Genomic DNA, 459,870 nt, shown 5'->3' with positions numbered 1-459,870 from the left:
GTCGATCGCGGTGACGATGATCAGGCTCACCGGCAACCGCGCCGTCTCGAAGCGCGTCTCGATCGCGCCCGACAGCGCGCGGATCGCCAGCATCAGCGCAAGGCCCAGCACGAAGCCGACGACGACCGGAAACAGCGCATGTGTGCGGTCCTGCGGCAGCAGTTCGAGCGCGGCGGCCGCGAATACGATGCCGCCGGTGAAATGCTGGATCACGCTCGACGTTTTCGGGCCAGGCGCGCGCCACGCGGCCGCGAGGGCGCCGAAACAGGCCGCCAGCACGGGCGGTAACGTGAGCAGCGCGAGCTTCGCGGTCGGTGTCATGAGGCCTCTCGGCGGTTGGCGTGGCGCAGCGGGCGCTGCGTCGCACGATCGTACACACCGGGCATCGCCCCGGCATCAACCGGGGATTGAACACCTTGAAGCCGCTCCAGAGTCAAGCGGTTTGATGCGGACGCACTGGCAAGCGGCCGGCGCGCCCGTTGCGGTCAAAGCTGCGCGAGCGCCTGGTCGAGATCGGCGAGCAGGTCGTCGATATGCTCGATGCCGATCGACAGCCGCACCGTTTCCTCCTTCACGCCGGCCTTCGCGAGTTCGGCCGGCGACAACTGACGATGCGTGGTCGAGGCCGGGTGCGTCGCGAGCGACTTCGTATCGCCGATGTTGACGAGCCGCGTGAACAGCTTCAGCGCATCCTGGAACTTCGCGCCGCCGTCGCGGCCGCCCTTCACGCCGAACGTCAGGATGCCCGGCGCGCGACCCGACAGGTAGCGCGCGACGAGCGGATGATCGGGATGATCGGGCAAGCCCGCATAGTTCACCCATTCGACGTGCTCGTGGCGCGCGAGATGCTGCGCGATCTTCAGCGCGTTGTCGCTGATGCGTTCGATACGCAACGCGAGCGTCTCGATTCCCTGCAGGATCTGGAACGCGTTGAACGGCGAGATCGCCGCGCCCATGTTGCGCAGCGGCACCACGCGGGCGCGGCCGATATACGCGGCCGGCCCGAACGCTTCGGTATAGACGACGCCGTGATAGCTGACGTCCGGCTCGTTCAGCCGCTTGAAGCGGTCCGCGTGGTCGGCCCACGGGAACTTGCCCGAATCGACGATCGCGCCGCCGAGGCTCGTGCCGTGCCCGCCGAGATACTTCGTCAGCGAGTGCACGACGATGTCCGCGCCGTGCTCGAACGGTCGCAGCAGGTACGGCGACGGCACCGTGTTGTCGACGATCAGCGGGATGCCGTGGCGATGCGCGACTGCCGCGAGCGCGGCGATGTCGGTGACGTTGCCGAGCGGGTTGCCGACCGATTCCGCGAAGATCGCCTTCGTGCGTGCGTCGATCAGCGGTTCGAACGACGCGGGGTCGCGCGGGTCGGCGAAACGCGTGGCGATCCCGTATTGCGGCAGCGTGTGCGCGAACAGGTTGTAGGTGCCGCCATACAGCGAACTCGCGGACACGATGTTGTCGCCGGCTTCGGCGATCGTCTGGATCGCGTACGTGACGGCGGCTTGCCCCGACGCGAGCGCGAGCGCGCCGATGCCGCCCTCGAGCGCGGCGATCCGCTGCTCGAGCACGTCCGTCGTCGGGTTCATGATCCGCGTGTAGATGTTGCCCTGGACCTTCAGGTCGAACAGGTCGGCGCCGTGCTGCGTGTCGTCGAATGCGTACGCAACGGTCTGGTAGATCGGGACGGCGACCGCACGCGTGGTCGGGTCGGGACGATAACCGCCGTGCACGGCGATGGTTTCGAGGCGCCAGTTCGGCTTGGCCTGATCGGTCATGGGTGCTCCGTTTGTTGTTGTGAAGGTCGAGGGGTCCTGCCGTCCGGCGATTATAGGAGCACGTGCGCGGCTGCCCTTAGAACGAATGGTGGGTTGCTTATGGAGGCGCGGCGCATAGAATGCCCTTTTCCGCAGACGAAAGGTGCGCGATGGATCAGGATCGGTGGAACCAGGTGGATGCGTATTTCTCGGCGACGCTCGTGCCGTCCGACGCCGTACTCGACGCCGCGCTGGCGGCGAGCGACGCGGCCGGGCTGCCGGCTATCAACGTCGCGCCGAACCAGGGCAAGCTGTTGCAGCTGCTCGCGACGATCCGCGGCGCGCGGCGGATTCTCGAGGTCGGCACGCTCGGCGGCTACAGCACGATCTGGCTGGCGCGCGCGTTGCCGCCGGGCGGCGCGCTCGTGACGCTCGAGCTGAACCCCGCACACGCGAAGGTCGCGACGCAGAACATCGCGCGCGCCGGATTCGCGCAGGTCGTGTCGGTGGTGGTCGGCAGCGCGAAGGACAGTCTTGCGCGGCTCATCGACACGGGCGAGGCGCCGTTCGACTTCATCTTCATCGATGCGGACAAGGACAACAACGCCGTCTATCTCGATGCGGCGCTGAAGCTGTCGCGGCCCGGCACGGTGATCGTCGTCGACAACGTCGTGCGCAACGGGCGCGTGGCCGATCCGGACAATCGCGAGCCGGACGTGGCCGGCGTGCGCGCCGGGTTCGCCCGGCTCGCGGCCGAGCCGGCGCTCATGACGACCGCCGTGCAGACGGTCGGGCAGAAGGGCTGGGACGGGTTCTCGATCTCGATCGTGGGCGCCGCGTGAAGTGACGCCGGTGCGCCCTTGCGGGCGCGCCGCACACTAGTTCTCGTCGGGATTCGAGTCGCTGCACTGGTCGGGATCGTCGCGCAACAGGATGCGGCGGATGCGGCCGTTGTCGTAGAACGGCACGTCCGGGCAGAACTTCATGCCGGCGCGCGTCGACGTCCGTTTCCAGGCGACCCTTTCGGTACGCACGAGCGTCGGGGCGCCACCCGGCGCGCCCGGTTTCCAGATGTCGATATACACCCGCGACATCTGAGGCGAATCGCCTGCCTCGCAGTCCTTCAGCGCGCCCAGCGTCGAGCGCAGCCCGGTATCGGTCTGCTCGATGCGTTGCGGATACTCGATATGGCCGTTGCCGTAGCCGGGCACGATGTAGCAATAGCGACGCGTGTTTCCGTCGAGCACGGGCAGCAAGTAGCTGCTCGCCGAGTCGACCTCCTTCACGTCGTTGCCCTGCCAGCGGTAGGTCGTCACGCCGTGCTCGCAGCAGCTCGCGCGCCAGCTCGTCCAGACGATCCGGTGCACCGGGTCGAAATCCGGCGACGTGATGTCTTGCAGTCCCTGCGGCGCATCGGCGAAGCGCCGCGTTGTCGGGTTGAAGATCCACGTCTGGTACGGGATGTTCGGACCGGCCCCCATCGATTGCGCGAGCATCAAGTCGGGCCAGCCATCGAAGTTCACGTCGGCGAAATCCGGCGTGAACAGGTTGCAGGTGCCCCGCGAATCGGTCTTTAGCGTCTGGACGAGGCGGCCGTGGTCGTACAGGCGGATTGCGGTGACTTCAGGCGCGTCGGTGCACGAACCGCCGTCGTCCGGCAGATGGTCGGCGACGAGGCGGATGTCGTAGGGAAACGCTCTGCCGTCGTGCTTCTGCGCGAGCGAGACAGGGAAGGTGCGCTTGCCGTCCGGTGCGGTCCATGTGCCGGTTACCGCATCGTCGAGAGAAGCGACGCGCCACTTGCCCGTTACGCGATCGGCGTCGGCTTTCGCGCCGCTATCCCGTTCCGACAGCGTCGCACCGTGCGCGTCGAGCATTCCCTTCAATGCGAGCCGATAGCGTTTGTCGGACGTGCATGGCGCGTAGCAGTACCAGCCCGATACCGTGTCGCCGACGCGCGACAACGAGACTTCGACGTGCCGGTTGCCGATCGTGCCGGCCCAGTCACGCGACCAGAACGGGATCTCGACCGACTCGTCGGCGTTTGCCGCGCGCACCGGCGTCGACGCGAATGCGGTGATGGCGATCAGCGCAAACGCAAGCGCGCTGAGCCGCTCGCGCGTACGCCGCGTCGCGGCTGTGTGGCGCGACGCGGCGATGAACGGGTGATGCATGGTTCGGCCCCTCGGTTTGTTATGGGTTATGTCTGCCGGCGTGTTTCGGTGCGATACGTGCGTCAGCGGCTTCCGCTCGCATCGGCCCGTCGATACAGGCGTGGCCACTGATCGTCGAACAAGCCGTTGCAAGTGCCGTGCGTGGCGATATCGCTGAGCACGAAGTGCCGGCCGTCGAAGATCCACGATGCGGTCGAGCCGCAATCGCCGGCACTGCGCAGTCTGACCTTGCTCGACAGCGTCGCGCTGGCGGGATCGTAGCCGGCGTCGGTCAGTTCGTTTGCGAACGACGCCGAATCGAGTCCCGCGTTCGCGTTCTCGCCGAAATTCATCGCCGTCGGCGAGTAGGGCGCGGTTCGCCGCACGCGATACCACAGGTCGGTGTGGTTATACAGGCTGCTGGTCTGGCACGGTATCGCGACCAGCGCTTCGTCGGCGGAGACCGCCACGGCAGTCGACGCCTTCCTGCGATCGTTCGCCGGCATTTCGTCTTCGACATCGGTCGCACATTGCTTCACGTCGCCGCCGAACTTCGCGAGCACCGCATCGACGAGCGGCCGTTGCTCCGCGGCCGACAGGTTTGCGACGGCCGGGGCCGGCGTGACGGCGGGGGGGAGTGCCGGTGCGACGGGCACCGCCGACGCCGGCCGGGTGCCCGGGCGCAGCAACGCCGTGACGGTGCCGACACGGCCCTGCGTGTCGTCGATCAACAGCAGCGCCGCACTCAATCCCGTCAACGGCGTGCGGGCGGTTTGGGCCGACGCCGGATCGCCGAAGCTCAGCAGTTGCGCATTGCGCGACGCGGTGAGCCATGCGGCGACCGTTGCCGGATCGTTGGTCCGGATCCGGAACGGGTGCGCGTCGTCATCGGCCGGTTTGCCGCCGAACGCATGCCATCGGGCCGCCATTGCATCGAACGGACGACCATCCACGCGTGCGCTGCGCAGGTCCAGCGGCGCCGACGCATAGATGTCGAGCGAGGCTGGCGCGTCCGGGCCGGCATCGCGCGTCACGCGCAGGATGAGGCGGGTGCGTGCATCATCGATATCGTCCGCGTGGCTTTCGGCAATGCAGCGGTTGCCGTTGTCGCAAACGACCGACCAGTTCTTGAAGTCGCGTTCGACCGGCGGCCGCGCGAGCGGGCGGGCCTCGGCAACGAACGGGGAAACGGCGAGGAGGGCGGCGATGGCGAGCGAAAGGCGGTGCGACATGACGGTTCGTATCGACTGTGGGTGGACGGGCGGAAGATGCCGGATTGCAAGCGCATCGTCAGCAGGCGGGGCAGGTCGAAGGCTGCGGCGCATGCGGCGGCGCGCTGTGCCGAACGGCATCGAGTATACCGCCGCGCTGGGCTGCGATCGTTGCGACGACACGTCGTACGCGGGCACGATCGTTGCTCGCCTGCATCGATCGGACGAGCGCGGATGCAAAAATGGCGCGATCCCCGCAGGCATCGCGCCGTTCACTTTTCATCGGCCGTCGACCACGTCGCGCAGGAACGCGTCGAGCATCGCCACGTCGCCCCACGGCCGCTTGTATTCGCGATCGTGTTCGGCATCGGCGAGCATCGTCTCGACCAGCGCGTGGATCGCCGGCCGGCGCGGCCCGTATTCGCCTTCGTTCGCGCTCATCTTCAGCGCGAGCAGCGCATCGAGCTCCGCGCGCACCGTCGGCTCGTGCACGGTCCCGTCGACGAGATCGGCGAAGCGCATCGGCGGCATGCCGAGCCCCATGTCGATCCAGCGCACCGCGAGCAGCGGACGCAGTACGTACAGGTACTTCTTGTAACGCACCGTGTCGCCTTGCAGATAGCCGCGAAAATTTTTCTTCGCCGTCGCGAGGTAGTGATGACGCCCGCGTACCGGCGAGAAGAACGCCGATGCCAGCGACCTGAGCCGCGGCGCCCAGCGCGCATCTTCGCGATACACGACGGGCGAGTCGAGCCATTCGAGCAGCGTCGGATTCGAGCGTCGCAGCAGTTGCAACGCCTTGCGCAATTCCCAGCCGCTGACGTCGAGCTCGTCGTCGAGCGGCCGCTCGATCACGTCGCGTTGCGGTTCGACGCTCAAGTACCAGTCGCGCCGGTGCGCGTACACGAAGCGTACGTCGTAATCGCTGTCCGGCGAAGCGAAGCCCCAGCCGCGGCTGCCCGATTCGCACGCGAACAGCACGCATACATCATGGCGGCGTTCGACTTCCGCGAGCTCCGCCATCACGCGTGCCCGCACCGCCGGGTCGATCGGATGCGCGCTGCGCACGGCCGTCATTGCGTTGTCGGTTTTCATCGTTGTCGTTTTCCTTTCGTTGTGCGCGGCCGCTGGCCCTCGGCCGCACACCGCGCTATCCCTTCACGCACACCACCTGGCGCAGCGTATGCACCACTTCGACGAGGCTGCGCTGGGCCGCCATCACCGCGTCGATGTCCTTGTAGGCCATCGGGATTTCGTCGACGACGCCCGCGTCCTTCCGGCATTCGACGCCCTGCGTCGCCTTCGCCTGATCGTCGGCCGTGAAGCGGCGCTTCGCTTCGGTGCGGCTCATCGTCCGGCCCGCGCCGTGGCTGCACGAGCAGAAGCTTTCCGGGTTGCCGAGCCCGCGCACGATGAAGCTCTTCGCGCCCATCGAACCCGGAATGATCCCGAGTTGCCCCTTCTGCGCGGACACCGCGCCCTTGCGCGTGACGAGCACGTCTTCGCCGAAGTGGCGTTCGCGCTGCACGTAGTTGTGGTGGCAGTTCACCGCATGCTCGTCGACCGAGAACGGTGTGCCGATCACGCCGCGCGCCGCGCCGATCACCGCGTCCATCATCGCCTGCCGGTTGCGCCGCGCGTAGTCCTGCGCCCAGCCGACCGCCTCGACGTAATCGTCGAAGTGCTGGCTGCCTTCGGTGAAGTACGCGAGATTACGGTCGGGCAGGTTCGCAATGTGTTGTCGCATGTCGGCCTGCGCGAGTTCGATGAACAGGCTGCCGATCGCATTGCCGACGCCGCGTGAGCCGCTGTGCAGCATGAACCACACGCGGTCCGCCTCGTCGATGCACACTTCGATGAAGTGGTTGCCGGTGCCGAGCGTGCCGAGATGCGCGTAGTGGTTCGTCTTTGCCAGCTTCGGATACTTGTCGACGATGCGCTGAAAGCCCGGCTGCAGCGATTTCCACGCGTCGGTCACGGCGGCCGGCGTGCGATCGCCCCATGCGCCCGGGTCGCGCCGGCCCGGCGCGCGGCCGTGCGGCACCGCGCGTTCGATCGCGCTGCGCAGCCCGCCAAGCGAATCGGGCAGGTCGGCCGCCGTCAGCGTCGTGCGCGCGGCCATCATTCCGCAGCCGATGTCGACGCCGACCGCGGCCGGGATGATCGCGCCCTTCGTCGGAATCACGCTGCCGATCGTCGAGCCCTTGCCGAGGTGCACGTCCGGCATCACCGCGACGTGGCCGAAGATGAACGGCATCTGCGCGGTGTTGCGCAGTTGCGCGCGCGCTTCGTCCTCGACGGCGACGCCTTGCGTCCACATCTTCACCGGCTTGCCGTTCGCCAGTTCCATCACCTGATAATCCATGTCCATGTCGGTCATTTGCTTCACCTGATTCATTTCGGGACCGGCGCGACACATCTGCATCGCGCCGGAACCTGCATTACGTGCCCTTGATGCTGACGAGCCCGTTCAGCACCTGGTCGAGACCGCCGAACACCGAGATGCGGTCGACCCGTTCCGCGACGCGCTCGAGCGTTTCCAGCTCCTTGAGCCGCAGTGCGGTCGGGTTTTCTTCCATCACCTTCGCGGTGTTCAGCAGCGAACGCGTGGCCGCCGTTTCCTCGCGGCGGCGAATCACGTTCGCCTGCGCGGATTTCTCCGCTTCGACCACCTGCGCGAGGATCGTCTTCATGTCGCCCGGCAGCACGATATCCTTCACGCCGACGCTGCGCACGTCCACGCCCGAACCGTCGAGACGGGCGCGCACCTGCGCGATCACGACCTCGTCGAGCGACTGCTTGTCCTCCAGCAGCTCGTCGAGCGAGCGCGTGCCGACCGCCGAACGCAGCGCGAACTGCAACTCGCGGTACAGGTGTTCGACCGGCTTCTGCAACTGGCCGAACGCATGCAGCACGTCCGCATAGCGCCACGTCGCCGACAGGTTCAGCCGCAGCGCGACCTTGTCGCGCGTCAGGATTTCCTGCCCGCCGACCTCGATCGCCTGCAAGCGCAGGTCGACCAGCTCGACCGCGACGTCGCGGTTGAAGCGCCAGAACGCCGACGCACCCGCGTCCAGCAGCCGCTCGATCTTGCCGTCGACCTTCAGCACGCCGACGTGGTACGCCGGCACCTGCGCCAGGAGCACGCCCGTCAGCCCCGCCACGCCGCGCGCACGCAGCGACGGTTGCGCGATGCGCTTCACCAGCGCCGCAGGCAGCATGCTGTCCTGCGCGAGGTCGATGCGCTCCAGCCGATGCGCGGTCAGGCCGCGCCAGTACAGCCGGCGCGTGCCGGGCGCCAGAATCTCGACGAGCACGTCGTCTTCGTAGCGCAGGCCGGCTTCGTCGTCGGCGAGATCCATCGCGACGAAATACCGCGCGAGTACGTCCGGTGCGTCGTGACGCAGGTAGTCGGCCAGCGCGTCGTCGGCGAGCGGCGCGTCGAGACGCGCGGTCTGCACCGACAGGCGCTTGAACGGATCGAAGGCCTTGAACACGCCCGGTTCCAGCACCTTCACGAAATCGCCCTCGCTCATCAGCAGCGCGCGTTCGTTCTTTTTCACCACATGACGCTTCCACATATTTTTGTCCTTTTCTTCAATGGCCGCCGGGTAACGCGCATCGTGCGGATCGCGGGGCGACGCAATCGGGCGGGCGGCGCGCCGGCCAGCGTCGAAACGCATGGCGACGCCTGCTGCATTGCGTCGTCGTGCGCCTTCGCGCGGGCCGTGCGGCCGCCCGGCCGATCGCGCGGAACCGCAACCGGTCCGACGCGCGGCGGGCCTGTCGGCCCGCACCGGCGGGTACTGCTTTTCATACGAGACCGTCCTTGCGGACAGCGTTCGAGCGGGATTTGAACCCGCCACCGGCCGGCTTTCGCCGGCTGCTCCACCTGGCTGAGCTTTCGAACAATGGGCGCCCCGGGATTCGAACCCGGGCGAAGCATCCTGGCGCGCGCCCCGTTGCCTTCGTCTGTCCATGGCGGCATGCGCTACCGCGACGAACGAGGTTCGGCGGCGGCGCACCAGCAGGGCTTGTCGAACCCTTGCTCGTGGGCCAGCGGGACATCCGGCGTCTTTTATTCAGCGAGGAGCGTGCCAGGGAGCGGCCGGTGCTTCTGGAAATCTCGCAACATATTGAAGTTAAAAGGGAATTATCTGATTTGCAGGGTCCGGCATCGACGCTGTCGGTACCTCGCGGCCATGAATATCCGATACAATCGGATCGCTTCTTATCCCATGAGATAAACATGCGCAAAACCGTCGCGATCGGTTTTCTCGGCACGGTGCTCGACCAAGGCGGCCGCGCGCCGCGCCGTTACCGCAAATGGCGGCCGACGATTTCGCTGTGCGAGCAGCCCGACCTGCCGATCGACCGGCTCGAACTGCTGCATTCGCTGGACTACACGCGTCTCGCCAACCAGGTGCGGGACGATCTCGCGCGCGTGTCGCCGCACACCGATGTGCGGCTCACGCCGGTCACGCTCCACGATCCGTGGGATTTCGAGGAGGTCTATGCGACGCTGCACGATTACGCACGCGCGTATCCGTTCGACCTCGAACACGAGGATTATCTGATCCACATCACGACCGGCACGCACGTCGCGCAGATCTGCTGGTTCCTGCTCGCGGAAGCGCGCTACCTGCCCGCGCGCCTCGTGCAGACGGGGCCGCCGCAGCGAACCGACGAAGGGCCGAGCGGGCCGGGCACGATCTCGGTGATCGATCTCGACCTGTCGCGCTACAACCGGATCGCGCAGCGCTTCACGCGCGAGCGCGACGAAACGGTGTCGTTCCTGAAGGCCGGCATCGCGACGCGCAACGCGCGCTTCAATGCGCTGATCGAGCAACTCGAGCGCGTGGCGGTGCGTTCGCGCGCGCCGATGCTGCTGGTCGGGCCGACGGGGGCCGGCAAGTCGTTTCTCGCGAAGCGCGTGTACGAGCTGAAGCGCGGCCGGCATCGGCTCGCGGGGCCGTTCATCGAGATCAACTGCGCGACGCTGCGCGGCGACGCGGCGATGTCGACGCTGTTCGGTCACGTGAAGGGCGCGTTCACAGGGGCGCAGTCGGCGCGCGCGGGGCTGCTGCGCGCGGCGGACGGCGGGCTGCTGTTTCTCGACGAGATCGGCGAACTCGGGCTCGACGAACAGGCGATGCTGCTGAAGGCGATCGAGGAGAAGCGCTTCCTGCCGGTCGGCGCGGACGTCGAGGCGATCAGCGATTTCGAACTGATCGCGGGCACGCACCGCGATCTGCGGCAGATGGTGGCGGCCGGCACGTTCCGCGAGGACCTCTATGCGCGGATCAACCTCTGGACCTATGAATTGCCGGGGCTGGCCGAGCGCCGCGAGGACATCGAGCCGAACCTCGAATTCGAGCTCGACCGGTTCGGTCGCGAGCAGGGCGAGCAGGTGCGGTTCAACGTCGAGGCGAAGCGGTGCTATCTCGCGTTCGCGGCCTCGCCGCGCGCGACGTGGGCCGGCAACTTCCGCGAGTTGTCGGCGTCGGTCACCCGGATGGCGACGCTGGCCGATGCGGGGCGCATTACCGAGGCGCTCGCCGAGCAGGAAGTCGAGCGGCTGACGCGCACGTGGTCGCCGCCGGGGGGCACGGGGGCATCCGATGCGTGCGTCGACGCGGTGTTCGGTGCGCGCGCGGCGGAACTCGACCTGTTCGACCGTGCGCAGCTCGAACGCGTGCTCGACGTGTGCCGCACGTCGGCGAGCCTGTCGGAAGCCGGGCGCACGCTGTTCGCGGTATCGCGGCAGAGCAAGAAGCAGCCGAACGACGCGGACCGGCTGCGCAAGTATCTCGCGCGGTTCGGGCTCGATTGGGACGGTGTGCGGCGTGCGCTCGACGGTGTGTGAGGGCGAGCGCGGCGCATGCTGTCCGCGCTGCGGAGAGTGTTCGCGCGTGTCGTATCGTATGCGGTAACTTCAGGAGCATTTTCGTGATCGAGATTCCGTTGACGGTCAGGCCGCTGTTTGTCGCGGCCGGGTGGCGCGGCCCTGCCGACGGCCGTCTATCGGCCCGCGACGGCGAACATCCGGGCGATATGATCCTGCGCGAATTCGGCATGTTGATCGTGGGGGCGGAGCCGGCCCGGCGCAGCGGGGAGACCTGCGCGCCGATGGGCATCGCGTTTCGCGCACTGGAGCGTCAGGATGAACAGATTGCCGCGTGGGAGCGGGCGCTCGACACGACGATGATCGGAATCGCCGAGGACGATCTCGGCTACGTCGAGTTTTATGTCGATGCGCAGGGCCGCGTATTCACGACGAATTGCGTGATGGACGGCGTCTATCTGGCGGGATTCACGTTCGGCGACGCGATCGAACGCGCGCTGCTCGGGCGGGTCGCGATTCCGCTGTTGCTCGACGAGCAGGCGTCGATCGCCTATTACGGCGCGCATCTGACGGGCGACGATCCGCGCGTCATGACCGCCGCGCAGTTGCTGGCCGGCAATGAGGGATCGCGCGCGGCGCCGTGATGCAGCGGGGCGTCAGTCGATGGCCGACGCGGCCGCCTGCTCGAACGGCGCCAGGAATGCCCAATCCGGATGCGCCGCCGCGACGTCCGCGAGCCCGCGCGCGAACGCGTGCGCCGGCAGCCACGGATACCCGAACGCCGCCTGCAGCCGCGCGAGTTTCAACGACTGAGGATCGTCGATCGTATCCATCCGCGCGATATGAATGTGCAGCGCGGCAACCCGCGCAACGTCGTCGTTGTCGCCGTCGACGGCGAACTGCCAGCGGTACGTGCCATGTCCGATCCGCAGCGCGCCGTTGTCCTTCTGTCGCATCACGACGAGCCACGGCATGCGGCTGACGCCGTGCCCGTCGACGGGCGGCTGCGCGCAGATGTAGTAGGTCCGGCACTGCTCGAACCGCTCGCCGAATGCCTCGACCAGCGTATGCGCAATGGCCGTCACACCGGTCACGCGCGGCGGAAAATCGATGTCGTTGCTGGCGAGCGAAAAGCTCAGCTCGGCATGGGCCGCGAAGCAGTCGGCGATCAGCGCGGCCTGGTTCAGGTCCTTCGCGCGCAGATAGCATTCGAGCAGCGCGCGAACCGTGGCGGGATGAAGCGGGAAGGGCATGCGCGAACCTCCTGATAGGGGAAATCGGGCCGCATGCGGGCGGCCGGGCTGGCCGAGGCCGCAGGTGCCTTTGCCGTATAATTTCGTTTCAAAGCTAAATTCGCATGACCGCACGGAGCGTCGACGTCATGGCCAAGCAGCAAGAGGAGTCCGTTCTGACCATTACCAACCCGGCCTGCCTGATCGACGGCACGGACACGGAATTCCGCCACCTGATCAACGGGCTGCTGCCGTTCGCGGCGCGCCTGCTGTCGGTGCGCGACGGTTTCGGCTCGTTGATCGGCCTCACCGGCATCCAGTATTCATTGCTCGTGTCGGTCGCCCATCTGTCGCACGACGACGTCGTGACCGTCAACCGCCTCGCCGATCATCTGCACCTGAGCGGCGCGTTCGTCACGATCGAGACCGGCAAGCTGAAGAAGCTCGGCCTGATCGACAAACGCGCGGACCCCGACGACAAGCGCAAGATGCGGCTCACGGTCACGCCGGCCGGCTCGAAGCTGCTGAAAGCGCTCGCCGATACGCAGCAACGCATCAACAACGTGCTGTTCGAAGGCGTGACGAAAACCGAGTTCAAGGCGCTTTGCTCGGTGATCGACCGCCTCGTCACCAACGGCGATCGCGCGACGCTCGATCTCGCGCACATGATCGCGCGCCAGGAAAAAGGCTGACGCGCGCCGGCCGCCACGCTCAGTGCGCGGCCCACTCGATCGTATCCAGGTCGACCCCTTCGAGATGCATGTCCCACAGCGGGCTCAATTCGCGCAGCTTGCCGACCGTGTCGCGCACCTGCGCGATCACGCTGTCGACCTCGGCTTCGGTCGTGAAGCGGCCGAGCGTGAAGCGGATCGAGCTGTGCGCGAGCTCGTCGCTGCGGCCGAGCGCGCGCAGCACATACGACGGCTCCAGCGACGCCGACGTGCACGCGGAGCCTGACGACACCGCGACGCCCTTGATCCCCATGATCAGCGATTCGCCTTCGACGAAATTGAAGCTGACGTTCAGGTTGTGCGGAATCCGGCGCGCGAGGTCGCCGTTCACGTAAACCTCGTCGAGCGTCGACAGGCCGGCCAGCAGCCGGTCGCGCAACGCGCCGACGCGGCGGCTTTCGTCCGCCATTTCTTCCTTCGCCAGCCGGAACGCTTCGCCCATCCCGACGATCTGGTGGGTCGGCAGCGTGCCGGAACGCATCCCGCGTTCGTGGCCGCCGCCGTGCATCTGCGCTTCGATGCGCACGCGCGGCTTGCGGCGCACGTACAGCGCGCCGATCCCCTTCGGGCCGTACACCTTGTGCGCGGTCACCGTCAGCAGGTCGACGTTCAACGCATTCACGTCCACCGGAATCTTGCCGGCCGCCTGCACCGCATCGCAATGAAACACGATGCCGCGCGCGCGGCACAGCGCACCGATGTCGGCCACCGGCTGGATCACGCCCGTTTCGTTGTTCGCGAGCATCACCGACACCAGGATCGTGTCGGCGCGCAGCGCCTGCTGCAACGCATCGAGGTCGAGCAGGCCGTCTTCGCGCACGTCGAGGTACGTGACGTCGAAACCCTGGCGTTCGAGTTCACGACACGTATCGAGCACGGCCTTGTGCTCGGTCTTCACCGTCACGAGATGCTTGCCCTTGCCTTGATAGAAGTGCGCGGCGCCCTTGATCGCGAGGTTGTTGCCTTCGGTCGCGCCGGACGTCCACACGATTTCGCGCGGATCGGCGCCGAGCAGCGCGGCGACGTGCGCGCGCGCTTCCTCGACGGTGTGCTCGGCATCCCAGCCGTAGGCGTGGCTGCGTGAGGCGGGGTTGCCGAACTGCTCGTGCAGGAACGGCACCATCTTGGCGACCACGCGCGGATCGACCGGCGTCGTCGCGCTGTAGTCCATGTAGATCGGACGGGATTGCATCGAAAGGGGCTCCGGAAGGCGGCGTCTCGCATGGGTCGCGAGCGCCGGGGAATACGGTTGACGCAGTGTACGTGGACATTCGTGCGCGCCGTGCAACATCCATCCCACGAGTAGGGTTGTCTTTCAAACAAAGCTTTCAAGATCAGGGTTTACGACATCTTGAACCGGGGTTTGTGTTTACATTTAATAAAAGCTAAATAACAAAGCTAATTAACGGTGCTTTGTTGATGCGGATTCCTCGGCGGAATCCGGCAATGCAACCCATGGAGGACGAGATGAGCGAGAACCATGCCGGAACCGGCGCGGATGCCGACGAGCAGCGGCGCTTCCGGGCCGCACTGTCGATGTTCGCGACGGGCGTCGCGGTGATTACCGCCCCGCGCAAGGAGGGGATGCCGATCGGTATCACGGTCGCGTCGTTCAATTCGGTGTCGCTGGACCCGCCGCTGATCCTGTTTTCGGTCGACCGTCGCAGCCTGAGCCTCGGCGAGCTGGCCGGCGCGGATGGCTACGCGGTCAACGTGCTCGACGAGACGCAGCAGCACCTGTCGAACTGCTTCGCGAAAGCGAACGGCGACAAGTGGGGCTGGCGCGGCGGCGCGGCCGGCGACGGTGGCGGCGGCGTGCTGCTACCCGATGCACTCGCGACGTTCGAATGCGAACCGTATGCGCAATACGACGGCGGCGACCACGTGATCTTCGTCGGCCGCGTGATGCGGCACCGCGCGCGCCCGGACGGGCGTCCGCTGATCTTCTTCGGCGGACGCTACCGCGCGCTCGACGGCGCGTACGCGCCGGCCATGTGAACGCAACCCACGATTCATTCCACCCAGGAGGGCATCATGATCAAGAACGGCACTCAGCACATCGCGTCGCTGCGCGACGGGCGGCAGGTCTACCTGAACGGCCAGCCGGTCGGCGACGTGACCGCGCACGCGGCATTCCGCAATTCGATCCGCAGCTACGCGAGCCTGTACGACTATCAGGCGGAGAACGAAAACGTCGAGAAGATGACGTTCGTGTCGCCCGACTCCGGCAATCGCGTCAGCCGGATCTGGCAACTGCCGACGTCCTATGACGAACTCGTCGAGCGCCGTGCCGCGCTGGAAGCGTGGTCGGAGCTGCATTACGGCTTCATGGGGCGCTCGCCCGACCACGTCGCGTCGTGCCTCTCCGGCATGTACATGGGCGCCGACGTGTTCGAGCAATACGACCCGGCGCGCGCCGGCGCGCTGCGCGACTACTACCGTTATGCACGCGACAACGACCTGTTCCTGACCTACGTGATCGTGAATCCGCAGGCGAACCAGTCGAAGACCGCGCACGAGCAGGAGGACAAGTACCTCGCGGTCGGCATCGTCGATCAGGATGCCGAAGGCATCACGGTGCGCGGCGCGAAGATGCTCGCGACCAGCGGGATCATGGCGAACGAGGTGTTCTGCAGCTGCATCCAGCCGCTGCGCGAAGGCGACGAGATGTATGCGCTGTCGTTCGCGGTGCCGATGAACGCGAAGGGCATGAAGATCATGTCGCGCAAGTCGTACGAGGAGCATGCGACGTCGGTGTTCGACAACCCGCTGTCGAGCCGCTTCGACGAGAACGACGCGGTGCTGTATTTCGACGACGTGAAGGTGCCGTGGGAGCGGATCTTCGTCGCCGGCAATACCGCGATGTGCGCGAAGCAGTTCCACGCGACACCCGCGCACGTGTACCAGAACTATCAATGCCAGGTGCGCCTGATGACGAAGCTGCGTTTTCTCGTCGGGCTCGGCCTGAAGATCTCCGAGGTCAACGGCACGAACGCGTTCCCGCAGGTGCGCGAGACGCTGGGCCAGCTCGCGGCCGAAGCATCGATGGTCGAGGCGTGGGTCTACGGAATGGAAGCGAAGGGCACGGTCGTCAACGGCTTCTACGTGCCCGACCGCAACATGCTGTACGGCTCGCAGGTCGTCACGCAGCAACTCTATTCGAAGGTGCTCAACACGCTGCGCGAGCTCGCCGGCGGCGGAATGATCATGCTGCCGTCCAGCGTGCGCGATTTCGAGAACCCCGACCTGCTGCGCATCATCGAGAAGACGCAGAAGTCGCCGGTGTGCTCGTCCGAGGATCGCGTGAAGTTCTTCAAGCTCGCGTGGGACGCGGTCGGGTCCGAATTCGCGTCGCGCCACAACCAGTACGAACTGTTCTATGCCGGCGCGTCGTTCGTCACGAAGGGCCATGCGTATCGCACGTACGACTGGCAGCGCGCGTCGCATCTGGTCGATTCGATGCTCGGCAGCTATTCGTTGAACCAGGAACTGTCGACGCCGCGTGCCGCTTGACTAGCCGCATCGCAACTCCTTTCACCCGCTATCGCAATCAGGAGAGAAAGATGGCCATCAACAAGCTTCACGACGAATTCCACACGCTGGACATGCAGCGCGACTGGCGGCTGCCGGAGGGCTATGACCCGGCGTCCGGCGCGCAGGAGCTGACCCTGTCCGGCGCGCTCGACACCGAGCGCAAGCGCGGCAGCCGCACGCGCCTGCTGCGCCTGCCGGCGGGGCTGCATACGCAGCAGCCGTTCGTGCACGACTACTGGGAAGAGGTGTTTCTGGTCGAAGGCGATTTGACCGTCGGCAACGACGAGCACGGCAACGGCGGCACGCCGTTCGAGGGCTACACGTATGCGGTGCGCCCGCCCGGCGCATGGCACGGCCCGTTCAAGTCGAACGGCGGCTGCGTGCTGCTGGAGATCCACTATTACGATCCGGCGTGAGCCCGGTCGATCAATGACAGACAGCGGGCCCGCGGGATCGCGCGGCCCGCGACGAGGAGCATTCGATGAAAACCATCACGTTCGCGATCGACGGTCGCGACGGCCGCACCGAGCGCGCGATCGCGATCGACACGCTCGTGATCGCAGGCTGGACCGGCCGCGATACGGTCGCCATGGAAAAGCATATCCGCGAGCTGGAAGCACTCGGCGTCAAGCGCCCGGCGACGACGCCGGTGTTCTACCGCGTTGCCGCCGATCGCCTCGATCCGTCGCCGGCGATCCAGGTCGCGGGCGGGCAGAGCAGCGGCGAAGCGGAATTCGTGCTGGTGCGCGACGGCGGCGAGACCTTCGTCGGCATCGCGTCCGATCACACCGATCGCGAGGTCGAGACGTACGGCATCACCGTGTCGAAGCAGATGTGCGGCAAGCCGTGCGCGAACACGCTGTGGAAGCTCGACGACGTGGCCGGTCACTGGGACCGACTGGTGTTGCGCGCGTACGCGACGATCGACGGCGAGCGCGTGCTGTATCAGGAAGGCAACGTGACCGCGATGCGCGCGCCGGACGATCTGCTCGCGCAATTCGCGCGTCATGGCGGCCGCTTCGAGGACGGCACCGCGATGCTGTGCGGCACGCTCGCGGCGATCGGCGGCATCCGGCCGGCCGAGCGGTTCGAGGTCGAGCTGGAAGACCCGGTGCTGGGCCGCACGATCCGGCATGCGTACGCGGTGGACACGCTGCCCGTGGCGGGCTGACGCGGCGGCGGAACGCGCGCGCGCTCACGCGCGGCAGATCGCGATGATCTCCGCGCTGGTCGCTTCGTCGAACGGAGCGGGGTCCCAGTCGCCGCACCAGTCGGCCGCCGGGAATCCGGCTGCGATCACGCGCGCCTGCAGTTCAGGTTGCGCGATGAAACGCAGCCGGCTCGTATTCGTCAGCAGCGTGTGGTCGCGGCGGAAGCGGTAGTGCGTGTCGAACGTCACGATCGCGCCGTCGATCGCCCGCACCGCGTGATGGAGATCGACGATGCCGAGTTCGCGCGACTCGATGCGGCGCGCCGACTGCGCGGGCGTCCATGCTCGCCACGGTTCGGTGCGCGGGTTGCGGGTGTCGAACAGGAAGCGGCCGCCGTCGGCGAGCACGCGTCGCACGCCGCGCAGCGTCGCGTCGATGTCGTCGTCGGTCAGCAGGCACTGGAACGCGTGACCGGTCATCACGACCGCATCGAACGGCGTGCCCGGCGGCAGGCCGTCGAGCGCGCACGCGAACCAGCGTACGGCGTCGGCGCCCGGCTGGCGTCGCGCGTAAGCGATCATCGCCGGCGCGGGATCGATCGCGACGACGTCGTGCCCGGCCGCCGCGAGCCGTCGCGCGAACGTGCCGGTGCCGCAGCCGAGATCGAGGACGCGTCGCCGGGTGGCGCCGATCGCGGCGGCGTAGAACGCGAAGTCCCGATCGCCGGCGTTGAACAGGTCGTACACCGCGACGAGCCGCGGGTCGGTATAGAGCAGGTCCGCGCCGGCGGGCGTCATACGCTCATGCGCATCAGCGCTGCTGCACGGCCACGCGCAGCCCGAGCGCGATGAAGATCGAGCCGATGATCTTGCCCTGCCAGCGCGTGAGCCACGTGAGCCGCTTCACGATGCGGCCGAGCGGGCGGATCGAGCACGCGATCAGCGTCGTGTAGAGCGAGCTGAGCACGACGAAGATCAGCCCGAGCACCGCGAACTGCACGAACGTCGAGCCGCGTTCCGGATGCACGAACTGCGGCATGAACGCGAGAAAGAACAGCGCGGTTTTCGGATTCAGCACTTCGGCGGGAATCGCCTGCAGGTACGCCTTGAGCGGCGTGACGGGCGACACCTGCGGCAGCGACGGATCGGACGGTTTCTCCAGCAGCGCGCGCACGCCGAGATAGATCAGGTACGCGGCGCCGACCAGCTTCACGACGTTGAACGCGAGCGCCGACGTCATCAGCAGCGCGGACAGCCCGACGGCCGCGAACAGCGTATGCACGAAGTCGCCGCTCGCGACGCCCAGGCCGGTCAGGATGCCGGTCTTGCGGCCGCCCTGCACGGTGCGGCTCAGCACGAGCAGCACGGCGGGGCCGGGGATCAGGAACAGGCCCAGAACGACGGCCGTGAAGGTGGTCAGCGTGGTCAGGTCGAACATGGCGGCTCCGGCAGGTTCGCGCAGCGGCGGGGGATCGGCGCATTGTATTCGGTTCGGCGCGCGGGTGCAGGCGCCCTCGAACGGTACGGCTGCGGCCGCGCCTTTCTGGTATAAGCACGACAGGACGCGCCGGCGTCCGGCCTTTTTTCACGACCCGTCGTTCCATGCGCGACCTTCCACCGACCACCGATCCCGCCGCGGACGCCGACGTCTATCACGTGCCGCGTCCGCTCGTCGTGTTCGGCGGCTCGGTCGTCGAGCCCGAATGGCGGCTGGAGCGGCACAGCCATCGCCAGGCGCAGCTGCTCTACACGCTGACGGGCGTCGTCTATTGCGAGATCGACGGCGGCGTGTGGACCGCGCCGCCGCAATGCACGGTCTGGATTCCCGGCGATGTCCCGCACGCGGCGCGCGGCTCGGCCGGCGCGACCTTCTACGCGGTGCTGGTCGAACCCGACGCGGCGCTCGACCTGCCCACGCGCTGCTGCACGCTGGGCGTGTCGCCGCTGCTGCGCGAACTGCTGCTGAAGGCGGCCAGCTTCCCGAATCTGTACGACGTCGACGGGCCGCAAGGGCGGCTGGTGGCGACGCTGCTCGACGAACTCGTCGCGGCGCCGGTCGAGGACCTGTACCTGCCGATGCCGGCCGACCGCCGGCTGCGCAAGCTGATCGACCATCTGCTCGACGACCCGGCCGACAAGTCGCCGCTGCCCGAGCTCGCGCGGCGCGCGGGCATCAGCGAGCGCAGCCTGACGCGGCTCGCGACGAGGGAGCTCGGCATGAGCCTGGGCGACTGGCGCCGGCGGCTGCACGTCGCGCTGTCGCTGCGGATGCTGACGACCGGCCGCCGCGTGCACCAGATCGCGATCGATCTCGGCTACGAAAGCGCGAGCAGCTTCGTCACGATGTTCCGCAAGGCGACCGGCAAGCCGCCGACGCAATTCCTGACCGACCGGCAACGCTGAACCGCCGGGCTGCGCGCCCGCGCACGGTTGGCCGGATTGAAAAAGCAGTTGGCCGGGATGAGAAATGACGCATCAGGTCTCGATCCATAAAATGAGAATCGTTCTCATCTGGAGGCCAACATGCAAATCGTCACGACTGAATTCCCGTTTGTCTGGCTGCGTTACAGCGGCTCGACCCACACCGATCCCGCCCGCCTGCTTGCCGAACTCGACGCGCTGCTGGCGCGCCGCGAACGCTTCGTTCTTCTGACCGACGACGCGCCGTCCGGCGACGATCGGGCCGACAACGATCACGAGATGCGCAAGCAGCTCGCGAAGTGGAGCAAGGCCAACCGCGCGCTGTCGCGCGAATGGATTCCCGGGATGATCGCGATCGAGCCCAATGCGGCGCGGCGCGTGGCGCTCAATGCCTTTTCGGGTGCCTTCGAGAAGGTCTGGGGGTATCCGCTGAACGCGGCGGCGAGCCGCGACGACGCGCTGGCGCTCGCGCAACGGCTGCTCGCCGAACCGGCGCCCGGCGTCGCGGCGGCGAACGCCTGACCCGACGGCCGCGCCGGTCGCGCGGCTTGCGTCGACATCGACACGCACGCACGGTGCGCGAACGCGCGCCGCGGCAGAGTGCAACCATGCAGAGGTGTCCGGTGGACAATCCGATCCGCGCGATGCGCATCTTCACGCGCATCGTCGAAATGAACAGTTTTACGCGCGCGGCGCAGGCGCTCGGCATTTCGCGCGCCACCGCCACGCGCACCGTGCAGGAGCTCGAAGCGGCGCTCGGCATGCCGCTGCTGGTGCGCACGACGCGCGCGTTGCGGCCGACGCCCGAAGGCGACGCGTATTACCGGCGCTGCGTCAGCATCACGGCGGACGTCGACGAGCTCGAAGCGAGCATCCGCGGCGCCGCGCTGCATCCGAGCGGGCCGCTGCGCGTCGAATTGCCGGCGTCGGTGGCGGGCGCGATCGTGTTGCCGGCGCTCGGCGAATTTCATGCCCGGCATCCCGATCTGGAGCTGATGCTCGCCGTGGCCGGGCGCGCGGGCGACCGCATCGGCGACGCGATCGATTGCAGCGTCCGGCTCGGTGCGCTGCCCGATTCGTCGCTCGTCGCGCGCCGGCTCGGCGCGCTCGAGCGCGTGACCTGCGCGAGCCCCGCGTATCTCGACCGCTTCGGCGTGCCGCGTACACCCGACGATCTGGGCGCGCATCGTGCGATTTGCGGATCGCACGTGTTCGGCCAGCGTCCGGCGGAGCTCGAGTTCATGGTGGACGACGCGGTGCGCAAGGTGCGGCTCGACGGCATCGTCAGCGTGGACGACGAGCAGGCGTATCTCGCCTGCGGCGTGCACGGCCTCGGACTGATCCAGCCGACGCGCGTCGCCGCGCAGCCGCTGATCGAGGCGGGACGGCTGCGGGAGGTGCTGCCGTGTTGGCAACCCGATGCGCTCGCCGTGTCGGTCGTCTACGTGAAGCGCCCGCATGTGTCGCCCGGCGTGCGCGCGTTCGTCGACTGGATCGCGGAGCGTTTCGTGCAGGCCGGGAAGGAACACACAGGGCTGGCGGCGGCGGGGGCGGTAGGGTGGCGGCCGGCGCAGGATGCCGCCGCTACCTGCGACCGCTACAGCGGACTGGTCGCGGCAGCCTGACGGCGGGATGCCGACGGCAAGTCCTCAAATGGTTGCGAGGCGTAACGCGCGGGCCATCCGGTACGTATCGGATGATGTCGATCGTTGGGCGACGCAGCACGAAACTCGCCGGAATATGGCCCACGTAGGCCAGGTGAACATCCGTGCAGCGATACGCCGCGACCCGAAACCGTACGCTGCCATGGGTAGGGAACCGCCGCCCTAGATCGCCGTCAGCCGTCCCAATTCTTCCGCCAGAAAATCGACGAACGCGCGAATCCGCGTGGACATCTGGTGCCGCTGCGCATACACCGCATAGATGTCGGCGCTCGGCGTTTCATGATCCGGCAGCACGACGACCAGCCGCCCGTCGGCGAGATAGTCGCGCAGATCCCATTCCGCGCGCATCAGGATGCCGTGCCCGTCGAGTGCCCACTTCACCGCGATCTCGCCGTCGTTCGTCGTCAGGTTACCGTTGATCCGCACGGCTTCCGTGTGGCGGGCCGCGCCGCGTCCGCTCGTCAGGCGCCACACGCCGTAACCTTCGTCGCCTTGCCGGATGCCGATGCAGTTGTGCCGCGTCAGGTCGTGCGGCGTGCCGGGCGTCCCGTGCCGCGCGAGATACGCGGGCGCCGCGCACAGCAGCCGGCGGTTCGGCGCGAGCCGCCGCGCGACGACGCGCGTGTCGGGCGGTTCGCCGAAGCGGATGCACACGTCGAACGCGTCGTCGGTGAGCGGTGGCGGCATCACCGACAGCTGCAACTGCACCGACACTTCCGGATAGCGCGCGACGAAGCGCGAGATCGCCGGGCCGACGTGGCTGCGCCCGAACCCGAGCGTCGCATTCACGCGCAGCAGGCCTTTCGGTCGCTGTTTCGCGCTGCCGAGCAGTTCGCCGAGTTCGTCCATCTGGTCGAGGATCCGGCGTGCGTATTCGAGGTACACGTCGCCTTCGGGCGTCAGCATCATTCGCCGCGTCGTGCGATTGACGAGCGTCACGCCCGCGCGCCGCTCCATCTGCGTGAGCCGCTTGCTGACGGCCGCCGCGGTCAGCCCGAGTTCGCGCGCGGCCGCGCTCAGGCTGCCCGACGCGGCCAGCGTCGAGAAGAAGCCGAGATCGGCCGGCTGGACGGTATCCGCCATGACGGGATTCGTGAATTTAAGTTAAAGATGCTTTGAGTATAGCCCCGGTTTCTACACTCCCGGTTCGGTAAAGTGCGTTCACGCTCACGATCAATCGAGGATGTCCGCATGAAGACCTACCGTATCGCAACGATTCCCGGCGACGGCATCGGCAAGGAAGTGGTGCCGGCTGGCAAGCAGGTGCTGGAGGCGCTGGCCCGCGGCAGCGACCGCTTCGCGTTCGAGTTCGAGGATTTCGACTGGGGCGCCGATTACTACCGCCGGCATGGCGCGATGATGCCGGCCGACGGTCTCGACGCGCTGCGCGGCAAGGACGCGATCCTGTTCGGCTCCGCGGGCGACCCGGACGTGCCGGACCACGTGACGCTGTGGGGGCTGCGCCTGAAGATCTGCCAGGGCTTCGACCAGTACGCGAACGTGCGTCCGACGCGCATCCTGCCGGGCATCGACGCGCCGCTGAAGCGCTGCGGGCCGGACGACCTGAACTGGGTGATCGTGCGCGAGAACTCGGAAGGCGAATACGCGGGCGTCGGCGGCCGCGTGCACCAGGGCCATCCGATCGAGGCCGCGACCGATGTGTCGATCCTCACGCGCGCCGGCGTCGAACGCATCATGCGTTTCGCATTCCGGCTCGCGCAGTCGCGCCCACGCAAGCTGCTGACCGTCATCACGAAGAGCAATGCGCAGCGGCATGCGATGGTGATGTGGGACGAGATCGCGAAGCAGATCGCACCGGAGTTTCCCGACGTGACGTGGGACAAGGAACTCGTCGATGCGGCAACCGCGCGCATGGTCAACCGCCCGGCGTCGCTCGACACGATCGTCGCGACCAACCTGCACGCGGACATCCTCAGCGATCTTGCCGCCGCGCTCGCGGGCAGCCTCGGCATCGCGCCGACCGGCAACATCGATCCCGAGCGCCGCTATCCGTCGATGTTCGAGCCAATCCACGGCTCCGCATTCGACATCATGGGCAAGGGGCTCGCGAATCCGGTCGGCACGTTCTGGTCGGTCGTGATGCTGCTCGAGCATCTCGGCGAGACGGAAGCGGCCGCGCGTGTGATGCAGGCGATCGAGGCCGTGACGGCCGACCCGTCGCTGCATACGCGCGACCTCGGCGGCCGCGCGACGACCGCGCAGGTGACGGCGGCCGTCTGCGAGCGCGTCGCGAACGCGGCGGTGGCGGCCTGACGGCGGCGCGGCCGGCGCGCGCATGTGCGCATGCCAGCCGCGCGCCGCCCGTTCGCTTCACTCGGCATTTTTTCTGCCCGCGACTCGCGCATCCGACGCGAGCCGGGCGCCGGCCGGCGCTCGCGGTCGATCGACCGACGGCGCACGGTCCGACCTCGAAGGAGGAGACACATGCAAGCGGATCTGGAAACCCGCGTCGCGCGGAAACTGATGTGGCGCATCATTCCGTTCGTGATGCTGCTTTACTTCGTCAGCTTTCTCGATCGCGTCAACGTCGGCTTTGCCGCGATGACGATGAACCAGGCGATCGGCCTGTCGCCGACCGCGTTCGGGTTCGGCGGCGGCCTGTTCTTCATCGGCTACTTCCTGTTCGAAGTGCCGTCCAACCTGATTCTCCACCGCGTCGGCGCGCGTATCTGGATCGCGCGCGTGATGATCACGTGGGGCATCGTGTCGGCCGTGTCCGCGTTCGCGGCCGGCCCGACCAGCTTCTACGTGCTGCGTTTCCTGCTCGGCATGGCCGAAGCCGGTTTCTTCCCCGGCATCATCCTGTACCTGAGCCTGTGGTTCCCCGCGAAGCAGCGCGCGGTGGCCGCCGCGTGGTTCATGGCGGCCGCGCCGATCTCGACCGCGATCGGCTCGCCGCTGTCGGGCGCGATCATGCAGATGCCGCCGATGCTCGGCCTCGCCGACTGGCAGATGCTGTACATCGTCGAAGCGCTGCCGGCGGTCGTGCTCGGCTTCGTCGTGCTGAAGCGCCTGACCGATGCGCCGTCGCAGGCCGCGTGGCTGCGCGCCGACGAGCGCGACTGGCTGATCGCGAAGCTGAAAGCGGAAGCGGACGCGCGCCACACGCACGTCGGGCACACGGCCGGTGCGTGGCAGGCCCTGCGCGATCCGCGCGTGCTCGCGCTCGCGCTGATCTACTTCGGCACGTCGGCGGGACTCTATACGCTCGGGCTGTGGGCGCCGCTGATGGTCAAGCAGTTCGGCTTCACCGCGTTGCAGACGGGCCTGCTGACCGGTATCCCCAGCATTGCCGCCGTGGTCGCGATGATCGTGTGGGCGCGACATTCGGATCGCACCGGCGAGCGCACCTGGCACGTCGTGATTCCGTGTGTGCTGGCGTGCATCGGGTTCGTGTTCGCGGCGCAGGCGAGTACGGCGCTGCTGACCGTGCTCGCGCTGGTCGTCGTCAACATCGGGATCAGTGCGGCGAAGGCGCCGCTGTGGGCGATGCCCAGTGCGTTCCTGTCGGGGGCCGGCGCGGCCGCGGGGATCGCGATGATCAATTCGATCGGCAATCTCGGCGGGTTCGTCGGGCCGTTCGCGATCGGTTGGCTCAAGCATGCGACGGGCGGATATGCGGCGGGGTTGTACGTGGTGGCCGGCACGCTCGCGGTGTCGGCGGTCGTCACGCTGATGCTGAGCCGCAAAGGGGCGCGGGAAGCGGCCGTGCCGGGCGTGCGGCATCACTCGTGAGCGTCGCAATGTGCGCGCGGCAGGGCAGCCGGACAGGCGCGTGACGTATCCGTCCGGCTTCGTGCGCGGTGGCGCGCGATCGGCCCGCGGGAACGTCAGCGTCAGCGCATGTTCGCGTGCGGGCCGGAAGGCGCATGCGGACGCAGTCGCTACGAGGCCGTCGCCGCGACCTGCCGAGCGATGCGCGCCGCACACGCGTCGGGCGTCGCCGCGGACGTATCGAGCACCATCTCGCTGAACGGCCGCGCCGCATAGCCCTCGCGATACATCTCCGCGATCCGGTTGCGCTCCCAGTCGGTCAACGCGCGCGCGCCGCGATTCGACGCCGCGACCGCTTCGGGCGGCGCGAGCGTGACGACGAACAGGCGCGCATCACGCGCCTCGCAGGCCGCGCGCAGCCGTTCGAATTCCGCTTCGCCGATCGGATAGGCGATGACCAGATGGCGTTCGCGCGCGTTCGCGATCCGCGTGACGAGACGTTCGAGCGCAATCGCCCACTGCACGTCGAACGGTGCGTCTTCGGGCGCATCGTGATCGTCGCCGTCGATGAAGCGCGCGTCGGGCAGCACGCGTGCGAGCGCGAGGCCGATCGTCGTCTTGCCGCTGTTGATCGGGCCGTTCAGGTGGATGACGGTAAGGGGGGCCATGAGTCGACGCAGAAAATCGGACGACTCGCAGCTTGCCATGACTGGCGCGGCGGCGCAGTGCCGTTGGTGCGTCACGCGGCGGGATGCGAATACGAAGGGAAAGCGGACAGGCGGGGAGCGGGGAAGCGGCAGGCTGCGTGCGCAACGATGCGCCACACGGCAGCCTGCCCGACCGTGCCGCATGCAAGCGATGCGGCACGGCGTCGAACGCAGCGACTTACTTGTCGCCGTCGCCCTTGATCTGCGGCAGCGCCGACGCTTCGCCCGGCGTCAGCAGCCCGACTTGCGAATACACGCGCAGCTTGTCGCGCGTATCGGTGATGTCGAGGTTGCGCATCGTCAGCTGGCCGATCCGGTCGCGCGGCGAGAACGTCGACGCCACCTTCTCCATCGACAGCCGTTCCGGCTGGTACGTGAGGTTCGGCGACTTCGTGCTCAGGATCGAGTAGTCGTTGCCGCGGCGCAGTTCGATCTTCACTTCGCCGGTGATCGCGCGGGCGACCCAGCGTTGCGCGGTTTCCCGCAGCATGATCGCCTGCGGGTCGAACCAGCGGCCCTGGTACAGCAGGCGGCCGAGGCGGCGGCCGTTCTCGCGGTACTGCTCGATCGTGTCCTCGTTGTGGATGCCGGTGACGAGACGCTCGTACGCGATGTACAGCAGCGCGAGGCCCGGAGCTTCGTAGATGCCGCGGCTCTTCGCCTCGATGATCCGATTCTCGATCTGGTCGCTCATGCCGAGGCCGTGACGGCCGCCGATGCGGTTCGCTTCGAGCAGCAGCTCGACCTGATCCTTGAACTCGACGCCGTTCAGCGCGACCGGCTGGCCGGCTTCGAAGCGCACCGTGACTTCCTCGGCGGCGATCTTCACGTCGTCGCGCCAGAACGCGACGCCCATGATCGGGTTCACGATCTTGATGCCGCTTTCGAGGCTTTCCAGATCCTTCGCCTCGTGCGTCGCGCCGAGCAGGTTCGAGTCGGTCGAATACGCCTTCTCGGCCGACATCTTGTACGCGAAGCCGGCCTGGTTCATGAATTCGGACATTTCGGCGCGGCCGCCGAGTTCGTCGATGAACGTCTGGTCGAGCCACGGCTTGTAGATCTTCAGATCCGGGTTCACGAGCAGGCCGTAGCGGTAGAAGCGCTCGATGTCGTTGCCCTTGTACGTGCTGCCGTCGCCCCAGATGTTGACGCCGTCTTCCTTCATCGCGGCGACGAGCATCGTGCCCGTCACGGCGCGGCCGATCGGCGTCGTGTTGAAGTACGTGACGCCGGCGGTCGTGATGTGGAACGCGCCGCTTTGCAGCGCCGCGATGCCTTCGGCGACGAGCTGCGCGCGGCAGTCGATCAGGCGGGCGCCGGCTGCGCCGTATTCGATCGCGCGTTTCGGGATCGCGTCGTAATCGTCTTCGTCGGGCTGGCCGAGGTTCGCCGTGTATGCGTACGGGACGGCGCCCTTCAGTTTCATCCAGTGCAGCGCGGCGCTGGTGTCCAGGCCGCCGGAGAAGGCGATACCGACCTTCTGGCCGGTCGGGAGGCTTTCGAGAATCGTGCTCATAGGAATTACCGTGGATTGAAGCCGGTGGGATCGTATTTCGCGGAATATGCGAGTATCGGCTGTCCGGGAAGTTGGGGCAAGGGTTGATTTTGGTGCGGAACCGGCGTCGCGCCTGTCGCGGCGGGCCTGACGGGCGGTTAACCGGGTGGAGAACGCCGTGCGGGGCGGCGTTGCATCGCCGCCGAAAACGCGCGGACGAACCGGCCGCGGGCCGGATTTCCGGGGCCGGATCGGTGGCCGGCCGTGCCCAGCGTCGCCGGCGCGCCGCGTCGATGTGCCGAAAGGCATATGAAAGGAAGGCGCGTGAAGCGGGCGCCTCAGATATTCCACGACCGCGCGGTATCGAGCAGCCGCTCGCGCAACTGGTCGACTTCTCCGGCCAGCTTGGCCGTGATCGACACGTAGCCGGACAACGGCGGCGGCGGCGCGTCGTGCGGCGGGTCGGCCGGCCGGCGGCGCGGCGCCAGCCGGCTCGGCGTGCCGAACTTGAGCGCGCGGCTCGCCCCGACCAGCGTGTCGCGGATGCGCCGGTTCACGCCCTTCATCTCGACGCGCATGTATTCGCGGGCCGCCACGTCGTCGCGCGCCGGCAGCGCGCTCGACAGGATCTCCAGATAACCGATGCACAGGCGCAGGCTGCGCTGGATCGCCTCGAGCTGCGCCATCGACGTCTCGCACTCCTTCGACACCGACGGCATCAGCGAGCGCAACTGCACGAGCAGCGCGCTCAGCGCGGCCATTTCCTTCAGGTGTGCGTCGTCGCTCACGTGGCGGTCGCCCGCGAGCCGCGCATGCACGGCCGCGCACGCGCGCAGCGCGTCGGCCAGCTTGTAGCGCCACGAGTAGGTCGCATAGAGCGGCAGCGCGAACGAGAACGCCAGCGCGATCGCGATGCCGACCAGCACGTTCACCGCGCGCCACAGGCCGTCGACGATCTCGTTGTCGCCGTGCCCGGCGACGATCACCATCGTGATCGCCGACAGCAGCGCGATGTAGCCGGCCTTGCCGATCGCGTGATACGCGCAGATACCGCACCCCACGGCCATCAGCAGGTAGATCGCGAACGGCGCGTGCAGGAACGAGTAGAGGAGGATCAGCCCGAGCCCCGCCAGTGCGCCGATCGACGTGCCGAGCGCGCGCTCGGCCGCCTTCTTGCGGATGTTGCCGTGATGTTGCAGCCCGCCGACGACGATCAGCACGGTGATCGTCGACCATTCGCCGTGCGGCACGCGCAGGCCGGTGGACAGCGCGATCGACACGAGAATCGCGAGCGCGACGCGCGCCGCATGGATTAGCTTCGCGTGCCGGTAGCGGCGGTACGGGTCGAGCAGCGGGCGGAGCGCGTGGCGCACGAGCGGCGGCAGTCGGGTCGGGAGCGGGGCGGTCATGACGGAGTCGAGGGAGCCGGGACGCGCACGGCGGCCCGCGCGGGCCGGCGCCGCGCCGCCTGCGCAGCTGACGTAACGCTAGCCGAACGCGCGCGGGCTGTCCACGGCGGCGCCGACGGGCCGGGCGGCCGGCGGCCGCGTCAGGCCACGGCGCACCTCGCGTCACGCGTCGGCCGCGCTCGACAGTGCGTCCAGCACGCGGTTGCGGCCGCCGGACTTCGCGCGGTACAGCGCCTCGTCGGCGCGCCGCAGCAGCGTCGCGGCGTTCATCCGGCCGTCGGCGGCGGTGGCCGTGCCGATGCTGGCCGTCACGCGCCCGTACGGGCTTTTCACGTGTTCGATCCCGAGCCCCGCGATCGCGCGCCGGATGCCCTCGGCGACGGTTGCCGCGCCCGGCGCGTCGGTGTCGGGCAGCGTGACGACGAATTCCTCGCCGCCGTAGCGCGCGACGTGATCGCTGTCGCGGCGCAGGCAGCGCGACAGCGATTGCGCGACCTGGCGCAGCACGTCGTCGCCGGCCGGGTGGCCGTAGTAGTCGTTGAACGCCTTGAAGTGATCGACGTCGACGAACAGCACGGACAACGGGCGGCCGCTGCGCGACGCGCGCTGGGCTTCCTTCGCGAGCACCGCATCGAACGTGCCGCGGTTGTCGAGGCCCGTCAGCGAATCGGTGTGCGCGAGCCGGTACAGCTTCGATTCCGCGTCCTGCCGGCGCTTCAGCTCGCGCGACAGCGCGAGCGAGCCCCACGCGATGAACGCCGTAAACAGGCTCATCAGCACGACGGTCCACACCGCGCGGTGCTGCCACGACGCATAGATGTCGATCTCGGCGGGCGCGACGTCGACGATCAGCGGCAGCCCGGCGAGATGCTTGTAAACATAGACGCGCCGCACGCCGTCGATGGCGCCGACCCCGCTCAGCTCGCCGTCGCGGCTGCGCTGCGCGTCGACGAACAGCGGCGAGTCGTGCAGGTCGAGGCCCACCACCCGCGTGTCGTACGGCAGGCGCGACACGAGCGTGCCGTTGTCCTCGACGATCGCCGCGCTGCCGTGCCGGCCGACCGCGAGGCCGTCGAGCAGCGCGCGGAAGTAGTCGATGCTGAGCGTGCCGACGACGATCCCGGCGAACGTGCCGTCGGGCCGGTTGATCCGGCGGCTCAGCGCGATCGTCAGCGCGCCGCCGCGCAGCCGCGACGCGTACGGCCGGCTGATGTAGAGGCCGGGGACGAGCCGGTCGCGGTGCACGGCGAAATAGTCGCGGTCGGCGAAATTGCCTTGCCGCGCGGGCGATGCGCTCGAATCGATCGCGATATTGCCGTGCGCATCCATCACGAAAATGGAGCCGAGATAGGCGCCGGTGGCCGCGCGGTCGAACAGCAGCCGGTGGCGCTGGCGCGGCGGCAATGTCATCAGTTCCGGATCGGCCACGCCGTCGACGACGTTTTGTAATGACAAATCGTAGAGTTCGATATTGCGCGCGATATCGCGTTCGATCAGCAGCATCAGATTGCGCGCATTTTCGACCGCATGGTCATACGCGTCGCGGCGCGCCTCGATTAATAGCGACGTGGAAAGTCCCCAACTGAACATCAGCAGGACGATGCCCGCCACGAGTACGCCGCGGGGCGACAGAATGCGTGCCACGACCGACGCGGTATGGCGGCGCAGCGTGGCGGGCAGCGGGAATGACTTCATCCTCGGGGGTGGCGGGTGGCGGCTGGTCGCGTCGTTGCGGTTCCGCGCGCGGATTATTTCGAATTAAGCGTCATTATCCCGCGAATTCCTGAATTTCGCGTGCGCATGCAAAACATGCATGCGGATACGGCGATTCGAAACGGTTACGCATCATTACCGCATGGCGCGCGGGCGATTTGATTTGAATCAATGACCAGTGTCGGGCTTTTTGTCTGATTAATGGTGTATTGATCGGTCGATTTTGCGTATTGCCGCGGTATTTGGCGGATCGGGACAGGATTAGGTCGTGACCGGGAAAAACGAATATCGAATGACCCGTTCGTAATCGGGGTCTTTGCAACGACGTGCGACCGTGGCCGCGCCGACGCGGCCAACCCGTTGATTCCGCGAAATCTCCGGCGGGGCGGCGGGCGGGGCCACCTCAGCTGTCCCCGTATCGAATCAGGTAGAATCCGCGCTTCGCCGCAGGCGCCCGCCGCGCAACGCGTATCGGGGCCGCATCGAATGCATCGCAGGACGCGCGCCGCGCTCCGATTCCGCATGCGCCGGCTACGGATGCCGGCCCGCTCAACGTTCGTCTCGTTTATGTCCGCAATTCCGAATTCCGACCAACCCGGTTCGCCCGCGAACCCACCCAAGCTTCATCGCGCGCTGAAGGCGCGCCACCTGACGATGATCGCCATCGGCGGCTCGATCGGCACGGGCCTGTTCGTCGCGTCCGGCGCGTCGATCTCGCAGGCCGGCCCCGGCGGCGCGATGGTCGCGTACATGCTGATCGGCCTGATGGTCTACTTCCTGATGACGAGCCTCGGCGAGATGGCCGCGTTCATGCCGGTGTCGGGCTCGTTCGCGACCTACGGCGCGAAATACGTCGATGAAGGCTTCGGCTTCGCGCTCGGCTGGAACTACTGGTACAACTGGGCGGTGACGATCGCGGTCGAGCTCGTCGCCGCGCAGCTCGTGATGCACTACTGGTTTCCGGACGTGCCGGGCGTGTGGTGGAGCGCGGCGTTCCTCGGCGTGATGTTCCTGCTCAATGCGCTCACCGTGCGCGGTTTCGGCGAAGCCGAATACTGGTTCGCGCTGATCAAGGTCGTCACCGTGGTCGCGTTCATCGGCGTCGGGCTGCTGATGATCTTCGGCATTCTGAAGGGCGCGCCGGCCAACGGCTGGGGCAACCTGACGATCGGCGACGCACCGTTCGCGGGCGGCCTGCCGGCGCTGATGGGCGTCGCGATGATCGCGGGCTTCTCGTTCCAGGGCACCGAGCTGATCGGCGTCGCGGCCGGCGAATCGGAAAACCCGCGTACGACGATCCCGCGCGCGGTGCGCCAGGTGTTCTGGCGCATCCTGCTGTTCTACGTGTTCGCGATCTTCGTGATCGGCGTGCTGATTCCGTATACCGACCCGAACCTGCTGAAGACGGACGTGACCGACATCGGCGTGAGCCCGTTCACGCTCGTGTTCCGTCACGCGGGCCTGGCCTTCGCGGCCGGCGTGATGAACGCGGTGATCCTGACGGCCGTGCTGTCGGCCGGCAACTCGGGCATGTACGCGTCGACGCGGATGCTCTACAACCTCGCGACCGAAGGCCGCGCGCCGAAGGTGTTCGCGAAGCTGTCGCCGGGCGGCGTGCCGCGCAACGCGCTGTACGCGACCACCGCCGTCGGCGCGCTGTGCTTCTTCACGTCGCTGTACGGCGACAAGACCGTGTACCTGTGGCTGCTGAACACGTCCGGGATGACGGGCTTCATCGCGTGGCTCGGCATCGCGGTCAGCCACTACCGGTTCCGCAAGGGCTACGTGAAGCAGGGGTATGCGCTCGACCAGTTGCCGTACCAGTCGAAGTGGTTCCCGTTCGGCCCGCTGTTCGCGTTCGTGCTGTGCCTCGTGATCGCGCTCGGCCAGGATTACCAGGCGTTCCTCGCGAACCGGATCGACTGGGCCGGCGTGGCCGCGACCTATGTCGGCATTCCGCTGTTCGTCGTCGTGTGGCTCGGCTTCCGGTTCCTGAAGAAGAGCCGGTTCGTGCGCTACGAGGACATGGAGATCGCGCCGTGGATCGCCGCGAATCGCGGCGCGCAGCGGCAGCCGGTGGCGAACCGCGAAACCGCGGGCTGAGGCCGGCGCGGCAGGCGGCCGCGCGACGGTCGACGAAACGGGAAGCCGCGCGCTTCCCGTTTTTTTTGCCCGGCTTTTGCCTGCACGGGGTCAAAGCCGGTTATATTGCCCGACCCTACCGGGCCACGGCCCGGCCGGCGCGACAGGCGCGGCGCGGATCGGCATCCGGCGCGCGCCGCGCGGCGGCCGGCGAGCGGCCCGGCGTTTTCATCGCTCCCGCCGGGCCGGCACGGCCCGCGGAGCGCGCAACCCAGAGGAATCCATGAGCGCATCACCCGCCGAGCGGAAGGCCGGACCCGTTTCCATCGTGCGAATCGAAGCCGCGATCAACGCGTGGCGCGAAGTGTACCCGCCGGCGCCGGACGGCGAGGACGGCTACGCGCTCGACGCCGGCAGCAACTGCCTGGCCGAGCTGTACGGCACGATGATCTGCTATCAGTTGCCGGACGTGCCGCTCGACTCGCTGAGCCACGAGCAGCGCGATGCGCTGTACGCGACCGAGGTGTGATGCGGTCGACACGATGCCGCCGCGCGGCGTCGGTGAACGAACGGGAAGCCTCGCGGCTTCCCGTTTTGCTTTGCGCAGCCCCGCGCGTCGTCGCCAGCACGACGCTGCTTGCGCCGGGACCGGCGCCGGCTGAGGTATCGTGACGGGATCGGGAAGCAGGCGATCGAGGAGGCCGGTACGGATAGCCGGCGAGGGTGAGCGGTGCGGGCGCTATTCGCGCGGCGCCGGGTGAGCGTCCGTTGCCTGTCCCGGGAGGATTCGAACATGGAGTTGAGACATCTCCGCTACTTCGTCGCGGTGGCCGAAGAGCGGAATTTCACGCGGGCGGCGGAACGGCTGCATATCGCGCAACCGCCGCTGAGCCGGCAGATCCAGCAGCTCGAGGAGGCGCTCGGCGTGCCGCTGTTCGAGCGCAACGCGCGGCCGCTGAAGCTGACCGATGCCGGACGCTTCTTCTATTCGCACGCGGTGCAACTGCTCGCGCAGACGACCGAACTCGAATCGATGACGAAGCGGGTCGGCAAGATCGAGCGCAGCATGTCGGTCGGTTTCGTCGGCTCGACGCTGTACGGGATGCTGCCGAAGATCATCCGGCGCTTTCGCAGCGAATATCCGGCCGTCGAGCTGAGCCTGCACGAGATGTCGACGATGGACCAGATCAAGGCGCTCAAGGAAGGGCGCATCGACGTCGGGTTCGGACGCATCCGCCACGAGGACCCGAGCGTGCGGCGCGTCGTGCTGCGCGAGGAGCGGATGATCGTCGCGCTGCCGGTCGGCCATGTGCTCGACAGCGCCAAACCGGTGCTGTCGCTGCACGATCTCGTCAACGACACGCTGATCATCTTTCCGAAGGCGCCGCGCCCGAGCTACGCGGACCAGGTGCTCGCGGCCTTTCACGATCGGGCGCTGCAACCGCGCCGGATCTACGAGACGCGCGAGTTGCAGATCGCGCTCGGCCTCGTCGCGATGGGCGAGGGCGTGTCGGTCGTGCCGCACAGCGTGTACGGGCTCAAGCGCGACGACATCAGCTACAAGCCGCTCGACGATCCGAACCTCGTGTCGCCGATCATCATGAGCATGCGCGCGCTCGACGAATCGGAGGACATCCGCGCGATGCAGGCGCTGATCTACCGGCTGTACGACGAGGCGCGGATGGAATATCTGCCGCCGCAGCCCGAATGAGCGCGCGGGCCGTAGGGGCTTGCTTGACGCTGCGCGCGCCGGCGGGCCACCATGCGCGGATTCGATGCGGCCGCCGACGCGCGGCCGCTCTCATGCAGACGATCGACACATGACCGATATCCTGACCGAGGAGACGACCGTCGAGACGCCGCAAGGGCGTCTCTTTGCGAAACGCTGGCGTGCGGGGCCGGCGCAGCCCGCGGCGGCGCCTGGGCCGGCCGCGCCGATCGTGCTGCTGCACGATTCGCTCGGCTGCGTCGACCTGTGGCGCGACTTCCCCGCGCAGCTCGCTCGCGCGACGCAGCGCGACGTGATCGCGTACGACCGTCTCGGTTTCGGCCGTTCCGATCGGCATCCGGGCATGCTCGGCACGACGTTCGTGCGCGACGAAGCCGACCGTGCGTTCGCCGCGGTACTCGAACAGCTCGGCGTCGACGCGTTCGTCGCGTTCGGGCACAGCGTCGGCGGCGGGATGGCGGTCGGCTGTGCGGCCGCGTACCCTGAGCGGTGTCGTGCGCTCGTGACCGTCGCCGCGCAGGCGTTCGTCGAGGATCGCACGCTGGCCGGCATTCGCGACGCGGGGCGGCAGTTCGATGAGCCGGGTCAACTCGACCGGCTCGCGCGCTATCACGGCGACAAGGCCGAATGGGTGCTGCGCGCGTGGGTCGACACGTGGCTGTCGCCGGCGTTTCGCGACTGGAATCTCGACGACGACCTGCCGCGCGTGCAGTGCGCGACGCTCGCGATTCACGGCGAAGACGACGAATACGGGTCTGACGTGCATCCGAAGCGGATCGCCGCGCGCGTCGCGGGGCCGTCGTCGTTCCTGTTGCTTGCGCGCTGCGGACACCTGCCGCACCGCGAGCGGACCGACGACGTGCTGGCCGCCGTCGCGACGTGCCTGCGCGACGCGCTCGTCTGAGCGCGCTCGCCTTCGCCGGCGGGCGCCTGCCCGCCGGTGGTCAGAACGAAAGCTGGATCGCGAGATCGATCGCCAGCAGTACGATCGAAAGCCCGATGCCGAGAATCACGTTCGGCAAGCGGTGCTCGAAATCGCGATGATCCTTGCGCATCGCGGCGCCGAGCAGGAAGATCGCCTCGACGACGATCTGCAGCCCGACGAACAGCAGCATCAGCAGATACTCGTAGCCCATCTGCTTGAACGCGACGAATTGCATCCCGTGATCGCGGATCCACTGGCCGACGCGCAGCAGTTCGTAGACGAACAGCAACGCAGGGAACAGGTAACTGATGAAGTAGGTCGGCGCGGTGGCGTGCCGTAGTTCGAGGTGGAAGTGCTGATGCGTGGTAGCCATCACAACCCTCCTTGCAACGCATGATTGCGGTCGCGACGGCGGCGCGTGTCGCGTGCGAACGACGGGATTACCCGATGCGCAGTGCGCAGCCGTACGACATCAGCATACTGCCGCGCGGGAAATTTGGCATGCGAAGTGTGGGTTCGTTGTAACAATGTGTGTGCCACGCGACGCGTTGGCTGCGTCACCGTTTCGCTTCCGCGCCTTCGATGAACAGCTTCGCGACCGACTGAAACTCCCGTTTCAGCGACAGCCCCGGCACGGTCAGCCAGCGCAGCATCGCCGCGAGATACAGGTGATGGAACCAGGTCGCGAGCTGATCGGCCCGCAGCGCGGCGTTCAGTTCGCCGGCCTGCTGCCCGGCGGCGATCAGTTGCTGCCACACCCATGCGATGTCGCTGCCGTTCTCTCCCGCACGCGCCGGTTCGGCTGCGCCGATGCTCAGGAAGCGGTGCCGCAGGTACGCGAGCAGGTACGCCGGATGGTGCTCGCACCAGGCGGCCGACGCGTCGAGCACGCAGCCGATGCGCGACGCAAAGGTCTTGCGCCGCGCGACGTCGTGTTGCAGATGCGCGAGATCGCGCGCGAGTTCGCCTTCGAGCCAGTGCGCGAGCACGGCTTCCTTCGTCGGAAAGTGGTTGTACAGCGTGCGTTTCGCGACATCGGCCTGCGCGGCGATCTGCTCCATCGTGACGGCATCGTAGCCGTGCGCATCGAACAGGCGCGCGCCGGTCGCGGCGAGATGCGCGAGCATCTGGATGCGTTTGCGCGCGCGGCGGCCCGGATCGTCGGTCGGAGTCGTCATGGCAGGGGATTGACTGAAAGTGTGCGGATTGCATTAGTATACGACGTGCACGTTTTTGAATCCAACCTTTTCCGCCGTGCACGAGGAGCCCCGCATGAAACTCGTCATCGCCACCTACGGCACCGAAGGCGACACGCGTCCGCTCGCGGCGCTCGGTCGCGCGCTGCTGGATGCCGGCCACGACGTCCGGCTGCTGGCCGACGCGGCGACGCTCGGCTCGGCCGCCGCGCTCGGCGTGCCGTCGGCGCCGCTGTCCGGCGATATCCGTCGCGCGATCGCGCCGGAAGGCGCGCTGGCCGATGCGGTGCGCGGGAGGGGCGGCTTCAACGATACGTCGAAGGCGCTCGCGGCGATCGCGAATGCGAACACGGCCGCATGGATGCAAGAAGTCGCGGACGCGTCGGCCGGGTGCGATGCGCTGCTCGTGTCGGGCCTCGCGTCGTTCGTCGGGCTGTCGGTCGCCGAGTATCGCCGCATACCGGCGATCGGCACCGGCATGATCCCGATCACGCCGACCGCCGAATTCGCGTCGCCGTTCCTGCCGCCGGGGAAGCTGCCGCGCTGGCTGAATCGCGCGAGCCATCGGCTCGTGAATGCGTTGCTGTGGCACGCGTTCAGGAAGTCGACCAACGCGGCGCGCGCCAGCGTCTGCGGATTGCCGCCGCGCAAGCACGTGTGGACCGATCATCCGATGCTGTATGGCGTGTCGCCGGCGCTGCTGTCCGGTCCGGCCGACTGGCCGGCGAACGTGCACGCCTGCGGCCAGTGGCGGGTCGACGCGCGTGCGTGGACGCCGCCGCCCGAACTGTCGGCGTTTCTCGACGCGGGCGAGCCGCCCGTGTACATCGGGTTCGGCAGCATGGCCGGCTTCGATCGGGCGGCGCTGGCCGCCGCGCTGACGCAGGCGCTGGCCGGCCGGCGCGCGCTGTTCTATCCGGGCTGGAGCGGCATCGATGCGTCGCTGCTGCCGGCGCACGTTCGCGTGATCGGCGACACGCCGCACGACTGGCTGTTCCCGCGCGTCGCGATGGCGATGCATCACGGCGGGTCGGGCACCACGCATTCGGCGGCGCGGGCCGGCATTCCGTCGGTGGTCGTGCCGTTCGCGGGCGATCAGTTCTTCTGGGCGAACCGGCTGCAACGGCTCGGTGTCGCGGATGCGCCGGTCGCGGGGCGGCGCGTGGAGGCGGCCGCGCTGGCACGGGCGATCGCGTTTGCCGAACGCGGCGAGACGAAGGCGCGTGCGGCGGCGCTCGGCACGCGCATCGCGCAGGAGGAGGGATTGCAGCGGGCCGTCAGTGCGATCGAACGATGGGCGCGACCGCGCGCGAGGTAAGCGCGCGCCGCGGCATCAGAAATGCCCGGTGAAACGGTAGCGGCTGCCCGGGTGCCACAGATTCGCGATCGACGCGACCAGCCCCTGCGACCACGTGCGCCGATGCAGCAGCAGGCACGGCTCGCGATCGTCCATCGTCAGGTGGCGGCGCGTTTCGGCATCGGGCATCGCGGCCTCGATCCGGTATTCGACGCGCTGCAGCGGCGCGACGCGCGTCAGGTACTGGTTCGGCGTCGTCGTCGTGAAGTCCTGCAACGCGTATTCGGGCGCGCAGGCCGGATTGACCCAGCGTTCCTCGAGTTGCACGGGCGTGTCGTTCTCGAAATGCAGCACGCGCGAATGGAAGATCGGGCTGCCGGTGTCGAGCCGCAGTTCGTCGGCGAGCTTCGCATCGGCGACGGCCGCGCCGACCTGCAGCACCTGCGCGCGATAGCCGTGGCCGCGCGCGGCGACTTCGTCGGAGATGCTGCGGATCGCGACCAGCGTCGATTCGTATTTCGGTGACGCGACATACGTGCCGGAGCCGCGCGTGCGCGTGAGCACCTGTTCGGCCGTCAGCTCGCGCAGCGCGCGGTTGACGGTCATCCGCGCGACGTTGAATTCGCGTGCGAGCTCGTTCTCCGACGGCACCTGGTCGCCTTCCGCCCATTCGCCGGCATGAATGCGCGCGAGGATGAAGTCCTTGATTTCCTGATAGATCGGTGTGGTCATGGGATCACGATTTCTGGGTCGGCGGCGGGCCGCCGCCGAATGCCGATCCGGCGCGCGCCCGGCGCCGAGTGTACCGGTTTCGCGGGCGCGCCGGCCCGGATTCCCCGAATGATCCCTGTTCGGCCGGCGCGCGTCCATGCGGGATTGCACAGAGCGGCCGGCCTGCGACGGCTCGCTTGCGGTCAGAACCGATGCCGGATGCCGACCGTCGCGACCACCTGCGTGCGGGTCGACGAAGCCGCGACGCCCGTGACGTTCGCGAACCCGAGCGTCGCGCCCGTCGGCACGCCGAACTGGTGCTGATACACGGTTTCCGCATACACGTCGGTGCGCTTGCTCAGCGCGTAGTCGGCCATCAGCGTCACCTGGTGCCACTTCGGCCGGTGGCTGCCGGTTGCGTCGTCGTAACGGCCGTCGGTGAACGTATAGGCACCGGCGAACGAAACCGCCGGCGTCAGCGCATAGCGCGCGTTGATCTCGTAGTTGTCGAAGCGCAGCGCGTTCAGCGCGCCCGGCAGCGACGACGCGGCCGTTTCGTCGAACATCGCGTGCGTCCACACCGCGCCGATCGTCAGCCGGTCGAACGCGTAGCTGCCGCCGGCGCCCATCACGCGCTGCCGGACGGCCGGGAAGTTCGGCGCGTCGTTGGTCGACAGTGCGCCGCCGGCCGTCAGGCCGCCGCGATTGAGCTGCAGGTACGCGGCGCCGACGCTGACCGACCCGTTCGCATACGACACGCCCGCGCTGTATGCACGGTTGTTCGCGAAGCCGCCGGCCGCGTTGCCGAACCCGTACAGGCCGCCGAACTGCCAGCCCGCGAGTGTCGGGCTCGTGTATTTCACCGCGTTGTCGATGTAGAACGAATCGTCGAGGTTGTCGTTGTCGAACGGATGCGACGCGAGGTTGTTGCCGTCGCCGTTGTTCGCCATCGCGAGCGGGCCGAGATAGTCGACCACGGCGTCGTACTGGCGGCCGAGCGTCAGCGCGCCGTATCGATCGCTCTGCAGGCCGACGTACGCGCGGCGACCGAACAGCGTGTTTCGATAGGACTGCGTGCCGTTGTTCAGGTTGAAGCCGCTTTCGAGCCGGAACAGCGCATGCAGGCCGCCGCCGAGATCCTCGTTGCCGCTCAGCCCGAAGACCGTATTCGACAGCAGGCCGCTGCCTTGCTGCCACGCGCTTTTGCCCGACTGGTTGTTCGTATAGGCGATACCGGCATCCAGCATCCCGTAGAGCGTGACGCTGCTTTGCGCATGCGCGACGACGCCGAAGCATGCGAGCGAGAGGGTACCGACGACTGCTTTTTTCATTGCGTGTGTTTCCTGGAAAGGCCCGTTGCGACGGGAACGGCGATCCGCCGCGCGGATCCGTGCGGACCCGTGCGTGCGAATCGATGAAAAAGAGGGCGTGCGTGACGCGTGTCACGCGCGGCGGGGACGAACGCCGCTAGTGCTGCAACAGGCGGATCGCGCCGAACTCGGCGGCCGGCAGCAGGCGCAGGATCGACAGGATCGCGGGCGACGCCTGTGACCGTGCGACTTCGAGTTCGATGCACGCGCGCCCGGTGCGGCGGTCGAGCGCGGCCGTGTAGCAGTTCAGTGCGGCGCCGACGGCCTGATGCAAGCGACGCCGCACGACCGCGAGGTTGTCCGATTCGACGCGGATCGACAGCAGCACGAGTGTGTCCGCGGGAGCGCGACGCCGCGAGCGAGCGGGCGGCAGATGGCGTGAAGCAGTGGATTCGGTTCTGGTCGGTTTCATGGGCTCATCCCCGGTCGCGGCGCGCGCTGCACGGCGGAGATCTCGTTCTCGACATGGCGCCCATTCTAGAAATCGCCGCGGCGAGACGGTGTATAGACTCGCCGCGCGTCTGCAAAGGATGCGTAAACGCGCTGCGCTGGCGACCGAAGGCGGAAAGGGCAGGATGAGCCGGCGGCGGCCACGCCGTCGTTGGACGAACGTCAGGCCGGTTCGGAAAACACGGTGCGGCGGCCGACAAAGTCTAGACAGGTGCCGGGCCCTGCCCGGCTGCCGCCGTACGCCGCAAGAAAGCCTCCATTCAGCCCCGCGTAATCCATAATTAATTGAAAATTAAGGAAAATCCTGTCGACGCTCCTAATCCGCCGACAATTAGAGATAAACACGGATTGCTGACCCTATCCTGGAAAAGGCAAAGTTGTATGTACAACTTGGAACATCGCCGGAACACGCGATTACCCGGTTGGAAGGATTCACGGCGGGCAGCCCGACCGGAATCCGCCCCAGTCCGCCTCTGACAGGAACGCCATGAAGAAACTCGCGCTCAGTATTGCCCTCGCCTGCCTCGCGGTCGGTGCCCACGCCAAGGATTGGTCGACGATCCGTTTCGGCGTCGACGCCAGCTACCCGCCGTTCGAATCGAAGGACGCAAGCGGCAAGGTCGTCGGCTTCGACGTCGACCTCGGCAACGAGATCTGCGCCCGCCTGAAGGCGAAATGCGTGTGGATCGAGAACGACTTCGACGGGATGATCCCGGCGCTGAAGGCGAAGAAGTTCGACGGCGTGCTGTCGTCGATGTCGATGACGCCGGCGCGCGCCGAGCAGATCGCGTTCTCCGACAAGCTGTTCAACACGCCGACGCGCCTCGTCGCGAAGAAGGGCGCGAACCTGCAGCCGACGGCCGAATCGCTGAAGGGCAAGTCGGTCGGCGTCGAGCAGGGCACCATCCAGGAAACCTACGCGAAGGCGTACTGGGCGCCGAAGGGCGTGCAGGTCGTGCCTTACCAGAACCAGGACGGCGTGTACCAGGACCTGATGTCGGGCCGCCTCGACGCGGCGCTGCAGGACGCGGTGCAGGCCGACATCGGCTTCCTGAAGACGCCGCGCGGTGCGAACTTCCAGTTCGCCGGCGGCGACATCGACGATCCGAAGACGCTCGGCAACGGCGCCGGCATCGGCCTGCGCAAGGACGACGCCGACCTGAAGGCGAAGATCGACCACGCGATCGCCGACATCATCAAGGACGGCACCTACAAGAAGCTCGAGAAGAAGTACTTCGCGTTCGACGTCTACGGCGGCTGACCGCGCGGGCGGCGCGCATCGATGGCGGCGCGCCGCCTGCGTTGCCGGATGCCGCCCCGTGCGCGGGCCGCGTCCGGCTTGATGAGCAGGCTGCATCACGTCGTGCGCAGAACTCGTTTGCTGCGCGCTTAATGGCTATTGACAATCCAGCCACCTCGTTCTGGGTTCCTCATATGATCTTCCAAGGATTTGGCCCGCTGCTGTGGGCCGGCACGGTCGAGACCGTGAAGCTCGCGGTGCTGTCGCTCGCCGCGTCGCTGATACTGGGCCTCGCGGGCGCGGCCGCGAAACTGTCGGCCAACCGCGTGCTCAAGTCGGTCGGCACGTTCTATACGACGCTGATCCGCGCGGTGCCCGATCTCGTGCTGATGCTGCTGCTGTTCTACGGGATCCAGATCCTGCTGAACGACGTGACCGACCTGCTCGGCTGGGATCAGATCGACATCGACCCGTTCGTGGCCGGCGTCGTGACGCTCGGCTTCATCTACGGCGCGTACTTCACCGAGACGTTCCGCGGCGCGTTCCTCGCGGTGCCGCGCGGCCAGCTCGAAGCCGGCTTCGCGTACGGGATGAGCGGCTGGCGCGTGTTTCACCGCATCCTGTTCCCGCAGATGATGCGCTTCGCGCTGCCGGGCATCGGCAACAACTGGCAGGTGCTCGTGAAGGCCACCGCGCTCGTGTCGATCATCGGCCTCGCCGACGTCGTGAAGGCGTCGCAGGACGCCGGCAAGAGCACGCTCGATTTCTTCTTCTTCACGCTGGCTGCGGGCGCGATCTACCTCGCGATCACGACGGTGTCGAACGTCGTGCTGCATCACCTCGAGAAGCGTTATTCCGTCGGTGTCCGGAGGCTCGCACTGTGATCGAACTCGTCAGCCAGTACTGGCAAAACTATCTCTATTCCGACGGCTACCGCTTCAGCGGCCTCGCGATCACGCTGTGGCTGCTGGTCGTGTCGATCGCGTTCGGTTTCGCGCTCGCCGTGCCGCTCGCGATCGCGCGGGCGTCGTCGAACCGCTGGATCTCGGGCCCCGTGTGGCTCTATACGTACGTGTTCCGCGGCACGCCGCTCTACGTGCAGCTGCTGATGTGCTACACGGGCATCTACAGCCTGCAGGTCGTGCACGACCACGTGCTGCTCGACACGTTCTTCCGCAACGCGATGAACTGTACGCTGCTCGCGTTCGTGCTGAACGAATGCGCGTATGCGACGGAGATCTTCGCGGGCGCGATCAAGGCGACGTCGTCCGGCGAGATCGAAGCCGGGATGGCCTATGGGATGTCGCGCTTCAAGCTCTATACGCGCATCATCCTGCCGTCCGCGCTGCGCCGCTCGCTGCCGAGCTACAGCAACGAAGTGATCCTGATGCTGCATGCGACGACGCTCGCGTTCACCGCGACCGTGCCCGACATCCTGAAGGTCACGCGCGACGTCAATTCGGCGACCTACATGTCGTTCCAGGCCTACGGCATCGCAGCCGTGCTGTACGCCGTCGTCGTGTTCGCGCTCATCTGGGCGTTCCGCAAGCTCGAGACGCGCTGGCTCGCGTATCTCGCGCCGCGCAGCCATTAACGCATCCGCAAGATCCGCAACGAAGGACCCAGCATGTACAAGCTTACCGTTGACAACCTGCACAAGAAATTCGGCGACAACGAGGTGTTGAAGGGCGTGTCGATGAAGGCGAAGGCCGGCGACGTGATCAGCATCATCGGCTCGAGCGGCTCCGGCAAGAGCACGTTCCTGCGCTGCATCAACTTCCTCGAACAGCCGTGCTCGGGGCAGATCACGATCGGCAGCGAGCCGATCCAGACCACGCGCGACCGCAACGGGTCGCTGCGCGTGGCCGACCAGAAGCAGTTGCAGCGGATGCGCACGAAGCTGTCGATGGTGTTCCAGCACTTCAACCTGTGGGCGCACATGACGGTGCTCGAGAACGTGATCGAGGCGCCGATGGCCGTGCTCGGGGTCGGCAAGGACGAAGCGATCGCGCGGGCGCGCAAGTATCTGGAGAAAGTCGGCCTCGCGCCGCGCGTCGAGGGCATGTATCCGTCGCATCTGTCGGGCGGCCAGCAGCAGCGCGTCGCGATCGCGCGCGCACTCGCGATGGAGCCGGAAGTGATGCTGTTCGACGAGCCGACGTCGGCGCTCGATCCGGAACTGGTGGGCGAAGTGCTGAAGGTGATGCAGAAGCTCGCCGAGGAAGGGCGCACGATGGTCGTCGTCACGCACGAGATGGGCTTCGCGCGCAACGTGTCGAACCACGTGATCTTCCTGCATCAGGGGAAGATCGAGGAGGAGGGCGATCCGCAGCAGATCCTCGTGAATCCGAAGAGCGAGCGGCTCGGGCAGTTTCTGTCGGGGCGGTTGAAGTAATAAACGCGTCTGCCGGTTGCATCGCAACGCCCGTGAAGCCGCGCAGGCTTCACGGGCGTTCACGCGAGTAACGCCAACTATTGCGCGAGCGCGTCCGTCAACGGCCGCTGCGCGACCTGTACGAGATTATCGCGGCCCGCACTCGGGCTCGACCATTGCAGATGCATGCTGGCCGGCCCGCTCGCATGCACGTACTCGACGCGGATCGGCACGTTCCGCTTCTGCGACAGGTGGATGCGGCCCTTCGCGGTCGCGAGTCCCGGCTGCTCCTTGTCGATCACCTTGCGGCCGTCGATCCACACGCGCGCGACGTTGTCGCTCGTCACGCTGAACGTGTAGTTGTCGGCCTTCGGAATGTCGAGCGCGCCGGTCCAGCGGATCGCATAGTTCGTCGCATTCATCCCCTTCGACGCATCGGGCGAATCGGTGCCGCGCTCGGTGTTCAGGTCGAAATCGACCAGCGGCGTGATCGACGAGAACACCGGCGTCGTGAACGTCGTGTCGTTGTAGTACGTCGCGTTCAGCACGCGCAGCCGCGAGCTGAACGCGCTCGCGAGCGCCTGCACCTCGGCCGTGCTCCACGGGTGACCGTCGGGGTAGAGCGTGCCCTGGAACGGCGTCGCCGGCTCGACGGTCGCCGGGGCGGACGCCGTCTGCCCCCAGTGGAAGCGCGTATTCGTGCGGCCGATCATCAACTCCCACACGAGGAAGCCCGTCTTGCCGCCGTAGGTGGATGCGATGCCGGCCATCGTCTGGCCTGCCTGGCCGCCCGGCCAGCCGCGCTGCAGCGTTTCCGAATTCAGGCTGTCGAGCAGGCTCGGCGGCAGCGAGTAGTCGGGCGTCGTCGCGTTGAGCGCGTACGGGTGGAACGCATGGAAGTCGGAGAAGTAATCGCCTTCCGGCTCCTGCACGTTCGGCGAATTGATCGGCTGCGTCGCGCCCGCGTTCAGGATCGCGATGCGCGCGTCGTTCATCATCAGCGCGCGCGTCGGCTGCAGCGCGCCGTTGCCGCTGCAGCCGGGCTCGTTCATCGGCTCCCAGTACAGGATGCGCGGGTCGTTGCGGTGCGCGGACACGAAATCGGCGATGTAGTGCTGCAGGTCCTGCTTGTAGGTGGTCGACGCGCCGGCCGCGATCGGCTGCAGGTACTGCTGCTCGACCGACTGCCCGGGCGACTGCACCCAGCGGCTGTTGTGCACGCCGAAGATCGGCGCGGGCTGCGGGCCGTACGCGGGATCGACGTGCCAGCAATCGTCGTAGAAGATCGGCGCGACCTTCAGCCCGTGGCGCGCGGCGATCTCGAGCAGGCTGTCGAACTTCGCGAGGAACGCGTCGCGATCGTTGACCCAGTTCAGGTAGTGCAGGTACACGGTGATCGTGTTCATCCCGTACGTCTGCGCGTAGTCGAGCTCGCGGTCGACGATCGCCGGATCGTAGTGCTGCCAGAAATCGATCGCGTTGACGGCATTCCACGGGTTGTACACGGCGCCCACCACGCGCGAGAAGTCGTAGGTTTTCGGCGCGACGTCCGGATGGCGGCTCACGGTCACGTTGCTGAACGCGACGCTCGCGCCGAAGCGGCGCAGCCCGAACGCGCCCGCGCGCAGCGCGGTCGTCAGGCCGCTCGTCGCGTCGTTGATGCTGATCACCTGCGCGCCGTCGACATACACGTCGATCGCGTTGTTGCGCGTGACGACCTTCAGGTGATGCGTGCTGCCCGGCACGACCGCGGGCGCCGGGTAGTCGATGAAGTCGGTCCAGTTGTTCTGCTCGCGGCCGACCTGCACCACGTGGCGCACCGCGTCGAGCCCGATGTAGTAGCCCGTCAGCGCATCGGTGCCGACCGACGGGTTCGTCACGTGCACGATGAAGCCCGCATTCGCGGTATTCGCGCCGGGCGCGGGCGCGCCGATCGTCACGTCCGCTTCGTACGACGCGTGGCCGTACGCCGGATGCTGCGCGTTGGTGACGAGCTTCGCGCCGTCCGTGCTCGTGCCGTCGATCCGGATCGTGTTCGTGCCGCCGCTCGTCCACGCCGGACCGTACGTATCGAAATCGGCGAGCGTCAGCGTTTGCGTGTCGGTCGCGACGGGCGGTGGCGGCGGCGCATACGGCGGCACGCCGCGCGACGACACGCGCAGCGCGGGCGTCGGCCCCGGCAGGCCGAGCGTGACCAGCTGGTTCGGGAAATGCGACGGGCCGCCGTGACCCATGTTCATGAAATCGCTGGATGCGGCGGCGTTGGCCGTGGCCGCACCGTCGCTGGACGCGGCATCGACGGACGCATGCGCGGCAAGCGCGGATGCCGACGGCGCGGACGAATCATCGCCGCCGCACGAGGCGAGCAAGACGAAGACCGCGAGCGCGGCGGGCTTGAGACGAGACGTGATAGTCATTCTGGACTCCGGATCAATGGGGAGAAGCGGACGACTGGTGACTCGATGCGGCTGAAGCGGTGCCTCGACGGCAAGCGTCGCGGCACGATGCGCGTGTGATGCGCGGACGGCACGGAGCGGGCCGCGCGGCGGGTTCGCGCGCAGTCGCTTCCGGTCACCGTCTCGTCGTGTTGTTCTGTCGTGGCCCGGGGTTCTGCCCGATGCCGACGCAAGTATAGAAATGCCGGGAAAATATTACTAATAATTTAGTGATGGTGTTTACCCTCGAATGGGCGGCAACCGAGGGCAAGCAGGGGGCCGACAGGGTGTGCAAGCACGCACGGGCGGCGAATGTGCCGCCCGCGTCGCAGGGGGGTGTCGGAAGGAGGAAGGGGCGCGCCTACGCGCTCGCCGATTGCGCGGCCGTCTCGACGGTCCGCACCGACCCGCGCTCGACGAGCGGCCCGTCGAGCTTGATCGCGCGGCGGCGCACGGGCATGCCGACCGCACGGTTCTGTTCTTCCTGCAGCAGGATCTCGACCGCCCAACGGCCCAGCTCGTAGTTCGGCAGCACGATCGTCGACAGCGGCGGGTGCGTATGCCGCGCGATTTCCTGGTCGTCGTAGCCGAGCACCGAGATGTCGTCGGGCACGCGCATGCCGAGATGCTTGACGGCCTCGATCGCGCCGATCGCCATCAGGTCGTTCGCGCAGAAGATCGCGGTGGGCGGGTTCGGCTCGCGCAGCAGCGACAGCGTCTGCTCGAAGCCGGTGTCGGAGCCCCAGTCGCCGTCGCGCACGAGTTCCGGCGCGAACGGGATGTCGGCCGTGGCCAGCGCGGTGCGATAGCCCTTCAGCCGGTCCTTCGCGGCGTCCTGCCACGGTTCGCCGTTGACGTAGCCGATGCGCCGGTGGCCCGCGCGCAGCAGGTATTCGGTCGCCGCATGGCCGCCCGCGACTTCGGCCGGCACGATCGACGACAGCCCGCTGTCCGTCGTGTAGCAGTTGAGCAGCACGGCCGGCACGCGCAGCAGCTCGGCCGGCAGCGCGACCTTGCGCGTATAGACGGTCGCATAGACGACGCCGAGCAGGTTCGGCATCGCGAGCACCGATTCGAGCACCTGGCGCTCGATGTCGACGTTGCCGTGCGTCGAGTACACGGCGAGCAGCTTGCCGTTGGCATACGCCGCGTCGCGCGCGCCGTCGATGTTGACGACCGGGTGCGGGCTCGTCGAGATTTCGTCGGCCAGATAGACGATCAGGTCGCGCTCGCCGCCGTGCGTCATCGTCACTTCGCGCGGCAGGAACCGGTAGCCGAGCTCGTGCGCGATCTTCAGCACTTTTTCGCGCGTGGCGTCCGAGAACTTGGTGCCCGCCGCGTTGTTCAGCACGAGGGAGACGGTGGATTGCGACACGCCGGCAAGCTTGGCGATGTCGGTCATCGTGGGGCGACGTTGAGTAGAGCGTTTCACGGTAGGAGCGCGGTCCGGCCTCGGCAGGATGGGCAAATAAAGTCGGTGATGAACAGCGGGTCGGATCAATCTGACCCGACGGTAACATCGGCCATTCGGGCCGGCAATCAAGCTTTACGCGTGTTCCGCCGGATGCGTGGATGTCCGGATAATAATATCAACAAATATTATTGACCACGCGGGCGGCGCCGTGCCATCCTTGGCCGCACATGCCCGCGGCCGGATGCTGCATGCCGGCGACGGGGTCGTCAGCTTCATCCCGGGATGATCGATGCCGATGGGAATGCCCCGCCACACCGACCTGATCGAACTCGCCAGCGGGTCGACCCGCGTCTGCGTCGCGCCGCTGGCCGGCGGCTCGATCGCCGCGTACTACGACGAAGCGCCGGACGGCCCGCAGCACTGGTTTCGCCCGACCACCGACGCGGCGCTCGCGAGCGGCGATCCGCTGCGCTTCGCGAGCTTCCCGCTGTTTCCGTACTGCAACCGCATCCGCGACGCGAAGTTCGAATTCGACGGCCGCACGATCGACCTGTCCGGCCCGGACGATGCGTATCGTCACGCGCTGCACGGGCACGGCTGGCTGCGTCCGTGGCAGGTCGAGCGGCGCGACGAGATGCAGGTCGACCTGCGCTTCGAACATCGCCCCGATACAAGCCGCGCGGGCGACTGGCCGTTCCATTACGAGGCGCGCCAGTCGATCCGGCTCGACGGCCCCGTGCTGTCGATCACGCTGTCCGCGCGCAACCTCGGTGCACAGCCGATGCCGTTCGGCATGGGCCATCACCCGTATTACCTGCGCACGCCGCACACCGTCGTGAAGGCGCACGTCGACGCGATGTGGCATGCCGATGCGGACGTGCTGCCTACCCACGTCGGCGATCACCCGGCCGTCGCCGCGCTGCGCGGCGGGATGCCGGTCGATGCATTCGAGCTCGACAACAATTTCGTCGGCTGGTCGCGCGAGGCGGCGGTGATCTGGCCGGAGCGCGGCCGGCAACTGGTGCTGCAGGCCGAGCAGCCGTTCGACCAGCTCGTCGTGTACGCGCCGTCGGGCGCCGACGCGCTGTGCGTCGAGCCCGTCACGAACACGACGGACAGCTTCAATGCAACGGAACCCGCGTCGCTCGTCGGCGGCTGCGTGCTGGCGCCGGGCGAGTCGCTGCAGGCGACGTTGCGGTGGACGCCGGGCCCCGCCTGACGGGTTCGGCGATACGGGATTATCCTGAGTCGGGCAGGCGATAATATCGAGTAATAATATTAATTCGTGACGCCGATGCCGTCCGCAGGCGACGGGGCGCGGGCCGATCACGCCATCACAACATTTGGAGACGATGATGCCGAGCCGTGCAAAGCTGCAACGTATCGTGGTGACGATGGGTGTGACGCTCGGATGCGTCGCGATCGCGCATGCGCAGGACAATGCGCAGAAGGTCGGCGCGAGTTCCGCGCAGACCTGCACGAATCCGAAGCCGGGCGGCGTGAAGCTGACCGATCTCGTCGTCGGCTTCTCGCAGTCCGAGAACGAACAGAACCCGTTCCGCGCGACCGAAACCGCGTCGGTGCGTGCCGCCGCGAAGGCGGCCGGCGTCAAGCGGCTGCTGTATACGAATGCGAACGCGAACCAGGCGAAGCAGGTCGCGGATATCGAAAGCATGATCAACCAGGGCGCACAGGCGCTGATCGTCGCGCCGAACGATTCGACCGGCCTGCAGCCCGCGCTCGCGCAGGCGCGCGCGAAGGGCATTCCGGTCGTCACGATCGACCGCCAGACGGCCGGCACGCCGTGCCAGGATTTCATCACGTTCCTCGGCTCCGACTTCTTCCGGCAAGGGCAGCGCGCCGCGCAGGCGCTCGCCGATGCGACGGGCGGCAAAGCCGTGATCGCCGAGATCCAGGGCGGCTACGGCAATACCGTCGAGAGCCAGCGCACCGACGGCTTCGCCGACGGCCTGAAGAAATTCCCGAACATGAAGATCGTCGCGTCGCAAACCGCGAACTGGTCGGCCACCGAAGCGCAGAAGGTGATGGAGCAGGTATTGCTCGCGCATCCGGACGTGAACGCCGTCTACGCGCAGGCCGACACGATGGCGCTCGGCGCGATGACCGCGTTGCGGCAGGCCGGCAAGCAGCGCGGCGTGACGGTCGTGTCGATCGACGGCACCAAGGACTTCGTCACCGCGATCGCGAACGGTTCGGCCGCGGCGAGCGTCGAGACGAACCCGCGCTTCGGCCCGCTCGCGTTCAAGTCGCTCGAAGCATGGTTCGCCGGCAAGCCGGTCGCGCAGAAGCAGATCATGGATGACGCGCTGTACGACAAGGCGAACGCGAAGCATTCGCTCGAAGCGAACCTCGTCTACTGACCGGCTGGCAAACGCTCGGCAATCGCTCAATCGCTGCTCAACCGCTCAACCGCGAACGCGAGGCGCGCGATGGACGCAACGCTTCCCGCCGGACCCGGCGCCGACTCGGGCGCCCACGGCCAACCCGTCGTGCTCGAAACGCACGGCGTCGGCAAGACGTTCGGCGTCGTGCGCGCGCTGAACGGCGTGTCGCTGTCGCTGCGCGCGGGCGAGGTGCACGGGCTGATGGGCGAGAACGGCGCCGGCAAGTCGACGCTGATCAAGATCCTCACCGGCTTTCACCAGCCCGATGCGGGCGAGATCCGCGTCGACGGCGTGCCCGTGTCGTTCGACAGCCCGCGTGCCGCGCAGCGCGCGGGCATCTGCGCGGTCTACCAGGAAATCAACCTGATTCCCGAACGCAGCGTGGCCGAGAACATCTTCCTCGGTCACGAGCCGCGTCGCTTCGGCCCGTGGATCGACCGCCGCGCGATGCGGGCGCGCACCCGCGAGATCGTCGAGCGTTACGGACTCGACGTCGATCCGGCCGACAAGGTCGGCTCGCTCGGGCTCGGCCAGCAGCAGATGGTGTCGATCGCACGCGGCGTGTCGCTCGGCGCGCGCGTGCTGATTCTCGACGAGCCGACTTCCGCGTTGAGCGGTGCGGAAGTCGAGGTGCTGTTCGGCGTCGTCGAGCAGTTGCGCGCGACCGGCATCGCGATCGTGCTGGTGAGCCATCGGCTGTCGGAGTGCTACCGGATGTGCGACCGGCTCACCGTGCTGCGCGACGGCGCGGTGGTGCGCAGCGAGTCGCCGGACCGGCTGCCGCGCATGGCGCTGATTGCGGCGATGCTCGGCCGCGAAGTCGGTGCGCACGGCCCGCGCGAACAGGCGGAGACGGTGGCCGCCGACACGACGCGGGAGCCCGCGCTCGCCGTCGACGGGCTGCGCTGGGGCACGCGTTTGCGCGACGTGTCGTTCCGCGTCGCGCCGAAGGAGATCGTCGGGCTCGCCGGTTTGCTCGGCGCGGGCCGCACCGAAACGTTCAAGGCCGTATTCGGCGCGCAGCAGCCGGACGGCGGCGCGGTGCGCGTCGGCGGCAGGGCGCTCGACGGCGCCGACCCGGCGCGCGCGATTCGCGCGGGGCTCGCGTTCCTGTCCGAGGATCGCCGCTCGGAAGGCATTTTCTCGAAGCTGTCGGTGCGCGAGAACATCGTCGTGTGCGTGCTGCCGCGCATCGCCCGGTTCGGCTTCATCTCCGTGCGCAAGCAGGAGGCGCTCGTCGAGCGCTACATCCGCGAGCTGGGCATCAAGACGTCGCATGCGGGCGCGCCGATCTCGACGCTGTCCGGCGGCAACCAGCAGAAGGCGCTGATCGCGCGCTGCCTGTCGACCGAGCCGTCGGTGCTGCTGCTCGACGACCCGACGCGCGGCATCGACGTCGGCGCGAAGGCCGAGGTGCACGATCTCGTCAAACGGCTCGCCGACGACGGGCTCGCGGTGGTCGCGACGTCGTCGGAGATGGAAGAACTGCTCGAGCTGGCCGACCGGCTCGTGATCCTGCATGAAGGCGCGACGAGCGGCGAACTGCCGACGCGCGGCGCGAGCCCCGACGACGTGACCGCGCTGCTCGCGAACCAGACCTGACGCCCCGCACATCGACCCGAGGACGAGGACAGCGTGAATCTTGCCAACCTGATGAGCGAACCCGATGAAGCCCGCCGCCCGTCGCGCCGCTCGCTGTTCGCGCAGGCGCGCGACCACAGCGTGTATCTCGCGTTCGTCGCGCTCGCCGTCTTCAACCTGATCGTCACGCCCGGCTTCTCGAATCCGCTCGCCGCGCGCAGCCTGCTGTTCCAGGCCGCGCCGATCGTGCTGATCGCGCTCGGGCAGAACCTCGCGATCGCCACGCGCGGGATCGACCTGTCCGTCGGCTCGGTGATGGCGCTGTCCAGCGCAATCATCGCGGTGTGCCTGCCGTACGGGACCGGCGCGGCGTTCGCGGCGGCCATCGCGATCGGGCTCGCGGTCGGCCTGTTCAACGGCGGGCTCGTCGCGCGGCTCGGCATCGATCCGCTGATTTCCGGGCTCGCGTTGCTGGTCGCCGCGCGCGGGCTGGCGCAGGCGTTGCTCGGCGGCTCGCGCGTGAGCCTGCCGCCGTCCGATGCGTTCGACTTCGTCGGCATCGGCACGTGGTTCGGTCTGCCGGTCGTGATGCTGATCGCGCTCGTGTGCGCGGCCGTCGTGTTCTTCGTCGTGCGCAACACGACGTTCGGGCGCTACACGATTCTCGTCGGCGCGAGCCGCGATGCCGCGCATCTCGCCGGCGTGCCGGTGCGGCGCACGCTGCTGGCGGTCTATGCGGCGAGCGGGGCGCTGGCCGGGCTGGCCGGCCTGTTCGCCACCGCGCGGCTCGGCGCAGGCGATCCGAACTATGTCGGCGTGAACTTCGAACTCGATGCGATCGCCGCGTCGGTGATCGGCGGCACGCCGCTGTCCGGCGGGCGCGTGTCGATCGTCGGCACCGTGTTCGGCGTGCTGCTCCTGCAACTGCTCGATGCCAGCTTCATCATGAACAACATCAGCTACACGTATGCGCAGATCCTGAAGGCCGCGTTCATCCTCGGCGCGCTGTATCTGCAACGCTCGGGAGCCTGACATGTCGACCGCGCCGATGACTCCGCACACCGCGCAGGATGCCGGCCGCGCGCGCCGCGCGCAGTTCGTCCGGCTCGTGCAGGCGCGCGGCGCGATCGCGATCCTCGTGCTCGTCTGCCTGATCGCCGGCCGCGTGTTTCCGCATTTCCTGAGCGCGCCGAACCTGCTCGATATCGTCGCGGCCGCCGCGTTCGTCGCGCTGATCACGATCGGGCAGAGCTTCGTGATCATCCTCGGCGGGTTCGACCTGTCGGTCGGCTCGCTCGTCGGGCTCGGCACCGTGATCGCCGCGTATGCGGCGCCGTACGGCTGGGGCGCCGCGCTGGCCGCGCCGGTGTGCGTCGGGCTGATCGTCGGGCTCATGAACGGCTGGCTGATCGCCCGCGCGCGGATGGCGCCGTTCATCGTCACGCTCGCCGCATTGCTCGGCTTGAAAGGGCTGTCGCTCGTGCTCGCGAGCCAGGACATGCTGATCGCGAACCCCGGCTTCTTCGCGACGATCGCGAACGGCTCGCTGTTCGGCGTCGGCCATCTCGTGTGGATCGTGCTCGTCGCGTATCTCGTCGCCGCGTTCGTGCTGAATCACACGCGCTACGGCGCGGGCGTGTTCGCGATCGGCGGCAACGAGGAGGCGGCGCGCATGCTCGGCGTGAACGTCGAGGGGCTCAAGGTCGTCACGTACGGACTGAGCGGGGCGCTGGCGGGGCTGGCCGGCGCGCTGCTCGCGTCGCGGCTCGATTCGGGGCTGCCGGGCGCCGGCAACAGCTACGAGCTGCAATCGATCGCGGCGGCGGTGATCGGCGGCGTGCTGCTGACGGGCGGCGTCGGCACGCTGTTCGGCCCGCTCGCGGGCGTGCTGCTGCTCGGCGTGATCGAGAACGTGATCAACCAGGTCGGCACGTTGAGCCCGTACTACCAGAACCTCGCGAGCGGCGCGTTCCTGCTGCTCGCGGTGATCGTGCAGACGCTGCTGACCGGCAAGCGGCGCAAGCGCTGACGCGCACGGTGCCGTGCCGCCGCAAACTGGAACGCTTAATGCTTGTCTCGCGTGATCCTTTCGATGAAGGAGCACCGCGATGAGCACGCCGATCACCACCGCTTTTTCTCACGTGAAGCCGCAGGACACCGCCTTTCAAGGCGAGGGCCTGCGCGACTTCTTCCTGTACCGCGATCTCGGCATCGCCGCCGCGACGAACGGCAAGGTCGTCGCGCAACTCGTCAGGGCCAATCATGCACCGGAGGCGGGCACCGGCTGGCACCGTCACGAGGCCGAGTTCCATATCGTGATCATGCTGAAGGGCTGGGCGCGCTTCATGTACGGCGAACAGGAAACGCTGGTGGCGGCGGGTGACTGCGTGCACCAGGCGCCGGGGATCGTCCACTACCTGTTCGATTACTCGCCGGACATGGAGTACCTGGAGATCGTCGGGCCTGCCGACTTCAAATCGATCGATGTCGACGGGCCGTGCGCGGTGCCGGAGCCGACGCCGTGGGGCGAGGTCGGTGCGTAGCCTGTCGAGTGGGTGTGCGTTCTAGACGAACCGCCTGCATTCAGGCGGTTTTTTATTGGTCGGCGCGATTTACGCGCACTGCTTTTCGCTTCGACACATTCCTTCGAATTCCAAACGATCGAGAAGCTGAAGAACCAGAAAGAAAAGAAAGACATTCGTCAGCTTCGATCGTCGACAGGCGATGCGATGTCAAAGATCGTCAATTGCCCGCAGGGGCGGTGCACGGCGTGTCGACGCCCGGCGTTAAGGAGGTACCAGCCGGATCACCGGCTGACTATCCGGGAGAGTTTCACCATGAACCGCATCGCGAAGATCCTGACGGCCACCGCACTGGCTTGCGCCGTGCTCGTGCCGGCACTGGCCGAAGCGCATTCGCACCGCGTGTGCCACTTCGATCATCACCATCATCGCGTGTGCCGCTGGGTGCGGTAACCGTCGCTGTCGCCGGGAATGTCCCGGACGCTTTCGTCATTCAGGCAAATCAGGAGAGGATCATGAAAAAAACGATGTTGATCGCCGCGCTGGTCGCCGGCATGGGTGTGTCGATCGGTGCGTTCGCGCAGGTTCCGGCCAGCGCGCCGGCCGGCACGACCGGGCTGTGCAAGGACGGCTCGTTCTACTCGGGCGCGTCGAAGAAGGGCGCATGTGCGGGCCACAAGGGCGTGAAGACGTGGTACGGCGCATCGGGCGCTGCCGCGGCGAGCGCACCGGCCGCGGCCCCGGCTACGGCGGCTTCCGCCGCGCCGGCATCGGGCGCCGCAGGCGCGAAGAGCGCCGCCGCGACGGCCGCGGCGCCGGGCGGCGGCGCGGGCAAGGTGTGGGCGAACGACAGCACGAAGGTCTATCACTGCTCGACCGACAAGTACTACGGCAAGACGAAGCACGGCAGCTACATGTCGGAAGCCGACGCGAAGGCGAAGGGCTACCACGCGTCGCACGGCAAGGCCTGCTCGTAACGAGCCGGCCCGGCGCGCGAGCGGTTTCGCTCGCGCGTCGTCCGAATGCTGCAGCACACATCGCCCCGCTTCTCCGCCGGGGCGATTCACTGTTTGGCTAGCCGCGTTCAGTGCGCGTGCGCCGATTGCGTTTCGGTCGCCGCATCGATCCCTGATGCCCGTGCATCGAGCAGCGCGCGCAGCGTGACGTAGTGCGCGCCGTGCGTGTCGCCTTGCGCGTCCGCGGTGCGATCGTACGGCTCGTTGTCGTGGATCGTCGCCCGCACGATCGGATAGATCTGCGTTTCCCACCGGCTGCCGTTGAACACGCCGTAGTGCCCGACGCCCGTCTGTACATGGTGCGTCTTCAGGTACGACGGCAATCCCGAACACAGTTCCTGCGCGGCCACCGTCTGGCCTACCGCGCAGATATCGTCCTTCTCGCCTTCGATCGTCAACAGCGCGGTGCGATGAATCGCCGCCGGTTCGACCAGCGTGTCGCCCACCGCCAGCTCGCCGCGCGCGAGCGCGTACTGCTGGAACACCTTCTCGACCGTTTCCAGATAGAACTCCGCGGTGAGGTCGGCCGTCGCGAAATATTCGTCGTAGAAGTGCCGCAACGTGTCGGCTTTCGCGGGGTCGCCTTTCGCGCGCTCGTAGTACAGATCGGCGAACGACGCCGCATGGCGGTCCGGGTTCATCGACATGAACGCGCCGACCTGCACGAAACCCGGATACACGCACCGCTGCGCGCCGACGAAACCCGTCGGCACCACGCTGATCAGGTTGCGCGCGAACCATTCGATCGGCTGGCTCGTCGCGAGTTCGTTGACCTTCGTCGGATTCACGCGGCAGTCGATCGGGCCGGCCATCAACGTGAGGCTCGCGGGCTGCGCGGGATCGCCGCCGGCCGCCATCAGCGAGACGGCCGCCAGCGACGCGACGGTCGGCTGGCAGATCGCCAGCACGTGCGCGTCCGGGCCGATGTGGCGGATGAAGTCGATCACGTGCGTGACGTACTCGTCGAAGCCGAAGCGTCCGGCCGCCAGCGGGATGTCGCGCGGGTTGTGCCAGTCGGTGATGTACACGTCGTGGTCGGCCAGCATCGTGCGCACCGTGCCGCGCAGCAGCGTCGCGAAGTGCCCGGACATCGGCGCGACGATCAGCACGCGCGGCTGGCGCGCGACCGGCCGCGCCTTGCGGAAATGCAGCAATGTCGCGAACGGCGTGACCGCCGCCGCTTCCTCGACGATCGGCACCGTGTCGCCGTCGACGACGACCGACGCGATTCCGAACGGCGGCCGCCGATGCGAGAACGCGCAGCATTCGAGCAGTTCGCACAGCGCGTCGACCATGCGGCCGGTCGGCGTCGATGTCGCCGGCGGCCACAGCGACATCGTCGCGCGGGTGGCGGCGGCCCATGCACGCGCCGGGCGCAGGCATTCCGCAGACCATTGATAAAACGGATAGGCAAGCAGGTTCATGACCGTCGCTCGTGACGCCGCATTGCAAGGAACGAGGCAAGCCGTATGCCAGCGTGAGGCTGGCACGCGCGTTGCAGCGGTTCGGGAGCGCGGCGGCACGCGCGGGACGTGATGACGCAGGGGCGAAGGCGACGCGTTGCCTTCCCGGTCGGGCGTGCGACACGTGCCGCGCGGCCGTGCGACGTTGCGCCAGTTCGGCGAACGGACCGCACAGACGTGGTGCGGCCGTTCATGCGGCGCGTCCGTTTACGGTGCAGGGGCACGAACGACATTCAGCAGGGGAGCGACATGGAATCCAACGCACGGACGACGCTGACCATCAGCAGCCGCAATTACTCGTCGTGGTCGATGCGCGGCTGGCTGCTCGCGAAGCTGAGCGGGCTCGCGTTCGAGACGATCAGCGTGCCGATCGATGCGACGTCGCGCGCGGAGCTGCTGCTGCTGTCGCCGTCGATCCTCGTGCCGTGCCTGACGCACGACGGCAACGCGGTGTGGGATACGCTCGCGATCGCCGAATACCTGAACGAGATCCGCCCGCAGGCGCGGCTGCTGCCCGACGACCGGCATGCGCGCGCGCATTGCCGGTCGATCTGCGGCGAGATGCATTCCGGCTTCAGCGCGTTGCGATCCGCGCTGCCGATGAACCTGCGCGGCCATTTCCCCGGCTTCCGGATCTGGTCGCGCGCGCAGCACGACATCGAGCGGATCGTGACGATCTGGCGCGAGTGCCTGGCCGAGTACGGCGGCCCCTGGCTGTTCGGTGCCGAGATCGGCATCGCCGACGCGATGTATGCGCCGGTCGTCACGCGCTTCCTGACCTACGACGTGAAGCTCGAACCGGACGTCGCCGAGTATTGCATGCGCGTCCTCGCGCATCCGTTCGTCGCCGAGTGGATCGACGCGGCGAAGGCCGAGCACGAAGACATCGACGAACTCGACATGGAGTTCTGACCGGACGCATGTGGTCGCGGTGGGCTTTCAATTTCACTACATGCGCAAACGGCGAAACGAACGATCGATGCGCCCGCGCAATCCGCAAACGTTTTACCTTGATTTCGGTTCGAAACGAGCACGAATGCCCTAAAGGATGTTGCGCGCGATGACGTAAACGAGTCACGGGGACGACTCGCGATCGCATGCTTCAGACGTGCGACGCGCAGTCCGCAATAACCAGCGCAGCAGGGGAATCGACTTGAATCGTCAGCAATCGTGGACGCGCACCGCGGCGCCCGGAGAAATCATCTACTCGGAGGGCTTCGCGGGCGAGCCCGTCATCTTTCTGATTACCGACGGCAAGGTCGAGCTGTCCACGCGCTGCGAAGACAAGCGCGTGATCGTCGCGACGCTCGGCCGCGGCGAATTCTTCGGCGAATCGGCGCTGCTCGCCGCCGAACCGCGCACGCATACCGCGAAGGCGCTTTCGTTCTGTCAGCTCACCGTCGTGCCGGCCGGCATGCTCGATGAAGAAATCGAGCGCGTGTCCGCGCTGCTGCGTCATATCGTGCGAACGATGATCCGCCGCGTGAAGCGCAAGGACGACCAACTGGCGACCTATACGCATGCCGATTTCATGCCGGGCGTGCTGTCGTATGCGCACGTGCTGTCGCTGATGGCCGGCGCCGACGCGCGCGAATCCGGCGACACGTGGGCACGCCGGCCGATGCAGGCGCACGCGGCCGAAACCTCGGTGCCGCTTGCCGAAGTGATTCGCAAATGCCGCGCGATTGCCGGCCATTCGCGGCCGCACGTGCTCGCGATGCTGCGGCGCATGGAGAAGCTCAACCTCGTCACGATCGAAGCCGCGCAGGGCGACGGCACCGGCGGCGCAAGCGATTACGCGGCTTCGTCGGATGCGCGCCAGGTCGTCACGTTCGACGCCGCCCGCGTGATCGACCGCGCGCAACAGGTGGCCGATCACGATCTCGACGTATCGATCAACAGTGAACTCGAACTCATCGAACTGGCCGATCTCGAATCGCTGATCGGCGTCGACAAGACGCTGCTGCTCAACAAGCTGTCGAACGGCGAGATCGCGGAAGAAGTGTTCGCGTTCCGCAAATCGAAGGTGCTGAACTACGTCGAACAAAAGGGTGTTGCGTACTTCTCGCGCCGCAACGCGCGCCGCGGCGGCGACGTGCGCGCGCTCGAGGATCTCGTCTGGATCGACCAGCGCACGCTGTTCGACGTGATCAGCGCGTTCGATACCTATGACCTCGCGAAGCTGATCGCGAACCTCGACGATCGCGCGGTGGCCGACAAGCTGTTTTCCGTGATGACCGAGGCGCGGCGCAACGAGGTGTCGTGGGTGATGCGCCGCGAACTCAAGCTCGATCCGGTCGAGATCGACGAGATCGAACAGCGCGTGCTGGAGGCCGTACGCGCGGCGAAGGCGCCTGCGGCGGGCGCAACGGCCGTTGCGTCGACTTCGGCGTCGGATGCGTGATACGGAGGCGCGTATGGATCTGTTGACCCTGGTCGGGGTGGTGCTGGGCGGCGCGGCGATCGTGTTCGGGTTCGCGCTGGAAGGCGGGCATTTCTCGATGCTGTTCCAGTTCGAGGCGCTCGTGATCGTGCTCGGCGGCACGCTCGGCGCGGTGATGATCCAGAACACGTGGGCGCGCTTCTTCGACGCGGTGAAGCAGTTGCGGCTCGCGTTCGTGCGGGCGCGCGAAGTCGATCGCAAGAACCTGTCCGACCTGCTCGAATGGGGCGATCGCGCGAAGCTCGACGGGCTGCTCGCGTTCGAATCGATGGACGTGAGCGGCATTCATCCGTTTGCGCGGCGCGGGCTCGAACTGCTGGCGAACGGCGTGTCGACCGCGGTGCTCGAAGATGCGTTGCAGCGCGAACTCGATGCGTACGAACGTAGCCGCCTCGCCGCCGTGCGCGTGTGGCAGCAGGCCGGCGGCTATGCGCCGACGTTCGGCATTCTCGGCTCGGTGCTCGGGCTCGTGCAGGTGACGAGCCATATTCTGGAGCCGGCGCAGCTCGGGCCGGGCATCGCGGTGGCGTTCGTCGCGACGCTGTACGGGCTCGCGTTCGCGAACCTCGTGTTCCTGCCGCTGTACGGCAAGCTGCGCGCGCAGATCGACAGCGAGATGCGCTTTCGCAAGCTGTATCTCGACGGCTTGCTCGCGATCTCGCGCAAGGAGTCGCCGCATACGATCGAAACGCGATTGACCGGCGATGTGCGCGGGCGGGCGGCGGAATCGCTCGCGTGATGTCCGTGTGCTTCGTGCTTGCGCGTGGGCCTGTATCTGTACCGTATGACGAACCCGGATTCCCGACGGCATGACTGCTCGAACTGACGGCGCATCCGCTGCCGATCGCGACGATGACGAACTCGAAGGCGCGCAGTCCGGACGCTGGCTGATTTCGTACGCGGATCTCATCACGACGCTGATGGTGCTCTTTCTCGCGCTGTATGTGCTGCAGCTCGCGAAATACAACGCGCTCGATGCGCGGTATCAGACGCTTGCGCGGCAGGCCGGGGGCGCGGCGACTGCCGCCGTCGATACCGCGGAGTCCGACCCTGCGCCGCCGTGGCTCGCGTTGCTCGATTCGTTGAAGTCGAATGGACGCATTTCGCTGGTGAAGGCGCCGCATGGCGTCGAGATCGGTATCGACGCGAAGATTCTGTTCAACGTCGGCGATGCGCGGTTGCTGCCCGATTCGTCGCCGGTGCTGAACCAGATTGCGCAGGCATTGAGCGCGCATGCAACCGGCGACATCCTCGTCGAAGGCCACACCGACAGCGTGCCGATCGCGAACGCGAAATACGAATCGAACTGGGAGCTTTCGTCGGCGCGGGCGGGGAGTGTGGTGCGTTATCTGACCGAGCGCGGTGTCGCGCCGCATCGGCTGGCGGCGATCGGGCGGGCGGATACGCAGCCGCTTGTCGCGGGGGACGATGCGGCATCAAGAGCGCGAAACCGGCGCGTCACGATCTTCGTTGCGTATTGATCCGCGCGTTGTATTTGCATGGTTCTCGTACATATAGGCGGCTGCATATGCCCGCCCATCAACAACATAACGAATCTCGAATGATCGACATTTGAAATCAACGATGTGGTTCTGCGCGTGCATGCCGATAACCCAAACTGGCTCAGACCGAGCGGTTATCGAGGGTTCCCCATGCATTTCTGGCGCAAGCTTTCCATTCAGAACAAGCTGATTCTCAGCATGACGAGTTGCCTGCTCGTGTTCGTCGCGATTTCGAGCGGGCTCAGCGTTCGTCTGATCGGCAACGCGGTGCGAGAGCGCGTCGTCCGCGAAGAGCTGCCGACCGCCGTCAACGGCATCCGCGCCGACGTGCAGCGCCAGATGGCCGGCCCGATCGCCGCGTCGCGCATTCTCGCGCGCGATGCGTTCCTGCTGCAATGGGAAGCCGACGGCGAACCCGATGCCGGCACGCGCAACTGGATCCAGCTCGCGAAGAACGTGAAGGACGAGCAGAAGGCCGCGTCCGTGCAGTGGGTGTCGGTGAAGAGCGGCAACTACTACAACGAAGCCGGCCTGCAGCGGAAGGTGACCGACAAGGATCAGTGGCTGACCAGCTTCCTGTCGTCGGGCAAGGCGTACGACGTGAACATGGATCGCGAGGTGACCGTCGGCGGCTACATGATGTTCATCAACAGCCGCGTGGAACTCGACGGCGTGCCGATCGGCGCGGCGTGCATGAGCCTGTCCGTCGATGCGCTCGCGAAGGGTATCTCGGCTTACCGGATCGGTGACACCGGGTTTGCGTATCTCGTGCGCCCCGACGGCGCGATCATGATGCATCGCGATACGTCGCTGATCGACGGCAAGCATTTTCTGAAGGATGAACCGGGGCTGCCGGGGGATGCGTCGTCGACGTTGCTTGCGGGTAAGCCGTATGCGTATCTGAGCTACGAGGGTGATGGCGGCGCGCGGTTCATCGCGACGTCGTTTATTCCTGAGTTGAATGCGTATGTGGTCGTTCAGGTACCGCAGGCCGAACTGCTCGGGCCGGTGACGCGTGCGATCCGTAGTGCGGCGCTGGTCGCGGCGGTGGTGGGGCTTGGGGTTGCGTTGATCGTGATCTGGCTGGTGGGGCGTGCGATTGCCGCGCCGATTCGTCGGGCGGCTACGCTGCTGTCGGAGATTGCCAGCGGTCAGGGCGATTTGACGCGCCGGATGACGGTTGAGAGCGAGGACGAGATCGGGCAGTTGTCGGATGCGTTCAACCGGTTCGTGTCGTCGCTGTCGACGCTCGTTCATCGGATTCGTGCGGCTTCGGCTTCGATTGCGACCGGATCGGCGCAGATTGCTTCAGGGAATGCGGATCTGAGCGAACGCACCGAAGGGCAGTCGAGCAACCTGGAGCGAACGGCTTCGTCGATGGAAGAGATCACGGCCGTGGTGCGCAACAACACCGAGACGGCGACGACGGCCGCGAAGATGATCAATGGCGCGGCGGATACGGCGGCGCGGGGCGGGCAGGTGGTGGGCGAGGTCGTGACGACGATGGAGCAGATCAGTGACGCTTCGCAACGGATTTCCGAGATCATCGTGATGATCGACAGTATCTCGTTTCAGACGAATATTCTGGCGCTGAATGCAGCGGTGGAGGCGGCGCGGGCGGGGAGCAGGGGCGCGGGTTTGCTGTTGTTGCTTCGGAGGTGCGGAATCTGGCGCAGCGTAGTGCGCAGGCGGCGAAGGAGATTAAATCGCTGATCGAGCATAGCGCGGGAACGGTGGGTGCCGGGTCGCGGCTCGTTAGTGAGGCGGGGAAGGTGATGAGTGATGTTGTCTCGCAGGTTCAGGGCGTTAGCGCGATGATGAGCGAGATTGCGGAGGCTAGCCTGGAGCAGAGTGCCGGGATTGATCAGATCGGGGACGCGGTGCAGTCGCTCGATCAGATGACGCAGCAGAATGCGGCTTTGGTCGAGGAAAGTGCGGCGGCAGCGGAGAGTTTGAAGCAGCAGGCGGCGGAATTGACGAAGCTGGTTTCGGCTTTTAAGGTGGATGAGTAAGGGCTGATTTGCGGTTTGGAGCTGGGGTGTTCTGACGGCGGCTGCCGTGGGGTCACGGCAGCCGTTTTTGCTTGTAGGCGCGGGATTGATGACATTTATATAAATGAAACGCATTTCCAGCTTTAGGATTGCGGCGGCGCGAACGTGGTCTAGGTGAATGACTGGTTAAGCTCGTCGGGACGGTCAAGGGGAGGGGGGTTGCACAGCGGGCGAATGGCATGCAAAGCGTCGTTCCCGATGACAACTGGTTGTGCATTATTGGATCATATGGATCCTCTGAGATGCTAAACAACAGTCTTGAAGAATGTGGTTTTTTGAATGGGCGTCTTGAAGCGATTTTCCAAATTCTCCATCAGATTTTTGGGAATATGAAGCCAGTCCTTTGCGAATAGGGCCATTAAAACATCACTAATATATTCGTCAACTGATTTCGCGATTTCTGCTAACTCGTCCCCGGTCTTTCTATTGCGAACGACTTCGGCCAAATTGTTTGCGACCGGGAGTGTTATTGCGCTTTGTGAATGAATGTGTGCAGAAAGAAATCTGTATGTGTCAATTTCTTTTCTGGTTGCGGTATTTTTTAGAATTCCATAGCGCTCTCCAAATCCGTCAAAGTATCGCGTGAAATATTCAAACATTTCCTTCTTTAGTTTGAATCCATCGCCTGTTGCATTCACGTTTTCCCATTCAATTCGATGATCTTTGAAATAAAGCCATGTTAACATAACATCGATCTCGGTTCGCATTGAAAACAGTGCCGGTCTTACTAGGCCAAGTGCCGCACAGGCGGCGGCCTCGACAAGCGATGACGCAACGCCAGAGATCAATTCGTCGGCAACGCCAGTCTTTAAGCGGTCCAAATATGGTAGCCACTGAAGAACGAGTGCAGAGTTGGCGTCGATTAAAGAAGCAACCGCGACTCCGTCAGTAGTGGCGAAAGAGTTGACTCGCTCTCGAAGCGCGTCAACCTGTGCTTGAGCGCTCATTATCGATTACCTCGATGTAACCAGTCGTCTTTTTCTGCCGATCCGTGTACTCGCTCATTTCGAAGGCGTGTGACAACATGAAGAATCTCAGACGCAGAAAACTCTTTAAGCAAGTTCCTGATCCAATTCGCAAAACCCGCCTTTGTATTTACCGGGGGTACTGTACGTCCAGGAAACGAGGCTTTCAAATATCTTGGTAGTAAATTGTAGGCCTCGGTTTTTGTAAGATCCATCTCGTGTAGCAAGTCAGTGACGCGATTAGTCATGCTATCGTCAGGTTGTTCCAATAAGTCCGTCTCTCGTTCGACTTCACTACTTTGCAAGCGTCGGAGTGCAATCTCATATTCCTGCAATATTTGCCTTGGACTTGCTTTTGAGATTTCGTCGATAATCTCATGAACCTGTCTACGGTCAAAATTCGCAGCGGCGAGCAGAGTGCAGAAGTGTCGGATTGTGGTCTTCATGATTACCATCCTAGCGGGGTCTTGAGGTCGTCGACGATCCGCGAGAAACGTTGTTTTAACGCATTCATATGAGCAACTCTCCGTTCCGTCGCAAACCCCGTTTGCCCTTCCTTCGCAGAGAGCAGGCCAGAGAATTTTAATGTAGTCGGCAGCGTGATGGGGCCTAGTTTCGGGTCTGCGCGAAGGGTATTCTCAACGTTTACGTCATGCTTGGCAGCAGTTCCGTTAACGAGTACGATCTGCTTCGGCTTGCTGGTTAATACCGGGACATGATCGATGAATTCATTTAGTAATTCGAGCCCCAATATTGAATATCGATCTGGTCTAACCGGAACGAGCAGGTGAGTCGAGGCAAGTAGGGCGCATACAGTCATAAATGAGCTGCTCGGATTGCAGTCAATGCATACTAAATCGTATTGTTGTCTTGCATTGTTTATAAAATCGAGAAAGCGATTTCGTACCGGTTGAAGTGCCTTTTGGTCGTCAACAAGAGTGTATTTCGTCATTCGAAAGTCGCCGGCTAATAGGCTTATGGCCGGCTTCTTGGTTTGAGTCCATACTCGCAAAGGAACAACGACAGATTCAACGGATGGCGGCGGCCCCATTCCGCTGGTTATCTTGAAAAGCGAGGGCTCCGGATCAGGTTCCATAACCGAAAATATTGTTTTATTTGCGAGCTTGGTCTTCTCAAATGTGGATCGACTCATTAGGGTTTGGGTCAAATTGAATTGAGGGTCGAAATCAATTAGAAGAACGGATTTGCCTAGCTTTTCCGCTAAATGTCTAAATAAATGTGCACTTATGGTTGTCTTTCCAACTCCGCCTTTCATGTTTAATACGGAGATGGTTGGTGCAAGTGAGGCTTGATTTCCCATTTATTTTTCCTCTATTTATATCGTTATTTCTGTGTTTCTGGTGCGCTGCTTCGAGCGCCGAATGCACAAAATGCTGGTCTCCAATGTGTGTGCACGAGGCCGTTCGATTCTACCTTGAGTTTGGATTGATTGTGTACAGCACAACGGGCTTTGTTCTGCATAGGTTCATCAACATGGAGAGCTATCGGCCAGGACAAGGTGGGCCGCGTAGAGCTTCTTTGATGTGCTATATCGTATTGCTCCGTCGACGGAGCCTCAGACGTATACTCGTGAATGGCAGTTTACGAGAGCGTAACGATTGACTGCAGTCCCTCTGGGGACTGGTTTTAGCGATTCGGTGAACGTTCACCGAATCGCAGCATCCGTCTTGTGTTGAGCGTATCTCTATACCTAATGGCCAATCCCCCTCATTTCCCCATTTCTGAGATGCCAGCCCGACTACACTGGTCATGAAGCATTGCTTCTCGCCATCGGAAGTTGACCGCAGTCCCCTCCGCCCCGATGGTCGAAAGAAAGCCGTCTTGCCCAACAAGACCCAGCGAAGAGGGGAGAAAGAAGGGGAAACCCGAGGGACCAAAGAAGCGCGGGCCGCATGGGCGGCAACCCATACGACCCGCTGACCACCGCCAACTCACCCAAGGAGTCGGAAATGGCTGACGCCAATACTAAGCCACGTCGTAGAAAGAGCAAACCCGTCAACATGCAGAAGAGGTTTGAGCTGGTCCTGCGCAACTACCCGGACCTTCCTAAACGAGGCTGGCCGTACCTGCCGTGGATGCAGGCGATCGACATTGATTTCAAGATCTTCGGATTCAAGCCGGGCGACCGCATATATCTGAACGCCAACTACGTGACCCGGCAGATCACGATCACGCCGGACTACGGCCAGTTGGCGCTGCGAGAGCAGCCGTACCACGATCCTGATTGGGTGCCGCCGCCGCTGTAACCTCTGCGAGGGCCGCTTGATGCGGCGCTAGCGAGTGGAACGCAGGCATTTCCCGAATGCGATTGACCGCCGGGGCGACACCGCCCCGGCCATTGCCGCAAAGGCGCTATTCATACCGATAGCCACCGTCAACAACTGTCACGACCGCAAGGCCCGTGAGGCAGCACCGTGCCTGCGGAAATAGCCGAATGGCTTCACACATCACCGTCCGCCGACACCCCGCTTCACAACCGCCCCCCGCTGCAACACATACTCGACCCGCGTGCCTTCATCGGCCACCACCCCAATATCCTCAAGCGGATTCCCATCCAGTACGACGAGGTCGGCGATCGCCCCCACCGCAACCACCCCAAGTTGCCCCGTCATATTGACGATCTCGGCCGCCACCGTCGTCGCCGACCTAAGCGCTTCCAGATTCCCCAGCACCTCCGCCCGAATCCGAAACTCACCGGACTGAAACGCATGCATCTCGCCGAGCAGGTCCGACCCGAACCCCATCTTCACGCCGGCCTTTGCATAGATCTCAAGCGACTCGCGTCCTTTCTGCTGCACGGAAGCCACCTTCGCGATGGAGTCAGCCGGCATCCCGAACTCCGCCCCATGCTTAGCCAGCGCGTCATACGTCACCAGCGTCGGCACCACAAACGCCCCACGCTCACGCATGAGCATCGCAGCCGCTTCATCCACGAGATTCCCATGCTCGATCGTCCGCACGCCGCACCTCACAGCCCGCGCAATCGCCCGCCCCGTATACGCATGCGCCATTACATAAGTATTCGCGGCTTCGGCCTCATCGACGATCGCCCGAATCTCGTCCTCCGAATACTGCGTGTTCGCGATCGGATCGGTCGGCGAAGCCACGCCGCCTGACGCCATGATCTTGATCTGCGTCGCGCCTTTCTGAATTTCCTCACGCACGGCGAGCCGCACGCCTTCGACGCCATCGACGACGCGCGCAATCGCCCCCGTCCTGAAGCAGCAGGAGCAGGGCTCCAGCACATCGCCACGCGGCCGAAAATCCCCATGCCCGCCGGTCTGCGACAGCGCCTTCCCCGACGGAAAAATCCGCGGCCCCGGAATCAGCCCTGTCTCAACGGCCTGCATCAAACTCCAATCCGCGCCCCCCGCATCCCGCACACTGGTAAACCCCCGCGACAACATCGCATCGAGAATCGGCAGCGACCGAATCGCCGCGAGAATATTCGGCTGCGTTGCATTCGCGCCGAGGTTCGCATTCGACGCCAGCACATGCACATGGCAATCGATGAACCCGGGCATCACGGTCTTGCCGCGCACGTCGATCACCTGCGCATTCGGCAAATCCACCGGCCGATCGGTGACTTCGACGATCCGCTCGCCTTCGATCACGACATGATGATGTTCGAGCAACACGCCTCGTTCGAGGTCGAGCACGTTGCCGCCTTGAAGCACGGTAATGGTCATGAGCAAAAATCCTTATCGAGTCGTTGCGGCCGCACGCTTCGCATCCTTCACGAAGCGCGTGCCGACGAAACTGACGGCCGCCGCGAGCATCACGTAGAACGCGGGCGCCATGTTGCTGCCGGTGCGGGCGATGAGCCACGTGATCAGGAACGGCGCGAACCCGCCGAAGATCGTCACCGCGAAGTTGTACGCGACGGACAACCCGGTCGACAGCACCTTGGTCGGAAACAGCTCCGCGAACGCCGCGAGGATCGGCCCCGTATAGGCCGCGATCAGCACGCCGAACACGGCCTGGAACACGATCAGCGACGCGAACCCGGGCGCATGGTTGATCCACGAGAACATCGGCCACGCGAGCACGAGGATCGCGAGCGCCGAGCCGGACAGGAACACGCGGCGTCCCCACGCGTCGGCGAGTCGCCCGACGATCGGCGAGCAGCACATGATCATCAGCCCGCCGACCATGCCGGCCGTGAAGCCGGTCGATTGCGGCAGATGCAGCGTGCGCACGGAATAGGTCGGCATGTAGAACAGCAGCACGTAGGTGCAGACGGTCCACAGGATGACCATCGAGAAACTCGCGAACGTCTCGCGCGGATACGTGTGCAGCACTTCCTTCAGCGGCGAGCTTTCCTTCGCCTGCGATTCGACGGCGCTGAATGCGGGCGTCTCGTCGATATGGCTGCGAATGAAGTAGCCGACCGGCCCGACGATGATCCCGAGCAGGAACGGCAGCCGCCAGCCCCAGCTATGCAGCGCCTGCGTGTCGAGCGACGTCGTGACGAACGTGCCGGTCGCCGCACCGAGCAGCACCGCGAAGCCGATGCTCGACTGTATCCAGCTCGAGTAATACGCGCGCTTCTCCGGCGGCGCGTATTCGGTGAGGAACGCGGTGGCGCCGCCCATCTCGCCGCCGGCCGAGAAGCCTTGCAACAGCCGCGCGACGACGATCAGGAGCGGCGCGGCGATGCCGGCCTGTTCGTAGGTCGGCGCGATCCCGATCAGCGCGGTGCCGGCCGCCATCAGCAGGATCGTGAGCGACAGCGCGGCCTTGCGTCCGACCTTGTCGGCATAGACGCCGAGCACGATGCCGCCCACCGGCCGCATGAAGAAGCCCACGCCGAACGTCGCGACGGTGAGCAGCACGGACGTCAGTTCGTTGCCGGTCGGGAAGAACAGCTTCGCGATGATCACCGCGAAGAAGCTGTAGACGGTGAAGTCGAACCATTCGAGACCGTTGCCGATCACGGTCGCGACGATGGCGCGGCGGCGCTGTTGCACCGCTGCATCGACGGCAGGCGCGGCGCGCGGGGAAAGCGTTCCTTGCATGGTCTCTTCCTTGGTCAGAAGACGGGGCGGCTGCCCCGCGTGAATCCCATGCTAAGGACAGCCGCAATTTTTTCTGAAACGAAAGATTCGCATGCCTGCATGCGCTGCACGCATGGATCGGGCGCGTGGTATTCAGGCCCCGGTTTGCTGCTCCGCCTGTTCGAACAGCCAGCGGGTGAACAGGCGGGCGGCCTGGTTCTGCGCGCGGTCGTTCGGCGAGATCACGTAATAGCCGCCGCCGTGGCTCGCGGACGCTTCCGTCACGCGCACGAGCAGGCCGGCTTCGATGCAGGCGTCGATCATGTAGCGCCAGCCGAGCGACACGCCCTGACCGAGTATCGTCATCTGCACGATCTGCGGATAGGAGTTGATCGTGATGTCCTGCGGCTGCGCCTTCTGCCGGTCGACGTCGTTCAGGTCGAACCATTCGGACCACGACATCCATTGGCGCTGGCCGTCTTCGAGGCGCAGCAGCGTTTCGTTCGCGAGATCGGCCGCGTCGAGCGTGCGGCCGGCCAGATAGCCGGGCGCGCAGACGGGGAACACTTCCTCGTCGAACAGCCGGCGCGCGGTGTATTCGGCCGGCGCCTGCTGGCGCACGTAGTAGACGCCGACGTCGAATTCCGCGGGCGACATCGACGCAAGGCCGTCGCGCACGATCAGGCGCAGCTTGATGTTGGGATAGGTGGCGCGAAAGTCCGGCAGCCGCGGCGTGAGCCACAGCAGCGCGACGCCGGACGAGCACGCGATCGTCAGTTCGAGATCGCCGTACGGTTTCATGACGTCGTGCGTGGCTTCCGCGCATTGCACGAGCAGACGGTGGACTTGCGCCGCGTATTGCTCGCCGGCGATCGTCAGCCGCAGCGAACGGTGTTCGCGCACGAACAGAGAGCGGCCGAGGAATTCCTCGAGCTGCTGGATCTGGCGGCTGATCGCGCTTTGGGTCAGGTGCAGTTCGGCGGCGGCTTTCGTGAAACTCGCGTGCCGCACGGCGGCTTCGAACGCGATGAGGCACTGAAGGGGCGGCAGGGGCGTGATGCGCATGGCGGGCAGGGGAATCAGGGGAGGCGCTGTCTCCATGATACGGGCGGTCCTGACGAAAATCGCCACTCGTGACGGGGCTGTGGATTCGCCCTATTCGTGCGAAGATTGCGCGAAACAACACCAACACCGACACGTACCCGAGAACGACGTGACCCTATTGAACCCTGAGAGCAAAGTGAAAGCCGTCCACCCACCCTGGATGCCCGTCGCGCTGGCCGAACTCGGCATCCGCCGCCACCCGCCGGGCAGCATCAACCCGCGCATCGTCGAATACAACAACCAGACGAACCTGGTCGGCTACGACGACAAGATTTCTTGGTGTTCGTCCTTCGTGAACTGGTGCATGGCGCACGCCGGATTCCGCGGCACCGGCTCCGCGCTCGCGCGCTCGTGGCTCGAATGGGGCAAACCGCTGGAGCGCCCGGTCTACGGCTGCATCGCGATCCTGACGCGCGATGATCCGACGAGCTGGAAAGGGCATGTTGGTTTCTACCTGCGGCACGACGCCGAACACGTTCACCTGTTTGGCGGCAACCAGCTGGAAGAGGTCCGGGAACTTGCGTATCCGTTGCATGAGGTGATCGGATACCGTTGGCCGGCTACCGAATGACCGTGCAGCGGTAACACACAACAATCCAGAACAAGGAGCCCGCAGTGCAAACCGGCAATCTCCGCCTCTACGCGGATGCGCAATACAAGAGCCATTATGCGATGTCGGTCTTCGTCGCGCTCGAGGTTGCAATGCTCCATAAAATTTGGCCGGCCTGTTATTTCTAACAGATCTTTCCTCTCAGTGGAAACGTTTATCTACAAAATCGAGTAACTCAACACGGTTGCTCGGAGACCGATTTAGCGTGCATTTTGTAGAATTGCACATGCTCCTGAAGAAGGCGAAGCGATCGGGCGTTTCAATCCTGGATAGTGAGGGAGTCGGTCCGCTGCTTGTTTCGGCGTTAATTACTGTAAAAAATGCCCTTGTTGTCGATGCGAAAGATTAGAAAGCATTGAAACATAAAATGACGTCGGTTGTCGGGAGACTGTTTTTACGTTTGTTATCAAAGCGGATAGGTCGTTGTGGCAAAATCTCTTTCGACCTTTCGCGCTGCCTCCGATTTACGTTCATTTTTTCGTCCAGAGGAGATATTCGAGATGGGTAGGTTGCCCAATTCGTTGATGCTTGACGCGGGTATCGAGCAGACGAACCGAACGCTCGTCCTGGAAACGCCCCTCGGGGCGAAGGTACTGTTGCCCCAACGCGCCATGGGCGAATCGCGCGTGGGCCGGGATTTCGAGCTCACAGTGGACGTCGTGACCCGGGAGCGCGCGCTTCATTTGAAGAAGCTGATGGCGCAACCTGTCACATTATGGGTGCGTCAAGCCGACGAGTCGTACCTGCCTTGGCATGGCTACGTCCATGCAACGCGACGCCTCGGAGCGGACGGGGGACTCGCTTACTATCAGCTTTCGTTTTCGTCGTGGATGCGCTTTCTGCAGTACCGCAAGGACGCGCGCATTTTCCAGGACCTAACGACCGCCGACATCCTGACTAAAGTGTTCAGCGGCCATTCGCAGGCGCGCGGTCATTTCCGGCTCGATGTGAAAGACCCGGGCGCGGTTCGCTCGTACTGTACTCAGTACGAAACCGACCACAATTTCGTCCATCGGTTGATGGAGTCGGAGGGATGGTTCACGTATGTCGAGCATGCAGAGGACGGTAAGTCGCATACGATTGTCGTGACCGACGACCTCTTCAATTGCAAAGCGCTCGCTACCCAGCGAGTACCGTTCTATCGCGGCGACCGAGACGGCCAGGCTGGCACACTCGTCGAATGGAGCGGCGAGCGTACGACGCAAAGCGTCGGATATGCGTTCAGCACGGCGGATTACAAACGTCCGGCACGCACGTTGCAGCGGGCGGACCGGTCCACGGTTGACCAAGGCGATATCCCGCAGGAGTTGGAAGTCTACGAATACGCGGGCCACTATAGCTTTCCAGTCACCGGCGAGTCATACGACCGTGGCGAGCGCGCTATGCGAATTCGGCTGGAAGAGATGGCCTCGCGCAGCAAACGGTTTTTCGGGGTGGGCAGTGTTCCGTGCATGGACGCCGGTCGATGGTTCACGCTCGAAGACCATCCCGAGCACGACGCAGACAAGCCTGAGGACCGCGAGTTCGCGATTCTTGGCGTGCGTTGGGCTATCCAGAACAATCTGCCGTTGGGCAACAGCCGCCCCTTTCCGGGTAGCCTGCAGCGACGCCTGTCGCGTCTGCGTGCCGAATACAAGGACCGGCAGGCCGCATTCGTATCGAAGGACCCGTTAGGCAATGAAAGTTTCGTGCTGGCCGAAATCGAGGTCCAGCGCCGCTCGGTGCCATTCCGCAGCCCGTTCGAGCACAGAAAGCCGGTCATGCATATGCAGACCGCCACTATCGTGGGACCGGCGGGTGAGGAGGTGTACACGGACGAGTTGAACCGGGTGAAGGCTCAGATGCACTGGGACCGTCTGGGGAGCAATAACGAGACGTCATCGTGCTGGATGCGGGTAATACTGCCGCACGCCGGCAAGGGATTCGGCGGTGTGTTCGTCCCTCGAATCGGGCAGGAAGTGGCCGTCAATTACCTCGACGGGGATTGCGACCGGCCGGTCGTCAGTGGAGTGCTCTTTCACTCTGTCAACACGCCACATTGGCATTCGAACGGCCTGCTGTCCGGTTTCAAGTCGCAGGAGTACAGCGGTCAGGGTTTCAATCAACTCGTCTTCGACGACTCCACGTCGCAGAACCGGGCGCAGCTTTTCAGCTCGACGGCGAATTCATATCTTCACATCGGCTATCTCATCGACCACAGCGGCAATACGCGCGGCAACTACCTTGGCACTGGCTTCGAACTGAAGACCGAGGCGTCAGGCGCCCTGCGGGCCGGACGCGGGCTCTACGTATCGACCTACGCCCGCGGCGGCACGTCGAGTCAGCCGCTGGATGTGAAGGAAGCCACGCAACACCTTATCGATTCGAGCGGCGTGATTCAGCATCGCTCACTCGCTGCTGCTGACGGCCAGGCCGAGACCCTGGACGATGCACAGGACGCCATCAAGGACTTCGCTGCGACGACGCAGAGCGATGCACAGGGTTCTATGGCGGGCGGCAGGACAGCGGGTGGCGGCACCGGAAGCGCCAATGCGTTTTCGCAACCCGTCATGTTGCTTGCGAGCCCGGCTGACATGGGCCTGTCGACACAGAAGTCGCTCCACGCAGCAGCTACCCAGCACGTCAATTTGGTTAGCGGAGAGAGCACCTACGTTTCGGTGGCGAGGTCGTGGATTGCCAGTATTGGCGAGAAATTAAGCTTCTTCGTGCAGAATGCCGGTATCAAGCTGTTTGCCGGCAAAGGCAAGGTCGAAGTGCAGGCGCAGTCGGACAACATCGAACTTACGGCAGACAAGACTGTAAAGGTCGTGTCCACTTCCGATTCGGTGAACGTTACAGCCCAGAAGGAAATCACCCTTACCGCCGGCGGCGCATCGATTCGCATCGCCGAAGGTAAGATCTTCATCCATGCGCCGGGGCTGGTCGAGGTCAAGGGCAGTCCGCTCATCTTCGATGGCCCGGCGGGCGATAGCGCGTCGGCGCAGCTTGCGCCTTCAAAGTCGTGCGCCCAGCAGTTCGCAGCCGCGGCCCAGGCCGGCTCGGCACTCGTGTAGGGCGGTCGGTATGGTTCACTACGTTATCGTCGAAGTCGTGAACGGGAAGCCCGAGTTGCCTGGTGTGCCGCCGGTCTATGAAGTCGGTGAGTTGGTTCCCGCGGCGCGTCCCGAACTCGAGGGTGTGGCTCCCGTGCTTTACTGTGCCGAGCATCCCGAGCTGCAATTGCCAGCGTTGAGAGAGCGCGCCGAATCGGACCTGGAGAATGGCTTGCCGCCGGTCGTTTGCGCCATTGTCGAATGCGGCAAGGCGACGGGCCGGCTGCAGCAACATCTGTCGAACCGATTGTTACTACAGGCGCCGACTTCGGGTGATGCGGTCTTCCGCTACTACGACCCGCGCGTGTTTCCGCACTTGGGTCGCATCTTGAAGGCCGAGCAGATGGATGCGCTTCTGGGGCCGGTTGCAACGTGGACGTACCTCGACCCCGTGAGCGGCTGGACGGTGGTCAACGGCGCGGCCGAACCGGAAGCCGCCTTCGCGGTTACTGCGGACCAGCACGCACGAATTGCGCGCATCGAGTTGGTTCAACGCGGGCTTGACCTACTCCGTTGCAATGGTACGGCGCCTCGTCCCGATATGTCGGCGCTGCTCGACGCGCAACTTGCAAAAGGAGAGGCTCACGGGCTCGCCGGTGGGGACCTGCTTGCTTTTGCACTTCACGGCACACTCGTTTCCCCCTGCTTTGACCGTCACCCGCGTGTTCGGGCCATTCTGCAGGCGCCGCGGAAAGGCCCGTATGCTGAAGCGGTAGCGAACTGGAGCGCGGCAGACTGGGAAGCGATTGCTCGCGAGAGCCTCCAATATCAATGAGCCCGGGTGGCGGCACGAGAGAGATAAAGAATGGCACTCGACACGAATTTTGCGAGTATTTCGCAGCTCACGCAGTCCGCGATGCAGACCAGTTCGCGTGCGCCGAATTCATGCAGCATGTGCAAGAAGAAGGGATTGCCGATTCTGCCTGTCCGCTACGGGGTCGTGGCCAACTCCAAGGCTCACAGCTCTGCTGGCGCGATGTCGCTCATGGGCGGAAAGTTTGGCGACGGCGTCGTCGGTATCGCGCTCAAAAAGGCAAAGTACACGCTGCGCACCCTGCGCTACGGCTATGTGTATATCTTCTATCCAAAGACACAGCGATGGCAGATATACGCGGTTACGGCGGAAGGATACTTGTACGACTATCCGGTCGGCATCAAGCTCGACCGTAGTTTTGAGAAACCGTTCAGTTGCCACCAACCTGGGCATGCGCAACTGGCTCAATGCATCACCGTTGAAGACGCCGAACATGCCGGAACCGTGTATCTGGCGTTCAGCGATGAGCTTTGGACACAGAAAGTCCGAGACACCTACGCGAAGAACTTCATGGGTTGTCGTGACAAGCGGATGCAGAAGTTCGATGCAACCGCCTGGTATAACGGCAGCATGAACCAGCCGCACGCGGATAGCCTGGACCATCTCGAGGGGCTACTGAGCGAATACAAGGGCGGTCGTCCCGATGCGCTCGTTACCGGTTGCTTTCCGTACCATGACCGTGCCGGGCAGCAGCCGGCCCTGAAAAAGGCGATGGATTCCATACTACCGGACAAGGGGCTGTTCTTCGCGTTGTGGGACCCGGTTGGCATCACGCAGGAACTCAATTTTGAGCAGCGCGTTGCTTTCGGCGCAGCGCTTGCGCCGTATGAACACGGAATATGGGCCTCCAGCGCAATCGACGCGCTGCAAAAGGCGGTCGTGGTTTCGGCGAAAGAGGACGTGGAACGTGCCGCCGGCATGCTGGAAGCCAATACTTATGAGGGCATGGGCCTCGGGGCTCTGTTCGATGGTGGCAAGGCGCTCGAGAAGCGGCTCAAAAGCATTGAGGCGCAGAAGGAATCTGAACTTGCAACAGCCGGACCGGAGGCATGGAAGCCCTACACAACCCACTATCGGCAGCAGGCTATCGTCGACTTTCGGCAACAGATGGCGAACGCGATGAAGTCGGAGCAGGCGAGCACGCTTATACCGCTGTCGCAAGACCATCAGGCGTGGCTGTCCAGTTCCGCATTGTTGAACGTTTTCGAGTCGGATTACGAGCCGGGAAGTTGGCGATGCGGGCTGAACTATACCAACACATTTACACGGTGCATCGAAGGCTCGGCTGACCGCAAGAATGCCGTCGATGTGCTCGTCAAATGGGCTAAAGGCAACGTATCCGATACCCGTAATCCGCTGTTGCGGGCGTTCGTCCTAAACAGCCCGGTGCTGGCTGAGAAGGTCAAGGAGGCGTCCGGCTATCCGTACATGGAACTGAGGGAGTTCGTCGCGAAGCTCATAGAGTCGTACAGCAAGATAGAGGGCGTGGAAGAGTCGAAGGATAAGGGCGTCAAAGTTGCTGTTGCGAAGGCGTTAGCATGGCTTCTCCATGAGACAGGTGGGCCCGTGGCCGAAGCTATCAGCGCGAGTGTAGATACGGCTGCAACCAAAGTGCTGTATGCGACTCTGTGCATGCGAACGAAACAGCTGTTCGAGTTTAAGGTCGTATACGGTTCGGTAAACCAATGGGTGAACTACATCGCCCGTCAGATGCAGGAAGTGATGCCGGGCCGGCAGAAAATCAGTGTCCAGGACCTGAAAAAGCAGCTTCAGGACAAGGCCTCCGTAGGCGGAGGCGTAGACGCGGAGATCAAGGCGAAGCAGTTCGTGCCAGTCGAAAGCCCGGCGACAGAGGCCGCTGCCCTGGCTGGCGTCAAAGCCAAACCCGGCTTCGAGAAATTGGCCAGTGCGACGTTGACACCCGACGTGGTCGAGACGATTTACATGCCGAAATTTAGGCTCATGACGAAGGGGGAGCCTGGGTTTGCGGGCATCGGGGCGATATTCAGTGCTATCAATCTTCGCTTTGCTCGGGAAGAATTGAAGAAGGCGAATCGGTTCAATCAATCGGAGGCCGGCATCAAGTTCAACAACGCCATTGGTGGACTCGTGGCGAGTGTTGCGCAATATGGTTCGGCTGCAATTGACACCGTCGGAAAGGCTGGGGCTCAGTTGGGTACAGGCTGGCTTCGACTAGAACGTTTCCTCAACGTCGCGGGGAGGTACGGCGGCGCGGTGGTTGGGCTCGTGTCTGCTGCGATTGACATCTATCATGCCGTGCAGGATTTCAAGGAAGGTAATGTGACGATGTTTATACTGGATGCCGCATCAGCGGTTGTCGGTCTTGCCCTCGCTTACTCTGTCATATTCCTTTCGGCATCCGCTGCAGCGGTCGTGGCCCTGCCGCTTCTGCTTATCGCTGCCCTTATTGGTATCCTCATCAACTACTTCAAGGGTAAGGAAGTGGATGAGTGGCTTGAGCGATGTTTTTTTGGTCTGAAAGAGGCCAAAGAGCGGTTCCCCACTCTGGCCGAAGACCAAAAGGCATTTACGGCAATGCTTTCGTGATGGAGAAAAAAGATGGCATTTGACGGACTCTCGTGGTACCGCCTGAACCGGCCGGTCAGCGAGGAGGAGCAGGCTGCCCGCCTCGCAATCGGACAGCCTGCGTCTGACACGGCTAAGGATGAGCGTTCAGTATTCTCGATGAGCGATACTTGCCTAGAGGTCCGAGACGGAAACTATTCGGAGAAGGGCTGGGGGGTCTTTGCGTTTATGTTACCGGGGCTCGGTTCGTTGGCATTCACGGCGGCCCTTCTTTGGATGATGACTCATGTACCTCCTATCTACGAGCAGCGGGGACAACTGGGGCTCATTTATGGAGTGCTTTCGTTTTTCTTGTTTGTCGCGCTCGGTTTCTCGGGAATTGGCATTTGGGCATTGACACGCGACTGTTTCAATTACACCTGCAAGCCCGTCCGGTTTAACCGGCGTGACCGGATGATTTACGCGTTCAAGCACAATGGCCCTGGCGGGGTTGTATCGGTACCCTGGGATAGCGCCTTCCTGTACGTCGAACGCAAACCCAGAAGCGGCCCCACGCGCACGGCGCCGCGCGTGGTTCGTTGCCTGGTTCTTGACGACAAGGGGATGGTCAAGGATACATTCTCGATGGGAACGCGAGTTGTCCTGTCGTCCGATGAGGGAAGCGTCGGGGGACAGGAGGTCATGAAAGTCCTCTACCAGGACTTTGAGTTCTACCGGCGATTTATGGAAGAAGGCCCCGCTTCGCTGCCCCCGGTGACCGAGTTCCTGCCGAAGGGAGCCTCCCTGCGCAATTCGCTGAGGTTGAATTTCGACGGAACCTCGGGCCTACTTAAGTCGGGCAATCCGATAGTGTGGCTGGTGGTGGCGGTCGGGGCACTTCCCGCATTCTCTCAATCCCTATTGCATTGGCTCGCCCAACTGACTTGCCGCGAACCGGTATGGCCGGACGATATCGAGCGGGCGTGCAATGCTGCGACGCCGTCCAACGGCCTTACAGCATGAGCCGCCGGTTCATTCGTCAGGGCGATAAGACTGACCGCAACGGGGTTGTGGTTGAGGGTATCGCAGGCACCTCGTTGCAAGGCCAACCTTTCGCTTATCTGGGCGCCCCGGTTCAATGTCCCGCCTGTGGCACGACGGGTGTCATCATAAGCGACGGCTCGCCACGTGCGATGACGATGATGGGTAAGCAGGTCGCATTAGAGAACGATTTGTGCCAATGTAAATGTGAGCCACTGCCAAAGCTGATTTCGTCCCAGGCTCTCGGTTCAATAAAGACATGACGGCGCGTCGCTGCCTGTTGCAGGGCAACGGGCGCGGTTGTTGAAACGTATCAGCCACGGGCTCGTTGCCGCTCGCGATGAGTTGTACGGTCATTTCCTATCATGATGCGGACGATTGCAGGGGTGGCGTGCGCAAGATGTTTGATCCGCTTGATAGCCATATAGCCGATGGCGTGCCAAGGCGACGGCGCATGACCGTGAATGGCCACCTTCGCAGTGGATTACCATCGGTACGATTTCTATCGGTAGGGCTTCGACAAAGGAGTGAATCGCCTGAGCCTGCTCTGCGGTGAACGTGCGGGCGAGTTTGTCCCGCGGCCTCTTCGATAGATTCGGGTTCAGGAAATCGGTGTCCGCAAAGCTCAGTCGCCGCAGATGGCCCTGAATCAAGCGTACGCTCATGCCGCGCGCATACATGCTGATGACGTGATCATCGAAGCCGGGCAGCCGGCATTGATACTTGCCGGCCAATTGCCGTTCGAACGTTGCCTGCCGGTCATGCGGAATATCCAGCTTCAGTTCGCCGTTGGGGCGTGAGGAACGTCTTGGTGCGGGTGCCATTGCGGTTGCCGGCCTTGCCTTGCTCGGTCCCGGCTTCCGGATGGTGGCTCATCTCGGCCGCGAGCATGCGCTCGGCCAACCGCTTCCCGAGCTGGCCGGCCAAGCCCCGATTCGCCCCAGGATCGACTCGGCGTTCTTGCCCTGAACCTGGGCAAGCAACTGATCGTCAGTTCGTCGGGAAACACCTTCGGCGCCTTCGGATTCTTGCTTTTCTTGATCACTGTTGCATCGGTCATAGGACGTTAGTTCCGTTATCGTTTCATGACCTCGGCACACTAAAAGTCTGACAGGCTCCCGCATCGTGATCCCACCTAGTTCTTTGCCACAGCTTCGGTTTCCGCCCGCGGTCCACCCGCCGCCTCATTCCTGCTCCACCCACCCCCAAGTGACCGATACAACGCCACCGCCGCGAGCGCATGTTCGCGCTTGACCTGATTGAGCGAATCCGAATCCCGCAAATAAACCTCCTGCGCCGACAGCACATCCAGAAAATCCGTCGCGCCGCCCTTATAGAGCTGATTCGCCAGCCCGAGCGCTTTATCGGAAGCCGCCAATGCGCTACCCAGCCTTCGCGTCGCCTCATCGGAACTGACGAGATTCGCACGCGCATCCTCGACTTCCCGCAGTGCTTGCAGCATCGTCTGCCGTAACCCGAGTTCCGACTCGCGCATTCGGCTTTCGCTCTGCGAGATATCGGCGGCAATCCGCCCCGCGTTGAAGATCGGGCTCGTCGCGCTCAGTGCCGCGCTGAACAGGTTATCGGTCAACGTCGGCAGCCCGAGATAGGAAGCCGCCAGAATCCCGTCCGTCAGGTTCAACGAAAACTTCGGATACCGCTCGGCCTTCGCCACGCCCACTTGCGCCGCACGCCGCTCGACCTGCGCATAGGCAGTCAGCACATCCGGCCGCCGCAACAACGCCTGCGAAGGCAACGTCCCAGGCGCGCCAATCGGCGGCGCGGGAATCTCCCCGGCCTGCGCCAACACGAGCCGATCGACCGATTCCGGCGTCCGCCCCGAATACACGGCGATCAGATTGAGCTGATGCGAAATCTGCGCCTGCGTCGGCGGAATCCGCGCCTCGAGCGCGTCGAGCTGGTTCTGCGCACGCGTCACGTCGAGTTCCGTCGACAGCCCGAACGCCTGCCGCTTGCGTGTGAGTTCGAGCGCATGCTGCCGGATCTTCGCGTTGTCCTGCAGGATCTTCAGTTCCTGCTGCGCCCAGCGCAGATCGACATACGCGGATGCCGCGTCGGCCGCGAGAGCGAGGCGCATCGCATCTTCCGCGTGCTTTTGCCCGACCAACTCCGCTTGAGCGGCCAGCAAATCGAGCCGTTCACCGCCGAACACATCGGGCGACCAGCTCAGTGCGAGGCCCGCGCCGGCCTGCCGCACATAACCGAGCGGCGGCGGCGTGTTCTGCCGCGCGTCGGCTGCATGCGCGGTCGCGTCGAGTTCGGGCAGCAGCACCGCGCGTTTCTGCACGGTCAGCGCCTGCGCCTGCTTCACGCGTTCGGCGGCGGCTTGCAGATCGAGGTTCCCGTCGAGCACGGTCGCGATCAGCCGGTCGAGCACGGGGTCGTGGAACTGCGCCCACCAGGCAGCCGCATCGATGTCCGCGCGCGGCACGTCGGTATCCCACGCGGTGGGCGCGAGCGTCTGAACGGATTCGTTCAGCGCCGGATGCTGCGCGGGCTGCACCGCACACCCTGCGGCGAATGCGCTGACGGCCAGCGCGACGAGTAGCTTCTTCATGATGATGATCCCTGGGCCTCAGTGCGCGTCCGGCGGCGGCGCGTTCAACGTAATGGGTTTGGAAAACACGACGGCAAGCAGCGCGACGACGAAGCACAGCGACAGCGCGTAGTACGCATCCGCATAGGTGAGCGTCAGCGCTTCGCGATAGATCAGCCGATGCAGGTTCGCGAGCCCGGCCTGAGCGGTGTTCAGCGTATTGCCGGCCACCGATCCCCAGTACGCGGCCTGGCGATCGAGCAGCGACGCGACCTGCGGCTCGCCGGCGCTCACGTGTTCGTTCAGCCGCAGGTAATGAAAATTCAGCCGGTCGTTGAGCATCGTCGCGCTCACCGCGATGCCGATCGCGCCACCGAGGTTGCGCATCAGGTTGAACAATCCGCTCGCCGATTTCAGGCGCGACTGCGGCAGCGAACCAAGCGCCATCGTCACGATCGGCGGCACGCTGAACTGCTGGCCGATGCCGCGCAGCGCCTGCGGCAGCAGCAATTCCTGCCAGCCCCAGTCGTGCGTGATCGGCGTGTACAGGTAGCAGCCGAGGCCGAAGCAGATGAGCCCGAACACGAGCAGCGCACGCATGCTGACGTAGCGCGCGGCAAACGCATACGCGCACAGCGCGATCAACTGGAACGCGCCGACCGACAGCAGCGTGATACCGATCTGCAGCGAGCTGAACGCACGCACCTGCGCGAGAAACAGCGGCGTCAGGAACACGGTCACGAAGATCCCGATGCCGGTCACGAACGACAGCAGGCTGCCGATCCCGAAGTTGCGCACGGCGAGCGCGCGCAGGTCGACGATCGGATCTTTCGCGGTCAGCGCATGCACGATGAACAGGAAGCCGCAGATGCCGGAGAGCCACGCGCAGATCACGATCGCATCGTCGCCGAACCAGTTCTTGCGTGGGCCTTCCTCGAGCACGTATTCGAGGCAGCCGAGGAAGCCCGACATCAGCAGGATGCCGAGATAGTCGCCGCGCTTGATCAGGCTGAGATCGGGCGCGTCGATATGCACGTAGCGCGGCACCAGCGCGGCGACCGCGATGCCCGGCACGAGGTTCAGGTAGAACAGCCAGTGCCACGACCATTGATCGGTGATCCAGCCGCCGATCACGGGGCCGATCGCCGGCGCGAGCGATGCGAGCGCGCCGATGGTCGTCGACGCGATCAGCCGCTGCCTGCCGGGGAACAGCACGAACGCGGTCGTGAACACAGTCGGGATCATCGCGGCGCCGAGCGCGCCCTGCAGCCCGCGAAACAGGATCATCGAGTTGATGTCCCACGCGAGCCCGCACAGCATGCTGGTGATCGTGAAGCCGACGGCCGACGCGGCGAACAGCCAGCGCGTCGACATCACCTTCGACAGCCAGCCCGACATCGGGATCACGATGATCTCGGCGATCAGGTACGCGGTCTGCACCCACGACAGTTCGTCCTGGCTCGCGGACAGCCCGCCGCCGATGTCGCGCAGCGACGACGCGACGATCTGGATGTCGAGCGTCGCCATGAAGAAGCCGACGCACATCAGCGCGAACGCGAACACGCGCTGTCTGGTCGGTTGCGACGCGGGGTCGCCGGAAAACGCGGTGGTCATCGTCGGCTCCCGCTCAGTGCTGGTGGTCGGTATGCACGGTCACGACCGCGGACAGGCCGGGGCGCAGCACCTGCTCGATACCGGGCTGCGGATCGAGATGCACGCGCACCGGCACGCGCTGGACGATCTTCGTGAAGTTGCCGGTCGCGTTCTCGGGCGGCAGCACGCTGAAGGTGGCGCCGGTCGCGGGCGCCAGGCTGTCGACGCGGCCGTGCAGCCGCGTGCTCGACGCATCGAGCGCGACGTCGACGCGGTCTCCCGCGCGCATCTTGCGCAGCTGGTCTTCCTTGAAGTTCGCGTCGATCCACAGGCCGGAGGCCGGCACGACCGTCAGCAGCGGCACGCCGACGTTCGCGAGCATCCCGACGCGCCCCGTGCGGTTGCCGACGTAGCCGTCGACCGGCGAGCGGATCGTCGTGTATTCGACGTTGAGCGCCGCGACGCGCTGCGCGGCGAGCGCGGTGTTCACGCGGGCCCGCGCATCGGCGAGCTGCGCGCCGAGCACGTCGAGCTGCCGCTTCGATGCGAGCAGCGCGGCGTCGCTGCGTTCGACGGCCGCGCCGGCCTTCGAGTAATCGGCGTCCGCGCGCTCGACGATCTGGTTGGATACGGCGTCCGACTTCACCAATTCGCGGTAGCGCACGCGGTCCGACGCAGCGCGCGTCAGCTCGGCCGACGACGCGTTCTTGTCGGCCGCGTGCTGGCCGATCACCGCGTATTGCAGTTGCTGCTTCGCTTCGAGTTCGGTCACGGCGGAGCGCGCGCTGTCGACTTCGGCGCTGGCCTGCGCGAGCTTCGCGTCGTAGTCGCGCGCATCGAGTTGCACGAGCACGTCGCCGGCCTTCACGCGCTGGTTGTCGGTCACGAGGATCTTGTCGACGAAGCCGTTGACCTTCGGCGCGAGCACGGTCACGTCGCCACCGACGTACGCGTCGTCGGTGCTTTCCTGGAAGCGCAGCACGAACAGCCAGTCGAGCGCGGCGGCCGCGACCACGACGACGACGGCGCCCACCGCGATGCGCATCCACGGTACGCGGCGTTGCTGCTTGGCGGGCCGCTCGGTTGTGGCTGCTTCGCGTGACGAGGCAGCGTCTTGGGTCGTATCCATCGATTCACCTATGTATATGCACTTATTAAAACGATCGACGGCACGACGTCGATCGGGGAAAGGGTTAGCGTTCCGGCAGGTTGTGCGTGATGCGGAACAATTCGTCTCTCAGTCGGGCCGCCTGCACCGACCCGAAGCACCGCTCGAACGCTTCCTGCGCGGCGAGCCAGTGCACGTGCGCATCGGCCACCTTCGTTTCGCCGTGCGCGGTCAGCGCGAAGGTCTGACCGCGGCACGGCGGCTCGATCCGCCCCGTCACCAGCGCCGCGCCGACGAGCGGCTTGAGCGCGCGCAACAGCGCGGTGCGTTCGATCACCAGCACGTTCGACAGCGTCGCCATCGTCAGGCCGGGCCGCTCGCGCAGCAGCGCGAGGATGCTGTACTGCGACGGTGTGACGCCCGCCCGCGACAGGTAGCGCTCGTAGAACTGCGAGATCCGCCGGGCGGCTTGCCGGACCGCGAAGCAATCGTCATCGGTGAGCGTGGTCTTGTGCATGTGCACATGTTAGGTGGCGACGCGGCGCGAAGCGAGGGGCGCGGTGGGATCAGATTGGTGTCGTGGCTGTATCAATCGGCGTCGGAAACGCGCATTCGCGCGCCCGGCGTCACGCCGCTGCCGGAACGATCCAGCCTTCGCGGTCGCAGTACGCGGCCGTGTAGTCGATGAACGCCTTCACCTTCGCGGGCAGCAGCGCGCGGTTCGCGTACGCGAGCTTGATTTCGACGAACGCGTCGACGAGATCGGCTTCTTCCAGCAACTGCACGAGCGCGCCCGATGCGAGTTCGGCCTGGACGAGCGTCTTCGGGACGACGCCGATGCCGAAGTCGTGCATCACCATTTCGCGGTTGAACACGGGGCTGTTCGACGAGATGTCGAAACGGAACGGCACGGTGAGCATGTCGCCGTCGACCCGGAACGACAGCGCCGGGCGGCGCAGCGACGGCGAGATCGGCACGAACGCGTGATCGGCGAGGTCGGCCGGCGTCTCGGGGCGCGCATGCGTCTGCAGATACGCAGGCGTCGCGACGATCACGACCGGAATGCGCTCGACCAGCCGCACGACGGTCGATTCGCTCGTCAGCATGTACGGCACGACGATGCCGATGTCGTAGCCTTCGCCGACCAGATCGACCGGGCGCTCGGTCAGCGTGACGTCGAGGCGCACGTTCGGATGCGCGCGCTTGAAGCCGGCGATCAGCGGCACGAGCCGGTTCAGCGCGGCCGTCGTATGCGCGACGAGGCGCAGCAGGCCTTCGGGCTCGCGCGTGTGCGTCTGCGCTTCCACTTCCAGCGCGTCGAGTTCGTCGAGCACGGCCGCGCAACGCTCGTAGATGCGTTCGGCCGTTTCGGTCAGCGATACCTGGCGGGTCGTCCGGTGCAGCAGCCGGCTGCCGAAACGCGCCTCCAGATCCGCGACCGCACGCGATACGACCGGCCGCGCGAGGCCGTGCATGTCGGCGGCGCGCGTGAAGCTGCGCATCTCCACCACCGACCGGAAGATGCGCAGCTTGTCGATGTAGTCCATGTCGGTCTCCTTGACGCGATGGCCGGCCGCCGGCCGCTGTTACGGCGGAGTGTACATTGACTTTATGCATATGCACATATAAATTGCCGAACATGAACGACACCTCGATTGCCCAGGCATGCAACTGTCTCGCGCTGCGTCAGGCGGCGCGCTTCGTCACGCAGCTGTACGAACGCCATCTGGCCCCGGTCGGCGTCACGCCCGCCCAGTTCTCGATCATGGCGAACCTCACGCGCCACCCGGGCCTCCTGATGAGCGAACTTGCCGACATGCTCGTGATGGACCGCACGACCTTGCTGCGTGCGCTGAAGCCGTTGCAGCGCGACGGTTTCGTCTCGACGGCGGCGTCCGAGCACGATGCACGCGCGCATGCGCTGCACCTCACGAAGCTCGGCGAGCGTACGTTCGCGCAGGCAAAAGTCGCGTGGCAGGCCGCGCAGGACGAATTCGACACGCAGTTCGGCCGCGAGCGCGCGAAGGCGTTGCGCAATGAATTGTTCAGCCTGACGGCGGAACGGTAGGCGGGGCTGGCGTGGCGGTGTGGCGATCAACTGGCGCGAAATTCAGGCCATTGGTCGGCTTGGAAGTAGTCGATTGCTGGAATTGGTTTTGATGATGTCCGGTTTGATGGCGATCTGGACAGTTTTTATTTCCAGTTGTAGAGTCCTCTGACTGATTTCACGAACCGGCGCCGCCGCCGGTACGCGTCACGAGGAGCAACCGATGCTGCAGTTGAGTGACCGCGACGACGCCATGTTGCGCGGGGATTTCGGCGACGGCGTCGCCCGCGCGATGCGGATCGTCGCGCGCACCGCGCAGGTGATGTCCGCGCCGCACCTGATCGACATTACGTCCGCCCATATCGACGGCTGTCTGTATCACGGCCAGACGAGCCTCGACTTCGTCGACTATTTCGTCGACACGGGCGCGAAGGTCGCGGTGCCGACCACCTTGAACGTCGGGTCGCTCGACCTGATCCATCCCGAGCTGTACCACGGCGACCGCACGATCCAGCGCGATGCGCAGCGCCTGATGGACGCGCATCTGCAACTCGGCTGCGAATCGAGCTTCACGTGCGCGCCGTATCAGCTGAAGAATCGTCCGGCGAAGGGCGAGCAGATCGCGTGGGCCGAATCGAATGCGATCGTGTTCGCGAACTCGGTGCTCGGCGCGCGCACGAGCCGCTACGGCGATTTTCTCGATCTGGCCGCCGCGATCACCGGGCGCGCGCCGTATGCGGGGCTGCATGTCGACGCGAACCGCGCCGCGCGGATCGTGTTCAATGCGCCCGATTTCAGCCGCTTGCCGTCGCGCGACATCTATTTCGCCGCGCTCGGTTTGGCGGTCGGCAAGGTCGCGGGCGCGGTCGTGCCGGCGATCGTCGGGTTGCCGGCGGACACCACCGAGGACGAACTCAAGGCGCTCGGCGCGGCCGCCGCGTCGAGCGGGGCCGTCGCGCTGTTCCATGCGGTCGGCGTGACGCCCGAGGCGCCGACGCTCGACGCCGCGTTGCACGGCCGCGCCGCGCAGCACACGGTCGATATCGCGATGGCCGATCTCGACGAGATTCGCCGCACGCTGAATCACGGTGCGGCCGGCGACGCGCTCGTCGCGGTCGCGCTCGGCACGCCGCATTTTTCGCTGGCCGAATTCCGCACGCTCGACACGTTGCTCGACGCGTTCGACGGCAAGCCGGCGTGCGACTTCTACGTGAACACGAGCCGCTTCATTCTGTGGGAACTGGAGCAAGCCGGCCTCGCGGAGAAATTCGCCGCGCGCGGCATCCAGATCGTCGTCGATACCTGCACGTACATCACGCCGGTGATGAAGCAACTGTCGGGGCTGGTGATGACCAACTCGGGGAAATGGGCGTCGTATGCGCCCGCGAACATCGGCGTGACGGTCGCGTACGGCAGCATGCGCGAATGCGTGCGCTCCGCGTACGAAGGCAAGGTGCGATTCGATGACTGAAACGACGGGCACATTCTTGACGGGCGACACGCTCGTGCCGGGCAGCGCGTGCGCGCGCCCGTTCATCCTCGACAAGCCGCTGAGCTTCTGGGGCGGCTACGACTCGGGCGTGGGCCGGATCGTCGATCGCGGGCATCCGCAGGCCGGCGCGAGCCTCGCCGGCAAGGTGATGGTGATGCCGCACGCGAAGGGTTCGAGCTCGAGCAGCAGCGTGCTCGCGGAAGCGGTGCGCAATGGCACGGGGCCGGTCGGGATCGTGTTGAAGGAGCGCGATTTGATTATCTCGATCGGCGCGATCGTGGCCGCCGAGCTGTATGCGATCGCGGTGCCGGTGGTGTGCGTGAGCGACGATGTGTACGACGCGATCGTCGCCGCAACGGGCGATGTGCGGATCGAAGCGGGCGAGGGGGACGGCGGCGCGCGGATTTATCTGGGCACTGATGCGCGTTCGGGCCGATTCGGTTCGACCTGAACGAGCGGCGCGAACTGACGGCGAGTCAGGTGGTGGCCGCGGCGATGCGATCCGGAGCGAGCAGCGTCGTTCGCCGCGCGGTAGCCGCACCTGTCCCGGTCAGATGAAGCGCACGTGTCGGGTTTCTTCCTGCGTGAGCGACAGCGCTTGAGCTGCCGCGTTCATTTCACGTTTGCCGCCCGGCTGCGCCAGTCTTCTGATTTCGGGCCATACGATCACGCCGAACAGGATGCGCAGGATCGCACTCAGCACGCACAAGCCGATTACGCTCGCGCTGATCAGCGCAAACACGTCGAACGTCGATTCCATGCTGAGCGTCACCGCGGATACGATTCCGCTGACGACGGCCGCGCCGATCACGCAAATGAGCATGACGAAAAGGTCGGTTCGGGCGCCGGCGACTTTGGCGGGGCGCAGCAGATAAGCCGAACCGTCGGTCATGTTGCGAATGCCGTAGATGAACTGGCGATCCTGGTCGCCGGCATAGGCGACATTCAATCGATCGCCATCGGCGATGAACAGGCGCGTCGTCCCGTTGGTCCTGAACACGAGGGGGGACGCGAGCGAATCGAGTTTGAGCGTGATTTCCTCGATACTTTGCGTCGTCGTGCCCAGGTTGTTGCTCCAGACCTTCGTCTCGATCGATTGCTGACTGATTGCCGTCACGCGGCCGGATACGATATGCATGTCGTGGTTCGTCATGGGCTACTCCGCTCCGCGCTGAAACCGGACGGTTCGCCTAGCCAGCAATCCTGGGCTTCGCGTCGCTGCGGCTGGAAGATCAGGTCGGACAAGCCGCCGATGGCGACCAGGTTGCCCACCAGACCGACGATGGCCACGACGGTGGCCAGTGCCGAGGTGAACGCCCAGCCCGAATGGAGTGCCGCGGCAGCGGTACCCAGACTCAGCACGACCAGGCACGACGCCCAGGCGAGCAGCGACAGGTTCCGTCGCTTTTGCGCGCGCACGTCGTACGGCGCGATGGCAAGGCTGCCGCTCCTGATCCACGCGATTCGGCGACGGCCGCGATGCTCGAACGTGCAGGCACGCACCGACATGCCGGGCCTCAGTTTCTCGATCTGCTTGAATGCTTCTTCGTCGACGTCGTTGGCCGTGACGAAGTAGCAGATGTTCTGCATCGTCAAACGGTATGGCGGGTGCTTCCTGACATCGGCCTTGACTCGGATGAGGTTGGTATCGACACGGTCGATCGTGGCCTCGATCAGGGTGGTGCGATTGGGCATGGGTCGGAGAGGGCGCGGGTCCGCGCGACGTCGTTTTGATGTGGCGCCCATCATACGCCACAGCTTTCGGCCCACCGTCCGGCATTGTCGGACGACGGGTTGGCTGGCGCGTGGCACTGCGATCCGCGCGCGGCCGCACCCGCCTCCTCCCGCCGGCGGTTCGGCGTTATTCGCGCCGGTGCCCGGGTCGCCGCTGACGCGATCACCTCGCAGCCGCTTCCCGAAACGCGCTCGGCGTCTGCCCGGCCCAGCGCCGGAACGCGCGCGTGAAGTTCGCCGGGTCGGTGAATTGCAGCCGCTCGGCGATCGTTTTCAGATCGAGATCCGACGCGGCGAGCAACTGCTTCGCGTCGCGAAACCGCACTTCATCGAGCAATTGCCGATAGCTCGATCCGGCTTCCTCCAGCCGGCGCCGCAGCGTGCGCGTCGACACGAGCAGCGCATCGGCGAGCGTGTCCGGCCCCGGATAATCGCCGGCGGCGCGCGCCAGCTCCGCGCGCACGCGCTCGACCAGATCGCCTTCCTCCTGCCGCACCTGCGCATATTCGCGCTCGACCTGCACGAGCGCCTGCCGGTGCGCGACCTCGTCGGCGAGCGGTAGCGGCCAGTCGAGCGCATCGCGCGCGATCCACAGCGCGTTGGCCGCGCAGCCGAATGCCACCGGCGGCAACTGGTCGCGATAGCGCGCGAAATACGCGGGTTCCGGCCATGCGAATTGCAGCGTGATCGGCGGCGACGCGCGGCCCGACCATTGGGAGATGTTCTGTGCGAGCCCGGTCAGCACGAATTCGAACATCACGTGATGCTGGAGGACGGGATTCGCCTGCACGCCGTGCAACTCGAGCGTCGCGCCGCGTTCGTCTTCCGCATAGGTCAGCCGGTACTGGCGATTGCGCATCCGGAAGTAGCGCTGCGTGACCGACAGCGCTTCACGGATGTCCCGCGCGGTCAACGTCGCATAGCCGAGAAAGCCGTGCACGGTCGGCTTCAGCAGCAGCCCGAACGCGAGCCCGATGCCCGGATCGCCGCCGATTTCGATCGCGTTGAGCACGAGCCGCCCCCATTGCGACGGCGCGACGCGCGCGTCCGGTTCGGCCAGCACCGCGTCGCGCAGGCCCGTGCCGGCGCGCACGGCGGCCAGGTCGACGCCGCGCGCGGCCAGCGCCTGCAGCAGCAGGCGCGTATAGGCGACCGGAATCGTCGGCCGGCGTAGCCCGAGGCGATCCTTGCGAGACGGGGAAGTCATGTCGATTTGGCCGGAAATGACAAGCATTATGGCTGTTTGCCCCCTCACGTTCAAGGCAGCGCGCGCCTACGATGGCAGCCATCGCTTATTGGCCGACTCATCATGACGACACCCTTTCCGCACCTGCTCGCCCCGCTCGATCTCGGCTTCACGACGCTGAAGAATCGCGTGCTGATGGGCTCGATGCATACCGGCCTCGAGGACAGCCGCAAGACGCTGCCGCGCCTCGCCGAATATTTCGCCGAACGCGCGCGCGGCGGGGTCGGCCTGATCGTGACGGGCGGCTTCGCGCCGAACGTGGCCGGCTGGACCAAGCCGTTCGGCGGCACGCTGATGACGTCGGCCGCCGCGCGCCGGCATCGCGAGATCACCGGCGCCGTGCACGCGGAGGACGGCAAGATCGCGCTGCAGATCCTGCATACGGGCCGCTACGGTTATCACCCGTTCGCGGTCGCGCCGTCGAAGATCAAGTCGCCGATCTCGCCGTTCGCGCCGCACGAACTGAGCGCGCGCGGCGTCGAGCGGCAGATCCGCGCGTTCGTGCGCTGCGCGAAGCTGGCCCGCGAAGCCGGTTACGACGGCGTCGAGATCATGGGCTCCGAGGGCTACCTGATCAACCAGTTCATCTCGATGCATACGAACAAGCGCAGCGACCAGTGGGGCGGTGCGTACGAGAACCGCATCCGCCTGCCGATCGAGATCGTCGAGCGCACGCGCGAAGCGGTCGGCCGCGATTTCATCCTGATCTACCGGCTGTCGATGCTCGACCTGATTCCGGACGGCAGCGACTGGCGCGAAACCGTGCAGCTCGCGAAGGCGGTCGAGCGCGCGGGCGCGACGATCATCAACACCGGGATCGGCTGGCACGAGGCGCGCGTGCCGACGATCGCGACGTCGGTCCCGCGCGGCGCGTTCGCGTGGGTGACGAAGAAGATGAAGGGCGAAGTGGGCATCCCGCTCGTGACGACCAACCGGATCAACCGGCCCGAAGTGGCCGAGCAGATTCTCGCGGACGGCTGCGCGGACATGGTGTCGATGGCGCGGCCGCTGCTCGCGGATGCCGAGTTCGTCGTCAAGGCCGCGCAGGGCCGGGCCGACGAGATCAATACCTGCATCGGCTGCAACCAGGCGTGCCTCGATCATGCGTTCAAGAACAAGATTGCGTCGTGCCTGCTGAATCCGCGTGCATGCCACGAGACCGAGCTGAAATACACGCCTGCGTCGCAGCCGAAGCGTATCGCGGTGGTCGGCGCGGGGCCGGCCGGGCTCGCGTGCTCGACGGTGCTCGCGCAGCGCGGCCATCAGGTCGACCTGTTCGACGGCGCGGCCGAGATCGGCGGCCAGTTCAACATGGCGAAGCGGATTCCGGGCAAGGAAGAGTTTCACGAAGCGCTGAATTACTTCGGTCGGCAAGTCGAGCTGACCGGCGTGAAGCTGCACCTGAACCGCCGCGTCGACGCGAGCGACCTGATCGCGGGCGGCTACGACGAGATCGTGCTCGCGACCGGCGTCGCGCCGCGCGACCCGAAGATTCCGGGGCAGGACGGGCCGAACGTGCTCAGCTATATCGACGTGCTCGCGGGCAAGCAGCCGGTCGGCCGGCGGGTCGCGGTGGTGGGCGCGGGCGGGATCGGCTTCGATGTCGCCGAATATCTGGTGCAGGACGGCGAGTCGCCGGCGCTCGATCTGGACGAATGGAAGGCCGAGTGGGGCGTGACCGACCCGGCCGCGACGCGCGGCGGCGTGACGCGGGCGCAGGTGTCGGCGCCCGCGCGGGAAGTGACGTTGCTGCAGCGCAAGGCCGCGCCGCTCGGCAAGGGGCTCGGCAAGACGACCGGCTGGATTCACCGCGCGACGCTGAAGATGAAACAGGTGAAGATGATCGGCGGCGTGAACTACGAACGGATCGACGCGCGCGGGCTGCATGTGTCGTACGGCGAGCAGCGCACCGATCACGAACTGATCGAAGCCGATACGATCGTGCTCTGCACGGGGCAGGAGCCGCAGCGCGCGTTGCTGGCGCCGCTGCAGGCGGCCGGGCGCTCGGTGCACCTGATCGGCGGCGCGGAGCTGGCCGCCGAACTCGATGCGAAGCGTGCGATCGATCAGGGTGCGCGGCTGGCGGCGCGGTTGTAACGGGCGGCCGTTGCGGTGGCCGATTCGGATGATCGTCGCGTGGCGATGATCAGTGTGCGCGACGGTTGGCGGACTGATGCGCCCATTCGCGGGCGCGGCAACCATGACGAACCGCGGCGCCGATGGCGCCACCACGCAACGTGGCGGCGCGCACCCGCAGACCGTGCCCGCGACCGACCGGCGCGACTCAGGCCGCTTCGGCCCGCTCTTCCGCTTCCGCTTCGAGCATCGCCTTGACGATCAGGTAGACGGCCGGCAGATCGTCGTCGTCGCGGTGCCAGTCGACCGGTTCCTCGACGTCCGCGGCGACCAGCCGGCTGTCGCGCAGCCGGATGAACGCGTCGACGACGGTCGGATCGTTGCGGTTCAGGAACCCGGCATTCGAAAACGCCAGCTCCTCGACGTTCAGCAGCGCCTGCCAGCTCATCGTGCGCACGGCCGCCGGATGGGTGCGGCGGCGCAGGCCCAGCGCCCGCTGCGCGGGGCCGCCGACGACACGCTGCAGATCGACGACCGCCCGCTGCGCGGCGCGCTCGAAGTGGACGGGATTGAAGCCGGGTTGCTCGGGATCGAATGCGGAAGCCTGGAACATGGTCGCCTCACAAAAGTCCGTTCGTCTGTGGATGACGGAATTCGGGTCAAATGGTGCAAAAGCACTGTAAATATATACAGTGTTCGACGCGGTTTCAAGCCCCGAATGCAGGATTTCGTGCATCGGCGATCGATGCGGGCGATCGCGTCGATCAGACGGACGATCTACACCGCCGCCGCGATCGTCTCCCGCAGCCACCGATGCGCCGGATCGCGATGCACGCGCTCGTGCCACAGCATCGACATTTCATAGCCGGGCACCTCGACCGGTGCGTCCACCACGCGCAGCGCCGGCACGTCGCGCACCAGCCGCTCGGGCAGCATCGCGACGAGATCGGTGCTCGCGACGGCCGACATCACGAACAGGAAGTGCGGCACCGACAGCACGACGCGCCGCGTGGCCCCGACCTTCGCGAGCGCTTCGTCCGTCACGCCGAAGAAGCCGCCGCCGTCGGGCGACACGATCACGTGCTCGAGCGTGCCGAACTGCGCGAGCGTGGGGCGCCGCTTCAGCTTCGGGTGGCCGGCGCGGCCGATCAGCACGTAGCGCTCGACGAACAGCGGCAGGCGCCGCATGCCCGGTGGCGACCCTTCGGTCGTATGAAAGGCCAGGTCGATGCCGTTTCGTTCGGCATCCTGCTCGATGCGTGGCGGCACCAATTCGACGACGGCCAGCCGCGTGCCGGGCGCGGCCGAACGCAGCGTGTGCAGCGCGGGCAGCACGATCGTCGATTCGCCGTAGTCGGTCGCGGCCACGCGCCACGTGTTCGTTGCGGTCGCGGGATCGAACGGCGTGGCCGGAATCACCGCGCGCTCGACCGCTTCGAGCGCATCGCGCAACGGCTCGCGCAGCGCTTCCGCGCGTGCGGTCGGCCGCATTCCGCGCGGCCCGGGCAGCAGCAGCGGATCGCCGAACACGTCGCGCAGTTTCTGCAGCTGCACGCTGACCGACGGCTGCGACATGTTCAGCTTCTCGGCCGCGCGCGTGACGTTGTGCTCGGCGAGCAGCACGTCCAGCGTGACGAGCAGGTTCAGATCGAGCCTTCTGAGATTATTCATGGCTATATCTGGAATATCAGGAATTCATTTCAAATATACCGTCGGAGGCCGCATCCTGCAGTCATTCAATCCACGGAGTGACGAAGATGAATGTGCTGATCGTGTATGCCCATCCCGAACCGCGTTCGCTGAACGGCGCGCTGCGCGATTTCGCCGTCGCGCATCTCGAAGCGGCCGGCCACGCGGTGCAGGTGAGCGACCTGTATGCGATGAACTGGAAGGCGGTGCTGGACGCGAACGACGTGACCGATCGCGCGCCCGACGCGCGGTTCGATCCGTCGCTCGATTCGCGGCGCGCGTTCGCGGCGGGTACGCAAAGCGACGACATCGCGCGCGAGCAGGACAAGCTGAAGTGGGCCGACGCGGTGATCCTGCAGTTTCCGCTGTGGTGGTTCTCGATGCCGGCGATCATGAAGGGCTGGTTCGAGCGCGTGTACGCGTACGGTTTTGCGTACGGCGTCGGCGAGCATTCCGATACGCACTGGGGCGATCGCTACGGCGAAGGTTCGCTGGCCGGCAAACGCGCGATGATCGTCGTCACGACGGGCGGGTGGGAGTCGCACTACAGCCCGCGCGGCATCAACGGGCCGATCGACGACTTGCTGTTTCCGATCCAGCACGGCGTGCTGTATTACCCGGGATTCGACGTGCTGCCGCCGTTCGTGATCTATCAGACGGGCAAGATGAACGCCGCGCGCTTCGACAAAACCTGTACGGCGCTCGGCCAGCGTCTCGACGCTCTGTGGACCACGCCGCCGATTCCGTTTCGCCGACAGAACGCGGGCGATTACGAGATTCCGGCGCTGACGTTGAAGGAGGACATCGCGCCGGGGAAGGTGGGGTTCGCCGCACACGTGACCGCCTGACGGTTACTGCACACCCCGACGCGGGGCGGCACGGACAGCCGCCGCCATACGCAAGATGCCGGACGCAGAATGCAAACGACCCGGGCGGCCTGCGTGACATCGCCGGCCGCCCGGGTCGTGCTTCTCGTGGCATCTCGTGCCATTTCGCGGCCGTGGGGCACGGCCGCGATTCACCCCGTTGCTTACCGATCGTCGTCCCGCACCGAAGACGGATGCCGGCACAGCGCCCGCACCTCCATCTCCATATACGGAAACAGCGGCAGCTGGCTCAGCACGTCATGCAACTGCTGCACGCTTTCGACGTCGAAAATACTGACGTTCGCATACTGCCCGGCGATCCGCCACAGATGGCGCCACGTGCCTTCGTTCATCAGCCGCTGGCACATCGCCTTTTCTTCGGCCTTCAGCGTGGCCGCCTTGACCGGATCCATGTCCGCCGGCAGGCGAACGGTCATTTCCACATGAAACAGCATCCTGCACTCCTTGCGTTGTCGATTCGTCGAACGGGAAGGGCGCTCACGCCTGCGCGCGGGCCCGCTCGACTTCGCTGCCCGGCACGTCCTGCTTGTCCTTGAGCAGCGTGAAGTCGAAGTCGATCAGCGCGAACTGCCCGTCGACGCCATACGGCTTGCCTTCCGCGCCCTCCGCCTGCTTGACCGGCGGGATCAGCCCGTCGCGCGTCGCGAACGCGAAGTCGTCCCACAGGTGCGGATCGCCGTCGATGTTGATCTGCGTCGTCAGCTTACGATAACCGTCCGCCGAAACGAAGAAGTGAATGTGCGCCGGACGATGGCCGTGGCGGCCGAGCTGGTCGAGCAATTGCTCGGTCTTGCTGCCCGGCGGCACGCTGTAGCCGACCGGCAGCACGCTGCGGAAGCTGTAGCGGCCTTCGGCATCGGTGCGGATCGAGCGGCGCAGGTTGAACGCGGGCTGCGACGCGTCGAAGTACGAGTAATTGCCCAGATGGTTCGCGTGCCACACCTCGACCAGCGCGTTCGCGAGCGGCGCGCCGTCCTGGCCGAGCACGCGGCCGCGCATGATCAGCGTCTGGCCCGGATCGGTGCCGTCGTCGAGACGCGCGTGGCCGACCGATTCCGGCGCGCCGGCGACGTACAGCGGCCCTTCGATCGTGCGCGGCGTGCCGCCCTGGATGCCGGCCTTGGCCTCGGCTTCGTCCATCCGCACGTCGAGGAAGCGTTCGAGGCCGAGGCCCGCGGCGATCAGCCCGAATTCGCGGCCGGCTTCGTTCAGGTAGTTCAGGGCCGTCCAGAATTCGCTCGGCTGCACGTCGAAGTCCTCGATCGTGTAGCAGATGTCCTTCACGATCCGGTTGACGATCGCGCGCACGCGCGGGTTGCCGGGCTTTTCCGCGGCGTCGTCGAAGGTCTTCAGCAGGGCGTCGATGGCTTGCTTGTTCATCTGTGTCTCCGGTGTCGGTTGTCGTGTGGGGATCAGCGGGCGTCGCGTCGCATCCGTTCGATGCGGGCCCAGTCGAAGGTGATGCCGAGGCCGGGCGTCGCCGGCAGATGCAGCTTGAAATCCTGGTAGCGCAGCGGCTCGACGAGGATCTCCTCGGTGAGCAGCAGCGGGCCGAACAGTTCGGTGCCCCATTTCAGCGAGTCGAACGTGCTGAACAGTTGCGCGGACGCCATCGTGCCGGCCGCGCCTTCGAGCATCGTGCCGCCGTACAGTTCGATGCCGGCCGCCGCCGCGATCGACGCGACGCTCGCCGCGCCCTGCAGGCCGCCCGACTGCGCGATCTTCACCGCGAACACGTCGGCCGCGCGATCCTGCGCGAGCGCGAACGCATCGACGGGGCCGTGCAGCGCCTCGTCGGCCATGATCGGCACCTGCGCGAGCTGCGTGAGGCGTTTGAGCCCCGCGCGGTTGGTCGCGGCGATCGGCTGCTCGACGAGGCTCACGCCGGCGTCGGCCAGCCGCGCGCCGGCCCAGATCGCATCGGTTTCGCTCCAGGCCTGGTTCACGTCGACCCGCACGTCGCCGCGCTCGCCGAGCGCGCGCTTGATCGCGACCACGTGGGCCACGTCGTCGGCGACCGCGTTCGAGCCGATCTTCAGCTTGAACGCGCGATGGCGGCGGGCGTCGAGCATCGCTTCGGCTTCCGCGATGTCGCGTTGGGTATCACCGCTCGCGAGCGTCCACGCGACATCGACCGCATCGGTCCGCCGGCCGCCGAACAGCTCGGACAGCGGTACGCCCAGGCGCCGCGCCTGCGCGTCGAACAGCGCGGTCTCGATCGCGCATTTCGCGAAACGGTTGCCCTGGAACAGCTTGCGCGCCCGCGCGATCGCGGCGCCCGGGCGCGTCGCGTCCATGCCTTGCAGCAGCGGCGCGAAGTAGGTGTCGATGTTGACCTTGATGCTTTCGGGGCTCTCCTCGCCATACGCGAGACCGCCGATGGTCGTCGCCTCGCCGACGCCTTCGATACCGTCCGTGCATCGAACGCGGACCAGCACGAGGGTCTGGCAATTCATCGTCGCGACCGACAATTTGTGGGGCCGGATCGTCGGCACGTCGACCAGCAGCGTGTCGATGCGTTCGATGGTGGCGGCAGTTGCTATCATGCGATTCCTCCTGTTGGTGCACATGGTAGGAATTCCCGCCCCGCGTCGTCCAACACTCTTTCCGACTACTTCCATACCTTTGAGGCATGAAATGGAATTGCGTCAGCTCCGTTACTTCATCGCCGTCGCCGAGGAAATGAACATCACGCGGGCCGCGGAGCGGCTGCACATGACGCAGCCGCCGCTGAGCCGCCAGCTTCAGGCGATCGAGGAGGAGATCGGGTTGCCGCTGTTCGAACGAGGCGCGCGGCCGCTGAAACTGACCGATGCCGGGCGCGTGTTCCATGCGCAGGCGAAGCGTCTGGTCGACCAGGCCGACGAACTGGGGCCGCTGACGCGGCGGCTCGCGCAACTGTCGGAGCGGATCGTGATCGGCTTCGTGCCGTCGACGCTGTACGGCGCGCTGCCGGACGTGATCCGCGCGTTTCGCGAGGCGCAGCCGGACGTCGAGCTGTCGCTGATCGAAATGTTCACGCTCGAACAGCTCGGCGCGCTGAAGGGCGGGCGGATCGACGTGGGGTTCGGCCGCCTGCGCTTCGACGACGACCAACTGGTGCGCGAGGCGCTAATCGAGGAAAAGCTGATCGCGGCGCTGCCGGTCGGGCATCGGCTCGCCGATCCGGCACGGCCGCTGACGCTCGCGGATCTCGCCGACGAGACGATGATCGTCTACCCGAGCACGCCGCGGCCGAGCTTCGCCGATCAGCAGTTGTCCGCGCTGCGCGACGGCGCGGTCGTGCCGGCGGCCGTGCACGAGGTGCGCGAGCTGCAGACCGCGCTCGGGCTCGTCGCCGCGCAGGTCGGCGTGTCGCTGGTGCCCGAGAGCGTGGAGGGCGTACGCGTGAAGGGCGTGGTCTACCGGCGGCTGCCGGAGCCGGGCGCGACGTCGCCGATCATCATGAGCCGCCGGCTGCACGGCGAAAGCGCCGCGACGGCGGCGTTCTGCGCGATTGCGCGGGAGATGATCGTGCCGTCGGCGTGATGGCTGACGGCCGACACAAAACGATCGCCGCATGCCGATTATTGCCGCACATGGTTTTTTCTATCCTGCCGGCAGCCGATAAATCGGCCATGTCGCTCTCCGTAAACAGGGTTGGACGCGGGGTTTCCCGTTCCGCATCGCCCTGGAACAGTGGAGGAGAGCAGCGTGAGCCGATTGGGGAAAAGCATCAAGTTCAGGATCTTTTTCGCGCTTGCCGCGTGTGTCGCGCTCATGGCCGCCATCGGCGTGTTCGGCCTGTTCGGTCTGTCGAGACTGAATTCGAACGTCCATGATGCTTATACGGACAACACCTTGCCGATCAGCGAATTGTCGGAAATTCGCGCCGCGACCTTCGAGACGCAGCTTCGGATGCGCGGGGTGTTGTCCGAGCGCGATCCCGCGCGGGTTCGCAGCGGGATCGACGAGACGCGTGCCGGGCAACGCCGTCTCGACACGATATGGAACCGCTATTACGGCCAATCGATCACGAGCGACAAGGAGCGCCGCATCGCGGCCCGGATTCGCGACGTGCTGCCGCGGTTCCGGGCCGGCGTGGACGCGGCACTCGCGGCGGTGGGCGGCGGGGACCGCGACGCGGCCGCCGCGGCGATCGACCGGCTGGCGCCCGCCGCCGGCGCGCTCAAGCAGGCGCTCGACGACGACATCGCACTGAACATCGATCAGGCGAAGTCGTTCGTCGACGACAGCGCGTCGACCTTCGTCATGATCCTGTGGATCGCGATCGGCCTGATCGGCATCGGCGTGCTGGTCGCGGCGTGGGTATCCGCGCACCTGATGCGGCACATCTCGACGCCGCTCGGCAAGGCCGTGCGCGTGGCCGACGAAATCGCCGGCGGGTCGCTGGACAACCGGATCGACGTCGACTCGCACGACGAATTCGGCCGGTTGCTCGGTGCGTTGGCGACGATGGATCGGCAACTCGGTGCGACGGTGCGCGGCATCAAGCGCAGCGCGGAAGCGGTGGGGGTTGCGTCGCGCCAGATCGCGAGCGGCAATGCCGATCTGTCGGCCCGCACGGAAGAGCAGGCCGCGTCGCTCGAGGAAACCGCGTCGAGCATGACGCAACTGACCGAGACCGTGAAGCAGAACGCCGACAACGCGCAGCAGGCCAATACGCTGGCGACGCGCGCGACCGGCATGGCCGATGCCGGCAACGATGCCGTGCAGAGCATGGTCGCGACGATCGGGCAGATCAGCAGCAGTTCCAGCCAGGTTGCCGACATCACGGGCGTCATCGAGAGCATCGCGTTCCAGACCAACATCCTCGCGCTCAACGCCGCGGTGGAGGCCGCGCGCGCCGGCGAGCAGGGGCGCGGCTTCGCGGTGGTCGCGAGCGAGGTGCGCAGCCTCGCGCAGCGCTCGGCGGCGGCTGCGAAGGAGATCAAGGAACTGATCGGCGCGTCGGTGTCGATGATCCGCGACAGCGCGCGGCAGGCCACGGGCGTCGGCGTGACGATGGAGCAGGTGAAGCTCGCGATCAAGCAGGTGTCCGATATCGTCGCCGAAATCGCGGCCGCGTCGCGGGAGCAGAGCCAGGGGATCGGGCAGGTCAATCTGGCGATCGAGCAGATGGACCAGGTGACGCAGCAGAACGCGGCGCTCGTCGAGCAGGCGGCCGCGGCGGCGCATTCGCTCGAGGAGCAGGCCGGCCGCCTGCAGGCGGCGATGGCGGCGTTCAAGCTCGCGCCGAATGGCGACGATGCGCCGGTCATGGCGTCGTCGGCGCCTGCATCCGCGCTCGCCGTCGCGCCGACAAAACCGCTGGCGGCGGGGCTGAGCGCCCCTGTCGCGGGCGGCGCCGTCGACTGGAAGGCGTTTTGATCGGGATAACGGTTCGCAGCCTGCTGCGACGGGAGTATCGGCCCTTGAATGGCGCGACGCGTTCTGCTCACGTGGTACTCACGCTCGATGCGCTCGTCGACGCATGCGTGCGTTTCGATCCGTTGGACCGGGATCAGCGGCTGATCGTCCGGACGCTGGTCGTGCCGATGCTCGCGCGGCGGCTGAAGTGGCTGGGGCTGTTGCTGCGCGCGAGCCCGCGCAGCGAGGCCACGCGCGCGATGCTCGAACGGATCGAAGGGGCGCTGGCGTGCGCGGCGGCACGGCTCGACCCTGCGCGCCGGCCATCCGCGGATGCGGCGAGCAACGCCGTGCCGCGGCGCGGGCCGCCGGCGTAGATCGCGACGCGAGGTCGTCGCGCGAGTGCGACCGGCCGTCGATTGGGGCGACCTCGCTCACGCGCGGAAGGCGCGAAGGGTGGGAACGGCGATCGGCAGGACGGCGCGCGAAATGCAGCCTACGGCCGTGCGGCAGTGCGTGTGCGGACGGCTGCTTCAGCGCCTGGCGTCGAGCGTTTCCGACGGCGATTCGCCGAACTTCTCCCGATACGCGATCGCGAACCGGCCCAGGTGGGTAAACCCGCAATCGAGCGCGATATCGGCGATCCGTCGCTCGGATGTCGACCCACGCAGCAACTCCCTCGCATGGTCGAGCCGCGTCGCGCGCAGATATTGCATCGGGCTCATCCCGCGGAATTGCAGGAACGCGTCGCGCAGCGTCCGTTCGGGCACGTTGGCGGCCTGGACGATATCGGCGAGCTGCAGCGGCTGCGCGTAGTGCGCATCGACGAACTCCTGCGCGCGCCGCACGAAGCCCGGCGCCGGGTCGCGATGCGACGCCTGCGGCATGGACGGCGGATGGCCTTCGATCAGCAGGTCGATCAGCAGATGCTCGAGCTGCGACGCGACCCGCGGGTTCGCGTTCGCGCGTTCGAGCAGCTCGGGCGACCGCGCGACGAGCATCAGTTGCTGACGCCACGCGGCGAGCGCGGCGTCGCTGACGTGCAGCACCGGGTCGAGCGTCGCGCGCGGGTCGCCGGTCAGCGAGCCGACGGTCGCCGCGTCGATGCGCAGCACGAACTGCTCGCAATCGGCCGACAGCACCGCGTCGAAGCGCTCGCCGGGCGCGCACAGCACGCCGGTCTGGCCGTCGACGCCGAGCCGCCGCCCCATCGCGCGCACTTCGGCCTGGCCGGACAGGCAGAACATCAGCAGGTAGTAGCCGTCGACGGCATCGACCTGCACGCGCATCGCGTCGCCGAACGCGATCGTGCCGATCCCGAGCCCGCCCAGCTTGACGAAATCCATGTGCGACGCGCCCTGCACGCGGCCGCTCGGCAGCAGCGCGTGCGGCTGCATCACGCGCGAGATCCGCTCGCGCGTCTCGTCGAGATCGCGGGATTCGAACAGCCGGTGCGCGCGTAGCGCGAGCGGCTCGAACGACGTTGGGGACATGGGCCTCAGCCTTGGTAGGGCGACGCGCGCTTCGATCCGACGAATGGGTCGCGATCGTGCGACGGGTCGCGTGTGCCGTCATGCTAGCGCAGAAATCCGCCGAAAGTGGATATTGCACCGCCGCAATCGCACTTTCCGGATAGACGCTGAATATTAGCTTTTCAAAAATCGGCTCCATGCATTCAACGCAACGGATCGACAAGGAGTCCGACATGGAGCAGACAGAATCGCCCGTCGTTTTCGCGGAGCGCGGCGACGCATCCGACGTGACCTTTCCGCACGACGACGGCTCGCGCGTGCCGTACAAGGTGTTCAGCTCGCGGGCGGTCTACGATCGCGAGCAGGAACGCATCTTCCGCGGGCCGACGTGGAACTTCGTCGCGCTCGAAGCGGAGATCCCGAACGTCGGCGATTTCAAGAGCACGTTCGTCGGCGACACGCCGGTGGTCGTCACGCGCGCCGAGGACGGCACGCTGTCCGCGTGGGTGAACCGCTGCGCGCACCGCGGCGCGCAGGTGTGCCGCAAGTCGCGCGGCAACGCGAGTTCGCACACGTGCGTCTATCACCAGTGGAGCTTCGACAACCAGGGCAACCTGCTCGGCGTGCCGTTCCGGCGCGGCCAGAAGGGGATGACCGGGATGCCGGCCGATTTCGATCCGAAGCAGCACGGGCTGCGCAAGCTGCGCGTCGACAGCTATCGCGGGCTCGTGTTCGCGACCTTCAGCGACGCGGTCGCGCCGCTGCCCGAGTATCTGGGCGAGCAGATGCGTCCGTGGATCGACCGGATCTTCCACAAGCCGATCGAGTATCTCGGCTGCACGCGCCAGTATTCGAAGTCGAACTGGAAGCTGTACATGGAGAACGTGAAGGACCCGTATCACGCGAGCATGCTGCACCTGTTCCATACGACCTTCAACATCTTCCGCGTCGGCATGAAGGCGCGCTCGATTCCGGATGCGAATCACGGGCTGCACAGCATCATCACGGTGACGAAGACGAATGACGACACGTCGGCCGCATACAAGCAGCAGAACATCCGTTCGTTCGACGAGGGCTTCCATCTGGAAGACGAATCGATCCTCGATCTCGTATCGGAATACGACGAGGATTGCACCAACCATATCCAGCCGATCTTCCCGCAGCTCGTGATCCAGCAGATCCACAACACGCTGGTCGCGCGGCAGATCCTGCCGAAAGGGCCCGACAACTTCGAGCTGATCTTCCACTTCTTCGGCTATGCGGACGACACGCCCGAGCTGCGCGCGCTGCGCATCAAGCAGGCGAACCTCGTCGGGCCGGCCGGCTACATCTCGATGGAAGATACCGAAGCGACCGAGCTCGTGCAGCGCGGCACGGTGCGCGACGCCGATGCGACGTCGGTGATCGAGATGTCGCGCGGCAATCCGGACCAGCAGGACACGGTGATCACCGAGAGCCTGATCCGCAAGTTCTGGGTCGGCTACCAGAAGCTGATGGGCTATTGACGCGGGAGCAGGAAAATGACGGAAGACATGAAGACGTGGTTCGAGATTTACATGCTCCAGAACCGCTACATCGGGCACCTCGACAACGATCGGCTCGAACACTGGCCGGACATGTTCACCGAGGACTGCACGTACGAAATCGTGCCGAAGGAGAACGCCGATCTCGGGCTGCCGGTCGGGATCGTCCACTGCACGAACCAGCGGATGCTGCGCGACCGCGTGGTGTCGCTGCGGCACGCGAACATCTACGAGGAGCACACGTACCGGCACATGACGTCGGGCCTGACGATCGTCGCCGAGCGCGACGGCGAAATCGATACCGAGAGCAACTACGTGGTCGTGCAGACGCGCAGCAACGGCGAATCGAACGTGTATCAGGCCGGCAAGTACTACGACACGGTCGTGCGCACGCCCGACGGCCTGCGCTACAAGACCAAGCGCGTGATCTACGACACGTCGCGCGTGCAGACGCTGCTCGCGACGCCGATCTGACCGCTCTGATCGATCTGACGAAGCAAGGAATCGACATGACTGAAGCAACGCTCGCCCAATGGCATCCGCTGGGCGCTTTCGACGAATTCTCCGAAGCCGAACCGGCGGCGCGCGTCGCCGGCCAGAAGCCGATCGCGGTGTTCCGGATCGGCGACGAACTGTTCGCGATGCATGACCTCTGCACGCACGGCCATGCGCGGCTGTCCGAAGGCTATGTGGAGGATGGCTGCGTCGAGTGCCCGCTGCATCAGGGGCTGATCGACATTCGCACCGGCGCGCCGAAATGCGCGCCGATCACCGAGCCGGTGCAGACCTATCCGATCCGGATCGTCGACGGGCAGGTGGAAGTCAATGTCGGCTGATCCGTTCGTGATCGTCGGCGCCGGCCACGCGGCGCGGCGTACGGCCGAAGCGCTGCGCGCACGCGATGCGGCGGCGCGCATCGTGATGATCGGCGCGGAGCGCGAGCTGCCGTATGACCGGCCGGCGCTGTCGAAGGATGCGCTGCTGACGGACGGCGGCGAACAGCGCGCGTTCATCCGTGATGCCGCGTGGTACGACACGCAGCGGATCGCGTTGCGGCTCGGCACCCGCGTCGACGCGATCGAGCGCGATGTGCAGCGCGTGCGGCTCGACGACGGGGCGACGTTGCCGTACGGCAAGCTCGTGCTCGCGACGGGTTCGCGTGTGCGCACGTTCGGCGGGGCGATCGACGACGGTGTCGCGGTGCATTACGTGCGCACGGTCGACGATGCGCGTGCGTTGCGGGCGCAACTGGCGCCCGGGCGCCGCGTGGCGGTGCTCGGCGGCGGCTTCATCGGCCTCGAGGTCGCGGCGGCCGCGCGCCAGCTCGGCTGCGACGTGACGGTGATCGATCCGGCGCCGCGGTTGCTGCAGCGCGCGCTGCCGGAAGTCGTCGGCGCATATGCGCGGCAATTGCACGATGCGCGCGGCGTGCTGTTCCGGATGGCGACGCTGCCGCGCGCGATCCGGCGCGCGCCGGGCGGCGGCGCGGTCGTCGAGACCGATCAGGGCGGCGTGCCGGCCGACGTCGTCGTGGTCGGCATCGGCGTGGTGCCGAATGTCGAGCTGGCGCAGGCGGCCGGGCTCGACGTCGACAACGGGATACGCGTCGACGCGGGCTGCCGCACGGCCGATGCCGCGATCTTCGCGGCGGGCGAGGTGACGATGCACTTCAACCCGCTGCTCGGGCGGCATGTGCGGATCGAATCGTGGCAGGTGGCCGAAAACCAGCCGGCCGTCGCGGCCGCGAACCTGCTCGGTGCCGACGAGACCTATGCCGAGCTGCCGTGGCTGTGGTCGGATCAGTACGACTGCAACCTGCAGATGCTCGGGCTGTTCGGCAGCGAGCGCACGATCGTCGTGCGCGGCGAGCCGGCGAGCGGGCCGTTCACGGTGTTCGCGCTCGGCGACGACGGCAGGATCGTCGCAGTGGCCGCGGCGAACCTCGGACGCGACATCGGCGCGTCGCGCCGGCTGATCGCGGCAGGGGCGGTGCCCGATCCGGTGAAGCTGGCCGATCCGGCCGTCAACCTGAAGACGTTCATGTAGCAGCGGTGCGCGCGGTGCGTGCTCGCGCGGGCCGCGGGTTTGTCGGCTGCGGCGAAATCGGGGATATTAGCGGCATCGCCGATCCGCTCGTCCTCCATGACGCCAGACAAAGCCCTCGAACTGAAACGAAGCAAGCGCCGTGCGCTGTGGCTGCTGCTCGCGGCCGTCGCGGTGTTCGTCACCACCATCGTGCTGCCGCGCGGCCCGTGGGTCGACGGTTTCAAGGCCGTCGCGGAAGCCGCGATGGTCGGCGCGCTCGCCGACTGGTTCGCGGTCGTCGCGCTGTTCCGCCGCGTGCCGATCCCGTTCGTGTCGCGCCACACCGAGATCATCCCGAAGAACAAGGACAAGATCGCCGACAACCTCGCGGTGTTCGTGCGCGAGAAATTCCTCGGCCCCGACGCGCTCGCCGCGCAGATCCGCCAGCACGATCCCGCGCAGAAGCTCGGCGCATGGCTCGGCGAGCCGGCGAACACCGACGCGCTCGGCGGCTACGTGACGAAGCTGATGAGCTTCGCGCTCGACATGACCGACGACGCGCGGATCCAGTCGTTCGTCCACGATGCGTTCCGCGCGGTGATCGACCGGGTCGACCTGTCGCAATCGGCCGGCGCGATCCTCGATACGCTGACGAAGGACGGCCGCCACCAGGCGCTGCTCGACGACGCGATCGAACAGGTGGTCGACGTGCTCGACAAGGAAGAGAACCGCGAGGTGATCGCGGGCTTCATCGTCGAATGGCTGAAGACGCAATACCCGAAGGTCGAGAAGATCATGCCGACGCAGTGGTTCGGCGAGAACGGCGCGCGGATGCTCGCCAGCGCGGTGAGCCGCGTGCTCGAAGGCGTCGCGGCCGACCCCGAGCACGAGCTGCGGCAACGCTTCGACCGGACGGTCGTGCGGCTGACCGAGCGGCTGAAGCACGACCCCGCGTTCCTCGCGAAGGGCGACGAGATCAAGCGCTATATTCGCGACGGCGACGCGTTCAACGAGTACGTGCGCGACTTGTGGGACCAGTTGCGTGCGTGGCTGAAGGCCGATCTCGCGCGCCCCGATTCGGCGCTGCACCGGCAGGCCGCGACGCTCGGCGGCTGGCTCGGCGCGCGGCTCGTCGAGAGCCCGGCGCTGCGCGCGTCGCTCAACGAGCATGTGGAGCGGGCCGTGCACGAGATGGCGCCCGATTTTGCCGATTTCCTGATGCGTCACATTCGCGACACGGTGCGCAACTGGGACGCGCGCGAGATGTCGCGACAGATCGAGCTGAACATCGGCAAGGATCTGCAGTACATCCGCATCAACGGCACGCTGGTCGGCGGCCTGATCGGGCTCGGCTTGTATCTCGTGTCGCTGGTGCCGCGCTGGGCGGCCGGGTGGCTGCACTGACACGGGCACGGACGTTGCGCACGTGGCGCGACGCCGTGCGCCGCCGGATCACGCGGCAGCCTTGGCGCCGTGCAATTGCAGGCCGAGCGCCTTGATGACTTTCAGGATCGTGCCGAAGCTCGGATTGCCGTCGTGCGACAGCGCCTTGTACAGCCCTTCGCGCGACAGGCCCGCATCGCGTGCGACCTGCGACATGCCGCGTGCACGGGCGATCACGCCGAGCGCATGCGCGATGAAGGCCGGATCGTCGCCGGCCTCCTGCAGGCATGCGTCGAAGTAGTCGGCCATGTCGTCTTCGGTTTTCAGGTGTTCGGCCGAATCCCACGGCCGCGTCTTGATCTTGTCCATCGATCACTCCATGTCGAGGTGCGCGAGCATTGCGTGCGCGGCGCGGATGTCGGCCTGTTGCGTCGATTGATCGCCGCCGCACAGCAGGATGACCCATATCGTTCCGCGCCTCACGTAATAGACGCGATAGCCCGGGCCGTGGTCGATACGCATTTCGACGACGGGGGAGCCGGCGGATTTCCAGTCGCCCGGATTGCCCATCGGCAGGCGGTCGATGCGCGCCTGGATGCGGCGTTTGGCGAGGCGATCGGGCAGGCCGGCAAACCAGGCGTCGAAGACGTCGATGGTCCGGATGCTGAATGCAGGAGGACTGTAGGGCGTGCATTGCAATGTGTCAACCATGGTTCACATGTCTGTTGAATGGAACATCGTTGCCATGACAGCCCGCCGGTCGCGTCACCGGGTGTCGACTGGCCGTCAGGCCGATCTTTCCGCTGCCGGAGCCGGCCATCCGGTCGAAGCCGGAGTTGCGCGAATCCGTCTACAATCAAAAACGTCTTTGCCGCCTGCGCGTGCTTGCCGCGTGCGGGCGGGTCCGTCCGTCCTCCGGTGTTCGGGGGCGTCGCCGCGCATCACGCATCGCGTCGTGCGCGGCGGGCAGTGCCGTGGTCAGTGTCCAGTAGGTAAGGCGTCCGCGTGCCGTAGGCCGGTGCGCGTCATGAACGCCGCGTGTCCGTAGGCCGGGCAGGCGGCATAACCGAGAGTCCCCATGAAAGCATCGGATCTGTTCGTGAAGGCGCTGGAAGCCGAAGGCGTCGAGTACGTGTTCGGCATTCCAGGAGAAGAAAACCTCGATCTGCTCGAATCGCTGCGGCGATCGAAGATCAAGCTCGTGCTGACCCGGCACGAGCAGGCGGCCGGGTTCATGGCCGCCACCTACGGCCGTCTCACGGGCCGCACCGGCGTGTGTCTCGCGACGCTCGGGCCGGGCGCGACGAACTTCGTGACGGCCGCCGCGTATGCGCAGCTCGGCGGGATGCCGATGCTGATGATCACCGGGCAGAAGCCGATCAAGTCCAGCAAGCAGGGCCACTTCCAGATCGTCGACGTGGTCGACATGATGCAGCCGCTCACGAAGTTCACGCGGCAGATCGTGTCGATCGGCAACATCCCGTCGGCCGTGCGCGAGGCGTTCCGCCGTGCGGAGGAGGAGCGCCCGGGCGCCGCGCACCTCGAACTGCCCGAAGACATCGCGCACGAGGAGGGCGACGGCAAGCCGATCCCGCGCAGCTACAGCCGGCGGCCGGTGGCCGAGGAGAAGGCGGTCGCGCATGCGGTCGACGCGATCCAGGCCGCGCGCCATCCGCTCTTGATGATCGGCGCGGGCGGCAACCGCAAGACCACCTGCAAGATGCTGCTCGAATTCGTCGACAAGACGGGCATTCCGTTCTTCACGACGCAGATGGGCAAGGGCGTGATCGACGAGACGCACCCGCTGTGGCTCGGCAACGCGACGCTGTCCGACGGCGATTTCGTGCATCGCGCGATCGAGCACGCGGATTGCATCATCAACGTCGGCCACGACGTGATCGAGAAGCCGCCGTTCTTCATGCGCACCGACGACAAGACCGTGATCCACGTGAACTTCCTCGGCGCGCAGGTCGACCCCGTCTATTTCCCGCAGATCGAGGTGGTCGGCGACATCGCGAACGCGGTGTGGCAGATGAAGGAGGCGTTGACGCCGCAATCGCACTGGGATTTCGAGCGCTTCAAGATGATCAAGGCGCATTTCGACGCGCACCTGGAAAAGGGCCAGCACGATCCGCGGTTCCCGATGTACCCGGTGCGGATCGTCAACGACCTGTACAACGCGTTGCCGGTGGACGGCATCGTCTGTCTCGACAACGGGATGTACAAGATCTGGTTCGCACGCTACTGGCGTGCGCACGAGCCGAACTCGCTGCTGCTCGACAACGCGCTCGCGTCGATGGGCGCGGGCCTGCCGTCGGCGATCGCGACCAAGATCGTGCATCCGCAGCGCAAGGTGATCGCCGTATGCGGCGACGGCGGCTTCATGATGAATTCTCAGGAGCTCGAAACGGCGGTGCGGCTGAAGCTCGACATCGTCGTGATGATCCTGCGCGACGACGCGTTCGGGATGATCCGCTGGAAGCAGGAGAACATGAATTTCCCCGATTTCGCGATGACGCTGCAGAACCCCGATTTCGTGTCGTACGCGCAAAGCTACGGCGCGCACGGGCATCGCGTCGAGTCGGCCGACGATCTCGAGCCGCTGCTGCGCGAGTGCTTCTCGTCGCCGGGCGTGCACGTGATCGACGTGCCGATCGACTACTCGGACAACGAGCGCGTGCTGAACCGCGAGATCAAGCGCCTGTCGGCGCAACTCTGAATACCCGTTCACAGGAAGGAGTCGTTCCATGTTGAAGGAAACCTACCCGTACTACCTCGCCAACGAAGCCGTCTACGCGAACACCGATCTGGAGGTGACCGACAAGTTCAGCGGCAAGGTCGCCACGCGCGTCGCGCTGGCCGACGCGAAGGCGATCGATGCGGCGATCGCCGCGGCCGTCGACGCCACGAAGCCGATGCGCGAGATGCCGGCCTACCGGCGGCAGGCCGTGCTCGATCATTGCGTCGCGCGCTTTCGCGAACGGTTCGACGAGCTGGCCGAGGCGTTGTGCATCGAGGCCGGCAAGCCGATCAACGATTCGAAGGGCGAAGTCACGCGGCTGATCGACACGTTCCGCGTCGCGTCCGAGGAATCAGTGCGCATCGACGGCGAGATCGTCAACCTCGAGATCTCCGCGCGTGCGCAGGGCTATACGGGCTACACGAAGCGCGTGCCGGTCGGCCCGTGCTCGTTCATCTCGCCGTTCAACTTCCCGCTGAACCTCGCCGCGCACAAGGTCGCGCCCGCGCTCGCGGCCGGCTGTCCGTTCGTGCTGAAGCCGGCGAGCCGCACGCCGATCGGCGCGCTGATCATCGGCGAGGTGCTCGCGGAGACCGACCTGCCGAAGGGCGCGTTCTCGGTGCTGCCCGCGCATCGCGACGGCGCCGACCTGTTCACGACCGACGAGCGCTTCAAGCTGCTGTCGTTCACCGGCTCGCCGGCCGTCGGCTGGGCGCTGAAGGAGAAGGCCGGCAAGAAGAAAGTCGTGCTGGAGCTCGGCGGCAACGCGGCCGCGATCGTCGATGCCGACCAGCGCGACCGGCTCGACTACGTGGTCGAGCGGCTCGCGTTCGGCGCGTACTACCAGTCGGGCCAGAGCTGCATCGGCGTGCAGCGGATCCTCGTGCATGCCGATCTTTACGACGCGCTGCGCGAGAAGCTGATCGCGAAGACGCGTTCGCTGAAGATGGGCGATCCGAAGGATCCGTCGACGTTCGTCGGCCCGATGATCTCGGAATCCGAGTCGCGCCGGCTGTCGGGCTGGATGGATGCAGCCGTCGCGGCAGGCGCGAAGATCGTCGCGGGCGGCAAGGTCGACGGCGCGATGTTCGAGGCGACGCTGCTGGAGAACGTCGGGCGCGAGCAGGACCTGTACCGCAAGGAGGCGTTCGGCCCGGTCGCGATCCTCGAGAAGTTCGACCGCTTCGACGACGCGCTCGCGCGCGTGAACGACAGCGACTTCGGGCTGCAGGCCGGTGTGTTCACCGATTCGCTCGCGCATGCGCACCGCGCATGGGACGAACTGGAGGTCGGCGGCGTCGTGATCAACGACGTGCCGTCGTTCCGCGTCGACAACATGCCGTACGGTGGCGTGAAGGATTCGGGCCTCGGCCGGGAAGGGATCCGCTACGCGATCGAGGACATGACCGAGCCGCGGCTGATGGTGGTGCGGCGCCGGTAACGCGCGGCAGGCAGCGCGGCGCCGCGACGGCACGCGGGCGGGCGATCGGGCCGGCCTGCGTGCCGTTTTGCATGGCGGCGCGTGGAGCGGCACGGTGCCGCACATGTGCCCTGCATGTGCCGCGCCGCGGGCCGCCTGAAACAGGCTCGACTGCGGGCCTCGCCTCGTGATGTAATCGCGCGAAACTGCCGACCGGGGTACGACGCCGGAACGCGCGAATTCATTCTTCACGAGGTCGATTCATGTCCCCCGTCTCGGCATTCAAGCTGGTTCTGTTGTCATTCCTCGCGATCGTTGCGCTCGAATGCATCGCCAAGCGGCTGCGGTTGCCGCCCGCGGCCGCGCTGCTGATCGGCGGCATCGGCATCGCGTTCATTCCCGGCCTGCCGCCGATCAACCTCGATCCCGAGCTGGTGCTGCTGGTGTTCCTGCCGCCACTGCTGATGGACGGCGCGTACTTCTCCGTGTGGGAAGAGTTCAAGCGCAACGTCGGCGGCATCCTGATGCTGGCGATCGGCGCGGTCGTGTTCACGACGTTCGCGGTCGGCTTCGCCGTGCACTGGGTGGTGCCGGCGCTGCCGTGGGCCGCGTGTTTCGCGCTCGGCGCGATCGTGTCGCCGCCCGATGCGGTCGCGGCGAAAGCCGTGCTCGAACGCGTCGCGCTGCCGCGCCGGCTGATGGTGCTGCTCGAAGGCGAGAGCCTGCTGAACGACGCGGCCGGCCTCGTGCTGTTCCGCTTCGCGGTCGCGGCCGCGCTCACCGGGGCGTTCAGCCTCGAGCACGCGGTCGTGCGCTTTGCGGAGCTCGGGCTCGGCGGCGTGGTGGTCGGCTTCGTGGTCGGCAAGCTCGTCGTGTGGTTCCTGAAGCTGCTCGACGACGACTATCTCGTGATCACCGTCGCGGTGATCGCCGGCTGGATTTCGTACATCGCGGGCGAAATGGTCGAGGTGTCGGGCGTGATCGCGACCGTCACGACCGGCATGATCGTCGGCTGGCATCAGCACGAGGTGTTCTCGGCGGCCGTGCGCACGCGTGGCACCGCGTTCTGGCAGGTCATCGTGTTCCTGCTCGAGGCGATGGTGTTCGTGCTGATCGGGCTGTCGCTGCGCGGTGCGATCCATCGGCTCGGCGGTTTCGAACAGGTGCTGGGCACGATGGTGCCGCCGGTGCTCGCGGTGCTGGCGGCGGTGATCGTGTCGCGCTTCGTGTGGATCTACGCGGTCGAGGCGCTGAAGTGGCCGGTGCGCGGCGTCGTACGGCGCGGCGAGGCGCCCGACTGGAAGGCCGCGACGATCATGAGCTGGGCCGGCATGCGCGGCGTGGTGACGCTGGCGATCGCGCTGTCGCTGCCCGAGGCGCTGCCTGGCCGCGACGTGATCCTGGTCGCGTCGTTCGCGGTCATCCTCGTCACCGTGCTGCTGCAGGGCACGACGATCGGGCCGCTGATTCGGCTGCTGCGCCTGCCGCAGCGCGACGAGCGGGCCGCGCACCATCTGACCGAGCCGCAGACGTGGGCGTACGTCGAGGCCGCGCAGCTCGCGGCGATCCAGCCGCTCGTGCGCGACGAGAACGGCGTCGTGATCCATCCGCGCCTGCTCGAGCAATACACGTATCGCGCCGAGCTGACCGAACGCTCGAAGAACGAGCCCGCGTATCCGGCGGAAGTGCGCATGGCGCACTACGACGTGGTGCTGGCCGCGATCCGGGCCGGGCGTGCCGAACTGTTGCGCCTGCACCGGTCGGGGCGCATCCACGACGAGATGCTGCACGCGCTCGAACGCGACCTGGACCTGCAGGAAGTATCCGCGCAGCACGCGCGCGGCTAGGGCGCCCGGCTCGCGAATCGCACGGGCCGGCGCCCTGCCGGCCCTGACCCGCGCGCGGGGCGAGCCACCCCGTCGCGCGATTTTCCCCTCCCGCCAGCCGATTCGGAGTATCTGAATCCGGCCCTCAATATGACCGACCCCGAGCCTTGCAGCGCATGCAAACCTCGTGGCGCCGGTCTCGCAAACGTTATCGTCTCTCGAATCCGGAAATGATCTGATTTAACTGTTTCCGTCTCTTTCTGCATATTTGGCAAAACTAAACCGGAAGGAGATAGATGCTGTGTTCTAATTTCATTTAGAATCAGCCGGTTATGTTTATTGAGAGAAAGAATGCGGAGGTAATGCGGTCGTCGACGGGGGAACAAGCGGCGTCCAAAGCCCCGCAAGGCAGTGCCGACAGGCCAAATCGGCGGAATCAGGCGGGTTTTTCAACTGCCAATATAAGATAGCGTCCAAGTCGGATAAACAACTCCTATGAAAGAATCGATTGGAGATTCGGCGTTTGAAACTGTATTTATGAAAGAATCGAGCAGTGATAATGCCTCGGATTACCTCGAATCGGGGTTATCGGTCCTCCTGGTCGACGACCAGCCGTTCGTCGGCGAGGTGATCCGCCGCGCGTTGCGCAGCGAGCACGACATCGACCTGCACGTGTGCACCGACGCACACCGGGCGATGGCGGTCGCGCGCGACGTGAAGCCGACGGTCATCCTGCAGGATCTCGTGATGCCGGAGATCGACGGCCTCGATCTCGTGCGAGCGTGGCGCGCGGACGCCGGCACCGCCCGCGTGCCGATCATCGTGCTGTCCGCGAAGGAGGAGCCGATCGTCAAGCGCGAGGCGTTCATCGCCGGCGCGAACGACTATCTGGTGAAGCTCCCCGACGCGATGGAGCTGACCGCGCGCATCCGCTATCACTCGAATTCTTACCTGATGTCGCGGCAGCGCGACGAGGCGCTCGATTTCCTGTCGCACGACATGCGTTCGCCGCAGACGTCGATCCTCGCGCTGCTCGACGTCTACCGGACCGAACACGGCGACATGCCGGCGATCATGGAGCGCATCGCCGGCCATGCGCGGCGCGCGCTCGCGCTCGCCGACGGTTTCATCCACCTGACCCGCGCGCAGTCGGAGCGCCGCGCGCACGAGGTCGTGAGTCTCAACGAGATCGTGCTCGACGCCGTCGACCAGCTGTGGGAGAAGGCGGCCGGGCTCGGCTGCCGGGTGATCGCGCACGTGCCCGATACCGAGTGCGTGACGATGGGCGACCGCATGATGCTGACGCGCGCGGTCGCGAACCTGGTCGACAACGGGCTGAAATACGGGCCGGCCGGGATGGACGTACATTGCACGCTGGGCGGCGAGGACGGCGCCTGGCTGATCGGCGTCGAGGACGCCGGCGCGGGCATCGCGCCGGAACAGCGCACGGCCGCGACCGAGTCGTTCGTGCAGCTCGAATCCGCGCACGGCGCGGCGCGCGGCGGCTTCGGCCTCGGCCTCGCGTTCGTCCGCGCGACGGCGGCGCGGCATCGCGGCCAGATCCTGATGCGCAATACGGCGCGCGGCTTCATGGTCGCGCTTCGGCTGCCGGCGCAAGCGGAGCGGTGATTTCGCGGCGCGGCCTGCCGGCGCCGCGCCGCTCGCGAGACCCCGATGCGCTCGTGGCGCGCCACCCGGCGCGCATGCGGACGCGGATTTTTTCAACGCTGAATTTAGAAAGCCCATAACGAACATGGCCACCGTGACGCCCCGCGCGACCAATGAAAGCCTGCATCCGACCATCGGCGCTGGCCGGCTGACGCTCGGCAATCGCATCCTGCTCAGCTTCGGCGTGCTGTTCGTGCTGATGCTGGTGACCGCCGGCGTGTCGTACGAGCGACTGCGCGCGATCAACGCCGAAGCCATCAGCATCGAGCGCGACTCGCTGCCCGGCGTCTACCTCGCGTCGACGCTGCGCGGCTCGGTCAACGAATCGTTCACGCTGCTGCAGCAGGCGACCTTCGTCGATACCGAACCCGAAACCGTGCAGCGCGATCTCGCGAAGATCCCCGATGTGCTGAAGGACATCGAGTCGCTGTCGGTGGACTACCAGAACACGACGTTCCGCGACGACGACCGGCAGCGCTTCGTGGCGTTCCGCGGCGCCTACGATCATTACGCGCCGCTGCTGAACGAAGCGGTGCAGAAGGGCCGCGTGTCGCACGAGGAAGCGGTCGCCGCGTACGCGAAAGTGCTGCCCGCGTGGACCGAGGTCGTGCGCAACGCGAACGTGCTGGTGCAGGAGAACCGCAAGTTCGCCGAGCAATCCGCGAAGCTGATCCGCGAATCGGTGCAGGACACCGAGATCGTGCTCGCGACCGCGCTGGCGTTCGTGCTGCTGTCCGCGCTCGGGCTCGGGTACGTGCTGTACCGTTCGGTCACCGTGCCGATGGCGCGGCTCGTCGAGGTGCACGACGTGATGCGTACCGGCAACCTGACGCGTCGCCTCGATCTGCGCCGTCGCGACGAATTCGGCACGCTCGAGACGGGCTTCAACCGGATGGCCGACGAGCTGACCGAGCTGGTCTCGCGCGCGCAGCAGTCGTCGCTGCAGGTGACGACGTCGGTGGCCGAGATCGCCGCGACGTCGCGCGAGCAGCAGGCGACCGCGAACGAGACCGCGGCGACGACGACCGAGATCGGCGCGACCTCGCGCGAGATCTTCGCGACGTCGCGCGACCTGCTGCGCACGATGAACGAGGTGGCCGGCGTGGCCGAGCAGTCGGCGACGCTCGCGGGCGTGAGCCAGAGCGGGCTCACGCGGATGGGCGAGACGATGCGCAGCGTGATGGATGCGGCCGGCTCGGTGAACGCGAAGCTCGCGATCCTCAACGAGAAGGCGCTGAACATCAACCAGGTGGTCGCGACCATCACCAAGGTGGCCGACCAGACCAACCTGCTGTCGCTGAACGCGGCGATCGAGGCCGAGAAGGCCGGCGAGTACGGCCGCGGCTTCGCGGTCGTCGCGACCGAGATCCGCCGCCTGGCCGACCAGACGGCCGTCGCGACCTACGACATCGAGCAGACGGTCAAGGAAATCCAGTCGGCCGTGTCGGCGGGCGTGATGGGGATGGACAAGTTCTCCGAGGAAGTGCGCCGCGGGATGCTCGACGTGCAGCAGGTCGGCGGGCAGCTGTCGCAGATCATCGCCGAGGTGCAGACGCTCGCGCCGCGCTTCCAGATGGTCAACGAAGGGATGCAGACGCAGGCGAACGGCGCCGAGCAGATCACGCAGGCGCTGTCGCAACTGTCGGAGGCCGCGCAGCAGACCGCCGAATCGCTGCGCCAGTCGTCGCAGGCGATCGACGACCTGACGCTCGTCGCGAACCAGCTGCGCACCAGCGTGTCGCGCTTCAAGGTCGACGCGTGACGCGCGCCGATCCGCAGAACGGCGTCCACGCGCTGTTCCTGATGTTCGAGCTCGACGGCGAGCGCTATGCGCTCGACGCGGCCGGCATCGACGAGGTGCTGCCGCTCGCCGTCATGAAGGCGGTGCCCGGCGCGCCGGGCTGGATCGCCGGGCTGCTGATGCGCGGCGGGCAGCCGGTGCCGGTGATCGACCTGCCGATGCTGGCGCTCGGGCGGCGCGCGCAGGCGCTGCGCTCGACGCGGCTCGTGATGGTCCGCTGTCGCGCGAGTCACGCCGGCCACGCCGACGGCGAACGCACGATCGGCCTGATCGTCGAGCGCGCGACGCAGACGATGCGGATCGACCGCGCGGCGTTCCGCGTGAGCGGCATCGCGACCGCGCGCACGCGCTGGCTCGGGCGGGTCGCGAACACGCCCGACGGCGTCGTGCAGCAGGTGTCGGTGTCCGACCTGATCGACGACGTCGCACGCCTGTCTCTGTTCGACGGCCTGCCGGGCCACGGGGAGGAGTCCGCATGAACGTGTCCGAATCGCGATTTCGCGGCTGGTTGCTGCGCGAGACCGGCATCGACCCCGATTCGCTCGGCAACGATTTCCTGATGCGCGCGCTGACCGATCGCATCCATGCGTGGCAGGCGGACGGCGAGCGCGTGCCGTCGGCCGCGCGGCCGCCCGTGACGCCGGAAGCGCTCGACGCGTACTGGCAGCAGCTCAACGCGTCGGCCGACGAACGGCGCGCGCTGATCGAGCTGTTCGTCGTCCCGGAAACGTGGTTCTTCCGCGACCGCGAGGCGTTCGCGACGCTTGCGCGGCTGGCCGCCGAACGGCTCGCCGCGATGCCTGGCCGCGTGATCCGCGTGCTGAGCGCGCCGTGCTCGACGGGCGAGGAGCCGTATTCGGCGGCGATGGCGCTGCTGGATGCGGGGCTCGAACCGGCCAGCTTCGCGATCGACGCGATCGACCTCAGCCCGCGCGCGATCGAGCAGGCGCGGCTCGGCTGTTACGGGCGCAATGCGTTCCGCGGGACGGCGACGGAGTTTCGTACGCGCTACTTCACGCCGACCCGCGACGGCTGGCTGCTCGACGAGCGCGTGCGCGCGTGCGTGCAGTTCAGTCACGCGAACCTCGTCGAACCGCTGGCCGATACCGGCATTCGCTACGACTTCGTGTTCTGCCGCAACGTGCTGATCTATTTCGACCGCGACGCGCAGGATCGCGTGATCCGCTCGCTCGACGAGCGTCTTGCCGACGACGGCGTGCTGTTCGTCGGGCCGGCGGAGACGGGTGTCGCGATGCGGCACGGAATGCGCTCGGCGCGGGTGCCGCTGGCGTTCGCGTTTCATCGCGAGCCGGCCGGCGCGGCGGCCGAGGCTGGCGCGGCGCGACCGGTCGCGCCGCTGTCCGCGGCGGCGCCGTATCGGGGCGCGGAGCGCTTCACGATCGCACCGCTCGCCGCGCCGCGCCCGGTGGTGGCCGTCGCGCCGCCCGCCTGGCTCGGCGACGTGCGTCAGCCGTTCGCGGCGGTGCCGCCGCCGGTCGTGCCGGCGGCCGCGATCGACGCCCGGGCCGACCTCGCGCTGGCAACCGCCGGGACGGCCGCCCCGGCCAACGACGGCATCGCGGCGGCGCTCGACGATGCTCCGACGCTGGAGGATGCGCAGGCGCTGGCGAACGCGGGCGCGTTCGACGAGGCCGAGCGTGTGCTCGCGCAGTTCTCGGCGCGCGTCGGCCCGCATGCCGATGCGTTTTATCTGAACGGACTGATCGCGGATGCGCGCGGGCGCGCCGCGGAAGCCGGCGACTTCTACCGCAAGGCGCTGTACCTGCGCCCCACGCATCACGAGGCGCTGACGCATCTCGCGACGCTGCTCGACGTCGGCGGCGATCGTGCGGGCGCGCAATGGCTGCTCGAACGCGCCCGGCGTTCGGCCGGCTGACACGATGACGGAAACGGGATCGACACCGCGATGACCAGAGGAATTCATGAACCGCGACGCCGCTGCCACTGACGACGCGACGCTCGACGTCGACGATTGCTGGAACCGGATCGGCACGCGCGGCGACCGCTCGTGCGAGCGGCTGAACGACTGCCTGCGCTGCCTGAACTGCCCGGTCTACGCGTCGCACGCGGCGAAGCTGCTCGAGCGTCCGCTCGACGTGGCCGAGATGACCGACGTCACGCGCCGGATGAGCGCGTTCGGCACCGCGCAAGCGGGCGACGACGACGGCGATACGCGCCATGCGGCGCTCGCGTTCCGGGTGGCCGACGAATGGCTCGCGCTGCCGATCGGCGTGCTGCGCGAGATCGCCGGCACGCGCCCGATCCATTCCTTGCCGCATCGCCGCAATTCGGCCGTGCGCGGGGTGGTCAACATCCGCGGCACGCTGCGCATCGCGATCTCGATCGGCGCGCTGCTCGGCCTCGATGCCGGCAAGGCGGGCAGCGGCAGCGACGACGGCCGGTTCACGCGGCTGCTGGTGGCCGCGCACCAGGGCGAACCGGTCGTGTTTCCGGTCGACGAAGTCGAGGGCGTGCTGCGCTTCGGCGCGTCCGACTGGGTGCCGGTGCCCGCGACGGTCGGGCGCGCGAGCGCCGGCCTGTCGCGCGGCGTGCTGGCGTGGCGCGGCAAGTCGGTGGGGCTGCTCGACGACGATCGTCTGTTCGACGCCGTGACACGGAGCATGCGATGAGCGGCGATGAGGACCTGAGCCACCTGTCGCTACTCGAGCTGTATCGCGAGGAGACGCGCACGCAGACCCAGGCGCTGTCGGAGCGGCTGCTCGCGCTCGAATCGGGCGAGCCCGATTCCGTCGCGCTGGAAGCATGCATGCGCGCCGCGCATTCGCTGAAGGGCGCCGCGCGGATCGTCGGCGTGCCGCTCGGCGTCGACATCGCCGGGCGGATGGAAGAATGCTTCGTCGCCGCGCAGGCCGGCACGATCGCGCTGACGGCCACGCACGTCGACGTGCTGCTGGCCGGCGTCGACTTGCTGGTGCGCGTCGGCGATCCGCAAGGGCCGCCCGTATCGCAGACCGAGATCGACGTGTTCGCGGCGGCGCTGACGGGCGCCGACGGCGCGCAGACGATGCAGGCGCAGGCCGCCGTGCCGCCGCCGATACCGCCGTCGGTCGTGCCGTATCGCGATCACGACGGTGCCGCCAACGAGCCGGTCGGCGCGAGTGCCGCTGTGCCGCCGCTCGCCGTGTCGGGCACGGTGCCCGATCCGGCCCAGGCCGGCCGCGTGGCGGGTGCCGGCGCGATGCGCCGCGTGCGCGCCGATACGCTGAACCGGCTGCTGAGCCTGTCCGGCGAATCGCTGGTCGAATCGCGCTGGCTGAAGCCGTTCGCCGAATCGATGCTGCGCGTGAAGCGTGCGCAGCGCGACGCGGCCCGTTCGCTCGACCTGATGTACGAGCAGTTCGCCGACGATCTCGACGCCGGCATGCTCGCGTCGATGAACGAAGTGCGGCACATGCTCAACGACCTGCAGCGCTCGCTCGCCGAGCGCATGGACGAATTCGACCGCTTCGAGCGGCGCAGCACGCATATCGCCGAGCAGCTGTACGACGAGGCGCTGCAGTGCCGGATGCGCCCGTTCGGCGACGCGACCCGCGCGTATCCGCGCATCGTGCGCGATCTCGCGCGCTCGCTCGGCAAGCAGGTGCGTTTCTCGATCGTCGGCGAAGGCACGCAGGTCGATCGCGACATCCTCGACCTGCTCGACGCGCCGCTCGGCCATCTGCTGCGCAACGCGATCGACCACGGCGTCGATTCGCCCGACGCGCGCCACGCGCGCGGCAAGCCGGCCGAGGCGAGCGTCACGCTCGAGGCGCGTCACAGCGCCGGCTCGCTGCTCGTCAGCGTGATCGACGACGGGCCGGGCGTCGACATGGACGCGCTGCGCGCGGCCGTCGTGCGCCAGCGCCTGACCGACGACGAGACGGCCGCGCGGCTGTCCGATCCCGAACTGCTCGAATTCCTGCTGCTGCCGGGCTTCTCGATGCGCGATGCGGTGACCGACGTGTCGGGGCGCGGCGTCGGCCTCGACGCGGTACAGGAGATGGTGCGCGGCGTGCGCGGCGCGGTGCGGATCTTCAACGAGCCGGGTGCCGGCATGCGCTTCGTGCTGCAGTTGCCGCTCACGCTGTCGGTGATCCGCAGCCTGCTCGTCGAGGTCGGCGGCGAGCCGTATGCGTTTCCGCTCGCGCACGTGCGCCGCACGCTCGAACTCGCGCACGACGACATCGACGTGCTCGAAGGGCAGCCGCATTTTCCGTTCGACGGCCGGCGCGCGGGCCTCGTCGCCGCGCACCAGCTGCTCGACGCGGGCGAGCCCGACGTGGCGCGCGCCAGCACGGCGGTCGTGGTCGTCGGCGGCGAACCCGAGCTGTACGGCGTCGCGGTCGACCGCTTCCTCGGCGAGCGGATGCTCGTCGTGCAGCCGCTCGACAGCCGCCTGCACAAGATCCAGAACATCGCGGCCGGCGCGTTGCTCGAGAACGGCGACCCGGTGCTGATCGTCGACGTCGAGGACCTGATCCGCTCGGTCGACAAGCTCGTGCGCGGCGGCCAGCTCGCGCGGCTCACGCGCGATCCGCAACTCGCGCTCGCCGACCGGCGCCGTCGCGTGCTCGTCGTCGACGATTCGCTGACGGTGCGCGAGCTCGAACGCAAGCTGCTGGAAAAGCGCGGCTACGACGTGACGGTCGCGGTTGACGGGATGGAAGGCTGGAACGCGGTGCGCAGCGATGCGTTCGATCTCGTCGTGACCGACGTCGACATGCCGCGCATGGACGGCATCGAACTCGTCACGCTGATCAAGAGCGACCCGATGCTCAAGCGCGTGCCGGTGATGATCGTGTCGTACAAGGATCGCGACGAGGATCGCCGGCGCGGGCTCGATGCCGGCGCCGATTACTACCTCGCGAAGAGCAGCTTCCACGACGAGGCGCTGCTCGATGCCGTGCACGACCTGATCGGAGATGCGCGCGGATGAACATCGGCATCGTCAACGACCTGCCGCTGGCCGTGGAGGCGCTGCGCCGCGTGATCGCGCTGCGTGCGGACCATCGCGTGCTGTGGGTCGCGACCGATGGCGACGAGGCGGTGGATTTCTGCGTCGCGCATCCGCCCGACGTCGTGCTGATGGATCTCGTGATGCCGAAAGTCGACGGCGTCGCCGCGACGCGCCGGATCATGGCGCGCGCGCCGTGCGCGATCCTGATCGTGACGGCGAGCGTCAGCGCGAACACGTCGTCGGTGTACGAGGCGATGGGCGCCGGCGCGCTCGATGCGGTCGACACGCCGACGCTCGCGCTCGGGCTGTCGACCGACGCATCGCCGCAGGCGCTGCTCGCGAAGATCGACCAGATCGGCCGGCTGCTCGAAAGCCGCTCCGTGGCGCTCGTGCCGCCGGGGCCGGCGCCCACGCGCGGACAGCCGACGCTCGTCGCGATCGGTGCGTCGGCGGGCGGGCCGACCGCGCTCACCGCGCTGCTGCGCGCGTTGCCGGCCGATTTCCCGGCCGCGATCGTGATCGTCCAGCACGTCGATCAGGCATTCGCGTACGGCATGGCCGAATGGCTCGACGGCTATACGCGGCTGCCGGTGCGCGTCGCGCGGCAGGGCAGCGTGCCCGAGGCCGGCGCGGTGCTGCTCGCGGCGACCAACGACCATCTGACGCTATCGCCGCGCGGCGTGCTCGGCTATACGCGGCATCCGGCCGAAACGCCGTACCGGCCGTCGATCGACGTGTTCTTCAACAGCGTCGCGGACGGCTGGCAGAGCGAGGCGCTCGGCGTGCTGCTGACCGGCATGGGGCGCGACGGCGCGCTCGGCCTGAAGGCGATGCGGGCGAAGGGCTGCTACACGATCGCGCAGGACGAAGCGACCAGCGCCGTGTACGGGATGCCGAAGGCGGCGGCGGCGATCGGCGCGGCGTCGGCGATCCTGCCGCTCGAACAGATCGCGCCCCAGTTGATCGCGCGGATCGCGCTCGCGCCGCGCGACTGACCGCGCGCCGGGCACGCGCTGTCGCTGCGTGGCGGCGCGGCGCCTGCATTGCGTGCGTGGCGCGGCGTCGCGTACAATGGCGGCCTGCGGAGATGGCATGCCTCCCTGCGGTCGTTGCCGGCGCGTAGCGTGCGGTGCGGCCCTCAACCGCCGGTTTGCCCGGCTGATGATGCCTGCGTGTTCCTGGGTCGTCAGGAGGTCGCAGGCCGTCCACGCGGTATTCTGCCGCCCAGGTTTTGATGTTCCGTCGAATCTGGAAATCATGTTTTTCACGACTTCTGCCGATCTGTTCGCGACCGTGCGCTATGTGTGCCGCTGGCTCGCGCTTTCAGCCCTGCTCGGCGCGCTGGCCGGCACGGCTTCCGCGCTGTTCCTGATCGCGCTCGACTGGGCGACCGGTACGCGCGTCGCGCATCCCTGGCTGCTGTGGGGGCTGCCGGCCGCCGGTTTCGCCACCGGCTGGGTCTACCATCGATTCGGCCAGTCGGTCGCGCGCGGCAACAACCTGCTGATCGACGAGATTCACGACCCGAAGGCGCTCGTGCCGAAGCGGATGGCGCCGCTCGTGCTGGTCGCGACCGTCGTCACGCACCTGTTCGGCGGCTCGGCCGGCCGCGAGGGCACGGCCGTGCAGATGGGCGGCGCGCTCGCCGATCGCGTCACGCACGTGTTCCGTCTCGATCGCGAACATCGCCGCGTGCTGCTGATGGGCGGCATCGCGGCCGGTTTCGCGTCGGTGTTCGGCACGCCGCTCGCGGGCGCGGTATTCGGGCTCGAGGTGCTCGCGATCGGGCGCGTGCGGTACGACGCGCTGCTGACCTGCGTCGCGTCGGCGATCGTCGCGGACGTCGTGTGCCGCGCGTGGGGCGTCCATCACACGGCCTATGCGATTCCGTTCGTGCCGGCCGTATCGGCGACCGGACTGACCGTGACGGTCGTCGCGGGCATCGCGTTCGGCGTGGTCGGGCGGCTGTTCGCGTTTGCGACGCATGCGCTGACCGCGTGGTTTCGCCGCGTGATCCGCTATGCGCCGCTGCAGCCCGTGCTCGGCGGCCTGATGGTCGCCGTGGCCGCGACCGTGTTGAACGTGCCGCAGTATCTCGGTCTCGGCATCCCGACGATCGAGGCCGCGTTCCACGGCCCGCTGCCGCTTTACGATTTCGCGGGCAAGTTCGCGTTCACCGTCGTCACGCTCGCGTCGGGGTTCAAGGGCGGCGAGGTGACGCCGCTGTTCTACATCGGCGCGACGCTCGGCAATGCGCTCGGCCAGGTGCTGGCGCTGCCGGCGCCCGTGCTCGCGGGGCTCGGCTTCGTCGCGGTGTTCGCGGGTGCGGCGAACACGCCGATCGCGTCGACGATCATGGCGATCGAACTGTTCGGCGCGGATATCGGCGTGTATGCGATCGTCGCCTGTGTCGTCGCGTATCTGTTTTCGGGACACGCGGGGATTTATCGCGCACAGCGTGTGGCGGTGGGGAAGGGAGCGCAGGTGGAGGCGGAGTGACGCAGGGTGGCAGCCGTGGTGCGAAGTCGTTCGAGCGCGGCGGCCCCGTGCGATATCCGGAGTACAAGAATCGACTGACGGACGCTCAATGACACTGGAAGACTTTCTGACCGACGCGAAGCGCCTCGCCAGGCCGTGCCACGCGTACCGCTTCGCGGCCGGCGGCGAACCCGTCACCGGCTACTGGCATGGGATCGACGCCGGCGCGTCGTGCATCTCTGTGGAGCGCGACGGCGCCTGGCTGAACGTGTATCTCGACGAAAGCGGTACGGGCGGCCGCGTGGAGACTTCCACGCAACCTGTCCGCTCGGATCACCCGCTGTGCCGATCCGGTGCAACGTCGCTTCCGCCCGTCGATGCGGTGTTCCGCTTCGGCTCGGCCGCGATCGGCGCGTACCTCGACGCACACGGCTGGCAGCGCGACTGGGGATTCAACGACAACTTCAAGGGCGCGGCCGCGCACGACTACGCGCGCGAATGGATGGCGCAATGCCCGCTCTACACGGGCGGGGTGGTGGCCGTCACGGGCGGATGGAACATGCCGTGGCCCGACGACGACTGGCATGAACTGACGGACCTCGACCTCGTCCTCTGGACATTCGAGGAGTCGGAGCCGTGGATCGAGGTGTTTTCCGACGGCACCCGGTTCTCGGTGATCCAGCGGATCACCTAGCACGATGGAAATTCGCCGTTACTGCTTCGGCAGCCGCGCGACGTTGCGCGCCAGCAATTCCTCGATATCGATGCCTTTTTCCGCCAGCAGCGCGGTGACGACGCCGTTCAATTCGCCGAGCGTCTCCTTGACCGATTCCCGGATCGTATCCACGACGACCTGGGTGCTGCGTTCGATCTCGATGTTGACCTTGTCGTTGACGCCCTTCGCATCGAACGTGGTCGCGCGGCGCGTTTCGGGAATCAGCCAGACCTCGAACCAGCCTTCGTCGCGATTGACGTCCGACACGGTGAGGCTGCAGCCGTTGATCGCGATGTAGCCCTTCGCGAACACATAGCGCTTGAACTCGGCCGGCACGCCGATGCGGATCATCCGGTTGTGCTCGGACGATGCGATGTGCACGATGGTCCCCGTGAAATCGACGTGACCGGACAGCGGATGCCCGCCGATCTCCGCGCCGTCCTTCGCGGCCCGCTCGACGTTGACGCGCGCGCCGGTCGTGAGGTCGGCCAGCGTGGTGATCCGCAGGCTCGGCAGCATCACGTCGAAGTCGATCAGCACCGGCGAATGGATGGTCGTCACCGTCAGGCACACGCCGTCGACCGACACGCTCGCACCGATCTCGATATCGTCGGTGAACCGCTCGGGGAATGCGATGCTGAACGTCCTCAGCTCGCCGTGATCCTTGATGGCGGTGATGGTGCCAACACCCTGAACAATGCCTGTAAACATGGTCTGCCTTTCGTCGCGAATTGCCTGGCCGACATGATAAGTGATCCGGGCGGACGCGGTCCGCTCCCGCTTCCATGGCGCGCAGCTCACGCCGGCGATGCGTATCAGCTCGACGTATGCGTCAATTGGAAGGTCATCGAGTAGCTGAAGCGGCTGGCCGGGTGAATGCCCGACGTCACCTCGATCATCGTGTCCCGAGCGTAGTAGCTCCGGACGATTCGCAGCCCCGCCGAGTGGTCAGGCACCCGTAACGCGACCGCCTGTTCGCCGGCGAGCAACAGTCCATGGATCTGCTGTTCGACGCGAGTTGCCTTGATGCCGAACTGTTGCTCGAGCATCGTATGGATCGGCGTGTCGAGCGTTTTCCCGACGCCTTTCAACCCGCTGTAGCGTTCCGCGACATAAACGTCGACGAGCGCGATGGGCGCGTCAGCACCGGATACCTCGTGGCGGATGCCCTCGATATGCAGCCACTTGTCGCCAGGCGCACAGTGAAGCAGGTGCGCTTCTTCGTCGCTTGCGGGCCGCACGCTGCGCGACAGGACATCGAGTCGCGTGCCCTGCGCGTAGCGGGCAAGATCGGACAACGAATCCATCGACTGCACGTAGCGCGTGTGCGGGCGAGTCGCGATCACGCGCGTGCCGATCCCTGCCTGACGGCTGATCAGACCGAGTTCGCAGAGCTTCAGGATGGCCTGGCGCACGGCATAGCGGCTGAGGTTCCACTGCGCGCATAGCTCGGCTTCCGTCGGCAGCATGTCGCCGATCCGGTAGCGGCCGCTGCCGATGTCCTGCATCAGCGTGCGTGCCAGATCGACGTGCCGAGGCTGGGGCGACTCGAGCGACACGGTGTCGGGCGCTTGGGGGGTGGCGTTCATTGAGGGCGACGCGTAATTGAGCGGCTTTCAGTATAGCGGGCGGTTGCGTCGCTTTGTTCGAATGTTCGTCGCAAGCAGCTTTTCCCGTCGTGCCGTCCTCGGGCGACAAGGCCGTATCGTCGGCTTCGGGTATATCCGAATGTTCGAACATTTGAACAATTCATAAAGTTCAGCCACGTACCGACGGCGCTCGAGTCGGGCAGCCTTTGAATCCGGAGTCCCTTTCATGTATCCAATCGACTATTTGTGGCGTGCCGTGCAGCGGCATCCCGACCGCCTCGCGGTGATCAGCCCGGAGCGCAACCTGACGTTTTCCGCGCTGGCGGAAATCGTGCTCGACCGTGCGGCTGCGCTCGATCGCATCGATCCGCTACCGCGAAGCCGTGTTTGTGTGGGGGCCGCGAACTCGGTCGACCATCTCGTGGCGATTCTCGCGATCCTCGCGGCCGGCAAGGTCTGGGTGCCGTTGAATCCGCGCAACGGCGATCCCGAACTGCGCCGCATCGTCGATTTCGTCAAGCCGTCGCTGGTGCTCGCCGATACGGCGATGCTCGAACGTCTCGCGCGGATCGATGCGCCGTTGCAGCCGCTCGAGGTGCTGGCAAGCCGGACCGGCAATCGCGATGCGCTGGCGATGGGGCCGCGGTCGCGCGCGGGGATTTCCGTCGACGACGCGCAGGCAATCAAGTTCACGGGCGGCACGACGGGATTCCCGAAAGGGGTCATCCAGCCGCTGCGGGCATGGACGACCAATATCGCGACCCAGATTCACGAACTCGCGTTGCAGCCGGGCGACCGCTATCTCGTCGCGGCGCCGATCACGCACGGCACGTCGACGTACATGCTGCCGGTCCTCGGCGCCGGCGGAGCACTGGTGTTTCCCGACGCCGCGAAGCCGGGCGCGTTGCTCGATACCGCGAGCGCACATGATGTGACGCTGTTCTTTGCCCCGCCGACGCTGATCCAGGCGCTGGCGGACGAGCAGCGCAGCGCGCCGCGGGCGCTGGGCGCGCTGCGCTATCTGGTGTATGGCGGCGCGCCGATGCGGCCCGAGCAGATTCGTGACGCGCAGGCCGTGTTCGGACCGGTCGTCTGTACGTCGTTCGGCCAGACCGAGGCACCGCAAATCATCACGTTCATGCCGCCGGCCGAGATGACCGGCGAGCACCTCGCGTCGGTCGGCCGGCCGACGCTGCTCACCCAGGTGGCGATCGTCGACGGGGACGGCATGCCGTTGCCGCCGGGCGAGGAGGGCGAGATCGCGGTGCGCGGCGGCCTCGTCATGAGCGGCTACCTGAATGCGGAAGAGGAAACGCGCAAGACGCTCGTCGACGGCTGGCTGCGTACGGGCGATGCGGGCGTGTTCGACGAGCGCGGCTTTCTGTTTTTGCGTGACCGCATTCGCGACGTGATCATCACCGGCGGCTTCAATGTCTATCCGGGCGACGTCGAGGTGGTCCTGTCGGGGCACCCGGCCGTCGCGGACTGTTCGGTCGTCGGTATTCCGGACGACAAGTGGGGCGAAGCGGTGCATGCCGCGGTGCAACTGCGCGTGGGCGCAAGCGTGCACACGGACGAACTGATCGCGTTCGTCAAACATGAGCTGGGTTCGGTCAAGACGCCGAAGGCCGTTCATTTTTTCGAAGAATTGCCGCGTAGCGCGGTTGGCAAGGTGCTCAAGCCGGCCGTGCGGGATGCAATCCTCGGAACGAGGGGACAGTGATGGCGAACCAGGCCGAGGCGCCGGCTAGCCGGCTCTGTCGTTACACCACGGACGCGGTGTACTACGGCGACAGCAACCTCGTCGATGACCTGATCGGCAACGCTGGTTTCATCGACGTATTCATGCAGCAGGCGTTCGGTATCGCGCTTGAACGAAATCAGCGACGCGTCGTCGATGCGATTCTCGTGACGCTGATGGAACACGGCATGACGCCCAGCGCGATTGCGACCCGGATGGTCTACTCGAGCTCGCCCGAGAATCTGCAGGCCGGGGTGGCCGCGGGCCTGCTGGCGGTGGCCAGCCGCTTCGTCGGCACGATGGAGCCGGCCGCCGAGTTGCTCGCGAGAATCATCGCAGCGCAGCCGGACGCGCAGCGTGAGGCTGCAGCGGTTGCACGCGAGTACCGGGCGCGGCACGAGCCGGTTCCGGGCTTTGGCCATCATCTGCACCGGCCGGACGATCCGCGTGCGATCGCATTGCTGGCGCTCGCGCGTGATGCGGGTACGCATGGCGCGCATTGCGACGCGCTCGGCTTGCTGGCTGCGGAAATCGATGCGGCCGCCGGCAAGCACATCACGATCAACGCAACCGGTGCGATCGCGGCACTGCTGGGCGATCTCGGTATTCCACCTTCGTTGATGCGCGGCTTCGCCGTGCTCAGCCGTGCGGCCGGGCTGATTGCACACATCGCAGAGGAGCAGGCGCGTCCGTCGGGGCGTTTCATCTGGCAACTCGTCGACGGCGCGATGACCGGTTAGCGCGTCGACAGGCGCCCGTGCACCGCGTATCCCTATCGCATTCGATTCCATGAAGGAGACAAACATGACCCAGATCAACCAGGCGATCATGCGCCACCATCACATCACGCTGTGCGTCGGCACCGCTCAGCAGGACTACGACTTCCATACGAAGGTGTTGTCGCTGAAAAGCGTGAAGAAGACGCTCATCTACGATGGCATGGCGCCGTTCTATCACCTGTACTACGGCAACGATCTCGGCGAGGAAAGCACGCTGATCACCTGTTTCCCCGTCGCGCATTTCGGGCGCAAGGGCCATCGCGGGTCTGGGCAGATCGGCGGGCTGGCGCTGTCGGTGCCCGAGTCGGCGATCCCGTTCTGGGAACGGCGGCTCGCCGCGCATGGATTCGACGTGCGCCGGTCGGAACGCTTCGGCGAGCAGGTCCTGTCGTTCGCGCATCCGTGCGGCATCCCGTACGAGCTGATCGGCATCGCCGACGACGAACGCAAGCCCTATTCGAACGGCGAAGTGCCGGCCGAACTCGCGATCCGCGGCCTGCATACGATCGGCGTGAACGTGCGGGACATGGAAGCGTCACAGGAATTCATGCAGCAGGGCTGGTCGGCGCACGAGGTCGACAAGGACGGCAAGTTCTCGCGCTACGCGTTTGGCGACGGCGGCTCCGGCAAGTTCGTCGACTACGCGCTGGAGCCGGACATGCCGCAGGCGAGCTGGACCTACGGCGAGGGCATCGTGCATCACTGCGCATTCCAGGTTGCCGACCGCTCGGTGCAGGATCGCGTCAAGGCCAATCTCGAAGGCCTTGGCTTTACCGACACGTCGGAACGCAAGGATCGCGGCTACTTCGAATCGATCTACGTGCGTACCCCGAGCGGCGCGATGTTCGAGGCGACCGTATCGAAGCCGGACGCGTTCCTGATCGACGAACCGTACGAGAAGATGGGGCAGACGGTGCAACTCGCGCCGCAGTTCGAAAGTCAGCGCGCGGTAATCCTCGAATCGCTCGAAGCGCTCAATTACTGAAAAGCAAGCAGGCCGGGTGGCGTGCGTGGCCCCCGCCGTGATGGTCTGGAGCGGTCGATCTCATGACGAATGCACATCTTGAACAGCCGGTGGCCGACTATGGCGCGCCGATCGATCACGCGGATACCGCGGTGATTCTCGTGCACGGCCGCGGCCAGTCGCCGGACTGGATGCACGACCACGTCGTGCACCGTTTCGGGCGTCCGGACCTCGCGTGGCTCGCGCCGTCGGCGGACGGTGCGTCCTGGTATCCGGAACGTTACCTGGTTCCCGTCGAGCTGAACGAACCGCGTCTTTCCGACGCGCTCGCGTGTCTGGAGGCGCTTTCGGAACGGCTGCGGCTGCAGGGCATCCGTTACGCATCGCAGGTGCTGATGGGCTTTTCGCAAGGTGCCTGCCTGTGCAGCGAGTTCGTGTGGCGCAGCGGCCGGCCGTACCGCGCGCTGGTGTCGTTCACCGGTGCGTTGATCGGACCGCCTGACCTGCAGCGTGCGCCGGACGCACGCGACTTTTCCGGCATGCCGGTGCTGTTTTCGACGTGGGAGCACGATCCGCATGTTCCCGTGGACGACGTTCGGCGGTCGGCGGCCCTGTTCGCAGCGGCCGGCGCGTCCGTCGCGCTGCACGTCGATCCCGCGACCGGGCATGGCATACGCGACGCTGAAATCGAGTATGCGAAACGCGTGCTCGGCGCCTGATCCGGCCGAGTACCGCACATCATCCTGAGCAGGAATCACATCATGCAATCGTTTAACCATGAAAGCCAGGCAGCGCGCGTCATATTCGGCCCGGGCAGCCTGGAGGGCCTTCCCGCGGTTCTCGATTCGCTGGGCGCCGCACGGGCACTGCTGATCACGACGCCGGAACAGGCGGAGCTCGGACATCGAATCGATCGTGTGCTCGGAACGCGCAGTGCGGGTGTGCTGGCCAAGGCGGTCATGCATGTCCCGGTGGAAGTGGCGCGCGATGCCGTGCGCGCGATGCGGGAGTCGGGCGCCGATGCGTGCATCGCGGCAGGCGGCGGATCGACGATCGGTCTTGCCAAGGCCATTGCGCTGGAAGCCGATCTGCCGATCGTCGCGTTGCCGACGACCTATGCCGGCTCCGAGATGACGCCGCTCTATGGCTTGACCGAAGCGGGTGTGAAGAAAACCGGCAAGGACTGGCGCGTGTTGCCGCGGTGCGTCGTCTATGACCCGCTGCTGACGCTCACGTTGCCGGTAAAGCTCAGCGTCGCGAGCGGCATGAACGCCATCGCGCACGCCGTCGAGGGGCTGTATGCCCACGATGGCAGCCCGGTCTACAGCCTGATGGCGGAAGAGGGCATACGCGCGCTCGCGAGTGCGCTGCCTCGCCTGTATGCGTCACCTGCCGACGTCGATGCGCGCAGCGACGCGCTCTACGGTGCATGGCTCTGCGGGACCGTGCTCGGGAATGTGCAGATGGGCGTTCATCACAAGATATGCCATACGCTCGGTGGGGCATTCAATCTTCCTCATGCCGACGTCCACACCGTCGTCCTCCCGTATGCGCTCGGCTACAACGCTGCCCATGCCCCGAATGCGCTCGCGCGTGTGGCGCGCGCGATCGGTGCCACGGACGCGATCGCCGGGCTGCGCGGCTTGATCGACTCGCTCGATGCGTGTCGCTCGTTGCGCGAGATCGGGATGCCGCGGGACGGCATCGACCGCGCGGCCGACCTGATCGTCGAAAAGACCTATCCGAATCCGCGCCCGATCGAGCGACAGGCGATCCGGGCGCTGCTGGAACGCGCTTATGACGGCGCCGATCCCCTGTAACGTGACGGCGACCGTCATTGCCGTGAAGTGGAGAGTCCGATGCTGATCGAGCGCCGTACCTATACGTTGCAGCCCGGCACGCTGAACGACTTCTGGGACGCGCAGCAGGTCCGTGCCGACGGACTCGACCCGATCCTGCAGCGTCTGATTGGCGCATTCGCACCCGTGTCGGGTGTGCCGGATTCGGTTGTCTGTCTGTATCGCTACGACGACTTCGCGGACTGGCAAACGCGACTGGGCGGCCTGGCCGACGAGTCGAGGCTTGCCGGCTACTTCGCACGCGTCCGCTCGATGATTCTGCGCCAGGAAAACGAATTCCTTCTGCCGGCCGGCCCGGATCGGGCGACGCCGATATGGGGCAACGGCAACGACTGGTTACCGAAGCACGGTGCATTGATATCGGTGCCCGCGCACCGCGTGGTCGTCGGCGAAACGACCTTGACCTTCCGCTCGGGTGGCGTGCCGCGATTCTGGCAAGCCTTCGCGGAATTTCGTCTGGCCGACGACGCATCGTTTGCCGACGGTTTGCTCGGCGCGTTCAATGTGATGGTGGGCCCGCTGAATCGCGTGCGGGTCTACACACATCCGGCAAGCATGGAGGGCTGGCTCGCCCGACAGGCGTCGCGATCGCTGCCGGGTGCATGGAATACGCTGTTGAATCAACTCGCGCCGGTGTTGCTGGACGTTACGGAAGTGCTGCTCGCTCCGTCGCCGGTGACCGACATGTCGCCGATGTTCATCCAACCATGAGCGTTGCAGGGTCCGGTGGCGGACGCGCATTCGCTGACACGGATCCGGTCTGTCGCGATGCACCATCGTCGGCACATGAAATGACGGAGATACTTTCCGGATGAGGAATCGTACCGACGAAACGGCTCGTTCCTGTAAATCAGGAATCCGTATTTATCTATGGGGCAACAAATTTTTCATGGAAAGGAGCAGAGGATGGAGATCAGGACCATGAGTGACGAGCAACGCAAGGCAATCGCGCTCGAGTATTTCAGGAGGCTGGACCATGGCGGAAACCTGTTGGAGCTGTTCGACGATCACGCGCAGATGTATTTCCCGAAATGGGGCGTCGCACGCGGCAAGGAGGAGATCGGTCAGCTGTTCAGCGACCTCATGATGATTCTGGCCGGTGTGTCGCATGAGACGTCCTGTCTGAACCTCATCCAGCACGGCGATCTCGTCTGCGTCGAGGGTCTGTCGAGCGGCAGATTGAAGAACGGGGCGGCCTGGCAGGCGGGGGCCACGCATGCCGGTCGCTGGTGCGATGTGTTCGAGATTCGCGACTTCAGGATCCAGCGGTGTCATGTCTATCTGGATCCCGATTATGCAGGCAGCGATACGGATCGCTACCCGTGGCTCGAGACGAATCCGATCCGCCGCTACTGACCCGACGCTCGCAGCGCTGGATGGTCGACTGAGCTTTCCGGATCGATCCGGACGATACGAACGAGTGCTTCGAGCGCGAAGTTGCACCGGGATCGAGACCGTTTCATAAATTAAGGATGACAAAATATTGCCGTGTGGTCTGCGGCCAGGCATGGAGATGCTGATGTCAGCGAGAAAGCAGGTTTCGCGGGGAGTGGCCGGCTGTCTGATGGCGGGTATCGCGTGCGCGACTGCGCACGCTCAGAGCAGTGTCACGCTATTCGGCGTGGTGGACGTGGCAATGCTGTATACGAACAAGACCCGCAATCCCGTCACGGGGCTCAACGATGGATGGCAAGTGTCGATGATCGATGGCGGCCGATACTATTCGCAGTTCGGTTTGCAGGGCGTCGAAGATCTCGGCGGCGGGTTGAAGGCCAAGTTCCGCCTCCAGAGCGGTATCAGCGCGACGAACGGCAGTCTGTTCCACTGCAACGGGAACCTTTTCGGCTGCGAATCGTGGATCGCGTTGTCGGGGCCGGCCGGCGAACTGAAGATGGGACTGCAGTTTTCCCCGTTCTTTCAGGCGGTCTACGACGCGGATCCGCGTGATCTTTCACTGTTCGGTAGCGAGGCCACCATTTACGTCGGTACCGTGCTGGGGACCAGCATTTTCAATCCCAATGCAGTGACGTATACGAGCCCGACCTTTGCCGGCTTGACCGTCAGCACCCTGTTCGCATTCGGTGGAAAGCCGGGCGATTTCCGTGCCGGCAGGCAATATGCTGCGCGCGTCCGTTACCAGCGTGGCGGATTGACGGTCAACGCCGCGCTCTACAGCGGCGATGCGGGCGGTGCGCAGAGCACACCCGTGCCGACCAATGTCGAGTTCGCTGGCCGGATGATCGGTGTCGGGTATCAATTCGGCTCGCTCACTGCAAAGGCATCGTTTGTCAACTTCAAGGTGGCCGGCTCTTTCGACAGCGACGTGTTCGGCGGCGGCATCAACTGGTTCGCATCGCCGGCGCTGGGTATCAATGGTGGCGTGTGGCTGACGAGCGATCGAAATCATACGACCAATCATTCCGTGATGACGGCCATCGGCGCCGATTATTTCCTGTCGAAGAGCACGACGCTCTACGCGCAATGCGGGGTGGTCAACAACCACGGGACCATGAATACCGGCCTGTCGATGATCGGGGCGTTATATGGCGCCGCGGGGACGACGTTCGGCGGTACGGTCGGTATCCGAAAGTTTTTCTAACCATTCGATCGTGGTCCGGCACCGGGCTCACCGGAACCGGACCGCGGAAACAGGAACGCCAGACATGAAAACCCATTACGTGTTGTCGTCGCTCTGCGCGGCCATCGCATTGTCCATTGCCGCGAATGCTTGCGCTCAGGCGGATCCGGCCGGGTCCGGCATCGCGGCGTCCGCGATCACGCCGGGCAAGAAGGAAATCAGGGCCGCGAATCGGCGGCTCCAGAAGGCCGTCATCCGCGCGCTCGGCAGCGCCAAGGGACTGAATGCGGCCAATATCGGCGTCGTCGCGCGCGACGGTGCCGTCGTGTTGCGCGGCTCGGTGACGGATAGCGCCCAGTCCCAAATCGCCGCCGCGGTTGCGAGCTCGGTGAGCGGTGTCACGGCAGTCAGGAACGACTTGCTGATTCGGCCGGAATGAATGCCGGGCGATGCCGTCGCATTCGGGACGGCCGATGCATCGGGAGATCGAACGGAGCCGGCGCGGGACTGCTGACCGGCCCCGTCGAACGGGTTACGGGCGTTCCGAGTCGAGCGGCTCGTTACTCGTCACGACCGCCTGGGCCTTCAGGTAGCTTTCGATGAGCAGCCGGTACGGCGGGAAAATCATCCCGTAGACCTCGGCCCATTGCTGTGCGTCGGGGCGATGCCACGTCTGCTGCAGTTCGGAGGCCACTGCGGCGGTGTCGATCGGCACCACACCGGCCTGAACCACGCGAGCGAGCGTGATTTCCTGCGCCATTTTCGAATAAGTGCCCGACGCGTCGACCACGGCGAAGACCTTGTAGCCGTCGTGAACAGCCGAGATGGCCGGAAATGCCATGCAGACGCTCGTGATGGTGCCCGCGATGATCAGCGTGCCGCGGCCGGTCGCCTTGACCGCCTCGACGAAGTCGGGATTGTCCCACGCGTTGATCTGGCCTTTGCGCGCGACGTAGGTGGCATGCGGTGCGCTTTCGTGAATCTCGGGGATCAACGGGCCGTTCGGTCCTTGCGGAACCGACGCCGTCGTGATGACCGGCATCTTGCAGAGCGTGGCGATCTTGGCCAGCGCAATCGCGTGATTGCGCAGGACCGTCATTTCCATGTCCTTCACGGTCTGGAACAGGCCGCTCTGATGGTCGATCAACAGCATCGCCGTATCGTTCGGGTCGATGACGGGGCGCTGACCGTTGAAGTTGGCAGGTGCGCTCATGGCAATACTCCTGGTAGGGCGGGCCCCGACGGGCGTCGGATAGACCCGGGGTTGGCGCGACGGCGCGGATGGCGCCGTTCGATCGCATGACGGAAGCGTAGAGGAACCGGTCTGGTGCGGGTAGACGGCGCGCGTTATCCTCAGCGTCTCATTTATGGAACGATCGAGCGCGCCTATGCAGGACCTCAACGATCTCTATTTTTTTGCTCAGGTGGTCGACCACAAGGGTTTCGCGCCGGCCAGCCGCGTGCTCGGCGTGCCGAAATCCACATTGAGCCGCCGGATCGCGACGCTCGAGGAGCATCTCGGCGTGCGGCTCGTGCAGCGTTCCTCTCGCCGGTTTTCGGTCACGGAGATCGGCCAGCATTACTACAACCACTGCAAGGCGATGCTGGTCGAGGCGGAGGCGGCACAGGACGCGATCGAGCAGATGCGCGCGGAACCGCAGGGCGTGGTTCGGCTGACCTGCCCGGTCGCGATGCTCCATGCCCGAATCGGTGCGATATTGGGGGAGTTCATGGCGCTCAACCCGCGCGTCATCGTCCATCTCGAGGCAACCAATCGGATCGTCGACGTGATCGGTGAAGGGATCGACGTCGCGATTCGCGTTCGCCCGCCCCCGCTGCAAGACAGCGATCTCGTGATGCGGGTGCTTGGCGAGCGAACCTGGGGTCTCGTTGCGAGCCCGGCCATCGCGCAGCAGCATGCCATTGCCGTACCCGCCGATCTGGCCGGGTGTCCCAGTCTCGATTTCGGGCCGCCGCAACCGCAGCATGTCTGGCACCTCGAACGCCCGGATGCCGAGCCGGTGACGGTCCGGCACACGCCTCGGTTCGTGACGGACGACATGATTTCGTTGCGACAGGCGGCGGTGGCGGGCGCGGGAGTGGTTCCGCTGCCGCTGATGATGGTGAGCGACGAACTGCGTCGCGGTGAACTGGTCCGGGTATTGCCCGGCTGGTTGCCGAAAGGCGGGATTGTCCATGCGGTATTTCCGTCCCGCCGAGGGCTGCTGCCTTCGGTGCGCGCGCTGCTGGACCATCTGGCGGACGCCTTCGCGCGCATCGACGAATCCTGAACCGGCTGCCGGCCGCTTGCGTGCCCCGGCGATCGCAAGCATCTCACCGGGACGCGCCGCAGCCCTGCATCAAACCTCCGCCGGCTCTCCCAACGGCCCGGCATCGCGATCGGCCACGCGCCGCGGCGAATCGGCGAGCCCTTTCGCCAGCTCCAGCGCCTGCCGCTCGAACAGCCGGCGGTAGATGCCGCCGTCGATGCGGATCAGCGCGTCGTGATTGCCTTCCTCGATCACCTTGCCGCGATCGAGCACCAGCAGCCGGTCGAGCGAGCGCACTGTCGACAGCCGGTGCGCGACGACGAGCGTCGTGCGGCCGACCATCAGCCGCTCCATCGCCTGCTGGATCAGCAGCTCGCTTTCGCTGTCGAGGCTCGATGTCGCTTCGTCGAGGATCAGGATCGGCGCATCGGCGAGGAATGCACGCGCGATCGCGACGCGCTGGCGTTCGCCGCCCGACAGCTTGATCCCGCGTTCGCCGACCAGCGTGTCATAGCCGTCCGGCAGCGCGACGATGAAGTCGTGCGCACTGGCCAGGCGCGCGGCGCGCTCGATGTCCGCGCGGCTCGCATCGGGGCGTGCATACGCGATGTTCTCCGCGAGCGTGCGGTGAAACAGCACGGGCTCCTGCTGGACGATCGCGATCTGGCTGCGCAGCGAATCCTGCCGCACCTGCGCGATGTCCTGGCCGTCGATCGTGATGCGGCCGCCCGACACGTCGTACAGGCGCTGGATCAGCTTGATGAACGTCGTCTTGCCCGACCCCGAATGGCCGACGAGGCCCACGCGTTCGCCGGGCGCGATCCGCATCGAGAAATCGTCGTACAGCGGCACCGGATGGTTGCCGTAGCGGAACGTCACGTGCTCGAAGCGGATCTCGCCTTGGCCGATCCGGATCGCCGGCGCGCCGGGGCGATCGTCGATGCCGAGCGGCTGGCGTTCGAGCGCGACGAGTTCTTCCATGTCGTTTACCGAGCGCTGCAGGTTGCGGATGTGCATGCCGACGTCGCGCAAATAGCCCTGCAGCATGAAGAACATCGTCAGCGCGAATGCAATGTCGCCGACGCTCGCTTCGTTGTTCACCCACAGCCGCAGCGCGACGCCGATCATCGCGGCCTGCATCGCGACGAGCATCGCACCCTGCAGCCCGCCGTTGAACGTGCCGCGCACCCACGTGCGGCGCGTGCGCTGCCGCCACTTGCCGATCACGCGCGCGAGCCGCGCTTCCTCGCGCGTTTCCGCGCCGAACGCCTTGACGACCGCGTTGCAGCTGACCGCGTCGGCGAGCGCGCCGCCCATCCGCGTATCCCACAGGTTGCCGAGCCGGGCGGCCGGCGCGACGATGCCGAGCGAGACCGCGACCGTCACCGCGATGTACAGCAGCGAACCGGCGCCGACGACGAGCCCCATCACGGGCCAGTGCGTGCCAAGCAGCACGGTCGCGCCGACCAGCATCGTGACCGACGGCAGCAGCGCGATCAGCACGGTGTCGTTGAGCAGGTCGAGCGCCCAGATCCCGCGGGTGATCTTGCGCACGGTCGAACCCGCGAAGCTGTTCGCGTGCCAGTCGGTCGAGAAGCGCTGCACACGGTGGAACGACGCGGCGGCGATCTCGCTCATCATCTTCAGCGTGAGCGTGATGATGTTCAGGTAGACGCCCTGGCGCAGCACGGTCGCGCCGATGCCGAGCGCGGCGAGCGTGCCGAACGCGGCCAGGGCCGAATGCCACGCGGCGGCGCGGTCGGTCAGGCCGGTCGACAGCGCGTCGACGAGGCGGCCGGCGAACAACGGCGTCAGGACGTCGGCGAGCGCGGCGAGCAGCGCGAGGCTCGCGACCGCGGCGATGCGCGCCGGCTGCTTGCGCCAGTAACGAATGGTGAAGCCGAAGACGGCCTGGAATGCATGGCCGCCCAGATGGGAGGTTTTTCTGGTCATGTATCGTTGCCCGGCGCATCGCGCGACGGGGCTTTCCGGTTCGGAGAACGTCGAAAACGCAACAGCCGGGCCGCGCGAAACACGCGGGCGGAACGAAACGGGCTGTCGGGAAAAGCGCGGCTGACGGGTCAGCGGAAAACTCGGGAGCCGGCGCGGACGGCGGGCTGGATCAGCTGCGCCGTGGGACCACGTTCGGGAAGGTGGCTGGCATTCGGAACATCTGCACCTCCCTGAAGTGAACGGTTGAAAGGACGCCGAAAAGACGTGCAAGGATTCTATCAGGACAGCCGCGCACGCTGCAACGTCTGACGAATGCGGCGTTGCAGCGTCGATACGGTTAGTATTCGGGGTTTTGGCCCCTTTTCGCGGACGTTGTGCGCTGGCAGACCGGGGCCGGCGCGCGCATCGATTACACTTGCGCGTCCGCGGCGCGCGACGAGGCGGCCCGTACAGATTCACTTCGAACCATTCCCGAGGAAACGATGAGCGACGTTCAGCAAGGCATCCTGGCTCCGATCGATACGGCAGCGCGATACCTCACTTTCACGATGTCGAACGACGGCAATGTCGCGGCGGCGCTGGCCGCGCTGCGCGAGATCGTCGACGGACGCGACACGGTCGTCGGTCTCGGGCACGCGCTGGCTGCATACCTCGGCCATCCGGTGCCGGGCCTGACCGACTACCCGGCGTTCGCGGTGAACGACCGCACGCTGCCGATGACGCCGGCCGACGTTTGGGTCTGGCTGCGCTCGGACGATCGCGGCGAGATCGTGCTGCGCGCGCGGGCGATCGAGCGCGCATTGGCGCCGGCGTTCGTGCTGCAGGAGGCCGTCGACGGCTTCCGCTATTCGAACGATCGCGACCTGTCCGGCTACGAGGACGGTACCGAGAACCCGGAAGGCGACGACGCGGTGGCCGCGGCGATCGTGACGGGGCAGGGCGCGGGGCTCGACGGCGCGAGCTTCGTCGCGGTGCAGCAGTGGCTGCACGACTTCGACCAGATGGAGCGCATTGCGTCGGGCGACATGGACCACATCATCGGGCGCCGCCGGTCGGACAACGAGGAACTCGACGACGCACCCGAATTCGCGCACGTGAAGCGCACCGCGCAGGAAAGCTTCGAGCCCGAGGCGTTCATGCTGCGCCGTTCGTCGCCGTGGTCGGACGCGCGTCGCGCGGGCCTCTACTTCGTCGCGTTCGGCTGCTCGTTCCGCGCGTTCGACGTGCAGATGCGCCGGATGAGCGGCGCGGAAGACGGGATCGTCGACGGCCTGTTCCGCTTCACGCGGCCGCTGACGGGCGCGTATTTCTGGTGCCCGCCGATGAAGGACGGCAAGCTGGACCTGTCCGCGCTCGGACTGTAAGCGCCGGGCGGGATCGATGAACGGGCGGGGCGCGCACGGATGCGCGCCCCGCCCGTTTCGTTTGTCAGGCGGCAGACCGGACGGCCCGCCGCGTGCGTCAGTTCAGCGTCGTTTCGATCCGCGTGCCGCGCTTGATGAACTGCGTCACCGGGGTTTTCTCGCAGATTTCCGCGAGACGCTGGCGTTGCGCATCGTCGAGCGGGCCGTCGAGCGTGACGACGCGGCGCACGTATTGCACACCTTCGCGATCGGCATGCAGCTCGGTGCGCACGGCGATGCGCGCGGCCGGCCACGTCTTGCGCTGCATGTACATGCGCAGCGTCGCGGCCGTGCATTGCGCGAGCCCGGCCAGCACGAATTCGTACGGCGCCGGCCCGCGATCCTGGCCGCCTTCGCGCGGCGCTTCGTCACCGGTCAGCGCATGCGTGCCGGCCTGCAACTGGACGACGTAGTCGGGCGCGTCGGCATCGAGGACGGCGGCGGCGTGGATGAGCGACATGGCAAGTCTCCGGTAAGCGGATCAAGGAAAGCGGGCGCCGCATGGCGGCGTGCAGCCGTCAGCATACCGTCCCGTTCGCGCGGGCGCCTGCTGCGCTGCTACGCGTCGGCGATGCCGGCGCTGCTGCGCACGAGCGCGGCGATGCGTTCGCGCACCCACTGATGCGCGCGATCGGTGTCGCGCGATTCGTGCCAGTACGCGAGCAGCGGAAACGGCTTGAGCCGCAGCGGCAGCGGTCGCACGACGATCGGCAGCAGCGCGGCCATGCGCAGCGCATAGGTGTGCGGCAGCGTGACGAGCAGGTCGCCGGCCGCGGCGATCTGGCAGGCGGCGAAATAGTGCTGGCACGTGAGCCGGATGTCGCGGAAGCGTCCGTCGTTGCCGAGCAGGACGTCGAGCGATTGCGGCTCGCCGAGCGACGACACGGCGATATGCTGCGCCGCGAAATAGTCGCTGCGTCGCAGCGCGTCGCGCGCGAGCGGATGATCGCGGCGCAGCGCGACGACGAGCGAATCGTCGAGCAGGTGTTCGGTGGCGATGCGCGGGCCGGTCTGTACGCGCCGGTCGACGACGAGGTCGAGATTGCCCGAAGCGAGCTCGCGCTCGATGTCGGATACCGCGATGCGCCGGCTGACGAGCCGCAGGCCCGGCGCTTCGTCGGCGAACGCGGCGACGATGCGCGGCAATGCGATGGATTCGAGCACGTCGCGAATGCCGACCGCGATGCTCAGGTCGAGCGTCGCGGGATCGAAGGCGGCCGGATCGCGCGCGGTGCCTTGCAAGCCTTTCAAATGCAGCTGCACGTCCGCGATGATCGACCGCGTGCGTTCGGTCGGCACCACACGGTTGCCCTGGCGCACGAACAGCGGATCGTCGAAATGCGCGCGCAGCCGGTTGAGCGCATGCGTGACGGCCGGCTGCGTGAGATGCAGCGCGCGGGCGGCCGCGCCGATGCCGCCGTGCACGTAGACGGCGTCGAGCACGCGAAACAGGTTCAGGTCGAGACGGTGAGCGGCGGGCACGGAGCGCGGGCGGCGTGGTGAAGGACGATCGATTCTAAAGGATGTGCAGGCAACGGATGCGCCGGTTGACATGCGCGGCGATCGCGCGCGTTCGATGCGTGTCGATGCCGTTCGGGCCGATACGCGAACGTCTGTTTTGCCGATGGACATCGCTCTCGAATACGCCTGTCATTACACCCGTCATTGCGCATGACGGCCGCAATAATCGACCGCATCGCATACGCGATTCTGTGCCGGCATACCAGCGGCGGGCAGCAGCCTGTAGTAATCCGCCATCATGCTGTCCCCGTCGGCCATTTCGCGCCAAAGGCGCTACCCGTTCGGCTAAGATGCCGTCGCTTCATATTTCGGGATAGCCGTCCTGTCGCACGCATTCAAACCAAATATAAGCCTGACAGTTCGACGGTATTAGAAGAAGTCGAACAAGTCGGGGGCTTGGCCAGTGAATGCAGCAGATCAGCGGTGGGTCGTTATCTATTTGAGTACGGGGTTTTCGTTGGCCCAGGCCGCGCGCCTCGGCGAAGCTTTCAATCTGGCGAATCGCCTGCATGCGTACAGCGCGGATTACCAGCTGAAGTACGTCTCCGAAAGCGGGGGACTGTTGCAGTCGTCGTCCGGCGTGCGCATCGCGGCCGATCCGCTCGGCGACGAACACAGCCGCCGGGCGCTCGCGTTCTTTCATCTTCATGGCGAGCGCGCGGCCGTCAACTGGGACGACGCCTTGCAGCGGCGCCTGACCGACATTCGCCGGCATGCGCGCTGGATCGTCGACGCGATGGATCTGCCCGCGCTCGCCGCCACGCGACGGCCGTCGTCGGCGATCGACGTGCGGCCGGGCAGGGCCGCGCGCCGCGCCACCACGACGATCGAATTGCAGGCCGGCGAGACCGACGTGTTCGCCGCCGCGCTCGACATGTTCCGCGTCGACCTCGGCGACAGTGCCGCGCAGGAGATCGCCAGCAACATGATGCGGCCGGTCGAGCAGCGCTATGCGCAGTCGATGTGGGCGTTCCGCGAACTGAGTGCGAGCCCGTCGATCCGGATGTCCGCGCAACGGCTGCGCGCGCAGAGCGTGAACCGCATCTCGATTGCGAGCGCCGCGCAGGCGGCCGCGATGAGCGAGCGCAATTTCCTGCGGCGCTTCAAGAAGGAAATCGGCGTGACGCCGACCGAGTTCGTCCAGCACGTGCGGCTCGAACGGGCGTGCCACATGCTGATCCATACGACGCTGCCGGCCGACAAGGTCGCGCGGCGCACCGGCTTCGGCAGCGGCGAGCGGCTCGCGAAGCTGTTTCGGCAGCGGCTGCTGATGTCGCCGACCGAGTTTCGCGTCGCCGAGCGGGAAAAGATCCTCGCGCAGGGCGCGGCGTCGCCCGTTCCGGACGAAGGGCGAGCCGCCGCATGTTGCGACGGCGACGGCGACGGCGACGTTGACGGAGCGGGGTGCGACGCGTGCGTGGTCGCGCACGATAAAACGGGACGGATACCCGTAAAATCGACGGATCGCGATCTCGATTCCCGGTTTCCATGCCCTTCCTCCCCACTACCGCCACCGCCCCTTTCTGCCCGTCGGAAGTAAAGGGCAGCATCACGATCGACGCCGCCGCGCCGCGCTGGCAGAAGCTCAGGCGTTTCTTCGGCCCCGGCCTGCTGGTCGCGATCGGCTACATGGACCCCGGCAACTGGGCGACCGATATCCAGGCCGGCTCGCAGTTCGGCTATTCGCTGCTGTGGGTCGTCGCGTTCTCGAGCCTCGCGGCGATCTTCCTGCAGATGCTCGCGGCGCGGCTCGGTCTCGTCGCGGGCAAGGATCTCGCGCAGGCCAGCTACGACCGCTACGGCCGGTTCGGCCGCGTCGTGCAGTGGATCACCGCCGAAGTGTCGATCATCGCGTGCGACATCGCGGAAGTGCTCGGCTGCGCGCTCGCGTTCAAGCTGCTGCTCGGCGTGCCGCTCGCGTGGGGCGTCGTGCTCACCGCGCTCGACACGGTGATCGTGCTCGGCCTGCAGGGCAAGGGTTTCCGGCAGATCGAGGCGATCGTGCTCGGGCTGATCGCGACGATGGCGTTCTGCTTCGTCGCGCAGGTGGCGATCACGCCGCCCGACTGGCATGCGGTGGTGAGCGGCCTCGTGCCGGGCGACCCGGGCCACGACCGCAAGGATGCGATCGTGCTCGCGCTCGGCATCGTCGGCGCGACGATCATGCCGCATAACCTGTATCTGCATTCGTCGGTCGTGCAGACGCGGCACGTCGTCGGCGGTGCGCGCGGCGTGATCCGCGACACGCTGGCGCTGGTGCGCATCGATACCTGCGTGTCGCTGTTCGTCGCGATGCTCGTCAACGCGGCGATCCTCGTCGTCGCGGGCGCGGCATTCCATGCGACGGGCCAGCACAACGTGACCGACATCGAGCAGGCGTACCGGCTGATCACGCCGATCGCGGGCGGTGCGGCCGCACTGTTGTTCGGCATCGCGCTGCTCGCGTCGGGTCAAAGCTCGACGCTGACCGGCACGATCGCCGGCCAGGTCATCATGGACGGTTTCCTGCATACGAAGATCCCGTGTTACCAGCGCCGGCTGATCACGCGCGGGCTCGCGCTCGTGCCGGCGCTGATCGGCGTGCTGTGGCTCGGCGACGGCTCGGTCGGGCAACTGCTCGTGTGGAGCCAGGTGCTGCTGAGCCTGCAATTGCCGTTCGCGATGTGGCCGCTGATCCGCTCGGTCAGCGATCGCCGCACGATGGGCGAGCACGCGATCGGGCGCGGGATGCAGGTGGCCGCGTGGACGCTGTTCGCCGTGATCACCGGCACGAACCTGCTGTTGATTACCGGTGTCGCCGGTTGATACAGCCTGTCACAGGCTGACACAGGCACGCTGCGTGCCTGCGGTAAACTGCGGTCTTTCGATCGTCTCCGAAGTCCATCATGTGGAGTGAAATCAGCAACATCGGCGATGCCGCGCTGACCCTGCCGATCGCGTTGACCTGCGCGGCATGGCTCGCGCTGACCGACTGGCGCCTCGCCGCCCGCTGGGGCGTGCTGCTGGCCGCCGGGATGGGCGTCGTCGGCGCCACGAAGATCCTGTATGCCGGCTGCGGCATCGAGCTTGCGCAGTTCGATTTCCGCGTGATCAGCGGCCATACGATGCTGTCGACGTCCGTATGGACGGTCGCGCTGTCGATGCTGTGGCAGGCGTTCCGGCACGGCAAGGCGCCTGGCATCGCGGCCGGGCTGGCCATCGGCGCGATCACGGCCGTTGCCCGCGTATTCGATCACTCGCACAGCGTGCCGGAAGTCGTCGTCGGCTGGGTGCTCGGCGCGCTGGTCGCGCTGGTGTTTCTGCGCGGCTACGACGGCGTGCGGCAGCGCGCGTTCTCGCCGCGCGTCGCGGCGGTCTGCCTGTTGCTCGTGTCGGGTATCGCGTACGGGCACCGTGCGCCGTTCCAGCAGATGATCGACACGCATTCGCCGCAACTCTGCGCGTTCGTGCGCGCGCCGTCGGGCGACGGCTTCTGACGGTTGCCGATGGCGGGCGCTGCGGCCCGCTTTCCTGCCGCCGGCGTTCGTCCGGCGCTTTCCGGCGAGGTGCAGGATTCGACGCCGGATCATCTTCTCGATGGCTTCCTCGCCCACGCGGAACGCAACGCCCGTTATCCCGATAGTCGACGAGCCGACGCAGCCCATCCGACCGGTCGCGCCGTGCTGTTCGCGGATGGGCGCCGGTACGTTCGGCTCATGAACGGTACCTATGACCGGGCATAACGAATATTCATTTCATCGATCGGCGGCATTCGCGTACGCTGGCTGTCGTTCGAGCGCGGGCACGCCGCCCGGCCGGTCCGGCGCGCGCCGCGTTCATCTCGATATACTCCCGGAATCCGTGCGGCGCGCCGTCATGTCGGCGCAGCGGCGACCGGCGCACGTCGGTTGGAAGCGACACGGAAACCCCGTCGCGGCAGCGTTCCGCGACGACGATTCACGACAGGAGCAGGTCACATGACAATCGTTTCTCCGCGCCTCGCTGGCAAGTGCGCATACATCACGGGCGCCGCCGGCGGCCTCGGCCGTGCGATCGCGCGCCGGATGGTCGAGCAGGGCGCGCGCGTGTTCCTGACCGACATCGCGGAAGCGGCGGTGCTCGACGCGTTCGCGCAGGAACTCAACGCGGGCCACGCGACGCCGGTCGCGTTCGCCGCGACCCAGGACGTGCGCGACGAAGCGCGCTGGCAGGCGCTGCTCGCGCAGGCGACCGATGCGATGGGCGCTCTGTCGGTGCTCGTCAACAATGCGGGCGTCGGCTCGATCGGCTCGCCCGCGCAAATCGAGCTGGACGAATGGCGGCGCGTGATGGCGATCAACGTCGAGAGCATCGTGCTCGGCTGCAAGCACGCGCTGTCGTATCTGGCCGAGAGCCATCCCGCGTCGATCATCAACATCTCGTCGGTCGCCGCGTTCAAGGTCGAGCCGGATTTCACCGCGTACAACGCATCGAAGGCGGCGGTCGCGTCGCTGACGAAGTCGATCGCGATCGACTGCGCGCGGCGCGAGATCGACGTGCGCTGCAATTCGATTCACCCGGCGTTCATTCGCACGGGAATCGTCGAGCCGCTGTTCCAGTCGCTCGGCGAACGCGACGCGACGCGCAAGCTCGCGCGCGGCATTCCGCTGCGCCGGCTCGGCGAGCCGGACGACGTCGCGCATGCGGCCGTGTATCTCGCGTCCGACGAGAGCCGTTTCGTGACGGCCGCCGAACTCGTGATCGACGGCGGCATGTGCGCGGTCTGACGCGCATCCCGAACTACAACGATTGGAGGAGAACATCATGTCGACACCCGTGAACCGCCAGCTGCTGCTGAAGACGCGCCCGGAAGGGCGGGTCGGCCGCGACCATTTTTCGCTCGTCGAGACGCCGGTGCCGGCGCTCGCCGACGGCGAGGTGCTCGTGCGCGTGCTGTACCTGTCGATGGACCCGACCAACCGCGTGTGGATGAGCGACGTGCCGCAGTACCTGCCGCCCGTCGCGATCGGCGAGGTGATGCGCGCGCTCGGGATCGGCCGCGTGGTCGCGTCGCGCCATGCGGGTTTCGCGGAAGGCGATCTCGTGCAGGGGCTGGTCGGCTGGCAGGACTACGCGGTCGTGCCGGCCGAGCAGGCCGCGCAACTCGTGAAGCTGCCCGCGCAGTCGGGGCTGCCGCTGCCGACCCTGCTCGGCGCGTGCGGGATGAGCGGGCTGACCGCGTACTACGGGCTGACCGATATCGCGCCGGTGCAACCGGGCGAAACGCTCGTCGTGTCGGCGGCGGCCGGCTCGGTCGGCTCGATCGCCGGGCAGATCGGCAAGATCCACGGCGCGCGGGTGGTCGGCATCGCGGGCGGCGCGGACAAGTGCCGTTACCTGACCGACACGCTCGGCTTCGATGCGGCCGTCGACTACAAGGCCGACGATTTCCGCCAGCAACTGAAGGCGGCGACGCCGGACGGCGTGCACGTGAACTTCGAGAACGTCGGCGGCGAGGTGATGCGGGCGGTGCTGTCGCGGATGGTGATCGGCGGGCGCGTCGCGCTGTGCGGCGTGATCTCGAACTACAACAGCGGCCGCGCGGCGGACGACGTCGGCGTGCTGATCTCGAAGCGATTGACGATGCGCGGCTTTCTGATCCTCGACTACCGCAAGAGCCGCGAAGCCGTGCAGACGCTCGCGGGCTGGCTGCGCGACGGCCGGCTCAAGGCCGAGGAAACCGTGGCCGACGGTCTCGAAAACGCCCCTGACGTGCTGAACCGCCTGTTCGACGGCGACCATCGCGGCAAGCTCGTGCTGCGCGTCGATCCGCACGCGTGACGGGCGTGCGACCTTGGTCGCATCGGGCAGCGGGACGGTGTCGGTCGCGTTGAGTTCGATCAATTCGGCTGCAGTTTAGGACTTGTCCCATATATTGTCCGGGCCGCTCTCCCTACAGTGATTGCCAGCACACAGGCGGCGTGACCGACGCGTCACGCCGCCTGTTTTTCTGGTGACGCGGTAGAGGGGAGGAACCATGCGGAACAACGCGAAGCGGTTGGCAACGGCAACGGCAGGAGGCGCCGGCGTCGTGCGGAAGATGCTGTTCGGGCTCGGTGTCGTACTCGCGATGTCGGCTGCCGCGTCGAACGCGATGGCGGCTGGGCAGCCCGCGTCGGATGGCGTCGTCCGGTTCACCGGCTCGCTCGTCGATCTCTACGACGTGACGCTCGATGCCCCGGCGGGTGTGCCCGTCGACGCGGAGCAGGCGGTCGACGGCAGAGCAACGGCCACGGTCCGGTTCGATGCGCATGGCCGGCGTTTGGCCGGTGCGCAGGTGGCGCTGGTCGGGCCCGACGGCGCGCCGTTCGCGCCCGAGAGCGGCACGGCGGTACGTGCCACGTGGCGCGATGCGCATACCGGGCAAAGCGTGCTGCTGGCGCCGGGCCGGGTGCAGCGCGTCGGCCCGTATGGCGGCGTGATGACGGTCGCGGCGGATGAAGCAACGGGCGCCGTGGCGCCCGTCCTGATCCATATCCGTCATCCTTGACCGGCGCTTTCCGCAGGCGTGCGAAGCGCCGGCGGCCGGACGTGCGTCATTCGCCCTGTTCGGAGCGTGCGTAGATGTCCCAACTGGCCATGAACAGCGCGGCGACGAGCGGCCCGATCACGAAGCCGTTGATGCCGAACAGCGCCATTCCGCCGAGGGTCGAGATCAGCACGACCCAGTCGGGCATCTTCGTGTCCTTGCCGACGAGGATCGGGCGCAGCAGGTTGTCGACGAGGCCGATCACGCCGACGCAGAACGCGACGAGGATCACGCATTTCCAGACCGCGCCGATCATCAGGAAGTAGAGCGCGGCCGGCACCCACACGAGGCTCGCGCCGATCGCGGGCAGCAGCGACAGGAACGCCATCAGCGCGCCCCACAGCACGACGCCCTCGATCCCGAGGATCCAGAAGATCAGGCCGCCCAGCGCGCCCTGGACGAGCGCGACCGCGATGTTGCCCTTCACGGTGGCGCGCACGACGGTCGTGAATTTCGCGAGCAGCAGGTTCTTGTGTTCTTCGTCGAGCGGCAGCGCGCGGCGCACGCGACGGCCGATCTCGCCGCCGTCGCGCAGCAGGAAGAACACCATGTACAGCATCACGCCGAAGCTCACGACGAACTGGAACGTGTTCTGGCCGATGCTGAGCGCCTGGGCGGCTGCGAACTGGCTGATCTGCGCGGCGCCGTCGGTCAGCTTCTTCTGGATGCCCGGGATGTTGGTCAGCCCGTACTTCTGCAGCAGGTTCTGGATCGACGTCGGCAGCGCGTGAATGATGTCATGGAAGTACTGCGAATAATTCGGCTGCGCGTCCTTGAGCTCCTGATACACGTACGCGATTTCCTGCACGAGCGTCGCCGTGACGAACACGAGCGGCAGGATCACGATCAGGATGATCAGCGACATCGTGACGAGCGCGGCCAGGTTGCGCCGCTTGCCGAAGCGCGCGGCGAGCCAGCGTTGCACGGGCTGGAACAGGATCGCGAGTATGGTGCCCCAGAACACGGCGCCGGAGAACGGCGCGAGGATCCAGCACAGTCCGACGGTGACCGCGAACAGCAGGAAGTAGAAGAATTTTTGGTGGTCGTGTCCGCTATCCATGGGTGACATTCGCGCAGATTGATGCGTGGTTTGATTGAATCTCGTTGTCCCGTGCGCGATCGGTTCGCGAACGTCACGGGTTCGCGGCGCAATGCGCCGCCGGGCGGCCCATGCGGAGTATGCCCGCAAAGGTGCCGCCATCATAGCCGCTGCGTGAGACACATGCGAAAACGCCGCGGCCGGGGCCGCGGCGCTGCCGGGAAGCGAACGCGGCGCGAGGCCGCGTACCGCGTCGTCAGATGTTGAGCTTGGTGACCTTCGTGCCGTTCACCGACAGGTCGCCCATCAGGCCCGCGTTGGTCAGGACCAGCACTTCCACCGGTGCGGTAGCCGTGTTGGAGTCGACCGCGCCGTTCGCGCCGACCTTCACGACCGCGACCGATGCGTCGGCGCCGGCCGACCAGCCGTCCGACTTGCGGAACGAGTCGAGCGCATCCTGCGTCATGAACAGGAACACGACCGCCTTCGACTGCGCGCCGGCCTGCAGGCCGACCGACAGCGACGACGTGTTGTAGTAGCCGACGGTGCTGCCGCCGACCCGCAGCGCGCCGTTGCCGGACTGGGCGCCGACGATGAAGCCGGCCTGCAGCACGTTCGGGAACACGAGGACGCCGCGTGCTTTCGAGACCAGGTCGCGCGAACCCGGCACCGTCGAATACAGGCGCGACAACGTGGCGTTCACGCTGGCGTCGATCGACTGACGCTTCGACGCGCTGGCCGTGGCGCTATCGGGTTTGCCGGACGTGGTCGTGCAGCCGGCGAGGGCGAGGCTGCCCAGCATCACGGCGGCGGCGGCTTTCATGGCGAGGGACTTCTGCATGGCGGTTCTCCTTCGTTGTCAGATGGATGACGGGCGGGGCGGGCGGCGTTGCACGCGGCCCCGTTCAACGGCGGGAAAGGAGCAGGCCCGCAACGAACGCGAGGCCCGCGACGACGCCGGCGGTTTGCCAGGGGTTGTCGTGCACGGCCTGCGATACGCGTTCGGCCGAATCGCGCAGCCGGGCGGCCGCGCTGCCCGACGCGTAGTCGAGCGCGCTGCGCGCTTCATCGAGCCGCGATTGCACGCGCTTGCGCAGGGCGGCGATATCGCCATCGCCATCGTTCTTCAGCAGATCTTCCAGTTCGTCGACCAGCCCGCGCAGATCGTCGGTCACGTCGGCATGCAGGTCGCGGGCCGCCGAGCGCGTCGTGCGGCCCACGCGCCGGCCGGTGCGACGGATGTCGGACAGGCCGCGGTCCAGCTTGTGTTCGATCGAGTCGGTAAGCGCCATGGTGTTTATCCTCCTTTGATTCCAGGCAATTTGAAGATAAGACGAATCGCAGCAACTGATGTGATTCACTTGATCCGATTGAGTTTCGAGACAAATTTTCAATGCGTCGGCAGGATCGCCGGGGAGCCCCGTCGCGCGGGGCCGCGCAGCGGTTGAAAAAATTTCGCGTGTCGGGGCGGTACAGCGTGTCGAGCAGCGGGGCGCAGTGAAGGTCCGGTAAATATGGCGTCGCCAGGGGCATCAGGTAAATAGTGCCGTTGCAGGTTGGTTGTTGATGCAAATGCACTACTCGACGCGTCATCGATGCGCACGATTTGTGCCCGGTGCCGGTTGCGCGGCGGCGTCGTCCAGCGCGACGTCGATGACGACGGGATCGTGGTCCGACGAGCGGTAGGCGTCGGGTGCGTAATAAGTCGACCGGCGCGCGGACGTTTTGTAATCGGGCACGGGTTGCAGAACGAGCGGTTCGTCGGCGTTGATGTGCCAGAACCGCACGGCTTTCACGCGCGCGGCGAGCGGCGGCGTGGCCAGCGCATGGTCGAGATTGCCGGCTTCGCCGCGAAATACGTAGCTGTACGCAGCATCGCCGACGAAGCGCGCCACCAGGTTCGCATAGCCGCGCGCCTCGAGCGCGCGAACCGGGTCTTCCTTCGCATAACTGTTCAGATCGCCGATCAGCAGCACGCCGCCGGCGGCGACGCCCGTCGGCGAGGTGGCGAGCCAGTCGGCGACGCGCGCGGCGGCCCGCGTGCGCGCCGCATTCCAGCAGCCCTGGCCGTCGGATTGGTCGAGATTGGCGCCGCTCGCGTGCGGGCAATTCTTCGACTTCAGGTGATTGACCGCGACGGTGAAAGCGTGCGTGCCGCCGATGCGCCGGAACGTCTGCGCGAGCGGCGGGCGATGGCGGCCGCCGAGGGCGACGGTGGCGGCGCGCCCGACCGGCTCGACCGTGCGGCTGTCGTATAGCAGTGCGACCGCGATCGCGTCGCGACCCAGCCGCGCGGTGCCGGGGTCGACCGTGCGCCAGCCGTCGCCGAGCTGCGCGGCGAGCCGTCGGATGGCGCTCGCGTCGCCGTGGCCGTTGTTCGCGATTTCCATCAGCCCGATCACGTCGGCGCGCAGCGCGCGCAACGCCGCGACGATCTTCGCTTCCTGCCGCGCGAACGCGGCGGGCGTTTTCGCGCCGCGGTTGCCCGGCGCGTCGAATCCGCCGCCATGGCCGTCGCCGTTGAAATAATTGAAGACGTTGAACGACACGACGCGCACGTCGGCATCGGGATGCCGGGCCGGTGCCGCGCGACGCGGGTTCGCGGCGGGATCGAAGACGGGCGCCGCGCCGGCCACCGGCTGCAGCCGCCAGGTGCCGTAGCGCCATTCGAGCACGCCTTCGACGCCGCGTACCGTGTAGCCCGCGCGCAGCGTGTTGGCGGCGCTCAGCGCGGGCGGCGGATAGCGGACGGTCGCCGGGTCGCGCCGGTTCGACCCATCGTCGAGCACGATGCGGTTCAGTGCGTTGGCCGCGGCGTGCGCGGCGGCGTCGGCCGGCGGCGCGACCTGGGTCGGCGTGCGCAGCCGGCCGTTGCTCAGCACGATGCTGCCGTAGCGGCCGAGTTCGTGGGTATCGCTGACCGTCAGCGTTTGCGGCAGGCGTACGCGCATCGCTTCGTGCGCGGCCAGGACGGCCGGCGACGCGACCGGCAGCGTGAGCGTCGTCGGCGTGACCGTCTGCCCGCGCGCGCAGACGGCCATGCCGCCCGTCAGCGTGAATTGCGTGCGGCCGTATTGCTCGTCGACCTTGCCCGTCAGATGCACGAGATCGCCGGGCGCCGCGCGCGCGTTCGGTGCGTAGACGAACAGGCCTTCCGGGATACCCGGCCGGCGCCGCCGCTGCGCGTCGGCCTGCTGGACGAAGAAGCCGCCCAGGCCGTCGGCGCCACCGAACGCCGCGGTGACGACCGCTTCGATCGACGTCGTTTGCCCGGCGAGCGGCGACGGGCCGCCGGCGCGACGGATCTCGGCGATCGCCGTGGCCGCGCCGCCGCAGCCGCTGCTGACCGGCAGCGCGGCGGCGGGCCAGGCACAGAGGGCCACGGACAGCCCGACGGACGACGCCACGAACGGCGCAACGGCAAACAGGGGAAGCGGGCGTGACATGAGACGGTCCACAGGATCAAAATCCGACAGTTCGGGACCGCATCTTGAAGGCAAAATGTCAGGCTGCGGCCGAAATGGCCGTCCGGCCAGTACCGATTGGCCAACGATGCGGCAAGCCGCCTCGCGGCTGTTACGCTTTCGCACCGGGCGCCGTGTGCCGCTCGCCCGGCGCATGCCGCCGCGCCCCGTCCCCACAGGAGAAATCCATGTCTTACATGCTGTTGATTGTCGAACCGACCGAACAGCGCGCCGAGCGCACCCTCGACGAAGGTCAGGCGCTCTATGCGCGGATGGTCGATTTCGCCGAGTCGCTGAAGGCCCGCGGCGTGCTGCGCGGCGTCGAGTCGCTCGAGCGGTCCGAGCGCGGCACGCGCGTGCAGGTGCGCGACGGCGAGACGCGCCTGCTCGACGGCCCGTTCGCCGAGGCGAAGGAGATGGTCGGCGGCTTCTTCCTCGTCGACGTCGACACGCGTGAGGAAGCGATCGAAATCGCGCGCCAGTGCCCGGCCGCGCAATGGTGCACGGTCGAGGTGCGCGCGGTCGGCCCGTGCTTCCTGTGAACGTCGCGACTCGGTATTTACCCTGATTTGTCGTGGCGCATGTCGATCCGGCCGTGTTCCGCCCGTCGTCCGGATAAGGCGCCGCGGAACGGGCGCCGCCTTCCACCGACGACAAGGAGTAAACGATGCGATTCATGATCATGATCCGGGCGAACGCCGTCAGCGAATCCGACGCGTTGCCGGACAACCGGCTGGTCGAGGCCATGACGGTCTATCACGAGGAGCTGGCGAAAGCCGGCGTGCTGCTCGACGCCAACGGCCTGCGGTCGAGCGCCCACGGCTGGCGCGTGCGCTACACGGGCGGCAAGGGCACGGTGATCGACGGCCCGTTCGCCGAAACGAAGGAACTGATCGCCGGCTATACGCTGATCCAGGTGCGCTCGCGCGACGAGGCGCTCGAATGGACGCGCCGGTTCCCCGCGCCGTTCGGCGCCGAACTCGACTGCGAGATCGAGGTGCGGCCGCTGTTCGAGCTCGACGACCTCACGCCGAGCGACGCGGTCGAGCGGTTCCGCGATCTCCACGTCGGCCGCAGCCACGCCTGAATCTCACCTCACCGGAGTATCCGTCATGCACAAGATGGTTTTCATCAACCTGCCGGTAGCCGACCTGCCGCGCGCGAAGACGTTCTACCAGGCGCTCGGCTTCGAGGTCGTGCCGGCCTATACCAACGAGCAGGCCGCCTGCATCAAGATCAGCGACACGATCTTCGCGATGCTGCTGGTGCGGCCGTTTTTCCAGACCTTCACCGACAAGACGATCATCGATCCGGCCACGCATATCCAGGTGTTGTCGTGCCTGTCGTGCGACAGCCGTGCCGAAGTCGACGGGCTCGTCGCGAAGGCGCTGGCGGCCGGCGGGGCCGCGCCGCAGCCGCCGCGCGAGTATCCGAACATGTACGGCCACGGGTTCACCGATCCGGACGGTCATACGTGGGAGCTGATGGCCATGCCGCTGGATGCGTCCGCCCAGGGGCAGGCGTCGTGACGCATGAGGCCACGCATCGTGCGATCGAGGCAGTCTGGCGAATCGAGGCGCCGAAGATCATCGCGCGCGCCGCGCGCGTGGTGCGCGACGTCGGCGTGGCCGAGGAACTGGCGCAGGACACGCTCGTCGCGGCGCTCGAGCACTGGCCCGTCGACGGCGTGCCCGACAACCCGGCCGCCTGGCTGATGACGGCCGTGAAGCGCCGCGCGCTCGACCGGGTCCGGCAGGAGTCGCTTCATGCGGCGAAGCGCGACCAGCTCGGTCACGAGATGGACGCGCTCGAAGCGCACGTCGTCCCCGACATCGCGGACGCGCTCGCCGACGCGAGCGACGACGACATCGGCGACGACCTGCTGCGGCTGATCTTCACGTCGTGCCACCCGGTGCTGTCGACCGACGCGCGCGTCGCGCTGACGCTGCGGCTGCTCGGCGGGCTGACGACGGGCGAGATCGCCCGGGCGTTCCTGACGCCCGAGCCGACGATCGCGCAGCGGATCGTGCGCGCGAAACGCACGCTCGCGGCGGCGCACGTGCCGTTCGAGGTGCCGGCCGCCGATGCGCGGCCGGCGCGGCTCGCGTCGGTGCTCGAAGTGATCTACCTCGTGTTCAACGAGGGCCATGCGGCGACGGCGGGCGACGACTGGATGCGTCCGGCGCTCTGCGACGAGGCGTTGCGGCTCGGCCGCGTGCTGGCCGGGCTCGCGCCGGATGAAAGCGAAGTGCTCGGGCTCGTCGCGCTGATGGAGCTACAGGCGTCGCGCATGCATGCACGCGTCGATGCACAGGGCCGGCCCGTGCTGCTGCTCGACCAGGACCGCAGCCGCTGGGATCCGTTGCTGATCCGGCGCGGCCTCGCGGCGCTGGAGCGGGCGACGAAGCTCGGCGGCGTGCGCGGGCCGTATGCGCTGCAGGCCGCGCTCGCGGCTTGCCACGCGCGGGCGCGGCAGGCGGCGGACACCGACTGGGCGCAGATCGTCGCGCTGTATGACGCGCTCGCCGAAGTCGCGCCGTCGCCGGTCGTCGAACTGAATCGCGCGGTGGCGGTGGGCATGGCGTTCGGTCCGGCCGCGGCGCTCGAACTCGTCGACGTGCTGCGTGACGATCCGGCGCTCGCGCGCTATCACTGGCTGCCGAGCGTGCGCGGCGATCTGCTCGCGAAGCTCGGCCGCGCCGACGAGGCCAAGCTGGAGTTCCGCCGCGCGGCGGATTTGACGCGCAACGAGCGTGAGCGCGAATTGCTGCTCAAGCGCGCGATGGATGCGTGACGCGCTGCCGTATGACGCGTGACGCATGACGCGCGCGCTCCGTCTTCCCGACCGTCCGCCTCGCACCCCGCACCCGACACTATCGTCCGCATTGAAAAAGCCTATTGGGTGATGCGAACGCGAGCGCCTAGATTGAAGAGCACGATGCGCGCCCGGCGCACGCATCGTTCCCCACATATCTGATCGGCCCGGCGTCGCACGCGGCCGCGCCGACTCGAACGGAGGCGCAAATGGCTCAACTCAAGGGCAGCAAAACCGAAGAGAACCTGAAGGCCGCATTCGCGGGCGAATCGCAGGCGAATCGACGCTATCTGTATTTCGCTTCGAAGGCCGACGTCGAGGGGCAGAACGACGTCGCCGCGCTGTTCCGCTCGACCGCCGAAGGCGAAACCGGCCATGCGCACGGCCATCTCGAATACCTGGAAGCCGTCGGCGATCCGGCCACGGGCTTGCCGTTCGGTTCGTCGCGCCTGAATCTCGAATCGGCGATCGCGGGCGAAACGCACGAATACACCGACATGTATCCGGGCATGGCGAAGACCGCGCGCGACGAAGGTTTCGACGAAATCGCGAACTGGTTCGAGACACTCGCGAAAGCCGAACGCAGCCACGCGAACCGCTACACGAAGGCGCTGGACAGTCTCGTCGACTGACGAGCCGCCGCGGGCCGCACGGCGTCGCCGTGCGACCGGCCCGCAGCCGGCCGTTCGTTCCGTCGCCGCCCGCAGCGCGCGGGCGGTGCGCTTGCGCACATGCGCGCCACGCGGGAGCGTCCCATGCCCCACAAGGAAGGCAGTCTCGAAGCGCCGACCCGGCATCCGCTCGACTGGCAGTCCGAAGCGTTCTACGACCAGGCCGCGATCGATGCGGAAATGACGCGCGTATTCGACATCTGCGCCGGCTGCCGGCGCTGCGTGTCGCTGTGCGGCGCGTTTCCGGCGCTGTTCGACCTGGTCGACGACACGCCGACGGGCGACATCGAGGAAGTGCCGAAGGCCGCGTTCGGCAAGGTCGTCGACCAGTGCTATCTGTGCGACCTCTGCTACATGACGAAATGCCCGTACGTGCCGCCGCACGCATGGAACGTCGATTTCCCGCACCTGATGCTGCGCGGCAAGGCCGCGCGTTACAAACGCGGCGAAGCGACGTTGCGCGACAAGGTGCTGTCGAATACCGATGCGCTCGGCCATTTCGCGGGCATTCCTGTCGTCACGCAGGCGGTCAACGCGGTGAACCGCACGCCGCCCGCGCGCCACGCGCTCGAAGCGGCGCTCGGCGTCGATCGTCATGCGTGGCTGCCGGAATTCGCGCCGCGCAAGTTCCGGCGCGCCGCCAGACGTTCGGACAACCCGCCCGTGCGCGACGGCGAACGCACGCCCGGCAAGGTCGCGATCTATGCGACCTGCTACGTGAACTTCAACGAGCCGGGAATCGGCCACGACCTGCTCGCGATCCTCGCGCACAACGAGATCCCGTACGAACTCGTCGCGCGCGAAGCGTGCTGCGGGATGCCGCTGCTCGAGCAGGGCAATCTCGACGGCGTCGCCGCGAAGCAGGCCGTCAACATCCCGGTGCTCGAACGCTACGCGCGCGACGGCTATGCGCTGATCGGCGCGATTCCGAGCTGCGTGCTGATGTACAAGAGCGAGCTGCCGCTGATGTTCCCTGATGACGCAGCCGTGCGCGCGGTGGCCGACGCGTTCTGGGACCCGTTCGAATACGTGATCGCGCGGCATCGCGACGGGCTGCTGAAGACCGATTTCAAGACCGGCCTCGGCACCGTGTCGTATCACGTGCCGTGCCATGCGCGCGTGCAGAACATCGGCCGCAAGACGGCCGATGCGCTGTCGCTCGTGCCCGATACGCGCGTGAACGTGGTCGAGCGTTGCTCGGGCCACGCGGGCACGTTCGGCGTGAAGAAGGCATTTCATGCGGATGCGATGCGGATCGGCGCGCCGGTGTTCAAGGCGATGGCCGAGCCGCAGCCGGACGTCGTGTCGTCAGACTGCGCGCTCGCCGGCCATCACATCGTGCAGGGCATCGACGAAAAGGGGCTGCCGCACGCGCCGCTCGCGCATCCGCTGACGCTGCTGCGCCGCGCGTACGGCATCTGAGCCGCTGCCGGCCATCCACGAGGACATCCATGACGCTGACCCGCGACTCCCTGCTGACGCTCGAAGCGTACGCGAAGATCCGCAAGGCCGAACACGCGCGGCTCGTCGCGTACAAGCGCCGCCGCGCGGTGGCGCTCGGCAACCACCTGCGTTTCCTGTTCGAGGACGAGACGACGATCCGCTATCAGATCCAGGAGATGCTGCACATCGAGAAGATCTTCGACGAGGCCGGCATCGAAGGGGAACTCGACGCGTATCTGCCGCTGGTGCCCGACGGCACCAACCTGAAGGCGACGATGCAGATCGAGTACGAGCATGAAATCGAACGGCGCGCGGCGCTCGCGCGGCTGATCGGCGTGGAGGATCGCGTGTACCTGCGGGTCGACGGGCACGCGAGCGTCTACGCGATCGCGGACGAGGATCTCGAGCGCGACAACGCGGAGAAGACGTCGGCCGTGCACTTCGTGCGCTTCGAGTTCGATGCGCCGATGCGCGCGGCGCTCAAGGGCGGCGCGGCGCTGTCGATCGGCTGCGATCACCCGGCCTACATGATGCCGCCGCAGCGGGTGGACGCGGACGTGACCGCGTCGCTGGCCGGCGATCTGCGCTAGCGCCACGGCCTCCCCGCGCTGCGTGCCACGCACGCGGGCTTGCGCTTTTCCGTTCCGACCCGAGGAAACCCGCGCCCCGCGCCGTCCGGCGCGGCCGTGCGGTGCTCGCCGCGAAGATGTAACAAGCGTGACGGATTTGCATGCGGGGACACATTGGGCGCGCGGCGTCAGCGTGTTTTCATCACTCGCAGAGAAACAATAAAGAGATTGTGCATGAAGATAATTTGATTCAGCGCAATTTGAATGATTTACCGATTCATGAATATCTTGTTACGAATTTTCCCCTGATTTACCGATTTTCGGAGGCTATTCCGGGCGGTGTTGCCGACAGGGGTCGGAGCAGCCCGAAACCGCCTGTTTCAGCGCATTCTTCAGACGCTGCGGAGCCCCGCCGGACGGGCCTTTGCAGCCATCGGCATAAAGATCTCGCAAAAAAATTCAAGCGTAAATGGATTGCCCGCCCATGGCAGGTTGTTTCAGTGCGTAACATTAAGTCATTGTCATATTGAGATAAACCCTAGGGATGGTATGCTTCGTGCACAAAAATTCCCACATTGGAGTGAGACCGCGATTTGTGCGCCATTGCCGGGAATCGCGGCACCGTGAAAGTGCGGTGTCGCCCGGTATGCACAACGCCGGATAACCATAATGTGCAACCTGGCCGCCCCGCGACGCGATGTGTCGCGACGGCGCCGCCAATCGCAGCCCCGGCCTGGCTGCGTGGAGAGATCGACTATGTTCTTCGATGAGCTTAACGATGAAGAGTGGTTTCGCCTTTCAGCGCTGATCGCCGATGAACCCATCCGGCTGAACCGTCGCGGGCGTCCACGCGCCGAACCGCGTGTCGTCGCCAACGCGGTGCTGTGGATCCTGACGACCGGGGAAGCCTGGTCCAAGCTGCCCGGTCGCTATCCGTCCGGGCCGACGTGCCGTCGTCGCTACGAGGAGTGGCTCGCGAACGGCACGCTGCTGCAGATGATCGACGTGCTGACCCAGTTCAGCGGGCGCACGTTCGCGTATATTCCGCCGCCGCCGGAGGCCGTCGTGCCGGCTCGCCGCGCGGAGCCGGTGCCCGACAACGATCGTCTGCGTGGCGTGTTCTGGCAAAACCCCGAGTCGTGGCAGTTGCCGGTTGCGCAGGCAAACGTTTGGGAGGGCGAGGGTGCGTCGTTGAGCACGATGTCGGCCGACCAGGTGGACGGCCGCGCCGACGTGTCGTTCTCGGTGCCCGGCGCGCCGGCCACGGAACTGCGCCATGCGCGGGCGTCGTCCGCGAGCTTCTCGTCGGCCGAGCCGCAGATCGACGAGTATCGCGGCTATACGATCAGCGGCACCGCGCAGCCCGTGCAGAACCTGATGTATCGCGCGTGGGCCGAGATCTCGCAGGACGACCGGCGCGTCGAACGCTCGGGCCTGATCGGCCCGCGCTTCACCGATGCCGAGGAAGCCGAGCAGTATGCGCTCGACTGGGCGCGTCAGTGGATCGATCGCCACGGTGCGAGCGACGCGCCGGCGCGCGAGCCGCAAGGCGAAGTGCTGGCCGGTTTGTCGGCGCTGGCGCGTGCGGAATCGGACATCAAGCGCTTCATCGCCGAGCGTCGCGCGGGTGCGTTGTCGGAAAGCCGCAACGATCCCGTGCAGTCGGAGCGTCGCGAATACGCGTATCGCGTCGGTTGATCGTCGTCCCCGCGCGACGCGCGGGCCGTCGTGTGCCACGATGCCCGCGCCGCGCGCCCGTCCGGTTTTTCCATCATGTCCGTATTGCCCGGGCGCCGCCGTCGAAGCGGCGCCCGTGGGTGCATGACGCGTTACTGCCGGCCGTAGGTATCGTCGAAGCGGACGATGTCGTCCTCGCCGAGATACGCACCCGACTGCACTTCGATCAGTTCGAGCGGCATCTTGCCCGGGTTCTCCAGGCGGTGCGATACGCCGAGCGGAATGTACGTCGATTCGTTTTCGGACAGCAGGAACGTTTCGTCGCCGCGCGTGATGCGCGCGGTGCCGCGCACGACGATCCAGTGTTCGGCGCGGTGGTGGTGCATCTGCAGCGACAGTTGCGCGCCCGGCTTCACGACGATGCGTTTCACCTGGAAGCGCTCGCCGGTGTCGACCGAGTCGTAGTGGCCCCACGGACGATGGACCTTGCGGTGATCGGTCGCTTCGGTGCCTTGTCGCGCCTTGATGTGCCCGACGATCTTCTTCACGTCCTGCACGCGCGATTTGTCCGCGACGAGTACGGCGTCGGGCGTTTCGACGACGACCAGGTTCTGCGTGCCGACGCACGCGACGAGGCGGCTTTCCGAATGCGCGAACGTCGATTCGGCGCCTTCGAACAGCACGTGGCCGCGGCCGACGTTGCCGGTCTCGTCCTTCGCCGAGATCTGCCAGATCGCGTCCCACGAACCGACGTCCGACCAGCCCGCGTCGAGCGGCACGACCACGCTCTCGCACAGTTGCGGCTGGCTCGCGAGCGGCTCCATCACCGCATAGTCGATCGAGTTCGACGGCGACGCGGCGAACGCGTCGCGATCGACGCGGAAGAAATCGCCATCGTCCCGGCCCTGGGCGACGGCCTGTTCGCAGGCTGCGTAGATCGCGGGTTCCAGCTGCCGGATCACCTTCAGCCAGACCGACGCGCGCACGATGAAGATGCCGCTGTTCCACCAGTATTCGCCCGACGCGACGTACTGCTGCGCGAGTTCGAGGTGCGGCTTCTCGACGAAACGGTCGAGGCGGCGCACGTCGAGGGTGCCGGTCCCGGCGTCGCCGAGCGGCGCGCCGACGCGGATGTAGCCGTAGCCGGTCTCCGCGTGCTTGGGCACGATGCCCATGGTCGCGATCTTGCCTTGCGCGGCGCAGTGCACGCCGGCCGCGACGGCCGCGTGAAAGCGCGGCAGGTCGGCGACCGCATGGTCGGCCGGCATCACGGTCATCACCGCATCGTTGCCGTCGGCGACGAGCCGCAGCGCGGCGAGCGTCAGCGCGGGCGCGGTGTCGCGGCCGAGCGGCTCGAGCATGATGGTCGCGCGCTTGGCCGTCAGGCGCAGCTGTTCGGCGGTCGTGAAGCGATGATCCTCGCCGCATACGATCAGCACGTCGTCGTTCAGCGGGTGATCGGCCGTCAGGCCGTCGAGGCGCAGCGCGGTCGACTGCAGCAGCGAATGATCGCCGAGCAGGCCGATCAGCTGTTTCGGGAAACGCTCGCGCGACATCGGCCACAGGCGCGTGCCGGAACCGCCGGCAAGAATCACGGGCTGCACGGCGAGACGCATACCGGCTGCGGGCATACCGGCGCCGGGCGTGCCGACGGCGGTTGCGGCGGAAGAAGAATGGCGCGTTTCGGCGGCCACTGCCGGAGCATTCATGATGACACTCTCCACGGTTGAAGTCAGTGCCTGTCGTTGTAGCATGAAGTAAATCGACAATAAAACCGGACCCAATGCCGAATATCCGCCACGCATTCATCCGGAAGAATTTTCCTCGATGGCATCGGCTGGAAATAAAAAAATAAAAAATAATTCCGGTCGCCGGCCGGACGTGCCCGCCCGCAAAGGGTGCACGGCAAGCGTAACGACTCTGAAAAAATCCCTGTTTCCGCCCGATTCGGGAAAACCTGCCGATTTAATTAAAAAAGATCGCGGCAAGAATTTCCGATTATTTTTCGAAATACTTGTGCGCTTGAGGGGGAATTTTCTTGTCGCTTCAATAGCGTCATGCAACGTTTGAATCGAAGGTGCGGCACGGGTCGCACGAGGAGCTGTTCGGCAAACGCCTGTTCAAGGAAGAGGAAACGGACATGTTGAGCGTGCTGGCGAGAGTCATCGATATCGCGATGGTCGTGACGGGCGCGCTGATCGCGGCCGCGCTGCACGACGGCAGCATCGGGCTCAGCGACCTGCAGCGCACGACGGTGCTGTTCGACTGCCTGCTGGTCGTCGTGTTCTTTCCGGCCGTCGGCATCTACCAGTCGTGGCGCGGCAAGCGTCTCGTCGGGCTGATGGGGCGCGTCGCGTTCGCGTGGCTCGCGGTCGAGCTCGCGGGCATCCTGATGAGCTTCAGCTTTCACCAGTCGGGCGACCTGTCGCGGCTGTGGCTGGGTTACTGGGCGCTGGTGACGATGGCGCTGCTCGCCGGCTCGAAGGCCTGCGTGCACGTCGTGCTGCGGCAGTTGCGCCGCGGCGGCTACAACCTGAAGGCGGTCGCGATCGTCGGCGGCACGCCGGCGGCGCGGCGGCTGATCGCGCAGATGCGGGCGCGGCCGGAGGCCGGCTTCAACCCGGTGTGCGTGTACGACGAAAGCGAGGCGCCGGGCGAAGTCGCGCTCGACGACGTGCGCATCGAGCGGCAGTTCGAATCGCTGGTGTGGCTGGTGCGCAGCCGCGCGATCAGCGAGCTGTGGCTCACGCTGCCGATCACGGAGGAGCGCCGGATTCACCAGATCGTGACGGTGTTCCGCCACGACTTCGTGAACATCCGCTTCATTCCGGACGTGCGCACGCTGTCGTTCTTCAACCAGGAAGTGGTCGAGGTGCTCGGCGTGCCGGCGATCAACCTCGCGGCGTCGCCGATCACCGACGTGCGGATCCTGCCGAAGTTCGTGTTCGACCGGCTGTTCGCGCTGGCGGCGCTCACGGCGCTCGCGCCGGTGATGGTGCTGATCGCGGCGCTGATCAAGCTGACCTCGCGCGGGCCGGTGTTCTTTCGGCAGAAGCGCAAGGGCATCGACGGGCACGAGTTCGAGATCTACAAGTTTCGCTCGATGAAGGTGCATCAGGAAGTGGCCGGGCAGGTCACGCAGGCAACCAAGAACGACTCGCGCGTGACGCCGGTCGGCCGGTTCCTGCGCCGCACGAGCCTCGACGAGCTGCCGCAGTTCATCAACGTGCTGAAGGGCGAGATGTCGGTGGTGGGGCCGCGCCCGCATGCGCTCGCGCACGACGACATCTACAAGGATCTGGTCAAGGGCTACATGTTCCGCTACCGGATCAAGCCCGGCATCACCGGGTGGGCGCAGATCAACGGCTTTCGCGGCGAAACCGACCAGATCGAGAAGATGATGGGCCGCGTGAAGCTCGACCTGTACTACATGCAGAACTGGTCGTTCTGGCTCGACATCAAGATCGTCGTGCTGACGCTGTGGAAAGGGTTCACCGGCAGCAACGCGTACTGACACCGACGCGCTGCGTCACGCAGGCATTCCGGTTTTACGAATTTCGAATCATTGGTCAAGGGGTCCGACACATCATGAATCTGACTATCATCGGCAGCGGTTACGTAGGGCTTGTCACCGGCGCCTGTCTCGCCGACATCGGGCACGACGTGTTCTGTCTCGACGTCGACCAGGCGAAGATCGACATCCTGAACGACGGCGGCGTGCCGATCCACGAGCCGGGCCTGAAGGAAGTGATCGCGCGCAACCGTTCGGCCGGCCGCCTGCGCTTCTCGACCGACATCGAGGCCGCGGTCGCGCACGGCGACGTGCAGTTCATCGCGGTCGGCACGCCGCCCGACGAGGACGGTTCGGCCGACCTGCAGTACGTGCTCGCGGCGGCGCGCAACATCGGCCGCTACATGACCGGCTTCAAGGTGATCGTCGACAAGTCGACGGTGCCGGTCGGCACGGCCGAGCGCGTGCGCGCGGCGGTCGCCGAGGAGCTCGCGAAGCGCGGCGGCGACCAGATGTTCTCGGTCGTGTCGAATCCGGAATTCCTGAAGGAAGGCGCGGCCGTCGACGATTTCACGCGGCCGGACCGCATCGTGATCGGCTGCGACGACGACGTGCCGGGCGAGCGCGCCCGCGAGCTGATGAAGAAGCTCTACGCGCCGTTCAACCGCAATCACGAGCGCACGCTGTACATGGACGTGCGCTCGGCCGAGTTCACGAAGTACGCGGCGAATGCGATGCTCGCGACGCGCATCTCGTTCATGAACGAGCTGGCGAACCTCGCCGACCGTTTCGGCGCGGACATCGAGGCCGTGCGCCGCGGCATCGGCTCCGATCCGCGCATCGGCTACCACTTCCTGTACGCCGGCTGCGGCTACGGCGGCTCGTGCTTCCCGAAGGACGTCGAGGCGCTGATCCGAACGGCCGACGAGCACGGCCAGTCGCTGCAGATCCTGAAGGCCGTGTCGTCGGTCAACGCGACGCAAAAGCGCGTGCTCGCCGACAAGATCGTCGCGCGCTTCGGCGAGGACCTGAGCGGCCGCACGTTCGCGCTGTGGGGCCTCGCGTTCAAGCCGAACACCGACGACATGCGCGAGGCGCCGAGCCGCGAGCTGATCGCCGAGCTGCTGTCGCGCGGCGCGCGCGTCGCCGCGTACGACCCGGTCGCGCAGCAGGAAGCGCGCCGCGTGATCGCGCTCGATCTGGCCGATCACCCGAGCTGGCTCGAACGCCTCACCTTCGTCGACGACGAGGCGCAGGCCGCGCGCGACGCCGACGCGCTCGTGATCGTCACCGAATGGAAGGCGTTCAAGAGCCCCGACTTCGTCGCGCTCGGCCGCCTGTGGAAGACGCCGGTGATCTTCGACGGCCGCAACCTGTACGAGCCGGAGACGATGAGCGAGCAGGGCATCGAGTATCACCCGATCGGGCGGCCGGGCTCGCGCCAGGCGGTCGCCGCCCGCGTGCCGGGCGCCGCGCGCGCCAGCGCGTAACCCGTTTTCCGTCACTCGTTACGAGACGCCATGTTCCGGAACATCCTGATCGTCTGCCACGCGAACGTCTGCCGCAGCCCGGCGGCGGAAATGCTGTTCAAGTCGCACGCCGCGTCGCGCGGCGGCCCGCGTCCGACGTTCCACTCGGCCGGCGTGCACGCGAACGACGGCGACGGCATCGATCCGGTGATGCGGCAACTGCTGGCCGAGCGCGGCGTCGATGCGACGACCCACCGCTCGCGGCGGCTGTCGCGCCGGATCGTGCGCGACGCCGACCTGATTCTCGTCAGCGAGCGCCGACAGATCGCGGCCGTCGAAGCGGTCGATCCATTCGCGCGCGGCAAGGTTCACCTGCTCGGCAAGTGGGAAGGGGCCGAGATTGCGGACCCGCACGGCGGCCCGGAGGCCGACTACCGCGAGAGCTACTCACTGATCGAACGTCTGGTTCAAGGATGGCTACAGAAACTATGCTGAAACGCCCGATGCGCCCGGTGGCGCTTGCCGTCGCGCTGACGACTTTCCTGTCAGCCTGTGCAACCGCGCCCGGCAACTACCTCGACTCGTCGAACCTGAAGGACGAAGGCCGGCAGGAAGCGGCCGAAACCTATCCGGTTCATTACATCGACGCCAAAGTGGTGATGGACCAGCTGCAGAAAGCGCAGGTCGATCACCCGCTGCCGCCGGGACGTTACACCGATCCGTCGCAGTACACGTATCGCGTCGGCCCGCAGGACATCCTCGGCGTCACCGTGTGGGATCACCCGGAGCTGACGACGCCGCAGGGCCAGTCGTTCTCGAGCGGCGGCAACACGACGCAATCGGTCGCGGGCGCGCTGCAGCAGCCGTATACGACCGCGCTGCCGGGCCAGGCCGATCCGTACGGCCAGACGGTCGCCGCCGACGGCACGATCTTCTTTCCGTTCGTCGGCCGCATCCGCGTGGCGGGCAAGACGGTCGCGCAGATCCGCGACGAGATGGCGTCCAGCCTCGCGCGCTACGTGAAGAATCCGCAGCTCGACGTGCGCGTGCTGTCGTTCCGCAGCCAGAAGGTGCAGGTGACGGGCGAGGTCAAGCAGCCGGGCCCGCTCGCGGTGAGCGACGTGCCGCTCACGCTCGTCGACGCGATCTCGCGCTCGGGCGGCTCGACCGCCGAGGCCGACCTGCAGCGCGTGCGCCTGACGCGCGACGGCAAGCTGTACACGCTCGACGCGAACGGCGTGCTCGATCGCGGCGAAGTGAAGCAGAACGTGATGCTGCAGCCGGGCGACATCGTCAACGTGCCGGACCGCAGCGACAGCCGCGTGTTCATCATGGGCGAGGTCAAGACGCCGGTCACGGTGCCGATGCTCAAGGGCCGGCTGACCATCGCCGATGCGCTGACCGCGGGCGGCGGGATTCTCGACACCGATGCGAACCCGCGCAAGATCTACGTGATGCGCGGGATGCGCGACAACCCGACGAAGCCTGAAGTGTTCCGTCTCGACATGACGCAGCCCGACGCGCTGATGCTGTCGAGTCGCTTCCCGCTTCAACCGCTCGACGTCGTCTACGTCAGCACGGCCAGCTCGGTGCAGTTCAACCGCGTGCTGCAGCAGGTGCTGCCGACGATCCAGACGATCTTCTACATGCGGCAAATCACGCGCTGATAGCCCGCCGGGGTGGCGTCCGCCCCCCGGCACCACTCAAGCGGGAACGAATGGTGAACACGCAAGCGAAACACTCCTACGCGGACCTGACCGCGAAGACCGAGGAAGAGGACGTCGTCCTCGGCCAGTTGCTCCAGGTCATCATGGACGACATCTGGCTGCTGCTCGGCATCGCGGTGACGGTCGTCGCGCTCGCCGGCCTCTACTGCTTCATCGCGAAGCCGGTCTACCAGGCGGACGTGCACGTGCGGGTCGAGGGCAACGACAATACGTCGCAGGCGCTCACGCAGACGCAGACGGGCGCGTCGATCAACAGCGGCCCGCAGCAGGCGCCGACCGACGCGGAAATCGAGATCATCAAGAGTCGCGGCGTCGTCGCGCCGGTCGTCGACCAGTTCAAGCTGAACTTCACGGTCGCGCCGAAGACGCTGCCGGTGATCGGCAGCCTCGCCGCGCGCCTCGCGACGCCGGGCACGCCGTCGCGGCCGTGGCTCGGCCTGAAATCGTATGCGTGGGGCGGCGAAGTCGCCGACATCGACACGATCAACGTCGTGCCGGCGCTCGAAGGCAAGAAGCTGACGCTGACGGCCGGCCCGAACGGCACCTATTCGCTGGTCGACGAGAACGGCACGCGGCTGCTGGCGGGCCGCGTCGGCGAATCGGCGCAGGGCGGCGGCGTGACGCTGCTCGTGCAGAAGCTCGTCGCGCGCCCCGGCACGCAATTCACGGTGGTTCGCTACAACGATCTCGACGCGATCAGCGGGTTCCAGGCCGGCATCCAGGTGAGCGAGCAGGGCAAGCAGACCGGCGTCGTGCAGATCTCGCTCGAAGGCAAGGACCCGGACCAGACCGCCGCGATCGCGAACGCGCTCGCGCAGTCGTACCTGAACCAGCACGTGGTCGCGAAGCAGGCCGAAGCGACCAAGATGCTCGACTTCCTGAAGGGCGAGGAGCCGCGCCTGAAGGCCGACCTCGAACGCGCGGAGGCCGCGCTCACGCAATACCAGCGCACGTCGGGCTCGATCAACGCGAGCGACGAGGCGAAGGTCTACCTCGAAGGCAGCGTGCAGTACGAGCAGCAGATCGCCGCGCAACGCCTGCAGCTCGCGTCGCTCGCGCAGCGCTTCACCGATTCGCACCCGATGGTGATCGCCGCGAAGCAGCAGCTCGCGGAGCTGCAGGGCGAAAAGGACAAGTTCAGCAACCGCTTCCGCAGCCTGCCGGCGACCGAGGTGAAGGCCGTCCAGCTCCAGCGCGACGCGAAGGTCGCCGAGGACATCTACGTGCTGCTGCTGAACCGCGTGCAGGAACTGTCGGTGCAGAAGGCCGGCACGGGCGGCAACATCCACCTGATCGATTCGGCGCTGCGTCCGGGCGCGCCGGTCAAGCCGAAGAAGGTGCTGATCCTGTCGGCCGCCGTGTTCCTCGGGCTGATCCTTGGCACCGGCGTCGTGTTCCTGCGTCGCAACCTGTTCCAGGGCATCGAGGATCCGGACCGCATCGAGCGCGCGTTCAACCTGCCGCTGTACGGGCTGGTGCCGCAAAGCGCCGAGCAGGTGAAGCTCGACGCAGCGGCGGAGAAGGGCGGCAGCCGTGCGCGGCCGATTCTCGCGAGCCTGCGGCCGAAGGACCTGAGCGTCGAGAGCATGCGCAGCCTGCGCACCGCGATGCAGTTCGCGATGATGGACGCGAAGAACCGCGTGATCGTGCTGACCGGCCCGACGCCGGGCATCGGCAAGAGCTTCCTGACGGTCAACCTCGCGGTGCTGCTCGCGCATTCGGGCAAGCGCGTGCTGCTGATCGACGCCGACATGCGGCGCGGGATGCTCGACCGCTACTTCGGCCTCACCGTGCAGCCGGGCCTGTCGGAGCTGCTGAGCGATCAATCGGCGCTCGAGGATGCCGTGCGCGAGACGCCGGTGCAGGGCCTGTCGTTCATCTCGGCCGGCACGCGCCCGCCGAACCCGTCGGAGCTGCTGATGTCGACGCGCCTGCCGCAATACCTCGAAGGGCTCGGCAAACGCTACGACGTCGTGCTGATCGATTCGCCGCCGGTGCTGGCGGTGACCGACGCGACCATCATCGGCCGCATGGCCGGCTCGACCTTCCTCGTGCTGCGCTCGGGCATGCATACCGAGGGCGAGATCGCCGATGCGATCAAGCGCCTGCGCACCGCGGGCGTCGATCTGGAAGGCGGGATCTTCAATGGCGTGCCGCCGAAGGCGCGCGGCTACGGCCGCGGCTATGCGGCCGTGCACGAATACCTGAGCGCGTGACCGGGTCGCGCGAAACCGGGCCGGCGCCACGCGCGCCGACCCGGCCGACTGGAGAACCTCGAATGAAAATTTCCGTGCTCGTTCCGACCTATCGGCGTCCCGCCGACCTCGCGCGCTGCCTGCTGGCGCTGCAGCGGCAGCAGCGGCTGCCCGACGAGGTGATCGTCGTCGCGCGCCCGGAGGACGACGCCACGCACGAACGGCTCGCCGATCCGGCGGTCGGCGGCGCGCTGCCGCTGCGCCTCGTGCCGGTCGACGTGCCGGGGCAGGTCGCCGCGCTGAACAAGGGGCTCGACTCGGCGAACGGCGACATCGTCGCGATCACCGACGACGATGCGGCGCCGCGTCCCGACTGGCTCGCGCGCATCGAAGCCGCGTTCCTGTCCGATCCGCGCGTGGGCGCGGTCGGCGGACGCGACTGGGTGCACGAGAAAGGCCGCGTGCTCGACGAATCGAGAGAGCTCGTCGGCCAGCTCACGGTGTCCGGCAAGATAGTCGGCAATCATCACCTCGGCGTCGGCGGCGCGCGCGAAGTCGACATGCTCAAGGGCGCGAACATGAGCTACCGGCGCGCGGCGATCGAACGGCTGCGCTTCGACACGCGGCTGCGCGGCGCCGGCGCGCAGGTGCACAACGACATGGGCTTCAGCATGCACGTGCAGCGCGAAGGCTGGAAGCTCGTCTACGACCCGTCGATCGCGGTCGATCACTTCCCGGCCGAGCGCTTCGACGACGACCGGCGCGATGCCGCGTCGCTGAACGCGATCAGCAACGGCGCGTACAACCTGCATCTGATCCTGCGCGAGCATCTGCCGCCGCTGCGGCGCGAGATCGCGTGGTGGTGGTGGACGCTGGTCGGTACGCGCGTCTATCCCGGCTTCGCGCACGTGCTGCTGTCGCTGCCTGGCGCCCGGCGCGAGCGTGTGCTCGCGCACTGGCGCGCGGTGCGCCGCGGCGCGCGCGATGCGCGCCGCACGAATCTCGCCCCCCACCGTGCGGCGATGCCGCCGGTGACGTCTTGAACGGCCCGCGCGCACCGCGCGCGGCCCCCTCTGGAGGGCTCGCATGACCACGAAGGCTGCAACGAAAGTCCACGTCCATCTGTTCCACGGCGCCGATCCGCGTACCTACCGGAAAGGCGACGACATCGGCTGCCTGTACGGCTATCACCACGCCGAATCCGACGAATTCCGGCTGACCTATTCGCAGGACGGCGCCGAAAACCGCGTCGTGAGCGTCGCGCGCCGCGCGCTGAAGGCGGCGCTCGGCTTCGACGTCGTGCATGCGTGGCGCAATCGCGCGGCGTTGCTCGATACCGACGTGATCTGGACGCATACCGAGCAGGAGCATCTGGCTGCCGCGTTGATCCTGAAGCTCGCCGGTGAGCAGGGCAAGCGCCCGCTGCTGCTTGCGCAGAGCGTGTGGCTGTTCGACAAGTGGGGCAGCTTCGGCGGCCCGCGCCGCTGGCTGTACCGCAAGCTGATCGCGCGCGCCGACGCGCTGACCACGCTCGCCCGCGACAACGCCGACCTGTGCCGCCGCTATCTCGGACGCGACGCCGAGTTCGTCTACTACGGGCTGAACACGCAGGATTTCCCGCCGGTCGAGCCGCAGCAATGGACGCCGAACCGGCCGTTGCGGATCGCGGCGATCGGTAACGACCGCGACCGCGACTGGCGCACGTTCCTCGCCGCGTTCGGCGGCGACGCGCGCTACGACGTGCGGCTCGCGACGCGCCGCCGCGTGCCGCGCGAATGGCACGCGCCGAACGTGAAGATCGGCCCCGCGTCGGGGCTCGCGAAGCAGCATGAACTGTACGCGTGGGCCGACGTGATCGTCGTGCCGCTGCGGCCGAATTTCCACGCGTCCGGCATCACGGTGATGCTCGAGGCGGCAGCCGTCGGCAAGCCGATGATCGTGTCCGACGTGGGCGGCCTGAGCGACTACTTCCCGCACGATACGGCCGCCTACGTGCCGGCGTTCGACGCGCAGGCGATGCGCCAGGCCGCCGATCGCTTCGTCGCCGATCCGGTGGCGGCGCTCGACTGCGCGCGGGCGGCCGCCGCGTGCCTGCGCGAGCGCGACCTGACCACGCAGGCGTTCGCCGAGCAGCACGTGCGGATCACGCGCGACATGCTGCGCCGGCGCCGCACGCCCGCGGCGGCCGGCGTCGCGATGCCGCTCGCGGATTCGCGTCCGTCGTCGCGCTGAGAGCGGATCGATGAGTACGATTGCCGCCGAACGTGCGCCGTCGCGCGCCCGCAGCTGGTTCGCCGAGCCGAAGCACTGGGCCGGCCAGGCCGGGCTGTGGACGTTTACCGCCGCGCTGATCGCCATCCACCAGGGCAAGGTGCTGACGCTCGCGTTCCCGGTGCTGGCCATCGCGGTCGGCATCTGGCTGTATTTCAAGAGCCCGGCGCGCTATGTCGGCTTCATGTGGTGGGTGTGGTTCCTGAGCCCGGAGGTGCGTCGCCTGGCCGACTGGTCGAAGGGCGCGTTCACGCCGACGAGCCTGATCCAGGTCGCGCCGCTCGCGGTGACGATGATCACCGGCCTGGGGCTGCTCAGGCATTACCGCGTGCTCGCGCAGCGGCGCGGCATCCCGGTGCTGCTGATGCTGTTCGGGCTCGCGTATGCGTACCTCGTCGGGATCGTGTCGAGCGGCGTGATGGCCGCGACCTACGATCTCGCGAACTGGGTGTACCCGGTGCTGATCGGCTTCCACATCATGGTCAACGCGCGCGACTATCCCGAGTATCGCGACGTGCTGCTGTCCACGTTCATGTGGGGCATGCTCGTGATGGGCCTGTACGGCATCGTGCAGTACTTCGTGATGCCGCAGTGGGACGTGCTGTGGATGATCGGCTCGGACATGGGCTCGCAGGGCGAGCCGGTGCCGTACGGCGTGCGCGTGTTCAGCACGATGAACTCGTCCGGCCCGTTCGCGTTCGCGATCATGGGCGCGCTGGTGTTCGTGTTCGCGGCGCCGCAGAAGATCCGCTGGTTCGCCGGGGCGGCCGGCTTCGTGTCGTTCGCGCTGTGTCTCGTGCGCTCGACGTGGGGCGGCTGGGTGATCGCGCTCGCGATCCAGCTCGTGCAATCGAGCAACCGCGTGCGGATGCGGATCCTGATCAGCGGCGTCGTGCTGGTCGGGCTGTGCGTGCCGCTGCTGACCGTCGGGCCGGTGGCCGACCGGCTCGGCGCGCGCCTGCAGTCGATCACGAACCTGAAGGACGACCGCAGCTACGACGACCGCAACAAGTTCTACGCGACCTTCGCGCAGACGGCGTTCACCGACGTCGCCGGCGAAGGGATGGGCGCGACCGGCGCGTCCACGAAGCTGTCGAGCGACAGCGGCGAACTCGGCAAATACGGCAGCTTCGACAGCGGCGTGATGAACGTGCCGTTCGTGCTCGGCTGGCCCGGCACGCTGCTGTATCTCGCCGGCGTCGTGATGCTGTTCGGCCGCACGCTGCGCGCGGCGTTCAAGTTGCGCCAGGACAAATTCGTCGCGGCATGCCTGAGCCTGTGCCTGTCGACCTTCGCGATGCTCGTGTTCACGAACTCGCTGATCGGCACCGGCGGCCTGCTGATGTTCACAGCCATTTTTTCGATACTTGCCGCGGCGCACTGGCAGAAGGCGCAACGCCTGCTGGCCGCCGCGCGTTCACGGGGAGGCGACCATTGAGAATCGCGATCGTCACGCACGTCGTGCGACATAACGACGGGCAGGGCCGCGTCAATTACGAAATCGCGCGCGCGGCGCTGGCCGAAAACTACGAGGTCACGCTGGTCGCGTCGCACGTCGCGCCCGAGCTGCTGGCCGACCCGCGCGTGCGCTGGGTGCCGGTGAAGGTCGGCGGCTTCTGGCCGTCGAATCTCGTCAAGCAGCAGGTGTTCGCGCTGAAAAGCGCGGCGTGGCTGCGCGCGCACCGCGGCGAATACGACGTGCTGCACGTGAACGGCTTCATCTCGTGGATCAAGGCCGACGTGAATACCGCGCACTTCGTGCACGGCGGCTGGTTCAAGAGTCCGTACTATCCGTTCGGGCCCACCAAGGGGCTGTGGTCGGCTTACCAGTACGTCTATACGCGCGTGAATACCGTGCTCGAGCGCTGGGCGTACAAGCGTTCGCGCGCGATCACCGCGGTATCGCAGAAGGTGGCCGACGAGATTGCCGGGCTCGGCATCGACAGCCGCAAGATCAGCGTGATCTACAACGGCGTCGACGGCAGCGCGTTCGCGGGCGCGCAGGCCGACCGCGCGGCATTCAAGCTGCCGGACGACGCGTTCCTGCTGCTGTTCGTCGGCGACCTGCGCACGCCGCGCAAGAACCTCGGCACCGTGCTGAAGGCGCTGACGAAGCTGCCCGCGAACGTGCATCTCGCGGTGGCCGGCTATCTGCCCGGCAGCCCGTATCCGGAAGAAGCGCGCGCGCTCGGCATCGATTCGCGCGTGCATTTCCTCGGTCTCGTGAAGAACATGCCGACGCTGATGCGCTCGGTCGACGCGTATGTGTTTCCGTCGCGCTACGAAGCGATGAGCCTGTCGCTGCTGGAGGCGATGGCGGCCGGGCTGCCGGTCGTCACCGCGCGCACGGCGGGCGGCGCGGAAATCATCACGCGCGAATGCGGGATCGTGCTGGAGGACCCGGACGATCCCGCCGCGCTCGCGCAGGCGATCGGCGCGCTCGCGGCATCGCGCGACACCTGTCGCGCGATGGGCGACGCGGCCCGCGAACTGATGACCCGTTTCGGCTGGGCGCACATGGGCGCCCAGTACGTCGCGCTTTACCGGCGCATCGGCCAACCCACGCAGCCGTCCGCCTTCGAGCGGGTCGAGCATGCAATCACGCAGGAGCAACCGTGATGTCCCAATCTTCCCGGCCGATCAAATCGTTGCAGATCGGCATGCACTGGTTCCCCGAACGCGCGGGCGGCCTCGACCGGATGTACTACTCGCTCGTCGGCGCGCTGCCCGGCGCGGGCGTCGAGGTGCGCGGGCTCGTCGCCGGCTCGCCGAAGGTCGCCGACGACACGGGCGGGGCGATCCAGGGTTTCGGTCCCGCGTCGGAGCCGCTCGCGCGCCGGATGCTCGCCGCGCGGCGCGCGCTGCGCGACGAGATCCGCAGCGCGCGGCCGGACGTGATTTCGTCGCACTTCGCGCTGTACACGTTCCCGGGGCTCGACGTGACGCGCGGGATTCCGCAGGTGTCGCACTTCCAGGGGCCGTGGGCCGACGAAAGCCAGGTCGAGGGCGCCGCGTCGCTCGGACAGCGCGCGAAGCGCTATCTCGAACAGGCCGTCTATACGCGCTCGTCGCGGCTGATCGTGCTGTCGCAGGCATTCGGCCAGATCCTGACGAACCGCTACGGGATCGATCCGTCGCGCGTGCGTGTGATCCCGGGCTGCGTCGATACCGCGCAGTTCGACACGCCGCTCACGCCCGCCGAGGCGCGGCACAAGCTGCAACTGCCGCAGGACCGGCCGATCGTGCTGGCCGTGCGCCGGCTCGTGCGGCGCATGGGGCTGGAGGACCTGATCGATGCGATCGGCCTCGTCAAGCGCCGTCACCCGGACGTGCTGCTGCTGATCGCCGGCAAGGGCAAGATCGGCGAGGAACTGCAGCAGCGCATCGACGAAGCGGGGCTGCAGGACAACGTGAAGCTGCTCGGTTTCGTGCCCGATCATCATCTCGCGGCGTTGTACCGCGCGGCGACGGTCAGCGTCGTGCCGACGGTCGCGCTCGAGGGCTTCGGCTTGATCACCGTCGAATCGCTGGCGTCCGGCACGCCGGTGCTGGTCACGCCGGTCGGCGGGCTGCCGGAGGCGGTCGCCGGGTTGTCGAACGATCTGGTGTTGCCGTCGACGGGTGCCGATGCGATCGCGGAAGGGCTCGGCGGTGCGCTGTCGGGCGCGATCGCGCTGCCCGACGAGGCCGCGTGCAAGCGCTATGCACGCGATCATTTCGACAATGCGGTGATCGCGCGCCGCGTGGCCGGCGTGTACGAGGAGGCGATTCAGGCAGCCGGCTGAACGCCCGCGGCGCGCCGCCGAACCGCAGCGGAACCGACGCGGAACCGCAGCGGAACCGACATGCGCCGCGACGTTGCCGGCGCGCCAGCTTCTCCGCCGCGGGGATGCCCCAAGCCGAACCGAAGCGGAATCGCAGCGGAACCGAAAGCCCCACCGGCGCGCGTGCGCGGCCGGTTCGCGTGCCGGCCGCCCGCCGAGGGCGGACCGGCGTTTCCCGTTCGATCAGCATGGCCGTCGCGCCTCATGCGCGCCGCAGCGTCGCGGCCCACACCCCCAACGCGGCCACGCTCGCCCCCACGCAGAGCACGCAGACGCTCGATCAGCATGGCCGTCGCGCCTCATGCACGCCGCAGCGTCGCGGCCCACACGCCGAGCGCGGCCACGCTCACTGCCGCACCGAGCACGCAGACGCCGGTCCAGCCGGCGCGCGCGTACATCATCGTCGCCGCAATCGCGCCGAGCCCGCTGCCGGCCGAATAGAACAGCATGTAGCAGCCGACGAGGCGCGCATGCGCGTCGGGCCGCGCGCCGAGAATCATGCTCTGGTTGACGACGTGCACGGCCTGTCCGCCGACGTCGAGCAGCACGATGCCGACGATCAGCAGCGCGATCGACGTATTGCCGAACGCGAGCGGCAGCCACGCGCATGCGAGCAGCGCGAGTGCGGCGCCGGTCGTCGCTTCGCCGCGCCCGCGATCCGCGAGCCGGCCCGCGCGGGCGGCGGCCGCTGCCCCGAGTGCGCCGACGAGGCCGAATGCACCGATCTGCGTGTGCGACATCGCGTGCGGCGGCGCGCTCAGCGGCAGCACGAGCGCGCTCCAGAAGATGCTGAACGCCGCGAACATCAGCAGCGCGATCGCGCCGCGCACGCGCAACACACGTTCGTCGCGCAGCAGCGCGACCATCGACCGCAGCAGCGCCGCGTAACCGATGCGTTCACGCGGTTCGCGCATAGCGGGCAGCAGCCGCGACAGCACGACCAGCATCGCGATCGCGAGGGCGCCCGATACGAGATAGACGGCCCGCCACCCCGCGATGTCGGTGACGACACCCGCCAGCGAGCGCGCGGCCAGCAGGCCGACCACGACGCCGCCCTGCGCGGCGCCCACCACGCGCCCGCGTTCGCCCGCGCCGGCGAGGGCGGCCGAGCACGCGATCAGTCCTTGCGTCATCGCGGTGCCGAGCAATCCGACCGCGACCATTCCCGCCAGCAGCGCGACGCGTGTCGATGCGGCGGCCACGCCGATACAGGCCGCGGTCAGCAGCAGAAGCTGCACGGCGATCAGGCGCTTGCGGTTCAGCAGGTCGCCAAGCGGCACGACGAACAGCAGCGCGAGCGCGCAGCCCAGCTGCGTCGCGGTGACGACGCCGCCGACGGCGGCCAGCGATACGCCGAAATCCCGCGCGATCGAATCGAGCAGCGGCTGCGCGTAGTAGACGTTCGCGACGCTCGCCGCGCAGCAGACGGCCAGCAGCACGACACGTGCCGACGACAGGCGGGCGCCCTCAGCCGGATGGATCGCGCCGGTTGGCGCGTTCGATGCAACGGTGCCGGAATGGCAGGACGATTCCATGGGTTGCCTCACGCAATGTAGTTGCAATTTGAAACTTGTTTGGAGTGTAGGGAAAGTAGTTTTAAAATGCAACCTGTTGGGTGACGGGCCAGCGGCCCGTGCCCGGATGGCCGGCATGCCTGCGAAGGCGGCCGGCGTGATTGCGGAGAGCAACATGGCCAGGCAGAAAAGTCTTGCGGATTCGCCGTGCCCGGTGGCGCGCGCGACCGATATCGTCGGCGATCGCTGGGCGTTGCTGATCGTGCGCGATGCGTTCGACGGCGTGCGCCGCTTCGGCGATTTCCGCGCGAGCCTCGGCGTCGCGAGCAACATCCTGTCCGACCGGCTGAAGATGCTGGTGGACGCGGGCGTGTTCGCCGTCGTGCCGGCGTCCGACGGCACCGCGTATCAGGAGTACGTGCTGACCAAAAAGGGCGAGGGGCTGTTTCCGGTCATCGTGATGCTGCGGCAGTGGGGCGAGGCCAACCTGTTCGCGCGCGGCGAGCGGCATTCGGTGCTGATCGATCGCGGCACCGGGCGCGCGATCCGCAAGCTCGCGCTGCGGCACGACGACGGCCGGCCTTTGAAGGCGGCCGATACGGTCGTGAAGAAGATCGATGACGAAGCGGGCGCGGCGCGTCGGTGAGCGTCATGCGCGAGGGTCGTGCCGTCGGATGGCATTCGGTGCGACAGCACGAGCGCGGCACTGCCGGCTACGCGAGTCGATTCACGCAGACCTTCTTTCGTCGGCGTTACCTGATCCAGCCTCACCTCGGTGACGCGTGACCGCACGCGTGCGATCGACCGGTGGCGTCGCCCGAGGCGCGGGAGAGGCACCGCGATCCGCATCGGTCCGCACACGGGTCGCGAGCAGTGCGGCCGCGACCAGCAGCGCGACCGACACGGCGGTTTCGATCCGCAACCCGCTGACGACCTGCGCTGCACCGCCGTCGCCGGCGAGCGCACCGAATGCCGCGACGCCGATTGCACCGCCGGCCTGCCGTGCGGTATTCAGCACGGCCGACGCGATGCCGGCCCGGTCGGGCGCGACCGACGCGAGCACGGCCGTCGTCATTGCGGGCACCACGAACCCCATGCCCAACGGAATCAGCAAGAACGGCACGAGCAGCGCGCCGAGCGGCGTCGCGGCATCGACGACATGCAGCGACCCGTAGCCGAGCGCGGCGACGAGCGCGCCGGCCACCATCGGCATGCGCGGGCCGTGGCGGGCGACGACGCGTCCGCTCGCGAGATTCGACAGCAGGAACCCGCCGGTGAGCGGCAGGAACGCGAGCCCGGCCTGCAACGCCGACTGGCCGCGTGTGCGTTGCAGGTACAGCGCGAGCATGAATACGGTGCCGTAATACGTGAGGTTTACGCAGATCCCGAACAGCACGGCCGCGCTGAACGTGCGGTGGCGGAACAGCGATAGCGGCAGCATCGGCGTGGCCGTGCACGATTCGATCGCGACGAACGCGAGCGCGGCCAGCGCCGCCAGCGTGAAGCCGCCGGTCACGACCAGGTGCGTGAAGCCGAGCGGCCGCCATTCGATCACGGCGCCGGTCAGCGCGGTCAGCATCGCGATCGCGACGAACTGGCCGCGCGGATCGAGCGAACGGGCCGAGCGTGCCGGGGCAGCCTGCTCGCGGCGCGTGGGCACCCACGCGAACGTAGCGGCGAGCCCCGCCGCGCACAGCGGCAGGTTCACGAGGAAGATGCCGCGCCAGCCCCACGCGGCGATCAGCAGGCCGCCGACGACCGGGCCGGCCGCGATCGCGATGGACCCGGCCGCCGTCCACCCGCCGACCGCGCGGGCGCGCAGGCGCGGGTCGTGCCGGCACGCGTCGTTGAGCAGCGCGAGCGAATTCGGCAGCATGGCCGCGGCGCCGACGCCTTGCAGCGCGCGGGCCGCAATCAGCATCGCGGGCGCGACGGCGGCGCCGCATGCAAGCGACGCGAGCGCGAACAGCAGGAGGCCGGCGACGTACAGGCGGCGCGCGCCGAAGCGGTCGCCGAGCGCACCGGCCGACAGCATCAGCACCGCGAACGCGAGCGTGTACGCATCGACGACCCATTGCAGGCCGGCGACCGGCAGGTGCAGGTCGGCGGCGAGATGCGCGAGCGCGATATTGACGATCGTCACGTCGAGCTGCGTGACGACGAAACCGATGCTGACGGTGGCGACGACGCGCGCGAGCGCGGGCGGGAAAGCGGGGGACGGTGTGGTCGTATCCATGCGTCCATCGTAGGCGGCGACGGACAGGCGATGTTTCAGCGGGACGCGAAGCGTCGATACGGATGCCGACGCGAATGCGTGCCGCTGGCTACGTGCGTCGATGCGTATTCAGCGAGGCCGATGCGTTCAATGCCGTTCGCCGCGCCAGCGTCCCGGCGCCACGCCGAAGCGCTTCGTGAACGCATGCGTGAACGTGCTCTGGTCCGCGAAGCCGACGCTGCCCGCGATGTCGACCAGCGCATGCCGGCCGTCGGCGAGCAGCACGATCGCGGCGTCGAGCCGCAGCCGCTGCAGGTAGCGATGGGGCGTTTCGCCGAATGCATCGACGAACAGTTGATGAAAGCGCCGCATCCCGTAGCCGCAGTGCGCGGCGAGATCGGCGATGCGCAGCGGTTCGGCGAGCCGCGCGCGCAGCCAGCGGTCGATGCGCGCGAAATCGAGGCCCGACGCGGGCGCGGCGATGCCCGCATCGTCGAGCAGCGCGTCGCACAGGCGCGCCGCGGCCTGCCACTGAAAGCGGTGCGCGGCGGCCTGCCGTGCGTCGCCGTCCGGCGCATCGTGTTGCGCGGCGGCCGCCGCGACCTGCGCGACGAGCGACGTGAGCGCCGGGTCGATCGACACGGCCCGCGCATGGTCGAACAGCCGCTGCGGTACCGCGAGCGACGCGGCGGGCAGGTCGATCACGAGCTGGCGATTGTCGCCGAGGCCCGCGTAGTCGTGACGCGCGCCGGCCGGAATCAGCCAGGCCGCGTGCCGGTCGATGCGCTGGCCGATTCCGTCCACCGCCATCACCATCGCGCCATCGACGCCGAGCACGACCTGGTGGAAGTCGTGCACGTCCGACGCTTCGCACGTGGCGTAGCGGCGCAGCGCGATGGCGGGGGAGGCGATGCGTTCCATCGGGAAGAAAACGACCGGGTGCAGGGTCAGACGTCGAGCAGTTCGACTTCGAACACGAGCGTCGCGTTCGGCGGAATCACGCCGCCTGCGCCGCGCGGGCCGTAGCCGAGTTGCGGCGGGATCGTCAGGCGACGCACGCCGCCGACCTTCATGCCCTGCACGCCTTCGTCCCAGCCCTTGATGACCATGCCGCCGCCGAGCACGAACGCGAACGGGTCGTTGCGATCCTTGCTCGAATCGAATTTCTGACCGTCGGTCAGCCAGCCCGTGTAGTGGACGCTGACGGTCTTGCCGGCTTGCGCTTCCGCGCCGGTGCCTTCGGTCAGGTCTTCGTACTTGAGGCCCGATTCGGTCGTGATGACGGACATGATTTCTCCTGAAAGAGGTTGCGTGAAACCGCTATTGTAGGCGAGCGCGCAGCGGGCCGGCGCGCGTGGATTTCGCGCCGTTTCACGCTGAGCGGCGCAGCGTGGCGGGGCGTGCCGGCGTGAGCGCCCGGAACGCAATTGGAACGCGCGTTTGAATTTTTCGCGCGCCGCGGGGGCGAGGGTGCACCGCGACGGTGCGCGGCGCGTATGAATCGATGCGAACGGCTCACGTGACAGCCTGCTGCACGAGCGTTGCCCGATCCCGCGAAAGGGCCGCCACACGGGGCCTGCGGGCCGATAGCGGGGCACCGCGCCGCATCCGGCGCCTCGTCCCGACGCGCGCGCCCGCGTTCGAATCGCGGCCCGGCCGAATGTCGTTCGAGCGCCGTTTTTTCCGTCTTTCCGACCGTGCCCTGTTTGGAAGCGCGCATCTACCGCGCGGCTTGCATGCGCCGGCGCGCGCGGCCTATCGTTACATCTGTCGATGTCAGGATTTTGGCGGCGCGCGATGCGCCGCCCGGGCTTGCGCCGGCCGCGTCGGACGATGCGCCGGACGGCTCCGCAACAGGAGAACGATGAACATGAAGTCAGCCGCTTCCGCCACCGCAGCCGGGATCATGCCGGTGCGCCGCGACCTGCGCTTCGACCTGCCGGTCGAACGCGCGAAGGACTGGCATGGCCTCGGGTCGCACGTGACCCATTTCTTCAACGCGCTGTCGCTGCTGTTTCCGGCCGGCGAGCGCTTCTTCATGGATTCGGTGCGCAACTATCGCGACCGGATCGACGATCCCGTGCTGAAGCAGCAGGTGCTCGGCTTCATCGGCCAGGAAGCGATGCATACGCGCGAGCACATCGAATACAACGAGCTGATGCAGGCGAACCGGCTACCCGCGCGCAAGCTGGACCAGCGCGTGTGGACGGTGCTCGGCTACATGAAGCGCAAGCTGCCGCATTCGGTGCAGCTCGCGCATACGGTGGCGGCCGAGCATTACACGGCGATGCTCGCCGACTGGCTGCTGCGCGACCCGACGCGCCTCGACGGTTCGGTCGAAGGCTACCGGCAGATGTGGATCTGGCACGCGCTGGAGGAAACCGAGCACAAGGCCGTGTCGTTCGACGTGTGGAATGCCGCGATGAAGCCGGGGCTGCGTCGCTACCTGATCCGCATCGGCGTGTATCTGCTGACGACGCTGACGTTCTGGCCGACCGTGTTCCTGATGCATGCGACGCTGCTGTGGCGCGATCGCGGCGCCGGCCATCACGTGCGCGGCATGCTGCGGATGATCGCGTTCCTGTACGGGCCGCGTCGCGGGCTGTTCCCGCGCATCGCCGGCGAATGGCTGAGCTTTTTCCGGCCGGGCTTCCACCCGTGGGATCACGACAATCGCCACCATCTCGCGCGGGTCGATGCACTGGCCGCCACCTATGGCGAACACGGCGGCGCGCCGGCCGGCCGCGGCCGCGCGAACACGCCCGCGCCGCTCGCGTCGGGCCGCTGACCCCTCACCCCGCCGCACGGCGGGGCGCCGCGCATGTTGCGTTCGTGCATCAGCCGGCTTCTTCCGACGATTGACGAAAATCAACCGGAACCGGTTGCCCGGGCGTCCGCCTGCCCGGCGGACCGGTTGCGCGCGCATGGGCCGGCGCACGAATCGGGCGTGCGCCGCGTCCTCCACGATCGCCGTGCGCCAGCACCGGCGCGGCTTTGCGCGGTCGGGGCCGGGCCTTTCCGGTCGCGCGCGGCGCCCGCCACCGGGATAACACCCATCTAGCCGCGGGCCGGCCGCATCGATATACCGTTCATGACAACGTCGACCTCCGGCGCGATTCATGCGCAGGGGGATTTTATTCGGACGGAAATACGGCCAATATGTCGGTTCGATCGTGTCCGTCGTACGCGGCGGCGAGCCGGCGCGCGATACCAACGCCAAGCGGGGAACAACGATGGTTGCAAGGTCACCCGACGCAAACGGGCAGGCGGCGCCCGAGATGACGGACGTGTCCGTCACCGCCCCCGAGGCCGGACGCAAGCTGTTCGTGATCATGCGCACGCCCGACGAGCCGTTGCTGGCACAACTGCGCGGGCTCGGCTGGGAGATCGCGGTCGCGAAGACGGCCGGCGCCGCGCAGAACATGACCTCCGGCGTGAGCGTGGCCGCGGGGCTCGTCGATTTCACCGGCTTCACGTCGCGCGACTATCCCGCGCTGAAGATGTGTCTGAGCCAGCCGGCGATCGGCTGGATTTCCATCGCGCAGGCCGGCATCACGATCGGCCCCGCCGTGCGCGAACTGATCCGCAGCTATTGTTTCGATTACGTCACGCTGCCGCTGCCGTACGAATGGATTTCGCACGTGCTCGGCCATGCGCGCGGGATGGCCGCGCTCGATCGCGTCGACGGCGCCGCCTACGCGGCGTCGATCGGCGAACACGGGATGATCGGCAACTGCGAAGCGATGCAGCAGCTGTTCAGCACGATCCGCAAGGTCGCGAAGACCGACGCGAGCGTGTTCATCTCGGGCGAGTCGGGCACCGGCAAGGAGCTGACGGCGCTCGCGATTCACGAGCGCTCCGGGCGCGGCAAGGGGCCGTTCGTCGCGATCAACTGCGGCGCGATTCCGCATCACCTGCTGCAGTCGGAGCTGTTCGGCTATGAGCGCGGCGCGTTCACCGGCGCGAACCAGCGGCGCGCGGGCCGGATCGAATCGGCGAACGGCGGCACGCTGTTTCTCGACGAGATCGGCGACATGCCGGTCGAAAGCCAGGCAAGCCTGCTGCGCTTCCTGCAAGAGGGCAAGATCGAGCGGCTCGGCGGGCAGGAATCGATCGCGGTGGACGTGCGGATCATCTCGGCCACGCACGTCGATCTCGACGGCGCGGTCGAGGCCGGGCGCTTCCGCGCGGATCTCTATCACCGCCTGTGCGTGCTGCGCATCCACGAGCCGCCGCTGCGCGCGCGCGGCAAGGACATCGACATCCTCGCGCACTACGTGCTGCAGAAATTCAAGGCTGACAGCGGCCGCAAGATCAGCGGCTTCACGTCGGCCGCGCTCGACGCGATGCGGCGCTACGAGTGGCCCGGCAATGTACGCGAACTGATCAACCGCGTGCGGCGCGCGATCGTGATGGCCGAGAGCCGGCTGCTGACGCCGCACGATCTCGGGCTCGACACGCCCGGCGAAACCGAACCGGTGACGCTCGAACAGGCGCGGGCGCTGGCCGAACGCACCGCGATCGAGAATGCGCTGCTGCGCAACGACCACCGGATCAACAAGGCCGCCGCCGAACTCGGCATTTCACGCGTGACGCTCTACCGGATGATGATCGAGCACGGGCTGAACGATCACGACAACAACGGCGGCAGCGGCGGGAATGGCGACAGCGGCGGGCACGACGGCGCGCCGTCGGGCGACGCGGGGCATCAGCGGGTCGGCTGAGCGGCGGGCGCGATGCGTGCGGGCCGGCTCAGCGATAGGTCCACAGCCGGTGCAGCACGAACGTGACGGGCGGCACGCACAGCACGACGGCGACGATGCTCCACGCGCGGGCGAGCCCGAGTGCGTCGGTGCCGTGCGCCAGCAGCATCGTCACGGCGAGGCCGGCCATCGCGACCGCGAGAAAGCGCATGAAGTTGCCCCACGTCACCGGCGACGAAAAACTCCACAGCGTATTGGCGAGATACGAGAACGCCGTCGAGCAGACGAACGCGCTCGCGTTCGCGACGACGGGCGTCGCGTCGCACAGCGCGAACATCGCGGCGGCGATCAGCGCATGCAGCGCGGTCGAGCCCAGGCCCGACACGCCGAAGCGGATCAGTCTGGCACGTTCGGCGGCGAAGGTACGGAGCATCGTGGGCAGTGGTCGGCGTGAAGTCGCGTGAAGCGGAGTCGCAGTATAGCCATGCGATCGGCCGCCGCGTCCAGCGCGATGGACGGTACGCGTCGCCGGCGCCGGCGCCGGCATGTAAAGCGCATGAAACATTTCGCGTCGGCCGCCGGAGGAATTGCCGCGCCGAACCGGTCCGGTCGGCCGGTCCGTCGCCGGTAAAAATTCCGCGCTCCATTGTTCAGCCTTATTCCGCAAGGCCCCGCCGTTGCCGGGCCGGCGCGCGCCGCGGCCCCGATGTTTCAGTTTCGTAACTTCCCGTATGCCACACCCGTGCCGGCCGTCAGCCGGCCTGACCATCGCCTTGTCCGGCCGGGCTCGCGCAGCGCTGGCCCGGTCCTTGCGAAGAGGGACATGCGAGAGTCGACGACGCGAGGTCCGTCCGGTCAGGCGGCGCAAGCCTTCGGTACCGGCCAGGACGCAGTCCGCGGGGATGCGGCGGCCGCGCGCGGGGCAGCAGCCGCGTCGCGGCGAGCACGGGACGTCGTCGCCTGATCGCCGGGGCATCGGCATCGTCCGGTTGCCGGAACAAACATCAGACAGCAAACGGGGTAGAAAAATGATCGATCATCACACGCCGCGGTCCGCTGGCCGCGATCGCAGTGATTCGGGACATCGCCGCTCGAACGTCGCGCTTGCGGCCGACCGGCATGCCTCGACAGGCCATCTCTCCGCGCCCGGTGCGAGGCGGATCCGGCTGGTTGCCGGTCATCCGCGCCGGGTCGGCACTTTCCTGCACGCGAACCCGGTCCGCATGGGCATGTGCACACGGGCGCCGGTACCGCGACGCCCGATCTTCGCCTATTGACCAGAACGGCACGACATCCATTCGCATGGCGTGTCGTTGTCTCAGGGAGTCGATCTGCAGTCCAAACAATAATGCAGGGTCCTGCCGTGTGCCGCATACGACGCAAGACGACCTGCATTCGATGCAACGGCGAACCGCTCGATGCCGTTGCCATCCGGTTGCAAGGGGAGGGGCGGTCGGACGCGCGCGACGGAAGCTGTATCCGTACGCGCGCGACGCCGTTTTCAACTGCCGTAGATGTCGAAGTCGAAGTACTTTGACGCGAGCCGCTTGTAGGTGCCGTCCTTGACCATGTCGAGGATCGCGCGATCGATCTTCGCCTTCAGGTCGGTATCTTCCTGGCGCAAGCCGATGCCCGCGCCGATGCCGAGCACCTTTTCGTCGACGAGCTCGGGCCCGACGAACGTGTAGTTCGCGCCGCGCGGCGATTTCAGGAACCCGATCGCGGCCTGCACTTCATCCTGCAGCGCCGCGTCGAGGCGGCCGGCGATCAGGTCGGCATACACGCCGTCCTGGTTCTGGTACGACACGACGTTCGCGCCTTGCTTGCCCCAGTACGCCTTCGCATACGTCTCCTGCGTCGTGCCCTGTTCGACGCCGATCGATTTGCCCTTCAGCGATTCGGCGGTCGGCAGCAGCGGCGAGCCCTTCTTCACGACGAGCCGCGTCGGCTGGTTGTAGATCTTCGTCGTGAAGCCGATCTGCTGCGCGCGTTGCGGCGTGATCGACATCGACGACAGCACCGCGTCGAACTTCTTCGCCTTCAGCGCCGGAATCATCCCGTCGAAATCGTTCTCGAGCCACACGCATTTCGCCTTCAGGCGCGCGCAGATCTCGTTGCCGAGCTCGATGTCGAAGCCGACGAGCTTGCCGTCGGGCGCCTTCGACTCGAACGGCGCGTAGCTGGCATCGGTGCCGAAGCGGATCGTGGTCCAGTCCTTCGCGACGGCGGGGCCTGCGGATACCGCGAGCAGGGCGATCGAAACAGCGGCAATCAGTCTCTTCATGGTGCGTTCCTTGGCGTGGTGCATCCGGTTTCTGTGCGACACGGTCTCCACGGACACGACCCGCGCCGTGACGCGGGGTCCGCACGGCCATTAACGCAGAAAATAAAATCAGAGTCCAGAATGGACAAAAAATATCGATTTGTCGGAATGGACGTGCGCGATCGCTGGGTGCGACCCTTGCAAAAATACGAGAATGGACTAATCTTGTTAGTAGATTCGTTTCGAGACTAACCGTCATGTCACAGCCCGCCTACGATTCGCATTCCGCCTTGCCGCACGCTTCGGTCGCGCAGATGTCGGCGGCCGGCCTGCGCGCGTTTTTCAACATCGCGCGCGACTGGGAACTGACGATCGACGAGCAGATCGTGCTGCTCGGGTCGCCCGGCCGCTCGACGTTCTTCAAGTGGAAGGCCGCGCCGGAATCGGCGCGCCTGCCGCGCGATACGCTCGAGCGCCTGTCGCTGCTGCTCGGCATCTACAAGGGGTTGCAGATCCTGTTGCCGCAGCCCGCCGCGGCCGATGCGTGGGTCAAGCGGCCCAACGATGCGGCGCCGTTCGGCGGCAAGCGCGCACTCGACCGGATGCTGGCCGGCAACGTCGGCGATCTGGTGGCCGTTCGCCAATATCTCGATGCGATGCGGGGTGGCTGGGCGTGACGATACCGACCGACGTCACCCGGTGGCCCACGACCACCGTCGACTGGGCACCGGCCTATCGCGTGATTCCCACCCGTTTTCCTGCCATCAACCTGTTCGACCGCGTCGCGTCCGCGGAGGATTTCGACGCGCTCTATGCACTCGAATCGCTGACCAACGACCGCATCCGCAACGAAGTCGGCACGCTCGAGCTCGTGCCGCCCGCCGAGCGCCGCTACGGGCAGGGCTGGGGGCCGATCATGGCCGCGTTCACGCACCTGAATCCGCTGGGCAGCCGGTTTTCGGACGGCAGCTACGGCGTGTTCTACTGCACCCGCTCGCGCGACACGGCGATCGCCGAAACGCGCTATCACAGCGGGTTGTTCCTCGCCGCGACGAAGGAGCCGCCGATGCGCCAGCAGATGCGGCTCTATACCGTGTTCGCGCACGGCGACGTCGCCGACGTGCGCACGTGGCCGCAGCGCGATCCTGCGCTGCTGGACCCGGTCGACTACCGCGCGGGGCAGGCCTTCGGTCGCGCGGTGCGCAACGCGGGTGGCGCGGGAATCGTCTATCCGTCGGTGCGCGATCCGCGCGGCGAGTGTCTCGCCGCGTTCCGCACGACGCTGCTGCGCGACTGCCAGCATGCGGCCTATCTCGAATACAACTGGAACGGCTCGGCCGTCGATGCGGTGTTCGAACTGAATCAGGTCGGCTAGGGTTCGCGTGGGGACGCAGGCGCCGGCCGGCGCGTCAGGGTAGCGGCCAGTCGCCCGCGTGGCGCTCGCGCGCTTCGGTCTGCGTCATCGACCATGTGCGGCCGGTGCGCGGCTCAGCGAGCGTGAGCCGCCCGGCCGGCGCGAACGCACCCGTGTCGATGAACCATTGCGCGCCGATCCGTTGCGGCTCACGCACCGGTGTGTGCCCGGTGCACGTCAGCGACAGTCCGGCCTGCCGCGCCGGATCGGCGAGCCCCTGGACCAGATCGCGGCCCCAGATCAGCCGCTCGCGCACGTCGTGCGGATAGCTGCCGGTATCGAGCTCCGCGTCCGAGCCGAAGAATTCCGCGTGCAGCACGTTGAAGCGCGTCGGGCCGTCGCCGATCACCCGCACGAGCGGCAGCGCGTCGACGCGCGCCGCATGCGCGCGCAGCCGTTCCGGCGGCAGGTCGGCGCCCCAGTCGCCGCCGATCCTGCGCCACGCGTCGGGCGGCAGCTTGCCGCGCGCGACGAGGCTCAGCACTTCCTCGTGATTGCCGCGCACGACGTGACACCACGGCCGGTCGAGCAGGTCGAGCGCGGTGTCGGAGGCCGGGCCGCGGTCGACGAGATCGCCGACCGAGAACAGCCGGTCGCGCGCCGGATCGAAGCGGACGTCGTGCAGCAGCGCGCGCAGCACGTCCACGCAGCCGTGCAGGTCGCCGACGACGAAGTCGCGGCCGGCCGGGTTCGCGGGATGGCGGCAGAGCAGGGCGGGGGCAGTCATCCCCTTATCTTAGGCGCTCGCGCCCATCGCCACGTCACGACGGAATGGCGATAATCGGGGCGCGTTACCCGCCGGCGCGGCGGCTTTCCCGCGCACCGGCCGAATCCTTTCCATCCGCTTTCGGAATCACACGATGACGCTTTATCCGCAGGTATTACGCAACCGGCCGCGCATGGTCGCGGCATTCGTCGCCGGCGTGCTGTGCGCGGTCCTGCTGCCGTTTCCGCTGCGCCCGACCGCGCGCGCACTGATTGGCTGGGACTGCGCGGTCTGGCTGTATCTCGTGCTGATGTGGGTGCGCATGGTCACCGCGCATCATCACAAGGTGCGCGAAGTCGCGATCCGCGAGGATGAAAACGCGACGACCGTGCTGACCGTCGTGTGCCTCGCGACCGTCGCGAGCGTGGCGGCGATCGCGATCGAGCTCGCGACCGCGAAGAGCGTCGGCTTCAGCGCGGGGCTCAGCCACTACGCGATCACGGGCGCGACGCTGTTCGGCGCGTGGTTCCTGATCCCGACCATCTTCACGCTGCACTACGCGCGGCTCTATTACGGCTCGCCGAGCAGCGATCGCGCGCTCCGCTTTCCGGACCAACACCCGGAGCCCGATTACTGGGATTTCCTGTATTTCGCGTTCACGCTCGCGGTCGCGTCGCAGACGGCCGACGTGTCGCTCGCGAACCGCTCCGCGCGGCGCTCGGTGCTCGCGCAGTCGATCCTGTCGTTCTACTTCAACATGGCCGTGCTCGGCTTGTCGATCAACGTCGCGGCGGGGCTGCTGAGCTGACGCCGGTTACTTGAGCAGGTCGTACCGGCCGCCGCGCTTCAGCGCCCGCTGGTACGCCGGCCGCGCATGGATCGTGTCGAGAAAGCGCGCGATCGCCGGATACCGGCTGCCGCCGCCGCGCGCGGTCGCGGCTTCGAGCGGAAAGCTCATCTGGATGTCGGCCGCGCTGAAGCCGTCGCCGACGAACCAGCCGCTGCGTGCGAGCGCGCCGTCGACATGGCCGAGATGCAGATCGATCTGCGGATCGACGAAACCCGATTGCAGCGTCGCGGCGATCTTGCGCGCGATCGGCCGCGCGAAGAACGGCATCGGCGCATGCGCGATCCGCAGCGCGACGAGCTTGAGCAGCAGCGGCGGCATCGCCGACCCTTCCGCGTAGTGCAGCCAGTACGTGTAGTCGTGCCGCTCGGGCGAGCCGGGCGGCGGCGCGAGGCGCCCGTTGCCGTAGCGTTCGACCAGGTATTCGATGATCGCGCCCGATTCGGCGAACGTGCGGCCGTCGTCGGTCACGACGGGCGACTTGCCGAGCGGATGGATCGCGCGCAATTCGGCCGGCGCGAGCATCGTTTTCGGATCGCGTGCGTAGCGCACGATCTCGTATGGCACATCCAGTTCTTCGAGCAGCCAGAGCACGCGCTGCGAACGCGAGTTGTTCAGGTGATGGACGGTGAGCATGTCGAGGCCGGAAGGGGGCGGGAACGACATCATACCGAGTGCCTGCGGCGCGTTCGCGAATCGCGTGGGGCGGGCCATCGCGGGCCGCATCGAACCGTCACGCGCGTCGCACCGCGATCCACGCGCCCCAGAACAGGCTCGCGAAAAAGCGCAGCGGCGCGTCGAAGCCCGCGTCGCGCAGCAGCGCGAACACGGCTTCCTCGGATGCGGGCGGATCGGCGCCCTGCAGGATTTTCGCGAGTTGCGCGCGCACCGCGTCGGGCGTGGCACCCTTCATGCGCCAGCGCTGCTGCCACGCATCGAGCAGGCGCGGATGGTCCGCGTAGCGGCGATGGTTGCCGGCGAGCACGAGCGGCGCGCCGGGCTTCAGGCGTCGCGCGATTGCGTGCAGCAGCGCGACTTTCGCGTCGTCGCCCGGCACGTGATGCAGCACGCCGATCAGCGTCGCGCCGTCGAACGCGGGCGCGTCGGGCAATGCGTCGACGCCGTCCTCGACGAACGCGGTACGCGCGCCGAAACCCGCTGCTTCGACGTTCGAGCGCGCGAGCGCGAGCATCGGCGCGGACGGGTCGACGGCCGTGAACCGCCAGCCCGGTTCGAGCGCGGCCGTGACGCAGATTTCCTGCCCCGTACCGCCCGCGCCCGCGACGAGAATCCGGGCATCGGCCGCCCCGATCGCCGACGCGAGCATGCACGCGGCGAGTTCGTGGCAGGCATCGTAGCCGGCCAGCGCGATGCGCGATTGCTCGGCGTATTCGTGGGCGCGTGACGGATCGAATTTCGCGGCGCTGGCGGGAAGCGACATGGCGGAGTCCTCGGGTCGGTGCGCGGACGACGTGTCCGCGAGCATCACGCAGAGCGTAGGGGCGCGCGGCCGGCGCAACAAGGCGAGCGGTCATTCCGGTATGCCGACTACCCGACTCGCCGGCGCGTGACGGTCGCCCGTTTCCACGGGTGGTTGGCCGGGGTCGATTCGCATTTAAAAATGTCTGACCACGGTGCATCGCGGTGGCGAATCCGGCGCATACTCGTTTCTCTCCCCAGCCTGGCCGTCGCATGCCGGGCCCCGATGCGCTGCGCCAGTGGCGCGGCCATGCCGCTCGGTACGCACGAGGAGCGCATGATGTCCGATTGTCCGCACGATCCGTACGCGCAGCACTACATCCATTGCTTGCCGTTTGGCGCGCAGCCCTGCGGCGCGCTCAGCCCGACGCCGCGCACGCATTTCCGCGTGTGGGCGCCGGGCAGCACCCACGTCCAGCTCGAACTCGATATCGGCAACGGCCCGACGCTCGTGCCGATGACGAGCGCCGGCCCGAACTGGTTCGAAGTCTTCGTCGACTGCGGCGCGGGTGCGCGTTACCGCTATCGGCTCGACGATACCGTGTCGATTCCCGATCCCGCGTCGCGCTCGCAACCCGAAGGGCTCAACGGCCCCAGCGAGGTCGTCGATCCGCGCGCGTTCACGTGGCGCAATACGTTCTGGCACGGGCGCGCGTGGGAAGACATCGCGCTCTACGCGATTCGCCCGCACGCGGTGGGCGGCTTCGACGCCGTGCGCCGTCGCCTGCCGCAGCTCGCGCGCCTCGGCGTGACCGCGCTGGAGCTGCTCGCGTCGCCGCACGACAGCCTGCCGTTCGCGCCGCTCGCGGCCGAAGGCGGCCCCGACGCGTTGAAGGCGCTGATCGACGCCGCGCATGGCTACGGTCTCGCGGTGCTGCTGGAGCTCGACTACGCGCGCTTCGGCAGCGGCACCGATGCGCTGCGCCACTACGCAGGGCCGTTCTTCCATACGCGCGACGATCCGCTGCAGGCCGCGCCGCTCGCGCTCGATCATCCGGAAGTGTGCGATTTCTTCTGCGACAACGCGCTGTACTGGATCGACGAATACCGTTGCGACGGGCTGCGCCTGCGCGAAGCCGACCGGATCGGCGTGTCGTGGCTGCGCGAGATCGCGGACCGCGTGCGCGCGGCCGTGCCGGCCGACCGGCTGATCCATCTCGTGCTCGGCAGCGAGCGGCACCCCGCGCATCTGGCCGATACCCATTTCGACGCGCAGTGGAACGGCTGCGGCGAACGCGCGCTGCACCGGCTCACGGGGCGCGACACGTCGGCCCACGAGGGCATTTCCACGCACCAGTCGATTCACACGCTCGCCCGCGCGCTGACCGCGGCGGGCGCGGCGTACCAGCCGGCCGCGTCGGCGGACGGCATGGCCGCCGATGGCGGACTGGCGCTGACGTCGCTCGTGCTGTCCGATGGCGCATGGCGCGACAGCGGCCACGGCGATCACGGACAGGCGGCCGGACTGGCCGCGCTCGCGCTGTCGTTGCTCACGCCGCAGATCCCGCTGGTCTTCGACGAAACCGCGCGCGACGTCGATCGTGCGCATTTCGTGCAGTCGGCGCTCGCGGTGCGCGCGAAGCTGATCGCGCCAAGGCTGTCCGATTGCCGGCCGCAGGACGCACGCGCGCTGAAGGCGGACGGCGACGGCGATGCCGACGCGCTGTGCGCATCGTGGCGGCTCGCCGACGACGAAACCTTGACGATCGCGTTGAACCTGTCGCCGGACGCGGTGCCGTTCGACGCACCGGGCGGGCGGGTGGTGTTCGAGACGCCGGCGCGCGCGCGCGACCGGGTCGATGAAGGCGAGTTGCCGCCGTATTCGCTCGTCGCGTGGCTGACGGGCGACGTCAATCGCTACGCGTTGACGCACGACGTGCGTCGCATCGACGACGGTTCGTGGCGCGGGATGCGTGCGAACCTGAATGCATGAGCCGATGAAGTTGTGACGCGGCGGGACCGCGCGCAGTCGCGCCCGGAAGGCCCCGAATTACCAGAACCCGCGAATCCCCGCGATGCCGTACGCGCCATGACGGCGCGCGTCGTCGAGATGAGCGCGCGTCATGCCGCCGAGCGCGAACACGGGCATCGCGGCCTGGGCGGCCAGCGTGTCGAATCGCGCCCAGCCGAGCGTCGGCGCGCCGGGGTGGCTGAGCGTCGGCAGCACCGGCGACAGCGTGACGAAATCCGCGCCGGCCTGTGCGGCCAGCAGCAGGTCGTCTTGCGAGTGGCACGCGGCGGATACCCACCGGTCGGCCGGCAGCGGCCGCTGCATGACGCCGCGCAAGGCGGCGCCGTCGAGATGCCAGCCGGCGCCGTCGAGCCGCATCACGCCGGCTGCGTCGATCGGGCCGTTCAGCATCAGGTGCGCACCGGCGGCGTCGCAGCGCGCGAGCGCCGCGGCGGCCAGCGCCGCGAACGCGGCCGCGTCGAGCGATTTCACGCGCAGTTGCACGAGCGTTTCGCCGCGCGCGAACACGGCCGACAGCCGGTCGAGAAACGCGGCCCGATCGGCCGCCGACGCGGACGCCGGTTCCGGCGTGATCACGCAGCAGCGCGGCAGCGGCGCGTTCATCGTGCGCCGCAACGCGCGGCCGTCATTCGTCGGCCTCTTTCGCGATCTTCGGATAGACGCGCACGAGCACGATGCGCGGCCCGTTCATCTTCTTCACGACGACGTCGAAGCGGTCGAACGACACGCGCTGCCCTTCGGTCGGCAGGTCGCTCAACGCCTGGATCACGAGGCCGCCGACCGATTCCGCGCGGCCTTCGTCGATGTCGATGCCGAGCGCCTGCTCGAGCGACACGACGGGCAGGCTGCCCTTGCCCATCAGCGTGCCGTCGTCGAGGCGGCTCCAGTCCGCATCGCCCTGGCGGAACTCGTCGTGGATCTGGCCGACCAGCGCGCCGAGCAGGTTGTCGAGCGTCAGGAAGCCGATCGGCTTCTCGCCCTTGTTGCCGACCAGCGCGAAGTGCGGGGCGCCCTTGCGGAAGCGGCGGAACAGCTCCAGCGCTGGCGTGTCGGGCTTCACGTACTGAACCGGGCGCACGTAGTCGGACAGATCGTCGAGCGCGGCGCCCGCGTGACGCGCGAGCAGCAGGTCCTTCAGGTGGATCAGCCCGCTCACCTGTTCGCGCGACGCATCCTCGAACAGCGGATAGCGGCTGAAACGGTGCCGCGCGACGATCTCCATGTTGTCGGGCAGCGGCAGGTCGCGCCGCAGGCCGATCATTTCATGGGCCGGCCGCATCAGGTCCGACACGTTCATCGACGAAAAATCGAGCGAATGCGCGAGCGTGTTCCATTCGTCGTTGCTGTACGTGCCGCGCGCCGGCTGGGCCGCATTGCCGGCCGCGTTGCGGCGGCTGCGCAGGATCAGCTTCAGCTCGTCGGTCGAATAGTGCGCGTCGCCGCCGTGGTCGGCCGACAGCCCCGCGAGCCGCAGCACCGCGTTGGCGCTGGTATTGAGCACCCAGATCGCCGGATACATCGCCCAGTAGAACGCGTAGAGCGGCAGCGCGACCCACAGGCCGACCTTCTCCGACTGGCGGATCGCCATCGATTTCGGCGCCAGTTCGCCGACGACGATGTGCAGGAACGAGATCAGCGAGAACGCGAACACCAGCGAGATCAGATGCACGACGCGTTCGGACTGCACGCCGATCAGGTCGAGCAGCGGGCCGATCAGTTGCGCGAACGCCGGTTCGCCGACCCAGCCGAGGCCGAGCGACGCGAGCGTGATGCCGAGCTGGCATGCGGAGAGATACGCATCGAGCCGGCCGTGGACGACGGCGAGGATGCGCCCGCGCAGGCCGTGCTTGCGGGCGAGGGTCTTGACGCGCGTCGCGCGGAGTTTGACGAGGCCGAATTCGGCCGCAACGAAGAACCCGTTCAGGGCCACCAGGAACAACGCGCCGATGAGCGCGAAGATCTGTAACAAAGAATCGCTCCGGTTATGACAGGCTCATCAGTATAGAGCCAGAAAGGAATTCGTAATGTATCGGGCGACCGCTTGCTTACACCGGCGCCTCGCAGGGAATCGAGAAGGTGATCGTGGCGGTCGCGCCGTCGGCGAACACGTCGTGCGTGAACGTGCCGCCGTGCGCCAGGGCGACGCGCTGGCACAGCGCGAGTGTCCACGCGCTGCGTTTCGCGTCGCGCTCGCGCAGCATTTCGCGCCGCGCGAACGATTCGAACGCGTGCGGTTGTTCCGGGTCGACGAGTACGTCGGCGTTCACCGTGCAGGTGGCGCGCGCGGTGAACTGCGCGCCGTCGCGCGTGCACGCGAACGCGACGCGGCTGCCCGCGGCGCTGGCCTCGACGGCCGTCGTCAGCAGGGTCCACAGCGCCTGCGCGACGCGTTCGCGGTCGACCGTGAGCGACGGCTCGCCGTCCGGCAGCGTCGCGTCGAGCGCGACCTGGCGTGCGTCGGCGAGCGCGACACGCACGAGCGCGATCGTGTCGTCGAGCAGCGCACGCAGCGCGAACGGCCGCGGCGCGAGCGCGAGCGTGCGCGTTTCCGCGCGCGGCGCGTCGAGCACGCCGTCGATCAGCGCGACCTGCTGGTCGATGCCGGTGCGGATGCCCGCGAGCGCGCGCTGCAGGTTCGGATCGGCATTGGCGAGCTGGCGCTCGAGCACGTAGGCCCAGCTGTGCATCGCATTCAGCGGGCTGCGCAGGTCGTGCGACGCGGTGGAGAGCGCCTGGTCGCGCAGGAACAGCGCCGCCTGGGCGGCGTAGTGCGCTGCGCGTTCGCGCAGCAGGTCGGCGGCGGGATCGACGGAAGTGGACGTCACGGAGCAGGCCTGTCGGAAGCGGTTGGCGTGAAAGTCACGCGAATCGCCATTATAGGGACGGCGGGCGTCACGCCGGCAGCGCGTCCTCGTCCTTTTTCCGTGCGTCGCCGTTCGGCAGCAACTGGCACGCGAGCAGGCCGGCGAGCATCAGTGCGCAGCCGACCAGCGCGCGCAGCGTCAGCGTTTCGCCGAGCGCGGCCCAACCGGCGATCGCCGCGAACAGGCCTTCCATGCTGAAGATCACGGCCGCGTGCGCGGGCGCCGCGTCGCGTTGCGCGACGACCTGCAGCGTATAGCCGACCCCGACCGACAGCAGCCCGCCGTACAGCAGCGTCGGCAGCGCGCCACGCAGCATCGCGACGCTGACCGGTTCGACGGCCAGCCCGACCGCGAGACACGCGACGCCGCACACGACGAACTGCAGGAACGCGAGCACGAGGGGATCGTGACGTTTCGCGAGATGGCCGACCGCCATCACGTGCGCGGCGATGATGACGGCGCCCGCGAGCTGGAACCAGTCGCCGTAGAGCACCGAGAAGTGCTCGTCGATGCTGAGGAAATACAGGCCGATCGCGGCCAGCAACGCGCCGAACCACGTGCCCGCGCCGATCCGGTGGCGCGCGAACACGCCCATCAGCGGCACGATCACGACGTACAGCGAGCTGATGAAGCCGGCGTTGGCGATCCGCGTGTATTGCAGGCCGAACTGCTGCAGCGAGATCGACACCGCGAGCAGCCCGCCGAGCGCGACACCCGGCAGCAGCAAAGCCGGTTCGCGCCGGATCGCCGCGAGCTGCGCGCGCGACGCGGTATTGACCGTCAGCAGCGGCACCAGCACGAGCGCGCCGAGCAGGAACCGCAGCCCCGTGAACAGGAACGGCCCGATCACGTCGAGGCTCAGGCGTTGCGCGACGAAAGCGGAACCCCAGATCGCGGCGGCGCCGAGCATCAGCAGGTTGGCGCGGAGGTGCTTGCGGGCTTCGAGCTTCATCGGAATTCGTCTGGAGATTGCGGCGGAGCCCGCTAGTTTACGCCGAGATTGCAAGACTGTCGGCGAACCTGCGCAACGCGGCGGCGGCGCGGGCGTCGCGTACGCGCGAATACAGCACGACCTGCGATTGCGGCAGCGGCGGCAGCCCGAATTTCGCGCCGACGTCGACCAGCGTGCGCGGCGCGACGCGGCGCGCGAGCGGGCACACGGCCAGCCCTGCCGCGGCGGCGGCCGTGACCGCCGCGACCCCGCCGCCCGTGAAGCGCTCGCGCCACGGCAGCCCCGCGCGGTCCAGCGCGCGCAGCGCGGCGGCCCGCACGCCGCACGGGCCGGCCAGCACCGCGAGCGGCAGCGGCTCGCCGGCGCGCGGCGCCCAGTCGGGCGCGGCGAGCCAGGTCAGCGGCTCGGTGAACAGCAGCGTGCCGTCGTCGCGCGGCGGATCTTCGCCGGGCTCGTGGCGGACGATCACCGCGTCGAACCGCCGTTCGTCGTATTGCGGCAGCAGGCTCGTCGACGCCCCGAGATGCATTTCCAGCGACAGGCCCGGATCCTGCCGGTGCAGGCTCGTGAGCACGGCCGGCAGGTCGGGCACCGCGACGTGCTCGCTGACGCCGAGCGACAGGCGCACCGTGCCGGTCGAGATCGCGCCGAGCGCATGTTCGTGCGCGTCGAGCAGCGCGCGGGCGGCCGGCAGGAAATTCTCACCGTCGGCGGCCAGCTTGACGACGCGCGGCGTGCGCGCCAGCAGCGGCTTGCCGAGATGCGCCTCCAGCCGCTTCAGCTTCAGGCTGACGGCCGATTGGGTGGTGCCGAGCGCATCGGCGGCGCGCGTGAAGCTGGCGAGGTCGGCGACCAGCACGAACGCGCGGACGGCATCGAGATCGAGTACTTTCATTTCAAATGAAAATGAATGAAATATTCATCAATGACTGTTCATTATAAGTTGGCGCGCCTAACCTGACGCTGTGTTTTCGTTCTTCAACGTCACTCACCGACAGGAGCAGCACCATGCCATTCACCCGTATCGCCGTACGCGAAGGCAAACCGGCCGCCTACCGCAGGGCCCTCGTCGACGGCGTGCACCGCGCGCTGATGCACACGTTCAACGTGCCGGAGGACGACATCTTCATGGTCGTGACCGAGCATGCGGCCGAGAACTTCGTGTTCGGCCGTCACTACTACGATATCGAGCGCAGCGACGACCTCGTGATGATCCAGATCACCGCGAACAACACGCGCACGCTCGAGCAGAAGCGGGCGCTGTACCGGACGATCGCCCAGAACCTCGCGCAGCAGCCCGGCGTGCGGCAGGAAGACGTATTCATCAGTCTGGTCGAAGTGCTGAAGGAGGACTGGTCGTTCGGCAACGGCATCGCGCAATACGCGGTCTGACGTGCCGGCTTGACCTGCCACAGGGCGGCGGGGCTGGATCGACGCCTGCGCGTTTGGGCGGCGTGTACTATGGAAGCTGCTTCACGAGCGACGCCGGCGCGGTCGATGCGCCGGCGGTCCTTCATGTGCAGGAGCCTCCATGTCGCGTGTGCTGGAAATCGTGTTGTCGCTGTCGCTGGAAGGGTGGCCGGTCAAGGGCGCGAGCCGCGCCCGGGGCGCGCAGCGCGAGTTCGGCGCCGAACTCGTGCGCGCGTGGCGGATCTGCCCGCAGGTCCGGATGCGGCGCGGCCACGAGCGCGTGACGATCGAGCCGTGCCAGATCGAGGAGGCCGAGCGGAGTCCCGGCGCGAACTGGTGGACCTGGGTCGAATCGAACGCGCACGGCACGCGGGTCGTCGCCTCGCGCACGCAGACGTTCGCTCCCGGCGTCACGCAGCGTGAACTGTTCGACGCGGAGCACGCGGGGATCGTCGTCGCGACGCCGCTGCCGATACCCGCGACACGTACCGCAGCTGATGCCGAGGCCGATGCGGCGGCCGCCGAAACCGGCGGCGTTGCACCGGACACCGACGAAGCGCGCGCCCAGGCGGCGGCGCTGCGCATCGTCAGCGAGCGGCGGCGCGGGCGCTGGGCCGACGACAGCGGCGTCGTGGTCGAGATGACGCTCGACGACATCACGCTGCATGGCGGCGGCGAGCCGCCGCGCCGCTACGTCGAGCTGCGCCTGGCCGCGCCCGACTGGGAAACCGTCGCCGCGCGCACGGCCGCGCTGCATGCGCTGTTTGCCGCGGCGCGCGAACTGAGCGGCGCGTGGCCCGCCTTCGTGCAACTGACGAGCGTGATCGACCGCGCCTGTGCGGGCGGACCGGTGGCCGCCGTGCTGGTCAAGGCGCAGTCCGTCGACCTGACCGGCATCCGCACGCAGCGCGCCGCGTTGTTCGCGCTGTCCGGCGACATCACCGCGCAATGGCTCGGCAACGAATGCGGCGTGCTCGAGCGCGACGATCCCGAATTCGTGCACCAGATGCGCGTCGCGCTGCGCCGCCTGCGCACGCTGATGCGCTTCTTCCCGCGCTTTACCGACGATCAATGGAAGGACACGCTCGGCGTCGACCTGCGCTGGCTCGCCGCGCTGCTCGGCACGGTGCGCGATTGGGACGTGTTCGCGACCGAGAGCCTGCCCGCGCTGATCGCGGCCGACGGCGGCGGCGGCGACTGGGACGGCACGCTCGACGCCGCCCGCGCGCAGTCGATGGCCGCGCGCGTCGAGCTGCGCCAGGCGCTGCATTCGGCCCGCTATGCGCGGCTGACGCTCGGCTGGCTCGAATGGCTGAGCGCGCTCGCGCTGCCGGCGGCCGACGGCGACGACGCACCGTCGCTGCGGCGTCACGCGACCAAGCGCGTGCGGCGGCTGTTCGGTCATCTCTATGGATCGCCGTCGCTCACGTCGCTCGATACGGCGGCACGCCATCAGGTGCGGATCGACGCGAAGCGGCTGCGCTACGCGCTCGAATTCTTCGCGTCGCTCGCGTCGCGCCGCACGCGCAACGAGACGGTCAAGACGCTCACGCGCGTGCAGAGCGTGCTCGGCGAAGCGAACGACGCGATGGTTGCGCTGCACCATCTCGAGCAACTCGCGGCGCCGCCGTATCAGCTCGGTTTCGTGCGCGGCTACGGCGCCGCGCTCGAACAGCGCGCGGCGCGCGACGCCGAGACGCTGCTGGCCAGCCTGCGGCCGCCGAAGCTCGACGGCAAGCCGGGCTGAGCGCCGCGCGCCGACCCTATAATGGCCGCCCGTTTCCCGCACGCATGCCGATGATGACCGACGCTCCGCATTCCTCCTCGTCCGCCGAACCGCTCGAACTGGGCGGCGAGCTGTGGCTGCGCGCCGGCGACCAGACGCTCGGCGGCGCGACGCGCATCGCGTTGCTCGCGGCGATCGGCGACACCGGTTCGATCACGCGCGCGGCGAAGGCCGTCGGCCTCAGCTACAAGGCCGCGTGGGATGCGGTCGACACGATGAACAATCTCGCCGGCGAACCGCTCGTCGCGCGTTCGACGGGCGGCAAGGGCGGTGGCGGCACGACGCTGACGCCGCGCGCGACGTCGCTGATCGCCGCATTCCGCACGATCGAGCGCGAGCATCGCCGCTTCATCGAGGCCGCGAGCGCGGCCGTGGCCGGCTTCGACGTCGACTGGGCGCTGATCGGCCGGATCGGGATGAAGACCAGCGCGCGCAACCAGTTGTTCGGCAAGGTCGCGTCGATCGTGCGCGGCACCGTCAACGACGAGGTGACGCTTGCGTTGCCCGGCGGACAGTCGGTCGTCGCCGTGCTGACGCACGAAAGCGCCGACGCGCTGGGGCTGCGGGAAGGGGCGGACGCGTGCGCGCTGGTGAAGGCGTCGTGGGTCGTGCTCGCGGTCGACGATGGCGGGCCCGATCTGAAAGTGTCCGCGCGCAACCGGCTGCACGGCAGCGTCGACGCCGTCGCGGCGGGCGCGGTGAACAGCGAGGTGACGCTCGCGCTCGACGGCGGCGGGACGCTGACGGCCGTCGTGACCAACGACAGCGTCGATGCGTTGCAGCTCGACGCCGGCCGGCGGGCGATCGCGCTGTTCAAGGCATCGAGCGTGATCCTGGCGGTGACGGGCTGACCCGGCCGCCCGCGCGGCTCCCGTGGCCGGCGTGCGGTGACGGCGCGAAGCCGGTGCCGCGTTCGTCCGCATCGCACCGGCTTCGTGTCCGCTTTCAGCATGTGCCGCGCTGCGGCTTCTCTCAGGCTCCAACGTGGCGACCGGCGCCACGCTCACGACCACGGCGTCGCGCGTTCAGGTGACGCGCGTCGGCCACTCGGCGTGCGGCGGGTTCGCCTGCACGCGTCCTTCGCTCAACTGCACGACCTGGTCGCCGAACGCGGCGACGTCGTCGGGGTCGTGCGAGATCAGCACCATCGGGATGTCGAGCCGCGCCTGCAGTTCGGCGAGCTCGTGGCGCATGCGCTGGCGCATCGCGCCGTCGAGCGCCGCGAACGGTTCGTCGAGCAGCAGGATGCGCGGCTGCGCGACCAGCGCACGCGCGAGCGCCACGCGCTGCCTCTGCCCGCCCGACAACTGCGACGGATATTGCCCCGCGAGCGCTTCGAGGTCGAACGCGCGCAGCCAGTACGCGACCTCCGGCGGCACCGCCTTCGCGCGCGGGTTGCGCAGCCCGGACGTGAGCCCGAACGCGATGTTCTGCCGCACGTTCAGATGCGGGAACAGCGCGTAGTCCTGGAACAGGTACGCGACCCGGCGTTCGCGGGTCGGCACGTCGATGCGGCGCGCGGCGTCGAACAACGGCTCGCCGTTCAGCGTGATCGTGCCCGCGTCGGGCGTCAGCAGCCCGGCGATCGCCTGCAGCGTCATGCTCTTGCCCGCGCCCGACGGTCCGAACAGCACGACGCGCTGCGTCGTCGCGGTGAACGACATGTCGAGCGTGAAGCGCCGCTCGGCGTTCGCGTAGGTCTTGCGGATGTCGACGACGAGGCTCATGCGGGCCTCCGCCGGCGATACGGATGGAACAGGTGCTTCATGTCAGCTGGCTCCGCCGGGCGCGCGACGGCACGAGCCAGCCGGTCGCGAGCAGCACGAGCACGCAGGTGATCGACGTCACCAGCACGAGGAAATTGGCCGTGTTGTCGTCGCCGGCCTGCACGGCCGCGTAGATCGCGACCGACAGCGTCTGCGTGCGGCCGGGCAGGTTGCCCGCGATCATCAGCGTCGCGCCGAATTCGCCGAGCGCGCGCGCGAACGCGAGCAGCGCGCCCGCGAGAATCCCGCGCGTGGCGAGCGGCAGCGTCACGCGGAAGAACACCGCGACTTCGCCGAGCCCGAGCGTGCGCGCGGCGCGCTCGAGATGCGGGTCGACGCCTTCGAACGCCGCGCGCGCCGATTTCAGGATCAGCGGAAACGCGACGACCATCGACGCGATCACCGCACCTTGCCACGTGAACACCAGCTCGATGCCGAGCGTGTCGAGCCACGCGCCGAACACGCCGCGCCGGCCGAGCAGCACGAGCAGGTAATAGCCCAGCACCGTCGGCGGCAGCACGAGCGGCAGCGTCAGCACGGAGTCGACGACGTCGCGCAACGGCGAGCGCCAGCGCGCGAGCACGAACGCGGCCGCGACGCCGAGCACGATGTCGAGCGCGGTCGCCCAGCCGGCGACCTTCAGCGACAGCAGCAGCGGGACCCAGGCGTCTTGCATCGCGAGTCGCTCACTTGGCGGGCTTGAAGCCGAACGTCGACAGCACGGCCTGGCCCTGGGACGACGCGACGAAATCGATGAACGACTGCGCCTGCGCGGCGTGGCGGCTGTCCTTGACCACGGCGATCGGGTAGGTGATGGCCGTCCGGGTCGGCACCGTCAGCGCGACCTTCACGCGGCCCGGCATGATCGCGGCGTCGGTGCCGAACACGAAGCCCGCGTCGACCTCGCCGCGGGCGACGTAGTCGAGGCTCTGGCGCACGTTGGCGGCCAGCACGCCCTTCGCGCTGACCGCATCCCACACGCCGGCCGCGCGCAGCGCGCCCTCGGTGTAGCGGCCGACCGGCACCGAGGCCGGGTCGCCGTACGCGATGCGTTTCACGCCGGGCGCGGTCAGGTCGTTCAGCGACGTCGGCGCGGCCGCGTGGCTGTCCGCCGGCACGATCAGCACCAGCGAGTTCGCCGCGAAATCGCGGCGCGTGCCGGCCACGATCACCTTTTCGTTCACCGCGCGATCCATCGCCTTCTGGTCGGCCGACGCGAACACGTCGGCCGGCGCGCCCTTGGCGATCTGCTGCATCAGCACGTCCGATGCGCCGAAGTTGAACAGCACCTTGGTGTCCGGGTGCTGCTTCTCGTACGCGTCGCCGACGGCCTTGAATGCGTTCGTCAGGCTGGCGGCGGCCGACACGACCAGTTCGTCGGCGGCGGAAGCGGGCGCGCTGAACGCGAACCCGGCGGCAAGCGTGGCGATCGGCAGCAGGCGAAGCAGGGTGCGGCGAAGCGGACGGACGGTTGAGCGCATGGTGGATTCGTTTCGAATGGGTGGAAACCGTAATCGTAATATAGGGCGGGTTATAACGCTCGACATACTGTTCATGCGACGGTGCGCATGAAATGGTCAGACGTGAAAAGGGGCGGGCGTGACGGCCGGGCTGCCGGTCACGTGTGAAGCGTGCGCGGCGCCGATTCGGTGCGCTGCAGCGACGACGGCTGCGACGCGGGATGGTAGTTCGGGTTGGCCTTCCAGCGCGCGCGGACGAACGGGCGCTCGTGGCCCGACAGTTGCAGCGCGACCTTCGTGACCCAGCGATGCGACGGCACCGTGATGCCGTGCAGCGCCACGGTGACGAGCGCGAGGCTCGCGACGACCGCGGGCACCGACCAGCGGTGCGGCACCGCGCGCCACGAGCCGGCGATGAACGCGAGCGCGGCGATCGCGCCGACGATGCAGCCGGTGATCGATTCGGACGGCGAATGCGCGTCGAGCGCGACGCGCGACACGCCCACCGCGATGCCGGCCGCCAGGCCGAGCGCGATGCCGGCGATCCGCACCGGCGTGCGCGTGCGGATCAGCGCGAGGAAAATCGCGACCGGATACACCGACGTCGACAGCATCGCATGGCCGCTGAACCCGGTGAAATCCCACGCGCGAATGCCGATGCCCCAGCCGAGGAACGCGATCTTGGTGAGCGCCACCACGCCGATCGCGGCCGCGAGCACGCCGAGCCATGCGGCCGCGCGCTGCCACGAGTAGCCGAGCGCGAGCCAGACGGCAATCGTGATCGCGAGCGGCAAGGTCAGGCCGGCGCCGCCGAACGCGGTGATCATGATCCACAGGTGAGAGGACAGGTCGAACATCGGAAGGGGACGAACGAAGGCGGGGAGGATGCTTAAATCAACGCGCGAGCCGGGAAGAACGACTACAACGGATACAAGCGGCGAAACCCCAGTATAGCGCCGCGTCCGCATGAGGCCCGTTTTTTGCGCCGCCGGGAACTATCGGCGCGCAGGAAAAATCCCAGAAACAATGTTATGGTGCATTGCACAAAGTCGAACGATGCACCCGTTGTGGTGCCTTCATGGCGCCCCTATTTTTCCTGACTGCGAGCCCGATCGATGACCAAAAGTCTGACCAAGGTATGGCTGGGCGGCATGAAACGCATGCTGTCTCCGGCCGCCAAGCGCGCGGCGCGCGATGCGCAGCGCATCACACGCGACGCACTCGAGGCCGCCACCTCTTCCGCCGTATCCGATCTGTCCCCGCCACGCGAATCGCGCGTGCGGCCGCGCGCGGCCGCGTGGGCCGCGGGCGAATGGACGCGCGGCGAGCATCCGATGGCGCCCGCGCTCGGCCGCCTCGTCCAGAATCTCGCGTACGGGCTCTACGTGCCGCCCGGCCGCCGACGCGGCGCGATGCCGCTCGTCGTGATGCTGCACGGTTGCCAGCAGTCGGTAGACGAATTCGCGCAGGGCACGCGGATGAACCTGCTGGCCGACAAGCACGGCTTCGCGGTGCTGTATCCGGAACAGTCGCTGCGCGCGCACGCGCACGGCTGCTGGCACTGGTATGAGGACACCGACCGCGCGGGGCGCGGCGAGGCGAATGCGGTGGTGTCGCTGGTCGACGCGCTGGTCGACGAACACGGCTTCGACGCGTCGCGCGTCTACGTGGCGGGGCTGTCGGCCGGCGCCGGTCTGGCGTCGCTTCTTGCACTGCACCATCCGGACCGTTTCGCGGCGGTCGCATTGCACTCGGGGCCGGCGCTGGGCGAGGCGAATTCCGGCATCACCGCGATGGACGTGATGCGGCGCGGCCTGCGGCAGAACCCGGCCGCGGCGGTCGATGCGCTGGTCGAGGGCGGCGCGTATCCGGGCATGCCCGCGCTGATCGTCCAGGGCGACGGCGATCATGTCGTCGCGCCAAAGAATGCCGATCAACTGACCGTACAGTTCATGCGTCTGAACGGGCTCGCCGACAGCCGCGGCGCGCTGCGCGGCGGCGAACGGGTCGAGACGCGCGAAACGGGCGCCCAGATCACCGATGTGTGCCGCGACGGCGAGCCGGTGGTGCGGCTGTGCCATGTGAAAGGGCTCGATCACGCATGGGCCGGCGGCGACGAAGCCGTGCCGTTTCATGCGGCAGTCGGCCCCGACGCAAGCGCGATGATCTGGGCCTTTTTCGAAGCCAATCAGCGCACTGTGGCGACCGAACGACGCATCGTTTGATCGACGCTGGTCAAAGACTAGGGTTTTCCCTATAATTCGGGAAAACCCTAGTCCAGAACCTTTGAATAGCGAGATCGAACATGTACCTGCTGAGCCACCTCTTCCTGATGCTGACCAAGAACGCTGAAAAGGCCGCGAAAGAGCGCACCGACGCGTACCTGGCCGAAGCCACCGACATCTACGACCTCGAATTCCGCATGCGCAAGATCGATCGCGACGCGGCGCTGAACCGCCCGTATTCGATCGGCGCGCGCTAAGCGGCGCACGCGGGCCTGGCGGCCCGCCATTTCGACGAATCGCGCAAAAGGGCGCGTGCGGCATGTGCCGCACGCGCCCTTTTTGTATTTTTCCTGGCCCTGCGTCGCGTCAGACGACCGCCAGGCGCACCGGCACGTTGTTGCGCGTGGCGTTCGAGTACGGGCACACGTGGTGCGCCTTGTCGACCAGCGCCTGCGCGTCGGCCTTGTCGAGCCCCGGCAGCGACACGCGCAGTTCGATGTCGAGCCCGAAGCCGCCAGCGTCGTTCGGGCCGATGCCCACTTCCGCCGTGACCTGCGTATCGGCCGGCAGTGTCTGCTTGTTCTGGCCCGCGACGAATTTCATCGCACTCAGGAAACAGGCCGAGTAACCTGCGGCAAACAGTTGCTCCGGATTCGTGCCTTCCGCGCCCGTGCCGCCGAGTTCGCGCGGCGCGGCCAGCTTCACTTCCAGCTTGTGGTCGGCGGATACCGCGCGGCCGTCGCGGCCGCCCGTGCTCGTGGCGCTGGTCTTGTACAGAATGTTCATCGTGCAGCTCCTGTCGGGAAGAGGGAGAAAAGCGGTCCGGTCAGACGGGTGTCGCCGGCCACGAGTGAAATATAGAGCACAAATCATTAGTGTGCAAATGAAATTTTGAAGAAAAACCCGGCAGCGCCGGGCGAGGTCGTCTGCGCTTGGCGCGTCAGCGTTCGTTGGCCGCCGACAATGCGTCGCGCAACTGCTGGAGATCGGCGCGCAGCCGGATCAGGAATTCGGGCGTTTGCTGCATCGCGCAAAAGAGCTCGGCGGGCACCGAGCGCGCGCGATCCTTCAGCGCACGGCCGGCCGACGTCACACGCACGTTGACGACGCGTTCGTCAGCCGCGCTGCGCACGCGCTCGACGTAGCCGAGCGCTTCCAGCCGCTTCAGCAGCGGCGTGACCGTGGCGGGATCGAGGTCGAGCCGCGCGGCGATGTCCTTCACGGCCATGTCGTCGCGCTCCCACAGCACGAGCATCGCGAGATATTGGGGATAGGTTAGCGACAGCTTGTCGAGCAGCGGCTTGTACGCCTTCGTCATCGCGTGCGAAGTCGCGTAAAGCGCGAAGCACAATTGCTCGTCGAGCGTCTGGGGCAGCGGGGGCAGGCGATCCATGGTTCGGGAAGCGCGGCGGATGCGCGAACGATTTGTACGCAAATTATTTTGCGCGCAAAAGATTCGATTGAACAGGGGTGGCCGGAGGAAGGCGAGACGCGAAAAGGGATCAGAAGAAGCGCGCCGGGCGACGACCCGGCGCGAAACAGTGCGACGGCGGCCGACATGCGCCGGCCGAAAGAGCGGGTTCAGCGGCCGGACATCGTCGTCGGCGCGCCCGGCTCCTGCACGCCGAAGCAGCCGCGATAGGTCGCGTAGAACGAGCAGTACAGCATCGTGACGATGATGATCGTCACCGGCATCATGATCGTCAGCGCATACGCGCCGGCGCCGAGCGCCTGCAGCAGCAGCGACAGCGCGAGCGACGTGCCGAGCGCGACGGCGAACCACAGCACGCCGTATACGACGAACGCGCCGCGATTGCGCCAGCAGCTGACGACGCTGAAGAACAGCGCCTTCGCGGGCGGGACGTCATGCCATGCGACCAGCACCGGCGCGAACCAGAACAGCATCGCGACCGGCAGATAGAGCAGCGTCGCGAAGAACAGCGCGCCGAGCGTGCCTTGCGCGGCGAGCGTCTCGGGCGTCGTGTTCGCTTCGTCGGCCGCGCCCATCATCACGTGGAACAGCGCGCCGCCGTCCACGAACGACGAAGCGGCGAACACCAGCACCATCGACGCGACGTAGATCACGCCGAGCGCGAGCAGCCGCTGGGTCGCGACGGTGCCGTACGAGCGAAAGCCGTCGACGAGGATCGTCGGCATCACGGTCTTGCCGGCCACGGTGTCGCGGCACGCGGCCATGAAGCCGACCGCGATGCCGGGAATGAACAACAGCGGCAGCGCGGAGCCGATCACCGGCACCATCGACACGAGCGTGATGGCGAGCAGGTACGTGAAGAACAGCGTGATGAACGCGAGCGGATTCCGGCGGAACAGCCAGATGCCTTGACGGAACCAGACATAGCCCGTTTTCGCGGGCACTTCGATCAGTTGCATGCGGTTTGGATCTCGGGAAGCGCGGGCGTATGCGCGATACGCTCGCGCAGGATGCGTTCGAAATGGCCGGGGTCGTGCGGCTTGAGCATCTCGGCCGCGCGCGGCAGGTAGAAATCGTACAGGCGCGACACCCAGAAGCGGTACGCACCGGCGCGCAGCATGTCGCTCCAGTGGCGACGTTCCTCGGCCGTGAACGGCCGGACGGTCTGGTACGCGCGCAGCAGCGCATCGGCGCGCGCGACGTCGAGTACGCCGGTCGCGAGGTCGACGCACCAGTCGTTGACGGTTACCGCGACGTCGAACAGCCACTTGTCGCAGCCCGCGAAGTAGAAGTCGAAGAAGCCGCCGAGGCGTACGTCGTGACCGGTGCCGGGCGCCGCGTGCGCGAACAGCACGTTGTCGCGGAACAGGTCGCAATGGCATGGCCCGGCCGGCAGCGCCGCATAGTCGTCCGACGCGAAGAAGCCGGCCTGGTGCGCGAGCTCGCCTTCGAGCAGCGTGCGTTGCGCGTCCGTGATGAACGGCACGATGGCCGGTACGTTCTCCTGCCACCACGGCAGGCTGCGCAGGTTCGGCTGGCTGCGCGGATAGTCGCGGCCCGCGAGGTGCAGGCGCGCGAGCATCTGTCCGACCTCGATGCAGTGTTCGACCCCCGGCGCGAGTTCGGCCGCGCCGTCGAGCTTCGTGACGATCGCGGCCGGCTTGCCGTGCAGTTCGCCGAACAGCGCGCCGTCGTCACGCGGGATCGGGTCCGGGACCGGCACGCCGTGGGCGGCCAGATGGCGCATCAGGTCGAGGTAGAACGGCAGCTGCTGCGCCGTCAGCTTTTCGAAGATCGTGAGGACGTATTCGCCGCGCGTCGTCGTCAGGAAGAAATTGCTGTTTTCGATACCGGACGGAATGCCGCGGAACGCAAGCACGTCGCCCAGTTCGTAGTGGCGCATCCATTGCGCGAGATCGGAGTCGGAAACAGCGGTGAAAACGGCCATGCGGGATGCGTCAGGTCAGGGTGTCGGCACGCGGGCGGCGTGCATCGCGACAGCAGGTGAAGGGGCGGCGCGGCGCCCGGTGCGCCACGCCACGGAATCAGTAGCGCAGGTTCAGCGACGGCAGGCGCGTGATCGGGATGCCCGCGTCGTGCGGCTTCGGCGACGTGTCGGGCGTCGAGCTCATCTGGTAGCGCGTGCCGAAGTTCGATTTCACGTCGATCTCGACCGGCTTGCCGCGGTCGCGGTACTCGGTGACTTCGGTGCCGTTCTTGCTCTTTTCGTGGAAGCTCGGCGTGCGGCGGATGTCGGCGAAGTCCACTTTCGACGTGACTTCGGCGCCCGGCCGGTTGATCTTGCGGAGATCGGGCAGGCCGGCGGCTTCGTTGGCCTCGGCCCGGGCCTGCGCGTCGGCGTCAGGCGTGCCGCCGGCGGCGTGAGCGACGCCGGCGGCGGCAAACGCGACGGCAGCGGCGACGAAAATGAGCGGCTTCATGATGAGTCTCCAGTGAACCTACCGATTTTAGCAAATACTGCGCGCCATCCGGCCCCTGCGTGCGCAGGGGCGGCCATAAGGGCGACCGGGTTCCGTGGTAATGTCGTCGGATCTGACGAGGTGATGAAAATGAAAAACGATTTGAGCCGCCGGCACCGTGTGCTGTCGCCCGAAAGCCCGTCGGTCGAGGCTTTCGACGATCCGGTCGCCGCCGTCGCGCGGCTGTCCGCCATTTACGACACGAATACGGGCTTCCTGCGCGATGCGTTCGCGCGCTATCGCCGCCACGAAGCGATTACCGAGCACGTGCGCGCGTGCTACCCGTTCGTGCGGATCCGGACCGACGTCAACACGCACGTCGATTCGCGCCGCTCGTACGGCTTCGTCGCGGGTCCCGGCGTATTCGAGACGACCGTCACGCGCCCCGATCTCTTCGCGAACTACTACCGCGAGCAACTGCGTCTGCTGTCGAAGAACCACCATGTCAAGATCGAGATCGGCGTGTCGTCGCAGCCGATTCCGATCCATTTCGCGTTTCCGGAAGGCATCCATCTCGAGGGCGAACTCGATCGCGACCGCCTGCTCGCGATGCGCGACATCTTCGACACGCCCGACCTGTCGTATCTCGATGACCGCATCGTCAACGGCACGTTCGAGCCGGCGCCGGGCGAGCCGCATCCGCTCGCGCTGTTCACGGCGGCCCGCGTCGACTTCTCGCTGCACCGGCTGCGTCACTACACGGCGACGTCGCCCACGCATTTCCAGAACTACGTGCTCTACACGAACTACCAGTTCTACATCGACGAGTTCGTGAAGCTCGGCCGCACGCTGATGACCGAAAGCGACGATCCCGAGGTGCGCGCGTACCGCAGCGAGTACAGCGCGTTCGTCGAGCCGGGCGACGTCGTCACGTACAACGCGAACCTCGGCAGCGAGCCGGCCGAGGGCACCGCGCCGCCGCGCCTGCCGCAGATGCCCGCGTATCACCTGAAGCGCGCGGACGGCAGCGGGATCACGATGGTCAACATCGGCGTCGGCCCGTCGAACGCGAAGACGATCACCGATCACATCGCGGTGCTGCGTCCGCACGCTTGGGTGATGCTCGGTCACTGCGCGGGGCTGCGCAACACGCAGCGCCTCGGCGACTACGTGCTCGCGCACGGTTACGTGCGGGAAGATCACGTGCTCGACGCCGACCTGCCGCTGTGGGTGCCGATTCCGGCGCTGGCCGAAGTGCAGCTCGCGCTCGAGCGCGGCGTGGCCGAGGTCACGCGGCTGGAGGGCGCGGAACTGAAGCGGGTGATGCGTACGGGCACGGTCGCGAGCGTCGACAACCGCAACTGGGAACTGCGCGACCATCGCGAGCCCGTGCAGCGGCTGTCGCAGAGCCGCGCGATCGCGCTCGACATGGAAAGCGCGACGATCGCAGCCAACGGCTTCCGCTTCCGGGTGCCGTACGGCACGTTGCTGTGCGTATCGGACAAGCCGCTGCACGGCGAGCTGAAACTGCCGGGCATGGCCGACACGTTCTATCGCGGGCAGGTCGACCAGCATCTGCAGATCGGCGTGAAGGCGATGGAGATCCTGCGCACGAACGGGCTCGACAAGCTGCATAGCCGCAAGCTGCGGAGCTTTGCGGAAGTGGCGTTTCAGTAACGCCACCGCGCAGCGGCATGCGCAACGACAAAGGCCGCACGCGAACCTTCGTTCGCGTGCGGCCTTCGTTTTTCTGCTTCCGCGTGCGGGCCTGACGGGCCTTCGCTCGGGCGCTCAGCACTCGCCCTTTTTCGCATGTCCCGGCGGGCAGTGATAGCCGCCACGACCGCGATAGCGCTGGTGATCCTCCCACTCGCGGCGCTCCCAGTAGCGGCGGCCGTCCCAGTAGCGGTCGCCATGCCAGCCGACGATGATCGCCGGCGCCGGGGCGACCACGACGGGCGCGGGGGCGACGACGACCGGCGCGGGCGTGCCGATGTTGACGTCGACGTTGACGGCGTGAGCGAGGCCGGACAGCGAAAGGCCGAGGCCGGCAAAGGCGAGGGCGATCAGCGAGCGTTGCATGTTCTTTTCCGTGGTGTCGTGATGAATAGGCCGGCGCGACGCGATGGAAGCGAGGGGGACCGTTCCACCGGGGGAACGCCGCGCCGACACAATGCAGTGTGCTGCGGCACGACGGAAAAGGCGAGTCGTGATTATTACGGAGGATTGGCGGCGCGCAGGCACGCGATGGGCCCGCCGTTTGACATTGGCGGCCGGCTGGTGCGGCCGATCCCGCCGCATGGTGCCGCGCCGACTGCGGAGATTTGACATTCGACCGCGCGCGGCGGTGAACGGGTATTAACAGCGCGTTACAAAGTCACGCCCGGCGAGCCGCCGGAGCGCACTTCCGTCGCATGAAAAGCACGACAGCCGGCGCTCGGCCGGCTGTCGTCACCGACCGGTTACAGATAGAACATCCGGTCTTCTTCCGGGCGCGGCGGATGATCCTCCTCGTCCGAACCTTCTTCCTCGCCGCTGTCCTCGTAGAACGCGAGCACCGCGTCGAGCACCTGGTCGGGGTCGTCGATCACCTGCATCAGATCCATGTCTTCCGGATTGATCAGGCCCATCGGAATCAGTTGATCGCGGAACCACTGCAGCAGCCCCTGCCAGAATTCGCTGCCGACGAGGATGATCGGCACGAGGCGCGATTTTTTCGTCTGGATCAGCGTGAGCACTTCGGACAGTTCGTCGAGCGTGCCGAAACCGCCCGGCATCACGATCACCGCATCCGAGTTCTTCACGAACGTGACCTTGCGCGTGAAGAAGTGGCGGAAGCGCAGCGAGATGTCCTGATAGTGGTTGCCGGCCTGCTCGTGCGGCAGCTCGATGTTCAGGCCGACCGACGGCGCCTTGCCGGCGTGCGCGCCCTTGTTCGCGGCTTCCATGATGCCGGGGCCGCCGCCGGAGATCACCGCGAAGCCGGCGTCCGACAGCTTGCGCGCGATCTGCGCGGCGAGCTTGTAGTGCGGGGTATCGGGTTTGAGGCGGGCAGAACCGTAGATGCTGACAGCCGGGCGGATCTCCGACAGGTACTCGGTCGCCTCGATAAACTCTGCCATAATCGTGAACATCTGCCACGATGCGCGCGCCTTCTTGGCCGTCGCGCGTTCTTGATCTGCGAGCGAACGCAGACTCGGAATCACTTTTCTCTTGTTCATAATGCCTGAAGAACGAAATCTGGAAGGTAAGACCCTGCTATTGGTTGACGGTTCGAGCTATCTGTATCGGGCTTACCATGCGATGCCTGATTTGCGTGGCCCTGGCGGGGAGCCGACCGGAGCGCTCTACGGAATCATCAACATGCTGCGCCGTATGCGCAAGGAAGTCAGTGCAGAGTATAGCGCTTGCGTGTTCGATGCAAAGGGCAAGACGTTCCGCGACGACCTTTATGCCGACTATAAGGCAAACCGTCCGTCGATGCCGCCCGATCTCGCATTGCAGGTCGAGCCGATCCACGGCGCCGTGCGCGCGCTCGGCTGGCCGCTGCTGATGGTCGAAGGCGTGGAGGCCGACGACGTGATCGGCACGCTCGCGCGCGAAGCCGAACGGCACGGGATGAACGTGATCGTGTCGACCGGCGACAAGGATCTCGCGCAGCTCGTGACCGAGCGCGTCACGCTCGTCAACACGATGACCAACGAGACGCTCGACCGCGATGGCGTGCTCGCGAAGTTCGGCGTGCCGCCCGAGCGCATCATCGACTATCTCGCGCTGATCGGCGACACCGTCGACAACGTGCCGGGCGTCGAGAAGTGCGGGCCGAAGACGGCCGTGAAGTGGCTGTCGCAATACGAAAGCCTCGACGGCGTCATCGCGCACGCGGCCGACATCAAGGGCGTGGTCGGCGACAACCTGCGCCGCGCGCTCGATTTCCTGCCGCTCGGCCGCAAGCTCGTGACCGTCGACACGTCATGCGATCTCGCGCCGCATCTCGAATCGATCGAAGCGTCGCTGAAGACCGACGGCGAGGCGCGCGAGCTGTTGCGCGACATCTTCGCGCGCTACGGCTTCAAGACCTGGCTGCGCGAAGTCGAGAACGCACCCGCGGAAGGCGGTGGCGCCGATGCGCCGGAAGGCGAGCCGGCCCCGGTGATCGCGACCGACGTCGTGCGCGAATACGACACGATCCAGACCTGGGAACAGTTCGACGCGTGGTTCGCGAAGATCGACGCGGCCGCGCTGACCGCGTTCGACACCGAGACGACCGCGCTCGATCCGATGCTCGCGCGGCTCGTCGGCCTGTCGTTCTCGGTCGAGCCGGGCAAGGCGGCCTACCTGCCGGTCGCGCACCGCGGGCCCGACATGCCCGAGCAGCTTCCGCTCGACGAAGTGCTCGCGCGCCTGAAGCCGTGGCTCGAATCGGCCGATCGCAAGAAGGTCGGCCAGCACCTGAAGTACGACGCACAGGTGCTCGCGAACTACGACATCGAACTGAACGGCATCGAGCACGACACGCTGCTCGAATCGTACGTGGTCGAATCGCACCGCACGCACGACATGGACAGCCTCGCGCTGCGTCATCTGGGCGTCAAGACGATCAAGTACGAAGACGTGGCCGGCAAGGGCGCGAAGCAGATCGGTTTCGACGAAGTGGCGCTCGCGCAGGCCGCCGAATACGCAGCCGAAGATGCGGACATCACGCTGCAGCTCCATCACGCGCTGTATCCGCAAGTCGCCCGCGAGCCGGGCCTCGAGCGCGTGTACCGCGAGATCGAGATGCCGGTATCGCTCGTGCTGCGCAAGATGGAGCGCACGGGCGTGCTGATCGACGATGCGCGCCTGCACGCGCAGAGCACCGAAATCGCGACGCGCCTGATCGAACTCGAGGGGCAGGCGTACGAACTGGCGGGCGGCGAATTCAATCTCGGCTCGCCGAAGCAGATCGGGCAGATCTTCTTCGAGAAGCTGCAGTTGCCGGTCGTGAAAAAGACGCCGAGCGGCGCGCCGTCGACCGACGAGGAAGTGCTGCAGAAGCTGGCCGAGGACTACCCGCTGCCGAAGCTGCTGCTCGAGCATCGCGGGCTGTCGAAGCTGAAGTCGACCTATACCGACAAGCTCCCGCGCATGGTGAATCCCACCACCGGCCGCGTGCATACGAACTATGCGCAGGCCGTCGCGGTCACCGGCCGCCTGGCGTCGAACGATCCCAATCTTCAGAACATTCCGGTGCGCACGGCCGAAGGCCGGCGCATCCGCGAGGCGTTCATTGCATCGCCGGGCCACCGGATCGTATCGGCCGACTATTCGCAGATCGAACTGCGGATCATGGCGCACATCTCCGGCGACGCGTCGCTGTTGCGCGCGTTCTCGCAGGGCGAGGACATTCACCGCGCGACGGCCGCCGAGGTGTTCGGCGTGACGCCGCTGGAGGTCAATTCCGACCAGCGCCGGATCGCGAAGGTGATCAACTTCGGGCTCATCTACGGGATGAGCGCGTTCGGGCTCGCATCGAACCTCGGCATCACGCGCGACGCGGCGAAGCTCTATATCGACCGCTATTTCGCCCGCTATCCGGGCGTCGCGCAGTACATGGAAGACACGCGCGCAACCGCGAAGGAGAAGGGCTACGTCGAAACCGTTTTCGGTCGCCGCCTGTGGCTGCCCGAGATCAACGGCGGCAATGGCCCGCGCCGTCAGGCGGCCGAGCGCGCGGCCATCAATGCACCGATGCAGGGCACGGCGGCCGACCTGATCAAGCTGTCGATGATCGCGGTGGACGACTGGCTCACGCGCGACGGGCTTGCATCGCGGATGATCATGCAGGTGCACGACGAACTGGTGCTCGAGGTGCCGGAAGGCGAGCTGTCGCTCGTGCGCGAGAAACTGCCGGAAATGATGTGCGGCGTCGCGAAGCTGAAGGTGCCGCTCGTCGCCGAAGTGGGTGCCGGCGCGAACTGGGAAGAGGCACACTGACGCACCCCCGAGCGATTCCCGTTTCCCGCGGCATATTGTTGCAGGGATGCTGAATATCGAGATGGTTTGCTTGTGGTCAACGCGCAAGCTCCCGGACAATGCATGTCAGTCATGTCATTGACGCGGGGCGGCGCGCCCCGCGTTCCGGATCGGATGCATCGAAGTGCTTCGAACTGCACATCGATGATGTCCGAACCGGTTAATCCACCGGGCGGCGCGAGTGCACGGCGTTTGCTTCATCCGGCGGCAGCAGTTTCGAATCGCAAAGGGGGAATCGGATGCATCGGATCATCATCGTAGGCGGAGGTGCCGGCGGCCTGGAACTGGCGACGCGGCTCGGCGACCGTTACGGCGCGCGCGGCAATCGTCCCGCGCGTGCGCTCGTCACGCTCGTCGACCGCAATCCGACGCACATCTGGAAACCGCTGCTGCACGAAGTCGCGGCCGGCAGCATGGACCCGTTCACGCAGGAGCTCGAATATGCGGCGCAGGCGCGCTGGCACGGCTTCGAGTTCCAGCAGGGCGAGCTGACCGGGCTCGACCGCGCGGCGAAGCGCGTCACGCTGTCGCCGATCAACGACAGCGACGGCGCGGAACTGTTGCCGGCACGCGAGCTGGAATACGACACGCTCGTGATCGCGATCGGCAGCACGACCCACTTCTTCGGCGTGCAGGGCGCACCGGAAAACGCGATCGCGCTCGACACGGTCGGGGAGGCCGAACGCTTCCGCAAGCGGCTGATCGCGGCATGCATGCGCGCTGAGCACCAGGCGCCGGCGCCGACCGCGCCGGGCGAGTCGGCCGAGCCGCGTATCCAGGTCGTGATCGTCGGCGGCGGCGCGACGGGCGTCGAGCTGTCCGCGGAACTGCGCAATACCGCGCAGGTGTTGTCGGCCTACGGGTTGCACAAACTCGATCCACGGCACGACGTCGGCATCGTGCTGATCGAATCGGGGCCGCGGATCCTCCCGGCGCTGCCGGAGCGCGTCTCGTCGGCGACGGCTGAATTGCTCGGAAAGATCGGCGTGCGGCTGATGCTCGCCGAGCGCGTGACGGAGGTGGCGCCCGGGGCCGTCCACACGGCGAGCGGCAAGGTCGTGCGTGCCGACCTGACGGTCTGGGCTGCCGGCATCAAGGCGCCGTCGGTGCTCGCGAATCTCGATGGGCTCCAGGTCAACAAGCTGGGCCAGCTCGACGTGCGCCGCACGCTGCAAACCTTCACCGACGACAACATATTCGCGCTCGGCGATTGCGCGGCATGCGCATGGCCTGGTAACGAGCGCAACGTGCCGCCGCGCGCGCAGGCCGCGCACCAGCAGGCGAGCTTCCTGCTGAAGGCGATCGGCTGTCGGCTGGAAGGGCGTCCGCTGCCCGAATTCACGTATCGCGACCTGGGCTCGCTCGTGTCGCTCGGCCATTTCAGCGCGGTCGGCAATCTGATGGGCGGGTTGATCGGCGGCAACATGCTGATCGAAGGGCTGTTCGCACGCTTCATGTACATGTCGCTGTACCGGATGCACATTGCCGCGCTGCACGGTTATCCGCGGATGATGCTCGACACGATTGCGCACTGGCTGCGACGCACGACGCTGCCGCGCGTCAAGCTGCACTGATCGCGCTCGTGTGCGGAGCGGGCGGGGAATGCGCAATGTCCTGCGTATTCCCCGCCCGTTTTTCTTTTCGATTCGCAAGGATTTGGTCGCGCGGCGATCGTCGCTACGCGCCGCCGCACGGTGATTCGGCAGGCCGTCGCCAGGCTACCGCGCGATGATCGATGCGATCGCCGCACCGCGTCGTAATCGAGTCTTACACATCTGACAGTTGACGCGACAACGGATTATTGGGCATCTTGTCCGGGTTTTCGTTTGCGGCGGGGTGCCAACCGCCGCAACATCCGCGCCGCGCGCCGGTGCGATGCCCCGTCATGCCGTCTCCGCGATCGTGACGGCGGCGCCCAATCGAGGAGTGCATTCATGTTGAAACCCGAAGTCGACAGCCTGGTCCCCCATGTCCCGTTCTCGCGCCGCAAGTTCATGCAGGCTGCGCTCGGCGGCACCTTCGCGGCGGCCGTGCTGCCCGTGTCGGCGCAGACGGTCACGACCGACAGTGCCGGCCTGGACGTCGACACCATCGAAATCCGCTCGGGCGATGCGAGCGTGCCGGCTTATCGCGCGCAGCCGGTCGACAAGACGAACCTGCCGGTCGTCATCGTGATTCACGAGATCTTCGGCGTGCACGCGCATATCGCCGACGTCTGCCGGCGCTTCGCGAAGCTCGGCTATCTGGCGATCGCGCCGGACCTGTTTGCGCGACAGGGCAACGCGGCGAAATATCCGACGATCCAGGCGCTGGTCGACAACATCGTCAGCAAGGTGCCGGACCGGCAGGTGACGGAGGATCTCGATGCGACGGTCGCGTGGGCCGGCAAGAACGGCGGCGACCTGACGCGCCTCGGCGTGACCGGGTTCTGCTGGGGCGGTCGCCAGGCGTGGCTGTATGCGGAACACAATCCGCACGTGCGGGCCGCGGTGGCGTGGTACGGGTTCGTCGAAGGCAAGACCGACGAGATGACGCCGTTCAACCCGGTCGATCACGCGTCGTTGCTGAAAGTGCCGGTGCTCGGCCTGTACGGCGAGAAGGATCAGAACATCACGCAGGCGTCGCTCGCGAACATGCGCAAGGCGATCCAGGCGAGCGATTCGAAGCTCGCGCGCGAATCGGAGATCGTCGTGTATCCGGATGCCGGCCATGCGTTCTTCGCCGACTACCGGCCGAGCTACGTGAAGGCCGATGCCGAGGATGGCTGGAAACGCGCGATCGAGTGGTTCCACAAGTTCGGCGTGATGTAAACGGCAAGCGGCGGCCGAGGCCGCCGCTGCGTGACTGCCGCGCCGTACGCGCGCTTACGGCGTCGGGCCGGTCGCGATCGGTCGCGACGGATCGGCGCTCCATTCGCTCCACGAACCCGGGTACAGCGACGCGCCGTGCAGGCCCGCCACTTCCAGCGCCAGCGCGTTGTGGCAGGCGGTGACGCCGGAGCCGCATTGCAGGATCACGCGGTTTGGCTCGGTGCCGGCCAGCACGGTGGCGAACGCCTCGCGCAATTCATGGCCGGTCTTGAAGCGGCCGTCGGCGGCCAGGTTGTCCTTGAAGAAGCGGTTGCGCGCACCGGGAATGTGGCCGCCCACCCGATCGATCGTTTCATTTTCGCCGCGATAGCGGTCCGGTGCGCGTGCATCGATCACCACGCGCGCGGCCGACGACACGTTCGCGAGCACGGCTGCTGCATCGACCGTCGATTCGAGCGGCGTTGCGGCGCGGAAGTTGCCGGTGGCCGGTTGCGGCACGTCGGTCGTCAGCGGCTGGCCGGCCGCTTCCCACGCCTGCAGGCCGCCGTCGAGCACCGCGACCGAATCGTGGCCGAGCCAGCGCAGCAGCCACCACAGGCGCGCCGCATAGGCGCCGCCTTGCGCGTCGTACGCGACGACCTGCTGGCCCTGCTTGAGGCCGCGGCTGGCGAGCAGCGTGGCGAGCGCGTCGCGGGTCGGCAGCGGATGGCGGCCGTTGGTGCCCGTCTTGCGGCCCGACAGGTCGCGGTCGAGATGAAGGTATTGCGCGCCGGGAAGGTGGCCGGCCGCGTAGGCGGCTTCGCCGGCGCCGGGATCGGCGAGATCGAAGCGGCAGTCGAACAGCGCCACGCTGCCGGGCGCCGCGGCCAGGCGCTCGGCGAGATTGGCGGCGGAGATGAGCGTGGTGTAATGAGTGTGTGGCATGACGGCTCCCTGGAGTGCAAATGGCCTGACACTCCAAGTCTAAACAAAAAAAGACGGGCCGAAGCCCGTCTTTTCGTTTGCCGGCGGCCGGGCGGCGGCAACGCGCCGCCTCCGCTGTCAGAGGTCGCCGAGGTGGCGGCGCAGGAACTCGTGGAAGTGCTGCATCCCGTCTTCCATCGGGCTCTGGTACGGGCCGACCTGCGACTCGCCACGCGCCATCAGCGCACGGCGGCCAGCGTCCATCCGCATCGCGATCTCGTCGTCCTCGACGGCCGTCTCCATGTAGGCGGCGCGCTCGGCCTCGACGAATTCGCGTTCGAACAGCGCGATTTCCTCGGGGTAATAGAACTCGACGATGTTGGTCGTCTTCTGCGGCCCGCGCGGGATCAGCCACGACACGACCAGCACGTGCGGATACCACTCGATCATCAGGCCCGGGTAGTAGACCATCCAGATCGCGCCGAACTCCGGCGGCACGCCGTTGCGAAACTTCAGCACCTGCTCGTGCCATTTCTGGTAAGTCGCGCTGCCCGGTTTCGCGAGGGCGTTGTGCACGCCGACCGTCTGCACGCTGTACCAGTCGCCGAACTCCCATTTGAGATCGTCGCACGACACGAAGCTGCCGAGGCCCGGGTGGAACGGGACGACGTGATAATCCTCGAGGTAGACCTCGATGAACGTCTTCCAGTTGTAATCGCACTCGTGCACTTCGACGTGATCGAACTGGTACTCGGAGAAGTCGAAGTGATGCTTCGTGCCGAGGTTGGCGAGATCGCGCGCGACGTTGCGGCCCTCGGCCTCGAACAGCAGCCCCTGCCAGTTCTGCAGCGGGCTCTTGCCGAGGTTCAGGCACGGCTTGTCGGGGAAGTGCGGTGCGCCGAGCAGCTCGCCTTCGAGGTCGTACGTCCAGCGGTGCAGCGGGCACACGATGTTCTGCGTGTGGCCGCGCCCGTTGAGCATGATCGCCTGCCGGTGGCGGCACACGTTCGACAGCAGTTCGATCTGGTTCGTCTGGTTGCGGACCAGCACGCGGCCTTCCTTCTCGGACGGCAGCGCAAAATAATCCCCCGCCTCGGGCACCATCAACTCGTGCCCGACGTAACGAGGTCCTTTCTTGAAGAGGGTTTCGATCTCGCGCTCGAGTAGCGCCTCATCGAAATATGCAGTGACTGGAAGCTGGCTGTGGGCCGACTTCAACTGAAGCGCATCGCTCAGATTGGACATTCCCACTCCCGGTGTTAGCGTGAAAGCAGTGAACAACCCAACCATCGAAAAATCGATTTAGGGAAACGGAGAATTATACCCGGTTCGCCTCGCAAGGCTAGGATTAAGTGCCTGATTTGTGTCAATTTTTTGTCGGGCGGCCGTCGAAAGGCGCACACTGTGCATCGAAGATGGGGCCGGGATTGTGCGCGGGCGCCCAAGACGGCAGGTCGGAAAATTCTCTTTTGCCGTAGAATGTCCGACTTGTTTTGAAATTTGACACCCTCGTCCATGGCGAAAACCGCATCCCCAGGCGCCACGCCGCCCGGCAATGGCACCGAACCGTTGCCGGACAATTACGAGATGGCGCTCGCGGAACTCGAGACGCTGGTTGCCCGGATGGAAGGCGGCGCGCTGAGCCTCGAGGATTCACTGGCGGCGTATCGCCGCGGTGCGACCCTCGTTGCGTTTTGCCAACAGCAGCTCGAGAAAGTGGAGCAGCAGGTTCGCGTGCTCGACGGCGCGACGCTGAAGCCGCTTTCGTCCGGAACGGCCGCCACGGACGGCGAAGACGACGATCTATGACATTCGAACAATGGATGCGGTCCGTGCTTGACCGTGTCGAGGACGCACTCGGCCACTATCTGCCGGCTGAAACCGCGATGCCCGCGAAACTTCACGAGGCGATGCGCTACGCGGTCCTCGGTGGCGGCAAACGCGTTCGCCCGCTGCTGTGCCATGCAGCAGGCGAGCTGACCGGTGCGACGGAGGCGGCACGCAACGCGGCGGCGGCGGCGCTGGAGATGATCCACGTCTACTCGCTCGTGCACGACGACATGCCGTGCATGGACGACGACGCGCTGCGTCGCGGCAAGCCGACCGTGCACGTGCAGTACGACGAGCCGACGGCGCTGCTGGTCGGCGATGCGCTGCAATCGCAGGCGTTCGTCGCGCTGACCGACGCCGACGCGCTGTCGCCGGTGCAGCAGGCGGCGCTCGTGCGCGAGCTGGCGCTCGCGAGCGGCTCGATCGGCATGGCCGGCGGGCAGGCGATCGACCTGGCGAGCGTCGGCCTGAAGCTGACGCGCGAACAGCTCGAGACGATGCACCGGATGAAGACGGGCGCCTTGCTGCGCGCGGCCGTGCGGATGGGTGCGCTGGCCGGCGAGACGCCTTCGACGGAAACGATGGCTGCGCTGGACGTGTACGCGGGGGCCGTGGGTCTGGCCTTCCAGGTTGTCGACGACATTCTCGACGTCACGACCGATTCGGCGACGCTTGGCAAGACGGCCGGCAAGGACGCGGCGAACGACAAGCCGACCTATGTATCGATCCTCGGTCTCGAGGCGTCGCGCGAGCTGGCAGCGCAGCTGCGCGCCGAAGCGCACGATGCGCTGAAACCGTTCGGCGCACGCGCACAGCGTCTGGCCGAACTTGCCGACCTGGTAGTGAACCGGGTCAGCTGACGCGAAAGCCCGCCGCCGCGCACACGCTACGGTGCGTGCAAAAGAATGCGGGCGCGTTTGATTTCCTACAATGGAACGACGATGTACGACTTGCTGAAAACCATCGACGACCCGGCGGATTTGCGCCGCCTCGATCGTCGCCAACTGCAACCGCTCGCGGATGAACTGCGCGCGTTCGTGCTCGACAGCGTGTCGAAGACGGGCGGCCATTTGTCGTCCAACCTCGGGACGGTCGAGCTGACGATCGCGTTGCACTACGTGTTCAACACGCCGAACGATCGCATCGTCTGGGACGTGGGTCACCAGACCTACCCGCACAAGATCCTGACGGGCCGCCGCGACCAGATGCATTCGCTGCGTCAGTACGACGGCATCTCGGGCTTCCCGCGTCGCAGCGAATCCGAATACGACACGTTCGGCACCGCGCACTCGAGCACGTCGATCTCGGCGGCGCTCGGCATGGCGATCGGCAGCCAACTGAACGGCGACGACCGCTTCTCGATCGCCGTGATCGGCGACGGCGCGATGACGGCCGGCATGGCGTTCGAGGCGATGAACAACGCGGGCGTGTCGGAAGATGCGAAGCTGCTCGTGATCCTCAACGACAACGACATGTCGATCTCGCCGCCGGTCGGCGCGCTGAATCGCCATCTCGCCCGCCTGATGTCGGGCCGCTTCTATGCGGCTGCGCGCGCGGGCGTCGAGCGCGTGCTGAGCGTCGCGCCGCCGGTGCTCGAACTCGCGCGCAAGCTCGAGGAGCACGCGAAGGGCATGGTCGTGCCGGCCACGCTGTTCGAGGAGTTCGGCTTCAACTACATCGGCCCGATCGACGGTCACGATCTCGATTCGCTGATCCCGACGCTGCAGAACATCCGTGAACTGCGCGGCCCGCAGTTCCTGCACGTCGTGACGAAGAAAGGCCAGGGCTACAAGCTCGCCGAAGCGGATCCCGTGCTCTATCACGGCCCCGGCAAGTTCAACCCGGCCGAAGGCATCAAGCCGTCGACGACGCCCGCGAAGAAGACGTACACGCAGGTATTCGGCGAGTGGCTGTGCGATGAAGCCGAGCGCGATACGCGCGTGGTCGGCATCACGCCCGCGATGCGCGAAGGCTCGGGCATGGTCGAGTTCGAGAAGCGCTTCAAGGATCGCTACTACGACGTCGGCATCGCCGAGCAGCATGCGGTGACGTTTGCGGGCGGTCTCGCGACCGAAGGGCTGAAGCCCGTCGTCGCGATCTACTCGACGTTCCTGCAGCGTGCGTACGACCAGCTGATCCACGACGTCGCGCTGCAGAACCTGCCGGTCGTGTTCGCGATCGACCGCGCGGGCCTCGTCGGCGCGGACGGCGCGACGCATGCGGGCGCGTACGATCTCGCGTTCATGCGCTGCATCCCGAACATGACGATCATGGCCGCATCCGACGAGAACGAATGCCGCCAGATGCTGCACACGGCGCTGCAGCAGCCGAACCCGACCGCGGTGCGCTATCCGCGCGGCGCGGGTACGGGTGTGGCGACGGTGAAGGAATTCACCGAGATCCCGCTCGGCAAGGGTGAAGTGCGTCGCCGCACGTCGCAGCCGGAAGGCAAGCGCGTCGCGATCCTCGCGTTCGGCACGATGGTCGCACCGTCGCTCGCCGCGGCCGAGGAACTCGACGCAACGGTCGCGAACATGCGCTTCGTGAAGCCGGTCGACGCAGCGCTCGTGCGCGAGCTCGCCGAAACGCACGACTACGTCGTGACGGTCGAGGAAGGCTGCGTGATGGGCGGCGCGGGCTCGGCCTGCGTGGAAGCCCTGATGGAGAGTGGGGTTATCCGACCCGTACTACAATTGGGCCTCCCTGACCTGTTCATCGATCACGGCGACCCCGCGAAGCTGCTGTCGCAATGCGGCCTCGACGGCGCGGGTATCGCGAAATCGATTCGCGAACGCTTTCTGAATCCGGCGGCCGATGTCGCCGGTCAGGCGAAGCGCGTCGCGTAAGCTGGCGCCGCCCGCGGGCGGCGTCGGTGCGACTGGCGCAACCGGTCTTCATTGATGCGGAAAACATGGGCCTGCGGGCCCATGTTGCTTTTCCGGCTGCCGCATGATGCGGCATGCGCGTCGTCGGACGCGCGGCTTACAAGGATTGAACAAGATGAACCAGATGAATCCCGCCTTCGTGATGCCCGACGTGCAGAGCACGGTGGATACCCGTCAGATCCCGATTCAGCGCGTCGGCGTGAAGGCGGTCCGGCATCCGTTGACGGTGTGCACCGAAAGCGGCGACGTGCAACCGACCGTCGGTGTCTGGAACCTCGACGTCCGTCTGCCGGCCGACCAGAAAGGCACGCACATGTCGCGCTTCGTCGCGCTGCTCGAAGAGAATCGCGCGCCGCTGACGGTCGAGCGCTTCCGCGCGATGCTCGCGTCGATGCTCGAGAAGCTCGAGGCCGAGGCCGGCCGCATCGAAGTCACGTTCCCGTATTTCGTGAACAAGACGGCGCCGGTGTCCGGCGTGCAAAGCCTGCTCGACTATGAAGTGACGCTCGCGGGCGAAAGCCGCAACGGCGATACGCGCCTGTTCCTGAAGGTGCTCGTGCCGGTGACGAGCCTGTGCCCGTGCTCGAAGAAGATCTCGCAGTACGGCGCGCACAACCAGCGCTCGCACGTGACGATCGACGCGGAGCTGGCTGCGGATCTGCCGGTCGAGGCGCTGATCCGCATCGCGGAAGAGGAAGCGTCGTGCGAACTGTGGGGTCTGCTGAAGCGGCCGGACGAGAAGTTCGTGACCGAGCGTGCATACGAGAACCCGAAGTTCGTCGAGGATCTCGTGCGGGACGTCGCGCAGCGTCTCGATGCGGACGAGCGGGTGGTTGCCTACGTGCTCGAAGCCGAGAACTTCGAGTCGATCCACAATCACAGCGCGTATGCGCTGATCGAGCGCGACAAGCGGCAGGCGGCATAACGCTGCGGCGTTTTGTCGCGACAATGAAAAAGGCCGCTCGAACGAGCGGCCTTTTTGTTTTCCTGCCGGTGGTGGCGCGTGACGCGAGTCAGCCCGCGAGCGATGCGAGATCCCAGCGCGGCTTCACCGTGAACGCGTAGTCGGCATTCGCCTGTTCGGGCCAGCGGCCGAGCCGCAGTGCGCCCGCGAGCGCGATCATCGCGCCGTTGTCGGTGCAGAGCGCGAGATCGGGGTAGTGCACGTCGAAGCCGCGCTTGGCCGCGGCCGCCGACAGTGCCGCGCGCAACTGGCGGTTCGCGCCGACGCCACCCGCGACCACGAGGCGCTTGAGCTTCGTCTTCTTCAGCGCGGCGAGCGACTTCGCGACGAGTACGTCGACGGCCGCATCGACGAAGCCGCGCGCGAGGTCGGCCTTCGCGCGTTCGAGCGCTTCGCCGTCGAGCTTCGCCGCTTCGAATTTCTTCATCTGCGTGAGCACGGCCGTCTTCAGGCCGCTGAAGCTGAAGTCGAGATCGCCCGAATGCAGCATCGGGCGCGGCAGCACGACCGCGCCCGGCGTGCCCGTTTCGGCGAGCTTCGATACTTCCGGGCCGCCCGGGTAGCCGAGGCCGATCAGTTTCGCGGTTTTGTCGAACGCTTCGCCGGCCGCGTCGTCGAGTGTTTCGCCGAGCGTCTCGTACACGCCGACGTCGGTCACGCGCATCAGCTGCGTGTGGCCGCCGGACACCAGCAGCGCGACGAACGGGAACGGCGGCGGCGCGTCGACCAGCAACGGCGACAGCAGATGGCCTTCGAGGTGATGGATGCCGACGGTCGGCTTGTTCCACGCGAGCGCGAGCGCATTCGCGATGCTCGCGCCGACCAGCAGCGCGCCGGCGAGGCCGGGGCCCTGCGTGAACGCGATCGCGTCGATGTCGTCGCGGCGCGTGCCGCTTTGGGCCATCACTTCCTCGAGCAACGGCAGCGCGCGGCGGATGTGGTCGCGCGACGCGAGCTCGGGCACGACGCCGCCGTAGTCGCGGTGCATCGCGATCTGCGAATGGAGCGCGTGCGCGAGCAGGCCTCGCTGCGTGTCGTAGAGCGCGAGGCCGGTTTCGTCGCAGGAGCTTTCGATGCCGAGAACGAGCATGGGTGAGGGCGGGGCACGCCGTTTCGGACGCGCCGCAGGTAGGTCAACGTAACCGGAAAGTATAGCAGGCGAGGGCAGGCGGCCGCTGGCGGCGGCCCGGGCCCGATGCCGGGCAGGTACAATCCGCGCCATGGAAACCTATGACATCGCCGTGATCGGCGCGGGCGCCGCCGGCATGATGAGCGCCGCGGTCGCCGGGCAGCTCGGCCGCCGCGTGGTGCTGCTCGATCACGCGCCGCGGCTTGCCGAGAAAATCCGCATCTCGGGCGGCGGCCGCTGCAATTTCACGAACCTGTACGCCGGGCCCGACAACTACCTGTCGTCGAATCCGCATTTCGCACGCTCGGCGCTCGCGCGCTATACGCCGCGCGACTTCCTCGGGCTGCTCAAGCGCCATCACGTGACCTGGCACGAAAAGCACAAGGGGCAGCTTTTTTGCGACCACGGCAGCGACGCGATCATCGACGTGCTGAAGCACGAGTGCGACGCGGGCGGCATCGCGTGGCGCCGGCCCGTCGTCGTCGACGCGGTGCGCCATGCGCCATCCGACGGCTTCACGCTCGACACGCAGCAGGCGGGGCCGATCGGTGCGCGCGCGCTGATCGTCGCGACCGGCGGCCTGTCGATCCCGAAGATCGGCGCGACCGACTTCGGCTACCGGCTCGCGAAGCAGTTCGGCCACAAACTTGTCGATACGCGGCCGGCGCTCGTGCCGCTGACGTTCGCGCCGCAGGACTGGGCGCCGTTCGCGCCGCTGTCCGGCGTATCGCTCGAAGTGCGCGTTTCGACCGGCGACAAGAAGCGCGGCGGCGAATTCGTCGAGGACCTGCTGCTGACCCATCGCGGGCTGTCCGGGCCGGGCATCCTGCAGATCTCGAGCTATTGGCAGCCCGGCGATCCGATTCGCGTCGACCTGCTGCCGCAGCGCGATACGGTGGCCGACCTGCTCGACGCGAAACGCACGTCGAAGCGTCAGATCGGTTCGCTGCTCGCCGACTGGGTGCCGTCGCGCCTCGCGCATGCGTGGCTCGACACGCATCGCGTCGCGGCCGACGCGCGACTCGCGGACCTGCCGGACAAGACGCTGCGCCAGATCGGCGACGCGCTGTCCGGCTGGACGCTGACGCCGAACGGCACCGAAGGCTACAAGAAGGCCGAAGTGACGAAGGGCGGGGTCGATACGCGCGAGTTGTCGTCGGCGACGATGATGAGCGCGCGCGTGCCGGGGCTGTTCTTCGTCGGCGAGGCGGTGGACGTGACGGGCTGGCTCGGCGGCTACAACTTCCAGTGGGCATGGGCGTCCGGCACGGCGGCCGGGCAGGCCGCGGCCGAGTACGCGCGCGGCGCCTGACGCGCCGGCCGGCGCCCGGTTGGCGGGGCCCGGCCCCGTGCCTTTGGGCAATCGCTCTGCTATACTCGGTAGTCTTTCCCTGCAAACCTTTATTCGTGTCGGATCATGACGATCATTCGCGTTAAAGAGAACGAGCCGTTCGAAGTTGCAATGCGTCGCTTCAAGCGCACGATCGAGAAGAACGGTCTGCTGACCGAGCTTCGCGCGCGCGAGTTTTATGAGAAGCCGACCGCAGAACGCAAGCGCAAGAAGGCTGCTGCGGTGAAGCGTCATTACAAGCGTATTCGCAGCCAGACGCTGCCGAAGAAGCTGTACTGAACGATTGGGCGCCGCGCGGTTCGCTGAGCGGCGCACCGGCGACTCCGTGCGATCGGGTGCGATCGCGCAACCGATCAGGCGGCGAGTCGCCGATGCCGGATTCGAGCAACCCGCTTGAGACACTGTCCCAAGCGGGTTTTTGTGTTGACGCCCGTTCGCGGGCGTCGGATTCACGTTTCCATCCCGGGTGAAAGATGAGTTTGAAAGAGCAGATCAGCGAAGACATGAAGGCCGCGATGCGCGCGAAGGACAGCGAGCGCCTGGCAACGATTCGCCTGCTGATGGCCGCGATCAAGCAGCGCGAAGTCGATGATCGGGTCACGCTCGACGACGCGGGCATCACGGCCGTGATCGACAAGATGATCAAGCAGCGCAAGGATTCGATCAGCCAGTTCCAGGCGGCCGGCCGCGACGATCTCGTCGCGAAGGAGCAGGCCGAGCTGACCGTGCTGGGCGGCTACATGCCCGCGCAACTGTCGGACGCCGAAGTGGCGGCCGAAGTCCAGGCGGCGGTCGCGCAAACCGGCGCAGCCGGCCCGCAGGACATGGGCAAGGTGATGGGCGTGCTGAAGGCCAAGCTCGCCGGCCGTGCCGACATGACGGCCGTTTCCGCGCAGGTCAAGGCTGCGCTCACGAAGTAAAGCCCGTTCCCGGCGCGCCCAGCGATGCGTGCGCCGGGAGTCGTATTGTCTTTTTTCGCTCGATCCCACGGTGATTCCGCATTCGTTCCTGCAGGATTTGCTGAACCGCGTCGATATCGTCGACGTGGTGGGTCGGTACGTGCAGCTCAAGAAGGGCGGCGCCAACTTCATGGGGTTGTGCCCGTTCCATAACGAGAAGAGCCCGTCGTTTACCGTCAGTCCGACCAAGCAGTTCTATCACTGCTTCGGTTGCGGCGCGCACGGCACGGCGATCGGCTTCCTGATGGAACATGCGGGGCTCACGTTCCCGGAGGCCGTGCAGGAACTCGCGCAGTCCGTCGGCCTGACCGTGCCGCACGAGCCGTCGATGCGCGGCGGCGGTGGGGGGGGCGGCGGTGGCGGCGACTATCCGGCGCCCGTGTCGAAATCGGTGGCGACCGCGCTGTCCGACGCGATGACGGCGGCGTGCGACTACTATCGCAAGCAGTTGCGCGGCGCGACCGTCGCGATCCAGTACCTGAAGAACCGGGGCCTGACCGGCGAGATCGCCGCGCGCTTCGGGCTCGGCTATGCGCCGGACGGCTGGCAGAACCTCGAGGCCGCGTTCCCGGACTATCGCGACGAGTCGCTCGTCGAGGCGGGGCTCGTGATCGTCAGCGAGAAAACCGACGCGCAGGGCGTCGCGCGCCGCTACGACCGGTTCCGCGAGCGGATCATGTTCCCGATCCGCAACGTGAAGGGGCAGGTGATCGGGTTTGGCGGCCGCGTGCTCGGCAGCGGCGAACCGAAGTACCTGAACTCGCCCGAAACCCCGCTGTTCAACAAGGGCAGCGAGCTGTACGGGCTGTTCGAGGCGCGCCTCGCGATTCGCGAGCGCAAGTACGTGCTGGTCGTCGAAGGCTACATGGACGTCGTCGCGCTCGCGCAGCTCGGCTTTCCGAACGCGGTCGCGACGCTCGGCACCGCGTGCACGCCGATTCACGTGCAGAAGCTGCTGCGCCAGACCGACACGGTCATTTTCAGTTTCGACGGCGATTCGGCCGGGCGGCGCGCGGCGCGGCGCGCGCTCGAGGCATGCCTGCCGCATGCGGGCGACAACCGGACGATCCGGTTCCTTTTTCTGCCGGCCGAGCACGATCCGGACAGCTACGTGCGCGAGTTCGGCGCGGAGGCGTTCTCCGAGCAGGTCGAGCGCGCGATGCCGCTGTCGCAATTTCTGTTGAACGAAGCGATTGCCGGCAAGGCGCTCGATCAGCCGGAAGGCCGTGCGAAGGCGCTGTTCGATGCGAAGCCGCTGTTGCAGGCGCTGCCCGCGAACGCGTTGCGCGCGCAGATCATGCACATGTTCGCCGACCGCCTCGATATCCCGTTCGAGGAGGTCGCGGGGCTGTCGGACGTCGACACGCGCATCGCGACGCCGCCGCGCCAGGCGCCCGCGCGCAGCGAGCGGCGCCGCGTGACGGACAGCGAAAAGCGCGCGCTGCGCACGCTGGTGATGCATCCGCGCGTCGCATCGCAGCTCGACGACGAACAGATTGCGACCCTGCGCGCGCTGCCGCGCATCGGCGAGCTGTTCGCGGAAGTCGTCGATCATGCGCGTGCGCTGGGCGACGGCGCGGAGTTCCGGCTGCTGTCGGATGTCCTGAGGACGTCCTCGAACGGGGCGACTTACGAGGAAATCTTCCGCGAAATTCTGGACTATGATGAAAACGTCCGCGATTTGCTGTTACAGAATCCGGAAGACGAGACGGTGCCCGAGCGGCAACGTGAGCAGGAGCGGATTGCGGGGGAGGAGCTGCAGGCAGCAGTGCTCAAGATGCGCTACGACGCCTGCTGCGACCGGCTGGACAGGCTGGCGCGGCAATCCACCTTCACCCCCGAGGAATTGGCCGAATTGACGGAATTGAACCAGCAGCGAACCGACATGAAGCGTCGGCTCGGGCTGTAGGCGGCCGGGGCGCTTAGAGAGGGCTCCCCAGCGTGCTATAATATAAGGTTTCCAGCGGTTTGTTTTCTAAGCAGAGGCGAGAATCGCGATGGCAAAGACGACAGGCGGAAAGAAAGCAACAGGCAAGGGCTCGACGGAGCCGACCAAGAAGGTCACAGCGGCCAAGTCTGCTTCTTCCACCAGGACAACGTCTTCAGCCACGTCAGCCCCTGCAGGAAAGAAAACCGCGGCCGGCACTGCTCAGGCTGCGCCGGCGCCGGCAGCCAGAACACGGGCTGCCGCCAGACCCGACTCCGGGCCGGCCAAGCCGGCGGCGAAGCGGGCAAGTGCGAAAAGCGCAAGGGACACGACTGCCGACGCGGACGAAACGGCAGTACGTACTACTCATGCACCCACGGTTCAACCGGCTGTCGTCCAGCAGCCGCGAGTCGATATAGCCGGTACGGCGAACTCCATGACCAAAAAGCTGAACGAAGTATCCGTCGAAGACGACGCAAATCAGAGCGACGAGCAGCCCGCAGCCGCGGCTGCACCGGGCAAATCCAAGGTGCGCGATCGTCGCGCCAAGGAAAAGGCGCTGCTGAAGGAAGCGTTCGCGACGAGCACGCCGGGCACGGCCGAGGAGCTCGAAGAGCGCCGCGTGAAACTGCGCGCGCTGATCAAGCTCGGCAAGGAGCGCGGCTTCCTGACGTACGCCGAAATCAACGACCACCTGCCGGACAACTTCACCGAGACCGAAGCCCTCGAGGGCATCATCGGCACGTTCAACGACATGGGCGTGGCGGTTTACGAGCAGGCGCCGGACGCGGAAACGCTGCTCCTGAACGACAACGCGCCCGCCGCGTCGTCGGACGATGAAGTCGAAGAGGAAGCGGAAGTCGCGCTGTCCACCGTCGATTCGGAATTCGGCCGCACGACCGATCCGGTCCGGATGTACATGCGCGAGATGGGCACGGTCGAGCTGCTCACGCGCGAAGGCGAAATCGAGATCGCGAAGCGGATCGAGGACGGCCTGCGCCACATGGTGATGGCCATCTCCGCGTGCCCGACGACGATCGCCGACATCCTCGCGATGGCCGAACGCGTCGCGAACGAAGAGATCCGCGTCGACGAGCTCGTCGACGGCCTGCTCGATCCGAATGCTGCGGACGCCGCCGATACGGACGGTTTCTCCGCGAAGGAAGCGGAAGCGATCGAGAACGAGGACGAGGAAGCCGAAGAGGAAGAGGAAGAAGAGGAAGAGGAGGAAGACGACGGTGCCGCGCAGGCATCGGCGAACGCCGCCCAGCTCGAAGCCCTCAAGCGCGCGTCGCTCGAGAAGTTCTCGCAGATCAGCGAGTGGTTCGACAAGATGCGCCGCGCATTCGAGAAGGAAGGCTACAAGTCGAAGGCCTACCTGAAGGCGCAGGAAACGATCCAGAGCGAGCTGATGACGATCCGCTTCACCGCGCGTACCGTCGAACGCCTGTGCGACACGCTGCGTGCGCAGGTGGACGAAGTGCGTCAGGTCGAGCGTCAGATCCTGCACATCGTCGTCGACAAGTGCGGCATGCCGCGCTCGGAATTCATCGCGCGCTTCCCGGGCAACGAGACGGATCTCGACTGGGCCGAGAAGATCACCGCGGAAGGCCATTCGTACAGCGCGGTGCTGTCGCGTAACGTCCCGGCGATCCGCGAACAGCAGCAACGCCTGCTCGACCTGCAGGCGCGCGTCGTGCTGCCGCTGAAGGACCTGAAGGAAACCAACCGTCAGATGGCGGCCGGCGAATTGAAGGCACGTCAGGCGAAGCGCGAAATGACCGAGGCCAACCTGCGTCTCGTGATCTCGATCGCGAAGAAGTACACGAACCGCGGCCTGCAGTTCCTCGACCTGATCCAGGAAGGCAACATCGGCCTGATGAAGGCGGTGGACAAGTTCGAATACCGTCGCGGCTACAAGTTCTCGACCTATGCGACGTGGTGGATCCGTCAGGCCATCACGCGCTCGATCGCGGACCAGGCGCGCACGATCCGTATTCCGGTTCACATGATCGAAACGATCAACAAGATGAACCGCATCTCGCGGCAGATCCTGCAGGAAACCGGTCTCGAGCCGGATCCGGCAACGCTCGCCGAGAAGATGGAGATGCCGGAAGACAAGATCCGCAAGATCATGAAGATCGCGAAGGAGCCGATCTCGATGGAAACGCCGATCGGTGACGACGACGATTCCCATCTCGGCGACTTCATCGAGGACACCAACACGGTCGCGCCGGCGGATGCCGCGCTGCATGCCAGCATGCGCGACGTCGTGAAGGACGTGCTCGATTCGCTGACGCCGCGCGAGGCGAAGGTGCTGCGGATGCGTTTCGGTATCGAGATGAGCACCGATCACACGCTCGAGGAAGTCGGCAAGCAGTTCGACGTCACGCGCGAGCGGATCCGTCAGATCGAAGCCAAGGCGCTGCGCAAGCTGCGTCACCCGAGCCGTTCCGACAAGCTGAAGTCGTTCCTCGAAGGGAACTGATTTCCAGCGTCTCCGTTACGAACGCCGCCGGTATCCGCATGATGCCGGTGGCGTTCGTTCCCTCTGTCGTCTTTGTTGTTACAATGCCGGCCCGGCTTCGTTGTCGGGGTGGCGTGTAGCACGCCGCGCTTCTCGTCTGGGCCCCTAGCTCATGCTTGGTTAGAGCAGCGAACTCATAATTCGTTGGTGCCGGGTTCGACTCCCGGGGGGCCCACCAGATTACGTTCCTCGAGCGATCGCGGAACGTCGCAAAACCCGCGATGGCATCATGCGTCGCGGGTTTTTCTTTGTGTGCGGTCCGAATGTGTCGAACGCGTTGAACGGGTGCACGTCGGCGCCGCATGTCGTATTGCCGCCACCGGGGAAACACGGAGGGCGTGCCGTCCCGCTGTCAATCGAAGTATGCTGTGGCGCGACCGCCGCGCACGACCGGATTCCCGTCGAGCGCGCGACCGCCGACCCGCGCCGCGCGCGATCGGGCAGCGAGAACAAACACCAACCAACTTTGCCCGACCGTGAGGGGCGGCCATCATGACCATGCTGCGTTCGTGGGGTGCGATTCTCTCGTCGCTGGCGCTCGTCGCGTGCGCCAGTCTTCCGCCGCAGGCCGATCGCGCGCCGACCCATGCATTCACCGATACGGACGATACGCGGCTCGGCGCCGCGTTCCGGCAGCAGGCCGGTACGCATCCCGGGCAGGACGCATTTCATTTGCTGACCGATCCGGTCGATGCGCTGGACGCCCGCGTGTTGCTCGCCGATCGCGCCGACCGCTCGCTTGACCTTCAGTACTACATCTGGCACGACGACCTGACCGGCCACGAACTGGCCGATGCGGTCATCCGCGCGGCCGATCGCGGCGTGCGCGTGCGCGCGCTGCTCGACGATCTCGGCACCAACGCGGACGACCGCAAGCTGCTCGAGATCAGCGCGCATCCGAACATCGAGATCCGGCTGTTCAATCCGGTGGCCACGCGCCGGTTCAAGAAGCTCGGCACGGTATTCGAGTTCTCGCGCGTCAACCGGCGCATGCACAACAAGGCGATGATCGCGGACAACCAGGCGGCGATCGTCGGCGGCCGCAATATCGGCGACGAGTACTTCGGCGCGTCGTCGATGCTGGAATTCGGCGATCTCGACGTCGTGGTTCACGGCCCGGTCGTGAAGGACATCTCGACCGAATTCGACACGTTCTGGAATTCGCCGTACGCGTATCCGGTCGATACGCTGGTCGGCCACGATGCGGCGCCAGGGGGGCTCGACCGCGAGCGCGAACGGCTGCGCGACTACCTGCGGGCCATGGAGGACAATCCGTACGTGCTGGAAGCCCGGCAGCGGCTCGACCGGATCGTCCATGGGCAGGGCACGGCGCTGTCGTGGGGGCATGCGACGGTGCTGTACGACGATCCGTCGAAGATCGCGCACGCGCCAAAGGACAGCGACGGGCATCTGATGCCGCAGTTGCGTGCGCTCGCGTTGCAGCCGCAGCACGACCTGCTGATCGTGTCGCCGTATTTCGTGCCGGGCAAGGACGTCGTCGAGCGGCTGCGCGCGCTGACGGCGCGCGGCGTGCGCGTGACGGTGCTGACCAATTCGCTCGCGTCGACCGACGTGGCGGCCGTGCATGCCGGCTACCGGCGCTATCGAAGCGATCTGGTGAATGCGGGCGTGCGGCTTTACGAGCGCCGGCCATCGGGCGACAAGAGCATTTCGAAGCAAGTGATCATCGGCTCGTCGCGCGCGTCGCTGCATGCGAAGACCTACGTGTTCGATCACAAGAGCATCTTCATCGGGTCGATGAATCTCGATCCGCGCTCGTTGAACCTCAATACGGAAATCGGCGTTTACTGCGAGAGCCCGGCGATTGCATCGCAGGTCGCCAACGACCTGGAAGGGCGACTCGACCAGATCGCCTGGCGTGTCGAGCCGAGAACCGATCCGGCCGGCAAAGGGCGACTGAAGTGGATTCAGACCGATGGCGGGAAGGTCACCGAGATCGATCACGAGCCGGAGGTGTCCGCCGCGCGGCGGATGGAAGTGTGGTTTCTCGGGCTGTTTCCGATCGAATCGCAACTGTGAGCGACATTCAGCGCCGCGCGCGGCGGTGCCGGTCGATGACGGCCGCGAACTGCATCGCCGCTGTCTCGATCGTCGCGTCGCTCAGCCCTGAATAGCCGAGCACGAAGCCGTTGTATCGGCGGCCGTCGCCGCGGCGGCCGTCGCCGATGCAGTAGCTGCTCAGCGGTTGCAGCAGCAAGCCTTCCGCGGCTGCCGCCCGCGCGACGTCGGTATCGTGCAGCGGCGCGGCGAGATCCGCGGAGAGATGCATGCCGCCCGGGCTTTCCCGCACGCTCAGCGACGTGCCGAGATGGCGCGCGAGTGCCGCTTCGAGGCAGCTGCGCCGGTCCGCGTAGCGCGCCCGCATCTTCCGCAGGTGCCGCGCAAAGAGGCCGGTATCGATGAATTCGGCCATCGCCAGCTGGTCGGCCGAATGGCCGCGATGGACCAGTTCGCGCAGCGTTCTCGTGAAGCGGTCGACCAGCACCGGCGGCACCACCATGAAGCCGAGCCGAAGGGCCGGAAACATCGTCTTGCTGAACGTGCCGAGATAGCACACCGGCGCGTCGGCATGCAGGCCCTGGATCGCGGGCAGCGGCTGGCCGCCGTGACGGAATTCGCTGTCGTAGTCGTCCTCGATGATCCACGCACCGCAGGCGCGGGCGCGCTCGACGAGCGCCGTGCGCCGCTCGGGGCTCATCAGCGCGCCGAGCGGGTACTGGTGCGACGGCGTCGTATAGATCAGCCGGGGCGGGCGAGTGCGCCACTGCTCGTCGGTCGGCGCCATGCCGTCGCGATCGACCTCGATCGGCACGAGATTCAGGCCGGTCGAGCGGAACGCGGTCCTCGCGCCGTTGTAGCACGGGTTCTCGAGCCAGCCGTTTTCGCCGGGATTCGCGAGCATGCGCGAGCACAATTCGAGGCTGCTCTGCGTGCCGTCGGTGATGAATACCTGGCCCGTGTCGCAGCGCACGCCGCGCGAGACGCGAATGTACGCGGCCACCGCGCGTCGAAGCTCGGGCAGCCCTTCGACCGGCCCGTACGCGAGCCGGGCCGGCGTGATGGTCTTCCATGCGCGCTCGATGCAACGGCGCCACTGGGCAACCGGAAATTCGTCGAGCGACGGCAGGCCGGGAACGAACGGCAGCATGCGCTCGGGCTCGGGATCGGCATTTTCCAGCCCGTGCACGCGCGCCGACAGGCGGACCGGTGCGGAGCCGTCTTCATGGCCGGCGCTCGGGTGGGTGCGGCCGTCCCATCGCGTGATCGTGCCGTTGCGCGTGGCGGCCACGAAGCCTTCCTCGGCCAGGCGCTCGTACGCATAGACCGCGGAATTGCGCGCGATGCCCAGCTCGGCCGCGAGCACGCGCGTCGACGCGAGCCGCGTGCCGGGCGGCAGGTGTCCGTCCAGCAGCATGCTGCGCAGGCTCCGGTAGAGGGCTTCCTGCCGACTATGCGTGGTCGCGCCGTCCTGTCCGGCAAGCGACGAGATGAGCAGCGCGAGATCCATGGGCTGGTTCCAGAAATTTTCCTTGTGCTGGTTCTTTCGAAGACGCCGCGCGCATCGTATCGTTCACGTTCTCGCGGGGCAGGCCGGTACACGCGGATTTTGAGTGACGGCGCGACTTGCGGTACGCGCGTATTTTGCTCGATTCGGCCGGCGACTGTCGACGGGCGGCCCGATCGCGCCTCGGGCATGGAGTCGGCACGATGCCGATACGATTAATTTCGCAGTACAGATATATGAACGACCAGACCACGCTCTCTTCCACCTCGCGTACGACCATTCGTCGCCTGCCCGAACTGGCGAGCCACGATCGCACGATGCTCCACCACATCGTGGACGACGCGTACGTCTGTCACATCGCGTTCGGCGACGGGCAGAACACGCACTGCATCCCGACCGCGCACTGGAGAAGGGGCGACGCGCTCTATATCCACGGCTCCAACGGCAGCCGGATGATCAAGGCACTGTCGGCCGGCGCGCAGGCTTGTGTCGCGATGACGCTGCTGGACGGCCTCGTGCTGGCCCGCTCGGCCTTCAATCATTCGATGAACTATCGATCCGCGGTGATCTACGGGCAGTTCGACGTGATCGACAGCAGTGCAGAAAAACGCGCCGCGCTGGATGCGTTGATGGACAAGATCGCGCCGGGCCGCAAGCATGAAGCGCGGCCGGGCAATTCGAAGGAACTCGACGCGACCCGCGTGCTGCGGATTTCGATGGCGGAAGCGGCCGTGAAAATCAGCGATTCGCTGCCGTCCGACAAGGACGAGGATCTCGGGCTGGCGGTCTGGGCCGGGATCCTGCCGCTGAAGACGACACGCGGCGCACCGGTCCATGCGGACGGCAACGTGGCGGTGCCGGACTACGTCCGGAACTGGGCCGATTGAGCGGCGTAGCGGAGTGGGCCCGCATCGGCTAAGGCGAGACGGCGCAGCATGCGGAAAACCCGCGACGGCTTCGCAGCCTTCGCGGGTAGCCGGACGCGGTTGCGTGAGAGACGTCGCGCGCCTGCTCACGCAACCGGTTCGGTCAACGACCCGTCAACGCGCGAAATCCGACGTGCTCTGGATGAACGCGTTCAGCTTCGAGATGTTCACGCTGCCGAAGCCCGTCGTCGCATCCCAGCCGGCCTTCGCCTTGTAGCCGTAAGTGCCGCTGCCGTTGTTGCCGGACGTGACGTCGTGCAGCAGCGCCGCGTTGGTCGGGAAGTACTTGTAGATGCTCGACGCGGGGAACCCGAGCGCATTGTTGTTGGCCGACTGCAGCCGCGCCCAGATGCCCGTGAAGATCGGTGCGGCGAGGCTCGTGCCGCCTTCGTTGTTCAGGTAGCCCGACCCCCACAGCGTGTCGGACGTCTGGCCGTTCACGACGAGAATCGCACCGGTGCGCAGGTCGGCGTCGAAGCCGACGTCGGGCAGCGCGCGCTTGGTCGAACCGGTGAGGGTCGACGACTGCCACGTCGGCGCGGCTTCGTACTTGCTGTATCCGCCGCCCGTCGACCACACGGTGCCCGGCTGCCAGCTCGGGTCGTTCCACACGATTTCACTGTTGTACGCGTTGGTCGACGTGTTGGTGAACAGCGTCGTGCCGCCTACCGCGATCACGTACGGCGACGTGGCCGGCTCGCTCACCGTGTAGGTCGAGCGCGACGGCGTGCCGCTCGCGCATTCGTACGCGCCGTGGTCGCCGGCGGAAACGGAGAAGGTCTGCCCTTGCGCGACCGCCTGCTTGAAGATGGTGTCGTCGGTCGCCTGCGAGCCGGTGCTGTACGCGGATGATTCGCACACGCCGAGCGACACGTTGATCACCTTCGCGACGTTGTCGGTCACGGCCTTGTTGTACGCGGCCGTGATCGCGGTGAGCGTCATCGACGGCGCGGTGTAGAACACGACCTGCTTCACGCTGCCGCCGGCCGTGCCGACGATCGACTGGCTGTCGAGGTTCCATTCGACGGTGCCGTCGGTGTCGGTGTACGAGCTGCCGGACGGGCCCGTCTTCACGATGCTGCTGCTGATCGTGCCGAGGCCGTTGTTCGCGGCGAACGTATTGAGGTCGCTCACCGTCTGCGACAGGTCGCCTTCGGAGATGATGCCGACCGTGGTTTGCGACGCCGTCGGCGTGCCGTCGCCGCCGTAGATCGACGAGAACTCGGTCGGGTTGTGCGGCACCGCCGACGCGCCGGCGGGGATCGTCAGGTTGCTGGTGTTGCCTTGCGGCTTGCTGCCCGCGCCGGTATGCATCAACTCGACGTTCTGCAGGCCCAGCACCGCGCCGACGATGTTGCCGATCGCGTTCGGCACTTGCGCGGCGTCGGTGTTCGCATAGACGCTGCGGCCGTTGCGCGTGAAGCGCTTGAGGGTGGTGCGGAACGCGGACTGGACGGTTGCCGCGGTGCCGGACGCGGAGACCAGCAGCCGGTTCGGCGCGACCACGATGTTCACGAAGCCCGCCTTGCGCAGATGGGCGACGACGGAGGCGACCTGCTGGTCGGTCGGCGCATATTGCGCGGCGAATTGCGCGGGCGTGAGGAACTGCCGGTAGTGCGGCGAGCCCGGCGTATGCAGGTCGCGCAGGTACTGGTCGAGCTGGGCTTCGTTGCGCAGGTTCAGCCCGAGCACGATGTCCACCGATTCGCCCGGCGCCATGTCGATGGCCGCGGCGGCAGCGGCGGCGGTGCTGGCGGCGGGCGCGCCGGCCGTACCGGCTTCGTTTTGCTGCACGAGCGGCAGGAAGCCCTTGGTACGCGTTTCCGTCCAGCCGGCCGCGGGCGCGGCATGGGCGGTCGCCATGCCGAACGAAGCGGCTGCCGCGGCGGCGAATGCGAGTTTGACGAGGCGAATGTGCTTGTGTTTCTTGTTTGCAACCTGATTCATTTGAATTACCCCTCCGGTTGAACATCGAACGGCACCAACAACAACGGTCGACAGCGGTGCGGGTCATGCACCGCCGCTTTCTGCCGCATGCGGGCGGATGGCACGGACGCGACAGGGCCTTTCGCCCGATCCGGAAAGCGGTTTGTCTCCGGGGGCGAAATACGGAAAACGCGGTAACGGAAAGGCTGCGCCGCGAGGCGGGGCAGTCGCGCCGGATCCGGCGCGGGCGGGGTTGCTAGAGCAACAGCTTCGTTGTCCTGCTCATTTGATTCGATCCTTCGGCCCGCTGCCGGTGGCAGCCGTCCAGTGAAATGCATCGGGATGCGGCACGCGCCGGCGTGCGAACGAATCATTCGACGGCGCGTACTTCGGTGCAGCGGAAGCGAAAAAACGTGGAGCGGAATCGTTTGCGTAGCAGGCAATCCGTCGGATTGCTTGCATCGGACGGTATCAAGAACGAAAGCGCGGTGTCAAACTTTTTTTGATTATATGAAACTAAATTAAATCGAATAAACCGAAATGATTTTGAAAAGATTGGCGGTGTTTTGTAATGTTCAAAACCCGCGATGCAGGTAATGCCGAAAACGACTCGCCGATCATTTCCGATGTGTTTGGAAACGGCCGGCCGTTATCGAGGAAATACTCGAATGGCCGCGGCCTCTCGTTCGGCCAACTGAAGGTCGTCGACGAACCGGAACAGCGCGTCGACATGCTGAAGCAGCGCGTCGCGCGACGCAGCATCCGCATCGGAGGCGAGCGTCCTGATGGCGTCGAGCCGGGTTTCGAGTTCGGCGAGCCGGGTGCGCGTGACGCGACTGCTGCTGGCGACGGTGACCGTCGCATCGGATGGATTCGTACGTTTCATTGCATGAGTCATCGCATTGAAGTGCTCGATGAAACGAGCCACGTCGGCCGGGCAGCCGTCGCGGGAAATGATGCGCGCCGACGGATCGCCGGCGACGATCCGGCCGGCGGTATCCGCCATGGCGTCGAGCGTCGCGAGCATCCGGCGGATCGACCTGACCAGGTCGAATGCCGCGGCCAGCAGGCAGACGAACAGCACCGTCGCCGGCACCAGGTAAGGGGACGCACTGCGGATCATCGCGCCGGCGGTCGCGTCGTGTGGCAACGCGGCCGGCGTAGGCGCGGCGTAGACGAAGCACGCGACGGTGCAGGCGAGCAGCACGACGACGAGCGCGCCCGTGCCGATCGCCCGCCCGATGTGCCGGCCGGGTCTTGCCGGCAGCGTCACTGCACGCCCCGCAGTCGGTAGCCGACGCCGCGCATCACCTCGGGCATGCCCGGCGCGCCGGCCTGTTCGAGCTTCTTGCGCAGCCTGCAGATGTGGCTGTCGACCGTGCGCTCCAGCGCACTGACGTCGGCCATGCACGCATCGAGCAACTCGCCGCGCGTGAACACGCGGCTCGGCGATCTCGCCATGTGCGCGAGCAGCCGGAACTCCGTCAGCGTCAGCGTGATCGGCACCTCGGTGCCGGCCGTGCGCACGCGGGCCAGATAGCTGTCGGTGTCGATCTCGAGGTCGCCGACGCGCAGCATGCGCATGGTCGGCGGCGCGGCCGACCGGCGCAGGATCGCGCGCAATCGCGCGACGACCTCGGCCGGGTTGAACGGCTTGACGATGTAGTCGTCCGCGCCGGCGTGCAGCGCCTGCAGCCGGTCGAGATCGCGATCGAACGCGGTGACGACGACGATGGGCGTGTTGTCGCGCCGTCGCAGCTCGGCGAGCACGTCCCAGCGGTTCTTCCGCGGCATCTTCACGTCGAGCAGGATTAGGTCGGGTTTCAGGTGCGGTTGCATGTCGAGCACCGCTTGCCCGTCGGCGACGCGATAGGTGCGAAAGCCGTCGTGCTTCAGGTAGGCATCGAGAATGTCCGAGATGTCGGGCTCGTCTTCTGCAATCAGTATCAGGGAATTCGTCATGGAGTGTGCCGTGCGATGTTGAACCATCGGGGCGGCCCGTCGCCGGGCCGGATCACGCCGTTCCGTCACGCTGCCGCGCGGGACGGAACGGCGCCGTTCGCTCAGTTCCGCACCACGCGCTGCGACGGTGCGACGTCCTTGTCCGTCAGGCCGCCGCCGAGCGCCTTGTACAGCGCGACGGCATTGCCGAGCTCGCTGCGACGCAGGTCCAGCAGCGCCTGTCGGGCCGCATAGAGCTGCCGCTGCGAGTCGAGCAACTCCAGCCGTCCCTCGACGCCCGCGCGATAGCGCAGGTTCGACAGGTCGGTGCGGCGTTCGGCCGAGCCGACCACGCGCGTTTGCGCGTCGATCTGGCGGCCGAAGGTTTCGCGCCCGGCGATGCCGTCGGCCACTTCGCGGAACGCGGCCTGGATCGCGCGTTCGTATTCGGCGACCGCGCTGGACTTGCGCACTTCCGCGAGGCGCAGCTCGGCGCGCAGCCGGCCGCCCTGGAAGATCGGCACCGTGACCTGCGGCGCGAAGCTCCACACGCGCTGGCCGCCGTCGAACAGACTGCCCATCGCGGGGCTGAGGAAGCCGATCGACGACGTCAGCGACAGGCGCGGGAAGAATGCGGCGCGCGCGGCGCCGATGTCCGCATTCGCGGCGACGAGGTTCTGTTCGGCCTGCCGGATATCCGGCCGACGGAACAGCAGCTCGGACGGCAGGCCGGCCGGCAGTTGCGTCATCACCGGTTGCTGCTGAAGCGGCAGCGGCTCGGGCAGATCCTTCGGCAGCTCGGTGCCGACCAGCAGGCGCAGGGCATTGCGTGCCTGCTCGACGGCGCGCGTGCGCGCTTCGAGATCGGCCGTCGCGCTCGCGACCTGGCCTTCGGCCTGCGCGATGTCGACACCGCTCGCCTGGTGCGCTTCCTTCAGGCGGCGCGCGAGATCGAGCGACTGCCGCCAGTCGGCGAGCGTGCGCTCGGACAACTGGCGTTGCTCGTGCGCGAGGCGCTCGGCGAAGTACGCATCCGCCACGCCGCCGACGAGCGAGATCTGCACCGCGCGGCGGCCGTGGTCGGTCGCGACGTAGCGCGCGAACGCGGCATCCGACTGCGATTTCACGCGGCCGAACAGGTCGATCTCGAACGCGCTGATGCCGACGTTGACGCCGTACTGGTTCTGCGTCGCGCCGAACAGCGGCGGATTCGACTGCGTGTCGTCCGACGTACGCTGGCGCGTGAAGTTCGCGCCGGCGCCGATCGACGGCAGGCGCGCGGAACGCTGGATGCCGTACTGCGCTTCGGCGGCTTCCACGTTCAGCGCCGCCACGCGCAGGTCGCGGTTGTTCTCGAGCGCGAGCTCGATCAGGCGTTGCAGGCGGCGGTCGCCGAACATCGTGCGCCAGCCGAGGTCGGCGGCGTTCGCGTCGAGATCGGCGGCAGCGGCGGCCGTGTAGGCCGTCGGCACCGGCATCGACGGTTTGACCAGCGTCGGCGCGAGCGAGCAGGCCGACAGTGCGAGGACGAGGGGAAGAACAAGCAATCGCATGGCATCAACCTTCCTGTCCGTGAGTCGGGGTGGCCGGCTGCGTGCGGGACGCCCGCCATGCGCCGATGCGCTCCTGGATACTCATCACGAACACAAAGAAAACAGGGACGAAGAAAATGGCCAGCACCGTGGCGGTCACCATGCCGCCGAATACGCCGGTGCCGATCGCGTGCTGCGTTTCGGCGCTGGCGCCGGTCGCGATCATCAGCGGCACGACGCCGAGGCCGAACGCGAGCGAGGTCATCAGGATCGGGCGCAGGCGCAGCTTCGACGCCTGCACGGCCGCTTCGATCAACCCCCTGCCTTCCTCGCGCAACTGCTTCGCGAACTCGACGATCAGGATCGCGTTCTTCGCGGACAGGCCGATCACGGTGATCATCCCGACCTTGAAGAACACGTCGTTCGGCATCCCGCGCAGTAGCACCGCACCGATCGCGCCGATCAGGCCGAGCGGCACCACCAGCATCACCGACAGCGGGATCGACCAGCTTTCGTACAGCGCGGCGAGCACCAGGAACACGACGATCATCGACAGCACCATCAGCATCGGCGCCTGCGACGCCGACTGGCGTTCCTGCAGCGACTGGCCGGTCCACTCGACCGCGAAGCCCGGCGGCAGTTGCGCGGCGAGTCGTTCCATCTCGGCCATCGCCGCGCCGCTCGACTGGCCGGGCGCCGCGTTGCCGGAGATGCGCGCGGACGGATAGCCCTTGAAGCGCACCATCTGCAGCGGCGTGTCGGTCCACACGGGGCGCACCACCTCGGACAGCGGCACCATGCCGCCGGCCGCGTTGCGCACGTACAGCTTCATCACGTTGTCGATCTGCATGCGTGCCGGCGCGTCGGCCTGGATGATCACCTGCTGCATGCGGCCCGCGTTCGGGAAGTCGTTCACGTAGGTCGATCCCATCGCGGTCGACAGCGTGTCGCTGAGCGTCGTGAACGACACGCCGAGCGCCTGCGCCTTCGCGCGGTCGATCTCGAGGCGAATGCTCGTGCCGGCCGGCAGACTGTCGGGGTACACGCCGGTCACGACCTTGCTTTGCGCGGCGAGTTCGAGCAGCTTCGCTTCGGCCGCCTTGAGCGCCGCCGTGCCCTGGTTGGCGCGGTCTTCCAGGCGCATCGAGAAGCCCGAGCTGTTGCCGAGTTCGTCGATGGCCGGCGGCAGCAGGCTCATCACCGTGCCTTCGGTCACGCCGGCCATCGCTTGCTGCGCGAGCATGCCTTCCTCGAGGGTCGATGCGCCGCCGCGGTTCTTCCAGTCCTTCATCACGGACCAGTTGATCGCCGCGTTCGGACCCTGGCCCGAGAAGCCGTAGCCGATCACGGAAATGCTCGACTGGATTGCCGGACGTGAAGCAAGATGCTTCTCCAGCGTTTTGACCACGTCGTGCGTACGCTCGGCGGTAGCGTCCGCGGGCAGCAGAAAGCTGGTGATGAAGTAGCCCTGGTCTTCGTCCGGCAGGAACGACGACGGCAGGCTGCGGAAACCGAGCACCAGTGCGCCCGAAATCGCGACGAACACCAGCATCACGCGGCCCGTGCGGCCGACCAGGCGGCCGACGCGCGTCTCGTACCATTTCGTCAGGCGGTCGAAGCGGCGGTTGAACCAGCCGAAGAAGCCGCGCTTCTCGTGATGGCCCGGTGCGAGCGGCTTGAGCATCGTCGCGCACAGGGCCGGCGTGAGCGTCAGCGCCAGCAGCGCGGAGAACAGGATCGACACGGCCATCGACAGCGTGAACTGCTTGTAGATCACGCCGACCGAGCCGCTCGCCATCGCCATCGGCAGGAACACCGCGGTCAGCACCAGCGTGACGCCGACGATCGCGCCGGTGATCTCCTTCATCGCCTTCGACGTCGCGTCCTTCGGCGACAGTCCTTCCTCGGCCATCAGGCGTTCGACGTTCTCGACGACGACGATCGCATCGTCGACGATGATGCCGATCGCGAGCACCATGCCGAACATCGTCAGCACGTTGATCGAGAAGCCGGTCAGCAGCATCACCGTGAACGTGCCGAGCATCGCGACCGGCGCGACGATGGCCGGGATCAGCGTATAGCGCACGTTCTGCAGGAACAGGTACATCACGAGGAACACGAGCACCATCGCTTCGAGCAGCGTGTGCAGCACTTTCTCGATCGAGATCTTCACGAACGGCGACGTGTCGAGCGGGATCGAGTAGCTCATGCCCGACGGCATCGACTTGCTCAGTTCGGCCATGCGCGCGCGGATCGCGTCCGCCGTCTTCACCGCGTTGGCGCCCGGCGCGAGCTGCACGCCCGCGAGAGTGGCCGGCTTGTTGTTCTCGCGGCTCACGAACGTGTAGTTTTGCGAGCCGAGTTCGACGCGGGCGACGTCGCCGAGCACGACCTTCGAGCCGTCCGCGTTCGCGCGCAGCACGACCTTCGCGAATTCTTCCGGCGTCGCGAGCTGACCTTGCGCGGTGAGCGGCACGGTCACGCGCTGGCCCGGCAGCGCGGGCAGCGCACCGAGGCTGCCCGGTGCGATCTGCACGTTCTGCTGGCCGATCGCGGTCGTCAGATCGCTCATCGACAGGCCGAAATTGATCAGCTTCTGCGGATCGACCCAGATGCGCATCGCGCGTTCGGAGCCGAACTGCAGCACACGGCCGACGCCGTCGATGCGCCGCAGTTCCTCGGACACGCTGCGCGCCATGTAGTCGGCGAGCGCGCCTTCGTCGAAGCGACCGTTGTCGGAGCGCAGGCTGACGATCATCAGGAAGCCGGACGACGCGGATTCGACGATCAGCCCGTTCTGGCGCACGGCGGCGGGCAGGCGCGGCTCGACCGACTTGATCTTGTTCTGCACGTCGACCTGCGCCATCTCCGGATTGGTGCCCGGCTTGAACGTGACGGTGATCTGCGCGCTGCCGGACGTGTCGGCCGACGATTCGAAGTACAGCAGGTTCTTGACGCCGGACAATTCGCGCTCGATGAGGCTCAGCACGCCGTCGTTCATCGTCTGCGGCGTGGCGCCCGGGTAGTTCGCGGTGATCGTGACGGACGGCGGCGCGACCGACGGGTAGCGCGCGACCGGCAGTTGCGGGATCGCGATCAGCCCGGTCAGGATGATGAAGAGCGCGATCACCCACGCAAACACCGGGCGGCGGATAAAGAATTCAGCCATGGCTGGAGGCTCCTCGTGACTCAGTGCGCGGACGCGATGGCGGCCGCGTCAGGCGACTTCCAGTCGGTTGCGGCGGCCGGCGCGCCGTCGGTCAGGCGTTCCATGCCTTCGACGACGATCCTCTGGCCGGCCTGCAGGCCCGACTTGATGCGATAGCTGCGGTTCGTCAGTTCGCCGACCTCGACCGCCTTCAGGTGAGCCGTACCCTTTGCGTCGAGCACCCACACCTGCGGCTTGCCGCCGGCGCGCACGATGGCCTGTTGCGGCACCATCACGGCGTTGGCGTAGTGCGCGCGCGGAATGCGGGCACGCACGTACATGCCCGGCAGCAGCTGGCGTTTCGGGTTGTCGACCAGCACGCGCAGCAGCACGTCCCCGGTGCCCGGATCGACGTTGACGCCGGAGAACAGCATGCGGCCCTTGACGTCGTAGCGCGTGTCGTCGTCGCGCAGCACGTCGACCGGCAGGCCGTTGCTGTCCGACGCTTGCGGTTGAGCGGCAAGCGCGCCGCGCAGCGCGTCGAGCGACGCGGCCGGTTGACGCACGTCCACGTAGACCTGGTCGATCTGCTGGATGCGCGCCATCGGCTGGCTGTCGCTGCTCGATACCAGCGCGCCTTCGGTCACGAGCGCCTGGTCGATGCGGCCGGCGATCGGCGCTTCCACCGTCGCGAACTTCAGGTCGAGCTGGCGGCGCGCGAGCGTCGCGCGGGCCTGCGCGACGTCGGCCGCGGCCTGGTCGCGTTGCGAGACGGCGTCGTCGTACACCTGGCGGCTGATCGCATCGGCCTCGACGAGCGGCTTGAAGCGCGCGGTCTGCACCTTCGCGCGTTCGAGCGCCGCCTGCGCGCGCTGCAGCGACGCGGCGGCCGTGTCCATCTCGGCCTTGAACGGCGCCGGATTGATCTGGAACAGCGGCTGGCCCACGCGCACTTCGGTGCCTTGTTCGAACAGCCGGCGTTGCACGATGCCGCTCACCTGCGGCCGGATCTCGGCGACCCGCACGGCCGCGACGCGGCCCGGCAGGTCCTCCGTCACGTCGACGCGCGTGGTGGCCACGGTCATGGCCGCCACCGGGGTGGCCGGCGCGGCGGCCGGCTGTTCGGACGGCCCGCAACCCGCCAGCATTGCCGCCACCAGCGCGCATACGGCGCCGTAGCAGCATCGTTTTTGGTTCTTCATAGCGACTCCAGGAAGCGCAGGCAGCCCACTGCCTGCTTTGACGGGGCGGAGTGTGCGTGGATTAGTTGGCGTCTTTGATGCGGAAAGATGGAGATTCGATGGAGCCGGCGATAGGAGACGAAACGAGGGCGTCGGCGAGGGTGGAAATGGTCTGATGAATCGGGCGGCGCGGTATCATGCGCGCGGTGTTGCCGACACTTTGCGTGCCGGCCCCGTCAACGAGGATCGAGTTCGCCGTGACCGATAACGACCCGCTCATCAACGACATGCCTACGACGTGGCAGGCCAGGCTGGCCGGCTGCCGATGGACGCGACAGACGGACGGCCAGTCGGATGCCGCGGTGTTCCGGCTCGATGCGCGCGACGGCTCGCGCCGGTTCGTCAAAACCGAGCCGGCGGGGCCGCTCGGCGAATTGCCGGACGAGGCGGTGCGGCTGCGCTGGCTGGCGACGACGGGCGTGCCGGGCGCGCGGGTGCTCGACGTCGCGTCGGCGGCGGGGCGCGAGTGGCTGCTGCTGAGCGCGGTGCGCGGCGACAACCTCGCCGTCGCGTCACTTGCGCCGGAGACGAAAGTGACGATCGTCGCCGACGCGCTGCGTGCGCTGCATCGGCTCGATCCGGCCACATGCCCGTTCGATCACGGCGCGGCGCGTCGAATCGCGCGCGCCCGGGCACGGATCGACGCAGGGCTCGTCGACGAGGACAACCTCGATGATGCGAATACGGGCGTGCCGCTCGACAAGATGTTCGCGAGGTTACTGGCGCAACGGCCGGCGATCGAGGACGGGGTCGTCACGCACGGCGACGCGTGTCTGCCGAACTTCATGGTCGACGACGGCCGCTTCTCCGGCTTCATCGATTGCGGGCGCCTGGGCGTGGCCGATCGCTATCAGGATCTGGCGCTGGCATCGCGCGATATCGAAGCGGACCTGGGCAGCGAATGGGTCGCGCCTTTCTTCGTGCGGTACGGGATCGAACGTCCCGATCCGGAGCGGATCGCTTTCTATCGTCTGCTCGACGAGTTTTTCTGAATCCGAGCCCTGCACGAGTGACGCACGGGACGGTTTGCCTGTTCCGTACGTCAACCCAATTTCGTAGTCGTCCTGATGTTTCGGCGCGGATGCCGGCGTCCACTACGAAGTCCTTGCGTCAGTCGCGATCTCGTCACGCGTAGGCGAAACGAAGGCCGTCGCCGAGCGTGCACTGGAAAACCTGAGCGGGCGCGACCGGCTGGTACGTGGTCGGCGACAGCGAGCGGACCGTCACCGTCGCGCTTTCATCCTGCATCACGCGGTACTGGATCAGTTCGAGGACGGTCGCGCCGCTTGGCTGGACGGTGAGGTGCTGGTTGGCGAACGCGAGCGTATTGCCGCCGACTTCCATGAAGTCGCGTATCGCGAAGCCGCCCGACACGGTGGGCGCCGCTGCCTGGGTGCCTGCCTGCTGCGCGTTCTGGCACTGGTTCGGCGAAAAGATCGCGGTGACCGTCACGCTGGCAAAGAGCCGCGTGCGCAACTGGCGATACGAATTGGCGCTGTCCGGTAGGGGGCTCGCGGCGGTTGCCGCGAGACTGGTTGCCACGCCGGCGGCAACCAGAACAATGGCGAAGCGATTCAGCATTTTCCTGTCTCCGTGCGATGAAACCCACGGCACGATAGCACGGTGCATCCGCATTGTTCAGACGGTTGATTCGTAGTCGCGCTACCGTTTGGCGCCCGCCTCCCGCAGTGCGTCCACGGCATACGCGTTGTCGTGCGTCAGCGCGAGTTGAAGCAACGACTGGCCGCGCCGGTCGACATGGTTCGGATTCGCGCCATGCGCGACGAGCAGCGGAATCAGCTCGAAGCGGTTGAACAGCGTCGCGAACCCCAGCGCGGTTTCGCCGGCGCCGTTCGTCTGGTCGATCGGGCAGTGCGTGTCGATCAGGCGCCGCGCGATGTCGGGTTCATTCTTGAAGAGGGCGCCCATCAGCGCCGTATTGCCGTGACGATCGCCCGTGCACGCATTGGCGCCGGCCGATAAAAGGTAGTCGAGCGCCGCGGGCTGGCCGTCGTATGCCGCGAGGATCACGGCCGTATAGCCGTGGCCGTCGGTGGCGTCGACCGGATAGCCGGCGTCGTGCAACGCGCGCAGGATGTCGACGCGGCCGACGCGCGCGGCGTCGAACCAGTCGTCGTCATAGCGGCGTAGCGCGGCAGGGTCGGCCTTGCCGTAGGTTGGCCGGTCGGGCAGGTGCGCGCAGCCGGCGAGCGCGGCCAGCGCGAGCGCCGCCGCGGCCGCGCGGATCGCGTGGGGGAAGCGTTCGAATCGCATGAGGGTGTCCTGATGAAGTGGTCGGGCCGACGTGCGCGGCGCGAGCGCGCACGTCGGCAACGGCCCGAGCCGCGAGGATCAGTTGTCGCTCAGCTTCGCCGCGAGCGACTGCACTTGCTGGACGTTCGCGTGAACGGCCTGCGCGAGACGCGTACCGTAATCGGCGTCGGCCTTGTAGAAGTACGACAGCATCGCGTACTGGTTCTGCGCGTTCTTCACCTGGCCGAGGTCGCCGGACAGCGCGGTGACGAGGTCGTCCTTGTCCTGCTGCGACAGGCTGCGGTAGTACTCGCCCGCCTGACGGAACGGCAGCTTCTTGCGGATCGCTTCCTGCTGCGTCGTGCCGTCGAGCGCCATGCGGACCGATTTGTACTGCGGGTCCTGCGCGAGTTCGTTCAGCGTCGACGGTTCGTAGTTCACCTCGCCCTTGCGGCCGCCCGCATTCATCTTGCCGTCCTGGTTGTTGTTGACCACCGGCACGACGGGGCGATTGATCGGCAGATCCATGTAGTTCGCGCCGAGCCGGTACATCTGCGTGTCGGCGTACGCGAACAGGCGGTCCTGCAGCATCCGGTCCTCGGACGGCTCGATCCCCGGCACGAGCCGCGACGGCGCGAACGCCGATTCCTCGGTCGACTGGAAGTAGTTGTCGGGCACGCGATCGAGCGTCATCGTGCCGATCTTGCGTTCAGGCACGCCGGTCCAGACCTTCGTGTCGTCGAGCGCGTCGAAGTCGAAGCGGTTCAGGTCCTTCGGTGTGAGCACCTGCACGTACAGGTCCCACTTCGGGAAATCGCCCTGTTTCAGCGCGCCGTACAGGTCGTTCGTCATCATGTTCCAGTCGCGGCCGATCGATGCGGCGATCTCTTGCGGACGCAGGCCGTGCACGCCTTGCCGGCTCTTCCAGTGGAACTTCACGTAATGCACGTCGCCTTGCGCATTGACGAACTTGAACGCATGCACCGCGAAGCCGTCCATGTGGCGATACGAATCGGGCATGCCCTCGTCCGTGTACAGCCTCGTCAGCATGTGGGTCGCTTCGGGCGTGTGCGCGAAGAAGTCGAACGCGAGGTTCGGGTCCTGCACGCCGGTCACGGCGCTCGGTTTGTTCGCGTGCACGAAGTCGGGGAACTTGATGCCGTCGCGAATGAAGAACACCGGCCAGTTGATGCCGACCATGTCCCAGTTGCCCTGCTGCGTATAGAACTTCACCGCGAAGCCGCGCGGGTCGCGCGCCTGTTCGGGCGAGCCGCGATAGCCCATCACGGTGGAGAAGCGCACGAACACCGGCGTGCGGGTGCCCGGCGTGAAGACTTTCGCTTTCGTCAGGTCGGAGATGTCGGCGCTCGGCACGAACTCGCCGAATGCACCGGTGCCGCGCGCATGCACGACGCGCTCCGGAATGCGCTCGCGATCGAAGCGCTGCAGCTTCTCGATGAGCGCGGAGTCTTGCAGCAGCACCGGGCCGGCGGGGCCGGCCGTCTGCGAATTCTGGTTGTCGCCGACGGGCGCGCCGGTGTCGCGCGTGAGTTCGGCGGCGTACGGCGAAGCGGAGAGTGCCACGCAGATTGCGGCGACTGCGTGCCGCAGCACGCGAGGGGAAGATGAGGACATGACGATGGAACTCCTTGAATCCGATCGGTGGTGGGGAAGCCGACTGAATTAGAAGAGATCGTCAGACGATTGGCTAATTGATATTCGATATGTTTTCGATAGTCGTGGCGTCGATGCGGCGCGAACCGTTCGTTGCGCGGGAAGCGAAGCAGTATTGTTGCGCGCGCAATGAGTTGTTGCGGAATTGTTTCGACGAGCATGATGCATCGGTCGTGCATGATTTGCGTCGGCGCCGTCAACCGGCGCTTGCCTGCCATCCGAGCCCGAGGCTCTTCTGCACCGACACGTAATTCTTGATCAGTTCGGCTTGCCCGGCGATCACGTTCTGCTGCGCGGACAACGCTTCCCGTTGCGTGTCGAGCAGGTCGATCATCGACGCGACGCCCGCGCGATAGCGCTGGTCCATCAGCGTGCGCGAATGCACGGCCGACGTCTGCACCTTCGTCAACGCGACGACGTGCTCGCGCTGATGCCCGTAACGCTGCAACGCGGTGTTGGCATCCTGCAATGCACCGAGCACGGCCTTCTGATAATTCGCTTCCGCTTCGTCGCGCGACGCTTCGGCCGCGCGCACCGCGCCGCGCGTGCGTCCGAAGTCGAGAATGTTCCATTGCAGGTACGGCGCGCCGACCCACGTGAAATTCTGCTTGCGGAACAGGTGGCCGGGGTCGGTCGCGCTGAAACCGAGATCGCCGAGCAACGTCACCTTCGGGAAATAGTCGGCGACATGCTCGCCGATCTGCGCATTGCTCGACGCGAGCCGGCGCTCGGCCGCGCGAATATCGGGGCGCTGTTTCAGCAGCGTGGCCGGATCGCCGATCGCAACGCTGGCGGGCAGCGTCGGCAAGGCCGCGTCCGGGGTCGATAGCGCCGCATCGAGCGCGCCCGGCGCGCGGCCCGTCAGGATCGCGAGCCGGTCGAGCGACTCGGTGACCTGCGCATCGAGCGGGATCAGCGACGCGCGCGTGTTCTCGACCTGCGTCGTCAGGCGCTCGATGTCCGTATCGGCCGCGACGCCGCGTGCGCGGCGCTGCTGCGTGAGGTCGAGCATCTGCTGCTGCAATTGCGCGGTGCGTCGCGACAACGCCAGCCGTTGCTGCTGGTCGCGCAGGTCGACATACGCATTCGCGACTTCGGCCGCGATCGACACCTGCGTGTCGGCGAGATCGGCATCGACCGCTTCGGCCTGCGCGGACGCGGCTTCGACCGCGCGGCGCGTGCCGCCGAACAGGTCGATTTCCCAGGTCGCGTCGAAGCCTGCCGAATAGAGTTGCAGCGGCCCCGAGCCGCCGAGCGACGGCGACGCGCCACCCGACTGGCCCGAGCCGTTCGACGGCAGCAGCGAGCCGGCCGCGCCGACGTCCGGTTCCCGCATGCGGATGGCCGCGACGGTGGCCGACGATTTCGGCATCTGCGCGGCGCGCTGTTGCGAGAGCTGCGCGCGGGCCGCGCGCAAGCGGGCCTGCGCCGCGTGCAGATCGGGGTTGTACACGAGTGCGGCGATGATCAGCTCGTCGAGCTGGCGATCGTTCAGCGCGTGCCACCACGCGCTCGGTGCGGGCGCGGCGGTGTCGACGCCGGTGGCCGGCGCACGCACGAAGGTCGGCGCATCCGGCGCGGCGGGCGCGCCGCGGTAGTCGGGGCCGACCGTGCAGCCGGCGAGCAGGCATGCGGCCGCGCACAGGGTGAGCGTGGGGCGGCGGGGCAGGGAGAAGGGTTTCATCGCGTATGACGGGTCAATGGCCGGACGACATCGGTTGCGGCCCGCGCGGCGTTCTCAGCAGCAGCGCGAGCGGCACGCAGGCGAGCAGCGCGAGGCCCAGCAGGTAGAAGGTTTCGGAGTAGGTCATCACGATGGCCTGGATCTGGATCTGCTGCGCCAACTGGCCGAGCGCGCGCAGGTTCGAATACGCAAGATCGCCGGTGTGCGCGAACCAGTTGGCCGTATAGGCCGACAGTCGATCCTGCCCGATCAGCGAGTTCGCGCTCACCGATTCGCGCAGCGCGGCCGTATGGAAGGTCGTGCGCCGGTCGATCACGGTGCCGATGATCGCGAGCCCGATCGAGCCGCCGAGGTTGCGCGCCATGTTGTAGAGCCCGGCCGCATCGCCCGAGTCTTCGCGCGCGACGGCCGCCATCGACGCCTGGTTGAGCGGCATCATCGCGAGCATCTGCGCGAGACCGCGAATCAGCTGCGACCACACGAAATCATGGCCCACGCTCTGCGCGGTCAGGCTGATGTCGAGCATGCAGCTCAGGCAGAACAGCAGCAGCCCCGTGATCACGAGGATGCGGAAATCCACCTTGCCGAGCAGGCGCGGCAGGATCGGCATCACGAGAAAGGCCGGCAGCCCCGACAGCAGCATGATCGCGCCGGCCTGTTCCGCGTTGTAGCCGGCGACGATCGCGAGGAACTGCGGCAGCAGGTAGGACACGCCGTACAGCCCGGCGCCGACCGCGGATACGATCACGATCACGCTCGCGTAGCGCGGGTTGCGCATCAACGACAGCCGCATGATCGGCCGCTTCGCGAAGCGTTGCGACAGCGCGATCAGGACCATCCCGGCGAACGACACGATGCTCAGCGTGACGATCATCTGCGATTCGAACCAGCGTTCGCGCTGGCCTTCCTCGAGCACGACGGTCAGCGAGCTGAGGCCGATCGCGAGACCGAAGATGCCGAGCCAGTCCGCGTTGAAGAACGCACTCCAGTGCGGCCGGTCCGACGGCAGCCCGAACACCAGCAGCGCCATCAGCAGCAGGCACACGGGCAGGTTCAGGAAGAAGCACCAGCTCCAGTTCACGTTTTCCGCGAGCCAGCCGCCCAGCACCGGGCCGAACAGCGGCCCGAGCAGCACGATCAGGCCGAACAGCGTCATCCCGACCGGCAACTGCGACAGCGGCAGGCGCGTGCGGATGATGGTCTGCGCGGTCGGGATCAGCGCGCCGCCGGTGAAGCCCTGGCCGATCCGGCCGGCGATCATCATCGGCAGCGAGTGCGACCAGCCGCACATCATCGAGAACGCGATGAACAGCGCGGAATTCGTCAGCAGGAAATTGCGCAACCCGAACACGCGCGTGAGCCAGGCGGCGAGCGGGATCATCACGATTTCCGACATCAGGTAGCCGGTCGAGATCCACGTGCCTTCGGTGCCGGTCGCGCCGATTTCGCCCTGGATCTGCGGCAGCGCGGAGTTCGTGATCGAGATGTCGAGCGTCGCCATCAGCGCGCCGAGCGCGCCGGCCGCGACCGCGATCCAGTCGGTCACGCTCGCGCGGCCTTCGTGCGGCGGCGCGGGCATCGTGGCGGGCGTATCAGCCATGATGCTGCTCGTCGCGGGCGGAGCGCGTATCGACGTCGACCGTCACCGACAGCCCGGGCAACAGCATGCGCTGCGCGCGGGCGTTCGCGGCGAGACGGATGCGCACCGGCACGCGCTGGACGATCTTCGTGAAGTTGCCGGTCGCGTTCTCGGGCGGCAGCAGCGCGAACTGCGCACCGGTGCCGGGCGCGAAGCTGTCGACTACGCCGGACAGCGGGCCGTCCGGCAGCGCATCGACATGCAGCTCGACGGGTTGGCCGATGCGCATGTTGCCGATCTGCGTTTCCTTGAAGTTCGCGACGAGATAGATCGAGTCCACCGGCACGACGGTCAGCAGGCGCGTGCCGGGCTGCACGTATTGCCCGACGCGCACCGTGCGATCGCCGACGCGGCCCGCGAGCGTGCTGCGCACGATCGTGTTGTCGAGGTCGAGTTGCGCCTGTGCGGCGCTGGCCTGCGCAGCCTCGAGCTGCGCGCGTGCCTGCTGGAGCTGCGCGGTGAACGACGCGATCTGCGTGCGGGCGGCGGCGATCGACGCATTGTTCGCGGCGAGCGTCGCCGCCGCCTGATCGCGCGTGCTCTTCAGGTCGGCCACGCGTTCATGCGTTTCGGCGCCCGTCGCCGCGAGCGGTGCGTAGCGCGTGTACTCGTCGCTCGCGTGCTGCGCGTTGATGCGCGACACCTTCGCCTGCGCGTCGGCCTGTTCGAGGTTCGCGTGCTGCTGGCTGATGTCGGCTTCGGCGCGCGCGATATCGGCGCGACGGGCGTCGACGGTCGCCAGCGCCTGCGCGAGCGCCACCTGGTACTGGCGGACGTCGAGCCGCACGAGCGGGTCGCCGGCCTTCACGGGCTGGTTGTCGCGCACGTAGACGTCGGTCACGTAGCCGGCCACCTTCGGTGCGGCGGTCATGCTGTCCGCCTGCAGATACGCGTCGTTGGTGCTTTCGATGAAGCGGCCGACCGTCCACCAGCGGCCGAGCCACACCGCGCCGCCGATGGCCGCGAGCACGGCGACCGCGAGCAGGACGCGCCGTTTCGTTCCGCCGTTCCGGTTGCGCGGCATTGTTCCGTTTTCCTGACGATCTGCTTTCTGTGGCGGGTCTTGTGGCGTCGACATGCGGGATCCAATTTATTCCGAGTGGAAGAATTATTCCAGTTGGTAAAATTGTGTCAAGTAGAATGTCGATCGATCGAATGACGAGGAAGGCATGAACGAAGCGAAGAAGCTGCGCCGCACGTCGGCGGGCGGCTATGCGCGCGGCGACGAGACGCGCCAGCGGATCATCGAGGCGGCGATCGAACTGTTCGGCGAACGCGGGTTCGCGGGCGCGTCGACGCGCGAGATCGCCGCGATGGCGGGCGTGAACGCGCCGGCGCTCCAGTACTACTTCGAGAACAAGGAAGGCGTGTACCGCGCGTGCGTCGAGACGATCGCGGAGCACGGCTGGGCGGTGTTCGCGCCGGCGGTCGGCCATGCGCGGGCGATGCTCGAGGCCCATGCGAGCGTCGACGAACTGATCGATGCGTTCATCGGGCTGCTGCGCGCGCTGTCGGACCGGATGTTCACCGCGCCGAAGACGATGAACCAGCGGATGTTCTTCGCGCGCGAGCAGGGCGGCCAGGAACCGGCGAGCGCAAGCGAGATCCTGATGACGCGCATGCGCAAGCCGCTCAACGACGTGAGCGCCGAGCTGATCGGCCGCATCACCGGCCGGCCGGCCGACGATTCCGTCACGCGGTTGCGCGCGCTGAGCCTGTTCGGGCAGATCACGGTGTTCCACATCGCGCAGCGTTCGGCGCTGCAGTTGCTCGAATGGGACGCGTTCGAGGGCGAACGCGCGGCGCTGGTGACCGAAACGATTGCCGACCAGACCCGCGTGCTGCTCGAGCAGTGGCATGCGCAGCGCGATGCGGGTGCCGCCGGTTCGGAAGCCGTTGCGAAGCGCGGGCAGGGTGCCGTCGCGAAGCGCGCGGCGAAGCCGGGGGCGGCACCGCCCGCGGCGAAACGCACGGCGCGCGTAAAGAAGCCTGCCGCGCGTTGAGCGCGGCCAGTTACCTGTCCCGGGCGATCGCGATCAACCCGGCTTGCGCGCCGCTTCGTCGGGCGACGGCGGCGGGGCTGCCGTATCGGTGGGATTCCGCGTGTCGGCGCGCGGATCGTTTTCGTCGGCGGCGACAGGCCGCGAGCCGTCCGCATAGGCCACGACGCTGCGCTGCGGATTGGCGATCCGGATTCCGCGTTCGCGGAACGTCTCGGCGATCCGCCGGTTGAATTCGCGCTGCACGCTCCAGCGCGCCGAGTCCGTGCACTGCATCTGTCCGGCCAGCGCGAGCGCCGCGCCGTCGACCTGGTCGATACCCCAGTAGCTGAAGTCCGACAGGATGCCGTCGTGATACTTCGGATCGTCGCGCAATGCGGCGCCGATTTCCTTCAGCGTCGCGATCGCGCGGTCGATGTCCTCGCCGTACGCGATGCTGACCTTGACGGCCGCGTTGCCGAGCCCGCGATTCGTGTTGTTGACGGTCGTCACCGAGCTGAACGGGATCGTGTACAGCGACCCGTCGCCGGCGCGCAGCCGCACGGTGCGGATCGACAGGTATTCGACCGTGCCCGACACGCCGGCGAGCGTGACCCAGTCGCCGACCTGCATCGCGTTTTCCATCAGCAGGAAGATCCCGGTGATGAAATCCTGCACCAGCTTCTGCGAGCCGAAGCCCAGCGCGACGCCGAAGATGCTGGCGCCGGCCAGCAGCGGCCCGACGTTCACGCCGAGTTCGCTGAGGCCCGTCAGCACGACGACGAGCGCGATCATCACGAACAGCAGCGAGCGCAGCATCGGCAGCAGCGTGCGCAGCCGCGCCGCGCGCACCAGGTTGCCTTCGCGCGTCCAGCGCTGCAGGCGGCGCTCGATCGCGATGTTGGCCGCTTCCCACACGACGAGTGCGACGATCGCCGCGATCGCGATCGTCACCAGCGCGGACGCGAGCCGGTGGCCGATCGTGCCGGTTTCGAACGCGCGGAAGATCGGCACGCCCCAGATCTGCAGCAGCAGCACGAGGGTCACGACGCCGATCGCCCCGGACACGATCTGGCGCAGCAGCGGGTAGTAGCGGTACGCGTGCAGATGAACGAGCGTGCGGTCGTCCTCGCGGCGCTGGAACAGCCGCGCGAGCGCGCCGAACACGACGATCGACACCATCCGCATCGCGATCATCACCGCGATCGAGCGGCCGCCGAGCGTGATCAGCACGCGGTAACCGTTGTGGACGTCGAGCGCCCACACGAACCACAGCGCCATCACGATGAAGACCGAGACGGGCGCCCACGCGTCCGCGAGCGCGTTGCCGACGACCGAGAAGGTCGGACGATCCGCGCCGGCGGCACGGATGCGTGCCGCGACCGGGCGCCGGCACTGCAGGATTAGCACCGAGATCATCACGTGGCCGACGAGCGCGACGGCCTTCAGCAGCGCGACATGGCCGGCTTCGTTCAGACCGAAGTTCGCGGCGATCTCGACGGCCGCCGTGCATGCGCCGACCACGATCACGATCCGTGCGATCGAGCGTTGCGCGAATTCGGCCCATGCGTCGCTGATATGCAGCAGCCGCAATTGCCGCGCATCGGGCTGGAAGAACAGCCGGCTGACGATCGTGACGAGCCGGCAGATCACGTAGATGTCGATCAATGCTTCGAGCGCGGCGTCGATCGGCGTGCCGGCTTCGTCGAGCAACGACATCGTCAGGCTCGCGACGCCGACGAATACGAGCAGCGGCACCACGCGCAGCGCGAGACTGACGAGCGCGCGCGGCAGCCGGTGCAGCAGCGTGGTGTGTCGGCGTGCATGGCCGCGGCTTTGCGTGGACGAGGGAGCGTCGACCGTGTCGGCGTGATCGGGTGGGGCGGATGTATCGGGCGGCGGTGCGTGATCCTCGTCCGATGCGGCGGAATCGGACGCGGTGCGGCGCGACGTATCGGCGCGGCGTGCGGCCACCGCGGCCAGCGCGCGTCGCAACACCCGCTTCGCGAGCCATTCGACGACGAGCGCCGGCAGGAGCACCGCGAGGAGGATCCCGAGCGTGCGAGTGAGATCCGCCCGCTGGTCGGCGCGCACCAGCTTGTCGTGCCACCAGCTGCCCACCGACCCGATGTCGAGCAGCGAGCGCAGCGATTCCTGCAGCGCGTTGCCGATCTGAGCGGCCCAGCGCGATCCCTGGCGGACGAGCATCGATGCGAGCCCGTTCGACGTGAGCGCGGCCGGCGCGGCGGCCGCCGATGCGCCGCTGGCCGCAGACGCTGCGCTGGCCGGCACCGCCGGTGCGCTCAACGCGCCGACCGCCGCGATGGCGCGTAGCGTCGTTTCGACTTGCGCGCGCTCGCGCGGGTTTTCGAGCACATTCAGTGCCTGCCGCGCCTGTTGCGGCGTCAGTGCGGGCGCGGCGTCGGAGGCGGCCGACGCGGCGGCCGGAGCGGGAGCGGCCGCGTGGGCGGCCGAGACGACGGCGGCGAGCAGCCAGCCGAGAAGGATATGTCGCATGGAGTGGGCATGCGGGTGCGTGTCATCACGCGGCCCGCCAGGCTGAACGATGGACGGAAGTTAACATGATCGCGATCGGGACCGAATAGTTCCGTCGTTCCGTCGCCGACGATTCGGATCGGGCATGCGCGACGTCGGCCATGCAGGCGCGCAAGTCGTGTGCCGGACGCAGACCGTCGGCGGTCCGATATCGGACGCAAGATCCCGCTTCCACGATCGTAAGGAGCCTGTCACGCGGGTTTATCGACGCCGGCGCGGGATGCGTCACCCAGCGAGCGCTCGTTCGATCACGATCCACGCGTGCATTCCATCACGGAATTCGGATTCCTGATGAATTACGCCTGCTCGTCATGAAATACCGGCAAGACGTGCTCGGCGATTTCTTCGATGACCTCGCGCACGGGTCGGTCCGAGCCCAGGTTCAGCGTGACATGATGCGTACCCGCCGCGCGCATGTCCCGCAGGATGTCGACCAACGCGCGGCGCCCGGTAGCGTAACCGAGCGACAGCGCGGTGGCCGGCGTATCGGGGTGCGTGGCGAGATCGAGGCGCATCGAGACGCCGAACGCGCGAAACGGCGGCGACGCGAGCCGCTCGACCGCCGCGCGCCACATCGAATAGCGGGCGCGCTGCGTATCCGGATCGCGGTGATACGTCATCCAGCCGATCGAATGCCGGGCGATCCAGTCGACGCTCTGTCCACCCGAGCCGACCGCAAGCATCGGCACCGCGTCGCCGTCGCGCGGCAGCAGCGTGAATTCGGGCGCATCGGGCGGCGCTTCGTCGGGCAGCACGCGCGACGGCACGCCGAGCGCGGCCGCGACGACGTCCCAGTGCGCGCGATAGCGGTCGCGCCGCGTTTGCGCGTCGACGCCGAACGCCGCGTATTCGGGCGGCCGGTCGCCGGAGCCGAGCCCGAGGATGAAGCGCCCGCCCGACAGCGTCGCGACCGACAGCGCACCTTTCGCGATATGCAGCGGATGGCGCAGCGGCAGCACGATCGCGCCGCTGGCGAGCGCGATCCGGCGGGTGCGCGACGCCAGCGCGCCGAGCAGCACCCACGGATCGAGGTGGCCGACCGGGTCCGGATAGTCGGCGCTGTTCAGCGGCACGTCGCGAATCCACAGCGCGCGAAAGCCGAGCGAATCGGCCAGCGCCGCGAGTTCGAGCTGTTCGTTGAAGTCCGCGACGATGTGGCCGCTGCGAAGCAGCGGAAGCGTGAGGCCGATCGACAGCCGCCCGGCCGAGAAGACGCGATGCGCGACGTCGGCGCGGGTGGAAGCGGAAGGGGTCATGGCGAGTCCTTGGAGGCGAGGCGACGGGAACGCGCGGCGTTCCGTGTCCGAATGCTAGCGTGTTTGCGCGATGCGCGATGCGCGAGCGGGACGGTTCCGCCCCGCGCTACCCGACCCGCAGCGTCGCGCCACGCAACAAGAGCCCCAGGCGTGACGCCACGCGTTGCGACGCGCGGTTGTCGCGGTCGGTGCTGTAGAACAGCGTGCGCGTGCGCAGCGACGGCAAGCGCGACCACGCGGCGGTGACGGCGGCCGCGAGGCTGCGCCCACGGAACGCCGGCGCGGTCGCGACACCGAGTTCGGCGCCGACGTCGGACAGTCGCGCGGCAAACGCGATCGACGCGATTTCGCCGTCGACCACAGCCGCGCACCACGGCGCCCACAGATCGGCGGCGCTTCGAAACCCCATCGACAGCAGCCCTTCCGGCATGCCGTGCACGGCCAGCGATCGCAGCAATCGTCGACCCGTGTCGCTGTCGCCGTCGACCAGCGTGGCGTGCGCGTCGGTATCGAATTCGAGCGCATGCGGCAACGCATACACGAGGCCGATGTTCCAGTGCGAAACGGGTGCGAGCAATCCGAGATAGCGTTCGAGGTGCGTGGGCGGCGCGTCGTCCGACCACGGCGGTTCACTGTCGGCCACGCGCGTCAGTTCGTCCGCGATGCCGGCGGGTACGTCCGCACGTACGCCGGACAGCGTGCCGCCCGCGCAGCGGCCGAGCCAGAAGCGTGGCGCCGGCGATTCGTCGGGATCGTTCTCGCGTTCGATCCGGCGATCGGGGTGCAGCCTGAACAGCGTGCGGTAGTCGATCTCCAGCCAGTTCTTCGTGTCGGGCATGCGGCGAGTGCGGGTTCCGGTCGGGCGGTGCAGATCCGCGGGAAGGGGCAATGCCGGGCGCTCGCATCCGGTGACGGGGCGGCGCCAATCGTGGCCGATTGTAAGGCGATTGGCCGCCGCGCGCAGCGCCGACGCGACGATGCCGGCGGCACCGGCGGTGCGTTTCAGTTTCGAAACATTCGGGCTTTCTGACGGGGCGCGATGCCTGCCCGCGGCCTTGCCGGGCCCCGCGAGGCCTTGCGCCATGAAACATGGTGCGCTCCTTGCATGGTGGTATGGGCCGTGAGCGCGATCGCGGGCGCAGTCGACCCGGCAATCGCTTCAGTGGGTCGGATGTATCGGAGACGGGGACAAGAGAATGAAAAAAGACCGAAACGCAACGAATCGTGTTGCAAACATGAATCGCCGACCTGCCAGGGTAGTCGCTTCGCCGCTGATTGCGGCGACGTGAGCGAGCGGCTTTCCGTTCCATCCGAGCAATCGGGTTCGTTCTGAACGACGACGTGCATGCGTGACGCACGAAGCCGACCGGTGCCGGTCGGCCGTCGCGGATGAACCGCGAACGCAGGCGGATGGCGTCGGCCCGGATCCCGGAATCGTCATGCCATGACACCACGCCCGTCGTCGCGCGGCGAACGCGTTTGCGCGATGGGCATCGCATCGGCGTGACGAGCCGGTGGAACGGGATCGGGTCGGGAAGGCCGATGACGCGCCGATGCGCGCGGCAGGCGGAACACGCAGGGTCCAGGGGAACGGCCGTCGATCGCGGTATGACGGGCGTCGCAACATTGTGCTGTCAGTTGATCCACTACCCCGATGGATCAATTGTTGAAGCGCCCGTCGCCGAGCGGCGACGGGCGTCTTTTTGCGTGCGCGGGCGTGCCGTGGCGGCGGTCCGCCCGATCGCACGGCGTTCTGTATCATGTGCTGGCGTGCGTGGCCGCCCGTGCGGGCGCACGGCCTGCCGGCGCGACCGATCACGTTGCCAACATGAACGATAAAGCCTTGCCCGATCAAGCCTTGCCCGATCCCTCCATCGCCGACGTCGATCCGGCCGCGCTCGATGCGCTGCACACGTTCGTCGAGCGTCATCCGCGCCTGCTCGTGCTGACCGGCGCGGGCATCAGCACCGATTCCGGCATTCCCGGTTACCGCGACCGCAACGGTCAATGGATGCGCTCACCGCCGATCCAGCTCCACGAATTCCTCGGCTCCGATGCCGCGCGGCGCCGCTACTGGGCGCGCAGCATGATCGGCTGGCCGGTCGTGGGCCGCGCGCGGCCGAACGGGTCGCACGTCGCGCTGGCGCGGCTCGGCGGCGCTGGCCGGATCGAACGCCTCGTCACGCAGAACGTCGACGGCCTGCATCAGCGGGCGGGCAGCGACGACGTGATCGAACTGCACGGCGGGATCAACGGCGTGACCTGCCTCGACTGCGGCGCGCATCACGCGCGGGCGACGATCCAGACCGTGCTCGAAGCCGACAATCCCGAGTTGCTGGGCGCGCAGGCCGAGCCGGCGGCGGACGGCGACGCGCATCTCGAATGGGCCGCGCTCGATACGTTCCGCATCCCGGCTTGCCCCGCGTGTGGCGGCCTGCTGAAGCCGGCGGTGGTGTTCTTCGGCGAGAACGTGCCGCGCGAACGCGTGGCGCTGGCGTCGCAGGCGCTCGATGCGGCCGACGCGCTGCTCGTCGTCGGTTCGTCGCTGATGGTGTATTCCGGCTACCGCTTCTGCGTGTGGGCGCAGGCGCAGCACAAGCCGCTTGCCGCCCTCAATCTCGGCCATACGCGCGCCGACCCGATACTGACGCTGAAGGTCGAGGCGCATTGCGCACCCGCGCTCGACGCACTCGTGGCGCGGCTCGGGCTCGGGCGCAGCAGCGCGGGCGACACGCAGGAGCATGCATCGTGACCGGCGCCGCTTCTTCCCCCGATCCGTCCGCGCGGCTGTCGGCGCCGGCGGCCGAACGCAATCGCGGGCCGATCCTCGACGTGCTGCGGCGCGTGCTGCCGGCGAGCGGCAGCGTGCTCGAAATCGCGAGCGGCACCGGGCAGCACGTCGTTCATTTCGCGCAGGCGTTGCCGGGCTTGCACTGGCAGCCGAGCGATCCCGATGCGCAGGCGCGGCGTTCGATCGCCGCGTGGGTCGCGCATGCGGGCCTCGCGAACGTCGCCGGGCCGCTGGCGTTCGACGTGCGCGACACGCCGTGGCCGGTCGCGGCGCTCGACGCGATCGTCTGCATCAACATGATCCATATCTCGCCGTGGGCCTGCACCGGCGCGCTGTTCGCCGGTGCGTCGCGCGTGCTGCGGCCGGGCGGCGTGCTGTTCCTGTACGGCCCGTACCGTCGCGAAGGCCGGCATACGGCGCCGTCGAACGAGGCGTTCGACCAGCAGTTGCGCAGCCGCGATCCGTCGTGGGGCGTGCGCGATCTGGAGACCGTGGTCGCGCTCGGCCTCGATCTCGGGCTCGACTGCATCGAGGTCGTCGAGATGCCGGCGAACAACCTGGGCGTCGTGTTCCGGCGCCTGCCGCACGCGGAGCAATGACACGCAAGTGCGCAGCGCCGCCGGGTTTCCACTATCCTTTCGCCTGTGCGCGCGGCCCGGCTCGGGTCGCGCCCCGTTTTTTCCGGAGAATTGACTAATGGGCAAACAAGCAATCGGTGTGATCGGGCTCGCGGTGATGGGCCGCAATCTCGCACTCAATATCGAGAGCCGCGGTTACGCGGTGTCGGTGTTCAACCGCAGTCGCGAGAAAACCGACGAACTGATCGCCGAATTCCCCGGCCGCAATCTGGTGCCGACCTATACGCTCGAAGAATTCGTCGCGTCGCTCGAAACGCCGCGCCGGATCCTGATGATGGTGAAGGCCGGGGAAGCGACCGATGCGACGATCGCCTCGCTCAAGCCGCTGCTCGAGAAGGGCGACGTGCTGATCGACGGTGGCAACACGCATTTCACCGACACGATCCGCCGCAACCAGGAACTCGCGCAGTCGGGCCTGCATTTCATCGGCACCGGCGTGTCGGGCGGCGAAGAGGGCGCGCTGCGCGGCCCGTCGATCATGCCCGGCGGCCAGCGCGACGCGTACGACCTCGTCGAGCCGATCCTCAAGCAGATCGCCGCGAAGGCGCCGTCGGACGGCGAGCCGTGCGTCGCGTACATGGGCCCGGACGGTGCGGGCCACTACGTGAAGATGGTCCACAACGGCATCGAATACGGCGACATGCAGCTGATCGCCGAAAGCTACTCGGTGCTGAAGGACGTCGCGGGCCTGACCAACGACGAACTCGGCGCGGTGTACACCGAATGGAACCAGGGCGAGCTCGACAGCTACCTGATCGAGATCACGTCGAAGATCTTCGGCAAGAAGGATGAAGAAACCGGCAAGCATCTCGTCGACGTGATCCTCGATCGCGCCGCGCAGAAGGGCACCGGCAAGTGGACGAGCCAGAACGCGCTGGATCTGGGCGTGCCGCTGCCGCTCATCACCGAGTCGGTGTTCGCGCGCGTGCTGTCGTCGCTGAAGACCGAGCGCGTCGCGGCCAGCAAGATCCTGTCGGGCCCGGCCGCCGCGCCGTTCGACGGCGATCGCGCTGCATTCGTCGAAGCGGTGCGCCGCGCGCTGTATCTGAGCAAGGTGATCTCGTACGCGCAGGGCTTCGCGCAGCTGCGCACGGCGTCGGAAGAATACGGCTGGAACCTCGATCTCGGGACGATCGCGAAGATCTTCCGCGCGGGCTGCATCATCCGCGCGCGCTTCCTGCAGAAGATCACCGACGCGTATGCGAAGGATCCGGCGCTCGCGAACCTGCTGCTCGACCCGTACTTCAAGGACATCGCCGCGAACTACCAGACCGCGCTGCGCGACGTCGTGGTGGCCGCGGTGAAGGCCGGCGTGCCGGTCCCGGCGTTCGCGTCGGCGGTCGCGTACTTCGACAGCTACCGGTCCGAGCGGCTGCCCGCGAACCTCGTGCAGGCGCAGCGCGACTTCTTCGGCGCGCACACGTTCGAGCGCACGGACAAGCCGGGCAGCTTCCACGCGAACTGGTCGTAACCGGCCGGTGGTGGCGGCATTGTTGCGAAAATCTATTCTTTGAATAGGGTTTTTCTATCCCGGATGCCGGCATTGTTGGCTCCGGGGAAACAGTGTTTTCGTTCTTTCATGGTTTTCCCTAGGTGCTGCCGGGACTAAACTCTGTTCCATCGCTGCAGACATGGTGTGTGCGGCGGAGCAAAAAAATCCCGGAGGTAATCATGAAATCGCTGATCGCAACGTTCGCTGCTGCTGCTGTCCTCGCCGTCCCCGCCGTCTCGTTCGCCCAACAGAACGCGCCCGTCACCCGTGCCCAGGTGAAGGCCGAGCTGGTTCAGCTCCAACAGGCCGGCTACAAGCTGGGCAGCGACCGGACCAACTACCCGGAAAGCATCCAGGCCGCCGAAGCCCGTCTGAACCCGCAACAGAACGTCGCCGCTGCCGACACGACCGGCTACGGTGCGCAACCGGCTGCTGGTCAGGAATCGGGCGCGCCGGCCTCGGCCAAGACCGGCTGGCAAGTCAAGCGCATCTCGGATGGCGCACCGGTCTACAAGGGTCGTTAATGGCACGGCCGCGCTGGCGACCGCATCTGACCCCCTGTAGTACGAACCCCGTCGTACCGCTATGCGGAACGACGGGGTGTTTTCATTGGAACGCGCAATGAATGCGGCGGCGTTCAGTGCAGCGGGCGTCTGCCGCCCCCGATCTCGCGGAACAGCGCCTCGGCCGGTTCCAGCACCTGCAGCCACGTTTCGTCGTAACCGCTCAGCGTATCGAGCGCGTCGCGCAGTCGTTCGATCGCGAGGACCGGCAACTCGACGCTGTGGCGCGTGGCGCCGGTCAGGTGCGTGACGCTCGCCAGCTGAACCAGCGCGTCGGCCGCTTCGGCGACGTCGGTCGCGAACAACAGGTGCCGGTTGAGCAATTCGACCAGACCGCTGGAACCGGCGAAATCGTCGGCGTCGAGCTGCACGGAGAGAAACGTCGCGTTATTCATTGTCTTGCTCCTCGTTGTCGTTGGATCGCGCTGCGCACCACCGAGTATAGGCGGCGATCGAAGCGGAGAATATGACGGGGCCGATACGGCGGGCGAGGGCGGCCGCGCCCGCGAGAAACCCGCAAGCGCCGGCCGGATGGCCCGCCCGGCGCGGCGCGCGGCCCGCCGGGATGCCGGTGCGACGCCGCAAGATTGTTTCCGGATCGGGCAACTGTCGGGGTGTTGACCGCGACAAATGGTATCTTTGCCGGTCGGGACGACGCGAAAAAGGGGCCGGTGAGCTCATCCGCGCCGACGTTCCGCTGTGGAAACTGACGGCCGCGAAAGCGGTCGGATACTGGTTGATCCGGCCGTTCGGCCGGACATCGTGCGTCGCGCGCCGGGGGGCGGTGGGCGGCGCGACGACGCAAATCCGGGAGGACCCTTGAGAGAAACTATTCCCATCCACGACACGCTCACGCGCTGGCTGCCGCAGGCGGCGCTCGTTGCCGCGGCCATCGCGCTGACGGGCTGCACGATGACGCCGTGGACCGACAGCTGGCAACCCACGCGCCAGCCGGCGCCCACGTCGGCTGCGACGCCGGGTGTGATTGCCGGCTATTACCGCGTGAACCCGGGCGATACGCTGGCGGGCATCGCGAGCGCTTACGGGCAGCGCGTGCAGGACGTGGCCAGCTGGAACCACATGGCGCCGACGGACGCCGTGTCGCCGGGCCAGGTGCTGCGGGTCGCGCCGCCGCCGGCGGCGAATGCGTACGGGCAGCCGCCCGCGGCCGCCGCCCAGCCGGGCTCGCTCGCGTGGCCGGCCACGGGTGTCGTCGCGACGCCGTTTGCGGCCGGCAAGACGCGCGGCGTCGTGATCGCCGCATCCGGGCCCGACCACTCGGTGCGGGCCGCGGCAAACGGGCGCGTGGTGTACGCCGGCTCCGGCGTCAAGGCGTACGGCCCGCTCGTGATCCTGAAGCACGACAACGGGCTCATCACGGCCTACGGGCACAACGGCAAGCTGCTCGTCAACGAAGGCGACGCGGTGCGCCAGGGCCAGCCGGTCGCCGAAATGGGCACCGACGCGAGCGGTCGTTCGACGTTCGAGTTCGAAGTCCGCCAGAACGGCAAGGTCGTCGATCCGATGAACTTCCTGCCGCGCAACGGCGGCTGATCGTCGGTATCGCCACGTGTGCGCCGGGCGGCGCACACGTTCGAACCGCTTCCATCTTCATCCTTCCTTAAGCGTCGCGCTGCCAGACTGTCTCGCATGATTGCCGAGCCAGCGAATGCCCAGTGCGAGCGCCGCCGCGCCGAGCGCGATCAGCGAACACTGGATCGCGACCGGCAGGTAGCCGTGCGGCCGCGGATCGACGAACGGGTAGGGATACCAGTCCTCCACCGCGCCGCGCACGAGCGTATAGCCGAGATAGACGACCGGAAAGCCGAGCCACGCGAACGCACTGCGGCGCGGAATCGGCGAGCGCGGTTCGACATACAGCCAGTCGCACAGCATCACGAGCGGCACGATCCGGTGCAGTACCCAGTTGTTGAACGCCGGCGTGACGTGGCGCAGCGCATCGAGCCGCGCGAGCAGCAGCTCGTAGACGATCGCGGTGATCAGCACGTACAGCACTGCCGCGCCGCGCATCGATTCGTAGCGGGCCGAGCCGGGGCGCGCGATGCGCCACAGCCCCGCGGCCAGCATCGCAGCCGCGTAGAGGCTGCTCAGTTGCGTGAAGTAGCTGAGGTAGTTGCCGAGATGGAAGCTCGGCAGGCGCCAGTAGTCGGCGACGCTGTGCAGCGTGGTGGACACCGCGAGCAATGCGGCGATCAGCCGGTAGGCTGCAACGAAGAACGCTTTGCTCATGATGCCCGCGCGCCGTCGCACCAAAGCTTCATCGTGCCACAGCCGCCCGGGCGCGCGATGCGGATTTTCCATAGGCCGGCCGCGCGCGGCGCGCGTTGACGATTTGTCGGATATTTGACCGCGCCGTGCAAAACCGGCCGCCCGCGCGGCTACAATCGTCACAGCCTTGCCGGGCGCAGGCCGGCTGCAGCTGGCGCCCCTCCCCGAATACGACACGAGACGAAGCATGAAAAACATCCTCGCGAAACAGACGCGCTACAGCTCGCCCGCGATCTTCTTCCACTGGGCCATCTTCCTGCTGGTCGCGCTGGCCTACCTGGCCATCGAGATCCGCGGACCGAAAGGCAGCGACAGCCGGGCGTTCTGGATGAACGTGCACCTGACGGCCGGTACGTTCGTCCTCGTGCTGTCGGTGCTGCGCGTGCTGTGGCGACTGGTCAGCCGCGCGCCGGAAGCGATTCCGCAGGCGACGCTGCTGCGCTGGCTGTCGAAGCTCGCGCATCTCGCGCTCTACGTATTCATCATCGCGCAGCCGCTGCTCGGCATCATGATGATCAACATGGGCGGCAAGCCGGTGTCGCTCGACTGGCTCGGCGTGTCGTTCACGCTGTTCGGCCCCGACAAGGCGCTGCGGCCGACGATCAAGGAAGCGCACGAGCTGATCGGCAACGCGTTCTACTTCGTGATCGGCCTGCATGCGCTGGCCGCGCTCTACCATCACTTCATCCGGCGCGACGACGTGCTGCGGCGCATGGCGCCCTGATCATCGCGCGTCCGAAGCGCATCGCAGGCGGGGGCGCATGGTTGTGTTGACAACCATGCGCCCCCGGTTCGTTTACCGTCGTCGGCACTGGTCATCGCGTTGAACATTCTGTAACATCTCGGCTGTTTTTACATTCCGCTTACCCGTCGCCGCACATGCTGCACCGACATCGTCACCTGACTGCCTGGCTTGGCCTGCTCGCGATCTGGATCGCGATCGCCGCGCCGCTGGTGTCGCAGTGGCGTATCGCGCAGGCGGCCACGCCCGATGCGATCGTCTGCAGTACCGAGCATGGCGCGCATCGTGCGCCCGCTGCCGGCGGCATGCACGATCATGCGCTGCATCTCGACGCGTGCGGCTACTGCGGCTTCTTCGCTCATAGCCCGGCCATCGGCGCGCCTGCCGCCGCGTCGGTCGGCGCCGTTCCCGTCGTTTCCGTTTCCGTCGCCGCGCCGCCTGCCGTCGCGGCGCGCAGCGACCGCTATCCGCGCGCCTATCCGCGCGCACCGCCCGAGCGCGCCTGACGCGTTTCCCGCCGTTTCTCATTCCGCCGATATCCGTGCGGCCCGTCGAGGCCGCGTGGAGGGCGTCACTCGGGCTTTCGATCATGACCAATTTCCAGTTGCGTGCGCCACGGGCGTCACGCAATGCCCGTGCGCGGCCCTTGCCGCGCATGCTGAAACTCACCGTTCCCGCGCTGGCTGTCGGCGCGCTGGCCGCGAGCGCCGCCGCGGCCGAAACGGCGCCTGCGGCCGGCGCGACGGCGAACGACGCCGCGATGCTGTTGCCGCCCGTCGAAGTCGTCGCGGCGCCGCTGTCGACGCCGCTCGTCGTCGTCACCGATCCGAAGGCGCCGCGCCAGCCGCTGCCCGCCAGCGACGGCGCCGACTACCTGAAGACGATCCCCGGCTTCACGTCGATCCGCAGCGGTGGCACGAACGGCGATCCCGTGCTGCGCGGGATGTTCGGTTCGCGGTTGAACATCCTGGCGAACGGGATGCCGACGCTCGGCGCGTGCCCGAACCGGATGGACGCGCCGACGTCGTACATCGCACCGGAAAGCTATGACAAGGTGACGGTCGTGAAGGGGCCGCAGACCGTGCTGTACGGTCCCGGCGCATCGGCCGGCACCGTGCTGTTCGAGCGTGTGACGCCGCGTTTCGAGCGCCCCGGCATGCGCTTCGAGGGCAGCCTGGTCGGCGGATCGTTCGGCCGCAACGACCAGAACATCGACCTCACCGCCGGCACGCCGGACGTCTATGGCCGCGTGACCGCGAACCACGCGCATTCGCAGGACTACCAGGACGGCAACGGCAACACCGTGCCGTCGCAGTGGGACAAGTGGAACGCCGATGCGGCGCTCGGCTGGACGCCCGACGACCATACGCGCGTCGAGCTGACCGCCGGCACCGGCGACGGCTACGCACGCTATGCGGGCCGCGGGATGGACGGCGCGCATTTCCGCCGCGAGACGTTCGGCCTGTCGTTCGACAAGCGGCATCTCGGCGACGTGCTCGACCGGATCGAGGCGCGCGTGTACTACAACGAAGCCGATCACGTGATGGACAACTACACGTTGCGGCAGCCCGACCCCGCGAGCAGCATGCCGATGCGGATGGCCGCGGACGTGCGGCGCCGCACGGTGGGCGCGCGTGCGGCCGCGACGTTCCGCTTCGGCGACGACTTCAAGCTCGTCACGGGCGTCGATGCGCAATCGAACCGGCTCGATTCGCGCTCGTCGATGGGGCAGCAGAACTACCGCGACCAGCCGTGGGATGCGCAGGCGACCATGTGGAATGCGGGCGTGTTCAGCGAGCTGACGTGGTATGCGAGCGACGTATCGCGCGTGATCGGCGGCGCGCGCGTCGACTATGCGAGCGCACGCGACAAGCGCGCGATGAAGCGCGGCATGATGATGAGCAAGCCGAATCCGACGTTCGACGACGATCGGACGAAGGTGCTGCCGAGCGGCTTCGTGCGCTACGAGCGCGATCTCGCGTCGCTGCCCGTCACGTGGTACGCGGGGATCGGCCACGCGGAGCGTTATCCGGACTACTGGGAACTGTTCTCCGCGACGCGCGGGCCGACCGGGTCGGTCAACGCGTTCTCGGCGGTGCGGCCGGAGAAGACCACGCAGCTCGATATCGGCGCGCAATACAAGAGCGACCGGTTCGATGCATGGGTGTCGGCGTACGCGGGCTACGTCCAGGACTTCATCCTGTTCGACTATGCGACCGGCATGATGGGTCCGACCACGCAGGCGACCAACGTCAACGCGCAGATCATGGGTGGCGAGGCCGGCGTGTCGTGGCGGCCGGTCGCGCCGCTGCGCGTCGAGACGTCGCTCGCGTATGCGTGGGGGCGCAACGTGGCGAGCGGCGATCCGCTGCCGCAGATGCCGCCGCTGGAGGCGCGCATCGGGCTCGAATACACGCGCGGCGCCTGGTCGGCGGGCGGCCTGTGGCGCATCGTTGCGTCGCAGCATCGCTATGCGCTGAACGAGGGCAACGTGGTCGGCAAGGACTTCGGCCCGAGCGCCGGATTCGGCGTGTTGTCGCTGCATACGCAGTACAACGTCAGCAAGACCGTGCAGATTTCGGTGGGGGTCGACAACGTGCTGAACAAGGCCTACACCGAGCATTTGAACCTTGCCGGCAACGCGGGTTTCGGCTATCCGGCGAATGCGCCGGTGATGGAGCCGGGGCGTACCGCGTGGGTACGCGTGAGCGCGAAGCTGTAGCGCGCCACGCGCGTGTGCGCCGCAGCATGCGCGTGCCTGCACGCCGCCCCGCCCGAACGGGCGGGGCGCGTCAACCGATTAGAGAACCGTATCTAGTCGGGGCGCAAACGTTCGCGAGTCGTGCTTCACTCCCGCATTCGACACACGAGGTCCGTGCGAGGCGGCGTGCGTGTCGATCCGGTGTCATTCGCACCGGCAGCACAATAATCAGGAGAACATGCATGGCCAAATCGATGCGTTCCAGGGTAATGGCAGGGGCAGTGGCATGCGCGATGAGCGTCGCGCCGTTCGCGGGGACGGCCGCGCTGACGACGCTCGCGACGACGCACGCGGCGATGGCGGCAACCGCGCCCGCCGACGACTATGCGACGACGCGCTATCCGATCATTCTCGTGCACGGGTTGACCGGCACCGACAAGTACGCGGGCGTACTCGATTACTGGTACGGCATCCAGGAAGACCTGCAACAGCATGGCGCGACCGTCTACGTCGCGAACCTGTCGGGCTTCCAGAGCGACGACGGCCCGAACGGGCGCGGCGAACAGCTGCTGGCTTACGTGAAGACGGTGCTCGCCGCGACCGGCGCGACCAAGGTCAATCTCGTCGGTCACAGCCAGGGCGGGCTGACGTCGCGCTATGTCGCGGCCGTCGCGCCCGATCTCGTCGCGTCGGTGACGACGATCGGCACGCCGCATCGCGGCTCCGAGTTCGCCGACTTCGTGCAGGACGTGCTCGCATACGATCCGACCGGACTGTCGTCGACGGTGATCGCCGCGTTCGTCAATGTATTCGGAATCCTGACGAGCAGCAGCCACAACACGAACCAGGACGCACTTGCGTCGCTGAAGACGCTGACGACCGCGCAGGCCGCCACCTACAACCAGAACTATCCGAGCGCGGGCCTCGGCGCTCCCGGCAGTTGCCAGACCGGCGCGCCGACGGAAACCGTCGGCGGCAACACGCATCTGCTGTATTCGTGGGCCGGCACGGCGATCCAGCCGACGCTGTCGCTGTTCGGCGTGACGGGGGCGACGGATACGAGCACCGTTCCGGTCGTCGATCCGGCGAACGTGCTCGACCTGTCGACGCTCGCGCTGTTCGGCACGGGCACGGTGATGATCAACCGCGGTTCGGGCGAGAACGACGGGCTCGTGTCGAAGTGCAGCGCGCTGTACGGCAAGGTGCTGAGCACGCGCTACAAGTGGAACCATATCGACGAGATCAACCAGCTGCTCGGCGTGCGCGGCGCGTATGCGGAAGACCCGGTCGCGGTGATCCGCACGCATGCGAACCGGCTGAAGCTCGCGGGCGTGTGATCGATGGCGGCACGTGAAGGGCGCGCGCCGCTCGTGCGGCGCGCTGCGATCTACGGGGGCGTGGGGCTCGCGGCAGTCGCCGGCGTCGCGATGTGGAGCGGTGCGGGATCGCATCGCGGCACGGGCGCAGCGGGTGATGCGCCGGAGGCGGCCGCGGTGGGCGGCGTGGCGGTCGCCGCATCGCAGGCCGCGGTGCCGGCGAGTGCGGGCGTGCCGCCGTCGCTCGCCGGTTCCAGTGCGCCGCGGTTGCCGCTCGATGCAGGCGGCCATCTCGCGAAGTCGCGCACGGTGCGCGATTTCTTCGACTATTGCCTGACCGCGCGGAGCGACCTGAGCGCGGCCGCGCTCGATGCGTTCGTCGTTCGCGAGATCGCCGCGCAGCTCGACGGCACGGTCGCACAGGCGGAGGCGCTCGACGTGTGGCATCGGTATCGCGCGTATCTCGATGCGCTCGCGACATTGCGCGACGCCGGTGCGGTCGACAAGTCCGATCCCGGCGTGTTGCAGCTCGCGCTCGATCAGCGGGCGTCGATCGCGTACCGCACGCTCGGCGACTGGAGCCAGCCGTTCTTCGGCGCGGAGCAGTGGCGGCAGCGCTATGACCTCGCACGCTTGAAGATCACTCAGGACCGCTCATTGACCGATGCGCAGAAGGCCGAACGGCTCGCGGCGCTCGAGCAGCAGATGCCGGCCGACGAACGCGAGGCGCAGCAGCGGGTGGACCGGCAGCGCGCGGCGATCGACCAGATCGCGCAATTGCGGAAGAGCGGCGCGACGCCCGATGCGATGCGCGCGCAACTGACGCAGACGCTCGGGCCCGAGGCGGCGGCGCGCGTCGCGCAGATGCAGCAGGACGATGCGTCGTGGCAGAGCCGTTACGCGGATTATGCGGCGCAGCGTACGCAGATCGAGTCGGCCGGCCTGTCGCCGCAGGACCGCGACGCACAGATTGCCGCACTGCGGCAGCGCGTGTTCACGAAGCCCGGCGAAGCCGTACGCGCGGCGTCGCTCGATCGCGGCGCGGGCAGCGCGCATTGACCCGGGTGTCGCCGCGTGTGGCGGGCTTCATGCCGCGCGCGTGATGTCTCGCGGCAGATGTTGCTCGATGGTATCGGCGAGCGTATCGAACGCGGGCCGGATGCCTTCGTGCGCGACGCATGCATAGCCGAGCAGCAGGCCCTGCCGCGCGGTGTCGAGGTTGCTGTAGTAGCTGGTCAGCGGGCGCACGATCACGCCGGCGTCGAACGCGCTCTGCGTGACCGCGCGATCGTCGCACGCATCGGGCAGGCCGAGCACCAGATGCAGGCCGGCCTCGTCGCCCATCACGGGCAGCGCCTCGCCGAAGCGCGCCCGGATCGCGTCGATCATCAGTTGCCGGCGCTCGCCGTACAGCGTGCGCATTCGTCGGACGTGTGAAGTGAGGTGGCCGTCCATGATGAATTCGGCGAGCACGGCCTGCTGCATCAGCTGGCCTTCGCGGTACAGCTCCGACAACCCGGTGCGGAAGGTGTCGACCAGGTGCTCGGGCACGACCATGTAACCCATCCGCAGCCCCGGGAACAGCATCTTGCCGAGACTGCCGACGTAGATCACGCGGCCGCCGTCGTCGAGACCCTGCAGCGACGCGAGCGGGCGGCTGCCGTAACGGAATTCGCTGTCGTAGTCGTCCTCGATGATCCAGCAGCGGTGCTGGCGCGCATATTCGAGCAGCATGCGGCGCCGCGCGAGGCTCATCACCATCCCGAGCGGGTACTGGTGCGACGGCGTGACCAGCACGAGCCGAGGCGGGTGCTGCATGTCGCTCGCGCGCGGGTCGAGCCCTTCCTGGTCGACCGGCACCGGCGCGAGCGTCAGGCCGGCCGCCTGCAATACGCTGCGCACGCCCCAGTAACACGGTTCCTCGACCCACGCACGATCGCCGATGTCGGACAGCAGCCGCACCGCGAGATCGATCGACTGATGGATGCCCGTCGTGATGATCACCTGGTCCGGCGAGCATTTGACCGAGCGCGCGACGCGCAGGTAATCGGCGAGCGCACGCCGCAGCGGCCGGTAGCCGCCGCCCGGCGCATAGGTCAGCAGCTCCGGATTGGCCTCCTTCCACAGCCGCGCCTGCAGGCGGCTCCACGTGCGGCTCGGGAATTCCGACACGTCCGGCACGCCCGGCATGAACGCACCCCACTGGCGCCGCGAGACGCCCGCATGCTCGATCAACTGCCGCCCGCGCATCGACAGGCTGCCCTGTGCGTCGGGCGCCGGCAGTTCGTCGGCGGCTGACGGCGGCGGCGTGGCGCCCGGCACGCGGATCGCGGCGGCGTCCGGCCGCGTGTCGGCCACGTAGGTGCCGCTGCCGGTCGTCGTCAGCACGTAGCCTTCGGCCGTCAGCTGGTCGTACACGTGCAGCACCGTATTGCGCGCGATCGACAGGTCGCCCGCGAGCGTGCGCGAACTCGGCAGCTTTGTCCCTGGCCCCAATTCCCCGGTCAGGATGGCCTGCTGCATCAGTTGCAGCAGCTGCCGGTACATCGGTTCGGGCGAGCTGCGGTCGATGCGGGCGGACAGCCAGTCGGCGACGATCACGGTATCCAAAGTGGTCCTACTAGGAATATTGAAATGGTTCCCTAGTATAGAACCGTGCGCGCCGTATAGTGGCTCGCATCTCAAAATCAATTGGCGCGGAACCAGGGGACAGCACGATGAAGTCCGATGATGTGATCGTCAGCTTTCGCGGCGTGCGGAAGACCTACGACGGCGAAACGCTCGTCGTCAAATCGCTCGACCTCGACATCCACCGCGGGGAATTCCTGACGCTGCTCGGGCCGTCCGGCTCGGGCAAGACCACCTGCCTGATGATGCTCGCCGGCTTCGAATTCCCGACCGGCGGCGAGATCCGCCTCGACGGCGAGTTGCTGAACAACGTGCCGCCGCACAAGCGCAACATCGGCATGGTGTTTCAGAACTACGCGCTGTTTCCGCACCTGACGGTCGAGCAGAACGTCGGGTATCCGCTGACGGTGCGCAAGCTGCCCGCCGGCGAGCGCGCGGAGCGTGTCGCGCACGCGCTGAAGATGGTGCAGATGGAGCGCTTCGCGAAACGCTATCCGGCGCAACTGTCGGGCGGCCAGCAGCAGCGTATCGCGCTGGCGCGCGCGCTCGTGTTCGAGCCGAAGCTGGTGCTGATGGACGAGCCGCTCGGCGCGCTCGACAAGCAGTTGCGTGAACACATGCAGTACGAACTGAAGGCGCTGCACGAAAAGCTCGGCGTGACCTTCGTGTACGTGACGCACGATCAGGGCGAGGCGCTGACGATGTCCGATCGCGTCGCCGTGTTCGACAAGGGCATCGTGCAGCAGCTCGACACCGTCGACCGCCTGTACGAATCGCCGTGCAACGAATTCGTCGCGAACTTCATCGGCGACAGCAACCGGCTGCGCGGCACCATCGCGCGCGTCGACGGCGAATTCTGCGAATTCCGGCTCGACGACGGCACGAAGCTCGTCGGCCGCCATATCGGCGAAGCCGCCGAGGGCGCATCCGCTGTTGCGTGCATCCGCCCCGAGCGCATGAGCCTCGCCGCGCACGGCGCGAACGGCATGAATGGCGGCGCCGCCAATTGCGTGAGCGGCGAGGCGCGCAGCCTCATCTATTTCGGCGATCACGTGCGCATGCGCTGCGCACTGCCGGGCCAGGACGAGTGCTTCGTGAAGGTGCCGCTCGGCACCGGCGCGCTCGACGCGTTCTCGCCCGGCGCCCCGGTCTCGCTTGCGTTCTCGCCCGAACACCTGCGCGTGTTCGCGTGAGCATGGTTTACCCGCTTTTCCGCAGCACGTCGTCAACAACAAAGCCCACTTCCACCACGAGAGGAGAGGAACCATCATGAAACGAGCAAGCTTTACCGCGCGCCGTACGGCACTCGCGCTGGCACTGGTCGCGTTCGGCGCATCGGCCACGGCTGCCGAGCTCACGGTCGTCAACTTCGGCGGCGCGAACGGCGACGCGCAGAAGGTCGCGTTCAACCAGCCGTTCGAGAAGGCGACCGGCAACAAGGTCACGGCCGTCGAATACAACGGCGAGCAGGCGAAGGTGAAGGCGATGGTCGAGGCGAAGCACGTCAACTGGGACGTGGTCGAAGTCGAATCGGGCGACCTGAACCGCGGCTGCGACGAAGGGCTGTACGAGAAGCTCGACTGGTCGAAGATCGCGAAGAAATCCGACCTGATCCCGGAAGCGCCGCAGGTGTGCGGCGTCGGCTTCTTCGTGTGGTCGACCGCGCTGTCGTACAACGCGGACAAGCTGAAGTCGGCGCCCACCGGCTGGGCCGATTTCTGGAACGTGAAGAAATTCCCCGGCAAGCGCGGGATGCGCAAGGGCGCGCGCTACAACCTCGAATTCGCGCTGATGGCCGACGGCGTCGCGACGAAGGACGTCTACAAGGTGCTCGGCACGAAGGCCGGCCAGGATCGCGCGTTCAAGAAGCTCGACGAGCTGAAGCCGTACATCCAGTGGTGGGAAGCGGGCGCGCAGCCGCCGCAGTTCCTCGTCGCCGGCGACGTCGTGATGTCGACCGCGTACAACGGCCGCATCGACGCCGCGCAGAAGGAAGGCAAGAACCTGAAGGTCGTGTGGAACGGCAGCATCTACGACCTCGACTACTGGGCGATTCCGAAGGGCTCGCCGAACAAGGCGCTGGCCGAGCAGTACATCGCGTACTCGCTGACGCCGAAGCCGCAGCAGGCGTATGCGCAGCACATCGCGTACGGCCCGGCGAACGTCGCCGCAATCAAGGCGCTCGACGCGAAGACGCTCGCGAATCTGCCGAACTCGCCGGCCAACGGCAAGAACGCGGTGCTCGAGGACATCGGCTTCTGGACCGACCACAGCGACGAGCTCGAACAGCGCTTCGCCGCGTGGGCAACGAAGTAACCGGTCAGGCATCCTCACGGGTGTCGTGATGCAACCGGCCGCGCGACGCGTCGATCGCGTCGCGCGGCATGCCGCCGGAACGTGTCCGGCCGGAGAGACCAGTTGAATACGATGACGATCGCGCCTTCCTCGCCGTCGACCGCCGCGCTCAAGCGCGAGCTGAAGGTTGCCGAGGCCCGCAAGCGCACGATGGCGCTGCTGCTGGTCGCGCCGCTCGCGATTTTCCTGCTGCTGATTTTCGTCGTGCCGATCGGCACGCTGCTCACGCGCGCGGTGCAGAACCCGGAGATCGCGACCGCGTTGCCGAACACGGTCGCCGCGTTGTCGGGCTGGGACCGCAAGACGCCGCCGGCGGACGCCGCGTATGTCGCGCTCGCGGCCGACATGACGAAGGTGGCCGACAGCGAGGCGATGGGCGCGCTCGCGCGGCGCCTGAACACCGAGATTCCCGGCTATCGCTCGCTCGTCGCGAAGACGGCGCGCGCGATGCCGCTGAAGGGCGACAATGACGCGGCGCTGACGCCCGCGCAGACGCGCGCCAAATTCATCGACGTCGATGCGCGCTGGGGCGACGTCGCGTACTGGCAGTCGATCGCGAAGAACGGCAGCCAGGTGTCGCCGTTCTACCTGCTCGCCGCGCTCGATCACAAGCAGGACGGCTTCGGCCACATCGTGCAAGCCGATCCCGATCAGTCAATCTACCTCGCGATCTTCGGCCGCACGTTCGTGATCGGCGTCGCCGTCACGCTGTTCGCGCTGCTGCTCGGCTATCCGCTCGCGTACTGGATCTCGACGCTGTCGGAACGACGCGCGAACCTCGTGATGATCCTCGTGCTGATTCCGTTCTGGACGTCGGTGCTCGTGCGCGTCGCCGCGTGGATCGTGCTGCTGCAGAGCGAAGGGCTCATCAACACGGCGCTGATCGGCAGCGGGCTGATCTCGCATCCGCTGACGCTGCTGTTCAACCGCGTCGGCGTGTACATCTCGATGACGCACATCCTGCTGCCGTTCATGATCCTGCCGCTCTACAGCGTGATGAAGTCGATCCCGCCGACCTACCAGCGCGCGGCCGTGTCGCTCGGCAGCCATCCGTTCGCCGCGTTCTGGCGCGTGTACGTGCCGCAAACCTATCCGGGCGTCGGCGCGGGCGCGCTGCTGGTGTTCATCCTCGCGATCGGCTACTACATCACGCCCGCGCTGCTCGGCGGGCCGAACGACCAGATGGTCAGCTACTACGTCGCGTACTTCACGAACGTGACGATCAACTGGGGCATGGCGTGTGCGCTCGGCGGGCTGCTGCTCGCGGCGACGCTCGTGCTGTACGCGGTGTACGGGCGCTTCACGCGCACCAACGTGAGCCTCGGCTGAGCGCCGGGCACAGGGAAACGGGAAGGGGATGCCGACCATGAAACTCGCCAGGCCGCTGTTCGCGCCGCACATGTCGTTCGTCGAGCGCGCGTGGTACGTCGCGTTGCGCGTGCTCGTCGTGCTGACGCTGCTGTACCTGATCCTGCCGGTGCTCGCGATCGTGCCGCTGTCGTTCTCGTCGAGCACGTTCCTCGTCTATCCGATTCCGGGTTTCTCGATGCGCTGGTACGAGAACCTGATCGCATCGGACGAGTGGCGGATGGCCGCGAAGAACAGCTTCATCGTCGCGCCGTCGGCGACCGTCGTCGCGACCGTGCTCGGCACGCTCGCGGCCATCGGCCTGACGAAGGCCGATTTCCGCGGCAAGGGGCTGCTGATGGCCGTGCTGCTGTCGCCGATGATCGTGCCCGTCGTCGTGGTCGGCGTCGGCATGTACCTGTTCTTCGCGCCGCTCGGACTCGCGAATACCTACACGGGGCTGATCGCCGCGCACGCGGCGCTCGGCGTGCCGTTCGTCGTGACGACGGTGGCCGCGACGCTGCAGGGCTTCAACCAGAACCTCGTGCGCGCGAGCCTGTCGCTCGGCGCGAGCCCGGTGTCGACCTTCTTCCGCGTGACGCTGCCGGTGATCGCGCCGGGCGTGATGTCGGGCGCGCTGTTCGCGTTCGCCACGTCGTTCGACGAAGTGGTCGTCACGCTGTTCCTCGCGGGCGCGGACCAGACGACACTGCCGCGCCAGATGTTCACGGGCATCCGCGAGAACATCAGCCCGACGATCGCCGCGCTCGCCACGATCCTGATCATCTTCTCGACGAGCCTGCTGCTCGCGCTCGAATGGCTGCGCGGTCGCAATGCGCGGCGGGCAGTGTCGTAAATAACGGCGGTCGGCCGCGCGCCGTCCGGCAGGCGGCGAGACCGCCGTTCGTTGCGTCTTCATCGGTGCCGCTCGTTCGACGCGGCATGCCGAATCTTTCGTTTCGCTGACTGACGGCGCGGCCGCCTGCACGTTCGGTGCGGCTCTGCAACAATACGGCTCGCGGTGCCGCGCGTTCCGTTCTTGCCGCACGGAGCGCGCGTCGCCGCGCCGCTCAATCCGCGACGCCGCGCGTCGCTCGTCAGCCGAGCCCATCTTGTCCGAATTCGCTTCCCCCGCCGGCGCCCACGAGCCGGCCGTCAACTGGCGCGCGATGTCCGCCGTGCTGCTGGCCGTCGCGCTCGCGACGCTCGACACCGCGATCGCGAACACCGCGCTGCCCGCTATCGCGACCGACCTGCATGCGTCGCCGGCCGCGTCCGTGTGGATCATCAACGCGTACCAGCTCGCGATGGTCGCGACGCTGCTGCCGTTCGCGTCGCTCGGCGACATCGTCGGTCACAAGCGCGTGTATGTCGCGGGGCTGGCGGTGTTCACGCTGGCGTCGCTCGGTTGTTCGCTCGCGTCGACGCTGCCGATGCTGACGGCCGCGCGCATCGTGCAGGGCTTCGGCGCGAGCGCGATCATGAGCGTCAATGTCGCGCTGATCCGCGGCCTGTTTCCCGCGCATCGACTCGGGCGCGGCGTCGGCTTCAACGCGCTCGTCGTCGGCGTGTCGTTCGCGGTGGGGCCGACGATTGCGTCGCTGATCCTGTCGGTAGCCGCATGGCCGTGGCTGTTCGCGGTGAACGTACCGCTCGGCGTGTTCGCACTCGCGGTGGCGATTCCGTCGCTGCCGCAGACGGCGCGCGGCAAGCACGTGTTCGATCCGGTCGCCGCGCTGTTCAACGTGATCACGTTTGCGTCGCTGATCTTCGCGCTCGGCGAATTCGCGCAGCGCGGGCCGTTCTCGATCGTGTGCGCGGCGGCCGCGGTGGCATTCGCGTTCGGCTGGCTGCTGATCCGCCGTCAGGCCGGGCATCCGGCGCCGATGCTGCCGGTCGACCTGTTCCGCCGGCCCGTGTTCACGCTGTCCGCGCTGACGGCCGTCTGCGCGTTCGCCGCGCAGGGCCTCGCGTTCGTGTCGTTGCCGTTCTATTTCGAAACCGTCCTGCATCGCAGCGCGGTCGAAACGGGGTTCCTGATGACGCCATGGTCGGCGATCGTCGCGCTCGCCGCGCCGATCGCGGGGCGGCTGTCGGATCGTTATCCGCCCGGGCTGCTCGGCGCGATCGGCCTGGCGTTGCTGAGCGCGGGCATGGTGTCGCTCGCCGCGCTGCCGGTATCGCCGGGCGTCGTCGACATCGGCTGGCGGATGATGCTCTGCGGCGCGGGCTTCGGCTTCTTCCAGTCGCCGAACCTGAAGGCGCTGATGTCGAGCGCGCCGCCCGAGCGCAGCGGCGGCGCGAGCGGGATCATCGCGACCGCGCGGCTGATCGGGCAGGCGACGGGTGCGGCGCTGGTCGCGCTGTCGTTCGGCATTGCGGGCCGTCACGGGCCGACGCTTGCGTTGATGCTCGGCGCGGGTTTCGCGGGCGCGGCGAGCGTCGCGAGCGGGCTGCGGCTGTTCGCGCCGGCGCATCGGGCCGGCGCACCGGTCGTGTCGGAGCGCGTGAAGGAGTCGGCGACGGAGTAGGGGGCGGGGCGGTCACAACCGGCGCACGGCAGCCCTCGCCGCGCGCCGGTCTTCACGCTTCGCTCAGAACCCGCCCGACTTGATCAGCTGGTTGAGGTTCGCGATGTTCAGGCTGCCGAAGCCGGTCGTCAGATCCCAGCCGGCGCCGGCCTTGTAGCCATACCCCTGATAGCCGTTGTTGCCCGACGTGACGTCATAGCGCACGAGCGACGGATGCGACGGAATGTCCGCATAGAAGTTGCCGGCCGGGAAGCCGAGGCCGGTCCCGTTCGCCGCGAGCAGGCGGGCCCAGAAGCCCGTGAAGATCGGGGCGGCGAGGCTCGTGCCGCCGATCTGCTGCAACTGGCCGTAGTTGTAGATGTACGCGCCCGTGCTCTGCGCGGCGTCGAACGAGACGTCCGGCAACTGGCGATTGCTGCCCGACTGCCACGACGGCGCGGGCAGGATCGTGCTGACGCCGCCGCCCGTCGCCCACAGCTTGCCGTTCGAATCGAGCCCTTCGTTCCACACCGTCTCGTTCGAGAACGCACCGGCCGACGTCGTGTAGAGCGTCGTGCCGCCGATCGCGAGCACGTGCGGCGACGAAGCCGGCCACGACACCGTGTAGTTCGCGCCGTCCGGATAGCCGCGGTTGTTGCACTCGTACACGCCTTCGTCGCCCGACGATACCGAGAAGGTCTGCCCCTGCGCGGCGGCTGTCGTGAAGATCTGTTCCTCGGCGTCGAGCGTGCCGTCCGCGTTTGCATCGGTTTCGCACCAGCCGAGCGACACGTTGATCACCTTCGCGGTGTTGTCCGACACCGCGCGGTTGAATGCCTGCGTGAGGCCCGTGTTGCCGGCGGCGTTGAGGTCCGCCATGTAGAACACCAGCTTGCCGACCTGGCCGCCGGCCGAGCCGACGATCGACTGGCTGTCGAGATCCCATTCGCCCTGGCCGTCCTGGTCGTCGCTGTAGCTGCCGCCCGTGCCGTTGGTCTTGACGGTCTGCGTGGAGACCGTGCCGTAGCCGTTGCTCGACGTGAACTGCTTCAGGTCCTGCAGCGTCTGCGACACGCCGCCGATCGTGATGATGCCGACCGTCACGCCGGCCGCGGTCGGCACGCCGGTCGCGTTGTAGAGGCCCGGGAATTCCTTCGGATAGTGGCCGGTGGCCGTGCCGGCGGCGAGTGCCTGCGGCTTCGCGACGTTGCCGATGCGCAGCATCGGCCGCGCACGCGCGACACTTTGCAGCCCGAGCACCGAGCCGACGACGTCGCCGAGTGCGCGCGGCACCTGCGCGGTCGACGTGTTGGCGAAGCCCGAGCGGCCCGCGTACTCGAAGTGCACGAGCGACGTGTTGAACGCAGCCTTCACCGTGCCGGCCGTGCCGCTGGCGGAGACCAGCAGCCGGTTCGGCGCGACCTCGACATTCGTGAAGCCGCTCTTGTGCAGATAGTCGACGACCGACTTCACCTGCGCGTCGGTCGGCGCGTAGTTCGCGAGGAATTGCTCGTGCGTCAGGTACTGGCGGTAATGCGCGCTGCCGGGCCGGTTCACGTCGCGCGCCAGTTGCTTGAGCTGCGCGGCGTTGCGCAGCTTCAGGCTGACGACGACGTTGGTCGTTTCACCGGCTGCCAGTTCGAGCGACGGCGCCGCACTGCGCGCCATCAACTGCGGGCCGGTCAGAAAGGCCTTCGTATGGGTATCGACCCAATCCGTCGTCGCATGCGCCGCAGCGGCGGCGAACACGAGCGGTGCCACGCACGCCAGGCGGCGGGGCGACGGAAGGGGAAGGGCAAACCAGGCGTTCCTTTTCATCGGGAGTCCTTTTTTAGGAGAGGCGACGTTACTGGAACCCCCGGCCCTTGTGGGGCCGCGAGCGGTGACGAGCGTAGGGCCTCGGTGCCGTTCGGGTAGCTGCCAGTTTCCATAGCTGTCAGTTCTGACAACGGGGCGCATGAGTGCGCGCGCGGCGTCGTTCACGCTGGCAATGGCGGGCGCCGTGGGCGGAACCGGTTCGCGGCACGACGGCGCGGCCACGCGCGTCGCTCACACGCACGCGTCGTTCGTTGCAGCATCGGAATGTGCGCGAGCCTGGAAGGGCGCGCCGCGCGGTTGCGTGGCGTGTGCGTGTCAATGGCCGCACGCCGTATCGCACTATGTGGTCATTGGAAGCGACTCGTCAGGAACGGCTTCGTGCAGGCACAAGAACGGGGCAGGCCGAAGCCAAACGTTTCCCGAACTGTGGAACAGCCCAGCGGCCAGTCTTGCAGGCTGCTTTCGGATCGCGCGTCGCAATCGCGGATTAGAGGAAATGCTCGAATCGGGTGTCGACTCGAGCCAGTGCGACGCACGCACCCGTGGCGCGGGATCGAACGATGTCGTTCGCGAAATCCCGCCTTGACGTACGGCGATCAGCAGATATCCTTCAATCCATAACCATCGAGTTATGAATTGTGCCAGACATGCAGAACACCCACGACACGCTGTTCCGGACACTCGCCGATCCCACGCGCCGCGCGCTGTTCGAGCGGCTCTGCGCGGAGGGCGAGCTGACGGTTGCCGCGCTGACCGCCCATGCGGGCGTGTCGCAGCCGGCCGTGTCGAAGCACCTTGGCGTACTGAAGCAGGCCGGGCTCGTGAACGACCGTCACGAAGGCCGGCAGACGCACTACAGCGCGCAGCCGCAGGCGCTGGCCCCGTTGATCGACTGGACGAGCCAGATGGCGGGCTTCTGGCAGCGCCGGTTCGATGCCCTTGAAGATCTGCTCAAAAGGATGGATCAGTAATGAACCAAGCTTCTACCGAAACGCGCTCCGTCGTCGTCGACCGGGAGCTGCCGCATCCGCCGGAGAAGATCTGGCGCGCGCTCACGCAACCGCACCTGATCGCGGCGTGGCTGATGCAGAGCGACTTCGAGCCCGTCGCGGGCCGTGCATTCACCTTTCGCGCGGACTGGGGCTCGGTCGACTGCACGGTCCTGACGATCGAGCCGCAGCGCGTGCTGTCCTATACATGGGCCGCCTATGGCCTCGAAAGCGTCGTGACGTGGACGCTCACGCCGACGCCGCGCGGCACGCTGTTGCGGATGGAGCAGGCCGGCTTCCGCACGGACCAGGAGCAGGCGTACCGCGGTGCGCAGCACGGGTGGGCGCAGTTCTTCGCGTCGCTCGAACAGGTGCTGGCGCGTCCCGATCCCGATGAAGGCACGGAGGCCCGCGCATGAGTACAACCGATCTCACGCCGTCGGCGCGCATCGACGCGCTGATCGCCGGCATCGCCGACTGGCGCGGCAAGACTTTCGCGGACCTGCGCCAGACGATCCTCGACGCGCAAGCGGGCATCGTCGAGGAATGGAAATGGATGGGCAGCCCCGTATGGTCGTGCAACGGGATGATCGCAGTGGCGAACGCGCACAAGGGCAAGGTGAAGCTGACTTTCATGCACGGCGCGAAACTGCCCGATCCCGACCAGCTGTTCAACGACGGTCTCGACGGCAATGCGCGGCGGGCGATCGATTTCTTCGAAGGCGACAGGATCGACAAGCGGGCATTGAAGAACCTCGTGCGCGCGGCGATCGAATACAACCGCACGCATCTGAAGAAGAACGCGCGATCGGGTTCCTCCGCGGGCGCGAAGGTGCGAAGCAGCAAGGCGGCGTGACGCGCGAGCCGGATACCGGCGGGTGACGTCGCGCGAAAGCGGGCCGCCGCCGTGCGATCGGCGCTGCGCCGGCCGTACACCGACCGGTGCACGAAAAAAAGCCCGACACGAGGTCGGGCATCCAAATCGGCCGCAACCGCCGCGAGGCGGCTGCGGCACCTGCAACGGCCGCGCGCTTACGCCGCGAGCAGCGAGCGCAGCACGAACGGCAGAATCCCGCCGTGCTTGTAGTAGTCGACTTCGATCGGCGTATCGATGCGCAGCAGCACCGGCACGCGCTGCGTTTCGCCGTTCTTGCGATGGATCACGAGCGTGACGTCCTGCTGCGGCTTGAAGTCGTCGCCGAGGCCTTCGATGTCGTACGTCTCTTCACCGGTGATGCCGAGCGACTGGACGCTGTCCGAGCCCTTGAACTGCAGCGGCAGCACGCCCATGCCGACCAGGTTCGAGCGGTGGATCCGCTCGAAGCTGCGTGCGATCACGGCCTTCACGCCGAGCAGTTGCGTGCCCTTCGCGGCCCAGTCGCGCGACGAGCCCGTGCCGTACTCTTCGCCCGCGAACACGACGGTCGGCGTGCCGGCGGCCACGTATTGCATGGCCGCGTCGTAGATCGACTGCTGTTCGCCGCTCGGCTGGTGGATCGTCAGGCCGCCTTCGACGCGCGTACCGTCTGCCTTCGCCGGGATCATCAGGTTCTTGATCCGGACGTTCGCGAACGTGCCGCGCATCATCACGTCGTGGTTGCCGCGGCGCGAGCCGTAGCTGTTGAAGTCGGCCTTCTGCACGCCGTTTTCCTTCAGCCACTTGCCGGCCGGCGAGTCTTCCTTGATCGAGCCTGCCGGGCTGATGTGGTCGGTCGTGACCGAGTCGCCGAAGATGCCCAGGGCGCGCGCGCCCTTGACCGTCGGGATCGATGCAGCCGGCTCCATCGAGAAGTCGTTGCCGAAGAACGGCGGCTCGGCGATATACGTCGACTTCGGCCAGTCGTAGACCTCTCCCGTCTCACCCTCGATCTTGCTCCAGAGGTCGCCCTTCTTGGTCAGCTTCGAGTAGTTGTCCTCGAACTTCTTCGGGTCGAGCGCGAACTTGAGCAGCGCGTGGATTTCGTCGCTCGTCGGCCAGATGTCGCCGAGGTAGATGTCGCGGCCGCCCTTGCCCTTGCCGACCGGCTCGGTCATCAGGTCGCGCGTGATGTTGCCGGCGATCGCGTACGCGACGACGAGCGGCGGCGACGCGAGGAAGTTCGCGCGGATATTCGGGTGGATACGTGCTTCGAAGTTACGGTTGCCCGACAGCACTGCCGCCGCGACGATGTCGTTCTTCGTGATCGCTTCGTTCAGTTCCGGCGTCAGGTCGCCCGCGTTGCCGATACAGGTCGTGCAGCCGTAGGCCGCGACTTCGAAGCCGAGCTTCGACAGATAGGGCAGCAGGCCCGTCTTCGTCAGGTACTCGGTGACGATGCGCGATCCCGGCGCGAGCGAGGTCTTGATCTTCGGGTCGACCGTGAGGCCGGCCTCGACCGCCTTCTTCGCGAGCAGGCCGGCGGCCAGCAGCACGCTCGGGTTCGACGTGTTCGTGCACGACGTGATCGCGGCGATCAGCACGTCGCCGTTCTTCACGTCGACGCCGTTGCTCGTCGTGTACTGGGTGTTCAGGTCTTCCGCCTTCTTCGCGAAGCCGTTCTCCGCGACTGGCTTCGAGAACAGGTCGGTGAACGTCGACTTGACGTGGCCGATCTCGATGCGGTCCTGCGGGCGCTTCGGGCCGGCCAGCGACGGGGCGACCGTCGCGAGGTCGAGCGTCACCGTCTTCGTGTAGTCGATGTCGCCGGCCTTCGGAATGCCGAACAGCTTCTGCGCCTTGAAGTAGTTTTCGAACGCGGCGATCTCGGCCTTCGTGCGGCCGGTGCCTTCGAAATAGTCGATCGTCTTTTCGTCGACCGGGAAGAAGCCCATCGTCGCGCCGTATTCCGGCGCCATGTTGCCGATCGTCGCGCGGTCCGGCAGCGAGAGCGACTTCGTGCCTTCGCCGAAGAATTCGACGAACTTGCCGACGACCTTCTCCTTGCGCAGCATCTCGGTGATCGTCAGCACCAGGTCGGTGGCCGTCACGCCTTCGCGCAGCTTGCCCTTCAGCTCGACGCCGACGACGTCCGGCGTCAGGAAGTACACCGGCTGGCCGAGCATGCCGGCTTCCGCCTCGATGCCGCCCACGCCCCAGCCGACCACGCCGATGCCGTTGATCATCGTCGTGTGGCTGTCCGTGCCGACGAGGGTGTCCGGGTAGTACACGGTGTCGGCGCCGTCGGCCTTCTTGTGCACGCCGCGCGCGAGGTATTCGAGGTTCACCTGGTGGACGATGCCCACGCCCGGCGGCACGACCTTGAACGTGTCGAACGCCTGCATGCCCCACTTCATGAACTGGTAGCGCTCGTTGTTGCGCTGGAATTCCAGCTTCATGTTCAGGTCGAGCGCGTCCTTCTGGCGGAAGTAGTCGATCTGGACCGAGTGGTCGACGACGAGATCGACCGGGACCAGCGGCTCGATCTTCTTCGGGTTCTTGCCCGTGCGTTCGGCGACGCCGCGCATGGCCGCGATGTCGGCGAGCAGCGGCACGCCCGTGAAATCCTGCAGCACGACGCGCGACACGACGAACGGAATCTCGTCGACGCGCTTCGCGGTCGGCTTCCAGTTCGCGAGCTGCTCGATGTGCTCTTCGGTGATTTTCTTGCCGTCGTAGTTGCGCAGCACGGACTCGAGCACGATGCGGATCGACACCGGCAGGCGTTCGATCTTCGTCTTCAGTTCCTTGCCGAGCTGCGGCAGCGAGTAGAACTTGCCTTTGCCGGAACCGCTGTCGAATTCCTTGAGGGTCTTGTGGAGATTGTGGGCCATGGTGATTTTCCTGGGTTTAAGGCTAGGAAACAAAGAGTCCTGTATCTGACGGCTATATCACATACAGATCGACGTACTCATCGACCGGCATCGCTTCGAGCTTTGCCTGGTCCAGCGACACGTCGAGAATCGCTTGTTGCTGCTTGGCCGGGAAGCGGCGGGCGAGGTTGGTCCTGAACTTCTCGACCAGCAGCGGAACGCCTTCGGCGCGGCGCCGCCGATGGCCGAGCGGGTACTCGACCGCCACTTCGGCAAGCTTCGATCCGTCCGTGAACGCGATCGTCAACGCATTCGCGATCGATCGCTTGTCCGGATCGTGGTAATCCTTCGTGAACTGCGGATCCTCGACGCACACGGTTTTCGCGCGCAGCGCGTCGATGCGCGGGTCCGCCGCGGCCGCGTCTTCATAGTCGGCCGCGGTCAGCCGGCCGAACAGCAGCGGCACGGCGACCATGTACTGGATGCAGTGGTCGCGGTCGGCCGGATTGGCGAGCGGGCCCTGCTTGTCGATGATGCGGATCGCGGCCGCGTGCGTGCGGATCGTGATCCGGCTGATGTCGTCGGTCGTGCGGCCCGCCGCGGCGAGCTGCGCGTGCAGCTGCAGCGCGGCCTCGGCGGCCGTCTGCGCATGGAATTCGGCGGGGAACGCGATCTTGAACAGCACGTTTTCCATCACGTACGTGCCGTACGGGCGCTGGAAGCGGAACGGCTTGCCGTCGAACAGCACGTCGTAGAAGCCCCAGGTCTTGGCGGTGAGCGCCGACGGATAGCCCATTTCACCCGTTTTCGCGATCAGCGCGAGGCGCACCGCGCGGGACGTCGCGTCGCCGGCCGCCCAGGATTTGCGCGAACCGGTGTTCGGCGCATGGCGGTAGGTACGCAGCGCGTGGCCGTCGGCGAATGCGTTGGAGACCGCGTTGATCAACTCGTCGCGCGTGAGCCCGAGGAGCCGCCCGACGACGGCCGTCGACGCGACCTTCACGAGCAGCACGTGGTCGAGCCCGACCGCGTTGAACGAATTCTCGAGGGCGAGGCAGCCCTGGATCTCGTGGGCCTGAATCATCGCGACCAGCACGTCGCGCATCGGGAGCGGCTTCCGGCCGGCCGCGCGGGCCGTGCGGGAGAGCCAGTCGGCCGTCGCCAGGATCCCGCCGAGGTTGTCGGACGGATGACCCCATTCGGCGGCGAGCCAGGTGTCGTTGAAGTCCAGCCAGCGGATCATCGCGCCGATGCCGAACGCGGCCTGGACGGGATCGAGCTGGAAGGACGTGCCGGGCACCTTCGCACCGTTCGGCACGATCGTGCCGGGCACGACGGGGCCGAGCAGCTTGGTGCAGGCAGGGTAGGACAGCGCCTCGAGTCCGCATCCGAGCGTGTCGATCAGGCAATGACGCGCCGTCTCCAGCGCGAGCGCGCTGTCGATACCGGTGTTCAGCACGTAGTCGACGATATCGACGAGTACCGTATCCGGAGCAGGGCGGACGTTGGAGACCGGGGCGGACATCGAGGGGCCGGGAGCGGAAAAACGCGCTTAGTTCGTGGCCGGCTTCAGCTCGTTCGACTGCGTCGGTGCTGCCGTGCCTTGCGCCATTTCCGGCGTCACGCATTCGTCCGCGAGGCGCTCGCCGCCGTTCGCGTCGGAGAACAGCATCGCCTTGGTCGGGATCACGACCAGCTTGAAGCCCGCTGCCGGATCGTAGAACGTGTCGGCGCCCGTCGTCGTGGTCTGACGCGGCAGCTTGTAGTTCTTCTTCGCCCAGTGAACCGTGACGACCTGGTCGCGCTTCATGTCGCCGGCGAGGTCGAACGACAGACCTTCCTTACAGGACCACTTGACCGCGCCGTCCGGTACCGGATCGACCTTGGCCGCCGCGCGTGCCTGCGCCTTCTTGCTGCGCGGGATGATGCGCTTGGCCGGCGCCGGGCGCTTGGCCGTGGCCTTCTTCGCGGTGGTGGCCGTACCCTGGGCAAACGCGCTCGGAGCCGACACCAGCATCGTGGCGGACAAGGCGCCGATGGCGGTAGCGATCAGGAGTTTCTTCATGGAGTCAGAACCTTTCGATAATCAGTTGACAAGGGCCGGCAATCGAAACTGCCGGCCGGTTTGAAACTGCACGCGCCCCGAAAGCGCGCAGCGGCCGCTATTTTCACCTATTTGGCCGCGCATATATCAGGTTTTCGGGCTCCGTTACGTTTTTTGTCGTTTCGCAAACCTCTGTCCGGTTCGCGCATCGACGAATGCATGAAACGCGTGTATCGACAGGCGGCGCGCGCTCACGGCGCGACGCCCGCTGCGGCAGGGCCGAACAGCGGTGCGGCCTCGGACGGTACGGGTTGGCCGGTGGCCTGCGCGCGGCGCAGCACCGACCAGTAATAACGATAACTCGCGCGATCGTGCAGCGTATCACCGTGGCGCGTCGGGCCCCAGTCGGCGGCCTGCGCGGCCAGCAGGATCTCGGCGGCCAGCGTGACTTCGTCGGTGCGCGGCGCGAACGCGTCGACGATCGGGCGGATCTGTGCGGGGTGGATGCTCCACATCCGCGTGAACGCGAATTCGTCGCGCGCGCGGCGCGCATCGCCGGCCACGACGCTCATGTCGCGCACCTCGGTCGTCACGTTGTGCGACGGCGTCTTGCCGTGCGCGTGACAGGCGGCGGCGATTTCCAGCTTCGCGCGGCGCACGAGCGGATGATCGAACTGGCCGGGCGAGCGCATCGCGGAATCGGGAATCGCGCCGTGGTGCGCGGACACGAAATCCATCAGCCCGAAGCTCAGCGTGCCGACCGTCGGCAGCGCGGCGAGGGCGGCCGCCTGCGCGAGCGCGCCGTGCGTCTCGATCAGCACGTCGACCGGGATCGGCTGCGCGATGCCGAGCTCGCGGCGGGTGCCTTCGATGAACGCGGTCATTTCGGCCGCGTCGGCGGCGTTCGCGACCTTCGGCAGCGTGATGTAGGCGGGTACGCGCGATGCGCGCAGCACGATGCGCACGTCGTCGCGCCAGTGCGGATGGGAAAAGTCGTGGATGCGGACCCCGGCGCGGCCGAAGCGGTTCTCGGCGCTGCCGAGCAGGTCGGCGACGAGCGCCGCGTGCGCGGCCTCCTGGCCGACGGCCGCGCCGTCCTCGCAGTCGAGTGTGAGGTCGAACACGGGACCCAGCTCGGCCTGCAGCGCGAGCGACTTGCGCATCAGCTTCTCGCTGCCCGCGTAATGATCGCAGCAGGGCAGGATCGCGGGCGGGGGCGCCCCGTCGTACAGCACTTGTGCAGGAGTGAGCACGGCCATCTCTTCTACGTCAGGGAAGCGGGTCAACGTGGAGAAAATCGGATTCGGGCAGGTTCTGGGCCGGTGCGCGGCGGGCGTCGGGCGGCAAAACGTGCGCGGATCGGATCGTTCGGCAGGGCCGGCGGCTGGCCGGCCCGGACCGGAACCGGGTGGCCCGAGGGCCGCCCGGCAAAGGCGCATGATGCTTAGTTCTTCAGCAGGTGGGCGACGCCATCGCGCTCTTCGAGCAGCTCGGCCAGCGTGCCGTCCATCTTCTCGCGCGAGAACGCGTCGATTTCCAGGCCTTCGACGCGCTTGTATTCGCCGTTTTCGCAGGTGACCGGCACGCCGTAGATGATGTCTTCGGGGATGCCGTACGAGCCGTCCGACGGGATGCCCATCGTGACCCACTTGCCGTTCGTGCCGAGCACCCAGTCACGGACGTGGTCGATCGCCGCGTTGGCTGCCGACGCTGCCGACGACAGGCCGCGCGCTTCGATGATCGCCGCGCCGCGCTTGCCGACGGTCGGGATGAACGTGTCGCGGTTCCACACGTCGTCGTTGATCAGCTTCAGCAGCGATTCGCCTTCGGCGGTCGCGAAGCGGAAGTCCGGGTACATCGTCGGCGAGTGGTTGCCCCACACGGCGAGCTTCTCGATCGACGCGACCGGCTTGCCCGACTTGGCGGCGAGTTGCGACAGCGCGCGGTTGTGGTCGAGGCGCAGCATGGCCGTGAAGTTCTTCTTCGGCAGATCCGGCGCCGACTTCATCGCGATGTACGCGTTCGTGTTCGCCGGGTTGCCGACGACCAGCACCTTCACGTCGCGGCTCGCGACTTCGTTCAGCGCAGCGCCCTGAACCGTGAAGATTTCGGCGTTCGCCGACAGCAGGTCCTTGCGCTCCATGCCCTTCGAGCGCGGACGTGCACCGACCAGCAGCGCGACGTCTGCATCCTTGAATGCAACCTTCGGATCGTCGGTGATCACGACGCCCGCGAGCAGCGGGAACGCGCAATCGTCGAGTTCCATCACGACGCCTTTGACGGCGGCTTGGGCTTGCGGGAGGTCGAGCAGCTGCAGGATGACCGGCTGATCCTTGCCGAGCAGGTCGCCGTTCGCGATGCGGAACAGCAGGGAGTAAGCGATTTGACCTGCGGCGCCGGTGACGGCAACGCGCTTTGCGGGCTTAGCCATTGAAAATCTCCAGGACGGGTGAAGCGTTGGACGCGAGCGAAAACGCCATTCTATGCGCGTTGTGCGTAGCGTTGCATTGAAGCAGGGCGGAGGACTCGCGATGGCAGACGCGGTGAACCTGGAGACGGCCGTGGCACGTAGCCGGGGACGCGCTGTTGCACCCGCGAACCCTTGCTCGACCGGGAGTGTAGGAGCCGTCACGCGCAAAGTCAAACGGTATCATATGTCTTATATAAGACAGATGTTTTGCGGAAATTGAGTGGACGAAAAAGTGCGGTTTGTGATGAAATGCGCGCCATGACATCGAACCAGGCGAACACCGCGAATCAGACCGGCGCAGGCGGCCCAGGGCAGCCGGGCGCGGGCGATCCCGCAGCCTCGCCCGCGGCCTCCGCGTCGCCGACGTTCAGCCCGTTATACCAGCAGATTAAGTCATTGATCACGCAAAGTCTCGAATCCGGCGAGTGGAAGCCGGGCGAGATCATCCCCAGCGAAGTGGAGCTCGCGGCCCGTTACAAGGTCAGCCAGGGCACCGTTCGCAAGGCGATCGACGAGCTGGCCGCCGAAAACCTCGTGGTCCGGCGGCAGGGCAAGGGCACTTTTGTTGCAACGCACAACGAAGATCGCGCGCAGTTCCGCTTCCTGCGGCTGCTGGCCGACGACGGTGCCGAGCACCCGCACGTGAGCCGCCTGCTCGAATGCCGGCGCCTGCGCGCGCCGGCCGAGATCGCGCGGCAGCTCGACCTGAAGCCGGCCGATCCCGTCGTGCAGGTGCGCCGCCTGCTGGAGTTTGAGAGCGAAGCGACGGTGCTCGACGAGATCTGGCTGCCGGGCGCGATGTTCCGCGGGCTCACGTTCGAGCGGCTGAGCGAATACAAGGGGCCGCTCTACGCGATGTTCGAGACGGAGTTCGGTACGCGGATGATCCGCGCGACGGAGAAGATCCGCGCGGTCGCGGCGGATCCGGCGGTGGCCGACCTGCTGCACGTGCCGGCGGGTTTCCCGCTGCTGTCGGTGGAGCGCGTGTCCTATACGTACGGGGACCGGCCGGTGGAAGTGCGACGCGGCTGGTATGTCACAACCGGGTACTACTATCAGAATGACTTGAGTTGACGACGTTTGGCTCAGGCCGCGTGCATTCGCGTACCCCACGCTCGCGAAGCACGTTTCGGGCCGCCTTTGTTCTTGTTCGCGCAACTATCCAGAGCAGACTTTCGCTGCAGCGCGATATAAAAAGGCGCTAAAATTGCGGATTAGTGTGACAACATAGTAGGGGTCTAGCATGACTGACGCAGTAAGAAAGCCGAGGCCGGAATACCGGAACATCGGATTCGGCGATATCACGATGAAATATCGCATGCCGCTGGCGGCGATATTGTCGATTCTCCATCGAGTCAGCGGCGCGCTGCTGTTCTTGTTCCTGCCGTTCCTGCTGTTCCTCTTCGACCAGAGCCTGACGTCCGAGCTCAGCTTCGAAGTCTTCAAGGCCTTCCTCTCCAACATCGTCGTCAAGCTGATCGTCCTCGCGTTGTCGTGGGCCTTCTTCCACCATTTCTGCGCCGGCATTCGCCACCTGCTGATGGACGTCAACCACGACGCCGTCACGAAGGAAGGCGGCAAGCGGACGGCCGTCGTCGTCTTTGTCGTCTCGATCGCGCTGACGATCGCCATGGCACTCAAACTGTTCGGAGCATTCTAAGAAAATGGCAGCCAACAACCGAATCGGCTCGAAGCGCCTCGTCGTCGGCGCACACTACGGCCTGCGCGACTGGCTCGCGCAGCGCGTCACCGCCACGATCATGGCGGTCTACACGGTCATTCTGCTCGTCCTGTTCTTCGGCGCGCACGATTTTTCGTACGAAGGCTGGGCATCGATCTTCGCCGCGCAATGGATGAAGCTCGCGACCTTCGTGATGCTGCTTTCCCTCTTCTACCACGCATGGGTCGGCGTGCGCGACATCTGGATGGACTACGTGAAGCCCGTCGGTGTGCGCCTGCTGCTGCAATCGCTGACCATCGTCTGGCTGCTCGCATGTGCGGGCTACGCCGCGCAGATTCTCTGGAGAGTGTAAAGAATGGCTGCAATCAAAACTTCCCTCCCGCGCCGCAAGTTTGACGTCGTGATCGTCGGCGCGGGCGGCTCCGGCTTGCGCGCGGCGCTGCAACTGTCGCGCGCGGGCCTGTCGGTCGGCGTGCTGTCGAAGGTGTTCCCGACGCGTTCGCACACGGTGGCCGCGCAAGGCGGTATCGGCGCGTCGCTCGGCAACATGAGCGAAGACAACTGGCACTTCCATTTCTACGACACGATCAAGGGCTCCGACTGGCTCGGCGACCAGGACGCGATCGAATTCATGTGCCGCGAAGCGCCGAACGTCGTGTACGAGCTCGAGCACTTCGGCATGCCGTTCGACCGCAACGCGGACGGCACGATCTACCAGCGTCCGTTCGGCGGCCACACCGCGAACTACGGCGAGAAGCCGGTCCAGCGCGCTTGCGCGGCCGCCGACCGTACCGGCCACGCGCTGCTGCACACGCTGTACCAGCAGAACGTCGAAGCGAAGACGCAGTTCTTCGTCGAATGGATGGCGCTCGACCTGATCCGCGACGCGGACGGCGACGTGCTCGGCGTGACGGCCCTCGAGATGGAGACGGGCGACGTCTACATCATGGAAGGCAAGACGACGCTGTTCGCGACGGGCGGCGCAGGCCGGATCTTCGCGGCATCGACCAACGCGTTCATCAACACCGGCGACGGCCTCGGCATGGCCGCGCGTTCGGGCATCGCGCTGCAGGACATGGAGTTCTGGCAGTTCCACCCGACCGGCGTGGCCGGCGCGGGCGTGCTGATCACCGAAGGCGTGCGCGGCGAAGGCGGGATCCTGCGCAACGCGAACGGCGAGCGTTTCATGGAGCGCTACGCGCCGACGCTGAAGGATCTGGCGCCGCGTGACTTCGTGTCGCGTTCGATGGACCAGGAAATCAAGGAAGGTCGCGGCGTCGGTCCGAACAAGGATCACGTGCTGCTCGACCTGTCGCACATCGGCGCCGAGACGATCATGAAGCGTCTGCCGTCGATCCGCGAAATCGCGCTGAAGTTCGCGAACGTCGACGCGATCAAGGAACCGATCCCGGTCGTCCCGACGATCCACTACCAGATGGGCGGCATCCCGACCAACATCCACGGTCAGGTCGTCGGCACGTCGCGCGGCCACAAGGATCCGGTCAACGGTTTCTACGCAGTGGGCGAGTGCTCGTGCGTGTCCGTGCACGGCGCGAACCGCCTCGGCACGAATTCGCTGCTGGATCTCGTGGTGTTCGGCCGTGCGGCCGGCAACCACATCGTCGAGCACGTGAAGAACCAGAAGGAACACAAGCCGCTGCCGGCCGATGCAGGTGAATTCTCGCTGGCGCGCCTCGCGAAGCTCGACAAGTCGACGTCGGGCGAATACACGCAGGACGTCGCGAACGACATCCGCTCGACGATGCAGAAGCACGCAGGCGTGTTCCGCACGTCGGAACTGCTGAAGGAAGGCGTCGACCAGATGGCCGGCCTGAAGGCGCGCGTGGAAAACATCCACCTGAAGGACAAGTCGAAGGTGTTCAACACCGCGCGCGTCGAAGCGCTCGAGCTGGAGAACCTGATCGAAGTGGCCCGCGCGACGATGGTGTCGGCGGAAGCGCGCAAGGAAAGCCGCGGCGCGCACGCGCACAGCGACTACGAACACCGTGACGACGAGAACTGGCTGCGCCACACGCTGTGGTACAGCGAAGGCGATCGCCTCGACTACAAGCCGGTTCAAATGAAGCCGCTGACGGTCGAATCCGTGCCGCCGAAGCCGCGCACGTTCTAAGCCGAGTCAAAGGAATCCGAAATGGCAAAACGCATTTTTGAAGTCTACCGCTACGATCCGGACAAGGACGCAGCGCCGCGCATGCAGACGTACGAGCTCGAGATCCAGCATGAGCGCATGCTGCTCGACGCACTGGTCAAGCTGAAGGCCCTGGACGAGACGCTGTCGTTCCGTCGTTCGTGCCGTGAAGGCGTGTGCGGTTCGGACGCGATGAACATCAACGGCAAGAACGGTCTCGCGTGCCTGACGAACCTGAACGATCTGCCGCAGAAGATCGTGCTGCGTCCGCTGCCGGGCCTGCCCGTCGTGCGCGACCTGATCGTCGACATGACGCACTTCTTCAACCAGTACCACTCGATCAAGCCGTACCTGATCAACGACGCGCCGCCGCCGGAGAAGGAACGCCTCCAGTCGCCGGAAGAGCGCGACGAACTCGACGGCGTGTACGAGTGCATTCTGTGTGCGAGCTGCTCGACGTCGTGCCCGAGCTTCTGGTGGAACCCGGACAAGTTCGTCGGCCCGGCCGGCCTGCTGCAGGCTTACCGCTTCATCGCGGATAGCCGCGACACGGCGACCGGCGAGCGTCTCGACAACCTGGAAGACCCGTACCGTCTGTTCCGTTGCCACACGATCATGAACTGCGTCGACGTTTGCCCGAAGGGCCTGAACCCGACGAAGGCGATCGGCAAGATCAAGGAACTGATGGTCCGCCGCGCTGTTTAAGGTCGAGATGAGCGATTCGCATCAATCCGACCCGCACCGTCGCGCGCGCCTTCGCTGGCGTGCGCGGCGGGGTCTGCTGGAAAACGACATCGTTTTCGAACGGTTCTTCAGCAGATACGAGCATGACCTCACCGATGCAGACGTAGGCGCGTTGTCGCGCCTGCTCGATCTGAGCGACAACGACCTGATGGACTTGCTCCTCGCGCGCAAGGAACCAGAGGGCGACCTAGACAGCCCGGACATTCACCGGCTGTTGGAGATGCTGCGCAACGTGTAACGCCAAGGTGTAACGCGCTGTGCCCGTTATCGAATCCCGTTTCTTTATTTCGATTGAGGATGTGCCATGACTCCGTCTGATGTTAAAGCCACGCTATCGTTCAGCGACAACTCGCCGAGCGTCGAACTGCCGATCTACAAGGGCACGATGGGCCCGGACGTGATCGACATCCGCAAGCTGTACGGCCAGACCGGCAAGTTCACGTACGACCCGGGCTTCATGTCGACGGCTTCGTGTAATTCGGCGATCACGTACATCGACGGCGACAAGGGCGAACTGCTGTATCGCGGCTACCCGATCGACAACCTCGCGCAAAACGCGGACTTCCTCGAAAGCTGCTACCTGCTGCTGAAGGGCGAACTGCCGAACGCCGCGCAGAAGAAGGAATTCGTCGACACCGTCACGAAGCACACGATGGTGCACGAGCAGATGCACTTCTTCTTCCGTGGCTTCCGTCGCGACGCGCACCCGATGGCGATCCTGGTCGCCGCGGTCGGCGCACTGTCCGCGTTCTACCACGACTCGCTCGACATCAACGACCCGCGTCACCGCGAAGTGTCGGCGATCCGCATGATCGCGAAGCTGCCGACGCTCGTCGCGATGGCGTACAAGTACAGCATCGGCCAGCCGTTCGTGTATCCGAAGAACTCGCTGTCGTACAGCGCGAACTTCATGCACATGATGTTCTCGAACCCGTGCGAAGAGTACAAGGTCAACGACGTGCTCGTCCGCGCGCTCGACCGTATCCTGATCCTGCACGCCGATCACGAGCAGAACGCATCGACGTCGACGGTCCGCCTGGCCGGCTCGTCGGGCGCGAACCCGTTCGCGTGTATCGCAGCCGGTATCGCGTGTCTGTGGGGCCCGGCGCACGGTGGTGCGAACGAAGCCGCGCTGAACATGCTCGAGCAGATCGGTTCGCCGGACAACATCCCCGAATTCATCAAGCAGGTGAAGGACAAGAATTCGGGCGTGAAGCTGATGGGCTTCGGCCACCGCGTGTACAAGAACTACGACCCGCGTGCGAAGCTGATGCGCGAAACGTGCTACGAAGTGCTGAACGAACTGGGCCTGCACGACGACCCGCTGTTCAAGCTCGCGATGCAGCTCGAGAAGATCGCGCTGGAAGACGAATACTTCGTGTCGCGCAAGCTGTACCCGAACGTCGACTTCTACTCGGGCATCGTCCAGCGCGCGCTGGGCATCCCGACGTCGATGTTCACGTGTATCTTCGCGATGGCACGTACGGTCGGCTGGATCGCACAGTGGAACGAAATGATTGCGGATCCGGAACAGAAGATCGGCCGTCCGCGTCAGCTGTTCATCGGCGATACGCCGCGCGAAGCGAAGCCGCTCAACGCACGTTAAGCCGTGTGTGGCGCGAACGGCCGGCAGGCCGCTCGCGTCGGGCAATCGCCACGCCACGACACCCCGACGGGTCAGCCCGTCGGGGTGTTTTCATTTGGGCGGTCGATGTTGGCCCGATCCAGTGCGGCGCTCCAGCGACGGCGGCCGTGTGTCGAGCGCGGGTGCATCGCCGTCGGGCGCGTGGCCGTGCTGCTTGAAGAATTGCCGGTACGCGCCGGGCGTCGTGCCGCGCGCGGCGAGGAACTGGCGATTGAAGTTCGCGGCATTCGGAATGCCGCAGCGCGCGGCCACCGTCGCGATCGGCCAGTCGGTGCCGACGAGGTGGCGGCATGCGTGCGCGAGCCGCAGCCGCTGCACGTAGCGGCCGACGCTTTCGCCGAGATGCCGGACGAACAGCCGTTGCAGCGTGCGTTCGGACATGTGCGCGGCAGCGGCGAGTGCATCGATGCGCAGCGGTTCGTGGAAATGCCGGTCGATCGCGTCGAGCACGCGGTCGAGGCGCTCGGCCTCGGGCGCGGCCGGGTCGGCGGGCGACGCGGCGCCGTCGGGCCGGTCGTACGCGTGCGCGGTGGCGAGCGGTTCGCCGCCGGTTTCCGCGAGATCGGCAAGCGTGTCCAGCGTGGCTGCGAGCCGCACGCGCGGCGACGGATCGAGCAACAGCGGCAGCCGCGCGCGCATCGCGCGGGCCGTCTCCCCGTCGAAGCGCAGGCCGGGCGCCGCGCGTCGCAGCAGCGAACGCAGCGGCGCGTATTCGGGGCAGCAGTCGGCCAGCCGCCGCGCCCAGTCCCCGTCGAACCAGACGACGAGCGCGACCTCGGGCGCGTCGCGATCGATGCGCGCGTTCGACGACCACGTATGCGGCAGGTTGGGCGGCACGAGCACGAGATCGTCGTCCGCGTAGTGTGCGACGTGATCGCCGATGAAGCGCTGGCCGCGGCTGTTGAGCGTCAGCGTCAGTTCGTACTCGGGATGGCGATGCCATTCGAACGGGATGCGCGCGAGCTGGCGATGATAGACGCGGATCGAACAGCCGGATGCGAACGTCACGTGCTCGTATTGCGGTTTCATCACGGCCTCCGGTGGGGGCGGGCAGCGCGTCGTGGCATGATCGTGAGCGATCGTCACCCCGGAGCGATGCCATGTTTTCACATGTTTGCGTGGGCGTCAGCGATACGGCGCGCGCCTACGATTTCTACGCGCCGCTGTTCGCGGCACTCGGGCTGCGCCTGAAATTCCGCGAGCCCGACGGCTGGTCGGGCTGGATGCCGGCCGACGCCGAGCGGCCGCTGTTCTTCTTCGGCAAGCCGCTCGACGGTCACCCGCCGGCGCCGGGCAACGGCCATACGATCGCGTTCGATGCACCGACCCGCGCGCACGTCGATCGCTGCCACGCGCTCGCGCTGCGGCAGGGCGGCACCTGCGAAGGGCCGCCGGGCCTGAGGCCGTACTATCACCGCGACTATTACGGCGCCTATTTCCGCGACCCGGACGGCAACAAGCTCTGCGTGGTCTGCCATCGTCCCGAGTGACACGCGATTGTCAGGATTGTATCGATCATTGGCCGGATAGTGGTGATCGCGGCCATGTGCCGGCCGTACGCTGACAGCACATCACGACACGCTTCAGCGAGGAGACGACGATGCAACTGACGATTGACGATCTGCCCGCCGCGATTCGCGCGGCGAAACGGGCGCTGCGCGCCGACTTGCCCGGTTACGCGGCCACGTTCCGCGAACTGGAAGGCGACATCGTACGGCAGGTCGACGCGATCCGCCGCGCGCACGCGCATGGCCATGACGTGATTCCGGTCGTGCCGTTCGCGGATATCGCGGCCGGGAGCGTCGATCCGCACGCGCTTGCCGCGATCCGCACGCATGGCGCGGTCGTGATCCGCGGCGTGTTCGATGCGCGGCAGGCAAGCGACTGGAACGACGAGATCGGCGCGTATCTGGATGCGAACCGTTTCGCCGAGCGGCTGCATGCACGCGCGGAGGACCGTTACTTCGGCAATCTCGCGTCGGGCAAGCCGCAGATTTACGGCGTCTACTGGTCGAAGCCGCAGGTGGCTGCGCGCCAGTCGCCGGCGCTCACGCAGGCGCGCGTGTTTCTGAACCGCTTGTGGCGGCATGCGGACGGCGCGCGCACGCATTTCGATCCCGACCAGGTGCCCGCGTATGCGGACCGGATTCGCCGCCGGCCGCCCGGTTCGACGTCGCTCGGGCTGTCGCCGCATGTCGACGGCGGTTCCGTCGAGCGCTGGCTCGGCGCGAATTTTCGGCAGGTCTATCGTCACGTGCTGGCCGGCCGCTGGCGCGATTACGATCCGTTCGATGCGGCGTTCCGACCCGACGTCGAGGAGATTCCGTCGCCGGCCGTGTGTTCGATGTTCCGCACGTTCCAGGGCTGGACCGCGCTGACGCCGCAAGGGCCTGGCGACGGCACGCTGCAGCTGATTCCGGTCGCGAACGCGATGGCCTATGTCGTGCTGCGCGCGCTGCAGGACGACGTCGCCGACGACGACCTGTGCGGCGCGCGTCCCGGCCGCGCGCTGTCGATTCGCCCGGAATGGCACGCGCTGCTGCTCGATGCGCTGGTGCCGATCCCGCACATGGCGCCGGGCGACGCGGTGTTCTGGCACGGCGACGTCGTGCATGCGGTCGAGGATGCGCATCGCGGCAGCGGCGACAGCAACGTGATGTACATTGCGGCCGCGCCCGGCTGCGCGAAGAACGACGCGTACCTGCAACGCCAGCGTTCCGCGTTCCTGCGCGGCGACAGCCCGCCCGATTTCCCGGCCGATCATTTCGAAGTCGATTTCGACGGCCGCGCGGGGGAGGGCGATCTCACGCCGCTCGGCCGTGCGCAGATGGGGTTCGCGCCCGGCGTATAAAGCATGTGCGGCGGCCCCGAACGGCCGTTCGCAAGACCGCGGGCAGGCCGTCTGCCGAATCCGCTGCGTGGTGCACGCAATTCGACGCAATCGGCTGTCGGCGCCGCCGAAATCGACGCGAATGGCGCAATTTGGCTTCCGATAATGGTCCGGACACAACGCCGCCGGCCCGTGCGCCGCACGGAAGCGGCGCAGACCATGGAGGAGTCGATGCAATTCACGCAAGCGATCGTTCGCCGTCCCGCGCCGTCCTGCGGCGCGGGCCTGACCACCGCCGAACTCGGCGCACCCGATTACGACAAGACGCTCACGCAGTTCCACGCGTACTGCGACGCGCTGCGCACGCTCGGCGTCGAGTTGACCGAACTGCCGCCGCTGGAGGCGTTTCCCGATTCGCACTTCGTCGAGGACGTCGCCGTCGTCACGCCGGAATTCGCGGTGATCACGCGTCCCGGCGCGCCTGCCCGGCGCGGCGAGACGGTTCATATCGAAGCGGCGCTCGCCGCGCATCGCGAACTGCTGCCGATGCAGTCCGGCCGTCTCGACGGCGGCGACGTGATGCAGGTCGGCAAGCGCTTCTTCATCGGCCTGACGAGCCGCACCGACGCGGAAGGCATCGCCGCGTTCGACGCGCTGGTGTCGCGCCATGGCTATTCGGTCGTCGCGGTGCCGGTCGGCGCCGGCCTGCACCTGAAATCGGTCGTCAACGCGCTCGGCGACGACACGCTGCTCGTGACCGACGCGCTGGCCGCGCATCCGGCATTCGCCGACTATCGCCGGATCGCGATCTCGGCCGCCGACGAATACGCGGGCAACACGCTGCGCGTGAACGGTACGCTGATCACGCCGGCCGGCTATCCGCGCGTGCATGACGCGATCGCGTCGCTCGGCATGCCGCTGCACGTGATCGACACGAGCGAGTTCCGCAAGATGGACGGCGGCCTGACCTGCCTGTCGCTGCGGTTCTAGCCGATTGGCGCGCGGCCGCTTCGGCCGGATAATGTGGCCCCCGCGCGGAACGGCACACGTTCCGCGCACCAGCCACGACCCGACCGGAGCGAACGCGGATGACCGACAAGAAGATGCAGCTCGACAAGATCGATCTCCGGATCCTCGACATCCTGCGTACCGACGGGCGAATTTCGTACCGGAAGCTGTCGGAGCTCGTGAACCTCACGCCGCGGCCGTGCCAGGCGCGCGTGGAGCGGCTCGAGGCGCTCGGCGTGATCGAAGGGTATCGCGCGGTGATCAAGGCGCCGCGCGCGACCAAGCCGATCGTCGTGATCGCGCAGATCGTGCTGGCCGACCACGGGCGTTCGCAGGCGCCGTTCGAGGAGGAAATGCGCGCGAATCCGGCCGTGCTCGATTGCTGGCTCGTCAGCGGCACGTTCGATTTTCTCGTGCGGCTCGCGTGCGAGGATCTCGACGAGTACCGGCGGATCGCGAACGTATGGCTGGAAAGCCCGCGATTCCGGATCGAGAAGATCGTGACGACGGCCGAACTGCAGGCGATCAAGCGCAGCGTCGTGTGATGCGACCGGCCCGGCAGGGCCGGTTTCGAGGCGAATGACCAGGTCGATCGATTTGCATTCCAAATCAAATTTGGCTGACCGGATCACAATCAGGGTGAACACTATGGATGCTATGCAAGCGGCAGCGGAGACGGCCGCGTCGTCCGGGGCGACGCTGAAGCGTCGTCTGCAGGGCCGCCACATCGCGATGATCGCGATCGGCGGTTCGATCGGCACGGGGCTGTTCGTCGCGTCGGGCGCGTCGGTCGCGCAGGCGGGGCCGGGCGGGGCGATCGCCGCGTATCTCGCGATCGGAATCATGGTCTATTTCGTCGTCACCGGGCTCGGCGAGATGGCCGCGTTGATGCCGGTATCGGGCTCGTTCGCGATCTACGGCGAGAAGTACGTCGACGAAGGTTTCGGCGTCGCGCTCGGCTGGACCTACTGGTACAGCTGGGCGGTGACGATCGCGATCGAGCTGGTCGCCGCGCAGATCGTGATGCGCTACTGGTTTCCGTCGGTGCCCGGCGTGTGGTGGGGCGCGAGCTTCCTCGTGCTGATCTTCCTGCTCAATACGCTGTCGGTGCGCGGCTTCGGCGAATCGGAATACTGGTTCTCGCTGATCAAGGTCGTCACCGTGATCGCATTCATCGCGGCCGGGCTGCTGATCGCGGCCGGCGTGCTCGGGACCGGGCTTCCGGTCGGCTGGCGCAACTTCACGACCGGCGACGCGCCGTTCGTCGGCGGCGTGCACGCGATGATGAGCGTCGCGCTGATCGCGGGCTTCTCGTTCCTCGGCACCGAGCTGGTCGGCATCACGGCCGGCGAATCGGAAAACCCGCGCAAGACGATCCCGCGCGCGGTGAAGCAGATTTTCTGGCGGATCATGCTGTTCTACGTGCTGGCGATCTTCGTGATCGGCCTGCTGGTGCCGTACACCGATCCGAACCTGCTGAAGAGCGACGTGACCGACATCGGCGTGAGCCCGTTCACGCTGGTGTTCAGCCATGCGGGGTTCCCGCTCGCGGCCGGCGCGATGAACCTGGTGATCCTGACGGCCGTACTGTCGGCCGGCAATTCCGGCACCTACGCGGCGACGCGGATGCTGTACAACCTCGCATCGGAAGGGCGCGCGCCGGCCATGTTCGCGACGCTGTCGCCGGGTGGCGTGCCGCGCAACGCGCTGTACGCGACGATGGCCGTCGGCGGGTTGTGCTTCCTCACGTCGCTGACCAGCAACCAGCGCATCTATCTGTGGCTGCTGAATACGGTCGGCATCACCGGCTTCATCGCGTGGCTCGGCATCGCGGTCTGCCATTACCGGTTCCGCAAGGGATTCCTGAAGCAGGGCTATCGGCTCGACCAACTGCCGTATCGCGCGAAATGGTTTCCGTTCGGGCTGTTGTTCGCGATCGCGATCTGCATCGTGATTTCGCTGGGCCAGGATTACCAGGCATTCTTCGCGGCGCGCATCGACTGGATGGAAGTGCTGTCGATCTATGTGTGGATTCCGCTGTTCGTCGCGATCTGGTGGGCGTATCGCCGCGCGCGCAAGAGCCGGCTCGTGCGCTACGAAGAGATGGACATCGGGCCGTGGCTCACGCGCTCGGTCGAGGCCGTCGACGCGGCGGCCTCGCAGCACGGGCAGCCGCGCTGATCGCCGGCGGGCGACGGCGAGGCGACGGGAGCCGGCGCGAATCGTATGGCCTCCGTCGAGCGAGCCGTGCCGCCACGCGCGTTTCGGTCAGCGTGCCTGCTTCAACTGCGCCTTCATGAAATCCACCCATGCGCGTACCTTCTGCGGCACGTGTCGCGTCGCGACGTACGGCGCGTAGACGTTCTGCTGCGGAAACCGGTACGCGGGCAGCGCGTCGACCAGCGTGCCGTTTGCGAGATCGTCCTGTGTTCCGGCGCGAAGCGGACGGCCTGATCGTGTGGCGCCACCTGCACGAGACGGCGGTCGCCGCGTGAACGACGCGTGCCGCTGCCGTTACTTGTCCAGCTCCGGATAGTGCCGGAAGATCCCCATGTCGTTGAACGGGATGCGGCGCTCCGATGCCAGGTAGCGCGCGACGGGCGGATGCTCCGCGACGCGATCGTGCAGCGCGACGAGCGCCGTGACCTTGCGCTCCGCGCGCTTCATCGCCTTCGGGAACGCATAGCGCAGCCCCTCGATCAACTGGAACATCGTCAGGTCCGCATAGCTGAGCGCGTTGCCCGCGATATAACCGTTCTTGTGCGGATTCTGTTCGAGCACGCGATCGAAGTAGCCAAGGAACTTCGGCAGCCGGTTCTCGAGGAAATCGGCCGCGCGCTCGGCCGCTTCCGCTTTCTGGTCCTCGTAGTACAGGCCGCTGCCGATCGGATGGTGCGTGTCGTGGATCTCGGTGATGAAATCGGCGGCGGTCAGCTGGATCTGATGCACCCACAGCCGGCCGGCTTCGTCGTCGGGCGCGAGCCCGAGCCGCGCGCCGAGAAACAGCAGGATGTTCGCGGTCTGCCCGACGACCACGTCGCCCGCCTTCAGGAACGGCGGTGCGAACGGCACGCATTCGGCCTGCGTGCTGTCCATCATGCGCATCATGGCCGTCACGCCCATTCCGCGCCCCGATTCGCGCGCGACGTCGACGTAGTCGGCTTCGGCGGCCTCGAGCGCGAGCCGTACGTACTCGCCGCGGCCCTGGATCTCGGGCCAGTAATAGAGTTCATATCGCATGCTGTTCTCCTGTTCGTTGAACCGAATGCTGCCGGCTGCATGAAGGCGGGGCGGCCATGCGGCTCCCGCTGCGAATAGACAGTCTAGGAGATCGCGGGGAAAGTGCCGCGGGCGTCGCGCGTCACGCGCCGCGTTCGCCGCCTTCGGGGCCGTAGAAGAACACCCATGTCGAGAAATCGTCGGAGAAGCCGACGAAGCGATGCTCGGCGTGCGCGGGGACGAACAGCGCGTCGCCGGCCGCGACGTCGCATTCACGCCCGTCGACGACGAAGCGCGACGTGCCGGCGGCGATCACGTAGACCTCGTCGCGCACGTGCGGCGTCTGCCGATCCTCGATGCGCGGCCGGTACAGCTCGACGTCGAGCGTGCCGTGGTGAAACAGCGTCGTGAACAGCGTGCCTGCGTCGTCGAGGCGCGCAAGCGATTCTTTCAGGCCGAGCTTCATGAGGGCTCCGGGTCCGGATCACGGGAACGTGCGTTGCGTCATCGTAGCGCGCGCGTCGATACGTCGAAACCCCGCGCCGGCCACCGGCGAAACAAGGGGCGATGCGCTCGCCACGGATGAAACGGCTTCGACCATCGGCGAAACGGAGCGGTAGCCGAGCGGATTCGATCGGCATTTTCACTCCAATTTAACCAACGCCGCCTACGATCGCGCTTCGCCGATCGGTGATGCGTCGCGATGCCGTTTCATGCGTGGCTGCAGTTGCCTTTCCCCTTGATTCCGCGAAATCCGGCGGTCCTGCCTGTCGTCAGGCGCGCTCGTCATTCGCCTCCTTTCATCTCGCACCCATGAGTCAGCATCCCCCGGCCTCGTCCCGCAGAACATTCCTGTCCGCCGCGCCGGCCGTCGCGGCGGCGTCATTCCTCGGCGCATGCGGCGGCGGCGACGCCGTCACGTCGGCGCCGATCGGCGACGCCGCGCTCGCCGCGCAGATGTCCGCGAAACTGAACGCCCAGCTCGACGATGCGGCGACGGTCGACGCGATCGTGCCGGCGATGACCGATGTCGGCTTCACGTGGGCGCTGCCGACGGTGCCGGCCGCGCAGATCGGCGCGATCGTCGCGTACAGCTTCGGCAATCGTCCGAACGCGGCGAGCGGCAATACGTCGAGCACCGGCGGCAACCAGTCCGCGCTGCCCGATCCGGGGCCCGTCAACGAAGCGCTCGCGGACGCCGTGTACCGCATCCGCCAGCTGAAACCGGTCAAGGTCTACGCGCAGTGGGAAATCGCGCGCTTTCTCGTATCGAAATACGGGCTGGGCGCCGACGTGCTGTCGTCGATCGAACCGGTGATCGCGAGCGACGGCTCGATCGTCTACCTGAGCACCGCGGGCGTCGCGGCCGTGGCCGTATCGCGTGCGGGCGGCGCGGCCGCGATGGGCACCGTCGCGGTGGTTGGCCATCGCGATCATGCGAAGCGCTGCATCCAGACCTCGCGGCAGGCGGGCATGCAGGCGGCCGCGGTCGCCGAGGTGCCGCTGCCGGCCACGTACGACCCGCAGTCGGGCCAGCCGTGGACGCGCAACCGCAGCCTCTATCTCGTGCACGACATGTATGCGCAGATGCTGACGCACGCGATGACCGCGACGATGCAGGCGTTCCCGAAGGGCTGATGCCTTCCGTCGTTTCCCATTCGAATTCCGTGACCATGACGAACCGCCGCCATTTTCTCGCCTCCACTTCATTGCTCGCCGCCTCGTGCGCCGCCGCCGCGCCCGCGTTCGCAAGCGACGCCCCCGTTTCCGATGCGGAACTGCAGCGCCAGATGCTCGGCAAGCTGACGAACGAACTGAACGATCGCGCGACTGCCGCCGACGAAACCGGTTACCTGCTCGACACGTTTTTCGCGTGGACGCCGCCGTCCGTCGACGCGGCCGGCGTCAACACGATCGTCGCGTTCGGCTTCGGCAGCCGCGCCGGGTCATCGGCCGCCGCGCCGCTGCCGGGCCCCGTGAACGAGGCCATCGCCGACGCCGTGTTCCAGCTTCGGCAGAAAGCCGCGGTGCCGGTTTTCGCGCAGCAGGAAGTCGCGAGCGTGCTCGCGTCGAAGTACGGACTGACGGCCGGCGTGACGTCGATCGCGACGCCCGCCGCGGTCGCCGGCAGCCCGATACCGACGCCAGACGGCGTCGCCGCCGCGATCGTCAGGCAGGCCGGTTCGGCCGCGGCGCTCGGCAAGGTCGGCGTGGTCACGCATCGCGATCAGGCGTCGATCGCCGTGCGCGTGTCGAATGCGGCGGGGATGCAGGCGGCGGTGCCGGCCGGACTGGCGCTGCCTGGCGCCTACGATGCATCGGCCCAGCAGCCGGCGATGCGGCGGCGCGATCTTTACCTGATGAGCAATGCCGGCATGCAGCTCGCGATGCTGCGGCTCGACCTGATCAATCGCGAATATCCGGGCGGCTAGACGCGCAGCGCACCCCGCGCGCGATCGCCGCGCGCCGGATCGTGCGTGCCACATGTTGGCGGGTAATGCCGATACAGGTATTGGCACTACCAGCCAAACCACTGTTTTTAATGGGTTTTTTCGCGTCCGGCCTGCGCCGCGACGCGTTCTGCGTGGCATAATCGACCGCATCCGCAAGGCTTGTAGTCACAACGACCCCGCATACCCATGGCACAGACTCTCTACGACAAACTGTGGAACACCCACGTGGTCCACACCGAGGAAGACGGCACGACCCTGCTCTATATCGACCGTCAGCTGCTGCATGAAGTCACGAGCCCGCAGGCATTCGAAGGGCTGAAGATGGCGCAGCGTCCGGTGTGGCGCATCAGCGCGAACCTGGCCGTGTCGGACCACAACGTGCCGACCACGGACCGCAGCCACGGCATCGCCGATCCCGTCTCGAAGCTGCAGGTCGACACGCTCGACGCGAACTGCGACGCATTCGGCATCACCCAGTTCAAGATGAACGACGTGCGCCAGGGCATCGTCCACATCATCGGGCCGGAACAGGGCGCGACGCTGCCGGGCATGACGATCGTGTGCGGCGATTCGCATACGTCGACGCACGGCGCGTTCGGCGCGCTCGCGCACGGCATCGGCACGTCGGAAGTCGAGCACGTGCTCGCGACGCAGACCTTGCTGCAGAAGAAGAGCAAGAACATGCTCGTGAAGGTCGAGGGCGCACTGCCGCGCGGCTGCACCGCGAAGGACATCGTGCTCGCGATCATCGGCAAGATCGGCACCGCGGGCGGCACCGGCTACGCGATCGAATTCGGCGGCTCGACCATTCGCGCGCTGACGATGGAAGGCCGCATGACCGTCTGCAACATGGCGATCGAAGCCGGCGCGCGCGCGGGCATGGTCGCGGTGGACGACACGACGATCGACTACCTGAAGGGCCGTCCGTTCGTGCCGACCGGCGCGGAATGGGATCAGGCCGTCGAATACTGGCGCCAGTTCAAGTCGGACGACGGCGCGCACTTCGACCGCGTGGTCGAGCTGAACGCGGCCGAGATCGTCCCGCAGGTCACGTGGGGCACGTCGCCGGAAATGGTCACGTCGATCGACGGTCGCGTGCCCGATCCCGAGCGCGAGAAGGATCCGGTCAAGCGCGACGCGATGGAGCGCGCGCTGGCGTACATGGCGCTCGAGCCGAACACGCCGATCGAATCGATCAAGGTCGACAAGATCTTCATCGGCTCGTGCACGAATGCACGGATCGAGGATATCCGCGCGGCCGCGTATGTCGTGAAGAAACTGAACCGTCGCATCGCGTCGAACGTGCGGCTCGCGATGGTCGTGCCGGGCTCGGGCCTCGTGAAGGCGCAGGCCGAGCGCGAAGGGCTCGACAAGGTGTTCACCGACGCGGGCTTCGAATGGCGCGAGCCGGGCTGCTCGATGTGCCTCGCGATGAACGCCGACCGGCTCGATCCGGGCGAGCGCTGCGCGTCGACGTCGAACCGCAACTTCGAAGGCCGGCAGGGCGCGGGCGGCCGCACGCACCTCGTGAGCCCCGCGATGGCGGCGGCCGCCGCCATCGAAGGCCACTTCGTCGACATTCGCCAGCTGGGGTAACGCGTGACGGCATCGAAGGTCATCGCGCGGCTGGTTGCCGCGCTGGCGTTGGCGGGGCTGGGCTTCGGCCTCGCGGGCTGCAATACCGTCCGAGGCTTCGGCGAGGACGTCAACGCCGCCGGCAACGCGCTGAAGCGCGCCGCGGACTGACACCGCCACCGAGAATTTGTCGATGGGCGCCGGCCGCGTGCCGGCCCTTCAACCGGATAGACGGATCATGGAAAAATTCACTGTACATACCGGCGTCGTGGCGCCGCTCGATCGCGAGAACGTCGACACGGACGCGATCATCCCGAAGCAGTTCCTGAAGTCGATCAAGCGCACGGGCTTCGGTCCGAACGCGTTCGACGAATGGCGCTACCTCGATCACGGCGAGCCGGGGCAGGACAACTCGAAGCGTCCGCTGAACCCGGACTTCGTGCTGAACCAGCCGCGCTACCAGGGCGCATCGGTGCTGCTCGCCCGCAAGAATTTCGGCTGCGGCAGCTCGCGCGAGCACGCGCCGTGGGCGCTGCAGCAGTACGGCTTCCGCGCGATCATCGCGCCGAGCTTCGCGGACATCTTCTTCAACAACTGCTTCAAGAACGGCCTGCTGCCGATCGTGCTGACCGAGCAGCAGGTCGATCACCTGTTCAACGACACGTATGCGTTCAACGGCTACCAGCTGACGATCGACCTCGACGCGCAGGTCGTGCGCGCGGGCGACGGCCGCGAGTATCCGTTCGAGATCACCGCGTTCCGCAAGTACTGCCTGCTGAACGGCTTCGACGACATCGGCCTCACGCTGCGCCACGCGGACAAGATCCGCCAGTTCGAAGCGGAGCGGCTCGTGAAGCAGCCGTGGCTCAACACGAAGCTGGTCGGCTGATCGCGCGTGGCGGGTGCGCCGTGCGCGCGCTCGCCGGCCTGTCTCCCCAACAACCTACCCAGTCAGGAATTTCGCATGAAGATTGCAGTGCTGCCCGGCGACGGCATCGGTCCGGAAATCGTCAATGAAGCCGTGAAGGTGCTGAACGCACTCGACGAGACGTTCGAACTCGAACAGGCGCCGGTCGGCGGCGCGGGCTACGAGGCGAGCGGCCATCCGCTGCCCGACGCGACGCTGGCGCTCGCGAAGCAGGCCGACGCGATCCTGTTCGGTGCGGTCGGCGACTGGAAGTACGACTCGCTGGAGCGCGCGCTGCGCCCCGAGCAGGCGATCCTCGGGCTGCGCAAGCACCTCGAGCTGTTCGCGAACTTCCGCCCGGCGATCTGCTATCCGCAGCTCGTCGATGCGTCGCCGTTGAAGCCGGAGCTCGTCGCGGGCCTCGACATCCTGATCGTGCGCGAACTGAACGGCGACATCTACTTCGGCCAGCCGCGCGGCGTGCGCGCGGCGCCGGACGGCCCGTTCGCCGGCGCGCGCGAAGGCTTCGACACGATGCGCTATGCGGAGCCGGAAGTGCGCCGCATCGCGCACGTCGCGTTCCAGGCCGCGCAAAAGCGCGCGAAGAAGCTGCTGTCGGTCGACAAGTCGAACGTGCTGGAGACGTCGCAGTTCTGGCGCGACATCATGATCGACGTGTCGAAGGAATACGCGGACGTCGAGCTGTCGCACATGTACGTCGACAACGCGGCGATGCAGCTCGCGAAGGCGCCGAAGCAGTTCGACGTGATCGTCACGGGCAACATGTTCGGCGACATCCTGTCGGATGAAGCGTCGATGCTGACGGGTTCGATCGGCATGCTGCCGTCGGCGTCGCTCGACAAGAACAACAAGGGCCTGTACGAACCGTCGCACGGTTCGGCGCCGGACATCGCCGGCAAGGGCATCGCGAACCCGCTCGCGACGATCCTGTCGGCCGCGATGCTGCTGCGCTACTCGCTGAATCGCGCCGAGCAGGCCGATCGCATCGAGCGTGCGGTGAAAACGGTGCTCGAACAGGGTTATCGCACGGGCGACATCGCGACGCCGGGCTGCAAGCAGGTCGGCACGGCGGCGATGGGCGACGCGGTGGTCGCGGCGCTGTAAGCGGACGGATCGAAGTCCGGTAACCAAGATGAAAAGGGCGCGAACGGGCCGTAAAAATCGGCCGGTTCGCGCACCGTTGGCCGTTGTGCGGGCCAGCGGCTTTGTGTAGACTCGAACGATGGCGCTGATTTCCCTGATCTCCCCGGTCCTGAAACTCCACGGCAACACTGCCCGTGCGGGTGCGCGCGCCATCGTCATCACGAAAACCATTACCACGAAAACGATCATTAAACGCTGATCGCCGTCGTGCCCGCCTGTTTCCCCGCGCGGTCACGCGGGGACGGAAATGGCGGGGAAGCTCCATTCAAGCAAAGGGTTAGTCATGAACGTAGGTCTCGTAGGTTGGCGCGGCATGGTCGGCAGCGTCCTGATGCAGCGCATGCAGGAAGAGGGCGATTTCGACCTGATCGAACCGGTGTTCTTCAGCACCAGCAACACGGGCGGCAAGGCGCCGTCGTTCGCGAAAAACGAGACTACGCTCAAGGACGCGACCAACGTCGACGAGCTGAAGAAGTGCGACGTGATCATCACGTGCCAGGGCGGCGACTACACGAACGACGTGTTCCCGAAGCTGCGCGCGGCCGGCTGGAACGGCTACTGGATCGACGCGGCGTCGTCGCTGCGGATGAAGGACGACGCGGTCATCATCCTCGATCCGGTCAACCTGGACGTGATCAAGGACGCGCTCGTCAAGGGCACGAAGAACTTCATCGGCGGCAACTGCACGGTCAGCCTGATGCTGATGGCGCTCGGCGGCCTGTTCCGCGAGAACCTCGTCGACTGGATGACGGCGATGACCTACCAGGCCGCATCCGGCGCGGGCGCGCAGAACATGCGCGAATTGCTGTCGCAGATGGGCGCGCTGCATGGTTCGGTGCAGGAGCAGCTCGCCGATCCGGCTTCCGCGATCCTCGACATCGACCGCCGCGTGCTCGCGACGATGAACAGCGACGCGATGCCGACGAGCCAGTTCGGCGTGCCGCTCGCCGGTTCGCTGATCCCGTGGATCGACAAGGATCTCGGCAACGGGATGTCGAAGGAAGAGTGGAAGGGCGGCGCGGAAACCAACAAGATCCTCGGCAAGCCGGCGATGGGCGAGCCGGGTGCGATCCCGGTCGACGGGCTGTGCGTTCGGATCGGTGCGATGCGCTGCCATTCGCAGGCGCTGACGATCAAGCTGAAGAAGGATGTGCCGCTCGACGAAATCAACGGCATCCTCGCGTCCGCGAACGACTGGGTGAAGGTCGTGCCGAACGAGCGTGAAGCGTCGATGCGCGACCTGTCGCCGGCGAAGATCACCGGCACGCTGACGGTGCCGGTCGGCCGCCTGCGCAAGCTCGCGATGGGCGGCGAATACCTGTCGGCGTTCACGGTCGGCGATCAGCTGCTGTGGGGCGCGGCCGAGCCGCTGCGCCGCATGCTGCGCATCCTGCTCGACAAGTAAGCACGGCTGTCCGGCCAGCGGGCCGGGCTGCACGACACGACGCGCCGCGTCGGCCTCGAGATCCGGGGCCGGCGCGGCGCGTTTTTCATGCGCGGGTCAACGCAGGTTCAGCAGCGTCTGGTCGACCGCCTGCTGGGTCTTGATCGTCTGCGCGTTCGCCTGGTAATTGCGCTGTGCGGTGATCAGGTTCACGAGCTCGGTCGTCAGGTTCACGTTCGAATTTTCCAGCGCGCTCCCCTGCAGCGTGCCGTGGTTCGTGCTGCCCGGCGCGGCGATCTGCGGCACGCCGGACGCGGCCGTTTCCGCATACTGGTTGCCGCCGATGTTCACGAGTCCGTTCGGGTTGTTGAAGTTCGCGAGCGCGATCAGGCCGAGCACCGCGCTCTGGCCGTTCGAGTAGTTGCCGGTCAGCTTGCCGTCGGTGCCGATCGAGAACGTCGTCAGCGTGCCGCTCGCGAAGCCGTCCTGCGCGAGATTGGTCACGCCGTCCTTGCCGCCGTACTGCGTCGTGCCGCCCAGGTCGAGCGTCAGGTTCTGCGGATTGGCGCCGCCCGTCGTGTTCGGGATCGAGAACGCGAACTGGCCGAGGCTCGGCGTCGGCTGGCCGGTCGCGGCCGACGTCGTCGAGCTGATCCGGCCCGACGCATCGAACGTGACGGTGCCGAGATTCGTCGGCGTCTGGCCCTGCACGCCCGCGTAGGCCTGCCACGTGCCGGCCGCGCTCTTCGCGAAGTACATCGTGACCTGCTGCGAGCCGCCGAGCGTGTCGTAGACCTGGATCGACGAGTTGTAGTTGTACGTCGTGTTGTCGGTCGCGCTGAACGGCGTCTTGGCCGGCACCTTGTCCTGCGCGTTCAGGTTGAACTGGCCGGTGATCTTGCTCGTCGCGCGCGGCGCGATGTTGTTGGTCGGCGCCTGGAGCGGCACGGTCTGCGCGGTGTTGATCACGCCGCCGGCGCCCGCCGCATAGCCCATCAGGTTGCGGCCTTGCGCGTCGACGATCGCGCCGTTCTTGTCGCGATGGAACGTGCCGTCGCGCGAGTACGTGGTCACGCCGTTGCTGGACATCTGGAAGAAGCCGTTGCCGTTGATCGCGACGTCGAGCGACGACTTCGTCGAATTGATGGTCCCCTGGCCGAAATTCTGCTGCACCGACGCGAGCCGCGTGCCGATGCCGATCTGCGTGTTGACCGACGTCGCGACCGAATTCGCGTACATGTCGGTGAAGTTCGCGCGTCCCTGCTTGAAGCCGACCGTGTTTGCGTTCGCGATGTTGTTGCCGATGACGTCGAGATTGCTCGACGCACCGGCCAACCCGCTCAAGCCCTGCTGATAGCCCATGTTCGGTCCCCGTAACGAGCTGGTGAGTGAATGCAGTCGTGCGACTGCGCGATGACCCTCCGGTACTTCACGGCATCAGCCCGGCCGCGCGCGCCCGCCTTTCCGGCATGTGCAGGCGCGAGGTCGAAAGATGCCGATTCCTGTTTGAGGACGATCGTATCGACGGCGATTATTTGGTCTGTGTAATTTTGTGTAATGTAATTGAATTGATGCAGAAACGATCGCTTTTGTATGAGCAATGGCGTGGGCGTAAGGCGGTGAAAGCCTTATGGGGTGGGGCTTCGGCCGTGTAAATTTTCATTTCTCCGATAAGAGGGGGGAATTGCCTTCTTATCGACGAATTGAAATTTGTCGGGAGCGGGATTAAGCGCCGATCAGGATTTGTTTTGATTTTCGGCGGCTAGTTCATTAACGGCGGGCAGGGCGGATTGTTGAGAAAATCCGTGCGATTCTGTCGTCGTGATCCCGCGACGGACGCCGGGTCGGCGCCGGAAAGCCGCTTCCTCCGACAGAGGGGAGCGACGCTGCTGCGAGACGGCTTTCGCCTGCGGCACGCAGGTTCGTCCTGATCGATCGGATGCATGGACTACGACAGGCGCACCCGCGCGACACGAGCGCCTGCCCGCGCCCGGTTGCACCTGCCGGCGACGAATTCGGCCGGAACCCGATCGTGTGAAGTAAACTACGCGGTTACGACGCACAGACCCGCCGAAAGCGTCGCGTTCCGCGCGACGCTTTTGCATTTCTGCAGCCATTTATTGACGCTTCCAACCGTGAATCCGAGCCGCGCCTGCGCGCGGCGATAGAGCCAACGATGTCCCGAATTTCCTTGTTTCCGCGTCAGTCCCGTCTGTCGCGCGCCGTGCGTGGCGCGCTGGCGATCCTGGCGCTCGGCGCAGCCGCATCGGCATGGGCAGTCGGCGCCGGCGAACTGCCGGCGTCCGCTGCCGGCGCCGCCGCTCCGCTTACCGTGACGGTCCAGCCGGGCCAGTCGCTGAACGACATCGCGAAAGCGGCCACGCAATCGCACGATCCGGGCGTGCTCGCGCGCGCTGGCCGTGCGCTGTTCGACGCCAATCCGCAGGCGTTCATGAAGCGCGACGCGAGCCGCCTGAAAGTCGGCGCGACGCTGACGGTGCCCGCGCTCGACGCCACCGGCGCGGCGCTCGCGCCGGCCGGCGCATCCGCTGCCTCCGGGACGACGGCCGCTTCCGCGCCCGCCGCCGCATCGGGCGCGGCGGCGATCGCGCAGCATGGCGCGTCGGCGCCGCATGCCGGCTCGGCCGTGCAGTCCGCGCCGGTGGCGCCTGCCCAGCATGCAACGCCGGTGAGCGGCGCGAGTGCCGCGACGGCGGCGGGGGCATCGGCTTCGAGCGGTGCCTCTTCGAACGGGGCGTCGGCCGTACATGGCGCGTCGGCTGTCGACGGCATGCAGCCGGCGGCGCCTACGGCCGGGGCAAGCGGCCCGCACGTATGGAGCGGCGCGATCCAGTCGGCGCCGTCGGCCACGAGCGACGCTGCGGGGCAGGCGGTGCCGGGCGGCCCGGTTTCCGGCGTGCACGAACCGGCTGGCGCAGCGCCCGCCGTGAGTGCGTCGCAGCCGCGGCCGTCGAGCCTCCAGCAATTGCTGGCGCTGAAGAATCGCGTGCTGATGGAGCTGCAGAAGCACGGCATCGGCAAGCCGGCCACGACGACCGGCGTCGCGCCGGCGCCGGCTCCGGTGCCCGCCGCGCCGCGTCCGGCAGCGAACGACGCGGGTGCGTCGGCCGCTGCATCGACGGCAAGCGAAGCCGCGTCGGGCGTGGCAGCCAGCGCGCCGCAACCGGCATCGGCGTCCGTGCAGCCGATCGCGCCCGTCGCGACACCTGCACGTCGTCCCGAACAGATGGATTGGCGTCCGGCCGCCGTGGCCGGCGCTGCCGTGATCGTGCTCGCGGCCGGCTTCGCGTGGCGCAAGCGCCGCAAGGGGCGCCGCGCGGACGATGCGGGTACGGCTACGGCCGCGGCAGGCGGTGCCGCGGAAGCGGAAGCCGCGCCGTCCGTCGAGCGCGAACTGCCGATCACGCCCGAGATGCCGGTTGCGCGCGATGCGGCGTCCGACATGAACCTCGCGGCGGCGACTGCTGCGGCGGCGGAGACCATCGAGCCGCCCGCAGCGGACACCTCGCCCGCACCCGAAGTGACGGCGCCGCCGCGCGACGAGTCGCCCGAATTGCCGTCTGCTCATGCGGCGGAGTCGCCCGCGAACGACGCGACTCCGGTTTCGGCCGAGGCGCCGCACGACGCGGCGCCAGCGGAAAAAAACACCGCCGCCGACCAGCCGGCCGAGCCGCCCGCGGCGTCCATCGCGCCTTCGAGCACCGAAGCGCAGCACGCGACGCTGATGCAGAACGCGATCAGCGCGCTCAACAGTCTCGACATGCCGTTGCCGCCGCGGGCGACAGACGAGCCGTCGTTGACGCCGGAGGAACGCGCGGCGCGGGCAGCGCAGCCCGACGCCGATAAAATCGCAACTAACGGTCAATCCGCCCAGCACCCGCCGATTGGCTCGGGTGAGACGACGCCGGAACATCCGGCCGACCAGGACGACGAGTTCGACTGGGACCCGGACGCCGCGACGCCTGCCGGCCACGCGGGCCAGCCGCCCGCGACGTCGTCGCTGCCGGCGCTCGGCGGCGCGCAGTTCGGCGCGCTGAAGCTCGATTTCGATCTCGACCTGCCGTCCACGCCGGGCGCCGCGCTGCCTGCGCTCACCGCGGACGAACTCGCGCGCATCGCCCGCAACAAGCTCGATCTCGCGGCGGAGTACGTCGAACTGGGCGACCTGTCCGGCGCGCGCACGCTGCTGCAGGAAGTGGTCGACGCGAACGACGCCGCGACGCGCGACGATGCGCGCGCGCTGCTCGCGAAACTGGCGGACGAGGCGTGATGCGGATCGCGCTGGGCATCCAGTACGACGGCGCGGCGTTCTGCGGCTGGCAGGCGCAGCCGCACGGCAAGACCGTGCAGGACCGGCTCGAACATGCGCTGGCCGAGTTCGCGCGGGTGCCGCTGCACACGACGGTGGCGGGGCGGACCGACACCGGCGTGCACGGGCTCGGGCAGGTCGTGCATTTCGACACGGAGCTCGAGCGCGAGGTGTTCTCGTGGGTGCGCGGCACCAACGCGTTCCTCCCGCCGACCGTGTCGGTGCAGTGGGCGAAGCCGATGCCGGACACGTTCCATGCGCGCTTTTCGGCGTTCGAGCGCACCTATTACTACGCGCTGTACGTGCATCCGGTGCGTTCGCCGATGCTGGCCGGGCGCGCGGGCTGGATCCACACGCCGCTCGACGACGACGCGATGCGCGCCGCCGCCGTGCACCTGATCGGCGAGCACGACTTTTCGTCGTTCCGGTCGTCGGAATGCCAGTCGAAGACGCCGGTCAAACACCTGTATCAGATCGACATGCGGCGCGCGGGGCATTTCATCCATTTCCGCTTCCGCGCCAACGCGTTCCTGCACCACATGGTGCGCAACCTGATGGGCTGCCTCGTCGCGGTGGGGCGCGGCCGCTATCCGGCCGACTGGCTCGCCGACGTGCTGGCCGGGCGCGACCGCAATCTCGCGGCGCCCACGTTCATGGCCGACGGGCTGTACCTCGCCCACGTCGGCTACCCGGCGGAATTCGCCGTCCCGCCCGCGCAGCTCGGCAGCGTGCCGTGGAGCAGCGTCTGGGCGGATCTGGACCCACAAACATGACGGAGCACGCCGTGCCTTCTTCGACTTCCGCCGCGGCTGGCCTGGCGCCGCGCACGCGCATCAAGCTGTGCGGGCTGTCGCGTCCCGAGGACGTGCTGCACGCGGCGGCGCTCGGCGCCGATGCGATCGGCCTCGTGTTCTACCCGAAGAGCCCGCGCGCGGTGTCGATCGCGCAGGCGGCCGAGCTGGCGAGCCTCGCGCCGCCGTTCGTCTCGGTGGTCGGGCTGTTCGTGAATGCGACCGAAGCCGAGATCAAAGCCGTCGTGCGCGACGTGCCGCTCACGATGCTGCAGTTCCACGGCGACGAGACGCCGGAGCAGTGCGACGCACTTGGCCGCGCGGCACGCCTGCCGTGGTTGCGCGCGGTACGCGTCGGCCCCTCGACGCAGCGTGCCGATTTGGTAGAATCGGCTCTTCATTATTCGAAAGCGCGCGGCCTCCTGTTCGACACCCTGGTGCCGGATTACGGCGGTAGCGGCAAGGTCTTCGATTGGTCTCTTATTCCCGCAGAGCTCGCGCGTCGGGCCGTTTTGAGTGGTGGCTTGAACGCGCAAAACGTCGGTGATGCGATCCGCCAGCTGCGTCCGTTTGCTGTCGATGTCTCGAGTGGCATCGAAGTGGAGGGCGCGAAGGGCGTGAAGGATCACGCCCGGATGGCGGCGTTCGTACGCGCGGTGCGCGCAGCGGACGCCGGGTGATGCAAGCCGGTGCGGCCTGATAAGCGGGCGCGCCGACCGATCGAGAGAGACACCATGTACAACCTTCCTGATGATCGCGGCCATTTCGGCCCGTATGGCGGCGTGTTCGTCGCCGAGACGCTGATTCACGCGCTGGACGAACTGCGCGCGGCGTATGAAAAGTTCCAGAACGATCCCGACTTCGTCGCCGAATTCGAGCGCGAGCTGAAGTATTTCGTCGGCCGCCCGTCGCCGATCTATCACGCGCAGCGCTGGAGCGAGATGCTCGGCGGCGCGCAGATCTACCTGAAGCGCGAAGACCTGAACCACACGGGCGCGCACAAGATCAACAACGTGATCGGCCAGGCGCTGCTCGCGAAGCGCATGGGCAAGAAGCGCGTGATCGCGGAAACCGGCGCCGGCCAGCACGGCGTCGCGACCGCGACGATCTGCGCGCGCTTCGGGATGGAGTGCGTCGTCTACATGGGCTCGGAGGACGTGCGCCGGCAGGCCGCCAACGTCTACCGGATGAAGCTGCTCGGCGCGACCGTCGTGCCGGTCGAATCGGGTTCGCGCACGCTGAAGGACGCGCTGAACGAAGCGATGCGCGACTGGGTCACGAACATCGAAAGCACGTTCTACATCATCGGCACGGTCGCGGGCCCGCACCCGTATCCGATGATGGTGCGCGACTTCCAGCGCGTGATCGGCGACGAGTGCAAGGTGCAGATGCCCGAGCTCGCTGGCCGGCAGCCGGACGCGGTGATTGCGTGCGTGGGCGGCGGGTCGAACGCGATGGGCATCTTCTATCCGTACATCGACGATACCTCGGTGCAGCTGATCGGCGTCGAAGCGGCCGGCGACGGCCTCGATACGGGCCATCACGCGGCATCGCTGATCGCCGGCAGCCCGGGCGTGCTGCACGGCAACCGCACGTACCTGCTGCAGGACGACAACGGCCAGATCATCGAGACGCATTCGGTGTCGGCGGGCCTCGACTATCCGGGCGTCGGCCCCGAGCACGCATGGCTGAAGGACAGCGGCCGCGCGCAGTACGTGCCGATCAGCGACGACGAGGCGTTGAAGGCGTTCCACGACTGCTGCCGGATCGAGGGGATCATTCCCGCGCTCGAGTCGAGCCACGCGATCGCGTATGGCGTGAAGCTCGCGCCGACGTTGCCGAAGGACAAGATCCTGCTCGTCAACCTGTCGGGCCGCGGCGACAAGGACATGCACACGGTCGCCGAGCGATCGGGCATCGAGCTCTGACCCCGACCGATGCGTGACCTGATCGAAGAGCCGGGCGGCGGCGCCGCGAGCGAGGCGGAGGCGGTTCAGCCCGCCGCTGCCGTGCCGCGCGCGCTGCCGTCCGGTATCGAGCTGCACAACCGCGATTTCCTGACCCACGCCGCGCACCTGCCGGATGCGTCGATCGACCTGATCGTCGCCGATCCGCCGTACGGGCTCGGCAAGGACTACGGCAACGATTCGGACAAGCGTTCGGGCGACGACTTCCTCGCGTGGACGCGCGAGTGGCTCGACCTCGCGATTCCGAAGCTGAAGCCGAGCGGGTCGATGTACATCTTCTGCACGTGGCAGTACGCGCCGGAAATCTTCAGTTTCCTGAAGACGAAACTCACGATGGTCAACGAGATCATCTGGGACCGGCGCGTGCCGAGCATGGGCGGCACGACGCGCCGTTTCACGTCGGTGCACGACAACATCGGCTTTTTCGCGGTTTCCAAAGCGTATTACTTCGATCTCGATCCGGTCCGCATCCCGTACGACGCCGACACGAAGAAGGCCCGCTCGCGCAAGCTGTTCGAAGGCAGCAAGTGGCTGGAGATGGGCTACAACCCGAAGGACGTCTGGTCGGTCTCGCGCCTGCACCGGCAGCACGCGGAGCGCGTCGATCATCCGACCCAGAAGCCGCTGGAAATCATCGAGCGGATGGTGCTCGCAAGCTGCCCGCCGGGCGGCCGCGTGCTCGATCCGTTCATGGGCAGCGGCACGACCGCGGTGGCCTGCGCACGGCAGGGGCGCGACTTCGTCGGCTACGAGATCAACGAAAGCTATTGTGCGATCGCGCACGAGCGCGTGAGCGCGCTCGCCGCGCCGGCGTGCGCGTGAGTCGCGCCGCCGCGTCGCCGAACGCAACGCATACATCGTATGAGACCGGAGCAAGCGCTGAAGCGCCAGCTCCGGATCGACACAGGAAAATTGCCATGTCCCGTATTCAGCAGACCTTCGCCGCGCTCGCCGAACAAGGCCGTAAGGGCCTGATCCCGTTCATCACGGCCGGCGATCCCGATCCCGCGAAAACCGTCGAATTCATGCACGCGCTCGCCGCAGGCGGCGCGGACGTGATCGAGCTCGGCGTGCCGTTCTCGGACCCGATGGCCGACGGCCCGGTGATTCAGCGCTCGTCGGAACGCGCGCTCGCGCGCGGCGTCACGTTGAAGAGCGTGCTCGCCGACGTGAAGCGTTTCCGCGAAACCGACCCCAAAACCCCCGTCGTGCTGATGGGCTATGCAAACCCGATCGAACGGATGGGGGTCGACGCGTTCGCGGCCGAAGCGCACGCGGCCGGCGTCGACGGCGTGCTGGTGGTCGACTATCCGCCGGAAGAGGCCGGTGTTTTCGCCGAGAAAATGCGCGCCGCGCAGATCGATCCGATCTTCCTGCTGGCGCCCACGTCGACCGACGAGCGCATTGCCGACGTCGGCAAGATCGCGAGCGGCTACGTGTATTACGTGTCGCTCAAGGGCGTGACCGGCGCGGGAAATCTGGATGTTTCGAGCATTGCAGGTAAAATCCCGGCCATCAAGTCGCGCGTGCCGGTTCCGGTGGGCGTCGGCTTCGGTATCCGCGACGCCGAAACGGCGCGCGCGGTGGCCGAAGTGTCGGATGCCGTCGTGATCGGCAGCCGCCTGGTGCAGCTGCTCGAGAGCGCCGCGCCGGAAGGCGCCGCCGCCGCGCTGAAGACTTTCATTGCCGAGCTGCGTGCCGCGCTGGACGGCGCGGGCAAGACGGCGCGATAAACACAACAGGAAGCGGGAACGGGCCGGTCGGCCCGCCCCGCCACGGAACAGGAAACCATACGATGAGCTGGCTCGACAAACTGTTGCCGCCGAAGATCAAGCAGACCGACCCGAAAAGCCGCAAGGGCATTCCGGAAGGCCTGTGGGTCAAGTGCCCGTCCTGCGAGGCCGTTCTCTATCGCAACGACGTGGACGCGAACCTGCACGTGTGCCCGAAGTGCGATCACCACATGCGCATCGGTGCACGCGAGCGCCTCGACGGGCTGCTCGATCCGGAAGGCCGCTACGAAATCGGCCAGGAAATCGTGCCGGTCGACACGCTGAAGTTCAAGGACAGCCGCAAGTACCCCGATCGTCTGAAGGAAGCGATGGACGAAACCGGCGAGACCGACGCGATGGTCGTGATGGGCGGGGCGATCCACACGCTGCCCGTCGTCGCGGCCTGTTTCGAGTTCTCGTTCATGGGCGGCTCGATGGGCTCGGTCGTCGGCGAACGCTTCGCGCGCGGCGCGCAGAACGCGCTGGAGCAGCACGTGCCGTTCATCTGCTTCACCGCATCGGGCGGCGCGCGGATGCAGGAAAGCCTGCTGTCGCTGATGCAGATGGCCAAGACCACCGCGATGCTGACCAAGCTCGCCGAGGCGAAGCTGCCGTTCATCTCGGTGCTGACCGACCCGACGATGGGTGGCGTGTCGGCGAGCTTCGCATTCCTCGGCGACGTCGTGATCGCCGAGCCGAAGGCGCTGATCGGCTTCGCCGGCCCGCGCGTGATCGAGCAGACGGTCCGCGAGAAACTGCCGGAAGGTTTCCAGCGCGCCGAATTCCTGCTGAAGACCGGCGCGATCGACATGATCGTCGATCGTCGCAAGATGCGCGACGAGATCGCGCAGTTGCTCGCGCTGCTGCAGCGACAGCCGGCCGACGCGCTGGCCTGACCGGCGCAAGGTTGTGACTCCGCGCGTCGCCTGGCTCCAGCGTCAGGCGGCGCGCTTCGTTTTTTGGCGTAGTGGCGGTACCGATCCAGATTTGATCCGATGAGCACTTTTCCCACTCTCGACGCGTGGCTTTCGCATCTCGAACGCGCGCACCCGGTCGGCATCGACATGGGCCTGACCCGCATCGGGCAGGTCAAGGCGGCGCTGCAGCTCGAATTCGCGTGCCCGGTGATCACCGTCGGCGGCACGAACGGCAAGGGCTCGACCTGCGCATTCCTCGAGACGATCCTCGTGCGCGCGGGCTACAAGGTCGGCTGCCACACGTCGCCGCACCTGCTCGAATTCAACGAGCGCGCGCGCGTGAACGGACAGAACGTGACCGATGACGAACTGCTGCCGCACTTCGAGGCCGTCGAAGCCGCGCGCACGTCGCTGGCCGAGCCCGTATCGCTCACGTATTTCGAATTCACGACGCTCGCGATCCTGCATCTGTTCGCGGCGCGCGGGCTCGACGCGGTGATCCTCGAAGTCGGCCTCGGCGGCCGGCTCGACGCGGTCAACATCATCGATACCGATTGTGCGATCGTCACGAGCATCGACATCGACCATACCGAATACCTTGGCGACACGCGCGAGAAGATCGCGTTCGAGAAGGCCGGGATCTTCCGCGCCGGCAAGCCGGCGATCTGCGGCGATCCGGCCGCGCCGCAGACGCTGATCGACCACGCCGAAGCGATCGGCGCCGATCTGTGGCTCGTCGGTCGCGATTTCCGCTACGAGGCGCAAGCGGGCGCCGAGCGCCAGCAATGGAGCTACCTCGGCCGCGAGAAGCGCTATCCGGCGCTCGCGTATCCGGCGCTGCGTGGCGCGAATCAGCTGATCAATGCGTCGGCCGCGCTCGCCGCGCTCGAGGCGCTGCGTCCGGTGCTGCCGGTGTCCGCGCAGGACATCCGGCTCGGGCTGGCGAACGTCGAGCTGCCGGGGCGCTTCCAGGTGCTGCCCGGCAAGCCGGCGATCGTGCTCGACGTCGCGCACAACCCGCATGCGTCGGCCGTGCTCGAGCAGAACCTCGGCAACATGGGCTTCTTCCCGTACACGTACGCGGTGTTCGGCGCGATGCACGACAAGGACATCGACGGCGTGCTGCAGCACCTGAAGGGCGAGATCGACCACTGGTGCGTGACCGACCTGCCGCTGCCGCGCGCGGCCTCCGCGGAGCAGCTCGAAGCCGCGCTGCGCAAGGCTGGCGTGGAGGAGGGGCCCGATTCGAGCGTGACGCGCTACGCGTCGCCTGCGGAAGCGTTTCGCGATGCACTAAAAAGAGCATCCGAGAATGATAGAATCGTGGTTTTCGGCAGTTTCCATACGGTTGCCGGCGTGCTGGCCTACCGTAAATCGCAGCAACACTGACTGACGGGCAGTTTCGGACTCAGCCATTCATGGGAATTTTCTCGTTCGGCAAAAAAGACGACGACGCGCCCCCGCGGCGCGGCGGTCGCACCGGGGCTTCCCGGAACGTGCGCACGGAGCGCACTGAACGCGTCGAGCGGCGCCCGCGCCGCACCGAGCGTCCGGAATCGGACGCACTGCTCCTCGATCCGACCCTTCCAGAAAAGCAACGCGCACGCCGGCGCCTCGTCGGCGCGATCGCGCTCGTCGTGGCCGCGGTGATCGTGCTGCCGATGGTGCTCGACTCGCACCCGAAGCCGGTCACGGACGACATCGCGATCGACATCCCGAACCGGCCCGCGCACCAGGCGGTCGCGCCGCGCGACGACGATGTGTCCGACGTGCAGGCGGGCGTCGCCCACGACGAACCGCCGGCATCCGACACGACCGTTGCGGCCGCACCGGCCCCTGCGCCGAAGGATGCCGCCAAGCCGGCCGCGAAACCCGATACGACCACCACGGCGAGCGTGACGCCGCCGAAGCCCGCGCCGAAGCCGGCCGCCCCCGCGGCGAAACCGGCCGCGCCGAAGCCTGCGCCCGCAACCGTCGCGAATGCCGGCGCCGCGAGCCCGGACAGCGGCGACGCATCGTCGCCGGCATCGCCGGCCGGTGCGCGCTTCGCGGTGCAGCTCGGCTCGTTCAAGGACGACGCGACGGCCCGTTCGTGGGCGACCAAATTGAAATCGGCGGGTGTGCCCGCATATGTCGAGCATCGCAAGCAGGCGGACGGCAGCACGGCTACACTGTTGCGTGCCGGCCCGTTCGCGGATCGATCGGCGGCTTCCGCCGCGATCGCGAAGGTGCGCGAAGCCGGTCTGACGCAGTAATGCCACGATGCTGACGGCTTTCGACTACGCTGTATTGGCGGTGATCGTGTTGTCGGCGCTGCGCGGCGCATGGCGCGGCTTCGTGTCCGAGATTTTCGGGCTGATCGGCTGGATCGCGGCGATCGTGATCGCGGGCCGCTACGTCGGGCTGGTCGTGCCGTACATCCCGGCGAACTGGCCGGGCGGCGCGCTGACGCAGTGGGTGATCGCCTTCGCGTTAGTCGTGATCGGCGTCGTGCTGGTCGCCGGAGTGGCGAACGCGCTGCTGTCGCGGATCGCGCAGGCGAGTGGCCTGGGCGGCGTCGACCGCTCGCTGGGCATGATGTTCGGGCTCGTCCGCGGCTGCGTGCTGGTGGTGCTGCTGGTCGCGGCGGCCGGGCTGACCGAACTGCCCAAACAGGATTTCTGGCGCAATGCGCTATTGCGTCCTTTTGCCGAACAGGGCGTGCACGAGCTGAAGCAGCTCCTGCCCGACGGCATGGCCCAGTACGTACGCGTGTGACGACGCGGCCGGGCAGGACGGAACCGATTTTGTCATTCTGAAGGACATGCCATGTGCGGCATCGTAGGTGTTATCTCCCAATCCCCGGTCAATCAGCTGATCTATGACAGCCTGCTGCTGCTGCAGCATCGCGGTCAGGACGCGGCGGGCATTGCGACGGCGGACGGCAGCAATTTCCACATGTACAAGGCGAACGGCATGGTGCGCGACGTGTTCCGCACGCGCAACATGCGCAGCCTGCCCGGCACCTACGGCATCGGCCAGGTGCGCTACCCGACGGCCGGCTCGGCGTCGAGCGAGGCCGAGGCGCAGCCGTTCTACGTGAACGCGCCGTTCGGGATCATCCTCGCGCACAACGGCAACCTGACGAACTGGCAGCAACTGAAGGACGAGATGTTCCGGATCGACCGCCGGCACATCAACACCAATTCCGACAGCGAAGTGCTGCTGAACGTGTTCGCGCACGAGCTGCAACTGTCGACCACGGGCCTCGAGCTCGATCCGGCGTCGGTGTTCAAGGCGGTGTCGGGCGTGCATCGCCGCCTGCAGGGTTCGTACGCGATCGTGTCGCTGATCGCCGGCTACGGCCTGCTCGCGTTCCGCGACCCGTTCGGCATCCGTCCGCTCTGCATCGGCAAGCTCGAAACCGAGCACGGCACCGAATGGATGGTCGCGTCGGAGTCGGTGGCGGTCGAAGGCATCGGTTTCGAATTCGTGCGCGACCTGGAGCCGGGCGAAGCGATCTTCATCGACAAGGCCGGCAACTTCCACAGCCAGCAGTGCGCGGAGAACCCGACGCTGAATCCGTGCATGTTCGAATACGTGTATCTGGCCCGTCCGGATTCGTGTCTCGACGGCGTGCCGGTCTACAACGTGCGCCTGCGCATGGGCGACTATCTCGCCGAGAAGATCAAGCGCGAGCTGCCGAACGTGCCGATCGACGTCGTGATGCCGATTCCCGATTCGTCGCGCCCGGCCGCGATGCAGGTCGCCGCGAAGCTCGGCGTCGAGTATCGCGAAGGCTTCTTCAAGAACCGCTACGTCGGCCGGACCTTCATCATGCCGGGGCAGGCCGTGCGCAAGAAGTCGGTGCGCCAGAAGCTCAACGCGATGAGCATCGAGTTCAAGGACAAGCACGTGCTGATCGTCGACGATTCGATCGTGCGCGGCACGACCTCGCATGAAATCGTGCAGATGGCGCGCGATGCGGGCGCGAAGTCGGTGATCTTCGCGTCGGCGGCGCCGCCCGTGAAGTTCCCGAACGTGTACGGCATCGACATGCCGACGCGTGGCGAGCTCGTCGCGCACGGCCGCACCGACGAGGAAGTCGCGAAGATCATCGGCGCCGACCACCTGATCTATCAGGACGTCGACGATCTGCGCCGCGCGGTGCGCGACATCAACCCGAAGCTCGAGCGCTTCGAGGCGTCGTGTTTCGACGGCAACTACATCACCGGCGACGTGACGCCCGAGTATCTCGATGCGATCGAGCGCGCGCGCCTCACGCCGGCGTCGCAGGCCGATCGCGATACGGCCGGCGATACCGAGCGTTCGCAGATGAACCTGCAGCTGTCGGTCGAGTAACGCCGGCGCACGCTTCGATCGAGGCGTGATAGGATGTGGCCTTGCGTCGATTTGATATCAGCTTGCGGACGCGGGGCAACTTCCCAAAACAGCTAAAGCGAAGGCCGGCGGCAGCCGGCCCGAGTCGATCGCTGTCGTACCGCACCGAAGCCCGCTGATGCCGACGCATAGCGGGCTTTTTGTTTTTGGCCTGGGTTTTGACCGGGTCCGCGCCTCATGAACGACCGTCGGCGCGGCCATCGAATACGGAAAACGGAACATGGACGACTCCCTCAACTTCGACACGCTTGCCGTGCGCGCGGGCACGCTGCGCAGCGACTTCAACGAGCATTCGGAAGCGCTGTTCCTCACGTCGAGCTTCTGCTTCTCGAGCGCGGCCGACGCGGCCGAGCGCTTCGCGAATTCGGAAGACTATTTCACCTACTCGCGCTTCACGAATCCGACCGTCACCATGTTCCAGGAGCGTCTCGCGGCGCTCGAGGGCGGCGAGGCGTGCATCGCGACGGCGTCGGGCATGGCCGCGATCATGTCGGTCGTGATGTCCGCGCTGCAGGCGGGCGACCATCTCGTCAGCTCGCGCAGCCTGTTCGGCTCGACGCTCGGGATGTTCTCGCAGATCTTCAGCAAGTTCGGGATCACGACGACCTTCGTCGACCCGACGGACTTGAACGCATGGCAGGAAGCCGTGCGGCCGGAAACGAAGATGTTCTTCCTCGAGACGCCGTCGAACCCGTTGACCGAACTCGCCGACATCGAGGCGATCGGCAAGATCGCGAAGGCCGCGAACGCGCTGTTCGTCGTCGACAACTGTTTCTGCAGCCCGGTGCTGCAGCAGCCGCTGAAGCTCGGCGCGGATGTCGTGATGCATTCGGCGACGAAATTCCTCGACGGTCAGGGCCGCGTGCTCGGCGGCGCGCTGGTCGGCTCGAAGGAATTCATCATGGGCAAGGTGTTCCCGTTCGTGCGCAGCGCGGGCCCGACGCTGTCGGCGTTCAACGCGTGGGTGCTGCTGAAGGGAATGGAGACGCTGTCGCTGCGCGTCGAGAAGCAATCGGCGAACGCGCTGGAGATCGCGCGCTGGCTCGACGCGCATCCGGCCGTCGCGCGCGTGTTCTATCCGGGGCTCGAATCGCATCCGCAGCATGAACTCGCGAAGCGCCAGCAGAAGGCGGGCGGCGCGATCGTGTCGTTCGAACTGAAGGGCGACACGCCCGAGCAGCAGCGCGCGAACGCATGGCGCGTGATCGACGGCACGAAGCTGGTGTCGATCACCGGCAACCTCGGCGATACGCGCACGACGATCACGCATCCGGCGACCACGACGCACGGCCGCATCACGCCGGAAGCGCGCGCCGCGGCGGGGATCACCGAGGGGCTGATCCGCCTGGCGGTCGGCCTCGAGCATGCGGGCGACATTCGCAACGATTTGGCGCGCGGCCTGAACGGCTGAGTGACGCAGCGGTTTTCGGACCGGCATCAATGAAAACGGGCCGCTCGTGAGAGCGGCCCGTCGTCGTTTCGGCGCATGCCGTTGCGTGCGTGTCGTCCCGTTCAGCCAGCGGCGTGACCGGGCGGTGCAGCACGCATCGCGTCCACCATCCATCGCAGCGTTTCGTCGAGCGGCGTGACCGGCAATTCGCCGACCGCACGCCGCAGCTTGTCGCGCGACCCGCTCAGGCTTTTCACTTCGTTGTGTCGCACGAAGCGTGGATCGATCGTCACGTCGATCACGTAACCGGCGATGCGCGACAGCATCGCCAGCACTTCCTTCAGTGAATACGCGCGCTCCGAGCAGACGTTGAACGTCTCGCCTGCCGGTGCGGCTTCGATGAGCTTCAGATAGGCGGCCGTCACGTCGCGCACGTCGGAGAAATCGCGGCTCACGTCGAGATTGCCGAGCGAGATCCGCGGTGCGTTGCGCGCATAGTGCGCGACGAGCTTCGGCAGCAGATAGGCATCGCTCTGGCCGACGCCCGTGTAGTTGAACGGCCGGGCGATCACGATCGGCAGCCGGTCGGCCCATAGCTTCGCCGCATATTCCATCGCGAGTTTGCTGACCGCGTAGTCGTTCGCCGGCGCAGGCGCGACGGTTTCGTCGAGCACGCCGGCCGTCGAGTTGCCGTAGATGTTCGCGCTGCTGGCCAGCAGCACGGCCGACGGACGGCGGTCGAGACCGGAGAGGGCAGCCAGCAGGTTGCGCGTGCCGACGATGTTGACCGCGTAGGTCTGCGATGGCTCGTCCTGTGCGACATGCGCACGCGCGGCGAGATGCACGACTGCGTCGGGCCGTGCATCGGCCGCAGCCGCGCGCATGGCCTCCGCGTCGAGCAGGTCGACGGGCAGCAGCGTGCACTGCGCGAACGCCGGATCGGCGGGGCGGGGCGCGCCGGGCGCGACCGTGCCCCAGACGTCATAGCCGGCCGCCTGCAGGCGTTCGGCCATGTAGCGACCGGTGAAGCCCGTCAGGCCCGTGACGAATGCACGGCGCGACGGACGTCCGGTTTCAGAACGTGTCATGGTGTTGGTTCCGCGTCAAATCCGCTTCGACCATCATCTGGCAAAGTTGTTCGAGCGTCGTTTTGGGTGCCCAGCCCAGTTTGCTTTTCGCCTTGTCCGCGCAGCCGATCAGCAGGTCGACTTCGGCCGGGCGGTAGAACTTCGGGTTCACTTCGACGAGCACGTTGCCGGTCGATGCGTCGAGGCCGCGCTCCTGCTCGCCCTTGCCGGTCCATTCGATCTGGTAGCCGGCCGCCGCGAACGCCATCCGCACGAAGTCGCGCACGGTTTCGGTGCGATTGGTCGCGAGCACGTAGGTGTCGGGCTCGTCGGCCTGCAGCATGCGCCACATGCCTTCGACGTATTCGAGCGCGAAGCCCCAGTCGCGTTTCGCGTCGAGATTGCCGAGCTCGAGCTTGGTCGCCTTGCCGAGCCGGATCTTCGCAACGGTGTCCGTGATCTTGCGCGTGACGAATTCGCGGCCGCGCAGCGGCGATTCGTGGTTGAACAGGATCCCGCTGCTGCCGAACAGGCCATACGATTCACGGTAGTTCACGGTCATCCAGTGCGCGTACAGCTTCGCGACCCCGTACGGGCTGCGCGGATAGAACGCGGTGGTTTCCGTTTGCGGAATGGCCTGCACCTTGCCGAACATCTCGGACGTCGACGCCTGGTAGAAGCGCGTCTTCGGGCTCACGACGCGAATCGCCTCGAGCAGGTTCAGCGGGCCGATGCCGGTCACTTCGGCGGTCGTCGCCGGCTGGTCGAACGACACGCCGACGAAGCTCTGCGCGGCCAGGTTGTAGAGCTCGTCCGGCTGCGTGCGTTCGAGCAGGCGCAGGCTCGAGCCTGCGTCGGTGAGGTCGTGCTCGACGAGCGTCAGGTTCGGATGCGTGTCGACGCCCAGTTCGGCGATACGCCAGAAGTTCACCGAGCTGGTGCGGCGATAGGTGCCGGTGACCTCGTAGCCCTTGTCGAGCAGCAGTTTGGTCAGGTACGCACCGTCTTGCCCCGAAATTCCGGTGATGATGGCCTTTTTACGAGTTTGGCTCATGGCGTTGTCCTGGTAGAAGCAATGGATGATGAAATTCAGGCGGTCGTGCCGGCGGCGGCCGGCACCGCGCGGCGCGCGGGCCCGCGCGTCAGGCGCCGTTCGAAGCCGTACCAGCTCAGGGTCGCGTACGCGAGCGTGATCGCCAGCGCGAGCGCGGCCGTGACGAAGCGGTTCAGATGCAGCGGCCACAGCGCGTACAGCACGCTCAGGTGGATCAGGTAGACGGTGTAGCTGACGGTGCCGACGTAGACGAGCATCGGGTTCGTCAGCACACGCTGCACGAGGCCGCGGCCGCGCAGCGCGATCACGACGATCGACGTGCACAGCAGCAGCGAGATGCTGTAGAGCGCCGCATTCGACATCGGTGTGTTCGCGGCGCGAAAGCGCGGGAACGACAGGTGCAGCCAGCCGAGGATCGCGAGCGACACGAGCGCGCCGACGATCGCGAGCGGATAGAGCGGCTCCAGCGCGCGCCGGTCGCGGCGCAGCACGATCGCGAGCAAGGCGCCGGCCGCGAGCAGGTCCATCCGGAACGGCGTCAGGTAGTAGATCGGCCAGAACGAATCGAACCACGGCGTCGCGATCGCGCGCAGCACCGGCGCCGCGACGATCAGCGCGGCGGCGACCCACAGCAGCGCGCGCTCCGAGCACCACAGCACGACGAACGGCCAGAAGATGTAGAACTGCTCCTCGACCGCGAGCGACCACAGCACGTTCAGGCTGTCATGGCCGATGCTGCCGAGCGACAGCCCGATATTGGTCGAGAAAAACGCGAACCACGGCCAGTGCGGCAGCCAGCTCGCGCCGAACAGCAGCGTCGACACCAGCAGCAGCAGCACGTACGGCGGCAGGATGCGGCGCACGCGGCGCGCATAGAAGTGGCTGAAGTACGACTGTCCGCGCGCCTTGCGATCGAGCAGGATGCCGGTGATCAGCAGGCCGCTCAGCACGAAGAACAGATCGACACCCATCCACAGCGGCGCCTTCAGCGCGTGCTGCAGGAACACGGCGCCCACCGCGATCGCGCGCAGCCCGTCGAGCTGCACGATGCGGCCGTGTTGTGGCGGGGCGAGGTCGGCGGGGCGTGCCAGGGCCGTCATCGCGCGGCTCCTTCACGACCCGCATCCAATGCGTGTACGTATTGCATGCCTTTTAATGGAATATGGAATCGAAATCGATTCTAGGGAAAAGAAATCGGTAAAAAAACGCGCGTCATTTATCTGGCGACAAATATTCAAAATGCCGATTATTGCGATCGCGAGATGAAAGGTTGGCGCCCGGGCGGGCCCGATGGGCGGTGCGAGGCGGAATTTTCTACGTGGTGGTGCGGGAAAGGCGGTCGTTATTGCCGTTTCCGCGCGCCATTTACTCGGTGTTCCGGTTCGATATTTCACGCGGAAACATCCCCAAATATTTCCAAATTTCTTGTGATTATTTTTGCTTGTAACCTGCATCGCGACGTTTGAAACCCATTTAGCGACAGCGCGCATCCGCGGCACTCCGTGGCGGCGCCGGTCGCTGTTGCATCAAGTCTGGAGAAGCGCATTGCGACGTCTGATTCTGGTTGGCATGACGGTATGCGCGGCGCTGCTGACGAGCGCCGTGCCGGCCGAAACGGTGTTGCCCGCGACGACGTCGTGGATCGGCAACACGTTCGGCTATGGCGACGGCTCATGGACGCAGATCGACATCCGCGCGATCGCGGTGACGCCCGAGGGCAAGGTGTATACGAATGCGCCGTGGGACGAGAGCGGCGCCGAGGCGAGTGTCTACCAGGACGGGAAGATGCTCGGCTTCGCCGGCGGCACGCACGGCTGGGGCAATCTCGGCGGCAACGCGATCGCGGTGAACAGCAAGTACGCGTATGTCGCGATCGGCGTCGGCAACGAGCGCGGCCACCTGCAGGCGCCCGGCATCTGGCCGGACAAGGGCAAGCAATGGTTCGGCATCTCGCGACGCACGATCGGCGACATGAAGCAGCCCGCGCCGTTTCGCGCGGCGCCGCAGGTCGCGCCGGGCGGCCGCGCCGACGCCGGCCGCGCACGGATGGCCGCCAGCTTCATGATGATGAACGAGGTGCCGGCGCCCGCGCGCTCGGAAGTCGGCGAGGCGAAGGCCGAAGTGGGCGGCCTCGCGGCCGACGACAAGACGCTGTTCGCGACCAATCCGTCGCGCGACGTGGTGGATGTCTATGACGCGGAGACGATGCAGCAGAAGGGCACGTGGAGCGCGCACGAGCCGGGCCGCATCGCGCTCGCGGCCGACGGCACGCTGTGGCTGCTGACCGATACGCTGGGCGGGCCCGCGCATCTCGTGCACGTGCGGGCCGACGGCCGCAAGCTCGACGACGCGCCGGCGCTGCCGGAAGGCACCGACGCGGTGGACGTGGCGGTCGACGCGAAAGGGCGCGTGCTGATCGCGGACAACGGGCCGCGCCAGCAGATCCTGATCTTCTCGAAAGGCGGCAACGGCTATGCGCCGTCCGGCACGCTCGGCGAACGCGGCGGCATCTTCGCGGGCCCGGTGCCGGGCCGGCCGGGGCCGCAGCGTTTCAACGGGCTGACGGGCGTCGGTGTCGACCGCGCCGGCAACATCTACGTGTCGATGAACGGGATCGGGCCGCGCCACGACACGATCGGCGCGGGGCTCGGCGCGGTGCTGGAAAGCTACACGCCGGACGGCAAGCTGCGCTGGCAGGTGCAGGGGCTGCTGTTCGTCGACGGCGCGTGGCTCGATCCCGCACGGCCGAACAGCGTGTACACGGGCAACAAGCGTTTCGAGCTCGACCTGTCGAAGCCGCCGGGCCAGGACTGGAAATACGTCGGCTTCCTGTCGAACCGCTTCAAGTATCCGGACGACCCGGTGTTCCACACGGACCAGTATCCGGGCATGCCGATCGCGCGGCGCGTGGACGGTCGCACGTTCCTGTACCTGACCGACATGTACGCGGATCACCTGAAGATCTACCGCTTCGACGCGAAGCGCGACGGCGAAGTCGCGATTCCGTCCGGCCTGATCGCGGGCCGTGCGCGACCGGTCGACAAGGTGCCGAACAAGCCGCCGGGCGGCGACTGGCTGTGGCGCGACGCGAACGGCAACGGCCGGATCGATGCCGACGAGTCCGAGCTCAACACGACGGGCAAGGCGAAGGCCGGCGGCTGGGGCTGGTGGGTCGACACGAAGGGCGACATCTGGCGCACGAGCGACGTGCGCGGCATCCACCGTTTCCAGTACGGCGGCGTCGACAAGGCCGGCAACCCGATCTATTCGTACGACAAGGTGACAACCTACCCGATGCCGCAGCCGTTCACGCAGCTGCGCCGCGCGATCTACGAGCCGCAGACCGACACGCTGTACGTGACCGGCTACACCGCCGACGCGCCGCCGCAGCCGGGCATCAACAAGGAAGTCGGGCGCGTGCTGATCCGCTTCGACAAGTGGTCGACGGGCTCGCCAGTCGCGCGCTACCAGGTGGCGCTGCCGTGGAAGCTCGACGCGAAGCCGATCTTCGACCTGATCGGGATCACGGTCGAGGGCCGCTACATCTTCACGGTGGAGCCGGTCGGCAAGATCCACGTGTACGACAAGGAAACCGGCAAGGAAGTCGGCGTGATGAGCCCGGGCGCGGAGGTCGGCAAGGCGTCGGGCTGGGTCGACGTGCCGTTCGGTATCAGTGCGTTCCGGCGCGAGAACGGCGAGTACCTGGTGTTCGTCGAGGAAGACGCGCGCGGCAAGGTGCTCATGTACCGCTGGAAACCTTAACGGGCCCATGGGCTAAAGCATGGACAAAGGCATACTCAAGAACGTTTCGATCAACTTCATCGGGCTGATCCTGCCGACCTTCGTGTCGCTGGTGACGGTGCCCGCGTACATCCACGCGCTCGGCGTCGAACGCTACGGCGTCGTCAGCCTCGTATGGACGCTGATCGGCTATTTCGGGATCCTCGATCTCGGGATGAGCATGGCCGCGCAGAACCACATCTCGAAGGCGCTCGCGAGCGGCGACGCGGACGAAAGCGCGCGCGTGTTCTGGAGCGCGTTCTGGCTGAACCTCGGCACCGGCATCGCGGGCGGGCTGCTGATCTATTTCGGCGCGTTCGTCTACACCGCGTATTTCACGAAGGTGTCGGCCGCGATGCAGCACGAGGTGTATCTCGCGCTGCCGTGGCTCGCGCTCGCGATTCCGCTCGCGAACGTGTCGTGGGTGTTCGCCGGCGCGATCAACGGCGCCGAACGGTTCGGCGTGTTCAACACGAACCAGACGATCGGCACGTTCCTGTTCCAGCTGCTGCCGCTCGCCGCCGCGTGGTGGATCGCGCCGAACCTGCAGACGGTGCTCGCCGCGGCCGTCGTCGCGCGGCTGATCGCGGCGGTGATGCTCGGGCAGGCCAGCATCAAGGTGCTCGGCATCCGCCGCATCGATCCGCCGCAGTGGGGCACCGCGAAAGGGCTGTTCAACTTCGGCGGCTGGATGCTGATCGCGAGCACGACCAGCATGATCGCCGACACGCTTGACCGCGTAATGCTCGGCGCCGGCATGGGCGCGAAATTCGTCACCTACTACACGGTGCCGCAGAACCTCGTCACGCGCCTGAACATGCTGCCGAACGCGCTGGTGCGCACGCTGTTCCCGCGGCTGTCGGCGGTCGGCCGCGATCATGCGGATACGCTCGCGCGCCAGTCGCTCGAGTTCCTGAACGGCGTGTTCACGCCGGTCGGCATCGTCGCGATCTTCGCGCTCGCGCCGTTCCTCACGCTGTGGGTCGGCGCCGATCTCGCCGCGCATTCGGCGCCGGTCGGCCGCGTGCTGGTGATCAGCGTGTGGCTCGTCGGCCAGGCGAGCGTCACGCGCATCCTGATCCAGTCGCAGGTCAACCCGGCCCGCGCGGCATTCGCCGGGCTCGTCGAGATGCCGTTCTTCGTCGGCGGCCTGTGGTTCGGCATTCATCACTTCGGGCTGATCGGCGCGGCGGTGGTCGTCGCGGCGCGCGCGCTCGTCGACTACGGCGTGCTGCTGTACCTGTCGGCGATCCGGATGCGCGCGATCGTGCTCGACATGCTCGCGCATCTCGCGTTTCTGCTGGCGAGCCTGTTCCTGGCGCAGGCGTGGCCGGGGCTCGGCGAGTCGATCGGCATGTGCGCGGTCGTGCTGGTGCTGAACGTCGCGTGGTCGCTCACGATGACGCCGGGATTGCGCGCGCTCGTGCGCGACCTGTTTGTCCGTCTCAATGCGAGGAAAACCATATGAATCGCGATCTGGCGGAACACGCCGTCCTGAATCTCGCCACGGCCGATGCCGCCGTGGCCCACCCGGGCGACGCCGCCGCGCTGCACCGCGCGGTGCCGGCCGAGCGCGCCGGCGCGCGGCAGCCGGCGCGTGCACTGCGCGTGGCGATCGTCCACGACTGGCTCGTCACCTATGCGGGCGCCGAGCGCGTGCTCGAACAGATCGTCGCGTGCTTTCCCGACGCGGACCTGTTCAGCCTCGTCGATTTTCTCGACGACCGCGCGTTCGTGCGCGGCAAGCCGGTGACGACGTCCTTCATCCAGAAGCTGCCGTTCGCCCGCACCAAGTACCGTAGCTACCTGCCGCTGATGCCGCTCGCGATCGAGCAGCTCGACGTGTCCGAGTACGACCTCGTGATCTCGAGCAGCCACGCGGTCGCGAAGGGCGTGCTGACCGGGCCGGACCAGGTACACATCAGCTACGTGCATTCGCCGATCCGCTATGCGTGGGACCTGCAGCACCAGTATCTGGAGCAGTCGAACCTCACGCATGGGCCGAAATCGCTGCTCGCGCGAATGATCCTGCACTACATCCGCAACTGGGACACGCGCACCGCGAACGCGGTGGACGGCTTCGTCGCGAATTCCGCGTTCATCGCACGGCGCATCAGGAAGGTCTATCACCGCGACGCGGCGGTGATCTTTCCGCCGGTCGACGTCGACGCGTTCTCGCTGAATGCGGTGAAAGAGGAGTTCTACCTGACCGCGTCGCGGATGGTGCCGTACAAGAAGATCGACCTGATCGTCGAAGCCTTTTCGCGCACGCCCGAGCGCAAGCTGGTCGTGATCGGCGACGGCCCCGAGATGCAGAAGATTCGCGCCAAGGCCGGCCCGAACGTCGAGATCATGGGCTACCAGCCGTTCGCGGTGCTGCACGACCGGATGCGGCGCGCGAAGGCGTTCGTGTTCGCGGCCGAGGAGGATTTCGGCATCTCGGTCGTCGAGGCGCAGGCGTGCGGCACGCCGGTCATCGCGTACGGCAAGGGCGGTGCGCTCGAAACCGTGCTCGACCCGCAATCGAACCTGCACCCGACCGGTCTCTTCTTCGACGAACAGACGCCGCAGGCGATCGTCGCGGCCGTCGACGATTTCGAGCGCGCGCCGCAGCGCTTCACGCCGGACGCGTGCCGCGCGAACGCGGAGCGGTTTTCCGCCGACACGTTCCGGCGGCGCTTCCTCGACTACGTGGAGCAGGCGCTGCCCGGCTCGACCGCGCAGCGCGGCACGGCCGCGCCTCTGCCGGCCGCGCGCGGCCCGGCGACGCTCGTGCTCGACCAGAGCGGCGTGCTCGGCGGCGCCGAGCTGTCGCTGCTCGAGATCATGAAGCACATGCGCGCGAACGCCGACGTGCTGCTGTTCGCCGACGGTCCGTTCCGCGCGGCGCTCGACGAGATCGGCGCGCGCGTCGACGTGGTCGAGCAGGGTGCGCTCGCGGGCGTGCGCAAGCAGGGCGGCGTGTCGTTCGGCGCGGTGAAGCAGCTCGTGCGGCTGGTGCGCGACGTCGCGCGGCGCGCGCGCCGCGCCGAGGTGATCTACGCGAACACCCAACGCGCGATGGTGGTCGCCGCACTCGCCGGGCGGCTCGCGCGCAAGCCGGTGGTCTGGCACCTGCGCGACATCGTCAGCACCGACCATTTCGGCGGCAAGCAGTTGAAGGCGATCAAGTATTGCGCGCGGCTCGGCGTCACGCGCGTGATCGCGAACTCCGATGCATCCGCGCAAGCGTTCCGCGCGCTGACGGGCTTCACGCCGCAGCACGTCGACGTCGTGTTCAACGGCATTTCGGCCGAACCGTTCGACGCGCTGGAAGGCGTGAGCCAGGCCGCGCTGCGCGCGCGCCTCGGGCTGCCCGCGGACGCCTGGCTGGTCGGCTCGTTCAGCCGTCTCGCGCGCTGGAAGGGGCAGCACGTGCTGCTGGAGGCCGCCGCGCGGCATCCGGACATGCACGTGGTGCTGGTCGGCGCGCCGCTGTTCGGCGAGGACGACTATGCGGCGCAACTGCACGAATACGTCGCGCAGCACGGGATGGACGCGCGCGTGCATTTCCTCGGCTTCCAGCGCGACGTGGCCGCGTGCATGACGGCGGTCGACGTCGTCGCGCACACGTCGATCACGCCGGAGCCGTTCGGGCGCGTGATCGTCGAGGGGATGCTCGCGCGCCGGCCGGTCGTCGCGGCGCGGGCGGGCGGCGTCGTCGAGATCATCGAGGATGGCGACAACGGGCTGCTCTGCGAGCCGGGCAACGCGGCCGCGCTGGCCGATGCGCTGGCGACGCTCAAGCGCGACCGCGCGCTGCGCGAGCGGCTCGTCGCGAGCGGGCGCGCGACCGCGGTGCGCCGGTTCGGGACCGAAACCTACGTGGAGCGGGTCGAGAAGATCCTCGCGGATACGGCGAAGGCCGCCAAGGCCGCGAACGCGAAGAAGTAGCAGCCGGCGCGAGCCGGCGGCAAACGGGCCCCCATGCGGCGTTGCGCTGCGCGGGGGCTTTGCTTTTCAGCGGGCGAGATGTCTGGTGGTGGCGGACGGGCGGGCATGCACGCCGACTCCACATGAGGCGCGAGCATGGCCGATCGTCATCTGAAACCGGGAGCGGGCCATCGGCAACGTGAAGCGGGCAGGCGACACCGTGCAGTCGTGCCGCGGCACCCCGCAGAGACGGCTTACGCGGGTCGTGGCGCGGTCGGAGAGCGGTAGGCTGCCCTTCCTTTGTCGAAGCGGCCCGCGACCGCGTGCCTGCCATGAAAAAGCCCCCGCGCAGCGAGACGCCGTGCGAGGGCTGCGAAACCGGACGGGCCGGCCGGCTTGGGTCAGACGGCCTGTTCGGGCGTCGACGCAACGACGCGGGCGGCGCGGGTCGGCTTGAAGCTGGCCGACCACATCATCGCCGGCCGTTCGAACATCCGGTAGAACAGGTACGCCACCGGGATCGCGACGGCCATGAACGCGAACGACGGCCAGATCGACAGTTGCAGTTCGGAATGGAACAGCACCGAGCCGAGGCAGACGAACAGCGGCAGGTGGACCAGGTACAGCGAGTAGCTGAAGTCGCCGAACCAGCTCAGCACGCGCAGCGGCGGCGTCGGGCGCGGCGGGCGGGCAAGCGCGCGGTACAGGAAGCACGCGAAGCCGGCCGACCACAGCTGGAACGCACCGTACTGGCCGACATGGAACGCGCCGCAGCCGGCGGCCAGCAGCACGGCGGCCGCGACGTACCACGCGCGCGACGGCACGACGGCCATGCCGCGCGATTGCTGCGCGCGCACGTCGGCGATCCATGCGCCGATCGTCCAGGACAGCCAGTACGACGTGAAGAACTGCAGGTCGTGCCGTTCGAGCAGCCACGCCGACGCGACGTTGACGAGCGCGACCGCGGCCACGACGGCCGGCATCCCGATGCGCCGGCGCAGCGCGAACAGCAGCGGGTAGACCGCGTAGAACTGCACTTCGAGCGACAGCGTCCACAGCGCGCCGTTCGACCCGTACGTGTAGCCGGCGACGCCCTGCAGCGAGAACAGGTTCACCAGGAACGCGACCAGGCCGACGTCGCGGATCTTGTGGCTGACGGGCTCGATCTGCAGGCTGACCGCGTCGAGCGCGAGCGTGAACAGCAGCGCGGCGAGCAGCACCGGGTAGATGCGCGCGAAGCGGCGCACCCAGAAATTCGGCGCGTCGAGCCGGTATGCGGGGTTGGCCGCGAGCTTGAGCGCCGCGTTGCGGTGGATGCAGTAGCCGCTGATCACGAAGAAGATCGGCACGCCGGCGGAGCCCCACGCGAACGGGAAGGTCAGGTAGCCGGCGATCACGCCCGGGCTCAGTGCATGACCGTAAGCATGATGGAAGCTCTGCATGCCGACCCAGACGACCTGGCGGCAGTGGAAATAGGCGACGAGCAGCGCCGCGAAGCCGCGCATCGCGTCGATCACGTGTTCCTTGTGGTCGGCGACGGGCGGCGCGGCCAGAGACGATCCGCTGAAAGCTTGCATGCGATTCGATTCCTTGCGACGGATGGACGGGAAGTTTCATCCAATCGTAATGCGCAAGAATTCGGTCAATGAATAAAAAAATCTCGCTTGGAAATATCGGTATTCCACATCATGGAGTTATCGCGACCTGAAAGCGGCTCGTCGAGGGGGGCGAATTATTTGCCGATTTTTTTCTGATAGTTTGAAGCTCCAGTTGATTGATGCAAGGAGCGGCAAGATGGACATGCATTGGATCGCGAGCGCTGCAGTACTGTTGGTCATGGCCGTGCTGTCGGCGTACCGCGAGGCGCTGAAGAACGAACCGATCCGCCCGGGCCTCGAACGGGGCGGCGTGCCCTATATCGAGGAATTCGAATCGTAAGCATTTGTATCCGGAAAATCGGTAATTTGTTTCTGCCTCGGCAATCGGTCCGGCAATATCGACCGAATTGAAACGATTATATTTTTTTCGGAATCATTGGGCAATCAGTTCATATCGAAAATGAGCGGAGTGGAATTGGCCGTACCGTCGATTCTCGATATGCCGTTCGGAACACAATCGCGCCGGGTCGCAGGTCGACGCGGCGCAGTCAACGCAATCAGGATGCGAACATGTTGAAAGTCACCAAGGCCGTGTTCCCCGTTGCCGGTCTCGGCACGCGGTTCCTCCCGGCAACGAAGGCGAGCCCGAAGGAAATGCTGCCCGTCGTCGACAAGCCGCTGATTCAGTACGCGGTCGAGGAAGCGATCAACGCCGGTATCACCGAGATGATCTTCGTCACCGGGCGCAGCAAGCGCGCGATCGAGGATCATTTCGACAAGTCGTACGAGATCGAGGCCGAGCTCGAGGCGCGCGGCAAGGAAAAGCTGCTCGAACTCGTGCGCGGCATCAAGCCGAGCCACGTCAACTGCTTCTACGTGCGCCAGCCTGAAGCGCTCGGCCTCGGCCACGCGGTGCTGTGCGCGGAGAAGCTGGTGCACGGCGAGCCGTTCGCGGTGATCCTCGCCGACGACCTGCTGCACGGCGAACAGCCGGTGCTCAAGCAGCTCGTCGACGTGTTCGACCACTATCACAGCTCGGTGATCGGGGTCGAGACGATCCCGCGCGAGGACAGCCGCTCGTACGGCGTCGTCGAAGGCCGGGAGTGGGAAGAGGACATCATCAAGCTGTCGGGCATCATCGAGAAGCCGGCGCCGGAGGATGCGCCGTCGAACCTCGGCGTGGTCGGCCGCTACGTGTTCATGCCGACGATCTTCGATCATCTGCGCAAGCTCAAGCCGGGCGCGGGCGGCGAATTGCAGCTCACCGACGCCGTCCAGTCGCTGCTCGCGAACGAGCAGGTGCTCGCGTATCGCTACTACGGCACGCGCTTCGACTGCGGCAGCAAGCTCGGCTATCTCAAGGCCACCGTCGAGCTCGCGCTCCAGCATCCGGAAGTGAGCCGCGAATTCGAGGCGTACCTGCGTACCTGCTTGCCCGCGCTGGCAGCCGTCGCTTAAAGCGGCCGCGCGCTCCGTCGTTTCAGGTGGTGGTTGTTCCGTTGGCCCCGGCCGCTCGCGCGCCGGGGCTTTTTTGTTTGCGCGGGCGCGAGCGCAGGGTGCGCGACGTCGGCACGCGGTGCCGGGCAGGTGTGCGGGGTGCAGGCGCGCGACGCATGCCGGTGAGGCGGGACGTCGCGCGTGAAAGCGGTGCCGAAGCATGCGTCGCGTGACCGGATCGGTGGAGGGATTGCGCGGCATGCACGTCACTCGCGTGGGTGTCGCGCGATGACGCGGTGTCGGCCGACATGCCGCCGGTCGCCGGGCGTCACCGGTATCGACGCATTCCCGTCCGGCTTCCGCCGCGCGCCGCGTCCACGCGACGCTCAGCGCGGCGACGCGCTCGGCTGCGCGGCGAAGTGCCGGGCCAGCAGCGCGGCGATCGGCTTCTTGAAGTCGAGCAAGCGCTTTTCGAGATAACGCCAGGACAGGTGCGCGAGCAGCACGGCGAGCGCGAATTGCAGCAGTTCCGGTGCCGCGTCGCGGACGATGTCCGGCATCGGCACGTGCGCGAAGGACGCGGGCAGCACGCCGAAGCGCGCCGGAATCAGGTTGTGGAACAGGTAGAAGCCGTAGCTGATCGTGCCGAGATAGGCAAGCGGCGCCCAGTCGAGCAGCGCGACGACGGGATGCTCGGGTGCGCTGACGATCCACAGCATCAGCGCGCCGAGCGACACGGACAGGCCGAGATCCGCGAGCCCCGCGACCGCATCGGGCAAGGTCGTGCAGGCGGGCAGCGCGAGGAAGAATGCGACGCCCGCCGCGCCGAGCCAGCCGGGCGGTACGCGGCGCGCGGCGGCCGCGCCGCGATCGGCGAGCGCCATCGCGCCGACGCCGCCGAGCGCGATCAACGCGAAATTCCACGGGGAAAACGCGTAGATCAGCACCGGCGACGCGTCCGACAGGTAGAGCGCGAGATGCGCGAGCGCACACAGCGCGACGGCCGCGACGCCGAGCGCGACGTGTCGCGCGGCGGGCACCGCGAGCAGCGCGAGCGGTGCGATCAGATAGAACTGCTGTTCAACGGCGAGGCTCCAGAAATGCGACGTGGAGCCCGGCCAGCCGTCCTTGACGACGCCGATCCAGTAATTCGACAGGAACACCGCGTGCCAGGCGAGCCCGAGATTGACGCCGCGCTGGTAGAACAGCGCGTGCGCGATCGCGAGCGCGGCGAGCAGCAGGTAATACACGGGAAAGATCCGCAGCGCGCGCTTCGCGAGAAACAGCGCGAGCGCGTGGCGGCGCGTCATGGTGCCGCATTCGACCGCCTGACGGTTGCGATGCAACTCGCCGACGATCAGGAATCCGCTGATGAGGAAAAACGTCCACACGCCGAGCTTGCCGACGTCGACGGCAAGGACATGGCCCTTGTGGGACAGGAAAACGAGGATGACGGCGAGGGCTCGCAGGCCGTCGAGTCCTTTGACGTATCTGACTTCGCGCATGGAGGCATCCGGGCATTGAGCGCGCCCAGTATAGGTGCGCAAATATCGAACGTAATTCGCGTTCGGCTTGTTTGAGCCCATACGTACACGCGTTTTTTCATGCTCGAGTGTCGATGAAGTCGGTCGCGCGCAACAAAACCTGCGGGAAACCCCGCGAAAACGCATAAAAGTACTGCACGAAGCGTCAAGGCGCTTGTAGAATCCGGCGTTGAAGCGCGCGCGTTGCACGCTTCGTGTATCCAACGACCACACCTGGTAGGAGAAACATGGCGACTTCCGCAAAAAAGGTGGCCAAGAAGGCTGCCGCACCGGCGACCAAGAAAGTGGCTGCCAAAAAGGCTGCGCCCGCGAAGAAAGTAGTGGCCAAGAAGGCTGTCGCAAAGGCAGCACCGGCTGCTCCGACGCCGCTGAAGGACAAGTTCACGAAGGCATCGCTCGCAACGCACATCGCTGAGCGCGCGGCTGTCGAAGTGAAGGCGGTCAAGGCAGTGCTCGCCGCACTCGAGAACGTCGTGCTGGGCTCGGTTCACAAGAAGGGCGCAGGCGAGTTCACGCTGCCGGGTCTGCTGAAGATCACGGCACAAGTCGTGCCGGCGAAGAAGAAGCGCTTCGGCAAGGATCCGTTCACGGGCGAAGAGCGTTGGTTCCCGGCGAAGCCGGCCAGCGTGCGCGTGAAGGCACGTGCGCTGAAGAAGCTGAAGGACGCGGCAGCGTAATGCCGCGCAACGACTGCCGAATGCATGTCGGCAGCCGTTGCAGTGTCCCGAGATCCCCGTACGCGAAAGCGTGCGGGGATTTTTATTGCGTCGCGCAAAGCGCGCGGCGGCGAACGGATCGCCCGGCGATGCCGGGTTTGGCCGACGCACGATGTGCGGCGGATCGCAAGTCGCGCATCCGCATCCGCATCGCCGAGCCGCGAGTTTCATTCGCGCGCCGCGTTGTTGCCGCGCGTTCCGTCGCGAGCGCATCGCGAGATTTGTCATCGTGACGGACGACACCCCGCACGACATCGCCGCACAGGTCGCCGCCGCGCGTGTCGTGATCGAACGGCATCTCGGCGCGACGCTGGAAGCGATCCACCTGTTCGGATCGGCGCTCGACGGCGGCCTGAAACCGCGCAGCGACATCGATTTGCTGGTGACGGTGGCGGTGCGCCCGGACGAAGCGGCGCGACGCGCGCTGATGTCGGACCTGCTCGGTGCTTCTGCGCCGCCCGGTTGCAGCGGCGGCATGCGTGCGCTGGAGGTCACGGTCGTCGCGCACGGCGACGTGGTGCCGTGGCGTCATCCGGCGCGACGCGAGCTGCAGTTCGGCGAATGGCTGCGCAGCGGCCTCGACGCCGGCATCGTCGAGCCGCCGCTCGTCGATCACGATCTGGCCATCCTGCTGACGAAGGCGCGCCAGCACAGCATCGCGCTGGTCGGCCCGCCCGCGGACGTGCTGTTCGAGCCGGTGCCCGCGCGCGACTTCGTCGCCGCGCTGCTCGCTACCGTGGCGCAGTGGCAGGCGGAACCCGACTGGCGCGACGACGCGTGCAACATCGTGCTCGCGCTCGCGCGCATCTGGTATAGCGCCGCGACCGGCAAAATCGCGCCGAAGGACGTCGCCGCGGCGTGGGTGCTGGCGCGCCTGCCGGACGCGCACCGGCCGGTTCTGGCGGCTGCGCGTGCGGCCTATCTCGATGGTGACGCAGGCGCGGCGATCCTGTCGGGCGAACCGCTGGCGGAATTCATCGGCTACGCGCGGCGGACGATCGAGTCGATGCTGTCGGCGTAGCAGTTCGCGCCGACGATGCACGCTACCGGTTTGCCGGCCGGCCGCGGATAGCGAACGCTCGCGAGCCGGCGGCATGCGCGCACCGTCGAGCCGAGCGCGTGCACGCGACCCGGCGCGGCGTCACGCATGCGCGCCCGGTGCGCCGGGGTCAGCCCGCGGTGCCCGCAAAGGCGGCCTTCAGCGCGGCGTCGTCGAACTTGGTCATCTGCATCATCGCCGCGGCCACGCGGCCCGCCTTGACCGTGTCGCGGTCGGCCATCATCGGAATGAGCGCTTCCGGAACGATCTGCCACGACACGCCATAACGATCCCGCAGCCAGCCGCAGCCGTCGGCCGTGCCGCCGTTGTCGAGCAGCGCGCTCCAGTAGCGATCGAGTTCGGCCTGGTCCGCGCAGCTGACGAGCAGCGAGATCGCGTGGTTGAACGTCTCCGTGCGCGGGTGGCTCATCGCGAAGAACGGCTGCCCGAACAGCTCGAATTCGACCATCCGCGTGCCGTCGGTGCCGGGCACCGCCGTGACGCGCACGATCCGCGAATCCGGAAAGATGCCAGCATAGAAGGCCGCTGCTTCTTCGGCTTCCGTCGAATACCAGAGAAAAGGCGTGATCTTCTGAATCGTCATGACGAATCTCCTGTCTGTATGGGTCCGGGGCAAACCACGTGCCGCCATCGATACGACGGACGACGCCCGCCGAAATCGACACGCGGCGCGAACCAATCCCGCATCGGTCGGGCCGGGCGGTGCCGGCAGTGCGGATGTTAGTCGTCCTTGGCGGAAACGGCGAGCTCTCCGGGCCGTGGAAACCGGGTTGCGCGGGCATGGCAGCGGCCAGGCGCCGCTGCCGGCCGGCTATGTCGGGCCCGGCTGTCGCGCGGAGGCCGTGCAGACGCTGCCGGCCCGCGAGCCGGAGGCGGACGAAAAAAAGCCAGCCGCGGCCGAAACCGGGGCTGGCTTTCCAGGTCGGCGACAAGGCGTCGGAGACGCCATGCACGCCGGAAACGTACTTCTTAGAACTTGTGGCGCAGGCCGAGTGCGACGATTTCCTGCGAGCTCTTGCCGGCGATGCCGTACGAGCCGATCGACGCTTGCGCATCGCTGCCGTCTGCGTTGTGGCCGCTTGCGTGCTGGTATGCGCCGACCAGGTACACGTCGGTGCGCTTCGACAGCGAGTAGTCCGCGCCGAGCGAAACCTGGTGGTACTTGGCGTTGTTGTCGCCGCTACCCTTCGTGTAGATGTAGCCGAGGCCGAGCAGCAGCGGTGCCGATGCCTGGTACGTGACGAAGCCGCGACCCGTGTTGTACTTCTGGTTCGTGCCGAACGTCGACGCGCCGTCAGCCTTGTACTGGGCGTTGCTGTAGCCTGCACCGACCGTCACCGGGCCGAATGCGTACTGGGCTGCCACTTGCGCGATGCCGATCGACGTCGACGACGTGAACGCGTTGTTGATGAAGGTCGTGCCCGAGTCGCCGTCGAAGATTGCGTCCGACGTACCGGTCCAGCCGCTACGCTTGCCGGCCGTGAGCGCCGATGCGTTGTTCGCGTGGAAGTAGCCGGCAGCCACGCCGAGCGGGCCGTTGTTGTAGGCTGCGGCTGCGGCCCACGTCTGACCCTTGCCGGTCGAGCCGGCGACGCCGCCGAGTGCGTACATGCCTTCGAACTGGAGGCCGGCGAACACCGGGGACGTGTATTTGATCGCGTTGCTGACGCGCAGGCTGTTGTCGTTGTTGTCGACGTCGCCCGGCGTGGCGAACACGCTGCCGAAGTAGTTGTCAGCCGTGACTGCCTGAACCAGGTCGACCAGCGGGTCGTACTGGCGACCCAGCGTCAGCGTACCGTACTGGTCGCTTTGCAGGCCGACGAACGCCTGGCGGCCGAACATGCGGCCACCCTGGCCCAGTGCGCCCGATGCCGAGTTGAAGCCGTTTTCCAACTGGAAGATCGCCTTCAGGCCGCCACCGAGGTCTTCCGAACCCTTCAGGCCGAAGCGGCTGCCTTGCAGGTTGCCGCTACCCATCGACCACGAATTGTTACCTTGACCGGCGTTACCGTGAACGTACGTGATCGACGTGTCGATCACACCGTAGAGCGTCACGCTCGACTGAGCCTGAGCGGCGCCAGCGGCGCCCAGCAGGGCGAGCGAGAGGGTCGAGAGAGCAAGTTTCTTCATCGTTGAGTTTCTCCACGCAAGTGATTCATCGTTATTTGTTGCGGATTGGAGAATAGCTCAGTGCCATACACGCAAGAAAGCTTAAAAAATAAAGTGTCTCGAAAAGGTAACAGCAGGAAAAAGTCCATATATATCAAGCACATCAGGCACTGTTCCTGTTTATGAAATAGTTGACAATTGCTGCGGTGCGATTGTTTCAATCGTTGATGCGCATGGCGGCAGACCCCCTGTTTCGGCCAGTTGCAGCAAGGAAATGAGGGTGTGCAAACGTTTGCGGTTGCAGGTGCATGCACGCCGACGTGTCAGGCAAGCGTCGACGCCGCGCGAATGCGCGGCGAACCACGGGGTTGCAAGCGAGGGGAGGGTGTGCCGGGTACGCGCGGGACCGATGCGCGGCCGTCTTCAGCGGGCTGAATCAGTCGTCGCGCGGGCGATTCCCGGCGGGATCGGGCCGAGCGGCGCGAGTCGCTTGAGCGGCCGCGGCCGGCGCCGGATTCGCGGCCGGCCGATGCGCGTCGCCGCGGGCGGCCGCGAATTCCGCGCCGAGCAGCAACACGATCGCGGAGAAGTACAGCCACATCAGCAGGACCGCGAACGACCCGGCCGCGCCGAACGCGCTCGCGGTGCCCGCATGCGCGAGATACAGCGCGAACAGCTTCTTGCCGCCGGAAAACAGGATCGCGGACACGATGCCGCCGATCGCGGCGTCGCGCCACGCGACGCGCGCGTCGGGCAGGAACTTCATCAACGACGCGAACGCGGCCGCGAGCACCGCGATGCCGACGAAGAACTGCACGACGTTCGTGACGACCACGTACGGCGAATTGCCCAGCAGCCAGGTGCCGATGAAGGTGATCGCGGTGTCGAGCACGAGCGACACGATCAGCAGGAACGCGACGCCGAGCACGAGCCCGAACGAGATCAGCCGCACGCGCACCAGCCCGAGCATGCTCGACCAGCGGCTTTCGGTGGCCGGCCAGATCACGCTGAGCGCCGCGCTGAGCGACGCGAACGTGGCCGACGCGCCGATCGCGAGCGCGGCGAACGAGATCAGCGTGGCGATGCCGCCGCGTTCGCCCGCGCGGTGCGCGTTCTGCACGATCGTCTGGATGCTGGCGGCCGCGTCGTCGCCGATTAGCTGATGCGCCTGCTCGAACACCTGGCCGCGCGCGGCGTCGTCGCCGTAGAACCAGCCGGCCACCGCGATCACCATCACGAGGGTCGGCGCGAGCGAGAACGCGGAGAAAAACGCGATGCCCGCGGCCATCGCGGAGCAGCGGTCGGACGAGAAGCGCTTGAACGCGGTGAGGGCCCAGTTGGCCTGCTGCTGGGCGAGACGGGTGGCTTCTGAAGTGATCTGTCGTTTCATGACGGTTCGGTTGCGCGCGGAACGCGGATCATCGCAGGTTAATCGGACATATCGGTATTGATCCGAGGATTCGATCATAGTTGCCTGAACTGTCTATAATTCCTTTCAGTTTCACCCCACCCCACAATAACGCCGAGACCGCCATGCTACAAATGTCCCGGCGCCAGTTCCTGAAGGTGACGGCCACGTCGCTTGCCGGATCGAGTCTTGCCCTGATGGGCTTTTCTCCGTCCGAAGCGCTGGCCGAAGTCCGACAGTACAAACTGGCGCGCACCGTCGAAACGCGCAACACCTGTCCTTACTGTTCAGTGGGTTGCGGCATCCTGATGTACAGCCTCGGAGACGGCGCGAAGAATGCGCAGCCGAGCATCATCCACATCGAAGGCGATCCCGACCACCCCGTCAATCGCGGCACGCTGTGCCCGAAGGGCGCGAGCCTGATCGACTTCATCCACAGCCCGAACCGCCTGACGCACCCCGAGTATCGTGCGCCCGGCTCGGACAAGTGGGAACCCATCTCGTGGAACGACGCGCTCGACCGCATCGCGAAGCTGATGAAGGCCGACCGCGACGCGAACTTCGTCGAGACGGCCGAAGACGGCGCGAAGGTCAACCGCTGGCTCACGACCGGCATGCTGGCCGCGTCGGCGGGCAGCAACGAGGTCGGCTACCTGACGCACAAGACCATCCGCAGTCTCGGGATGCTCGCATTCGACAATCAGGCGCGTGTCTGACATGGCCCGACGGTGGCAGGTCTTGCCCCGACGTTTGGCCGTGGAGCGATGACGAACCATTGGGTCGACATCAAGAACGCGGACGTGATTCTCGTGATGGGCGGCAATGCAGCCGAGGCCCATCCGTGCGGTTTCAAGTGGGTGACGGAGGCGAAGGCGCACCGCAAGGCGCGGCTGATCGTCGTCGACCCGCGCTTCACGCGTACGGCCTCGGTGGCCGATTACTACGCGCCGATCCGCACCGGCACCGACATCGTCTTCCTGGGCGGCGTCATCAACTATCTGCTGACGAACGACAAGATCCAGCATGAGTACGTGAAGAACTACACGGACTTCTCGTTCATCGTGCGCGAGGATTTCGCGTTCAACGACGGCATTTATTCCGGCTACGACGCCGAGAAGCACGCGTACCCGGACAAATCGAGCTGGGACTACGAGCGCGGCGACGACGGTTTCGCGAAGGTCGATCCGACGCTGCAGCATCCGCATTGTGTATACAACCTGCTGAAGCAGCACTACGCGCGCTATACGGCGGACATGGTCCAGCAGGTCTGCGGCACGCCGAAGGACAAATTCCTGAAGGTGTGCGAGATGCTCGCGAGCACGGCCGTACCCGGCCGCGCCGGCACGGTGCTGTACGCGCTCGGCTGGACCCACCACTCGATCGGCGCGCAGATCATCCGCACCGGCGCGATGGTGCAGCTGCTGCTCGGCAACATCGGCATCGCCGGCGGCGGGATGAACGCGCTGCGCGGCCACTCGAACATCCAGGGGCTGACCGATCTCGGGCTGATGTCGAACCTGCTGCCGGGCTACATGACGCTGCCGATGCAGGCGGAGCAGGACTTCGACGCGTACATCAAGAAGCGCGTGCAGCAGCCGCTGCGGCCGAACCAGCTGAGCTACTGGAAGAACTACAAGGCGTTCCACGTCAGCTTCATGAAGTCGTGGTGGGGCGACGCGGCCACCGCCGAGAACAACTGGGCGTACGACTACCTGCCGAAGCTGGACAAGCAGTACGACCTGCTGCAGGCGATCGAGCTGATGAATGCCGGCAAGATGAACGGCTACATCTGCCAGGGCTTCAACCCGCTCGCGGCGGCGCCGTCGAAGGTGAAGACGGCGGCCGGCCTCGCGAAGCTGAAGTGGCTCGTGATCATGGATCCGCTCGCGACCGAGACGTCCGAGTTCTGGAAGCCTCACGGCGACTACAACGACGTCGATCCGTCGAAGATCCAGACCGAGGTGTTCCGCCTGCCGACCACCTGCTTCGCGGAGGAAAACGGCTCGCTCGTGAGTTCGAGCCGCGTGCTGCAGTGGCACTGGAAGGGCGCGGAGCCGCCGGGTGAAGCGAGGAGCGACCTCGAGATCATGTCGGGGCTGTTCCTGCGCATGCGCAAGCTGTACCAGAAGGACGGCGGCAAGTATCCGGACCCGATCGTGAACCTGACCTGGCCGTACGCGAACCCGGAAAGCCCGACGCCCGAGGAACTGGCGATGGAGTTCAACGGGAAAGCGCTCGCCGATCTGCCCGATCCGAAGGATCCGGCGAAGACGCTCGTGAAGAAGGGCGAGCAGCTTGCCGCGTTCGCGCAACTGAAGGACGACGGCACGACCGCGAGCGGCTGCTGGATCTTCTGCGGCGCGTGGACCCAGGCCGGCAACCAGATGGGGCGGCGCGACAACTCCGACCCGACCGGTATCGGCCAGACGCTGAACTGGGCGTGGGCATGGCCGGCGAACCGGCGGATCCTGTACAACCGCGCGTCGTGCGACGTCGCCGGCAAGCCGTTCGACCCGACCCGCAAGCTGATCGGCTGGAACGGCAGCGCGTGGAAGGGCGCCGACATCCCGGACTTCAAGGCGGACGAACCGCCCGAAAACGGGATGGGGCCGTTCATCATGAATCCGGAAGGCGTCGCGCGCTTTTTTGCCCGCGCGGGGATGAACGAAGGTCCGTTCCCCGAGCATTACGAGCCGTTCGAGACGCCGCTCGCCGCGAACCCGCTGCACCCGAACAACCCGCAGGCGCTGAACAACCCGGCCGCCCGCGTGTTCCCGGACGACCGTGCGTCGTTCGGCAAGGTGGCGGAATTCCCGCACGTGGCGACCACGTACCGGCTGACCGAGCACTTCCACTACTGGACCAAGCATGCACGGCTGAACTCGATCATCCAGCCCGAGCAATTCGTCGAGATCGGCGAAGACCTCGCGAAGGAAGTCGGCGTCGCGCATGGCGAGCGCGTGAAGGTGTCGTCCAAGCGCGGCTACATCATCGCGGTCGCGCTCGTCACGAAGCGGATCAAGCCGCTGACGGTCGACGGCAAGAAGGTCCAGACGGTCGGCGTCCCGTTGCACTGGGGCTTCAAGGGCCTGACGAAGCCCGGCTATCTCGCCAATACCCTGACTCCGTCCGTGGGTGACGGCAACTCCTATACACCGGAATTCAAGTCGTTCCTGGTGAAGGTCGAAAAGGCGTAAGGGGGAAGAGATGGCATTGCAATCGCTGGATATCAAGCGCGTCTCGGCCACCACGACGCCACCGCCCACGGTGCGCGAACCGGTGACCGGGAGCGTCGCGAAGCTGATCGACGTATCGAAGTGCATCGGCTGCAAGGCATGCCAGACGGCATGCATGGAGTGGAACGACCTGCGCGACGAAGTCGGCACCAACGTCGGCGTGTACGACAACCCGGCCGACCTGACCGAGCATTCGTGGACGGTCATGCGGTTCTCCGAATACGAGAACCCGGCGGGCGACCTCGAGTGGCTGATCCGCAAGGACGGCTGCATGCACTGCGAGGATCCGGGCTGCCTGAAGGCATGCCCGTCGCCGGGCGCGATCGTGCAGTACAACAACGGGATCGTCGACTTCCACGAGGAGAACTGCATCGGTTGCGGCTACTGCGTGACCGGTTGCCCGTTCAACGTGCCGCGGATCTCGAAGAAGGATCATCGCGCATACAAGTGCACGCTCTGTTCCGACCGCGTCGCGGTCGGCCAGGAACCGGCCTGCGTGAAGACCTGCCCGACGGGCGCGATCGTGTTCGGCACCAAGGAGGACATGAAGCAGCACGCGGCCGAGCGGATCGAGGACCTGAAGGAGCGCGGCTTCGAGCATGCGGGGCTGTACGACCCGCAGGGCGTCGGCGGCACGCACGTGATGTACGTGCTGCACCACGCGGACAAACCGTCGCTGTATCACGGTCTGCCCGACAATCCGTCGATCAGCCCGATGGTGAAGCTGTGGAAGGGTATCGCGAAGCCACTCGCGGTCGCCGGCCTCGCGCTGACCGCGCTGGCCGGGTTCTTCCACTACACGCGGGTCGGTCCGAACGAGGTCACCGACGAGGAAGAAGCCGCTGCCCGCGACGAGGCACGACGCATCAAGGAGGACGCGAAATGAGCCACGACGACCCCAACCTGATCGTCCGCTACACGCCGAACGAGCGCACGAACCACTGGATCACCGCGATCACGTTCGTGCTGCTCGCGCTGTCCGGGCTCGCGCTGTTCCATCCGTCGATGTTCTGGCTGACCGCGCTGTTCGGCGGCGGCCAGTGGACGCGGATCCTGCATCCGTTCGTCGGTCTCGTGATGTTCGTGTCGTTCGCGATTCTCGTGGTGCGGTTCTGGCACCACAATGCGCTCGATGCGGACGATCGCCAATGGCTGAAGCAGATCGGCGACGTGCTGACCAACCAGGAAGACAAGCTGCCGCCGGTCGGGCGCTATAACGCCGGACAGAAGCTGCTATTCTTCACGCTGGTGGCGTGCCTGTTGCTGCTCCTGCTGTCGGGAATCGTGATCTGGCGGCGCTATTTCTCGTTCTACTTCCCGATCGGGGTGATCCGCGCGGCCGCTGTCGTGCATGCCGTGGCGGCCTTCGTGCTGATCGCGAGCATCATCGTGCACATTTACGCGGCGTTGTGGGTGAAGGGTTCGATCGGCGCGATGGTGCGCGGCACCGTCACGCTGGGCTGGGCCCGCAAGCATCACCCGAAGTGGTTCCGTGAAAGCGTGAAATAACGCACCGGAGCGGAAGCGGTACGCCGATTGCGGCGTACCGCTCCGCCAACCGCCGGAATCGCCTGAAGAGCGCCGATTCGTCGGCGCTTGTTTTTTGGAAGAAATTTTCGTGACACAACGCATTCTCGAACCGACCGAGATCTCGGCACTCGATCATTCGGCCATTCCGCGCTTTCGCCTGCCGGAGCGCGCGACCGCGTTCGCGGCGCGCGCCGCGCGGCTGCGCAAGCTTGCCGACCTGAACCCGATCAGCGGCTACCTGCGGCTGATGGCCACCGTCGCCGACGCGCAGCACGCGACGCTGCAAGCGCTGGAGCTGCCGCTGCCGTCGAAGGAAGCGATCGCACGCGCACAGGAACATTCGATGCCGCTCGTGCCGGCGCTCGACGGCGAGCGCGATGCGCGCTGGCGCGCCGTGCTGTATGAACTGCTCGACCGCGTCGAAAGCGCGGGGCTCGTCAATCCGCAGCTCGCGAAGCTGCTCGACCGGCTGCGCCTGATGGCGCCCGCCGAGCTCGACGCACAGGCCGACGCGATCCTCGCGCTGCGCTTCGCCGAGGTCGATCCGGCCACCGCGCCGTTCCTGATGGCCGCGCTGCAGGTCGCGTGGACGGACCTCGCGAGCCGCGTGACGCCGACCGATGTCCCGTATCTCGACCAGCCGGGGCTGTGCCCGGTGTGCGGCACGCATCCGGTCGCGAGCGTCGTGCGGGTCGGCGGCCAGTATCAGGGCTACCGTTTCCTCCAGTGCGGGCTGTGCACGACCGAGTGGCACATGGTGCGTACCAAGTGCTCGCACTGCGATTCGACGAAAGGCATCGCGTATCACGGGATCGAGGGCGGCAGCGAAGCGATCAAGGCCGAATCGTGCGACGAGTGCAAGACCTATCGCAAGATCGGCTATCAGGAGAAGGACTACGAGTTCGAGCCGCTGGCCGACGATCTCGCGAGTCTCACGCTCGACCTGCTGATGAACGAGGCCGGCTACCAGCGCAGTTCGCCGAACCCGCTGCTGTGGCCGGACGTGTCGCGCGAAGCGGACTGACGGCACGGGGCCGGGGCGGGGCGCGAGCGCCGGCCCGGCCGACTGCGAAGCATGAGACTGGAGCCACGACGACGTGACCGAACCGGGTGTGAATGAACTGAATGCCGTGCTGGCGCGTGTGCCGTCCGTCGAGCGCGTGCTGTCGTCGACACCGTTGCAACCACTGATCGACGACTATGGCCGCACGCGTGTGCTGAACGCGGTGCGCGCCGAACTGGAACGCTGGCGCACGGCCGCGCAGCACGATCCCGCGGCGGCCGAGCCACTGGACGAGCCGCGCATCGCAGCGGCCGTCGCGCGCACGCTGGCCGCGCAGAGCGCGGGCGCCGTGCGCACCGTGTTCAACCTGACCGGCACCGTGCTGCACACGAACCTCGGGCGCGCGTTGCTGCCCGACGACGCGGTGCGCGCGGTGGTCGACGCGCTCACGCGGCCCGTCAACCTCGAGTTCGACCTCGCGACCGGCCGCCGCGGCGATCGCGACGACCTGATTGACGATCTGCTGTGCGAACTGACGGGTGCGGAGGCCGCGACCGTCGTCAACAACAATGCGGCGGCCGTGCTGCTGACGCTGTCGGCGCTCGCGACGAAGCGGGAAGTGGTCGTGTCGCGCGGCGAGCTGGTCGAGATCGGCGGGGCGTTCCGGATCCCCGACATCATGAGCCGTGCCGGCGCGAAGCTGCACGAGGTCGGCACGACCAACCGCACGCACCTGCACGACTACGCGGCCGCGATCGGCCCGCGCACGGCGCTGCTGATGAAGGTGCACTGCAGCAACTACGCGATCAGCGGCTTTACGAAGGAGACGACGCTCGCCGAACTCACGCCGCTCGCACGCGAGCGCGGGGTGCCGGTCGCCGTCGATCTCGGCAGCGGCACGCTCGCCGACTTGTCGCAATGGGGCCTGCCGCACGAGACGACCGTGCAGGAAACCGTCGCCGCCGGCGCAAACGTTGTCACGTTCAGCGGCGACAAGCTGCTCGGCGGGCCGCAGGCCGGCCTGATCGTCGGCGACCGCGCACTCGTCGCGAAGATCAAGAAGCATCCGCTCAAGCGCGCGCTGCGCGTCGGCAAGCTGACGCTCGCGGCGCTCGAACCCGTGCTGCGGCTGTATCAGTCGCCCGAATTCCTGCGCGACCGGCTCACGACGCTGCGCCTGCTGACGCGCCCGCAGCGCGAGATCGCCGAGGCCGCCGAACGCGTGCGTCCGGCGTTCCAGGCCGCGCTCGGCAGCGGTTTCGACGTGACGGTCGAGCCGATGTTCAGCCAGATCGGCAGCGGCGCGCTACCGGTCGACCAGTTGCCGAGCGCCGGGCTCGTCGTGCGCTCGGCGGACGGCAAGCGCAGCGGCCGCGCGCTCGCGCAGCTCGAGAAACGCCTGCGCGAATGGCCGCGCCCGGTGATCGGCCGCGTGGCCGACAACGCGCTGCGGCTCGACCTGCGCTGCGTCGAAGCGGCCGACGAAGCGGCGTTCGTCGCGCAATGCGTGCCGCTCGCGGGGCCCGCCGCATGATCGTCGGGACCGCGGGACACATCGACCACGGCAAGACCACGCTCGTGCGTGCGCTGACGGGCGTCGACACCGATCGGCTGAAGGAAGAGAAGGCGCGCGGCATCTCGATCGAGCTGGGTTATGCGTATACGCCGCTCGACAATGGAGACGTGCTCGGCCTGATCGACGTGCCGGGCCACGAGAAGCTGATTCATACGATGGCGGCCGGTGCGTGCGGCATCGACTTCGCGTTGCTCGTGATTGCCGCGGACGACGGCGTGATGCCGCAGACGCGCGAGCATCTCGCGATCCTGCAATTGCTCGGCGTCACGCATGGTGCCGTCGCGCTGACGAAATGTGATCGCGTCGATGCCGCGCGGGTCGCCGAGGTGCGCGACGAGATCGCCGCGTGGCTGCACGATTCGACGCTGGCCGGCGTGCCGATCTTCGAAACGCGCGCGACGGTGGCCGACGATCCGGGCGTCGCCGCGCTGAAGCGGCACCTGGCCGACGCGGCGATCGCGTGGCGCGCGCGTCGCGATGACGGCCTGTTCCGGCTCGCGGTCGATCGTGTGTTTACGCTCGCCGGGCAGGGCACCGTCGTGACGGGTACCGCGTTCGCGGGCCGTGTCGCGACCGGCGACACGCTCGCGATCGTGCGCACCGGCGGCGCGGCCCGCGTGCGCAGCATCCATGCGCAGAATCGGCCGGTCGAGGCCGGCCGCGCGGGCGAGCGTTGCGCGCTGAATCTGGCCGGCGTCGACAAGGCCGACGTCGAGCGGGGCGATACCGTCGCCGATGCGCGGCTCGTCGCGACGTCGCCGCGCCTCGATGTCGAACTGACGTTGCTCGCGGACGCGGGGCTGACGTTGACGCACTGGGCGCCGCTGCATGTGCATCTCGGCACGCTGCATCGCGTGGCTCACGTCGCGCTGCTCGACGGCGACACGCTCGCGGCCGGCCAGCGGATGCGCGTGCAACTGGTGTTCGACGAACCGGTGTTCGCGCTGCCGGGCGACCGCTTCATCGTTCGCAATCCGCAAGCAACGCGCACCGTCGGCGGCGGCCGCGTGCTCGATCCGTTCGGGCCGGCGCGCAAGCGCCGCACGCCGGCGCGCCGTGCGTGGCTCGATGCGCTCGCCGCGTGGCTCGACGAAGGGCGCCTCGATGCACTGCTGGCGCAGGCGCCGCTCGGCATGCCACGCGCGACGCTCACGCATCTGACGGGATTCGCACCCGATGCGCTGGCGTTGCCGGACGACGCGCTGGCGATCGGGCAGCGCGATGCCGCGTCGAATGAAGGCGCGGTGATTTCGCGGGCGCACTGGCGTGCGTTGCAGGCACGGGCGGTCGATACGCTGCGCGCGTACCACGAGCGCATGCCCGACGAGCAGGGGCTCGACGCTGCGCGCTTGCGGCGGATGGCGGCGCCGCTCGTCGGCGATGCGCTGTGGCGCGCGCTCGTCGAGGCGCTGGTGGCGGGCGGCGAGGTCGTGCGCAGCGGGCCGTGGCTGCATCTGCCGTCGCATTCGGTGAGCCTCGAGCCGCGCGAGGAAGCGCTGGCGCAGCAACTGCTGCCGCTGATCCACGCGGGGCGCTTCGATCCGCCGTGGGTGCGCGACCTGGCTCGCGACACGGGCGTGGCCGAGGACGCGGTGCGCACGCTGCTGCGCAAGCTCGCGCGGCGCGGCGACGTGCACCAGGTCGTGCGCGACCTGTTCTATCACGCGGACGTCGCACGCGAGCTGGCGGAACTGGTCGCGCATCTCGCGTCGTCGCGCGGCGGCGGGCTCGATGCCGCGACGTTCCGCGACGCGACGGGGCTCGGTCGCAAGCGCGCGATCCAGATTCTCGAGTTCTTCGATCGGGTTGGGTATACTCGCTTCCACCGCGATCTTCACTACCTGCGGCCTGACAGCGGTTGGGTGGGTATTCAGGCGTAGGCGCTCGTCGTTCTTCTCGCTCTTTTGATTCTTTTCCCCACGGAAGGCATTCGTATCCGGTGGTACGGCCGGGCTTCAAACCCGGTTAGGGGCGTCAGACGCTCCTGGGTAGGTTCGACTCCTGCTGCCTTCCGCCACCTCGTTTTTCTCCCGACTCGGCATGCTTCGGACTGCGCGCGCCCGCGTCGAGCGCCCGCATCGCGCAACGGCCGCGACCGCGCAAACTTGATCGGGAAAAGCACTAGAAGTGCGGGAATTATTTCCCGGCTATAGTGAAATGACTGAAGGTAGACGCGCGCGTTTTTGCCGATACCGTTCAGGTCATGACTGTAGACGGGTGCTGTATGAAAAATAAAATCGAAAAGACCGCCGGACCGATCTGGGGTGTGGCTGCAGGATTGTTTCTCGCGGCGGCAGGGTTGAGTCTCGGCATCTTCCCGCAATCCTTGCACGGCTCGGGAAGCGCGAACGACTTCATGGCGTCCGGCGTCGCGATGCTAGGCGTTTTCCTCGTCGTCTATTCCACGCACGAACTGCGAAGAAAGCGCTCGCATTGAGCGCACGCGTGCCGCTGATCCACGAAAATCGACTCGAGTTCGCCGGCTGCGCGTGCATGCGTTCGCCGCCGATGCCTACGCTTTACGGATTTCGTGGTTGTAGACGAGTTCGACGATGCGTTTCGTCGGGATGCTGGCGCGCAGCGCATCGACACCGTCGATCGGAAACCACTTGCATTTCTCGATCTCGTTGTTCGCTTGCGGTGTCTGGTCCGGGCCGACTTCCGCGAAGAACACGTGATGGATTTTTGCGAGCCCGGTGAACTGCATCGAGTACACGAGATGCTGGCCGGTCACACCGGTTTCTTCGCACAACTCGCGATGCGCGGCTTCGAGCGGCGTCTCCCCACGCTTGATCGTGCCGCCCGGTAGCGCCCAGCGCGACGACGCACGCGCGACGAGCAGGACTTGCTCGTCGCGGTAGCAGACGACGGTCGCGCGTTCCTTGATCGGGACGGCGCTCGTTTCGGCGGAGGGGTTGGGCGCTCGCGTTTGGGGCATGGAGCCATTCTAACCAGCGCGGATCGATCGGCCAAGGCAGCCTGACCCGATTTGACGTTCGCGGACGACGGTCGAACGACGAGGCCCGTCATGCGTGCCGCGCCGTCATGCGGTTCGTGCCGCGTTTGCCTTTACTTCTTTTCCGGCAGGAACCAGTTCATCACGAGCGCGCAGATGCCGCCCGTCGCCACGCCCGATTCCAGTACGTTCTTCAGTGCATGCGGCAGGCTGTTCAGAATGTCCGGCACCTGCGACACGCCGAGGCCGAGCGCGAGCGACACCGCGATGATCAGCAGCGCACGGCGGTCGAGGTGGACGCCCGCGAGGATGTTGATGCCCGACGCGGCCACCGCACCGAACATCACCATCGCCGCACCGCCGAGCACCGGCTCCGGCACCGCCTGCAGCACGCCGGCGACGACCGGGAACAGGCCGAGCACCACCAGCATGCCCGCGATCCAGATGCCGACGTAGCGGCTCGCGACGCCGGTGATCTGGATCACGCCGTTGTTCTGCGCGAATACCGAGCTCGGAAACGTATTGAACACGCCGGCCAGCAGCGAGTTCGCGCCGTTGACGAGCACGCCGCCCTTGATGCGCTGCATCCACACCGGCCCTTCGACCGGCTCGTTCGAGATCTTGCTGGTGGCCGTCACGTCGCCGATCGCTTCGAGCGACGTGACGAGATAGATGATCAGCATCGGCACGAACAGCGCCCACGAGAAGCCGATGCCGAAGTGCAGCGGCGTCGGGACCTGGAACAGCGCGGCCTGGTGCATGCCGGTGAAATCGAGGCGGCCGAGGAACGCGGCCGCGAGGTAGCCGATCGCAAGCGCGATGACGAGCGCGGTGCTGCGCACCCAGACGACCGGCACGCGGTTCAGCAGGATGATCGTGCCGAGCACGAGGCCCGACAGCGTGAGGTTCTCCGCGCTCGCGAACGTGCCCTTGGCCATCGCGCCGTAGCCGCCGCCCATGCTGATGAGGCCGACCTTGATCAGCGTGAGGCCGATCAGCAGCACGACGATGCCGGTGACGAGCGGCGTGATCAGGCGTTTCACGAACGGCAGGATGCGCGACACGCCCATCTCGACGAACGACCCCGCGATCACGACGCCGAAGATCGCGGCCATCACGGTCTCGACCGGCGTGCCTTGCTTGACCATCAGGCTGCCGCCGGCGATCAGCGGGCCGACGAAGTTGAAGCTGGTGCCCTGGACGATCAGCAGGCCGGCGCCCAGCGGGCCGAAGCGCTTGCACTGGACGAAGGTGGCGATGCCGGAAATGACGAGCGACATCGACACGATCAGGGTCGTATCGCGGCTGGACACGCCGAGCGCCTGGCAGATCAGCAGGCCCGGCGTGACGATCGGCACGATGATCGCCAGCAGGTGCTGCAGCGCGGCGACGAAGGCGACCATCGGCGCCGGCCGGTCGTTCGGGCCGTAGACGAGGTCGCGGGCCGATTCTGCGGCGTCGGCGCCATGGGAGGCGGATTGGGCGGAGGAGGCGGGTTGCATGGCGAGCGGGCCGGACAAGGTGGAAAGTGCGGCATTTTAGCCGAAGGGCCCGCCGGCGCCGCCCGGCCGTGCCGCAATAGTCGACGGCGGCCGGCTGGCGTGAGCCGCGCGACGTCAGCCCGCTGCGCGCGTTGCTTTGCCGCGCGTCGTCGTGCGTGGCGGGCGCGAATCCGGATACGCGCGCTGGCAGACGGCGATGACCGCATCGCGCAGGCGGCGATGCACGGGGTCGCCGTGCATGCGCGGATGCCACAGCGCGGACACCAGGATCGCCGGCAAGCGGACCGGGATCTCGAAACTGCGCAGCCCGAGCGCGTCGGTGAGCCCCGGCGAGCACGCGTTGCCGAGGCTGGAGCGCGGCACCAGCGCGACCAGGTCGGTACTGGCCGCGACACGCATCGCGTCCGGATAGCCCGGCACGACGACGTGCACGGCGGGGCCCGGGCCGGCCTGGCCGGTCGAGTCGTCGGCCGGTCCGTCGAAATCGCCGAACTGGGCCGCGATGACGTGACGGCAGGCTGCATAGCGCGCGGGCGTGATCCGGGCCGACGCGAACAGCGGATGCCCGACGCGCGCCACCGCGACGTGCCAGTCGTGAAAGAGCATCCGCGTGTGCAGCTCGGGCGCGTCGTCGCCGCGCTTGCCGATTTGCAGGTCGACGGTGCCGTCGCGCAGCGCTTGCGGATCGCTGTCGAGCTTCGGGACGAAGCGGATACGCACGTGCGGCGCGACGTCGGCCAGCGCGGCCACGACCGGGCCGGCCAGCATTTCCATGAACGACGCGGCCGCCCGGATCGTGAACGTGGCCGTGAGCGTCGCGAGGTCGACGTCGGCCGTCGCCGGCCGCAGCACGGCGCGCGCGTCGCTCGCGACGGCATGCACGCGGTCGCGCAACGCGGTTGCGTGCGGGGTCGGCACGAGCCTGCGCCCGGCGCGCACGAGCAGTTGATCGCCGGTGGCGGCGCGCAGCCGCGTGAGCGTGCGGCTCATCGCGGACGTGCTCAGGCCCAGCCGGCGCGCGGCGCCGGTCACGCTGCTCTCTGACAGCAGCGCGTCGAGCGCGGTGACGAGGTTCAGGTCGATGTTTTCCATGTGGACAGGATACGCCACTGCGAGGCGTGACATGGCGTTCGATGCAACGATGGATTGCATTCGGTGCGTCTGGCGCCTGTCGTGGCGCCCGCCTATAGTGGGTGCATGACGAACACGGTAAACGCAAAAACCATGCAATCGACTGAATCGAATCGACGCAACGCGCCCGCGATCCTCCTCGTCGCGGCGTCGCGCGGCCTCGGGCTCGCGATGGCGGAGGCCTTCCTGAACAAGGGCTGGAACGTGACGGGGACCGTGCGCGCAGAATCGGGGCGCACGCAGCTGCACGAGCTGGCCGAGCGGTTCGACGGCCGGCTCGAGATCGGCACGCTCGACATCTGCGCGCCCGCGCAACTGGCCGCGCTGCGCGAGCGTCTGGCGGGCCGGCGCTTCGACATGCTGTTCGTGAACGCGGGCACGACCAACGATCCGAACGAAACGATCGGTGAAGTGACGACCGACGAATTCGTACGCGTGATGATCACGAATGCGCTGGCGCCGATGCGCGCGATCGAGACGCTGCAGGATCTGGTGACCGACGACGGGCTGATCGGCGCGATGTCGTCGGGGCAGGGCAGCGTCGCGAACAACGTCAGCGGCATGCGCGAGGTCTATCGCGGCAGCAAGGCCGCGCTGAACCAGTTCATGCGCAGCTTCGCGGCGCGTCAGGCCGATACGCGCCGCGCGATGGCGCTGATGGCGCCCGGCTGGGTCCGCACCGAACTCGGCGGGCCCGACGCACGCCTGACCATCGACGAAAGCGTGCCGAGCCTCGTCGACGTGCTGCTCGCGAAGCGGGCGCGGCCCGGGCTCGAATACCTCGACTATCTGGGGCGCACGGTGCCGTGGTGAACAGGTGGCTGACCGCGCGCGGCCAGCCGGGAGATGACGTTGCGTACGCAACGATTGCGGGGAGCGCCGACGTGCGCGTCGCTGCATCGCACAACCGACCGCGCTTGACACCAGCGCGTTGCCCGCCGTAAATTGCGCAGGCAGATCTAGATAAGAGACTATCTGTAAGATGGTCTCTCCATGCGTCGATCGCATCTGCAATGTCGAGCCTCTTACAGAACAAATATACGGAGGCCGATTGTGCAAACGATCGCGGTCAAGCTTCATGGCATTGAAGACGTCATCTCCTTTCTCGACACGCGCCCCGGTATCGCGGGCAGGGCGGGACTCGTCTGGTGGCTGTCGCTCGGCGGGCTGTTTCTCGACGCATTTTCCAACTCGGCATTGAGCGCCGGCCTCGGGCCGATGACGCACGAATTGCATCTGTCGGCCGCGCAGGTCGCATGGATGACGTCGTTCGCGTCGTGGGTCGCGATCGCGTTCAACCCGATCGGCGGCTGGATGGCCGACCGCTGGGGCCGCGTGCGGCCGCTGATCGCCGCGAAGCTGCTGTCGGTGATCGGCGCGCTGCTGGTGGTGTTCGCGCCCGATTTCAATACGATTCTCGCGGGCCGCTTCTTCGTCGGGATGGCGTACGGCATCGACTTCGCGATCGCGATGGCGATGCTCGCGGAATTCACGCCGGGCCACCTGAAGAGCCGACTCAATACCTGGCAGGGCATGTGGTACACGGCCGTGTGCCTGAACCTGCTGCTCGCGCTGCTGTTTCATGCTTGGCAGGTCGGCGATTCGATCTGGCGCTACTCGGTGGCGGCGACCGCCGTGTTCGGCGTCGCGATCCTCGCGCTGCAATGCGCATTCCTCGTCGAAAGCCCGATCTGGCTCGCCCGCAAGGAGCGGCTCGACGAGGCGGCGCGCGCGATGACGCGCATCTACGGGCAGCCATTCGTCGCCGCGCCCGCGCATGAACGTACTCCCGTCGTCAATCCGGCCACGCGCGGCCTCGCGAACGTGCTGCTGATCTTTCGCGGCGTCTACCTGCCGCGCACGATCCTGGCCGCGACCGTGCAGATCGGCCAGTCGATCGAATACTTCGCGATCGGCTGGTACCTGCCGCTGATCAGCGCGGCGCTGTTCGGCAAGGACTTCGTCTACGCGACGCTCGGCGCGCTCGTGTTCAACCTGTTCGGGATCGTCGGCGGCTTCTCGTCGTCGGCGGTCGGCCGCCGTGTCGGGCTGCGTCGCGCGTCGGCGTTCGGCTTCGCGGCGGTCTGCGTGATGCTGGTTGCGCTCGGGTTGTTTCATGCGCGCATGCCGCTGTGGCTGTCGGTGGTCGTGCCGTCGCTGTTCATCCTGTTCCACTCGGCCGGCCCCGGCGCGAACGGCAAGAGCCTGTCGTCGCTGTCGTTTCGCGGCGAATTGCGCGCGGGTGCGAACGGCATCGTCGGGGCGCTCGGCTCGATCGGCGCCGCGCTTGGCCTGCTGGTCTTTCCGCTGTTTCGTGCGCGCTACGGCCTCGAACACACGTTCCTGATCCTCGCGATCGTGCCGTGCGTGGCCAGCGCGATCTGTTTCGCGATCCGCTGGGATCCGACCCGCACCACCGTCAATCCCGACAACGAACCCGACGCGCCGCACTTCGGCGACGACGCGCGCGCCACGTCGGCCTTCCTGAAACCCGCCATCGAGAAAACGCAGCGATGACCGAATCCCGAAACGCCATTCTCGCGATCGACGAAGGCACGTCCGGCACGCGCGCCGCGCTCGTCGACGCGAGCGGCCACGTGTCGTGCCTGGAATACCTGCCGCTGTCGGTCGAGAGCCCGCAGCCCGGCGTCGTCGAACAGGACGCGAACGCGATCCTCGACAAGACGCTCGCCGTCTGCCGTGCGACGCTCGCGCAGGCGCATCAACAGCACGTGCGCATCGTCGCGCTGGCGCTCGCGACGCAGCGTGCGACCGCCGTGCTGTGGGACACGCGGACCGGGCGCGCGCTCGTGCCCGCGATGGTCTGGCAGGACACGCGCCATGCGGCCGAGCTCGACCGTCTCGCGGCCGACTGGGACCGCGTGCTGGTGCCGCAGGTCGGCCGGCCGGCGGGGGTGCGCTCGCCGTATCTGTGGGCCGTGCACCAGTTGCGTACGTCGCGGGCGGTGGCCGATGCGCATCGCGCCGGCCGTCTCGCGTTCGGCACGATCGACACGTGGCTGCTGTGGCATCTGTCCGAGGCACGCGCGTGCATCACGACGCCGACCAACGCGACGTCCGCCAGCGCATACCTGCTCGGCGAGCATCGCTATTTCGACCCGTGGCTCGACGCACTCGGCTTTCCGCGCGAACTGCTGCCGGCGCTGCGCGAGGACGCCGACGCGTTCGGCCACACGCGCGCGGACGTGCTCGGCATCGACGTGCCGATCCTCGCGTGCGCGGGCGACCAGTTCGCGGGCGCGGTCGGCCTCGGCTGCGTCGAGCGCGGCCAGGCGATGTGCGTGCACGGCACCGGCAGCTTCGTCGACCTGCTGACGGGGACGGCGCGCCCCGACGCCGGATCGCATGCGCAACCCGGCCACGCGCACGACGGCACGCTGGCGATGACCGCGCGGCGGCACGGCGGCGTGTCGCATTACTCGCTCGAAACCTTCGTCGCGACGACCGGCTCGGCGTTGCGCTGGGTCTGCGAAAAGTTGCGCTGGTTCGACGACCCCGCGCAGATCAGCGCGCTGGCTGGCACCGTGCGGTCGGCGCGCGGCGTGACCTTCGTGCCGGCGCTCACCGGCCTGCGCGTGCCGAGGATGGAGCCGAACGCGCGTGCGCTGCTGTCGGGCATCTCGATCGCGACGACCCAGGCCGAGGTCGCGCACGCGGTGCTCGAAGGCATCGCGCATTCGGTCGCGTCGTGCATGGAGGCGAACGAGGCGGTCGCGCGGGCCGGCGTGTCGGAGCTGATCGTCGGCGGCGGCCTCGCGGGCAGCGACACGCTGCTGCAGATCCAGGCCGACGTGAGCGGCGTGCCGGTGCGCCGGATGCGCGACGGCGATCGCGCGAGCCTGCGCGGCGCGGCGTTTCTCGCGGGCGCGTCGGGGTTGCTGTGGGAATCGCTCGAGGCGGCCCGTGCGACGCTCGTCACCGACGCCGTCTTCGAACCGTCGATCGATGCGGACAGCCGGCAGCGGCGGCGCGCGGCCTGGCATGCGCGGATCGCGTCCGAGCTCGCGCACGCGGCCGATTTTGCTCATGCGTAAGCACGGAGAACGACCAGCATGATGTTTTTGCCATCCAGAAAACCCCGCACGGACCGGGCCGGCATGACGGCCACGGAGCCGCTACGCGTGAACCGCGACGAGCATCTGGCGCGACTCGAGACGGATACGTTTGACGTACTGATCGTCGGCGGCGGCGTGACGGGCGCTTACGCGGCGTTCGACGCGAGCCTGCGCGGGCTGCGCGTCGCGCTCGTCGAGAAGAGCGATTTCGCGTCGGGCACGTCGTCGAAATCGTCGAAGATGGTGCACGGCGGACTGCGCTACATCGAGCAGGGCAATCTCGGGCTCGTGCGCCATTCGCTGCTCGAGCGGCAGCGGTTGCGGCGCAACGCGCGCCATCTCGTGCAGCGGCTGCCGTTCCTGTTCCCGGTGATGGAGCGCGAAGGCGTGTTCGACCGGCGTCTCGCGAAAGCCTTCGAAAGCCTGCTGTGGACCTACGACATCGCCGGCGGCTGGCGCGAGGGCATCCTGCACCAGAAGCTGACCAAGGCCGAGGTGTTGTCGCATTGCCCGACCTTCAACGAAACCTACCTGACGGGCGGCTTCCTGTACTTCGACGCGCGCGTCGACGATGCGCGCCTGACGCTGAACCTCGTGCGCACGGCCGCGTTTCATGGCGCGGCGGTGGCGAATCATGCACGCGTGATGGAACTGACGCGCGACGGCCACGGCAAGGTCGACGGCGCGATCGTGCACGCCGACGGCCGCGAGCGGCGCGTGCGGGCACGCGTGGTGGTGATGGCGACCGGCGTGTGGCTGCGTGACTGGACCGGTGCACGCAAGGGCGACGCATCTGGATTGCAAGTGCGGCCCGCGAAGGGCGTGCACGTCGCGATTCCGTGGCTGAAGATCCGCAACGACTGCACGGTGACGATCCCCGTGCCGGGCCGCAACCGCCGCGCGACGATCACGCGCTGGGGCAACGTGTCGTATCTCGGCACGACCGACGAGGACTACGACGGCGATCTCGACGACGTGCACTGCACGCGGCAGGAACTCGATTTCCTGCTGGAAGGCGCGCGCTCCGCGTTGAAAGTCGACCTGAGCGCGGACGACGTGGTCGGCAGCATCGCCGGATGCCGGCCGCTCGTCGGGCCGCCCGGCGGCAAGACGATCGAGATGAAACGCAATCACGAGATCCATGTCGCGCCCGACGGCCTCGTGACGATCGTCGGCGGCAAGCTGACGACGTCGCGGCACATGGCCGAGCAGACCATCGATACGGTCGGCAAGCTGCTCGGCCGCCGCACGCGCTGCCGCACGAAATCGGCGTACCTGCTCGGCGCGGCCGGCTACGACCCGCAGGCGATCGTCGCATCGGGCGGGCTCGCCGCGCATCTCGGCGAACGCTACGGCACCGAGGCGCGCTTCGTCGGCGACCTCGCCGATGCGACGCCGTCGCTGCTCGCGCCGATCGTCGAAGGGCTGCCGTACAGCGAAGCGGAAGTGCTCTATGCGGTACGCCACGAATTCGCGCGCAGCGTCGACGACGTGCTGTCGCGCCGCACCCGCGCGCGGCTGATGGCGCGCGACGCGTCGGCACGCGCCGCGCCGCGCGTCGGCGCCATCCTTCAGGCGGAGCTCGGCTTGTCCGACGCGGCCGTCGCCAGCCAGGTGCGCGACTACGTCGCCGCCGTCGCACTCGAAAAAGCCATCCTCATCGGAGAAAACGGATGATCAGCAAGGAAGCCATCAAGCGCGGCTACAACCGCGGCAACTACGTCGTCGGCGCGCATACGCCGCCGCCCTACGCACTGAACCTGCCCGCGACAGGCGGCGCGCCTGTCGAGGCCGGCATGCAGCGGGCGCCGGTCACGGTATCGCCGCAGCAGGTCGACGCGCTGCGCGCGGTGGCCGACGAGGTGCTCGTGCAGCCGGCCGACGTCGTCGCGTGGACGCGCGACTGGTGGGCCGCGTCGATGGTCGCGGAGACGGGCGGCCGGCCCGCGACGCCGCACGCGGTCGTCGTGCGCGTGTCGACGGTCGAGCAGGTGCAGGCCGTGATGCGCATCGCACACGCGGCGACGCTGCCGGTCACGGCGTCGGCCGGCCGCAGCAACGTGACGGGTGCGGCGCTGCCGGTGCGCGGCGGCATCGTGCTCGACGTGTGCGGGTTGAACCGGCTGGTCGGCGTCGACGCCGAGAGCCAGATCGTCGACGTCGAAGCCGGCATGTTCGGCGACGTATTCGAGGCCACGCTGCAGCGCGAGCACGGGCTGACGATGGGGCACTGGCCGTCGTCGTTCGGGATCAGCACCGTGGGCGGCTGGATCGCGTGCCGCGGCGCGGGGCAGCTGTCGACGCGCTACGGCAAGATCGAGGACATGGTGTTCGGCATGGACGTGGTGCTCGCGGACGGCAGCCTCGTCACGCTGGGCGGGTATTCGCGCGCGGCGGTCGGCCCGGATCTGCAGCAGTTGTTCATCGGCAGCGAAGGCACGCTTGGCATCATCGTGCGTGCGCGCCTGAAACTGCATCGGCTGCCGGACTACGGCCGTGCGCTCGCGTACGGTTTCGACACGTTCGCGGCCGGCCTCGACGCGTGCCGCGAGATCCTGCAGCGCGGCGCGAATCCGGCGGCGCTTCGGCTCTACGACGCGCTCGAGAGCGGCGTGCAGTTCGGCCTGCCCGACACGAACGTGTTGCTGATCGCCGACGAGGGCGCGCCGGAGATGGTCGATGCGGCGATGGCGATCGGCGCGCGCGTCGGCGACGCGAGCGGGCACAAGCTCGATGGCGACGCGATCTTCGAGAAGTGGCTCGACACCCGCTACCTGACCGGCAAGAGCGCGGAAGGCTTCAAGCGCAGCCCGGGCTTCGTCGCCGACACGCTGGAAATGTGCGGCCGCTGGCGCGACCTCGCGGCGATCTATCGCGACGTGGTGGCCGCGTTGCAGGCGGTGCCGGGCACGCTGGCCGGGTCCGCGCACCAGTCGCATGCGTACGCGGACGGCGCGTGCCTGTATTTCTCGCTGCGCGGCGACGTCGCGGTGGCCGAGCGGGCCGCGTGGTATCGCGCGGCGTGGGACGCGGCGAACGCGGTGCTGATCCAATACAATGCGGCGTTGAGCCATCACCACGGTGTCGGGCTGTTGCGTGCACCGTACATGCGCGATTCGCTGGGCACCGCGTTTCCGGTGCTGCAGGCGGTGAAGCGCGCGCTCGACCCGAAGCATATCCTCAACCCCGGCAAGCTTGGTCTCGGCGACGAGACCGGCCCGCACGTCGACCGGTAAACGTCATGGACAAGTCGCTGGGCGCGCGTCTCGCCCGTCATCCCGTCATCGCCACGCTGTACGGCGTCGAGCAGGCCGACAGCTTCGTCGACAGCGCGGCCGAGGTCGGCATCGTCGCGAACGTCGACCTGCGGCGCTTGCAGGCGGTGGTCGCGGCGCTCGCCCGGGCCGGCAAGTTCGTGATCGTCAACATCGACAGTTGCGACGGGCTGTCCCAGGACAAGGGCGGCGTCGAGTATCTGGCCGATATCGGTGTCGCGAGCGTCGTGTCGACGCGCGTCGCGACGATCCAGCGCGCGAACCGCGCGGGGCTGATCACGATGCAGAAGGTGTTCGTGACCGACCGTTCGACGTGGCCGCGCAGCGTGAAGGCGATCGAGCAGAGCGATCCGAACCTGGTGCAGCTGATGCCGGCGCCGATGCTCGCGCACCTGAGCGAAGCCGACCGGCAGGCGCTGCCGCCGATCGTCGCGTCCGGTTTCGTCGGCAACGCGGACGACGTGCGCAGCGCGCGGCGGCACGGCGCGGTCGCGGTATCGACGAGCGACAGCGCGTGGTGGAATTTCGACCCGTCGGCGTGACGGGCTTGTGTCGAACCTGGAGCGCAGCATGAACGAACCCTATCTGCAGGTGATCGCGCATTACTTCGCAAAACCCGGCAACGGCGACCGCGTGGTCGAACTGCTCGCGGAACTCGCGCCGGCCACGCGCGCCGAGCCCAAGAACTTCGACTACGCGTATTTCCGGTCGCCGGAGCATCCCGACCACATCGTGATCCTCGAGCGCTACCGCGATGCGGACGGCCTCGACGCGCATCGGGAAACGCCGCATTTTCAGCGGATCGGAATCGGGGCGATCATGCCGTTGCTCGATCGCCGCGACGTGTCGCGCTACATGGTGCAGCCGGACACCGGCACGGCGACGCCACCGGGAGGCACCCGATGAATCCGTTTCAATTCCGTACCGTGCCGACGCAGATCGTCGAATTCGGCGCCGCGCGCCGGCTCGGCGCGCTGTTGCGCGAACGCTTTCCGGCGCTCGCGCGGCTGTGCGTCGTCACCGATGCGTTCCTGCATCGCAGCGGCGTGCTCGCGCCCGCGCTGGAGAGCCTCGCCGCGCACGGCTGGCAGGTCACCGTGATCGACGACGTGATCGCCGATCCACCCGAGCACGTGGTGCTGGACGCGACCGAGCGGGCCGTCGCGGCCGATGCCGAGATCGTGCTCGGCCTGGGCGGCGGCTCGTCGATGGACGTCGCGAAGCTGATCGCGGTGCTCGCGCCGGGGCAGCAGGCGCTGGCCGACATGTACGGCGTCGACAAGGTCGCGAGCGCGCGGCTGCCGCTCGTGCAGATGCCGACCACGGCCGGCACCGGCTCCGAGGTCACGGCGGTGTCGATCGTCACGGTCGGCGAGGCGCGCAAGATGGGCGTCGTGTCGCCGCATCTGTTCGCGGACGTCGCGATCCTCGACGCGGAACTCACGCTAGGCCTGCCGCGCGCGGCGACGGCCGCCACCGGCATCGACGCGATGGTGCATGCGATCGAGGCGTATACGTCCGCACGGCTGAAGAATCCGGTCTCCGACATGCTGGCCACGCACGCGCTGACGCTGCTGTCGCGCAACCTGCTTGCCGCGTGCGACGACGGCCGGAACCGGCACGCGCGCGAAGCGATGCTGGTCGGCGCGATGTTCGCGGGGCAGGCGTTCGCGAATGCGCCGGTCGCGGCCGTGCACGCGCTGGCCTATCCGGTCGGCGGGATCTTCCACGTGCCGCACGGGCTGTCGAACGCGCTGGTGCTGCCGCACGTGCTGCGCTTCAATGCGCCGGCCGCCGCGCTGCTGTATGCGGAACTGGCAGCCATCGTCGCGCCGTCGGCCACCGGCAGCGACGAGGCGAAAACGCATGCGCTGATCGCCGAGATCGACCGGCTGATCGTCGCGACGGGCATTCCGCGCACGCTGCGCGAAGTCGGCATCGGCGAGGCCGATCTGCCGAGGATGGCGTCGGACGCGATGTTGCAGACGCGCCTGCTCGTGAACAATCCGCGCGAGGTGGCCGAGGCAGACGCGCTGGAGATTTACCGGCAGGCGTGGTGAGACGGCGGGCGGTGTAGCACATCGCCCGGCACGATTCACGACGCGCGCACGGCCTGCCGCGCGGGCCGTGCCGCGACCCACGCGCATGCCAGCGCGACGGCCACCAGCACGCAGCCGGCCCACGGTGTAACGAGCAGTGCATTGCGCCCGACCAGTACGCCGCCGAACGCCGACCCGAGCGCGACGCCCGCATGCATCGCCGACACGTTGATGCCGACGCTCGCGTCGGCCAGCGACGGCGCGGTATGGATCAGATAGTTCTGCACGATCGGCGAGATCGACCAGCTGATGCCGCCCCACAGCATCATTGCCGGCACGAATGCGAGCGGCGACGCACCGGCCGCCGGCAGCACGGCCATCGCGACGAGAAACACGGCCGGGCATGCGCACAGCGCGCGCGAAGCGCCGAGCCGATCCGAGAAGAGCCCGCCGAGCCACGCGCCGGTCACGCCGGCCATCCCGAACGCGACGTACAGCCCTTCGAGCGCGGCCGCGCCGGGCGACAGCACGGCCTGCAGATATGGCGTGAGATACGCGAACAGCGTGAAATGCCCGCCGATCATCGCGATCGATACGCATTGCGCGGCGAGCAGCCGCGGCCGCGCCAGCACGGCGCGATACGACGGCACGCCGGAGGCGCGGGCCGCGGCAGGCGCCATGCGCGGCAGCCGGCGGGCGAGCCAGATTCCGAGCGGCAGCGCCGGCATCGCGATCGACACGAACACCGCGCGCCAGCCGGCCCATTCGGTGATGCGCATCCCGATCGGCACGCCGAGCACGAGCGACGCGCTGATCCCCATGAACACGATGCCGATCGCGCGGCCGCGTTGCGACGCCGGCGCGAGTTCGGCCGCGAAGCGCGTCGCGACGAGGATCAGCGTCGCGCAGCTCGCGGCCATCAGCACGCGCGCGGCAAACAGGCTCGCATAGCCGGGGCTCGCGGCGGCGCCCAGGTTCGCGGCCGCGAACGCGCCGAGCGCCGCGAGCAGCGCGGTGCGCCGTTCGACCCGTGCGACGAACGAGGCGGCCACGAGCGCGGCGAGCGCGAACACGGCGGAGAATATCGTGGTGAGCTGTCCGGCAGCGGCGATCGACACGTGAAGGCCGGCGGAGATCGTCGGCAGGATGCCGACGCAGATGTTTTCGGCAACGCCGGCCAGGAACACGGCGGCGGCCAGCAGATACACGCGAACGTCCAACGCAAACCCCTCCTGTACGCGCGATGCGACGGCGCCGGGCGGGGGCGGGGCCGCATCGGATCGAATCGACGGATGGGTTTCGAGGCGAGGCTTCGGTTATCCCGGAAAGGAGGACGGTACCGCACGGTCGGACCATGCGCAAGTGCCGGTGCGCGGCCGTCGCGGCACCGGGCGGTCGTCTCCGGAACAGACGGCGGGCGGCGTGCAGCCGCCCACCGGACCTACATGCGCGACGCGTCCGCGCCGGCCGCGACCACGTACGCCGATGCCTGCTTGGTGCCGTCCGGCTTCGTCTGCAGGTACACGCCCTGGATTTCCGGCTCGAAGCCCGGCAGTGCGTTGATCCCGGCTTCGAGCGCGCGGAAGTAGTCGAGCGCCGGGCCGCCCCACACTTCGCCCGGCACCACGCAGAAGATGCCCGGCGGGTAGGGCAGCGCGCCTTCGGTCGCGATCCGGCCTTCGATGCGGTCGAGCGTCACGAGTTCGACGTTGTTGCGGATCAGCTCGGCATTCGCGGCCTGCGGCAGCATCGCCTGCTTCGGGAACTGCGCGCGCCGGAACATCTGTTTCTGCAGATGCTTCATGTCGTGGCTGCGGTAGAAGTCGTGCATGCGCTGGCACAGCTGCCGCAGGCGCATCGTGCCGTACAGCTCCGGATACGCTTCGCACAGCGACGGAATCGCTTCGCGCAGCGGCGTGTCCTGGTCGAGATGGCGCTCGAACTGCGCGAGGTGCGCGATCAGATGCTGCAGCTTGCCGAAACTCTCCGATGGCGTGAGCAGGAACAGGATCGTGTACAGGTCGGCCTTCTCGGGCACGACGCCGTGCTCGCGCAGGTAGCGCGCGAGAATCGGCGCCGGCGCGCCGAACGCCGCGTATTCGTGCGTGTCGCGATCGATGCCGGGCGTCGTCAGCAGCAGCTTGCACGGATCGACGAAATACTGGTTGTCCGCATAGCCATCGAAGCCGTGCCACGTGTCGGCCGGATGGAAGCGGAAGAAGCGCAGGTCGTCGACGATCTGCTCGGTCGGATGGTCGGCCCACGGGCGGCCGTCGACCTGCTGCGGGACGAACGGGCGGATCTGGCGGCAGGTTTTCAGCAGCAGCTTGCGCGCGTCGACGCCGTGCGCGACGCAGTCGCGCCACAGGCGCTTGCCGGCCGGGCCCGCATGCATCTGCGCGTTGACGTCGAGCGCCGCGAACATCGGGTAGAACGGGCTCGTCGACGCGTGGATCATGTACGCGTTGTTGAAGCGCCGGTGATCGCAGAAGCGCTTCTGGCCCTCGATGTGGCTGTCCTTCTTGTGGATCTGCGACGTCTGCGAGAAGCCGGCCTGCTGCTTGTGCACCGATTGCGTGACGAAGATGCCGGGATCGTCGGGGCCGAGCGTCAGCATCAGCGGCGAGCAGTTCTGCATCATCGGGATGAACTGTTCGTAGCCGACCCACGCCGAATCGAACAGGATGTAGTCGCACAGATGGCCGACCCGGTCGACGATTTCGCGCGCGTTGTAGATCGTGCCGTCGTAGGTGCCGAGCTGGATCACCGCGAGCCGGAACGGGCGCGGCAGGTCGGCGCGCTCGGGCGCGACGTCGCGGATCGCGTCGCGAATGCGCGCCTCGCCGAGCGCCGCGCTGTCGACGCCGCCGATGAGGCCCCACGCGTTGCGCGCGGTCTCGAGGTAGACCGGCCGCGCGCCGGACAGCACGAGCGCGCCGAGGTGCACCGACTTGTGGTTGTTGCGATCGAACAGCACGAGATCGTCGGGCGCGAGCAGCGCGCTCGTGACGACCTTGTTCGACGTCGACGTGCCGTTCAGCACGAAGTATGTCTTGTCCGCGTTGTAGATGCGCGCGGCGTTGCGCTGCGCTTCCAGCGCGGGCCCTTCGTGGATCAGCAGGTCGCCGAGCCGCACGTCCGCGTTGCAGAGGTCCGCGCGAAACAGCGTTTCGCCGAAGAAATCGAAGAACATCCGGCCGAGCGGATGATTCGAGAAGAACTGGCCGCCCTGGTGGCCCGGGCAGTCGAATTCGACGTAGCCGCGCTGCACGTATTCGCGCATGACCTTGAAGAACGGCGGCAGCAGGTTCTCGCTGTAGATGTCGGCGGCGGCGGAAATCTGCCGGCCGTAGTAGTGGCGGCCGCCGTGCCGAAGCTGGATCACGCCGCTCGCGCTCGGCAGGACCGACGGCGGCACTTCCTGATCGGGCTCGACCGCGACGAAGAACGGAATCGCGAAACCGGTTCTTTCGACGGTTTTCAGTACCTTTTCCGCGGAATCGATTCCGACGACGATTGCCGCGATATTCGTGAAATCGGTCTGGAATACGTCGACCTGTTCGTGCGTGGTGAGGAAGGCGCCGATCAGCGCCGGCTCGACTGCGATTTTCAACAGGCTCACGCGAACTCTCCGGTAAATGACCTGAAACGGGAGCCGTATTCGCGCCAGGACGCAATCGCGAACCGATACGCGCTACAGCCAATTGAAAACGGTCCCGCGAATGCCGATTGCCGATTGCGCACTGCATCAGGACCCTTGTGCGGCGCGGCACAGCCGCGATCGGGCCGTGCCCGGCGCAGCCGATCGTAGCAACAAAAACATACGAACTCAATCGGACCGGATCGAAATGCCATTGCGGCATGAGCATGATCAAACAATCGGAAATTGGCGTGCTGCGGCGCACATAAAAATGATCCAATGATGAAATCCGATTTGAAACGCGTCGATGGCTTTACCGAATCGTCAGCTTTTCATCGAAAGGCATCCATGGCATAGTCGGCTCCGAATTGGACGGCGAATCAAGCCGGAATGGCGAGCGTCTCATGCCGCTGCCCGTGGCCTGCTGTCCGCGTGCTCGTGAGACGAACAATACCAATCGAAGCAACGCAACAGCGAGGGCAACATCATGAATACTTCTGTCGGCGGCATCCGCCGTCTCGGCATGCGTGCGCTACTGGTCGACGACGAGATCGCGCAGGAAACCGCGACCGGGCGTGCGGTCCGCACGCTGAGCGCGGAGCTCGCGCAACGCGGTATCGACGTGCTGACGGCGACGTCCGCCGACGATGCCATCGTGCTGCTCCGCTCCGATCCGTCGATCCAGTGCGTGCTGCTCGACTGGGATCTCGGCGTGGACGGCCACGGGCCGTCCGAGGCCGTGGTCGACGCGATCCGGCATCGCAACGGCAGCGTGCCGATCTTCCTGCTGGCCGACCGCAGCGTCGCGTCGTCGGTACCGGCCGCGGTGATGGGCAAGGTCGACGATTTCGTGTGGCTGCTCGAGGATACGGCCGACTTCATCGGCGGGCGCATTCACGCGGCGATCGAACGCTATCGCTCGACCGTCCTGCCGCCGATGTTCGGCGCGCTCGCGAAGTTCTCGCGCGTGTACGAATACTCGTGGCATACGCCCGGCCACACGGGCGGCACCGGCTTCCTGAAATCGCCGGTCGGCCGCGCGTTCTTCGAATATTTCGGCGAATCGCTGTTCCGCTCGGACTTGTCGATCTCGGTGGGCGAGCTCGGCTCGCTGCTCGACCACTCGGGCCCGATCGGCGAAAGCGAACGCTACGCGGCGCGCGTGTTCGGCGCGCATCGCACGTATCACGTGACGAACGGCTCGTCGACGTCGAACCGCATCATCCTGATGGCGAGCGTGAGCCGCGACCAGATCGCGCTGTGCGACCGCAATTGCCACAAGTCGGCCGAACACGCGATGACGATGTCGGGCGCGATCCCGACGTACCTCGTGCCGACGCGCAACCGCTACGGGATCATCGGACCGATCGCCTCGGAGCGCCTCACGCAGACGGCGATCCGCGAGGCGATCGCATCGAACCCGCTCGCGGCCGGGCTGGCCGATCGCCAGCCGAAGCACGCGATCGTCACGAACTCGACGTACGACGGCCTCTGCTACAACGTGACGCGCGTCGAGGAGCTGCTCGGCGCGAGCGTCGACCGGCTGCACTTCGACGAGGCGTGGTACGGCTACGCGCGTTTCAACCCGATCTATCGCGACCGCCATGCGATGCACGGCGACCCGCGCGACCATCATGCGGACCGGCCCACGGTGTTCGCGACGCAGTCGACGCACAAGCTGCTGACCGCGCTGTCGCAGGCGTCCTACATCCACGTGCGCGACGGCCGCAGCCCGATTCCGCATGGCCAGTTCAACGAAACGTTCATGATGCATGCGTCGACGTCGCCGAACTACGCGATCATCGCGTCGAACGACGTCGCGGCCGCGATGATGGACGGCCCCGGCGGCGCCGCGCTGACGCGCGAGTCGATCGAAGAGGCCGTCGCGTTCCGGCAGATGATCGCGCGGATGAACGGCGAATTCGGCGCGAAGGGCGACTGGTTCTTCGAATGCTGGCAGCCCGACACCGTGCTCGAGGCGCGCACGGGCCGCACGCTGCCGTTCCACGATGCGCCGCCCGAACTGCTCGCGAGCGACCCGGCGTGCTGGGTGCTGCGCCCGGGCGCGCAATGGCATGGCTTCGGCAACATCGAGGACGGCTATTGCATGCTCGACCCGATCAAGGTGTCGATCGTCACGCCGGGCGTCGCGCCGGCCGGCGGCCTGATGCCGGTCGGCATCCCGGCGAGCGTCGTCACCGCGTATCTCGATGCGCGCGGCATCGTGGTCGAGAAGACGACCGATTTCACGATCCTGTTCCTGTTCTCGATCGGCATCACGAAGGGCAAGTGGGGTTCGCTCGTCAGCGCGCTGTGCGAATTCAAGCGCGACTACGACGCGAACCTGCCGCTCGACCTGGCGATTCCGTCGCTCGCGAAGGAGCATGGCTCGCGCTATGCGGGCATGGGGCTGAAGGACCTGGCCGACACGATGTTCGCGGCGATGGAGCAGCTCGGCACGACGCGACTGATGTCGGAGGCGTTCTCGATCCTGCCGAAGCCGGAGATGAGCCCGGTGCGCGCGTACGAGCATCTCGTGCAGGGTCGCATCGAGCAGGTGACGCTCGACGAGCTGGCCGGGCGTACCGTGGCCACCGGCGTCGTGCCGTATCCGCCGGGCATTCCGCTCCTGATGCCGGGCGAGAACGCGGGGCCGGCTGGCGGCCCGGTGCTCGGCTACCTGAAGGCGCTCGAAGCGTACGACCGGCGGTTCCCGGGATTCGCGCACGACACGCATGGCGTGGAGGTCGAGGACGGTACGTACCGCGTGTACTGCCTGACGGCCTGACGCCCGACCGGGCGAACGAGCGACCGGCCGCGCGGCGGCCTCACATCGAAGGATCGACACCATGGAAAATGCAGCACGCGTGTCCGGCGCGGCCCCGGCGGCCGCGCAGAAACACCGGATGAACGTCTGGCAGCTCACCATTCTCACGGCGGTCAACATGATGGGCTCCGGCATCATCCTGCTGCCGTCGAAGCTCGCGCAGGTCGGCACGATCTCGCTGCTGTCGTGGATCGTCACGGCCGGCGGCTCGCTCGCGCTGGCCTATGCGTTCGCGCGCTGCGGGATGCTGAGCCGCAAGCCGGGCGGGATGGGCGGCTACGCGGAGTACGCGTTCGGCAAGGCCGGCAACTACATGGCGAACTATACGTACGGGCTGTCGCTCGTGATCGCCAACGTCGCGATCGGCGTCACGGCGGTCGGCTACGGCACCGTGCTGTTCGACGCGACGCTGTCGCCGCTGCAGACGGGCCTGTGGACGATCTTCCTGCTCGTGCTGACGACGGTCGCGAATTTCGGCGGCTCGCGCATCACCGGCCGGATCGGCGCGGTGACGGTGTGGGGCGTGATCATTCCGGTGGTCGTCGTGTCGCTGATCGGCTGGTTCTGGTTCAGCGGCGCGACCTGGGGCGCCGCGTGGAATCCGCACGACATGCCGTTCGGGGCGGCCGTCGGCAGCTCGATCGCGGTGACGCTGTGGGCGTTCCTCGGGCTCGAATCGGCGTGCGCGAACTCGGACGCCGTGGAGAATCCGGAGCGCAACGTGCCGATCGCCGTGCTCGGCGGCACGATCGCGTCGGCGATCTTCTACATCGTGTCGACCAACGTGATCGCGGGGATCGTGCCCAACGCGATCCTCGCGAAGTCGAACGCGCCGTTCGGCATCGCATTCGCGACGATGTTCACGCCGACCGTCGGCACGATCGTCACCGCGCTGATGGTGATCGCGTGCATCGGCTCGCTGCTCGGCTGGCAGTTTACGGTCGCGCAGGTGTTCAAGAGCTCGGCGGACGTCGGCTACTTCCTGCCGGTGTTCGCACGTGCCACGCGCACGGGCACGCCGATCGTCGGCATGGTGATCCTGCTGGTCGCACAGGTCGCGCTCGCGCTGATGACGATCAGCCCGGAGCTGAGCAGCCAGTTCCAGAAGATCGTCGATCTCGCGGTCGTCACGAACCTCGTACCTTACGTGATGTCGATGGCCGCGCTGATCACGATCCAGAAGGTCGCGAAGGTACCGCCGGGCAAGGCGCTCGTGACGAACGTGGTCGCGATGGTCGCGACCGCGTACAGCTTCTATGCGCTGTTCAGTTCGGGCGAGCAGGCGCTGATGCTCGGCGGCCTGTGCGTGTTCCTCGGCTGGACGCTGTTCGGCTTCGTCAGCGCGCGCTTCTACCAGATGGAAGTCGATGCGCACGTGAAGGAGCCGGGGAAGTCGCTGCAGGCGTGATGGCGGCGCAGGGCGGTGACTACCGGCGATGCTTCGTCAGCAGCAGCGGAACTTCCTTCTTCAGCAGGTCGACGACGGCGCGCACGCGTGGCGGCAGCGGGCGCTGCGCCTGCACCAGCACATTGAGCGCGAAGTCGGGAACGTCGTAATACGGCAGGAGGCGGACGAGCCGGCCATGCGCGAGCGCATCGGTGCAAGCCGGGTGCTGGACCACGCCGATGCCGCCGCCCGCCGCGATCGTATCGAACATCGGGCGCCAGTGGCTGGCGGTCATGACGGTGCGGATGCGCGCGTATTCGACTGCGCCGCCGTCGCGCTGCAGCGGTACCTGTTCGTTCGCGAACACGCCTTTCACGCGGATGAACGGATGGTTCGCGAGATCGGCCTTCGTGTCGATCGGGCCGTGCTGGCGGAGATACGACGGCGCGGCGACGAGCACGCGGCCCACCGCGCCGAGCGCGTACGCGCCGAACCCGCCGTCGCCGAGCTGGCCGACCCGGATCGAAATGTCGACGCCCTCGGTGACCGGATCGACGATATCGTCGTTCAGCACGAGGTCGATGTGCAGCTTCGGGTACGCGGTGCGGATCTGCATCAGCACGCCCGGCAGCACGACCTCGCCGAAACATTGCGGCGCCGCGAGCCGGATCGTGCCGTCGAGCGCATGCTCCGTCTTCGATACCGACGCAACGGCCAGTTCGGCCGCTTCGAGCAGCGCCTTGCTGCGTTCGTAGAAAATTCGGCCTTCCTCCGTGCACGCGAGGGTGCGGGCACTGCGCATCAGCAGTCGCGTGCCGAGGTGCTTTTCGAGCTTCTCGATGCGCTCGCTGACGGCCGGTTGGCCCATGTCGAGATCCCGCGCCGCGCCGGACATCGTGCCGCGCTCCACGACCCTCACGTAGATGCGCATCGTCGCCAACAAATCCATGAAGTCGCGCCTCGTGTCTTCCGGTTCGATTTTTACCGATCGACGGATGGTACCAAAGCGGCGAAGGGGCGACCGAGTGTGTCGGGCCGATACTGACTATCGGCCGGTGCGCCCGTGGCGCCGCCGAAGCCGCGTGCGTTCATCCGCACGGTGAGCGAAAATCGGTCTTCTTCCGCGCGACACGACAGGAGGCCCGACATGACGCAACGGAACGAATCTCGACGCACGCACTGCGTCGCATGGCAGATCGTGCAGACGTGGCAGGCGGCCGAATGGTGCCGGCTCGACGAGTCGCAAACGGGCATCGCGCTGTCGGGGGCGGTGACGGGCGCGCTCGACGGCACGCCGTTCCGGATCGACTACGCGATCGCATGCGGCGCCGACTGGCTCACCCGTTCGGCGCGCGTGACGCGGTGGACCGGCACGGCGCCGCCACGGCAATGGGACATCGCTTGCGATGCCGGGCAGTGGACGATCGACGGCGTCGAGGCGCCGATGCTTGCGGGCGCAACCGACATCGATCTTGGCTTCAGTCCGTCGACCAATACGCTGCCGATCCGGCGGCTGGCGCTCGCCGTCGGCGAGTCGGCCGAGATTCGCACCGCGTGGCTGCGTTTCCCCGGTTTCGACATCGTACGCGGCGAGCAGCGCTATGCGCGCACGGCGCCGCACGTGTATCGCTACGAGAGCGGCACGTATGCGGCCGATATCGGAACCGACGACGCGGGCCTCGTCACCGACTACGACGAATGGCGGCGCATCGGCGCGACGCCTGCATCGTGACGCGTCAGCGTGCGCTTGCCACCGATAGCTTGCCCGGGATCAGCTTCAGCGTGCTGAACGCGTCGGCGATGTTCTGCTGGTACGCGACCGTCGCGTCCGTGATCGGCTGCACGCCGTAGCCGGCGCGCTTGAGCGCGACTTCGAGCGTCGGTGCGTCGAGGCCGACGAGCGGCGACAGTTGCGCGGCCACCTCGGGCACGTGATCGCGCGCCCAGCGATCGACCGCGTCGACTTCGTCGAGCAGCGCGCGCAGCACCTGCGGATGCGCGGCCGCGTACTTGCGCGCCGCGAGGTAGTACTGCGTGTTGCGCACGAGAGCGTCGCCGTTCGCGACCACGCGCGCGCCGAGCTGCCGTTCGGCGGCGGCCAGATACGGATCCCAGATCACCCACGCATCGACGCTGCGCTGCACGAACGCGGCGCGCGCGTCGGCCGGCGTCAGGTAGATCGGCTGGATGTCGGCGTACGCGAGGCCCGCATGCTCGAGCGCCTTCACCAGCAGGTAGTGGACGTTCGAGCCCTTGTTGAACGCGACCTTCTTGCCGCGCAGTTGCGCGACGGTGCGGATCGGCGAATCGGGCAGCACGACGATCGCCTCGCCCTGCGGCGCGGGCGGCTCGTTGCCGATGTAGACGAAATCGACGCCGGCGGCCTGCGCGAAGATCGGCGGGGTTTCGCCGACCGTGCCGACGTCGATCGCGCCGGCGTTCAGCCCTTCGAGCAGTTGCGGGCCGGCCGGGAATTCGAGCCATTGCACGGTGACGCCCTGGTTCGCGAGACGCTTCTCGAGCGTGCCGCGTGCCTTGAGCACGACGAAGTTGCCGTATTTCTGGAAGCCGATGCGCAGCCGCGTGCCGCTGGCCTCGGCCCGCGCGGGCACGGCTGCGAGCGGGCCGAGCGCGAGCCCGGCCAGCCCGGCGGCCGCGCCGTGCAGCCACTGGCGGCGGCGCGGGTTCGCCGGATTCGTTTCAAGGTCTGCGTGCGGGGTGTCGTTCATCGGAATGTCCTGCGTGCGGGTTCACGGACCGCGCGCGGGGGCGGCGCGGCCGGCGCAGGACCGGGCCGGATGCGGGCGACGCACGCAACGGGCCGGCCCGCGCCGGATTCAGGACGATACGGCCGCGCGGGCCCGCGGCCAACCAACGAATGCTGATATGCAAATCAGCGGGCGCACGATACCGGCCCGCGGTGGAGCCGGGCGCGACCGTCTTCACTCGCTGACGAGCAGGCGTTCCTCGATCGAATCGACGCGATCCGGGTAGAACGCAAGGTGCCCGCGAATCGATTCGACGGCCGGATTCGGATGCTCGTACGTCCACACGGCATTGATCGAACGTTCGCCGCCGGCGGGGATCGAGTAGTACGCGCAATCGCCCTTGTACGGGCAGTACGTCGCGTGGTCGGTACGTTGCAGCAGCGACATGTCGGCATCCTCGCGCGGAATGTACAGCACCGCCGGATAGCTGGCCTCGCGCAGCACCAGCGCGTGGCGCGTATCGGCGACGACCTTGTCGGCCACCTTCACGATCACGCGGGACGAGTGCGGTTCGATCAGGATCGGATGATCGGGGCCCGGCGATTTCACCGGACGAGAGGGCGTATCGGGGCTGAGCGGCATCGTGGTTCCTCCAGAAAGGGCGGCGCGCACGGACGCGCCGTGCCGGCACGTGCGCGCGGGGCGGATTCCCGCGCGCGGGTGTCGGCGTCGGCCAACCGATACGATGCACCCATTCCGGAGAACCTGCAGGGGGCCGGAAGGCCATGCGGTGGCGCGCGAATGGTCGCGACGGTTTCGACGGTTTCGATGCGCGTGCCCGGGCGGCCCGCGGCCGTGTTCGGCATGGATGCGCCGCTCGCATGGACTTTTCGATGCAGCGGCAGCGGGATGCATCGGCGACGATAAGCAACGCGGAATTAATTGGTAAGCGATCGGCGGGAGGCGCGCGAAGATCGGCGGTCGTCATTCGCATGACAGCCCTTGCTTCCATCCGCCACCATGAAGAATCCTTTCGTTTCGTCAGCCGCGCGCCGTACGCGCGGCGTACCGCATGCCGGCGCCGTGCTTCGCGGCGTCGCCGCGTCGTTGCTGCTGGCCGGCGCCGCGACGCACGCGCTCGCCGCACCCGCCGGCAAGACGCTCGTGTACTGCTCCGAAGGTAGCCCGGCCGGCTTCGATCCCGGCCAGCACACGACGAGCACCGATTTCGATGCGAGCACGTACACGATCTACAACGGGCTCGTGCAGTTCAAGCGCGGCACGCTCGATCTCGTGCCGTCGCTGGCGACGAGCTGGGACGTGTCGCCCGACCAGCGCACGATCACGTTTCATTTGCGGCGCGGCGTGAAGTTCCAGACCACCGCGTGGTTCACGCCGACGCGACCGTTCCAGGCCGACGACGTCGTGTTCACGTTCCGCCGGATGCTCGACCCGGACGATCCGTTCCGCAAGGCCTATCCGGTCAGCTTCCCGTATTTCAGCGATCTCGGCTTCGACCGCAACATCGAGCGCATCGAGAAGGTCGACGACTATACGGTGCGCTTCGTGCTGAAGTCGCCCGACGTCGTGTTCGTGCGCAATCTCGCGATGGCGTTCGCGTCGGTGCTGTCGGCCGAATATGCGGGGCAGCTCGCCGCGCGTCATCGCGAGTCCGACATCAACCAGTTCCCGGTCGGCACGGGGCCGTTCCTGCTGCGCACGTACCAGAAGGATGCGCTGATCCGCTACGACGCGAATCCCGACTACTGGAAACCGGACGACGTGAAGCTCGCGCGCCTCGTGTTCGCGATCACGCCCGATCCCGCCGCGCGCTTGCAGAAGCTCGTGGCCGGCGAATGCCAGGTGTCGGTGTTTCCACGGCCGGCCGATCTCGAGACGGTGCGGCGCGACCCGAGGCTGACGCTGTTTTCGGGCACGGGCTTCAACGTCGGGTTCGTCGCGTACAACACGCAGCATCCGCCGCTCGATCGCGTCGACGTGCGGCGCGCGCTCGACATCGCGATCGACAAGACGGCGATCATCAAGACCGTGTTCAACGGCGACGCGGCGGTCGCGACGAACCCGATGCCGCCCGCGCAATGGTCGTACAACCCGCGCCTGAAGGACGCGCCGCGCGATCCGGGCGCCGCGAAGGCGCTGCTCGCGCAGGCCGGCTTTCCGAACGGCTTCGACCTGACGCTGTGGGCGATGCCCGTGCAGCGCCCGTACAACCCGAATGCGCAACTGATGGCGCAACTGATCCAGCAGGACTGGGCGAAGATCGGCGTGCGCGCGAAGATCGTCAGCTACGAATGGGGCGAGTACAACCGCCGCGCGAAGCACGACGGTCAGCACGACGCGATCCTGTACGGCTGGTCGGGCGACAACGGCGACCCCGACAACTGGCTCGGCACGCTGCTCGGCTGCGACGCGGTGCACGGCAGCAATCTCGCGAAGTGGTGCAACAAGGACTTCGAGCAGCTCGTGACGGCGGCGCGTTCGAACGCGGATGTCGCGAAACGCACGGCGCTGTACGAGCAGGCGCAGGTGGTGTTCAAGGACCAGGTGCCGTTCACGCCGATCGCGACGTCGATCGTGTCGCTGCCGATCTCCAAGCGCGTACACGGGCTGACGTTCTCGCCGCTCGGCGGGCACCGGTTCGACGGCGTGTGGCTCGATTGACGGAAGTGGGGGCCGGCGCGTTCGTACGCGCCGGCGTTCGCCGCGTCAGTTGAGTGCGACGGCGGCCGCGGTTTCGACCGGCGTGCCTTCGAGCGCGACCGACGGCCGGCCGTCGGGGCCGACCGGCACGTCGCCGATCAGTGTCGTGCGATACAGCTGGCGATCGAAGTCGAGATCGAAGATGTCGACGGGCGCGAGATGGGCGGTCGCACGGTTGTCCCAGAACGCGATGCTGCGCGGCTCCCATTTGAAGCGGATCGTGAATTCCGGCCGCGTTACGTGTTCCCACAGCAGTTCGAGCAGCGCCTGGCTCTCGCGCGGCGTCAGCCCGACGATCGATTTCAGGAAGCTCGGGCTCACGTACAGCGCGCGTTCGCCGGTTTCCGGATGCACGCGCACGAGCGGATGCTCGGTCACGAGCGGGCGGCGCTCGACGGCGTCGTCGAATGCGCCGGTCGCGCGCGCGCCGGGCGGCGGCGTGAAGCGATGGATGCCGCGCAGGGTATCGACGAAGCCGCGCAGCGGCGCGGACAGCGTTTCGTACGCGCGCACGAGGTTGGTCCAGTGCGTGTCGCCGCCGTACGGCGGGATCGTCACGCCGCGCAGGATCGACGCCCACGGCGGATTCACGGCGGCCGTCACGTCGGTGTGCCAGCCGGTCCAGGGCCGGCGCACCGGTTCGCCTTCGAAACGCGTCGCCTTGCGATGCTTCGCGATCGAATAGACGGCCGGATGGCCGTCGACGTGCCCGAACACCGGGTGGCCGACCGTCGGCTCGCCGAACTGCGCGGAGAACGCGACATGCTGCTCGTGCGTGAGGAATTGTTCGCGGAAGAAGACGACGCGCCATTTCAGCAGCGCGGCGCGGATCGCCGCGATCTGCGGCGTGGTCAACGGTTGCGTGAGGTCGACGCCGCGGATTTCCGCGCCGATATGGGCGGACAGCGGGATCACGTCGACCGGCTGGGCGGCGGGTTCGAGTAGGGCGCTCATGCGACGCTCCTGGCGGTTGTGAACGGGAGAGACGGACGACATCGTTGCGCGTGCAGGCGTCGGTCAGGTGGCGTGCGGTTCATCGCGGGTGTCCTCCAGGGAAATCGCGCGGCGGCGCGGGAAAGGGCGCCGCCGCGGGATGTGGACGTTATTGCAGCGTGGCGCCCGGCCCCTTCAGCAGGACGCTCCGGCGGCCGTCGATGCCGACCGGCACGTCGCCGTGAACGGTCGCGCGGCGCACGACGCGGCGCGCATCGCCGTAGTCGTTGATCGCGTAGTGCTGGGTCGCGCGGTTGTCCCAGATCGCGACGTCGCCTTCCCGCCAGTTCCAGCGCACGGTGTTCTCGAGGCGCGTCACGTGCTCGTGGAACACCTGCAGCAGATGCGCGGAATCCTGCGCCGACAGCCCCTTGAGTCGCTGCACGAAGTGGCCGAGCACGAGCGTGCGCTCGCCGGTTTCCGGATGCACGCGCACGACCGGGTGCTCGGTTTCGTAGACGGTCGACGTGAACACTTCGCGGTAGCGCTTCAGTTGCGCATCGTCGGCATGCACGTGCGTCGACGCATAGTCGTAGGCGTTCGTATGCAGCGCCCACAGCGTGTCGGCGAGCGCACGCAGCGGGTCGGGCAGATGCGCGTACGCGGCGGCCGTGTTGGCCCAGACGGTATCGCCGCCGAATGGCGGAATCACGACCGCGCGCAGGATCGAGATCTTCGGGTACGCGTCGACGAAGGTCACGTCGGTGTGCCACGAATTGGCGCGTGCGCCGTGCGCGGAATCGAGTTCGAGCAGGGCCGCGCTGCCGTCGACGGACGGCACGGTCGGGTGCGCGACCGTGTCGCCGAAGCGGCGGGCGAATGCTTCCTGCGCGGTGTCATCGAGATGGTGCTGGCCACGGAAGAACAGCACCTTGTGGCGCAGCAGCGCGGCCTGGATCGCGTCGAACGTCGCATCGTCGAGCGTGGCCGACAGCCGCACATCGGCGATTTCGGCGCCGATCCGGCCGGCGACCTGGCGAAGCTGGAGCGGGACGGCGGCCGGGCGCGGTGCGGCATGCGAAGCGGGCGAAAACGACGGAGCGGCGTGCTGGACTTCGGACATCGGGAGTCTCCTGGAGTCGGGGTCGGTCGAATCTCCATTCAAGCAGGGACCGCGCGGAACCGGAACCGATGAATCGTCACAACCTTAGCGTGCGCGCTGCGATGAACGATATGTGTCGTCCTGCTGAACAAGGCGCGCGCGTCGCGTCGCTACCACGCGAGCCGCCATTCGCCGATCCGGTGCGGGCGCGCCGCGTCGATGCGCGTGCCGCCCGACGCGTCGTCGCCCGGTGGCTCGCCGTCGTCGAAATCGGCGAGCACGGTGTCGCGCAAGCGCGCGAATTCCAATGAATCGCGCCGGCGCGGGCGCGGCAGCGCGACGTCGACGATGCGCGCGATGCGGCCCGGACGCGGCGCCATCGTGACGACGCGGTCGCCGAGATAGACCGCTTCGTCGACGTCGTGCGTGACCAGCATCATCGTGATGCGCTCCTGTTCCCAGATGCGCAGCAGTTCGTTCTGCATCTTCGCGCGCGTCTGCGCGTCGAGCGCGCCGAACGGCTCGTCGAGCAGCAGCACGCGCGGCCGGTTCACGAGGCCGCGCGCGATCGCGACGCGCTGCGCCATCCCGCCCGACAACTGGTTCGGAAACGCGTGCTCGAAGCCGTTCAGCCCGACGAGCGCGATGTGCTCCGCGACCGCGCGCCGTTTCGCGGCCGGGTCCAGCGGTGCGTTGCGCAGTGCGGCGCCGATGTTCTGTTCGACGGTCAGCCACGGGAACAGCCGGTGATCCTGGAACACGATGCCGCGCTGCAGCGACGTGTCGCGCACGCGTTCGTCGCCGGCACGGATTTCGCCCGTGTAATCGGTATCGAGTCCGGCGACGAGCCGCAGCAGCGTCGACTTGCCGCAGCCGCTGGCGCCGACGATCGTGACGAATTCGCCGGCGCGCACGTGCAGCGAGACGTCGTCGAGCACGGCGAGCGTCGTGCCGCGCTGCGTGTAGTGCTTGCTGACATGGAGGATGTCGAGCGAATCGGAGGCGAGGGTCGTCATGGCGGTCCGGGGAAGAGGCGACAGGAAGAAAAAGGACGCTCAACGGGGCAGGTCGCCGCGCCGGGCCAGCACCTTGCGCTCGAGCGCGCGCGCGGTCGCGTTCAGCGCCCAGCCGGTCACGCCGACGACGATGATCCCGAACAGCACGAGATCCATCCGGAACTGCTCGCTGCCGTCGATCAGCGTGTTGCCGATCCCGCTGCCGGCGACGAGCAGGTACTCGGCGCCGAGCGTCGCGAGCCACGAATAGATCAGGCCGAGATACAGGCCGGTGAAGATCGACGGCAGCGCGGCCGGCAGGATCACGTGGCGGATCAGCTGGAGCCGCGAGTAGCGCAGTGCGCGAGCGACATCGACATACGCGCGCGGCACTGCGTGAATGCCGTCGCAGGTATGGGCGGCGACGGGCAGCAGCGCGGCGAGCGACAGGAACACGACCTTCGCGACGTCGCCGAGCCCGAACCACACCGAAATCAGCGGAATCCACGCGAACAGCGAGATCTGCTTGAACGTGTCGAAGCTCGGGCCGACCATTCGCGCGGCGATGCGCGACAGCCCGAGCACGGCGCCGAGCCCCAGCCCGCCCGTCGCGCCGATCGCGAACCCGCACGCCTCGCGCGCAAGCGATGCCGACAATGCACGGCCGAGCGCGCCGCTCGTGGCCTGCGCCCACGCGGTGTGCAGCACGTCGGCGGGACCGACGAGCAGGCCGCTTTTCACGAGATGGGCGGAAGCGACGGCCCACCAGCACGCCAATGCGGCGAGCGGCAGGACGAAGCCGCGCCAGTCGGGTGCATGCAGGCGGCGGGCGGGCGGTGTCGTTGACGGCGTGGCGGCGTGGGGCACGGGCGACTCTCCTTCGATTGGTCGGGCGGACCGGTTCAACCGCGAAACGCGGACGGCACGCCGCGGCGCAGGCGCGCTTCGAGTGCGTCGAGCGCCCGGTTGATCAGCAGGCCGACCGCGCCGACCACGACCACGGCCGCCATCACGAGATCGAGCTGGAACAGTTGCCGCCCGTACACGATCAGGTAGCCGAGCCCTTCGGACGACGCGACGAGTTCGACCACGACGAGCGCGAGCCACGATTTCGTGAACGCGAGCCGCACGCCGGTCGCGAGCGTCGGAATCGCGGCCGGCAGCACGACGTGGAGGATGCGTTGCCGGCGCGTGTAGCCGAACCCGCGCGCGACTTCGTCGAGCGCGGGCGGCGTCTGGCGAAACCCCTGCAACGTGCTCAGCGTGACGGGGACGAGCGCCGCATGCGCGATCAGCAGGTATTTCAGCGGTTCGCCGACGCCGACGAGCAGCAGCAGGAACGGCAGCCAGCCGAGCACCGGAATCTGCACGAGCGCGTTGAAGCTCGGCAGCACGTAGGCTTCCAGCGTGCGCGACAGTCCGAGCGCGACGCCGATCGACGCGCCGAGCAGCGTGCCGGCCGCGAAGCCGACGAGCACGCGCTGCAGGCTGATCAGCGTGTGGCGCACGAGATCGCCGTTCGATGCGAGGTCGGCCAGCGTGTCGACCACGCGTTCGGGCGGCGGCAGGATCTGCGGCGCGATCCAGCCGCGCGCGCTGCCGACGCTCCACAGCGCGAACAGCAGCGCGGGCAGCGCCCACGGTGCGAGCTGCCACGCGAGTCGTCGCAGCGCCGCCGCGCGGCGCGGCGGCACGGCGAGCGCGGGCGATTCGGACGACGGGACGGGAAACGCGGTGTCGCTCATCGGGGCGGTCCGGGTCAGGAGAGGGGCTTGCCGGCCGCGTCGTAACGTTGCCAGTAGTGTTCGAGCTTCAGCGTGCGCAAGGCATTGTCGAGATATTTCGGCTCGAACCAGCCGTCGACGTCGACCGGCTGGCGGATCAGCTTCAGGTTCAGCGCATCCTGCGCGACGGCCTTGTAGCGCGCGATGACGAACGGGTCGATCAGCGGGGACAGGCGGTCCTTCAGACGCTGGTTCGCGTAGTCGTCCTGCCACGACGAATACGGCACGCCGCTTTTTGCCCACAGCTTGAACAGCGCATCGCGGTTCGCCTCGTCGGACGACCATTGCGCACCCTTCACGAACGCGGTGACGACGCGCTGCACGATGTCCGGATGCGCGCGGTCGAAATCGTCGAGCACGAGCAGGTGGGTCTGGCGCGTCAGCTGCGGGCCGTCGTTCTGCGATTCGTAGATGATCTTCGCGAGGCCCGCGTCGCGCAGCTTGTATAGCGCGTAGTCGCCCACCGACGCGTCGATGCCTTTCGACGCGAGCGCGGCGAGCGAACTGGCGGCGTCGAGGTTGATCACGCGCAGGTCACGTTCGCCGAGGCCGTTCTTCGCGAGCGCGTTGTCGGCGACGAGCTGCAGGTTGGTGCCGCGGAAGATCGACACGCGGCGGTCCTTCAGGTCCTTGATCGAGCGGATCGTCGAGTCGGGCGGCACCGCGATCTTGATGCCCGAGCGCACGCTCGCGGCGAGCAGCAGGCGCGTCTTGATCCCGTTCGAGCGCGCGAGCACGGCGGGCAGGTCGCCCTGGTACGCGAAGTCGAGCGCCTTGTTGGCGATCGCCTCGTTGACGGCCGGGCCCGCGCCCTTGAAGAACAGCCATTGCACCTTGATGCCGTCGGCGGCGAATTCCTTCTCGACGAGCTGTTGCAACTGCACGGTGGCGGCGCTCGATCCGCCGAAGGTGGGGGGATCGCCGGCGCCTTGCTGGGCAACGCCGATACGCAGGGTGGTGGGCTTGTCGGCGTGCGCGGCGGCGGCCGGCAATGCAACGAGGGACGCGATCAGCAGCGATCGCAGCAGGCGCAGTGGAAGCATGGAATCGATGGATCCGGGACGTTGGGGAACGAGGCCGGGCCGCAGCCCGTCGGGTCATTCTCGGTGACGCCCCGGGGCCGGACAAGCAACGATTTGAACTATGCTTATCGCCGCGCGGGGGATCGCGGCAGGGAGCCTGCGCGCCGCAGCAGCACGAGCAGCGCGATCGATATGACAGCGGGCCCCATCTGCGGCAGCTTCATCCACGGATTCAGAAACTCGTACAGCGGCAGCGCCCACATGACGGCGACGATGGATTGCTCGCCGCGCCGCCAGCCGTACTGCGAGCCGATGGCGATCATGCACGCGATCGGGACGCACAGCCACGACAGTTCGTAGTGCCAGACATACGGATTGGCGGCCAGCGTCGCGACGACGAGTACCGCACCGCGCAACCGCGCGTCCCGGCTGCGGCGCCAGACGCAGCACGCTGCCGCGAGCGCGATTGCCGCGATGGCGGCTTGTCCCGCGAACGCGAGGGCCGGCGGCAGGCCGGCGAGCCGAAACGCCGCGAACGGCGTCGGCGACGCAAACCAGAACGGCACGCCATGTTCGATGATCAGCGAACGCAGCGCCCCGGCATTCTGCAGAAACAGGCGGAGCGGTTCGATGCCGCCCGCCGCGATCCCCAGCGCGGTGATGGCGGTCGCCCAGGCCGCGGCCCACGCGAACGCGCGCCACGCGCGCGCGGCAATCAGCACGAACGGCAACAGCATGGCCAGTTGCGGCTTGACCGACAGGAGCCCGATACAGAGGCCGGCCAGCATCGGCCGCCGGTCGACGAAATACACGGCGAGCGCCGCACATGCCGCGGTCAGCATCGCGTTCTGTCCGTACATCGCGGTGACGAGCACGCCCGGGCAGGCGAGCAGCGCGAGCCAGCCGATGCGCGTCGCGCCGGGTACGGCGCCGAACCCCGACACGCGCCACACCGCGAGGCCGAGCAGCACGATGCCGAGCACGACGAACAGCGGATAGCTGATCGCGTAGGGCAGCAGCGCGAGCGGTGTCACCGCGAGCAGATACGACGGCGGGTACAGCCACGGCAGGAACACATGGCGGCCCGCCGACGGGAACAGTCCGGCGAGCGCGCGCGAGAACGCGGGGACGTCGTACGCCTGCCACGGCGAGCCGTGGAGCATCAGATGGGACGCGGACCAGAACACCATATACCCCGAGCCGGGGCGGAACGTGTCCGAATCGGTCGAATGAAAGCCGATCCAGAGCAGGATCGACCCCAGCAGCACGCCGATCACCAGCATGACCGCGCTGTAAAGCGCGATGCGTCCGGGGGTGAGCCAGACGCGGACAGGGCGTTCGTCGCGCCGTATCGACGAGCCGGAAATATCCATGCGGCGCTACTTGACCGACAGATTGCGCGGCGCCTGCGCGCCAGCCACGACCGTCTGCCGGCGCCGGGCCGTCGCGATGCGCCGGACCGGAAACTGCAGCAGCTTCGAGCCGTCCGGGGCCCCGGCGTGCCGTGCGGGCTGCAGGCCGGCCTGCGCATCGGCCCGGTAGCGGCGCCGGACGAGGTAGACCGGGCGCTGCTTCGATTCATGATAGATGCGGCCCAGGTATTCGCCGATCACGCCGATGCCGATCAACTGGATGCCGCCGACGAACAGCATGACCGAGATCAGCGACGCGTAGCCGTGCACCGGATTGCCGAACAGCAGCGTGCGCATCACGATGTACGCGCCGTAGACGAACGACAGCACGGCGAACGCGAGGCCGATGTAGGTCCACACGCGCAACGGCACGGTGCTGAAGCTCGTGATGCCCTCGAGCGCGAAGTTCCAGCGTCGCCACCCGGAGAATTTCGAGTGACCGCCGCTGCGTGCGGCGCGCGTGTATTCGATGATCTCGGTCCGGTAGCCGACCCACGCGAACAGGCCTTTCATGAAGCGTCGGCGCTCGGGCAGCGCGCGCAGCGCGTCGACGACCTGACGGTCCATCAGCCGGAAATCGCCGACGTTCTCCGGCATCTCGACTTCGGACAGCTGGTTATGCACGCGGTAATAGAGCGCGGCGGCCACGCGCTGCATCAGCGGGTCGCACCTGCGGTCGGTGCGCTTCGCGGCGACGACCTCGGCGCCGGCGTGCCAGCGTTCGAGCATCGCGGGGATCAGCGCGGGTGGGTCCTGCAGGTCGGCGTCGATCAGGATCACGGCGGCGCCGGCCGCTTCGTCGATGCCGGCGGTCAGCGCGGCCTCCTTGCCGAAGCGCCGCGTGAGGTCGACGATGCGCACGCGCGAATCGGCGACCGCGATGTCGATCAGCTTGTCCAGCGTGCCGTCGCGGCTGCCGTCGTTCACGCAAACGATCTCGAAGCGCGCGGTGCCGATCGCTTCCAGTATCGGAACGGTGGTCGCGAAGAACGCATCGATCGCTTCTGCTTCGTCGTGAAACGGCACGACGAGCGATACCAACGGCTTCAGGGTGTGCCTGGACATACGTCCCCCCGTGAGATCCGGTCTGCGCCGCATTGTCTGGTCCTGTTGTCGCCGAACGTGCGGAAACGGGTCCGGATCGGCGCGCGTTTGTGTTTGTGATGGGCTCGATGGCGTGCCGCGGGCCGGGCGGCAAGCCGTCAGATCATTCTACGCAGGAATGTCACACAGGTGACAGCGTGCGCGGGTTTGTTCGGGGGCGGGATTTCGCGATGCAGCGGCTCGCCGGGGCGCCGAGGCGCCGTCCGGACCGCGCGTGCGTGCGCAACGGTTAGCATGTCGACTGGAACGACGGCGACGGAGAGGGCCATGCAAGTCCAGGATCTGACCGGTGCGGCGCTGGATTACTGGGTCGCGACCGCGGAAGGCCACGAGGTGCCGCGTGCCGACGCGTCCGGCTGCACGTCGATCCGCGAACCGGGCGGCGTCCCGACACCGTTCGCGCCGTCATCGTCCTGGGCGGACGGCGGTCCGATCGTCGAGCGGCTGCCGTTTGCCGGGTTCGAGCGCGACGGCGGGCGAGGTGCGTGGCGTGCCGTGCTGCACCGCGCGGTGCCGGCCGCGGGCGAGCGCTGCACGTTCAACCAGTCGGGGCCGACGCTGCTGATCGCCGCAATGCGCACGCTCGTCGCGTCGACGTTCGGCGACGACGTGCCGGATCTCGATATGGCGCGGCCGCGCTGAGCGCATCCTCGCGCCGCATCGCTCACGCGGACACCTGCCGGATGGCGATCGATGCAACGTCGACACGGCGCGGCAGGATCGCGTCCGCCGCCGCGCGATCGGCGACGCGCTGCAACACGTCGATGTCGGCGCCGCTGAGGCTGCGCTGCGCGAGCGCGGCCCGGCGCGCGATGTCGGTGGCCGCATCGGGCGGCAGGCGCGTGAGCGACGCATAGACGCTCGCGTAGTCGGCCGGGTGCGCGAGCGCCCACTGGCCCGCGCGGGCGAGCCGCGCGAGCACGTCCGCAAGCGCCGCGCGCTTGCCGCGATCGTCGAGTGTCTCGACCGGCGACGTCAGGAACGCGAGCCCCGAATTGATGCCGCTGCCGTCGCGGACGATGCGCGCGCCGCGGCGCACCGCATGCCCGTAGTACGGATCGAACGTGGCCCAGATGCCGATCCGCTTCGCCTCGAACGCGGCGAACGCGTCGACCGGCAGCACGAAGCGCACGTCGACGTCGCGCGGCGCGAGCCCGTGTTCGCGCAGCGCGCCGTACAGCTGGTATTGCGAGATGCTGCCGCGCGCCGACGATACGACCACGGTTTGCCCTTTCAGGTCGGTCACGGCGCGAACCGGCGAGTCGGGCTGCACGACGATGCCGAGCGACGCCGGCGAACCGACGCGCGTCGCGACGATCCGCAACGACGGATCGCCGAGCGCGGCCGTCAGGACCGGCAGGTCGCCGGCCGGCGCGAGATCGATCGCGCCCGCGCGCTGCGCTTCGAACAGCGGCGCGGCGCCCTGGAAGTTGGCCCAGCGGAACCGGTACGGCGTGCCGTCGAGCACGCGCGCCGCTTCGGCGAGCGCGCGCAGGCCGCCGGCCTGGTCGCCGAGGACGAGCGTGACGCCCGACAGATCGGCGCCGGCCGCGCGGGCGGGCAGGGCAAGGCCGCCCGCGAACGGCGCGGCGGCGAGGGCGGCAAGGCGCTGCAGCGCGCGGCGGCGCGCTGGGGCGGAAGCGTGGGGCATCGGCGGTGTGTCCTCGGTGATCCGCGCGCGGGCCGCGCGGCTGCCGGGCAGGTTACGGAATCGGTTTCCGGCCGACAAACATCGAATCGTGAAATGCATATTCGCGCGGCGGGCGCCGGTGCGGCCGGCGTCGACCCGACGCCCGGACGCCCGGGACGCTTGCGCGGGCGCTTTACGCGGCCGGCGGCATCGTGCGCAGGAATGCCCGCACCGCAGGCGCCTTTTCGAACCGCCGGTGCGCGAGCGCGAGTTCCGACATGATCGGCTTGCCGGCGATCGGCCGGTACACGACGCCCGGCAGCGACACGCAACCGGCGAGCGCGTCGGGAATCACCGCGACCCAGCCGTTCACCGACACGCACGCGAGCACCGCGAGCAGGCCGCCCGGCCGCGCGGCGACCACCGGCGCGAAGCGGCCGCGGCGCGCGACTTCGAGCGTGCCGAATTCTTGTTCGGGCACCGCGAAGCGCGCGTCGGCGAGGTCCGCCGCGCGCACGGCGGCCATCGCCGCGTAGCGCGAATCGGCGGGCACGGCCGCGACGAACACGTCGCGCTGCAGCGTGACGATCCGCAGGCCGCCGGGCAGCGCGAGCGGCGGGCGCACGTACGCGAGGTCGAGCCGGCCGGCGTCGAGCTGGTTCGCGACGTCGTCCATCGGCACTTCGCGCAGGTTCAGCTCGATGCGCGGGTGAGCGGTGCGAAATGCGCCGACGGTGCGCTGCAGCGTGCCCGAATACACGGCCGACGACACATAGCCGATCTCGATCCGGCCGAGTTCGCCGCGTTCGGCCAGCGCGGCGAGTTCGCGGCCGCGTTGCAGATGCTCGACCGCGGCGCGCGCTTCCGCGAGATAGGCCTCGCCGGCGGCGCTCAGCGTGACCGCCCGGCGCGACCGGTGAAACAGCCGCACGCCGAGCACCCGCTCGGCTTCCTGGATCTGCCGCGTGAGCGCGGGCGGCGCCATGTCGAGCGCCTCCGCCGCGCGCGCGAAATGCAGATGTTGCGCGACGCTCAGGAACGCCCGCACGTGACGGAATTCGAGCCGGTCCATGGTTGCAATTTTCGTCAATAAAACAGCATTGAAGTGTCAATGACAGGCAATACGGGACAAGCCTAGCATACGGCTCGCTCATCCTGTTCCGGAGTGCCGGATGTCCCAGTCTTCACCGGCGTCGCGCACGAGCGCGGCTGCCGTCCCGCGCACGGGCACCCGCCTGCCTGCCGCCGCGACGCTCGCCGTCGCATCCGCGACCTGCTCGCTGATCGTGCTCGACACCAACGTGGTGGCCGTCTCGCTGCCAAGCATCGCGCGCAGCTTTCATGCGAGCTTCGCCGATATCGAATGGGTCGTGAGCGCGTACATGACCGCGTTCGCCGCGTGTCTGCTGCCGGCCGGCGGGCTCGCCGACCGCTTCGGACGCAAGCGGATGCTCTTCACGGGGCTCGCGCTGTTCCTTGTCGCGTCGCTCGGCTGCGGCATCGCGCCGTCGGCCGGCTGGCTGATCGCCGCGCGTGCGGTGAAGGGCGGCGGCGCCGCGCTGCTGCTGACCGCGGCGCTCGCAGTGATCGCGAACCGTTTCCCGGACGGCCGCGAGCGGGCCCGTGCGTGGGCGATCTGGGGCATGTGCATGGGAATCGCGACGGCCATCGCGCCGCTCGTCGGCGGCGCGATCACGCAATGGATCGGGTGGCGCTGGGTGTTCCTGCTGAACCTGCCCGTCTGCCTGCTGCTGGCGGCCGGTGCGCGCGTCGCGATCGACGAATCGAACGATCCGCATGCGAAGCGCGTGGATGCGGCCGGCAGCCTGCTGTTCGGCGCGGCGCTCGCCTGGGCGATCGCGGCGCTGATCGGTGCGCCGTCGCACGGCTGGCTGTCGGGCGCGACGCTTGGCCGGCTCGCGCTCGCGGCCGCGCTGCTGGCGGCGTTCGTCGGAGCGGAGCGCTGGCAAGCGCGGCCGATGATCGATCTCGCGCTGTTTGGCCAGCCGCGCTTCGTCGGCGCCGTGCTCGCGATGTTCGGTTACGCGGCGTGCGCGCAGGTGATGATGACGTTCCTGCCGCTGTACCTGCAAAACGCGTTCGGGATGTCGGCGATCGACGCGGGGCTCGGGATGCTGCCGTTCGCGTTCGCGATGATCGCCGGTCCGTCGCTCGGCGCGGCGCTGGCCGCGCGCGTGTCGTCCGGCGGCGTGCTGGCGGGCGGGCTCGCGCTGATCGGCGCCGGCAACCTCGCGACCGCGGCGCTGACGGCCAGTGGCGACTACCGGCTCGTCGCGCTCGGCATGTTCGTGACGGGGTGCGGCGCGGGCATCATGAACGGCGACACGCAGAAGGCGATCATGGCGTGCGTGCCGCCGCATCGCACCGGCATGGCGTCGGGCATCAGCACGACGACGCGCTTCTCGGCGATCGTCACGGCCGTCGGCGTGCTCGGCGCGGTGCTGGCGGCGAGCACGCATGCGCGGCTCGACCGCCTGCTGTCCGCGACGCCTGGCCTGCGCGTATTCGCCGATGAGTCGTTCATGTCGAGCCTGCTGGCCGGCGATCTGGCGCAGGCGCTCGGCCGCGTGCCGCCGGCCGCTGCCGGCACCCTCGCGCGGGCGGCGCCCGTCGCGTTCGCGAGCGGGTTCGCCGATGCGCTCACGGTGAGCGGCGTGCTGGCGCTGGTTGCGGCCGTCGTTGCATACAAGTTGCTGACGCAACCGATGCGCGAAGGCGCGTGATGTGAAACGATGTGAAGCATGCGCAACGTCGCGCACGGTCCTGCTGTTTGTCGACGTTCGGGGCGATCGTGTCGCTGCCGGTGATTCGATCGAGCGGCCACCGGCGTTCGCGATGCGACGCCCACCGACACGGGTCCGACGCGTCATCCCGACGATTCGGCACGGCGCGGGTGAACAGGACCGGTCTGACATGCGGCCGCCGAGCGGATCATGCCGGCCCGGGTGCGGTGCCGGTCAGTGCGACTTCGTCGCGGTGCGGTGGATGCGTGCCGCGTGCGCGACGCGCGCCGGATGCGACGCATGACAATGCGGGGCCGGTCTGCGGCGCGTGCGCCGGGTGGGTTCGGGCGGCTCGGCGGCGGCCGGCGCGGTTTTCGCGGTGTCCGCATCGGGCCCGGAAGCGGATACGGCGGCGACCGCCGCGACCGCAGGCAGCCTCGCCTCGGCGTCAAGCCATGCGCGCGTCGCCTCGGCGATCAGCCCGCGCAGCCAGCGAACGCCTTCCGCGCACGGCCCCGATTCGTTCCACGTCATCCGGTACACGATATCCGGCGGCTCGGCCGGCAGCGCGACCGCGGCGAGCGGCAGCAGCTTCGCGTAGTGCCGCGCGAGCCGGTACGTGGTGGTGAGGATCAGGTCGGCGCGCACCAGTGCGTGCGCGGCCAGTTCGAAGTGCGGCAGCGTGACGACGATGCGCCGCTGCAGGCCCACGCGTTCGAGCTGCCGGTCGATCGCGCCCGACGCTTCGAGCCACGACGGCGTCGGGCACAGCTGCGGCGCCGCCGCGAATCCGGCGGCCGTCATCGCGCCGCATCGCGCGAGCGGATGCGTCGCGCGCATCAGGCACACGACGCGGTCGTCGAACAGGTCGTCCTGCCGGAAGCGCGACTGGCGTGCGGGCCGGTTGTCGATCACGACGTCGAGTTCGCCGTCGGCCAGCGCGCGCTCGTCGTCGAACCCGTCGCCGAGCGGATGAAACACCAGTTGCGCGTTCGGCGCGCGCTCGCGAAACAGCGCGACGAGTTTCGGCACGAACAGCACGTTCAGGTAGTCCGGGCAGCCGATCCGGTAGGTGCGCACCGACGTGCGCGCGTCGAACGTCGGCTGCTGGATGCGGATGAAGTCGATCACGCGCAGCGCGTTGCGCAGCGGCTCGATCAAGCGCGCGCCGAACTCGGTCGGCACCATCCCGTAGCGGCTGCGCACCAGCAGCGGATCGCCGAGCAGCGTGCGCAGGCGCTTGAGCGCGGCGCTCGTCGCCGGCTGCGACATGTTCAGGCGCACGGCCGCGCGCGACACGGTGCGCTCGGTCAGCAGCACGAGCAGGATGCGCATCAGCCGTGCATCGAGCACGTCGAGCGCGCCCGTGGCGTCGGACGCGCCGCGGCGCAGCGCGGTCGGGTCTAGCGGGTCCGGCATGCCGATCCGCCTCCCGGCGATACGAGGCGGCCGCACGATGCGGCCACCGGCCGGCGGCCCGTCATTTTGCGAAGGTTCCCGGCCAGCCGACGATCCGCTTCGGGCGCGGCGGCGCATACGTGCGGACCTTCGACGTCTTCAGCTTCAGGCGCACCAGCGACTCGGCGAGCGCGACCGCGGCCGACACGCCATCGACCACCGGCACGCCCGTGCATTCCTCGATCTGCCGGTCGAGGCCGGCCATCCCGCCGCAGCCGAGGCAGATCACTTCCGCGTGATCGTCCTTCACCGCGCGTTGCGCCTGGCCGACGATCGATTCGATCGCGCGAGCCGGGTGCGCCTCGAGTTCGAGCACCGCGAGGCCGCTCGCGCGCACCGACGCGCAGCGCGCATCGAGCCCGGCGAGCTTCAGGCGATCCTCGATCAGCGGCACCGTGCGGTCGAGCGTCGTGACGACCGAGTAGCGATGGCCGAGCAGCATCGCGACGCTCGCGGCCGCTTCGGTGATGTCGACGACGGGCACCGTCAGCAGTTCCTGCAGCCCTTCGCGGCCGTGCTCGCCGTAGCCGGCCTGGATCACCGCGTCGTACGGCTCGTCGTAGCTCAACACGCGATCCATCACGGCGATCGCCGCGAGGTAGCTCTCGAAGTTGCCTTCGATCGACTCCGCGCCGAAGCGCGGCGTCAGCCCGACGATCTCCGTGCCGGGCGACGCGGCGGCCTGCGCCTGCGCGGCGATCGCATCGGTGATCGACTCGGTCGTGTTGACGTTGACTACCAGGATCCTCATTGCTGACTCCGTATGCGTGTGTATCAGTGTTGCGCGCAGGCGACCGCGATGTGCTCGCCCGAACGTTCTTCGTAGTGCCGTGTGCGATCGGCCAGCAGCCAGTACACGCTGCCCGCGATCGCGGCGCCGAGCAGCCACGAGAACGGCGTCATCGCGCTGAAGGCCGGTACGACGGCGAGCGTGATCGAGATCAGCGCGGACGGCACGAGCGCCGCGAGCGCCTTGCGGTTCACGCCGCGCGTGTAGAAGTAGGCGCCGGTCGGCGCTTCGGTGTAGAGATCGGGCACGTTCACGCGCTGCTTGCGCACCAGCCAGTAGTCGACCGTGATGATTCCGTACAGCGGGCCGAGCAGCGCACCGAGGCCGGACAGGAAATAGACGATCACGATCGGGCTGTTGTACAGGTTCCACGGCAGGATCAGCACGGCGATCGTCGCGCTGATCAGGCCCGCGCGGCGGAACGACAGGCGGTGCGGCGCGAGGCTCGTCAGCACGAAGGCCGGCGCGACGAAGTTCGCCATGATGTTCACGGCCACCGTCACGATCAGGAAGGCGAGGCAGCCGAGCACGAGGAACAGCTTGTTCGGCACCGTCGCGATGATTTCCGTCGGGCTGTGGATGATGTGGCCGTTCAGCTTGAACTGCGCGCCGGCGAGCACGAAGCTGATCGTCGCGAACACGAGGATGTTGACCGGCAGGCCCCAGAAGTTGCCGACGCGCACCGTCTTCGCGCTCGGCGACGAACGGGCGAAGTCGCAGAAGTTGAGCACCAGCGTGCCGTAGATCGCGAGCCACAGCGAGCCGCCCGCGAAGATTTCCGTCCACATTTTCAGGCCGGTCATCGGCTTGCCGATCGACATCGCGAGCTGGCCGCCGGTGCGGCTGAACATCCACGCGGCGAGCGACAGCGTCGTGACGAGGATCACCGGGCCGGCGAGCCCCTCGTACTTGCGGACCATTTCCATCCCGTACGTGAGGATGCCGATCTGCACCAGCCAGATCGCGACGAACGTGATCCAGCCGAGCGTCGACAGCCCGAAGATCGCATTCTGGTCGAACGCGGCGAGGCCCGGCCAGATCGCGGTGAGCAGCACGCGCAGCACGACGGATGCGAGATAGGTCTGGATGCCGAACCATGCGATCGCGATCACCGCGCGGATCATCGCGGGCAGCAGCGCGCCGTAGATGCCGAAGCTCATCCGGCTGATCACCGGGAACGGCACGCCGGTCTTCTGGCCCATGTAGCCGGTCAGGTTCATGAAGCAGTACACGAGCACCGCGCCGATCGCGAGCGACGCGAGCATCTGCCAGCCCGACAGGCCGAGCGCGAACAGCCCGATCGCGAACGAGTAGTTCGCGATGTTGTGCACGTCGTTGGTCCACAGCGCAAAGATGCTGTAGCGGCCCCATGTCCGGCCCTCGGCCCGGGTCGGCGCGAGATCGGGGTTGTGCAGCCGCGGGCTCAGCGCGGGATCGCGCGCGGCCGTGTCGGTTCGATGCGATGCGTCGTCCGCGCCGAGCCCGAGGCCCGTGCGGTGGATGGCTTCCAGTTGCACGCCGTTGTCTCCTTCCATGTGCGGGGCGCGACACCGGCTGCGTGGGTACGCAGCGCGGTCGGCCGCCGTGGACGTTATGTCTCGGATTTGTTCGCGAGTATGGGCGGCGGGCCGGACGATGGGAAATTAAATATTCGGCTGGGGGTCATTTGGAAAACGAATGGAACGCGGACGGCCGCGGCGGCGGGGAACGGCACGTAAATTGCGAGTCAGCGGGTTCCATCCACATCGACATCAGCGGAGGTGTCATGCAGCGATATTCACTTCGTCACGTATCGCGAGCCGTCTTCGCCGGCATCCTGATCGCGGGCCTCGCGGCAGGCGCAGGCTGCCAGAAGAAGGGCGACAACGGCGCGACCAGTTCCGACTCGGGCGCAGCCAGCGGCATGTCGGTCGCGCCGTCCACCGCGCCATCGGGCACGCCGAGCAGCGGGGCGGCCGGCACCCCCGGCGACGCCGGCGCGAGCATGCCGGGCGCAGCCTCCGCGCCGGCCGGCGCGAGCGGCGGCTGACGCGCGCCGGTAGTCGGGCGGGCGGCGCGGCGGCGCGTCGTCCGCCGCGCGGGTGCGGTGCCGGCGGGCACGCGCGCCGGTCGGCGTGCGTGCGCGGCCGTGCGCATGAAAGATTTGCAAGGACCGTTGTAGCGATTTCCGGCCCGGCGGCGACGGCGTGACGCCGGCGTCCGCCGGCCGGGCAAGGAGGTGCGATGCAGAACGCGGAATCGAACCCTACCCCGGAAAAGCAGCGGGAACAGATCGAGAAAAGCCCGGTGAAGACACCGGCGGCCGGCGACATGCCCGACGCGGCGACCCAGGCCGCGCAGGTGGCGCGGCGTCCGCTGACGCCGGAAGCGGTCGCCGGGAAGATGCCGACCGGCCTGCCGGCGATCGACGTCGACGCGCATGCGGTCGACAGCGGCGATCCGGTGCGCCGGGCCGCCGGCCGGATCGTCACGCTCGACAACGCGAACATGGCGATGACCGACAACACGGTCGACGTCGACGGCAAGGGCATGGAGGCGCGCACCGGCGCGTCGGAGCTGCAGGACAACGTGATCTATTCGAACGCGTCGCTCGACGAGGCGGTCGACACGCCCGACGAAGGGCTCGGCGGGATCGAGAGCCGGCCGTCCGGCAACATGCCGCAGATCGCGACGCGGCCGGGCTGGCGTGTGCGCCATGTCGGCGACGTCGATATCGAGCACGGCGACGGCACACGCGCCGAGCACGTGATCTGCCTCGAACGGTCGGACGACTGATACCGCTGACCGGCACGCGGCGGCCGATGCGAGCGCACCGGCCGCCGCGATCGTTTTCGGCCCTTACTGCGGCCCGAGTTCCTGCGCGGACGTATCGGCGTCGTTGCCCTGGGCGACGAGCACGTGAATGTCGTTCGGCGTCACGTCGCCGACCCCGCCCGACGGAATCGTCAGCAGCAGCCAGTCGGCGTTGTTGCCGATGTTGACCGGCGCGGTCTTGAGGATCGGCGACTTGCTGCCGGCCGTCGTGACGACCACCTGGTAGGTGCCGCCGTTCAGGTAGACCGAATCCTGCGTCGTCGCCGGGACGGCGTTCTGGTAGGCCGCGCCCGCCATCGTCGGGCTGACCGTGGTGATGTCGGTGCCTGGCGCGACGACGTACACGTCGACGTTCTGCGCGTTCGGCGATGCGTTGAAGCTGCGCACGCGCGCCTTGTCCGACAGCAGGCCCTTGTCGTACGGGTCGTCGATGACGGAGATCAGCGACGTCGTGCTCGGCAGCGCGATCGTCGTGTAATGGTGACCGTTCGCCGCGCTGAACGATTGAGACGCGACGGTCGAGGTCGTGCCCGACACGTCGTAGCTCGCGGTCTGCGTGCCCGAATCGATGTCGTGATAGCGCGTCACGCCCTTGTAGGCGACACCCGACTGATCGACCTTCGCATTCAGGTAGTAGTCGAGGTTCGGGCCGGCCGGCACCGCGTTGATGAAGCGCGCCTGCGGCTTCGAGATGCCGAGTACGGTCCCGGCGTCGTCGCCGCCGCCGCATGCCGTGAGCATGGAAATGACCGAGCACAGGGCCACTATCGTTCGTATTGATTTCATGTCGTCCTCTCGTTCAGGAAACCTGCATTGCGATGCGGGACCGCCGCGCAGAGAACCGCGCGGAGCGCAGCGCCGGTTGGAAGGAAGATGCTGTCCGCCGGATGGCGGGCGCGGGGATGACGCAATCGACGTGCCTGTGCGGCGCAAAAACCGGCGAACGACGGCGGCGTGGGGCAGGCAGCGCGCACGCGCCGGGATGGCGGCGTGCGCGGGAGGACGTGGGGAGCGTGGGAGCAGACCGCGCGAGCGGCGCGGTTGTAAAAAGGGAGCGTCGCGCGCGCGGCGCGAGGCGTCAGCGGTTCACGAGCCGGGCCGGGTAGGCGAGCGCGAGTGCGCAGCCGACCAGCATGCATGCGGCAAAACCATACAAGCCCGCGCTTTGCGAATGGAACGTATCGCGCAGCCAGCCGATGAAATAGGTGCTGCCGAAGCCGCCGAGGTTCGCGATCGAGCATGCGAACGCGATGCCGCCGGCGGCGGCCGAGCCCTTCAGGAACGTTGACGGCAACGCCCACACGACCGGCATCGCGGCAGCCGCGCCGGCGTTGATCAGCGAGAACAGCAGCACCGTGCCGAGCGTGCCGTGCGACGACGAAGCCGCGATCGCCAGCGCGACGGCCGACACCATGAACGGTACGACGATATGCCAGCGGCGCTCGCGCGCGCGGTCGGAGCTCGCGCCGCAGTACAGCGTGGCGAGCACGGCGGCGGCGTTCGGGATCACCATCAGCCAGCCGATGTGATACGCGTCCTTCACGCCGGTGTCGCGCAGGATCGTCGGCAGCCAGAAACTCACCGCATACAGGCCGAGCAGCACGCACAGGTCGATCAGGCCGAGCGCCCACACCTTCGGATCGGAGAACGCCTTGCCGAGCGCGTGGCTCTTGTTGCCGGACGGATCGGCGTCGAGATTCGCACGCAGCACCCGCTTCTCGTCGGCGTTCAGCCATTGCGCGGATTCGATGCCGTTGGGCAGCCAGCGCAGCACCGCGAAGCCGAGCAGCACCGACGGCAGCGCTTCGAGCAGGAACAGCCACTGCCAGCCGCCGAGCCCGTGCGCGCCGTCGAACGCCCGCATGATCCAGCCGGAGATCGGACTGCCGATCATGCTCGACAGCGGCAGGCCGACCATGAACAGCGCGACGATCCGCGCGCGGCGCGCATCGGGATACCACTGCGTCAGGTACAGCAGCACGCCCGGCAGGAAGCCGGCTTCGGCGGCGCCGAGCAGGAAGCGCACGATATAGAACTGCATCGGCGTGTGCACGAACATCGTCGCACCCGACAGCAGACCCCACGTGATCATGATCCGCGCGATCCACAGCTTCGCGCCGACGCGTTGTAGCACCAGATTGCTCGGGACTTCGAACAGGATGTAGCCGGCGAAGAACAGGCCGGCGCCGAGGCCGTACACGGTGTCGCTGAACTTCAGCGCGTCGAGCATCTGGAGTTTCGCGAGCCCGATGTTGATGCGGTCGAGATAGGCCGCGAAGTAACACAGGCAGAAGAGGGTGATGAGGCGCAGCGTGACCTTGCGATAGAGAGTGCCGTGCAGCGCGTCGTCGGGGGAAACGGCGGCGCTCGGGTGTGCGGTAGACATGGGACTGCCCCTGTTCGAGTGTGACGGATGAATGGGTGGCTCGATCGACGCGAGCGGACGTTCCGCTGCGCACTGGAGTCTGTATATCACGTCAAATACGTAGCGTACACACTAGAAAATACCGAAGCGCACAGGCATGGATATGGCCGCCGGAAAGCAAGCGTTTGCATGAGAAAAGGCCGTGTTTGCAAAGGGGTTTTGGCCGATATGGAGCGTGCGCTGAAAAGGTCGGTTCATCGCGGGAGGCATGCACGAAATTCGTGCGTATGCACTCAAAATTGAAGTGTGTGCACGAAGATCTTCCGCAGCACGCGAGCGCATGTCCGGCAGGCGCTGCGACGGTGCGCGACCCGGCCGGCGCACCGATGCGATGGTCGGACGCATCGCCGCGATCGGGCGGTCGTCACGCGCGACTTGCACGCGATGCCGCGAATCATGATGCACCGCAATGACGCGCCCGGCCGGTCGCCGGTCGCACCGATTTGAGGGTGTACACTGCTTGTCTTTCATTTGCATGCAGGCGTGGGCCGGCACTCTCATGGCGTCTTCCAAGGATTCGTACGATTTTCACGACCAGGTCGGGCATCTGCTGCGCCGCGCGTATCAGCGGCACGTTTCGATTTTCCAGGAAGCGATTCCCGATTCGGATCTCACGGCCGCGCAGTTCGTGACGCTGTGCGCGGTCAAGGAGCGGCAGGCGTGTTCGCTGAACGACATCGTCAAGGCGACCGCGATCGACCAGGCGACGATTCGCGGCGTCGTCGAGCGGCTCAAGACACGCGCGCTGATCGAGGTGTTGCCCGACCCGAACGACGGCCGCAAGCTGATCGTGCGCGCAACCGCGGCCGGCCTCGCGCTGATCGACCGCACGGTGCCGTTCGCGCGGCAGGTGACGGAACGCACGTATGGCGCGCTCAATCCCGGCGAGCGGGTCGCGCTGCAGTTCCTGCTGCGCAAGATGATGGAAGAAGACGGCGACGCGTGACGGGTGACGCGCGGCGCGGGCCGCCCTACGCCGCGCCCGCGGTGACCGATGCGCGGGCCGCCTCCGCGCTCATCAGCCGGCCGGCGTCGCGCAGCGCGGCCCGCACCGTTTCCGGCGTGAACGGCGGGGCGTAGAACCGTACGCCGGTGGCATCGAACAGCGCATTCGCGACCGCCGCCGGCCCCGGCACCGATGCCGATTCGCCCGCACCGAGCGGCGGTTCGCCTTGCCTCGGCATCAGCACGACGTCGACGTCCGGCACTTCCGCGAACGTCAGGATCGGGTAGCTCGCCCATTCGCGCGACGCGACCTTGCCGTCCGCGAACCGCACGCGTTCCTTCAGCGTGCGACTCAATACCTGGATCACGTTGCCGTGGATCTGGTGGCGCACGCCATCGGGGTTGATCATCGTGCCCGTGTCCTGACCGACCGTCACGCGCTCGATACGAATCTCGCCCGACACGCGATCGACGCTCAGGTCGACGATCCACGCCGACCATGCCGCGCCGAAACCGGGGAAGCGGCTGTGCACGTAGCGCGCATACGCGATCCCGCGGCCATGCACGAGCCGCGATGCGTCGCGTTCTTCGCGTTCGTTCGCCGGGCGCGGCGCGCGCGGCGTCCAGCCCGCGCGGTCGGCCACTGCCTGCAGCAGTTCGGTTGCGCGCAGATCCTGCAGATGGCGCAGCCGGAACGCGAGCGGATCGACGCCGGTCAGCGCCGCGCATTCGTCGACGAATGCATCGTGCGCGAACGAATTCGGCAAGGCCGACACGCCGCGCAGCCACGATGCGCGCACGAGCGGCGCGAGATCCTCGCAGACGAAGCGCCGATGCGGGCTCGCATACGGCGACACGGCCGTGCGGTCGCCCATCTCGAACACGCGCGGCTCGGGCGCGATCGCGCCGGTCAGCAGCGCCGCGAGCAGCGGCGCGTCGTTCGACGGGTAGCGTGTCGTGAAGTCATAGCCGAGCAGGCGGCCGTCGCGCGTGACGGTGCCCGTCACCCGCATCGACTGGCCCGCGCCTTTCGGTTCCCACAGATGTTCGTCCGCGCGCGACAGTTGCACGCGCACCGGCCGGCCGACCGCGCGCGACAGCAGCAGCGCGTCGCCGCACACGTCGTCCGCGCCGTTGCGGCCGTAGCAGCCGGCCGCTTCCATCCGCACGATGTCGACATCGGCTTCGTCGCGCGCGACGAGCGTCGCGAGGTCGTAGCGCAGCGACACGGGATTCTGCGTGCCGGACCACACGGTGATGCGCCCGTCGCCGGGCGCGCGGTAGTCGGCGAGCGCACAGGACGGGCCGATCGAGCCGTGCATCTGGAACGGCCACGCGTAAGTACGCGACAGCGTGAGCGTGTCCGGTTCCGATCGCGCGGCGTCGACGTCGCCTTCGTCGAGCAGCACGCGCCGTCTGGCCGGCGCGGCGGCGATCGCGGCGGCCGGTTCGTCGAGCGGCGGCAGCGCGGGCAGCGGCCGCCACGTCACACGCAACTGGCGCGCGGCGCGGATCGCCTGCTCCTCGCGCTCGGCGACCACGCCGACGAAATCGCCGAGCACGACGACGGCCACCAGCCCCGGCACGTCGGCCACCGACGCGCGATCGACGTCCAGCAGCGACGTGCCGACGAACGGGCCGCTGTCGTGGCCCGCGTACGGCGGCCGTACGACGCGGCCGTGCAGCATGCCCGGCACGCGCATGTCGTGCACGAACGTGAGCTGGCCGGTCGCCTTCGCGGGCAGGTCGACGCGCGGCGACGCGCGGCCGACGATCCGGTATCGAGCAGGGTCCTTCGTGCGGGTGTTCAGGTCGAGCGTCAGCGCGATCCGCCGCGCGGCGACGAGCGCGGCGAACGTGATCGTGTGTCCCTCGGCGGAAATCGTGCCGTCGTCGATGTCCAGCCGCGCCGTGTCGACGCCGAACCGCTCGGCGGCGAGCGCGAGCAGCGCGTGACGGGCCTGCGCGGCCGCGCAGCGCAGCGGCGTCGCGGCAATCTGGATCGTCGCGCTCGCGATGGTCGGGCCCTGGTTCGGCGTCGCGGCCGTGTCGCCGAGCACCATCGTCACGCGCGCGGCCGGCACGTCGAGTTCCTCGGCGACGATCTGCGCGAGCGACGTGCGGATGCCGGTGCCGAGATCGACGTGTCCGTTGAATGCGAGGATGCGGCCGTCGTCGAGAATCGCGACGAAGACTTCGGGCAGCGCCGGCACGTAGGACGACAGGCTGCCCGGCTGGCCGGGCGCCGGCTTCACGGGCGGCGCGGGCGGCCGGATCACGGTCAGGCAGCCGGTGCGCGCGAGCAGTTCGGAGCGGTTCACGGGGAGAGGTCCTGTCGAGGGCGGCGCGGCCGGCGGGTGATGGCGTCGGGCAGCGTGCGGGGCGGCGGCGCGCGTGAAGTCAATCTAGGTCGCCAAAAGCGCAGCGTCAATCGCGGGCGGCACACCGGCGCCGCCCGCGATGCGTCGCGACTCAGCGTGCGCGGGCCTGCACGGCGTCGATCGCCGCGATCGCATCGTCGAGCGGCATCACGGCCGCATATTTCTGCTGCATGTCGAACAGGTTCGCGTCGTGCGGCGCGATCGCGCGATCGCCGACGCAATCGGCGAGCACGAGCGGGCGGAACCCGTGCGACATCGCGTCGACGACGCTCGCGCGCACGCAGCCGCTCGTCACGGCGCCCGCAACGAGCAGCGTCTGCACCGCGCGCTGCGCGAGCCACGGCGCGAGCTGCGTGCCGAAGAACGCGGACGGCACGGTCTTGCGCACGACGAGTTCGCCCGGCGCGGGCGTGAGTTCGGGCACGATCGCGCTGTTCGGATGATGCTCGGTCAGCGTCGCCATGCCGGGCACCTTCAGCGAGAACACGTTGTCGTCGCTGCCGTCGTCCGCATACACGATGCGGCTGTGTGCGACCGGCCAGCCGCGTTCGCGCGCGAGCGCCAGTGCATGCGTGGTGCGCGCGATCGCCGGCGCGATGTTGCCGCCGCCGAAGGTCGCGGGATCGGCGAAGCCGACCACGAAGTCGACGATCAGCAGGCCGAGGTTGCCGTGCGGCGGCAGCGGCGTGCCGAAACCCTGCTGGCGATACACGTTCGCTTCGGCGTGACGGGAAAGATCGTTCATGGTGTCGGGCTCGTCGGTATCAGGCGGGTTGGTCGGTCACGCGGCCTTCGCGCACGACGGTCTCGCCGTCGAGTTCGACCGTGCAGCGGCGCAGCGGGATGTCGATATGGCAGGTGGTCGTGCGGCTGCCGCCGCCTTCGTTGTTCGGGCCGAGCGAGAACAGGAAGTTGCCCTCGAACGCGCGCGCGTCCATCCCGATCGTCGCCTCGCGGTCGTACAGCCCGAGCGTCGACCAGCGCGCGCGCGGCTGCAGCCCCCAGCCGATATGCGAGATCGCATAGCCTTCGGGGTCGGCGAACGTGTCCATGTAGTCGCGCAGCAGGTCGGCGTCGACGCCGCCTTCGATGCGCGTCGCGTAACCGCCTTCGACGGTCAGCGCGATCGGCTCGCGCACGTAGTGCTTCTGCGGCAGCAGGATGTCGCCGCGGTCGATCACGATCGTGCCGCGCGCGGTGCGATCGTTCGGATAGGTCAGCGCGAAGCCGCTCGGCCAGTGATCCCAGCGGCCCGGCGCGTCGACGAAGCCGTATTCGGCGGTCGGCGGGAACTCGCCGAGCGGGCACACGAGCGCGGTGCCGGCCGCCGAGCTCACGCGCATCTCGCGCGCGGCGGCGATTTTCTTCGATGCGGCGAGCACGCGCGTGCGGTCGGCCAGGGTCGGCACCATCCGCACCAGCACTTCGGGCGGCTCGACCGCGAGCAGGATCTTCGTGCCCGATTTCAGGATGTCGTGCTGCTCCGGCGAGAACAGCAGCGTCATCAGGTCGAGCACGAGGTCGCTCTCGCGCAGCGCGGCGATCGCGGCGCGGTTGCCGGTCAGCGGCGTCGTGCCGAGGTAGGCGAGCGGGTCGCGGCTGAATGCCTTGTCGCCGTTGACGGGCGGCAGGTCGAGCCGGTTGATGATCGCGCCGAGCGACTGCGTCGCGATCAGCGCGCACGACAGCGTCTGCGGATGGGTGGCCGCGCTCGTCAGGATCGTGACGGTCTGGCCCGGTTCGAGGCGCGACAGCGTGAGGACCTGCTTCCACGCGTCGATCAGTTGGGTATCGCTGACTGGCATCGTCGGCTCCGGTAAAGGCGTGAAGGAAAGCGGCGGACGCCGCGCTCAGGGCGCGAGCGGCGCGCCGAGGAAGTCGCCGAACGCCGCGTAGAAGCCCGCCGCGTTGTCCCACGGGATCATGTGGCCGGCGTCGGGCACGCGCACGTGCCGCATCGTCGGCGTCGCGCGCTGCAGCTCGGCGACGTCGTCGTCACGCACCACGTCGCCGCGCTCGGCGGTGATCAGCAGCGACGGCACGGCCAGTTGCGCGGCATCCGTGTGGAAGTCGTCGGTGTGGAAGCCTTCGTACGACGTGCGCACCGCGCGTTCGTCGCAGGTGTGCAGCCATTCGGCGCGCAACTCTAGCTCGGCATCGGTCCAGGTCGGGCAGAACGCGCGCATGCCTTCGGCGTCCGTGCCGGCACGCGCGAGCGCCATCGAGTCGATGTACCACGGCAGCTTGCCCGGGTAGTTGCGGCGGTTCGGGCCCGAGACGGGCGGATCGACCAGCACGACGGAGGCGAGCCCGCGGATGCCGCGCCGCGCCGCGCGCGCGGCGATCCGCGCGCCCATCGAATGGCCGACGAGGCTCGTGCGCGGCAGATCGAGCGCGGCGACGAGCGCCGCGACGTCGTCCGCCTGCGCATCGAGGCTGTAGTCGAGCGACGGCGACGCGTCCGACAGCCCGCGGCCGCGCACGTCGAGCACGTAGGTGTCGAACGCCGCGCCGAACACTTCGCCGACGAAGCCCCACGTGATCGCGGGGCTCGTGATGCCGGGAATCAGCACGATCGCCGGGCGCGACGCGCGCGCGCCAGTCGCGCCGCCGTAGCGCAGATAGTGCTGGCGGATGCCGTTGGCGCGGACGTTCGCGCCGTACAGGAAAGTCGAGGACATGAAGATGCTCCGAAGTAGCGGCGGCGCTCAGTACGCGCCGGACAGCAGCGCGCCGGCGCCGGGCACGACCGGTTCGAGATCGAGTTCGCGCAGCATCGCGTAGGTGGTCGCGATCGCGGCGGTGATCACCGGCTTGCCCGTCATCGCCTCGACCTTCGCGACGGCGGGCAGCGACGGCATCTGCACGCACGCGGACAGCACGATCGCGTCGGCGTCCTGGTACGGCAGCGTCTTCACGATGTCGGGCAGGCGCGCCGGATCGTGGCGGCCGACGTCGAGGTTGTCGGGGATTTCCAGCGCGCGGTACGCGAGCACGTCGAAGCCTTCGTTGCGGATGTAGTCGACCACCAGCTCGGTGAGCGGCAGCATGTACGGCGCGACGACGACGATGCGCTTCGCGCCGATCACCTTCAGCGCGTCGACCAGCGCGCCCGCGCTCGTCAGCACCGGCGCCTGCGCGCCGTTGTCGGCCGTGTGCTTCGTGAGGCGCGCCTGCGACACGCGGTGGTAGCCGTGCCCCATCGCCATGATCGCGACGAGGCACGCGTAGCCGAGCACGTCGACGCGCGCATCGCTCAGTTCCACCGCGCAGCGGTCGGATTCGGCGTCCATCGCCGCGAGTTCTTCCTTGACGACCTTCTTCATCCGCATCCGGCTCGAGTGATACGTAAAGCGCTCGGGGCGGATCGCTTCGCGCAGCCGCAGCATCGCGGGAATTTCCGTTTCCATCGTCGTGTTGGAACTCGGCACGATCTGGCCGATGCGGTAGGTCTTGCTCATGACGGGAGGCTCCGTGTCGGTAAGGAGGGCACGCTGGCGCGGGATCGCCGGATGTTGGGCAAAGTCTAGTGTGTACATTTGAAAATGGCAATGGATCAAAATGACGTTCGGCACGGCTGTATTGTTGTTGCGCGCGGGATTTTGTCGATTTATTAGTGTTTTCCCGAATGTAACGATGTCGATCAACAATCCGCTTGTCCTGAATAAATTGAGTGTGTACGCTACATAAACGCCATTCAATCCGCCCGTCCTCGCACCGTGTTCGGCAACGGGCCACCCACGATCAGGAGATCCGCATGAGCAAACCCCGTATCGCAATCATCGGCGCCGGTCTCGGCGGCACGGCCGCGGCTGCGCTGCTGCAGCGCGGCGGCTACGACGTCGCGCTGTACGAGCAGGCGCCCGCGTTCTCGCGCCTCGGCGCGGGGATCCATCTCGGCCCGAACGTGATGAAGATCATGCGGCGCATCGGCTGCGAGGACGCGCTGGAGACGATGGGTTCGCATCCGGATTTCTGGTACAGCCGCGACTGGCGCACGGCCGACGTGCTGTCGCAGATTCCGCTCGGCGACTACGCGCGCAAGACTTACGGCGCGCGCTACCTGACCGTGCATCGCGGCGATTTCCATGCGCTGATGACGCAGGCGGTGACGCCCGGCACGATCCGCTTCGGCAAGAAGCTCGCGGCGGTGGAGGACACCGGCAGCGACGTGCGCCTGACGTTCGCCGACGGCAGCGTCGAGACGGCCGACATCGCGATCGGCGCGGACGGCGTGAATTCGCGGATCCGCGAGCACCTGCTCGGTGCGGAGCCGCCGCGCTACACCGGTTACGTCGCGCACCGCGCGGTGTTCCCGGCCGCGCTGCTCGGCAACAAGCCGTACGACATGTGCGTGAAGTGGTGGTCGGAGGATCGCCACATGATGGTCTACTACGTGACCGAGAAGCGCGACGAGTACTACTACGTGACCGGCGTGCCGCAGGCCGAGTGGCCGGAGGGCGTGTCGATGGTCGACAGCAGCCGCGACGAGATGCGCGAGGCGTTCGCCGGTTTCCACGCCGACATCCAGCATTTGATCGACGTCTCGCCGTCGATCACCAAATGGCCGCTGCTGGAACGCGATCCGCTGCCGTTGTGGAGTCGCGGCCGTCTCGTGCTGCTCGGCGACGCGTGCCATCCGATGAAGCCGCACATGGCGCAGGGCGCGGCGATGGCGATCGAGGATGCGGCGATGCTCGCGCGCTGTCTCGACGAGGTCGGCATCGGCGACCATGCGGGTGCGTTCGCGCTGTACGAGGCGAACCGCGCGGCGCGCGCGTCGAAGGTGCAGCTCGTGTCGCACAACAACACGTGGCTGCGCACCAACGAGGATCCGTCGTGGGTGTTCGGATACGACGTATTCGACGTGCCGCTCGAAGCGCCGTCGCGCAGCAACGTGGCGGCCGCGGCCTGACGCGCGGCGCCCGCGCCGGCCGGCGCCGTGCAGCCGCCTCGCCGGTGCGGGGCCGATGCGCCGCAACGCACGCATTTCGGCGTGTTATATGTCAGGCGCGCGCCGACAAGCGCCAGCCGGCGGCCGTGCCCGCCGCCGGCCGACTCGGCCCGCATTCTGCATTCCGGATCGATCAATGTCCCATCCCGCTTCTCCGCCGCGGCCGCTGGCGTTTCGCGTGAACGGCGCGCCGTACACCTTCGCCGACGCCATGCCCGACACGCCGCTGCTGCTGGTCCTGCGCAACGACTGCGCGCTCAATGGCCCGAAATACGGCTGCGGGCTCGGGCAATGCGGTGCGTGCACGGTGCTCGTCGACGGGCAGCCCACGCGTTCATGCGTCGTGCCGGCCGCCGCCGCGCACGGACGCGACGTCACGACGCTGGAAGGGCTCGGGTCGTGCGACGCGCCGCATCCGATCCAGCGCGCGTTCATCGACGAGCAGGCCGCGCAATGCGGGTATTGCCTGAACGGGATGATCATGAGCACGAAGGCGCTGCTCGATCGCAACCCCGCGCCCGACGATGCGGCGATCCGGGATGCGCTGCGCTTCAACCTGTGCCGTTGCGGCACGCATCTGGAGATCATTCGCGCGGTGCATCGCGCCGCACGCTATCTGCGAGGCGGCGATGAAGCATGACGCAGGTTTGCCCGTGGCGCCGGCGCGCGTGACGGAACCGGCGCCGCCCGATGACGCGGCCGCCGACGCATCGCGCCCGCATCGCGCGTGCTACGCGTGGCCGATCGGCGCTGCGCGCACGCATGCATCGTTCGATATCGAAACACGGACCGCGCCCGACGGCCGGATGACGACCTGGCGCTATCGCGCGCAGGCGGCCGGCGCGGGCGGGGACGATGCTCGCGGTGTGGACGAGCGTGCCGGGCGCGGCCCCGCATCGCCATTCGTCTACCGGCACGCGCAGACGTCGATCGAACTGGCCGATGAAGATGGCGCGATTCCCGGCCACGCGCACGTGTTTGCCCGCGAGTCCTTCGTCGACGAACTCGCGGGCGCGTTGCGGCGCGACCCGGTCGCGTTGCGGTTGCAGCATCTCGATGCCGAGCGCGATGCGGGGCCGCGCGAAACGATCCGGATGGTCAGCGAACGCGCCGCCTGGGGCGTGCCGGCTGCGGCCGGGGCGAACGCGGCGTCGCGTGTCAGCGGGCGCGGTTTCGCGTTCGATGGCGAGCGTGTCGATGCGCACGCAACCGCATCCGGCGACGATGCCGACCGTGACTGCGATCCGCGCTGGTCCGCGTGGGTCGTCGATCTCGACGTGGACTGCGCGACGGGCGACGTCTCGGTGCGGCGCGTGGTGGCCGGTCAGGGCACCGGCGAGCCGGGCGACGCGTCGCTGGCCGGCCTGCCCGCGTGGCAGATCGAGGCCGCGATTTCCCGCGTGATGGGCGCACGGTTGTCCGCGCGGCCCGCGCACGACGAGACCGGTGCCGGCGAGCGGGCCGACGCGATCGCGCACGAACTGATTGCAGTCGACGCGGCCGCGCGTCGCGCGCACGGTGACCTGTCCGAGCACGATGCGCGGCGGATCGAACAGGCGGCCGCGCCGGCCGCTGCCGCGATCGCGAACGCGCTGTACGACGCGACGGGCGTGCGGTTTCGCGCACCGCCGTTCGATGCCGCACACATTCGCGCCGCGCTCGCGCAACCGGTGCCGGTCGATGCCGGCGACGGCCGGCAAGCAGCCCCGCGCCGCGCGTCGCGCTGGCGCCGCTGGCTGGCCGGCGGCGGCACGGGCGGGGTGGTCGGCGGGCTGATCGGGCTGGCGTGCGCGATCCTGCCGGGCCCCGCGCCGATCGCGCCCGTTGCGTCGATGGCACCCGGCGGCGCGGACGGCGCGACGTGGAGCGCGGCGATGCTCGAACGCGGCCGCCAGGTCGCGCTCGCCGGCGATTGCGCGGTATGCCACACGGCGCCCGGCGGCGCGACCAACGCGGGCGGCCTCGCGCTCGATACGCCGTTCGGCACGATCTACACGACGAACCTCACGCCCGATCCGGACACCGGCATCGGTGCGTGGTCATACCCGGCGTTCGCCCGCGCGATGCGCGAAGGCATCTCGCGCGACGGTTCGCACCTGTATCCGGCGTTTCCGTACACCGCATTCGCGAAGCTGAGCGAGCCCGATCTGCTCGCGCTCTATGCGTACCTGATGTCGCAGCCGCCGGTGAAGCACGTGCCGCCGAAGACGAAGCTGCCGTTCCCGCTCGACCAGCGGCGGCTCGTGGCCGGCTGGAATTGGCTGTATCACGACGCGCGGCCGTTTGCGCCGGACCCGGCGCGTTCGGCGATGTGGAATCGCGGCAAGTATCTCGTCGACGGCGCCGGACACTGCGGTGCCTGCCATACGCCGCGCAACGCGCTCGGCGCGGAGAAGGGCGGCCTCGCCTACCTGTCGGGCGGCGAAGCGGAAGGATGGGTCGCGCCGCCGCTCGTCGCGTCGCCGGCCGCGCCGGTGCCATGGACCGAAGGCGCGCTGTTCGACTATCTGCGCACCGGATTCTCGGCGCAGCACGGCGTCGCGGCCGGGCCGATGGCGCCCGTCGTCGCGGGGCTCGCGGCGCTGCCCGAGTCCGACGTGCAGGCGATCGCGCACTATCTGGCGTCGCTGTCGCCGCCCGTCGATGCGGCGGTCGCCGCGAACGCGGCCGCCGGCCACGCGCGCGGCGCGGACACCGTCGCGACGCTCGGCCTCGAGAACGGCCGCCGCGCGTTCGACGCCGCGTGCGCGGTCTGTCATGCGGAATCGGGCGGTGTCGGGCATTTCGGCGTGCGTCCGCTGATGGGGCTCAACACGAGCGTCAGCCAGGCGACGCCGGACAACCTGCTGCGCGTGCTGCACCACGGGATCGACCAGCCGGCCACCGACCGGCTCGGCTACATGCCGGGCTTCGGCGATGCCTTCGACGATCGGCAGATGGCCGAGCTTGCCGCGTACATCCGCGCGCGCTACGCGCCGGGGCAGCCGGCGTGGCGCAACCTCGCGGAAGCATCCGCTCGAATCCGTCAGGCGGGTGAACATTGACCGTCGCGCCGGCGTGAGCGGCCGCGCCGGCGGGCATGCCGGGCGAAATGACCTGACGAACGAAAACGATGGCCGGCGACGGCTGTAATTCTTGCCAGATTTGGCCATCGTTTAACCATTCGAAACAATGTGTTCACCGAAAGGGGCATGATCTCCGGCGATCGAGCAGGCATACTGTCGCCTATGTTGTTCAATGCACGTCGACCGGCGTGCGCCTGCCCTCCATGTCCATTCCAGTCTCTTTTCGAACCCTGCGATGGTTGACCATTGCGGCTGCTGCATGCTTGCTCGCCGCGTGTTCGACTGCTTCCGACGTGACCGCGACGTCGAACCCGAACGTGTTCACCGTGACGACGCGCACGATCGGCGTGTCGACGACGTGGGCCGACGCCCACGAGAAGGCCGTCAACGAAGCCACCAACTACTGCACGCAGCGCGGGATGCGCGCAAGCGTGAAGCAGGAATCGCTGACCGGCGGCCGCCGCGTCGACGCCCGCTCCGAACTCGCGTTCGAGTGCCATCCGACCTTCGAGACGGCGTCGAACCCGCGCGGTTGACCGACCGTTGACCGACCGGCGGCATGACGCCGCCGCCCGCGTTTTTCTTCCCCCGCCGGCAAACCGACCCGCGATGCCGTACCGGCACGTCGCGGGTCGACACACGTCCGGCGTCGGCCGGGCAGGTCAGGCCGGCTGCGCCTCGTACAGCTTCACGCACGCGGAGAAGTCGAGCGTGCCGAGCCCCTGCTGGCTCATCGACTGATACAGCTGCTGCGCGAGCGCGCCCATCCAGACCGGCTGATGCGCGCTGCGCGCGGCTTCCGTCGCGAGCCCGAGATCCTTCAGCATCAGGTTCGCCGCGAAGCCGCCCGCATAGCCGCGCGCGGCCGGCGCCGTGTCGCTCACGCCCGGATACGGGTTGTACGCGTCCGAACTCCAGCAGCGGCCGGTCGACGTGTTGATGATGCCGGCCAGCACGGCCGGATCGATGCCGAGCGCGGCGCCGAGCGCCATCGCTTCCGATACGCCCATCATCGAGATGCCGAGCAGCAGGTTGTTGCAGATCTTCGCGATCTGGCCGGTGCCGGTGCCGCCGCAGTGCACGACGTTCCTGCCCATGTCGAGCAGCACCGGGCGGATGCGCTCGAACAGCGGCGCGTCCGCGCCGACCATGAAGGTCAGCGTGCCGGCCTGCGCGCCGCCCGTGCCGCCCGACACGGGTGCATCGGCGAGCGGGAAGTCGCGCTGCGCGGCGGCGTCGGCCACCGCGCGCACGGTGCCCGGATCGATCGTGCTGCAGTCGATCAGCGTCGCGCCGGCGCGCGCGCCGGCCAGCACGCCGTCGTCGCCGAGGTAGACGGCGCGCACGTGCTGCGCGGCCGGCAGCATCGTGATCACGACCGCGCCGCGCGCCGCCGCTTCGCGCGGCGAGCCGGCCGCCGTCGCGCCGGCGCGCACCGCGGCGTCGACCGCGTGCGCGTCGAGGTCGAACACCGTCAGCGCGTGGCCGGCCTTGAGCAGGTTGGCGGCCATCGGGCCGCCCATGTTGCCGAGTCCGATGAATGCGATTTCCATGTGCAGGCTCCTCGTGCTCGGCATCAGCGCAGCGCGATCGTCGTGTTCACGCCGCCGGCCGTCGCGTCGTCGTCGAACCAGCGCGCGGTGACCGTCTTGGTCTGCGTGTAGAACTGCACGACCTGCTTGCCGTACGGGCCGAGATCGCCGAGCTTCGAGCCGCGCGAACCGGTGAAGCTGAAGTAGGGCACCGGCACCGGAATCGGGATGTTGATGCCGACCTGGCCGACGTCGATCTCGCTCTGGAACTTGCGCGCGGCCGCGCCGCTCTGCGTGAACAGGCCCACGCCGTTGCCCATCGGGTTGCGGTTGACGAGCGCGATCGCGTCGTCGAGCGTGTCGGCTTCCAGCACGACCACCACCGGCCCGAAGATTTCTTCCTGATAGATCGACATGTCGGTCGTCACGCCGGAGAAGATCGTCGGGCCGACGAAGTTGCCGTGCTCGTAGCCGGGCACCTTCACGTCGCGGCCGTCGAGCAGCAGCGTCGCGCCTTCCTTCACGCCGGCGTCGATCAGCGACAGGATGCGCGCCTTCGCCGCCTTCGACACGACCGGGCCGACGTCGGTGCCGGCTTCCGCGCCCGCATTGACCTTCAACGCCTTCGCCTTTTCGACGAGATCGGGCAGCCAGTCGCGCGCCTGGCCGACCAGCACGACGACCGACGTCGCCATGCAGCGCTGGCCGGCCGCGCCGAAGCCCGCGCCGACGAGTGCGTTGATCGACTGCTCGCGATGCGCATCGGGCAGCACGACCGCGTGGTTCTTCGCGCCCATCATCGACTGCACGCGCTTGCCGTGCTGGCTGCCGAGGTTGTACACGTGCGTGCCGACGCGCGTCGAGCCGACGAACGAGATCGCCTTGATGTCCGGGTGCGTGCACAGGCGGTCGACCACCGTCTTGCCGCCGTGCACGACGTTCAGCACGCCTGGCGGCACGCCGGCTTCGATCGCGAGTTCGACGAGCTGCATCGTCGACAGCGGGTCCTGCTCGGACGGCTTCAGCACGAACGTGTTGCCGCACACGATCGCCATCGGGAACATCCACAGCGGAATCATCCCGGGGAAATTGAACGGCGTGATGCCCGCGCAGACGCCGATGGGCTGGCGCAGCGTGTAGGTATCGACGCCGCCCGCGACGTTCTCCGCGAATTCGCCTTGCTGCAGCGTGCCGATCGAGCACGCGTGCTCGACCACCTCGAGGCCGCGGAAGATGTCACCCTGCGCGTCGGGCAGCGTCTTGCCTTGTTCGGCCGTCAGCGTGTGCGCGATCCGTTCGAGATTGCGGCGCACGAGATCCTGGAACTTCAGCATGATGCGCAGCCGCGCGCCGATCGGCGTCGTCTTCCAGGTCTGGAACGCGCGCTGCGCGGAGGCGATCGCGGCATCGACCTCGTCGAGCGTCGCGTACGGCACGCGGCCGATGACTTCCTGCGTCGCGGGGTTGACGATGTCGCCCCATTCGGCGCTGCGCGAATCGACGAACGCGCCGTCGATCAGCAGCTTGGCGGTGGGCAGGGCGAGGGTGGTCTGGGGAACTGCGGCGTTCATGGAACTCTCTCCGGGAAACGGTGGTGCGAAGCAAAAGGGTGGCCTGCGTCCGCCGCGCGTGCGGCGACGGCGGACGGCAGGTCGAACTGAAATCGAATGAAGGCGGGCGGTGCGCTACGCGCGCGCCGGTCGCATCAACGCGGTGCACATGAGCGCGAACACGCCGAAGCCGACGAGGTACGCGATCACGTAGTGCGGCTGGCCGCCGCCGGCCTTGAGCAGCGACGTCGCGATCATCGGCGCGAAGCCGCCGCCGATCACGCCGGCGAGCTGCACGGACAGCGAGATGCCGCTGTAGCGGATTTCCGCCGGGAACTGCTGCGCGAACAGCAGCGATTCCGGCGCATAGAGGATCGGGAACACGACGCCGAGGCCGAGCACGATTGCCCACCATGCGGTCGACGTCTGCTGCGTACCGAGCATCATGAAGAACGGCGCGGCGAACGCGCACATCAGCACGAGGCCGATCGCGAACATCCGGCGCTGGCCGATGCGGTCGCTCAGATGCCCGCACAGCGGCATCGTGACGAGCGACAGCGCCGCGCCGGCCGTGATCGCGTGCAGCATCTCGGCCTTCGGCAGATGCAGTTGCTGCGTCGCGTAAGCGAGCGCGAACGTGACGACCATGTAGAACCAGGTGTTCTCGGCGGCGCGCGCGCCGACGATCGTCAGCACCTCGCGCGGATGGCGGCGCAGCGCGGCCGTTACCGGCGATTTCTCGGCCTTGCCCTGCTTGCGGACCTTCTCGAAGTCGGGCGATTCCGGCACCTTCGCGCGGATGAACCAGCCGAGGCCGACGAGCGCGATGCTCGCGAGGAACGGCACGCGCCAGCCCCATGACAGCATGTCGGCTTCCGGCAGCGCGGCCACCGCGGCCATCGCCACCGACGACAGGATCAACCCGAGCCCGACGCCCGTCTGCGGCAGGCTGCCGAACAGCCCCTTGCGGCCCTTCGGCGCGTGCTCGACGGCCATCAGCACCGCGCCGCCCCATTCGCCGCCCACCGCCATGCCCTGCAGGAAACGCATCGCGATCAAGAGCGCGGCGGCCCAGTAGCCGATGCTGTCGTACGACGGGATCAGCCCGATGATCATGCTCGGCACGCCCATCAGCAGCAGCGTGATCATCAGCATCGACTTGCGGCCGATGCGGTCGCCGAAGTGGCCGAACACGATGCCGCCCATCGGCCGCCCGATGAAGCCGACCGCGAACGTGCCGAACGCGGCGAGCGTGCCGACGACCGGGTCCAGCGACGGGAAGAAGATGCGGTTGAACACGAGCGCGGCGGCCGTGCCGTAGAGGAAGAAGTCGTACCACTCGATCGTGGTGCCGGCCATGCTGGCCCAGCCGGCCAGCAGGTAGTGCTTCGCGGTGCGCTCGGGCGCCGGCGTCGCGATGGTCGCATGCTCATCGAGGGTGGATCGCGTTTGCATGGTGTCTCCGTGGTGGTGCCGCGGTTCATGGTCCGCAGGTCACGGTCGAGTATAGTTATGCGCAGATTCATGATGTACCGATAAAGAAACCGGTTGGATGTGCATTTATGCATATCGACGGCCGGCCCGGAGACGCCCGCCTTTTTCCTTCGCCGATGCGACATGCCACCGAGCCGGTTTCCGGCAACCTGAACTGGGACGACCTGCGCTTTTTCCTCGAGGTCGCGCGCACGCAGCGCGCGAGCGGCGCCGCGAAGCGGCTCGGCGTCGACTACACGACCGTCGCGCGGCGCATCCGCGCGCTCGAGGCCGCGATGGGCACGCTGCTGTTCGACAAGTCGCGCTCCGGCGGCTTCACGCTGACGGCGGAAGGGCAGCGGCTCGTCGCGTATGCGGATGCGATGGAGACGACCGTGCAGTCCGCGTGCGACCAGGTCGCGAACACCGGCGAGGCGCTGTCGGGCCACGTGCGGATCGGGTCGACCGAAGGGTTCGGCTGCTTTTTCCTCGCGCCGCAGCTCGCGCGGTTCCGCGCCGCGCATCCGCACGTGACGGTCGACCTGCTGCCGGTGCCGCACTTCGTCAACCTGCCGAAACGCGAGGCCGATCTCGCGATCACGCTCGAGCGGCCCGAACGCGGGCCTTACGTGGTCACGAAGCTGTGCGACTACCAGTTGCGGCTCTATGCGACCCGCGACTATCTGGCGAATCATGCGCCGATCACCTGTACGGACGATCTCGCGCAGCACGCGTTCATCAGCTACGTCGACGATCTCGCGTTCAGCAACGAACTGCTGTACCTCGACCGCGCGGTGCCCGGCGCGACGGCCGGCTTGCGCACGACCAGCGTGATCGCGCAGGTTTTCGCGGCGCTGCAGGGCGGCGGCCTGGCGATCCTGCCGTGTTTCATGGCGGCCACGCAGCCGGCGCTGGTGCCGGTGCTGCCGAACGACGTGGTCGTCACGCGGTGTTTCTGGCTGACGTGCCGCGAGGATCTGCGCAAGCTGCGGCGCGTGACCGCGCTGTGGGATTACCTGCGCGCGGCGGCCGATGCGAACCGCGCGTTGCTGTCGGGAGAATCGGGGACGCTGCGATTCGTCGGCGAGCAGGAATAGCGGTCGACACAAAGTTGTTCGCACACCGGAAAGGTTTCTGGGTTTGTGTGATCACATTCGGCGACGTGCGGAGGAGGGAATTTGTGGGGGTATAACTGTTTTTTGAGATGGTGAGTAATCCAGAAAATGAATGGTGCATAGGAACGAGTGCATCATCCAAATTTATATCCGCCCGGGCCTGAGTGCCGTGACCTGTTACTCCCACGTCTCGCAAGAGTCTGCGGCTGAAAAGAATGTTTGGGGTTGTGATAGGGAGAGGGGTTTGCGCTGAACGTCGTGAACGGGATTTCAGTGTTTCTGTATCGTATAGAATGTGCAGCGGTGGCGCGGGGTGCTGCCGTGCGTCAAGCCAGCTACGTGATATTAACATCGGCGGCTCGAGACAGTTTTTTATCAATGTGCTCTCCAGAAAAACACGAAATTATGGCAAAGCAGACCGTTTATCCTGGTATTAATCCGAGGGCGCAAATCAAAAATCTTCCTGTTGAGGAGGAGGCGATTGCGCGTGTTCTTTCTTCGGATTTTTATATTACTGGTGGTGTTGGCAGTGTCGCAATGGGGAGTAGTATATATCGTTATTTTTTCTTGCGGTTTCCTGATGATAAAGCGGCAGCATTCGGTGCTCGAGACGAGATAATCGTACTTCTTAGTCCGTATGAAAATTTTGAGCCAAGAACTCTTGATGCAATTGAGAAAATTCAGGCGGAAAAATCGGGCTTTCGATTGGACAAAATTTGTGTATTTGTGATATCTAATGATGAGGACTTTATAGGGAAGCTGAACAAAACAATAAAAAGTCAAAAAGAATGTCGCTTGATTACGCCCTTTACGTACCAGGAGCTTAAATCAAAGAAGTCGTCTGATTTTTACAGGCAGCGGGTTAAGCAGTTTTTCTTTGAGCGCAATCTGTATGATTTCGACTCTCCTTTGAGGCGGGATCTCTATTTCTTTGGGCGAGACGAGCTCTGTCAAAGTCTCATTGACAAGCATCAGACTGGTCAAAATTCTTCGCTCTTTGGGCTGCGTAGAAGTGGAAAGACATCCATTCTTCTTTCTGTTTGCAGGCGTATTTCCCATCAAGGCGGATTTGCATCGGTCATAGATTGTCAGCTGCTCTACCAGCTTCCATGGAATATGGCGTTGCACCATGTCGCGACGACAATCAATCGCGACCATCATTCGAAGGTGGTGATCAATGAGGACGAGTATACGGAGGAAAGGGCTGCGCTAACATTCTCAAAAGATATTGAGAGAGTATATAGAAAGCTCGGGAAGAGTATATTAATTGCATTTGATGAGGTCGAGCAAATAACGTTTGGTGTCTCATTTGGTGAGATGTGGCGAAACGGTTCGAGCTACGTTAGATTTTGGCATGCAATTAGAAGTGTGACGCAGAAGCAGGAAAATCCTGTAACCATTCTCCTGGTTGGGACAAATCCTAAGTGTTTAGAAACCCCGTTTGTCATGGGTGGGGATAATCCGTTGTATGGGCAGATAAAGCCGGAGTACATCCCGGGGTTTAGTGTTCATCAAGCGAAGCAAATGATAGAGACTTTGTCATCATATATGGGGATTACCGTTGATGATGATGTATATACGTATTTGGTTCGGGAGTTTGGCGGGCATCCCTTTTTGATGCGTCAGGCGTGCTCGTATATAAAATCTGAACTAGATAAGGGTATTCATAGGCATATTGATAGATTGTTGTATGAAAGAGTGGTTTCGGAATTTAATGAGAGTGTCGGTCATGGGTACTGCGAGCTAGTGATTGGTGTATTGTCTGAGCATTATCCGGATGAATATACTATGCTTACTTATCTTGCCAGGGGGGACGTGTCGGAGTTCGAGGGTTTGGCGGAAAGCGATCCGACATATACTCAGCATCTTCTAGGGTATGGGGTGGTTTCGAAATCGAGTGGCGGTTACGATTTCAAGATTGATTCTGTGAAAAAACATCTTTCCCAGAAAGAAAGATATAAGCGGTTAAATCTTTCGAATTCGGAGAAGCTCGCCGAAATTGGTGCGCGAAGAAATGAAGTCGAGCATCGTCTGCGTCGCTTGGTTTCCCAGGTCTTGCGGTCGTCGTTTGGGGAAGATGATGCGAGAAAATTAATTCTCGCAAAGCATGACCAAAAAGCCCGTTCTAAGTATCAGGCTCTCGCTTATAAGGAATTGTTTGACCCAAATAAGCATGAGATATATTTTAATGATCTCAGGGAGCTTATGCGGAAAAATTGGGAAAATGGATTTAAGAATATTTTTTCGGAGGATGTTGATAAATTCAATTCCAGAATGATTATACTTAATTCTATCGGGCGCTCCGATGCTCATCGGAAGGATGTCAGTGATGCTGACATGCAGAGTTTCCGGGGGAGCATGAGTTGGCTCGAAGAGAAGGTGGCTGATTACTTCTCGTAACGTTGCACCGTATCTACACTAACGTGTCGCAGCAGACGGTCATTGAAGTTCATTCGCAATGTATGTTCGATGGCCCGCCCGAGCGCGTACGGCCAATTTCCTGTACGTGAAGAGGACCGCATGCGGTCGCTGCTCTTCCGGCTTGGCGTCGAAACCGGGCAGATGCCGTATGCTCGACGGCGTGTCGGCTGTCCGTAATACGCGCCAATGCACGACCGATCGCGGCACCTTCCACCAGCGGATTCTCATGCTCGACGGGAATTGACGGATGGGCTACCCGATGGTGGCGTCGACTGTCTGGCTCGGGAAATGGGCGGGCCTGCTCAAGGAGAATCCATGCTGATGCCTAGTCCGGACAGCCCAGCCGATCCGCCAATTCGTTCAGATCCCTGACGTCGAAATCCCACGCATCGTCGGCTCGCAGGTCGGTCGTCTGGCCGGGCCCGTGCTCGGGCGGCCGCAGCACGAACGCGGTCGACAGCCCGAGCCCGCGCGCGGCGGCAAGATCGCCGTTGTGCGCGGCCACCAGGCACAGATCGGCCGGCGCGAGGCCGAGAATCTCGACCGCTTCGGTATAAACCGCCGGCGACGGCTTGTACGCGCGGGCAACCTCGGCGCCGAGAATCGCGTCCCACGGCAGCCCGCCGTGTTTCGCGACGTCGACCATCAGCCGGATGTTGCCGTTCGACAGCGGCGCGATGATGTAGCGCTGCTTCAGCCGGTGCAGCCCGGCAACGGCATCGGGCCACGGATCGAGCCGGTGCCAGGCGAGATTGAGCGCGTCGATGTCGGCATCGGGCACGTCGTCGATCCCGAGGCGGTCGAGCGTGCGCACGAGGTTCTCGCGATGCAGCACGTCGAGCCGCACGTAGCGGCGGCGCCCGCTGCGGATTTCTTCCATCGACGGCGAATACTCGGCGCGCCACGCATCGGCGAACGCGAAGGGGTCGAGCGTCGGCGCGTGGCGGTCCAGGAAGGCGGCGGCACCGCGTGCGACACCGCTTCTCCAGTCGACGATCGTTCCGAAGACATCGAAAACGAGCGCCTTGATTTCGGCAGGGTTCGTCATGGTGATCCAGTGAAGGTCGTTCGATGAGGGTTCACATCGCCGTGCCGCCGGATGGCGCGGCGCCGGTTCGATCGACATTGAATCACGGATACGACAACGCGGCCCGGAAGGCCGCGGTGCGGGGCTCGCACGCCGGTCGCACGGGGCCGGCGAGCGGGGCGATGGCGCGCGGCGGCCGGACGGCACCGGCCGCCGTGCGCGCCGGGCCGGTCAGCTCTTGTCGTACGAGAACTGGATGCCGGCCGTGCCGCCGGTTTCGATGAACAGGTTCATGAACGCGGGCACGGTGGCGCTGCGCGCCCAGTCGCGCTGCAATTCGCAGAACAGCTGCGCGACGCTGATCATCTGGCCGCCGGCCTGCTCGATGCGGCGCAGCGCGGCTTCGTGCGCGGCGACCGACGTGCCGCCGACCGCGTCGACGACCACGTACACCTCGTAGCCGGCCTTCAGCGCGTCGAGCGCCGGGAACGTCAGGCACGCTTCGGTCCACAGCGCGGTCATGATCAGCTTCTTGCGGCCGGTCGCCTCGACGGCCTGACGGAACTCGACGTCCTCCCACGAGTTGATGCTCGTGCGGTCGTAGGTCGGATAGCCTTCGAGCGCCGCGCGCAGTTGCGGGATCGGCGGCTTGTTCAGCCCGGTCTTCACGTTGACGGTCGAGTGGACGATCGGGAGGTCGTACGCAACCGCCGCCTTCGATGCGCCGACGATGTTGTTGATCAGCAGTTGGCGATCCATCGACGCGATCGAGTTCACCTGGACCGGCTGGTAATCGATGACGATGAACGCGGCGTTCTGCGGGGTGAGCAGGTGGTCGTTCGCGGGGTCGCGAATCGGTTCGCTTGCCATGGTTGCCTCCAGAGACAGAGCAGGAAGTGAGGGAAATCCCGAGGGTCCGGGCCGGCGGCCGCGGTGTCGGGACACTCGCCGCGGCTGCACGCTCGCGCCGTCGCAAACGTCCGACGCCGGTTGCACGGCGGGCGTTTGCTCCAAGCTTAGTGAATCGTGCGGACGAGCGAGGCAGCCGGCTGAAAAAAATCCCGCTTGCCTCGACGACACCGATCCACGTCGAAACACGATGCTAAGCGTGCAACAACGGGTGTTCCAGTCCCTTAAAATGCCGTCAGTGTTCTATGGGCGGAACAATCATGGATGACCTGAACGACCTCTACTATTTCGTGAAGGTGGTCGAACACGGCGGCTTCACGCAGGCCGGGCGCGCGCTGGACGTGCCGAAATCGACGCTGAGCCGGCGCATCGCGGCGCTGGAAGCGCAGTACGACGTGCGGCTGCTGCAGCGCACGACGCGCCATTTCACGGTCACGGAAACCGGGCGCGAATTCTACGAGCGCTGTCTCGCCGTGCTGGTCGAAGCCGACGCCGCGCGCGAGGTGATCGAGCGCCGGCACGCGGAGCCGCGCGGCATCGTGCGCGTGAGCTGCCCGACCGCCTTGCTCGAATACCGCGTGAGCGAACTCGTTGCCCGTTTCATGGCGATTCATCCGCAGGTGCACGTGCACCTCGAGGCGACGAATCGCCGCGTCGACCTGTTGAGCGAAGGCTTCGACCTGGCGCTGCGCGTGCGCTTCCCGCCGCTGGAGGACAGCGATCTCGTGATGCGTGTGCTGGCCGACAGCCCGCAGCGGCTGGTGGCGGCGCCGCACTGGCTGGACGGGCGCGCCGTACCGTCGGACCCGGCCGGGCTGATCGGCGCGCCGAGCCTCGACTGGGGGCCGGCGCGGCATCACGTCTGGCAACTGGTCGGGCCGAACGGCGAGCACGCGCAGTTGCGCCATCACCCGCGCTTCGTGACCGACGACATGCACGCGTTGCGCGACGCGGCGATTCATGGCGTCGGCATCGTGCAACTGCCGTGCATGGTCGTCGAGGACGACCTGCGCGATGGCACGCTGATCGACGTGCTGCCCGGCTGGGCGCCGAAGGGCGGCGTGGTGCACGCGGTGTTTCCGTCGCGGCGCGGGTTGCTGCCGCGCGTGCGGCTGCTGATCGACTTCCTGGCCGAGCACATCCGGAAGGATTGACGGGCGGCGCGCGGCGCGGCGCCGCCCGCGCTCCCGTGCGTTCAGGTGGTCAGTGCCACTTGCGGATCTGCACCTGGACCTTCCCGTCGCGGATCGGCATCACGTCCGGGCTGTCGTCGCCGACCTCGCTGTCGATCAGGTCGTTCAGGCGGCCGTTCATCGCGAGCAGCAGCTCGCCGTGCCGCTTGCGGTCGGTCGCGAGATTGCGCATCTCGCCCGGGTCGCGCGCGACGTCGAACAGCTCGACGTCGTTGCGCGCGAACAGCGCGTCGAGCGTCGTGGGCCGGTTGAATTCGAGCGGCGAGAAATAGCGCGTGAAGCGGTAGCGGCCGTCGAACACGCTGCGGATCGTGCCGCGCAACCGGAAATCCGGCTGCTGCGCGAGCGCGCGGCGCAGCAGTTCGTCCTCCGGCACGCCTTTCTGCCGCAGCGTGCCGAGTTCCTTCAGCATCCATTCGCTGTCGTAGTACAGCAGCATCGCGTAGTTGAACAGCGTCGCGTCGCGCGCCGCGTGCCGTTGCGCGTCCGCCGGTTTCGCGAGCCAGCGCGTGAGGTCGTGCCCCTTCAGCGCGCTGCCGCGGATCGTCGCGAGCCGCGCATCGTCGAGGCCGGTGAGTCCGAGCAGCGTCGGCGCGATGTCGATGTGCGACGTCAGCGCATCGCACTGCATGCCGCCCGGATACGCGGGATGGCGGATCACGAGCGGCACGTGATTCTGCGGCTGGTAGGCCGCCGCGCCCTTGCCGACGAGCTGGTGCGCGCCGACGTGGTCGCCGTGGTCGGCCGTCATCACGACGATCGTGCGTTCGTCGAGGCCGAGCGATTGCAGCGTCTGCAGCAGGCGTACGACGTGCGTGTCGCAATCGCGGATGCAGTTGAAGTAGTTGTCCTGATAGAGGCGTACGCGTTCGTCGGTGAACGGGTAGCGTCCGACGAGATTCGCATGCGCGGCGTTGAACATGCCGTGCGCGGGCGGCCGCCCGGGCTCGTCGTACGGCTGCCGCCGGGACGCGGCGAGCGGCACGTCGCGCCATGACGTGCGATACAGCGCATCGTTCGGCGGCGGCGCGTTGCCGAGCATCGGGTGGTTGGCGTCCTGCACCGTCGAGCCGTGCGTGTCGGTGTTCACGAACATCGCGTCGTGCGGGTTCACGAGATTCACCGCGAGGAACCACGGCTTGCCGTCCTGCGCGAGGCGCGGCGCATGGTTGCGCATCCAGCTCACCGCGGCCTCCGCCGTGAGCCCGTCGTACTGGTAGCCGCCGCGAACCATGCCGATCAGGTCGCCCACGCCGAAATAGTCGTCGAAGCCGTACGCGCGGATCGTGCGGTTGTAGTCGGCCACGGGCGCCGTGTACGGGCTCGCGGTTTCGTGCATCGACGCGCTCAGGTGCCACTTGCCGAGATACGCGGCGTAGTAGCCGGCGTCCCGCAGCATGTGGCCGACCGTGCGAATGTCCGGCGACATGTCCTTTTGCCAGGGCAGGCCCGCGTTGTCGAGCACGCCGGTGTGCTGGATGTGCTGGCCCGTGTAGACCGTCGAACGCGACGGCGAGCACACGCATGCGGCGATCTGGTGGTGCATGAAGGTGATGCCGTCGCGGCGCAGCGCTTCGCGGCCGGGCACGGGGAACGGCCAGCGGTCGAAATGGCGTTCCTGGTCGGTCAGGATGAACAGGATGTTGTAGCCGGCGGGCGGCGTGGCAGGCGCGGTGGTGGCGCCGCGCAAGGCCGGCGCCGGATCGACGGCGGCGACCGTTCCGGTGCCGGCAGCCGGGGCGGTCGGCGCCGGGTTCGCGGCCAGCGCATCGGCGCCGAAGCCGGCCGACGCGACGGCCGCACCGGCCAGCTTGAGGAACTGGCGTCGCGCGGTGGGTTCGGTGGCGGGGGTGTCCTGATCGTCTTTCACGTCGGCTGTCTCCTGTCATGCCGGCTCGTGCCGGGGGTTTTCATGCCGACGACTATGCGGCAGGATCGCGTATCGATCGATGAAAGATCGGGGTCGATCGATAACCTGCCGAACATGAATGACGGAGACGCCCGTGACCCTCGACCCCCGCGGCCCGGCCGGCCGCACGCGACCGGACCTGCTCGCGCCGCCCGGCGCGCCGGCCCACGAGCGGCGCATCGCGCAGGCGCTGCGCCGGCTGCGCGTGCGCGACATGGAAACGCTCGACACGCTCGGCCGCACGCGCAGCTTCGCGCGCACGTCCGAGGCCGCGTCGATCACGCAGCCGGCGCTGTCGAAGTGGCTGCGCGAGCTCGAAGAGTCGCTCGGGCTGCCGCTGTTCGAGCGTACGTCGCGGCGGGTCGCGCCGACGGCGTACGGCGATGCGCTGCTCGAATGCATCGGCCGCGTGCTGACCGACATGCGCGGCGTCGCGCCCGCGTTCGACGCGTTGCGCACCGGCGCAGGCCGCCCGGTGTCGATCGGCCTGCTGCCGAACATGGCGCCGCAACTGATTCCGGGCGCGCTCGCGTGGCTGCGGGAAGCCGGCCGCCCCGTGCAGCTCAACGTGCGGGAAGACACGCTCGACCGGATGCTCGCGCAGGCGCAGCGCCACGAGCTCGACCTGCTCGTGTGCCGGCTCGATGCGTCGGCGTTGAGCGCGGGGCTCGCCGTCGCGCCGCTGTACCGCGACGACATGATCGTCGTGTGCGGGCCGCGCCATCCGTTGCTCGGGCGCGCACGGATCGGCTGGCGCGACGCGGCCGCGTTTCCGTGGATCGCGCCGCCGTCGGGTTCGCCCGCGCGCACGGCGCTCGACGCCGAGTTCGCTAAGGCGGGCCTGGCGCCGCCGGCCGTGCTGATGGAGTCGGTGTCGTGGCAGACCAATCGCGCGGTCGCCGACCAGTCGCCGTGCCTGTTCGTGCAGTCGGCCCGTGCGTTCGACCTCGCCGCGCGGGCCGGCGAGCGCGTCGGCCGGCTGCCGCTGAAGCTGTCGACGATGCCGGAGACGGTCGGCGCGCTGTATGCGGCGCCCGCGAGCGCATCGGTCGCCGCCGCGATCGACGCGCTGAAGGCGGTGACGGGCGCGCATTCCGGCGCGGACGACCGGCCGGCAGCGGGGCAGGGTGCGGACACATTCTGACGGATCGTTGTCGGAGAAGGCGCGCGCGGCCTTCGTGCGCTGCAGCAACCGGTCGGCGATCCGGTCGCCGCCGGTGCGAGCCGCGCGGCAACCGAGCGTATCCCCTGATGCAAGCAGGCACGCCGGCTGTCACGGATTGGTGTTAAATACATTTCGGCGCGCCCTGGCTCGGCGCGCAAACGGGGCGCACCGGGCATCGGCGTAAACCCGGGGCGGGACAGGGCACGAAAAGGCACGAAATATCGATAACGAATCGGGCGCATCAGACCCGGTCGGACAGACGGCAGGATTCATCTTGAATACCGAACCGCAAAGTTCTCGCTACAGCCTCGGGCTCGCCGCGGAAGTGCTCGCATCCGAGCAGAGCGTACTGAGACTCATCACGCGCAACACGCCGCTGCCGGAACTGTTGGTCGAAGTTTGCCGGCGTGCCGAGACTTTGCTCGGCGACGGCGCGTCGTGCACGATCCTGCTGCTCGATACGGACGGCGTGCACGTGCGCGTCGGCGCGGCGCCGTCGCTGCCCGCGCAGTACAGCGCGGCGATCGACGGCGCGACGATCGGGCCCGCGGCCGGCTCGTGCGGCACCGCGATGTACGAGCGCCGGATGGTCGCCGTCGAGGACATCGAAACCGATCCGCTGTGGGCCGACTACCGCGCCATCGCGTTGCCGCTGGGCCTGCGCGCGTGCTGGTCGGTGCCGTTCCTCGACGATGCCGGCATCGTGCTCGGCGCATTCGCCGTCTATCACCACTGGCCGTGCCGGCCGAGCGACGAGGAAACCGCGCTGTTGCGCGATATCGGCAACAGCGTCGGACTCGCGGTGCACCAGGACCGGATCGCGCGACAGCTCGCGCACAGCGAGGAGCATCACCGGCTCGTCGTCAACAGCCTGAGCGAGGGCATCCTCGTCATATCGCGCGACGGCGTCGTGATCGCGAGCAATCCGAGCGCGAACCGGATGATGCGCGTGAAGGGCGAACTCGTCGGCCGCCGGCTGTCGACGGTGATCCTGCGCAAGCTGCGCGAGGACGGCACGCCGATCGAGCCGCGCGACTGGCCGAGCCGGCGTGCGCTCGAGACGGCCACGCCGATGCTCGACTACACGGTCGGCTTCGGTCTCGCGGACGGCGACATCATCTGGGTGCGCGGCAACGCGGTGCCGATCGTGCGGCCGGGCGAGACGCGGGCCGACTCGGTGCTCGTGTCGTTCAACGACATCGGCCCCGTGCGCGAAGCACAGCAGCAGTTGCGCTACATGGCGACCCGCGATGCGCTGACGGGCCTCTACAACCGCCGCTGGCTCGGCGATCGCATGCGCGAGCTGTTCGGCGTGCACGATGCGGCGACCGGGCCCGCGCGCGTCGCGATCCTGTTCATCGATCTGGTCGGCTTCAAGAAGGTCAACGACACGGCCGGCCACGACGCGGGCGATGCGCTGCTGCGCAGCGTCGCGGCGCGGCTCTCGGCCTGCGCGGGCCGCTACGCGCTCACGCGGGTCGGCGGCGACGAGTTCGTGATCCTCGTCGACGACTGCGACGATCCCGAGCGTCTCGCGGTGCTCGCCCGCAAGGTCATCGACGCGATCGCGAAGCCGTTCGCGATCGCGAACAACGAATACTGGCTCGGCGTATCGATCGGCATCAGCGTCGCGCCGCGCGACGGCGACGATGCCGTGACGCTGATGCGCAACGCCGATTCGGCGATGTACGACGCGAAGCAGCGCGGCCGCAACCACTTCACGTTCTTCACCGCGCAGCTCAACCTGCGGCTGCAGCGCCGCTTCGCGATCGAGCAGTCGCTGCGGCGCGCACTCGCATCGGACATGCTGCGGCTCGCGTATCAGCCCGTCGTCGATGCGCGCAGCGGCCGCACGATCGGCGCCGAGGCGCTGCTGCGCTGGACGAGCCCCGAGCTCGGGCCGATGTCGCCGGCCGAATTCATTCCGGTCGCGGAAGACACGGGGCTGATCGTCGCGATCGGCCAGTGGGTGCTCGAAACCGCGTGCCGGCAGGCGGCCGAGTGGCGCCGCACGATCGCGCCGGACCTGATGCTGGCCGTCAACCTGTCGCCGCGGCAGTTTCACGAAGGACTCGTCGAATCGGTCGGCCGCTGTCTCGCGCAAACGCGGCTCGACCCGTCCGCGCTCGAACTGGAAATCACCGAAGGCGTGCTGATGAACGACACGGACACCGTGCTGCCGATGCTCGAAGCGCTCACGGACATGAACGTGCGGATTTCGGTCGACGATTTCGGCACTGGCTATTCGTCGCTCGCGTACCTGAAGCGCTTTCCGCTGCACAACCTGAAGGTCGACCGCTCGTTCGTGTCGGGCGTGCCCGATCATCACGACTCGGTCGCGATCACGCAGGCGGTCGTCGCGATGGCGCATTCGCTCGGGATGAAGGTCACGGCCGAAGGCGTCGAGACGCAGGCGCAGTCGTGGTTCCTGCAGCAGATCGGCTGCGACATGCAGCAGGGCTATCTGTTCAGCCGCCCGCTGGAGGCGAGCGACTACGCGCGCCGGCTCGGCGCGGCCTGAGCGCGGCGCGCGCGCCGGTCGTACCCGTTGGTGTGCGTCAGTGCGCGTCGAACCCGCCGCTGCCCGGCGGCGTCGACGACCGATCGATCTCGACCCGGTTCTTGCCTTCGTGCTTCGCGCGATAGAGCGCGCGGTCGGCCGCCTCGATCAGCAGGGTCGTCGGCAGGCCGGGCGCGGGCACGATGCTCGCGCCGCCGATGCTGATCGTCACGGTGTGGTTGCCGGTCGACGAATGCGCGTGCCGCAGCCGCAGCGCCTCGACCGCGAGCCGGATCTTCTCGCCGAGCAGCCGCGCGGCGCCCGGCGACGTGGCCGGCATCACGACCGCGAATTCCTCGCCGCCGAAGCGCGCCGCGAGATCGCCCGACTGCCCGAGGCAGCGCTCGATCGTCGACGCGATCTGCTTGAGCACGCTGTCGCCCGACACGTGACCGTACGTGTCGTTGTACAGCTTGAAGTTGTCGACGTCGATCATCAGCAGCGACAGCTCGCTGCGCTCGCGCGTGCCGCGCCGCCACTCGGCGGCCAGGTATTCGTCGAGATAGCGCCGGTTCGACAGTCCGGTCAGGCCGTCGGAATGCGTGAGGCGCCGCAGTTCGAGATTGGCCTCGAGCAGTTGCTGCTGCGATTGCCGCAGCGCGCGATAGGCTTCGTCGCGCTGCAGCAGGTTCAGGTACGAGCGCGAGTGGTAGCGGATGCGCGCGACGAGCTCGATGCGATCGGGCAGCTTGACCAGGTAGTCGTTCGCGCCGGACGCGAACGCGGCGCTCTTGATCACCGGTTCCTCCTGCGTCGACAGCACGATGATCGGCACGTCGCGCGTCGCCGGATTCGCGCGGTACGCCTTGACGAGGCTCAGCCCGTCGGTGCCCGGCATCACGAGGTCCTGCAGGATCACGGTCGGGCGCGTCTCGATCGCGGTGGCCATCGCGTCGTCCGAGCGCGGGCAGTAGTGGAAGTCGATGCCTTCCTCGTCGACGAGCGCGCGCCGCACGGCTTCCGCGACGATCGTCTGGTCGTCGACCAGCAGCACCATCGCCGGCACGTCGGCGGGCGACGCGGTCGGGCCGCCGGGCGGGCGAGTCAGGTCAATCGTCATGGTCGATGCGGGTTGTTGCGGTCGTTGCAAGGGCGGGCATGGGTGTTGCGGACGGTCATCGTCGGGCTCAGATCCGTGCGAGCGCCGCCAGTTCGCCCGCGATGCGCCCGAGCGGCAGGATCGCACGCGCCGCGCCGAGCGTCGCGGCCGCCTTCGGCATCCCGTATACCGCGCTGGTCGCCTCGTCCTGCGCGATCGTATGGTAGCCCTTCATCCGCAGCGCCTTCAGGCCGATCGCGCCGTCGCGGCCCATCCCCGTCAGCAGCACGCCGATCACGCGGCCGGGCCAGTGCTCGGTCAGGCTGTTGAAGAACACGTCGACCGACGGACGATACGGCGTGGCGGCCGGCTCCCGCGTGTATTCGAGCGTGCCGGCGCGCGTGATGCGCAGGTGATCGTCGGTCGCGGCGAGCAGCGCGACGCCCGGCTGCGGTCGATCGCCTTCGCGGGCGACGCGCACGGCGAGCCGGGTCTGGCCGTCGAGCCATTGCGCCATGCCTTCGGCGAACGCGCGATCGACGTGCTGCACGATCACGATCGGCGCATTGAAATCGGCGGGCAGGCTGCCGAGGATCGACGCGAGCGCGCCGGGGCCGCCGGCCGATGCGCCGATCGCGACCAGCGGGCCGCCGCCGTTGCGCGCGGCCGTGCCGGCGATGCGCGGGCCGCCCGGCGCGTCGAGCAGGCGGCCGATCTGGTCGATCTTCGCGAGCAGCAGTTTCGTCGTGTCGCCGGCCGCGCCGTCGCCGAGCCGCGGCGTGTCGACCGCGTCGAGCGCGCCGGCGCCCATCGCCTCGAACACGCGCCACGCGTTCGCGCCGATGCAGCTCGTCACGATCAGGATCGCGCATGGTCGTTCGGAGCGCATGATCCGCCGCGTCGCTTCGATCCCGTCGAATTTCGGCATGATCAGGTCCATCAGCACGATGTCGGGCGGCTGCGCGGCGCACAGTTCGACGGCCTGCGCGCCGTCGGTCGCGACCCATAGCACGCGGTGCTCGGGCCGTCGCGCGATCGCGCGGCGCATCGCCTCGACGGCAAGCGGGAGGTCGTTGACGATGCCGATGTTCACAAGCGGAATTCTCCGGTCGGTTCGTAGTGTTGGAGGTGGGCCGGGTTCATTGAAGGGCGTAGCCTGTTCGGCGCTGCCGGGCGGCATCGGCGGCCGGACGGCGCGGCATTCTTTTCGGTTGGCGACGCCCGAATGCTGTCATGCGGCGCGGGCGGCGGCAATCGAAAAATGTGCGCATGATGCCGTTTCAGTGCGTTTCCTCTATGGCCGTGCGGCATTGCCCGCAAGCGGGCCGTCGATCCTGCCCGGACCGGCCGTGAAAGTCCGCATGTTACCGTGCCGGCATCGACAAAAAAGAAAGGAGGGAGCCGGATGACCGCGCCCCATACCGTACTCGTCAGCCGCAACCCGCATGCGCCGATCGTGATCGAGCAGGACGGCCGTTTGCTGTACCGGATCTACATCGAGAGCGGACACGCGTCGTTCTACCGCGATTTTCCGGTCGAACCCGATGCGGTGCGCGTGCTGCGCGACGACGCCGAGCGCTACTACTTCCTGTTCGCGGCGCTTCACCATCCGTACCAGTTGAGCGCGACGAACCTCTCCGACGCGGAACGCGCGCGCTATTTCGGCACGATCCTGTTTGCCGGCCGCGACGAGGTCGAAGCCTTCATGACGGAGCGCGATCGCGCCAGCCACGGCGCGGTGGCGAATCTGCTGCAAATCTTCACGCAGGCCGACTACCGGCAACTGCGCGAGGGCCGGTGGTTCGGCATGGGCGCGGGCACGCCGGCCGCGTAGCGGTCGCGACCGGGTCGCCGGCGGCACGCTGGACGCGCCGCCGCGTCGTCAATGGCTGCGCGCGTAGCCCTGGATCAGCGCGCGCATCATCCCTTCGACCGTCGCGTCGAGCAGGTCGTCTTCCTGCTCGGCTTCCTCGACGAGCGCGGCATAGGCGGTCGCGAGCGTCACGCGGTCGACTTCCTGGCGTTGCTCCATCAGCGTCACCATCCCGTCCTTCGCCAGATGGGCGGAGAACGCGCGGCTGCCGATGGTCTGGAATACGTCAATCATGGCGGCTCTCCCGTACGTTGCCGATGCCTTTCAGTGTAGTCGGCGTCCCGGGCCCGCGCCACGCGCGCCGGCCGGCCCGTCCGATTCGTCCGATGAAATGTGGCCGACACACGGCGCGGGCACGGTGTCCGTCGGCTTCAACGTTTACCCGAACCGGCAAATTGTCGACTTTTTATCGATAAAGTCTCGTGTTAGATTTCGCCGTCCGAGCCCGATGCAAACCGGGCCGGCCGCGCGTGGCCGACGTGCCGCACGTCCAGACACAAGGAGGGGAAATGCTGGTGCTGATTGGGGTGCCGATCGTCGTGATCGGCTTCGCGCTGCGCTTCAATGCGCTGCTGGTGGTCACGATCGCAGGGCTCGCGACGGGGCTGGCGGGCGGGCTGAATCTCGTCGACATCGTCAGCGCGTTCGGCAAGGCGTTCACCGAGAACCGCTACATGGGGCTGATCTGGCTCACGCTGCCGGTGATCGCGCTGCTCGAGCGCAACGGGCTCAAGGAGCAGGCGAAGCGGATGATCTCGCGGGTGCAGGCGGCCACCACGGGCCGCGTGCTGATGCTGTACTTCGTGCTGCGCCAGGCGACGGCCGCGCTCGGCCTCACGTCGCTCGGCGGCCACGCGCAGATGGTGCGGCCGCTGATCGCGCCGATGGCCGAGGCCGCCGCGGTCAGCCGGCACGGCGAGCTGCCCGAGTCGGTGCGCCAGCAGATCCGCGCGCATGCGTCGGGCGCCGACAACGTCGCCGTGTTTTTCGGCGAGGACATCTTCATCGCGATCCAGTCGATCCTGCTCATCAAGGGCTTTCTCGAACAGAACGGCCTCTCCATCGAGCCGCTGCACCTGTCGGTGTGGGCGATCCCGACCGCGATCGCCGCGCTGCTGATCCATTGCACGCGCCTCGCGCTGCTCGACCGCCGGCTCGCGCGCGGCTTCGGCCTGGTGAAGCAGGAGGGCGCGCGATGATCGGCCTCGAATCGCTGTACACGCTCGCGGGGCTGATGTTCGCCGCGTTCGCGTATTTCAATCTGACGGACCGCACGAACCCGCGGCGCGTCGTCAATTTCGCGTTCTGGGCGATCTACGCGGTCACGTTCCTGTTCGGCGCGCTGCTGCCGCATGTCGTGACGGGCTGCCTCGCGATCGCGCTCGCGGTGATCGCCGGCTCCGGCAAGCTCGGCCGCGGCCAGTCCGACGAGGCCGGCGAAGCGGCGGCCGTGCGGCGCGAGACGCTCGCGCAGCGCTTCGGCAACCGGCTGTTCCTGCCCGCGCTGCTGATTCCGGTCGTCACGCTGATCGGCACGTTCGCGTTGAAGAGCGTGCCGTTCGTCGAGTCGAAGAGCGTGACGCTGATCTCGCTCGTGCTCGGCACGATCGTCGCGTTCGTCGTCGCGCTCGCGATGCTGCGCGATTCGCCCGTGCATGCGCTGAAGGAAGCACGCCACACGATGGACGCGGTCGGCTGGGCCGCGATCCTGCCGCAGATGCTCGCGGCGCTCGGCGCATTGTTCGCGGTGGCGGGCGTCGGCGGCGTGGTGTCGGGGCTCGTGAAGGAGTGGGTGCCGATCGATTCGCCGTTCGCGGTGGTCGCGGCCTATACGGTCGGCATGGCGCTCTTCACGATGATCATGGGTAACGGCTTCGCCGCGTTTCCGGTGATGACGGCCGGCATCGGCCTGCCGCTGATCGTCCACCAGTTCCACGGCAATCCGGCGATCATGGGCGCGATCGGGATGCTGAGCGGCTTCTGCGGTACGCTGATGACGCCGATGGCCGCGAACTTCAACATCGTGCCCGCGGCGCTGCTCGAACTGAAGGACAAGAACGGCGTGATCAAGGCGCAGTGGCCGACGGCCGTGCTGCTGCTGGCCGTGAACACGCTGCTGATGTACGCGTTCGTATTCCGCTTCTGATTCGATGGACGAGAGATGCTCATGACCGACCGACTCACCCCCGAACTCGCTTCGAAATTCGCGTCGCTCGCGCTCGCGCACCTGACCCGCGAATATCCGAACAAGCTCACGCATGCGCTCGAAGGGCCGCACGACGTGCAGGGCCCGCGCGCATTGCACCCGATCTTCTACGGCAGCTACGACTGGCATTCGTGCGTGCACGGCTACTGGCTCGTGCTGCGCGTGCTCGAACGCTACCCGGCATTGCCGGAGGCCGAGCGCATCGTCGCGATCGTCGACGCGCATTTCACCGACGCGAACGTCGCCGGCGAGCGCGCGTATCTCGCGCTGCCGCACAACAGCGGCTTCGAGCGGCCGTACGGCTGGGCGTGGCTGCTCGCGCTATCCGCGCAGCTCGAGCGGCTCGCGCTGAAGGGCGTGTTGCCGCAGGCCGCGCGCTGGGCGAAGACGATGGCGCCGCTGGCCGATCTGTTCGTGTCGCGCTTCGAGACTTTTCTGCCGAAGGCGACTTATCCGCTGCGCGTCGGCACGCACTTCAACACCGCGTTCGCGCTGGCGCTCGCGCTCGATTTCGCGCGCGATACGCAGCGCGACGGGCTCGCGGCGCTGATCGTCGATACCGCGAAGCGCTGGCACCTGAACGACGTCGCGTGCCAGGCGTGGGAGCCGTCCGGCGACGAATTCCTGTCGCCCGCGCTGATGGAGGCCGAACTGATGCGGCGCGTGCTGCCGGTCGCCGAATTCGACGGCTGGTTCGCGCGCTTTTTGCCCGACCTCGCGCGCGGCGAGCCGGCGACGCTGTTCGAGCCGGCGACCGTCAGCGATCGCAGCGACGGCAAGATCGCACACCTCGACGGGCTGAACCTGAGCCGTGCATGGTGCCAGCGTTCGCTGGCCGGCGCGCTGCCGGAAGGCGATGCGCGGCGCGCGAAGCTGCTCGACGCGGCCGACCGGCATCTCGCGAGCGCGCTCGCGCACGTGGCCGGCGATTACATGGGCGAGCACTGGCTCGCGACGTTCGCGTTGCTCGCGCTGGACGCGTAGCGCGCGAAACCCCGCCGGCCGCAAGGTCTTCGGCCCGCGGCTATACTCGCCGCTCGGGCCGCTTCGCTCCGCATGCGCGGCGCGAAGCGCGCCATCCGCCAGTTCGCCGCCTCGCCATGGACAAGCTCATCTCCTATGTCGCCGCGATCCACGGGCTCGCCGGCCCGGTGCAGATCGTGTCGCACGCCACGTCGCACGACCGCTGGACCGACGACGACGTCGAGGTCACGCGCGACGAAACCGAATACCGTTTCGACAACGGCGCGATCGTGCGCCGCTCGGTCGAGCAGGACCGCGCGCCGTCCGACCTGCTGTGCGCCGAATGCTGGATCGACTACGACGTGCTGCGCCATCCCGATGCGCAGCCGATCAATCCGTCGCGGCTGACGTTCGACAACGCATGCCGCGAAACCTTCTGGCTGCGCTACCACCTCGCATGAGCGCGCGACCGCGCGCAGGCACGAGCGCGCGCGGCCGCGTCAACCCGGCGACGCGCCTTCAGTCGCATGCAGCAGCGGCGCGAGCCGCGTGGCCGCGTCGCGCATCTTCGGCACGTTCTCCAGCAGATCGTTGAGCGTCGCGCGCGCGGTCGGTGCATGCACGGCGAGCGCCGCGAGCACGCGACCGCTCGCCGCATCCTTCACCGGCACCGCGACGGCCACCATTCCGCGTACGAATTCCTCGTTGTCGATGCCGACGCCGCGCGCGGCCAGCCGGTCGAGCTCGGCCGCGAGCAATTGCGCATCGGTCAGCGTCCGGTAGGTCATCTTCTGCAACGTGAGCCGCGCGAGCAGCGCGTTGCGCTCCAGCGCATTCATCTGCGACAGGAACAGCTTGCCGCTCGCCGTGCAATGCAGCGGCACGCGCATGCCGGGCCGCATCTCGAGCCGCAGCGGTTCGATGGTCTCGACGCGTTCGACGTACAGCACCGTGTCGCCGTCGAGCGCGGTGAGGTTGCAGGTCTCGCCGAGCACGTCGACGAGCGCGCGCAGCACCGACCGGCAACCGCGCGTAAACGTGTTGTTCGACAGCGCCGCGAGCGCGAACTGCGCGGCGCGCGGGCCGAGCGCGATGCCGCGATCGTGGCCGCGCGAGTCGGGCATGTGGATCACGTAGCCGCGCGTTTCGAGCGATTCGATCAGGCGCAGCAGCGTCGCCTTCGGGATGTGCAGCCGTGCGGCGAGCTGCGACAGCGTGTACGGCTGTCCGGCCGCGGCCAGCGCTTCGAGCACGGCGAGCGCGCGCAGCACGCGCGCATCGTCGGCGGGCGCGCCGTCGGGCGGCGCGGGGGCGGTGTCGCGCATGTGTCTCCTCCGTCGGGATCGGCGTGCGTCCCGGGATGGTGTGTGCGAGAGAAATGAAACGAATTGAACGGTTTTTGTACCACATTCGCGGCGTGGACAATAAATCGGCTTGTACGTGGTCCGTGTGCTCAATAAATTTGGACAAAACATACCGGATTTTTTCGCATACCCCGGAACGGAGACACGGAATGACACGCAGCTTCGACTATGTCGTGGTCGGCGCAGGATCGGCCGGTTGCGTCCTCGCCAACCGGCTGTCCGACGGCGGCCGCCATACGGTGTGCCTGCTGGAGGCGGGCCCCGCCGACAACTACATGTGGATCCACGTGCCGATCGGTTATGGCAAGACGATGTTCCACCCGGTGTACAACTGGGGCTTTCATACCGATCCCGATCCGAACATGCACAACCGCCGCCTGTACTGGCCGCGCGGCCGCACGCTCGGCGGCTGCAGCTCGATCAACGGGCTGATCTACGTGCGCGGGCAGCAGCAGGACTACGACCACTGGGCCGCGCTCGGCAATCGCGGCTGGAGCTGGCGCGACTGTCTGCCGTATTTCCGGCGGCTCGAACACAACACGCTCGGCGAAGGCCCGACGCGCGGCACCGGCGGCCCGCTGTGGGCGTCGGCGATCCGGCAGCGGCACGAACTCGTCGATGCGTTCGTCGCCGCGTCGAACCGGCTCGGCGTGCGCACGGTCGACGATTTCAACACGGGCGACCAGGAGGGAGTCGGCTACTACCAGCTGACGACGCGCAACGGCCTGCGCTGCTCGACCGCGGTCGCGTACCTGAAGCCCGCGCGCGGACGGCCGAACCTGCACATCGAGACCGACGCGCAGGCGCTGAAGGTGCTGTTCGACGGCGCGCAGGCGTCCGGCGTGCGCTACGTGCAGCACGGCAAGGTGCACGAGGTGCGCGCGCTGCGCGAGGTGATCCTCGCGGCCGGCGCGCTGCAGTCGCCGCAATTGCTGCAGGTGTCGGGCGTCGGGCCCGCCGCGCTGCTGGACCGGCACGGGATTGCGGTCGTGGCCGATCGGAAGGGCGTCGGCGAGAACCTGCAGGATCATCTGCAGGTACGGCTGATCTACGAGGTGACGAAGCCGATCACGACCAACGACGAGCTGCATTCGTGGGTCGGCCGCGCGAAGATGGGGCTGCAATGGGCGCTGTTCCGCGGCGGCCCGCTCGCGATCGGGATCAACCAGGGCGGGATGTTCTGCCGCGCGTTGCCGGACGAATCGGCGACGCCCGACATCCAGTTCCATTTCTCGACGCTGTCGGCCGACTCGGCGGGCGGCAGCGTGCATCCGTTTCCCGGCTGCACGTACTCGATCTGCCAGTTGCGGCCCGAATCGCGCGGGACCGTACGGATTCGGACCGACGATGCGCGCGACGCGCCGTCGATCCAGCCGAACTATCTCGACACCGAGCGCGACCGCCGCACGACGGTGGCCGGCGTGCGCTTCGCGCGCCGTGTCGCGGCCGCCGAGCCGATGGCGCCGCTGATGAAGCGCGAGGTGCGGCCCGGCGCGGACGCGCAGACGGACGACGAGCTGCTCGAGTTCTGCCGCGAGTACGGGCAGACGATCTTCCATCCGTCCGGCACCGCGAAAATGGGCGTCGCGAGCGATCCGCTCGCGGTCGTCGACGAGCGGCTACGCGTGTATGGGACGCGCGGCTTGCGCGTGGTCGACTGCTCGATCATGCCGACGCTCGTATCGGGCAATACCAACGTGCCGATCGTGATGGTCGCCGAGAAGGCGTCCGACATGATCCTCGAGGACGCGCGCGAGGCCGATCGCGGCCGCAGCGTCGCGCCGGCCGCCGAGGCGCTCGCGTAGCGCGCAGCGCCCGCGCGGCCCGTGCTCCTGCGCCCGGACGGCCGCCGCGCGCTCATCGATGCCCCCGCCGGCACGGCGTCGGGGCAGGTTGCGGCGCATCCTTACCTGGAGAAGCTCGCATGGCAATCGATTCCCGGGTCGTCCGACGCGTGGCCGCGGCCAGCGTGATCGGCGCGACCGTCGAGTGGTACGACTTTTTCCTGTACGGCGTGGTCGCCGGCATCGTGTTCGACAAGCAGTACTTTCCGTCCGGCGACGCGTTCGTGTCGACCATGCTCGCGTATGCGACGTTCGCGGTCGGCTTCGTCACGCGGCCGCTCGGCGGCTTGCTGTTCGGTCATCTCGGCGACCGCGTCGGGCGCAAGTCGGCGCTGATCCTGACGATGCTGATCATGGGCGTGTCGACGGCCGGCGTCGCGTTCCTGCCGACCTACGCGCAAATCGGCATGTGGGCGCCCGTGCTGCTGCTGACGCTGCGCGTGCTGCAGGGGATCGGCCTCGGCGGCGAGTGGGGCGGCGCGGTGCTGATGGCATACGAATACGCGCCGCCGCACCGCCGCGGACTGTATGCGAGCCTGCCGCAGATCGGTCTCGCGATCGGGCTGTGTCTCGCGGCCGGCGTCGTCGCCGGGCTGTCGCGCGCGCTGCCGGACGCCGCGTTCCTCGCATGGGGCTGGCGCGTCGCGTTCGCGGCGTCGCTGCTGCTCGTCGCGGTCGGCTTCTACATCCGCACGCGCGTGGCCGACACGCCCGAGTTCGTCGCGCTCAAGCGTCAGCGGCGCGACACGAAGCTGCCGGTGGTCGAGCTGCTCGGCAACTACCGGCAGGCGATCCTGCTCGGGATGGGCGCGCGCTATATCGACGGCGTGTTCTTCAACGTGTTCGCGGTGTTCTCGATCGGCTACATGACGCGCAACCTGTCGATCTCGCGCGGCGACGCGCTGCTCGGCGTGATGAGCGCGGCCGTCGTGATGTGCGGGTTCATCCCCGTGTTCGGCAGCCTGTCGGACCGGCTCGGCCGTGCGCGCGTGTACCGGTGGGGCGCGACGCTGTGCGGGCTGTCGGTGCTGCCCGCGTTCTGGCTGCTGCAGACGCAGTCGACGAACCTGCTCGCCGTGTGGCTCGCGCTGGTGATTCCGTTCGGGATCTTCTATGCGATGGCGTACGGGCCGGAGGCCGCGCTGTTCGCGGAGCTGTTCGACGCGAACGTGCGTTACACGGGCATTTCGTTCGTCTACCAGGTGTCGGGCATCTTCGCGAGCGGCCTCACGCCGATCGTCGCGACCGCGCTGCTGCGTGCGAACGGCGGCGCGCCGTGGCTCGTCGGGGTTTACGTGATGTTGTCTGCACTCCTGTCGATCGTGTCCGCGCGGGCGATCGAGAAGCGCGGCGGCATGGCCGGCGTCGCGGTACGCGCGACGTGACGCCCGCGCCGGGCGGGCGGCGGTGTGCGGGGTCGTATCGGCGCCGGGGCGCCGGCGGCCTCGCGTTCGCGCTTGCCGCGCGCCACCGGTCGCCCCGCGTTGCCGGCCGCCCGGCGGCCGGCGCGCTGGCCCGACTGCCGGCCCAGGCGCTGGTCCAAGCGAATCCGGCCCACTGGCCCTACCTGCGGTAAATCGGCCTGCCTACACTTTCCTCGACAGATCGCCGCATGGAAGCATCTGCACACGATCGACCCGAAGAGAACGATCAGGAGACAGGCATGACCAACAGGCAGTCGGCAGCATCCGCCCGCGCGGCGGACACGCGCCCCGCATCAGTCAGTCGAATCGCCTCGCGCGCCGGTTGCGGCGCAACGGGCATGCCCGCAACGGAGGGCTGACCATGTCGACCCCTTCCATCGAACGCACCACGAGCGGCTTCGCCGGCGGCCGGCCGAACGACACGCGTTACGACCCGACCTACGATCCGCTCGTGTCGCCGGGACCCGGCTGCGGCAAGCAATACGCGCCGACCTACTGGGTCGCGACGGCCGGCACTCCGCCGGCCGACGACGGCCCCGTCACGCGCGATCTCGACGTCGACGTCGCGATCATCGGCGCCGGCTATACGGGCCTCGCGACCGCGCTGTGCCTCGCGCGGGATCACGGCATCAAGGCCGTCGTGCTCGAGGCCAACCGCACCAGCTGGGGCTGCAGCAGCCGCAACGGCGGGCAGGGGCAGAACGCGTCGGGCCGGCTGTCGCGCTCGCAGTGGATCGAGCGCTGGGGCAAGGACGTCGCGCTGAAGATGCACGACGAGATTCTCGAAGGCTTCGAGCACTTCAAGTCGCTCGTATCGGAAATCGACTGCGATCCGCAGCCGGGCGGCCATTTCCTGATCGCGCATCGCCCGCGCATCATGGCGAAGCTCGCGGCCGAGGCGAAGGTGTGGAAGGACGTGTTCGGCTATCCGTCCGAACTGCTGAGCGCGGAGACGTTCCGCCGCGAATTCATCAACGACCACGAGGCGGCCGGCGCGCTGCACGAGCCGGAAGGCATCGGCATCCATGCGCTGAAACTCGCGTTCGGCTACCTGCGTCTCGCACGCGAAGCCGGCGCGAAGGTGCATACGAGCAGCCCCGTGCTCGGCTTCGAGACGATCGACGGCGTGCACCACCTGCGCACGCCGGGCGGCGTGGTGCGGGCTCGCGCGGTCGGCATCGCGACCGGCGCGTACACCGCGCAGACGCTGCATCCGTCGCTGCGCAGCAAGGTGATGCCGATCCTGTCGAATTCGATGGTCACGCGGCCGCTGACCGACACCGAGATCGATGCATGCAACTTCCGCACGACGCAGGTGCTGACCGACACGCGCACGCTGCGCTTCTACTATCGTTTCCTGCCCGATCGCCGGCTGCAGATCGGCAGCCGCAGCGCGATCACCGGCGACGATGCGCCGAACCCGCGCCACCTCGATTTGCTGAAGGAAGGCATGGTGCGCAAGTTTCCGGCGCTGCGCGGCGTCGAGATCGATTACTCGTGGTGGGGCTGGGTCGACGTGAGTCACGACATGATGCCGCGCGTGTGCCAGCCCGATCCGCGGCAATCCGTGTACTACGCGCTTGGCTACGGCGGCAACGGCGTGTCGTATTCGCAGCAGGCCGGCCGTCGGCTCGCCGAGCAGATCGCGGGGAAGGGCGCACGCCAGACGCTGCCGATCTTCACGTCGCCGCTGCCCGGTCACCCGTTCGCGCCGTTCCGGCGTATCGGGCAGCGGATGCTCTACCTGTCGTACTTCAGGAACGACGAAAAGCCCTGAGCGCGGGGCGCACCACCCGGCGCGACGCAAGACCGCGCGCGCCGGGCAACCCGACACAATAAAAGCCACAGAAATCCGTGCGGCCGGGGCTGCAGGTGCCCCTGCACGCGCCGTCGCCGGCGGCGCCCGCGTTCACCCGAAGGTGACGCGGGCGGCGCCGGACAACTGGATATGGAGAAGACATGCAACCCTCGATGAACCAGAGTGACCTGAAGTGTGGGCTCAAGCAGCGCCACATGACGATGATCGCGCTTGGCGGCGTGATCGGTGCCGGGCTGTTCGTCGGCAGCGGCGTGGTGATTCAGCAGACCGGGCCGGCCGCGATCCTGTCGTTCCTGATCACGGGCGGGCTGGTCGTGCTCGTGATGCGGATGCTCGGCGAGATGGCGTGCGCGATGCCGGCCGTCGGCTCGTTCTACGAGTACGCGCGGCTCGCGTTCGGCAACTGGCGCGGGCCCGGCAGGATGGCGGGCTTCCTGACCGGCTGGATGTACTGGTATTTCTGGGTGATCGTCGTCGCGCTGGAAGCGGTCGCGGGCGCCAGGCTGATCCAGTTCTGGCTGCCCGACACGCCGGCGTGGATCATCAGTCTCGCGCTGCTGGTCGTGCTGACGCTCACGAACCTGATCTCGGTCGGCAGTTACGGCGAATTCGAATTCTGGTTCTCGTCGATCAAGGTCGGCGCGATCGTCGTGTTCCTGTTCCTCGGCGGCCTCTACGTGCTCGGCATGTGGCCCGCGTCGATGCACACGACGGCCGTGCTGCCGACGCTGCTCGGTCACGGCGGCTTCATGCCGCTCGGCATCGGGCCGGTGATGAGCGGGGCGGTCGCGGCCACCGGGTTCTACTTCGGCGCGGAAATCGTAACGATCGCGGCGGCCGAGGCGAAGGAGCCGGCCAAGGCGGTTGCGAAGGCAACCAACTCGGTGATCACCCGCGTGCTGGTGTTCTACGTCGGCTCGGTCGCGCTCGTCGTCGCGCTGGTGCCGTGGAATTCCGCGCAGATGGCCACGCCGTACGTGAGCGCGCTGGAAGTGATGGGCCTGCCGGCCGCCGCCAACGTGATGAACGCGATCGTGCTGACCGCCGTGCTGTCCGCGCTCAACTCGGGCCTCTATGCGGCCTCGCGGATGCTGTTCGCGCTGACCCGCCACGGCGACGCGCCGGCCGCGCTCGCGAAGGTCAACAAGCGCGGCGTGCCGGTGCGCGCGATCCTGCTCGGCACGGTGTTCGGCTACGTGTCGGTCGTGATGTCGTACGTGTCGCCCGATACCGTGTTCGCGTTCCTCGTCAATTCGTACGGCACCGTCGCATTGTTCGTGTACGTGCTGATCGCGTTCTCGCAACTGCGCCTGCGCAAGCGTCTGGACCCGGTCGCCGCCAGCAAGCTGCGCGTGAAGATGTGGGCGTACCCGTACCTGACCTGGGTCGCGATCATCGGCATGGTCGGCATCCTCGTCGCGATGGCGTTCATCCCGGATCAGCGCAAGCCGCTCTGGCTCGGCGTCGCGAGCCTCGGCGTACTCGTGGTCGCGTACGGGCTGACGCGCCGCGGCCGCCGCGAGCATCTCGACGACAGCGAACTGCTCGCGTATCCGCCGCGTTGACGGGCGGCACCGCATGACACCGAAGGCCCGGTGCATGCGCCGGGCCTTCGCGCATGCGGCCCGCGGGGGAGCCGGCGCAACTATCGGGCCGACCGATAGCACCGATCAGAGGATGCGACTTTATGTCGGGCGCCGGCCGGCATAGCATGGATGAACCGATTCACCGGTGCGCGGCAACGACGCGCACCGTCATCCGCGAACGAGGACAGACGATGGAACATCGGGCACGCGAGCGCGACGAGCAGGCCGAGATCAAGACGACGACCTGCTACATGTGCGCATGCCGCTGCGGCATCCGCGTACACCTGCGCGACGGCGAAGTACGCTATATCGACGGCAATCCGCACCATCCGCTGAACCAGGGCGTCATCTGCGCGAAAGGTTCGTCGGGGATCATGAAGCAGTACTCGCCCGCGCGGCTCACGCAGCCGCTGATGCGCAAGCCGGGCGCGGAGCGCGGCGATGCGCAGTTCGAGCCGGTGTCGTGGGAGGTCGCGTTCAACGTGCTCGAAAAGCGCCTGTCGCACCTGCGCGCGACCGATCCGAAGCGTTTCGCGCTGTTCACGGGCCGCGACCAGATGCAGGCGCTCACGGGCCTGTTCGCGAAACAGTTCGGTACGCCGAACTATGCGGCGCACGGCGGGTTCTGCTCCGCGAACATGGCGGCCGGGATGATCTACACGATCGGCGGCTCGTTCTGGGAGTTCGGCGGCCCCGATCTCGACCACGCGAAGCTGTTCTTCATGATCGGCACCGCGGAGGATCACCATTCGAATCCGCTGAAGATCGCGCTCGGCAAGTTCAAGCGCGCGGGCGGCCGCTTCATCGCGATCAATCCGGTGCGCACCGGTTACGCGGCGATCGCCGACGAATGGATTCCGATCCGCCCCGGCACCGACGGCGCGCTGTTCATGGCGCTGATGCACGAGTTGATCGCGCGCGATGCGTTCGACCACGAATTCGTGTCGCGCTTCACGAACGCGGCGGAACTGGTCGACCGGCGCGACGGCGCCGACACGTTCGGGCTGTTCGTGCGCGACGCCGACGCGCCGGAGGTCAACCCGCTGTATCCGCAGAACCGGATGTGGTGGGACACGAAGACGAACCGCGCGGTGCTGCACCACACGGATGGCGCGGAGCCGGCGCTCGACGGCCGCTATACGCTCGATGACGGCACGCCGGTCGCGCCGTCGTTCACGCTGCTGCGCGAACAGGTGGCCGCTTGCACGCCCGAATGGGCGGCCGACATCACCGGCATCGCGGCCGACACGATCCGCCGCCTTGCCCGCGAGATGGAGACGGTCGCGCGCGAGCAGGCGATCGAGCTGCCGGTGCGCTGGACCGATTCGTGGGGCCAGGCGCACGAATCGGTGAAGGGCGTGCCGATCGCGTTCCACGCGATGCGCGGGCTGGCCGCGCATTCGAACGGCTTCCAGACGATCCGTGCGCTCGCGGTGCTGATGTCGCTGCTCGGCACGATCGACCGGCCGGGCGGCTTTCGCCACAAGGCGCCGTATCCGCGCGCGGTGCCGCCGTCGGCGAAACCGCCGAACGATCCCGACCAGATCAAGCCGAACACGCCGCTCGCGAGCGGCCCGCTCGGCTGGCCGGCCGGCCCCGAGGACCTGTTCGTCCATCCGGACGGCACGCCCGCGCGGCTCGACAAGGCGTTCTCGTGGGAATACCCGCTCGCGGTGCACGGGCTGATGCATTCGGTGATCACCAATGCATGGCGCGGCGATCCCTATCCGATCGATACGCTGCTGATCTTCATGGCCAACATGGCGTGGAATTCGTCGATGAATACGACGGAAGTGCGCAAGATGCTGGTCGACAAGCGCGCCGACGGCGAATACCGGATTCCGTTCCTGGTCGTGTGCGATGCGTTCGCGTCGGAGATGACCGCGTTCGCCGACCTGATCCTGCCCGACACGACCTACCTCGAACGGCACGACGTGATGTCGGTGCTCGACCGGCCGATCTCCGAATTCGACGGGCCGGTCGATTCGGTGCGCGTGCCCGTCGTGCCGCCGACCGGCGAGTGCAAGCCGTTCCAGGAAGTGCTGATCGAGCTGGCGAGCCGGCTGAAGTTTCCGGCCTTCACGACGCCGGACGGGCAGCGCAAGTACCGCGACTATCCGGATTTCGTCGTCAATTTCCAGACCGCGCCGGATTCGGGCACCGGCTTCCTGATCGGCTGGCGCGGCAAGGACGGCGAGAAGGCCGTCGTCGGCGAGCCGAACCCCGACCAGTGGAAACGCTATGCGGAGAACGACTGCGTGTACCACCACCGGTTGCCGGAATCGCTGCAGTACATGCGCAACTGCAACGGGCCATACATGCAGTGGGCGGTCGACAACGGGATGCGCAAGTTCGGCGTGCCGATCGTGATCCAGCTCTACTCGGACGTGATGCAGAAATTCCGGCTCGCCGCGCAGGGCCGCACGTCGGGCCGCCAGCCGCCGGATCATCTGCGCGAACGCATCGCGCGTTACTTCGACCCGTTGCCGTTCTGGCATCCGTCGCTCGAAAGCGGGCTGACCGATGCGAACCGCTATCCGCTCGCGGCGATCACGCAGCGGCCGATGGCGATGTATCACTCGTGGGATTCGCAGAACGCGTGGCTGCGGCAGATCCACGGCGAGAACCACCTGTTCGTGAACCCGGTGACGGCCGCCGCGCAGCAGATCGACGACGGCGCATGGATCTACGTCGAATCGCCGTGGGGCAAGGTGCGCTGCCGCGCGCGCTACAGCGAGGCGGTCGAGCCCGGCACCGTGTGGACCTGGAACGCGATCGGCAAGGCGGCCGGCGCGTGGAACCTCGGCCCCCACGCGGGCGAATCGCAGCGCGGCTTCCTGCTCAATCACGTGATCACCGACGAGTTGCCCGACGCGGCCCGCGGCGGTGCGCGGCTGTCGAATTCCGATCCGGTGACCGGGCAGGCCGGCTGGTACGACGTGCAGGTGCGGATCTACCCGGCCGAAGCGGATGCGGCGACCACGCTGCCGCAGTTCGCGCCGATGCCGGCGCTGCCGGGCACGCCGCGCGTGCTGCAACGCGTGCAGGCGTATTTCGCGGGAACCGGCGCATTCGCCGCGCGGCTGCGGCGTGCGGCGCCGGCGGGCCCGAAGTCCGACGATCGCTAAGCGAAGGAGCGCAACCATGACCCAGATGGCCCTCGTCATCGACCTGAACGTGTGCGTCGGCTGCCATGCCTGCGTGACGAGCTGCAAGGAATGGAACACGTCCGGCGAAGCCGGCAGCCTTGCCGATCTGCGTCCGTACGACGACGATCCGTCCGGCACGTTCTTCAACCGCGTGCAGACCTACGAGGCCGGCGTGTTCCCGATGACGGACACGATCCACTTCCCGAAGTCGTGCCTGCACTGCGAGGACCCGCCGTGCGTGCCCGTTTGTCCGACCGGCGCGAGCTTCAAGCGCAAGTCGGACGGCATCGTGCTGGTCGACTACGACAAGTGCATCGGCTGCAAGTACTGCGCGTGGGCATGTCCGTACGGCGCGCGCGAACTCGACGAAGGCCGCAAGGAGATGACGAAGTGCACGCTGTGCGCGGACCGCATCGACAACGAAGCGCTGCCGGAGCGCGATCGCAAGCCGGCCTGCGTGCTCGCGTGCCCGACGTCGGCACGGCTGTTCGGCGACGTGCACGACCCGGAATCGGACGTGTCGCGCGCGATCCGCGACCGCGGCGGCTATGCGCTGATGCCCGAGTGGGGCACGCGGCCGTCGAACCATTACCTGCCGCGCGTGAAGACCGAAGCATCGTGCGGATGCGGCAGCAGCGGCGGGTGCGGCAGCGCATCGAACGGGCGCGACGACGATTCGTTCGAGGCCCGCGCGGCGCGCGGCGACATCGATCTCGTGTCGCTGGCGACCCCGCGCTGAGCGACGCGCATTTCATTCAGACACAGACGGAGTTTCCATGCGCCCAGCCTTTTCGGTCGTTTTTCTCACCACGCTGTGCGGCGCCGCACAGGGCCTGCTGCTGACGCTCGTGATCGTCGAGGCGCTGGCGCGGCTGGCCGGCGTTGACGTCGCCGCCCCGTTCTACGTGACCGGGGCCGCGCTGTCGGTCGCACTCGGCGTGCTCGGCCTGTTCGCGTCGTTCTTTCATCTCGGCCACCCGGAGCGCGCGTGGCGCGCGATCGCGATGTGGCGTACGTCGTGGCTGTCGCGCGAGTGCATCGCGCTGCCGGTGTTTCTCGCCTGCGCGTTCGCGTATGGCGCGGCGCATCTGTTCGCGTGGCCCGGCACGCTGCTGATCGGTGCGGCGGGCGCGCTCGCGAGCGTCGCGCTGTTCGTCTGCACGGCGATGATCTACGCGTGCCTGCGCTTCCTGCAGGAATGGGCGAGCCCGCTGACGCTCGTGAACTTCGTGCTGCTCGGCTGCGCATCGGGCTGCACGCTCGCGACGGCCTGCGCCGCGTGGCTCGCGCCGGCGCTGGTCGGCCGGCTCGCGGCGGCCGCCTGCGTGCTGACGTTCGCGGGCGGCGTGGCGCGGCTCGCGTTGCTCGCACGCAATGCACGGCTGCGGCCGAAGTCGACCGTGCAGAGCGCGACGGGGATTCGTCACGCGAAGGTCGAACAGAAGTCGCGCGGCTTCACGGCCAGCGCGTTCAACACGAAGGAGTTCTTTCACGGGCAGGGCAACGGCACGCTGCGCGCGGTGAAGGCCGGCTTCCTGATCGGCGCATTCGCGGTGCCGTTCGTGCTGACCGGCGCCGGCGCGCTCGCGCCGACCTCGATCGCGGCGGCCGTCGCGATCGGCGCGGCGTTCGTGATCCAGTACGCGGGGCTGGTGGCGGAACGCTGGTTCTTCTTCGCGGATGCGCGGCATCCGCAGAACCTCTACTACCAGCGCGCGTCATGACGCGGCCGGCGCGCCGCCGCGCGGCACTAGAAGGTCTTCGCGAGCGCGCGGGCCGCTTCCTGCAGCCGCGGCACGTGGTCGAGCAGCCGCGACAGCGGCGCGCGCGACACCGGCGCATGGACGGCGACCGCGGCGATGCACGCGCCGTCGTCGTCGAGCACCGGCGCCGCGATGCAGACGATCCCCGCGACGAATTCCTCGTTGTCGATCGCGATGCCCTTGTGCGCGGTGCGGTCGAGTTCGGCTTCGAGCAGTTCCGGGTCGGAGATCGTGTTCGGCGTATGGCGCGGCAGCGCCATCGTGCGCACCAGCGCCGCGCGTTCGTCGCGCGGCAGCAGCGCGAGCAGCAGCTTGCCGCTGGCGCTGCAGTAAGCGGGCACGCGCGAGCCGGGTTTCAGGTCGAGCCGCAGCGGCCAGTCGGCTTCCACGCGGTCGAGATAGACGACTTCCGTGTCGTGCAGGGCGGTCAGGTTGCAGGTCTCGGCGAGGTCGGCGACGAGCCGTTCGAGGATCGCATGGCGCAGCCGGCGCGTGCCCGCGTGCAGCATCACGCCGGTGCCGAGCCGCGCGAGGCGCGGGCCGACCGCATACGCGTTCTTGCGGCCCGGCTCGCGGATCACGAGCCCGCCGGCTTCGAGCGACGCGAGCATCCGGTGCAGCGAGGCCTTCGGGATATCGACGTCGCGCGCGAGATCGGCGAGCGACACGGCGTCGCCGGCCTGGACGAGATGTTCGAGCAGCGCGAAGGCGCGCAGCGTGGGCGTATCCGCGGGCAGCATGTCGGGCGTTCCGGAAACTGGACTGCGGCCATTGTACCGAACGGTCCGGCAGGCTGGCCGCACGGGGCGGCGGGGGCCGGCAACCCGGCCCGCATTTTCGGCAGCGGAACGCATCGTTCCGTCAACAGGATCGACGCAGGCGCCATCGACGCCTGCGTAACAGGCAACGACAGGAGCGCCACGCGATGGATGGGGTAACGAACAAGCCGGACTGCATGGTGTCGGTCCGCGAACGGTTCGGTTTCGACTCGGACCTGATGGTGCCCGCGTTCGGCGCGCGCGACGATCACGTGCCCGATATCGACGACGCGTACCGCTTCAACCCGGACGTCACGCTCGCGATTCTCGCGGGCTTCGCGCGCAACCGCCGCGTGCTCGTGCAGGGGATGCACGGCACCGGCAAGTCGACCCATATCGAGCAGGTCGCGGCGCGGCTGAACTGGCCGTGCGTGCGCGTGAACCTCGACGGTCACATCAGCCGGCTCGACCTCGTCGGCAAGGACGCGATCGTCGTGCGCGACGACGTGCAGGTGACCGAGTTCCAGGAAGGGATCGTGCCGTGGGCGCTGCAGCGTCCGGTCGCGCTGATCTTCGACGAATACGATGCGGGGCGGCCCGACGTGATGTTCGTGATCCAGCGGATCCTGGAGCGCGACGGCAAGTTCACGCTGCTCGACCAGAATCGCGTGATCCATCCGCATCCGTCGTTCCGGCTGTTCGCGACCGCGAACACGGTCGGGCTCGGCAACCTGAACGGGCTCTACCACGGCACGCAGATGCTCAACCACGCGCAGATGGACCGCTGGAACGTGGTCGCGACGCTCGACTACCTGCCGCGCGACGAGGAGATCGGCATCGTGCGCGCACGCGTGCCGGCACTCGCGGACGAAGCCGGCCGCCCGCTGCTCGAATCGATGGTGAGCCTGGCCGAGCTGACGCGCAACGGTTTCGCGACCGGCGATCTGTCGACGCTGATGTCGCCGCGCACGGTGATCAACTGGGCCGAGAACTGCCAGATCTTCCGCGATCCGGCGCTCGCGTTCCGGCTGACGTTCCTGAACAAGTGCGACGACGCCGAGCGGCCGGTCGTCGCCGAGTATTACCAGCGCTGCTTCGGCGAGGAACTGGCGGTCGCGTCGCGCGCCGGCGGCGGCGAGCCGGGAGCGGGGCGGTGAGCGCCGATCGCGACGCGGCGCGCCGTGCCGCCGCGCGCGAAGCGCTGGGCGCGTCGACCGTGCGGGCGCTGACGCGCGATGCGGCGCTGCATTACCGTGCGGGCCGCGTGTGCCGCGACCTGCGGCCGCTGCCGATCCATGCGCCGCACCTGCGCGCGCAGGCCGCCGACGACGATCTCGCGTCGTGGCGCGGCGCGGCCGACGGCGCGGCGTTGCGCATCCAGCACTCCGATGCCGACCTGCATCGTGCGCTGTCCGGCGACGATCCGGTCGAACGCGTGCTGTTCGAGATGCTCGAGCAACTGCGCTGCGAATCGCTCGCGCCGGCCGCGCTGCGCGGCGTCCTGCTGAACCTGCGTCATCGTTTCGAAACCTGGTCGCGCGCGTTTCACCGGTCGGGGCAGGCCGATACGCATGTCGGAATCCTGGTCTACACGGTCGCGCAGATCGCGTGGTCGCGGCTGACCGGCTGGCCTGTGCTCGAGGAAACGGAAGACCTGATCGAAGCGCCGCGCGCGGCGATCGTGCCGGAAATCGGCGTGGCGCTCGCCGGGCTGCGCCGCTGCCGGCACGACCAGCGCGCGTTCGCCGGCCACGCGTTGGCGCTGGCGCGGCGCATTGCGTCGATGATCCGCGACGCGCGCGCGGCCGTCGTCGAAACGCAGACGGAAGACGCGCGCGAGCAGGACGACGCGCTGACGAATTTCTCGCTGTGGGTCGATTTCGACGACACGGGCATCGACCTGCCGGCGCTCGTGGAGACCGGCGACAGCGTCGTGCTGCACGGCGGCGGCGCCACGTATCGGGCGTACACGACGCGCTACGACCGCGAATTCAAGCCGGCCGCGCAGATCCGCGCGGCGTTGCTGCGCGAGTATCGCGACCGGCTCGACGCGCAGGTCGCCGCGCAGCGGATCAACGTCACGCGGCTCGCGCGCGTGCTGCGCGCGGCGCTCGTCGTGCCGCAGGCCGACGGCTGGTCGTTCGGCGAGGAACACGGCCGCCTCGACGGCCGCCGGCTCGCGCAACTCGTCAGCTCGCCGGCCGAGCGGCGCCTGTTCCGGCTCGAACGCGTGCGGCCGCATGCCGATTGCGCGCTCGCGTTCCTGATCGACTGCTCGGGGTCGATGAAGGCGTGGATCGACGGCGTCGCGCTGATGGTCGACACGCTGGCGCGCGCGGGCGACGCCGCGGGCCTCGCGACCGAAGTGCTGGGTTTCACGACGCTTGCGTGGAACGGCGGCCGCGCGCGCCTGGACTGGCTCGCGCGCGGCAAGCCGCGCCATCCGGGGCGCCTCAACGAAATCGGCCACCTGGTGTTCAAGGATGCCGACACGCGCTGGCGGCACGCGCGCGCCGGCATTGCCGCGCTGTTCAAGGCCGACCTGTTTCGCGAAGGGATCGACGGGGAAGCGGTCGACTGGGCGTGCGCGCGGCTCGCGGCACGGCCGGAAGCGAGAAAGATCCTCGTCGTGATCTCGGATGGCAGCCCGATGGACGGCGCCACCGCATTGGCGAACGATCCGTTCTACCTCGACAACCATCTGAAGCAGGTGGTCGCCCGCCAGGAAGGGGCCGGCCGCGTCGACGTGCTCGGGCTCGGCGTCGGGCTCGATCTCGGCCCGTACTACCGGCACCGGCTCGCGATCGATCTCGTATCGCCCCCGGACATGAAGCGGCTCGTCGAAATCGCCGGCTGGATCGGCGCGCGACGGTGAGGCCGGAAGGAGTCAGCCGCGATGCAGCAGCGGCGGCAGCGACGTCGCGATCAGCCCGACGCCGATCGCCATCAGCACGCCGAACGCGAGCCGGCGCAGCGCGACCGGCGACAGCGGCGGCGGGTAGTGCCGGCCGGCGACCGTCGTCAGCATCACGACCGGGGTCGCGAGCGCGGCCAGCAGCCAGATGTCGCGATCGAGCTGGCCTTCGCACGCGCTGTACAGCACCCGCGTGGCCGACGTGGTCGTGAACAGCACGATCAGCGCGCAGCGGATCTGCACGAGCGTCAGCGGCTGCCGGTAGAACTGGAAGATCAACGGCGGCCCCGACACGCCGAACATCCCGCTCAGCAGCCCGCCGAAGATGCCGCTGACGAAGAAGCTGCGGTTGTCCGAGCGTTCCGTCAGCGGCGTCGGCCGCAGCGCCGCGCTCAGGCCGCCGTACAGCACGACCACGCCGAGGATCAGTTGCAGCAGGTCGGCCGCCGAGCGGCTCAGGCATTCGAGCAGCACCACGCCGGCGACGACCGACGGCAGGATGCCGAGCGTCGCCGCGCCAACCGCCCGCCAGTCGATGTGATGCAGCCGGCCCGGCAGCGCGGTCGCGCCGTTCGCGAGCGACACGACGCTCATCAGCGTCGCGACGGTGGCGAGCGGCGCGAGCCCGAAGCCGCTCGTCACGCCCATCACGATCATCCCGAGGCCGAAGCCCGTGACGGTCTGGAAATAGCTGCCGGCGCCGATCACCGCGATCAGGATCGCCAGTTTGTCGGCCGTCATGCGGGTGCGACCTCGCCGGTCGCGGCCCGTTGCATGGCCGCTTGCGCCTGCACGGTGGTCGCCGCGATCACGTGATACACGTCGTCGGCGCCGCAGCCGCGCGACAGGTCGTTCGCAGGCCGGCGCAAGCCCTGCAACAGCGGTCCGACGGCCTTTGCGCGGCCGATCCGCTCGGCGAGCTTGTAGCCGATGTTGCCGGCTTCGAGGCTCGGGAACACGAGCACGTTCGCGTGGCCGCCGACCTGCGAATGCGCGATCTTGCGCTCGGCGATTTCCGCGACGATCGCCGCGTCGAGCTGCACGTCGCCGTCGATCGCGAGCGCCGGGCGCAGTTCGCGCACGCGCGCGGTCGCGGCCGTCACCTTGTCGACCGCCGCATGGTGCGCGCTGCCGCTCGTCGAGAACGACAGCATCGCGACGCGTGGTGCTTCGCCGAGCAGCGCGTGCGCGCTGTCGGCGGCGGCCATCGCGATCTCGGCGAGCTGGCCGGCGTCCGGATCGACGACGAGCGCGCAGTCGGAGAAGATCAGCCCGCCCTTGATCGTATGGAACGGCTCGCACAGCATCATCAGGAAGAAGCTCGACACGATCCGGAACGCCGGATCGACGCCGATCAGCTGGATCGCCGCGCGCACCACGTCGGCCGTCGCATGCACGGCGCCCGCGACCGAGCCGTCCGCGTCGCCGAGCCGCACCATCAGGTTCGCATGGCAGAGCGGGTCGAGCACCGCGTCGCGCGCGGCGTCGGCCGTCATGCCCTTGGCTTTGCGCAACGCGTGCAGCGCGTCGGCATACGCGTCGCGTTGCGGGGCGGTGGCCGGATCGACGAGCGTCATGCCGTCGAGGTCGAGCGCGTCGCGCGCGGCCGCCGCGTGGATGGCCGCACGGTCGCCGACGAGCACGATGTGGGCGATGCCGTCGCGTGTCGCGCGCGCGGCGGCTTGCAGCACGCGCGGGTCGTCGGCTTCGCACAGCGCGATGCGCATCGGCTGGCGGCGCGCGGATTCGAGAATGCGGTCGAGGGCTTTCATCGGGAATTCGAAGTAAAAAAGGCCGGATGCGGCGGCCCGCACGGGGCACGGCGTCCGGCCGGGTTCCGGCCGTGCGGGGAGGGCACGGCCGGACGCGGGTGCGTCAGCGACGCGGCATCACACGTAGTCCTTGTACTTGTCGAGCAGGCGAACCGGCTTCGACAGCGCGTCGCGGCGGAACGGATCGCCGAGTTCGCGCGTGCACATGATCTCGATGATCGTCGTCTTGCCTTCGTTCATCTGCATGTCGATCGCGCGCTTGAGTGCCGGCCCGACATCCTCCAGACGGTCGACCGTGATCCCTTCGGCGCCCATCGCACGGGCGATCGCCGCGAAACTCTGGTTGTCGAGTTCGCCCGCGACGAAGCGGCGGTTGTAGAAGTCGACCTGGTTCTTCTTCTCCGCGCCCCATTGACGGTTGTGGAACACCACGGCCGTGACCGGGATGTTGTGACGCACGCAGGTCATCGTTTCCATCAGGCTCATGCCCCACGCGCCGTCGCCCGCATACGACACGGCCGGGCGGTGCGGCGCGGCGACCTTCGCACCGATGATCGTCGGGAACGCGTAGCCGCAGTTGCCCCAGCTCATCGCCGCGAAGAAGCTGCGCGGCTTGTTGAAGCGCAGGTAGCTGTTCGCGACCGAGTTGATGTTGCCGATGTCGGTCGACACCATCACGTCCTCGGGCATCGCCTTTTCGAGTTCGCGCAGCACCTGGCGCGGATGCAGGTAGCGCCCGCCGTTGAAGGTTTTTTCGTTCTTCTGTTCCTCGATCATGTCGAGGCTGTAGGCGTCACGCTCGTGCGTCCAGTCGTCGAGTTCCTTTTCCCACGCGGCCTTCTCGGTCGCGATCTGGTCGGCGCGCTCGCCGCGCGAGCCGTCGCATGCGAGCGTGCGGCCGTCGAGGCGCTGCGTGAGCGCGACGGCCGCCGCCTTCGCGTCGCCGCAGATGCCGACCGAGATCTTCTTCACGAGGCCGAGCATCTTGTGGTCGGCGTCGATCTGGATGATCTTCGCGTCCTTCGGCCAGTAGTCCATCCCGTGCTGCGGCAGCGTGCCGAACGGCCCGAGGCGCGAACCGAGCGCGATCACGACGTCCGCGCGCGACAGCAGCTTCATCGCGGCCTTCGAGCCCTGGTAGCCGAGCGGGCCGCACCACAGCGGATGGTTCGCCGGGAACGAGTCGTTGTGCAGGTAGCTGTTGACGACCGGTGCACCGAGCCGTTCGGCGAGCGCCTTGCATTCCTCGATCGCGTCGGCCATCACGACGCCGCCGCCCGAGATGATCACCGGGAATTTCGCCTGCGCGATCAGATCGGCCGCGTCGTTCAGGCTCTGTTCGCCGCCGGGGCCGCGATCGAGCCGGCGCGGTTGCGGAATCTCGACCTTGACCTTGCCGTAGAAGTAGTCGCGCGGAATGTTCAGCTGCGTCGGGCCCATCTCGGCCTGGGCGCGATCGAAGCAGCGCGCGGTGAATTCGGCCATCCGCGCCGGGTGCGTGACGTGGCCCTGGTATTTCGTGAATTCCTGGAACATCGGCAACTGGTTCGCTTCCTGGAAGCCGCCGAGGCCGATGCCCATCGTGCCGGCCTCCGGCGTGACGATCACGACCGGGCTGTGCGCCCAGTACGCGGCCGCGATCGCGGTCACGCAGTTGCTGATGCCGGGGCCGTTCTGGCCGATCACGACGCCGTGGCGGCCCGACACGCGTGCATAGCCGTCGGCCATGTGGCCGGCGCCCTGTTCGTGCACGACCGGGATCAGGCGGATGCCGGCCGGCGCGAAGATGTCCATCGCGTCCATGAACGCGGAGCCCATGATGCCGAACATGTCGGTCACGCCGTTGGCCGCGAGGGTTTCGACGAAGGCTTCGGATGGCGTCATGTCCTGCGGGCCGCTGGTCGATGCACGCAGGGAAGTGGATTGTTCGCTCATGGGTTGTCTCCGATTGTTCAATTAACGGAACGTCTTGTTCCAGATGCTATTGGCTGGGAAAAGCCGGTCAAGTCATTCCGCCCGCTGGCGGGGAATGTGGAATGAAATGAAATGATTCGTTTCAAAATGCGCGCCCGGGGCGGGACGGCCGAAAGCGCGCGAGCGGCGCGCTCAGGCCGGCTGCTTCGGCCGTTCCTTGCGGAACGCGCGCTTGACGGCGATCAGCCCGTCGCGGAACTCGAACAGGTCGCAGCCTTCGGCTTCGATGCGCCAGCCTTCCGCGTGCGTGCCGGTGAACACCCATTCGGATACGCCGCGTTCGCCGGCCACGTAGTGGCGGCCGTGGCCCCAGTGCGCATCGGGGAAGGTCTTGAACACGGCTTCGAACGCGGCGCGCACCGCGTCGCGGCCGACGAAGCGCGTGCCGTGAATGTCGGGGCCGCCGGCCGCGTCGAACACGCAGTCCTCGGTCATGAAGCCCATCAGCGCGTGGGCGTCATGCCGGTTGAAGGCGTCGGAAAAAGCCGCGAGCGTGGCGGCCGTGACGGGGGCGGTAAGCGTGTCGGACATAACGTGTCTCCTGTCGAATGATGGACGGTGCGCGAGGCGCTGATGCGCATGCGGCACGCGGTATCGACACGTTAGTGAGCGCTCGTTTTTGGCGGTAGCGCCAGTTCAGGGGATTCGGTTGGGCCAGGGGCGAGCGTGACCGGCTGACGCGATGCCGCGTTCAGGCGTCGGGCTTCTGCGCCCGCACGCACCGCGCGAGCGCCCGCACGCCCGGCTCGATCCGTTCCAGCGGAATCGCGGAAAAGCCCATCCGGAAACAGCGGCGCGCATTGCTGTCGTCGTTCATGAAGAACACGCCGCCAGGCTCGATCAGGATCCCGGCCTCCTGCGCGTCCGCCGCGAGACGCGCCGCGTCGAGCCACGGCGGCCCCTCGACCCAGCACGACGCGCCGCCCGTCACGGGCACATGGCGCGCTTCCGGCAGATGCGCATCGAGCGCGGCCATCAGCGCCTGCGAGCGCTCGCTGTACGCATGCGCGAGCCGGCGCAGCAACGCGTCGTGATGGCCGAGCGCAAGAAAGGTCGCGAACGCCCGCTGGATATACGCGACCGGATGGCGCACCATCAGCCGCCGCAGCGCGCGCAGCTCGCGGATCAGCTCGCGCGGCCCGACCACGTAGCCGAGCCGCAGGCCCGGCGCGAACGTCTTCGACAGGCTGCCGACGTAGATCACGCGGTCGGCCGTATCGAGGCTCTTCAGCGCCGGATGCGGCGTGCCGGAGAACGTGTTCTCGCTCTCGTAGTCGTCCTCGATGATCACGAAATCGTGCTGCTGCGCGCAATCGAGCAGCGCGCGGCGGCGCTCGACCGGCATCGTCGCGGTGGTCGGGCATTGATGGCTCGGCGTCACGTACACGTAGTCGCAGCGCGACAGCGTATTGCCGAGCGAGTCGGGCGCGATCCCGTGCCCGTCGACGGGCAGCGGCAGCAGCCGCGCGTTGCGGTTCTCGAAGATGTTGCGTGCGTCCGGATAGCCGGGATTCTCGAAGCCGACCGTCGTGTGCTTGCCGCACAGCAGGTCCGCGATCAGGTACAGCGCCTGCTGGCAGCCGTTCGTGACGACGATCTCGTCGGGCATCGCGAACACGCCGCGCCGCGGCAGCACGCGCGTGCGGATCTGCTGGATCAGCGATTCGTCGTCGCGCTCGATCAGGTCGGGCGCCCAGTTGCGGATCTCCATCACCGACAGCGCCTTCAGGCAGCATTCGCGCCAGTCGTTGGTCGGAAACAGCGACTGGTCGAATTGCCCGTAGATGAACGGATATTCGTAGTGCTGCCAGTTCGCGGGCTTCACGATGTTGCGCTGCCTCGACGGCGGATGCGCGATGCGTTTGTCCCATGCGGGGCGGCCCGGCGTGTCGTCGCCGGCCTCCGTTTGCGCGGCGGGCCTGGCGGCCGCGAAGCCGGGCACGCCTTCGAGCATCTTCGGGTTCACGAAGTGCCCGCTGCGTTCGCGCGAGATCAGGTAGCCCTCTTCGACGAGCATCTGGTACGCGAGCACGACGGTGTTGCGTGCGACGCCGAGCTGGTCGGCGAGCTCGCGGCTCGACGGCAGCGCCGCATCGGGCGCGAGCTGGCCGTCGAGGATCGCGGCCACCAGCATGCGCCGGATCTGGTCCTGCAGGCTCGACGCCGACGACCGCCGGAACTGCTGGGCCCATAAGGCGGTCGGGGTACGACTCGGCATGCTTCCTCCTGTGATCGGTACGGGACACGCGAGGCGGCGCGCGGCGGATGCGCAGGCCCGCGAGGGCGCGGTGTGGCGAGAATACGCGCGTCGCGCCGCGGATGTGGACTCAATGAAATGTGGCGTCTGGCACTACTGCGCGTCGACGTGGCAAGACGATACTCAACTCGTCGCGCCCGCACGATCCGGATAACTCCCCGGTACGCGGGCGCAGGGAGGCGTGCGCGCGTCGCGCGCCGGCATCTTCCACCGGAGGGGCGGCATGCACGTCGTCGTGTTCAGGGATCGTTGCACACGCGTGATCCGCATCGTGTTCGACGACGCGCGCGCGACGGCGGTCGCGTATCGCGACGACGAGGCGATCGGCGAACTCGGCATCGACGCCGACGACGGCGCGGTGTGCTCGCCGTCGCTCGCTCGTCTGTACGTCGAACCGGCCTACCGACGCAGCGGCATCGCGCACACGCTGCTGGCGTGCGCGTCGCGCGAATTCGGCCGGCCGATCCGCATCGACACCGCGACGCGCGAATGGCCCGATTCGCCGGCGTGGGCGACGTTGTGCCGCTGCCTCGAATACGAAGGGCTGGTGGTGGTGCGCTAGCCCGACAGCGTGGCCACGACCACGCCTCACGAGAACGGAGACGACATGAGCACGGTTTTGAAGCCGATTCCCGCATCCGACGTGCGTCACGAAGCGTTGCGCATCGACGGGCAGCGCGTGTGGCGCGACGCGGTGATCGACGTGCGCAACCCGTACGACGGCGCGCTGGTCGGCACCGTGCCGAAGGCGACGCTCGACGACGTGCGCCGTGCATTCGCGGTCGCGCGTGCGTACCGGCCGACGCTCACGCGCCACGATCGCGCGGCGATCCTGCGCCGCGCGGCCGACATCGTGCGCTCGCGCACCGCGGAGATCGCGGCGCTGATCACGGCCGAGGCCG

404 protein-coding genes, 3 tRNA genes, 3 pseudogenes and 1 riboswitch (1 of these 411 only partly in view) are annotated in these 459,870 nt (G+C 67.3%); of the genes and pseudogenes, 241 read left to right on the top strand and 169 right to left on the bottom strand.

What is annotated here, in order from left to right; all coding sequences use genetic code 11:
• Positions 1-321 carry the 5' end (the start) of a ZIP family metal transporter gene (locus tag H0X90_RS04895; protein ID WP_077189994.1) on the bottom strand. It extends 402 nt beyond the left edge of the window, so only the first 321 of its 723 coding nucleotides appear in the window; it begins with the start codon at positions 319-321; its stop codon lies off the left edge, out of view.
• A 164-nt stretch (positions 322-485) separates the two neighbouring features.
• Positions 486-1,781 (bottom strand): O-acetylhomoserine aminocarboxypropyltransferase/cysteine synthase family protein, encoded by a 1,296-nt coding sequence (locus tag H0X90_RS04890; protein WP_034202699.1) that lies wholly within the window; start codon positions 1,779-1,781, stop codon positions 486-488.
• A gap of 149 nt (positions 1,782-1,930) precedes the next feature.
• On the opposite strand from H0X90_RS04890, the gene H0X90_RS04885 reads away from it, so the two are divergent.
• Positions 1,931-2,602 (top strand): O-methyltransferase, encoded by a 672-nt coding sequence (locus H0X90_RS04885; RefSeq protein WP_006490487.1) that lies wholly within the window; start codon positions 1,931-1,933, stop codon positions 2,600-2,602.
• A gap of 36 nt (positions 2,603-2,638) precedes the next feature.
• Here the strand turns inward: H0X90_RS04885 and H0X90_RS04880 are convergent, their stop codons facing one another.
• The 6 genes from H0X90_RS04880 to H0X90_RS04855 form a co-directional block, all read right to left on the bottom strand.
• Positions 2,639-3,934 (bottom strand): nitrite reductase, encoded by a 1,296-nt coding sequence (locus tag H0X90_RS04880; protein WP_077189995.1) that lies wholly within the window; start codon positions 3,932-3,934, stop codon positions 2,639-2,641.
• A gap of 62 nt (positions 3,935-3,996) precedes the next feature.
• The gene (locus tag H0X90_RS04875) at positions 3,997-5,145 is read right to left on the bottom strand and encodes a DUF1176 domain-containing protein (RefSeq protein WP_171984159.1); all 1,149 of its coding nucleotides are present in this window, start codon (positions 5,143-5,145) and stop codon (positions 3,997-3,999) included.
• Positions 5,146-5,403: 258 nt separating this feature from the next.
• Complete coding sequence (locus tag H0X90_RS04870; protein ID WP_077189996.1) at positions 5,404-6,219, bottom strand: nucleotidyltransferase domain-containing protein; 816 nt, start codon at positions 6,217-6,219, stop codon at positions 5,404-5,406.
• A 55-nt stretch (positions 6,220-6,274) separates the two neighbouring features.
• The gene (locus H0X90_RS04865; RefSeq protein ID WP_077190006.1) at positions 6,275-7,504 is read right to left on the bottom strand and encodes an RtcB family protein; all 1,230 of its coding nucleotides are present in this window, start codon (positions 7,502-7,504) and stop codon (positions 6,275-6,277) included.
• 61 nt (positions 7,505-7,565) lie between these two features.
• On the bottom strand, positions 7,566-8,705 hold the full coding sequence (locus tag H0X90_RS04860; protein ID WP_077190007.1) for a slipin family protein: 1,140 nt from the start codon (positions 8,703-8,705) through the stop codon (positions 7,566-7,568).
• Positions 8,706-8,962: 257 nt separating this feature from the next.
• Positions 8,963-9,035 (bottom strand) — tRNA-Phe (locus H0X90_RS04855).
• Positions 9,036-9,373: 338 nt separating this feature from the next.
• On the opposite strand from H0X90_RS04855, the gene rtcR reads away from it, so the two are divergent.
• Together rtcR and H0X90_RS04845 are read left to right on the top strand one after the other, a co-directional pair.
• A complete protein-coding gene (gene rtcR / locus H0X90_RS04850; RefSeq protein WP_077189997.1) occupies positions 9,374-10,990 on the top strand; it encodes an RNA repair transcriptional activator RtcR in 1,617 nt (538 codons plus the stop codon).
• A gap of 83 nt (positions 10,991-11,073) precedes the next feature.
• A complete protein-coding gene (locus H0X90_RS04845) occupies positions 11,074-11,613 on the top strand; it encodes an SUKH-3 domain-containing protein (protein WP_077189998.1) in 540 nt (179 codons plus the stop codon).
• Between the two features lie 12 nt (positions 11,614-11,625).
• Here the strand turns inward: H0X90_RS04845 and H0X90_RS04840 are convergent, their stop codons facing one another.
• The gene (locus tag H0X90_RS04840) at positions 11,626-12,222 is read right to left on the bottom strand and encodes a nuclear transport factor 2 family protein (protein WP_077189999.1); all 597 of its coding nucleotides are present in this window, start codon (positions 12,220-12,222) and stop codon (positions 11,626-11,628) included.
• A 128-nt stretch (positions 12,223-12,350) separates the two neighbouring features.
• Between H0X90_RS04840 and H0X90_RS04835 the strand changes: the two genes are divergently transcribed.
• Positions 12,351-12,893, top strand: coding sequence for a MarR family winged helix-turn-helix transcriptional regulator (locus H0X90_RS04835; protein ID WP_006490479.1), 543 nt, complete (start codon positions 12,351-12,353; stop codon positions 12,891-12,893).
• 19 nt (positions 12,894-12,912) lie between these two features.
• Here the strand turns inward: H0X90_RS04835 and H0X90_RS04830 are convergent, their stop codons facing one another.
• Positions 12,913-14,124 (bottom strand): IscS subfamily cysteine desulfurase, encoded by a 1,212-nt coding sequence (locus tag H0X90_RS04830; RefSeq protein ID WP_077190000.1) that lies wholly within the window; start codon positions 14,122-14,124, stop codon positions 12,913-12,915.
• A gap of 254 nt (positions 14,125-14,378) precedes the next feature.
• Here H0X90_RS04830 and H0X90_RS04825 point away from each other — a divergent pair, with 254 nt between their 5' ends.
• From H0X90_RS04825 to H0X90_RS04810, 4 genes are all read left to right on the top strand, one after another.
• Positions 14,379-14,930 (top strand): flavin reductase family protein, encoded by a 552-nt coding sequence (locus H0X90_RS04825; protein ID WP_034202691.1) that lies wholly within the window; start codon positions 14,379-14,381, stop codon positions 14,928-14,930.
• A gap of 36 nt (positions 14,931-14,966) precedes the next feature.
• Positions 14,967-16,445 (top strand): 4-hydroxyphenylacetate 3-hydroxylase family protein, encoded by a 1,479-nt coding sequence (locus tag H0X90_RS04820; protein WP_060267763.1) that lies wholly within the window; start codon positions 14,967-14,969, stop codon positions 16,443-16,445.
• A gap of 50 nt (positions 16,446-16,495) precedes the next feature.
• On the top strand, positions 16,496-16,882 hold the full coding sequence (locus tag H0X90_RS04815) for a cupin (protein ID WP_077190002.1): 387 nt from the start codon (positions 16,496-16,498) through the stop codon (positions 16,880-16,882).
• 65 nt (positions 16,883-16,947) lie between these two features.
• Positions 16,948-17,637 carry a DUF2848 domain-containing protein gene (locus H0X90_RS04810; RefSeq protein WP_006490484.1) on the top strand — a complete coding sequence of 230 codons (690 nt, stop codon included), beginning with the start codon at positions 16,948-16,950 and terminating at the stop codon, positions 17,635-17,637.
• A gap of 24 nt (positions 17,638-17,661) precedes the next feature.
• Here the strand turns inward: H0X90_RS04810 and H0X90_RS04805 are convergent, their stop codons facing one another.
• Positions 17,662-18,414 carry a bifunctional 2-polyprenyl-6-hydroxyphenol methylase/3-demethylubiquinol 3-O-methyltransferase UbiG gene (locus tag H0X90_RS04805; protein WP_034202689.1) on the bottom strand — a complete coding sequence of 251 codons (753 nt, stop codon included), beginning with the start codon at positions 18,412-18,414 and terminating at the stop codon, positions 17,662-17,664.
• Positions 18,415-18,427: 13 nt separating this feature from the next.
• The gene (locus H0X90_RS04800; RefSeq protein ID WP_006490488.1) at positions 18,428-19,054 is read right to left on the bottom strand and encodes a LysE family translocator; all 627 of its coding nucleotides are present in this window, start codon (positions 19,052-19,054) and stop codon (positions 18,428-18,430) included.
• A 164-nt stretch (positions 19,055-19,218) separates the two neighbouring features.
• Here H0X90_RS04800 and H0X90_RS04795 point away from each other — a divergent pair, with 164 nt between their 5' ends.
• The 3 genes from H0X90_RS04795 (at position 19,219) to H0X90_RS04785 (ending at position 21,662) form a co-directional block, all read left to right on the top strand.
• A complete protein-coding gene (locus H0X90_RS04795) occupies positions 19,219-20,019 on the top strand; it encodes a helix-turn-helix domain-containing protein (protein WP_006490459.1) in 801 nt (266 codons plus the stop codon).
• A 120-nt stretch (positions 20,020-20,139) separates the two neighbouring features.
• On the top strand, positions 20,140-20,559 hold the full coding sequence (locus H0X90_RS04790) for an ATP--cob(I)alamin adenosyltransferase (protein ID WP_006490454.1): 420 nt from the start codon (positions 20,140-20,142) through the stop codon (positions 20,557-20,559).
• A 101-nt stretch (positions 20,560-20,660) separates the two neighbouring features.
• Positions 20,661-21,662: a LysR family transcriptional regulator gene (locus tag H0X90_RS04785; protein ID WP_077215609.1), complete on the top strand. Its 1,002-nt coding sequence runs from the start codon at positions 20,661-20,663 to the stop codon at positions 21,660-21,662.
• A 201-nt stretch (positions 21,663-21,863) separates the two neighbouring features.
• On the opposite strand, the gene H0X90_RS04780 is transcribed toward H0X90_RS04785, so the two are convergent.
• The gene (locus tag H0X90_RS04780; protein ID WP_069357765.1) at positions 21,864-22,784 is read right to left on the bottom strand and encodes a LysR substrate-binding domain-containing protein; all 921 of its coding nucleotides are present in this window, start codon (positions 22,782-22,784) and stop codon (positions 21,864-21,866) included.
• A gap of 108 nt (positions 22,785-22,892) precedes the next feature.
• Here H0X90_RS04780 and H0X90_RS04775 point away from each other — a divergent pair, with 108 nt between their 5' ends.
• Both H0X90_RS04775 and H0X90_RS04770 read left to right on the top strand, forming a co-directional pair.
• The gene (locus tag H0X90_RS04775; RefSeq protein ID WP_006496065.1) at positions 22,893-23,975 is read left to right on the top strand and encodes a tartrate dehydrogenase; all 1,083 of its coding nucleotides are present in this window, start codon (positions 22,893-22,895) and stop codon (positions 23,973-23,975) included.
• A 171-nt stretch (positions 23,976-24,146) separates the two neighbouring features.
• Complete coding sequence (locus H0X90_RS04770; RefSeq protein ID WP_077190833.1) at positions 24,147-25,457, top strand: MFS transporter; 1,311 nt, start codon at positions 24,147-24,149, stop codon at positions 25,455-25,457.
• Between the two features lie 149 nt (positions 25,458-25,606).
• Here the strand turns inward: H0X90_RS04770 and H0X90_RS04765 are convergent, their stop codons facing one another.
• From H0X90_RS04765 to H0X90_RS04750, 4 genes are all read right to left on the bottom strand, one after another.
• The gene (locus tag H0X90_RS04765; RefSeq protein ID WP_006487487.1) at positions 25,607-26,104 is read right to left on the bottom strand and encodes a hypothetical protein; all 498 of its coding nucleotides are present in this window, start codon (positions 26,102-26,104) and stop codon (positions 25,607-25,609) included.
• A gap of 217 nt (positions 26,105-26,321) precedes the next feature.
• Entirely contained in the window at positions 26,322-27,659 is a 1,338-nt protein-coding gene (gene argG, locus H0X90_RS04760) for an argininosuccinate synthase (protein WP_006496064.1), read from the bottom strand.
• Positions 27,660-27,976: 317 nt separating this feature from the next.
• Entirely contained in the window at positions 27,977-29,047 is a 1,071-nt protein-coding gene (locus H0X90_RS04755; protein WP_012493157.1) for an FUSC family protein, read from the bottom strand.
• Positions 29,048-29,209: 162 nt separating this feature from the next.
• Positions 29,210-30,742, bottom strand: a complete 1,533-nt coding sequence (locus H0X90_RS04750) for a sensor domain-containing diguanylate cyclase (RefSeq protein WP_006491554.1) — start codon at positions 30,740-30,742, stop codon at positions 29,210-29,212.
• A gap of 585 nt (positions 30,743-31,327) precedes the next feature.
• On the opposite strand from H0X90_RS04750, the gene H0X90_RS04745 reads away from it, so the two are divergent.
• The 4 genes from H0X90_RS04745 to H0X90_RS04730 all read left to right on the top strand — a co-directional run bounded on the left by H0X90_RS04745 (position 31,328) and on the right by H0X90_RS04730 (position 35,475).
• Positions 31,328-32,863 carry an amino acid permease gene (locus H0X90_RS04745; protein ID WP_006496062.1) on the top strand — a complete coding sequence of 512 codons (1,536 nt, stop codon included), beginning with the start codon at positions 31,328-31,330 and terminating at the stop codon, positions 32,861-32,863.
• 262 nt (positions 32,864-33,125) lie between these two features.
• On the top strand, positions 33,126-33,371 hold the full coding sequence (locus tag H0X90_RS04740; RefSeq protein WP_012338561.1) for a DUF3717 domain-containing protein: 246 nt from the start codon (positions 33,126-33,128) through the stop codon (positions 33,369-33,371).
• Between the two features lie 264 nt (positions 33,372-33,635).
• On the top strand, positions 33,636-34,553 hold the full coding sequence (locus H0X90_RS04735) for a LysR family transcriptional regulator (RefSeq protein WP_006482538.1): 918 nt from the start codon (positions 33,636-33,638) through the stop codon (positions 34,551-34,553).
• Between the two features lie 109 nt (positions 34,554-34,662).
• A complete protein-coding gene (locus H0X90_RS04730) occupies positions 34,663-35,475 on the top strand; it encodes an alpha/beta fold hydrolase (RefSeq protein WP_043205198.1) in 813 nt (270 codons plus the stop codon).
• A gap of 40 nt (positions 35,476-35,515) precedes the next feature.
• Here the strand turns inward: H0X90_RS04730 and H0X90_RS04725 are convergent, their stop codons facing one another.
• Together H0X90_RS04725 and H0X90_RS04720 are read right to left on the bottom strand one after the other, a co-directional pair.
• Positions 35,516-35,869 (bottom strand): hypothetical protein, encoded by a 354-nt coding sequence (locus H0X90_RS04725; protein ID WP_006482519.1) that lies wholly within the window; start codon positions 35,867-35,869, stop codon positions 35,516-35,518.
• A gap of 184 nt (positions 35,870-36,053) precedes the next feature.
• Positions 36,054-36,674, bottom strand: a complete 621-nt coding sequence (locus tag H0X90_RS04720; protein ID WP_006482520.1) for a TetR/AcrR family transcriptional regulator — start codon at positions 36,672-36,674, stop codon at positions 36,054-36,056.
• 94 nt (positions 36,675-36,768) lie between these two features.
• On the opposite strand from H0X90_RS04720, the gene H0X90_RS04715 reads away from it, so the two are divergent.
• Positions 36,769-38,010: a glycosyltransferase gene (locus H0X90_RS04715; protein WP_006496059.1), complete on the top strand. Its 1,242-nt coding sequence runs from the start codon at positions 36,769-36,771 to the stop codon at positions 38,008-38,010.
• Between the two features lie 15 nt (positions 38,011-38,025).
• Here the strand turns inward: H0X90_RS04715 and hutC are convergent, their stop codons facing one another.
• From hutC to H0X90_RS04700, 3 genes are all read right to left on the bottom strand, one after another.
• The gene (gene hutC, locus H0X90_RS04710) at positions 38,026-38,721 is read right to left on the bottom strand and encodes a histidine utilization repressor (protein ID WP_006482530.1); all 696 of its coding nucleotides are present in this window, start codon (positions 38,719-38,721) and stop codon (positions 38,026-38,028) included.
• A 182-nt stretch (positions 38,722-38,903) separates the two neighbouring features.
• A complete protein-coding gene (locus tag H0X90_RS04705) occupies positions 38,904-40,031 on the bottom strand; it encodes a porin (RefSeq protein ID WP_077190832.1) in 1,128 nt (375 codons plus the stop codon).
• A 136-nt stretch (positions 40,032-40,167) separates the two neighbouring features.
• Positions 40,168-40,482 (bottom strand): hypothetical protein, encoded by a 315-nt coding sequence (locus tag H0X90_RS04700; RefSeq protein WP_006496057.1) that lies wholly within the window; start codon positions 40,480-40,482, stop codon positions 40,168-40,170.
• Between the two features lie 525 nt (positions 40,483-41,007).
• Between H0X90_RS04700 and H0X90_RS04695 the strand changes: the two genes are divergently transcribed.
• From H0X90_RS04695 to H0X90_RS04680, 4 genes are all read left to right on the top strand, one after another.
• Positions 41,008-41,781 carry an ABC transporter substrate-binding protein gene (locus H0X90_RS04695; RefSeq protein WP_006482536.1) on the top strand — a complete coding sequence of 258 codons (774 nt, stop codon included), beginning with the start codon at positions 41,008-41,010 and terminating at the stop codon, positions 41,779-41,781.
• A gap of 173 nt (positions 41,782-41,954) precedes the next feature.
• Positions 41,955-42,644 (top strand): ABC transporter permease, encoded by a 690-nt coding sequence (locus H0X90_RS04690; RefSeq protein WP_006482533.1) that lies wholly within the window; start codon positions 41,955-41,957, stop codon positions 42,642-42,644.
• Entirely contained in the window at positions 42,641-43,354 is a 714-nt protein-coding gene (locus H0X90_RS04685) for an ABC transporter permease (RefSeq protein ID WP_006482521.1), read from the top strand. Before H0X90_RS04690 ends, H0X90_RS04685 begins: the two co-directional genes overlap by 4 nt.
• A 33-nt stretch (positions 43,355-43,387) precedes the next feature.
• Entirely contained in the window at positions 43,388-44,155 is a 768-nt protein-coding gene (locus H0X90_RS04680) for an ABC transporter ATP-binding protein (RefSeq protein ID WP_006482526.1), read from the top strand.
• A gap of 77 nt (positions 44,156-44,232) precedes the next feature.
• On the opposite strand, the gene H0X90_RS04675 is transcribed toward H0X90_RS04680, so the two are convergent.
• Both H0X90_RS04675 and H0X90_RS04670 read right to left on the bottom strand, forming a co-directional pair.
• Positions 44,233-46,551 carry a PA14 domain-containing protein gene (locus H0X90_RS04675; RefSeq protein ID WP_077190831.1) on the bottom strand — a complete coding sequence of 773 codons (2,319 nt, stop codon included), beginning with the start codon at positions 46,549-46,551 and terminating at the stop codon, positions 44,233-44,235.
• Positions 46,552-46,930: 379 nt separating this feature from the next.
• Complete coding sequence (locus tag H0X90_RS04670; protein ID WP_006496055.1) at positions 46,931-47,971, bottom strand: LacI family DNA-binding transcriptional regulator; 1,041 nt, start codon at positions 47,969-47,971, stop codon at positions 46,931-46,933.
• A gap of 313 nt (positions 47,972-48,284) precedes the next feature.
• On the opposite strand from H0X90_RS04670, the gene H0X90_RS04665 reads away from it, so the two are divergent.
• From H0X90_RS04665 to H0X90_RS04630, 8 genes are all read left to right on the top strand, one after another.
• Complete coding sequence (locus tag H0X90_RS04665; RefSeq protein WP_062885357.1) at positions 48,285-49,202, top strand: aldose 1-epimerase; 918 nt, start codon at positions 48,285-48,287, stop codon at positions 49,200-49,202.
• Positions 49,203-49,338: 136 nt separating this feature from the next.
• Complete coding sequence (locus H0X90_RS04660; RefSeq protein ID WP_012493159.1) at positions 49,339-50,364, top strand: ABC transporter substrate-binding protein; 1,026 nt, start codon at positions 49,339-49,341, stop codon at positions 50,362-50,364.
• A 69-nt stretch (positions 50,365-50,433) separates the two neighbouring features.
• Positions 50,434-51,990, top strand: coding sequence for a sugar ABC transporter ATP-binding protein (locus H0X90_RS04655; RefSeq protein ID WP_006493773.1), 1,557 nt, complete (start codon positions 50,434-50,436; stop codon positions 51,988-51,990).
• A 33-nt stretch (positions 51,991-52,023) separates the two neighbouring features.
• Positions 52,024-53,001: an ABC transporter permease gene (locus H0X90_RS04650; RefSeq protein WP_006488625.1), complete on the top strand. Its 978-nt coding sequence runs from the start codon at positions 52,024-52,026 to the stop codon at positions 52,999-53,001.
• Positions 53,002-53,017: 16 nt separating this feature from the next.
• Positions 53,018-53,998 carry an ABC transporter permease gene (locus H0X90_RS04645; RefSeq protein ID WP_227739710.1) on the top strand — a complete coding sequence of 327 codons (981 nt, stop codon included), beginning with the start codon at positions 53,018-53,020 and terminating at the stop codon, positions 53,996-53,998.
• Between the two features lie 79 nt (positions 53,999-54,077).
• Entirely contained in the window at positions 54,078-54,512 is a 435-nt protein-coding gene (locus H0X90_RS04640) for a cupin domain-containing protein (protein ID WP_060267797.1), read from the top strand.
• Positions 54,513-54,806: 294 nt separating this feature from the next.
• Positions 54,807-54,944, top strand: a complete 138-nt coding sequence (locus H0X90_RS04635) for an HHHH-motif protein (protein ID WP_006488624.1) — start codon at positions 54,807-54,809, stop codon at positions 54,942-54,944.
• Between the two features lie 62 nt (positions 54,945-55,006).
• A complete protein-coding gene (locus tag H0X90_RS04630; RefSeq protein WP_077190829.1) occupies positions 55,007-55,468 on the top strand; it encodes a DUF3761 domain-containing protein in 462 nt (153 codons plus the stop codon).
• Between the two features lie 107 nt (positions 55,469-55,575).
• Here the strand turns inward: H0X90_RS04630 and H0X90_RS04625 are convergent, their stop codons facing one another.
• Entirely contained in the window at positions 55,576-56,931 is a 1,356-nt protein-coding gene (locus H0X90_RS04625; RefSeq protein WP_077190828.1) for a polyhydroxyalkanoate depolymerase, read from the bottom strand.
• Positions 56,932-57,219: 288 nt separating this feature from the next.
• Here H0X90_RS04625 and H0X90_RS04620 point away from each other — a divergent pair, with 288 nt between their 5' ends.
• From H0X90_RS04620 to H0X90_RS04600, 5 genes and pseudogenes are all read left to right on the top strand, one after another.
• Complete coding sequence (locus H0X90_RS04620) at positions 57,220-57,882, top strand: glutathione S-transferase family protein (RefSeq protein WP_006496046.1); 663 nt, start codon at positions 57,220-57,222, stop codon at positions 57,880-57,882.
• Between the two features lie 241 nt (positions 57,883-58,123).
• A complete protein-coding gene (locus tag H0X90_RS04615) occupies positions 58,124-59,374 on the top strand; it encodes a Crp/Fnr family transcriptional regulator (RefSeq protein ID WP_077190827.1) in 1,251 nt (416 codons plus the stop codon).
• Positions 59,375-59,387: 13 nt separating this feature from the next.
• On the top strand, positions 59,388-60,152 hold the full coding sequence (locus tag H0X90_RS04610) for a flagellar motor protein (protein ID WP_006484340.1): 765 nt from the start codon (positions 59,388-59,390) through the stop codon (positions 60,150-60,152).
• A 70-nt stretch (positions 60,153-60,222) separates the two neighbouring features.
• Entirely contained in the window at positions 60,223-60,894 is a 672-nt protein-coding gene (locus H0X90_RS04605; RefSeq protein WP_048988925.1) for an OmpA family protein, read from the top strand.
• A 171-nt stretch (positions 60,895-61,065) separates the two neighbouring features.
• Positions 61,066-62,927, top strand: a pseudogene (locus H0X90_RS04600) (methyl-accepting chemotaxis protein).
• Positions 62,928-63,211: 284 nt separating this feature from the next.
• Here the strand turns inward: H0X90_RS04600 and H0X90_RS04595 are convergent.
• The 3 genes from H0X90_RS04595 to H0X90_RS04585 are packed head-to-tail and all read right to left on the bottom strand — an operon-like array spanning position 63,212 to position 65,252.
• The gene (locus H0X90_RS04595; protein ID WP_125346321.1) at positions 63,212-63,913 is read right to left on the bottom strand and encodes a hypothetical protein; all 702 of its coding nucleotides are present in this window, start codon (positions 63,911-63,913) and stop codon (positions 63,212-63,214) included.
• Positions 63,913-64,377, bottom strand: coding sequence for a hypothetical protein (locus tag H0X90_RS04590; protein ID WP_125346323.1), 465 nt, complete (start codon positions 64,375-64,377; stop codon positions 63,913-63,915). Before H0X90_RS04590 ends, H0X90_RS04595 begins: the two co-directional genes overlap by 1 nt.
• A 2-nt stretch (positions 64,378-64,379) precedes the next feature.
• Complete coding sequence (locus H0X90_RS04585; RefSeq protein ID WP_077190825.1) at positions 64,380-65,252, bottom strand: ParA family protein; 873 nt, start codon at positions 65,250-65,252, stop codon at positions 64,380-64,382.
• 649 nt (positions 65,253-65,901) lie between these two features.
• Here H0X90_RS04585 and H0X90_RS04580 point away from each other — a divergent pair.
• The gene (locus H0X90_RS04580) at positions 65,902-66,198 is read left to right on the top strand and encodes a hypothetical protein (protein ID WP_060212982.1); all 297 of its coding nucleotides are present in this window, start codon (positions 65,902-65,904) and stop codon (positions 66,196-66,198) included.
• A gap of 201 nt (positions 66,199-66,399) precedes the next feature.
• Here the strand turns inward: H0X90_RS04580 and H0X90_RS04575 are convergent, their stop codons facing one another.
• The 3 genes from H0X90_RS04575 to H0X90_RS04565 form a co-directional block, all read right to left on the bottom strand.
• On the bottom strand, positions 66,400-67,641 hold the full coding sequence (locus H0X90_RS04575; protein WP_077190824.1) for an amidohydrolase family protein: 1,242 nt from the start codon (positions 67,639-67,641) through the stop codon (positions 66,400-66,402).
• Between the two features lie 12 nt (positions 67,642-67,653).
• Complete coding sequence (locus tag H0X90_RS04570) at positions 67,654-68,970, bottom strand: MFS transporter (RefSeq protein ID WP_077190823.1); 1,317 nt, start codon at positions 68,968-68,970, stop codon at positions 67,654-67,656.
• Between the two features lie 132 nt (positions 68,971-69,102).
• On the bottom strand, positions 69,103-70,014 hold the full coding sequence (locus tag H0X90_RS04565; protein ID WP_034178642.1) for a LysR substrate-binding domain-containing protein: 912 nt from the start codon (positions 70,012-70,014) through the stop codon (positions 69,103-69,105).
• A gap of 199 nt (positions 70,015-70,213) precedes the next feature.
• Here H0X90_RS04565 and H0X90_RS04560 point away from each other — a divergent pair, with 199 nt between their 5' ends.
• From H0X90_RS04560 to H0X90_RS04535, 6 genes are all read left to right on the top strand, one after another.
• Positions 70,214-70,624 carry a TIGR02594 family protein gene (locus H0X90_RS04560; protein ID WP_006496036.1) on the top strand — a complete coding sequence of 137 codons (411 nt, stop codon included), beginning with the start codon at positions 70,214-70,216 and terminating at the stop codon, positions 70,622-70,624.
• A 539-nt stretch (positions 70,625-71,163) separates the two neighbouring features.
• Entirely contained in the window at positions 71,164-73,716 is a 2,553-nt protein-coding gene (locus tag H0X90_RS04555) for a type VI secretion system Vgr family protein (protein ID WP_048988736.1), read from the top strand.
• A gap of 10 nt (positions 73,717-73,726) precedes the next feature.
• On the top strand, positions 73,727-74,530 hold the full coding sequence (locus H0X90_RS04550; protein WP_048988734.1) for a DUF4123 domain-containing protein: 804 nt from the start codon (positions 73,727-73,729) through the stop codon (positions 74,528-74,530).
• Between the two features lie 30 nt (positions 74,531-74,560).
• The gene (locus H0X90_RS04545; protein WP_048988733.1) at positions 74,561-77,137 is read left to right on the top strand and encodes a T6SS effector BTH_I2691 family protein; all 2,577 of its coding nucleotides are present in this window, start codon (positions 74,561-74,563) and stop codon (positions 77,135-77,137) included.
• Positions 77,138-77,149: 12 nt separating this feature from the next.
• Positions 77,150-78,118 (top strand): DUF6708 domain-containing protein, encoded by a 969-nt coding sequence (locus H0X90_RS35700; protein ID WP_011694664.1) that lies wholly within the window; start codon positions 77,150-77,152, stop codon positions 78,116-78,118.
• Positions 78,115-78,399, top strand: a complete 285-nt coding sequence (locus H0X90_RS04535; RefSeq protein WP_077190822.1) for a PAAR domain-containing protein — start codon at positions 78,115-78,117, stop codon at positions 78,397-78,399. The genes H0X90_RS35700 and H0X90_RS04535 overlap by 4 nt, the downstream gene beginning before the upstream one ends.
• 372 nt (positions 78,400-78,771) lie before the next feature.
• Here H0X90_RS04535 and H0X90_RS04530 read toward each other — a convergent pair.
• The 6 genes and pseudogenes from H0X90_RS04530 to H0X90_RS04505 all read right to left on the bottom strand — a co-directional run.
• A pseudogene (locus tag H0X90_RS04530) lies at positions 78,772-79,196 on the bottom strand (transposase); the annotation flags it as partial.
• 75 nt (positions 79,197-79,271) lie between these two features.
• Positions 79,272-80,714 (bottom strand): efflux transporter outer membrane subunit, encoded by a 1,443-nt coding sequence (locus H0X90_RS04525; protein WP_077190821.1) that lies wholly within the window; start codon positions 80,712-80,714, stop codon positions 79,272-79,274.
• A gap of 18 nt (positions 80,715-80,732) precedes the next feature.
• A complete protein-coding gene (locus H0X90_RS04520) occupies positions 80,733-82,307 on the bottom strand; it encodes a DHA2 family efflux MFS transporter permease subunit (RefSeq protein WP_077190820.1) in 1,575 nt (524 codons plus the stop codon).
• A gap of 13 nt (positions 82,308-82,320) precedes the next feature.
• Positions 82,321-83,415 carry an HlyD family secretion protein gene (locus H0X90_RS04515; RefSeq protein ID WP_034202668.1) on the bottom strand — a complete coding sequence of 365 codons (1,095 nt, stop codon included), beginning with the start codon at positions 83,413-83,415 and terminating at the stop codon, positions 82,321-82,323.
• A 64-nt stretch (positions 83,416-83,479) separates the two neighbouring features.
• Positions 83,480-83,911 carry a MarR family winged helix-turn-helix transcriptional regulator gene (locus tag H0X90_RS04510; protein ID WP_006491751.1) on the bottom strand — a complete coding sequence of 144 codons (432 nt, stop codon included), beginning with the start codon at positions 83,909-83,911 and terminating at the stop codon, positions 83,480-83,482.
• A 109-nt stretch (positions 83,912-84,020) separates the two neighbouring features.
• Positions 84,021-84,941: a LysR family transcriptional regulator gene (locus tag H0X90_RS04505; RefSeq protein ID WP_006491760.1), complete on the bottom strand. Its 921-nt coding sequence runs from the start codon at positions 84,939-84,941 to the stop codon at positions 84,021-84,023.
• A 92-nt stretch (positions 84,942-85,033) separates the two neighbouring features.
• Between H0X90_RS04505 and H0X90_RS04500 the strand changes: the two genes are divergently transcribed.
• The 3 genes from H0X90_RS04500 to H0X90_RS04490 all read left to right on the top strand — a co-directional run bounded on the left by H0X90_RS04500 (position 85,034) and on the right by H0X90_RS04490 (position 87,384).
• Complete coding sequence (locus H0X90_RS04500; RefSeq protein ID WP_006484349.1) at positions 85,034-85,462, top strand: MarR family winged helix-turn-helix transcriptional regulator; 429 nt, start codon at positions 85,034-85,036, stop codon at positions 85,460-85,462.
• Between the two features lie 202 nt (positions 85,463-85,664).
• The gene (locus H0X90_RS04495) at positions 85,665-86,912 is read left to right on the top strand and encodes an aconitase X (protein ID WP_077190819.1); all 1,248 of its coding nucleotides are present in this window, start codon (positions 85,665-85,667) and stop codon (positions 86,910-86,912) included.
• The gene (locus H0X90_RS04490) at positions 86,905-87,384 is read left to right on the top strand and encodes a DUF126 domain-containing protein (RefSeq protein ID WP_077190818.1); all 480 of its coding nucleotides are present in this window, start codon (positions 86,905-86,907) and stop codon (positions 87,382-87,384) included. Before H0X90_RS04495 ends, H0X90_RS04490 begins: the two co-directional genes overlap by 8 nt.
• Positions 87,385-87,483: 99 nt before the next feature.
• Here H0X90_RS04490 and H0X90_RS04485 read toward each other — a convergent pair whose 3' ends face one another.
• From H0X90_RS04485 to H0X90_RS04475, 3 genes are all read right to left on the bottom strand, one after another.
• Positions 87,484-88,086, bottom strand: coding sequence for a hypothetical protein (locus tag H0X90_RS04485; protein ID WP_077190817.1), 603 nt, complete (start codon positions 88,084-88,086; stop codon positions 87,484-87,486).
• The gene (locus H0X90_RS04480; protein WP_226245127.1) at positions 88,083-88,628 is read right to left on the bottom strand and encodes a hypothetical protein; all 546 of its coding nucleotides are present in this window, start codon (positions 88,626-88,628) and stop codon (positions 88,083-88,085) included. Before H0X90_RS04480 ends, H0X90_RS04485 begins: the two co-directional genes overlap by 4 nt.
• 202 nt (positions 88,629-88,830) lie before the next feature.
• Positions 88,831-89,901: an AraC family transcriptional regulator gene (locus tag H0X90_RS04475; RefSeq protein WP_077190816.1), complete on the bottom strand. Its 1,071-nt coding sequence runs from the start codon at positions 89,899-89,901 to the stop codon at positions 88,831-88,833.
• A 75-nt stretch (positions 89,902-89,976) separates the two neighbouring features.
• Here H0X90_RS04475 and H0X90_RS04470 point away from each other — a divergent pair, with 75 nt between their 5' ends.
• Positions 89,977-92,010 carry an NADPH-dependent 2,4-dienoyl-CoA reductase gene (locus H0X90_RS04470; protein ID WP_006484351.1) on the top strand — a complete coding sequence of 678 codons (2,034 nt, stop codon included), beginning with the start codon at positions 89,977-89,979 and terminating at the stop codon, positions 92,008-92,010.
• 187 nt (positions 92,011-92,197) lie between these two features.
• Here H0X90_RS04470 and H0X90_RS04465 read toward each other — a convergent pair whose 3' ends face one another.
• Positions 92,198-92,602, bottom strand: coding sequence for a DUF2471 family protein (locus H0X90_RS04465; protein ID WP_006484347.1), 405 nt, complete (start codon positions 92,600-92,602; stop codon positions 92,198-92,200).
• Between the two features lie 164 nt (positions 92,603-92,766).
• Complete coding sequence (locus H0X90_RS04460) at positions 92,767-93,660, bottom strand: LysR family transcriptional regulator (RefSeq protein ID WP_062885375.1); 894 nt, start codon at positions 93,658-93,660, stop codon at positions 92,767-92,769.
• An 86-nt stretch (positions 93,661-93,746) separates the two neighbouring features.
• Between H0X90_RS04460 and H0X90_RS04455 the strand changes: the two genes are divergently transcribed.
• A complete protein-coding gene (locus H0X90_RS04455) occupies positions 93,747-94,526 on the top strand; it encodes an NAD(P)H-dependent oxidoreductase (protein WP_006496025.1) in 780 nt (259 codons plus the stop codon).
• A gap of 182 nt (positions 94,527-94,708) precedes the next feature.
• On the opposite strand, the gene catC is transcribed toward H0X90_RS04455, so the two are convergent.
• From catC to H0X90_RS04440, 3 genes are read right to left on the bottom strand one after another with little or no spacing between them, the layout of a single operon-like run.
• Positions 94,709-94,999: a muconolactone Delta-isomerase gene (gene catC, locus H0X90_RS04450; protein WP_006484359.1), complete on the bottom strand. Its 291-nt coding sequence runs from the start codon at positions 94,997-94,999 to the stop codon at positions 94,709-94,711.
• A 43-nt stretch (positions 95,000-95,042) separates the two neighbouring features.
• A complete protein-coding gene (catA, locus tag H0X90_RS04445; protein WP_006496024.1) occupies positions 95,043-95,945 on the bottom strand; it encodes a catechol 1,2-dioxygenase in 903 nt (300 codons plus the stop codon).
• Between the two features lie 32 nt (positions 95,946-95,977).
• A complete protein-coding gene (locus H0X90_RS04440; protein WP_058902842.1) occupies positions 95,978-97,111 on the bottom strand; it encodes a muconate/chloromuconate family cycloisomerase in 1,134 nt (377 codons plus the stop codon).
• Between the two features lie 91 nt (positions 97,112-97,202).
• Between H0X90_RS04440 and H0X90_RS04435 the strand changes: the two genes are divergently transcribed.
• The 3 genes from H0X90_RS04435 to H0X90_RS04425 all read left to right on the top strand — a co-directional run bounded on the left by H0X90_RS04435 (position 97,203) and on the right by H0X90_RS04425 (position 100,291).
• Positions 97,203-98,093: a LysR family transcriptional regulator gene (locus H0X90_RS04435; RefSeq protein WP_077190814.1), complete on the top strand. Its 891-nt coding sequence runs from the start codon at positions 97,203-97,205 to the stop codon at positions 98,091-98,093.
• A gap of 165 nt (positions 98,094-98,258) precedes the next feature.
• Positions 98,259-99,935: a methyl-accepting chemotaxis protein gene (locus H0X90_RS04430; protein ID WP_077190846.1), complete on the top strand. Its 1,677-nt coding sequence runs from the start codon at positions 98,259-98,261 to the stop codon at positions 99,933-99,935.
• Positions 99,936-100,006: 71 nt separating this feature from the next.
• Entirely contained in the window at positions 100,007-100,291 is a 285-nt protein-coding gene (locus H0X90_RS04425; protein ID WP_006490982.1) for a hypothetical protein, read from the top strand.
• Between the two features lie 156 nt (positions 100,292-100,447).
• On the opposite strand, the gene andR is transcribed toward H0X90_RS04425, so the two are convergent.
• Positions 100,448-101,407, bottom strand: a complete 960-nt coding sequence (andR, locus tag H0X90_RS04420; RefSeq protein ID WP_062885377.1) for an anthranilate 1,2-dioxygenase regulatory protein AndR — start codon at positions 101,405-101,407, stop codon at positions 100,448-100,450.
• A gap of 212 nt (positions 101,408-101,619) precedes the next feature.
• Between andR and andAc the strand changes: the two genes are divergently transcribed.
• The 5 genes from andAc to H0X90_RS04395 all read left to right on the top strand — a co-directional run bounded on the left by andAc (position 101,620) and on the right by H0X90_RS04395 (position 106,338).
• Positions 101,620-102,891 carry an anthranilate 1,2-dioxygenase large subunit AndAc gene (andAc, locus tag H0X90_RS04415; RefSeq protein WP_077190813.1) on the top strand — a complete coding sequence of 424 codons (1,272 nt, stop codon included), beginning with the start codon at positions 101,620-101,622 and terminating at the stop codon, positions 102,889-102,891.
• A 15-nt stretch (positions 102,892-102,906) separates the two neighbouring features.
• A complete protein-coding gene (andAd, locus tag H0X90_RS04410) occupies positions 102,907-103,383 on the top strand; it encodes an anthranilate 1,2-dioxygenase small subunit AndAd (RefSeq protein WP_077190812.1) in 477 nt (158 codons plus the stop codon).
• Positions 103,384-103,418: 35 nt separating this feature from the next.
• Positions 103,419-103,745 carry an anthranilate 1,2-dioxygenase ferredoxin subunit AndAb gene (gene andAb, locus H0X90_RS04405; RefSeq protein WP_077190811.1) on the top strand — a complete coding sequence of 109 codons (327 nt, stop codon included), beginning with the start codon at positions 103,419-103,421 and terminating at the stop codon, positions 103,743-103,745.
• Entirely contained in the window at positions 103,735-104,955 is a 1,221-nt protein-coding gene (andAa, locus tag H0X90_RS04400) for an anthranilate 1,2-dioxygenase system ferredoxin--NAD(+) reductase (RefSeq protein ID WP_077190810.1), read from the top strand. The genes andAb and andAa overlap by 11 nt, the downstream gene beginning before the upstream one ends.
• Positions 104,956-105,051: 96 nt before the next feature.
• Positions 105,052-106,338, top strand: a complete 1,287-nt coding sequence (locus tag H0X90_RS04395) for a DUF445 domain-containing protein (protein WP_048988716.1) — start codon at positions 105,052-105,054, stop codon at positions 106,336-106,338.
• Positions 106,339-106,386: 48 nt separating this feature from the next.
• Here the strand turns inward: H0X90_RS04395 and H0X90_RS04390 are convergent, their stop codons facing one another.
• Positions 106,387-106,686 (bottom strand): addiction module antidote protein, encoded by a 300-nt coding sequence (locus H0X90_RS04390; RefSeq protein WP_006490972.1) that lies wholly within the window; start codon positions 106,684-106,686, stop codon positions 106,387-106,389.
• Positions 106,687-106,689: 3 nt separating this feature from the next.
• Entirely contained in the window at positions 106,690-107,028 is a 339-nt protein-coding gene (locus tag H0X90_RS04385) for a type II toxin-antitoxin system RelE/ParE family toxin (RefSeq protein ID WP_077190809.1), read from the bottom strand.
• 367 nt (positions 107,029-107,395) lie between these two features.
• On the opposite strand from H0X90_RS04385, the gene H0X90_RS04380 reads away from it, so the two are divergent.
• The 12 genes from H0X90_RS04380 to H0X90_RS04325 all read left to right on the top strand — a co-directional run bounded on the left by H0X90_RS04380 (position 107,396) and on the right by H0X90_RS04325 (position 123,922).
• On the top strand, positions 107,396-109,036 hold the full coding sequence (locus H0X90_RS04380; protein WP_006490980.1) for an acetolactate synthase large subunit: 1,641 nt from the start codon (positions 107,396-107,398) through the stop codon (positions 109,034-109,036).
• A 28-nt stretch (positions 109,037-109,064) separates the two neighbouring features.
• On the top strand, positions 109,065-110,498 hold the full coding sequence (locus tag H0X90_RS04375) for an aldehyde dehydrogenase family protein (RefSeq protein WP_006490987.1): 1,434 nt from the start codon (positions 109,065-109,067) through the stop codon (positions 110,496-110,498).
• Between the two features lie 242 nt (positions 110,499-110,740).
• Positions 110,741-112,324, top strand: coding sequence for a Na+/H+ antiporter (locus H0X90_RS04370; RefSeq protein ID WP_006490983.1), 1,584 nt, complete (start codon positions 110,741-110,743; stop codon positions 112,322-112,324).
• A gap of 474 nt (positions 112,325-112,798) precedes the next feature.
• The gene (locus tag H0X90_RS04365; RefSeq protein WP_006490975.1) at positions 112,799-113,932 is read left to right on the top strand and encodes a hybrid sensor histidine kinase/response regulator; all 1,134 of its coding nucleotides are present in this window, start codon (positions 112,799-112,801) and stop codon (positions 113,930-113,932) included.
• A 124-nt stretch (positions 113,933-114,056) separates the two neighbouring features.
• Positions 114,057-115,733, top strand: a complete 1,677-nt coding sequence (locus tag H0X90_RS04360; RefSeq protein ID WP_012493173.1) for a methyl-accepting chemotaxis protein — start codon at positions 114,057-114,059, stop codon at positions 115,731-115,733.
• On the top strand, positions 115,730-116,251 hold the full coding sequence (locus tag H0X90_RS04355) for a chemotaxis protein CheW (protein ID WP_077190808.1): 522 nt from the start codon (positions 115,730-115,732) through the stop codon (positions 116,249-116,251). Before H0X90_RS04360 ends, H0X90_RS04355 begins: the two co-directional genes overlap by 4 nt.
• On the top strand, positions 116,248-117,669 hold the full coding sequence (locus H0X90_RS04350) for a protein-glutamate O-methyltransferase CheR (protein WP_012493174.1): 1,422 nt from the start codon (positions 116,248-116,250) through the stop codon (positions 117,667-117,669). Before H0X90_RS04355 ends, H0X90_RS04350 begins: the two co-directional genes overlap by 4 nt.
• 46 nt (positions 117,670-117,715) lie before the next feature.
• The gene (locus H0X90_RS04345) at positions 117,716-118,423 is read left to right on the top strand and encodes a chemotaxis protein CheW (RefSeq protein WP_006487850.1); all 708 of its coding nucleotides are present in this window, start codon (positions 117,716-117,718) and stop codon (positions 118,421-118,423) included.
• Positions 118,420-120,729 (top strand): hybrid sensor histidine kinase/response regulator, encoded by a 2,310-nt coding sequence (locus tag H0X90_RS04340; RefSeq protein WP_077190807.1) that lies wholly within the window; start codon positions 118,420-118,422, stop codon positions 120,727-120,729. The genes H0X90_RS04345 and H0X90_RS04340 overlap by 4 nt, the downstream gene beginning before the upstream one ends.
• On the top strand, positions 120,726-121,745 hold the full coding sequence (locus H0X90_RS04335; protein ID WP_006497325.1) for a chemotaxis response regulator protein-glutamate methylesterase: 1,020 nt from the start codon (positions 120,726-120,728) through the stop codon (positions 121,743-121,745). Before H0X90_RS04340 ends, H0X90_RS04335 begins: the two co-directional genes overlap by 4 nt.
• 79 nt (positions 121,746-121,824) lie before the next feature.
• Positions 121,825-121,928, top strand: a riboswitch (Fluoride riboswitch).
• Between the two features lie 79 nt (positions 121,929-122,007).
• The gene (locus tag H0X90_RS04330) at positions 122,008-123,249 is read left to right on the top strand and encodes a voltage-gated chloride channel family protein (protein WP_006497324.1); all 1,242 of its coding nucleotides are present in this window, start codon (positions 122,008-122,010) and stop codon (positions 123,247-123,249) included.
• Positions 123,250-123,337: 88 nt separating this feature from the next.
• Positions 123,338-123,922, top strand: coding sequence for a hypothetical protein (locus tag H0X90_RS04325; RefSeq protein WP_077190806.1), 585 nt, complete (start codon positions 123,338-123,340; stop codon positions 123,920-123,922).
• Positions 123,923-123,940: 18 nt separating this feature from the next.
• On the opposite strand, the gene H0X90_RS04320 is transcribed toward H0X90_RS04325, so the two are convergent.
• Entirely contained in the window at positions 123,941-124,654 is a 714-nt protein-coding gene (locus H0X90_RS04320; protein WP_069353234.1) for a riboflavin synthase, read from the bottom strand.
• A gap of 104 nt (positions 124,655-124,758) precedes the next feature.
• Positions 124,759-125,532, bottom strand: coding sequence for a GntR family transcriptional regulator (locus H0X90_RS04315; protein ID WP_077190805.1), 774 nt, complete (start codon positions 125,530-125,532; stop codon positions 124,759-124,761).
• 226 nt (positions 125,533-125,758) lie between these two features.
• Here H0X90_RS04315 and H0X90_RS04310 point away from each other — a divergent pair, with 226 nt between their 5' ends.
• The 9 genes from H0X90_RS04310 (at position 125,759) to H0X90_RS04270 (ending at position 133,892) form a co-directional block, all read left to right on the top strand.
• Entirely contained in the window at positions 125,759-127,255 is a 1,497-nt protein-coding gene (locus tag H0X90_RS04310) for a class I adenylate-forming enzyme family protein (protein ID WP_006497320.1), read from the top strand.
• Positions 127,255-128,013, top strand: a complete 759-nt coding sequence (locus H0X90_RS04305; RefSeq protein WP_077190804.1) for a citryl-CoA lyase — start codon at positions 127,255-127,257, stop codon at positions 128,011-128,013. Before H0X90_RS04310 ends, H0X90_RS04305 begins: the two co-directional genes overlap by 1 nt.
• A 64-nt stretch (positions 128,014-128,077) precedes the next feature.
• Entirely contained in the window at positions 128,078-129,037 is a 960-nt protein-coding gene (locus tag H0X90_RS04300) for a VOC family protein (RefSeq protein WP_006497318.1), read from the top strand.
• Between the two features lie 62 nt (positions 129,038-129,099).
• Positions 129,100-129,735, top strand: a complete 636-nt coding sequence (locus tag H0X90_RS04295) for an alpha/beta hydrolase (protein WP_006497317.1) — start codon at positions 129,100-129,102, stop codon at positions 129,733-129,735.
• A gap of 42 nt (positions 129,736-129,777) precedes the next feature.
• Positions 129,778-130,836 carry a maleylacetate reductase gene (locus H0X90_RS04290; protein ID WP_006497316.1) on the top strand — a complete coding sequence of 353 codons (1,059 nt, stop codon included), beginning with the start codon at positions 129,778-129,780 and terminating at the stop codon, positions 130,834-130,836.
• A gap of 39 nt (positions 130,837-130,875) precedes the next feature.
• Positions 130,876-131,586 (top strand): NIPSNAP family protein, encoded by a 711-nt coding sequence (locus tag H0X90_RS04285; RefSeq protein ID WP_077190803.1) that lies wholly within the window; start codon positions 130,876-130,878, stop codon positions 131,584-131,586.
• A 195-nt stretch (positions 131,587-131,781) separates the two neighbouring features.
• Complete coding sequence (locus H0X90_RS04280) at positions 131,782-132,231, top strand: nuclear transport factor 2 family protein (RefSeq protein ID WP_077190845.1); 450 nt, start codon at positions 131,782-131,784, stop codon at positions 132,229-132,231.
• Positions 132,232-132,394: 163 nt separating this feature from the next.
• Positions 132,395-133,474 carry a porin gene (locus H0X90_RS04275; RefSeq protein ID WP_077190844.1) on the top strand — a complete coding sequence of 360 codons (1,080 nt, stop codon included), beginning with the start codon at positions 132,395-132,397 and terminating at the stop codon, positions 133,472-133,474.
• Positions 133,475-133,538: 64 nt separating this feature from the next.
• A complete protein-coding gene (locus H0X90_RS04270; protein ID WP_077190802.1) occupies positions 133,539-133,892 on the top strand; it encodes a BON domain-containing protein in 354 nt (117 codons plus the stop codon).
• Between the two features lie 93 nt (positions 133,893-133,985).
• On the opposite strand, the gene H0X90_RS04265 is transcribed toward H0X90_RS04270, so the two are convergent.
• Positions 133,986-134,666, bottom strand: coding sequence for an isochorismatase family protein (locus H0X90_RS04265; protein WP_006497310.1), 681 nt, complete (start codon positions 134,664-134,666; stop codon positions 133,986-133,988).
• A gap of 175 nt (positions 134,667-134,841) precedes the next feature.
• On the opposite strand from H0X90_RS04265, the gene H0X90_RS04260 reads away from it, so the two are divergent.
• A complete protein-coding gene (locus tag H0X90_RS04260; RefSeq protein ID WP_077190801.1) occupies positions 134,842-135,744 on the top strand; it encodes a LysR family transcriptional regulator in 903 nt (300 codons plus the stop codon).
• 69 nt (positions 135,745-135,813) lie between these two features.
• Here H0X90_RS04260 and H0X90_RS04255 read toward each other — a convergent pair whose 3' ends face one another.
• Positions 135,814-137,676, bottom strand: a complete 1,863-nt coding sequence (locus H0X90_RS04255; RefSeq protein ID WP_006487793.1) for an ABC transporter ATP-binding protein — start codon at positions 137,674-137,676, stop codon at positions 135,814-135,816.
• Between the two features lie 482 nt (positions 137,677-138,158).
• Between H0X90_RS04255 and H0X90_RS04250 the strand changes: the two genes are divergently transcribed.
• Positions 138,159-139,040, top strand: coding sequence for a Dyp-type peroxidase (locus H0X90_RS04250; protein ID WP_077190800.1), 882 nt, complete (start codon positions 138,159-138,161; stop codon positions 139,038-139,040).
• Positions 139,041-139,137: 97 nt separating this feature from the next.
• On the opposite strand, the gene H0X90_RS04245 is transcribed toward H0X90_RS04250, so the two are convergent.
• Together H0X90_RS04245 and H0X90_RS04240 are read right to left on the bottom strand one after the other, a co-directional pair.
• Complete coding sequence (locus tag H0X90_RS04245) at positions 139,138-139,539, bottom strand: OsmC family protein (protein ID WP_006487795.1); 402 nt, start codon at positions 139,537-139,539, stop codon at positions 139,138-139,140.
• Positions 139,540-139,637: 98 nt separating this feature from the next.
• Positions 139,638-140,561: a LysR family transcriptional regulator gene (locus H0X90_RS04240; RefSeq protein WP_006487817.1), complete on the bottom strand. Its 924-nt coding sequence runs from the start codon at positions 140,559-140,561 to the stop codon at positions 139,638-139,640.
• 496 nt (positions 140,562-141,057) lie between these two features.
• Between H0X90_RS04240 and H0X90_RS04235 the strand changes: the two genes are divergently transcribed.
• From H0X90_RS04235 to H0X90_RS04210, 6 genes are all read left to right on the top strand, one after another.
• The gene (locus H0X90_RS04235) at positions 141,058-142,140 is read left to right on the top strand and encodes a helix-turn-helix domain-containing protein (protein WP_077190799.1); all 1,083 of its coding nucleotides are present in this window, start codon (positions 141,058-141,060) and stop codon (positions 142,138-142,140) included.
• Positions 142,089-143,405 carry an Nramp family divalent metal transporter gene (locus H0X90_RS04230; protein WP_012493178.1) on the top strand — a complete coding sequence of 439 codons (1,317 nt, stop codon included), beginning with the start codon at positions 142,089-142,091 and terminating at the stop codon, positions 143,403-143,405. Before H0X90_RS04235 ends, H0X90_RS04230 begins: the two co-directional genes overlap by 52 nt.
• 80 nt (positions 143,406-143,485) lie before the next feature.
• The gene (locus tag H0X90_RS04225) at positions 143,486-144,076 is read left to right on the top strand and encodes a phosphatase PAP2 family protein (RefSeq protein WP_077190798.1); all 591 of its coding nucleotides are present in this window, start codon (positions 143,486-143,488) and stop codon (positions 144,074-144,076) included.
• Positions 144,077-144,556: 480 nt separating this feature from the next.
• Complete coding sequence (locus tag H0X90_RS04220; protein WP_006487835.1) at positions 144,557-145,345, top strand: SDR family oxidoreductase; 789 nt, start codon at positions 144,557-144,559, stop codon at positions 145,343-145,345.
• 37 nt (positions 145,346-145,382) lie between these two features.
• The gene (locus H0X90_RS04215; protein ID WP_006487809.1) at positions 145,383-146,399 is read left to right on the top strand and encodes an NADP-dependent oxidoreductase; all 1,017 of its coding nucleotides are present in this window, start codon (positions 145,383-145,385) and stop codon (positions 146,397-146,399) included.
• A 196-nt stretch (positions 146,400-146,595) separates the two neighbouring features.
• Entirely contained in the window at positions 146,596-147,108 is a 513-nt protein-coding gene (locus H0X90_RS04210) for a thioesterase (RefSeq protein WP_077190795.1), read from the top strand.
• Between the two features lie 46 nt (positions 147,109-147,154).
• Here the strand turns inward: H0X90_RS04210 and H0X90_RS04205 are convergent, their stop codons facing one another.
• The 4 genes from H0X90_RS04205 to H0X90_RS04190 form a co-directional block, all read right to left on the bottom strand.
• On the bottom strand, positions 147,155-148,207 hold the full coding sequence (locus H0X90_RS04205; RefSeq protein ID WP_006487821.1) for an AI-2E family transporter: 1,053 nt from the start codon (positions 148,205-148,207) through the stop codon (positions 147,155-147,157).
• A gap of 235 nt (positions 148,208-148,442) precedes the next feature.
• A complete protein-coding gene (locus H0X90_RS04200) occupies positions 148,443-149,027 on the bottom strand; it encodes a YSC84-related protein (protein WP_077190794.1) in 585 nt (194 codons plus the stop codon).
• Between the two features lie 64 nt (positions 149,028-149,091).
• Complete coding sequence (locus tag H0X90_RS04195; protein WP_006487804.1) at positions 149,092-149,478, bottom strand: YqjD family protein; 387 nt, start codon at positions 149,476-149,478, stop codon at positions 149,092-149,094.
• 297 nt (positions 149,479-149,775) lie between these two features.
• On the bottom strand, positions 149,776-151,632 hold the full coding sequence (locus H0X90_RS04190; protein ID WP_048988708.1) for an ExeM/NucH family extracellular endonuclease: 1,857 nt from the start codon (positions 151,630-151,632) through the stop codon (positions 149,776-149,778).
• Positions 151,633-151,838: 206 nt separating this feature from the next.
• Here H0X90_RS04190 and H0X90_RS04185 point away from each other — a divergent pair, with 206 nt between their 5' ends.
• The 8 genes from H0X90_RS04185 to H0X90_RS04150 all read left to right on the top strand — a co-directional run bounded on the left by H0X90_RS04185 (position 151,839) and on the right by H0X90_RS04150 (position 158,846).
• A complete protein-coding gene (locus H0X90_RS04185; RefSeq protein WP_006482933.1) occupies positions 151,839-152,192 on the top strand; it encodes a YciI family protein in 354 nt (117 codons plus the stop codon).
• Positions 152,193-152,317: 125 nt separating this feature from the next.
• Entirely contained in the window at positions 152,318-152,737 is a 420-nt protein-coding gene (locus H0X90_RS04180; RefSeq protein ID WP_006482945.1) for a YciI family protein, read from the top strand.
• Between the two features lie 25 nt (positions 152,738-152,762).
• Positions 152,763-153,179, top strand: a complete 417-nt coding sequence (locus H0X90_RS04175) for a VOC family protein (protein ID WP_058902855.1) — start codon at positions 152,763-152,765, stop codon at positions 153,177-153,179.
• Complete coding sequence (locus H0X90_RS04170; RefSeq protein WP_006482940.1) at positions 153,176-154,444, top strand: RNA polymerase sigma factor; 1,269 nt, start codon at positions 153,176-153,178, stop codon at positions 154,442-154,444. The genes H0X90_RS04175 and H0X90_RS04170 overlap by 4 nt, the downstream gene beginning before the upstream one ends.
• A gap of 230 nt (positions 154,445-154,674) precedes the next feature.
• Positions 154,675-155,097, top strand: a complete 423-nt coding sequence (locus H0X90_RS04165) for a rubrerythrin family protein (RefSeq protein ID WP_006497294.1) — start codon at positions 154,675-154,677, stop codon at positions 155,095-155,097.
• A gap of 123 nt (positions 155,098-155,220) precedes the next feature.
• Entirely contained in the window at positions 155,221-156,558 is a 1,338-nt protein-coding gene (locus H0X90_RS04160; protein WP_058902856.1) for a heterodisulfide reductase-related iron-sulfur binding cluster, read from the top strand.
• 29 nt (positions 156,559-156,587) lie between these two features.
• Complete coding sequence (locus tag H0X90_RS04155; RefSeq protein ID WP_077190793.1) at positions 156,588-157,169, top strand: DUF3501 family protein; 582 nt, start codon at positions 156,588-156,590, stop codon at positions 157,167-157,169.
• A 735-nt stretch (positions 157,170-157,904) separates the two neighbouring features.
• Entirely contained in the window at positions 157,905-158,846 is a 942-nt protein-coding gene (locus tag H0X90_RS04150) for a DUF6566 family protein (RefSeq protein ID WP_006482942.1), read from the top strand.
• Positions 158,847-158,977: 131 nt separating this feature from the next.
• Here H0X90_RS04150 and H0X90_RS04145 read toward each other — a convergent pair whose 3' ends face one another.
• Positions 158,978-160,534, bottom strand: coding sequence for a mannose-1-phosphate guanylyltransferase/mannose-6-phosphate isomerase (locus tag H0X90_RS04145; RefSeq protein WP_077190792.1), 1,557 nt, complete (start codon positions 160,532-160,534; stop codon positions 158,978-158,980).
• A 431-nt stretch (positions 160,535-160,965) separates the two neighbouring features.
• On the opposite strand from H0X90_RS04145, the gene H0X90_RS04140 reads away from it, so the two are divergent.
• The 10 genes from H0X90_RS04140 (at position 160,966) to H0X90_RS04095 (ending at position 173,783) form a co-directional block, all read left to right on the top strand.
• Entirely contained in the window at positions 160,966-162,339 is a 1,374-nt protein-coding gene (locus tag H0X90_RS04140) for an undecaprenyl-phosphate glucose phosphotransferase (RefSeq protein ID WP_034203384.1), read from the top strand.
• Between the two features lie 74 nt (positions 162,340-162,413).
• Entirely contained in the window at positions 162,414-163,826 is a 1,413-nt protein-coding gene (locus tag H0X90_RS04135; RefSeq protein ID WP_006497289.1) for a UDP-glucose/GDP-mannose dehydrogenase family protein, read from the top strand.
• A 30-nt stretch (positions 163,827-163,856) separates the two neighbouring features.
• Positions 163,857-164,300 carry a low molecular weight protein-tyrosine-phosphatase gene (locus H0X90_RS04130; RefSeq protein WP_006482944.1) on the top strand — a complete coding sequence of 148 codons (444 nt, stop codon included), beginning with the start codon at positions 163,857-163,859 and terminating at the stop codon, positions 164,298-164,300.
• Entirely contained in the window at positions 164,294-165,472 is a 1,179-nt protein-coding gene (locus H0X90_RS04125) for a polysaccharide biosynthesis/export family protein (protein ID WP_006482941.1), read from the top strand. The genes H0X90_RS04130 and H0X90_RS04125 overlap by 7 nt, the downstream gene beginning before the upstream one ends.
• Positions 165,473-165,522: 50 nt before the next feature.
• Positions 165,523-167,748 (top strand): polysaccharide biosynthesis tyrosine autokinase, encoded by a 2,226-nt coding sequence (locus tag H0X90_RS04120; RefSeq protein WP_006482932.1) that lies wholly within the window; start codon positions 165,523-165,525, stop codon positions 167,746-167,748.
• 62 nt (positions 167,749-167,810) lie between these two features.
• Positions 167,811-168,770 carry a glycosyltransferase family 2 protein gene (locus H0X90_RS04115; protein WP_048988705.1) on the top strand — a complete coding sequence of 320 codons (960 nt, stop codon included), beginning with the start codon at positions 167,811-167,813 and terminating at the stop codon, positions 168,768-168,770.
• A gap of 43 nt (positions 168,771-168,813) precedes the next feature.
• Positions 168,814-169,959, top strand: coding sequence for a glycosyltransferase family 4 protein (locus H0X90_RS04110; RefSeq protein ID WP_006492002.1), 1,146 nt, complete (start codon positions 168,814-168,816; stop codon positions 169,957-169,959).
• 10 nt (positions 169,960-169,969) lie between these two features.
• Positions 169,970-171,436 (top strand): O-antigen ligase, encoded by a 1,467-nt coding sequence (locus H0X90_RS04105; protein WP_060212597.1) that lies wholly within the window; start codon positions 169,970-169,972, stop codon positions 171,434-171,436.
• Positions 171,433-172,617 (top strand): glycosyltransferase family 4 protein, encoded by a 1,185-nt coding sequence (locus tag H0X90_RS04100; protein ID WP_006482819.1) that lies wholly within the window; start codon positions 171,433-171,435, stop codon positions 172,615-172,617. Before H0X90_RS04105 ends, H0X90_RS04100 begins: the two co-directional genes overlap by 4 nt.
• Entirely contained in the window at positions 172,617-173,783 is a 1,167-nt protein-coding gene (locus tag H0X90_RS04095) for a glycosyltransferase family 4 protein (RefSeq protein WP_006482818.1), read from the top strand. The genes H0X90_RS04100 and H0X90_RS04095 overlap by 1 nt, the downstream gene beginning before the upstream one ends.
• Positions 173,784-174,121: 338 nt before the next feature.
• Here the strand turns inward: H0X90_RS04095 and H0X90_RS04090 are convergent, their stop codons facing one another.
• A complete protein-coding gene (locus tag H0X90_RS04090; protein ID WP_012493180.1) occupies positions 174,122-175,357 on the bottom strand; it encodes an MFS transporter in 1,236 nt (411 codons plus the stop codon).
• 154 nt (positions 175,358-175,511) lie between these two features.
• Here H0X90_RS04090 and H0X90_RS04085 point away from each other — a divergent pair, with 154 nt between their 5' ends.
• Positions 175,512-175,982 carry a helix-turn-helix domain-containing protein gene (locus tag H0X90_RS04085; RefSeq protein WP_171984176.1) on the top strand — a complete coding sequence of 157 codons (471 nt, stop codon included), beginning with the start codon at positions 175,512-175,514 and terminating at the stop codon, positions 175,980-175,982.
• Between the two features lie 81 nt (positions 175,983-176,063).
• Here the strand turns inward: H0X90_RS04085 and H0X90_RS04080 are convergent, their stop codons facing one another.
• The 3 genes from H0X90_RS04080 to H0X90_RS04070 form a co-directional block, all read right to left on the bottom strand.
• Positions 176,064-177,572: an MFS transporter gene (locus H0X90_RS04080; protein ID WP_077190791.1), complete on the bottom strand. Its 1,509-nt coding sequence runs from the start codon at positions 177,570-177,572 to the stop codon at positions 176,064-176,066.
• A gap of 126 nt (positions 177,573-177,698) precedes the next feature.
• The gene (locus H0X90_RS04075) at positions 177,699-178,472 is read right to left on the bottom strand and encodes an AraC family transcriptional regulator (RefSeq protein WP_006482167.1); all 774 of its coding nucleotides are present in this window, start codon (positions 178,470-178,472) and stop codon (positions 177,699-177,701) included.
• Between the two features lie 26 nt (positions 178,473-178,498).
• Positions 178,499-178,840, bottom strand: coding sequence for an FKBP-type peptidyl-prolyl cis-trans isomerase (locus H0X90_RS04070; RefSeq protein ID WP_006479474.1), 342 nt, complete (start codon positions 178,838-178,840; stop codon positions 178,499-178,501).
• A gap of 581 nt (positions 178,841-179,421) precedes the next feature.
• Between H0X90_RS04070 and H0X90_RS04065 the strand changes: the two genes are divergently transcribed.
• Together H0X90_RS04065 and H0X90_RS04060 are read left to right on the top strand one after the other, a co-directional pair.
• A complete protein-coding gene (locus H0X90_RS04065; RefSeq protein WP_012493182.1) occupies positions 179,422-180,339 on the top strand; it encodes a metal-dependent hydrolase in 918 nt (305 codons plus the stop codon).
• Between the two features lie 445 nt (positions 180,340-180,784).
• The gene (locus H0X90_RS04060; protein ID WP_020979476.1) at positions 180,785-182,275 is read left to right on the top strand and encodes a sigma-54 dependent transcriptional regulator; all 1,491 of its coding nucleotides are present in this window, start codon (positions 180,785-180,787) and stop codon (positions 182,273-182,275) included.
• 28 nt (positions 182,276-182,303) lie between these two features.
• Here the strand turns inward: H0X90_RS04060 and H0X90_RS04055 are convergent, their stop codons facing one another.
• Complete coding sequence (locus H0X90_RS04055) at positions 182,304-182,687, bottom strand: GtrA family protein (RefSeq protein WP_012493184.1); 384 nt, start codon at positions 182,685-182,687, stop codon at positions 182,304-182,306.
• Positions 182,688-183,282: 595 nt separating this feature from the next.
• Here H0X90_RS04055 and H0X90_RS04050 point away from each other — a divergent pair.
• Positions 183,283-183,531: a hypothetical protein gene (locus tag H0X90_RS04050; protein ID WP_077190790.1), complete on the top strand. Its 249-nt coding sequence runs from the start codon at positions 183,283-183,285 to the stop codon at positions 183,529-183,531.
• A gap of 224 nt (positions 183,532-183,755) precedes the next feature.
• On the opposite strand, the gene H0X90_RS04045 is transcribed toward H0X90_RS04050, so the two are convergent.
• A complete protein-coding gene (locus tag H0X90_RS04045) occupies positions 183,756-184,538 on the bottom strand; it encodes an ABC transporter substrate-binding protein (RefSeq protein WP_077190789.1) in 783 nt (260 codons plus the stop codon).
• Between the two features lie 236 nt (positions 184,539-184,774).
• On the opposite strand from H0X90_RS04045, the gene H0X90_RS04040 reads away from it, so the two are divergent.
• Together H0X90_RS04040 and H0X90_RS04035 are read left to right on the top strand one after the other, a co-directional pair.
• On the top strand, positions 184,775-185,194 hold the full coding sequence (locus tag H0X90_RS04040; RefSeq protein ID WP_006490694.1) for an MbcA/ParS/Xre antitoxin family protein: 420 nt from the start codon (positions 184,775-184,777) through the stop codon (positions 185,192-185,194).
• Entirely contained in the window at positions 185,191-185,892 is a 702-nt protein-coding gene (locus H0X90_RS04035; protein ID WP_048988692.1) for an RES family NAD+ phosphorylase, read from the top strand. Before H0X90_RS04040 ends, H0X90_RS04035 begins: the two co-directional genes overlap by 4 nt.
• Before the next feature lie 34 nt (positions 185,893-185,926).
• Here H0X90_RS04035 and H0X90_RS04030 read toward each other — a convergent pair whose 3' ends face one another.
• Positions 185,927-186,658 (bottom strand): metallophosphoesterase, encoded by a 732-nt coding sequence (locus tag H0X90_RS04030; protein ID WP_006493108.1) that lies wholly within the window; start codon positions 186,656-186,658, stop codon positions 185,927-185,929.
• Positions 186,659-186,791: 133 nt separating this feature from the next.
• Between H0X90_RS04030 and H0X90_RS04025 the strand changes: the two genes are divergently transcribed.
• Positions 186,792-187,445: a DUF1345 domain-containing protein gene (locus H0X90_RS04025; protein ID WP_006486145.1), complete on the top strand. Its 654-nt coding sequence runs from the start codon at positions 186,792-186,794 to the stop codon at positions 187,443-187,445.
• Positions 187,446-187,451: 6 nt separating this feature from the next.
• On the opposite strand, the gene H0X90_RS04020 is transcribed toward H0X90_RS04025, so the two are convergent.
• Positions 187,452-188,120 (bottom strand): glutathione S-transferase, encoded by a 669-nt coding sequence (locus H0X90_RS04020; protein WP_077190843.1) that lies wholly within the window; start codon positions 188,118-188,120, stop codon positions 187,452-187,454.
• A gap of 97 nt (positions 188,121-188,217) precedes the next feature.
• The gene (locus H0X90_RS04015) at positions 188,218-188,925 is read right to left on the bottom strand and encodes a class I SAM-dependent methyltransferase (protein WP_006497276.1); all 708 of its coding nucleotides are present in this window, start codon (positions 188,923-188,925) and stop codon (positions 188,218-188,220) included.
• Positions 188,926-189,243: 318 nt separating this feature from the next.
• Between H0X90_RS04015 and H0X90_RS04010 the strand changes: the two genes are divergently transcribed.
• Entirely contained in the window at positions 189,244-190,896 is a 1,653-nt protein-coding gene (locus tag H0X90_RS04010) for a DUF3459 domain-containing protein (protein ID WP_077190842.1), read from the top strand.
• Between the two features lie 57 nt (positions 190,897-190,953).
• On the opposite strand, the gene H0X90_RS04005 is transcribed toward H0X90_RS04010, so the two are convergent.
• From H0X90_RS04005 to H0X90_RS03985, 5 genes are all read right to left on the bottom strand, one after another.
• Positions 190,954-191,538, bottom strand: a complete 585-nt coding sequence (locus tag H0X90_RS04005) for a thiamine phosphate synthase (RefSeq protein ID WP_077190841.1) — start codon at positions 191,536-191,538, stop codon at positions 190,954-190,956.
• 22 nt (positions 191,539-191,560) lie between these two features.
• On the bottom strand, positions 191,561-192,904 hold the full coding sequence (locus H0X90_RS04000; RefSeq protein ID WP_077190788.1) for a hemolysin family protein: 1,344 nt from the start codon (positions 192,902-192,904) through the stop codon (positions 191,561-191,563).
• A 76-nt stretch (positions 192,905-192,980) separates the two neighbouring features.
• Positions 192,981-193,760 (bottom strand): sensor histidine kinase KdpD, encoded by a 780-nt coding sequence (locus tag H0X90_RS03995; RefSeq protein ID WP_006493112.1) that lies wholly within the window; start codon positions 193,758-193,760, stop codon positions 192,981-192,983.
• Positions 193,761-193,827: 67 nt separating this feature from the next.
• Complete coding sequence (locus H0X90_RS03990; protein WP_077190787.1) at positions 193,828-194,751, bottom strand: DMT family transporter; 924 nt, start codon at positions 194,749-194,751, stop codon at positions 193,828-193,830.
• Positions 194,752-194,788: 37 nt separating this feature from the next.
• The gene (locus tag H0X90_RS03985; protein ID WP_012493188.1) at positions 194,789-195,646 is read right to left on the bottom strand and encodes a LysR family transcriptional regulator; all 858 of its coding nucleotides are present in this window, start codon (positions 195,644-195,646) and stop codon (positions 194,789-194,791) included.
• Positions 195,647-195,759: 113 nt separating this feature from the next.
• Between H0X90_RS03985 and H0X90_RS03980 the strand changes: the two genes are divergently transcribed.
• The 3 genes from H0X90_RS03980 (at position 195,760) to H0X90_RS03970 (ending at position 198,798) form a co-directional block, all read left to right on the top strand.
• Positions 195,760-196,143: a tautomerase family protein gene (locus H0X90_RS03980; RefSeq protein WP_060212590.1), complete on the top strand. Its 384-nt coding sequence runs from the start codon at positions 195,760-195,762 to the stop codon at positions 196,141-196,143.
• 139 nt (positions 196,144-196,282) lie between these two features.
• Positions 196,283-197,908, top strand: a complete 1,626-nt coding sequence (locus H0X90_RS03975) for a CHAD domain-containing protein (RefSeq protein WP_077190786.1) — start codon at positions 196,283-196,285, stop codon at positions 197,906-197,908.
• Positions 197,909-197,961: 53 nt separating this feature from the next.
• The gene (locus tag H0X90_RS03970; protein WP_043205172.1) at positions 197,962-198,798 is read left to right on the top strand and encodes a TOBE domain-containing protein; all 837 of its coding nucleotides are present in this window, start codon (positions 197,962-197,964) and stop codon (positions 198,796-198,798) included.
• A 174-nt stretch (positions 198,799-198,972) separates the two neighbouring features.
• On the opposite strand, the gene H0X90_RS03965 is transcribed toward H0X90_RS03970, so the two are convergent.
• The 4 genes from H0X90_RS03965 to H0X90_RS03950 form a co-directional block, all read right to left on the bottom strand.
• Entirely contained in the window at positions 198,973-199,674 is a 702-nt protein-coding gene (locus tag H0X90_RS03965) for a sulfate/molybdate ABC transporter ATP-binding protein (RefSeq protein ID WP_069353247.1), read from the bottom strand.
• 37 nt (positions 199,675-199,711) lie between these two features.
• Positions 199,712-200,389 carry a molybdate ABC transporter permease subunit gene (gene modB / locus H0X90_RS03960; RefSeq protein ID WP_006486472.1) on the bottom strand — a complete coding sequence of 226 codons (678 nt, stop codon included), beginning with the start codon at positions 200,387-200,389 and terminating at the stop codon, positions 199,712-199,714.
• A gap of 10 nt (positions 200,390-200,399) precedes the next feature.
• On the bottom strand, positions 200,400-201,194 hold the full coding sequence (modA, locus tag H0X90_RS03955) for a molybdate ABC transporter substrate-binding protein (RefSeq protein ID WP_062885399.1): 795 nt from the start codon (positions 201,192-201,194) through the stop codon (positions 200,400-200,402).
• 137 nt (positions 201,195-201,331) lie between these two features.
• Positions 201,332-202,030 (bottom strand): phosphatase PAP2 family protein, encoded by a 699-nt coding sequence (locus H0X90_RS03950; protein WP_006496013.1) that lies wholly within the window; start codon positions 202,028-202,030, stop codon positions 201,332-201,334.
• Between the two features lie 258 nt (positions 202,031-202,288).
• Here H0X90_RS03950 and H0X90_RS03945 point away from each other — a divergent pair, with 258 nt between their 5' ends.
• The gene (locus H0X90_RS03945) at positions 202,289-203,398 is read left to right on the top strand and encodes a PHB depolymerase family esterase (protein ID WP_006486448.1); all 1,110 of its coding nucleotides are present in this window, start codon (positions 202,289-202,291) and stop codon (positions 203,396-203,398) included.
• Positions 203,399-203,478: 80 nt separating this feature from the next.
• Positions 203,479-203,655 (top strand): DUF3563 family protein, encoded by a 177-nt coding sequence (locus H0X90_RS03940; RefSeq protein WP_006486452.1) that lies wholly within the window; start codon positions 203,479-203,481, stop codon positions 203,653-203,655.
• A gap of 109 nt (positions 203,656-203,764) precedes the next feature.
• On the opposite strand, the gene H0X90_RS03935 is transcribed toward H0X90_RS03940, so the two are convergent.
• The 5 genes from H0X90_RS03935 to H0X90_RS03915 form a co-directional block, all read right to left on the bottom strand.
• A complete protein-coding gene (locus H0X90_RS03935) occupies positions 203,765-204,184 on the bottom strand; it encodes an organic hydroperoxide resistance protein (RefSeq protein WP_006486430.1) in 420 nt (139 codons plus the stop codon).
• Between the two features lie 154 nt (positions 204,185-204,338).
• On the bottom strand, positions 204,339-204,791 hold the full coding sequence (locus H0X90_RS03930) for a MarR family winged helix-turn-helix transcriptional regulator (protein ID WP_006496011.1): 453 nt from the start codon (positions 204,789-204,791) through the stop codon (positions 204,339-204,341).
• A gap of 188 nt (positions 204,792-204,979) precedes the next feature.
• Complete coding sequence (locus H0X90_RS03925) at positions 204,980-205,789, bottom strand: BPSS1780 family membrane protein (protein ID WP_077190785.1); 810 nt, start codon at positions 205,787-205,789, stop codon at positions 204,980-204,982.
• Positions 205,780-206,778, bottom strand: a complete 999-nt coding sequence (locus tag H0X90_RS03920; RefSeq protein WP_006486428.1) for a homoserine kinase — start codon at positions 206,776-206,778, stop codon at positions 205,780-205,782. Before H0X90_RS03920 ends, H0X90_RS03925 begins: the two co-directional genes overlap by 10 nt.
• Before the next feature lie 97 nt (positions 206,779-206,875).
• A complete protein-coding gene (locus H0X90_RS03915) occupies positions 206,876-207,271 on the bottom strand; it encodes a hypothetical protein (RefSeq protein WP_006486478.1) in 396 nt (131 codons plus the stop codon).
• A 129-nt stretch (positions 207,272-207,400) separates the two neighbouring features.
• On the opposite strand from H0X90_RS03915, the gene H0X90_RS03910 reads away from it, so the two are divergent.
• Positions 207,401-208,927: an AMP nucleosidase gene (locus tag H0X90_RS03910; RefSeq protein ID WP_012493190.1), complete on the top strand. Its 1,527-nt coding sequence runs from the start codon at positions 207,401-207,403 to the stop codon at positions 208,925-208,927.
• A gap of 114 nt (positions 208,928-209,041) precedes the next feature.
• Here H0X90_RS03910 and H0X90_RS03905 read toward each other — a convergent pair whose 3' ends face one another.
• Together H0X90_RS03905 and H0X90_RS03900 are read right to left on the bottom strand one after the other, a co-directional pair.
• Positions 209,042-209,332 carry a hypothetical protein gene (locus H0X90_RS03905; RefSeq protein ID WP_006486461.1) on the bottom strand — a complete coding sequence of 97 codons (291 nt, stop codon included), beginning with the start codon at positions 209,330-209,332 and terminating at the stop codon, positions 209,042-209,044.
• Positions 209,333-209,712: 380 nt separating this feature from the next.
• Positions 209,713-210,471: a TIGR00730 family Rossman fold protein gene (locus tag H0X90_RS03900; RefSeq protein WP_006486470.1), complete on the bottom strand. Its 759-nt coding sequence runs from the start codon at positions 210,469-210,471 to the stop codon at positions 209,713-209,715.
• Position 210,472: 1 nt separating this feature from the next.
• Here H0X90_RS03900 and polA point away from each other — a divergent pair, with 1 nt between their 5' ends.
• From polA to H0X90_RS03885, 3 genes are all read left to right on the top strand, one after another.
• The gene (gene polA / locus H0X90_RS03895) at positions 210,473-213,226 is read left to right on the top strand and encodes a DNA polymerase I (protein WP_077190784.1); all 2,754 of its coding nucleotides are present in this window, start codon (positions 210,473-210,475) and stop codon (positions 213,224-213,226) included.
• Positions 213,227-213,504: 278 nt separating this feature from the next.
• On the top strand, positions 213,505-214,839 hold the full coding sequence (locus H0X90_RS03890; protein ID WP_006486476.1) for an NAD(P)/FAD-dependent oxidoreductase: 1,335 nt from the start codon (positions 213,505-213,507) through the stop codon (positions 214,837-214,839).
• A gap of 360 nt (positions 214,840-215,199) precedes the next feature.
• Complete coding sequence (locus tag H0X90_RS03885) at positions 215,200-216,075, top strand: dienelactone hydrolase family protein (RefSeq protein ID WP_006486435.1); 876 nt, start codon at positions 215,200-215,202, stop codon at positions 216,073-216,075.
• A 54-nt stretch (positions 216,076-216,129) separates the two neighbouring features.
• Here the strand turns inward: H0X90_RS03885 and H0X90_RS03880 are convergent, their stop codons facing one another.
• Both H0X90_RS03880 and H0X90_RS03875 read right to left on the bottom strand, forming a co-directional pair.
• Entirely contained in the window at positions 216,130-216,999 is an 870-nt protein-coding gene (locus H0X90_RS03880; protein ID WP_077190783.1) for a sulfurtransferase, read from the bottom strand.
• 117 nt (positions 217,000-217,116) lie between these two features.
• Positions 217,117-218,223: an aromatic ring-hydroxylating dioxygenase subunit alpha gene (locus tag H0X90_RS03875; protein WP_006486437.1), complete on the bottom strand. Its 1,107-nt coding sequence runs from the start codon at positions 218,221-218,223 to the stop codon at positions 217,117-217,119.
• 270 nt (positions 218,224-218,493) lie between these two features.
• Between H0X90_RS03875 and H0X90_RS03870 the strand changes: the two genes are divergently transcribed.
• The 4 genes from H0X90_RS03870 (at position 218,494) to folE2 (ending at position 222,618) form a co-directional block, all read left to right on the top strand.
• Positions 218,494-218,787 carry an exodeoxyribonuclease VII small subunit gene (locus H0X90_RS03870; RefSeq protein WP_006479428.1) on the top strand — a complete coding sequence of 98 codons (294 nt, stop codon included), beginning with the start codon at positions 218,494-218,496 and terminating at the stop codon, positions 218,785-218,787.
• Positions 218,784-219,668 (top strand): polyprenyl synthetase family protein, encoded by an 885-nt coding sequence (locus H0X90_RS03865; protein WP_006486453.1) that lies wholly within the window; start codon positions 218,784-218,786, stop codon positions 219,666-219,668. Before H0X90_RS03870 ends, H0X90_RS03865 begins: the two co-directional genes overlap by 4 nt.
• Before the next feature lie 81 nt (positions 219,669-219,749).
• Entirely contained in the window at positions 219,750-221,654 is a 1,905-nt protein-coding gene (gene dxs, locus H0X90_RS03860; protein ID WP_006486458.1) for a 1-deoxy-D-xylulose-5-phosphate synthase, read from the top strand.
• A gap of 154 nt (positions 221,655-221,808) precedes the next feature.
• Positions 221,809-222,618, top strand: a complete 810-nt coding sequence (folE2, locus tag H0X90_RS03855; protein ID WP_006486446.1) for a GTP cyclohydrolase FolE2 — start codon at positions 221,809-221,811, stop codon at positions 222,616-222,618.
• An 88-nt stretch (positions 222,619-222,706) separates the two neighbouring features.
• Here folE2 and tsaD read toward each other — a convergent pair whose 3' ends face one another.
• The gene (gene tsaD, locus H0X90_RS03850) at positions 222,707-223,747 is read right to left on the bottom strand and encodes a tRNA (adenosine(37)-N6)-threonylcarbamoyltransferase complex transferase subunit TsaD (RefSeq protein WP_006496003.1); all 1,041 of its coding nucleotides are present in this window, start codon (positions 223,745-223,747) and stop codon (positions 222,707-222,709) included.
• Positions 223,748-223,868: 121 nt separating this feature from the next.
• On the opposite strand from tsaD, the gene H0X90_RS03845 reads away from it, so the two are divergent.
• The 7 genes from H0X90_RS03845 (at position 223,869) to H0X90_RS03815 (ending at position 232,590) form a co-directional block, all read left to right on the top strand.
• Complete coding sequence (locus tag H0X90_RS03845) at positions 223,869-225,098, top strand: NAD(P)/FAD-dependent oxidoreductase (protein WP_256604929.1); 1,230 nt, start codon at positions 223,869-223,871, stop codon at positions 225,096-225,098.
• Between the two features lie 105 nt (positions 225,099-225,203).
• A complete protein-coding gene (gene rpsU / locus H0X90_RS03840; protein WP_006479415.1) occupies positions 225,204-225,416 on the top strand; it encodes a 30S ribosomal protein S21 in 213 nt (70 codons plus the stop codon).
• 194 nt (positions 225,417-225,610) lie between these two features.
• Positions 225,611-226,057 carry a GatB/YqeY domain-containing protein gene (locus tag H0X90_RS03835; RefSeq protein WP_006489061.1) on the top strand — a complete coding sequence of 149 codons (447 nt, stop codon included), beginning with the start codon at positions 225,611-225,613 and terminating at the stop codon, positions 226,055-226,057.
• A 70-nt stretch (positions 226,058-226,127) separates the two neighbouring features.
• The gene (dnaG, locus tag H0X90_RS03830; RefSeq protein WP_059722584.1) at positions 226,128-228,005 is read left to right on the top strand and encodes a DNA primase; all 1,878 of its coding nucleotides are present in this window, start codon (positions 226,128-226,130) and stop codon (positions 228,003-228,005) included.
• A gap of 88 nt (positions 228,006-228,093) precedes the next feature.
• Positions 228,094-230,511, top strand: coding sequence for an RNA polymerase sigma factor RpoD (gene rpoD / locus H0X90_RS03825; protein ID WP_077020949.1), 2,418 nt, complete (start codon positions 228,094-228,096; stop codon positions 230,509-230,511).
• Between the two features lie 138 nt (positions 230,512-230,649).
• Positions 230,650-230,728, top strand: a tRNA-Ile gene (locus H0X90_RS03820).
• A gap of 314 nt (positions 230,729-231,042) precedes the next feature.
• Positions 231,043-232,590, top strand: coding sequence for a phospholipase D family protein (locus tag H0X90_RS03815; protein ID WP_006495999.1), 1,548 nt, complete (start codon positions 231,043-231,045; stop codon positions 232,588-232,590).
• A 7-nt stretch (positions 232,591-232,597) separates the two neighbouring features.
• Here H0X90_RS03815 and H0X90_RS03810 read toward each other — a convergent pair whose 3' ends face one another.
• Positions 232,598-234,079 (bottom strand): PLP-dependent aminotransferase family protein, encoded by a 1,482-nt coding sequence (locus tag H0X90_RS03810; RefSeq protein ID WP_077190782.1) that lies wholly within the window; start codon positions 234,077-234,079, stop codon positions 232,598-232,600.
• A 233-nt stretch (positions 234,080-234,312) separates the two neighbouring features.
• Here H0X90_RS03810 and H0X90_RS03805 point away from each other — a divergent pair, with 233 nt between their 5' ends.
• Positions 234,313-234,963, top strand: coding sequence for a pyridoxamine 5'-phosphate oxidase family protein (locus tag H0X90_RS03805; protein WP_006489063.1), 651 nt, complete (start codon positions 234,313-234,315; stop codon positions 234,961-234,963).
• Positions 234,964-235,116: 153 nt separating this feature from the next.
• Here H0X90_RS03805 and H0X90_RS03800 read toward each other — a convergent pair whose 3' ends face one another.
• From H0X90_RS03800 to H0X90_RS03775, 6 genes are all read right to left on the bottom strand, one after another.
• A complete protein-coding gene (locus H0X90_RS03800; protein WP_006489048.1) occupies positions 235,117-236,949 on the bottom strand; it encodes a protease pro-enzyme activation domain-containing protein in 1,833 nt (610 codons plus the stop codon).
• Between the two features lie 628 nt (positions 236,950-237,577).
• Positions 237,578-238,201, bottom strand: a complete 624-nt coding sequence (locus H0X90_RS03795; RefSeq protein ID WP_077190780.1) for a histidine kinase — start codon at positions 238,199-238,201, stop codon at positions 237,578-237,580.
• Positions 238,198-238,890 (bottom strand): response regulator, encoded by a 693-nt coding sequence (locus tag H0X90_RS03790; protein ID WP_060212571.1) that lies wholly within the window; start codon positions 238,888-238,890, stop codon positions 238,198-238,200. Before H0X90_RS03790 ends, H0X90_RS03795 begins: the two co-directional genes overlap by 4 nt.
• A gap of 101 nt (positions 238,891-238,991) precedes the next feature.
• On the bottom strand, positions 238,992-240,422 hold the full coding sequence (locus H0X90_RS03785; RefSeq protein ID WP_006489053.1) for an efflux transporter outer membrane subunit: 1,431 nt from the start codon (positions 240,420-240,422) through the stop codon (positions 238,992-238,994).
• 4 nt (positions 240,423-240,426) lie between these two features.
• On the bottom strand, positions 240,427-243,570 hold the full coding sequence (locus tag H0X90_RS03780) for a multidrug efflux RND transporter permease subunit (protein ID WP_048985237.1): 3,144 nt from the start codon (positions 243,568-243,570) through the stop codon (positions 240,427-240,429).
• Between the two features lie 20 nt (positions 243,571-243,590).
• Positions 243,591-244,751, bottom strand: a complete 1,161-nt coding sequence (locus H0X90_RS03775) for an efflux RND transporter periplasmic adaptor subunit (protein ID WP_077190779.1) — start codon at positions 244,749-244,751, stop codon at positions 243,591-243,593.
• Between the two features lie 266 nt (positions 244,752-245,017).
• Here H0X90_RS03775 and H0X90_RS03770 point away from each other — a divergent pair, with 266 nt between their 5' ends.
• Positions 245,018-245,782: an APH(3')-II family aminoglycoside O-phosphotransferase gene (locus H0X90_RS03770; protein WP_077190840.1), complete on the top strand. Its 765-nt coding sequence runs from the start codon at positions 245,018-245,020 to the stop codon at positions 245,780-245,782.
• A gap of 133 nt (positions 245,783-245,915) precedes the next feature.
• Here H0X90_RS03770 and H0X90_RS03765 read toward each other — a convergent pair whose 3' ends face one another.
• From H0X90_RS03765 to H0X90_RS03740, 6 genes are all read right to left on the bottom strand, one after another.
• The gene (locus tag H0X90_RS03765; RefSeq protein WP_077190778.1) at positions 245,916-246,371 is read right to left on the bottom strand and encodes a VirK family protein; all 456 of its coding nucleotides are present in this window, start codon (positions 246,369-246,371) and stop codon (positions 245,916-245,918) included.
• An 81-nt stretch (positions 246,372-246,452) separates the two neighbouring features.
• Positions 246,453-247,064, bottom strand: coding sequence for an ankyrin repeat domain-containing protein (locus H0X90_RS03760; RefSeq protein ID WP_006483790.1), 612 nt, complete (start codon positions 247,062-247,064; stop codon positions 246,453-246,455).
• A gap of 78 nt (positions 247,065-247,142) precedes the next feature.
• Positions 247,143-248,678, bottom strand: coding sequence for a catalase (locus tag H0X90_RS03755; protein WP_077190777.1), 1,536 nt, complete (start codon positions 248,676-248,678; stop codon positions 247,143-247,145).
• Between the two features lie 235 nt (positions 248,679-248,913).
• Positions 248,914-250,401 carry an efflux transporter outer membrane subunit gene (locus H0X90_RS03750; RefSeq protein ID WP_077190776.1) on the bottom strand — a complete coding sequence of 496 codons (1,488 nt, stop codon included), beginning with the start codon at positions 250,399-250,401 and terminating at the stop codon, positions 248,914-248,916.
• A gap of 13 nt (positions 250,402-250,414) precedes the next feature.
• Positions 250,415-252,001 (bottom strand): MDR family MFS transporter, encoded by a 1,587-nt coding sequence (locus tag H0X90_RS03745; protein ID WP_006495984.1) that lies wholly within the window; start codon positions 251,999-252,001, stop codon positions 250,415-250,417.
• Positions 251,994-253,118 (bottom strand): HlyD family secretion protein, encoded by a 1,125-nt coding sequence (locus H0X90_RS03740; RefSeq protein WP_034202622.1) that lies wholly within the window; start codon positions 253,116-253,118, stop codon positions 251,994-251,996. The genes H0X90_RS03745 and H0X90_RS03740 overlap by 8 nt, the downstream gene beginning before the upstream one ends.
• A 91-nt stretch (positions 253,119-253,209) precedes the next feature.
• On the opposite strand from H0X90_RS03740, the gene H0X90_RS03735 reads away from it, so the two are divergent.
• Positions 253,210-254,043 carry a CerR family C-terminal domain-containing protein gene (locus tag H0X90_RS03735; protein ID WP_077190775.1) on the top strand — a complete coding sequence of 278 codons (834 nt, stop codon included), beginning with the start codon at positions 253,210-253,212 and terminating at the stop codon, positions 254,041-254,043.
• Positions 254,044-254,076: 33 nt separating this feature from the next.
• On the opposite strand, the gene H0X90_RS03730 is transcribed toward H0X90_RS03735, so the two are convergent.
• From H0X90_RS03730 to H0X90_RS03720, 3 genes are all read right to left on the bottom strand, one after another.
• Entirely contained in the window at positions 254,077-256,536 is a 2,460-nt protein-coding gene (locus tag H0X90_RS03730; RefSeq protein WP_077021715.1) for a mechanosensitive ion channel family protein, read from the bottom strand.
• Between the two features lie 335 nt (positions 256,537-256,871).
• Positions 256,872-257,831, bottom strand: a complete 960-nt coding sequence (locus tag H0X90_RS03725; protein ID WP_006495981.1) for an LLM class oxidoreductase — start codon at positions 257,829-257,831, stop codon at positions 256,872-256,874.
• Between the two features lie 106 nt (positions 257,832-257,937).
• On the bottom strand, positions 257,938-258,669 hold the full coding sequence (locus H0X90_RS03720; protein WP_102898610.1) for a GNAT family N-acetyltransferase: 732 nt from the start codon (positions 258,667-258,669) through the stop codon (positions 257,938-257,940).
• Between the two features lie 990 nt (positions 258,670-259,659).
• Here H0X90_RS03720 and H0X90_RS03715 point away from each other — a divergent pair.
• The 4 genes from H0X90_RS03715 (at position 259,660) to H0X90_RS03700 (ending at position 263,276) form a co-directional block, all read left to right on the top strand.
• Positions 259,660-260,583 (top strand): NAD-dependent protein deacetylase, encoded by a 924-nt coding sequence (locus H0X90_RS03715; RefSeq protein WP_034178459.1) that lies wholly within the window; start codon positions 259,660-259,662, stop codon positions 260,581-260,583.
• The gene (locus tag H0X90_RS03710) at positions 260,580-261,221 is read left to right on the top strand and encodes a DUF938 domain-containing protein (protein WP_077190772.1); all 642 of its coding nucleotides are present in this window, start codon (positions 260,580-260,582) and stop codon (positions 261,219-261,221) included. The genes H0X90_RS03715 and H0X90_RS03710 overlap by 4 nt, the downstream gene beginning before the upstream one ends.
• Before the next feature lie 97 nt (positions 261,222-261,318).
• Positions 261,319-262,731: an NADP-dependent phosphogluconate dehydrogenase gene (gndA, locus tag H0X90_RS03705; protein ID WP_006479382.1), complete on the top strand. Its 1,413-nt coding sequence runs from the start codon at positions 261,319-261,321 to the stop codon at positions 262,729-262,731.
• A 200-nt stretch (positions 262,732-262,931) separates the two neighbouring features.
• Positions 262,932-263,276 (top strand): DUF4148 domain-containing protein, encoded by a 345-nt coding sequence (locus tag H0X90_RS03700; protein ID WP_077190771.1) that lies wholly within the window; start codon positions 262,932-262,934, stop codon positions 263,274-263,276.
• 113 nt (positions 263,277-263,389) lie between these two features.
• On the opposite strand, the gene H0X90_RS03695 is transcribed toward H0X90_RS03700, so the two are convergent.
• A complete protein-coding gene (locus H0X90_RS03695; RefSeq protein ID WP_077190770.1) occupies positions 263,390-263,710 on the bottom strand; it encodes a hypothetical protein in 321 nt (106 codons plus the stop codon).
• A 424-nt stretch (positions 263,711-264,134) separates the two neighbouring features.
• Between H0X90_RS03695 and H0X90_RS03690 the strand changes: the two genes are divergently transcribed.
• Positions 264,135-264,869, top strand: a complete 735-nt coding sequence (locus tag H0X90_RS03690; RefSeq protein ID WP_006495975.1) for a peptidoglycan DD-metalloendopeptidase family protein — start codon at positions 264,135-264,137, stop codon at positions 264,867-264,869.
• A 57-nt stretch (positions 264,870-264,926) separates the two neighbouring features.
• Here H0X90_RS03690 and H0X90_RS03685 read toward each other — a convergent pair whose 3' ends face one another.
• Positions 264,927-265,565, bottom strand: a complete 639-nt coding sequence (locus H0X90_RS03685; protein ID WP_012493201.1) for a Pr6Pr family membrane protein — start codon at positions 265,563-265,565, stop codon at positions 264,927-264,929.
• Between the two features lie 226 nt (positions 265,566-265,791).
• On the opposite strand from H0X90_RS03685, the gene H0X90_RS03680 reads away from it, so the two are divergent.
• The 5 genes from H0X90_RS03680 (at position 265,792) to H0X90_RS03660 (ending at position 271,422) form a co-directional block, all read left to right on the top strand.
• Entirely contained in the window at positions 265,792-266,328 is a 537-nt protein-coding gene (locus tag H0X90_RS03680) for a cytochrome b (protein ID WP_006483770.1), read from the top strand.
• 155 nt (positions 266,329-266,483) lie between these two features.
• Positions 266,484-266,852 carry a DUF2946 domain-containing protein gene (locus H0X90_RS03675; RefSeq protein ID WP_006483774.1) on the top strand — a complete coding sequence of 123 codons (369 nt, stop codon included), beginning with the start codon at positions 266,484-266,486 and terminating at the stop codon, positions 266,850-266,852.
• Positions 266,853-266,935: 83 nt separating this feature from the next.
• Positions 266,936-269,068: a TonB-dependent copper receptor gene (locus H0X90_RS03670; protein ID WP_034202614.1), complete on the top strand. Its 2,133-nt coding sequence runs from the start codon at positions 266,936-266,938 to the stop codon at positions 269,066-269,068.
• A gap of 221 nt (positions 269,069-269,289) precedes the next feature.
• A complete protein-coding gene (locus H0X90_RS03665) occupies positions 269,290-270,384 on the top strand; it encodes a triacylglycerol lipase (protein ID WP_062885414.1) in 1,095 nt (364 codons plus the stop codon).
• Positions 270,385-270,387: 3 nt separating this feature from the next.
• On the top strand, positions 270,388-271,422 hold the full coding sequence (locus tag H0X90_RS03660) for a lipase secretion chaperone (protein WP_077190769.1): 1,035 nt from the start codon (positions 270,388-270,390) through the stop codon (positions 271,420-271,422).
• A gap of 27 nt (positions 271,423-271,449) precedes the next feature.
• On the opposite strand, the gene H0X90_RS03655 is transcribed toward H0X90_RS03660, so the two are convergent.
• A complete protein-coding gene (locus tag H0X90_RS03655) occupies positions 271,450-272,973 on the bottom strand; it encodes a PLP-dependent aminotransferase family protein (protein WP_006487755.1) in 1,524 nt (507 codons plus the stop codon).
• A 107-nt stretch (positions 272,974-273,080) separates the two neighbouring features.
• On the opposite strand from H0X90_RS03655, the gene H0X90_RS03650 reads away from it, so the two are divergent.
• From H0X90_RS03650 to H0X90_RS03630, 5 genes are all read left to right on the top strand, one after another.
• The gene (locus H0X90_RS03650; RefSeq protein WP_012493203.1) at positions 273,081-274,184 is read left to right on the top strand and encodes an ABC transporter ATP-binding protein; all 1,104 of its coding nucleotides are present in this window, start codon (positions 273,081-273,083) and stop codon (positions 274,182-274,184) included.
• Between the two features lie 76 nt (positions 274,185-274,260).
• On the top strand, positions 274,261-275,307 hold the full coding sequence (locus H0X90_RS03645) for an ABC transporter substrate-binding protein (RefSeq protein WP_077190768.1): 1,047 nt from the start codon (positions 274,261-274,263) through the stop codon (positions 275,305-275,307).
• 111 nt (positions 275,308-275,418) lie between these two features.
• Positions 275,419-276,675, top strand: coding sequence for an ABC transporter permease (locus tag H0X90_RS03640; RefSeq protein WP_077190767.1), 1,257 nt, complete (start codon positions 275,419-275,421; stop codon positions 276,673-276,675).
• Between the two features lie 37 nt (positions 276,676-276,712).
• The gene (locus tag H0X90_RS03635) at positions 276,713-277,549 is read left to right on the top strand and encodes an ABC transporter permease (protein ID WP_012493204.1); all 837 of its coding nucleotides are present in this window, start codon (positions 276,713-276,715) and stop codon (positions 277,547-277,549) included.
• A 256-nt stretch (positions 277,550-277,805) separates the two neighbouring features.
• Positions 277,806-279,224 carry an MFS transporter gene (locus tag H0X90_RS03630; RefSeq protein ID WP_077190766.1) on the top strand — a complete coding sequence of 473 codons (1,419 nt, stop codon included), beginning with the start codon at positions 277,806-277,808 and terminating at the stop codon, positions 279,222-279,224.
• A 63-nt stretch (positions 279,225-279,287) separates the two neighbouring features.
• Here the strand turns inward: H0X90_RS03630 and H0X90_RS03625 are convergent, their stop codons facing one another.
• Positions 279,288-281,021, bottom strand: a complete 1,734-nt coding sequence (locus H0X90_RS03625) for a protease pro-enzyme activation domain-containing protein (RefSeq protein WP_077190765.1) — start codon at positions 281,019-281,021, stop codon at positions 279,288-279,290.
• Positions 281,022-281,668: 647 nt separating this feature from the next.
• On the opposite strand from H0X90_RS03625, the gene H0X90_RS03620 reads away from it, so the two are divergent.
• Genes H0X90_RS03620 through H0X90_RS03610 form a run of 3 tightly spaced genes read left to right on the top strand, consistent with a single transcriptional unit; the run spans position 281,669 to position 282,866 of the window.
• Positions 281,669-281,992 carry a helix-turn-helix transcriptional regulator gene (locus H0X90_RS03620; protein ID WP_006493460.1) on the top strand — a complete coding sequence of 108 codons (324 nt, stop codon included), beginning with the start codon at positions 281,669-281,671 and terminating at the stop codon, positions 281,990-281,992.
• Positions 281,992-282,429: an SRPBCC domain-containing protein gene (locus tag H0X90_RS03615; protein WP_034202609.1), complete on the top strand. Its 438-nt coding sequence runs from the start codon at positions 281,992-281,994 to the stop codon at positions 282,427-282,429. The genes H0X90_RS03620 and H0X90_RS03615 overlap by 1 nt, the downstream gene beginning before the upstream one ends.
• The gene (locus tag H0X90_RS03610; protein ID WP_006487774.1) at positions 282,426-282,866 is read left to right on the top strand and encodes a DUF1801 domain-containing protein; all 441 of its coding nucleotides are present in this window, start codon (positions 282,426-282,428) and stop codon (positions 282,864-282,866) included. The genes H0X90_RS03615 and H0X90_RS03610 overlap by 4 nt, the downstream gene beginning before the upstream one ends.
• A 176-nt stretch (positions 282,867-283,042) precedes the next feature.
• Here H0X90_RS03610 and acnA read toward each other — a convergent pair whose 3' ends face one another.
• The 5 genes from acnA to H0X90_RS03585 form a co-directional block, all read right to left on the bottom strand.
• Complete coding sequence (gene acnA / locus H0X90_RS03605) at positions 283,043-285,760, bottom strand: aconitate hydratase AcnA (RefSeq protein ID WP_006495966.1); 2,718 nt, start codon at positions 285,758-285,760, stop codon at positions 283,043-283,045.
• Between the two features lie 52 nt (positions 285,761-285,812).
• On the bottom strand, positions 285,813-287,264 hold the full coding sequence (locus tag H0X90_RS03600; protein ID WP_077190764.1) for a bifunctional 2-methylcitrate dehydratase/aconitate hydratase: 1,452 nt from the start codon (positions 287,262-287,264) through the stop codon (positions 285,813-285,815).
• 27 nt (positions 287,265-287,291) lie between these two features.
• Entirely contained in the window at positions 287,292-287,804 is a 513-nt protein-coding gene (locus H0X90_RS03595; RefSeq protein WP_006487782.1) for a hypothetical protein, read from the bottom strand.
• A 230-nt stretch (positions 287,805-288,034) separates the two neighbouring features.
• The gene (locus tag H0X90_RS03590; protein WP_048985266.1) at positions 288,035-289,042 is read right to left on the bottom strand and encodes a CoA ester lyase; all 1,008 of its coding nucleotides are present in this window, start codon (positions 289,040-289,042) and stop codon (positions 288,035-288,037) included.
• A gap of 185 nt (positions 289,043-289,227) precedes the next feature.
• Complete coding sequence (locus H0X90_RS03585; RefSeq protein WP_006487742.1) at positions 289,228-290,214, bottom strand: malate dehydrogenase; 987 nt, start codon at positions 290,212-290,214, stop codon at positions 289,228-289,230.
• A 288-nt stretch (positions 290,215-290,502) separates the two neighbouring features.
• Between H0X90_RS03585 and H0X90_RS03580 the strand changes: the two genes are divergently transcribed.
• The 7 genes from H0X90_RS03580 (at position 290,503) to gltA (ending at position 296,433) form a co-directional block, all read left to right on the top strand.
• The gene (locus H0X90_RS03580) at positions 290,503-291,327 is read left to right on the top strand and encodes a GntR family transcriptional regulator (protein ID WP_012493207.1); all 825 of its coding nucleotides are present in this window, start codon (positions 290,503-290,505) and stop codon (positions 291,325-291,327) included.
• 169 nt (positions 291,328-291,496) lie between these two features.
• Complete coding sequence (gene sdhC / locus H0X90_RS03575) at positions 291,497-291,913, top strand: succinate dehydrogenase, cytochrome b556 subunit (RefSeq protein WP_012493208.1); 417 nt, start codon at positions 291,497-291,499, stop codon at positions 291,911-291,913.
• Between the two features lie 4 nt (positions 291,914-291,917).
• Complete coding sequence (sdhD, locus tag H0X90_RS03570; RefSeq protein WP_006487767.1) at positions 291,918-292,286, top strand: succinate dehydrogenase, hydrophobic membrane anchor protein; 369 nt, start codon at positions 291,918-291,920, stop codon at positions 292,284-292,286.
• 3 nt (positions 292,287-292,289) lie between these two features.
• Entirely contained in the window at positions 292,290-294,065 is a 1,776-nt protein-coding gene (gene sdhA, locus H0X90_RS03565) for a succinate dehydrogenase flavoprotein subunit (RefSeq protein WP_006487772.1), read from the top strand.
• Between the two features lie 21 nt (positions 294,066-294,086).
• A complete protein-coding gene (locus H0X90_RS03560; protein ID WP_006479352.1) occupies positions 294,087-294,788 on the top strand; it encodes a succinate dehydrogenase iron-sulfur subunit in 702 nt (233 codons plus the stop codon).
• Positions 294,789-294,795: 7 nt separating this feature from the next.
• On the top strand, positions 294,796-295,065 hold the full coding sequence (locus H0X90_RS03555) for a succinate dehydrogenase assembly factor 2 (RefSeq protein WP_006495963.1): 270 nt from the start codon (positions 294,796-294,798) through the stop codon (positions 295,063-295,065).
• A 66-nt stretch (positions 295,066-295,131) separates the two neighbouring features.
• Complete coding sequence (gene gltA / locus H0X90_RS03550) at positions 295,132-296,433, top strand: citrate synthase (RefSeq protein ID WP_006487713.1); 1,302 nt, start codon at positions 295,132-295,134, stop codon at positions 296,431-296,433.
• Between the two features lie 90 nt (positions 296,434-296,523).
• On the opposite strand, the gene H0X90_RS03545 is transcribed toward gltA, so the two are convergent.
• On the bottom strand, positions 296,524-297,501 hold the full coding sequence (locus H0X90_RS03545) for an AraC family transcriptional regulator (protein WP_058902902.1): 978 nt from the start codon (positions 297,499-297,501) through the stop codon (positions 296,524-296,526).
• A 71-nt stretch (positions 297,502-297,572) separates the two neighbouring features.
• On the opposite strand from H0X90_RS03545, the gene H0X90_RS03540 reads away from it, so the two are divergent.
• The 5 genes from H0X90_RS03540 (at position 297,573) to H0X90_RS03520 (ending at position 302,491) form a co-directional block, all read left to right on the top strand.
• Positions 297,573-297,962: a VOC family protein gene (locus H0X90_RS03540; RefSeq protein ID WP_077020965.1), complete on the top strand. Its 390-nt coding sequence runs from the start codon at positions 297,573-297,575 to the stop codon at positions 297,960-297,962.
• Positions 297,963-298,072: 110 nt separating this feature from the next.
• Complete coding sequence (locus tag H0X90_RS03535; protein ID WP_077190763.1) at positions 298,073-299,323, top strand: DUF1479 domain-containing protein; 1,251 nt, start codon at positions 298,073-298,075, stop codon at positions 299,321-299,323.
• A 210-nt stretch (positions 299,324-299,533) separates the two neighbouring features.
• Complete coding sequence (locus tag H0X90_RS03530) at positions 299,534-300,292, top strand: dimethylarginine dimethylaminohydrolase family protein (RefSeq protein WP_043205168.1); 759 nt, start codon at positions 299,534-299,536, stop codon at positions 300,290-300,292.
• 98 nt (positions 300,293-300,390) lie between these two features.
• Positions 300,391-300,855 carry an Lrp/AsnC family transcriptional regulator gene (locus H0X90_RS03525; RefSeq protein ID WP_006487769.1) on the top strand — a complete coding sequence of 155 codons (465 nt, stop codon included), beginning with the start codon at positions 300,391-300,393 and terminating at the stop codon, positions 300,853-300,855.
• Positions 300,856-300,958: 103 nt separating this feature from the next.
• Entirely contained in the window at positions 300,959-302,491 is a 1,533-nt protein-coding gene (locus H0X90_RS03520; RefSeq protein ID WP_077190762.1) for an amino acid permease, read from the top strand.
• 87 nt (positions 302,492-302,578) lie between these two features.
• Here the strand turns inward: H0X90_RS03520 and H0X90_RS35695 are convergent.
• The 3 genes and pseudogenes from H0X90_RS35695 to H0X90_RS03510 form a co-directional block, all read right to left on the bottom strand.
• A pseudogene (locus H0X90_RS35695) lies at positions 302,579-302,737 on the bottom strand (LysR family transcriptional regulator); the annotation flags it as partial.
• Positions 302,738-302,824: 87 nt separating this feature from the next.
• Positions 302,825-303,550, bottom strand: coding sequence for a glutathione S-transferase (locus H0X90_RS03515; RefSeq protein ID WP_060268289.1), 726 nt, complete (start codon positions 303,548-303,550; stop codon positions 302,825-302,827).
• Positions 303,551-303,671: 121 nt separating this feature from the next.
• Positions 303,672-303,995, bottom strand: coding sequence for a cupin domain-containing protein (locus H0X90_RS03510; RefSeq protein ID WP_006487734.1), 324 nt, complete (start codon positions 303,993-303,995; stop codon positions 303,672-303,674).
• A 347-nt stretch (positions 303,996-304,342) separates the two neighbouring features.
• Here H0X90_RS03510 and H0X90_RS03505 point away from each other — a divergent pair, with 347 nt between their 5' ends.
• The 8 genes from H0X90_RS03505 to asd all read left to right on the top strand — a co-directional run bounded on the left by H0X90_RS03505 (position 304,343) and on the right by asd (position 311,033).
• A complete protein-coding gene (locus H0X90_RS03505) occupies positions 304,343-305,167 on the top strand; it encodes a hypothetical protein (RefSeq protein WP_077190761.1) in 825 nt (274 codons plus the stop codon).
• Between the two features lie 35 nt (positions 305,168-305,202).
• Positions 305,203-305,961: a hypothetical protein gene (locus tag H0X90_RS03500; protein WP_048985273.1), complete on the top strand. Its 759-nt coding sequence runs from the start codon at positions 305,203-305,205 to the stop codon at positions 305,959-305,961.
• A 207-nt stretch (positions 305,962-306,168) separates the two neighbouring features.
• Complete coding sequence (gene leuC, locus H0X90_RS03495) at positions 306,169-307,578, top strand: 3-isopropylmalate dehydratase large subunit (protein WP_043205143.1); 1,410 nt, start codon at positions 306,169-306,171, stop codon at positions 307,576-307,578.
• Between the two features lie 3 nt (positions 307,579-307,581).
• Positions 307,582-307,728 (top strand): entericidin A/B family lipoprotein, encoded by a 147-nt coding sequence (locus tag H0X90_RS03490; protein ID WP_006487745.1) that lies wholly within the window; start codon positions 307,582-307,584, stop codon positions 307,726-307,728.
• Between the two features lie 67 nt (positions 307,729-307,795).
• Positions 307,796-308,446, top strand: a complete 651-nt coding sequence (leuD, locus tag H0X90_RS03485; RefSeq protein ID WP_012493210.1) for a 3-isopropylmalate dehydratase small subunit — start codon at positions 307,796-307,798, stop codon at positions 308,444-308,446.
• Positions 308,447-308,521: 75 nt separating this feature from the next.
• On the top strand, positions 308,522-309,589 hold the full coding sequence (leuB, locus tag H0X90_RS03480) for a 3-isopropylmalate dehydrogenase (protein ID WP_048985275.1): 1,068 nt from the start codon (positions 308,522-308,524) through the stop codon (positions 309,587-309,589).
• A 118-nt stretch (positions 309,590-309,707) separates the two neighbouring features.
• On the top strand, positions 309,708-309,827 hold the full coding sequence (locus H0X90_RS03475) for a hypothetical protein (protein WP_006756675.1): 120 nt from the start codon (positions 309,708-309,710) through the stop codon (positions 309,825-309,827).
• Between the two features lie 84 nt (positions 309,828-309,911).
• Positions 309,912-311,033 carry an aspartate-semialdehyde dehydrogenase gene (asd, locus tag H0X90_RS03470; RefSeq protein ID WP_012493211.1) on the top strand — a complete coding sequence of 374 codons (1,122 nt, stop codon included), beginning with the start codon at positions 309,912-309,914 and terminating at the stop codon, positions 311,031-311,033.
• A gap of 96 nt (positions 311,034-311,129) precedes the next feature.
• Here the strand turns inward: asd and flgE are convergent, their stop codons facing one another.
• On the bottom strand, positions 311,130-312,374 hold the full coding sequence (gene flgE, locus H0X90_RS03465) for a flagellar hook protein FlgE (RefSeq protein ID WP_077190760.1): 1,245 nt from the start codon (positions 312,372-312,374) through the stop codon (positions 311,130-311,132).
• Positions 312,375-312,400: 26 nt separating this feature from the next.
• Between flgE and H0X90_RS03460 the strand changes: the two genes are divergently transcribed.
• The 13 genes from H0X90_RS03460 to H0X90_RS03400 all read left to right on the top strand — a co-directional run bounded on the left by H0X90_RS03460 (position 312,401) and on the right by H0X90_RS03400 (position 326,580).
• Positions 312,401-312,667 (top strand): hypothetical protein, encoded by a 267-nt coding sequence (locus tag H0X90_RS03460; protein WP_125346341.1) that lies wholly within the window; start codon positions 312,401-312,403, stop codon positions 312,665-312,667.
• Between the two features lie 521 nt (positions 312,668-313,188).
• The gene (locus tag H0X90_RS03455) at positions 313,189-315,303 is read left to right on the top strand and encodes a FimV/HubP family polar landmark protein (protein ID WP_012493212.1); all 2,115 of its coding nucleotides are present in this window, start codon (positions 313,189-313,191) and stop codon (positions 315,301-315,303) included.
• Entirely contained in the window at positions 315,303-316,115 is an 813-nt protein-coding gene (truA, locus tag H0X90_RS03450) for a tRNA pseudouridine(38-40) synthase TruA (RefSeq protein WP_077190759.1), read from the top strand. Before H0X90_RS03455 ends, truA begins: the two co-directional genes overlap by 1 nt.
• On the top strand, positions 316,112-316,813 hold the full coding sequence (locus H0X90_RS03445) for a phosphoribosylanthranilate isomerase (protein WP_077190758.1): 702 nt from the start codon (positions 316,112-316,114) through the stop codon (positions 316,811-316,813). The genes truA and H0X90_RS03445 overlap by 4 nt, the downstream gene beginning before the upstream one ends.
• Positions 316,814-316,867: 54 nt before the next feature.
• Positions 316,868-318,061, top strand: coding sequence for a tryptophan synthase subunit beta (trpB, locus tag H0X90_RS03440; RefSeq protein ID WP_006484413.1), 1,194 nt, complete (start codon positions 316,868-316,870; stop codon positions 318,059-318,061).
• 9 nt (positions 318,062-318,070) lie between these two features.
• Positions 318,071-318,922, top strand: a complete 852-nt coding sequence (locus tag H0X90_RS03435; RefSeq protein ID WP_006484405.1) for a site-specific DNA-methyltransferase — start codon at positions 318,071-318,073, stop codon at positions 318,920-318,922.
• 95 nt (positions 318,923-319,017) lie between these two features.
• Positions 319,018-319,833, top strand: coding sequence for a tryptophan synthase subunit alpha (gene trpA, locus H0X90_RS03430; protein WP_006484407.1), 816 nt, complete (start codon positions 319,018-319,020; stop codon positions 319,831-319,833).
• A gap of 62 nt (positions 319,834-319,895) precedes the next feature.
• Positions 319,896-320,768: an acetyl-CoA carboxylase, carboxyltransferase subunit beta gene (gene accD, locus H0X90_RS03425; RefSeq protein ID WP_006484412.1), complete on the top strand. Its 873-nt coding sequence runs from the start codon at positions 319,896-319,898 to the stop codon at positions 320,766-320,768.
• Positions 320,769-320,867: 99 nt separating this feature from the next.
• Complete coding sequence (folC, locus tag H0X90_RS03420; RefSeq protein ID WP_006495947.1) at positions 320,868-322,178, top strand: bifunctional tetrahydrofolate synthase/dihydrofolate synthase; 1,311 nt, start codon at positions 320,868-320,870, stop codon at positions 322,176-322,178.
• 29 nt (positions 322,179-322,207) lie between these two features.
• Positions 322,208-323,044, top strand: a complete 837-nt coding sequence (locus H0X90_RS03415) for an SPOR domain-containing protein (RefSeq protein ID WP_034178306.1) — start codon at positions 322,208-322,210, stop codon at positions 323,042-323,044.
• A 7-nt stretch (positions 323,045-323,051) separates the two neighbouring features.
• A complete protein-coding gene (locus tag H0X90_RS03410) occupies positions 323,052-323,546 on the top strand; it encodes a CvpA family protein (RefSeq protein ID WP_006491262.1) in 495 nt (164 codons plus the stop codon).
• Between the two features lie 51 nt (positions 323,547-323,597).
• The gene (purF, locus tag H0X90_RS03405) at positions 323,598-325,130 is read left to right on the top strand and encodes an amidophosphoribosyltransferase (protein WP_006495945.1); all 1,533 of its coding nucleotides are present in this window, start codon (positions 323,598-323,600) and stop codon (positions 325,128-325,130) included.
• Positions 325,131-325,389: 259 nt separating this feature from the next.
• The gene (locus H0X90_RS03400; RefSeq protein WP_060268271.1) at positions 325,390-326,580 is read left to right on the top strand and encodes an O-succinylhomoserine sulfhydrylase; all 1,191 of its coding nucleotides are present in this window, start codon (positions 325,390-325,392) and stop codon (positions 326,578-326,580) included.
• 101 nt (positions 326,581-326,681) lie between these two features.
• On the opposite strand, the gene H0X90_RS03395 is transcribed toward H0X90_RS03400, so the two are convergent.
• From H0X90_RS03395 to H0X90_RS03385, 3 genes are read right to left on the bottom strand one after another with little or no spacing between them, the layout of a single operon-like run.
• Positions 326,682-327,647, bottom strand: coding sequence for an NAD-dependent epimerase/dehydratase family protein (locus H0X90_RS03395; protein ID WP_077190757.1), 966 nt, complete (start codon positions 327,645-327,647; stop codon positions 326,682-326,684).
• On the bottom strand, positions 327,634-328,680 hold the full coding sequence (gene gmd, locus H0X90_RS03390; RefSeq protein ID WP_006491261.1) for a GDP-mannose 4,6-dehydratase: 1,047 nt from the start codon (positions 328,678-328,680) through the stop codon (positions 327,634-327,636). The genes H0X90_RS03395 and gmd overlap by 14 nt, the downstream gene beginning before the upstream one ends.
• Before the next feature lie 35 nt (positions 328,681-328,715).
• Positions 328,716-329,780: an acyltransferase gene (locus tag H0X90_RS03385; protein ID WP_077190756.1), complete on the bottom strand. Its 1,065-nt coding sequence runs from the start codon at positions 329,778-329,780 to the stop codon at positions 328,716-328,718.
• 469 nt (positions 329,781-330,249) lie between these two features.
• Here H0X90_RS03385 and H0X90_RS03380 point away from each other — a divergent pair, with 469 nt between their 5' ends.
• From H0X90_RS03380 to H0X90_RS03370, 3 genes are read left to right on the top strand one after another with little or no spacing between them, the layout of a single operon-like run.
• Complete coding sequence (locus tag H0X90_RS03380; RefSeq protein WP_077190755.1) at positions 330,250-332,442, top strand: hypothetical protein; 2,193 nt, start codon at positions 330,250-330,252, stop codon at positions 332,440-332,442.
• A 19-nt stretch (positions 332,443-332,461) separates the two neighbouring features.
• Positions 332,462-333,928, top strand: a complete 1,467-nt coding sequence (locus H0X90_RS03375; RefSeq protein WP_006491256.1) for a flippase — start codon at positions 332,462-332,464, stop codon at positions 333,926-333,928.
• A complete protein-coding gene (locus H0X90_RS03370; RefSeq protein ID WP_077190754.1) occupies positions 333,925-336,393 on the top strand; it encodes a glycosyltransferase family 4 protein in 2,469 nt (822 codons plus the stop codon). The genes H0X90_RS03375 and H0X90_RS03370 overlap by 4 nt, the downstream gene beginning before the upstream one ends.
• 380 nt (positions 336,394-336,773) lie before the next feature.
• On the opposite strand, the gene H0X90_RS03365 is transcribed toward H0X90_RS03370, so the two are convergent.
• The gene (locus H0X90_RS03365) at positions 336,774-337,949 is read right to left on the bottom strand and encodes an acyltransferase (protein ID WP_077190753.1); all 1,176 of its coding nucleotides are present in this window, start codon (positions 337,947-337,949) and stop codon (positions 336,774-336,776) included.
• Positions 337,950-338,166: 217 nt separating this feature from the next.
• Between H0X90_RS03365 and H0X90_RS03360 the strand changes: the two genes are divergently transcribed.
• Entirely contained in the window at positions 338,167-338,310 is a 144-nt protein-coding gene (locus H0X90_RS03360; RefSeq protein ID WP_006479318.1) for a hypothetical protein, read from the top strand.
• A gap of 230 nt (positions 338,311-338,540) precedes the next feature.
• Positions 338,541-339,428, top strand: coding sequence for a UTP--glucose-1-phosphate uridylyltransferase GalU (gene galU / locus H0X90_RS03355; RefSeq protein ID WP_006482949.1), 888 nt, complete (start codon positions 338,541-338,543; stop codon positions 339,426-339,428).
• 365 nt (positions 339,429-339,793) lie between these two features.
• On the opposite strand, the gene H0X90_RS03350 is transcribed toward galU, so the two are convergent.
• Positions 339,794-340,912 (bottom strand): acyltransferase, encoded by a 1,119-nt coding sequence (locus H0X90_RS03350; RefSeq protein ID WP_012493217.1) that lies wholly within the window; start codon positions 340,910-340,912, stop codon positions 339,794-339,796.
• A gap of 266 nt (positions 340,913-341,178) precedes the next feature.
• Between H0X90_RS03350 and H0X90_RS03345 the strand changes: the two genes are divergently transcribed.
• Complete coding sequence (locus H0X90_RS03345; protein WP_006492882.1) at positions 341,179-341,628, top strand: HU family DNA-binding protein; 450 nt, start codon at positions 341,179-341,181, stop codon at positions 341,626-341,628.
• 268 nt (positions 341,629-341,896) lie between these two features.
• Positions 341,897-342,688 (top strand): AadA family aminoglycoside 3''-O-nucleotidyltransferase, encoded by a 792-nt coding sequence (locus H0X90_RS03340; protein WP_077190839.1) that lies wholly within the window; start codon positions 341,897-341,899, stop codon positions 342,686-342,688.
• Positions 342,689-342,836: 148 nt separating this feature from the next.
• Here the strand turns inward: H0X90_RS03340 and H0X90_RS03335 are convergent, their stop codons facing one another.
• The 3 genes from H0X90_RS03335 to H0X90_RS03325 form a co-directional block, all read right to left on the bottom strand.
• Positions 342,837-343,310 (bottom strand): VOC family protein, encoded by a 474-nt coding sequence (locus H0X90_RS03335; protein ID WP_006488901.1) that lies wholly within the window; start codon positions 343,308-343,310, stop codon positions 342,837-342,839.
• Between the two features lie 386 nt (positions 343,311-343,696).
• Complete coding sequence (locus H0X90_RS03330) at positions 343,697-344,857, bottom strand: porin (RefSeq protein WP_006488818.1); 1,161 nt, start codon at positions 344,855-344,857, stop codon at positions 343,697-343,699.
• A gap of 415 nt (positions 344,858-345,272) precedes the next feature.
• The gene (locus H0X90_RS03325) at positions 345,273-346,226 is read right to left on the bottom strand and encodes a YihY/virulence factor BrkB family protein (RefSeq protein ID WP_006495933.1); all 954 of its coding nucleotides are present in this window, start codon (positions 346,224-346,226) and stop codon (positions 345,273-345,275) included.
• Between the two features lie 143 nt (positions 346,227-346,369).
• Between H0X90_RS03325 and fdnG the strand changes: the two genes are divergently transcribed.
• The 8 genes from fdnG to H0X90_RS03285 all read left to right on the top strand — a co-directional run bounded on the left by fdnG (position 346,370) and on the right by H0X90_RS03285 (position 356,026).
• The gene (fdnG, locus tag H0X90_RS03320) at positions 346,370-349,441 is read left to right on the top strand and encodes a formate dehydrogenase-N subunit alpha (protein ID WP_077190751.1); all 3,072 of its coding nucleotides are present in this window, start codon (positions 346,370-346,372) and stop codon (positions 349,439-349,441) included.
• A 10-nt stretch (positions 349,442-349,451) separates the two neighbouring features.
• The gene (gene fdxH / locus H0X90_RS03315) at positions 349,452-350,366 is read left to right on the top strand and encodes a formate dehydrogenase subunit beta (RefSeq protein ID WP_006488883.1); all 915 of its coding nucleotides are present in this window, start codon (positions 349,452-349,454) and stop codon (positions 350,364-350,366) included.
• Positions 350,363-350,989: a formate dehydrogenase subunit gamma gene (locus H0X90_RS03310; protein ID WP_006488816.1), complete on the top strand. Its 627-nt coding sequence runs from the start codon at positions 350,363-350,365 to the stop codon at positions 350,987-350,989. Before fdxH ends, H0X90_RS03310 begins: the two co-directional genes overlap by 4 nt.
• A gap of 109 nt (positions 350,990-351,098) precedes the next feature.
• Positions 351,099-352,034: a formate dehydrogenase accessory protein FdhE gene (gene fdhE, locus H0X90_RS03305; protein ID WP_006492897.1), complete on the top strand. Its 936-nt coding sequence runs from the start codon at positions 351,099-351,101 to the stop codon at positions 352,032-352,034.
• A 73-nt stretch (positions 352,035-352,107) separates the two neighbouring features.
• Positions 352,108-353,547, top strand: coding sequence for an L-seryl-tRNA(Sec) selenium transferase (gene selA, locus H0X90_RS03300; RefSeq protein WP_059722634.1), 1,440 nt, complete (start codon positions 352,108-352,110; stop codon positions 353,545-353,547).
• Positions 353,544-355,469, top strand: a complete 1,926-nt coding sequence (selB, locus tag H0X90_RS03295; protein WP_077190838.1) for a selenocysteine-specific translation elongation factor — start codon at positions 353,544-353,546, stop codon at positions 355,467-355,469. Before selA ends, selB begins: the two co-directional genes overlap by 4 nt.
• Positions 355,470-355,510: 41 nt before the next feature.
• Positions 355,511-355,606 (top strand) — tRNA-Sec (locus H0X90_RS03290).
• A 207-nt stretch (positions 355,607-355,813) separates the two neighbouring features.
• Positions 355,814-356,026: a hypothetical protein gene (locus H0X90_RS03285; RefSeq protein ID WP_006488812.1), complete on the top strand. Its 213-nt coding sequence runs from the start codon at positions 355,814-355,816 to the stop codon at positions 356,024-356,026.
• Positions 356,027-356,101: 75 nt separating this feature from the next.
• Here H0X90_RS03285 and H0X90_RS03280 read toward each other — a convergent pair whose 3' ends face one another.
• The 3 genes from H0X90_RS03280 to H0X90_RS03270 form a co-directional block, all read right to left on the bottom strand.
• The gene (locus tag H0X90_RS03280) at positions 356,102-356,527 is read right to left on the bottom strand and encodes an NUDIX hydrolase (protein ID WP_006488849.1); all 426 of its coding nucleotides are present in this window, start codon (positions 356,525-356,527) and stop codon (positions 356,102-356,104) included.
• Positions 356,528-356,658: 131 nt separating this feature from the next.
• Positions 356,659-358,047, bottom strand: coding sequence for a nucleobase:cation symporter-2 family protein (locus H0X90_RS03275; RefSeq protein WP_034178302.1), 1,389 nt, complete (start codon positions 358,045-358,047; stop codon positions 356,659-356,661).
• A 114-nt stretch (positions 358,048-358,161) separates the two neighbouring features.
• On the bottom strand, positions 358,162-359,139 hold the full coding sequence (locus tag H0X90_RS03270; protein ID WP_006488825.1) for a LysR substrate-binding domain-containing protein: 978 nt from the start codon (positions 359,137-359,139) through the stop codon (positions 358,162-358,164).
• A gap of 132 nt (positions 359,140-359,271) precedes the next feature.
• Here H0X90_RS03270 and H0X90_RS03265 point away from each other — a divergent pair, with 132 nt between their 5' ends.
• From H0X90_RS03265 to H0X90_RS03230, 8 genes are all read left to right on the top strand, one after another.
• Entirely contained in the window at positions 359,272-359,991 is a 720-nt protein-coding gene (locus H0X90_RS03265; protein ID WP_006492889.1) for an SDR family oxidoreductase, read from the top strand.
• 240 nt (positions 359,992-360,231) lie between these two features.
• Complete coding sequence (locus H0X90_RS03260) at positions 360,232-361,695, top strand: MFS transporter (RefSeq protein WP_034202544.1); 1,464 nt, start codon at positions 360,232-360,234, stop codon at positions 361,693-361,695.
• Positions 361,692-363,233, top strand: coding sequence for an FGGY family carbohydrate kinase (locus tag H0X90_RS03255; RefSeq protein WP_077190750.1), 1,542 nt, complete (start codon positions 361,692-361,694; stop codon positions 363,231-363,233). Before H0X90_RS03260 ends, H0X90_RS03255 begins: the two co-directional genes overlap by 4 nt.
• Positions 363,234-363,251: 18 nt before the next feature.
• Positions 363,252-364,931: a glycerol-3-phosphate dehydrogenase/oxidase gene (locus H0X90_RS03250; RefSeq protein WP_077190749.1), complete on the top strand. Its 1,680-nt coding sequence runs from the start codon at positions 363,252-363,254 to the stop codon at positions 364,929-364,931.
• A complete protein-coding gene (locus tag H0X90_RS03245) occupies positions 364,928-366,490 on the top strand; it encodes an FAD-binding oxidoreductase (protein WP_077190748.1) in 1,563 nt (520 codons plus the stop codon). The genes H0X90_RS03250 and H0X90_RS03245 overlap by 4 nt, the downstream gene beginning before the upstream one ends.
• A 5-nt stretch (positions 366,491-366,495) precedes the next feature.
• Positions 366,496-367,071 (top strand): glycerol-3-phosphate responsive antiterminator, encoded by a 576-nt coding sequence (locus H0X90_RS03240; protein ID WP_006488888.1) that lies wholly within the window; start codon positions 366,496-366,498, stop codon positions 367,069-367,071.
• A gap of 28 nt (positions 367,072-367,099) precedes the next feature.
• Positions 367,100-367,435: a putative quinol monooxygenase gene (locus H0X90_RS03235; RefSeq protein WP_077190747.1), complete on the top strand. Its 336-nt coding sequence runs from the start codon at positions 367,100-367,102 to the stop codon at positions 367,433-367,435.
• The gene (locus H0X90_RS03230) at positions 367,432-368,589 is read left to right on the top strand and encodes an iron-containing alcohol dehydrogenase (RefSeq protein ID WP_077190746.1); all 1,158 of its coding nucleotides are present in this window, start codon (positions 367,432-367,434) and stop codon (positions 368,587-368,589) included. Before H0X90_RS03235 ends, H0X90_RS03230 begins: the two co-directional genes overlap by 4 nt.
• Before the next feature lie 35 nt (positions 368,590-368,624).
• On the opposite strand, the gene H0X90_RS03225 is transcribed toward H0X90_RS03230, so the two are convergent.
• On the bottom strand, positions 368,625-369,788 hold the full coding sequence (locus tag H0X90_RS03225; RefSeq protein WP_077190745.1) for an MFS transporter: 1,164 nt from the start codon (positions 369,786-369,788) through the stop codon (positions 368,625-368,627).
• A 221-nt stretch (positions 369,789-370,009) separates the two neighbouring features.
• Positions 370,010-372,190, bottom strand: a complete 2,181-nt coding sequence (locus H0X90_RS03220) for an ornithine decarboxylase (RefSeq protein WP_077190744.1) — start codon at positions 372,188-372,190, stop codon at positions 370,010-370,012.
• Between the two features lie 505 nt (positions 372,191-372,695).
• Between H0X90_RS03220 and H0X90_RS03215 the strand changes: the two genes are divergently transcribed.
• Entirely contained in the window at positions 372,696-374,996 is a 2,301-nt protein-coding gene (locus tag H0X90_RS03215; protein ID WP_077190743.1) for an Orn/Lys/Arg decarboxylase N-terminal domain-containing protein, read from the top strand.
• Between the two features lie 61 nt (positions 374,997-375,057).
• Entirely contained in the window at positions 375,058-376,443 is a 1,386-nt protein-coding gene (potE, locus tag H0X90_RS03210) for a putrescine-ornithine antiporter (RefSeq protein WP_006488914.1), read from the top strand.
• Between the two features lie 19 nt (positions 376,444-376,462).
• Here the strand turns inward: potE and H0X90_RS03205 are convergent, their stop codons facing one another.
• Positions 376,463-377,371, bottom strand: a complete 909-nt coding sequence (locus H0X90_RS03205; RefSeq protein WP_077190742.1) for a LysR family transcriptional regulator — start codon at positions 377,369-377,371, stop codon at positions 376,463-376,465.
• 198 nt (positions 377,372-377,569) lie between these two features.
• Here H0X90_RS03205 and H0X90_RS03200 point away from each other — a divergent pair, with 198 nt between their 5' ends.
• On the top strand, positions 377,570-378,154 hold the full coding sequence (locus H0X90_RS03200) for a putative glycolipid-binding domain-containing protein (RefSeq protein ID WP_006495916.1): 585 nt from the start codon (positions 377,570-377,572) through the stop codon (positions 378,152-378,154).
• Between the two features lie 4 nt (positions 378,155-378,158).
• On the opposite strand, the gene H0X90_RS03195 is transcribed toward H0X90_RS03200, so the two are convergent.
• Together H0X90_RS03195 and H0X90_RS03190 are read right to left on the bottom strand one after the other, a co-directional pair.
• Positions 378,159-379,151: a sulfonate ABC transporter substrate-binding protein gene (locus H0X90_RS03195; RefSeq protein WP_012493243.1), complete on the bottom strand. Its 993-nt coding sequence runs from the start codon at positions 379,149-379,151 to the stop codon at positions 378,159-378,161.
• Positions 379,152-379,364: 213 nt separating this feature from the next.
• Positions 379,365-379,772: a DUF427 domain-containing protein gene (locus H0X90_RS03190; RefSeq protein WP_006486183.1), complete on the bottom strand. Its 408-nt coding sequence runs from the start codon at positions 379,770-379,772 to the stop codon at positions 379,365-379,367.
• Between the two features lie 378 nt (positions 379,773-380,150).
• On the opposite strand from H0X90_RS03190, the gene H0X90_RS03185 reads away from it, so the two are divergent.
• Positions 380,151-381,812 carry an ABC transporter substrate-binding protein gene (locus tag H0X90_RS03185; protein ID WP_077190741.1) on the top strand — a complete coding sequence of 554 codons (1,662 nt, stop codon included), beginning with the start codon at positions 380,151-380,153 and terminating at the stop codon, positions 381,810-381,812.
• A 45-nt stretch (positions 381,813-381,857) separates the two neighbouring features.
• Here the strand turns inward: H0X90_RS03185 and H0X90_RS03180 are convergent, their stop codons facing one another.
• From H0X90_RS03180 to H0X90_RS03145, 8 genes are all read right to left on the bottom strand, one after another.
• Positions 381,858-382,805 (bottom strand): TauD/TfdA family dioxygenase, encoded by a 948-nt coding sequence (locus tag H0X90_RS03180; protein WP_006486174.1) that lies wholly within the window; start codon positions 382,803-382,805, stop codon positions 381,858-381,860.
• 148 nt (positions 382,806-382,953) lie between these two features.
• A complete protein-coding gene (locus H0X90_RS03175) occupies positions 382,954-383,907 on the bottom strand; it encodes a TauD/TfdA family dioxygenase (protein WP_006486182.1) in 954 nt (317 codons plus the stop codon).
• 149 nt (positions 383,908-384,056) lie between these two features.
• Positions 384,057-384,902, bottom strand: a complete 846-nt coding sequence (locus tag H0X90_RS03170) for an ABC transporter ATP-binding protein (RefSeq protein ID WP_058902931.1) — start codon at positions 384,900-384,902, stop codon at positions 384,057-384,059.
• A 39-nt stretch (positions 384,903-384,941) separates the two neighbouring features.
• Positions 384,942-385,748: an ABC transporter permease gene (locus tag H0X90_RS03165; RefSeq protein WP_077190740.1), complete on the bottom strand. Its 807-nt coding sequence runs from the start codon at positions 385,746-385,748 to the stop codon at positions 384,942-384,944.
• A gap of 35 nt (positions 385,749-385,783) precedes the next feature.
• Positions 385,784-386,626 (bottom strand): ABC transporter permease, encoded by an 843-nt coding sequence (locus H0X90_RS03160; protein ID WP_069353337.1) that lies wholly within the window; start codon positions 386,624-386,626, stop codon positions 385,784-385,786.
• Positions 386,627-386,640: 14 nt separating this feature from the next.
• Positions 386,641-387,708 (bottom strand): ABC transporter substrate-binding protein, encoded by a 1,068-nt coding sequence (locus H0X90_RS03155; RefSeq protein ID WP_006486187.1) that lies wholly within the window; start codon positions 387,706-387,708, stop codon positions 386,641-386,643.
• Between the two features lie 104 nt (positions 387,709-387,812).
• On the bottom strand, positions 387,813-389,060 hold the full coding sequence (locus H0X90_RS03150) for a glycosyltransferase family 87 protein (RefSeq protein ID WP_006486178.1): 1,248 nt from the start codon (positions 389,058-389,060) through the stop codon (positions 387,813-387,815).
• A gap of 6 nt (positions 389,061-389,066) precedes the next feature.
• A complete protein-coding gene (locus tag H0X90_RS03145) occupies positions 389,067-390,164 on the bottom strand; it encodes a glycosyltransferase family 2 protein (protein ID WP_012493244.1) in 1,098 nt (365 codons plus the stop codon).
• A gap of 306 nt (positions 390,165-390,470) precedes the next feature.
• Here H0X90_RS03145 and H0X90_RS03140 point away from each other — a divergent pair, with 306 nt between their 5' ends.
• Positions 390,471-390,845 (top strand): phage protein NinX family protein, encoded by a 375-nt coding sequence (locus tag H0X90_RS03140; RefSeq protein WP_006486180.1) that lies wholly within the window; start codon positions 390,471-390,473, stop codon positions 390,843-390,845.
• 22 nt (positions 390,846-390,867) lie between these two features.
• Here the strand turns inward: H0X90_RS03140 and H0X90_RS03135 are convergent, their stop codons facing one another.
• Entirely contained in the window at positions 390,868-391,854 is a 987-nt protein-coding gene (locus H0X90_RS03135) for an ABC transporter substrate-binding protein (protein WP_077190738.1), read from the bottom strand.
• Positions 391,855-392,026: 172 nt separating this feature from the next.
• Positions 392,027-392,905, bottom strand: a complete 879-nt coding sequence (locus H0X90_RS03130; protein WP_006495905.1) for a LysR family transcriptional regulator — start codon at positions 392,903-392,905, stop codon at positions 392,027-392,029.
• A gap of 100 nt (positions 392,906-393,005) precedes the next feature.
• Here H0X90_RS03130 and H0X90_RS03125 point away from each other — a divergent pair, with 100 nt between their 5' ends.
• Positions 393,006-394,577: an MFS transporter gene (locus H0X90_RS03125; RefSeq protein ID WP_077190737.1), complete on the top strand. Its 1,572-nt coding sequence runs from the start codon at positions 393,006-393,008 to the stop codon at positions 394,575-394,577.
• 234 nt (positions 394,578-394,811) lie between these two features.
• Here the strand turns inward: H0X90_RS03125 and H0X90_RS03120 are convergent, their stop codons facing one another.
• The 3 genes from H0X90_RS03120 to H0X90_RS03110 form a co-directional block, all read right to left on the bottom strand.
• A complete protein-coding gene (locus H0X90_RS03120; RefSeq protein ID WP_077190736.1) occupies positions 394,812-395,996 on the bottom strand; it encodes a LysR family transcriptional regulator in 1,185 nt (394 codons plus the stop codon).
• A gap of 61 nt (positions 395,997-396,057) precedes the next feature.
• Positions 396,058-396,786 (bottom strand): aspartate/glutamate racemase family protein, encoded by a 729-nt coding sequence (locus tag H0X90_RS03115; RefSeq protein ID WP_006488622.1) that lies wholly within the window; start codon positions 396,784-396,786, stop codon positions 396,058-396,060.
• A gap of 23 nt (positions 396,787-396,809) precedes the next feature.
• Positions 396,810-398,360 carry an NCS1 family nucleobase:cation symporter-1 gene (locus H0X90_RS03110; protein WP_021033461.1) on the bottom strand — a complete coding sequence of 517 codons (1,551 nt, stop codon included), beginning with the start codon at positions 398,358-398,360 and terminating at the stop codon, positions 396,810-396,812.
• 230 nt (positions 398,361-398,590) lie between these two features.
• On the opposite strand from H0X90_RS03110, the gene H0X90_RS03105 reads away from it, so the two are divergent.
• Entirely contained in the window at positions 398,591-398,854 is a 264-nt protein-coding gene (locus tag H0X90_RS03105) for a hypothetical protein (RefSeq protein WP_049017396.1), read from the top strand.
• Between the two features lie 194 nt (positions 398,855-399,048).
• Positions 399,049-399,600 carry a DUF3005 domain-containing protein gene (locus H0X90_RS03100; protein WP_006491052.1) on the top strand — a complete coding sequence of 184 codons (552 nt, stop codon included), beginning with the start codon at positions 399,049-399,051 and terminating at the stop codon, positions 399,598-399,600.
• Between the two features lie 63 nt (positions 399,601-399,663).
• Here H0X90_RS03100 and H0X90_RS03095 read toward each other — a convergent pair whose 3' ends face one another.
• Positions 399,664-400,425 carry a DUF4397 domain-containing protein gene (locus H0X90_RS03095; protein WP_006491053.1) on the bottom strand — a complete coding sequence of 254 codons (762 nt, stop codon included), beginning with the start codon at positions 400,423-400,425 and terminating at the stop codon, positions 399,664-399,666.
• Positions 400,426-400,717: 292 nt separating this feature from the next.
• Positions 400,718-402,025 carry an MFS transporter gene (locus H0X90_RS03090; RefSeq protein ID WP_006491056.1) on the bottom strand — a complete coding sequence of 436 codons (1,308 nt, stop codon included), beginning with the start codon at positions 402,023-402,025 and terminating at the stop codon, positions 400,718-400,720.
• 538 nt (positions 402,026-402,563) lie between these two features.
• Here H0X90_RS03090 and H0X90_RS03085 point away from each other — a divergent pair.
• Complete coding sequence (locus H0X90_RS03085; protein ID WP_006491051.1) at positions 402,564-403,010, top strand: MarR family winged helix-turn-helix transcriptional regulator; 447 nt, start codon at positions 402,564-402,566, stop codon at positions 403,008-403,010.
• A 25-nt stretch (positions 403,011-403,035) separates the two neighbouring features.
• Here H0X90_RS03085 and H0X90_RS03080 read toward each other — a convergent pair whose 3' ends face one another.
• The 5 genes from H0X90_RS03080 to H0X90_RS03060 form a co-directional block, all read right to left on the bottom strand.
• The gene (locus tag H0X90_RS03080) at positions 403,036-405,330 is read right to left on the bottom strand and encodes a molybdopterin cofactor-binding domain-containing protein (protein ID WP_077190734.1); all 2,295 of its coding nucleotides are present in this window, start codon (positions 405,328-405,330) and stop codon (positions 403,036-403,038) included.
• A 151-nt stretch (positions 405,331-405,481) separates the two neighbouring features.
• Positions 405,482-406,135: an isochorismatase family protein gene (locus H0X90_RS03075; RefSeq protein WP_006483545.1), complete on the bottom strand. Its 654-nt coding sequence runs from the start codon at positions 406,133-406,135 to the stop codon at positions 405,482-405,484.
• Between the two features lie 19 nt (positions 406,136-406,154).
• Entirely contained in the window at positions 406,155-407,195 is a 1,041-nt protein-coding gene (locus H0X90_RS03070; RefSeq protein WP_034202524.1) for a 2,5-dihydroxypyridine 5,6-dioxygenase, read from the bottom strand.
• Between the two features lie 45 nt (positions 407,196-407,240).
• Positions 407,241-408,071 (bottom strand): alpha/beta fold hydrolase, encoded by an 831-nt coding sequence (locus H0X90_RS03065; RefSeq protein WP_077190733.1) that lies wholly within the window; start codon positions 408,069-408,071, stop codon positions 407,241-407,243.
• A gap of 27 nt (positions 408,072-408,098) precedes the next feature.
• Entirely contained in the window at positions 408,099-408,851 is a 753-nt protein-coding gene (locus H0X90_RS03060; protein ID WP_006483547.1) for an Asp/Glu racemase, read from the bottom strand.
• Between the two features lie 296 nt (positions 408,852-409,147).
• On the opposite strand from H0X90_RS03060, the gene H0X90_RS03055 reads away from it, so the two are divergent.
• From H0X90_RS03055 to H0X90_RS03040, 4 genes are all read left to right on the top strand, one after another.
• On the top strand, positions 409,148-410,305 hold the full coding sequence (locus H0X90_RS03055; protein WP_006495202.1) for an FAD-dependent monooxygenase: 1,158 nt from the start codon (positions 409,148-409,150) through the stop codon (positions 410,303-410,305).
• 175 nt (positions 410,306-410,480) lie between these two features.
• Positions 410,481-410,984, top strand: coding sequence for a (2Fe-2S)-binding protein (locus H0X90_RS03050; protein ID WP_012493247.1), 504 nt, complete (start codon positions 410,481-410,483; stop codon positions 410,982-410,984).
• A complete protein-coding gene (locus tag H0X90_RS03045; RefSeq protein WP_077190732.1) occupies positions 410,974-413,388 on the top strand; it encodes a cytochrome c in 2,415 nt (804 codons plus the stop codon). The genes H0X90_RS03050 and H0X90_RS03045 overlap by 11 nt, the downstream gene beginning before the upstream one ends.
• Positions 413,389-413,612: 224 nt before the next feature.
• A complete protein-coding gene (locus tag H0X90_RS03040; RefSeq protein WP_034178297.1) occupies positions 413,613-413,945 on the top strand; it encodes a hypothetical protein in 333 nt (110 codons plus the stop codon).
• Between the two features lie 126 nt (positions 413,946-414,071).
• Here the strand turns inward: H0X90_RS03040 and mmsB are convergent, their stop codons facing one another.
• The 3 genes from mmsB to H0X90_RS03025 all read right to left on the bottom strand — a co-directional run bounded on the left by mmsB (position 414,072) and on the right by H0X90_RS03025 (position 417,946).
• The gene (gene mmsB / locus H0X90_RS03035; protein WP_034202521.1) at positions 414,072-414,962 is read right to left on the bottom strand and encodes a 3-hydroxyisobutyrate dehydrogenase; all 891 of its coding nucleotides are present in this window, start codon (positions 414,960-414,962) and stop codon (positions 414,072-414,074) included.
• A 23-nt stretch (positions 414,963-414,985) separates the two neighbouring features.
• On the bottom strand, positions 414,986-416,512 hold the full coding sequence (locus H0X90_RS03030) for a CoA-acylating methylmalonate-semialdehyde dehydrogenase (RefSeq protein ID WP_077190731.1): 1,527 nt from the start codon (positions 416,510-416,512) through the stop codon (positions 414,986-414,988).
• A 114-nt stretch (positions 416,513-416,626) separates the two neighbouring features.
• Positions 416,627-417,946, bottom strand: a complete 1,320-nt coding sequence (locus tag H0X90_RS03025) for an MFS transporter (protein WP_006485292.1) — start codon at positions 417,944-417,946, stop codon at positions 416,627-416,629.
• Between the two features lie 155 nt (positions 417,947-418,101).
• Between H0X90_RS03025 and H0X90_RS03020 the strand changes: the two genes are divergently transcribed.
• Together H0X90_RS03020 and H0X90_RS03015 are read left to right on the top strand one after the other, a co-directional pair.
• The gene (locus tag H0X90_RS03020; protein WP_012493251.1) at positions 418,102-419,061 is read left to right on the top strand and encodes a LysR family transcriptional regulator; all 960 of its coding nucleotides are present in this window, start codon (positions 418,102-418,104) and stop codon (positions 419,059-419,061) included.
• A 276-nt stretch (positions 419,062-419,337) separates the two neighbouring features.
• A complete protein-coding gene (locus H0X90_RS03015) occupies positions 419,338-421,479 on the top strand; it encodes a hypothetical protein (RefSeq protein ID WP_196438132.1) in 2,142 nt (713 codons plus the stop codon).
• Between the two features lie 346 nt (positions 421,480-421,825).
• On the opposite strand, the gene H0X90_RS03010 is transcribed toward H0X90_RS03015, so the two are convergent.
• Positions 421,826-422,548, bottom strand: a complete 723-nt coding sequence (locus tag H0X90_RS03010; RefSeq protein ID WP_196438131.1) for a haloacid dehalogenase type II — start codon at positions 422,546-422,548, stop codon at positions 421,826-421,828.
• Positions 422,549-422,758: 210 nt separating this feature from the next.
• Positions 422,759-423,397: a hydrolase gene (locus H0X90_RS03005; protein WP_006483761.1), complete on the bottom strand. Its 639-nt coding sequence runs from the start codon at positions 423,395-423,397 to the stop codon at positions 422,759-422,761.
• A 299-nt stretch (positions 423,398-423,696) separates the two neighbouring features.
• On the opposite strand from H0X90_RS03005, the gene H0X90_RS03000 reads away from it, so the two are divergent.
• Positions 423,697-424,590 carry a LysR substrate-binding domain-containing protein gene (locus H0X90_RS03000; protein ID WP_077190729.1) on the top strand — a complete coding sequence of 298 codons (894 nt, stop codon included), beginning with the start codon at positions 423,697-423,699 and terminating at the stop codon, positions 424,588-424,590.
• Between the two features lie 49 nt (positions 424,591-424,639).
• Here the strand turns inward: H0X90_RS03000 and H0X90_RS02995 are convergent, their stop codons facing one another.
• Positions 424,640-426,499: a sulfatase-like hydrolase/transferase gene (locus H0X90_RS02995; RefSeq protein ID WP_077190728.1), complete on the bottom strand. Its 1,860-nt coding sequence runs from the start codon at positions 426,497-426,499 to the stop codon at positions 424,640-424,642.
• Positions 426,500-426,632: 133 nt separating this feature from the next.
• On the opposite strand from H0X90_RS02995, the gene H0X90_RS02990 reads away from it, so the two are divergent.
• Together H0X90_RS02990 and H0X90_RS02985 are read left to right on the top strand one after the other, a co-directional pair.
• Positions 426,633-427,682, top strand: coding sequence for a LysR substrate-binding domain-containing protein (locus H0X90_RS02990; RefSeq protein ID WP_059722741.1), 1,050 nt, complete (start codon positions 426,633-426,635; stop codon positions 427,680-427,682).
• Positions 427,683-427,977: 295 nt separating this feature from the next.
• Entirely contained in the window at positions 427,978-430,224 is a 2,247-nt protein-coding gene (locus H0X90_RS02985; RefSeq protein WP_077190727.1) for a bifunctional diguanylate cyclase/phosphodiesterase, read from the top strand.
• A gap of 37 nt (positions 430,225-430,261) precedes the next feature.
• Here the strand turns inward: H0X90_RS02985 and H0X90_RS02980 are convergent, their stop codons facing one another.
• Complete coding sequence (locus H0X90_RS02980; RefSeq protein WP_012493253.1) at positions 430,262-431,323, bottom strand: diguanylate cyclase; 1,062 nt, start codon at positions 431,321-431,323, stop codon at positions 430,262-430,264.
• Positions 431,324-431,390: 67 nt separating this feature from the next.
• On the bottom strand, positions 431,391-432,395 hold the full coding sequence (locus H0X90_RS02975; protein ID WP_006495190.1) for a chemotaxis response regulator protein-glutamate methylesterase: 1,005 nt from the start codon (positions 432,393-432,395) through the stop codon (positions 431,391-431,393).
• Between the two features lie 312 nt (positions 432,396-432,707).
• Between H0X90_RS02975 and H0X90_RS02970 the strand changes: the two genes are divergently transcribed.
• Positions 432,708-433,136: a hypothetical protein gene (locus H0X90_RS02970; protein WP_034202518.1), complete on the top strand. Its 429-nt coding sequence runs from the start codon at positions 432,708-432,710 to the stop codon at positions 433,134-433,136.
• A 48-nt stretch (positions 433,137-433,184) separates the two neighbouring features.
• Here the strand turns inward: H0X90_RS02970 and H0X90_RS02965 are convergent, their stop codons facing one another.
• Entirely contained in the window at positions 433,185-433,409 is a 225-nt protein-coding gene (locus tag H0X90_RS02965; protein WP_006491315.1) for a hypothetical protein, read from the bottom strand.
• Positions 433,410-433,684: 275 nt separating this feature from the next.
• Here H0X90_RS02965 and H0X90_RS02960 point away from each other — a divergent pair, with 275 nt between their 5' ends.
• The 4 genes from H0X90_RS02960 (at position 433,685) to H0X90_RS02945 (ending at position 436,805) form a co-directional block, all read left to right on the top strand.
• Positions 433,685-434,374 (top strand): DUF969 domain-containing protein, encoded by a 690-nt coding sequence (locus H0X90_RS02960; RefSeq protein WP_006491314.1) that lies wholly within the window; start codon positions 433,685-433,687, stop codon positions 434,372-434,374.
• The gene (locus H0X90_RS02955) at positions 434,371-435,321 is read left to right on the top strand and encodes a DUF979 domain-containing protein (RefSeq protein WP_006491307.1); all 951 of its coding nucleotides are present in this window, start codon (positions 434,371-434,373) and stop codon (positions 435,319-435,321) included. Before H0X90_RS02960 ends, H0X90_RS02955 begins: the two co-directional genes overlap by 4 nt.
• A gap of 21 nt (positions 435,322-435,342) precedes the next feature.
• Positions 435,343-436,365 carry a DUF2891 domain-containing protein gene (locus tag H0X90_RS02950; RefSeq protein WP_077190837.1) on the top strand — a complete coding sequence of 341 codons (1,023 nt, stop codon included), beginning with the start codon at positions 435,343-435,345 and terminating at the stop codon, positions 436,363-436,365.
• Between the two features lie 116 nt (positions 436,366-436,481).
• Positions 436,482-436,805, top strand: a complete 324-nt coding sequence (locus tag H0X90_RS02945) for a hypothetical protein (RefSeq protein WP_006495187.1) — start codon at positions 436,482-436,484, stop codon at positions 436,803-436,805.
• Positions 436,806-436,844: 39 nt separating this feature from the next.
• Here the strand turns inward: H0X90_RS02945 and H0X90_RS02940 are convergent, their stop codons facing one another.
• Entirely contained in the window at positions 436,845-437,669 is an 825-nt protein-coding gene (locus tag H0X90_RS02940) for an IclR family transcriptional regulator (RefSeq protein ID WP_077190725.1), read from the bottom strand.
• Positions 437,670-437,857: 188 nt separating this feature from the next.
• Between H0X90_RS02940 and H0X90_RS02935 the strand changes: the two genes are divergently transcribed.
• From H0X90_RS02935 to H0X90_RS02905, 7 genes are all read left to right on the top strand, one after another.
• Complete coding sequence (locus tag H0X90_RS02935; RefSeq protein WP_006495185.1) at positions 437,858-439,513, top strand: GMC family oxidoreductase; 1,656 nt, start codon at positions 437,858-437,860, stop codon at positions 439,511-439,513.
• A 119-nt stretch (positions 439,514-439,632) separates the two neighbouring features.
• Positions 439,633-440,937 (top strand): MFS transporter, encoded by a 1,305-nt coding sequence (locus tag H0X90_RS02930; RefSeq protein ID WP_077190724.1) that lies wholly within the window; start codon positions 439,633-439,635, stop codon positions 440,935-440,937.
• Positions 440,938-441,337: 400 nt separating this feature from the next.
• Positions 441,338-442,753 carry an FAD-binding oxidoreductase gene (locus H0X90_RS02925; protein WP_077190723.1) on the top strand — a complete coding sequence of 472 codons (1,416 nt, stop codon included), beginning with the start codon at positions 441,338-441,340 and terminating at the stop codon, positions 442,751-442,753.
• A 182-nt stretch (positions 442,754-442,935) separates the two neighbouring features.
• Positions 442,936-444,360: an amino acid permease gene (locus H0X90_RS02920; RefSeq protein ID WP_006491514.1), complete on the top strand. Its 1,425-nt coding sequence runs from the start codon at positions 442,936-442,938 to the stop codon at positions 444,358-444,360.
• Positions 444,361-444,572: 212 nt separating this feature from the next.
• The gene (locus tag H0X90_RS02915) at positions 444,573-447,509 is read left to right on the top strand and encodes a molybdopterin oxidoreductase family protein (protein ID WP_077190722.1); all 2,937 of its coding nucleotides are present in this window, start codon (positions 444,573-444,575) and stop codon (positions 447,507-447,509) included.
• Positions 447,510-447,525: 16 nt separating this feature from the next.
• Positions 447,526-448,269, top strand: a complete 744-nt coding sequence (locus H0X90_RS02910) for a 4Fe-4S dicluster domain-containing protein (protein WP_006495178.1) — start codon at positions 447,526-447,528, stop codon at positions 448,267-448,269.
• Positions 448,270-448,306: 37 nt separating this feature from the next.
• Positions 448,307-449,254, top strand: a complete 948-nt coding sequence (locus H0X90_RS02905) for a DmsC/YnfH family molybdoenzyme membrane anchor subunit (protein WP_077190721.1) — start codon at positions 448,307-448,309, stop codon at positions 449,252-449,254.
• A gap of 26 nt (positions 449,255-449,280) precedes the next feature.
• Here H0X90_RS02905 and H0X90_RS02900 read toward each other — a convergent pair whose 3' ends face one another.
• A complete protein-coding gene (locus H0X90_RS02900; protein ID WP_006481989.1) occupies positions 449,281-450,033 on the bottom strand; it encodes an IclR family transcriptional regulator in 753 nt (250 codons plus the stop codon).
• 185 nt (positions 450,034-450,218) lie between these two features.
• Here H0X90_RS02900 and H0X90_RS02895 point away from each other — a divergent pair, with 185 nt between their 5' ends.
• Both H0X90_RS02895 and H0X90_RS02890 read left to right on the top strand, forming a co-directional pair.
• The gene (locus H0X90_RS02895; RefSeq protein WP_006491513.1) at positions 450,219-451,208 is read left to right on the top strand and encodes an AAA family ATPase; all 990 of its coding nucleotides are present in this window, start codon (positions 450,219-450,221) and stop codon (positions 451,206-451,208) included.
• Positions 451,205-452,926, top strand: coding sequence for a cobalt chelatase (locus H0X90_RS02890; protein ID WP_077190720.1), 1,722 nt, complete (start codon positions 451,205-451,207; stop codon positions 452,924-452,926). The genes H0X90_RS02895 and H0X90_RS02890 overlap by 4 nt, the downstream gene beginning before the upstream one ends.
• 12 nt (positions 452,927-452,938) lie before the next feature.
• Here H0X90_RS02890 and H0X90_RS02885 read toward each other — a convergent pair whose 3' ends face one another.
• The 5 genes from H0X90_RS02885 to H0X90_RS02865 all read right to left on the bottom strand — a co-directional run bounded on the left by H0X90_RS02885 (position 452,939) and on the right by H0X90_RS02865 (position 458,929).
• The gene (locus tag H0X90_RS02885) at positions 452,939-453,706 is read right to left on the bottom strand and encodes a sulfite exporter TauE/SafE family protein (RefSeq protein WP_006491153.1); all 768 of its coding nucleotides are present in this window, start codon (positions 453,704-453,706) and stop codon (positions 452,939-452,941) included.
• Entirely contained in the window at positions 453,703-454,737 is a 1,035-nt protein-coding gene (gene pta, locus H0X90_RS02880; RefSeq protein ID WP_077190836.1) for a phosphate acetyltransferase, read from the bottom strand. Before pta ends, H0X90_RS02885 begins: the two co-directional genes overlap by 4 nt.
• A 117-nt stretch (positions 454,738-454,854) precedes the next feature.
• Positions 454,855-456,672 (bottom strand): sulfoacetaldehyde acetyltransferase, encoded by a 1,818-nt coding sequence (gene xsc, locus H0X90_RS02875; protein WP_034202510.1) that lies wholly within the window; start codon positions 456,670-456,672, stop codon positions 454,855-454,857.
• A gap of 171 nt (positions 456,673-456,843) precedes the next feature.
• Entirely contained in the window at positions 456,844-457,242 is a 399-nt protein-coding gene (locus H0X90_RS02870; RefSeq protein WP_006491152.1) for a nuclear transport factor 2 family protein, read from the bottom strand.
• Positions 457,243-457,402: 160 nt separating this feature from the next.
• Entirely contained in the window at positions 457,403-458,929 is a 1,527-nt protein-coding gene (locus H0X90_RS02865; protein ID WP_006491147.1) for a PLP-dependent aminotransferase family protein, read from the bottom strand.
• A gap of 262 nt (positions 458,930-459,191) precedes the next feature.
• On the opposite strand from H0X90_RS02865, the gene H0X90_RS02860 reads away from it, so the two are divergent.
• Entirely contained in the window at positions 459,192-459,530 is a 339-nt protein-coding gene (locus tag H0X90_RS02860) for a GNAT family N-acetyltransferase (RefSeq protein ID WP_077190719.1), read from the top strand.
• Between the two features lie 45 nt (positions 459,531-459,575).
• Positions 459,576-459,870: aldehyde dehydrogenase family protein (locus tag H0X90_RS02855; RefSeq protein ID WP_141717126.1), on the top strand; the 295-nt coding region annotated here is incomplete at its 3' end.

The organism is Burkholderia sp. 9775_39 (assembly GCF_015712225.1).
GTDB lineage: Bacteria > Pseudomonadota > Gammaproteobacteria > Burkholderiales > Burkholderiaceae > Burkholderia > Burkholderia cenocepacia.
Note: the sequence above shows the minus strand (reverse complement) of the source record. Positions and strands in the feature narration are given on the sequence as shown.

Bases quoted from the DNA above. Each gene is read 5' to 3' on its own strand.
- H0X90_RS04890 (WP_034202699.1), bottom strand. From the start codon at position 1,781: ATGACCGATCAGGCCAAGCCGAACTGGCGCCTCGAAACCATCGCCGTG.
- H0X90_RS04885 (WP_006490487.1), top strand. From the start codon at position 1,931: ATGGATCAGGATCGGTGGAACCAGGTGGATGCGTATTTCTCGGCGACG.
- H0X90_RS04880 (WP_077189995.1), bottom strand. From the start codon at position 3,934: ATGCATCACCCGTTCATCGCCGCGTCGCGCCACACAGCCGCGACGCGG.
- H0X90_RS04875 (WP_171984159.1), bottom strand. From the start codon at position 5,145: ATGTCGCACCGCCTTTCGCTCGCCATCGCCGCCCTCCTCGCCGTTTCC.
- H0X90_RS04870 (WP_077189996.1), bottom strand. From the start codon at position 6,219: ATGAAAACCGACAACGCAATGACGGCCGTGCGCAGCGCGCATCCGATC.
- H0X90_RS04865 (WP_077190006.1), bottom strand. From the start codon at position 7,504: ATGACCGACATGGACATGGATTATCAGGTGATGGAACTGGCGAACGGC.
- H0X90_RS04860 (WP_077190007.1), bottom strand. From the start codon at position 8,705: ATGTGGAAGCGTCATGTGGTGAAAAAGAACGAACGCGCGCTGCTGATG.
- rtcR (WP_077189997.1), top strand. From the start codon at position 9,374: ATGCGCAAAACCGTCGCGATCGGTTTTCTCGGCACGGTGCTCGACCAA.
- H0X90_RS04840 (WP_077189999.1), bottom strand. From the start codon at position 12,222: ATGCCCTTCCCGCTTCATCCCGCCACGGTTCGCGCGCTGCTCGAATGC.
- H0X90_RS04835 (WP_006490479.1), top strand. From the start codon at position 12,351: ATGGCCAAGCAGCAAGAGGAGTCCGTTCTGACCATTACCAACCCGGCC.
- H0X90_RS04830 (WP_077190000.1), bottom strand. From the start codon at position 14,124: ATGCAATCCCGTCCGATCTACATGGACTACAGCGCGACGACGCCGGTC.
- H0X90_RS04825 (WP_034202691.1), top strand. From the start codon at position 14,379: ATGCAACCCATGGAGGACGAGATGAGCGAGAACCATGCCGGAACCGGC.
- H0X90_RS04820 (WP_060267763.1), top strand. From the start codon at position 14,967: ATGATCAAGAACGGCACTCAGCACATCGCGTCGCTGCGCGACGGGCGG.
- H0X90_RS04815 (WP_077190002.1), top strand. From the start codon at position 16,496: ATGGCCATCAACAAGCTTCACGACGAATTCCACACGCTGGACATGCAG.
- H0X90_RS04810 (WP_006490484.1), top strand. From the start codon at position 16,948: ATGAAAACCATCACGTTCGCGATCGACGGTCGCGACGGCCGCACCGAG.
- H0X90_RS04805 (WP_034202689.1), bottom strand. From the start codon at position 18,414: ATGACGCCCGCCGGCGCGGACCTGCTCTATACCGACCCGCGGCTCGTC.
- H0X90_RS04800 (WP_006490488.1), bottom strand. From the start codon at position 19,054: ATGTTCGACCTGACCACGCTGACCACCTTCACGGCCGTCGTTCTGGGC.
- H0X90_RS04795 (WP_006490459.1), top strand. From the start codon at position 19,219: ATGCGCGACCTTCCACCGACCACCGATCCCGCCGCGGACGCCGACGTC.
- H0X90_RS04790 (WP_006490454.1), top strand. From the start codon at position 20,140: ATGCAAATCGTCACGACTGAATTCCCGTTTGTCTGGCTGCGTTACAGC.
- H0X90_RS04780 (WP_069357765.1), bottom strand. From the start codon at position 22,784: ATGGCGGATACCGTCCAGCCGGCCGATCTCGGCTTCTTCTCGACGCTG.
- H0X90_RS04775 (WP_006496065.1), top strand. From the start codon at position 22,893: ATGAAGACCTACCGTATCGCAACGATTCCCGGCGACGGCATCGGCAAG.
- H0X90_RS04770 (WP_077190833.1), top strand. From the start codon at position 24,147: ATGCAAGCGGATCTGGAAACCCGCGTCGCGCGGAAACTGATGTGGCGC.
- H0X90_RS04765 (WP_006487487.1), bottom strand. From the start codon at position 26,104: ATGGCCCCCCTTACCGTCATCCACCTGAACGGCCCGATCAACAGCGGC.
- argG (WP_006496064.1), bottom strand. From the start codon at position 27,659: ATGAGCACGATTCTCGAAAGCCTCCCGACCGGCCAGAAGGTCGGTATC.
- H0X90_RS04755 (WP_012493157.1), bottom strand. From the start codon at position 29,047: ATGACCGCCCCGCTCCCGACCCGACTGCCGCCGCTCGTGCGCCACGCG.
- H0X90_RS04750 (WP_006491554.1), bottom strand. From the start codon at position 30,742: ATGAAGTCATTCCCGCTGCCCGCCACGCTGCGCCGCCATACCGCGTCG.
- H0X90_RS04745 (WP_006496062.1), top strand. From the start codon at position 31,328: ATGTCCGCAATTCCGAATTCCGACCAACCCGGTTCGCCCGCGAACCCA.
- H0X90_RS04740 (WP_012338561.1), top strand. From the start codon at position 33,126: ATGAGCGCATCACCCGCCGAGCGGAAGGCCGGACCCGTTTCCATCGTG.
- H0X90_RS04735 (WP_006482538.1), top strand. From the start codon at position 33,636: ATGGAGTTGAGACATCTCCGCTACTTCGTCGCGGTGGCCGAAGAGCGG.
- H0X90_RS04730 (WP_043205198.1), top strand. From the start codon at position 34,663: ATGACCGATATCCTGACCGAGGAGACGACCGTCGAGACGCCGCAAGGG.
- H0X90_RS04725 (WP_006482519.1), bottom strand. From the start codon at position 35,869: ATGGCTACCACGCATCAGCACTTCCACCTCGAACTACGGCACGCCACC.
- H0X90_RS04720 (WP_006482520.1), bottom strand. From the start codon at position 36,674: ATGACGACTCCGACCGACGATCCGGGCCGCCGCGCGCGCAAACGCATC.
- H0X90_RS04715 (WP_006496059.1), top strand. From the start codon at position 36,769: ATGAAACTCGTCATCGCCACCTACGGCACCGAAGGCGACACGCGTCCG.
- hutC (WP_006482530.1), bottom strand. From the start codon at position 38,721: ATGACCACACCGATCTATCAGGAAATCAAGGACTTCATCCTCGCGCGC.
- H0X90_RS04705 (WP_077190832.1), bottom strand. From the start codon at position 40,031: ATGAAAAAAGCAGTCGTCGGTACCCTCTCGCTCGCATGCTTCGGCGTC.
- H0X90_RS04700 (WP_006496057.1), bottom strand. From the start codon at position 40,482: ATGAAACCGACCAGAACCGAATCCACTGCTTCACGCCATCTGCCGCCC.
- H0X90_RS04695 (WP_006482536.1), top strand. From the start codon at position 41,008: ATGAAGAAACTCGCGCTCAGTATTGCCCTCGCCTGCCTCGCGGTCGGT.
- H0X90_RS04690 (WP_006482533.1), top strand. From the start codon at position 41,955: ATGATCTTCCAAGGATTTGGCCCGCTGCTGTGGGCCGGCACGGTCGAG.
- H0X90_RS04680 (WP_006482526.1), top strand. From the start codon at position 43,388: ATGTACAAGCTTACCGTTGACAACCTGCACAAGAAATTCGGCGACAAC.
- H0X90_RS04675 (WP_077190831.1), bottom strand. From the start codon at position 46,551: ATGACTATCACGTCTCGTCTCAAGCCCGCCGCGCTCGCGGTCTTCGTC.
- H0X90_RS04670 (WP_006496055.1), bottom strand. From the start codon at position 47,971: ATGACCGACATCGCCAAGCTTGCCGGCGTGTCGCAATCCACCGTCTCC.
- H0X90_RS04665 (WP_062885357.1), top strand. From the start codon at position 48,285: ATGCCCCGCCACACCGACCTGATCGAACTCGCCAGCGGGTCGACCCGC.
- H0X90_RS04660 (WP_012493159.1), top strand. From the start codon at position 49,339: ATGCCGAGCCGTGCAAAGCTGCAACGTATCGTGGTGACGATGGGTGTG.
- H0X90_RS04655 (WP_006493773.1), top strand. From the start codon at position 50,434: ATGGACGCAACGCTTCCCGCCGGACCCGGCGCCGACTCGGGCGCCCAC.
- H0X90_RS04645 (WP_227739710.1), top strand. From the start codon at position 53,018: ATGACTCCGCACACCGCGCAGGATGCCGGCCGCGCGCGCCGCGCGCAG.
- H0X90_RS04640 (WP_060267797.1), top strand. From the start codon at position 54,078: ATGAGCACGCCGATCACCACCGCTTTTTCTCACGTGAAGCCGCAGGAC.
- H0X90_RS04635 (WP_006488624.1), top strand. From the start codon at position 54,807: ATGAACCGCATCGCGAAGATCCTGACGGCCACCGCACTGGCTTGCGCC.
- H0X90_RS04630 (WP_077190829.1), top strand. From the start codon at position 55,007: ATGAAAAAAACGATGTTGATCGCCGCGCTGGTCGCCGGCATGGGTGTG.
- H0X90_RS04625 (WP_077190828.1), bottom strand. From the start codon at position 56,931: ATGAACCTGCTTGCCTATCCGTTTTATCAATGGTCTGCGGAATGCCTG.
- H0X90_RS04620 (WP_006496046.1), top strand. From the start codon at position 57,220: ATGGAATCCAACGCACGGACGACGCTGACCATCAGCAGCCGCAATTAC.
- H0X90_RS04610 (WP_006484340.1), top strand. From the start codon at position 59,388: ATGGATCTGTTGACCCTGGTCGGGGTGGTGCTGGGCGGCGCGGCGATC.
- H0X90_RS04605 (WP_048988925.1), top strand. From the start codon at position 60,223: ATGACTGCTCGAACTGACGGCGCATCCGCTGCCGATCGCGACGATGAC.
- H0X90_RS04595 (WP_125346321.1), bottom strand. From the start codon at position 63,913: ATGAGCGCTCAAGCACAGGTTGACGCGCTTCGAGAGCGAGTCAACTCT.
- H0X90_RS04590 (WP_125346323.1), bottom strand. From the start codon at position 64,377: ATGAAGACCACAATCCGACACTTCTGCACTCTGCTCGCCGCTGCGAAT.
- H0X90_RS04585 (WP_077190825.1), bottom strand. From the start codon at position 65,252: ATGGGAAATCAAGCCTCACTTGCACCAACCATCTCCGTATTAAACATG.
- H0X90_RS04580 (WP_060212982.1), top strand. From the start codon at position 65,902: ATGGCTGACGCCAATACTAAGCCACGTCGTAGAAAGAGCAAACCCGTC.
- H0X90_RS04575 (WP_077190824.1), bottom strand. From the start codon at position 67,641: ATGACCATTACCGTGCTTCAAGGCGGCAACGTGCTCGACCTCGAACGA.
- H0X90_RS04570 (WP_077190823.1), bottom strand. From the start codon at position 68,970: ATGCAAGGAACGCTTTCCCCGCGCGCCGCGCCTGCCGTCGATGCAGCG.
- H0X90_RS04565 (WP_034178642.1), bottom strand. From the start codon at position 70,014: ATGCGCATCACGCCCCTGCCGCCCCTTCAGTGCCTCATCGCGTTCGAA.
- H0X90_RS04560 (WP_006496036.1), top strand. From the start codon at position 70,214: ATGCCCGTCGCGCTGGCCGAACTCGGCATCCGCCGCCACCCGCCGGGC.
- H0X90_RS04555 (WP_048988736.1), top strand. From the start codon at position 71,164: ATGGGTAGGTTGCCCAATTCGTTGATGCTTGACGCGGGTATCGAGCAG.
- H0X90_RS04550 (WP_048988734.1), top strand. From the start codon at position 73,727: ATGGTTCACTACGTTATCGTCGAAGTCGTGAACGGGAAGCCCGAGTTG.
- H0X90_RS04545 (WP_048988733.1), top strand. From the start codon at position 74,561: ATGGCACTCGACACGAATTTTGCGAGTATTTCGCAGCTCACGCAGTCC.
- H0X90_RS35700 (WP_011694664.1), top strand. From the start codon at position 77,150: ATGGCATTTGACGGACTCTCGTGGTACCGCCTGAACCGGCCGGTCAGC.
- H0X90_RS04535 (WP_077190822.1), top strand. From the start codon at position 78,115: ATGAGCCGCCGGTTCATTCGTCAGGGCGATAAGACTGACCGCAACGGG.
- H0X90_RS04525 (WP_077190821.1), bottom strand. From the start codon at position 80,714: ATGAAGAAGCTACTCGTCGCGCTGGCCGTCAGCGCATTCGCCGCAGGG.
- H0X90_RS04520 (WP_077190820.1), bottom strand. From the start codon at position 82,307: ATGACCACCGCGTTTTCCGGCGACCCCGCGTCGCAACCGACCAGACAG.
- H0X90_RS04515 (WP_034202668.1), bottom strand. From the start codon at position 83,415: ATGGATACGACCCAAGACGCTGCCTCGTCACGCGAAGCAGCCACAACC.
- H0X90_RS04510 (WP_006491751.1), bottom strand. From the start codon at position 83,911: ATGCACAAGACCACGCTCACCGATGACGATTGCTTCGCGGTCCGGCAA.
- H0X90_RS04505 (WP_006491760.1), bottom strand. From the start codon at position 84,941: ATGGACTACATCGACAAGCTGCGCATCTTCCGGTCGGTGGTGGAGATG.
- H0X90_RS04500 (WP_006484349.1), top strand. From the start codon at position 85,034: ATGAACGACACCTCGATTGCCCAGGCATGCAACTGTCTCGCGCTGCGT.
- H0X90_RS04495 (WP_077190819.1), top strand. From the start codon at position 85,665: ATGCTGCAGTTGAGTGACCGCGACGACGCCATGTTGCGCGGGGATTTC.
- H0X90_RS04490 (WP_077190818.1), top strand. From the start codon at position 86,905: ATGACTGAAACGACGGGCACATTCTTGACGGGCGACACGCTCGTGCCG.
- H0X90_RS04485 (WP_077190817.1), bottom strand. From the start codon at position 88,086: ATGACGAACCACGACATGCATATCGTATCCGGCCGCGTGACGGCAATC.
- H0X90_RS04480 (WP_226245127.1), bottom strand. From the start codon at position 88,628: ATGCCCAATCGCACCACCCTGATCGAGGCCACGATCGACCGTGTCGAT.
- H0X90_RS04475 (WP_077190816.1), bottom strand. From the start codon at position 89,901: ATGCTTGTCATTTCCGGCCAAATCGACATGACTTCCCCGTCTCGCAAG.
- H0X90_RS04470 (WP_006484351.1), top strand. From the start codon at position 89,977: ATGACGACACCCTTTCCGCACCTGCTCGCCCCGCTCGATCTCGGCTTC.
- H0X90_RS04465 (WP_006484347.1), bottom strand. From the start codon at position 92,602: ATGTTCCAGGCTTCCGCATTCGATCCCGAGCAACCCGGCTTCAATCCC.
- H0X90_RS04460 (WP_062885375.1), bottom strand. From the start codon at position 93,660: ATGAATAATCTCAGAAGGCTCGATCTGAACCTGCTCGTCACGCTGGAC.
- H0X90_RS04455 (WP_006496025.1), top strand. From the start codon at position 93,747: ATGAATGTGCTGATCGTGTATGCCCATCCCGAACCGCGTTCGCTGAAC.
- catC (WP_006484359.1), bottom strand. From the start codon at position 94,999: ATGCTGTTTCATGTGGAAATGACCGTTCGCCTGCCGGCGGACATGGAT.
- catA (WP_006496024.1), bottom strand. From the start codon at position 95,945: ATGAACAAGCAAGCCATCGACGCCCTGCTGAAGACCTTCGACGACGCC.
- H0X90_RS04440 (WP_058902842.1), bottom strand. From the start codon at position 97,111: ATGATAGCAACTGCCGCCACCATCGAACGCATCGACACGCTGCTGGTC.
- H0X90_RS04435 (WP_077190814.1), top strand. From the start codon at position 97,203: ATGGAATTGCGTCAGCTCCGTTACTTCATCGCCGTCGCCGAGGAAATG.
- andR (WP_062885377.1), bottom strand. From the start codon at position 101,407: ATGTCCCCAACGTCGTTCGAGCCGCTCGCGCTACGCGCGCACCGGCTG.
- andAc (WP_077190813.1), top strand. From the start codon at position 101,620: ATGGAGCAGACAGAATCGCCCGTCGTTTTCGCGGAGCGCGGCGACGCA.
- andAd (WP_077190812.1), top strand. From the start codon at position 102,907: ATGACGGAAGACATGAAGACGTGGTTCGAGATTTACATGCTCCAGAAC.
- andAb (WP_077190811.1), top strand. From the start codon at position 103,419: ATGACTGAAGCAACGCTCGCCCAATGGCATCCGCTGGGCGCTTTCGAC.
- andAa (WP_077190810.1), top strand. From the start codon at position 103,735: ATGTCGGCTGATCCGTTCGTGATCGTCGGCGCCGGCCACGCGGCGCGG.
- H0X90_RS04395 (WP_048988716.1), top strand. From the start codon at position 105,052: ATGACGCCAGACAAAGCCCTCGAACTGAAACGAAGCAAGCGCCGTGCG.
- H0X90_RS04390 (WP_006490972.1), bottom strand. From the start codon at position 106,686: ATGGACAAGATCAAGACGCGGCCGTGGGATTCGGCCGAACACCTGAAA.
- H0X90_RS04385 (WP_077190809.1), bottom strand. From the start codon at position 107,028: ATGGTTGACACATTGCAATGCACGCCCTACAGTCCTCCTGCATTCAGC.
- H0X90_RS04380 (WP_006490980.1), top strand. From the start codon at position 107,396: ATGAAAGCATCGGATCTGTTCGTGAAGGCGCTGGAAGCCGAAGGCGTC.
- H0X90_RS04375 (WP_006490987.1), top strand. From the start codon at position 109,065: ATGTTGAAGGAAACCTACCCGTACTACCTCGCCAACGAAGCCGTCTAC.
- H0X90_RS04370 (WP_006490983.1), top strand. From the start codon at position 110,741: ATGTCCCCCGTCTCGGCATTCAAGCTGGTTCTGTTGTCATTCCTCGCG.
- H0X90_RS04365 (WP_006490975.1), top strand. From the start codon at position 112,799: ATGAAAGAATCGATTGGAGATTCGGCGTTTGAAACTGTATTTATGAAA.
- H0X90_RS04360 (WP_012493173.1), top strand. From the start codon at position 114,057: ATGGCCACCGTGACGCCCCGCGCGACCAATGAAAGCCTGCATCCGACC.
- H0X90_RS04350 (WP_012493174.1), top strand. From the start codon at position 116,248: ATGAACGTGTCCGAATCGCGATTTCGCGGCTGGTTGCTGCGCGAGACC.
- H0X90_RS04345 (WP_006487850.1), top strand. From the start codon at position 117,716: ATGAACCGCGACGCCGCTGCCACTGACGACGCGACGCTCGACGTCGAC.
- H0X90_RS04340 (WP_077190807.1), top strand. From the start codon at position 118,420: ATGAGCGGCGATGAGGACCTGAGCCACCTGTCGCTACTCGAGCTGTAT.
- H0X90_RS04335 (WP_006497325.1), top strand. From the start codon at position 120,726: ATGAACATCGGCATCGTCAACGACCTGCCGCTGGCCGTGGAGGCGCTG.
- H0X90_RS04330 (WP_006497324.1), top strand. From the start codon at position 122,008: ATGTTTTTCACGACTTCTGCCGATCTGTTCGCGACCGTGCGCTATGTG.
- H0X90_RS04325 (WP_077190806.1), top strand. From the start codon at position 123,338: ATGACACTGGAAGACTTTCTGACCGACGCGAAGCGCCTCGCCAGGCCG.
- H0X90_RS04320 (WP_069353234.1), bottom strand. From the start codon at position 124,654: ATGTTTACAGGCATTGTTCAGGGTGTTGGCACCATCACCGCCATCAAG.
- H0X90_RS04315 (WP_077190805.1), bottom strand. From the start codon at position 125,532: ATGAACGCCACCCCCCAAGCGCCCGACACCGTGTCGCTCGAGTCGCCC.
- H0X90_RS04310 (WP_006497320.1), top strand. From the start codon at position 125,759: ATGTATCCAATCGACTATTTGTGGCGTGCCGTGCAGCGGCATCCCGAC.
- H0X90_RS04305 (WP_077190804.1), top strand. From the start codon at position 127,255: ATGGCGAACCAGGCCGAGGCGCCGGCTAGCCGGCTCTGTCGTTACACC.
- H0X90_RS04300 (WP_006497318.1), top strand. From the start codon at position 128,078: ATGACCCAGATCAACCAGGCGATCATGCGCCACCATCACATCACGCTG.
- H0X90_RS04295 (WP_006497317.1), top strand. From the start codon at position 129,100: ATGACGAATGCACATCTTGAACAGCCGGTGGCCGACTATGGCGCGCCG.
- H0X90_RS04290 (WP_006497316.1), top strand. From the start codon at position 129,778: ATGCAATCGTTTAACCATGAAAGCCAGGCAGCGCGCGTCATATTCGGC.
- H0X90_RS04285 (WP_077190803.1), top strand. From the start codon at position 130,876: ATGCTGATCGAGCGCCGTACCTATACGTTGCAGCCCGGCACGCTGAAC.
- H0X90_RS04280 (WP_077190845.1), top strand. From the start codon at position 131,782: ATGGAGATCAGGACCATGAGTGACGAGCAACGCAAGGCAATCGCGCTC.
- H0X90_RS04275 (WP_077190844.1), top strand. From the start codon at position 132,395: ATGTCAGCGAGAAAGCAGGTTTCGCGGGGAGTGGCCGGCTGTCTGATG.
- H0X90_RS04270 (WP_077190802.1), top strand. From the start codon at position 133,539: ATGAAAACCCATTACGTGTTGTCGTCGCTCTGCGCGGCCATCGCATTG.
- H0X90_RS04265 (WP_006497310.1), bottom strand. From the start codon at position 134,666: ATGAGCGCACCTGCCAACTTCAACGGTCAGCGCCCCGTCATCGACCCG.
- H0X90_RS04260 (WP_077190801.1), top strand. From the start codon at position 134,842: ATGCAGGACCTCAACGATCTCTATTTTTTTGCTCAGGTGGTCGACCAC.
- H0X90_RS04255 (WP_006487793.1), bottom strand. From the start codon at position 137,676: ATGACCAGAAAAACCTCCCATCTGGGCGGCCATGCATTCCAGGCCGTC.
- H0X90_RS04250 (WP_077190800.1), top strand. From the start codon at position 138,159: ATGAGCGACGTTCAGCAAGGCATCCTGGCTCCGATCGATACGGCAGCG.
- H0X90_RS04245 (WP_006487795.1), bottom strand. From the start codon at position 139,539: ATGTCGCTCATCCACGCCGCCGCCGTCCTCGATGCCGACGCGCCCGAC.
- H0X90_RS04230 (WP_012493178.1), top strand. From the start codon at position 142,089: ATGCCCTTCCTCCCCACTACCGCCACCGCCCCTTTCTGCCCGTCGGAA.
- H0X90_RS04225 (WP_077190798.1), top strand. From the start codon at position 143,486: ATGTGGAGTGAAATCAGCAACATCGGCGATGCCGCGCTGACCCTGCCG.
- H0X90_RS04220 (WP_006487835.1), top strand. From the start codon at position 144,557: ATGACAATCGTTTCTCCGCGCCTCGCTGGCAAGTGCGCATACATCACG.
- H0X90_RS04215 (WP_006487809.1), top strand. From the start codon at position 145,383: ATGTCGACACCCGTGAACCGCCAGCTGCTGCTGAAGACGCGCCCGGAA.
- H0X90_RS04210 (WP_077190795.1), top strand. From the start codon at position 146,596: ATGCGGAACAACGCGAAGCGGTTGGCAACGGCAACGGCAGGAGGCGCC.
- H0X90_RS04205 (WP_006487821.1), bottom strand. From the start codon at position 148,207: ATGGATAGCGGACACGACCACCAAAAATTCTTCTACTTCCTGCTGTTC.
- H0X90_RS04200 (WP_077190794.1), bottom strand. From the start codon at position 149,027: ATGCAGAAGTCCCTCGCCATGAAAGCCGCCGCCGCCGTGATGCTGGGC.
- H0X90_RS04195 (WP_006487804.1), bottom strand. From the start codon at position 149,478: ATGGCGCTTACCGACTCGATCGAACACAAGCTGGACCGCGGCCTGTCC.
- H0X90_RS04190 (WP_048988708.1), bottom strand. From the start codon at position 151,632: ATGTCACGCCCGCTTCCCCTGTTTGCCGTTGCGCCGTTCGTGGCGTCG.
- H0X90_RS04185 (WP_006482933.1), top strand. From the start codon at position 151,839: ATGTCTTACATGCTGTTGATTGTCGAACCGACCGAACAGCGCGCCGAG.
- H0X90_RS04180 (WP_006482945.1), top strand. From the start codon at position 152,318: ATGCGATTCATGATCATGATCCGGGCGAACGCCGTCAGCGAATCCGAC.
- H0X90_RS04175 (WP_058902855.1), top strand. From the start codon at position 152,763: ATGCACAAGATGGTTTTCATCAACCTGCCGGTAGCCGACCTGCCGCGC.
- H0X90_RS04165 (WP_006497294.1), top strand. From the start codon at position 154,675: ATGGCTCAACTCAAGGGCAGCAAAACCGAAGAGAACCTGAAGGCCGCA.
- H0X90_RS04160 (WP_058902856.1), top strand. From the start codon at position 155,221: ATGCCCCACAAGGAAGGCAGTCTCGAAGCGCCGACCCGGCATCCGCTC.
- H0X90_RS04155 (WP_077190793.1), top strand. From the start codon at position 156,588: ATGACGCTGACCCGCGACTCCCTGCTGACGCTCGAAGCGTACGCGAAG.
- H0X90_RS04150 (WP_006482942.1), top strand. From the start codon at position 157,905: ATGTTCTTCGATGAGCTTAACGATGAAGAGTGGTTTCGCCTTTCAGCG.
- H0X90_RS04145 (WP_077190792.1), bottom strand. From the start codon at position 160,534: ATGAATGCTCCGGCAGTGGCCGCCGAAACGCGCCATTCTTCTTCCGCC.
- H0X90_RS04140 (WP_034203384.1), top strand. From the start codon at position 160,966: ATGTTGAGCGTGCTGGCGAGAGTCATCGATATCGCGATGGTCGTGACG.
- H0X90_RS04135 (WP_006497289.1), top strand. From the start codon at position 162,414: ATGAATCTGACTATCATCGGCAGCGGTTACGTAGGGCTTGTCACCGGC.
- H0X90_RS04130 (WP_006482944.1), top strand. From the start codon at position 163,857: ATGTTCCGGAACATCCTGATCGTCTGCCACGCGAACGTCTGCCGCAGC.
- H0X90_RS04125 (WP_006482941.1), top strand. From the start codon at position 164,294: ATGCTGAAACGCCCGATGCGCCCGGTGGCGCTTGCCGTCGCGCTGACG.
- H0X90_RS04120 (WP_006482932.1), top strand. From the start codon at position 165,523: ATGGTGAACACGCAAGCGAAACACTCCTACGCGGACCTGACCGCGAAG.
- H0X90_RS04115 (WP_048988705.1), top strand. From the start codon at position 167,811: ATGAAAATTTCCGTGCTCGTTCCGACCTATCGGCGTCCCGCCGACCTC.
- H0X90_RS04110 (WP_006492002.1), top strand. From the start codon at position 168,814: ATGACCACGAAGGCTGCAACGAAAGTCCACGTCCATCTGTTCCACGGC.
- H0X90_RS04105 (WP_060212597.1), top strand. From the start codon at position 169,970: ATGAGTACGATTGCCGCCGAACGTGCGCCGTCGCGCGCCCGCAGCTGG.
- H0X90_RS04095 (WP_006482818.1), top strand. From the start codon at position 172,617: ATGTCCCAATCTTCCCGGCCGATCAAATCGTTGCAGATCGGCATGCAC.
- H0X90_RS04090 (WP_012493180.1), bottom strand. From the start codon at position 175,357: ATGGAATCGTCCTGCCATTCCGGCACCGTTGCATCGAACGCGCCAACC.
- H0X90_RS04085 (WP_171984176.1), top strand. From the start codon at position 175,512: ATGGCCAGGCAGAAAAGTCTTGCGGATTCGCCGTGCCCGGTGGCGCGC.
- H0X90_RS04080 (WP_077190791.1), bottom strand. From the start codon at position 177,572: ATGGATACGACCACACCGTCCCCCGCTTTCCCGCCCGCGCTCGCGCGC.
- H0X90_RS04075 (WP_006482167.1), bottom strand. From the start codon at position 178,472: ATGGAACGCATCGCCTCCCCCGCCATCGCGCTGCGCCGCTACGCCACG.
- H0X90_RS04070 (WP_006479474.1), bottom strand. From the start codon at position 178,840: ATGTCCGTCATCACGACCGAATCGGGCCTCAAGTACGAAGACCTGACC.
- H0X90_RS04065 (WP_012493182.1), top strand. From the start codon at position 179,422: ATGAAGTCAGCCGCTTCCGCCACCGCAGCCGGGATCATGCCGGTGCGC.
- H0X90_RS04060 (WP_020979476.1), top strand. From the start codon at position 180,785: ATGGTTGCAAGGTCACCCGACGCAAACGGGCAGGCGGCGCCCGAGATG.
- H0X90_RS04055 (WP_012493184.1), bottom strand. From the start codon at position 182,687: ATGCTCCGTACCTTCGCCGCCGAACGTGCCAGACTGATCCGCTTCGGC.
- H0X90_RS04050 (WP_077190790.1), top strand. From the start codon at position 183,283: ATGATCGATCATCACACGCCGCGGTCCGCTGGCCGCGATCGCAGTGAT.
- H0X90_RS04045 (WP_077190789.1), bottom strand. From the start codon at position 184,538: ATGAAGAGACTGATTGCCGCTGTTTCGATCGCCCTGCTCGCGGTATCC.
- H0X90_RS04040 (WP_006490694.1), top strand. From the start codon at position 184,775: ATGTCACAGCCCGCCTACGATTCGCATTCCGCCTTGCCGCACGCTTCG.
- H0X90_RS04030 (WP_006493108.1), bottom strand. From the start codon at position 186,658: ATGACTGCCCCCGCCCTGCTCTGCCGCCATCCCGCGAACCCGGCCGGC.
- H0X90_RS04025 (WP_006486145.1), top strand. From the start codon at position 186,792: ATGACGCTTTATCCGCAGGTATTACGCAACCGGCCGCGCATGGTCGCG.
- H0X90_RS04020 (WP_077190843.1), bottom strand. From the start codon at position 188,120: ATGCTCACCGTCCATCACCTGAACAACTCGCGTTCGCAGCGCGTGCTC.
- H0X90_RS04015 (WP_006497276.1), bottom strand. From the start codon at position 188,925: ATGTCGCTTCCCGCCAGCGCCGCGAAATTCGATCCGTCACGCGCCCAC.
- H0X90_RS04010 (WP_077190842.1), top strand. From the start codon at position 189,244: ATGTCCGATTGTCCGCACGATCCGTACGCGCAGCACTACATCCATTGC.
- H0X90_RS04005 (WP_077190841.1), bottom strand. From the start codon at position 191,538: ATGAACGCGCCGCTGCCGCGCTGCTGCGTGATCACGCCGGAACCGGCG.
- H0X90_RS03990 (WP_077190787.1), bottom strand. From the start codon at position 194,751: ATGAAGCTCGAAGCCCGCAAGCACCTCCGCGCCAACCTGCTGATGCTC.
- H0X90_RS03985 (WP_012493188.1), bottom strand. From the start codon at position 195,646: ATGAAAGTACTCGATCTCGATGCCGTCCGCGCGTTCGTGCTGGTCGCC.
- H0X90_RS03980 (WP_060212590.1), top strand. From the start codon at position 195,760: ATGCCATTCACCCGTATCGCCGTACGCGAAGGCAAACCGGCCGCCTAC.
- H0X90_RS03975 (WP_077190786.1), top strand. From the start codon at position 196,283: ATGTCGCGTGTGCTGGAAATCGTGTTGTCGCTGTCGCTGGAAGGGTGG.
- H0X90_RS03970 (WP_043205172.1), top strand. From the start codon at position 197,962: ATGACCGACGCTCCGCATTCCTCCTCGTCCGCCGAACCGCTCGAACTG.
- H0X90_RS03965 (WP_069353247.1), bottom strand. From the start codon at position 199,674: ATGAGCCTCGTCGTCGACATCCGCAAGACCTACGCGAACGCCGAGCGG.
- modB (WP_006486472.1), bottom strand. From the start codon at position 200,389: ATGCAAGACGCCTGGGTCCCGCTGCTGCTGTCGCTGAAGGTCGCCGGC.
- modA (WP_062885399.1), bottom strand. From the start codon at position 201,194: ATGCGCTCAACCGTCCGTCCGCTTCGCCGCACCCTGCTTCGCCTGCTG.
- H0X90_RS03950 (WP_006496013.1), bottom strand. From the start codon at position 202,030: ATGTTCGACCTGTCCTCTCACCTGTGGATCATGATCACCGCGTTCGGC.
- H0X90_RS03945 (WP_006486448.1), top strand. From the start codon at position 202,289: ATGACCAAAAGTCTGACCAAGGTATGGCTGGGCGGCATGAAACGCATG.
- H0X90_RS03940 (WP_006486452.1), top strand. From the start codon at position 203,479: ATGTACCTGCTGAGCCACCTCTTCCTGATGCTGACCAAGAACGCTGAA.
- H0X90_RS03935 (WP_006486430.1), bottom strand. From the start codon at position 204,184: ATGAACATTCTGTACAAGACCAGCGCCACGAGCACGGGCGGCCGCGAC.
- H0X90_RS03930 (WP_006496011.1), bottom strand. From the start codon at position 204,791: ATGGATCGCCTGCCCCCGCTGCCCCAGACGCTCGACGAGCAATTGTGC.
- H0X90_RS03925 (WP_077190785.1), bottom strand. From the start codon at position 205,789: ATGCAACTGATCGAAGTGCCCGCGAAAACGGGCTATGTCTGGTTCCGT.
- H0X90_RS03920 (WP_006486428.1), bottom strand. From the start codon at position 206,778: ATGGCCGTTTTCACCGCTGTTTCCGACTCCGATCTCGCGCAATGGATG.
- H0X90_RS03915 (WP_006486478.1), bottom strand. From the start codon at position 207,271: ATGAAGCCGCTCATTTTCGTCGCCGCTGCCGTCGCGTTTGCCGCCGCC.
- H0X90_RS03910 (WP_012493190.1), top strand. From the start codon at position 207,401: ATGAAAAACGATTTGAGCCGCCGGCACCGTGTGCTGTCGCCCGAAAGC.
- H0X90_RS03905 (WP_006486461.1), bottom strand. From the start codon at position 209,332: ATGCAACGCTCGCTGATCGCCCTCGCCTTTGCCGGCCTCGGCCTTTCG.
- H0X90_RS03900 (WP_006486470.1), bottom strand. From the start codon at position 210,471: ATGAACAAGAGAAAAGTGATTCCGAGTCTGCGTTCGCTCGCAGATCAA.
- polA (WP_077190784.1), top strand. From the start codon at position 210,473: ATGCCTGAAGAACGAAATCTGGAAGGTAAGACCCTGCTATTGGTTGAC.
- H0X90_RS03890 (WP_006486476.1), top strand. From the start codon at position 213,505: ATGCATCGGATCATCATCGTAGGCGGAGGTGCCGGCGGCCTGGAACTG.
- H0X90_RS03885 (WP_006486435.1), top strand. From the start codon at position 215,200: ATGTTGAAACCCGAAGTCGACAGCCTGGTCCCCCATGTCCCGTTCTCG.
- H0X90_RS03880 (WP_077190783.1), bottom strand. From the start codon at position 216,999: ATGCCACACACTCATTACACCACGCTCATCTCCGCCGCCAATCTCGCC.
- H0X90_RS03875 (WP_006486437.1), bottom strand. From the start codon at position 218,223: ATGTCCAATCTGAGCGATGCGCTTCAGTTGAAGTCGGCCCACAGCCAG.
- H0X90_RS03870 (WP_006479428.1), top strand. From the start codon at position 218,494: ATGGCGAAAACCGCATCCCCAGGCGCCACGCCGCCCGGCAATGGCACC.
- H0X90_RS03865 (WP_006486453.1), top strand. From the start codon at position 218,784: ATGACATTCGAACAATGGATGCGGTCCGTGCTTGACCGTGTCGAGGAC.
- dxs (WP_006486458.1), top strand. From the start codon at position 219,750: ATGTACGACTTGCTGAAAACCATCGACGACCCGGCGGATTTGCGCCGC.
- folE2 (WP_006486446.1), top strand. From the start codon at position 221,809: ATGAACCAGATGAATCCCGCCTTCGTGATGCCCGACGTGCAGAGCACG.
- tsaD (WP_006496003.1), bottom strand. From the start codon at position 223,747: ATGCTCGTTCTCGGCATCGAAAGCTCCTGCGACGAAACCGGCCTCGCG.
- rpsU (WP_006479415.1), top strand. From the start codon at position 225,204: ATGACGATCATTCGCGTTAAAGAGAACGAGCCGTTCGAAGTTGCAATG.
- H0X90_RS03835 (WP_006489061.1), top strand. From the start codon at position 225,611: ATGAGTTTGAAAGAGCAGATCAGCGAAGACATGAAGGCCGCGATGCGC.
- rpoD (WP_077020949.1), top strand. From the start codon at position 228,094: ATGGCAAAGACGACAGGCGGAAAGAAAGCAACAGGCAAGGGCTCGACG.
- H0X90_RS03815 (WP_006495999.1), top strand. From the start codon at position 231,043: ATGACCATGCTGCGTTCGTGGGGTGCGATTCTCTCGTCGCTGGCGCTC.
- H0X90_RS03810 (WP_077190782.1), bottom strand. From the start codon at position 234,079: ATGGATCTCGCGCTGCTCATCTCGTCGCTTGCCGGACAGGACGGCGCG.
- H0X90_RS03805 (WP_006489063.1), top strand. From the start codon at position 234,313: ATGAACGACCAGACCACGCTCTCTTCCACCTCGCGTACGACCATTCGT.
- H0X90_RS03800 (WP_006489048.1), bottom strand. From the start codon at position 236,949: ATGAATCAGGTTGCAAACAAGAAACACAAGCACATTCGCCTCGTCAAA.
- H0X90_RS03790 (WP_060212571.1), bottom strand. From the start codon at position 238,890: ATGACGAATTCCCTGATACTGATTGCAGAAGACGAGCCCGACATCTCG.
- H0X90_RS03785 (WP_006489053.1), bottom strand. From the start codon at position 240,422: ATGCGATTGCTTGTTCTTCCCCTCGTCCTCGCACTGTCGGCCTGCTCG.
- H0X90_RS03780 (WP_048985237.1), bottom strand. From the start codon at position 243,570: ATGGCTGAATTCTTTATCCGCCGCCCGGTGTTTGCGTGGGTGATCGCG.
- H0X90_RS03775 (WP_077190779.1), bottom strand. From the start codon at position 244,751: ATGAAGAACCAAAAACGATGCTGCTACGGCGCCGTATGCGCGCTGGTG.
- H0X90_RS03770 (WP_077190840.1), top strand. From the start codon at position 245,018: ATGCCTACGACGTGGCAGGCCAGGCTGGCCGGCTGCCGATGGACGCGA.
- H0X90_RS03765 (WP_077190778.1), bottom strand. From the start codon at position 246,371: ATGCTGAATCGCTTCGCCATTGTTCTGGTTGCCGCCGGCGTGGCAACC.
- H0X90_RS03760 (WP_006483790.1), bottom strand. From the start codon at position 247,064: ATGCGATTCGAACGCTTCCCCCACGCGATCCGCGCGGCCGCGGCGGCG.
- H0X90_RS03755 (WP_077190777.1), bottom strand. From the start codon at position 248,678: ATGTCCTCATCTTCCCCTCGCGTGCTGCGGCACGCAGTCGCCGCAATC.
- H0X90_RS03750 (WP_077190776.1), bottom strand. From the start codon at position 250,401: ATGAAACCCTTCTCCCTGCCCCGCCGCCCCACGCTCACCCTGTGCGCG.
- H0X90_RS03745 (WP_006495984.1), bottom strand. From the start codon at position 252,001: ATGGCTGATACGCCCGCCACGATGCCCGCGCCGCCGCACGAAGGCCGC.
- H0X90_RS03740 (WP_034202622.1), bottom strand. From the start codon at position 253,118: ATGTCGACGCCACAAGACCCGCCACAGAAAGCAGATCGTCAGGAAAAC.
- H0X90_RS03735 (WP_077190775.1), top strand. From the start codon at position 253,210: ATGAACGAAGCGAAGAAGCTGCGCCGCACGTCGGCGGGCGGCTATGCG.
- H0X90_RS03730 (WP_077021715.1), bottom strand. From the start codon at position 256,536: ATGCGACATATCCTTCTCGGCTGGCTGCTCGCCGCCGTCGTCTCGGCC.
- H0X90_RS03725 (WP_006495981.1), bottom strand. From the start codon at position 257,831: ATGACCCCTTCCGCTTCCACCCGCGCCGACGTCGCGCATCGCGTCTTC.
- H0X90_RS03720 (WP_102898610.1), bottom strand. From the start codon at position 258,669: ATGCCCGACACGAAGAACTGGCTGGAGATCGACTACCGCACGCTGTTC.
- H0X90_RS03715 (WP_034178459.1), top strand. From the start codon at position 259,660: ATGAACGATAAAGCCTTGCCCGATCAAGCCTTGCCCGATCCCTCCATC.
- gndA (WP_006479382.1), top strand. From the start codon at position 261,319: ATGGGCAAACAAGCAATCGGTGTGATCGGGCTCGCGGTGATGGGCCGC.
- H0X90_RS03700 (WP_077190771.1), top strand. From the start codon at position 262,932: ATGAAATCGCTGATCGCAACGTTCGCTGCTGCTGCTGTCCTCGCCGTC.
- H0X90_RS03695 (WP_077190770.1), bottom strand. From the start codon at position 263,710: ATGAATAACGCGACGTTTCTCTCCGTGCAGCTCGACGCCGACGATTTC.
- H0X90_RS03685 (WP_012493201.1), bottom strand. From the start codon at position 265,565: ATGAGCAAAGCGTTCTTCGTTGCAGCCTACCGGCTGATCGCCGCATTG.
- H0X90_RS03680 (WP_006483770.1), top strand. From the start codon at position 265,792: ATGAAAAACATCCTCGCGAAACAGACGCGCTACAGCTCGCCCGCGATC.
- H0X90_RS03675 (WP_006483774.1), top strand. From the start codon at position 266,484: ATGCTGCACCGACATCGTCACCTGACTGCCTGGCTTGGCCTGCTCGCG.
- H0X90_RS03670 (WP_034202614.1), top strand. From the start codon at position 266,936: ATGACCAATTTCCAGTTGCGTGCGCCACGGGCGTCACGCAATGCCCGT.
- H0X90_RS03665 (WP_062885414.1), top strand. From the start codon at position 269,290: ATGGCCAAATCGATGCGTTCCAGGGTAATGGCAGGGGCAGTGGCATGC.
- H0X90_RS03660 (WP_077190769.1), top strand. From the start codon at position 270,388: ATGGCGGCACGTGAAGGGCGCGCGCCGCTCGTGCGGCGCGCTGCGATC.
- H0X90_RS03650 (WP_012493203.1), top strand. From the start codon at position 273,081: ATGAAGTCCGATGATGTGATCGTCAGCTTTCGCGGCGTGCGGAAGACC.
- H0X90_RS03645 (WP_077190768.1), top strand. From the start codon at position 274,261: ATGAAACGAGCAAGCTTTACCGCGCGCCGTACGGCACTCGCGCTGGCA.
- H0X90_RS03640 (WP_077190767.1), top strand. From the start codon at position 275,419: ATGACGATCGCGCCTTCCTCGCCGTCGACCGCCGCGCTCAAGCGCGAG.
- H0X90_RS03635 (WP_012493204.1), top strand. From the start codon at position 276,713: ATGAAACTCGCCAGGCCGCTGTTCGCGCCGCACATGTCGTTCGTCGAG.
- H0X90_RS03625 (WP_077190765.1), bottom strand. From the start codon at position 281,021: ATGAAAAGGAACGCCTGGTTTGCCCTTCCCCTTCCGTCGCCCCGCCGC.
- H0X90_RS03620 (WP_006493460.1), top strand. From the start codon at position 281,669: ATGCAGAACACCCACGACACGCTGTTCCGGACACTCGCCGATCCCACG.
- H0X90_RS03615 (WP_034202609.1), top strand. From the start codon at position 281,992: ATGAACCAAGCTTCTACCGAAACGCGCTCCGTCGTCGTCGACCGGGAG.
- H0X90_RS03610 (WP_006487774.1), top strand. From the start codon at position 282,426: ATGAGTACAACCGATCTCACGCCGTCGGCGCGCATCGACGCGCTGATC.
- acnA (WP_006495966.1), bottom strand. From the start codon at position 285,760: ATGGCCCACAATCTCCACAAGACCCTCAAGGAATTCGACAGCGGTTCC.
- H0X90_RS03600 (WP_077190764.1), bottom strand. From the start codon at position 287,264: ATGTCCGCCCCGGTCTCCAACGTCCGCCCTGCTCCGGATACGGTACTC.
- H0X90_RS03595 (WP_006487782.1), bottom strand. From the start codon at position 287,804: ATGAAGAAACTCCTGATCGCTACCGCCATCGGCGCCTTGTCCGCCACG.
- H0X90_RS03590 (WP_048985266.1), bottom strand. From the start codon at position 289,042: ATGGCCGTGCTCACTCCTGCACAAGTGCTGTACGACGGGGCGCCCCCG.
- H0X90_RS03585 (WP_006487742.1), bottom strand. From the start codon at position 290,214: ATGGCTAAGCCCGCAAAGCGCGTTGCCGTCACCGGCGCCGCAGGTCAA.
- H0X90_RS03580 (WP_012493207.1), top strand. From the start codon at position 290,503: ATGCGCGCCATGACATCGAACCAGGCGAACACCGCGAATCAGACCGGC.
- sdhC (WP_012493208.1), top strand. From the start codon at position 291,497: ATGACTGACGCAGTAAGAAAGCCGAGGCCGGAATACCGGAACATCGGA.
- sdhD (WP_006487767.1), top strand. From the start codon at position 291,918: ATGGCAGCCAACAACCGAATCGGCTCGAAGCGCCTCGTCGTCGGCGCA.
- sdhA (WP_006487772.1), top strand. From the start codon at position 292,290: ATGGCTGCAATCAAAACTTCCCTCCCGCGCCGCAAGTTTGACGTCGTG.
- H0X90_RS03560 (WP_006479352.1), top strand. From the start codon at position 294,087: ATGGCAAAACGCATTTTTGAAGTCTACCGCTACGATCCGGACAAGGAC.
- H0X90_RS03555 (WP_006495963.1), top strand. From the start codon at position 294,796: ATGAGCGATTCGCATCAATCCGACCCGCACCGTCGCGCGCGCCTTCGC.
- gltA (WP_006487713.1), top strand. From the start codon at position 295,132: ATGACTCCGTCTGATGTTAAAGCCACGCTATCGTTCAGCGACAACTCG.
- H0X90_RS03545 (WP_058902902.1), bottom strand. From the start codon at position 297,501: ATGAAACCGCAATACGAGCACGTGACGTTCGCATCCGGCTGTTCGATC.
- H0X90_RS03540 (WP_077020965.1), top strand. From the start codon at position 297,573: ATGTTTTCACATGTTTGCGTGGGCGTCAGCGATACGGCGCGCGCCTAC.
- H0X90_RS03535 (WP_077190763.1), top strand. From the start codon at position 298,073: ATGCAACTGACGATTGACGATCTGCCCGCCGCGATTCGCGCGGCGAAA.
- H0X90_RS03530 (WP_043205168.1), top strand. From the start codon at position 299,534: ATGCAATTCACGCAAGCGATCGTTCGCCGTCCCGCGCCGTCCTGCGGC.
- H0X90_RS03525 (WP_006487769.1), top strand. From the start codon at position 300,391: ATGACCGACAAGAAGATGCAGCTCGACAAGATCGATCTCCGGATCCTC.
- H0X90_RS03520 (WP_077190762.1), top strand. From the start codon at position 300,959: ATGGATGCTATGCAAGCGGCAGCGGAGACGGCCGCGTCGTCCGGGGCG.
- H0X90_RS03515 (WP_060268289.1), bottom strand. From the start codon at position 303,550: ATGCGATATGAACTCTATTACTGGCCCGAGATCCAGGGCCGCGGCGAG.
- H0X90_RS03510 (WP_006487734.1), bottom strand. From the start codon at position 303,995: ATGAAGCTCGGCCTGAAAGAATCGCTTGCGCGCCTCGACGACGCAGGC.
- H0X90_RS03505 (WP_077190761.1), top strand. From the start codon at position 304,343: ATGAGTCAGCATCCCCCGGCCTCGTCCCGCAGAACATTCCTGTCCGCC.
- H0X90_RS03500 (WP_048985273.1), top strand. From the start codon at position 305,203: ATGACGAACCGCCGCCATTTTCTCGCCTCCACTTCATTGCTCGCCGCC.
- leuC (WP_043205143.1), top strand. From the start codon at position 306,169: ATGGCACAGACTCTCTACGACAAACTGTGGAACACCCACGTGGTCCAC.
- leuD (WP_012493210.1), top strand. From the start codon at position 307,796: ATGGAAAAATTCACTGTACATACCGGCGTCGTGGCGCCGCTCGATCGC.
- leuB (WP_048985275.1), top strand. From the start codon at position 308,522: ATGAAGATTGCAGTGCTGCCCGGCGACGGCATCGGTCCGGAAATCGTC.
- H0X90_RS03475 (WP_006756675.1), top strand. From the start codon at position 309,708: ATGGCGCTGATTTCCCTGATCTCCCCGGTCCTGAAACTCCACGGCAAC.
- asd (WP_012493211.1), top strand. From the start codon at position 309,912: ATGAACGTAGGTCTCGTAGGTTGGCGCGGCATGGTCGGCAGCGTCCTG.
- flgE (WP_077190760.1), bottom strand. From the start codon at position 312,374: ATGGGCTATCAGCAGGGCTTGAGCGGGTTGGCCGGTGCGTCGAGCAAT.
- H0X90_RS03455 (WP_012493212.1), top strand. From the start codon at position 313,189: ATGTCCCGAATTTCCTTGTTTCCGCGTCAGTCCCGTCTGTCGCGCGCC.
- truA (WP_077190759.1), top strand. From the start codon at position 315,303: ATGCGGATCGCGCTGGGCATCCAGTACGACGGCGCGGCGTTCTGCGGC.
- H0X90_RS03445 (WP_077190758.1), top strand. From the start codon at position 316,112: ATGACGGAGCACGCCGTGCCTTCTTCGACTTCCGCCGCGGCTGGCCTG.
- trpB (WP_006484413.1), top strand. From the start codon at position 316,868: ATGTACAACCTTCCTGATGATCGCGGCCATTTCGGCCCGTATGGCGGC.
- H0X90_RS03435 (WP_006484405.1), top strand. From the start codon at position 318,071: ATGCGTGACCTGATCGAAGAGCCGGGCGGCGGCGCCGCGAGCGAGGCG.
- trpA (WP_006484407.1), top strand. From the start codon at position 319,018: ATGTCCCGTATTCAGCAGACCTTCGCCGCGCTCGCCGAACAAGGCCGT.
- accD (WP_006484412.1), top strand. From the start codon at position 319,896: ATGAGCTGGCTCGACAAACTGTTGCCGCCGAAGATCAAGCAGACCGAC.
- folC (WP_006495947.1), top strand. From the start codon at position 320,868: ATGAGCACTTTTCCCACTCTCGACGCGTGGCTTTCGCATCTCGAACGC.
- H0X90_RS03415 (WP_034178306.1), top strand. From the start codon at position 322,208: ATGGGAATTTTCTCGTTCGGCAAAAAAGACGACGACGCGCCCCCGCGG.
- H0X90_RS03410 (WP_006491262.1), top strand. From the start codon at position 323,052: ATGCTGACGGCTTTCGACTACGCTGTATTGGCGGTGATCGTGTTGTCG.
- purF (WP_006495945.1), top strand. From the start codon at position 323,598: ATGTGCGGCATCGTAGGTGTTATCTCCCAATCCCCGGTCAATCAGCTG.
- H0X90_RS03400 (WP_060268271.1), top strand. From the start codon at position 325,390: ATGGACGACTCCCTCAACTTCGACACGCTTGCCGTGCGCGCGGGCACG.
- H0X90_RS03395 (WP_077190757.1), bottom strand. From the start codon at position 327,647: ATGACACGTTCTGAAACCGGACGTCCGTCGCGCCGTGCATTCGTCACG.
- gmd (WP_006491261.1), bottom strand. From the start codon at position 328,680: ATGAGCCAAACTCGTAAAAAGGCCATCATCACCGGAATTTCGGGGCAA.
- H0X90_RS03385 (WP_077190756.1), bottom strand. From the start codon at position 329,780: ATGACGGCCCTGGCACGCCCCGCCGACCTCGCCCCGCCACAACACGGC.
- H0X90_RS03380 (WP_077190755.1), top strand. From the start codon at position 330,250: ATGACGGTATGCGCGGCGCTGCTGACGAGCGCCGTGCCGGCCGAAACG.
- H0X90_RS03375 (WP_006491256.1), top strand. From the start codon at position 332,462: ATGGACAAAGGCATACTCAAGAACGTTTCGATCAACTTCATCGGGCTG.
- H0X90_RS03370 (WP_077190754.1), top strand. From the start codon at position 333,925: ATGAATCGCGATCTGGCGGAACACGCCGTCCTGAATCTCGCCACGGCC.
- H0X90_RS03365 (WP_077190753.1), bottom strand. From the start codon at position 337,949: ATGCAAGCTTTCAGCGGATCGTCTCTGGCCGCGCCGCCCGTCGCCGAC.
- H0X90_RS03360 (WP_006479318.1), top strand. From the start codon at position 338,167: ATGGACATGCATTGGATCGCGAGCGCTGCAGTACTGTTGGTCATGGCC.
- galU (WP_006482949.1), top strand. From the start codon at position 338,541: ATGTTGAAAGTCACCAAGGCCGTGTTCCCCGTTGCCGGTCTCGGCACG.
- H0X90_RS03350 (WP_012493217.1), bottom strand. From the start codon at position 340,912: ATGCGCGAAGTCAGATACGTCAAAGGACTCGACGGCCTGCGAGCCCTC.
- H0X90_RS03345 (WP_006492882.1), top strand. From the start codon at position 341,179: ATGGCGACTTCCGCAAAAAAGGTGGCCAAGAAGGCTGCCGCACCGGCG.
- H0X90_RS03335 (WP_006488901.1), bottom strand. From the start codon at position 343,310: ATGACGATTCAGAAGATCACGCCTTTTCTCTGGTATTCGACGGAAGCC.
- H0X90_RS03330 (WP_006488818.1), bottom strand. From the start codon at position 344,857: ATGAAGAAACTTGCTCTCTCGACCCTCTCGCTCGCCCTGCTGGGCGCC.
- H0X90_RS03325 (WP_006495933.1), bottom strand. From the start codon at position 346,226: ATGAAACGACAGATCACTTCAGAAGCCACCCGTCTCGCCCAGCAGCAG.
- fdxH (WP_006488883.1), top strand. From the start codon at position 349,452: ATGGCATTGCAATCGCTGGATATCAAGCGCGTCTCGGCCACCACGACG.
- H0X90_RS03310 (WP_006488816.1), top strand. From the start codon at position 350,363: ATGAGCCACGACGACCCCAACCTGATCGTCCGCTACACGCCGAACGAG.
- selB (WP_077190838.1), top strand. From the start codon at position 353,544: ATGATCGTCGGGACCGCGGGACACATCGACCACGGCAAGACCACGCTC.
- H0X90_RS03285 (WP_006488812.1), top strand. From the start codon at position 355,814: ATGAAAAATAAAATCGAAAAGACCGCCGGACCGATCTGGGGTGTGGCT.
- H0X90_RS03280 (WP_006488849.1), bottom strand. From the start codon at position 356,527: ATGCCCCAAACGCGAGCGCCCAACCCCTCCGCCGAAACGAGCGCCGTC.
- H0X90_RS03275 (WP_034178302.1), bottom strand. From the start codon at position 358,047: ATGCAACCCGCCTCCTCCGCCCAATCCGCCTCCCATGGCGCCGACGCC.
- H0X90_RS03270 (WP_006488825.1), bottom strand. From the start codon at position 359,139: ATGGAAAACATCGACCTGAACCTCGTCACCGCGCTCGACGCGCTGCTG.
- H0X90_RS03265 (WP_006492889.1), top strand. From the start codon at position 359,272: ATGCAATCGACTGAATCGAATCGACGCAACGCGCCCGCGATCCTCCTC.
- H0X90_RS03255 (WP_077190750.1), top strand. From the start codon at position 361,692: ATGACCGAATCCCGAAACGCCATTCTCGCGATCGACGAAGGCACGTCC.
- H0X90_RS03250 (WP_077190749.1), top strand. From the start codon at position 363,252: ATGATGTTTTTGCCATCCAGAAAACCCCGCACGGACCGGGCCGGCATG.
- H0X90_RS03245 (WP_077190748.1), top strand. From the start codon at position 364,928: ATGATCAGCAAGGAAGCCATCAAGCGCGGCTACAACCGCGGCAACTAC.
- H0X90_RS03240 (WP_006488888.1), top strand. From the start codon at position 366,496: ATGGACAAGTCGCTGGGCGCGCGTCTCGCCCGTCATCCCGTCATCGCC.
- H0X90_RS03235 (WP_077190747.1), top strand. From the start codon at position 367,100: ATGAACGAACCCTATCTGCAGGTGATCGCGCATTACTTCGCAAAACCC.
- H0X90_RS03230 (WP_077190746.1), top strand. From the start codon at position 367,432: ATGAATCCGTTTCAATTCCGTACCGTGCCGACGCAGATCGTCGAATTC.
- H0X90_RS03215 (WP_077190743.1), top strand. From the start codon at position 372,696: ATGAATACTTCTGTCGGCGGCATCCGCCGTCTCGGCATGCGTGCGCTA.
- potE (WP_006488914.1), top strand. From the start codon at position 375,058: ATGGAAAATGCAGCACGCGTGTCCGGCGCGGCCCCGGCGGCCGCGCAG.
- H0X90_RS03205 (WP_077190742.1), bottom strand. From the start codon at position 377,371: ATGGATTTGTTGGCGACGATGCGCATCTACGTGAGGGTCGTGGAGCGC.
- H0X90_RS03200 (WP_006495916.1), top strand. From the start codon at position 377,570: ATGACGCAACGGAACGAATCTCGACGCACGCACTGCGTCGCATGGCAG.
- H0X90_RS03195 (WP_012493243.1), bottom strand. From the start codon at position 379,151: ATGAACGACACCCCGCACGCAGACCTTGAAACGAATCCGGCGAACCCG.
- H0X90_RS03190 (WP_006486183.1), bottom strand. From the start codon at position 379,772: ATGCCGCTCAGCCCCGATACGCCCTCTCGTCCGGTGAAATCGCCGGGC.
- H0X90_RS03185 (WP_077190741.1), top strand. From the start codon at position 380,151: ATGAAGAATCCTTTCGTTTCGTCAGCCGCGCGCCGTACGCGCGGCGTA.
- H0X90_RS03180 (WP_006486174.1), bottom strand. From the start codon at position 382,805: ATGAGCGCCCTACTCGAACCCGCCGCCCAGCCGGTCGACGTGATCCCG.
- H0X90_RS03175 (WP_006486182.1), bottom strand. From the start codon at position 383,907: ATGTCCGAAGTCCAGCACGCCGCTCCGTCGTTTTCGCCCGCTTCGCAT.
- H0X90_RS03170 (WP_058902931.1), bottom strand. From the start codon at position 384,902: ATGACGACCCTCGCCTCCGATTCGCTCGACATCCTCCATGTCAGCAAG.
- H0X90_RS03160 (WP_069353337.1), bottom strand. From the start codon at position 386,626: ATGAGCGACACCGCGTTTCCCGTCCCGTCGTCCGAATCGCCCGCGCTC.
- H0X90_RS03155 (WP_006486187.1), bottom strand. From the start codon at position 387,708: ATGCTTCCACTGCGCCTGCTGCGATCGCTGCTGATCGCGTCCCTCGTT.
- H0X90_RS03150 (WP_006486178.1), bottom strand. From the start codon at position 389,060: ATGGATATTTCCGGCTCGTCGATACGGCGCGACGAACGCCCTGTCCGC.
- H0X90_RS03145 (WP_012493244.1), bottom strand. From the start codon at position 390,164: ATGTCCAGGCACACCCTGAAGCCGTTGGTATCGCTCGTCGTGCCGTTT.
- H0X90_RS03140 (WP_006486180.1), top strand. From the start codon at position 390,471: ATGCAAGTCCAGGATCTGACCGGTGCGGCGCTGGATTACTGGGTCGCG.
- H0X90_RS03135 (WP_077190738.1), bottom strand. From the start codon at position 391,854: ATGCCCCACGCTTCCGCCCCAGCGCGCCGCCGCGCGCTGCAGCGCCTT.
- H0X90_RS03130 (WP_006495905.1), bottom strand. From the start codon at position 392,905: ATGGACCGGCTCGAATTCCGTCACGTGCGGGCGTTCCTGAGCGTCGCG.
- H0X90_RS03125 (WP_077190737.1), top strand. From the start codon at position 393,006: ATGTCCCAGTCTTCACCGGCGTCGCGCACGAGCGCGGCTGCCGTCCCG.
- H0X90_RS03120 (WP_077190736.1), bottom strand. From the start codon at position 395,996: ATGCCGGACCCGCTAGACCCGACCGCGCTGCGCCGCGGCGCGTCCGAC.
- H0X90_RS03115 (WP_006488622.1), bottom strand. From the start codon at position 396,786: ATGAGGATCCTGGTAGTCAACGTCAACACGACCGAGTCGATCACCGAT.
- H0X90_RS03110 (WP_021033461.1), bottom strand. From the start codon at position 398,360: ATGGAAGGAGACAACGGCGTGCAACTGGAAGCCATCCACCGCACGGGC.
- H0X90_RS03105 (WP_049017396.1), top strand. From the start codon at position 398,591: ATGCAGCGATATTCACTTCGTCACGTATCGCGAGCCGTCTTCGCCGGC.
- H0X90_RS03100 (WP_006491052.1), top strand. From the start codon at position 399,049: ATGCAGAACGCGGAATCGAACCCTACCCCGGAAAAGCAGCGGGAACAG.
- H0X90_RS03095 (WP_006491053.1), bottom strand. From the start codon at position 400,425: ATGAAATCAATACGAACGATAGTGGCCCTGTGCTCGGTCATTTCCATG.
- H0X90_RS03090 (WP_006491056.1), bottom strand. From the start codon at position 402,025: ATGTCTACCGCACACCCGAGCGCCGCCGTTTCCCCCGACGACGCGCTG.
- H0X90_RS03085 (WP_006491051.1), top strand. From the start codon at position 402,564: ATGGCGTCTTCCAAGGATTCGTACGATTTTCACGACCAGGTCGGGCAT.
- H0X90_RS03075 (WP_006483545.1), bottom strand. From the start codon at position 406,135: ATGAACGATCTTTCCCGTCACGCCGAAGCGAACGTGTATCGCCAGCAG.
- H0X90_RS03070 (WP_034202524.1), bottom strand. From the start codon at position 407,195: ATGCCAGTCAGCGATACCCAACTGATCGACGCGTGGAAGCAGGTCCTC.
- H0X90_RS03065 (WP_077190733.1), bottom strand. From the start codon at position 408,071: ATGTCCTCGACTTTCCTGTACGGCGCGAACGTCCGCGCCAACGGCATC.
- H0X90_RS03060 (WP_006483547.1), bottom strand. From the start codon at position 408,851: ATGAGCAAGACCTACCGCATCGGCCAGATCGTGCCGAGTTCCAACACG.
- H0X90_RS03055 (WP_006495202.1), top strand. From the start codon at position 409,148: ATGAGCAAACCCCGTATCGCAATCATCGGCGCCGGTCTCGGCGGCACG.
- H0X90_RS03050 (WP_012493247.1), top strand. From the start codon at position 410,481: ATGTCCCATCCCGCTTCTCCGCCGCGGCCGCTGGCGTTTCGCGTGAAC.
- H0X90_RS03045 (WP_077190732.1), top strand. From the start codon at position 410,974: ATGAAGCATGACGCAGGTTTGCCCGTGGCGCCGGCGCGCGTGACGGAA.
- H0X90_RS03040 (WP_034178297.1), top strand. From the start codon at position 413,613: ATGTCCATTCCAGTCTCTTTTCGAACCCTGCGATGGTTGACCATTGCG.
- mmsB (WP_034202521.1), bottom strand. From the start codon at position 414,962: ATGGAAATCGCATTCATCGGACTCGGCAACATGGGCGGCCCGATGGCC.
- H0X90_RS03030 (WP_077190731.1), bottom strand. From the start codon at position 416,512: ATGAACGCCGCAGTTCCCCAGACCACCCTCGCCCTGCCCACCGCCAAG.
- H0X90_RS03025 (WP_006485292.1), bottom strand. From the start codon at position 417,946: ATGCAAACGCGATCCACCCTCGATGAGCATGCGACCATCGCGACGCCG.
- H0X90_RS03020 (WP_012493251.1), top strand. From the start codon at position 418,102: ATGCGACATGCCACCGAGCCGGTTTCCGGCAACCTGAACTGGGACGAC.
- H0X90_RS03010 (WP_196438131.1), bottom strand. From the start codon at position 422,548: ATGACGAACCCTGCCGAAATCAAGGCGCTCGTTTTCGATGTCTTCGGA.
- H0X90_RS03005 (WP_006483761.1), bottom strand. From the start codon at position 423,397: ATGGCAAGCGAACCGATTCGCGACCCCGCGAACGACCACCTGCTCACC.
- H0X90_RS03000 (WP_077190729.1), top strand. From the start codon at position 423,697: ATGGATGACCTGAACGACCTCTACTATTTCGTGAAGGTGGTCGAACAC.
- H0X90_RS02980 (WP_012493253.1), bottom strand. From the start codon at position 431,323: ATGACGATTGACCTGACTCGCCCGCCCGGCGGCCCGACCGCGTCGCCC.
- H0X90_RS02970 (WP_034202518.1), top strand. From the start codon at position 432,708: ATGACCGCGCCCCATACCGTACTCGTCAGCCGCAACCCGCATGCGCCG.
- H0X90_RS02965 (WP_006491315.1), bottom strand. From the start codon at position 433,409: ATGATTGACGTATTCCAGACCATCGGCAGCCGCGCGTTCTCCGCCCAT.
- H0X90_RS02960 (WP_006491314.1), top strand. From the start codon at position 433,685: ATGCTGGTGCTGATTGGGGTGCCGATCGTCGTGATCGGCTTCGCGCTG.
- H0X90_RS02955 (WP_006491307.1), top strand. From the start codon at position 434,371: ATGATCGGCCTCGAATCGCTGTACACGCTCGCGGGGCTGATGTTCGCC.
- H0X90_RS02950 (WP_077190837.1), top strand. From the start codon at position 435,343: ATGACCGACCGACTCACCCCCGAACTCGCTTCGAAATTCGCGTCGCTC.
- H0X90_RS02945 (WP_006495187.1), top strand. From the start codon at position 436,482: ATGGACAAGCTCATCTCCTATGTCGCCGCGATCCACGGGCTCGCCGGC.
- H0X90_RS02940 (WP_077190725.1), bottom strand. From the start codon at position 437,669: ATGCGCGACACCGCCCCCGCGCCGCCCGACGGCGCGCCCGCCGACGAT.
- H0X90_RS02935 (WP_006495185.1), top strand. From the start codon at position 437,858: ATGACACGCAGCTTCGACTATGTCGTGGTCGGCGCAGGATCGGCCGGT.
- H0X90_RS02930 (WP_077190724.1), top strand. From the start codon at position 439,633: ATGGCAATCGATTCCCGGGTCGTCCGACGCGTGGCCGCGGCCAGCGTG.
- H0X90_RS02925 (WP_077190723.1), top strand. From the start codon at position 441,338: ATGTCGACCCCTTCCATCGAACGCACCACGAGCGGCTTCGCCGGCGGC.
- H0X90_RS02920 (WP_006491514.1), top strand. From the start codon at position 442,936: ATGCAACCCTCGATGAACCAGAGTGACCTGAAGTGTGGGCTCAAGCAG.
- H0X90_RS02915 (WP_077190722.1), top strand. From the start codon at position 444,573: ATGGAACATCGGGCACGCGAGCGCGACGAGCAGGCCGAGATCAAGACG.
- H0X90_RS02910 (WP_006495178.1), top strand. From the start codon at position 447,526: ATGACCCAGATGGCCCTCGTCATCGACCTGAACGTGTGCGTCGGCTGC.
- H0X90_RS02905 (WP_077190721.1), top strand. From the start codon at position 448,307: ATGCGCCCAGCCTTTTCGGTCGTTTTTCTCACCACGCTGTGCGGCGCC.
- H0X90_RS02900 (WP_006481989.1), bottom strand. From the start codon at position 450,033: ATGCTGCCCGCGGATACGCCCACGCTGCGCGCCTTCGCGCTGCTCGAA.
- H0X90_RS02895 (WP_006491513.1), top strand. From the start codon at position 450,219: ATGGATGGGGTAACGAACAAGCCGGACTGCATGGTGTCGGTCCGCGAA.
- H0X90_RS02885 (WP_006491153.1), bottom strand. From the start codon at position 453,706: ATGACGGCCGACAAACTGGCGATCCTGATCGCGGTGATCGGCGCCGGC.
- pta (WP_077190836.1), bottom strand. From the start codon at position 454,737: ATGAAAGCCCTCGACCGCATTCTCGAATCCGCGCGCCGCCAGCCGATG.
- xsc (WP_034202510.1), bottom strand. From the start codon at position 456,672: ATGAGCGAACAATCCACTTCCCTGCGTGCATCGACCAGCGGCCCGCAG.
- H0X90_RS02870 (WP_006491152.1), bottom strand. From the start codon at position 457,242: ATGTCCGACACGCTTACCGCCCCCGTCACGGCCGCCACGCTCGCGGCT.
- H0X90_RS02865 (WP_006491147.1), bottom strand. From the start codon at position 458,929: ATGCCGAGTCGTACCCCGACCGCCTTATGGGCCCAGCAGTTCCGGCGG.
- H0X90_RS02860 (WP_077190719.1), top strand. From the start codon at position 459,192: ATGCACGTCGTCGTGTTCAGGGATCGTTGCACACGCGTGATCCGCATC.